The sequence below is a fragment of the Mycoplasmopsis columboralis genome, assembly GCF_900660675.1.
GTDB lineage: Bacteria > Bacillota_I > Bacilli_A > Mycoplasmatales > Metamycoplasmataceae > Mycoplasmopsis > Mycoplasmopsis columboralis.
The window spans coordinates 1-461,373 of record NZ_LR215039.1; the positions used below are offsets into that span (position 1 = coordinate 1).

Consider the following 461,373-nt stretch of genomic DNA (forward strand, 5'->3'; position numbering starts at 1 on the left):
ATGAACAACGCAAATAGTGAATACCTATTGAAAAATGCAAACTGAAAATTGATGAAGAAATTTTTCAAATTATCAATTTAAAAAGAAAAGCTCTTGTGCTATTTGCAATGTTGAACTGCTACTTTGAAAAGAATTCAGACAAAGTAGCAGTAAGCAGTTTAGATTTTAGAAAATTCAAATATGGAAATTGATCAATAGGAGAAGAAAAATACTTTTCAAAATCAACCTTTTATCAGTCATTAAAAGACTTACAAAAAATGAAACTCATTAGTTTTGAAAATGAAAGAATTAAGCTTTTAAGAAAGCTACACGAAAAAGGTAAAAGGTATTTTAAGGTTGATGATCAAGAAATGTTAAAGCAATTTGGAATGGTGAACCCAAAACAAATTTATTTTCAACTCTTAAATATGTTTTTGTTGAAAGCAAATTCTCCAAAGGAAGTGATAAGAAAAAAGTCTGAATTTAGACATAGCGACATTCGTTATGGAGAAGTTTGAGAAATAGAAAAAAGAATTTTTAGAAAGTGAGAATTTAAAATATCTTTCAGTTATTTTCTAAAAAAGAATTTTTCATATTCATCAATTTGAAGACATTTTAATTGCAAAATTTTCAAATCATTTAAAACAAATGCATTTAAGGTATTCAAAATTTTAAAAAATCTAATTAGACACGGGAAAAATCAATTTACAACAGAAAACATATTTTTTCTTGAAACAATAACAGTTAAACAACTGTAAATTAAGAAATCGTAAAAAGAGATCAATGATGGACTAGGTAATACTTTATTATCTGTGAAAACAAATAAAACGACAACTTGATTTTCAGTTTGCTAAAAGTCTTAGTTTTTTTCAGTTATTCAATTTTAGAGTCCAAAACTTGAAAAGCAAAGTAAAAAGAGATCTATTTTGGACTATTAAGTAAGTATATAAACATTAAATAAACATTAGAGTATTTAACACAATGAAGGTAAAAAAGGTATTTGTGTTAATAAGGGGGTTCAATTAGTAAAGGAGTAATTTTTGCTTTAAAGAGAATAGTAAATAAAAACAACGCTCATAGATACAAAGACAAAACAAATAAAAAAGTTAACTGAAAATACTATACCTGTAAAGATAAAAGAAACATAGTTGATTACATCACCAGAAACGATGCTTGTTTAAAAACATCTTTATCAAATTCTGAAATTAAAAAGTTAGTTGAAGAAAATGACAATAACTACAAACTAACTTTGAAAAAACTTTTAAATGAGCAAAGTAATTCTGGTTTATATCAAATTCACTCTTCAGAAGAAGTATCGCTAGTTGATATTAACGAAACCAAAAAGGTTTTTCAAAAAATAAAGTCAGATCAATTTATCTGAGATACGGTATTGAGTTTTACAGTGGAATATGCTAAAAAACATAACTTGTATTCACCCAGAGATTATGTTGAATATGCATCAAAAAATTTAAAGTGATTATTTGAAAAAGAAAAATTATCTTTCAAAGACTTAAATTTTTATGCTACTTTACATACTAACTCAGACAACCCCCATTTGCATTTAGTGTTTTTTGAAAAAGAACAAAAGTTTATTAATACCAGAAATGGGAAAAAGACTTTTAGACAAAGTGGAAGATTTAAAAAAGCAAACTTAATCAAAAATCTTCAACATCTGAATAACTTAAAATCACCACAAGAGTTAGAAGAAATCTTTGAAACAAAAAAACAAGTGTGAAACACCAAGCACACTTTACAAAAAACATACAAACAAAGCATTGTTGAACAAAATAATTTTAAAAATTCAAATCAGAAAATTACTTTACTTCAATATGAACTTTCAAAAATTAAATCACCACGCTTTAAAACTTTAAATGAAGAACTAAAACAAAAGGTTCTTAATGTTGTTGAAGAGTTAATTGAAAACAATGATGATTTGAGTAAGGAATTTTCAAAAATAACTGCATTGATAAATGAAACACCTTTTAACGATAAAGAAAAAAACAACTTTAAAGAAAAGGAGTTATCAGAACTTAAAACCAATTTAGCAAACACTTTAATTAAAGAATTGACAAACGAAAACAAATTAAAGTTAAATTACAGTTATTGAAGATTAAAAGAGATAAACCCGCATTTAGCTATTAATTACACACCAAAAGTAAATGTCAATTCAGATAATGAATCTGATAAAGATAAATCTATCAGATTACCAAAAATTATTTACAAAGCTTTAAAAAGCTACAAGAAAGCTTATGAAGTTTTCGGAACAACAAAAAATAAAAATTTATAGGAGAACAATATGAACAAAATTATTTTAAGTGGAAGAGTAAATTTAATGAAGTTTCAACTCAAACCAGTCAACGAAAATGAAAATAGAAAACTTTTAACTTTTTCTCTTGTGCATTCTGACTTTAATAAAAAAGACAATGAAAGCGAACCGATGTATTTCAACTGTATTGTTTTTGGTAGCACAGCAGAGTTAATGACAAAGCATTTTCAAAACGGAGATCCAATTTTAATTAATGGTTCATTAAATTCATACAAAGGAAAAGACAATAAATTCTACACAACAGTTGTAGTAGAAGAATTTGACTTTATGGAAACCAAAACACAAAAAGATTTTAGAAAAGCACGCAAAGAAGAATTGTTAGCTACAAAGAAAGAACCAAATAAAGAAAGTGTTCATAGCGAAGAAGAATTTTTAGAAGAATCTAAAAGAATTAGTGATGATGTTTCAAATTCATTTGAAGAAAATTCAAAAGAAGACTGAGAATGAGATATGTAAAAAGAAAACGCTCTGGAACTAAAAATGAAAAACAAATTGTTTAATGTTTATTCAGCTAAACGCAAAGACCAGCAAGACCCTAAATATTTTTTGACTTTATTTGAGATAGATGACAAAATCTTTTTTGTTGAAATAGTTAAAAACTTAAATGCTTTAAATGAACAAGATTTACAAAATACAATATCAGTTTTCTCAAATTCAAAAATGAGTAATTTGTATTGTGATTTAAATGCTGTTTATATGAGCAACCAAGAAGAATTTTCGCAATTTAGTAAAGATGCTAATAAAGAACTTCTTTTAAATAATGTTGATGATATTTTCAAATTATCTGTTTTGACAAAAATTAATGAAGTAATTAAAAGCAATGATAATAAGGTAAATTTAGTTTATTTAAAAGCTGATTATCGCAACTTAGAAATATCAAACAAAAAAGAACCAGAAGTAAGTATGTAAAAGGTTTATATGAAAACCCTAAGTAAAGAAAAACAAAATGAAATTAAAGAATATCAAAAAACACTTAGTGAGAGTCAACTTAAAGAATATGTATCTTTAAGAAGAAAAATATTTAAACAAAAAGAACTCTTAAACTATTATGAAGGGTCTTTGAAAATGCTTGTTGAATTATACAACCTTGATATATCGTTAGATAACTTAAAAGAAATTTACAAAATACTTAAACTAGACAAAAGTTCCAAATGAGTTGAGATTTCTTTTGAAAGCAAATGAGTTAAAAGTTATAAAGAATGATATGAATTTTTAGATGAAGATTTAAAAAGTGAAGGTATTGATAATTCAAGAGCTTTAAAATGATCATTAGAATTGCTAAATAATTTCAATAAAAACGATAAATACATCGGACTTGAATTTGAAGATGAAGAAGAATTAGAGTTGTATTGTAAAGAAGAAATAATGCTATGAGCAATAGATGAATTGCTATTTGATAAAAAGAAAAATTAAAAAAATAAATATGAAAAAAGACAAAGAAGGAAAAAATAATGAAATACGAAAAAAACTTCGCTACCGATCTAATTGATCTTTATTGCAATGATAAAAATTTAAATTTAAAACTATACACTTGACACGACAAAGTAGCTAAACAGTCTTTTTTTAAATTATCGCTACCAAATTTACCACAATACTTTTTTATTGTTTATGCACCCTATGAAGAAAGCAAGGAACTTAACGAATTAAATAAATGATATTTTAATTTTGTAGATACAGAGAATTTTTCAAGCTATGAAATTAACGGTGGTAAGGGTCGTTTTTCACATTTAAGCTTTGAACTTTCAGATGTTTTGTTAAAAACTTTTCTAGTTTATTTAGAGAATCGCACCTATAAAAATATATATAGCAAAATAATGAAGGAATACGATGACTTTACAAAATGACTTAAAAGCTTAACTGTTGAAATGGTCGCACTATCAGAACGAAAAGAATAATAGCAAACTAATGACACTTACAAACTTTGACATATACAAATTGCAAAAGACATTAAATTTTTAAAAAAATAAAGGAGTAAATATGAAAAAAGAACAAAAAACCATTAATATTTCAGAAATTTTAAATGCAAATGTAGTTGAACAAATTAAAACAGAAACTAACAAATTAAATTCAACACAACTTGAAGAATATTTAAAAACCCAAAAAGAGCTTTTTGAAAACAAAGATGTTGTAGAAAATGACAAACTTTTAAGAGCTGTCTCTGATGTATATGCTCTTGATGTATCACTTGATAATTTAAAAACAATTAATGAAATTGTTAATTTAGATAAAAGCAACTCATATGTAGAAGAATACTTAGCAGAAAATGACATCTTTGATTATGACACCTTATGAGATATCTTTGATCAAAAACTTCAAAAAGAAGGTATGTCTGATGTAGGACTCTTATATATGTCTGAAAAACTTGTTAACAAAATCAACGATGATAATGAATGCATTCAAATTAATGCTTACCAAAATGATTTAAATGTGTTGAAAAAAAGTGAAGTAATTGAAGAAATATTAGATTCTTTAACACTTGATTTAAAAGAAAAACAAACCAGCAACAACACAATGATTATGTAAGGAATAAGTATGGGAAAATCATCATTTAGCAAACCTTCTTCTTATGAGTATTATTGAAACGGTAAATTAATACCTTTTGCAGAACGCATTCATCTTTTTTACAGCGAAGAAGATTACTTATTAGATCACATTGGTTTATCAGAAAAAGAACTTCAAAAATATAATGAAGAAAACGATACTGATTATTTAAACAAAGAAGAATTAATTGAAGATATTTGAGACAATATTTATTCGTTTAGATCAACACAACTTAATTATTTTGATAGATTAGGAGAAATCACACCTTCTAAAAAAGCAATTGTAGAAGTTATAAATAACTTAAATAAAATTGATCCGTATTGACTTAATGTTTATGAAGATTCATATAAAGAAGAACTTGAACAAGAAGAAATTCAAGAATTTAATAAAGAACATAAAACTAAATACAAAACAAGTGAAGAAGTTTATAAACATAATTGGAAAACTTATTCATTAGAAGAACAAATTGATTATCTATGAGAAATGATAGAAGATAGAGATAATGACAATGTAGAGCATTACACTTGAAGTGCAAATGATGAAGCTATAATAATGTTTTCTCCTAATTATTATTCCGAAGAAGAAACTATTGTAAGTCAATTTATTGATAATGTAAGTTATATTATTAAAACAATTGTAGAAGATAACGAGCAAGCAGAAAAATATATTAAAGAAAATTCATTAGTTTTTACAAAAGATATTGATTTGCAATTTTTAGATCATTTAGATAAATCATTTTTAATGAATGAAGATCGCACCTTAGTTGAATCAAAAAATAATCTTTATTCATATGAAAAATTTTGTTTATTACCAAAAAGATTAGATTTTGACACAACAATTAAAAAATATGGTTATGAAGAATTTGTTAATGATTTAGAAAGTAAAAAAGAAGAACGATGAAAAGAAATTTTTTCTTGAAAACTAAATAAAGAAATGACAATGTAGAAATAGTAATGAATAAAAACGAAACAATTAAAAAGTAAGACAATATGACAATTAAAGTTTTTGAAACATTTGCTGGTATTGGTTCACAACATAAAAGTATAAAAAATATCAATTCTAAAAATGAAGATATCAAATTTGACATCATAGCAACTTCTGAATGAGATGCTCGTTGTATTATTGCTTATTCAGCAATGCATAATAAGTTAAACGAAGAGACCATAGAAAAGACATTGAAAGCAAACAATTTATTAAATGAAGATCAAATTAATGAATATCTTTTAAAGAATGTTTTTTCTTTAAATAGTAAAAAACCTACAAACTCAATTACTAGCAAAGATTTAAATTTTAAAAAAGCTCTTGTAGTTGCTAATTTGATAAATAAAAATCATAGTGATATACAAAGTGTAGAACCAAGTTTGATTGATCAATACAAAATTGATTTGATAACTTATTCTTCACCTTGTCAAGGACTTTCGTTAGCTAATATGGGTAGAGATAAAGGTATTAAAGATAATTCTTCAACTAGTCATTTAATATGACAAATTGGAAGAATTGTTAGTGAGTGTGAAAACAAACCAAAGTATTTACTTTTGGAAAATGTTAAAAATCTTGTTGGAAAATACTCTGCTGAATATCAAGAATGAACTGACTTTTTAAAGTTAAATGGTTATAAAACATTTACTGCTGTTTTAAATGCTCAAAAGCACGGTTCTTTACAGACAAGAGAACGAGTATTTGCTCTTAGTGTTTTAGAAGATATTAAAACTCCGTTTTTAAACGATCAACAATATCAAGAATATTTAGACAACATCGGAGCAAGTAATATTTTAAAAACTCAAAAAGAATTAGAAAGTAAATATAAAGAAATCTTTGATATTGATAATAAAAACACAAACGATTTTAATTGCAAAATAAGAAATACTCCTTCTAGAATTGAAATATTAAACAAAAATAAACCTTTGCATAATTTAGAGTTAGCAAGACAAAGAAATTTTGCAGTAAATACTTTAACAACTAGACAAGATAGACACCCTAACGCTGGTTATATCAAATGTGAAAACAATGATCCAAATTACTTAAATGCTCGTTTAATTACACCGCAAGAGTCTTTAAAAATAATGGGTTTTTCAGATCAAGATTATCAAAAATTAAAACCATTTATCAAACAAGGAATATTAAACAAAGAATGTTTATATCGCTTTGCTGGTAATTCTATTGATATAAACCCTTTAAACTCTGTTTTTCAAGCTATTGTAAATGTAGAAAGATTAAATAAAACAAATAAGAAAGGTTAAAAATAGTATGTATGTTAAAGTTTACGATAGTTGAACTTTGTCAAAGAAAAGAAAATTAAATTTGGGAATCGGTTTAATTAATTTTTCAATTTATTTTTTTCTCATTATTATTTTCTTATCAATTCTTTTCTATTCTCTTATTTGACAAGAAAAAGACAGTAATCTAAATATTGGAAAAATGGTTTTAATATTATTTCTCAAAGGAGCAAGTTTTGCTTGTTATATGTTTTGTGTAATTCTGATTAAAAGAAAATTAGAAGATAAATTATTTCATATAGATCGTTATAAAACTTACAAAGTAATTACAAAAAAGATAGCTTTTATAACTAGATGAAGACTTGAACTTTTTGATATTAGCGAAACACAATTTAGAAATCTTGTTTCAAAAAAGATCAAATTTAAAAGAGTCTTAGCGACAGAAGCAGATGAATAAAAATAAGTTAAATCATAAATTAAGTTTAGAAAAAATAAAAACAGAATGATTTTTTTACGATCTAAATGTTTTTAACAGCGACAAAAATATTAACTGATTATTTACTAAAAGAGATTTTAAAAAAATTCATTCTAAAAAATATAAATCTTGCGAACTTTGAGAAATGAAGTGTCTAAGCAAACCGTATTCTTTTAAAATAAAAAAACTTCAATTGCTAAATAATAACAATAAATATGATGTTTTTGTTGATGTTTATTATTTAGATAATGAAAAGAAGACATTTTCTTTTAAACCCAAATCAACAAGCAAATACATAAACCCTTGAATATCTTATTTAAGATATGATTTGCTTTTTGATTTTTACAGCGAAAGTTTAATCTATGTTTGACAAAAACTAGATCCTAACGCAAAATATGCTGGAAAAGGAGAATCTGAATATATGGTCATTAAATCAAATATTATGCAAGTTGATCGTTCTGTTTTTGAAGATTATAAAAACCCAAAAATTCAAGAATTCATAAACAGCTATATGAATTTAGATTCAGAAGAATATGAAATATCTATTAAAAAAATTGATGTCAAACGAAATCAAAATGTAATGTAAAAAATATTAACAACAACTAACAAAGGAGATAAATGACAATTGCTAAAAAAATTAGTATTCAATACAAACAAGTAAGTAAGAGACTTGAAAAACTAAGTCAAGAAAAAGAGACACTTCAAAATAGATTACATCAAATCAATATTGAAACTTCTGATTTGAAAAGTTTTAAATCACAAGTTGACAAATTAGTTGGTTTAGAATCTAAATAATTTTAGAAAGGACAAAAATGCAAGCAGTTAAAACAGAAAAAAATAAAAATAAGAAATGATGATTTATTGGAGCAACCGCTGCAGGAATTGTTGCGGGAGCTAGTTTGATTTTATGGGGTTGTGGTCAAGCACAAAATAAAAAAGAAATTGAAAAATATAAAGCAATGCTTGATGGAGTGTATGCTAAAAACCAAAACGATTATTCAAGGTTTAATTTTCAAATTGGAGATTTGCAAAGTGATATTGAAAGAATGCGTAATGATGCAATGACTCAAAATCAAACTTTGAATTATTTAAGAGAACAAATTGCTCTAAAAGAACAAGCATTACTTAAACTTGTTGGAAGTAAAAATTACAACTCAAAAGATAATAAATATTCAAATACAAGTGAGCTAGGAAAATTAAAAAGCGAACTACAAAGTTTACAAATTGAATTTGAAAAAGTATCTTTACAAAGAGACAATTTACTTAAAGATAAAGCAAGTTTAGAAGAACAACTTAATCAACTTAAAACAGAAAGAGATAACTTAAAAGTTCAACTTCAATTAACTATTGAACAAAACAATGAAGAAATTGCTCGTTTAAATACCATCATTGCAATGCTTGAAAATGATAAAGAAGATTTACAAAATCAAAACAACTCTTTACAAGAACAACTTCAAGTTGCAAAACACAAAGTTGCAGAACTTGAAAATGTTAAAGCAACTCTTGAACAAGAAATTGCTAATAAAAACAAACAAATTAATGATTTAGAAACCAAAAACCAAACCCTAAAAGAACAATATGTTGATGTGTTATTAGCATTATATAAAGATGTTAATTTACACACAAGCACATATAAAGAGATTTATCAATATCTTCACGATTTTAACTATGATGAACTTTATGAAGGAGATAATCAACCTTGTTCAGATGTTAGAGAAGGTCTTGTAAATGAATGTTCATATGAAATACCAACCAAAAACTTTGAAGAATGAAGTTCAGAAGAACAACAAATGTTTAACGAATTAGAGCAATATTATGATAATGCTGATGTAAAAAGTAAATACCAAGATAAATTAAATAAAGACTTTACAAAAGTTTTAATTAACAAAGGAGAAAAATTAGTTAAACAATATCAAGATTTTTATTGAGCAACTCCTGATGCTTTAAATAGACTTTTAAATACTGTAAATCAAAAATTAAAAGACACGAAAAGAGATTTTAGTTATGCTAAATCTTTACTTGTTCGTTTAATTGGAACGAATAATGGTCAAGCAGATATTAAGGAAAATGGAGAAGGAGCTTTTGAAGGAAGTATTGTTGATAAGTTAAGAAAGAAAATTGCACAACTTGAACAAGAAAAAGAAAATAACTTAACTCAAATTCAAACTTTAAGAGAAGAAAAACAAAATCTTGAAAATGATAAAACCAGACTTGAAAGTGAAAAAACTGCTCTTGAAAATGATTTACAAGCAAAAGAGCAAAGAATTGCTAAATTTACAGATCAAGTTGAAACATTAAATACAACAATTACAAATTTAAATAACGAAAAAACTCAACTTCAACAAAGTTTATCTGAAAAAGACAGTCAAATTCAAACTTTGCAAGAGCAAGTTTCAAACTTACAAGAACAACTCAGAACCAAAGAAACTCAAAACCAAGAACTTTCAAATCAACTCCAAGCAAAACAAAATCAACTTCAAACTCTTCAAAGAGAAAAACAAGAGTTGCAAAGTCAACTTAATACTTCAAATTCTAACTTAACAAAAGCTAAAAGAAAATTAGTTGAGTTAGCAGGAACTGATAATTTAGATTTTGATTATGGAACAAATGGAGAGAATGTAAATACTGATAGTATTGTAAAAAGATTAAAAGATCAATTGGTTCATACAAGAAGTTCAAATACATCACTTCAACAAAAATTAGATGCACTAGTTCCTAAACTTGTTTTAAATAGAGTGGAAAACACATCATTTAATTTAGGTGTTCAAGGTAGAGTATTAGGTGATATTAAAAACAAAGGTAATGGAGACTTTTTTGAAAAGTATGGTATTGCTTGAAACAATGCTTGATATTCTGCTCCATACAATATACCTAAATCAAGTTCTTCAACTGAAACAGTATTATTTAACAACATAAGTGATTATACATTATCAACATATAGTTATACACTTCCTGATAATTGAAGAGACTTTTCAAATATTAAGTTAACTCTTAAAGAAGATCTACCATACTACACAAACAGTAATATAATAAGCTCCCTAAGAACAACTGAAATAACAACAAAAGAAATATCTCTTTCAAGTTTATCTTCAAATCAAACAGTTATACCTTTAAATACTAAAACAAGGGGTGATTACGCTAACGGAGATAGCATTTTAAATACAAATGTCTTCCCTATTTTCATTATAAGAGAAAACTCTTCAGCATCAGTTGTTGGATCGGACTGAGAAGGTTGAGCAAATAAATGAGATGATGGAAGGGGTAAACCGCATTTTGGAACTTTTGAAACTGTGCAAAACAAACTTCAAATTGAAATCTCAGGTAATAACCTTTATGTAAAAGTTTTAGGTAGTGCAAACTTAAAAGAACTTACTTTAAAAGAAGAATTAATCTATGATACATTACATGATACTCAACCTTCAGGTTCTACAATTGGATCTAAATCTCCTAATAAAGCTGTATTAGTAAAAAGCAGTCCTTTTGTAGCTAATACACACATTCTATCTGTTGAATTACAATAATATTAATTTATTTTCAAATACATAAACTCAAAAAGATATATGTCTAAACTTAAAATAATTTACTCAAAACGAAACTTATATTTTTCTCCTTTCATAAAACCTCCTAAACCTTAAAGTATTTTAATAATGACATTTATAACTATTCACTAAATAATTTAATATCAAGATTAATCAAAAATGACATTATCTTTTTAGTTGTAATTTTGAGTATTATTTTGATAATACTCAAAAAAAGAGTATAATTTCATTATATGAAATTATATGCGTTAAGAAAATTATTATTTATTACTCCTTTAAGTATCTCTCCTTTAATTACTTTTAGTTGTTCAACTAATCAAGAAATCAAAAAAGAAGAACCTATAAAAGAAGATAAATTGAGTTTAGAATTAACTGAAAAATATTCAATTATTTATGACAAAATAATCAAAGAATTACCTTCAAAAAGATCTGATCTTGTTAATTTAAAATCTGATGTAAATGATTTTTATATTAACAACTACGAAAAGTTATTAAACAAAGATTTGAAAGCATATTATTTGAAATTTAAAAGCGAAATCATAAAGACCATTGATAAGAAAATACAATTAATTGATTCAGTAATGAATACATCAAAAAATACATTTGTAAACTTTTTCGTTGAAAATAAAATATACGATACTTTTGTAAAAAACGCAAGATTATATTTAAATACAAATAAATGAAAAATAAATACTACCTTTGTTGCTGATTTTCCAATTTGAGAAAAAATGGTTAATTTAGAAAAAGAAATATTTTACGAAAAATATAAAGAAGTAAATGATAATTTATTACCAGCTGTTAATTCTTTTAAAGAAGATGCTTGAATGGTCTTTGATGTTAAAGATAAAGTTAACTTAGATTTTTTAAATTCTAAGTGAGATTTTAGACAAAACTATAAAACTAAAGAACAAAAAAATAAAGCAAAATCAGAATGAGACTTTGTTTTTCTTAAATTAAGAACACTTGCTAACGATAGTGAAGAATTAGTTTATGAAAAAGAAGACAAAAACCCTTCTAAAACACAAGAACTTTACGAAAAATATTTTACCTTGGTAAGAGACATTGTTCCAACAATTGTTTCAAAAAAATGAGATTTTGATAAACAAGTTAAAGCATTAACTAAATATTTAGTTGTTAAAAATTTTTATAATTTCGGTGAAAAAGAGATTAACAAAGTCTACTTAACACTTGAAAATGAAGAAAGTATTTTTAACTGTCAAGCTTATTCAGAATTTATGTTCTTGTCTTTAAATGCTCTCGGACATAAAAACAACATTCAATTTAACGGTTGATATTATCTTCCTAACGGTAAATGATTACCGCATGTTAATTTAAACTATGATAACAACGGTAAAGTTTATGTAATTGATGCTACCTTCTCTGATCAATTTAACACTAAAAACCCAACACTAAATGATTACAACAAAGTTAATGCTGACATTAACAGAAATATATTAATTCCAATTGAAGAGTATCAAGCAAGACTTAACGCTGTTCCAGAATTCTTAGGTTATTAGAGATAACTCTTAATTGTAGTTATCTTTTTTTATTTTAAAAGGAGACAAATGAAATGATTCAAAGTCAAATATACTAAAAAACAAATTTGAAAATTCCTTGGTATTTTTACATTCTATACAATATTAATTTTTATATTTTTAACTTTAACATTTACTTGCTTGAAATTCATATCTCAAACCAATTTATATTTAAATAAATCAAAAGAAGAAGGTTTAAGTAATTTTGCTGGTGTATTAACAAATATACTAAAAAACTATTGATTTTACTTAATCGGGGGTTCTGCTTTTGGTGAGATTTGCATTTTAATATATAAAAAGTCCAAAAAGAAAGATAAAAAATACGAAAAAGATTTAGACAAGAATAATTCTTGAACTTACAACGAAATTGAGAACTTAGGTAATTATTCAGAGTTTCGTAAAAACTATGAATTAAACAATTTAGACCCAGCGTGAGTGGTGTCTTATTCCAAAACCAAAAACAAAATTAAATGAAATGGTGTGAACTTATCTAAATTCCCACTAAATTTAAAAATTCTTGGTGGGACAAGGTCTGGTAAAACTCAAAAGTTTGTTATACCTATTTTGAAATACAATTTAAACATTGAAGACAAAAACAAAAAACCTAACTTCGTTGTTGCAGACCCCAAAGGAGAACTTTATTCAGCAGTATATGAAGATTTACAAAATAATAATTATCGTGCTGTTGTATTAGATATAGCAGACCCTATCACTTCACAAGGGTTTAATTTACTTAATAACATCTGAGATACCTTTCATTCTAAAAAAGGTAATGTTGATAATAATAAAACGCTTGCTTATTCTATGCTTTCTGAAGTTATTTATTCTCTTAGTTGGGGTGAATCAAAAGAACCAATTTGAACTACTAACGCTAAGAAAATATTAATTGCTATTGGTAAAATGCTGTTGCTGTATTCTACATTACAACCAAATAAGATTACCAGAGATCAATTTAATTTAGCAAACTTTACTCAGTTTTTAAGTGTTTCTGAAATCAAAAATTCAAGATGAATTAAAAAACTTGATGAACTTGAAAAAACATCTTCAAATAATTTACTTAAAGATAATGAATTTGATATTAACAAAAAGCAAAGACAAGATAATATTAACGAATTATTACAACTATATCGTGAAGAAATCAAACCTTTTAGCGAAACAGCAGACCAAACTTTATCTGGTTTTTTAACAAACGCAAAAGGTGCAATTGGTATTTTTGCAGAAGATAAAAGTATTAGAAGTTTTTCTTCAAGAAGCGAAACTGATATTAAAGAACTCATTTATTTAAGCGATCCTAATTACAAAAATTCTCAACATTGAAACTTACAAGTAAAAGATTTTTACGAACAAATTGATTTTTATAAAGATCAAAATAAAGATTTAGAAAATAAACTTAAATTCAATGAAAGCTTTAATGAAATTATTTTGGAGTATGCTAAATATTATTCATACAGCAAAGAAGTTGAAAGAATGATTAAAAACAATTCAAATGATTTCTTTGACATTGATAATAAAAAACAAATTATTGATAAAGCATATATTGCAATTAAAACTTACTATGAAGAGAATTTTAATGAAGATTCAAATATAACAACTTTTCAAAGTTTCTTAGATTTATTAAATCAACATCATTTAAACACACTCTCTATAACAAGATTAAATCAAAAAATTGACTTATACAATGAAGAGTGTAAACCATTTGCTGTCTTTATTAAGTTTCCCGACCACGAAAAATCTAAAAACACAATTGTTAATTTAATAGTAGATCAAATATATAAAATTGCTATTACCATTGCAAATGATAATGGGGGTCAACTAGCAAGACATTTATTAAATATTTTTGATGAATTCGGTAATTTACCAACCATTAATGATTTTGGGAGCAAGCTCTCAATTGCGTTATCTAGAAAAGTTATGTTTTTAATTATTTTGCAGTCATATTCTCAACTAGACAAATACGGTAAAGATAATAAAAATATCATTTTAGAAAATACAGGACTTACAGCGTTTATTAATTCTGATTCAGATGAAACGCTAAAAGAAATTGTTAATACCTTAGGTAAAAAAGACATTTTAAAAAGTTCTTTTTCTAAGAACAAAAACGATTCAGAAAACGAATCTGTTTCAAAAGCAGAAAAAGAAATTATGAGCATTGCTGATTTAAAAGCTCTTGATTCTAACACTCACATTATTTTTAGAATGCAAAGTAAACCTTTAAAATTAAAATCTTCTCTTGCTTACAATTTTTGAAAGCTCAAATCTCCAAAAGAACCAATTTATAAAGATGCAAAAGATTTTGAACTTAGCGAATACATCATCAATTTTAATCAACCAAATTTTAGTTTTATTGAACAAGACACTAAATCACAAACTAAAATCAATGAACAATTCAAACAAAAACTTAAAGATCTTAAACAAGTTAAAGAATTAAAAAATGATCTTAGAAAAGAACTTATTTTAGAGCGTGATGCAAAGTATAAAGATTTGTATATGAGAGCAAAAGGTCTAAAAAATCAAATTGAACAACGCAAGGAGTATTTATCAAATTTAACAGATCCAAATCTTCTTGAAGATATCAAAACAGAAATAAATTCTTTACAAGAAAAATTAAATGAGATAACTCCTTATTTAAAAGAATTTAAAGACAAATGAATGAAAGTGTTTAATGATGAAAAGATCTTTGAATAAACTATGTGCATTATTTACAATACTTACTCCTTTAACAACTCTTTCTTGTATTAATATAAACACAGCATCAAACTCCAAATACGAACCTTTAAGTGAATATAAAATATCAACAACAAGCGAACCCGAAAGCATTAATAAATATTGAACAGATATATCAAACTTGATGAATAACTTTGATATTGAAGAATTTGACAAAGTAAGTAATTTTCTAATTTACTTAGAAGATAAAATTTATCAGCAAGACAAAATCTTACAAACAAATATTGATAACTATCAAACAATAGTAAATTATCTAAATTTAGATAAAAGACTGTTTATGTTTGATAACTCTAATGAGAAAATTAACGAAATTGCAAAAGAGCTAAGTAATGAAAATGAAGATTATGCAGTGTTAGCAGTTTATGGTCAATTTTTATTAAATAGTGTAATTATTAATGAGAACAATAAATTGCAACTTAATCTTTTTAAAGATACTTTAAGGTATATTAGCTTTTTAAATTTTAAAATTATCAATGAAAATAAAACTTTTGAAGAACAATTTAACGAACTTGAAAACAAAGAAGTTTTTGAAAGTATTTTAAATAATTTGATCTCTGATATTGTTAAGATGCTTAATTTAAAAAGATATTATGCTGTAAATGAAGAAGTTATTTTCGCAGATAATAAAGTTGATTATCAAAGTTTTTATAAAAAGATGTATTTGTGATTATCACAAAATTTATTAGCTTTGTATTTTAACTTATTTAATAAACATAACACTCTTTGAGATAGTTTGTTTAATGAACAAAAACAATATTTTGAAAAATATTTAAATAAAAAATTAGATATTAATTTACTTAGTGATTTTGAAACTCAAACATCAAAAACACTCTATAAACAAACAATACAAAAATTAAAAAATCAGCAAATAATTTATTACAAAAATGAAAATACGAAAGATATTTTGATATAATTTTATTGCATTAAATGCAATAAATGGTGATATTGCTATTAATGCGTTTTACCTTCACTTATTATTAAATAAGATACCTTTTATAAATTAGAGAAAAAGCTTGTATTAGCTTTGGATCTTTTTTATAAAAGGTATTTTTTATTTTTGTTCAAAGGAGAATTTATGTTATTAAACATTTTGTTGATATCAATTGGAATTTTTATTATAAGTAGTTTCTTTACTTTATTATCTGAATTTAGTTCAGGAATAATTGGTCTAATTTTATTTTTTATCTTTTCAATTGCAACCATATTATCATTAATTGCTATTTTCGTAAGTGTTATTGGTTTAGGTTTTATGGGAGTAAGTTCTTTGTGCGAAATGCTAACGAAAGCAAATCAAAGATAATGTAAAACTTTAATGACAAAGGAGAACTTATGATTTGATGAATTTTGATTTTTATTTTTTTAGGAATAGCTGTTGTGTCTTGTTTTATAAGTGGTTTGTTTTATCTTTTAGTTATATTCGGTTTTAACACAAAAACTATTCGTGTTTTATGCATAATATTTTTAATTATAACCTTCATATCAATAATTACTCTTATTGCAATTGTCATTTGTTCTATGTTTTATTCAGCTTTTTCAATTTTATCTTATCTAAATTCACAACAATAATCAAATTAAAGGAGTAAAAAATGAGTGGTTTATTGCAAGCTCTCGGAGTAATAATGATGATAGCATTATGCTTATGAATTGGAAAGTGCATAAGATAATATGTTAGTTTCTAAAATTATTTGATCAATTATTTTAATAATTATTCTATGAACAAGAATAATTTGAGACATAAGAAAAACTCATAAACAAAATAAAAAAATAACAAGTTGAAAAAATTGAAAGAAAGCACTTTATTTAACATTAATTGTTTTACTACACAGTGCTTTACTTCACATAATTTTAATTAAATAAAGGAGATATATGATTTCAAAAATTACAGCATTTTATGAAGAAAACGAACAAATAAAAAGTTTACTTCAAACAGCATGAAGTAAAGGAGTTAACATTGTTGTTATAATAGCTGCTATTGTTATAGCTTTAACAATAATTATGATAGCTGTATATTTTATACTAGCACACTTTCAAAAAGCTGACCAAATAAGAAAAATGTATAAGGACTACGGTAAATATGGTATATATCTAGTAATAGGAATATTAATACTTTTATCAGTAATTGGTGGTGTAATAACATATCTAGCAGATGAAACACGAAATACATTGTTAAATATTAATATTTTCTAATATGTTTATATTTAACTTGATTTTATACCCTTTGCTAGCTATTTTATGAGACATATTTATTACTATACCATACAACATTTTGTCTTGAATATCTGTGATTTTTCAAAAGATCGGAATTCAATTATTAATTAGTTTTTTATATGGTGAAAATGCATATGAAAACGGAGTTTTACAAGTTAATCGTGTATATTATTTAATTTTTCTAATTGCTTTATTATCTTTTGCTTTTTTAGCAATTTTTGGTTTGACTAAACATTATTTAAAAGGAAAAGATGTAGATAAAAAAATCTCACAAACAGCAAGAAAAATATTACCTGTGCTAGGTTCATTTATACTATACCCTTTATTTGCGTTTTTTGTGATGTTCTTTTTATCTTTACTTCAAGAATTATTGCAAATAGCATTTTTTGGAACAAATGCACAAAATGGGTTTGATTTTGCTAAAAATACTTTTGTATCACTTAAACCAAGCGATATTAGCGAAGAAACTTGAAATACAATAGCTCAAAATAATTATCGTTATTCTTTCCCAGTTTCAGAGCAACCTTCTATTGTTGTTGTAATTATTGTTGCAGTTGTAGGTTGTATGATGCTTTTTCAAGTTATATCAATTGCAAGTTCTCTTGTTTCGCAAATAATGAGTGCAAGTGCTTTATTCTTTATATACCCGCTTGTAAATGTCTTTCGTTTATATGATGAAGATGCGGTGTATAACAAATGAAAAGTTATGTTTTATTCAAAACTTACAACAATTGTTTCATATATGCTTGCATTAAATATCTTTATTTTGTTTATAGGTTTTATGAACCGTGTTGATATCTTCACAGAAGATAGTTTAATCTTAGGTGGAGCTTTAAAAATTATTTTACTGCTTGGATCACTTGGTGGAATTGAACTTTTAATTGGAGATATTAGCGATCTTTTTGGACAAAGACAGTCTGTCAAATCTGGGTTTAGAATTGCAAAAGATATGTTCAGAACTGGTATTCAAGTTGCAAGTAGTGCTGGAACTGCTGTAGGACTAGCTCACGGAGCAGTAGGTGGTTTAGCAAAAGGTGCTACTGCATTAAAAGTAGGTGCGTTTGGTGTTGATGTAGGAAAAGGTATTTTAAAAGCAAATCTTCAAAGCGGTAATATCTCAAAATTACAATACAAACAACAACTTGCACAACACAAAGCAAACATTAAAGAAAACAATATACCATCGCATCAATATAAAGTGCGTGGGGGTTTAATCGGTAAAGGTGAAGATTATTTAAGATCTCAACAATATGCTTGAAACGAACATAAAATAGCTCGTGCTGAAAAACAATTTGCTAAAAACAAAATTACTGAAGATCAAAAAAACAGCATCATTACAAAAGCTCAAAGTAAAATGAATGAAATTGATGCAAGAGACAAAGCAAAATACGAGCTTAAAAACAATTACAAATCAAGCTTACAAAATAAAGGAAAATAAATGAAATTACAAACAAATAAGTTAAGAAAATATAAACAATTTTCTTTAAGGGGACTTAATGTTATTGATATAACAATTTTAATATCTGTAATTTTAATAACAGTTTTTGCTGTTCATCAAATCGGAAGTCTAATAACTAAACTTGTTGTAGGAGTTATAATTGTTTCTTTGGGTGGTTTGTTAATACTAAAAGAACCAAAACACAAAACCAGAATTTATTTAGTAATTTATAGAATGCTAGTTCATTTACTCAGACAAAAATTGTTTACTAAAAATAAATTAGGAAACTTTAATACTAAAACTCTACTTAACTTAAAGAATTTTGAAGATAATTTTTTAAAGCTTTCTTTAAGTAAAGACAACACTTCATATGCTCTTGCATTAGAAGTCTTCGGGAAAGATATTACTATTAATAAATTTGAAGAACAAGAAGTATATTATCAAAAACTAACACAAGCTTTTGCTAACTTAAATGACAAGATATTTATTGTAAAGATACCAGAATTTGTTTCACTTGAAGAAAATATTAAATCGCTTGAAACACTCAAAGTTGATGAAAATATGCAAGCACTAAAAAACGCTTGAAAAAGCGATTTAGAAACTCTTGATACTTATGAAAAAGTAGATAAATATTATGTCGTGATGGTATCAAGCAACAAAAATGAACTTTATCACGGTATAAAAAATTTACAAGCAAGACTTTTTCAAACTGAAATCTTTTCAAAGATGCTTAATAAATTAGACTTTTTGAAAATGTTAAATAAAGTTTATCGTTTCGGAAATGAATTTAGCGAAGAAGAATTGATAGATATGTTAGACAAGAACAACTTAAATGAAATTTTTGCTTTTGATAAAGTTCTCTTTAAGAAAAATTACTTTAAAACTGATAATGTCTTTAATTCAATACAAACCATTAGTGAATACCCTTTAAGACTCAAACAAAGTTGAATTATTGACACTTTTAAATCAAACTCAATGATTATTTGAAGTTTAAACCCAGTTTCAGAAAAACACAAAGAGAGAATATTAAATAGAGCAGAACAAAACCTTGAAGAAATAAAAGAAGAAGTTCAAAATAGATACAAGAAGAGAAAAATTACAAAAGATCAAGATGCTTTAAATGAGCTTAGCGAATCGCTTGTGTCTGGTGAAGATCAACTCTTTGAAAGTTCATTTATTTTAGTAAACAGAGCTTTTAATTTAGAAGATTTAAAAGCACAACAAAAAGAAAATGAAGAAAATATAAAATCTTGAAAAGGAGTTGTAAACAACTTAAAATACAGACAATTTGATGCATATTCAGCTATGTTATTTAAAAATACAGATATGCTCAAAGAATATACTGAACAACTTTCAACTAACATTGGGTTTGCTTGGGTGTTTCATAATCAATATTTTAATGATAAGTTCTTTTCAATAATTGGTAATTCAAATTACAACGGGAACAGTCCAATTTTCTTTGATCAAGGAATAAATAACGGAAGAAGAAATAACTTTAATATGTTTATTTTAGGAACAAGCGGTAGTGGAAAAAGCACATTTGCTAAAAAGCTAATTGCTCCTAAAATTGCTAAAAAAGACAAAGTTATTGTGTTAGATCCACAGAGCGAATATTCTAAAAGTTTAATGCAACTTGGAGCTGTCAAAATTAATTTAGGAACAAATGCTGATGTTGCATTTAACCCTTTACAAATTAGAAAAATTTTCAACCCTGATTCTTCATTAAGCATCTTAACACGCAACAGCGAATTGCTCACTTTAAATGAAAATGCTTTAATGAAATGATTTAAGATTATTTACCCGCATTTTAATGAAGACCATATTATTTTACTAAGAAGTGCTATTAGAAAAGTTTGAGAAAAACACTTTAAAGACATTGATCAAGATTTAAGCACTTTGAGCAATGATCAATACCCAATTATGAGCGATCTCATTAATGAACTTGAACAAGAAGAACCAAGTCCTGAAATATCAAAAGTATTAAAACACTTAAAAGTTGACTTTCAAGAAAAAGGACAATATCATCATTTGTATAACAAAACAACCAATGTTGATTTAAGTTCTAATGCAATTATTTTTGATACTTCTGCTTTAATGAAATCTAGTTCTGAGTTATTTAATGGTGCGTTTTATTTAATTATTTCATTTATTCAAGGTTTAATATCAAACCGTGAAAACAAAGATAATTCTAAGATTTGAATTTTAATTGATGAAGCTCATATGTTTATTGATGAGCGAAACGAATCAACACTAGATTTTATTTTTACAACTGTTAAAGAAGGAAGGAAGTTTAATTGCGGAACTATCATAACAACCCAAAACCCACAAGATTTTACTAAAACTCAAAATATCATTCAAAAGGGTCAAGCTATCTTGGAAAACTGTCAATATTCAGTATTGCTAAAATGTAAATCTGAAACTATTAATGAAATTAATAAATTATTTAAAAACTCTGGTGGTTTATCAGAACTTGAACAAAACTTTTTAGCATTTGCATCGGTGGGACAAGGTATTTTAATTGTTGATAGTAGCGAAAAAATTGCGTTTGATGCTTATTATAATCAAGAAGAGAAACGACTATTTTTTGACAAAGGAGATCTAAGAATTTATGACTAATATAAAAGCAACTACTAATGAAATAAGAAGTGTTCTTAAAAAACACAAACAACAAAAAGAAATAAGTATCAGATACAGTGGAAGATTTAGATCAATTGAAGATGCAAATTTATTTAATAATTTTAAAAACAAAGTTCAAAGGAGCGGTGAAAGCTTAAATACTGTTTTAAATGACATTATAATTTCTTATATTAAAAGAGAGCAAGAAAATGTTTATTTAGATTCAATTAAAGAGCGTATGCATTACTATTTTAGAAAAGCAGTTTATGTGCAAACAAAACCTTTAAATGACAAAATTAAAGCATACAGCGAACATCAAAATAAACAAATTGATTTGTTGAACAAAAAATTAACAGCAATTATGAAAATACTTTTTACCAAAATAGATCCAAATGATGTAAATTTAGATGATTTAAACAGTGAAATTTATATTGATGATTTAGCTTTCAAACAAGCTAGAAACGACTTGTATTTGGAGTTGAATGAAAAACTAAAAGTAATTACTATAAAAGATAATCAAGTTGATCAAAAATTAAATCAAACTTATAAAGATGTTTTAGATACTCAAAATAACAACTTTGCTTTAAAGGAGTTTTATGAAAACAAAGACAAAATGAATTAAATCTTTATTATTAGTCGGTGGTGTATCTGGTGGTGCATTACCGCTTATTTCTTTTATTACAAGTAATAATAACAATAATAGTGAATATTTAACCTTTAATGATATTTATAATAGAGTAAATCAAGAAAGCACAACACTTAACACAATAAGTTTTTCTAAAATTATATACAAAGAAATCAATTGATACCCAAATGTAAAAGATGTTATGGTAGGTGCAAAAGCGATAATAAATAATTCTACTTATGAAAACCCGCTTTCTAACTTATATGCTCATCAAGGAGAATTTTTAACACAAGAAGAAGAAAATCTTATTAACGATCCTGAACTTCTTTATTTTACAAGTGATGATGATAAAACTTGAAAAAATAATTACAAAAATGTTGCAAAAATCATAATTGATTTATTTAATGTAGAATGAAGTTCAAATTGAATAAATACATTAAAAACTCAAAATATTAAGTTTCTAATAGCTAAAAGTGATTTTTATGATAATGTAGTTTCATATACTGAAAAAGACATAACCGACATTTTTGATTTAAGTTTTATAAATAATCTTAAAAACGAACTCAATAAAAGAAAATATGCGAGTTTAAAATACCCTTCTATGATCAATGATGTCAAATTAAAATATATGAGCATTAGCTTTGATTTAGATGTTTTATTAAAACATAATTGGGAATTTTTTCAAAGAAACGGAAAAGCAACAATTAAAAATGTAAAAGCTAATATTGAAATTCAATATGAACATTCACAAAAATTTCAACAAACAGGAGATTTTATCTCACATATGAAAAATGTTGAGCGAGATTTTAACAATTCTGATCTTAAAAATCTTAAATCATTAACAATACAAACTGATGTTGGAGCAACTTATGGACTAACAGATAATAAAGTTGCTAGCGATGATAAAAGTAATAAAGAATACTTTGAAAACAAACTAAAAAACAGTGATTTTTTCCAAAAGTATTACTCATTAGAAGATAAAAATCAGCTTGAACAAGCTTATAGAGCATCGTTAAAATATGAAATTTATTCTGATAATAAAAAAGTCCGTTTTTGATATGAATTTTACAACCCACAAGTTCAAAAGTGAGAAAAAATATTACTTAAAGATAATATTGATATCTACTTTCAAAATACTAATAAATTTGCTAATAAAAATTTAGCAAATAGATTAAGAATCATACCAAGCAAATTCGTTGATATTACTCAACCTTATAGCAGAAAACTTGTAGTTGATAAACCAATTAGAATTGATAATGATAAAGAACTAAGTAATGAATATGGGGGAACTTGAATTTATCACGCTCCCGCTAAAATTAGATTTTTAACAACTCTTAGAGAAGATGAAGTTTTACTCATTAATTCAAATAAAATTGATGTTTTAGATCGTAAGTTTGAATATGACTTAAAAGATTTAAGAAACACAAGCAAGCAAAACAAAGATAGTTCAAAAAATAAAGATAACGACAATGAACAAACAAATAAATATGAAATAGAAATTTTAAAATATGACAAGTCAAATGTTAACGAAACCAATGAAAATGTCATATCTCGTTATAAAGTTATTTTAATTATTAACTCCCTTGGAAATGATTTGCAAGGTAAATGATACGCTTGAAACCCTGAAATTGATCCAAAGCAAAGAGAGTTAATTGAACCATATTTAAAAAAAGAAAACGGAGAATATTTATTAGATCAAAATAACAACAAAATACCAAACCCTAAATACGATCCGTTAATCAACCCCAAAACTGGAACAAAAGAAGAAATTTTATGAGTGAATTATTCTAAATTTAACTTACCCGAAGATACACGCTTTTTACAAGATCCAAGAGACAAACAAGGTAATTTTATACATATAAACGCTCTTGGAAGACCAACTCTTTTGAATGGTGATTTATTTGATATAGAGCTTGGTTTTATTGCACAAGGATCAGTTGTTGGAAAAGGAATAAATGTATCTTCAAATTCAGAAATTGAACAAGCAAAAAGATTTTTTATTAGTTCAAATTTACAAGATAGCACTTTTGATACTAATATAGATAATAGCACTAACACTTCTTCAAGCGGTAATAAAATAAACATCTCTAAAAATGAAAACGATTATTTTTCAAGTTCGGGTCTTTGAATGTATACCATTAGAGATAAAGGTAATATTGATACTTACAAACTGTTTTTAATTGGTAAAAATGAACCTTCTGCATTATTTTCGCAAGTTTATTCAAACCCTTCTGTAATACCATTTTGAAGTTCATATCACGGTAAGAATTTAGCTAAATTTTTACTTGATAATAACTATGTTTCAGAACAAAAATTGAGTTCATTAAAATATGAAGAAGTAATTAATTTTTGAAAAATTTATGTCTCTTCAACATATAAATTTGTTTACGGAAATGAAGATAATGAAGAAGATAATTCTTATATTCACGGTAAAAAAATTAGCGATAATTCTATCATTTCACCAAAAGACAAAATAACACTCACTCCGTTTGTTCAAGAAGACCAATTAAAAGAATTTGCTAAAACAATAAGTGAAAAAGATTTTAGCAAATACAACAAACAACATTGAGAACAATATGCTGTAATTGCAGAAAAAGCAAAAGATAAAATTGATTTTGATGTAGAAAGTAAAAATAATGAAATAGTTTATTCGTTTTATTTTAAAGAAGAATCATTTAATTCTCTTTTCACAATAAAAAAATCAGTTTGAAATGTTGCTGTGAAATGAAAAGAAGATGTTGAGTTTGAAAATACAACACAAAAAGTAGAAATAACTCCTTCTATTAATGGATCTTATTTAAGTTCTATTACTGAAACTGCTTTTGATATTCAAGATGTTGTAGCAAATATTGATCGGGTTCGTTTGTTAGATTTTAATGATTCAGATAAAGTAAACTTTGATATTACAATACCATTTAATAATGTTTTAAGATTTGAATTTAATGTTAAAAGAAGTTATCAAAATAACTATTTTATCAGTAGAGAAAAGCAATTTATTTATGTTGATTTAAACGATATCTTTGTAAATTTAGAAAACAAATATATAAATATTTTTAGCAATTTTAACTTAACAAATTTAAATTTAAATGGAGAAACAGACTTTTTGAAAGCAAAAAATATTATTTTAAAAGCAATAGAAAATGCTATTAACAAGCAATATAAATACAAAGTAGATTTTGATATTGAAAACTTTGATAATGTAGTTAAAAACGCAATTAAAGTTGTAAGCTCATTCAAAGATCCAATTTATTTTGATTTATATTTAAACTCAATTAATACAACAAATAACAATTTAGTTGGTAGAAGAAGAATATCACTAACTAATGCTGTAAAGAACAATTTTATACCTTCTAATGTTAATTTGATCAATTATTCAATATCAAATATTGAACTAAAACAAATCACAACATTTAAGGAACTTTACTCAGAGATTATAAAAAACATTGATAACGATCTTAGATCTTATAGAATAAATTTTAATGATTATTTAACATTTGAAAATGTATCAGAGTTAGAAAAATTGCTCACTCCAAATAAAATAAACACAATTAATTTAAAATTAAAACCTTTAAATAACATTTTAAAGGGAACTAAAATAGTTAAAATTACAAATGATTTAACAAGTGTAAATGAAACAGATTTAACTTTAAACAAAGATAAAAATAAGTATACAAAAGAGCAATTACAAGAGTTAAAAGACAAACTTGATAAATCTAAAAATAGTGATTTTGATAATAAAAATGAAGAAGAAACCGCTAAAAATGAATGAGAAGATGGTTTTGTAGATGTTAGAAAAACAGATAAAAACAACAACTCAGAAAACCCGAACAACACTAAAAAAGAAACGCTAACACAACAAGAAAAAGTAGGAATAAGTTTTGGAGTAATCGGCGGAACAACAATTTTAGTTTTATTTATTATATGAGCAATTAAAACTAAATTCGGAACTAAACCTAAGTAATATAATTTATTTGTAATAAAGGAGAAAAAATATGATAAATAAGGTGTGAAAAAGAGAATTTAATAAGATTTCAAAAGGTATAGATACAATTTCTTTTGATAAATACGGTAATCAAATACTAAAATATGATAACTTTAATAACAAAAACTGAAATAATTGTAGACCGTTAATTGTATTTCATTACGGAGAATATACTTTTTATTTAAATATGCGTTCAGCTAAAAAAGATAGAAAGCAACTACCTTTTGAATATGAAATACAAAATAAAAATAACACTAATAACGACTGAGTTGATACATCAAATATTATGGTAATGAATACCGAAGAATTTGATTTACTTTACAGTGAAAAAGATTATGAAGAGATCAATTCACTTTCATTATTTGATGCAAAACAAATAATGTCAATGGTAATCAATAACTTTACGCAAGATTCAATTGATTATGATTTAACATTTCAAAAAGTAGAAATCAACAAAGAAACTATGCAACCAGAAAGTAAAATTATTTTGTCAACTCTTAATTTCAAAGCTTATAAAATGCTTGATTATATGGAGTCCTTTCCTTACAATGAATCACTGTGATATATCTTTGAAGATTTAAAAAATGCGAGTGATGAAGAATTTTTAGAATATATTCACAATAACAAAAATGATTGAGATCTCATAAAAAATAGATACAGATCAGAGATTTTGGAACCTTCTGAAGAAGAGTCAAAAAATAATGCTAAAAAAGAAAAGCAAGTAATTGTAATGTAATAATTAGAACTCTTTTGAGTTCTTTTTTTATAATTTTTATATGCAAAATGATCCAAATAAATTAATAGTTAACCTTATTCAAAAGGAGTTTTATAACGAAGAAATTGCTTTTTCACTCTCAAAAGAAAGGAAAGAAAAAAGGTGAAATATTCATTCAAGAATTACTAGAAAAGTTAAGACTTCGTATGGTATATTGCTTTTAGAGAAGATTAAATATAGAGATAAAAACAGAAAAATTCGTTATTTTGACAACCCAGTTTTTAAAATACCAAAGTATAAAAACATTTGTGAAGACTTAGAAAACAAAGTCTTTATGCTTAAACTTGATGGTGTTTCAAATCGCTCAATAGCTCAAAATCATTTAAACAAAGCTATCACTAGACAGTATGTTTCAACAATTTTAAACTCACGAAAAGTTGAAAATAAAGTGAATTTTACAGCAGAAAATATTATTCATAAAAACATTTTATATGTTGAAGTAGATGATACATTTTCTTATTTTAGAGACAAAAATAACAAAATTGTCAAACACAGATTAAGAACAATTGTTTGTCATACAGGGAAAGATGAGTTTAATAATTTAACTAATAAAACTGTTATTATTCAAGACACAATTGTTGATAAAAATAACAGCTCTTTACACGAACTTTACTTCAAAATTAGATCATTAATTTACAAACATTATGGAGACCAAATCAAGCAAATTATCTTTTATGGAGACGGAGCAAGATATATGAAAGGTCTTGCTAAGTTATTAAATTCAACATACATTTTAGATCTTTTTCACTTAACAAGAAAGCTCTTTATGCTATGTGGTTTTTCTAAATACAACACTAAAAATAAAGCTTTATTTATTGATTTTTTACAACAAAACAAAATAACTTTGTATAGATTTTCTAAGTTATTGATAATAAAAGGAAAATGACAACAAGCTATTTCACTATTAGAAGAAGAATTTGCAAAACGAAAAGATCAAATATCTTCAACAAAAATTCAAGAACTTAAAGATTTTTACAAGTATCTTAAAAGCAATGAAACAGCTATTGTAAATTACGAAAATGAATTCAATATTGGTTCACATACAGAAGCTTTCATATCTCATTATGTCAAAAAAATATGTAAAAGAAAGTTTGCAATTTATGGTAATGAATGCTTTAAAAACTTGCTTTTAATGAACATTAAAAATAACGAAAATTTGATTTTTATTTAAAAAACGAGTTATTTCTATTAAAAAACTTTGATCTTAAATGTTTAATTTTTGCTATTTTAAATCACTAATTTTTTTTGATTTTGTTAAGGTGGCCGTTTTTGTAAGCAAAAAATCAAAGAAACTAATATATTACATATATTAAAGCAATAAAAAAATACATTTGCTTACAAAAATGCATACAAAATCAAATTTTGCATACAAATTTTTTTGTCGTGCATACAAGAAAATTTAGGTTCCATTTACTATAAGTAAATGAATTTGAAAGTGCTTTTAACGGTAAGTTAAACTTGACAGCACTTTTTCTTGCTTAAAAGCATACGGGTGCGTGTGATCACGCACGAGAAGGGGTTTGCATAACATTTTGTATGCAAGCTAATTTTCGTATATTTTTTTGAACTTTTTTACTTTTGCTGATTTTCTGGTGTATAATTTTATTGCTTAAAGATGTAAATTCTTTTACCACCTAATTTCTTTCATGTATCAGAAAATGTAAAAGTTCTAACAACTTATGAATCCAACATTTTTATAAATAGATCTTTAGTTGATGAATTTGTTTCTGATGAAGAAGTAATAGCTATCCCATGAGGCGGAAATCCAATTGTTCAATATTACAAAGGTGCTTTTGTAACTACTGATAATAGAATTGCAGTAGTGAAAGATAAAGAAACATTAAGAACAAAGTATTTGTATTACTTTTTAAAAAACAACATAAATACTATCGCAAGTTTTTATAGAGGATCAGGAATAAAACACCCTAATATGTCTGATATATTAGAAATGGAAATTATGATTCCTTCAATACAAGAACAAGATAGAATTATTGAAATACTTGACAAATTTACAACTTTTTCAGCAGAGCTGAAGGCCGAGCTGAAGGCAAGAAAAGAACAATATACTTACTATAGAAATTATCTTTTATCAGAAGAAAAATTAAATTATATATACCAATTAAAAGATTTAGTCGAATTTAGGAAAGATGAGACTTCTAAGATAGCTCCAGAAGGACATTTGTATCCTGTAGTTTCAGGGGGAGAAACATCAAAACAAAAAACTGATATTTACAATAGAGAAGAAAATTTTATAACAATTTCTTCATCTGGAGCTAATGCCGGAATTGTAAATTTTTGAAGTACAAAAATCTTTGCAAAAGATTGTTTTTCGTTAGAAGCTAAGAGCAATCTTTTGAATCAAAAGTATCTTTATTACTGATTAAAATCAAATCAAGAGGAAATTTATAAATTAAAATCACTAGGTACAATACCTCGTGTATATGCTAAAGATGTAGAAAATTTAAAGATTCAACTACCAAGTATAAAAATTCAAAATAAAATTGTAGATGTTCTTGATAATTTCGAAAAAATATGTCAAGATATTAATGTTGGACTTCCTTCGGAATTAAATCTCAGAGAACAACAATACGCATATTATCGTGATAAACTTCTAAGTTTTGCTCAAGGAAATCTTGAAGTGTCTCCAGAGAGAGAGAGACTGGCAAGATCTAGTTAAATTAATAGAATATGTTTTTAAACCTGACTTAAAGATAGAAAAAAGACAACTAAGAAGATTAAAAGAACTGTTGGATTATATACAACCAAATGATTTTATAATTGAGAGCGAACTAACAAATGATAAAAGCAAAACTCCTGTTTTAAGTCCAGGTAAAATTTTTATACTTGGATATTCTTCTGATACCAATAATATTTTTAACGCTTCCACAAGTGAACCTATTATACTCTTTGATGATTTTACATGTGCCATTAAATTTGTAGATTTTCCTTTTAAGGTAAGATCTTCTGCTTGCAAGATTTTAATACCTAAAAACAATGAAATCAATATAAAATATGTTTATCATGTCTTAAAAGACCTTAATATAAAAAATGAAAATGTTCAAAGACAATGAATAAATAATTACTCGAATATTTCAATAAACATTCCTTCCTTATATCAACAAAATAAAATAGTGAAAATACTTGATTTATTTCAGGAATTGACCAACACTCTCAAAACTGGCTTGCCAAAAGAAATTGAACTAAGAGAACAACAATACGCATATTATCGTGATAAACTTCTAAGTTTTGCTCAAGGAAATCTTGAAGTGTCTCCAGAGAGAGAGAGAGAGAGAGAGCTTGCGCAAGCATTAAATAGTATTGCTTTTGAGATGCTTTGCTATTTAAACTTAATTTATTCAAAAAGTTATTTATTGTTATCTGATTTTGCCTTTGTAAATTCTGGAGAATATATTGTGAAGAAAGAACTAATTAATAATGGTTTATATCCAGTATATTCTTCTCAAACAAGTAACAATGGTGAAATAGGAAGATTAAATTCATACACGCATGATGGCGAATACATTAAAATTGCAATGTATGGAGCAAATGCTGGAGAAGTATTTTATCGTAATGAAAAATTTACTCCTACACAATTATGTGGGGTTGTGGAACAAAATAGTGGTTTAATAAATTTCAAATTCCTTTATCACTATTTGAAGAAAAATGTACCATCATATGTTTTAGAAGGCAGCGGAATACCTACTGTTACAACAGGGAAATTGAAAAATATTAGAATACCTTTTGTGGATATCTTTAAGCAAAAACAAATTGCCACAATTTTAGATGCTTTTGAAAAATATTGTGCTGAAATATCAGGAATTTTACCTCTTAAAATCAGCTTAGTTGAACAACAATATCAATACTACTTAAACAAATTATTAGAGCATAACAAAAGGACAGATTAACTTTCTGTCCTTGTTTTTTATCCCACTTGGTTAAGTTTGTTAAATTTGATTGCTTTTTGCACTGATTTTTCTTTTGAAGCATTTTTCATGCTTAAAGCTTCTAAAATTGGTGTTCCAACAACATCGTTATTTAAAATACCAATTGCTAAACCGCTTTTACCAGCTACTAAGTATTCCACAGCTTTAATTCCCATTAAAGAAGCGTAAATACGCTCTTGAGCAGTTGGACGTCCACCTCTTTGAATGTGATTTAAAGGATTTGAACGAGTTGCTCATCCAGTAGTTTCTTCGATTGCTTTTTCAAGTTCTTTAAGGTTGTAACATTTTTCTGATACCACAACAATCACGCTTCTTCTGCCTGGTTGTGCAGTTAATTCTTTAGCTTTAGCAACAATTTCTTCAACTGAAGGTTTGTAATCGCTAGTTGCAATAATTTCAGCTCCAGTAGCTAATCCTGAATATAAAGCTAAATCTCCACAATTGTTTCCCATCACTTCTACAATCATAATTCTTTGGTGTGAAGTAGCAGTATCTCTAATTTTGTCAATAGCTTCAACAATAGTGTTTAGCGCAGTGTCATATCCAATTGTAAAATCTGAAGAAGCAATGTCATTATCAATTGTTCCAGGAAGTCCAATAGTTTTAACTCCGGCTTCATGAAGTAATTGAGCTCCCATGTAGCTTCCATCTCCACCAATAACTACAAGTGCTTCAATGTCATGTTTTTTAAGGTTGGCAATAGCTACATCTCTAACTTCTTTGTTTTTAAATTCAGGGAAACGTGCTGAATAAATAGCAGTTCCTCCTTGTGAAGCATAAAAGTTTAAGTTCATACTATCAGCTTTAACAATTTGATTGTGATAAAGCCCTTTGTATCCTTCTAAAACTACATAAGGTTCTAAGTTTGCGGCTTTAGCGGCTTTAGCAATAGCTGCTACAGCTGAGTTCATTCCAGGAGCATCTCCTCCTGAGGTTAAAATAGCAATTTTTCTCATTTTTTCTCTCCGTTTACATTATTTTAAAGTGTCAATTAAGTTTTTAAGCAAGCACACTACAGTCATTGGACCCACTCCCCCAGGAACAGGTGTGATAGCTGCTGCTTTATGTTGAACACTTTCAAAATCTACATCCCCATAAATTTCATCAGGAACTTGTGCGTCTAAATTAGTTCCCACATCAATAATGGTTACACCTTCTTTAACATTATCGGCTTTCACGTAACGAGCTACTCCAATGGCAACAATTAAAATGTCAGCACTTTCAATTCCTTTAATACCAGTGTGTTCATCAAAAGTAGCCACATTAGCTCCTTGACGTTTGATGATGTGAGCAAGTGGTTTTCCAACTAAATGGCTTCTTCCCACTACACAGACTTTTTTGCCTTCAACTTCAATGTTGTATTCTTGCATTAATTCAAGCACAGCTCTAGCTGTAGCTGGAATAAAGCATTTTCCAGCTTCGTTATAAAGTGCAAATTCGTTTTTGGTGCTTAATCCATCCACATCTTTATCATAAGGTACAGCATCTAAAATAACTTGAACTGGAATGTGTTTTGGCAATGGAAGTTGTACAATAACTCCATCAGCTCATTCGTTGATGTCGTCCATTTTTTGAAGTAAACGATTTTGAGTAATTTTTTCAGGGTATTTAAATAACCTTCCTTCAATTCCTACAAATTCGCATTTTTGAATTTTTTGTTGCACATATTTATCTGAAGCTGGATTATCTCCAACTTGAATGATAGCTAAACGAGGTTTACGCACCAAGTTCATAGCTGCAAGCTCATCTCTGAGTTTTTCTAATTCTCTTTTAGCTAATTCTTTACCACTTAGTATTTGCATTTGAGCTCCTCTTGATATTTGATTAAATCTTGTTGATATTTGGCTAGTTTATCTTGCTCTAGTTGAACTTTTTCTTTAGGGGCTTTATTGATAAAGTTAACATTACTTAAAATTTGGGTCGCGCGAGCAATTTCACTTTGAGTGAAGGCGATTTTTTCAAGCAATAATTGTTTGTTTTTTTCTTTAAGATCTGCACTCATTTTAATGTATAAGTTGTTGTTACTTAATGTAATTAAAAAGTCTTGATTTGGCACTAGTTGAGCGTAGGCCATTTTGTTGATGATATCAATGTTGCTTTGACTTAAAGGGGTTTGAAGGTCGTATTCAATAATTTCTTTTTTAGAAATGTTATTAACTTCACGATATTTACGAATTTCGGTAACCACTTCAATGATTAAATCAATATATTTGGTTTCTTTGGTAATTCGTATCATTGGAATGGTGTGATTTAACAATTCATCCTTGAAAATGTTTGAATACAATCTATCGGTGATAAATGGCATAAATGGGTGAAGAATAATTAAAGTTTTTCTCAGCACTTCTAAAGCATGTTTTTTAGAAGGATTATTTTTAATCATTTCAATGTATCATCCACTTAAATCATTGAACAAGAAGCGTTGAATTTCACTTCCAGCAACGGCAAAATCATATGTTTTCATTGCTTTGTTAATTACTTTGCTTAAAGATGCAAGCTTGTTATAAATTCAATAATCAGCATCACTTTTGGTGTTGTTGTGATTTTCTTCTAAAGAAACAATAAAGTTAGCAATATTTCATAATTTATTATTTACTCTTCAAGCAGCTTCCACTTTTTCAGTTGAAAATTTAATATCCATTCCTGGAGAAGTATTAGTAATTAAGAATCATCTCAATGAATCAGATCCGTATTGTTCAATCATATCCATTGGATCAACACCATTATTTAATGATTTGGACATTTTTAAACCGTTTTTATCACGAATTAAACCATGAAGTAACAAGTCGTTAAATGGTTTTTGGCGCATGAATTCTTTCCCGAAGAAATACATACGTGCCACTCAAAAGAAAATTAAATCATATCCAGTAACAAGTAATGAGAAAGGATAAAATCTAGCTAAATCTGAATTTGGATTTGGTCAATTTAAAAAGGTAAATGGAGCAATTCCAGAAGAAAATCAAGTATCTAAAACATCAGAATCTTGTATTCAATTTTTACCTGGAGATTTTTCTTGCACTTTTATGTTTCCGTCTTGGTCATATCAAGCTGGAATTTGATGTCCTCATCAAAGTTGACGTGAGATGTTTCAATCATGCACGTTTTCAATTCATTTACGCAATGTTTCTTTAAAACGTTTTGGGTAAAACTTAACTGCTTCTTTGGTGTCAAGTTCATCTAAAATGTGTTTAGCGAAATGATCCATTTTAACAAATCATTGCGGAAGCACTAAAATTTCCACAGGGGTTTTTGAACGTTCACTCATTCCCACGTTTGAAGTAGTTTCTTCAACTTTTTCTAAATAATTATGTTCTTTAAGATACTTAGCGATTTTTTCACGGGCTTCAAAGCGTTCTAAATTGTGAAACTCACTATTTGGATAATTAATATAACCTTCTTTGTTAATAGTTTCACGAATTTCAAGTTTAAGTTTTTGAATAATATCAATATCAGCTTCAGCATGTGCTGATAATTTCATCACCCCACTTCCAAATTTTGGATCAACATATTCATGAGCAATCACGGGTAACTTTTCTTTAGTTAAAGGGTGAATTACGTTTTTGTTTAAATATTTTTGGTAACGTTTATCTTTTGGATTAAACACAAGTGCCACATCACTAAGAAGAGTTTCGGTTCTAACGGTTGCAATAGTTAAATAATCAGTTGAATTTTCAAGGTAGTATTTAATGTAATACATTTTTTGTTCAGTTGTTTCTGAAACAACTTCAATATTTGATAAAGCAGTTTGCAATTTAATATCTCAGTTAATGGCTCTCACTCCACGATAAATAAAACCTTTATTGTATAAATCAATAAAAACTTTATTTACGGCTTTATTAGCTTCCTTATCCAAAGTAAAACGTTCTTTTGAATAATCTAAAGCAAGACCTACTTTTGATCATTGTTTTCTAAACACTTGTGCGTATTCATCTTTTCATTCTCAAATTTTATTTACAAACGCTTCACGTCCTAAATCATGTCTAGTTAATCCAGTTGATTTGTATAACACGTCTTCAACTTTACTTTGAGTAGCAATTCCGGCATGATCCATTCCTGGAAGTCACATTACATCATAACCTTTAAGTTTTTTATAACGAATAATGGTGTCTTGAATGTATACGTCAAGAGCGTGTCCTAAATGTAATTTACCAGTAACATTTGGAGGGGGTAGCAAAATTGAAAAAGGTTTTTTACGCTCGTCATGAGTCATAAAAAATTTCTTTTTCTGTCATTTTGCTTCAATACCTGCTTCTACGGTTTTGTGGTCATAAATTTTGTTCATATTTACCTCATATAATAAAAATTCAACTTATTTTTAAAGAAAAAACTATAATAGTATTAATTATTTTTAATTATACCTTAAAAAGTATACTTTTTAGACTAAAAGGAGCGAACGTGAAACGTAAATTATCATTGCTATCATTAGGGCTTGTTAGCTCATTTGCACTTCCGCTAGCAGTAATTGCATGTAAAAGTGAAACCGCAAGCAAAAAAGAAACTAAAAACCCATTTAATTTGCAAGGAGAAATTAATTTTGACAAATTAGACGTAGTTAGTGAACAAGATTCAGTAAAAGATGCTTTAGCAAAATTAAAAAACTCATTTGAGTCATTTGTAGCTCTTGCTTTTAAACCTGCTCAAGATACTTCAAAAGAAGATTTACAAACTATCTCACAAACATTACAAACTTATCTTAACAATGTTGTGGGTTCATACCAAGAGGCAAATGGATACTTGCAACAAAAAGAAACTAAATCATTTTTTGAATTTGCTACTCCTTGATTTAGAGCAAGACAATATTTTTTAATTGGAAGTTTAGGAAACTTACCTCAATTACTTAGCGATTTGGAAAGTAATTCAAAAGTTACCAAAAATGATTATGTTGCTAACTTGAATCAAGTATTAAAAAATTATATTAATACTTGAATGGTTATTTGAAAGGATGATGCTAATTCAACACTAGCTAGTGTTCAAGATTCAGTTCAAAAAGCTCTAGCTTTAAATACTTTAACACAAGCACAAAAAGACTCTTTAAAAACAATTGGAAATTTATGAGATTCTTTAAAAGTTTATTACCAAAAAATTAAGGATTATTTTGAAGAAAATTGACTTGGAGACAATCCAAAATTAGATTTAGTTGAAGCTGATCCTGTGTATGCACAAAACAATAAAGAAATCGAAAAGATTATGCTTGAATTTTCAAAAAATATTTCTGATAATGCATTTAAACCTTTATTAGATGCTCAAACCCCAATTCATAAATCGTTTGTATTACCTCGTTTTACTTGAAGTGATGTTTATAATTCTAAAACTGAATATTCAAATGAAAGCAATCCTGAAAACCCAACATATTTTGATCAAAAATCAGCTAAATTAAATGAATTTATTAAATCTCAAAAAGATGTTGAAAACTTTATTGATGCCAATAGTTATTTAGATGACTTAAAACCTTTATACTCAGCAAAAGTAAGTTATGAAGATTCTAAAAATATTTTGAAATCTCAAAATAATCAATTGTATGTTTGAGTATATCAAAAAGATAATGGTAAAGTACAAACCAACAATTTTAGCGAAGAAGAAGTTTCACAATATGCTCACAAATTAAGTGATGAAATCAATACTTTAAATGGTGATTACATTGTTAAATTAACTTTACCTGAATCATATTTAAATGCTTTAAACATGAGATATAGTTGATATCATAAAACTTTAGATGATAAAATGAAAGCTTTTGATTCAACTATAAATGATATTTTACTTAGAGCTTTAGCTCAATACCAATTTGTAGCAGGTGTTGATGAAAGTGGTGAATTGAATCTACAATTTACCTTAACTAATAAAGAAGGAAAACCTTTTGGACAAGATGCTTATTACTTTGCTCCAATTGAAACCATTCAACCAATTTGAGGATACTTTATTTCACATCGTGATTTAGATCAACAAGCATTAAGTTATGATATTTATGTGTCTTTAACCAAAGAAGAATATGACCAAACATTCGGAAAAATCTACACATCAGAAAGATTAAATAGTCGCGAAAAAGCAAAAATTACCAAAGCTGAAAACACAGCTGATACTCCAGAAGGAAAACAAAATATTAACATCGAATATGGCAACGATAATTTTGAAAGTGTAAAAATCAAATTAAATAATTAAGGAAAAGCAAAAGACAAATGATTTTACTTTGTCTTTTTTTGTTAAAAAAACGACCCTACAGGTCGTAAATATTAGCGTTGTTTAAGTTGTTGAATTTTTGATACAAAGCCCTGATAATTAGTATTTTTGAAATACTTATTGTTAGATAATTTATCTAAATCTGTAACTAACAATGACATTAAAGTAATTTCGTCTTGTGGTAATTGAGCAATAGCTTGAATATTTTTGTAGCTTAGAGCACAAGGGAAAAAATTATCAACTTTCAAAACTAATTCTTTTTCATTTATAGCATTCTCATTTGCGTTGAAGTGGAAAAAGTCTTTCTCTTCAATGCTTAATTTTTGTTTATTTTCAAGGTCAGCATTAATGCTTTTTACTATTGATACATAATAAAATGGTTTTACAATTAAATAAATTAGTTCTAATGATACTATAACAATTGCTGCAATATAAATTTCTTTAACTGAAATTTGTTCTCAAATTATCCCTTGTAAAGCTAAGATGCAATAAAGAATGACGGCAATATTTATTAAAGAAAGTGATCAAAAAATTGCAAAAAGAGTTTTCTTTTTTGAACTAAATGTTTTAGATAATTGCATTCAACCTTGCTGAATTTCTCTGTTTATTGTTGGAGTTGTGTTGACCTTTTTTAGCGCTTTGATCTTTAAATTCAAAAAACGAAGCGCTTGGTTTACAATAGCGACGTTTCTAAAAATAAATGATCAATAATAATGCAATGATGCACCAACAATTAAAAACGCCAAAACCATTTCTTGCATAATTTCTCCTACATATAATTGTGTTATAAATAAAATTATATAACTTTTGTTGTTGTTGTTGTTTTTAGCAAAAAAGCAAACAAAAATCACCCTGTAGGTGATTATTTGTATTGTGAGTGATAAAGATTATAATAGAATCCTTCTTTTTTAAGTAACTCTTGGTGACTACCACTTTCAATGATTTGTCCATCATTAATAACCATGATAATATCAGCGTTTTTAATGGTTGAAAGACGGTGAGCAATAATAAATGAAGTTTTGTTTTTGGTTAAGTGACGAATTGAGTTTTGAACAATAATTTCAGTACGTGAGTCAATGCTTGAAGTAGCTTCATCTAAAATGAGTAAGTTTTTGTTACTTAAAATTGCCCTTGTTAGCGAAATAAGTTGTCTTTCTCCTTGGGAAATATTAGCACCATTGTTTTCTACAACTGTATCATAATCATTTGGCAATGTCATAATAAAGTGGTGAATGTTAGTTAATTTAGCTGCTTTTATAACTTCTTCTTTAGTTAAATTTTTGTTTCCTAAAGTTAAATTATCATAAATGGTTTCATTAAATAAGAACGAATCTTGAAGCACCACTGTCATATGATCACGAAGCATTTTAGTTTTGATGTTTCTAAGTTCTTTTCCATCAATTAAAATTGATCCTTCATTATAATCATAAAACTTACTAAGTAAGTTAATAATGGTGGTTTTACCAGCTCCAGTAGGACCAACAAAAGCCACAACTTGTCCAGGTTTTACTTTAAAAGAAGCATTTTTGAGTTGATACATATTTGATTCGTCTAAATATTTAAATCAAACATTTTTAAATTCAACTTCTCCTTTAATTTCGTCAATAGGTATATCTTCAGGTTCACGAGGTTTAAAGTTTAGTTCTGATAATTTAAAGACCCTATTTGAAGAAGCAGTTCCTACTTGTAATGAGAAAGCAATGTTTAGAATATTTTGGAATGGACCAATGAAGTTTCAGTTTAATGAAACATAAGTAACTACCAATGCAGCTGAAGCGGTTCCATCATCATTTGAACCAAACCCTTGAATTCCATACACTGGAATTCCTTTAACATAAAAGAGTGCTGCAATGGCGGAAATAACTAAAATTAAGATATTTGAAACGAGTTGGAATCATACATCAAAACTACGAGCGGCTGTATCACCTTTATAAGCAATATTACGAATTTCCCGAGTAATTTGTCTAAGACCTTTATGTACTTGTTCTTGGCGGTCAAAAGAATTAGTTACTTTAGTATTAGTTAGCATCTCTTCAACATAAGCATTCATTTTCCCGAAAGCATTTTGGGTAGCTACAAAATATCTTTGAGATTTTTTAACTACAATAAATGATGCAAAAAACAAAATAATTGAAAGAGGAACAATAATTAAAGTAAGAGTTGAAGACACAAACATCATGACAATGATACTTAAAACAATATTTCAAAAACTAGTAAAAAGTTGGGTGGTTATTTGAAATAATGTGTCATTAACATTATTAATATCATTAATGATAATTGAAATGATGTTTCCAGCTTTTTGCTGATCATAATATTTAATTGGAGTTTTAAAAAGCTTATTCATGATCTGAGCTCTAAGTTTAGTTCCTAGACCATAGCAAACACGAATATATAAATAACTTTCTCAGTAACGAAAAATTCCATAAAGTACAAATGCGCCCGAAAGAGCTGATAAATATAAAATAAATTTAGTTCAATTAAATTCACTTAGCGGAATTGGATCAATACTTCGAGCATATGGCTCAAAAAATTCTTTAATTACTAACCCAATTAAAACACTTCCAATTACATAAAAAGCCGCATTTATAAAAGCAAATAAATTTCCTCAAAGCAAACGAGTTTTTTCGGCCTTTAAGTAATGAAAAATGGTTTTAAGGGTTTTAAACATTGAGAAGGAACTATCATAATACTTATCAACATCATTTGTTTTTTTCTTGTTCATAAATGAAAATTCCTTTCTATTGCATTGTTTGGTTTAAAAAAACTTGATTGTATCAATCGCAGTTTTGAAGTAACTCTTCATGAGTTCCTTGACCGATCATTTTTCCTTTTTCTAAAACAATAATTTGATCTGCGTGTTTGATTGAATTAATTTTTTGGGAAATAATAATAGTAGTACATTGATAATATTTTTTGATATTTTCAATTAAGTTCTTAGTTGTAATATTATCTAAAGCTGAAGTTGAATCATCTAAAATAAGCACTTTTGGATTAAGTAGTAAAGTACGAGCAATTGAAAGACGTTGTTTTTGTCCTCCTGAAAGATTTTTACCTCCTTGAACAATTTCATGTTCAAGAGCTTTTTCAAATCCGTAAACAAAATCATACGCACAAGCGGCTTTTAAAGCTTTATCAATTTCTTCATTGGTTGCTTTAGGGTTAGCAAAAAGTAAGTTATCACTAATTGTTCCTGAATAAAGAAGAGCTTCTTGATAGACAATTCCAACCTTAGAGTGTAATTCGCTAGTATTAATGGTTGAAACTTCTAAATCAGAAATTTTAACACTTCCTTCTTTAAGTTTCATATTATTAACAATTAAGTTAGCAATGGTGCTTTTACCTGAACCAGTAGGTCCAATAATTCCTAAAGTTTGATATGAAGGAATACTAAAATTAATGTTCTCAATAGCATATTCTTTTGATGTTTCAAAGTATTTGAAATTTACATCTTTAAAAGCAATTGAAAAATCATCTTTTTCAAATTTATGTCCATTTTCTACAAATAAATTGATGTAATCTTTGTAGTAAATTTCGCTATAACGTTTAGCTGAAACTCTAGCTTTTACCATTGTTCCTAAAAATTGTGCAAAAATGATAATTCCAAATGAGATTAATACTTCATATTCGACAAACACATTTAATTTAGCTACCACTTGTGGATCGGGCTTAACTCCAGCGTTAAGCACGTCTAAAGCCCCAAGATAATAAATAAGAACAATAATTAAGTTAATAATCACAAAAAAGGCTGGTGTTCCAATTGAAAAGTATTTTCAAATTTTACTTTCAACTTTATATCAACGATTATTTGAGATGTCAAACTTTTCTTTTTGTTTGCTTTGAAGATTATATACTTTAACAACTCTAGCACCATTGATTGTTTCACTAACATCTTTGGTGATGTAATCTAAATTAACTCTATTTTTACGAATTAACTTGTAAGTATTCATAAAAATGAAGATCAAAATTGCGATGTTTACTGGAATTGCCACAACAATTGATCATGACAATTTCACATCAGTTAAAAGAGCAAATACAAATCCAACAATAATAAACAACGGAGCTTTAATTAAAGCGCTAGTTGCACTAATTAAAAAATCTCAATATTGAGCAATATCATTTGAGATCCGATTAATTAAACTTTCTTTAGTTAAATCAGAAATATCTTTTAAACTCAGTTTTTGGTATTTTCTAAATAATTCATTACGATAAAACATTGATGATTGTTCACCAGCTCAAGTGGTAATTAACACTGCGGCAATGTTAGCGGCTACTGTTAAAAAGATTGCCCCTAAAGTAATGGCGGTTAAATGAATTAATATTTCACTTTGATTGTTATTTGATAATAACACAACTCTTTCAAACAAAACAACCTCAAAATGCACATTTAAATTCATTCCTGGTTTTTGTGTTAATATCGGAAGATATTGAGCAAGTAAAATGGGAATGATCATTGTTCCAATAATGTTAATTAAAATAAAGAAAATACCATATAAAAATAACATTTTTGTTTTCGTTGGAAGCAACTTAAACATTTTAAACATCAATACCTCCTTAAATATAAATTTTATTATATCAAATTAGGAATTAAAGAGCACTAAAAGCACTGTTTATTGCTTAAAAAAGTAAAAGAAGGAATAGATGCTTTTAATTGATAATTTCTTGTATTTTTTGCATATATTTTTAGACATTTTCTATAAAATTGTTTTTATGAAAAACTCAATTAAATTTATTATCAAATTGCTAACCAAATTTGTATTAATAAACTTTTGTTGTTTACAATATCCAACCTTAAAATTTATCATTTCTGAATACAGTGATGATATCTTTGATACTGCCTCCCCTATAGCTTTGTTTTAGAAAAAAATAAACTATAGAAAGGAAAAATATAATGTCTCAAAATAATACACAAACTTTAACTGTATCAACTGATTCAAAGTTTCGTAATCGTCAAAAGAGCGACAACATTGTTGAGCTTATTGAAGTAGTTAAAGAATACGGTGATAAAACCGTTTTAAAAGAAGTTGATTTAAAAATTAAAAAAGGTGAATTTGTCACTTTACTTGGACCTTCAGGAAGTGGAAAAACCACTATTTTAAGATTGCTTGGAGGATTTGAATGAGCCACACGTGGTGAAGTTAAATTTAATGGACTAGATATTAAAGATTTACCACCTCATAAAAGAAACTTATCAACCATTTTTCAAGATTATGCACTTTTTCCGCATTTAAACGTTTGAGGAAATATTGCTTTTGGTCTTAAGCTTAAAAAAGTGAAAAAAGAAATTATTAACCAGAAACATGTGGAATTACTTAAACAAAAAACTGAAAAATGAACAAAAATTGCCAACGAAAAAATGCAAAAATTAGATCGTTTGCAAGAAGAATATGAACAACAACTTGAAAGTTTAACACCTGGAACAAGACAATGAAAAAAACTTCAAGATTGACTTGATGATTCAGACTTTACTTATTCATATTGAGAAAGTTATGTTCAACAAAAAACAATTGATTTTGAAAATAAATACTTCAAACGTAAAATGACTGCTAAAGAGCTTGAAGATAAAATTAGCAAAATCATTGAAGTAGTAGGTCTTAAAGGCAATGAAAACAAAGCTATTTCACAACTTTCTGGAGGAATGAAACAACGGGTAGCGCTTGCTCGTTCGCTTGTGCTTGAGCCTGAAATTTTACTTTTAGATGAACCTCTTTCAGCGCTTGATGCTAAAATTAGACAAAAAATGCAAGTTCTTCTTAGAACTATTCAAAAAGAATTGGGAATTACTTTCGTGTTTGTTACTCACGATCAAGATGAAGCACTTGAACTTTCAGATCGTGTAGCAGTTATGCGTGATGGAAAAATTGAACAATATGACACTCCTAAAATGATTTATGATTACCCAGTTAATATTTGAGTGGCTAAATTCATTGGAGATTCAAATATTTTCAATACTCGTTTTGTGAGTGAAGATCGAGTCTCAATTTTAGGAAAATCATTTAAAACTATTCACCGTCAAAAAGATTTTGAAGGACAAGAACAAATTGATGCTTTAATTCGTCCAGAAGATATTAATATGGTAGTTGAAACCAAAAACCCTGACGATAAAATTGTTGGAACAATAGCTGAAATTACTTATCGTGGAAGTTATTACTACATTACTGTAGAAACTGCTGATAAACACAAAATTTATGTTGAAACTTCAGAAAAATTCCAAGAAGGGCAAACTGTTTACTTAAGTTGAACTATTGATTCAATTCATTTAATGCCTAAAGATTCAAAATGGGATTACAATAGCAATGTTTTCTAATTTGTTAGTGAAATTTAACTTAAGTAAACGTACTTCTTTATTAATTCCGTATGCAATTGTGGCTTTATTGTTAATTGTCTTACCAATGATTTTGATTTTATCTAAAGCCTTTGCTAATAATGGAGCTGAATTTGATAATTGAGAAATTGTCAAAAGTTCACATACTTGAAGAATTATTTTAAGAAGTTTAAATGCTGGAATTTTTGCTTCAATAATTTGTTTGATTATTGCTTTGCCATATGCATATTTTGTAGCTACTAGTAAATCAAAAGTATTTCAAATTTATGCACTCAGTTTAGTAGTTTCTCCACTTGCAATTTTCACAATTGCTCGTATTTATGCACTTAGAAGTTTGTTTCAACTTATTTTTGCTAGCGATATTAATTCGCTTAATTCATTATGATTTATTATTACAGGACTTGTGTATTTAAACTTACCATTAATGGTTATGCCTCTTTATACAGTCTTTAAAGACATGCCTAAAAACATTATTGAAGCAAGTAATGATTTAGGGAATAATACTTTTAGAACTTTTATTAGAGTTATTATCCCTTATGGAACTAAGGCAATTTTAAGTGGTTTTGCTATGATCTTTTTAGCAAGTGCAACTACTTTTGTGGTTTCACAAAAATTACTTCCAGATTCATCACAACTTCAATTAATTGGAAATCAAATTAACGAAAAAATTAATCCTGGTAACCAATTTAATCTTTCTTCTGGTTCTGCTCTTGTTATTGTTGTTAGTGGAATTTTCATTTCAATTTACGCTTTAGCATTAGTGGTGCCTCGAATTATTTTCTTCCTTAAAAAAGGAGCACAATATGAATAAAGTGACTGCTTTTTTAAAACGTTCTTATGTGATGATTATTTTAGCGGTAGTATACATTCCGCTTGTTACTGGTGCTGTATTTAGTTTTAATAAACCAATTAAAGGTCAATATAACTCACTTTGAACTGGATTTACCTGAGAGAATTGAAAAACTCTTTTTGATGAGCGTAGAGATGTTGCCTTTGTAAATACTCTTCTTATTGCTATTGTTGTAGGTTTTTTAGTGGTTACCTTATCAATTTTGACCGCTTATGCTTTATATAGACAGCAAAACAAAGTGGTACGTTCATTTGTTAACTCTACTTCTAAAATTCCACTTGTAAACCCAGATAACATCACTGCTTTAGGGTTAGTGCTTGTGTTTGCGGCTTTTTTAGGAATTATTGGAGTTGAAAAAGAAGGTCTTTTAAGGGTTATAGTTGGTCATACTGTGATGATTTTACCTTATGGTCTTTCGCTAGCTATTCCTCGAAGCGAAAAGTTCAATAACAATTTATATGAAGCAGCTCAAGATTTAGGCTACAACAAGTTTTTTGCTTGACTTAGAACCTATTTCATGTACATGATGCCTTCTATTTTAATGATTGCCATTGTTTCAACTGTACTTAGTTTTGATGATTACATCATCACTCATGTTGTGTCTAATGCCTCAACTTTAGGTACAAAAATGTATGAAGGAGAATTTAAACCTTGAGGTTTAGTTCTTGGAACTGTTATTTTGTTTTTTGTAATTGCTGGAAATATCGTATACACATTCTTTAAGGTTAAAAAAGAAAAATAGCGAAAATGAAATTATTCAAGAAAATTTTAGTTGGAGTAACTGCTTTAGGTTCTTTAACTGGTTTAGCTGGAATAATTGCTTATAAAACAACTCATAATTTCCAACCAAGCTTTTACAATTACAAATCATACATGTCAACTGACAATATTGAGTTTATTGGTGAATCTTTTGAATATAAAGAATTTGATTCATTGCAACAATTTACTCGTTCACTTACAGATAATAAAGCTATTGCAGGAATTGGAAGTGATTTTCAAGCTGCTGAATTGGCTAAAAATGGGATTATTGGGAAAATTGATTATTCAGTTTTATTTAATGATCCATCACTAAAAAACAATCCTGATAAAACTAAGAAATACTTACAATTGATTTTGCACCCTCTTGTGTGAAAACATCTTGAAGGGTATGATGATTATTTAAAATACGATAATGAAGGAAATGAAGTTAACTTACATTTATGAGAATTTTATTTTCCTTATTTTATGCAAGATGCTGTTATAGCATATAACGTGGCCAAAAATCCAGTGCCACAAGAAAATGCTACTGAAGATGGTTCAATTGATTTTGAAAAATATCGTACTACTTACAAAGATAAGTTATACGATATGTCAACCATTTTAACCATTTTGTCTCAAAATGGATTTAATTATTGAAACATAACTGATGCTGTAAGAGATAATATGATTTATGGTTCAACATATTGAACCGCCCCTGAAAAGGGTGGTGATGAAGAAATTAATCGTCATTCTGGAGCTGTAACTCATTTCACTTATGCTAAATTGATCGATTCTTTTGTTAATTTAATTCAAGAAAACACTTCGTTAAAACTTAGCGATACCGATCACATTAACTTTATTGGTGATGGACTAGCTATTGTTAATAATTTAATTCACCCTGCTTTAAATGTTAATGTTGCCATTATGTATAATGGTGATGCTATTGACTCATATTATGGAGCTGATAACGTTGATGGAGTTAAAGATGGTGATATTAGAGTTATACGACCAAAAGGAAATTTACTTTTAACTGACGGTTTTGTTATCTCTTCACAAATTTCAGAGCAAAAAGCACAAGAAGTTACCATAAGTGTACGTGAAAGTATCTATCAAAGAGTGCCTGAATTGGTTAAAATTATTGAAACTTTTGATCAAGAAAATTTCTTGGGCGAAATCACTCAAGAAAAAATTGATTTAATTAAAGAAAAAACATTAGCTTTAACTTGAAAAGACCTTCAAAGTATATACTTGGAAAAATATTTTGAAAATAGTTCATATTTAAAAGCTAATTTAGCTACATTTATGGAACTTTTACATAACAAAGTTGATTTATCAAAACCTCAAAATCAACAAGTGCTCGAACGTTTTTACTTTGAAGAGGAAAATGAAGATCAAAGTGATTTTCACATCAATCCTTATCCATATATTATTAAAGAGTATCTTAATGAACAATTTGGTGAAATTTTAGATAATACATCTGAAAAAGTTGTCTCACTTTACAAGCAAGATCAAAATATCAATAAACTTAAAGAAATTCTAGTTTCATACATTAAATCAAATTCATTTAGTGACTATATCTTTGCGATTTTAGTGCGTGAAATTGAAAAATGAAGCAATGAAGATTATTTTACTGAAGAAATATATTCTTCAGTTGAAAACACTAAAGATTTCTTACTTGATTTAGTATCTTGAAAACTTGCTTTAGTAGATATTTCTTCTGATGAATTAGCTGATGAAATATCGCAAAACTGAAGAAATCTACAAAATTATGACTATGTTAACTATGATGCAACTTTAATAAATGAATATGAATTTATTCGTCGTAATTACTTTGCTGATTTTCTTGATAAAGTAGATCAGATTGCTTTGCAAATTTATGACATTGATATTAAAGATGGTATCGATCGTGTTGATATTAAACCAATTGATAACAAATTGCGCAGTTTAGTTAATGATTATTACTATAAACGCACAAAAGGATAAGCACTTTTTAGTGCTTTTTTTGTGCAAAAAATGATCATCTCAAACTAATTTTTTTCAAATAATGTAAAATTAAAATATGAAAAAATTCAACTTTAATTTTGGTCGTTTTTTATTGTTTTTGCAATTTTTCATTCTTTTTGGAGCCTTTATTGCTTTGGTTGTATTTTTAGTTTATAACATTGATTACAAATATGTTTATTTAGGCGTTGCATCCGTTTATTTGCTTAACACTATTTTTGTTTTAATTGTGTATAGCCAACAACGACCAACTGGAGCAAAATTAAGTTGAATTTATGTTTTTATTATTTTCCCTTTTTTTGGACATCTCATGTTTTTGGTTTTTGGTTTGGTTTTTCGTAATTCCAACGAAGAACATATTAGCAAAGAACCTCAATTTGATTTAAACTCATATGTAGAAAACCAAACTATTGAAAATCAACACCGTTACCCTAAAACTTTAAGTTATTTAGAAACTTTGGATAATAATTATTCATTACCAGGCAACATAAAATTATTTAATGAAGGATATGAGTTTTATTTAGATTTATTCAAAGAACTTAAAGAAGCAAAAGAAAGTATTTTTATTGTTTCTTATATCATCAAAAATTCTGAAATTTTCGATTCATTATTCAAAATAATCAAACAAAAACTTGATGAAGGAGTTAAAATAAAATGAATTTTAGATGATTTTGGAGTTATGTATTCACCAAAAAGAAAAATCAAAAAGCTCAAGTCTAAAGGACTCGAATACAAAATTTTAGGAAAGATTTATTACCCTTTCATTAATGCCAAAAGCTTTTCACGAAACCACGAAAAACTCTTTATTATTGATTCTAAAACTGTTTATACAGGTGGAAATAACATCTCGGATGAATACGATTCATTAGCCAAAAAATACGGTCACTGAGTTGATATTAATTATAAATTAGATGGTCCAATTATTAATAAGTATAATTTGCATTTTGCAAAGTTTTGAAAAATAGTATCTGGTGAAAATATTATTGCTAAAGCAAATGATTTTTGTAAGAATTACGAAAACTTAAACAATTATAAAAACGATCTAATTCAAGTTACAGATTCTCCAAATTTATCTTATTCTACAGCAGAATATTATTGAATTAAAATGATTAGCAATGCCAAAAAAGAAATTAAAATTGCAACTCCTTATTTTGCAATTTCTGAAGCATTAAAAACAGCGATTATCTTAGCTTTGAAAAGTAATGTAAAAATCACAATTTATTTCCCTGGATTACCTGATAAAAAATTAATTCATAAAATTTCGTTATCACAGCTTGGCAAGTTACAAAAACTTGGATTAGAAATTAAGATTTATCAAGAAGTGTTTATGCATTCAAAAATGGGCCTTGTTGATGGAAAAGTGGCTTGAATTGGCTCAAATAACATGGATAATCGTAGTTTATATTCTCAATATGAAACTATGGACATTTTAGCTGGAGAAGCTTTAAAAGAAATTGAAAGCGTTTTTAATTTTTATGATCAAAAAACAACTAATTTAAAAGATGTGCCAAACTTAAACTACAAATGAAACAAATTTGAAAAATTCTTATTTGATTGAATGAAACCTTTAATTTAATAAGGTTTCTTTTTTAAAATTTATTATAATTAATTTTATTTATATAAACAATAATTAGGAGAAAAATGAAATTAAAAAACAAATTGTTATTAGGGCTAACATTCAGCACGCCGCTAGCTAGTGCTATGCTTGCTTCATGCAATCAAACCCAAACTCAAAAAGATAACCAAAACGAAAAAGAAGACAATTCAAGTAAAACAGATACTTCAGACACACCTTCATCTAATGCTGATAGTACTCAAAATTCAAACTCAACAAATACTCAACCATCAACACCTAACAATAGTAACGATACCAGTTCAACCCCAACTCAAACATCAACTTCTCCAACAGATAATAAAACAAGCGAAGAACAACCAAAACTAGAAGAACCAAAACAACCTGAACCAAATTCACCTTCTGAATCAGAAGAGCCTTCTAAAGATGCTGAAAATACAGAAGCTAAATTAGCTGCTCTAAATGCTCAAGAACATATTACAATTAATGGAAATCATATGAGCATTGAAATGTATTATAACAGTGATGTGTCTTTTGGAAATGTTTATAAAGAGATGGAAAAATTTGTACCTCAACTTAAACAAATTTTCGAGTTTATCAAACTAAAAAACTATTCACCCGATTTAACTTTTACTATCCACTATCAACAAGATGGTTCTCGAAAAAACAAAGATACTAACAATTATGTACATTATCATTTAGATGCAACTAATAATTTCACTTATGAAGATATTATGAATGAAGTATTATATAAATCTGCTTACGATGATAAAGATAACAACTTTGTTTTCAGCCTTGATTATTTCAAAAACAATTTTGATTCAGTAATGGAAGATTTATATCATGGAACTTATGTTTTAGGTTTTTATCAACCAAAAAATTATGATGCTAAAAGAGCTGAAAAAGGACTTAGTGTTATTTTAGAATACCAAACTCTTTTTGGTAAAAACGGAACAGAAACAATCAAAGAATAAGAGTTTTCCATATTTTTGCATAAAAAAACATCTCAAATTATTTGAGATGTCATTTTTTATCTAACTTCTAATACTGTATCTGATGTTGATACTGAGCTTGGTTGTTTAACAAATGTTAAATCTTTGTGTGTGCTTTCGTTAAGAACAACTACAATAGGAGAACTTTTAATATTTTTTTCTTTAAGGAAGTTTAAATCAACTTTAGCAAGTAAATCACCTTTTTTAACTGTGTCACCTACTTTAACAAAGTTTTCAAATCCTTGACCATTTAAAGTAACTGTATCAATTCCAATGTGAACTAATACTTGTACCCCTTCAGCGGTTTCAATACCATAAGCATGTTTTGTTTCAAAAACAACACTTAAAGTTCCATCCACAGGTGCATAAACTTCACCGATGTTTGAATCTTTAAATTCAACAGCGAATCCTTCACCCATCATTTTAGCTGAAAAGACACCATCATTTACATCTTCAAGCTTAATTAAATCTCCATTTGCAACAGAGTTAATTAACACTGGTGTAGCAAGTTTGTTATTGTTTGTTTGCTTTTGTGCTTGATTGTTTGATTGTAAGTTTTCTGACATTGATGAACCTTCCATTGAAGAATTAGCAGTTAATTTAGCTAATGCTTCACGAGAATTTCTAATTTTGATATTAATTTGTTCTGCAGCTGGTCCAAAAATAGCTTGCACATGATTGCTTCCCTCACGTTTAATAGCTACAGCTCCAGCGGCTTTAAGTTTGTCTTCATTGACCAAATTCATATCTTTAATATCATATCTTAATCTTGAAGCACAGTTGTTGAAAGCTGTAATATTATCTACTCCACCAAAACCTTCAACAATAGCGATTGTTTGAGGGTCTAACTCATTTTTGTTGCTTTTGTTTTTCCCTTTAAGGTAATCAGCTTTAGTAAATAATTTAACTGTATCTCCTCTTCCTGGAGTTTTAAGATCTTTGTATTTAATTCAGAAGTAGAAGAATCCAAAGTATAATGGGGCATAGAATAATCCTACAACAAAAGTTCAGTAGAAGTTAGTTCCTTTAGCAAGAGGAACAATACCATAAATTGTTAAGTCTAAAAGACCTCCTGAGAAAATCATTGGAATGTGCACTCCTAAAAGGTTTGCAAGCATAAATGATATTCCTGCAAAAAAGGCATGGAATCCTCAGAATAAGAATGGTGATAAGAATAAGAATGTGAATTCAATAGGTTCTGTAACTCCAGTTACAATTGTAGTAATTGCACTTGGAAGTACAGCACTAAGAGCTACTTTTCTATTTTCTTTTGGTGCAGCAAATACCATTGCTAATGCAGCTGCTGGAAGACCAAACATCATGAATGAGAATTTTCCATCAGCAAATCTTCCGGCTTTAATTCCTAATTGATCCGCAATAAAGTGGAAAATAGGTGTTGCTTGACTAGCTGATACTTTTCCGTCAACTACAACTGGGTACACAATAGTATTAAAGTTAAGCTTTAAAATGTTAACAGACATAGTTGAATCCCCAACGAATTTGTTAGGTTCAGCTGCAACAATATTAAGAAGGTTTCTTAAATCTTGATATACTGGATTGGTCATTAATTCATTAACTGCTTCAGGTGAAAGAGTTTTAACTCATTCCCCAAGACTGTAATTTAAACTTCCTCCAGCATCTGAGTATCAAAGTGGTGAGTAGAACACATGGTGAAGACCAAAAGGAACTAAACTTCTTTCGATGAATCCGAAAATAAGTGATTCAAATCCGTAAGGAATTTTTCCAAGTGAGTTACCAAACACACTAAGAGCATATCCGACTCATGGTCATAAAATTAAGAAAATAAATGCCATAAGTGCAGCAAAAGGAACGGTTATAATAGCAACAAATCTTTTTCCAGCAAAAAACGAAATAACTCCTGGAAGTTGAATTGTGTGGAATCTATTATAAAGATATTGAACTAAAAGTCCAATTGCAATACCTCCAAACACTGATGTTTGAAGAGATGTGATTCCTAAAGATTTACCTACTAATTTTTCTAATAGTAACGGATCTCTTCCGGCACCACTAAATAAGATGTTGTATCCATGCATTTGTTTAATGGTTGAAGTTAATGCAATTCCATTAACACTAAAGTGAGTTGTCCCATCTTTAACCATTACATCAACAGCTGAATTATTAAGTTTAAATGGAACAACTGCTGCATCTTGACCAGGAATGTTTTGAACTTGGTAAGCAACATTGTTGTGAACAAAAACTTCATAACTTACATTGTTAAAGTTTGCATCTTTTGTAGAAATTAAATAAACTACATTGTTAGTGTTTTCATAGTTGAAAGTTTCGTTTGTGTAGACATCCTTAATGAAAACTGATTGAATTGCTAAAAATGTAGCAAATCCAATAACTGTAGCAAAAACGGCAACCCCAGCATCGTCAGTGAAAGCAATAACAAAAGCAATGGCAAATAAAAGTGGTAAAAATGAGAATACTGGGTCCCCAAGCATTTGGATGAAAATACCAAATGTTCTTAATGCTTCATTGCCACCTGCGTTACTTGCAATCGCTGATCCAACACCAAGCCATAATCCTGAAATGGCCATAATTGAAATAGGCAACATGAAAGCACCAGAAATTTTTCCAAGCACTTTTCTAAGATTGCTGTTTCCGCTATTGTCTAAATTTCTTTTTTGTTTGCGAGAAAATAGTGATTTTACTTTTTCTAGCGAATTATTAAGCAATTTAGTCATTTTTTCTCCTTTCTTTTTTAATTACACAACGCATTTTTATGCGTTAAATATATTTTAAATAATTTTGAAACTCTAAAAAATTAATAAAAAATAAAATGTGGAAACTGTCCACATTTAAATATTTTATTACACAAAAATTTTTACAAATAAAGATATAAATATGATAAAAGAAACAACTGCTCCAAAAATAGGTGAATTATATTTCATTCTTTCTCAAGAAGGTAAATATAATCCTGTTTGCTCATAACGGAGATGTTTTTTTTGCGGATTGTTTTTGCGATATTCTTGAAGTTGCTTTTCTTTGAAATTGCTAATTGCTCTTGGAGAATAATAACGGTATAAAAAAATAAATAGTATTCCTAAAATAAAAAATAAAATTGAAAACACAATATATACAGTTAAATTCATTTTAATTTTCTCCTTTTTTGGGTAATTTAAAAGTTTCTTTGGTTGAGTTATCTAAATGAAAATCAAATTTTTGATATAAAAACGGGTCAACAACATCTACATTAATAAAAATAGGACGCATTGAATTTTCTTCACGGAATGAAAAGGCCTTAATGGTAGTAGCTTCTACAACAAAAGCCACATTAATATTATCTTGTCGGTCAGCAAAATACTTAGCTTCAACTATTTGCCCTTCTAAATAAATGAGGGAATTTTTAGTTAAAAAATCTCTAACAAAAGCGGCTGTTTTATTTCAACAAATAATTGGAATAAAATCATCTCTTTGACCGCGATCGCTCACACGCATTCAAAAACGAGCATGATCAATACGATTAAATGTTTTAGCATAAAAAATCGGACTTGAAATACGACCTAAAAGAAATGTTTTATTCATAGCGATCTTTTTGATTATATCAAATCTAAAAGCAACAAAGTTGATAAAAAAATGTACCAAAGTACATTAGTTTTGTTTTGCTTTGTTAACAAAGTCATCTAAACGTGAGTGTTTTCTTGCACCTTTGTTAGCGTGGAAAACACCTTTAGATACAGCTTTAGCAATAACAGAGTGAGCTTTTGCAACTAATTCATTAGCTTTAGCATCATTTGCTAAAACAGCTTCTCTAGCTTTTCTAATTGCTGTTTTAACTCTTGATTTCATAGCTGCATTTTTAACTCTAGCAGCTTCCATTTTTGCTATGCTTTTTACTTTAGATTTAATGTTTGCCATTAAAACCTCCTCTTTTTCGAATGTGTGAAAAATCTTTAATATTATATATTAAAAGTTTTTTAAAATATTAATTTTTAATTTTTTTAGTGTAATAATCATCAATAAAAGTTCTTAATCGATCAGGAACAGAATTAAGCGCTTTATGCACAACTGTAGCATAATCTCAATTATCTTTTACAGTATAAATTTCAATTGCGTGCTCATCAATTGTGTTATCTTCATTAACAAAGTAATTACGTTTGACGATTTCAAATTCAATTTCCTTACTTGGAGTGTAATTAATCAAATCAAAGTTTTCCAAGTTTTGATATTTTGTGACAAAAATATCCTCGTTATATCTACTTTCAGCAAAGTTCACGTAAGATAAAATATTAATTAATTGTTCTCAGTATTCTTCTTTATTAGTTTCTAATGTATATGATGTGCTTTCTTCGGAATTTCTTTGATTGTAAGCGTTTAATACTTTTAGTAATTGTTCTAAAATTTCTGAAGAAACACTTTCTAAATAAGTACTGTAAAAAGTCCTAAAGTTGAATAAATTATCATCGTTATATAAAGTCAATTGATAAATATTTGCTAGTTGATTAATTACTGATTGTTTTAAATTATTATCATCAAATTCTGTTAATAAACTTTCTAAATACTCTTTATAAAAGTCTGTAATTACTTCTTTGGCGGCTTTTTGTTTGATTTCTGGATTAAACTCAGTAGTGTTATTATTACTTAATTTTAAGTATTTTCTCCAAAGAGTGTTTAAATTAGCGTAAAAAGATCTCTTTAATACATCGTAAATTGGTTGTTGATGCTCTTTGGCTAAACCTTTAGAAATAATTGTCCCCTCAAGTAAAATCAAATTATTTTCCGGACGAATAATCCGGATAGTTCCATCAGGAATTTCGACACTTCCTTCTGAATTATCGCTTGAATATCAAGCATCTAATGCATCTCCGTTAAACATCAAAGCAGCACTAGAAGGAATGGCTCCTCCGTTTTTAGGTCAAATTAAATTAGTTAAAATTTTTAAACCGTCTCCATTTAAATTGATTTTATCTGAGTTGGTAATTTCATAACCGGTTGAATCTTTAACTAAAGAAGTGAAATTGTCAATTAAAGTTTTGTAGTTTGTTTCTGTTGTAGGTTGACCATAAAAATTAATATTATCTTGTGAGAAATTAGGAGAATTTATTCAATAACTAGTTCCAAAGAGCATATTATTACGTCTTGCATCAGTGATGGTTAAATTCTCAAATCCATTTTTAAATAAAGTGTTAAAAATATTAAAAAATGAATATTTTGCAACTTGTTTCTTTTCGTTTTTAGCTAACAATTCCTGATTTTGAGCTAATAATTGATCGGTTTTTTCCTTATCTTCAAAAATTGGTTGATAAGTTTTTATTTTATTATCACTTATTTTAGTTGGATTAATTCCAATAACAACATCTTGAATGTAATATGGTACCATATACTCTCATAAATGACGTGGTTCTTCAAAAAGTTCTCCATTTTCATTGGTTTTAAGCTCCTCATCATATGAAGAAAGATGTTGTCAAACACTAGGGGTATAAATAGTTTGTAAAATAACTTTGAGTTCTTCGGGATTTTCAATAGGTTTGTCTAAATCCAAAAGTTTTTGAAAGTCAATTTTTTGAATTAAATCTTTTTTAATCAGAGAGGCAATCTGAAAATCAGTTCCTACTCCTGCGTATGTTTTGTTATTGATTATAGCTCTTGAGAATTCAGTAATTTCATCAAATTCCTTATACTCAAAAACTTCATTAATGGTTTGTTTACTTAAATCACTAGCATAAGATTTATAGTTTCAAAATGCTGGATGAAATTTGTTTTTCGCCTTGTAAGTAAGGGAACCAATTGTAAGAGCACTAAGAGATCCAAGTGCTAGTATTGCGATTGTTATACGTTTAATTTTCTGCTTAAGATTGTAGTCTATTTTCTCTTTTTTCATCATTCCTTCTCTGATTAATACGGTAATTTTTTAATAATAATATTTTAAAAATAAATTAAAAAATATCTAAAAAAAAATATTTTTTTTCAGTGCTATTTTTCGGTGTAAAAAGTCAAATCGACCCCTTCAAATTGAGTATAATTGAACTATGGAAAAACAATTGAAACAAATTCAAAATTGAAAAACACTATATGAAAATGAAACTCTTGATTCGTCTTTGTTTAATTTTGAATTTCGTTTGAGTAGTTTTTATAATAGTTTTTTTCAAAAACCAACTCCTTCATTGTTTGGTATTTGTTTTGAAAGTTTCAATCCTTTTGGTTTTAACCATTTAAATTACTATACTATTTTGTATTCTGTTAAGAGTTTTTATGATTTGTTTTTAAGTAATGCTTCGAATTTAAATATTGCCTTATATTTTGATGAGCAAATTCCAGAATTCATTATTAAAAAAGTAATATCTTTTTTAAATTTGAAAAAATGTAATGTTTTTATTTTGGATTCAGCAGAAGTTAGCGTTAATGTGGTCAAAAGTTTAAATTTTTACCCACAAGATATGAATTTTTTAGTTTTTGAAAAAGAAAATAACACCGATAAGTTTTATTTAAATATTTTCAAAAATACAACTTCCTTATCAATAAATGGACAGCAAAAAGTTATTGATTATATGTTAAATGATCAAGAGTTTATTACATTTGGAACCGACGAAGTCCCAACGTATTTAAATTTAGAAAAACTTCTTATTTTGAATAAGGGAAAACAATTACAATTGGGAATAAATAAATATTTTGATTATTCTGAGTTTAAAGGTTTAATTTTAGTTGAAGACAATAGGGATTATTTATATTTAGATAATTTGATCAAAAACACCCAAATTAATTTCAAAGTAGTTCACAATAATTATTTATTTGGTTATTTTTCAAATTCAAAAAGAAATTTCTTTCAAAGTTTTTTTATTGAAAATTTTGTTACTGTTGAAGTTATTTTCTTAGTTTCCAAAGATAATCAACTTAAAGTTTTGATTAAACAAAAAAACAATTTTATTTTATTGAAAAATTATGAAGTAGCATTTTTATTTATTGATAAAGAAGTTTATAAGTGAAAAAACAATCCTCAAAATGAAGTTTTAGTGCCTCTTCAAAATCCACTTGTATTAAAACAAATGATTCAATCTTACAATTTTATCGAAGCTAAAATAGATTCTTATAAAAGCGGAAGCAATACAATTTTTGGGTATTATAATGATTTCTATATTTGTAAATATAACAATATACTACGTTTTAGTAATATTCTGATGATGTTTTTGCTTATTCAAACTTTTGTACAATATAGGCAAAATAACAATTTACTTAATTATAAATTTTTGAAAATGAAGTCTCGTTTTGGACAATATTTATACCAGAGCAGCACCATTAAAATCAATCCTGTTCACAAGGATCTTATTAGAAAAGATTTTCTATTAAAAGATGAACAAATCAATAAACATTTTGCAATTGATAAATTAAAAATAATTAATTTTGAAATTCAAAACAAAGATTACTTACTAGAAATTAAGTCACATTATTCTAAAACTAAAAAAACTTTAACTGCTAAATGAATCGTTTCTTTTGATCAAAAGTCATCTCAATTAAGTTTGTGAGGAGAATTTCATTCCAATAAAAAACTTACATTGTTAACTAAAAGAAAATTTTACTTATTACACCGTAAAATGTTAAAAAAATTTAAAACTTTAAAGATTTAAAATAAAAAAAGAGAGTTTAGCTCTCTTTTAATTATCATTTTGTGTATAAGGTCTAAGATTTTCGATACTTGTTTCAATAACCACATTTTTCCCAAATGTTTCAACAACCACTTCGGCCATGTTTGAATCAGAACTGATACTTTTGATTGTTCCTTCAGTGCCTTTGTAAGCAGTATCTTGAAACACAACAACATCACCAACTTTAAATGCAAAATAGTTTTTGTTGGTTTCAAAATCAGCTAAAGCTTCTTTTTCTTTGATTAAAGATTTGTTAATTTCTCTTTGAGTTACAGGAGTTGGTTTAGCTCCTTTCCCAGAAGAACCAACAAGTCCAGTTACATATTGAGTGTTCCGAACTACATATCAAGCTTTGTCAGTCATATCCATTTTGATAAAAATGTACCCTGGATACATGTTGACTCACTTAATTTTATACATATCTCCATTTAATTTTTTTTCTAATTCTTTAGCTGTTAAGGTAGGTTTTTTAAAAATTTTAAAAGCTCCATCTTCAGTAGCGTTAGCGTCAAATTGCTCTGAAACTTCTTCAGCAATAATTCTGTTTCTTAAGGCTTCAACAACTAAATCTTCTTTTCCTGAAATTGTTGAAACCATGTATCAGTTAAATTTTTCCATAATTCTCCTTTTAAGATAAACCTGATGATGTTCAAATATGTGTGAATGCAAATGAAACAGCAAAAACAAAGGCAGTAATAATAAGTGTGAAAACTAAAATTTTAATAAAAGCAGCAACGTTAGTTTTACTGTTAGGTCACTTGACTCTTTTGATTTCTTTAATAAACTTACGAATTCAATACCTTTTAGGTTTTTTAGCTTTTGAAGTGTTTTGTTCATTTAAATGATTCATAAATTAAACTTCTTCCTTATGAGTTGTATGTTCGTTGCAATGCGGACAGAATTTTTTTAATGTTACTCGTTTATCATTGCCATGACTTTTAGTGGTCATGTAATTTTTTCTACGGCAATTTTCACATGCGATTGATATTTTGCTTTTCATATTTGTTTATTATACAATAATTCAAAAATACGCTTAATATAATATCTTATTTGAACTTAAAAATTCACTTTTTGCTAAAATATAAAATACTATGAATACATTTGTAAAAGAATTTGAAGTTATCGTTGTTGGTGGAGGTCACGCTGGAGTTGAGGCAGCTTTTGCTAGTGCGAATAAAGGACATAAAACCGCGTTAATTATTTTTGATAAAAGCCGAATTGCAATGATGCCTTGTAACCCTTCAATAGGAGGTCCAGCAAAAGGAATAATTACTCGTGAAATTGATGCTTTAGGTGGAGTTCAAGGATATTTTAGTGATTTAGCAATGATTCAAATTAAAATGTTAAATGAATCTAAAGGACCGGCAGTTAGAGCAATTAGAGCTCAAATTGATAAAGATAAATATTCTAAAATCATTTTAGAAGCAGCACTAAAACATCCTAATTTAGAAATCATAGAAGATAGTGCCATTGAAATTTTAGTTCATGAAAATAATGTTTTTGAAGGTGTAAAACTTGAGAGTTTAGGAAATATTAAAGGACTAAAGGGAATTATCACTACTGGAACATATATGAATTCTCGCATTTTACGTGGAGAAGAAGTAACAATTTCAGGACCTGATAATTTAAAAACAACTCCTAAATTAAGTCAATCAATGGAAAAATTAGGATTTGAAATTCAACGTTTAAAAACCGGGACTCCTTGTAGAGTATACGCAAATTCAATTGATTTTTCAAAAGTGGAAAAAGAACAACTTGATGATAGCGAACTTCACTTTTCAAATCGTTCAAATATTAAACTTGATAAACAAGTTTCATGTTATTTAACTTATACCACTGAACAAACACACCAAATTATTCGTGATAATATTCATCGTTCAGCAATGTATTCAGGATTAATTGAAGGTGTGGGACCTAGATATTGTCCAAGTGTTGAAGATAAAATTATGCGTTTTCCCGACAAAGAAAGACACCAAATTTTCTTTGAACCTGAAACAGCTGATGGAGAAATTATTTATGTGAATGGTCTTAGCACTTCAATGCCAATTGACGTGCAAGATAAAATGATCCGTTCAGTACCTGGCCTTGAAAATGCTGTGATTCAAAAATGAGGGTATGCTATTGAATATGATGCTATCAACCCATTACAATTACTTCCTTCTCTGGAAACTAAAGTTATTAAGGGTCTGTATACAGCGGGGCAAATTAACGGAACTAGCGGTTATGAAGAAGCGGCTTGTCAAGGTTTAATTGCTGGAATTAACGCCTCTTTAAGTATTGAAAATAAAGAGCCACTTATTTTATCACGCTCAGAAGCGTATATTGGAGTTTTAATTGATGATTTAGTTACTAAAGGTACTCGCGAACCATATCGTATGCTTACATCTAGAGCTGAATATCGTTTACTTCTTAGAAATGACAATCCAGATTTGAGACTTGCCAAACATGCTTATGAGGTAGGTTTAATTTCACAAGAAAATTATCAAAAAGTGGTTGATAAATATGCATTAATTGATCAAAAAATTGAACAATTAAGTAATGAATTTATTTCTTCTAAGGATCCAGTAGCCATTAAATACGGAATTGTCAATGGAGTATCAATGCTAAAAGTAGTAGCTCGTCCTGATGTTGATGCATCCCTTATTTTAAAGGATTTCCCATATATAAGTGAATTAACAACTAAGGTGCGTTTAGAAGGTTACATTAAAAAACAACAAACCCAAGCTCAAAAAATTGAAAAATTAGATAATTTCAAAATTCCTACAGACATTGATTATTCTCAAGTTCAAAACTTAGCCACTGAAGCAAGACAAAAACTTCAAAAAATTCGCCCTTTAACTGTTGGACAAGCCTCACGTATTAGCGGAATTAATCCAGCTGATATTCAAATGTTGATGTTTTATATTCAAAGCGTATATAAAAAATAATGAAAATAAATATTATTGCTGTTGGGTCTTTAACTAAAGATTTTCAAAACTTATATGATGATTATGTCAAGAAAATTTCGTTTTTTGCAAAAATTAATTTAATTGAAATTAAAGAGCAAAAACTTGACAATATTGAATTAAAAATCAAAAAAGAAACTCAAATGATTTTAGAAAAAATACCTAAAGGTTCCAATGTAATTTATTTGTCATTACAAGGAAAACAAGTATCTTCTGAAGAATTTGGAAACTACTTTTTAGATATAGATAACACCACTTTTGTTATTGGTGGTTCCAATGGGGTTGATGAAGCAGAATTTACTAAAAAAGTGAATTTTTCAAAAATGACATTCCCTCATCAATTATTTAGAGTCATGTTAGTGGAGCAAATTTATAGATCTTTCACTATTAAAAACAATATTAAATATCATAAATAATAAATTACTCTCAAAGTATTTGAGAGTTTTTATTTACTTATGAAATAAATGTGGAAATTTTTATTTTTAAATTAAACAAACATTAAATAAAATATAATTTTATATATAAATAAAATAAAATGATAAATAACGAAAATAGACATTTTACAATATAAAAGGATTAGTTTTCCCGATGGTTCTTCCTGCGATTTTAGCATTAATAACACAAAAACATCATTTAAAATCCAAATGAATTAATATTAATTTGTTTAAAATAACTACAATGATTCGGTGCTAAAGTATAAAATTTTTGCAAATGTTTAATTTTATTTCATAAAAAACATCTTTTATTTAAGATTGTCAAAACTATTTCAAATTTAGAATATAAACAAGTTAAAAAATAAAGAATTTCCAATTGAATTTATGGCGGGGAAATTATAGGAAAATTTACATACGAAATTTGTTTAAAAGTTAATAGCAAAGTCATTTAGCTATAGATGTGAGAGTATATGTTTAAAAATGGTATTTTTACAAAAAAGTTTTTTAATAAACATAAGAAAGCTATATTATCAGGTTTTTTTATTGGAACTCTTTTAATAACTGTTCCTACAGTGGTTTTAGTAAATTTGAACAAAGATAAATTTATCGACAAAAATAAAGAAATTTATAAAATTGATTTTAATAATCTAAATATAAAAGTAAATGAAAAATTAGAAGAATTTAAAAATAATAATATTTTAAAAAATAACAAGGTCTACTTCGTTTCTGATAAATATAAAATAACATCAATAGGAAATTTCTTATCTTTATATAAAGTTTCAAATTCATACAATCTGGATGAATATTTAAATAGAATAAAACAAATTTTGAATGAAACAGAATACTCAAAATTTTTACTCTCAGATTTGCCTGATTACATAGAGTTGTGATTGAATAATGATAATTTTAATAATATTGAAAAGTTAGATGAAGTATTGAAAGTCTTTTGAAATCCAAAATATAATATGTTTTCAGATTACGGAGGGGATATAGATCTATTTTCTATATTTAATTCTATTCGCATTTCAGTTCTTTTAAAACAATATAATTCCGAAACACTTTATAAAAAATACGATATTTCTAAATACTTTGATACTCTACAAATAGATGATGAATTTATATCTCAAAAATCCTTAAAAGATAAAATTACTTTGTATGGAATATTGAATTTAGAAAAAGAAGTTTTGATTGATAACAAAAAAGATCAATTAAAAAATATTTTTATAAAAGATAAGGATAGTAAAGTTCAAGATTTTAAAAATGGAGATGTTGATTATTACTGATTCTTAAACTCTAAGTATTTTTTAGAAGAAAAAGATTATAAAAATATGATTTCTGAGTTGAAAAAAATTACTCTAATAACTATAATCAAAACTTGTTATTTTTACAAATTAATGAAAATATCGGAAAAGACAATGCTTTAGATTTTGCTAAATTTAATTACGACCGTTCAAATATTTATAAAGTATTCAATCCAGAAGCTTCTTATTACAGTTTAAAGATTTTTAATTATGACAAAGATTTTACGAGCAAAACAGTTGATTACATTAAAAAAAGATTTTTTGAAGTTCTAAAATCAAATAAATTTGATCACACAAAGAATATATTTTATCAGCTTGATATTTTGTCTCAGTATGATAAAAGTTATGTATTGAACAATTTTGACAATATAGAAAAATACATCTATACAGCAATGAATGTAAATAGAAATGAATCTAACATTTATTTTGGTATTCTTTCACTTTTAACAATTTATAAAATTTCAAACAAAAATCTTTACTTAGAATCTTATTTGGCCAATTATTTGAAAGAACAAATTAAATTTGTTTCAAATAACGAAAACCAAGAAATTTTAATGTTAAATTTTCCTTACTATTATTATTTTGCCTTAATTCTTGGCGATGAAAAACATGAAGAATTTTTTAAAAGAGAAATCGAAAATAGCTGAAATAAATTAGACTTGTCTGTATCTTCTGGATACGGAATGCATTTGCTTTATTTTTTAAAAGATACAATAGAAAATCTTGATTTAAAATTACAAATACCAGAAAATCCTACTACTTTTAAAGAAGTTTACTTTTCGTTACTACAAAAAGAAAGTGATAACTAATGATAATAATAAAAAACGTAAATAAAAAATTTAAAAAACATAAGGTTTTTGAAGATTTAAATCTATTTATCAAAGAAAAAGAATTAACTTTTGTTGTTGGTAAATCTGGATTAGGTAAAACAACTTTATTACATTTGATAGCAGGGTTTGAAAAACCCGATTCAGGAGAAATTTTTCTAAAAAGAAGCAATGAAAATAAAAGTAACTTAATTGATAAATGTGATTTAATATTTCAAGATTTCAACTTAATTGAAAACTTAAATGCGTTAGAAAATTTACGTTTTGGATTAGAAACTTTAGGATTAAAAGTTGACGAAAATAATATATTTAATTTAGCGAAAGAGTTAAATATAGACAACGAAACACTTTTAACAAAAGCTAAAAATTTATCTGGTGGAGAAAAACAGAGAATAGCAATATTAAGATCATTATTACGAAATAAAGAAATTTTGCTAGTTGATGAACCGACAGCAAATTTAGACAAAGAAAATAAAGAGATAATTTTCAAACTTTTAAAAACAGTTTCCAAAAACAAAACTGTAATTGTAGTTTCTCACGATATCGAAAAAGCAACTAAATACGCAGATAACATATATGATTTAGAAGCTCATAAATATTCAACACTGGTAAATTTTCAAGACAAAAAAGAATATTCAACATCTACTGTAGATTCTATTGAAATCCAGTCTGATAGTTTATGAAAATTTAAATGAAGATCTATTTTTACTATTTTAAAATCTGATTTTAAAAAAAGAATTTGACAATATCTTTTAATTTTTATTAGCCTTTTTTCTTCTGTTGTCATTATAGGTAACACTCATAATTTATTTAATAATAATTTGATAGCAGCAAAAGAAAATAAAAAGGATTTAAATTACGATCTAATTGAGGTGAAAAAAGAAGTACCTGGTATTAGTTTTAATTTTAATCCTAACGAAACTAATTCAATAATAAGCAATGAGACCAATACTGAAGAGATAAGTCTTTCGTATTCCTTAAATTTAAATGACAAATTTATACTTTTGCAAAATAATGATAAAAGTTTTTCTTTATCAGAAGAGAATACTTTACAAGTTAAAATAAGTGATTTTTCAAAAAACAGATTTATTGGAGAAAAAAACAATTTTATTGAAAATAAAAACGAAATTATACTTTCAAAAAAAGCAGCAGAAGCGCTAAATGTGGAATCATCTATAAATTCTGTTGTTAAACTAAAATTAATTAATTTAGATTTTGAAGAAGAAACCTTTGAAAAAGAATTAAAGGTTGTTGACATAAATACTAAATTAGACGCTAATGAAAGAAATTTAAATTATGTTAGTTCAGAATTAATTTTAGAAATTCAAAAATGAGTTTCAAGGAATAAAACTTGAAAAACGTCAGTTTTAAGAGATAAAAACGCTTCAAACAATTCCTTATTAGACCATGAACTAATTTTAGAAAATTCTATTGAAGATATCAAAAATAAAGAAAATTTTAAGCTTATTTACGGTAGCTTTCCGACAAAAATTGAAGAACTTTTGATATCGAATAAACTTCTTGAAACATTGGGAATTAACTGAGAAAGCGATTCTTTAGTTTTAAAAGATGGTGTTAATAATTATGTTTTTAAAATAACAGGTGTTTACGAAGATGAAAAACTAGATGTTTTTACAACTTCTGAAAACATTAATTATTTAAATTCAGTAAGTCCGAATAAAATTAACATTTATTCTGATGATACAAGAGAAATAAAAAAGAATTTCGAAAATAAAAATTTGTATGTAATTTACTCTTACAAAAACTCTTTAATTGAATCTTTCATTTCTCAAAATCGATATACTAACTCTTTACTAATTTATATAGCAATAGGAATTGTGATTGTGTCAATTTTGATTTTTCTTGTTGTTTCCAAATTTGTAAATGATTCAAAAGTAAAAGAGATAGGAATCTACAAAGTTTTAGGTTCGAAAACTTGACAGATATTTATTTATTACATTGGATCTTTGATTCCTTTTGTTTTAATATCATTTGTTTTAGTGTTAAGTTTATGTTATCCAATTCAACTAATTTTTGCAAGTTTCTTACACAGTAATAATTTAATTGTTTTTAGTTTTTGAGATAATTTACCAATTTATTTAATATCTTGATTAATTTTTAATTTAGTAATTTTAACTTTTAATTTCTTATGATTTTTAGTTCTTAATAAAAAGTCCAAAACAAAATTACTAAAAGAAGATAACGTATAAAGTTTTAATTAAAGAAAAAAAGAATTGAGCTAATATAATGATTGAAATAAAAAATTTATACAAAAAATTCGGAAAAAAAACAGTCATTGAAAATTTAGATTTAAGCATTGAGTCTAACTGCTTGTTTTTTATTGTTGGCAAATCAGGAACTGGAAAAACAACATTGTTGAATACAATCGCAGGATTTGAAAAAATCGACAATGGAACTATTAACATTTTTGACGAAAACAAACAATTGATAAATTTAGATAGAACGAAGTTTGTAGATGTAGTTTTTCAGAACTTTAATTTAATTGGAGATTTAAATGTTTTAGACAATTTAATTTTTGGTTTACAAATACTAGGCATTTCTTCTTCGGTTGACTACATTAAAAAAGTTTGTGCCGAATTTAACATTAATGAACAGCTATTGAAATCAAAAGCTAAAGATTTGTCTGGTGGAGAAAAACAAAGAGTTTCTATAGTTAGAACTTTTTTAAGAAACTCAAAATTTATCTTATTTGATGAACCCACTGGTAACTTAGATGATAAAAATACAGATATTGTCTTTGATACAATTGCTTCAATTAAAAAAGATAGAACTATAGTGATTGTTACTCATGACATAGAATCAGCTTATAAATATGGTGATTATATATATGATTTAAACAAGAAAGTTTTAACAAAAAATACTACAAAAAACGATTTACAAAGTAAGCAAGTTTTTAAAAGTAAAAACCAATATTCTAGAAGTTGAATTAATAAATGAAAATCAAACTTATTAATTTTAAAAAAAGATTTAAAAAAACGATGACTACAATTTTCAATAATTTTACTTTCGTTCATGCTTTCTCTTCTTTTTCTTGGTGGTTCAATTAATCTAGTTAATACTTCAAAAATTGTATCTAAAGAGAAAAAAATACAAACAAATTGAGATCTAAATAAAGTTTTAAAAAAATATGATGATGTTCAATTATCTTTTAATCCTATAGAAGAAGATATTATTAAATCTAATTCAATTGGCGTAAATTATCCTATTTATTTATCAGACAAGATTCGTAATAACGTTACATTGTCAAATGGAGATAAAAAAATAGAGATAAACAAATTAGACTTACAAAGTGTTAATTTTGATGAATACTCTAAAAATAGATTCAAAGGTGTTAATGGTAACTTTATAAGAGAAAAAAATGAAGTCATATTAGATGAAGAAACAATAAATAAGTTAGGTATAAACAAAAATGATTTAGGTCAAATAAAATTAAATATAAACTTTCAAGAAGAAAATAATTTAATTAATAACGAATATAATCTAACTGTAATTGATTATACTAAAGCAAATAATATCGATAAAAAAGGACATAATTACATTTCGGTACTTTTAGAAAAGGTTATTCAGAATTTTGTTCTATCTAATATCAATAAATGAAGAGTTATAAAATACAATTTAGATAAAAGCGCATATTTTAAAAACAACATTTCTATTGGTAAATATTCTGATGAAACTAAATTATTGAAAGGAAGAAAGCCAGAAAACTATGCTGAAATTGTAGTATCTAAGAAATTTTTAAAAGATACTAATTGATTGTGAAATGACGAAAATTTCTTAATTTCCAAACTAGATTTTAATTTTAAATTTAAATCTGTAGGTTATTTCGAAAGTGATGAATTTGATGTTTTACTAAGTGAAAAAGCATTCAGTTTTTTACAATCTAACTTTTTTGTTAACGGATATAATGTATTTTTAGAAAATAATCAAAATTTTAGAAATTCTACTAAAACTATTGATGATCTAATAATAGAAACTCAAAAATTATTGCTAATTGAAAAAATAAAATTTGCAAACAAAACAATACAAATTGTTTTACTATTTGCTAATTTAGCTTTGGGCTGTTTGTTCATTTTATTGATCATAATAATTACTAAAATGTTTGTTGATTCAAAAAAGAAAGAAACAGGAATTTTTAAAGCTTTAAAAGCTAATTGAAAACAAATTTTACTTTATCACTTGAGTTCGATAATTTTAATTTTGTTGCTAACGCTCTTGTTAACTTTTGTTTCGTTTTATCCAACAGAACTTATTCTTAACTCTTTAAGTGATTTAAGAGATATAATTGAAATTGACATTTTTTCATCTCTTTCAAATTACTTATTATTGTGGATAACTTATTCATTGTTTTGGATTTTTATTTACATTTTATGATTGAGTAAATACTTTTTATCTAGCACATCAAAACTGTTAAAAAATTAAATCTTATATATAAATCTTGAATCATATTACAAAACTCTGTTCAACTTACACGCTAAAGGCGTTTTTTTTTTTTTTTTTTTTTTGTATTTTAAGTAAGATGTTAATGACAAAATGTATCGCTATAGTCATTTTATTTAAATTTAATTAAAAAATACACCTTTAAAAGGTGTACCTGAAATAAAATTAATGTTATGCTTCTTGGTGTTGTTTGTTATATCTAACTAATTTTCAAACAAGATACACAATGTATGCTAAAGAAAATCAAGCAACAGCAATAATTAAAATTTCTGAGGCAATAAATACTCCTGCAAAAAATGGTAATACTTTGTTTGATTGATCTTTGTTAACTTTTGTGTATAAATCATTAAAAGTAATTGGTAAGTTGAGTGCATCTGAAATAATAAGGGCTGATACAGTAGTGAATAATGCGGCTATAATTAGCATAAATACAAGTACTAATAAATAATCTTTTTTAGTGTTTTTGTAATATTCTTTATTTTCAAAAGCTTGTTGATATTTGTTGTATCTAATAAAAGGAACAAATGAAAGCAAGTTAATTTGAGTTACTTTTTGTAAAAACATTAATTTTCAAATTAAAGATAGTGACGCAATCAATAAACTGATTAAGTTAAAGAAAAATAATGCATTATATTCAAAAACTTTTGTTTGAGTTAATCCTACAAAAGTAATTGGAAGTGTAAGTAAAAAGATTACTAAAAAAACCACACTCAACAAATCTAATGTTAAAAGTTTACTTTTTTTCATAATTGAATTTCCTTTGGTGTTGTAAGTAAATATAATTTACTTATTAAAATAATTTATAGTTTAATTATACTTTTAATTTAAATATTTTTTTAAACATTTTAACGATGTTAAAAGATCAAGAAAAAAACAAAGTGACACAATTTTTGCAATTAAAAATCTTATTCACTTTGTTCTGATTTAATTTTAGCTAAAATAGCGTCTATTTTCATTCCGTGATCAGTGACCTCATCTAAAACGAAAGTGATACTTGGAACTTTTCTTCATGATAAACTTTTAGCTAAAATACTTCTGACATATCCGGAAGCATTATTTAAAGCATCTAATCCTTTTTTAGTATTTCCTCCAAGAGATACAAATACTTTTAAATATGATAAGTCGCTAGACAATCTAGCGTCAATTACTACCGGGTCAATAATATTTACATTTGTTAAATCTCTAGAAACAATGTCAGCAACTAGTTGCATTGCTTGAGATTCTTTTCGAGATAAATTTACATTGTTCATAATTAAATTATACTTACATTTAACTTTATAAGTTAAATAATATAACGAATTTAAATGTTTAATATAATACAAATATGAGCAAAATTATTAAGTGAAGTTTTTTTAAAAGAGTTTTTTGAAATAATCCAGCTTTGCTTTGAGTTGGAGCAAATTTAGAAAAAGTTTTAAATGAAAATTTTGAGTATCAGTGACACAAACAAAGAGTTATAACTGAAGAAGAAAATGAACTTTTTGGAGATGACAATGATGAAGAAATCCCTGATTTTGATTTTGGGGAAATGCTTGAACTAGAAAATTCAAACCAAACAACTTCAATTAATAATATTGATTTAATTGCAGTGCAAAATTTTCGTAAACTCAAAGAAGGCGCTATTGATTTTTATGCTAAAAAATATAACATTCAAGCTAGCGAAATTTTCTATATTCCCACAAATTTAGAGGTAACACAAAAAGTTAATCTTACTAAAGATCTTATAAGTAATAATTCAATTAGACTAATTGTAGATGCTCATTTTGGTTATTTACATCAAGGAATTTCAGAAAAGTTTTTATATGTATCTGATTGTTTTTTATATGATAAAGAACTTGCTAAAATGTCATTATTAGGATATTCAGCTAAATCACCAATTGAAAATTTTTATAAGTTTTTTTACCTAGTTAATGTAGCTAAAAAAGAAAATTTAATTAAAGATGCCAGTTTGATAATTATTGATCCAGTTGTAAACTTACTTCGTAACACCAAGGTAAAAGAAATTAAATTTAGCGAAAGCTTTTCCGGTCACGTTGCTAAAAGCTTACCAGCAAAAAACTCTAAGCTATCATTTGCAAATAATTTTTATAGGCAAGTTTTAGCCCGAACTGGAGATTCATCTTTATTTTTAAATACGCTAAATTATGATTTAAGCTCTTTTTCTTTTTATAAAGTAGCTATTAATAAAGAATTATTACTTCCAACATTCAAAACTGATTTACTTGATGATTTACCCGAAGATTTACATAATTATCACCAAAATAAATTAAAAGATAATTTTAAAGTTCTCTTTACTGCTAAAGATAATACTAAAAGTATTACTTTTAAACCAATAAACTGATATTTTTCATTAATTGATAGAGCATATGAAAAATTTGGTGAAAATGTTGATTATAAAGCAATTAGTTTTTTTGCAACTTTAGATTTTAGTAATGAGGAAAATATTAGGATTTTAGATTATTTTGTAAGCGATACTTTAGAAATTGCTCATGCTCAAAAGCAAGAAATATTCTTTCCAAACTATCTTATGAGTAATGAGGAAAAATTAGCTATTTTAACTTATGTGTATGGAATTGAACAATGAAACATATCAAAAACTTTCTTTGGAGCTTTAAAATTAAAATACACCAAATATGAAGACATTCAAAAAGCCGCTCAATTATCATGCAATCTTGTTAATTTTTTCAATGTAGGTGTGTTAAACGTAATTAAATCATTGCATGTGAAAAATAAACGGGTAATTTGATATGACTATGAAGGTTTTTCGGATTTATTTCCAATTTTAGATACATCTAAATCATATGAACAAATTGTTTCTCAAGTGTCTATTATTGAAACAATTAATGGAGAGCAAACAAATATTAATAATTATGTAGTTGATACCAAAAATGTATCACTAAAAGACTTAGTAAAATTAATTCAAATCATTTATTCAAATCATGCAGATTTGTTTGTAGTATATAACAAAACATACGAAAATACACGTAATTCAGAAATATACAATTTGGTTCAAACCCAAATTCAGAACAATCCAAACGGAGAATTTGCTAAATGATTTGCTAGCGAAAATCTAACTTTAGATCTTTTTAAACAAATGATTTGACACATTAACAATCACACAATTGATTTATATGATTGTTTTAAATACCGTAATTTAATTAAAAACTCTCCTGAATATGCAAGTGATGATAATTTGCTTTCTTTTAAAGTTGAAAATTCAAAAATCATTTCAACTCAAGATGTCAAAAAAATCAATGTGGATTTAAAATATAAAACTTTCGTTTTTCTTGATAAGTTATTATTACAAGGATCAATTAAAAAAGTTGAGAAATTCATCACTTACCACAAGCTTAATCTTAAAACCTTAATTACACCTTATTCAGAATTAGTAATTCAAAAAGGAACAATGGCCATGAATGAAGCGATGTTGCGTTATCATGATTTCACTGGCGATTCAAATTGAAAACAAATTGAGCACAACTTAAAGTTATATTGTGAAAATGATGTTCGTGCCATGATTATGGTATATGAGTTTGTTATGGAACTTGTTCGAAGTGTTTTTCCGGAAATTGATACTTATGAATATCAAATGGAAAATGAAAATTTCTACTACAATATAGAAAATAATAAATTAATAATTAAAAGGATAAACAATGAATAAAACACAATTTAAACATAGATTAGTTGAATATATGGAACTAGAAGGTATGTCTAGATATGAAGAGCCAGTTGTACAAGCTCTCAAAAAGAATGTTGATAATAATGCTTTTGAATTTTCTAGAGATAATTTTGGTTCATTAATTATGCATAAAAAATCAAAAAATCCCAATGCGCCTAAAGTAATGATTGCCGCTCACATGGATGAAGTTGGTTACATCGTTAGAGATATTCATGAAAAAGGACAAATTTTACTTTCTCCTGTTGGTGGAATATGACCTTCTGTGGTAATTGGAACTAAAGCTAAATTAGTTAATTCTCTTGATGAAGAATTTTACGGAGTTTTTGGTCACACATCAATTCATATCATGAAAGCTGAAGAAGTTTCAAAAGCGATCACTAATAATGATTTATACGCAGATTTTGGGTTTAAAAACAAACAAGAAGCTCTAGATAATCACGTTGAAGTTGGAAATAGAGTTTACATGTCTGGTGAAACTATTTATTTTAAAAACGAAGATTTAATTGGTGGTAAAGCCATGGATAATCGTGCAGGAGTTACTGTGCTAGATTATGTAGCTTCACAAGTAAAGGACTTAGACTTAGACATAGATTTATATTTAGTTGGCACTGTCCAAGAAGAAGTTGGAACTAGAGGAGCTAAAACTTCAGTTACTTTAGTTAATCCTCAAGTGGCAATAGCTTTAGATACCACTTCTTCTCACGACACAATTAACACTATTGCAGGAACTACTAAATTATTTGCTGGAGCTGCACTAAGAATTAAAGATGGCGGAACCTTTATGGATCCTAAATTAGTTGATTTTATGAGTCAAACAGCCAAAAAACACAACATTAAAGCTTACAAATTTGTAGCTATGGGTGGTGGAACTGATGCTCATGAACTTCAATATGCTAAAGGAGGAGCCGCTACTTTAACTATTTCGTTGCCTCAAAGATATTTACACAGTCCAATTGGAGTATGTTCAATTTCAGATTTAATGGCGGCTGGAGATTTACTTGTTAACTTTTTAAAAGACTTTAACGAAAAAGAATATCGAAAAATGCAATACAAATAAGCTACTGCGTAATTATTGCTAATGTGTTAAAATTTAATTACTTATAATTAATTATTACAAAGGAGTAGAACTTATGCTTGAATTTACAGCGGCTACATTTTCAATTATGATTATTGGAATTATCTTAGGAGTAGCTCTTATTACTGCTTTGGTCACTTTTTTCCTTGCTAGAAGAATGTTTGAAAAGCAAATTAAAGAAAATCCACCTGTTTCTGAAAAAATGATTCGTGTAATGTTTAAACAAATGGGAAGAACAGCTTCAGAAACACAAATTAGACAAATTATGCGTTCAATGCAAAACGCAAAATACGATAAAAACAAATAAACAAATACAAAGTAGGTACAAATGGATCAGTTAAAACACTGATTAAGGAAACATTGGTTTTTACAACATTTTAAAAACTTTTTTAACTTAATTAGTAATTTTAAAAATAATCTATCAAAACTCAAATACTTGTTATTTGTTTATTTTTTAATTGTACTTGTTTCAACGTTGCTGTTATATGCACCTTTTACACAAAATGATTTAGATCCTATCACTGGAGATAAGGTAACAAAACTTTCATTTGTTGATGCACTTTTTACTGCCTCAAGTGCTTTCAGTGATACAGGTTTAACAGTTAAATCCACCTTTGCACAATTTAATGTCTTTGGACAAGCAATTATTGCAATTTTAATTTTTGCTGGTGGTATTGGTGTTTTTGCCCTAAAGTTATTTATTTTCAATTTTATTTTTAGACGCAAAAGCATTTCGCTTGGAGAAACAAAATTAATTCAATCTGAACGTGGTGGCGAAGATTCGGCTCGAGTGGTTAAACTTGTTATTGTTTCGGTTAAATTTTTACTTGTTGTTACGTTAATTTTCAGTGCGATTTTATCAATTTATTTTTATTTTGCTGATGATGCATCAGCTACAGCTGGAATTAAAGCTTTCTTAAGGGAACAATATCCAAACTTACCTGAAAATAAATTGGCTTATATAAGCCCTAAAAACAATATTGAAATGGCGATTCGCTTTGGTTTTTTTCACACCATTTCAGCTATTAATAATGCTGGATTTGATATTATTTCAAATAATTCATTAATGCCTTATTATAGTGATTACTTCCTACAAATATGCTTTATTATTTTGTTTGTAATTGGTGGATTAGGTTATCCAGTTATTTACGATTTAAGATGTTGACTTAAGCATAAATTAACTAAACAAAAAGGTGAATACAACTTAACTTTATTTACTAAATTATCCTTAATTGTGTACTTTCTTGTATTTGCTTTTGGTTTTATTGTGACACTTATTTTTGAAATTATTTCTAAAGATATGAACACCATTTGAAACAAATACTATTTCAAAAAAAGTGAACTTCAACATTTTGATTCGTATCGTTTGTGACTTTTTAATGGTAGCTTATCACTAAGTGAAAATTGAGAAGCTCATCAATGAAAAACACCTATAATAAATGGCTCTCAAAATGATTATCGGTTTTTAAGTTCTGAAGAAATTATTACAATAAAAAACAATTTAACACCAATTTTACAGCGCGGACAAATGTATGGTAATGCCTTCCAAAAAGTTTTTGCCATCTTATTTATTAGTTTATCAACTAGAAGTGCTGGGTTTTCAACTTCTTCACTGAGTGATTTTACCTTCAATAGTTACATTACATATTCAATTATGATGTTCATAGGGGCTGCTCCTTCAAGTACTGGTGGAGGAATTAGAACTACTACTTTTGCATTAATTCTTTTAGGAATTGTTTCGACTTTTAGAGGAGATCGCAAAACTAGATTATTTAGACGCTCAATTAGTCGAGACAATACATTTAATGCACTACAAGTATTTTTAATTAGTTTGTCTTTAGTTATAGTTGCAACTATGATTTGTGTCACTTCTTTTGATGTGTACTCACATGGAGGTTTAAATACCGCTGGTTCTTTAACAAAAGATAATGTCTTATTACAAAATCCCGAGACTTATCGTCTTGAACAGATTGTTTTTGAAATTTGTAGCGCCTTTGGAACTACTGGACTTTCTTTAGGGATTACTCCTGGACTTAATGTAGGTTCAAAAATTGCCTTAACAATTGTCATGTTTATTGGACAATTTGGAATTAGTTCATTGCTTTTTGTATGAAAACGTAAAAAAAGATACAATACATATTATGAATACATCGAAGAAGATGTAGCGATAGGATAATTTATGGGAATTAAATATAAAAATGATATTGCTGTAATTGGAACAGGACGCTTTGGTAGAGCTGTTATTGATCAATTAATTATTATGAATAAAAGCATTTTGGTTATAGACAAAGATGAAGAATCGGCACGAAATTTTGTTGATGATGTTCAAAGAGTGGTTATTGCTGATGCAGCAGAAGTTAAAGCTCTTAAAGGGATTGGAATTGAACAAATTGAAACAGTTGTTGTTGCTGTTCCAGATAACATTGAAATTGTTGCTGCGCTTCAAGAATTGGGTGTGAAAAACATTATTGTAAGAGCCATTAACGAGCGTCATGCTAGAGTTTTAAAACAAATTGGAGTTAATGTAATTATTCGTCCTGAACATGAAGCAGGAATTAGAACGGCTTTAATTGCTGGAAACAGAAACTTTATTGATTACAGCGAGAATTTGCAAGAATTAGGTGATAATTTCGTTTTAGGAACAACTAAAGTATTAAGTCCTAAATATAGTGATAAAAAATTAAAAGACCTTAATTTTAATAAATTTGGAGTAACTGTTGTTTTAATTAAAAGAAATGCTGTACCTATTCGTCCTCAAGGAGATACTATTTTGAAAAAAGAAGACTTAGTAACTTTAATTGGTGAGGTTGCTGACGTTACAGATATTTTTAAAAAACTCAATGAAACTAATTAATTTAGCTCACAAATTGTGAGTTTTTTATCGATTTAATATATATATATATATATAAAAGTATAATTTAGACAAGGAGAACAATGTCAAAAAAATTATTTAGAACTTTATTTTTAACTACAACATCGCTTTCGAGCGTTTTTGTAGCCGCTCAGTGTTCAACAAACAATCCTGAACCTAAAAAACCCGAACCTGAAGTTACACCAGCTAAACCTACTGATGACAATAGTACCAATAATGATTCATCACAAGCTGTTTCAAATATTAACTTTGAACGTTTTAATAGCGAAATTATTGAATCAGCTACTAATGAATATCCAAGTGTTTTTGTATCTAGAAACGCTTCACAGTTTTTCATTTCAAGTTTTATTCAACTTGTTGCCCAATTACAATTAATTAACAAGCAAGAAACAAAACGACCTTACAATGATGTTATTTACTTAATTGATACAGATGTCAACTCATATGCAAAAACTTTAAACAAAGAGCCTCAACGTTTTAATTTTGAATCTTTACTAGCAAAATATCAAGATGTAGCTTTAAGAAATTACAATGCTGAATATAACAGTGAAAATGGTCAATTATTACTTTCAGATCACACTAAATATTTGAACAATTTTAACTTCGTAGGATATTCAATTTTTCCACGTAAATTAGATGAACTTAAAGCTTATTTAAAACCATATTTAGATAAAGGGGTATCGCTTTTTGATTTTTACATTCCAGATATTTCCTTTACAGCAATGGATAAAAACACTCGTGATTTCATTTTAAAACACGCAAACAAAATTGTTATTTTAAGTGACGGAAATGCTCAGCCATATCGTTTTATTAATGACAATTACATTAAATGAGTTAAAGGACAAACAACTCACTACACAAAAGAAGAATTACTCAAAGCATGAGATTCATTAAAAACTGATAATCCAACTGAAATTGATTATCACTACTTTTACACTTTAGATGAAAAATTCAGAATCTACAACTTATCTGGAGATTATGATGCATTCTTTAATAAAGACTTAGAAGAAAATGGATTTTCATGAGCTAAATTAAACATTTATGATTATCCTCTTAATTACACTCAAGTGGCTAAAAATATTCCGCAATTAAATGAGAAAGAATTTTTAACTGATTACAATAAATTAATTAACTTAGAAAATAAAAAATTGGAAGATTTAATTGTTTACGGAAAAGAAAATTTAGATAAAAGTAAAAAGAATTTAGTTTTCATTGGATCAAGTTTATTTAGAAAATTTGCTGATGGAACTTGAAGAATCAAAACTGATACTCAATCTAGAAATGAACTTCATGCTTATTTTGATAAGATTATGAAACTTTACCCTCCTTCAGAATATAACTACTTATATAAATTACACCCTGTTTACAAAGGAACTGATGCACTTGAGTACATTAAAGAATTTACAAATAATCATGAATCCAATGCAATTATTTTAGATCCTTCTGTATCATGAGAAAATATGTTAGCTCTTGATATGCAAGAGCTTCAATCAAACAATTCTTTACTTTTTGATAAAGATGATTTCAAAAACAACACTTCTAAAACCAAATTGTTTGGAATTCAACCAACTTCAACAGTGTTGCTCTCAACTTTAGTAATGTTACAAGCGCAATTTAACATTTCACTTGAACAAGCTAAATTGTTTGTAGATCCTAAAAACTTCCCTCTTTCAGATAACTTTAACATTATTAAAAGAGACTTCCACTACAAAGGAACTCAAGGTCAAACAGCCAATAGAAAAGAGTTATATGAAGTTTACAAACACTTCATTGACACTGGATTATTCCCTGCTTTAGATGAATTCCCAGCCATGAGTGAATTCTTAAAAACCAACAACTAGTTGAAAATATTTTAAAATCAAAAATAAGATTTTCTTTATTAGATCTTATTTTTTTTTTTTTTTTTTTTTGAATCAATATTGCTTACGAAAACCACAAAAATTGGTGTTAAAACTGTATTTGTTTCCCCTTTTTTATATATTTATATATATAAAAAAATCTATTATAATAAACTAAAACATTATAAAAATGTGATTTTTCAAAGATATTTGAGGTAAATTTATGAGAAAAAATAACAAGTTATTCAAAGCAACTGCAGTTACCGCAGGTGTTACTGGTGCAATTGGTTTAGTATCAATTGGAATTATGTTATCACTACATAACAATTACAAAACACCATATAACCAAACTTATTACTTTATGGAACTTAAAAACGAAGCGGAAAAGACTCAAAAAAGACTTGAGTCTCTTTCTGATGAACAAAAACAAAGTGATTTAGTTTCACAATTAAACAAAGAAATTGATTATGCCAATCAACTTTTAAAAAATGAAGATTCAAGTATTGCTTTAATGTTGCAACAAAGAAACAAACTTAGAACTCAAACCCCTAAAACTTTACTTATGGTTTCTACTGATTTAGAAACTTTAAAAAATTTGGTTAATGAATATGCAGCTTTAGTTAAAGAAGTTGATTTTCAAAATTCTGTGTCAAGCCTAAGAACAAATGCTCTTAGATCTTTAGAGTCTTCATTAAATGAAAAAGAAAAACACTTAAATACATTTTTTGAGTTAATAGATCCGTTAATTAAGCAACAAAATGATTTTTCTTTTGCATTAGAAACCAAAATTTGAACAAATCATGAAGCTATTGTTAAAGACAACTCTGCATTATTGAACGCTCAAGAAAAAACCGCATTACTTTCTGCGATTGAACAAATTTTTCATTTATTAGCTCAACCAACATATTCTAAAGATGCTCTTGTAGAATATGAAAACCTTTATGATGAGATCATTGAAAAACTAAGTGCTAAACAAAAAGAGCAAAATGTTAACTTGCAACAGTTTTTAGAAAATGTTACTAGAGTTAAAAAAGAAATTGATCTTATCGATTTAGATGAAGTTCTTAAAGGCAAAATCAACAATCAAATTGATAATTATAAAAACATAGCTTTAAATCCTGAAGCAACTTTAGCAACAACAAAAACTCAAGAGCTAAGTTATTTAAATGATTTAGTTAATAATGAATTAAAAGTAGCCACACAAGAAAATGATGATACCAATAAATTGGCAAATGAACTTGAAAACCTTTTAAATACAATTGGTGCTAATACTCAAAATGAGAATTTAAATCACTTAATTACCCTCCAAAAAGATTTAATCAAACCTTCTTCAAATGAAGATAAGTTTTCATTGTTGAACAAAATGGTTCAAGCCAATAATTTAGTTTCAGTTTTAAATGCTGTTGGTGAATTAACTTCAAATATCCAAAATCAAATCAAAGAAAATTTACAAGCAAAAAATCTAACTCAAGAAAGCGCTAATAACCTTAATCAAGCCCTTAATGATGTTTTAAATGCTCAATATTCAGACATTAACCAGTATCTTGTTGAATTAACTAAAATTTATAACAATGTTTATGACAATTCTCTTTTAAGTTCTGTTTTCAAAAACGCTCTTACAAAGTTAAGTGAACAAGTATTGGATTCACAACAAAATGGATTAAATGTAAATCAAGCTAAACTTGTGCAAATTTCAACTCAAATTAGCCAATTGCTCACAAGTGCTAATGAAGCAATTAAATTAAATGATGCATTACGGGTTTTAACTAATGAACTCAGAGAAATTAATCGTGAGGAATTAAGAAATTGAGTTGCTTTAGCAAACGAAATTATTGTATCTGACAATTCTGTAGAGCAAGCAATTAAAGATCGTTTAAGTTTCTTAAATTCTCAATCTAACCAATTAACTCCACAAAATTCAACTGCAATTAGAGATGAATTGCAATATTTAATTGCCCAATATCGTCAAGAACTTGAAAAAGCTAACATTGATGCAGATTACAAGAAAACTTTATTAAAACACTCAAATACCAATGATAAATTATTAGAAGCTTTTGGTGGTGAAGAAGGAATTAAAAATTCTCCTTTTGGAACCAAATTATTAGCTCAAAGCAATGAATTAAAAAAACAAGCTCAATTAATTGCTTTAAATCCAAATTTAAGTGCTGAAGAAAAAGCATCTAAATTAGCTGACATTCGTAGAAAATTAGACAATATTGCTAACAATGCCGAAAAATTCAAAAAACTCGAAGAAGCAGTTGCTAAAGGTGATGAAGCTATTGAATCTTCAAAAGATAACAAGTCAGAACAAGCTTACTTGCAAAAAGAAGCTAATAAAATTCGCGACACTAAAGAAAAAGCTTTAAAAACCTTAGAAAACGCCGGAGATGCCGCTGATGTGGATGCTTTAATTGATCAAATGAACGATGATGAGCGCGCTTATCGTGAAAAACAAGCTGAATTCCAATCAACTCATGCTTTAGCTGAAGATTTTAAAACCATCAATGATGAATTTGCTCCTTATATGATTGGTGGGCAACCAACCCCAACTCAGCAAAAATTTCTAGATAAACTAACAGAATATCAAAATCAGTTAGCCGATTCGAATTTAAGTGATGAACAAAGAAATGCAATTAATGAAAAAGTTAAAAATTTAATCGCAATTGTTCACATTTCGAAAGAATTAGAAGTAAAAAACAATAATTTAAAAACTTTAGTTCAAGAAACTCAATCAGAAAATTTTGGATCATTTAAACCTCAAGCAGAATATGATAAAACAACAGCATTAAATAATGAAATTGATGCATTCTTAGAAAATATTTTAGATTCTAATGTTACTGAAGAACAAATTCAAGCCAACATTGACAAAGTGGATAAACAATATGTTGATTTATCATTAAAAGTTTCAGTTGCTTTATTGCAAAAAACTAACGCTGATATTCAAAGCAATAAATTCACTGATGCTTCATTACTTAACATATCTCCATACACTGAAATTAACGCATCTTTAGAAACTCTTAATCAAAAAACTCAAGAATTAATCAATAAAGAAGATAAAACTCAAGCTCAAGTTAATGAACTTGAAGGAGAATTAAGAAAATATAGAGCATTAGCTGTTTCTTTACATGCTGCTGGAGCAAAATTAGCAACTATTGATAAAGATACTTATCCACAAACATACAAAAACTTACTTAATTCAATTTTAAGCCATCCAGATAATGGTAATGCGGATGAACCAACAAACTCACTAATTAACTTTGGTGATTCTTTAAGTGTCATCGCATTAAAAAACAGAGCTTTAACTCTTGAATTGCAAAAAGTTGAAAACCGTCAAGCTGTAGAAGACAACATTAAAACCTTAGAACAAGTTTACACCGCAGATCACCGTAATCGTGCTATTTTTGATGATGCAATTGCAATTTATGATGCCACTGTAGCAGAATATAAAGTTAAATTAGGTGAATTTTATAGCTCAAGAAATGTTCTAGGAACATTAAGAGATGAAATTGAAGTGTACACTAACCGTGAAAAAGCTAAACGTGATGATATCCAAGCTCAGTGAGATGCTGCTATCGCAAGAAAAGCTAATTTAGTTAAAGAATACAATGCTCGTAAAGAAAATGCAAACTTAGCAAGTATTCCTAACACTCAAAAAGTTTTTGATGATTTTGATGCATTAGTAAATAAAACAAATGATGCAGGTAAATTTGTCACCTTAACTTCAGAGTTAATTGACTTTCTTAAACAAGTGCCTCTTGGATATGCAAAAGATTTATACAATGCTTCTTATGAAGAAACATTAACTAAAATTAATGAATTAAAACCTTACGCAGAACAATTAAATAATGACATTAGCACCAATATTGTTAGTGCTTTAACTCAAATGATTGTTAAATGAAAAGAAACAGTCAATGCTGTTGACAATCCAGAACAAATTTCATTCATTAGAACTGCAAGAAATAAACTCTCAGCTTTAAATACTTTAGTTGCTCAACAAAAAGCTGTTTTTGATTACTTAATTTCTGACGAAGGTAAAAATCAAAGTAATAGTAACGATCAAGATAATCAATTATCAATTCAAGAAATTAATGATGCGTTAAGACAATATTATCCAACTAGAAATAATGAAGCTGATTTGTTAAATGTTTCTTCTGATGAAATCATTGAGGATAGAAATAATTTAAGAGAAGTATTTGTTAATAATGTTTCACTTTCAGCTGCAAGAACTGCTCAAATAAACGAAATTGAAGAATACAAAAAACAAATTCAAAGTAAAAAAGATGCCACAAGTGATGCTGAGTCTCAAAAACTTTATCAAGCTATTTTAGATAAATTAGATTCGTTAATTACCCAAACTAGAGCAGTTCAAGCCAAAAGTGAATTATCACCAATTGCTACTGAGTTAAGAAGTATCCAATTTAGAGAAGCTGATTTAAATCAGTTAGCTTTAAAAGTATCTGAAGTTAAAACATTTGTAAATGGTGAAAATGTAACTGATGATAGAACTGGTCAAAAAACTATTTTAGAGAATTTAAAAAATGCTTATGAAAGCTACTACAATGATTATCTTTCACTTTCTTCACAAGATATTAGTGAAAAAGAAAGAGAACTCGAACAACTTCAAGACTTATACAACAAATTCAAATTTGTATATCAATTAGTAATTGATACAAAAGATTTAATTCCAGCTCAATATGTAAACGGAACAGGAACTCAAGGAACACCTGAAGAAAAAAGAACTCAATTTGTAAGTTACATTGACGCACTTTTACAAAGATTAAATGATAACTACTCAGAACAAATTATTATTTCATCAGTTGAATCAACAGTGCCTTCAATTACTCGTTTAATTAATTTACACAATGAAAAAATTACAAAATATAACCAAATTAAAGAAGATAATTCATACAGTGACTTCCAATACAATTCTCTAGGTGAAGAGAAAAAACACAACTACGGATTTAATGATGATTTATTGCCTTTAGGAGACTTTATTTTAGAAAGTATTCCAACAAACGGAACCACTTCATTACAAATCAACAACACTTTATATCCTAATTTAGATTCTAAATTTAATCAAAGAGTGGAATTATACAACACCAGAAAACAAGCTTTAGATACCATTTATAAAACATCAGATCAAGAAGCTGAAAAAGGATATAAAGTTAAAGAAATTGAAAGTCTTTATAGCTCTGGTACCCAAAACATTGATCCAAAATATAGTGATTTAGCTACTAAAGCCGATGAATTCTTCCATGCAAAAGCTTTAGCAATTGCAAGTGCAACTAAAGCAGTAACAATTGAAGACCAAATCAATGAAGTTGTTGAAATTGACAGTTTATTTGGAAAATACAAACAAATTGCGGAATGAATTGCAACTGCACAAACTAAAATCGCTGAAGTTGAATCTTCATCTGATCCAATTAAAGGTGATACAAACGTTGTTGCATCATTAAATAAATTAAAAGAAGAAATTGCAAAAGGTAAAGAATATTACTATTCTCAAAAAGATTCTTTAGAACTTGATAACAATATTTTCTTCTTAGAAACATATCTTGCTAGATTAGAATTAGCTTTTGCCGTAGCTAGTGCTATTTCAACATTAGATAACTTTAATACCACTGAAGGTGAAGAAGAGTTCTTAACTGATGATGCAAAAGCCCCACTTAGAAAAATTATCAATAAACCATTTACTGAATTAGCTGAAAATCCAACACTAGAAACAAAAGAAAATTACGAAAGATTACTTCAAATTTATGTAAATGGATCTTCAATTGAATCTTATGGTACAGCATTTAGAAATTCTAAGAGATTGCAATCAATTATTTATAAAGCAAACCAATACTTACAATCTTATAAAACTCAATTAGCAAGCAATCCAAATTACGAGCCTGAAAACATCAAGACTTTATACACTCAATTAGAAACAAAAATTAGTGAAGGTACAACTGCATTAAATAATATGCAAAACGATGAAAACGTAAAACTTGCTGCTACAAGTGCGATTTCAAACTCAAACACTGGAGTTTTAGATTTAATTCTTGCAGCTAAACGTGCTCAAATTCAAGCATTATTAAGAAAAAATTCTTCACTTAACAAATATCTTTCAGGTCATTACCCTAGAGTTGAATTCTCTCCAAAATTGAGTGACTATGAACAAGTAGCTTTAACAGATATTAGAAGTTTAGATCTTTCTACACCACAAAATCTTGTTGAAAGTAATGCAAAAATTAAAGCTGCAGAAGATAAATATGATCAGCAAACATTAGCCATTTATAAATGAGAAGCTAATAAATATAATTCATATAAAGACAAATTTGATAGATACTACAATTTCTTAAACGCACAAAATACAAATGGAGTAAGCAAAGAACTTATTCTTAAATCTTCCGGAATTACTCAAGGTGATTTAGATGAATATGCCGCAGTGATCACTCCTGCTGCTGAGGATTCTTTAAGAACTAATGCAAAAACATATGTTGAAAAACTTTCTGAAAGCGATGAACAATTAAAATCTTGACTTGAATCAAACACTGAAGACATTCTTAGAACACTTTCTAGTGTAGCAAGTGAGCTTGAAGGATTTTATGATAATTTAATTGGTATTAAATCTGTTCCAGTGATTTTAATTGGAGTTACTCAATATGATCGTTTAAAAAACACTCTTACAGATGATTCTTCCTCACAAAACGTTCGTTATGCAATTAAAGCAATTGGTAAAGAAAATGATTTAAACTCAAAATTAGAAGCATTTCTAGGTGCTGCTAGTGCTATGAATCAAATTCCAAGTAGAAATCTTAAAAATGATAATGATGAATCTACTTTAAAATTCAACACATCAACACCTGAAAATGTCAAAACAGCAAGACAAGAATATTTTGATAAATATAAACAAACAATTGTTGAAATGGCATCTGCCAAAATGAAACTTGATTCACTTATTTTTGGTGATAGTGATGCAGATGGAAATACTTTAATTAAAACACTTCACAATTATGTTGAGGGTTCTGACTCATATGAAGGAAGAGCAAACGTTAATAATGTTTTAAAACATCTTGCATCTAGTGCTCAAAATGCTGAGAGTTTAAGTGCGGAAAACGACAAATTCGCTGTTGTAAAAAATGAATACGAAAAAGTTTCAACACCAACAATAAGATTTGAAAATCAAATGGATCACTTAAGTAAAGAAACATCAGGTATTTTTGATATTTATAGTGCTTTAACAAAAGGTTATGATAGAGCATTAACATTACATAATTGATTAAGTGTTCAAAATAATGCTGAATTGTTCTTTGAATATTTAACTCGTTCAACAAATTATGTGTTAAATTATGCAGATATTTCTCCAAAATCAACTACATCTGGGGAAGTGTTTGAGAACTTAATTGAAAATGACTCAAACATTACCGAAGAAGACATCACAATTCAAGGCACAACTTATAAAGCTAAAAAATTAAATTCATACTTTAATTCTGACGGAACAGGAACAATAGGAAATCTTTTTGATAAATTTAATATCCTTAAAGGTTCTGAATCAATTTTTAACACAGATAATGTTGAAGTGTTTGTATATAAATCAACAGCAGAAAATTCAAAATATATTAGATTAAGACTTACTTCTGATCCAAGTGTTAAAAGAGGGTTTGTAAACTTGTATATAAGATATAAAAAACCAGCAAGTGTAACAGCTCAAAATTCTGCTTTCTCAACTGTAGATAGTTTTGGCATAAAATTTGAAAATGTTGGGATTTCATTTAAAACATTAGACAACTTTATAATTCACAAAGAAAATATTAGAAATTCTCAATCACTTATGCAACCTTTATTTACAGCTCAAGAAGCTGGATGAAATAACTTGCAAGCTCCTGTATCTCTTATGGGTAGTTTTGTAAAATATTCAGCTTTAGATGCCCTTGTTAATGATAGATATTATTTCACTGAGTCACTAAATGAAGATATGGATGCTGAGCCAAGTCAAAATACAACAAGTTCAAAAAACTTTAGAATTAAAGTAAAACTATCATCCGCTTACAAAGGATACACTCAAACTGGAGATAAAATCTTCTGAAAAACACTAAACCCTAATGTTGCTTCAGATAAAAGTATTCAGTACCAAAATGACGATAGGTACTTTAATGGAACTGTTGCTCCAAGTAATAGAAATACATATAACTACAATACAACTTGAAGATACTTTTACAATGCAGCAACTGATGAAGGAAAAACATTATTGTTCTTACCATTAGTAATTGGAGTTCCAGTTCGTAGCTCAAATGATGAAGAAGCTATTATGGTAATAAGTTGACAAATTCTTACTAGATTTGATAAAAATAGAACATCAAATTCACAGAATATTTCATTGGGTGATAATGATGTTTTAAGACATGTATATTTCTTTAAACGGTCAACAGCAGGAATGACTAATGCATCCACAAACACTGCCGAAAAATTCTATGATTATGTAATGAATAGAATTAGATATCGTGATTTAGTAGGTCTTACATTCAATGATTTAAGAAATTCTGGTTTATGAAATGCCGATTCAAATATTGTTAAAGATGATGCAAATTCTGGAAAAGGTGGTGTAGGATACGAAGATTTCTACACAGCAATTGGAGAAAATGGAAGATTTGATATTAATTTCAAATTACATTAATTAAGGAGAAAAGATGATTAAAATAAAAAACAAAAAAGCATTAAAAAAATCGCTGATTATTACCGCTGCAGTTACTGCACCTTTAGTGGCAGGACTTGGAGCTACCTTGTTTGCAATCCACAGCAAAGAAGCTGTGAATGTTTCAACAGTTTATGATAACTTAGTTGAAGGAGAAACATTATTTAGATTATATTCTCCTTATATTGAAGTATCAAAAGATGACAAACAAAAAGTTGTTGACTCATACAAACAAGCTCGTGCTGATTGAAATTCTCCAGACAAAACTCTTCAAGAAAAATTAATATCATTAGATAAAGCACAACAAATCGCTTTAAACTTTTACATTCAAACAATTGATAACCAAAACTTCCAAAAAAATGATCCAGCGATATTTTGAAATAAAATTTTAACAAACCAAGAAAACAGAATTCGTGAACTTGATTTAAAAGAACAACTTACTCAGCTTAAAGAAGATCATTCAGTGAAATTTTTTGCTGAATTACACACTTTAAGTTCTGAAGAAAAAGTTAATTACTTAAATTCAATTGCAAACGAAGTTTCAAAACTTGTTGTAAATCAAAATGAATTAATCAATCCATTCATTGAATTGATGCAACAAGCGTCTCAAAAAGCAGATCAAATACCTTTTGATGGTCTTAAAAACGATCTAGTAGAATCGCTTTCTCCTTTATACTCAAGAATTATTAACGCTAACTTTAGACTTAATGAAGTGGAAATTGCTTCACAAACCACAATTAAAGAACAAAATAAATTGGATGAAATTTTGACTTCATCTCAAAGTGAGATAAATGAAATTAACGAATATCTTAATTTAATTGTTCCTCATATTAATAACGCCGCATTTACAAATGAACAAAAACAAAGAGTTCAAGAATTTGTAAATACTACTAAAAACAATTTATCTCAAGCTTTAACCAAAGCTGATTTAAACCAAATTCGTAATGCAGTTGTTACCTTTTATCAACAAATTTCTGATTCGCAAAAAAGTGTTTCAGAAATTAAACAAGTTGTGAGCCAATTACACGAATATATTAATGAATTTGATGACTCTTTAGTTTCATACAAAAATAATTTAAATACTCAAGTTGATCAAGTATTGACTATTTCAGATCATAATCAACTTATTTTAGCTAAAGCTAAATTATTTAGCAATTATTACTCAGTTAAATATGCTAATACTTTAATTGAAGAACTTAAATTAAAAGCAAACGAGTATTACAATAATAATTTGATTTCAAACAATAAAGTAGTTGTTATCAAATCGAATTTAGATACTTTAGTTAACAAAAAGCTTTCACCAACTGAATTAGCTTCTCAAGTTTACAAATTCTATAATTCTCAAATAAATGAACTTGAAACTTTAGAAGTAATTAATAAAGAATTACAATTACTTCAAGCTCAAAGTGATGAAGTTGCTAATTTGAAATTCACCACTGATGAAATCAAAAACAAATTATCTAAATTAAGCACTCAAATTGCCAAGACATATTCAAATGATGTTTCAACTGCATATTTACTACCAATTAAAAAAGAATTAAATGAATCGCTTAGACTAATTTTTAAGGATAATTTAAAACAATTAATTAGTCAAATGGACGATTTCATTAAAGAGCTTACTCAAGTAAATGATCCTGAAAATACTAAAATTGTCAATGAAGCTCAAGCATTAAATCAAGAATCTTTACCAATGGTTCGTGATTTTGACCCTGTTCCTACAGCTGATTTAATTGCTCAAATTAAAAAATATAATTTTAGATTGCAAAACTTAATTAATGCTAAAAAACAATCCCAAGCAGAAGAATTATCAAACTTTACTGATAATTATTTAGGTGTGCTTTTTGGTGGTGATGATCCAAGTTATGTTCCAACCAAAAAAGAACAAGCTAGAATCGATTTATATAACAATTACAAAAATCGTTTAGACGAGTTAAGAGATTTAATTAACAACGGAAACGGTGATCCTGCAGTTGCTGATGAAATTGCCTTTTTAACAGATAAATTAAAAAAATTAACTGACACAGGAAATAAATTTAGAGAATTATCAAATCTAGAAAAACAAGCTCAAGAAACAAACGATAGAGTTAAAAACGGACCTCATTCTACAATTTTAAAACCATACACAGATAAAATTGATTCTATTCGTAGTGAATTAGATGCTCTTTATGCTAACCCTGATGCAACTAATGAACAAATTCAAGATGCTATTGATCGTTTAAATCAAGCAATTAAAGATTTAGAACATTCTGAAATTGAAAATCTTTTAAATGAAAAAATCAAAAATCTTAAATCCAAAATTGATCAATACTATCCAAATGATAAAACATCTCCAGGAGCTCAAGCTTTATTAAAAGAATATGAACAACTTCTTAATGAAACTAAAAATACCGATAATTTAAATCAAACTAATGATTTAGTTAATCGAGTAGATAAGTTAAATGATCTTGTTGGTCCAGTATTTGATTTAGAAGTTCAAAAACAAAAACTCCGTGACATTATTGGAGAAAAAAATAGTGCCAAATATAAAGGTAATAAAACCGAAAATGCAATTGTAAATGCAAACGAAGAAATTGAATATGCAGATAAATTAATTGCAGATTTAAATTCACCTGAAACTATTCCAAATACAGCTGCTTTTGAAAGCGAAAAAACCCAACTTTACAATCGAGGAGAAGAAATTCTCTTAGCTTACGAACAAGATAGAATTGAAAAATTAAACCAACAAATTCAAGCAACTAGTGTAGAAGGAGAAGCAACTACATTAGATAACTATCGTGGTACATTATCAAGAGTTAACAGCTTTGCATCACTTCGGAAAAATGAAGCAGATTTTGATGTTGCTAAAGCCGCTGGAGATAAGCTTGAAAAACTAGCTAATTTAGCTCAAGCATCTCATGATTTATTAGAGTTATTCAATGTATACAATGATGAAGTGCATGCAACTATTGCTGGATACATTACTAACAAATTACAAGAACATAATATTTTAGTTTCTGATGAGGATGATCGTATTGATGCTAAAGTAGAAGCGCTTAAAGAAGCTAAAAGAGTTGTTGATGCTAAGAAAAAATTCCTTGATACCTACAATTCACTTGCAGGGATTTTAAGCGAAAACAAAAACTGAAAAATTTATCAAGATCTTAATGAACAAATTACTTTAATTCAAGAAAAAAGAAATTCGGTTTTATACGATGATGAATTAACAGTTGATCAAATTAATGCACGGAGAATTGAATTAATTGCCGATATTGAGGCTTTTACTCGTGAAAAAGAAAGATTATTAAACGAATACAATCAAGCTATCGTTGACACTGATGCTAAAGAATCAACTTTAGATCAAGAAGTAGCTAAATTAAAAGAGTTAAATCCAAATTACAATTTTGACAATTACTATGCACGCACAAAAACCGCTTATGCAGCAGATAAAACTGACGCTAACAAACCCGTTGCTGGAATTGAAGAAATTTTAGCTTATCAAACAAAATTAGAAGTTGCCTTTTACAAAGACATTGTTCTTAATAAGTTAAAAGATCTTGAAACTTTTGCCTCTTCAGATTCTTTTGGAGTTTCAGAACTACACAATCAAATCAAAACTTGACAAAAATCATTTGATTCTGAGTACAAGCTCTTGCTTCAAAATGATGATTTAACTTTAACTAAAGTTAAAGAAATGTCAAATAATGTTGACAAGTTTTTCACTTTATTTGACTTGCAAAAACGTAGTGCAGATTATATTGCTACTCTTGAAGGAGATGAAACTAAAAAAACTCTTCAAGCTGAGTCAATTAATGCTTTAAAAGCTGCTATTGCAGCTTCTGAGCCAGTGGCTGAAAATGAATATTCAGATTTACAAATAAAAACCGATGATCTTCAAGAAGTTTACAATCGTGAAGTTGAAATTGAACAACTACGTCATGATATTGTTCAATCACTTGAAAATGATGATTTAACAAAAGGTGAATATGGTCTTTTAAGAATTTTTGAAAATAAATTCGGAAGTAATTATGATGAACAAGCTTGAACTAACTTGCAAACATTAGTAACATCAATTAAAAACCAAACTCAAGAAGCTACAACTAAAAACACTTTAATTAACTTACAAAAACGTGTTGCCAAAATTAAAGAGCATTCAAGTGAAATTGCAGATTTAGCTAAAGAAGTATTTAAAGCAAATTCAACTATTGGGTCATTAATAAACACTGATTCAGCAGTTGTTAAAAAATACCAACAAGATTTAAATAATTTCGTTTCAACAGCTCGTAATAATTACTATTTATATTTAGATTCAACTAGATATAACAATTTATTAAATCAGTTAAAATACACTAACTTAAAATTGGCAAATACTGATACTTTAGTTACTAAATTAAAAGAAATTAGACAAATAATAACTTCGGATACATTTGATTTTAGAAGTTTAAATGGAGTTGATGGTTCAACTAAATTATTACAATTACAAAACTACTTAAACTCTTTTGAAACCGCTGCTTCAAATAACACATACACTCAAGATGCAGCCGATGCAGTAACTTCACTTATAGCTAAAGCTAATGATTTAAAAAATGTTGTTGATCTTGATAGTGAAATTTCAAAATTGGCAAATCAAATTGCTCAGCGAAATTCTGCTGTTGATGCAGCTGATTTAAAAATACTAATTAAATTAATGTGAAATAGTGTTCCTACAAGAGCAACTGATTCTGATTCGATTTTAGGTAAAAGACCTGACAACTTATATAACGTATCTGATTTATTTAATTTAAATGCAATTACTAAAGAGAATTATCACCAAATTGCAGAAAAAATGCTTGCTGAAATGAGTATTATCAAAAACAAAGTGCAAGATCGAAACGAATATAGAAGAATCACTGATGAGAAATTACAAAATCTTAAAGCTAAAGAATACACTCCAGTGGTGCATAACTCATTAAAACGTGCTTTAAACGCCTTACTTGATCAATTAATCGAACAAAATAACAATGCAAGCGTAAAAACAGATTCTCCTGATGAAAGTGGAGAATTAAATGTTTTACGTTCAAAAACAGTTGTAATTGAAACTAAATTCGAAGCTCTTAAAGAACTTGCAACTCGTGCATATAATTTAGAAATTCTTACAAATAGAATTAGTAGCGATGAAGAAAGTGTTACAACAGCAAAAGCTAAATCATTAGAAATGGTAACAAAAGCAGAAACTTATTTTGATGATGTTGAAAAAATGATGTTAAATGGTGAAGAGTCAGTTGAAAACTTAACTACACAACTTACCGAACAATACTTTAGATTAAGCTTGTTATTTAACTACCAAAAAGTAAAAACTAAATTCGATAATGATAGAGTAATGCTTCCAGCAGAAAGAGCAGTTGTTCAGCAAAAATTTGATCAATTCTGAAGTGATTTTAACTCTGGTACAATAAGTGTAGAAAATATCTTTAATAAATACTTTATTGATTACCATGAACTAACTAATGAACAATTAAATACTTCTGAATACGATCATTTACTTGATTTATTCTTAGATAAAACTGTCGAATTAAGAAGAATTATTCAAGAAGGAACAAACATTATTGCTCTTAAAGATGAAAATATCGATGACACACTTGTAAATCAAGCAATGACTCAATTGCAACAAGAAGTAACTCAAGCAATAGCTGATAATGTTAACACAACAATTGTTGCACGTGCTAAAATGGCTAAAATTACTTCATTAAGAGAAAAAATCGACGCAACTATCTCAGCTAAAAAAGAACAACTAAATAGACAATTAGCAAAAGACAATACTCTTAAAGATCACATTTATCAAACAGCTGATGTATATGGAACTAATGGAACTGTCACATATGTTAATAATTTCCAAACCAATGCTATTGATAGATTACAAAGTGCGTATGCTGACAAAGATAATTTATCTTATTCAGAAATAAATGTGTTCTTAAGTGAAGCAATTTCAGTTTACAAAGGTCAAATTTTTGAGTTATATAACATTTCAAGAACTAAAGCGGAAAATGTTGATTTAGCATTAACTGATTATGTGGATGATTTCTCTGAAACTCAAACTAGCGCTCGTGGTGGAGCTAATATTACTGGTGATAACACAAGTAAATATGATGAACTTAAAACAATTAAAGACCAAATTTCTACTGCGTTATCTGCTGATTTCACCACCGAAGAAAATTACTACAGCAAATTAAATCCACTTAATTTAATTATTAAATCATCATGACAAAGTAAAATCAATGCTCTTGTAAGCGCAATTAAAAGCGAATTTATTCAAAAATTCAACCCTAAACCTGAAGCTGAGTCAGAAACTGATAAACCTGGATTTTATGTTAACTTACTAGAAAAATTCGATGCTTTAAAAAATAATTTAGATGGCAAAACAGTTAATGTCTTTACTTATAACGAGATTGAATCTCTTGAAAGTTCTTATGATTCATTAAGAAGTGAAATTGAACAAGTTCAAGAAAATTACAGTGTTGTAATTGAAAGAAAAGACGCTACTTCTTTAGCAAATTACGCTGCTCGTTTATATGATTTAAACCAAAGTTATTTAAGATTCCAAACACAAGTGCAAACTGTTGTTAATGATGCATTAGATAAAAATCCGCTTGAAGAAGTTTTCTTAGATATTTTCGGCGATTTAAGATATTCAACCGAATCACAATACACTCAAGCTCTAAAAACTAAATTTGAAGCCTTCAAAGCAACTATTGTTCAAAAAGCAAATACATTAACGGTGGATGACAATACAACTTTTGATTTTGAAGTATTAAATCAAAACAGTGATAAACCACAAGTGCTTTCTGATTTAATTAATTTATTAACATCTTATAAAGATTGAATTAATCAAACTGAAAATAAACAACTTTTATTAGAGCAAATTGATGCTACTGTAAGCAAAAGTAACCCTTTACCTCCAATTGTAGATGGAGTCGATGGTACTAACGGTACTTTTGATAAGAAATACAAAATAGTTATTCCAAAAACAGAATATACAAGAAAAAAATTCTTAAGTAATTTTGAAGAATTTTCAAATCAAGCCACAGCATCTAATTCTGATTTAGTTGAAATTGGTAATAACGATAATTTCCTTGATATGTTTGATCAATTTGCATTTACTAAAAAAGACATTAAAGATACCGGTGATTTAGAATCTATTTTCTCTCCTATTACAGTAAAAGTATTTATTAAAAAATACGATGAAAATGGATGATTCCAATTAATTAATTCTGGAAGAGATGATGTTGATAGAAAATCACTTAAAGCTAAAGTTGTATATTCATATATTTCAGGAAATACTAACATCGGTGAATTAAGTGTTGAAAGAGAAGTTGTATTAACTTTTAAAACAATCGATACTTTAAGAATTGAAAATGGTACAACTAGCATCTTTATTAATGAAAATGGTCAAGTTGGTTATAACACTAAATATGAAGCACTTGATGTTGATGAAGCCGGATGAAATATCCCTGTTGTCACAGACTCTACTCCACAAGAAGAAAAGAATAGAATTATTAACGAAGTGGTAACTAGAACTTACAACAAAATGAAAGAAGCAATCTTTGCTTTGGATGAAACAAATGCCACTTTAGGCGGAAGTAATGCAATAACAATGCCTAACGCAACATTTGGTGACACTGTAAGAACTTCAACGGAAGCCAAATACCAAAACATTAGTTATAACACCGACGAATCAAATGCAGGAGCTAAAAGACTTAGCGCATTCTTAAATAACGATAATAAAAATTCATTTGCAATGTATGGTTTTGATTTCCAAAATCAAGATTCTCTTGCTGTTACTTATAATGTTTCTCTTTCTTCACTAAAAAGAGATGAGTACTTAAGAATAATCGCTGATGATTCAACAAAAGGATTTTCATTTGTTCAACTTTCTGGTGGTTATATTACAGGACTTCCTACTTATGGAGTAGATAAATTTGTCGATTATGTTCCTGAAGTTTATGATTTCAGAATCCACTCAGCACAATATAATGCTTATAATGGATTAACAGAATGATGAACCACTACAAACGAACAAAATCCAAGTGGAATTAATTTAAACTTATATAGTTTCAATATTGATTATGATCCTATATCAAGAAAAGTGTACATTTATAACTCATGAGTAGAAAATGTATTCTTCTTAATTAATAAAACTAATATTGTAACCAGTTTAAGTAGATTAAAAACAAATAGTCAGTTTAGAGAAGATGATAAAGCGTTCTTAAGTTCATTGGAAACAAAAGTAAGAGGCAACTCTTCTCCTATAACACCAATAGAATTATCAAGATATTATTCACTTGTGTCAAGTCTAAATAACAGAATATATATTGTGTCTACTCAAGGTGGTACATATCAATTACCTTCCGGTTCATCAAGTTCATATGGTTCATATCCTATTTGACCAATTAACGGTGGACAGCAAACAGTTTGAAGAAGCAATTCTTCAGACCCGAAAACCGCATCACTCAAGCCTACACCATCTACAGATTTTCCAAATCCAAGCAATAATGCTAGAGAATTGGTAAAAGAATCCGCAAGACAAGCATTGTATGCAGCGGTAGTTGAAAAATTCTGATTTAAAATTAGAAAATCTAATTCTAATTAATAATTTCACCCTTAACATGAGGGTGATTTTTATTTTGTAAATTAATAAAAAAAATCAGCGTAATTATTACGCTGATGAATTTTATTTGTGTTATTATGCAGATTTTTGCACACGCACTCTAACAACTGTGTAAGGCATTAAAGCCATAAATCTTGCTCTTTTAATTGCTGTAGCTAATTTTCTTTGGTGTTTTGCACACGCACCTGTGTTAGCTTTAGGTTTGATTTGTCCAGTAGCTGTTACGTATTTGCTTAAAAGATCTACATTTTTGTAGTCGATGTAAGCCATTTTTTCTGAACAGAATTCACAGAATCTTCTTCTTGAAGCAAAGCCTTTTTTATTTTTTTTGTTAAAAGCCATAATTTCTCCTATTCTCAGTCATCATCATCAAAAATTGATGATGGAACATTTGGGTTTGTTGGGATTTCATCAGATGCATAAGAGTTATTTTGGTTAAATTGACGATATTCTTCAGGGGTTTGAACTGGAATTTCATTTCTAACTTGATAGTTATTATTTGCATTTCTTTGAGCAATTTCTTCTCTACGAGCTCTAGATTCAAGTGGGGAAATGCTATTAACATTCACATCAAATCGAGTGTTTCGATTACCATTTCGATCTTGATAATCATTAATGTTAATTGAACCTTCCACCATAACTAAAGCACCTTTAGTTAAAAATTTATTAATAAAATCAGCTGTTCCTCTAAAGGCTACACAAGGGATAAAATAAGCGTTGTTTGTGTTTGAATCCTGTCTGGTGTTTCTATTTACTGCCAAACTAAAAGTGACAAAATTATTACCGCTTTGACCTTGTCTAAGTTCGTTAATAACTGATATTCGTCCTATTAAAATAACTTTGTTATACATAATCAATCCTTAAATGAAATTACTCTTGAGCTTTTTCTTTTTTAGCAACTCTAGGTGCACGTTTTTTAGGCTCTTCATTTGTAACTTCTGCTTTTTCTTTTTTAACACGAGGTTCTACTTTTCTTTTACCAACATTTTTGAATTCTTTGTTGTATCCTCTTTCAGTATCAAGGTTTAATACTAAGAATCTTCAAACTTCTTTGATAATGTTAGCTTTACGTGTAAACTCAGCAACTAATTCTGGTTTTGATTCAACTTCAGCAAGTAAGTATTGTGCTTGTTTTGATTTGTCGATTTCGTAAGCAAGTTCAGTTTTTTCAAGTTTCTCAGCTTTAGAAACTCCTTTGCCAAAAACTTCTTTTAAAAGGTTTTGAGCAACTGATAATTCTGCTTTAGGATCAACAATAATCATAATTTCATATTTTGACATGTCTTCTCCTTTTGGTCTTCTGGGCTATATAGCCAAGGAGTATATAAATACTCTTATTTATTCTATCATTTTTAAACTCAAATCAAACTATTTATTTATATATAAATAAGAGCTTAAAAATAAATTCCAAAGTTACAATAATTTTTCTTAAATTTGTTTTATTTGTCTTTTTGTTTTTAAATTAATGTAATATTTTAGACATGGACAAAAATAATTTAGTTATTGTGGAGTCGCCAAATAAAGTCGCTACAATTAAGAAATATTTAGGTGATAACTATGATGTTGTCGCTAGTGTTGGTCACATTATGAAAATGAAGACTTCTGGTCAATATTCATTAGGAATTAACCTAGAAACTTGAGAACCAGAATATTCATTAGATTCAAGTAAAAAAGAAGTTGCCAAAAAAATCAAAGAAGCTTTAAAAACCGCTTCAAATGTTTATATTGCAACTGACCCTGATCGTGAAGGTGAAGCTATTGGAGATCACTTAGTTAAGTATTTCAAATTAAGTGATAATTACTACAGAATTAAATACAACGAAATTACCAAAGATGCTATTTTAAAAGCTATTAATAATCCTGAAAAACTTAATTTACCATTAATTGAAGCTCAAAAAGCCCGTCGTATGCTTGACCGTATTATCGGATTTAGATTAAGTTCATTGATGAAAAACAAAATCTATAACTCTCCAACAAACCCTAGTGCTGGTAGAGTCCAATCAATAGCTTTAAAATTAGTGGTGGATCGCGAACGTGAAATTGAAAGTTTTATTCCTGAATACTATAGTAAATTAAAAGCTATTTTAACCAATGGTGATAGTGATGCTAATTACATTAATGCTAACAATCCTTCTGATAAAAGAGATTGAATTTTTAAAGAAGAACTTTCGGTAATGCAAGAATATTTTGCACAAGCTCCAAAAGAAATTAAAGTTATAGATATTTCTCAAAGCGAAAGAAAAGTGTCTCAAGTTCAACCTTTTAAACAAGCTGTGTTATATCGTAGAAGTCCCTATTCTGCTCAATCTACACAATTTATAGCTCAAAAATTATATGAAGGTTATGGTGAAGGAGGGTTAATTAGTTACCCAAGAACCGACTCAACTCGTTTAAGTCAAAGTTTTGTTGATGCAGCTCAAAGTTATATTGCTTCAAAATGAGGTAAAGAATTTATCGCTGAAGAAATTAAAGGTTTTAGTGGTGATCAAGATGCCCACGAAGCAATTAGACCAACTGATGTAACTCTAACTCCTGAAAATGCAAAAGTTGTTTACCCACAAATGACCGAGCAAGAATATCGTGTATATAAATTAATTTACGAAACAACATTACAAAGTTTAATTAAACAGCCAATAAGAATCAATACTTCATATTTATATGAAAATGGTGACTATAAATTTAAGAATAATTATTCAAAAGTAAAATTTATGGGTTATTATGTTGTAACGGGTGTGCCTGAAGATTTAAATGATCCAGAATATAAACTAAATGAAGTTTTACAAGTAAAAGAGTTTATTTTTGAAGATCATCAAACTAAACCAACCCCCCGTTATAATGAAGGATCATTAATTGAAGCTTTAGATACTATTAAAGTTGGTAGACCTTCAACTTTTGCGACAACAGTTAAAATTATTAAAGATCGTGAATATGTTCAAACAATTGATAACACTCTCAAACCAACTGAATTTGGTTTAATTATGCTTGATAAATTAATTACTTCTTTCCCTAAAATTATCAATGAATCTTATACTGCTTTTGTTGAAGAACAATTAGATGAAATTGCAGAAAATAAGCTCGAAAAAGATTTAGTTATGCAAGAATTTTGAGACAAGTTTACTGAAGAATTTGAACATGCAAAGCAAACTATGGAAACGGCAAAAATTGAGCTTGTAGAATTAGATGATCCGTGTCCTGAAGATCAAGGAATTTTAGTAGAAAGAAGAAATAAAAAAGGTCAGAAATTTGTTGCTTGCAAAAATTTCCCTGCCTGCAGATATACTAGAAGTATTCCTGGACAAAATAACTTTAAATATAAGAGAAAAACAACCCAAACTGAAAACGATCAAGAAGCAGCCAAATAGGCTGTTTTTGTTGTCTTTAAACCATCTAAAAGAGTTAATGTGGTAAAATTTATTATGTAATAATAAAAGAGGAGATATATGAGGCTTTCTTTAATTTCTTTAGTTGGAGATTCAGAACGGGATGTAGATTGATTTTTACAGGATTTAGCAGAACAAGAAACTCAAGATTTTGAGGTTATTTTATGCATTGACAAAAATTCTGAAGCTAAAAAAATCTTGGATGTAATTTCAAAATACAAAAAGTTTTTCGGTAGTAGAGTTATTGCTATTTTTAATAGTAAAATGAATTCTTATCAACATAACTTAGTCAGTGCATTTAGAATTGCATCAGGAGATTATGTATGTGTGCTAAATTCTGATTCAACAATCAAACGCCACTACATTAAACGAATAATTGATGTTGCAATTGAACACAATGTAGATATTTTGGAACTAAAACCTCGTTTAGTAGGTTCAATTAGATGAAAACCGCTTGCAAGAATTAATCTAAATGAGAATTTAGAAATAAGCAAGCACAAAGAAGTTGTCGCATATACTTACCCTTTTATTTTTAATAAAATCTTTAAAAAATCTCTTATTAAAAAGTTTGTTAAATATAAACCAATTAGTAATAATGACTCAAAATTATGTGTGGAAGTAAATTACATGTTATTGTTAAGTGCTAAAACATATCGATATGTTGATAAGCGGATCATTCGTGAATATTATGGTGCTGACATTTGGTTAAATACTAAAAATGGTTTACAAAGCTTCGCTGAAGTTGAAAACTATATTAAATTGCAAAATTTAAAATTGCTTGAAGAAATTAAATATGCTAAGTATTACTATTTAAAAGTAGTGATGTACGGTTTGTTAAATTCAACCACATTTATGTATCGTAATTTTAAATCAAAAGAAGAAATTGAGGAAAAACGAAGCGAATTGCTTGTTGAAAAACACGAAAAGGCCTTGGAAAAATTAGAATCTTCAACTGAATTTGATGCCTTTGAAAAATCGAATTTGTATATGATTAAATCTTCCCAAGAATCAGATTTTTTAAGAACCCCTATATCTAAGTTGAAAAAAATAAGAACTAAAATTTTAAGTGAGTTAGAATAAAATGTATGAAAATTCAGGCTTTTGAAGAAGATTTATTTCTAACTTGCTTGATTTTTTAACCTCGTTAGGAGTTCTTGTTGGTGTGGTTTATTTTTTCTTACCTAAAAACAAAGAAGATTTTCAAAACAATCCCATTTATTTTTATGGCACTATCTTAAGTGCAATTATATGAGTGATATTATACTTTTTCATCATTCCATATTTTTTTGAACAACAAACTATTTTTCAACGAATTTTTAAACTAAAAGTCATTCAAAAGAATCATACGAAGTTATCTTGAAAACAATTTATTATCCGAAATTTATTTGCTGGAGGTTTTTGAATTATTATTTTTACTTTTGTGATGATTCTAATTCAAATTTCGGATTTTAATTTTGAGAATAATCAAACAGTAGAATTTGTGAGTTCGTTTAAAACCAAATTTGCACAAAGTTTTATATCTGCATTAATTTCTTATTGATTCTTATTTCAATTTATTAACAATGTCATGATTATTGTTAATAAAAAACGATTGAATTTAATTGATTACATCAGTAAAACTAGGGTGGTAATTGATAAATTTATTCCCCTTATAAATGAACAAGAAATCAAATTGATTCCCTATTATTCTGAATTACCAACTTTTGAATATTACAAAAACATAGAGAGGTAAATTATGTTACTAAAAAAAAGTGATGTATTAAGCGATTTAAATGAATCTCAACGTTCAGCAGTTGAGTACTTTGATTCTCCCCTTAGAATCATTGCGGGAGCAGGAAGTGGTAAAACTAAGGTTTTAACCCGTAAAGTTACCTATTTAATTAATGATTTAGGTATTTCAGCAAGTAATATTTTAGCGGTTACTTTTACCAATAAAGCTTGCAATGAAATGAAAGAAAGAATTACAAAATATATTGAAAATGATAAAGATTTAAAAATTTTCACTTTTCACTCACTTTGTAGTTCGATTTTACGTAAACATATTAATTTATTAGGTTATCCTAATGATTTTCTTATTTTAGATGAAGTTGATAAAAATCAAGTTTTAGCCTCTTTATATAAAGCAAATGATATTTCGGTTCAAGAACTTAGTTATAGAAACATGATTCAATATATTAGTTGAGCTAAAAATCATTCATATGATATTTATCAGTTTGCTGAAGCGTTAAATTTAAAACTAGATGATCCAATTGTTCGAATTTATCAAGGATATTTAGATGAATTAGCTCTAAAGGGTGCTTTAGATTTTGATGATTTAATAATCACCGCCAATAAATTATTAAGCGAACATAAATCAGTGGCTCAGTACTACCAAAAACAGTTTTCATATATTTTAATTGATGAGTTTCAAGATACCTCAAAAATGCAATATGACATCATCAAAAGCATTGTAGGTCCAAATACACACCTAACAATTGTGGGAGATCCAGATCAAACAATCTACAACTGAAGAGGGGCTGATGTTAATTTAATTTTAGATTTTGAAAAAGAATATCCTAATTGCAAAACCATTGTTTTAGATTTAAATTATCGTTCAACTAAAAAAATTCTTGATGCCGCTAACAAATTGATTCAGCATAATAAAATGCGTTTTAGTAAAAATTTAATTACTCCAAACGAAGAAGGAGTTGATATTGAGTTTTACCATGGATTTAATGTTGAAGCTGAAGCTAGATGAGTGGTTCAAAAAATTAATGAACTTAAAAAACAAAAAAATCAACTAAAAAATATTGCTATTTTATATCGTGCTAATTACTATTCTAGACCTTTTGAAGAAGCTTTAATTCAAGAAAATATCAATCATAAAATATTCAATGGAGTTAAATTTTTCCAACGAAGTGAAATTAAAGATACAGTAGCTTTTTTAAGAGTTTTATTTGATGGTTCAGATATAGCTTTAGAAAGAATCATTAATGTACCTGCTCGTGGAATTGGAGAAATAACATTAAAAGATTTACGTGAATACGCACAAAGTCAAGGAAAAAGTCTTTACAAAACCTTAATTGAAGATATAAAAACTTTACCTGTACCTAAAAAACTTATCACTGAAAAATTGTTTCCGTTTTTAAAAACAATTATTGCAGGAAAGCAATTATTAGAAAAATTTAGCATTTCTAAAGTTCTTGATTGATTCTTAAAGCAAATTAAATACTATGAACATATTGAAAACAATAAAAATTTACGTGGTTCAGCATTAGACAATGTTAAAGAATTTATTGAATCAATTAAAAGTTGGGAACAAGCGCATCCTAATGGTACTTTAGGTGATTATTTAAATATGGTTGCTTTACTCTCAGCTACAGATGAAGGGGATAATGGAAATAATTATGTTTCTTTAATGACCATTCACTCTGCTAAAGGACTTGAATTTGATAATGTTTTTGTGGTTGGTTTAACCGAAGGAATATTCCCAAGTATTCGTGTAATTGATAATTCTGAAAAAGGACTCAGTTACTTAAATGCCACCGATTCACCAATTGAAGAAGAAAGACGTTTAGCTTATGTTGCTATTACTAGAGCTAGAAAAAACCTTTTTATCAGCGATTCACGTGGATATTTAATAGGAACACAAATTCCGAAATCACCATCTCGTTTTATTAAAGAAATGGGAATTAATTTAGATGAAATTATCTTGTCTAAGAATTTTGAAAATTCATTAATCCAAACTGAAGAAGACAAGAAAAAACAAAACAAAGTAATTGTTGGTGATATTATCTCTCATATTACCTTTGGAGAAGGTGAGATTTTAGAAGTGAACGGAAACGAAATTGTTGTTAGATTCGTAAAAGACAAAAAAGAAAAAACATTAAATAAGGATTACCCAGCAATTCGGGTAATATCAAGATAATGACAATCATTTTAAGCTTAGTATTTGGTTTTATTTTATTTATTTGCGGATCAGTTATTGCGTTATTGTTTGTCATTTTATATTATTTAAGATCTTTTTCAGGTGTTATTTTATTTAGAATTGACAATATCAATAAACGGGTTTTACGTTTATCTGACAAATATTTATTTATGTCAACAATTTTTGATTCTAAAAAGAATAAATTTAATACCTATAAATACATAACTATAGAAAGTTTTTTGAATTTTTTAAATGAGAAAACTTCTAAAAAACTTCAAAAGTACTTAAACTCAGAAACTCAATTTCAAAGTGATTTAGTTATTAGTTTTGATCAAATTAATACCAGTAGTAGTGAATTAAACTTAACCATTTTTGAAAAACTTATTTTAAAACTTGAAAAGATTTTAAATTACAAAACAACATATGTTTTAAAAATTATTTCCAAAAATGATGGACATTTTCGTTGTTCAATTAGTTGACATCGTAATCGAGTTTATGCTCATGAAAATGTAAATTCACTAATTAAGCATCAAAAAAAGTTAAACACTTTTTTTCAAAAGAAAGTTGTTTTAGCTTTTGCTCTTAAACCCTATTTTTATATTAATGAAATCCAACCTCTTGAAATTATTTCAATTTACAAACATTTTGGAATTCCTTACAAAAAATCATACATTGATATTCGTGATGGATTTTTATATTTTGTTTTTGCTAAACGTGGACAATCTTCGTATTTAGAATTAGTTGAAAATGTAAAACAACTAAATAAAAACTTTCTTTTAACAAAGTATTTCATTGCTGGAACCATTTTTACAGAAGAAAATTCTTCTAAAATCCAGAACGATAGCGTTCAATTACTTGACAAAATTCGTTATTGTTTATTTAATATTTTAAATAACAGAGAACATAGTGATGAATACATAAATGTTCATTCTTCAATTGTTTTGGAAGATAAATACAAAGAATTTGTTTACCATTATAATGAATACATTAAATTAAATACCAACGAAAACTTTGATTTAAAAAGTTTTAAAATTAAAGTTTATAAAAGTCATAACGATTCAATTTTGTCAGTTAGAGAAATTGTACCTAAAAACTTCAATGTGCAATATTTAGAGTTTTTTAAAAAAGCACCTTATTTAAATTATTTATTTGAAAGCTCTTGATATGAAAATATTAAAAATACTTTAAATGAGAATTTGAACGCTAAAAAAGCAATTGGATCAAACATGGTTAAAGTATCTCAAGAAGTATTCTTAAAATCAGAAATCACTGATTCAACTATTTCCCCAACTTACTTAGTTTATGCATACAAAAATTTATTTGATTATGAAAAATTAAGAACTAAAATTGAAACAAATTATGGTTACAACATGCCTACTGCTTTATATGTAGATAAAATTGATAAACCTTTAATTAACGTTATTAACTATACTAAATTAAAGGTTATTGTAATTGGTGAGGTCATTTCTAAACGCTTAAATGAAACAAGAGTGTTTTATGATTGTATCAATATTGTCAATTTAGCCAAAAAAAATGATATTCGAATAGTTTATGAAAATCCTAATTTGAATTTAGATCCTTTAATTGTTGAAAAAGCTCAAATCAAAGCTTATTTTCAAAAGTAACTCCCTTTGGAGTTTTTTTTGTTGCTGAAAAGCAAAAGTTGTACTTTATAAGGGTAATAAAAATATAAAAAGGTAAAATATAAATTATGAACAATCACATCATTTTGCACACTAATACTGAATATTCTTTTTTATCTTCAACCATTAAAATTAAAGAACTTTTTGAGTTAGTTTTAAAACACAAATTACCTTATTTAACACTCACTGATAAAGAAAACTTTTTTGCTTTACCGATGTTTTTGGATTTTGCAAAAACCCATTCATTAAAACTTATTGCCGGTATTGAATTAGATTTAAGCGATAAAGCAACAGTTATGGTGTATGCTAAAAACTATGCTGGATATGTCTTTATTAACAATTTGATTTTAAAACGTTCTCAAAACATTGAGATTTCTTTTAAGGAATTAGATAATGAAAATATTCTAATTGTAAATCATTATGAAAAAGGTTTTAGTAGCGATGCAATTCCAACAAAATTAACTAATTTTTATTGAAATGCTAAAACTGCTCATGAAAGCATCCCGACAGTTTATGCACCAGTAAAAAGAGTTATTGCATCGCAAGAAAATGAAATTTTGACAATTTTAAGTAAAATAGCTCAAAAAGAAGAATCTTTAAATAATTACAATTCTTACTTTGACATTAATGAGTTTGCAAACGTGGATGATGCTGTTAAAGCGCAAATGCAAAATTTTGTAAATTTAATTGAACCATTTGAAATATCAAGCGATATTAAATTAGCTTCTTTTGAAAATGCTAATTCATTATTAAAAGAAAAACTAAACCGTAACAAATATTTTAAATTGATCAAAAGACACGGAAAAGATGTTGTAGATGAACGAATCAAATATGAATTAGATACAATTGAAAAACTTCAGTTTGTTAACTATTTTTTAGTTATTAAAGATGTTTTAGATTTTGCTCGTGACCAAAAAATTGAAGTAGGACCAGGAAGAGGTTCAGCTTCTGGATCTCTTATTGCTTTCTTGCTAGATATAACTAATGTCAATCCACTTGAATATGGCTTGTTATTTGAACGTTTTTTAAATGTGGCTCGGGTTTCGCTTCCTGATATTGACATTGACATTCAAGATGATCGTCGTAATGAGATTCTTGAATATATTGGTAAACGTTTTGGACATGATAATTGTGCTTTAATTTCAACCTTTCAAACCTTGGCTTTAAAATCTTCACTTCGTGATGTAGCCAGAGTGTTAGGGATACCACTTACTGATGTAGATAAAATAACTAGTTCATTAACTAAATTTGACACTTCATTAGAAGTTGCTTATCAGAGAAACAGTAAATATAAAATGCTTGTTGACAAACATGAAAAATTACATCAATATGCATGCAAAATTGAAGGAATGCCTCGCCAAAGCGGTATTCACGCAGCAGGGGTAATCATTAGCGATCGTCCTTTAACTGATGTTGTACCAGTTCGTCATTCTTCAGCTGCACTTAATCAAGTTGAATTTGAAATGAATAATTTAGAACAATATGGTTTGATTAAAATTGATTTTCTTGGACTTAAAAACTTAACTGTTATCAATCAAATTGAGCACCAAATCAAAGAAGAGTTTCGTTTTGATTCAGTTATTGATTTGAATTTTAATCCTTTTAATGATTTAAAAACTTATGAACTAATTAACTCATTAAATACTGATGGAATTTTCCAGCTTGAATCTCCTGGTATGAAAGGGGTAATTAAACAAGTAAAAGTAGATACTTTCGAAGATATTTATGCTATCATTTCGCTCTATCGTCCTGGTCCAAAAGATTTTATTCCTGATTATGCTAATGTAAAAATGAAAGCAAAAACTGTTGATAAAATTCACCCTATTTATGATTTAATTGTAGCTCCAACACACGGAATTATTGTTTATCAAGAGCAAATTATGCAAATAGCTCAACAAGTAGCTAAAATGAGTTTTATTGAAGCTGATTTACTTAGACGAGCTATTTCTAAAAAGAATGCTCAAGATTTAAATACCTACTCAAGTATTTTTTACCAAAGAGGACAAGAAAATAATATTCCCTTTGATGTTCTACAGGCAATTTATGAGCAAATTCTCAAATTTGCTTCATATGGATTTAATAAAGCTCATGCTGTTGCGTATTCATTTATCACTTATAAGTTAGCTTTTTATAAAGCTCGCTATCCAGAGATTTTTTATAAAGTTATTATTGATAATGCCACCGGAGATGTGAGTACAATTAAAAATTTTGCTTTAAAAGCTTCACAACAAAATATCATTATTCATTCTCCAGATATAAATCATGCTTTATTTAAAAGTGAAATTATTTGAAAAAATCAAGATACTGAAAAATCTCAAATTTATCTTCCGGTCTTAATGATTAAAGGAATTGGTCCTTCAGCGGTATCAAAAATTGCTGAAGAAATTGCTCGTGGTGGTAAATTAGATAACTTTTATACTGGTGCGTTACGACTAAAAGTAGCTGGAGTTGGAGATTCAGTTATTGAAACACTAATTAAAGCAAATGCTTTTAGAAGTTTTGGTAATGTTATTGAATTAATTAATGCTTTGCCAACAGTTAATAACGGAGCTGAAATGTTTAAAAAGCTTTATGACAAATCAGATGAATCTTTAGCAGATAAATTACGAAAATTTATTAGCGATACTGGTTTTAATGCTAAGAAAATTACTGCATTTCCAATGGATTTAGCAATTGAAATTAAGTTAGAAAAAGATCTTTTGGGAGCAGTTTACAATGCTTACCCAACTAAAAAATATGAGCAAAGCAAAAAACTTGAGCACTTAAGCGAAAATCAACACCATTTCTTTTATGTCTTTTTAGAAAGTGTTAAGAAAAATTTAAAAGGACAATTAATTGCGAAAATATCTGATTCTTCAACATCAGTATCGGCATTTGTTTTTGATAATGAAGCCAAAGATTTAATTAATTATCCTGAACCTAGAGTTATTTTAGTTGGTTTATCCCTTTCGTCTAAAGGATATTACTCAATTAAAAGTTGAGAGGAAGTAAAAGATGAAAAATAAAGAAATTATGCTCTTAATTGATGGAAATTATTTAATGTTTCAATCTTTTTATGCCACTTATAGAGGCGATATAAATGCAATTATGCGTTCTTCTAAAGGAGTACCAACTAATGCGGTGAATTTATTTTTACTTCAATTAGTTAAATTGATTCGCTTTTATGAACCGCAATATTTATTTGTTGCTTTTGATGCCAAAAGCAAAACCAAGCGTCATTTAGTTTATAGTGACTATAAAGCAAATCGAATTAAAGCACCAGTGGAAATTTTTGAGCAATTTAATTTAATCAAACAACTTTTAAGTTTATTAAATATTGCGCACAATGAAATTGATGGAGCTGAAGCAGATGACTTAATTGCTACTGCTTCAGTAAAATACAATGATGAAAATTTGGAAAAATTAATTTTTTCACGGGATAAAGATTTATTGCAACTAGTAAGTGAATCTACAAGTGTTATTGAAAAAGATTCAGATAATGATTATCAATTAATTACCCATGAAAATTTTTATGACATCTACGGAATTACTCCCCAACAAATAGTTGACTTCAAAGGTTTAAAAGGAGATCCGAGTGACAATCTCCCTGGTATTAAAGGTATTGGTGATAAAACAGCGATTAAATTATTAAATGAATATCAATCTTTTGAAAACATTTACGAAAATATCAATTTACTAAGTAAGTCAATACAAAATAAATTAATAGAATCCAAAGAACAAGGTTATATGTGTTATCAATTAGCTAAATTAAATACTAATGTTGAAGAATTTACCTATTCAAAAGAGGAATTGCTTTTGAACATAAATTACCAACAAGCTGAAAAACTTCTTAACGAATTAGAGTTAAATGTAGCTAAAAGATACTTAAGAGAAATATAAATGATTATTGTTACTGGTTTAATATCTTCAGGAAAAAGTACTTTATTATCAAAGTTAAATACTTTAGGTTTTCGAGTGTTTAATGCTGATGTGTTTGTTCAAAATTTATATCATGATCGCGATTTTGTGAATGAGATAAACAATTCAAAATGAAATTTTTTAATAGAAAATTCTTCGGTATCAAAAACTAAAATTTTGAATTTATTAAATAATAATTATCAAGATTTTAAAGTTTTTGAAGAACTTGTGCACTTGAAAGTGTTTAAACATTTGCAAGATAACGAATATGATTATGCAGAAATTCCTGTGCTAAAAAATTCTCAAGTCCCATTTTGATCTTTGGCTGAGCAAATTATTGTTTTAAATTTAAAAAAACCAATTCGGATTGCTTACGCTTTAAAACGCGGAATGGATTTAGGAAGATTTAATCAATTAGACACCATAAATACACTTGAATTTTTACGTCAATTACCTTTTAAGTCCATTAAACAAATATGATTAAGTTCATCAGAAGAAATTAGTGATTTTTTAGCAAAATTACAACCAAAGAATAGTTAATTTTAACAACTATTTTCTTGGTTTTTTTATTTGATTTTTAGAAAAATAGTATCAATTTTTTATCAAAAAAATACTCTTTTATACTAATATCTTGTATTTTCGCAACTATTGGAAATTTGAAAAAAGAATAGAAGAATAAAAAACAAAAAATCTCCAAAAAAAGTAGAAATTTTTTAAAAAATTAAACAACTTTTTTAAATTTTTTAGCCTGTGGATAACTGGGATAATTTAACAAAAGCAATAAAAAAAGTTGTTTTTTGGAAGAAAAAACGATTTTTTGATTATTTACAATTGTGAATATCTCTAGTGGTTAATTGGAATAAAGGTGAAAAAATATTTTTTTTAAACAAATGCATTTTAACTCTTTTAAAATACTAATACAAGCTAGTTGAAAATAGCTTTAGCAATACAAGAAAGGAAGAAATATGCAACATATTAATTATAATTTTTTCACCATTGAAAGAAGCGAAGAATTAACCCCTAGTGATAATGATAATATGTTGAAGTTTTATCTTCCGATTTTAGGTGCGCAAGCTGTAACTTTATATAACTATTTATATGCAAAAATCAAAGAAGATAAGTATTATCATTCAGAATTTACTTTTTCTGGATTGTGTGCTTTTTTAAAGTTGGATGAAGTTCAATTATCTGAATCTAGAAATAAACTAGAAGCAATTGGATTAATTCAAACATTCTTTAACTCACAAACTAATAAATTAATGTTTGTTATTAAAAGACCTTTAAATAAAGAAGAAGTCAAAAACAATCGTTTATTAAAAAATGCTTTAGTTGAGTGTCTAGGAAAGGATATTGTTGATTCATTGTTAAATGCCAATGTATTTAAATCAGTTATTAAACCTGAATATGTTCAAAATATTAGCGCAAATTTCTTTGATGTTTTTGGTTCGCTTCCAGCTATATCTAAACCTAAAACTATTGATTTGGTTATTGAAGCTGGCAAACGAATTGAAGAAAGTGTTAAAAATGGTTCATTTGCCAAAAACACTATTGAATTAAAAACACCTATTCATTTTTTAAATAGTGACATTCAAAATGAATATCAAGCACTTCAAAGCTATGAACCTATTCAATTTTTCAAATATTTAAATAATAACCACATTTTAATTGATCAAATTCAAACACTAAAAGAATATGAAGGGCTTGGATTTGATTACAAAGTTATTAATTTTGCTTTATTAATTAGTTACTTTGCTTCAAAAGAAATTTCATTAAAGCAAACTAGTAGCATTTTAAAAGAACTTAAAAGTAAAAACATATTATCTTTTGAGTTAGCAGAAAATTATCTTGATGGTAAATATTCAAATCATAAAATTTATCGTAAATCAATAGAATCAAAAAATTATGTAAAAAGAATCTATTTAAATTCACTCTAAAGGAAAAACATGTCCAATAACTCAAATTTAAATAAGGAAAAGTTAATTGCAATGGCAAAAGACGATAGCTTTTTAGCTGATATAATTAATCAACTTCATCTAAGCGATGAAGAAATTTTCTATAAATTTATTGATTTAATGGACATGAAATTAAGAGAACTTTCTCCTGAAGAATACATGGACAAAGTTGAGATTGTTCGGAATGCTGATGGAAGTTTACAAACAAAACGTTATTTTGCAAATAATGAAAAAAATCGTCAATATCTTCTTTATAACAACTTGATTTTAAAAGAGTTAGGAAATGTTAAATACAAAAAAACTTTCAGCGATATTAATTTTAATGAAGAAGAATACTTTGATTTATATGAGTATCAAAACGAGCTAAAACAGGCTCTTACTAGTGAAGATAAATATTCTAAATTAAAAGGTTTTTTTGTGCATTCAAATAATAATGTTGCTAGAGAAAAACTACTGTCTTCTATTGCTAATGAAATGGCTTTATCAAATAAAAAAACTGCCTACATTAATGTGAGTTATTTAATGGACGAAATTAAATTATCATTTGATAAAACCAAGAATAAAGATTCAGGATTTCTTATTGGAGAATTAATTAATTGTGATGTATTACTTTTGGATAATATTGGATATGAAAAAATCCCGCAATGATTTTTTAAAATTCTCCTTAAATTACTTGATTTCCGCATCAAGAATAATAAATTAACTTTTTTTGGTTCTGAAACTCCTTTAAGTGAGCTTAATACTATTTTAGAACACAAAGATTCTAAAGACAAATTTGTTCAAAAACAAATTAACCGTTTAATTACTTATGTAAAAAATTCAATTGAATGTGAGGTGTGAGTTGGATAAGAACATCAAAATTGTGTTAGCGGGAACTCCTGAATTTTCAGTTCCAATTTTTGAAGAAGTTATTAAAAATTTTAATGTAGTTGCACTTGTATCTCAACCTGACAAACCAGCTAATCGTGGGTATAAATTAATTGAAACTCCAACTAAACAGTTAGCGCAAAAATATAATATTAAATTGTTCCAACCTGAGAAAATTGGACAAATTTATCAAGAGTTAAAAGAGTTGGATTATGATATTTTGCTTACTTGTGCTTTTGGTCAATATATTCCTACTAAAGTACTTGATTTAGCTAAAAAAGCATCTTTAAATATTCATGGTTCATTACTACCAAAATATCGAGGTGCTGCTCCAATTCAACACGCTCTTTGAAATGGGGATGATAAAACAGGAATTGACTTAATTTACATGACAGCGCAAATGGATGCAGGAAACATCATCAAAGAAGCAACATTACCTATTTTAGATACTGATACATCTGATAGTTTGTTTGCTAAAATGTCTGAGTTAGCTACTTTACATATAACAAGTTGATTAAATGAATTTATAGCTGGTGATTTTAGTGAAACAATTCAAGATGAATCTTTAGTAGTCTTATCGCCAAAGTTACTCAAAGAAGATGCGTTTTTAGCCTCTTCGCTAACTATTGAAGAAGCTTTTAATAAAATTAGAGCTTTTTCAAGCAATCCAGGAGCTTATTTATTGATTAATGATAAACGACTTAAAGTTTATTATGCAACTAAAAATGAAGTAAAAAATAGCATAAAATTACAATTTTCGAATGGTAACTTATACGCTGTTGATTATCAATTCGAATCTAAAAAGCGTGTGACATTGCAGTGTAAATAATTACATAAAACGAAAAACGGTCGTTCTTTTGAACTTCCGTTTTTTTAAAATCTTATATACTTTAATTGTAAAAAAATATATGTAATATAATTACATTAAATCAGTTACTTAATTTATTATTAGAAAGGACAAATATGAAAAAAGTAGCCATTAATGGTTTCGGTAGAATCGGAAGATTATTCTTAAGAAGATTACTTGAAACTAACAATAAAGATTTAGAAGTTGTAGCAGTTAACGACTTAACTGATGCTAAAACTTTAGCACACTTACTTAAATACGATACAGCTTTTGGACAATTAAATGTGGATGTTAAAGCTGAAGAAGCTGCTATTGTTGTAAACGGAAAAAGAATTGAAGTTTACGCTGAAAAAGACCCTAAAGCTTTACCATGAGGTAAATTAGGAATCGACATTGTTGTTGAATCAACAGGTAGATTTGTTAAAAAAGACCTTGCTGCACTTCACGTTGAAGCTGGAGCAAAATCAGTAGTTATTTCAGCTCCTGCTGGATCAGATGTTAAAACAGTTGTTTACAACGTTAACCACGGTGTAATTACTAAAGAAGATACAGTTATTTCAGCTGCTTCATGTACAACAAACTGTTTAGCACCAGTTATTGATGTTTTAGTTAAAAACTTCGGTGTTGCAAAAGGATGAATGACAACTGTTCACTCATATACAGGAGATCAAAGACTTCAAGATGCTCCACACAGCGACTTACGTCGTGCTAGAGCAGCTGCTTTAAACATGGTTCCTACATCAACAGGAGCCGCTAAAGCATTAGGACTTGTTATTCCTGAAGCTGCAGGTATTTTAGATGGTTCAGCAGTTAGAGTTCCAACCATTACAGGATCAATCGTTGAACTTGTAGTTGAACTTAAAAAACAACCTTCAGTTGAAGAAATCAACGCTGCATTTGAAAAAGCTGCAAACGAAACATTAAAATACGAAACAGATCCTATCGTTTCATCAGACATTATTGGTTCACACTACGGATCAATTTATGATGCTGCTTTAACAAAAATGGTTCCAGCTGCTGATGGTAAAAACCTTTACCACATTTCATCATGATACGACAATGAAATGTCATATGTTTCACAACTTGTTAGAACAGTTTCACACTTTGCAAAATTAAAATAATATTAATGCAAGAAAATACGCCAAAAATGGCGTGTTTTTTTGTTTTTTGCATTGTTTTAAGAAAAAAACTTTAAAAAAGTGTAATTTTGGCTAAAGTTTTTCATACTCAAAAAATATAGAAAGTGAATAAAAGATGTTTTTAAAGTAAAAAAAGACATTTTTTGTGATTTTAGATTAAAAATATGGAAGTTTTTCCTAAATGCTATTTTTATATTTAAAATAATATAATTTTTATGTAATGAAAACTCTCCAAAATAAAATTGAAAAAATTTCCAAAATTTGAAGTGATTTTGACGATTTTATTGTGCAGGGTTCATGAAACTTAAAAATTCAAAAATGTATTGAAAGAGAACCCAATGACATAGATTTGTTTTTGAGTTTGAAAAAAAGAAATAGTAATTTTTATTCTCAATTCAAAGAAAAATTAAAAGAACATCCTTCCTTAAAACTAAAATATATTAGCAGACAGTTAATTTCGTTTGAGCATGAAGGAGAAAAAATAGATATTATTTTAACTAAATTTTATTCAAAACACCAAATTATAAAAATTAATGGGATAAATTTTCTTAAAAAAGAAATCTCCTTTTTTCTTTAAATTTTTAAACTAATAAATTTAATTCATGTTTTTAATGATAATCCTTTTTATAATGAAATAACACAAATAGAAACTACTATTGATGATTTACAAAAAATTGATGAAAACTTTTGTTTTTTGAATGAAAAATATATATCTATATTTAACGAAGAAGTTTGAAAAGATTTATCATTTCAACTATTTTTAAACAAGAAAAATTTGTGAAAGTTTGATATAAATACTTTTTTTAAGAGAATAGAAATGATAATAACAAAAAAGAGTTACTTATTGTTTATTTTCAATTTAAAAAAATTTTTAAATAAAAGAAAAAACATACAGAATAGAAAAAAATGAGTCTGAAAATTTGAAAAATCAATAAACAAAACTTACCGGGTCTAAAATGGAAAATAATATACTTTTAAATTTTGCAAAGGAAATTTGCTCAATTTCCGACAATATAGTCATTCAAGGATCGTTTGCAATTTATTTAAATGGATTTCTTAATAGAAAATCCAATGATATTGATGTAATTTTTTCTGAAAATTTACCTATTTCTAATAGATTAATAATTTGAAATAAAATAGAAAAAAACTTTGCTATTGAAAGAGTAATAAGAAATTCAATATTAATGAAAGAAATTGAAATAAATTACAAGAGTTTCAACTTTAGGTTAGAGTCGGTTTTGCAGAAAAACGTACCTTCTGAATTTGTAATCTATAAAAATGGATTAAAATTCTGTAACACATTTTTTTGTTTAGTATCCAAGTTATGTCAATTAGGTTTTTTATTAAATAAAATCAACTCTGATTCAACAAAAGATGAATTCCAAAAACTAAATGATTGTTTGAATGACATTAAAATAATAGATAATGATACAAATCTACTAAATGATTTAAAAAAGAACAAAAAGAATTGTTTAAAAATATTTATAAATGATTCTGTATTTAAGTTCATTTTCGCACAATATAATTACTCATTAAATTTGTTTAAACCTGAATTTTTTATCTTAAAGCTTAACTTTTCAGAAGATCAAAAAAGATTGTTGTTAAAAATTAAAGATGCTTTAATAAAGCTAGATATTTTAAAAAATTTAGAAGAATGTCAAAAATTTATTGAAAGAAAAGAAGAATTTAAAAAAATCTTTTCTAAAATAAATCCTTATATTCTAGGTGGTAAAAATATGCTTGTTTATTTTGAAAGTGAAGAAAATTTACTAAAAATATTAAATTATCTAAAAATCAAGTTTGAAATAAATTTGTGCATAAATAATGTTCTTTTAATTGTAAATAGAATTAGGAATAATATTTTAGAACTAAATCTGGTAGATTTAATTCATTTAATCTTTCAGGAGAACTACTATGATGAATAAACTCAAAAAAAGCTCAACTATTTTGGGGTTGGGATCAATTGCGATCGCAACTACAGCAGCATTGTCAATAGATGGCACTGCAGAACAAGAAAACAAACATGAACAAATTAAAAATTTTGTCTCATATGAAATTTCATACTATTATAAAGAGGAAATCAAATTTAACAATCTTCTATCAACTCAAAATTCATACTATATTGTATACAATGATGAATATGTCGTTGTATATGATGATATTTTGAAAGAAATTGTTATGCATCAAAAAACTAATCATTACAATTTTTCTAATCAAAATATTCATATAGTTTATTATGATATTTTAGAAGGCTTTATAGAATCGAAAAACAATAAACTGTTTTCTTTAGAAAACGAATCAGAGGTTATTTTTGATGTTGAAGAAAATATAAACAGAAGAAAAACCTTTTATTCTGATGATGAATTAAAAAATAAAATACTAGAAATAGAAAGAAAAGCGTCTTTATTTAAAATATTAGTAAGATCTAAAAATAAAACCCCTAAAACTATTCCGGATATCCCGACTTATAATCTTAGTTATAACAAAGATATTGTTTTAACAAATCATGCATGATGATGATTTACTCGTGACACAAATAAGGAAGTAGGTTATGATGAACTATTGACCTATGAAAGTGGAAATATCAAAAGAAATGGTTTGTGTGGATACATAGCATTTGCAAATATAGTTTTATTTAATCATATATTCTATGATGGAAATTTAATGAAAGAAAGTGTGTATAAGAATGAAATAACTGTTGAAGATTACCCGGAAAATATAAACAACTTAGATCATTCTAGTTCAAGAAAATTAAATTATGGAGTTCCTATATTTAGAAATCATATAGACAATTTCCCTAGAAACTCTCTTGCAAACAAACTGCATGGTATAGTATTAAAAAATGGGACATCTGCTGAAGATTATGATGAAATGTTTAATAGTATTGTAAACAAATCGTCATTTAATAAAAATTTTTACAAAGAAACTTATGATAGTTGGTTATGATATACATCATACAAGAAAAGTTTAATACATTCATTAACCGTAGAAGCAACACCTGTTTTGTTGGGTAGTAGTCGTTATCATCATGTTTTTGTTGCCTTTGGATATAACCCAAAAACTGATGAAGTAATAATATCTACTTTATGAGGAAATAAAAGTGATATAAGAATTATGAAATTGAGCGCTATATATACAAGAACTTCAGACTTTTATAAACTAGCTCCAAAAAATGGTATGGATCATTCAAAACAACAAAAACTTTTTAAATACGATGGAAAGTATGTCACAGCTTCATATTTTGAAACCAAAATTAGATCCGCTTTAATAAAAGATTGATACAATGAGTATAATTTAGCTTTTTCAGTTGAATTTGATAGAAACGATCTTCTTGATGAAATATATGCAAACGAACCTATATTTCCAGGAGGGTATTAATGGTGTTGAAAAAAAACAAAAAAATATTTAATGCGTCACATTTATATTGAATTCTTAAAATTTCAATATCATTATTTATTTTAATTATTTACTCAATTTTGTGTTTTATATTTAAATTTGAACGAATTAAATTCACAGTTAATATAATTTTTGGCAACACTCTATTATTTATTATTCTTAATATTTTGCTTGTAATAATATTTAAATCTATAATAAGAAAACAACAAAATACAACAATTTTTCAAAGCGATATCCACAGAAAAATATTTTATATTTTTCATATTGTTTTAGTGCTAATTTTTAGTTTACCGATTATTATTTCTTCTTCTTATGATTCGGTTAAAATGATATATATGCCGACAGGTAGAAGTGAATTAGACACTATAATTGCTTCTTCTAAAGAAAATGCTATTGTACAAATTGCAAACCTTTCTTCAATTGCGCTTGTTTTTTTAAGTTCTTATTTATTTGATAAATTGTTTTTACAAAAACAAAAATTTACTTCAAGTAAAAATTTGTTAGCCTTTACTTTAGTGATTTCGTTAATTTGTCTTTATTTATTAATAGATGTTTTTTCGTTAAAAATATTTTTAATTACACAAATTATCATTATTTACAAATACACTTACAATGAATTTTCTCTAAATGGTGCTTTAATCAGTTTTATCTTCGATGTATTCTATATTGTTATTAGTTTTGTTATTTTTAATTTATTCTTTTACCGATCAAAAAAAGGAAAAGAAGAGCAAAAACATTATTTAAAATATTTACTTATTTTAATTACTGGTATTTTCTTTGTGAAAAATCTAGGTTTTTTAACAATTAGCATTATGAATTTTGAATTTAGAGGAAATAAGAACTTTAATCAAGCATTTTATAAAGAATATTGAATATATACTTTTATTGGATTTTACTCACTATTATCCTCACTTACTGTTATAAGTTTATTTATCAACCCAGTAATTGAATATATTCGTTGCAAAAAAGCCAAATAATTGCTTAATTTTGCTAAAAATGAAAAAAAACTATAATTTAAATATAAGGAGGAAAAATTGAAAAAACATTTAACTGTATTTTCTAAAGAAAAAATTACCTTACTATTTTTGTCAATTATATTGTTGATTGCTTCAATTGTAGGAATAATTATTATTAATTATATTGATAGTGTTATTGATGTTAAGGACAAAAACAATTACACTAAATTTTTTAGTATTTTTTTCTTAATATTATCTTATGTCTTATTGCTTGTTGGTGGAATTTTACTAATCGGATCAATTCACTTAAAACAAAATGCTGAACATAAAGCAAATCTTAAAAATGCTTTAGTGTTACTTGATTTTCTATATGCTATCGCAGTCATTGCTTTAATTGTGGTTGTAATTTATATGCTTGTGCCAATAAGACCTGGCTCAACAGTAAATCCAGCAGTGGTTGACGTTGTGAAAAACAACGAAGAAGGTTATCATTATCCTGGTGGTTATATAAGAGGTTTAAATTGAGCTTCTCTTGTAACAATAACTCCAATTTTTGTACTTTTTGTAATTAGATGAATTATTTTTAATAAAATTTCAAACAACAAAACAAATAAAGCCAGCGTTAGTTTATTGGTTCCTTTCTCAGAATTAGCATTTCTTTAAAGCGTATTATAAATAAGATTTTTAGATTATACAAAACCAACTTTTTTATGTTGGTTTTGTTTTGCTTTAAAATAAAAACGTCGAATTTTAATATAATTAAAAACATATGAAAATTAGTGTAAAAGAAAAACTTAAAAGTGTACCCAAAAAACCCGGAATCTACTTGTGAAAAGATCAATATGATCAAATTATTTACGTAGGTAAAGCTTTAAATTTATACAGTCGTATGCATCAGTATTTCAAAGGAAGTATTAATTCATATAAAACTTATAAGTTAGTTCAAAACATTGCCGATTTTGATTTTTATGTCACTAAAACCGAGAAAGATGCTTTGTTATTAGAAAAAAATTACATTGAAAAATATAAACCTAAATACAACATCTTGCTCTTAGATGATAAAAATTATTCATACATTGAAATTGAACATGGTGATAAATTGACCATTAAAACCACACATAAGATTCAACATTCCAAAGCAAACACTTATTATTATGGGCCAATTACTAAAGGTTTTCATCGCCGCGAATTAGTTAATATTTTGCAACGTTTTTTTCTTTACAAAGATGGTTTGCCAATTCTTAAATCCACCAAAGAAGAAAATGCTCAAAAATTCAATCAAATTATTGATATTTTGAAGCTTAAAGATACTTCGTTTTTAAAACAAATAACCACAAAAATGGAACAAGCAGCTATGCAAATGCACTTTGAAATTGCTAAAGAATATCGTGATTCTTTACGATTGCTTCAAGAGATGAAACAACGTCAAATTTCTGAAATTTCTTCATTAAAAAATATTGATGTGTTTGCTTTTAAATTACAAGAAAATGTAATGCATGTTTCAATTGTAAATTACCGTTACGGAATTCAAACTTCGCATAATTACACTTATTTTCAATCACAAAGCAACATCAAAGAAGATATCGAATTGACATTAGCAAATTATTATGAATTAAATGAAATTGCCGACAATATTGTTATTGATTATGAATTTAAAAATTTAAACATTGAACTTCTTTCAGAAAAAATAACTTACCCTCAAAAAGGAGTTTTGTTAGATTTAATTAATTTAACAAATGAAAACAATAAAATAGCCATTCAAACCAAATATACACATAATTTAGCAAAAAATCAACGTAATATTGAGTCTTTAAATACTTTACAATCGTTACTAAAGCTCCCTAATAAAATTAGATTAATTTACATTTTTGACAATTCTAATTTAAACAACACAAATGTTGTAGGTGTTGGTATGGCTTTTAAAGATGGTCAAAATTACGCAAAATTAAACAGAAAATTCTTTTTAGAAAAAAACTCTCGTTTTAATACATCCAAATTAGCTGACAGTGAATATATGTATTTAAATGTACTCAGTTATATTAATGTTAACATTGAATTTTTTAGAAATATCAATTACGATGACTTATTTATTGTAGATGGATCAATTGTTCAAATTAATTCATTTTTTAGAGCTGTAAAAGAATTTGATTTTATTGATATAAATAAACTCAATGTGATTGGATTAGTAAAAGATGATCAACATAAGACTCGTGAAATTGTTTTAAAAAACGGAACACATCTTAAAATTGAAGATCAGAATTTATACAACTTCTTAAGTAATTTACAAATCAAAATAGATGCTTATGCTAAAAAATATTTTAATTACAAATTTAGACAATCTTCTTTAACAAGTAAACTAAGCCAAATTAAAGGTGTAGGACTTAAAAGCGAGCAAAAACTTTTGCAACATTTTAAAGATTATTCGTCAATTTATAATGCTTCTGAAGCGGAATTAGCTCAAGTTGTAGGTAAAAAGGTGGCTAAATTAATTAAAGAAAGTATTTAGTAGGTCTTGGTTTTGATTTGTTTTAATACTTAAAAAAGTAAATTATGAAAATTTTTTTCACATTTGCAAGTTCTTTTACCTAAATGGTAGTTAATTTATTTATAATTATCATGGTGCAATTTAAAGTAAAAAATAGTAAAACCCTTCCTTAGCAAAACATCTAAGTTGCACCAAAAACTCTTCATATCTCTATTATCATAATTTTCAAGAAACAAACATAATCAAAAATTATTAATTTATCAAATTCTATTTTAAGGTCTCAATTTCAAAAAAGATCGTTACGCGTGAAATACGATCTTCTCAATTTTTAATGTGGTTTTCATTATCGTTTCAGAATTATAAAAAACAGAATTTGTTGTCGTTTTCTTATCTATACCACAATGATTAATTAGATATCATTAAAAAATATTATTTACATTTGTTTCAAAAATGAATGTAAAAACCATTAACAAATTTTTTAAAAAATTATTTTAATCAAACTAAGGTTATTTGTAATTAATGCTCTCGCTTATTTTGTTCAATTTAACCATTTTTGTGTTTTGTTAGTTTAGTGTTTTTATTTTTCACAAATTGGTTTTAATCTTGGTTTTTCCTTTACTGGATTTAAAAATTATCTTAAAACATATCAAAGGTCTTTCATTTTCCCTTTGTTTCTTCTTGTTGTACATAAAATTATTTTCTCCGTAATTTTATAATTTTGTGTACTATCATGATTATTTAAACTTTGCTGTTTTTTAATAAAGACAAGTTCCTTTCCGGAAAATATTTTATTTGATAATTCAAATTTCAAATAATTAGTTTAAAACAGTCCTTTCTAGTGCTCTGCACGCCCTTTTTTCTTATATTATAACTTTCAAAATGTTTCTTGAATTTTAATTGTGATTTCTTAAAAGGCAGTACTTTTTCGTTCGCGGTATTGCCTTTTTCTTTGCAAAAAAAGCAATTTTGCTAAAAATTTTTTGCTTTTTTAAAATCTTTCAATAGCAACACATAAAAATGCTAAAAAGCGGTAAAATTAAAATAAGTAATTTTATTACTTTGATAACCAAAAAAACGAAAGGAAAATTAAATGTCAAAAACATATAAATATGCATTAGATAAAGACGGTAACTATACAGTTATGTCTAACCCTAATGAAATGATTAGAGTTTTAGATGTTAATGGTGATTTAATTGATAAAAAATACAAATCATCACTTACAAACGAACAACTCTTAGAAGCTTATAAGTGAATGGTTTTATCAAGACAACAAGACACCTACATGCTTCAACTTCAAAGACAAGGTCGTATGTTAACTTTTGTGCCTAACCTTGGTGAAGAAGCATTGCAAGTGGCAACAGCTTTTGCTATGAATCCTAAAACCGATTGATTTTTACCAGCTTTTAGATCAAATGCAACCATGTTAGCACTTGGTGTTCCAATGTTAAATCAAATGCTTTACTGAAACGGAAACGAGTGAGGATGCAACATTCCTGAAGGTGTAAATGTAATGCCTGTAAATATTGTTATTGCATCTCAAATTTCACACGCAGCCGGAATGGCATTTGGAATGAAACACCACAAAACAGGTGGAGTAGCTGTTACTTTTGTTGGTAATGGTGGAACAACCGAAGGTGAATTTGCAGAAGGAGTTAACTTTGCAGCCGTTCAAGAATGACCAGCTGTTTTCTGTGTTAACAACAACCAATGAGCTATTTCAACTCCGAACCACTTTGAATCAGTATCTGCAACTATTTCAATGAAAGCCGCTGCTTTTGGATGTGCTGGAATTAGAGTTGATGGAAATGACTTTTTAGCAAGTTATGACGCTATTAAAGATGCTATTGAATACTCAAGAAATGAAAGCAAACCAATCATTGTGGAGTTTGTAACTTGACGTCAAGGACCACACACCACTTCAGATAACCCACGGGTATATAGAACTGAAGAAGAAGAAAAAGAAAATGAAAAATGAGAACCAATGCACCGTTTTGAAAAATACCTTTACTCAGTTGGCGCTTTAAATGATTCTCAAAAAGAACAAATCTGAAATGAATCATTAGATTTTGTTAAAAAAACTTACGAAGAAAGTATGACAAAAATCAATACTAAACTTGATGATATTTTTGATTACACATACGCTGAACTTCCTGAATACTTAAAAGAACAAAAACAAGAAGCAGTAGACTTTTGATCAAAGAAAGGAGTTAAATAATGGCTGACACAAAAGTAGTTAATAATATTGAAGCCTTAACTCATGCGCTTGATTTAGCTATGGAAAAAGATCCAAATGTTGTGTTATTTGGAGAAGATGCTGGTTATGAAGGTGGAGTTTTCCGTGCAACTCAAGGTCTTCAAGCTAAATACGGTGTTCAAAGAGTTTTTGATACTCCTATTTCTGAAGCGGCTATTGCTGGAGTGGCAATTGGAGCTTCACTTGCTGGATTAAAACCAATTGGTGAATTACAATTCCAAGGATTCTCTTATCCAGCTATGCAACAAATTTTTACCCATGCAGCTAGATTAAGAAACCGTTCAAGAGGACGTTTATCAGTACCTATTGTTATTAGAATGCCTATGGGTGGAGGAATTAGAGCTTTAGAACACCACTCTGAAGCTTTAGAAGCTATCTACTCACACGTACCAGGAACTAAAGTAGTTATGCCTGCGTTCCCTTATGACACTAAAGGACTTTTACTTGCTGCTTTAGCAGATCCAGATCCAGTTATTTTCTTAGAACCTAAGAAAATTTACCGTGCTGGTAAACAAGAAATTCCTGCTGGATACTATGAAGTGGAAATTGGAAAAGCAAACGTTTTAGTTGAAGGAAAAGACTTGACTCTTGTTACTTATGGAGCTCAAGTTCACGATGCTTTAGCAGCGATGAAAAAACTTCAAGCATCAAATCCAGAAATTTCAATTGAACTTATTGATTTAAGAACAATCAAACCACTTGATCACCAAACAATAGTGGAATCTGTAAAGAAAACTGGAAGATTGCTTGTTGTTCATGAAGCAGTTAGAAGCTTCTCTGTTTCAGCTGAAATTATGGCTAGAGTTAATGAAAAAGCTTTTGAATATCTTAAAGCTCCAATGGCTCGTTTAACAGGATATGACATTACTGTGCCTCTTGCCAAAGGTGAAAACTTCCATGCTATTAACGATGATAAAATCGTTGAAAAAGTAAAAGAAGTTATGTCATTTAAGTTTTAATAAAAGGAGATATTAAACATAATGAGTATTAGAACAACCCCAATTGCTCGTGCCAAAGCAGCTAAACTTGGTATTGATTTATCTCTTGTTAAAGGTTCAGGAGATCACGGTCGTATTTTAGTTGCTGATATTGATGCATATGTAGCTTCAGGAGCTCAAAAACCTGCTCCAGCTGCAACAAGTGCTCCTCAAAGTGCGCCAGCAGCAGTAACCCCAAGAGTGGTAAGCGGAGAACCATATTCACAACCAATTACCCCAATTAGAAAAGCCATTGCTAAAGCGATGACAAACTCATGAGATAATGTTGCTTATGTAAACTTAGTTCATGAAATCGATATGACTAATTTATGAAATTTACGTTCATCAATTAAAGATTTAGTTCTTAAAAGTGATAACGTTAAATTAACCTTTTTACCTTACATTCTTAAAGCAGTGGCAATTGCTTTAAGAGAATTCCCTAAATTTACAGCAAAATACAATGAAGCTAAATCAACTTTAGATTATCCTGGAGTTATTAACTTAGGATTTGCTGTTGATACTGAAGCTGGATTAATGGTTCCTGTAATTCCAGGTGCTGATCAATTGTCAATTTTAGATTTAGCTAAAGAAATTGGTCGTTTAGCTAAAGCAGCTAGAGAAAGAACAATTAAACCTGCTGAAATGAAAGGTGCTGGATTTACAGTAACCAACTATGGTAGTGTAGGAAGTTTATTTGGAGTACCAGTTATTAACTATCCTGAACTTGCTATTGCTGGAGTTGGAGCAATCGTTGATAAACCAGTTGTTAAAAACGGAGCTGTTGTTCCAGGTAAAGTAATGTACATTACTGTTGCTGGGGACCACAGATGAATTGATGGAGCAGAAATTGGACGTTTTGCTTCAAGAGTTAAAGAATTACTTGAAAAACCTGAAGTATTAGGAGTGTACTAAAATGTATAAATTTAAATTCGCAGATATTGGTGAAGGTCTTCACGAAGGTACAGTTGCTGAAATTTATGTAAAAGATGGTCAAACCGTTAAAGAAGGAGACAACCTTTTTAGTGTTGAAACCGATAAAGTTACTTCAGATATTACTTCTCCTGTTAATGGAGTAATTTCAAAAATTATGATGGCCGTTGGTGATGTTATTCATGTTGGTCAAGAAATTTTCTTAATTGATGATGGTTCAGGAGATGCAGTTGTTGAAGAACCAGCTAAAGAAGAGAAAAAAGAAACCGGAGCTAGTGTAGTTGGAGAAGCTGTTGTTAATAATGATTTAATTGATTTAGCAGCATTTAAAAAATCAATGCCTACAGTTAATGAAAAAGCACAAGTTGCTTCAAATTCATCAAATATTGCCAAAGATGTAAAACCATATACTGGTAAAGTTGATGAAGATTATGATGTTATTGTAGTTGGATCAGGTCCTGGTGGATATTTAGCAGCAGAAGAAGCTGGTAAAAGCGGACTTAAAACTTTAATTGTTGAAAAATCATTCTGAGGTGGAGTATGTTTAAACACCGGATGTATTCCTACTAAAGCATTACTTAAATCAACTGAAGTAATTCAAACAATTAAACATGCTCATGATTATGGAATTGTTCTTAAAAAAGAAGAACAAATTTCTGAAGATAAAACATGAACTGCAATGCACCAAAGAAAAGAAGAAGTCGTTAAAAAGATTTCTAAATCAGTTGAAATGCTTATGAAATCTTCAAAAGCTAAAACTGTATTTGGTGAAGCAAAAGTTCTTGGAGATAGAGTAATTGAAGTTGAAGGACAAGTTTACAGAGCTAAAAACTTAATTTTAGCTACTGGATCTACTGCTAATAAATTACTTAAAATTCCTGGATTTGAACAAGGTTACAAAGACAATAAAATCATCACTTCTAAAGAAGCAATTAACTGAAAAGAAAAACGTCCTAAATCAGTAACCATTATTGGTGGAGGAGTTATCGGTCTTGAATTTGCAACTATTTTCTCAATTTTAGGAGCTAAAGTTGTAATTATCCAAAACACCGAAAGACTTCTTCCAGCAGCTGATAAAGACGTATCAATAGAAGTTAACAAAATGCTTGAAAGACTTGGAGTTGAAGTTCTTTTTGATACCCAAACATTAAAATACGAAAATGACAAACTTTACGTAAATGTTAAAGGTGAAGAAAGAGTCCTTGAACAAGAAATTGTTCTTACAGCCACAGGTAGAACACCAAATTCTCAAGGTTTAGCTGAAGCTGGAATTAAACTTGGAAGCAGAGGTGAAGTATTAGTTGATGAACATCAAAGAACTAATGTTGAAGGTGTTTATGCTATTGGTGATGTTACTGGACAATCAATGCTTGCTCACGTAGCTTACGCTCACGCTATGACTGCAGTATTTAACATTCTTGGAGACAAAACCAAAGAAACATACAAACCTAAATCAGTAGCTGGATGTATTTACACCAACCCAGAAATTGCTTTTATTGGTATGACAGAAGAAGAAGCTAGAGCACAAGGTAAAGATGTATTAACTTCAAAATACTTATTTGAATACCTTGGAAAATCAATTGCCGCTTTAAATACCACTGGATTTATCAAATTAATTGTTGATAAAGAATACGGTGAAATTTTAGGAGCATGAATTGTAGGTCCTCACGCAACTGATTATATTGCTGAAATTGCTTTAGCAATGGAACAAGAAATTACAGTTAATGAAATTGCGCACACAATTCACCCTCACCCAACTTATGGAGAAATTATTTGAGAAGCTGCTCGTTCAGCAAGCTTAAAACTTTCTCTTGCTAAACTTAGAAAATAAGTTTATTAATTATCATTACCCACGCAAATCGCAACAAGTGTTGCGGTTTTTTATTTTGTTAAATAAAAAACAAGCCCAATGCTTGTTTGACTTTAAATTGATTTACTCGGTTTTTTCTTCGTTGTTTCTAAACACTTCACCAGCTGCGGCCATTGTTTTAACAACTTCAGATAAGTTTGGTGGAACTATAATTTTTGTTGCTTTTCCATTAGCTAACACACCAAGTTGTTCAATTGATTTTAACTGAAGCAATTTTGAGTTGATAGTACTTTTACTTAATAATTCTAAAGCTTCTTGTTGCCCTTTAGCTTCAAGGATTTGACGTTCTCTTTCAGCTTCAGCAGCTAAAATTTTAGAGGCTTTTTCTCCTTCAGCACGTAGAATGTGACTTTCTTTTTGTGCTTGAGCTCTTAAAATTTCACTTTGTTTTGTACCTTCAGCAGCTAAAATAATTGCTCTTTTATCTCTTTCGGCTTGCATTTGACGTGTCATAGCTTCTTGAACTTCTGTTGGAGGAGCGATGTTTTGAATTTCTACCCGATTAACTTTAATTCCTCATGCATCACTAGCTAAATCTAAAATGGTTGTTAATTTAGCATTAACTGTTTCTCTAGAAGTAAGTGATTCATCAAGTTCTAGTTCACCAATTAAGTTTCTTAAGGTAGTTGCAGTTAAAGCTTCAATGGCTAAAAATGGTCTTTCAGCCCCATAAGCAAATAACTTAGGATCAACTACTTTTAAATAAATAACGGCATCAACTTTAATAGTGGCGTTATCTCTAGTGATTGCGTTAATAGCTGGGAAATCAATAACTTTTTCTTTTAAGTTTTCTTTAAGAGCAATTCTTTCAATAAAAGGAAACTTGAAGTTTACCCCTTTGGTTGCAATTCTATTGAATTTACCGAGTCTTTCAATAATGTAAAAGTTTGTTTCATTTACTATAAAGAGTGTTGAAAATAGTACAACTATTAAAACAATTAATAATAATACACCAACAACACTTCCGACAATAATTGGAACCATATTCTCCTTTCTTTTCTTATATAAATTATATTAAATTTATTGATTATTAGTTTTCTTAAAGAAAATAAGATTATATAAAAAAGGACAAGAATATCTATTTCCTTATCCTAATTTAATATAATTTTATTTATTTCTTAAATGTATTTTCCAGCTTCTTCATCAACAATAACTGTTACATCATTGTGTAATTGTAAAAAACTTGCGGGACATTCTGGTGAAACTGGTCCTAATATCATGTCTCTAATAGCGTTAGCTTTAGAAGCTCCGGAAGCAATTAAAACGATTTTTTTAGATTCTAAAATTGTTCCAATTCCCATAGAAATAGCTGTTAAAGGCATATCTGAAGGTTTATCAAAATAAATTTTATTACTTTCAATAGTACTTTGAGTTAGTTGAACTTCACGTGTTCGATCACTTATTGTAGAACCTGGTTCATTAAAAGCGATGTGTCCGTTAGTTCCTATTCCTAAAATAGTAAAATCAATTCCTCCGTGTTTTTTAATAATTTCTTCGTATTTTTTAGCCTCTTCAACAACGTTGCCATTTCCGTTAGGGAAATTAATGTTTTCTCGCTTAACATTAATATGATTAAATAAATTCCCATCCATAAAATAATGATATGAACATTTATTTGTAGTTGGTATCCCGACATACTCATCTAAATTAAAGGTTGTAATTTGACTAAAATCAAGCAACCCTTGATTATATTTTTTAATTAATTCAATATATGTTTGCACTGGTGAAGAACCAGTAGCAAAACAAATTTTAGAATTTGGTTTCTTATTTATTTGTTCTTCAAACATAAACGCACACACTTGTGAGAGCGTTTTATGTGTATCCACTTTTATAATTTTCATTATATTTCTCCTTTAACTAATCTCCCGTTTATGATAACTGCTTTAATATCTAATGATTTACGATCGATCATGACTAAATCTGCATAATATCCTTCACGAATACGACCGATTTTTTTATGTTTAATTGAATCTAATGCATTTGTTGAAGTTAACTTAGCAATATCAGGTAATTTAACCTTCATTTTCATTAGATTTTTAAAAGTGTCATATAGTGTAATTCCGCTTCCGGCAATAGTATTAGTTCCTTTTAAATAAATATTTTTCCCTTTTTTAGTTACTGGAATTGATCCAGAAATTGAGTCTCCATCTGGACCGTATGCAGGTCTAATAGCATCTGAAACACAAACAATATATTCTAAATCCTTGTGTTGTAAAGTAAAGTCAATTGTTTCAGGACAAATATGCTCGAAATCTAAAATGATTTCAGTATAAACATTTCGATTAAACGCAGCTTGCACCAAACCTGGTTTACGCGAATCAATTCCACTCATTGCGTTTCACATATGACAAACATTGCGAACACGATTATCAAAATACAATTGTGCTTCATTATAAGAAACATCAGTATGTCCAATTGAAGGAACAATTTTTAAGGATTGCATTTCTTTAAGAGTTTCTAAATCCACCATTTTAGGGTCAAAAGACATTCTTTTTAATCTTCCTTTTGAAGCTCTATGTAATGTGCGAACTAAATCTGGTGTCCCTTTTAGAAGATATTCTGGATGATGGGCTCCTTTTTTTGCCTCACCAATAAAAGGTCCTTCAAGGTGAATTCCTAAATGTCTTGAACCCGCAAATTCAGCAGAAGCAATATCAGAGAGCGCAACAATTAAATCATCTCAAGGAGCAGTCATTTCTGTGGGCATAATTGATGTTACACCATATTCAGCTAGTTGTTTTGAAATTTCTTCGGTTGCAGTTTTACCATCCATGAAATCTTGACCTTTAAATCCGTGAACGTGTAAATCTACAAAACCAGGAAAAAGAAAGTTTTTTCCAAGCCCAGTTTTAGGAACGATTTTTATAATTTTTTCATCACGAATATACACATCAGCATTGTCAATAACTCCATATGGATTAACAACTTTAACGTTTTTTATTATCATAAACTTTTAATACCTTTCGATTTATATTCAAATTATAAAATTTAAATTATTAAAGTTTTACATAAGTAAAAAACTAATTCTTAAATTTTGGACAAAACTTTATTTTTACCATCATTTTTATAAAATATTTTCATATTTATAAAGTAAAACTGAAGTTTTTTACCCTTAAAAAAAGAGGCCATAAAAATTTTTAGAATATAATTTATTAGCATTTATAGTTAATGCCCCCATATATTTTTTAAATATATGAGTGTTTATGAAAGGAAAAAGACAATTAGTCAAATAAAATGAATGATATTTTAACTACACTAAAAAACACTTTGACTAATACTGGATTTTGAGGTGCAATTATTGCAACTATCGCAATAATTACTCTTGGTTTTGTTTTAACTAAAGCAAAAGTCCTTAAAGCTGAATGGAAAGGATCTCTTAATGCGGTTGTTTTAAAAATCGCTCTTCCTGCTTTAGCTATTTCAGGATTTATGAAAAACATTACTATTAAACAACTTCAAGAACAAGGTATTATCTTAGGAGTTTCGTTTGCATTTTATGTTCTTTTATGCGTTATTGCATTTGTGCTAACCACATATGCACCAAACTTTGTTCCTCGTAGAATGAAAGTAAATATCGACGGAACAGTCGCTCAAAGCGAATCAAAAGCATTAGTTACATGAATGATGCTTATTTTCGGAAGTGTTACTTTCTTTGGACTTCCAATTATTAATGTAATTGATAATGGTGCAGGAGTTATTCCAGCTAACATCTGAACAATTCCTTATAGAATCTTCCTTTACTCATACTGTTTTATGGTAATGTCAGGGCTTAAATTTGACCGTCAAAACATTGCTAAATCAGTTAAAACTGCATTTTTAAACCCTATTGTTATCGCAACATTTGTGGGTCTAATTTTCTGAATGACACAATTAATCCCTGGTGCTTCTGTATTTGATAAAAACTTTACTACAGGAACAGCTAAAGCAACTAACGGATGATTTAACTTGTCTGTTACAATGCCATACTTTTACACACCAATTCAAACATTAGGAAGACTTGCTAGTCCACTTGTTTGAATTTCAATTGGTATGACACTTGCTGTTTCAAACATTAAAAAAGCAGTTACATCACCAGCTGTGTGAGTATTTACAGCACTTAAACTTATTGTTATTCCACTTATTGTTTTCTTAGTATTTTTAGGATTAAACCGTTCAGGAAACGTAACAAAAGAGGCTGCTACAGCTATGGTTATTTTTGCTGCTACTCCACCTGCAACAGTTGTTATTGCTTACGCAATGCAATATAAACGTAATGAAGAATATGCTGTTCTTTGTTCAGCGTTATCTACATTATTTGCAATCATTGCAATTCCTGTATGAATTGTTATATCAAAAGCTGCATTTATTTATATTTAGGAGAATAATTAAATGAAAGTTATTTGTTTTGGAGTTCGTGATGTAGAAAAACCAATTTTTGAAAAATATAACCAAAACTACAATTACGAATTAGAATTACGTTCAGAGTCACTCACTCCTGAAAACGTTGATATTATCAAAGGATATGATGCGGTAATTTGCCGTGCAAGTGATAAAGTAAACCGTGAGGTATTAACTAAAGCTAAAGAATTTGGTATTGATTATGTATTAACTAGAACTGTTGGTTACGATCACATGGATTTAGAAGCTATACACGAACTTAATATCAAAAGCGCAAGAGTACCTAGTTACTCACCAACAGCTATTTCTGAATTAGCTGTTTCAATGGCACTTACATTGTCAAGAAGAAGTTTGTATTTTGCATCTAAAGCTGCTGCTGAATACGATTACAAAATTCTTCCTGAAGGTTTCGCTCGTGAAATGAAAAATTCTGTAGTAGGAATTATTAGAACTGGAAAAATCGGTTTAGAATCAGCCAAAATGTTTAAAGGTTTAGGAGCTAAAGTATTAGGATTTGACCCATATCCAAATCCAAATGCTAATGGAATTATTGAATATGTTTCATTAGATGAACTTCTTAATCAATCAGATATTGTTTCACTTCATATGCCATATATTAAAGGTGTAAACGATAAAATGATTAATGATGAATTCATAGCTAAAATGAAAGATGGAGCCATCTTAGTAAATACTGCCAGAGGTCAATTACAAGATGAAAGTGCGATTTTAAGAGCTTTAAAATCAGGAAAACTTTATGCAGCCGCTTTAGATGTGTTCTATAGCGAAAAGCTTTACTTTGGTAAAAAGTTAACCGAAATTGAAGACCCAGTTATTAAGAAATTAGTTAATATGTTTCCTAAAGTTATGACTACTCCTCATATTGGAAGTTACACTGATGAAGCTGTGGCTAATATGGTCGAAATTTCATATCAAAACCTTAAAGAATTATCTTCAAATATTGAATGTAAGAACAAATTATAAGAATACGCTTCGGCGTATTTTTTATTAAAAGAAAAAATGCTTTTTGGTATTAATTTTGTTGAAAATACTCTCTTTTTATATCCATTTATCTTAATAAAGTTTAAAATATAGTCATGTCAAAATTAAGTCGTTTCTTATTAGTTTTTTCGTTAATGGCTCCTGGAGCTGTTGTTTCGTGTACAGATGCAAATTTAGAACAAATTACCATCAAAAATAATCCAAAAAATGACGATTCTTCGCAAAATAATCAACCAATTATTGATAATCCAAATTCTAACAATGATAATAGTAAAGATAACTCTGATGCTTTACCAGACACTAATTCCATAAGCGAACAACCTTCAGTTGAAACAAATCCCGTTTCAAATACAGAAATTAAAACAACAAACTATCAGTTTAATCCAATCCAAGCTAGCAGAAACACCTTTTTAACTAAAAATGACGACTACATTCAATCGATTAAATATCGAACTTTTTCTCTTAAATGATATATGCAACAAAAAGGGACAACTCAAGGATATTCAGTATCTGGAACATTGTGAATGCTTGATTATATGCATTTAGGAAATAATAAATTTAAGTTTTATTTTGGAACTAACTATCATGTAGCTTCTAACTTATTTTCTGCAAAAGATTATGATATTTATCAACAACCAAATCGTTTAAAAACTTTTAACCCTTATTATTATGAATTTGCGTGAGCTTCTGATGCTTATGATACAAATTCAAAAGTTGGTGATAGTAATTGAAATAGAGTTCAAATTCCTTTTAATTCAAAAAATTCAATTCTAAGAAATTTCTTCTTAGCACATAATTTTTTACAACCAAATGCATTACCTAATTTAAAGTCTACTTATTTTGCTGATTTTGCAATTGTAGAGTTTGAAATTGACTTAGACGCATTATCTAAATCTGATTATAAGGCAAAAGCTTTTAGAGTTAAATTAGCTCAAGCAATGAATGAAGTAAATAAATCTATTAAAAAATTCACAAACTTAGATCAAACTAACTCAAATAAATATTTATTTACAGATAATAAAATTCCGTATGCAACTTTAGATTATGCTAGTGTGCTTGATACTTATGAAAAAAGTAAAACTAACTCATTAGAACAAATTAGTGAAATTGTTAAAGAAAAATTAGCAACTTATAATTATTCACTAGTTCCTAGATATTTATATAGCTTTGGTTATCCTGCTCCTAGCGAAAACAATGATAGTGGTATTTTTAATACAATAGATGCAAACGAACGTAATACATTAGGGTATTCTTCTGATGATCCGTCTTTAGGTTTTAGCATTCAAAAAGATTATGTATTAAAAAACTATGATCAAAATTCTTATTTTAATAATGAAGTAGCCACTAAATTTTATGCTTTTATGTATAGTTTTAATTCAAAAAACGCTCCTGATAAAGGAGCAAGTGGATCGCTTGTTTTAAATGAACAAGGTCTGCCAATAGGATTGCTTTTAGGACATTTATCAAATCCAGTGACATACATAGATGCTAATAAAAACTTCCAAGAAGCATCACGTGCATTAATTCAACCTTTTGTGCAAAACATTCCTCTTTATTCTCAAAACAATCAAATCACCATTCCTGCTTTTAATTTACTTGATCACACCAATAGTGAGTTATATCCTCAACAATTAGTTTCTTATCGTTCAAGAATTAATGATGTTTACGGAAAAGATGCAAAAACAGCAGTTTTTGGAGGGGAAATCGTTACTTTATTATAAGATGGTTTTTATCCATCTTTTTTTGAATCATTTTTTTAAAAAAACTAACTATTTTCCATATTTTTTCCACATTTTTATATGAAACATTATGAAAAACTTTTATGCACATTTTAAGCAGTTATAAAAAGTTTTTTAGCTCTTTAATTTGTTTTAAAATACATTAATTTATAATAAAGAATATTACATTTTAATCAATTAATTTATTACTAAGGAGAAATATGGAAAACAAAAAAATTAGACACTCAATTATCTTAATAAACGGAAAAAGAAGAAGTGGTAAGGGATTGCTTTCTCAAGCAATTAAAAAACTAGCTTCTGAGAAAGACTACAAAGATAACATTCATGTTTTATCTTTTGCTCAACCTATTAAAAAAATTACTGAGCCTATTTTAGATGAACTTAAATGAGACGGAGTAGATAAAGAAATTGTGCGTCCTTTATGAATCGCAATGGGAGAAGTAGGGAGAAACATCGATAATAATATATGATGTTCAAAAGTAATGGACAAAATCAAAGAAATTGTACGTAAATCAAGTGAAGAGGGGAAAAATTCATTATTTTTAATTGATGATTTGCGTTTCCCAAATGAGCTTGATTACTTTAAAGGTACTTTAGCGGAATTACAAGAAATTGCTGGAGAAAATTCAAAAGTAACTGTTAATGCTATTAGAATTCAAAAATTCTTTGATGCTACTAAATTTGTTGTGGGGGTTGATGATAACTCAACTGAAACTAGTTTTGACAAAATTGTAAACGTTTGTTTTGATCATATTGTTCCTGAGAATATATTAATTGATCAACATTGAAGTGCTAACTTTGAAAAAGTTAATTTATATGCCAAAATTATTTACGACAATTACTTAGCGAGATAATAATGGTTAAACGAAAATATTACAACAATGTCCATTATTTTGTTGATGAAGTTAATAAGGTGGTTCGTTTATCCGAATCCTTTCATCAAGAGTTATTAACATTTGATAAGTTCAAGGGATTTAAAAAAATTGGAGGTAGTACTGTTGGAGATGTGTTGCTTTCAGGTGGTTTTAAATCACAATTTGCTGCTTTTTGTCATATTGCACGAATTAAGTTGCCAGTATTGAGTAAAAAGTATGTAAATGCCGGTACTATATTAGAACCTAAGGTTTTTGACGCCTTTCGGGCAGCTTATCCAAATGAAACCATTTATAATTATGAAGCTGCTCAATATAATTACAACTTTTTTGAAGGAAAAGATGATGTTCTTTCTGGAGTACCTGATGGTTATTTACCAAGTCGGAATTGCGTGCTCGAAATTAAGACCGCAGGCGAAAGCAAAATTGACAAATGAGAAAAGGAAGTAGATCCTTCATATAGAAAACAAGCGCAACTATATAGTTACTTAATGAAAGCTACTAGTTATAAAATTATTGCTTTATTTTTAAAAGATGAAGAAGGGGATTACTTACATCCTGAAAATGTTAATTTACGCAAACGTAAAATCAAGGCTTTTGATTTTGAAGTAAATTATCAAGAAGCTGAAGATGATATCAAAAAGGTGAAATCTTGATATTATCATTACACAAAAAGCGGAGTTTCTCCTCAATTTAATTTATCAGTTGATGCTGATCAAATTGAATATTTGAAATGTTCTTCACCTCAAGAGTGAGAAGCTTTATTGCAAAGATGAATTCAAATGGGCAAAGCTGATGCTGACAGCGAAGCGTAAAGAGTGGTTTAACCCACTTTTATTATATTTGCACACGAAAAAATTACTTATTTAATATAATTTTTATTAATAATGACACCAAAACAATTACTTTCGACTTTTTGAAATACTCAAGGATTTTTTACCGAAGTTTTAGCGGTTTTTATTTTAGTTTTTTTTGTTTTGTTATTCAAAATGTTAATAACGGCATTTAAAGTGAAAGGAACTAAAATCATACTACCGCTGGGATTTAGTTTGATTACATTTTTAATGTATGTTCAACTATGAGCTTCATCTAAATATTTATTCAACACCCCTCAAACGCCTTTGGTAAATCCGATTTTTGTCCTTTTACAGTCATTTTTACAAGGTTATAAGCTAGGCAATGGTTTAAATCCTTCTTCTTTTAAACCATTGGATAATGGAGTTCCTTATCTTATTGGCGGTCAATTGTTAGGGTTTATTTTCGCAATAAGTTTATTTTTAGTTTTGTTTATACCGCTAAAATATTATTTAGCAAAAATTAATCCCAAATACCAAGACATTAAAAAAATGACCATTTTTGAGGTCTTTCATAGAGATGATAAAACTTTAGTAGGATTTTCAATTAAAGAAAGTATCTTTTTAATTATTTTTACAGTTTCGGTGGGATTTGCTTTTTATATTAAACCTACTGAATTTGGGACCACTAAATATGATCTTTTAATTGTTTCTACAGTAATTATTTTTATTTTATTGTTTTTTTCAAGTTACTTTGGTTACTTTGCTTTTTTAATTTATTTAGATTGATTTATTGCTGTTATTAACTTTGTTGAAAATTTCAAAACTAAACGTAATTTACAAATTGTCCAATCTGACTTTAGATTATCTTTCACAAGTCTTTTTCAAATGCTTATTACTACAGTTTTAACAATTATAATCCCAATAATCGTGGGCGGAATTGTTATAGCTATTTTTGCAAACACAAAAGGAGATGGAGTTAACTTCTAATTATGAAAAAAATATTCTTTAAAAAATTTTTAATACCTACTACTTTTTTAACCGGAATTTCAACTTCGATGGTACTTGCTAGCTGTACTGCTAATGATTCAATTTCGCAAAGCGATGTTGAGAACTTTGTTGCCAACAAATACTCTTTGACAATAACATCAACAAATAAAAGTGCATTTGATCTTGAATCTAGCGATATAACATTAACCAACAATACCAATGAAACAAAATTATCTTTTGAATCCACATTACTTAATGATTTAGAAAATCCGAATGCTTTTATTTCAAGTGGTTATTCTTTGGATGCTGTTACAAATAAAATGCTAGCAGGAGAAGTGTTGGTTAAGGTTAAGATAACTTTTAAAGACTCTAAGCAAACGCTATCTTATGATAAATATTTATTTGTCAAAGGCGCTTTAAACTATGAACGAGCACTTGAACAAATTAGTGATAAAATCGATTTTGAACTTCCTAATTTAGCTAATGTAACTTTACCGCTTGAAAAAAATATTTCAAAATACAATCATGATCTAGGAGACTTAAAATACAATCTTAATTCATTGAATTTACAATTAAATAACAACACTAAATTTATAGTTAAAACAAACAATGCTTTAACTGGAATTGTTAAGTTAGTTCCTATAAGATATTTTTCAAGTAAATCCCAAAAGTTCTTGTATAAAGAACTTCCACTTGACCAAGAGTTAGTTTTACATCAACAACAGTTTATCCCTACTTTAGATGTTGTGTTAGATACAAAACAATATTTAGCCCCATTAAGAGTAGATTTAAGTCAAAATACCAAATTTGCAAATCGTTCACTAAGTGAACTTAACCCTTCTGAATTAAAATTTGAAGATTTACAAAATAGCTTATATTTAGGGGATTTAATTGACTTAAAAACTAACCAAAGCATTACTTTGCCTGAATTTTACAAACACAATATTATTGAAAGCATTAATTCAATTCAAACCAATGATAATGATGGCCAAATGGTTGTTAATTTAACTTTAAGATTGCCTCATTTAGATAATGTTCAATACTTCTCAACTCAAGGATTGACAAATTATGAATCTCAAAGAGTGAAAACTCAACTTATTTTAGGAGGTTTTAAAAACGATAAGAGCTCAATTGTGGCTAATAATGATATACCTCAAGAAGCAAACAACATTGTAACAACCACTTCGTCTTCAAATGTGCTAAATGATATTTTAGAAGCATTTGATTACACAAGTTCAAGTGAGTTTTTTACTTTTAAAGATCAAGTTAACATTCAAAATTTAGCTTTTAGAGACTTTGCTAATAACAACTACATTAAGCAACACACTACCTTTAACGAAGTTGCTTTAAAAGATTTATTAAAAACTAAATTTAATAATTATGCCTCACTGATTAATTCTTTAAAAGTGAGAATTCGTTACCACGATATTCGCCAACGAGAAGGAAATAAAAATCAAACAATAATTCCTATTGATTTAGTGCATGTTATTGATTCAAACAAATATTTATATGAATTTAGAACCGTTAATTTTGTTGTAGATAATTTAGGATTAAATACCAATAATGATAAGTGAATTCAATTAAGTAGTTCTTTAGATAATTTAATTAATGATATTAAACAAAACCCACTTAATGTAACTTTAGCTAATAAATTTTTAACTGCTAGCGTGGTTCAAAACACTCCAGTTGAACAATTGTCAGTATCTCAACTTAATAAATTATTTAAAGTGTCTTTATCTGAAGAGTTAAAAAATCAATTAAACACTTTATGAGAAGAAAATAAATATATTAGCAATATCTTTGTGTCAAAAGTTCGTTTTGATGCCAATGTACACAAATTAAAAGCAACCATTAGAGTAGCTTTATCAGATAATGCAAACGAATACAATCAATTAATTAAACAAATACAAAAAGAAGATCCTCAAGCTTCATTGACTTTAGTACAAGCTCAAGAAAAACTGCAAAATACTTCAAGAAGCAATTTAGGAAAAGACATTGAAATCACTTTAAATTATGCCAATAGTGGATTGGAAAATTATTTATTAAATGAGCAGTTAGCATCATTGGTAAAGGTCAACATCGCTCACACCAATGAAGCTCATTATAATTTTGAAAAATTTAATTTAGCTGATTTTACTTTTACTAAACCAAATAATTTTTCTTATTTACAATTAGTTTCTCACAAAGTAATTGACGCTAAAAATGTGGATTTTACTTTCAAAGCCATTGATGCTACTAACCAAAAAGAATATCAATTTACCAAACACTTTGGATTAGGTCATTTTAGCAACATTTTTGAAGAAGAATTCACTAAAAATAACATTAATTCTTACAACTTCATTGCTGGACCTTTAACCAAACAAAATCTTTCAAAAGTTAATGCTCAAATTTTTAGCTTATACGGAAGTAACTTACTCACTGGTGGTTATGATGAATTAAGAGGATTTTATGCTTCTTCGCCATCGTTTCCATATCAATTGCACTTAGGAGAAGATTATTTAGCTCCAAACAAAACAGCTATCGTGGCTCCTTATGATGGCGAAATTCTTGGAATTGTATATCATGATAACGTTTCAAAAGCCAACGATATTGCTGAAGGAGTTGGGACTACATTACTAATGAGAGTTAAAGTAGAAGATATGAATTTATCTCCTAAAGATAAGGAATTATACTTTAAAGATTCTCTTTATGCATACATTGGTGTAATTCACTTAGATCAAGAGCAAACATTTAACAATAAAGCGTTAAATATTTCGTCTAAAGAAATAGAACAAACTGATTCAAAAGGTAATAAAACTATTGATGTTTATGCAACAAAATTTGATGCTCAGTTAAATGATTATGTTGCTATTACTCCAGACAATCCTCTTAAAGTAACCAAAAACCAAATAATTGCTTACATTGGAGACACTCACGAAAATGGTGGTTGAATGTCTCATGCTCACGTGTCAGTAATAGTCTCAGGTGAGCGTAATTGAAATGAGAACGGTTTTTGAGCTCCAAAGCGTGATTATTATGAAAGTAGATTAAAAACCTATAATCCTGATTCACCAAGATTTAATTGAAGCGGAATTAGAGTTCCTGGAGTGGCCTTTAATTCAGGAGATTTATCAAAACAAAGAAACTTGCAAGCTCCAAAAGTAGATCCACAAAGTGGAAAAGTGATAATTCCAAAAGAAGATTCAGATACTTTATATTCATTTACTATTTTCCCAATTGAAGCTCAAGAAATGCGTAATGGTTTAAGAAATCCAAATATTTTATTTAAATTACGCACCAAAGAAACTTATGCTTTTGATATTTCAGAGTTATTCAAAATTAACAATTAGACATCCTTCAGTGGATGTTTTTTGTATAAAAAATATCCCTAAAAAGGGATATAAAGCCAAAAAGAATTTATTTGTTTTTAAAAATTTGTTTTCCAAGTGAAACATATTGATCAATTAATTCACTTACATAATTAAATCCTAAATCGTAAAATTCTGAACTATCAAGATTTACACCTACTTTAGCTAATATATTAAGCGGATCATCGCTTCCTCCAGCACTTAAGAAATTATCAATGTAATTTTGTAAGGCTTGAGGTCCTTCTTGCTTGTATTTAGCAAAGAAATAATTTGCACTTAATTGTCCAATGGCATATTTATATACATAAAATCCATAATAAAAGTGTGGAACATAAATGCAAGCAAAGGTGTTTTCATCAGAATATTTTAATTTTGGATTAAGTGAGTATTTTTTCATGTTTTCAAAATAAATTTCACTTAAAGATTTGAAGCTTGAAGAAGCTTTTCCTTCTTCGATAGCTTTATATAGGTTATATTCATAATTTGATCATTCTACCTGACGCATAACTGTACCAATGAATCCAACAATCATATTTTCTAAAATTTGGAATTTGAGTTTTTTGTCATTTGAATGTTTTAATAAATAATCAAAAAGCATTAACTCATTGTAAATAGAAGCAATTTCAGCAAGGAAAATTGGATACTCACTATTTGCAATGGTTTGTCGAGTGTCTGAAAAGTAAGAATGCATTGAATGCCCTAATTCATGCGCTAGTGTTTCGACGCTATCTAAATCACCTTTAAAATTCATCAAAATATACTTTTTATTTAGTCCATATGATGAACCAATTGAGTATGCCCCTCCACGTTTGGAATTAACTGGCATAAAATCAACTCAATTTTCATCTAATGCTTTATTAATTTGACTCATGTATTCATTTCCAAAAGGTTTAAATGATTCTCTTACTAATTCTTTAGCTTCTTCAACTGAATATGAAGCTTTAACATTAACAAGCAATCTTTTGTTATCTCAAGGATTAAATTTTTCATTAAATTTCATCTTGTAGAATTTTGCATGTGCTTGTTTGAATTTTTTAAACACATTTTTACGTTGCGAAACTTCTAAGTATAATCTTTGAAGAATAGCGTCAGATACTTTGTCATCATAAGTAAGCATATGAGTTGCACTATCGTAATTACGCAATTTAGCATTTACGGTGATGGTTTTAAAGTGTTGGTATAAAAGTGAAGCTAGAGATTCTTTGTGTTGTAAAAATGCTTTAATATAGTTTTTATAAGCCCCTTTACGAAGTGAAGCGTCATTTGATTTAAGGAATTCGATTCGATTGGTTGGGTTTAATTTATGTTTTTTACCTTTTGAATCTGTGATGAAACCATAATCTAATTCGCTGTTGGTTAAAATTGAAAAGACTTGATTTAATGAAGGATTTCCAAATGATTGTTTTTGAACGTATTCTTCAACTTCATCAGAAAGTTTGTGTTTTAAATCTAAAATCGCATTTTCAATTGAGTGTTTATACTCTTTAAGTTCAGGAGTGTCTTTTCAGACTTTAAGTTTGTCTAAATTTTGATAAAAACGATTACTTTCGCTTCCGAATTTTGCAAGTAATTGTTCATTTAGAAAGTCAAATTTTTCTGATAGTTGCTTAAATTGTGGATTAACTACATTAGTAGAAAGATTATTTGAAACGTAATTTTCAATTCGATAACTTAAAGCGGTTTGTTCTTCAGATAATTTAACATCTACTAAATATTCCTTTAAAGAGTTATATTTAGAATCTTTAATTGTAATTCTTTGCTCAAATAAATTTTGATATTGCTCAATTAAGGTTTCTATTGTTTGCCCTTGTAAAATATCCTCTAAATCAAATCGATATTGTTTTGGCACATCTTCGTATTTACTATATTGTTTGACTTTCACATTCACCTCACTAAAATGAAAAAACAAGGTTTTGCAAGCGATAAATCATGCAAAATCCTTGTTAAATGATACTTAACAAAATTTTACAAATATTTAGCGCCAATGGTTTCCCAAAGAGTAGAAATCTTTTATGCTTTTCTACCAACAAGTGAAGTTGCCACTTCAGTTGTTTCGGCTTTTATGTCCTTTCACTAAGTTACGCATGCCTGCTAGCTTAGATACTATTACTAAAAGCTCCTCTAATGTTTTGCATTAACCTAAGATTTTTAATCTTAAACAAATGTTTGTTTTTTCTAATTAATTATAGAACAAAAAAGTGTTTCAAAAAGAAAAAATTCTTGATTTTAAATATAATTATTTCTCAATGCAAATAGTTTTTTTAAGTTGATTTCACAAAAGTATAATTGCTAGCGAATTTGTTGGTGCATTTTTTATTACTTTTGCCGCTTGTGTTTCAATGTTTATTGCTTTAAGAAGTAATAAATTTGTTTTTAGTTATCATTTTACGCATCCATGAGCAATTTTGATTGCTCCTATTTTAATTTATTTGATTGCGTTATTTTTTGCTTCTAAAGGGGATTTAGTTGTGATAATTGGCAATCCAATTAATTTATTTATTAATTTTTTTAAACTATTATTTAATAATTTTGATCTTAATTATTTCAAAGGTTTTTTTAGTATTTGTGTAATCCAATTTAATGCAATGTTATTTGCAGTAATTTTATATAAAGCCATTTTTAAAAAGATCGCTCCCCAAAATTATGTACGAAAAATTAATAACAATCCAGACTTTACTATGCATACTTTCAAAGAATTTGCTACATTATTTATCTTATGCGCGTCAGTGGCGGTGTTTGGTAACTGATTGCTGACAAACAATTTATCTTTATTTTTCCTTAATAGTGCAATTAATGCTTTAATTACAGGTTTAATGCTATTTTTTACTAAAAACAAAGGATATTTCACTAGTAATTTAAATGTTTTATATGGAGTTAATTTTATTTATTTAATTAATAAACAAAAAACTTGAAAAAGCACTTTAGCTTTAGTAATTTCAACTTTTACAACGATAATTTTTTGCGCTTTTTGAGCGTTAATGTTGACCTTATTTAATTAAAATAGTACTCTTTAAAGAGTCTTTACAGTTAATAAATATCAACTTATAATTTATAACTAAATGTATTTGCTATAAAATATAAATAAGAAGCTAATGGAACAAATATTTTTAACTTGATTTGATAAGAAAATAATCATCAGCGAGTTTGTTGGTTCTTTTTTTATTACTTTTGGTGCATGTTTATGCATGTTTGTGGCTTTAAAAAGCTCTAAAAAATATTTAAAATATCATTTTACATATCCTTGAGCTACTGCATTAACTCCGATTGTAATTTTTATAACAGGATTGCTTGTTAGTTTAAATGTTAGTGATACAGTAGTAATAGGAAATCCAATTAATTTATTTATTATCTTTTGTAAATTAATAATCACCAATCATAATGGAGCATATTTTAAAGGTTTTTGCAGCATTATCATAATGCAACTATTAGGAATTATTTTAGCTGTTATTTTATATAGGGCTTTATTTAAACGAATCGCTCCTCAAAATTATCTAAAACAAATTAATAGCGATCCAGATTTTACTATGCATACTTTCAAAGAATTTGGAACCTTATTTGCCCTTTGTGGGAGCGTGGCATTATTTGGACAATTGCTTTTTGCTAATAATTTCACATTATTCTTTGTGAATGCTTTTTTAAATGGATTTATCACCGGTGTGTTGTTGTTTGTTACTAGAAATCATGGATATTTCACTAGTAGTTTGAATGTATTGCTTGGAGTGAATTTTATTTATTTAATTAATAAACAAAAAACTTGAAAAAGTGCTTTAGCCTTGCTTATTTCTACTGTCTCTACAATTGTTTTTTCTATTTTTTGAGCACTGATTTTAGTGTGAATTGGGTAAATTACTGCTTTAAAAAAAGAAAAGATAAACTAGGACACAAAAGTTGGACAGTTTAAAAAACACACACATCTCAACATTGTTGAGGTGTTTTTCAATCCATTTGAGATTGAAATCTATCATTATTGTATCAATTAATATAGTTTGTTATTAATTCATTTAACTCTTCAAATTTCATATATTTTACTTTGGGGTCATTTAAACATTCACTTTTAATAACTGAGAAAAAATATTCCGCTTCTCTATTATCTAATGAGTTTCCAATTCTTCCCATTGATATTTTTCCATTATTTTCAGAAATGATCTTTTGATACTCTTTTGAAGAATATTGAAAACCATGATCTGAATGAATTATTCATTCTCGATCGAATTTAATATGCTTTATATGATTTATGACTAAATCTAAATCATTGTTTTTGCTCAAATTTCAATTTATTATTTTCTTAGTTTTGTGATGAATTGCTATGGATAGATAAAAATGATTACCCATTTCACTATAAATATTAGGAATGTATGAAACATCTGTAGCAATAATATTGTTTGTTTTTCCGGAAAAATCTCGTTTTACCAAATCTTGAAATTTAACATTTAAGTTTTTAATTTCTCTTTTTCTTTTTGGAATACGAGTAGAACATTTTAAGTTGAGTTTTTGCATAATTCTCCCTATTTTTCGATAATTTATGCATTTACCATATTTTTTAAGAATATAAATTTCAAGTCTTTTTCTACCGTATCTTGATTTATTTTCAAAGAAAGATTTAACAATCAAATCAATTGTTTCTTTATCTTCAGTAAAACTTCTTCCTTTTGAGTTAAGTCTGTAATAATATGTAGATTTCGGGATTCCAAATTCTTGAGTTAAAACTTTGGCACTTAACTTTTTGCCCTTTTTTTTAATTCTTCTTTGAATTTCTTTTTCAGATATTTCTGGAAAAATCTCTCTGTATATTTTCACTATTTCTTCTAGATCTGTTCTTGAGTATTGACTAGGGTCAGGTCTTTTTAAAGGTCTTCCAGAACCCTTTCCTTTCTTTGGGGCAGTTCCTGTTTTGGATACCAAAACATCTTCATTAGTTTGAAATCATTTATATTTTTTTCTAAATCAAGATCTAACATAAGGGTTTCTTCAATCTTTTTGAAACTGGCTTTTAGTCAAAAATAGATATTCACTGTATGAAATTATGTTAGATTTATAATTTTGATATAACTTAAATCATTCTTTTCATTCTACGGGTTTTAACTGTTTCATAATTTCTCCTATAAAGATTATATAAAAAGGACAAGAATGTCCAATTTTCTTGTCCTAGTTTAAGAACCCGAAAATGAGTTCTTTTTTTACTTGCTAATTTAAAGTGTTATATTTTTGAAAAACTAAATCTCAATCTGCTTTATTGTGTTTTATATATGCTTGAAAATCTTCTTTGGTAGCATTTTCTAAATCTTCAAAAATAAAACCTAAGTGATCTAGAAAATGATCAATATCTATACCTAACATATATTTATCTTCTTCAAACTCCAGTGTAGAAATAATAATTTTACTTTCAGGACACATTGTGTCTTTATTTATTTCCACTCTTTGAAATGTTATATCGTAATTAAACTTATTCTCGCTAAAATTGTGAATTAGCAAATTAACGATGTTTTTAGCATCTTCAAAATTTAAATTACTAATTTCTTCAAATTCTTTGCTTTTATACAATAAAGAAAATTCTTCTGTATCCATTACCAATATATTTGTTGTATCAACATATTTATTCATTTGTGGTCTTAAACTTGATAGTTTATATTCAAAAGCTGAGGTATTTACCTCGTTTTCAAAAGTGTACATATTTAAATAAAATGTATATTCTCCATAATAAAAGGCCACAAATGGTTTTACATTTTTAAATAAATCATTAATAATTAACCCGTTTTTGTCAAAATTTATGCCTTTATTTTTGCATGTAGTTTTTAGTGTTTTCTCATTCACTTTGTTCTCCTCATTTGCGCTTATACGCATAAAATTATATTATTTTATAAAGTCACTTATTCATGCATAAATATAATTAAAACACCTTTTAGCTCAATAAATTAATATTCGGATAACAGTATTCAACGAATCAATTTATTTTCCGAATATGTGGATTATGCTTAGAGTAAGTTTTAAAATTAAAACTTATAGATTTATTCTTAAAATTGTTGTTTGTAAAAAAAGAACGGTGAATTTCTTGTTATTTTTACTTATAAAAAAAGTAAATGTGTTTTATTGATTTTGACTATTTTCTTTTTCTTCTTTTATAGCTTCTAAAAGCTCTAATTTATATTTTCTTTTTATGGCTTCTCATTCATTTTTATTGGTCTGAATATATTTTAAAAGTTGTTGATCATCTATATCTTGCAAGTCTTCAAAAATATATCAAAGAGACTCATTATAAGAAAATGCGTCCATATAATCAAGCATTTTGTAAGCTTCAAATTTGAGAGTTGACAAAATAATTTTACTTTCAACTAATAAGGTATCTTCATTGATTTTTATTCTTTGAAAAGTGATGTCATAACTTGCTTCACGTTCTTTAAAATTATCAATTACCATTGAAATAATTCCTTTAGCATCAATTAAATCAAGTGAATCAATTTCTTGATAGTTTTTTTGATCATAGAAAAAATCTAATTCCTTTTCATTAATTAAAGAAGCTGAAGTAATTTTTTAGTGATTTATTTTGTCATAAAGTAAATCAAATTCTTCAGTATGCATCACCATAAGGTTTGAGGTGTCAATTATTTGATTATATGCACTGTCTTTATTTTGAATTTCATATTCAAAAGGCATTTTAACTCTGTCTTTTGATGCTGTTCATTTATTTAAATAAAATGTATATTCTCCATAATAAAAAAGAACAAATACTTTTAAATTTGTTAACTCATTTTGAACTTTAATTGATTTGTTATCAACATTTGTTGCTTGAGATTTTACTAAATTTGTTTGCCTTTGGTTGCTCATTCGCTCTCCTTTTGTTAATAAGACAATTGCAATTTATTGGCGATCTTGCTATTTGGTTTGTGTTTCGAGTTCTTTATTATTTCGATATTTCTCAATAATATTGAGTCAATTATTTTTTCTCTCTTGAATTAAATCTTTCATTTGTTTATCATCTAAAGATTCGAAATCATCTAAAACATATAAAAATGAATCTCTACAATGATATGACTCTTCATCTAGAAGTTGCTTTGATAGTTTGATTGGCAAAGTTGAATAAACAGCTTTGCTTTCTGGAAATTTTCTTGATTTGTTTAGTTGAACCTTTTGTATGGTTTTGTCAATTGCTGAATTTTTACTTTTGAAATTTTTTTGAATCTTTTTGATTACGTTAACCATATCTTTAATTTCCAGATCTGAAATTTCTGTAAAATCAACATTTCTATACAATAAATCAAATTCTTCAGTATCCATTATCAATATATTTGTTGTATCTACTCAATATTCATTTAAATTTTCGGTATGTTTTATTTGATATTTAGATTCTGAATTTATCTTTTGATTTTTAGAAAAATACATATTCAAAAAGAATGTGTATTCTTGATAATAAAAAATGACAAAAGGTTTTACTTTTTCTAACAATCTTCATTTCTTATGTGTATTTTTATTAAAAACAATTATCTTGTTGTTGGTTTTCATGTTTTTTCTTATTCCTTGTATTGCGTTTTATACGCATTAAAATTATAATATTTTGTTTTGTATTTTTTTAAATCCAAAAACCTTCAGAAAGTGGACAAACAATAAATTTATCCAAAAATGTCTAACTTTAAACAAAATGATATTACCCAATTAGAAACGTATCTTGTTAGAAAGGATAAAAATGCAAGCAGTTAAAACAGAAAAAAATAAAAATAAGAAATGATGATTTATTGGAGCAACCGCTGCAGGAATTGTTGCAGGAGCTAGTTTGATTTTATGGGGTTGTGGTCAAGCACAAAATAAAAAAGAAATTGAAAAATATAAAGCAATGCTTGATGGAGTATATGCTAAAAACCAAAGCGATTATTCAAGGTTTAATTTTCAAATTGGAGATTTGCAAAATGATATTGAAAGAATGCGTAATGATGCAATGACTCAAAGTGAAACATTGAATTATTTAAGAGAACAAATCGCTCAAAAAGAACAAGCATTACTAAAACTTGTTGGAAGTAAAAATTACAACTCCAAAGATAATAAATATTCAAACACAAGTGAGCTAGGAAAATTAAAAAGCGAACTACAAAGTTTACAAATTGAATTTGAAAAAGTCTCTTTACAAAGAGACAATTTACTCAAAGATAAAGCAAGTTTAGAAGAACAACTTAATCAACTTAAAACAGAAAGAGATAACTTAAAAGTTCAACTTCAATTAACTATTGAACAAAACAATGAAGAAATTGCTCGTTTAAATACCATCATTGCAATGCTTGAAAATGATAAAGAAGATTTACAAAACCAAAACAACTCTTTACAAGAACAACTTCAAAGTGCTAAAAATAAAGTTGCAGAACTTGAAAGTGTGAAAAGAACTATTGAAGAGGAAATTGCTAGTAAAAGTGAACAAATTAATGATTTAGAAACTCAAAACCAAACTCTAAAAGAACAATATGTTGATGTGTTATTAGAGCTATATAAAGATGTTAATTTACACACAAGCACATATAAAGAGATTTATCAATATCTTCATGATTTTGATTATAACGAACTTTATGAAGGAGATAATCAACCTTGTTCAGATGTTAGAGAAGGTCTTGTAAACGAGTGTTCATATGAAATACCAACCAAAAACTTTGAACAGTGAAGTTCAGAAGAACAACAAATGTTTAACGAATTAGAGCAATATTATGATAATGCTGATGTAAAAAGTAAATACCAAGATAAATTAAATAAAGACTTTACAAAAGTTTTAATCAACAAAGGAGAAAAATTAGTTAAACAATATCAAGATTTTTTCTTTGCAACTCCCGATGCTTTAAATAGACTTTTAAATACTGTAAATCAAAAATTAAAAGACACAAAAAGAAATTTTACATATGCTAAATCTTTACTTGTTCGTTTAATTGGAACAGATAATGGTCAAGCAGATATTAAGGAAAATGGAGAAGGAGCTTTTGAAGGAAGTATTGTTGATAAACTAAGAAAACGCATTGCTCAACTTGAACAAGAAAAAGAAAATAACTTAACTCAAATTCAAACTTTACAAGAAGAAAAACAAAACCTTCAAAATGATAAAACCAGACTTGAAAGTGAAAAAACTGCTCTTGAAAATGATTTACAAACAAAAGAACAAAGAATTGCTCAATTTAGCGATCAAGTTCAAACATTAAATACAACAATTACAAATTTAAATAACGAAAAAGCTCAACTTCAACAAAGTTTATCCGAAAAAGACACGCAAATTCAAACTTTGCAAGAGCAAGTTTCAAACTTACAAGAACAACTAAGAAACAAAGAAACTCAAAATCAAGATCTTTCAAATCAACTTCAAGCAAAACAAAATCAACTTCAAGTTCTTCAAAGAGAAAAAGAGCAATTGCAAAGTCAACTTAATACTTCAAATTCTAACTTAACAAAAGCTAAAAGAAAATTAGTTGAGTTAGCAGGAACTGATAATTTAGATTTTAATTACGGAACAAATGGAGAGAATGTAAATACTGATAGTATTGTAAAAAGATTAAAAGACAAACTCATTACGACAAGAGATTCTAACACTTCTCTTCAACAAAAATTAGATGCACTAGTTCCAACATTAACATTGCAAAGTAGATATGAAAAACAAGAAAAAATCAGTGATTACTTAATCAAATTATCTTCACAAAATGGTTTACAAAGCAAATCAACAGTTAATTCGTTCGCTAATGAAAGTTCAACTATTTTCAATTATAAACGAACAGAGAATAATGATCCATTAGGAAATTACACTTATGCATTACCAAACGATTTTAATTCATTTACTAATATTGTAATTGAACTAGAAAAAGATTTAAAAACTTATTCTACTGATGGTAATTATGTTGCAAGAGAAACTTGAATTATACCAATTAGTTCGCTTTCAACAGAACCTTCAAAAGAAATTGATTTTAGCACATATTCTTTAAGTTCTGCTAACTCAGAAGTTTTACCACTAATGCAATTATTTAGAAAATATAAATACACTGCACGAGAAACGAGAACAGAGAGATATTGATATCGCTATGCAGGGGTTTCAGGAGCAGAAGGAGACCCAGGAACAGGAGAATGAAGAGAAAAACAAATCACTGAAACCAAAAATTATGATGGTTATGCAAAAGAAGATCTTAATGTTTCTTTAAAAAATAAACTAATTGTGAAGAGAAATGGAAATTCTCTTTCAATAGATATTAAAGTTATTTCAGAAATCACTAAACCTTATTCTCTTTCAGATACAACAGAAATTTTAGTTGCAAACCCAGAAGAAAACCAAACATACTTTTTAACGAACAGAAAATATTGAAAAACAAACACAAGAATTTTAAATATCACTTTACAGTAGTTTTAAGTATTATGAACAATACTTAACAAGCAGTATAATTTAAATATATGAAATGATCTAAATTAAAAAAAATCTCATTAATTACTCCTTTAAGTATCTTTCCTTTAATTACTTTCAGTTGTTCAACTAATCAAGAAATCAAAAAAGAAGAACCTGTAAAAGAAAAAACTTATGAAGAACTTGAAAGAGAAAGACAATTAAAACTTTATGAACAAAATAAAGAATATGCGAACGATATTTTAAGATCAATTCAAAGTAAATTTGAAAAGCAAATACCTGAACTACAAAAGTTAAATCAAAACATAAATGATTTTTATAACAATAACTATGCTAAGTTATTAAATAAAGATTTAAAAACATATTATTTAAATTGAAAATCAGAACTTAATAATGTAATAAATGCAGTTATTGCTCATTTAAAAGGTATTATTGAAAGAAAAAATTCTGGTATTAACACAAATAATGATAGTTATCAATATTCTTTCTTGCTTTCTGATATTGCAAAAGCTTTAAAAAATGATAATTCTTCTTGAATTGAATTATTTGACAAACTTAATTACAGTGGTTTTGATTTTACTCGTTATGATGTATGGTTGAAGTTAAAAGATTTGTTTAGTTTAGATAAACTAAATGACTTATTTGTTTCTTTTAAAGAAGATGCTTGAATGATTTTTGATGTTAAAGATAAAGTTGATTTAGATTTTTTAAATTCTAAGTGAGATTTTAGACAAAACTATAAAACTGAAGAACAAAAAAATAAAGCAAAATCAGAATGAGACTTTGTTTTACTTAAATTAAGAACACTTGCTAACAACAGTAAAGACTTAGTATATGAAAATGAAGATAAAAACCCTTCTAAAACACAAGAACTTTACGAAAAATATTTTACTTTGGTAAGAGACATTGTTCCAACAATAGCTTCAAGAAAATGAGATTTTGATATGCAAGTAAAAGCTTTAACTAAATACTTAGTTGTTAAAAACTTTTATCATACAGGTCAAAAAATGATAAATAAAGTTTACCTAACTCTTAAAAATGAAGAAAGTATTTTTAACTGTCAAGCTTATTCAGAATTTATGTTTTTATCATTAAATGCTCTTGGACATAAAAACAACATTCAATTCAACGGTGATTATTATTTCCCTAACGGTAAATGATTACCACACGTTAATTTAAACTATGATAACAACGGTAAAGTTTATGTAATTGATGCTACTTTCGCTGATCAATTTAACACTAAAAACCCAACACTAAGTGATTACAACAAAGTTAATGTTGACATTAACAAAAACATCTTAATTCCAATTGAAGAGTATCAAGCAAGACTTAACGCTGTTACAGAATTCTTAGGTTATTAAAGATAATTGAAATTAAGAGTTATCTCTAAACATAAATCAAATCACACAACATTTACTAGGTTATAAGTTGTGTGATCCCCGATTGCAATCCGTATCGCAACATCTTTTAAGTAAAATTAAAGGGTGGGGCGATTTTTTTAAATAGAAAAACCTCCCCATAATATTTCTGACCGGGAGGCAATATAAATCATAACAAAATTGACTATCAAAAAAGATTGTTAATTGAAATATTGCTAAAAAATAATGAATATTCTTTCAATGAAATAGCAGACAAACTCAAAATTCACAGGATTTCTCTATATCATGAAATTAAGAAAAATTCAGATCTGTATGGGTATATAGCTTGTTCGGCACAAAACAAACATGACATTAGAAGACAATGATCTGAACAAATCAAATTAAGAAATACATTTGAAAAATATCTAGAATTTTCAAAACTTTTTCTTAGTAAATTTGACAAAAAAACATGAGGCGTCGAGGTTACCTATTTAGTGATTACTAACAATTATCCAGAAGTAAATCATCCTTCCTTAAGAACGGTTTTTAATTGGATTAATTCAGGAATATGAGTAATAACTAGAGATGACAGACTCAGAAAAATATACAAAAAAGGTAGAAAAAGATATATTAGCGCAGTAGAAAGATTAGTAGGTAAAAGATGAGTTGTTCCTTATTGAGCAAGACCTTCTAAAATAGATGATAGAACAGATTTCGGTCATTGAGAATTAGACTTAATAGTCGGTAAAACCGGATTAAAACAAAATCATTTATTAACTTTCGTTGAAAGAAAAAGTCGTTTTGGACTAATCAAAAAAGTTTATTCGAAAGATCCTTGAAAAATATTGATAACTCTTTGAGACTTAATTAAAGAATACCGATTAAATGTTAAATCTATCACTACTGATAATGGCTTTGAATTTAACAAACTTTTTTACTTGGGTTATAGATTGAAGATAAAAATATACTTAACAGATCCGTATGCTTCTTTTGAAAAAGGAACTATCGAGCACTATAACGGAATAGTTAGAAGATTTTTCAAAAAACGAACTAATTTTAATAATGTCTCTGATGAAAAAATAAAAGAAATTCAAGACAAAATTAATCAAATGCCAAGAAAAATTCACGGTTACCTTTCCGCTGACGAGATATTTTTCGATTTAAATTACTACAAGGAAAAGTGAAATCCAATTCCTATGGAAGAAAAATTATTTACAAAGATCCAAAGAAGAAGACCTAGCAATACTTCAAGAAACAAATTTTTCAAAAATAAATATTAAAAAAACGATCCTTTAAGCAAAAAAGGATCGAATTTTTTTGTTTTCTTCCATGTTGCGATACGGATTGCATTTAAGGATCACACAACATTTACTAGGTTATAAGTTGTGTGATTTTTAATTAAATTCACAATAACAAGTAGAGATTATCAAATGTGCAAGTTGATTTCATTTGGTTTAAAAATCAGTAAAAAAATCAATTTTAAATCATTTAAAAATGAGTCACATTGCGAAAGTAAAAAAATCACTTTTTTCAAGACCTAAAGGCACCGAAATTGCAAATAGTAAAAATTGATTTTAAACTTTCAAAAAACAAATAACAAAAACAATCAAAATCGTCTACATTAAAGTTATACACCGAAAGTACTTTAAGTCCAAAATTTATGGAGATTAGTCAAAAATGCGATAGCTACAAAATCCTAGAACATTGCTCTTCGTGCACAGATTCGCACACCCGCATGGTTTTAAGCGAGAAATAGTACCGGCATATTTTTTTAGTTTGTCAATTGATCCTCAATAGCATTTACTTATAGTAAATGTGAGAGTAATTTTTCTACTTTAAAATCAGAAAAATCAGTCGTTTATGATTTATGTTTTTGAACTAAAAAAATCATTTTTTTAAATAAAATTTTTTATTTTTACATTTTACTTTCGATTTTATTTACATTTAGAAATAAGTTTTTTAAACTTTCGTTTTCTTTTATTTAAATATTTTAGGTTTTTAAAAACGTGTTTTGAAAGCATTTTTATTCTTTTTTTATTAATTTTGTCAAATTAAACATCTTAATATGTATTGGTTTTTTGTTTTGGAAAAACCTTTTTATTAAGTATAAAACTATTAAAATTAGTAACTTTTTTATCGAAATTTTAAAAAAGAAAAATACAGGGAATTCCTGTAAAAAATTAAAATACATCGCTGAAATTGGTTTGTTATCATGTTTGTTTTCTATTTATGAAGGTTTCAAAAAATCAGTACAAATCTAGGTAAGAAGAAAATCTAAAACAAGTATTCCTAAAAGAAATAATACTTTTATTTTTTAAGATTGAAGTTAGTCCCTTCAATGCTAAGGGAAACGCTTAAGGTATTACCTTACAAGATAGACACCAGAAAAAAACGGGGGGTATTCGTTTTAATGGAATGACCAACGAAGAGACACAAACACAAACAAGCGAAAGCGGTAACACTTCAAGAATTCCCACACTAGCGGAGTACTGGCAACAGTTTGAGCAAATGCTAGAAGTCCCCGAACTCATACCCATAAAAACCGGCTTTAGTTTTTTAGATGAGCAAAGCGGAGGACTAGACCCGAGCGGTCTGCACGTTCTAGCTGCTAGACCTGGACAAGGTAAAACATCGCTCGCAGTCTCCTTAGCTTTGAAAATTTGCGAAATGCACACGCCAGAAGATCCACACCACGAAAAAACTGCCGTGCTGTTCTTTTCGCTAGAGATGCCAAGCGTGAAAATACACCGAAACCTGGCCAGTAATTTTTTAAGCATTCCACTCAAGGAATTTAAAAAACCAAAAAAAGAGTTATGAGCAACCCACGGCCAAGCTCTCAGGGAGTTGCCAAATTTTAAAATTTACATATTTGACAACCCAACTGTTACACCCGAGCAAATTGCTGACGTCATAGACCAAGCAAAAGCAAAAGGCTACGAAGTCAAGGCGGTAATTATTGACCACATACAATTGCTAAGCCAAAACATACAAGGGGCAAACATCTACGAAAGAACAACACAAGCAAGCCGATCGCTTAAAAAAATCGCTTTGCTAAAAAGCGTGCCAATTGTTGCACTTGCGCAGTTGTCCCGTGAAGTTGAAAAAGGAAGATCCCGCAAAGGTCTTGAACCCGTTAACGCAGACATTAGAGACAGCGGGAGCATCGAGCAGGATGCGGATTTTATCGCAATGATTTACAAAGTCCCTGAAGACTTCAAACTAGATAAAAACCTAGTACGCATAAAGGTGACCAAAAACAGAGAAGGAGAACCCAAGGGCTACGCTTTGTTTTTTGATGGTAGTTTATCAAAATTTTATGAACTAAATGAGCAAGGAAATTTGAACTATGAGAGTTTTAGCACACCCGCAACCATTCACGCGGAAGCCGACAAGTAAAGAAGTCGCCGAAATTCAAAAAAGTTGAGACAAAGCCAAAAAGTTGAAAAACTTTGCCGAACTGCAATACGCTTTGGTATACGGGCATACGGTAAAAATTGAACAAGACCAAGACCCAAGAATTATTATTCTTGACATTGATAAAAGCAATTTGACTTTTTGGGATGCACTTAAGAGACTTACAAAAATTGGAGTGCAAACATCTTTGGCATACGAAACATTTAGCAGCACACCAGAAGCCCCACGCTTTCGCTTAATGTTTTATTTTACTTTTTCTATCACCAGAGAAGAAGCGGCCAAGTTTAGCGATTGAGTTGCTAAGCTTATAGATGCCGAAAATGACCCCGCTTTTTTGCGTAATCGTGTTCAGCTTTGTTATGGTGCTAAACCCGATGGGGAAAAGTGATACCCTACGGTAGTACACCGCGACACTGCTTACGAGATTTTTAAAAAATACGAAGAAAGCACCGCCGAACAATTCAACGAAGAAAAATACGAGCGGGCAGATCAATTTTTTTTGAACTTAATAAAAGAAAAGGAAAAAAGAGAAATGAACACAGTACACAACGAAAAAGATTTTTTAGGAACTCCACAACAACCTGAAGCAACTTGACAAGTAAACGACGCAAGCCTTAAAGAACCACAACAACCAACATATTGACAAGCTAACGGAGTACAGCAAGCAAATAAGTTTGTTTATCAACCCGCACAACGTACAGGAGCGGTAAAAATTAGAAAAAAAGACCCTACCCGTTTGGATCCATATTGATGGGTAAACCTTCACCCTACTGTATTTTTTGATATTGTTCAAACCATTTTGGACAATAACGAAGAAATTGGGTACCCTTTCGGTGTTCGTTTGTTTGGGGTATCTGTACATAGCAATAAATTACGTTATAAAATTCAATGCCTTATGTCACCCGAAAACGAAAAAAAGGTATTAGATTTATACAATAAAAACGGAATTGGGTACATTCACAAATTAATTAAACACGACACCAATTTTAATTTATTGCTCGAAGATAATTGAAATACTAAAAAGGCAAGAGATGCACGAAATCAAAACGAAGAACCTAGCACACTTGTGCCAGGTGGTGGGGTGATTTTCTAAAAATGATTATTGAAGATAAAAAAGATACACCCCCAGCATTTACAAGCGAAAAGCTTAAAACTATTTTAAAATATACCGATTTAGATGCTAACCCTGTTTATGATGCTTTTTTATCTAATTCAATTTATGAAATACACAGCGGAGCGAAAGGAGTTTCAAAGTCTTTTGCTGGTGCGGTCATAACCATTTATAGAATTGTAAACGACAAGCGTTTTAATTCTATTTGATGCCGTAACAGATATAAGCACATAAAAAACACCTTACGCCCGCTTTTTTTAAAAGTCTTGGACTTTCTTAAAACGGATCACGGTCTAGACTATACCCCGTTTTTTGATGTTAAAACCGAAGCCATTTACTGAACTTATGAAGATGGTGGAAAAGGTCGGGGAATATACTTTCACAACTGGGAGAATGTCCAAAGCTTACAAGGTGTAACCCTTCCGCAAACTTCCTTTTTTTGGGGTGAGTTTGTGATCGACGAACCAATAGAAGACCCAAGAGATTACAACGACCCTGAAACTCTTAACGAGATTTATAAAATACAAGAGGAAGCACTATTCATTATTTTAGCTAATACCATTTTTAGGGAAAAAGCACCCGAAGACTTCCAAATTAAAGCAAAGTTTTTTTATAACATATTTACCCATAAGCATTTTTTAATTACTAATTACCACCTTAACGCTTTACCTTTTTGCGATGCACACGGAAACCCTTACCCTGAGTACTTAACCGAGATATTAGAAAGCAAATTCATTCAAAAAGATTTGCCCGATTTTATCAAAGACCAAGAGACAGGGGAAACAATTGGGCTTATTGTAACAATGTACGCAAAAACATTTGTACCAAGTGCAAAAATATCAACTCAGCAAAAAATTAACTTAAACAATTTAAAAAGCCAGAATTACCGCCTTTGAGTTATTACCGTTGCGGGTCTAACTTATGCGGACAACAATAATCAAAAAGGGTACTTTTTAAAATCGTTGATATATGACACGGCCAACAACTACAAGGACAATATTACTTTTGTAACTTCTGAAGACATCAGCAACAAGATTAAGAGCGGAGAGCTTAAAGGGGTATTTTATGGCTATGATCCAGGTCGTGTAGACAATGCCGCTTTTGTTTGTCTTTTAGCTTTTACAAATGAACTTATATTATTTGAAGGAATAGAAGACATAAAAAAACTAATCAAAAAACCCGCCCCCACCTTAAAGGAGATACACACCAAGCTGATCGATTTAATTGCTGAGTGTAATAATAGAATTTTAGAAGATTTAAAAGGTGCGTGGTCTTATAATTCGGAATTTAATTATAAAAATTATTTTAGTAATTTAGATCTGGACAACATTACCGAGATCGAGCTATTACATAGTTATTTTATGGGTGCTAATTTACCTGTTAATGTTAGACTAGCAAGAAGAAGAACAACCAAAAACGGCGATTTTTCTATATTGGGAAGACAAGAAAAAACCAAATTAGTTTTATCATATTCGGCCTTAAAGTTTAACAGTGTTGATATATCGCGTAAGTTACTTTATAACTTGAGTAGGCAATATATTGAACCAAACGAAGAAAAACGAAACGAAAAAGTAAACCCCGAAATATACGACCTAATTAATGCGTTTGAGTATGCTTTAAATAGGCTATGGCATTTAGTTTTTTAATTTAAGGAGAATAATGGCAGACATTATAAACAAAATAAACCCCGCTCAATATTTAGCCCAAACATTAACACAAACAGCAAGCATATACCGCAAAGAAGACAACGCCGAAAGTGTAGCGGTAAAACACACATACCCAAATTATAAAAATCAAATCGAAGAATATGGGGCAAATTTACAAAGTACCACACTAGCGAACGCATTGCCTAAAATTGAAACAAACAGCGAAGAGCTAACCCAACAAATAAAAAACCTTTTTAATAATTGGGGAATTTTAGAGCTATACCAAAAGTTAGAGTATCAACTATATAAAAGCGGAGTGCTAGCGTTTGGGTATTTTCAAAATATGCCCACTATTTTGGAAATCTTAGAATATCAAACCGACAACGCTAATAATTTGATTTATTTAAATGGTATTTTAAGGCGTGAGAATGACAAAAATGGAAACCCTAAAGTTTACGCATTAACTTACGACCTAAACAGTCCCGAAGTGCTGCAAACACTCACCACACAAGAAGGCAACAAAATCAAAACCCAAGACCTAAAAACTGCGGGGGAGCCATTTGCTCAGGAGTTAATTACGGGCTATATTCCTTTTATCATTTTTAAAAATCGCCACGATAGCAAAAAAGATATAGAGCTAGTAAATGCGGAATATTTCGAAGCTATTAACAACCGTATTACACAATTACAATTGGATCCGTATTTTTCAACACCTTTGCCCGTTGTAAATGGTAATAGCGGGAGCGGTCAACCACTTAAAGCAACCAAGGCCATTTTTTCACTTGGTACCGGTAGAATTTACCACGATAACACTACAGGACTAAATGACAATATAAACCCTTTTGCTTTCGCATCTACACCAAACCAAACCGCCCAAATCATTCAAGCAATTGACAACCTTACTTATATAATTAAAAAGTTTTTAATTATGAAAGTTGATAGCACCGATGGGGGAACTCACAACATGCACACGGCCGAAATTCAACAACTTAATAGCGATTACGCAGATTATATAGAAAGTAAGGCCAACTTACGGGAAATATATTTTTTTAAGTTTGTCGCTTTAACTTTAAAACATTTTCTAAACATCTACGACATTAACGGGCTTGATTTAAGCATTACAGTCGTAGGGTCTACTAAGTGAAGAGAAGAGACAGCACGCAAAGCCTTAACGGATCAAAATGGGGTATTATTAAACCAACAAGCAAACCAACTAACACAACAACCAAACGAAGAACCAGAGAAAGACAACGAAAATAATGCATAGCTTTAATGATGTTTTTAACGTTTCAGATACTGGGACTTTATACATTTACAAAATAGACACAAGCAAACCCCTAAAGTTTCAAAAAAATTCGTTTAACTTTGTCAAACTTAAAAAAATAAGTGAAACCGAGTACGCAAAAATATCAACGGAGTTAGTCCCTAGCTCAATAGAGCAAGACAGTACAACCCTTTTAAACTTAACCCATCAGGTCAAAATTAACACCACCGAACAAGTTAACTTGCCCCATAATAATTTTTATATTTTCTTTTTAGAAAGTCCACAAATAGAAAACAACCAAATAAAAAACGGGTATGTTTTAAATTCTAACACTGTTGAAAACATCTTCAACCTTACAACAGGAACCCAAGAAGTGAGCGAGTTAACGCTAACCCCTTTGGAAACCCTTAAAGAGCTTGAAGGTATCGACTTTTTTGTAGTTAATGAAGATATACAAGACCGACAAATTACCTTGACCCTAAACGCTGGGAGCTTGTTAAACTTAATTAACTTTTATAAGTTTAATGATAAATTACAAAATTTAAAATATTCATACGCAAGCCAACTTTTTCCTTATGTGATTTACGCAAACCCTTTAAATTTAAATAATGATACACTTAATTTTTTTATGTGGAGTTTTTCAAGTAATCACGCAATACCTTTAAAAGGTATAAGCTCCCTTGTTGAAGTTAGGGAGAGCTATAAAGAGAAAGCCCGCCCAATTCCTGGAGTTAGTCCCCGTATTGTTCCTGTGGAGTTTGTAAAATTTGATTTAATTAACTATTTACATTTAAGAGAGTTTTACGATTTAATTATTAATTTAATTGAAAAAACACGCATTTTTTACAAAGGTACCAAAGAAGAAAAAGAAAACTTAGCACGTGACTTTGATATTAAAAATATACGAGAATATAACGACTTTTTAGTATTAGAAGCAAAGCAAAAATATCCCGAGTTTGAACATCTTTTAAGTACTACACTTATTTTATTAAGTGAGCAAATCGATAGCAGTTACTGCTGAAAGGGTGGACTAAATAACGAGAATGCAATTTTTTCACCTTTTACCCTTTATTATCAAAATAATGAGTTTTTAATTAAAAGCGAGTTTTTAAGTTGAAACCTTACCGATGGAGTTTTTAACCTTAAAAACAATACTGCTTTTTTAAATTTTAATTTATACAAATACAAAGGGTATTTTTTAAATCTTCCAAGTTTACCCGCTGAACTAAGCGAGCAAGATTTTTCACAAAAACCTGTGGACTTCAACGACAAAAGTTTTAACTTTAATTACCCATTTTATTTATTCATTAACGATCGAGATTTTAGCAATTACCAAAAAAGCACCTTACCACTTGCAGAATTAAAAGACCAATGAAGTGCGAGAGTGTGGGGAGTAATTCCTAGCGATATAAATAATTTAACGGAATGAAATAAATGGAGTTTATTAAGTACCTTAAGCGGGAAAAGTTATTCAAATACTAAAACCAACCCAATTTTTACACAACGGGACACCATTTACAAAGTTAGCGATTACACCCCAAGCACAAGCGGACCAGGTCTAACAACCCCCGCAAGTGCAATTGTGTATGTTCAACGGTCAAGATTTGAACCCGTACCACTTAGAGAGTTAAAACTAGTAAAAAGCTCCTTTGAAAGTAAAAACCTAATTAATGAGATTTTTAACACTTCAGGCGATACCTTTGCAATGCGTTTTGAAAAAGAAGAAACCGCAAACCTTCACGCTATTGAAATACGAGCGGTATACTTAGAAACTTTAAAAATCGCATTTAGTAACACCACAACAACAATAAAGATAAAAAGCAAAGATATCAACCCAATACATAAAATTTTTATCTGATAGAAAGACCAAGGAACCGCAGCCTTTCAAAAGACGGAAATTATGAGCAAATTAATCAATAAATTAGCCGAGATATTCAACATATCTACAGAAGAAGTAAAAGCAAAATTATCATTGTCAGACAATTACAAACGGCAAGACCTTTTGAACGCTTTGGATGTTTATGCAGTTTATGAAAGTAAGGAAGACCTTACCAATTACATAAGCGACAAAACCAAAAACACAACCGCGGAAATTAATAAATTAAAAACACAACTAGAAGAAACAAAACAACAAGCACAAGAAAAAGAAAACTTAGCCCAAGACTTTAAAAACAAAATAACCCAACACCTTAGCGGAGTTATCAAGGAATTTAATTTTTTGGACAAAATCACCGTTGAAGATCTGGACTATCATAATTATGATTTTACCGATTTAAAAAATTCAATTTTAAAGCAAGCCCGTGCAAATAATTGAAGGGTAAAAACTACAGAAGTAAACAAAGAAGAAACCGCCCCCGAGTATACAGGGGGAAGGGCTGAAATTGTTGGCAATGCTGTAGTTATTAAACATTAACAAGGAGAAAAACCAAAATGGCAGCAGCAACTATAAAAAACCTTTGAGAAGAAGCTAAAAGCGTTGGTAGTGTTGGAACTACCTTCGTACCTTTAAACTTATCACAGCAACAAGCTAATAGCGTTTTAGTTAACTTTTTAGGTAAATCTATTTTATCTAACTACTTAACACAAGGGAACAACTTAATTAAGTCCGACCAAGCTACCGCAACTTTTGCCAAAATGCAAGGGGGGCAGTTCAAATTTAAAGGCAACGACTTAGGAAACAAAAACGCTGATAAATTTACAGTGTCAGCACCCTTGTCTGTTCATTGATTTGAAAGTATTGTAGCAAATCAAGCAATTACCGCCCAAGAAGCAGAAGAGAGCCAAACAGCCGACCTAGCTAAAAAAGTTGACTTTTTTATTAATCAATTTGTCAACGCTACTGAACGCACAGCAGTTAATGAACTTGAGGCAAAAATTAAAGCCGATGGGAAAGGCCTACAATTTGATTACACAACTAAAACACCTTACGAAATTCGTAAAAAGATTTTAGAAACTGCACGGAAATTATCAAGAACATACGACCCAGTGCAGGGAATTGATGGAATTGAAGAAGATCAGATCATTGTGCTAGTTAAACCTGAGGTACTTGATGCAATTGCTGGGGAGAGTGTAGGAAACTACGCAAGTACTGCAATTGTTGAAGGTGCTAAAGCATTGCAAAAAGTAGGGGGCTTTGATATTATCGCACACCCACACATGCACAACTATGACATTATTGTAACCACAAAATTTTTAATGGTCAAAGCTGATAGCTTAATTAAAGTATACGCGGGGGACATTTCTAACAACTCAAGCGATAAAGTCGTAACAGTTGAAGGAAAAACAGCCGTAAAAGTTATTTACGATAATTTAGCTTATGGACTAGCTAAAACATTACCAAGCTCAATTGCTAACGGTACTTATGTACTTAAGCCACAAGGTGCTGCCGATGTTCAACATCAACCCGCACCATCAGCAAGCTAATAAATGATTTTAGCATATGCAGATCCTAAAATTACACCGCAACCAATAAAGCCAAAACAAGGGGGAACATTCGCAAAAGTTATTTTTAAAACTTTGGCGGGTGTTTTTTTTGATTTTGTCGGTGAGATTTTAGCCGATACCTTAACGGCATTTTTTCCTGTCCTTTTACCTGTTAATAGACTTATAAAAATAGGTGCAACTGTAGTAGGGCAAGCGGTGAGCGATTTAATTTTTAACAACAAAGTAGACCCGACCAATTTGCTTTGAAGTGCTGGCACTGCTATTTTATCTTTTGGAATAGCTCAAGGAGTTAGACAACTTAAAAAAATTAAATACACAAAAAAACTTGTAGAGAATACCGAGAAACTAAAAAAAGGACTTGAGTTTTACAAAAAAGGTATTACCGACAAAATTGCTGAAATCTCTAAATATTCCTTAGAGCAATTAGCAAAAACAAAGAAGGTAAAAAATACCGTTTTAATTGCTTTATTAAACCCGCAAAATGTTGAACGGGTAAAAAAGGCCTTTGAGTTGTCCGCTTTACTTGTTAAAAACCCGCTCGCTTTGTTTACTCGTGCAATTACTTTTGTTGCTCAAAAATCTAAATCGCACATTATGGCACAAGTGGCCAAGTTACAACAAAGAGCTTTGACAAAGGGACTTGCTAAAGCAATAGCAAGGGGAAAACTTACACCAAAGCAAGCAAATAGATACATAAGATTTTTTAGAACCAAACAAAAAAGATGGATCCCCTTAATTAGTGACTGACTGCGTGGGGTGCGACTTTATCACGAAGAATTATACGACCAAACTAAAAACGTGACTTTTATGCTCTATTTTGATTTTGCTGCTACAGGTGGACACGGAAAAATTAAAGGAAAAACCCCGCTGGAATTAATACTCCCGTGGTCTGACTTTTGGGCGTTTATAAATGACCCAAGCCCTGGAAGGTATTACCTTGATAATATTGCTTGGGGTGAACCTTGAAAAAGAACCATTGGAGAAAATAGCACCATAGTTTTAAAAAACTTAAATCAAGATTTACAAAATGACTTGATAAAAAGGTATAGACTAGCCAAACCCGACAGCTACGAGCAAGCAATTAACAACCTTGAAAGTTATAAAAACGAAGTTTATAAACATCGTACAAATAAAAGGCAACTTTTTGCCACCTTGTACAAAAACCAAGGTACCGCATACATTCGCTTTAGTAGAGAATACCAAAGCGGAGCGAACCGATTTACTACAAAGATATCAAGGAGAATAAAATAGATATGACACCTAAACAACTATTAGCCTTGCAAGGTATTACATTAGAGCAATACCTAGCAAGTCCCTTAAACACTACAGGAGCTTTTGAAGTTCCTAAAATCATACAAAAGGCAAACGCAAGATTATCAAACGAAGACATATTCAACAAGTTAGCTTATTCCGTTTATGTTGCTTGTGATGTATACACAGGCTTTAAGTCTTCAGGTATCTTAGAAAAATTAAACTACGATTATGAAGAATATAAAAACAAGGTAGGAGCTAAAAGGGTAGCAATTTTTATTGATGCTGTTTTTTATGAGCTTAATGTTCGGCTAAAATCTGGACAATTTCCAGAATTTAGCAACTTGCTTACTTTGGTCGCTTCTAATGTTCAAGTTTATGGAAATACAAGAGATTTTGCCCTATTTGGTGATTACCTAAACAAACAAACCCAGCAAATGCTATACAATGCGGGGTGAACTTCATTGGAAGAAAATGCGGAGATAATTGCCCCTAACTTATGGCGTGCAGTTATGCCTGAAGAGTTAACCCAAAAATTAGAAAGATTAAAAAGAGAACTTGAAGAATATGCAAACAATAGAGCGGGAGAATTTGAAGAGAGTGCAAACGAAATTTATTTAACTCAAGAAGCAGCACAAGAGACATACGCAACCAAAGAAGTTACAGAAGAGTTAAAACATAAAGTAGAAGTACAAAAAACAACCGTGGGGACTTTCTTAGGTGCAATAAATTCACTTGCTCAAGAAGTTAGGCCTTTAGTTGAACAAAAAGACAACTTAGCAACAAAACAAGAAGTAGCAAACACCTACGCAACTAAAACCCAAACAAACCAAATAACAACCCAATTACCGACCTTTTTAACTAAGTCCGAAGCTTCAAGAACATACGCAACAAAAAGCGAACTACAACAAGCAAGAACATCGGCAAACTCTTCGGGGTCTTCTTCTAGTTCTTCAACTTCTGCGGACTTGTCCCAATATTTAACATTAGACCAAGCACGCAAAAGCTACACCAAGATCCGAGACTTTAACAACTTTAAAAATGAAGTAAACTCATTCAAAAACCAAACACAAACCACCTTGGCGGAGTTAACCCCTAAAGTGGATCGCTTTAATAATGCCCTTCCTGGCCTTTTAACTAAATCGGAAGCATCTAACACCTACGCAACAAAAAGCGAACTCCAGCAAGCCCGTAACGCATCAAATTCGGCCACTTCTTCAAATACGCAAGCTTTTAAAAATGTTGGAGTTTATAACTCTGATACTTCACAATATGATTATTATGCTAATAAGCTTGTTACTTATGTTGTTCCTGTAACTTATGATAGTAAAGACAATACAACTTATATTTTTTACGGGTATGAAGCGGGCGGAATTAAAAGCGGGGAAGACTTTAAATTAGTTAGCGGGGTAATTCGTAACGAGCAAGTTGGTAACTTCGCAAATATCGTAGATATCACAAGCGAAGGAGATGGGGGCGACCTTAATATTACCGCTGCCGTTTTTGGAGCTTTCACAAACAAAGTCACTCAATTAACTTCAGCGGCTTGCTATGCAATTTTTACAGTATTGGAACCGCTTAAATAATGCCGGAATGATTTTTCACACTCTTAGCATCTTCAGGTGGTAGTGGTATTATTTTGCTTGTGGCTTACTTAATTTATCGCTTAAGTAGCAAAACAAACAAAACAACCCAAAACAACCAAGATAGCAAAAATATCAATAATTTAAATATTGAAAATAACAACATTACTACCGACCTTTTAAAAATTCAAAAAGACTTGGACAAAGCCAACGAAAGCATAGCAAACATAAAAAAAGCCTTTTCGCTTTATGTTTCTAATAATGGAGTTGATGAAAAGACAAAAAAAGCCGTTAGGTCAATACTTAGGGAGAACCATAAAAATGACTAAATTAATCAATTTTTTAAAGTGAGTTTTTTCGTTTACAAAGCTTGGAGCTTTGCGAGTTTTAAAAGCTTCAGATCTTACACAAGCAGAATTTTTAGAACTTGAAGAGCTTTACAATATTCAAAGATTTAAACACCGCAAAAAATTACCAATTAATAAAAAATAAATTATATTTTTAATATAATTTAAAGGGGAGAGATCCCCAAGAAACAGAAACAACTTTCGTTTTTAGGCAGCAAAATAGCAACGCATTTAAGATCAACACAATTCAAATTTATTTATGTACCTTTAAAAATTACATATATTGCTACAATAGTAATCGTTCATTTCCTATTATTTCAATAATTGATGTATTAAAAACACCCCTTTTAATAATTGGGGTGTTATTTTTTTAATTTGGGAACTTCTCAATCTTTTGCAGTCAGTAATGACCCGCAAACCCTTTAAGTTCGTAAAACTCTCAATATGGTGCCTTTTTTGCTCAAGATGCTACAACGGGCAAAGCTCCTTTTTTAGTTGCTAAATTGTAAAAGCTTTTTAATGTTTCAAGCTTTAAAATTGTCCCGCTACTTTTAAGTTGTATAAAATAATTTTTGTTGTTTCTTTGAGCCATTACATCAATTTTAAAAATGTAATCAAGTTCGCCAAAAACTACCCAACTTTTAAAATTGTTTTTATTTAAGTAGTTTGCTAGTTGTTGCTCTTTTATAGCATTCCAAAAACCATTGTAAAAAACAACTTTGGCAACTTCTATAAACTCTTTTAAAGTAATTTTTTTATTTTCTACCCTTAGGGCATTTTTTAACTTGTTTGCAAATTCTTCAAAATATTGATTATAAAAACGATCGTAATCATAAATATGATTTTTTAAAACAATATTTTTTGCGTTAAAATCTAAATTTTTTAACTTTACTGGTATTGTCATAATGTTAATTCCTTCATAATGGCCATTTTTAAGCGTTCTAAGGCCGTTTATTACTTTAGGGGTGTAATTGTTCAACTTTGTTAATTAATCTATTCCTAGCTCGTTTTTTGTAAAGTTTTTCGCTTGTTCTTCGTAAAAGTCAAGCATTATCATAATTAAGCTTGTTTTTTTAACTTCTAAAGTTTCTTTATCTTCAGATATGTAAAGATATTCAGGCATTTGCTTTTTACTTGCTTTATACTCGTTGTAAGTTTGTTCGTATTCTTTTTCGTGTCCTTCTTTGAAAAGTGTTTCCCATTCTTGGGGTGTGTGCATTCTTAATTTTTCAAGCATTAAAGTATTAAGCTCGTTTTTTTCAAGTTCTAAAATACCTGTTATATCTTTTAAAAATTCGGGAGAAGGTCACACAAGGGCGCACATCATAGCCCTGGCGTTGATTTGTTGATATTTGCACATATCTGCACTTAGCAAATTGCGGAACCCTTCGCGTATTTCTTCTATTAATTCAGTAAAGGGGTCTATTACTGCGTTAAGTGTAACAGTTCCGGGCTTGTGTTGGTATGTTGTATATTTCATAATTTTCCTTTAATTGTTTTTTAATAATCTAATAGCTTTTATATCTTCTAACCCAAGCAAAAAACTTTGTTCGTTTGTGGTAATTCTACAGGTCTTTTTTATTGATGTTAAAAGTGAAAAAGTACCGTTATACTTTTCCCCTCAAGTGGTCAAAATCTTGACCCTTTTGCCTTCGTATACTTTAAATTTATATAATTCCATTAATTTGCTCCCTTATATACTTTTTTAAGTTCTGGGACAATTTCAAAAAAACTGTAGCCAATTCATTTTTTTATATCTTTATAATCTTGTTTAATTTTTTGATTAATTGCCTTGTATGTTTCTTTTTCTAATGACTGATCAAAAAAGCTTTTTAGCACTTCTAAAATGTCGCAGGTATAAACTTCGCTGCTTTGTTGGTCATATTTAAAACCTGCATTTTTTTGAAAGTCTACAAAGGTAGCACGCCAATTTTTAAGCTTTGCAATTTCTTTTGTACCTTCGTAAGGTGCTACGATGCTAAAAAAGTACCGTGGAGCTTTGTCTATTCAAAAGTTGAAAAATATTTCTCCTTTTTCTTCTTCTACTCAACGTTTTACAGTTAAACGCAAGCGGGTACGACCCGCATAAAGTTGCTGTATGTCTGTTGCTAAGTTTGTTAAGCTTTTCATTATTTTGCTCCTTTTAATTCTTTAATTTCGTTTTTTAAGTCTTGGACTTGCTTAATTAATGTAATTAATAAATCATTATTTAAGTTGTTCACTTCTTCAGGTGCTTGCATTTCAATAGTTCTTGCAATATTCATTGCATTTTTTAACTCTATTGAACTGTTAGGCTTAATATAATTGTCGTTTATTGTTTCCAATTTTTTGTGTCCTGTAACGCTTGCAATTTGTTCGGTAGTGAAACCATTAAAAACTGCGTTAGTTATGTAATTTGTACGGAATGCGTGAGCTGTAAGGGGTGCGGTAAATTTAACACCTTCCAAATTGTGCAAGTGATTTTGGAAAGCGGTAAAAAACCCCTGCAATGTTCTAACTACAAAAGCTTTTTTATCTATTTGTTTATAGTCTTCGTAAAGCTCGGGAGTTAATCAAAACTTACGAACATTACCACCCTTGAAAGCTCTTGCATTAATAAAATAGCAATTATTAAGATAATCAAAATGTCAGTTATCTTGTTTTAACACTTCCACCGCTTCAGATATACGGCAAGCGTTTGAGTTTAAAAATTTAATAATAAATTTATGTACTGGCTTAATTTCTTTTATGTATTTGTTTGGTGTTAAGTTGTCAAGTTCTTTGAACAATGTTGCTTTTTCTTCTTCGGTAAATGCTCGGCGTTCTACTGGCTCCATAACTTCAATATTGTTGATTTTTTTGCTGTCAAATTTAATAAAGTTATCAGATAAATTAGCATTTAAAAAGTTATAAAACGCCTTTATTTGTGCCACTATAGTTTGTTTATATCTTTGCTTTAATTGTGCGTTTTGTATGTTTTTATTAATGGCATCATAATCGTAAAAGTTAAAAGGTAATAAATAACTTTTTAATATTGTTTTTTTAGATTTATAAGAAGCAGCCGACAAGTTAGCTTTTTCAAGTCAGTTCAATAATTGAGCTTCAGACATTGTAAAAGTGTTCAACATTTTAAACCCCTAGACACTGGGGACATAATGGGCATAAATACCAATAAAATTTTTATAAAATAATTTTGGGAAAGTTTAAAAGTGTTATACTTTAAGTACTGGCATAGTCCCATTATGTCCAGTGGCCACCATCTCGGTGGTCTTTTTTTATCTTTTTGTTAATTGATAAATAAAAGTCCATTAAGCAAGTTAACGGACTTTATAACACTTTAAAAGAATTGTAAAAACTAAGTAAATAGCTTTTAAATAAGTGCTATTGATAAAGTCCCATTTTACCAACTAACAAAATAAGTATAGCAGTATTTTTTTAAAAGTCAAATAAATTTTTATTTTTCTTATTTTTGGTATAATTTTTTTAGTGTTATTGTATTAGGTAAGCGACCCCGTTGCTTGCCTTTTTTTGTGCTTTTTTTCTTTTGTTTGTTTTTTGTTTCTTTCTTTGTTCTTTTTCTTTTGTTTTAGTTTTCTTTTTCTTGTTTGTTTCTTTGTTTTTTGTTTATTTTTCTTTTTCCCTTATGACTTTGAACGGGATTGCGAAAGCAAGAACGGGCAAAGGTATAAGGTGGGGGGTATGTGATAAATAAAATAAAACCCCTTAAAGGGTTTTTTTATTTTATTTATCTTATACATACCCCTAATAACCTTGTTAATATCTTAATACTGTTATAGAACTGTTAAAGTCCAGGACTTAGCGGGTCAATGTCCTGAAGGTCGCACGGTGGAAGGTGGGGGGTCTATTTGTGGGAATTTATGAAAATTTTAAAATTTTTGATATTTTTGCTTTGTTTTGGTGGTATTCTTTTAGTGTATGGGTAAACCTTAGCACATGCGTGCGGTGTTTTAAACGGACCCCGCTCCCTTTGCTCGTTGCTCCCTTCGCTTTGTTCCGCTTGCTACCGACAAAGCTCCACGCGCTCGGTCGCACTCGCTACGGTCGCATTGGGGTCCGTTTTGGGGGAATTTTGGACAAGGGGGAGAGTTCAGCAGTGTAGTTAGTCCCTTCAACGCAAAAGGTAATTCACAAATTATTATTAAAATAAATGTTAACTATTTCCTGGTTTTTTATTGTGAATCATCATTTAAATTTACTTCAAAATAATCCTTAATTATGCCAATATAAGTCGCATTTGGATTCTGATTGGATTTTGTTTCTATTTGTCTATTAAATTCAGATATTACTACTTCTAAATCCTTTTTGTTTTTGAATAATAAAGAAGATTTCTTAACAGTTTTTTCATAAACTGTCATATTAGTCAATTCAAAATATTTTTTCAGCACATATTCAAAATTTTCACTTTTATATAAAATTGTGTCAATATTAAACACCCCGCTAATATATTCTTTGACCTCGCTTAACTTAAATTTTTCCTCTTCTATTAAGTAGATAATTTTAACTTTTATATTTTTGGTATTTACACCCTTATTTATAAGTTTTTTTATCTCTTCTAATTCTTCTATAATTATTTTTTGCTCGTTAAAATTTGCATTAGATATAATAATATAATTGTTTTTATGAATAGAAAAATAATAAATTATTTCATTTAAATAGTTATCATTTTCGTTAGAAAAAAATATTTGTTCTTCCCTAGAAAATTCAATACCTTTAATATAAAATTTTTTCAATTTCATTTTTACTGTTTTTGTTCATCTGAAAAGTATTTTATAAAGAAAAAATCCAGATCCTAAAAAGCTTCCGATTAATAAATATATTATGCCCACAAAGATAAAAGTATTATAAAACGGGGATCGTGGATTTATATAGGCAGATATTATAATGTTATCGAAATTATAAGATATAACGAACAAAACCGCAAAGAGTATAGCAAATGCTATATAAATTGAAATTGAACGAACAAAATCAATAATCGTTCTTTCTTTTTGAAAGTTATATGATGCGTTAGGTTTTTTATAATTTTCTATTTGATTTGATAATTTTTTTATTAACCTCAAGTAAGATTCATTAATGTTGGATGAATTACTTTTAAAATCATCTTTCAAATCTATATATCAAAGTTTAGGAGGTTTAATATGTCCTAACTGTCACATAGATATAACGTTGTAATCAATTCTTAAATTGTAGTAAGTTTCAATTGCTAATTTGGCATCTTCGGTGTTTCTTGTTATAAATGCATGACTATCACTATTTCCTTTAAAATATAATGTTTTTAGTTTATTTCCATATAAATCTATTAGTTTTGCATCACTTTCTTTCTTAACTTTGTTTCATAAATTGTTTAATATATCACCTTTTGTATGATTTAACTTTTCTTTTTTCTTCATATTTTAATTATACTCGTATATAAAACTGAAACACATTTAAAAAGACAGGAACTATCCTGTCTCAATAATTAAACTAATGCGATTTTTCCTAAAATAGAGAACTTTTTAGCACCAGTAGCATTTGGAACATTGCCTGGTAATTTTTGCAATGTTAAGTATCCAAGAACCGCAAAAGCAATTGCTTCTTTAGCGTCAATATTAATGTTTAAAACATTACTTTGATTTACTGGAATATCTAAAGGCTTAAAATATTCTTTTAATGCATTCATTAAATAGATATTATTAGCTCCTCCGCCAGATACATATATTTCTGCTTTTGTATCGTTAGTTAAAACATAATTAGTATAAGCATGATAAATGCTATAAGCAGTGTATTGAGTGAGGGTACTTACAACATCTTGGTGAGGTATATTTTCAAACCCAACTAAAACATCATTTAAGTATTCAATTGAGTATCTTTCTCTTCCAGTGCTTTTAGGAGGTTTGATATTTAAATAATCAGTATCTTTTTGAATTAATTTTTCAAGCAATGCTTTGTTTACTTGTCCACTTAAAGCAACTTTAGCATCTTTATCATAACCTTGATTGTAGAATTTTTGCATTGCTAAATCAATTAAGATATTTCCAGGTCCAGTGTCAAAAGCAAATATTTCATTAATATCTTCTTTAACCACCGTTACATTTCCCATTCCACCAATGTTTTGAAGCAATCTAATGGTGTTTGGTTTTTTAAGTAATAATCAATCTGGCATAGGTACTAGCGGAGCACCTTGGCCTCCGTTAGCCATATCAGCCGGTCTAAAATCACCAATGGTAGTAATACCCACTTGTTGAGCAAGTACTGAAATATCACCAAGTTGCAATGTTGATTTGACTTCATTTTCACTAGGGTCAATTAAATGATAAATAGTTTGTCCGTGAGTAGCTACAAAATCTACTTTAGCTTTATCAAGATTGTATTTAGCAATAAAATCATTTACAGATTGAGCGTAAAAATGTGCGATTTCAAAATTAAGCGAACACATAAAGCGTGAGTCAAATTCTTCTTTAAAAGATTTAAGAATCTTAGCTTTAAGTGTTTGTGGATATTCGACAATATCAAAGTTTATTAACTGTACACTAATGTCTTGTGGATCACTTGAGTTTTGCTTAATATTAACATAAGCAATATCAAGTCCATCTAAACTAGTTCCACTCATTAAACCAATGGCGTAATAATTATTTTTCAAATTTGAACCTTTCAAGTGGTTTTAAATAATCTAAAAGAATTAATTCTTCTTCAACTATTTCTCCAACTTTATTTTTTCCTAAATCAACATTTTCTTGATCTTGTAAAATAATTTGCAATTCACCTTTGTATTGACCATAATTATCATTACAAATAACAACATCACCTTTTTTAAGTAATTCAGGTGTAATTAAAGGAGTAAATTTTTCGTTTTTATATTTAACTCTAGATTGGGTTGATCTTACACTATATGCGTTAGTATCGCCTCTTCTAAAGTGAGGTTCATGAAATAAAATTGTATTTTCAATAGCTGTATTATGAATGAGAGAGTCAGATTTTAATTTAAAGGTAATGTAATGTGGAGATACTTTTGCAAATGCTTGTAATTCTTCATCTGAAGCAAATGCATCTCCAATGATAATATCATCAATTAATTTGGTTGCATACAAGAATTTTGCTTGCGCACTAAGAGATTTGTTTCTAAGTAACTCAAGAGAGCAAAGTCCATGTGATAAAGGTCATGGTCCTACAGTTGCATGTTTTGAAGTCACAAACGCAGCGGTAGTAAGTCCAAAATTTTTAAATTTTGTAGTAATTCTTGTAAAGAAATCTAAATCAAGTCCTGTATATTTTTGTGGATAAAAATTATGTGAGGCAATTAGATTTTTTACATTAGGATGATTTGACATAATATTGTCTAAATATTTATTATCATTTGAAATATTAATTTCGATTTTTAAATCTTGTGGGTTATAAGTCATATCAGCTTCTTTACGACCATCAAACCCCATATCTAAACGAATTCCATCAGCACTTAATTCTTTAAAGAAAGTCAAATCATTATATGAAGCTCCTAAAGTATCAAAAACTCTCGGATTAACATCTAAAATTACTACCATACCTAATGTATGTGCATAATCGTTAATTTCTTTGAATTCACGCTTAATTTCTTCTTTATCTTTTGTCACACTAAGCAAGCATGAAAAGATTCTTTTAATTCCTAAAGATGAAGCTTTTTGTAAATAAGCAAAAATTTCATCTTTATTTTGCTTTTCTGGGTAAATTGAAACACCTAACATTTTAATTTCCTATTCTACTGTTTTTTATTTTCTTTGTTGTTTTTCTTCTCTTTTTTAAGAGCGTTTACTTGTTCGTGAGCAACTTTTTTTCTCTCTTGTCACTCACCGAAACGATCATAAATTACACTCATGGCAATTCCAAGTAAAAATACTGCTGGAATTGTCGCTGAATATGTAATGGTTAAATAGTGAACACTAGCAATTAACATTGGAATTGCGATAATGGCCAGAATTAAAAAAGGAAGGGCTATGACCATTCATGTTTTAATTCCCTTAAAGAAACTTGTTTTTTTGTATAAAAATATTCCAAGTAAATATCCAACTAAGGCCACTCCCAACCATACACCAATTAAAATAAATTCGTGCTTAGCATTAACAGCTTCAATTGTCTCTTGCGTTTCATTTAAAAGTATGGTCATAGTATCTTCCTTTTAGAGTTTAATTATTTATTAATTTTATCAATTAAGCAGCTTTTTTAGCTCTTAATCTTGATAAAAGTCCTCTTGAATTAAATTCTTTTTCAACTTCTTTTCTTAAGTTAGCTAAAGATTCTTCTGATTTATCTTCAAGATCATTAGCTCTTAAAGCAACTTCTTGATCAATTTCATCATTGAATAATTTTTTGTCGTAAGCTTTAGCAAATGGAGCTCAAATAAGCACACTTAATACAATGTTGATAATTGCTAAAATTGGAGCTTTTCAATCAAGTGTTGCCAAGTAAGCACCAATTGGAGCAGGTAAAGTTCATCCAACTAAGTTTGTTGGTAGAGCTACAATGTTAAGTTTCATTGCAATAAAGGTTAAAGTTCCCATTGCTACAGGAGCTAAAATTGAAGGAATAAATAAGTATGGGTTTAATACAAGTGGGTATCCGAAGATAACCGGTTCATTAATGTTGAAGATTCCAGGAACAAGAGATGGGTAAGTAATTGATCTTAAGTATTTAGATCTTGCAACAACAAGCATTGCAATTAAAAGACCAACAGTAGCTCCAGCTCCTCCAATTCATACGAATCATTGGAAGAATGGTTCAACAAAGATTGCACCATTATCTTTTGCATAAAGTAATAATTTACTTTCAGCAATTTTTTGTGCTGAGTTATTATCAAGAGCAATTGTTCAGAATGGACGAGCAAGAGCCCCAATAATTGACACACCGTGAATTCCGGCAAATCATAAGAACATAATAAGTAATACCACAATTAAGAATCCACCGTAGTTATTTCCAGCTACAAGTGATTGAAGTGGTGAAAGAACAAATTTTGCATATGAGTGAATGTCAAAAGCAGCAACTTGGAAAATAAGTGATGCAAGGAACATTGTAAAGATCATCGGAATAAGTGCGTTAAATGGTTTTGCAACTACTTCTGGCACTGATTTTGGTAATCTAATAATAATTTTGTATTTGTGGAATAATCTAATAATTTCAACAACAGCAAAAGAAATGATAATTCCACCAAACACTGTTGCTGAACCAAGAGCAGCAGTTGAAATTTGGAAGTGTCCAACTGTTTTGTGCATTGGACCAACAATAGAAATTAAATACACAATAATTGATGCAAAAATTGATTGTTGTTCATCCATTTTGTAGCTTTTAGCTAGCGCTCTGGTAATTCCAATTACCGCGAAGAATCCCATCATTGGGTATGTTGCACGGTATGGAAGCATTAAGAAGTACCCGAATTTTTTAGATGCTTCGGTTTTAAGAATAAGTACATAAAGACCATCTTTGGCATTAATTGGGAATGATCAAATAACTAAAATAAGTGAACCAATAAGTAAAATTGGCAAAATTGACACCATTCCGGTTTTAATTGCGTTAATGTAACGGTTTTCAGCAAGTTTTCCCATAATTGGAACTGCCATTCTTTCAAAACCATTAAAAAACTTTTTAAAGAGAGTTTGGTCATTTTTTGATTTTTTGTTTAATAACTTTTTCATTAACCCTCCATTACTTTCTTGATATTTTGAATTAATTTACCAGCTCCAACTGGATTGTATTCAGTCATGTCAATTTGGTAAATTTTAACTTTTTTACTTTTAGCGTATTCGCTAAGTTCTGGGAATTTGTATTTAATTTGAGGAGCAACTAAGATAATGTCAAAGTTTTTGTCATAATCATCAAGTTCATTGGCACCGATAGCTTCAGCTTCAAAAGCATAAGCAATTTTGTCAGCTTCTTTTTTGAGTTGACCAATTAAAATTTGAGTTGACATTCCTCCTGAGCAAATAAGTAAAGCTTTCATTAAGCCAATACCTCCTTGCTTTGTTTTTTAGCAAGTTGTTTAACAACTACTTTGTATACTACATAAGCTACAAACACAATAATTTGAAGATATGCAGCAACTAATAATTTGTGTTTAAATCCTTCATTTGAAGATTCAATTAAGCTTCTAAGAGCTAAGTATTTTTCTTTGTTGTATTCTTCGTATTTTAATGTTTCATTTAAAACATCATTAAATAAGTAAGGGTGTACTTGGGCAAATCCTACTAAAATCACTAACACAATAGCAACATTAAGCACCACAAGTGCTGACATAACTCCTAAATGAAGAGCAGCCTCTTTTTGATTGTAATCAGCTTTGTGTTTTAAATACATGATAAGTTCTTTAACAAGAAATACTAAACTTAAAGCAGCAAATAAAGCAATTAAAATAACTGTTACTTTAAAGTTTAAATTATCAAAGTATAAACTTTCATAAACTCTTGTTGATTTATCAACTTGTTTTAATGCAGGAATGAATGCAAGAGTTAAGAATATTGACAAAATTAAAGTCAAAATACTAAAAGCAATAACTCTACTTTGTTTGATTTTTTTCATGCAATCCTTTCTATTTTAATTTCTCTGAAATGACTTTCATTAGTTTTAGGGTTTTATTAGCTAAAGTTAAGGCATCTTCACTTGACATAAATTGATCTTCAGCATGCACAAGTAGCAAAGGCATGTGTGGCATTTCACCATTAACATCCATTGTTAATAATTCAGCATGAGCTTGATGTCCTTGTTTTAAAATGTCTTTTCCTTCTTTGATTTTAGCAGCAGCTTCTTCAAATTTAAATTCCATTGCTAAATCAACAGCTTCTAAAAACAACGCTTTAGCACCACCAGAAAACGAAATAATTTCAAAGCAATGTTGTTCGATTTTATTTTCCATAAATTTTGAGATATTCCTTTCTCGCTTGTTTATAAGTGAGGTTTTTTTCTATCATTAAAAGAGCTATTTTAACGTTACGACTTTGAGCAAATACTGCTTCAACTTTTTCAGAATCAGCTTGAGTTAATTCTTGAATCATACCTTTACATCTTTGTTCAAGTTTGTAATTGGTAGGCACTAAATTAATCATGTAGTTGCCTTCCACATATCCAAGTTTAACCATAACAGCAGTTGAAAGCATGTTACATACTAATTTTTGAGCAGTTCCAGCTTTCATCCGAGTTGAACCAGTAACAGCTTCAGGTCCTGTTACCGCGGCAACAGTAACATCAGCGTACTTACTTCCTTCTGGAGAAGCATTGTTAGTAATTAAAGCTGTTGAAGCTCCAATTTCTTTCGCATATCGCATACCTGCAAGAGGATATGGAGTTCTCCCTGAAGCAGTAATCCCAACAACAAGGTCATTAGCAGTTAGTTTGAGTTTTTTAAGTTCTCTAACTGCTTCTTCTTCATTATCTTCAGAACCTTCTAACGGAGTGTATAAAGCTCTTTTTCCACCAGCGATTAATCCAATAAATTTATTTTTAACACCATAAGTTGGGTAAATTTCAGAAGCATCAAGTACACCAATTCTTCCAGATGTACCAGCTCCCATATAAATAACTCTTCCTTTTTTATTTTTTAAGCAATCATATGCTAGATCGATCATATTAGCAATATTTTGATTTTCTGGCTTGATTGCTTTGGCTACTAGATGATCTTCGTTATTGATTTTTTTAACTATATCTAATGTTTTAAGTTTAGATAAGTTTAAAGTTCTCTCATTTTTTTGTTCAGTTCCTAAAAAAGATATTTTATTATCCATATTTAAATTAGTTTCCTGAATTTACTGAATCTAGTTGAGCTTGAGGATCTAATGTTCTAAATACTAAAACCCCAGGTGTGGTACGTTGTTTTCCAACTTCTGGTTGGTTGTATCTAGAAGATCAGTTTTGTTGTGCTAAGTATAATGCAAGTGGAATTTCTACAACTGATAAGTTTGATTTTCTTGATGATGCATTACGGTAGTATGCTTTTCCATCTCTAATAACTAAGTAACCACAGTGAGTTAAATCAAGTCAATCATTTAAACTTTCTTTAGCAGCAAGCATTAATAAATCACCTGATTTAAAGTGAGTTGACATAAATTCATCAGTTACACTGTCTGCATCAATGTATTGAATTTCTCTAGGTACAATTGGAACAGTTTTAAGAACTTCTTCACGTTTTTCACCAATTGCGCTTGGATCAGATACAATTTTTCCATTTCTTTTGAAACGATCTGGACTAACTGTTTGAACACTTTGAGATCTGATTGTTTCATCGGTGATAGCTTTTACTAAATCATTAGCAATTTTTATTGTTCCAGCAGGATTGCTTTCGCTTTTAACTTCACCATAACCTCAATCGGTAAAGAAGTGTTTTCTAGTTGAGTATGAAATTTTTGATTCAGCATATCTTGTTTTAATAAGTGATTCCATGAATCCTTTTTCTGTATTGCTTGAATCAATTAAAAATGCGTTAACGTAATCAAAATATGTAAAACAATCTAATTCGTTTAATAAAGCAACAAGTCTTTCTTTGGTATCTGCGTTACCAAACATTCTATCTGCAAAATATGGAATTCCACCGAAGATATTTTTTGCTTTAGGATCAAGTTCTTTAGCTCTTCTATCAAAGTAAGTTAAGAAGTAATCACTTAAATAAAGAATTTTGTCATTGGTTGTAGCAAGTTCTTTATATTCTTTAGAATTTTTAAGAGCATTAACTTCTTTGATGATATCTAAGCTAGCTTTATTAGTAATAATTGGGTAAGCAAATTCATATCTTGTAGCTTCTTCATTTTTGCTTGGTTGATAAGTAATGTAAGCTTGAGCTGCTTTGTAGTTAGCAAATAATTGTGGGAATAAAGAATTAAAATGTGCCAAATCAGCTTCAGCTTCTTTTAAAGCTTCTTTGTCAGCAGTGATTTTTTCGTTATTTTTTTCAATTCTTGCTTCACGGGCAGCAACTTCCGCTTTTTGTGCTGAAGCATCTTTTCCTTCAGCTTCAAGTTTTTTAATTTCTTCATTTAGCTTAGCGTTAGCTTCTTTATCTAATTTGATTTGTTCTTCAGCTTTAGCTATTGAAGCTTTTTTAGTATCAACTGGTTTTTGTAAAGCAGCTTTTTTAGCAGCTTCATATTCACTAGTTTTGGTTGCTTGTGAACTTTTGTGAGCATTTAAAGCTTCAAAGTATTTAACATTTAAATCTTCTTTGCTAAGTTCATCGTGTTTTTTTTGAATTTCTTCTACTTTAGTTGTACATGACACTGCTGTAGCAATAACTGCCATAGGTGCAAGTCCAAAAAGTAATTTAAATTTATTTTTAAGCATTTTCTCCTTTTCTATTGTTTTACATAAAAATTATAATAATAAACCTTTAAAAAAATTCCGTTAACGCCCTTAAATTGTTAATGTATTTTAAAAAACTTTAACTTTTTTACAAAAAAACGCTGTTTTATAAAAATATTTTTTAAGCTGTAAAAAATTAAAATTAGTATTTTTGAGATTTTTTAACTTTTTTTGCTTCGGTTTTATCAAAAAAGCGCAATAAAACCTTCCTACTCTTGGTAAGTGACTCGAAGTAAAAAATGTTTGTCATTTAGATAAATTTCAACTAAATTTTAAAAAAACAAAAACAAAAAAACAAAGTCCGAACCAAATAACAATTAGTTAAAAGAGTTTTGGACTTATGTTTAATGTAATTAACCTTTAAAATCAATGTAAATTTCATTAATTTTTGTTCAAATTTTTATAAATTCACTAAATGAAGAATTTTCATCAAAATATCCTAAAAAAGTTTCAAAAGGATATACGCCTCCAAATTGAGCGTTTATTTCTTGGATAGATTTTAAGTATTCATCATAAGAAACGCTTATTAAGTGCACAAGATTTTTGATTTCATCATTATCAATTTGTTCTGAATTTTGTGTTAGAAAACCAATGAGTTTTTTAAACTCATCATTAACTGCCGAGTTTTGATCGGCTACAATAACACTTCATTCTTTAACAACATTACCAATTGCATGTGTATGTTCAATAGTTGAATTACCATCAACTACAATTTTTTTTCCAAGTGTTGTGTAATCAATTGATTTCAGTGATGAGTTGTATCATTTATTTTTATATTCATTTTTAGCATCATCTAAATTTTTGTTTGAAAATTGTCTATCAAAAATAGTTGAAGTTCTTCTTATGTTCACAAATGAATTTAAGTCATCTTTAAAAACTTTAAAAACATTAGTGTCATCATTAAAGGCTACACTTTTAGCAAGTAAATCTAATTCCGTATTAATAGCATTAAAACGATAATAAGCGTCATTATATGATTTAATTTGATTCTCAGATAAGTTTAATTCTAAATAAAAATTATCTTTTAGTTGTTGTTTTAAATTAAAATTGTAGTTTGAATCATTTACATAATTGTTCAAAGTTTCGAAGGCTTTAGCCAAAGTAGAAGCTTTTTGTTGGATGCTTTTATAAAAAAACTCAAAATTGCTTAACTTATTGCTGTTTTGATTGTTTAAAAAAGCATTGGTTTTATTAAATTCGTTTGTATATTTGTTTAAGTAATCAGTTGCTTGATTAAGGAAAATTTGTTTTGATTGTTGCCCTTTGGAATCAAACTCGCTTTGACAAGCAGCACTTAAAATTGTTGTTGTAGTAATGGCTAAAGGAATTAATGATCATTTAAGTATTTTTTTCATTTTGTTGTTCCTTTCATTTAACTAAATTTTTTAACATTTTAATTTCTTTGAAATTCAATCTTCGATATTCTCCAACTGGAATTTTTTCAACAGTAATACCAGCGTATTCAACTCTCTTTAAATTTATAACTAAACGATTTACTGTTTCAAAAATTTTCTTAACATGGTGATAAGTACCAACATGTAATACCACAAAATAGCTTTTAGGGCCAGCTTGAATTACTTGTTGTTTAGATTCGACATTATTAATCATTAGCGGTTGATTAAGTCTTTTTAACTCATTTTTTGTGAGTGGCTGATCTAATCGAGCACGATACACACGAACTATTTCATAACTAGGGTGCATTAATTTGTTAGCTAATTCTCCATCATTAGTTAAAATTAATACTCCAGTAGTATCATAATCTAATCTACCAACAGGAAAAATTTTATGTGGTGTATCAATTAAATCAGTAACGATTTTGCGACCAAAGTTATCTTTGAGAGTGCAGACAGTTTTCTCAGGTTTATTTAACACAAAGTACACATGCTCTTCAGGTTCAATTGGTTTATTATTAACTAAAATCTTATCTTTAAATGAAGCTTTATCACCTAGTTGAGCTACTTTTCCATTAACTGTAACTTTTCCTGCTTTAATAATTGCTTCTGCTTCTCTTCTTGAAGCTACCCCAGCTTGTGAGAGTAATTTTTGTAATCTTTCTTGAACTGCTGCCATGGTTATTTTAAGTACTTTCTATAAATTTGTTCTTGTCTTGGAGTAAATTTAACTCCTTTTTTAAGGTTATACTCATACACATATTTAATAACTGCTTCAAAAGCTAAATCTAGGTCTTTAAAAGCTAATTCTCGAAGTTTTTGAACTCCTTCAAAACGTCTTCCTTGCGCGATTTTATCGCTTATAAAGATAATTTTGTCTAGTGTAGATAATTCATTATCTGTTGAATCATCTAAAGTTGTGTGAACTAAAATAGCGTGTAAGATGTCTTGATCTTGGAGTTTATAATAATGTTTTAATCATGCATACCCACAAACTTGATGAAGTTCGTGTTTTAGTACATTCGCATGTTGCGGTTCAAATTCTTGCAAGAAACTTCTTGAATCTGTTTCATTTCATTCTTTAGCAATATCATGCATAATTCCGGCAACATAAGCTCTTTGAGCTGGAAAATTAAATTTTTTCGCCATTTCAGCTGCAAAATCGCCAGTGTTCATGCAATGTTTCGCTCTTAGTGCGCTTAAAGATGAGTGAAGAATTTTTTCTAAATACAAGTATTTACTTTGGATGTAATTTAACACTTTATCATCAACAGTGTCTAAATATCCTTTTTTAAATTCGCTAGAAGAAAAATCTCAAATTGGATTTTGCAAAATGAGTGCATTGAATTTTTTGGCATTAATTTTGTTGATTTTTTTATCACGTTTAAACACCACTATTTGAGTTAATTGTGCAATTTCATCAATTTTTTTTCACTTATCAAGTTTTGATAAATTGTCGCTACCAATTAGTAAAAACAAATCATCATTAGGAAACTTTTGCTTAAAAAATTTAACTGTATCAATGGTATAACTCGTGTTGCCACGTTTTATTTCAAAATCACTCACTTGCATTTTGTCTTCTAAAACCAATTCAATCATTTTAATTCTATCCAAACCAGAAGTGGGTTTTGATTTAGTTTTAAATGGAGATAAATTAGTCGGAACAAAATAAAGCTTATCAAGTCCTAATTGATTGATAGCATATCTTGCTACTTCCAAATGTCCTTTGTGAATCGGATCAAAACTTCCTCCGTAAATTGCTATTTTCATATATTTCCTATCTTTTTTTGAAGGTAAATCCTTCTAAATCAAACTTGTTATTTTTATTTTCTAAGTTTTTTAATTCATTATACTCTTTTAGAGTTGAAATTACCGGTTTATGTAATTTCCGATTAACATGAGTGACAATTTGATTTAAACGACTTGAGTTGATATCTTTATTAATTTCAAATAAATTAAAACTAATTTCTTGCTCAAACTCATAAATTAAATTGTTTATTCTAATCCCAATTCCGATGATATCTCGATCAGAAAAATGTTTTTGATATAGATGTTTTGCGTACGCATAAATTTTGCTAAATTCGTTCGTAAATTGTGGCAATTTCATTTGTTTGCTTTGTCATTTTTTATTAATATTTCTCACAACTAAAGTTAAAGTATTTCCAACTAATTTTTGTTTTCTGCATCTTGTTGATACTAATTTACAAACTGAATTTAATTCACTTAAAATTTGAAATTCACTTAAATTTTTTTCAATAAAAGTTATTTCATTTCCTATTCCTTTGGGTAAAGTATTTTCAACTACAATGCGATCGTAGTGATTAGGATTTAAATTTTCAATTCATTGACGATAAACGATTCCAAAAATACTTTTGAGTTGATAATAATTCACCTTAGAAGAAACTAAGTCTTTAATTTTTTCAATACCAATTTGTCTTAGTTTAGCTGCTGAAGCTTTGCCAATTCCATAATATTGTTCAATATCTAAATCAAAAAAATGTTTTTGATAATTTTGCGGTGTAGTTACTCCAATTCCAAAAGGTTTTGAAATATTAGTGGTCATTTTAGCAAAAAAACAATTATACGAAATTCCAATAGTAATTGGAATGTCAAAGAGTTCTAAAATTTCATTTTGAATTTTTTGAGCCAATTTTTGAGCTTGGTCAAAACTTGAAACAACATCGGTAACATCCAAATAACATTCATCAATAGAAGCTACATTAATTAATGAAGAATAATTGTTGCTTAGATATTTAAAAATATTCGTTGAAATAGTAGTAAAAATATCAAAATGACCTTCGACAAAAATGGTTTGTGGTTCAATTTTTTGAATTTCAAAATTTACCATTCCTGCTTTAACGCCTTTTTCTCGCAATTCATAACTCACTGAGGTTGCCATAAATTCAGCGCCACTTTTACCAACTGCAACCGGCTTACCTTTCAACTCTGGTCTAACAGAACGAAGAGCACTCACAAAATAAGAATCAAAATCAATATGAAATATAAATGATTTTTGCATTAGTTGTTATTTAAAATTTTGTTGGCGGTCAACAATGCACAAGTTGTGCGGTTTAAATGTGTTTTGACATTATAAAAAACTCATAAATCTTCAAGTAATGTAAGTTCATCTTGAGTAAGTTTTTCTTGCATTACAAAACGAGTATAAATATCAATTATTTTTTGAATTTGGTCTTTGGTTTTGTTTTTGAGAACATTAAGTAGCATGTCAGTTGAAGCAATAAAAATTGCACATCCATGACCATCAAAATAAACATCAGTTAGCTTATCATCTACAAAGTGAGTTTTTAAAATAAGTTTGTCTGAACAAGTAGTACTAAAGTGAACTTCACCATCTTTAGATAAATCTGAATTTTTGTTATCTGGATTCATGTAATGAGACATGATTTTTTCTCTTGCTATATTTGGATTAAAATCCATAAAAATCTCCTCCGTTTTTTAAGTGGTAAATTAAAGTATCAATATCTTCTTTGGTATTGTAAATTCCTAAACTTATTCTTAAATACGAATAAGTGCTTTTAATATTTCTTAAATAATGAGCACAAAAAATTCCTGCAATTGTATATATATTTTTAGTTCCTAAATATGTGGCTACATCTTGAGAATTGATATTTTTAACATTTATTAATGCTATGTAATCTCCTGAATTTGAATGTACTTCAATATTGTCTAAAGTTTTTAATTGTTCATGTAAATACATACTTAATTTTTTTAGAGTTTCTTGCGTTTTTTCATATCCAATTTCAAGAAAGTAATCAAGTGATTTATCAAACATAAAAAATCCGGCTAAATCAGGAGTTCCTGGTTCAAATTTAGCAATTGTGTCACGAATTGTTCATTTATTAGGTGAAGAAATTTCGCTTACTGAACCACCACCAAATTTTGTAGGCTTAAGTTTTTTGAGCAATGATTCTTCAATAGCTAAAACACCCATTCCGGTTGGGCCGTAAAACTTATTGCAACTAAAAGCAATTACATCAGCTGTTTTAAGTGAAGCTTTTTGGTGTGAAATACTTTGTGCTGCATCATTAATCACATATGCTCCCACTTGTTTAGCTTTTTGATAAATTATGTTCATATTGTAACTTTGAGCGAAATTGTTAGTTTCTTGAGCAAAAGCTATTACTTTGGTTTTTTTGTTAATGTGTGATTCAATTTCTTCTTCAATTTTGATTTTGCATCCAATTTTCTTAGCTAATTCAATTCAAGGAATCATATTCGAAGAGTGATTATATGCACTCAGTAAAATTTCATCTTCTGAATCAAGAAGTTGTTCAAACATATTAGCAATATAATTTAGCGATTCAGTAGTGCCACTAGTAAAAATAACTTCATGCTCTTTGGCATCAAGTAAATTTGCAACTTTTTTTCGTACATTTGCAATAGTTAAATTTACTAAATTTCCAAGAGGGGTGTCAGCTGTGCGTGAAGAAATTGAAATGTTAGAATAAAAATTAGCAATAGCATCTATTGCTACTTGAGGTTTTAAAACCAAGGCTGCAGAATCAAAATAAATAACTTTTTGAGCTGCAGGAAAATCGTTTTTATAACTCATAAAACTCCTTATTTGATTTTGCGCAATATTTTTCTTAAAACCACATTATAATTATCAATTTCTTTAAATTCATTTAAAAATTGATAATAAAAACTTCGTTTGTATTCATTAACTAATACTTTATCTTTTTTAAGATATGGTTGTTCTTCTAAAAAAATAATTTTAATTTTTTTGGAATTTGTTTTATATGACAATTGGTAAAAAAAGTAAATAAAGAAATTATGTAACATTTGCTTATGTTTGTAACTTAAGCTTTCTGAAAAAGACAAATTTGAATTAAACTCATTAATAAACTCATCTAAATTACTTCATTTTTTCCCGTCAAATTTGATTCATTCTTGAATGGAGGTTTTGTTTAATAAATCCATTTTTACAAATTCAAGTAAAACAAAATTAAGACGGTTCTTTCAGAAATAAAAATGGTTTTTTTGATTGCGAATAATAAAATATTCACGAATAAAATTAAGCATTTTCGTTTTTGGTTCTCGCTTCTAAATCAACAAGCAATTTATAGAAGTTTTGTAAAATGGCGTTAACAAATTTGTATTGTTTGCTATCGTGTTTGTTTACGACTATTCCTTCTTCGTTGGTAATTTCAACTGAAGAATAAAACATTTTAGTAATTTCAACTGCTTCATTTAGCACAATTTTAGGTTGTAAATAGAAACACTCACTAGCACCATTAACTAAAATAGCTCTTGTTAGAGGCGCGATTCTTTCTCAATGTCAGCTTTGATTGGTTAAGCTGCTAAGAGATTTTTTAATGAAAGCATAATTTTTAGCAATTGACTTGATCTTTCTCATTTGAGCTTCATCTAAAAAGTCATAATTTTCAAAGATATCAAGTAAATCAATTTCTTCATTTAAAAGTTCATATTTGTATAAAACTTGAATGATCTCAACACGACTTCTTCTTCTTGACTTGATTTTTTCCATAATTTCTCCTTATAAAAGTAAATAAAACAACCATATTAAAAATATGTTTTTAAATATACTTTAAATATTACCATTTTTGGGACTTTTTTTGCTTTAAAGACTCCTTAAAATAATTTCTTTCTTTTATAAGATTCTTTGATAAAATAAATAAGCATAAATTACAGCAGTTTATTATGGTTAGCAATAATTTTGATTTGCTCAAAATTTGATAGTAAGTACGCTGAAAAACTGAACTCATTAAACCAAAATTATCTAACTAGAAATAAACTTTCTCTTTTATGCAGAAAAGAGGAAAAAACATGTCAAGATACACAGGACCTGTATTTAAAATTTCTCGTCGTTTAGGACACTCAATTCTTGAAACAGGTAAAGAGTTTGCAAAAGGAAGAAAAAGAACTTATGCACCTGGACAACACGGGAACAAAAGAGTTAAACTTTCAGATTACGGATTACACCTTTACGAAAAACAAAAAGTAAAACACACTTTTGGAATTAGTGAAAAACAATTAAGAAAAGCTTACGAAAAAGCTATGAAATTAAAAGGTGTTACCGGTACAAACTTATTACAACTTCTTGAATCAAGACTTGATAACGTTGTTTATAGAGCTGGATTTGCTTCAACAAGAAGACAAGCTCGTCAATTAGTTAACCACGGACACTTTACATTAAATGGTAAAAAAGCCGACATTCCTTCAATGTTAGTTTTACCAGGTGATGTTGTCGAAATGAAAGAAAGATTAACTAAAAACCAACAAGTAGTAGATTCAATGGCTGCTAAAAATGCTTCAGCATGATTAACAAGAAAAGACTTTACAGTAAAATTTGATCGTTTACCAGAAAGAACAGAAATGCACTCAGAAATTAAAGACGCTTTAATTGTTGAGTTCTATTCTAAATAATAAAGGAGAATATTTAAGATGAAAAAAGATATTCACCCACAATACCACACAGTTGAAGTTACATGTTCAACATGTCAAAAAGCATTTAAATTTGGATCAGCAAGAAAACAATTTACAGTTGATGTTTGTTCAGGGTGCCACCCAGTTTACACTGGGAACCGTTCACAAGCAAAAGCTACCGGAAGAATTGATAAGTTTAACAAACGTCTTGAAAAAAAGGCAAAATAAATTTAATGTAAGCGCACAAATTGTGCGTTTTCTTTTAAAAATAAACATAATAATGTAATATAGGAAAATATGAAAGTATCAAGAATCATTAAATTATCAAGTGCAACACTAATTCTCTTATTTTTAGGAATTCTCTTTTTAGCTGCAACTATTTGGTTTTTTGGACCCGAATTTAAAGTAGTACCAAATTCTACTGAACAAAAAGTTATTGTTCAAAGTCATTCCGCATTAATTGGATCATATATTGGATATGCTTTGTCACTAAATATGTTAATTATTGGAGTACTTTTGTATATTGTCATCATTATGCAAATTAGTAAAATGATTTATGTATCTAAACAACCTTTATCAAATAAAAAGACTTGAAAAATTATTTACGTGTTGTATTTGTTAATAATTACCTTTGCTATTGCATTAATTTGAACACTCGTTTTATTAAATAAAATCCAAAAACAAAAACTTTCAAATAAATAAACATAACACACAAACTACTCTAAGGTAACTTAGAGTTTTATTTTAAAAATAAATAACTTTTTAGTGCTATTTTTGTGCATAAAATTCTTATTTTTCTTTTGAAATGTATAAATTAAAATATTTGTGTATTATTAAAATAATACACAACAACACTGGAGGAATTATAATGAACAATAAAAAGAAATTAATCATTGTTGGAACAACAGCAGTAGCTTTAACTGGTACTGGAGCACTTGGTGTAGGTCTTTATTATGGATTGAATAATCAAAACAACTCAAATACAAATTCAGTAAATTGAAATGAGCTTTCAAGTACTTTTTCATATCCGAATGCAACAAATACTTTTGTGGAAGATGTAAATGAAAGTTTAATTCAATCTCAAGTGATTAAACCACAAAGTTTGAATGTTAAAATTATCAATTTACAAATTACTAAACGTAATTATCAAAATGGAGCTATTGAAATTAAATATCAATACAACAATACAAAAGATGGCTCTAATTTACTTTCTCCAAAAATGTACACAAGTGTTATAACTGGTTTTTTAAAAGGAACTAAGTTTGAATATATCAATCATAAACGTCAACTTTTAGAGAAGTTGTCACTTTCAGCTTACTATCCAAATAAATCAAGTATCAATGCACAAGATTCGTTAATTGACAGAGTTTCTTTAAGTGTTGACAATAATGTATCATTAGATAATTTACCTAATTTAACTTTAAACAAAGAAGCTATCGCCATAAGCAATGATGGAACTTCTATTGATGTAATTGTTCTTTTAAGTTATTTTGACACTTTTTTAAACAGAACAATTTCAAGTGAACAAATTGTTTCAATTAAAGGGTTTAAATCTTCAGTACCTTTTAGCATTGAAAACAATAACCAAAACAACGAAACTAATGAAAATAACGATAATAACAGCAATCAAAACGATCTTCAAAGCCCAGATACAAACAATCAAAATGTTAATGATAATGATTCACAAAATAATAATTCTCAGAATGATTCTTCACCTCGAGATCCTGAAGTTCAAGAAAACCAAAACAACAATCAAGACCAATCTCAATTAAGAGCGCAATACCTCGCAAAATTAAACAGCATGAACGCAAATGCTTCAATAAAAAATGCCGATATTTTAGCAAGCGCTTTAACTCAAAATAATTTTGCAAGTCACATTGATTTAACTATTGAAAATAACTCAGAGAATATTAAAATTGTTAACTTAGAAATCGCAAATAAAAACGACCTCAATGGAGAAGTTGAATTTTCATATCAATTACAAGGTCATTTTAATGACGAAGTAATTACTAGCGAAGTTAAAAGAAAACAAGTAAATGGATTTAAAACTGAATTAGATAGACTTAATGAGTTAACAGTTGATTATGTGCAATATCTTCCAAACAAAGAAGAAACACTCCCTTCAGAAGCAATTTTAGACAATGTAGCAATTAGCTCAAATACTCAGGAACTTTTAGCAAAAGCTGTAGAAGTGCAAGTTGTTAATGTAGATAATGAAAACGGAAATTTAACAATTTCATTTAAACTTCAATCTCAAAGAGCAAATTTAAACAACATCGTTTCAACAAAAGTGTTTAACGCTACAATTAGTGATTTTAATTCATACATAAAACTACGTACTAAAGAAAAACAACGTTTAAACGAATTAATCGCAACCAACCTATACGCTTCATATTTTAATGTTTTGCCAACTGATAAAGCTCAAACTCTTCCTTCAGAAATTACAGATAACCAAATTAAAATAAATAATCTAAACGATTCAAATGAAGTGATTGTTGTAATTGAACAAGTTACAGACAAAAATAATCAAAACGGAACTGTATTATTAACTTATAAAATTCAGAGCGCAAAGACCCAGCCGTATTATCAAAATATTGTTTCTGATAATGTTGCTCAAGGAGTTATTTCAGGATTTTTAACAATCCAACAAGCACGTGAAAATGAATTAGCACGCCTTAATCAATTAAAAAATAATCTAAGTTTTGATTATCCAAACAAAGAAGAAACTCTAACTACTGATGCAGTTGAAAGCAACATTCAAACAGTTAATTTAGATGATAATACTCAAATTATTGATTTAAATATAACAAATAGAAACTCTGAAACTCACTCAATTACATTCGAATACAAACTAAAAAGTTTAAATTCTCGTTTTAAAGAAAACAATCTTATAACAGATACTTTTACTGGAACCATTGAAGGATTTAAAGTAAATCCTCAAGCACAACTTCTAGAATATGTCAATGAAAATTATATTTTAGAACCAAAAGCAGAATTAACAAATCATCCTAATGTGCATTTACTTGCTACAAGTATTAATGCCAATAATTTAAATTATTACTTTAACGTTCCTGAACTGGAAAATGTCAACATTCAAATCAATGACTTTGTCTTAGATAAAAACAATCCTACAAAATTAACTTTAAATTACACCGCTACTAGAGATGGAGTTAGTGTAAATACAAGTGTAGATTTGAACTTTGAAAATAGTTTTGCTCCGCTAATAGATAAAATTGGATACACACACTTAGAGCAACTGTATGATATTGATTATTATTCACTATACCAATATTCGCTTAAACAAATTCAACAAAATAAAGAAATTCAAAACCAAATTTTCAAACCAAAATTTAAAAAACTTGAACGCTTTTTTGATTACCAAATTGATTTTAATACCTTAGAAACACAAAATAGAATTGTTAAAAGAGCATACAGAGATGCATTTGGAGATAATGCAGAATACAATTACACTCTTCCAAACATTAGAGCAAACATTAAAGTGTTGTTGCAAGATAATGAAGTTAAAACTTTAAATCTAACTCAAGATATTTCCAATAATAATGTAAGCGCTCAAAATCAAACTCGTGCATATGTAGATGAACAACCTTATTCATTCAAAGACTCTTACACTCAAACTCAATATTATACTAACCCTTTTGGTACCAAACTTATTGACCTAATCAAACAAGAAGCTCAAACACTTAAAGCTCAAGAAGGAATTCCTGACCAAGATGTGAATTTACTTATTAATGTTTTTGAATCATACAAAAATAACATCCAACCTCCAGTTCGTTTAGAAGCTAAAAGAAGAATTTTAACTACAATTATCAATAAGTACATTCAATTTGATAATTTTGCTCAAATTGCTGTCGAACCATTTAATGAACCAAATACTTATGAGTATTTAGCAAATAAAAATGTGCTTCGTTTTAAAGTTTCAGGAACAAATACTACTACAAACCAAAAAGAAACTTTCAATTTTGTATGACGGACAACAAATTATGAAAATGATCCACAAGTTAATAAATTAGTGTCTATTATTAAAGCAAATAATATTGGAGCTATTTTTGAGAATTCACAAGTTAAAAATTCAAATAAAACCCATAGTGATATTTTAGCTTCACAAGCTTGAAATGAATTTGAAAACATTTATGAACTACCTTCATATAATGAATATCGAATTGGTTTAGTTCCTGTGGCAAACCGTACTGCTGAAGATTTAAAACACAATGACATTGATGCATGAGCTAATTTAAAATTTGGTTTATACAAAAACGACCAATTGGTAAGCCCAACTCTTGTAACGAGTGCTTTAAGGTTAAACTACTTTAAATACCCAAATAAAGATGATTACAAACCATTAAGCGGCGAGTGATTTACTGCTGAAGATTTTCAAGGTTCACAATTTACGCAACCATCACAAGCAATTAAAGATAAAATTGCTCAAATTAATGGGAGTGATTTTGAATATAATTACGCTCAAGGGAATCTTAAAGTTGTTGATCCTTTTAAAATAATTGAACAAAAAGCTTTTGATAAGTTAAATTACTTATTCAAATTCACAGGGGCTTCAAATGCTAGTGAAAATACAGGAGACTTTGGTTCATTTAATAATGGTGACACTTCAGAAGAGAATGTTACTCCTGCTAATCCAACTAAAATTTATGAAGGAGAAATAACTTCAGAAGTAAATGTTAATGAATTAGCTAATAATTACTACATTTATTACTTCAATGTTCAACCAGATTCTAGAACAAATAGATTTAGAAACGATAACCTACCTATTAGAAGATCTCGTATGAGTTTTGCTCTTGGATTTATTAACAAAAGAAATCCAAACGAAAGATGATCAACAATAGCAGCAGGAAATCCTTTAATTACGTTAATTAATTTGAAAAATGATTATGTTGATCAAATTGCTCCAGAAGCGGCTTTAAACAGCATAACTCCTTCTGACATAGTGAAAGAATATTCTCCAATAGGAAACGGAACTAAAATCGGAACTCTTACAGCAACAGAATTTAAAGATAGAATCAACTCTACTAATACAACCGTTCCTAAACCACTTGATTACTTAACAATTAGAGATAATTTAATTTATGACGATACTTTATTTAGAAAAGATTATGTAATCGTTTCAGAAGTAAAATTACCTAATGATCAAGAAGGTAGTGCATATGTAAGATTTAAATATCAAGTAAAAGAACAGAACGCAAGTTTTCAAACAGTTGTTGTTAGAGAAATTGAAGGAAGTACTTGATATAAAATTACTGGATTTAGAATACCAACAGGATCCAGATCAAAAGATACTTCTTCAGATAATGTTATTTTAAGTAATTTAAGTAGTTATTATGGACTTACAAAAGTATTCTTAGGTGATGGAGAAAACCCTTCAGTGTTAAGAAACCGTTATATTGAAATGAACTATAAAGATGTTCAAATCAAAAAAGACGAAAATAACCGTAAAATGTCTTGATTATTTAAAAAAGACTATTATGAGTCTCAACTTAATCGTGATGGTATTGTAAATCCAATTATTAAATTCCACTTTGCAGCTAATACTGTAGTTATTGACGCTGAGCGTTACAATAGAATTTTCAAAATTAATGAAGGATTAAACTTTGATATCAATTATGAAGATCTCAAACGCGATGGTTCAATTACTTTAAATCAACGAACAAATGGAATTTATTCATCTAACAATGGAACAATTGAAATTCCTTATAAAGCTATTTTTACTTTAACTGAACAAGGAATTGAATTCAATTTCGAATTAACTGATACTAAAAATTATCAAATTATCGATAAAAATGAAGATTCAATTTTATACAATCCACTTCGTCAACCTGGTGAAGCAGATAAACATTGACAAGAGTTTCATCCTGAAAAAGCGATGTTCTTTGATAAAAATGGAGCTAGAGTTGAAATCCAATATCAAAATAAAGTCGCTAATGAAGTCTTTGGCGATAAGAAAACTAATGTTTACAATTACAAAAACATGGATTACACCCCTGAAAACCAACCTATTATTCTTTATAATGAAACATATGAAGATCAGGACTTATTTAAATACAATCCAAACCAAATGATTAAGTGAAAATGACATGAAGGTTATAAATTAAGCAACACCTTTATGAATTTAAAATACTCTCATCCTAAAGTCCAAGAAGTAATGGGCAGAACTTTTGCTTTAAATCGTGGATCTGCTACAATGCTTGGTAAAGTAAATAACAATCCTAATGACGGACGTTTCTATGCAATTACTAATAATCACGTTGTATCAATGAATGACGTTCCAAATCCAACTGCAAATGTTCAAGTTAATGGAACTACATTAACCAGAGCTGGATATGAAGTTGGCAACAACGTAGACAGAGGACATGGATATTGACGTGGATTATATGTAGATTCAACTAAAATCATTCCAGTATGAACTGGTCATAATCAAATTAACAATAATGGCGGTGATGCACAATTTTTAGATATCACAGTATTTATTGTTGATGTAAACCCAATTATTGATAATGCAATTAAGTCAGGAAGAATGCAAACAGCATTATGGTACAAAAACTGATTTAATTTACCAAACTTAAACTTCACTTCAATTACTAAAGATTATCAATGAGGAACCTTAGCTAAAAACGGTTCATACACTACAGGTGAGATTTTCAATGGTTGACCTTACGGTAAACAAGGTGGTTACATTATTAATAGAAGTTCTAAAGGATCCGTAAATGAAAGTTTCTCTCGTAGAGATGGATATTTAACTCCAATTTACTTTAATGCCGGAAACTCTGGAACAGGAGTATTAGACAATGAAGGAAATTACATTGCAGCTATTAACTCAGGTCGTCCACAAAGTGCATTAGTATCTTGATACGGACTTAGACCAGATGTTAATTACTTTGGTCTCATTGAAGATAACCAAAATATTTGAGACTTGGCAAACAAAAATTCATTAGCTTTAAACATCATGAAATTTAATGCTTATGATCCGACAATTGACATTCCATGATGAATCAAAAATAAACAAAATGATAATTAAAAAAATAGGACAAGATATTTGAATCTTGTCTTTTTATATAACCTTCCTGAAAGCAATTAAAATTTAATTAACTATTATTTGTTTTCACTAGTTAATTTATCATTTATTCGAAGAAATACTTCGTACATATCGCTATGATTGTATCTATAAAATAAATTACTCTCATCATCAGAATATTTATAAACAATGTAATAAATTGATTTTGTCACCGTTCAACTTTTGTATTTATAATATAAAAAATCAGCATCTTCAATAGCTAAATCAAACGATGATTTTTTATTTGAAGACTTTCCCTTGTTATTAAGTCAATAAAAAGAATAAAGAAAAGAATTTGCGTTTTCAATCGAACTTCTTTTGATCTCTTTCCTTGGAATCTCTTTTAATTTATGATTAAATTCATTTAACAAGTTAAGTTTTTGAATTGCTTTCTTTAAATTCAATAGTATTTTCAAATAATCAATATATATGAAAGACAAAACCAATAATTGAATTGAATAAATTACAATACTAATAATGCCAAAAGTTAAATTCTCAGAGGAAATGGAAAGATGTGAATATATATTTTGCATCACAAAAGTAACGATAATTCAAGTTAATCCCAATACCGGAAAAACAAATAACAAAGCAAAGAATGAAAGTTCTTTTTGAAAATCCTTTTGAATAAAAATCAATCCTCTTTTAATATCTTTCTCATAAGAAAGTTCGTTATCAAACAAAAATAAGACCTTTTTTAACGCAAAAATTGATATTTCTTTTGAAAACCTTAATTTTCAAAAGAAATAAAATAAAAACATTAATACACCATTTAAAATAATAGATATAAATAAATTACCAATGAAAAATGAATTAATTAGTGTTTGCATAAGTAAAGTAGGATTCAAACTCCTTTTGGATTTCCGGTGAATAAATTGAGTAATAACTTTTGTTTTTATTTTCTAAATCGAATATCAATAAATATAGTGTTTCGCCAATGATAGATTTATATTCTTTATAAAAAACTTCAAAATTTAAAATCTGAAATCTTGACATGTATCTTTTTTTCCTTTTTAAATGGATAGAAAAAGTAGTTTTTAAAAAATCAGAATCTATCTCTTTTTTTAAGAGAAAAATATTAGATTTTAATGATTTTATTATTGGAAGTTTATTTTTAATTTTGAAATAAAGCAAAATTAAATGAACAAAAATGAATAAGTACACCGCAAAAAATATGAAGAAAAACAAGTTTATAAGTAAAATAGTGATCAAATAAGTGTTTTTTACATTTTCCTGAGGAACAAAGATTAACGCAATAAAACCTAACAATAAAAACATGAAAAAGAAAATGAGATTCAAACAAAATATATTAATTTGTCTTTTTTTGTAATTCAAAATAAAACAAATGCAATTTTCAAATATTTGAATATTATTTTTTACACTCATTAATTTTTCATCATTAAAAGAATTGTATTTTTGATTAACAACTTTTAAAATGAACAGAAAGCTCGTAAGTTTGTCAAAATTGTAGCTGGTGATAAATAAAATAGCAATATATGAAATTAAAATAATTATCAGAACAATGAGTAACACCATTACCTAAATTATCTTCTTTTGTAGTCTTAGCTAGTTATTTTTGCAACTGGTTGAGAAATTTTGAAATTATTTTTTTCATTTTCACCTTTTTCTATTTATCAATATTTGTATATCCGTAATTACATATACAAAAAAATTATATTCTTAATAGAATTCAAAACTACCAAATGACATTATTTTCCACATTTAAAAATACAGCACAGCGCTGTATTCTGGGTCTATTCAAGTCCGTTTTTGTTTTTGAATTTAAATTTAAGTGGACATCCTTTAAAATTAAAGTTAGCTCTGAGTTGATTTTCTAAAAATCTCTCATATGAGAAGTGTAAGTATTTTTTATTATTCACGAAAAATGTGAATGTTGGTATTTTTCCTAGTTCCTTGCGAACATAGTAAATATTTAAACGACCACCATTGTATGGTTGAGCTTTTTGAATCATTTGTGTTTCTAAAATTAAATCAGACAATAATGAAGGTTTAATGTCACGCTCAAGATTTTCTCTAACTTCAGTTAGTGTATCAACTAGTTTATTAATTCTTTGGTTATATTTAGCTGAAATGAACACAAACGGAACTCAAGGTACAAAGTGAAACTTGTTGCGCAATCTCTTTTCATATTCTGCCATAGTGTTGGTTTCTTTTTCAATTAAATCTCATTTATTAATTACAATAATAATTGGCTTTTCATTTTCTAAAGCATATCCAATAATACGTGAATCAAAGTGCGAGATTTCTGGTTGGGTTGCATCTATCACAATTAATGATAAATCAGCTTCAGCAAGCGAGTTCATTGCTCTCATTAAAGCATAATGGTCAACACTCTCAATAAGTTTACTTTTTTTAGTAATTCCAGCAGTATCAATAATGTTGTATTTTTGATTATTTATTTCTACTACCGATTTAACACTATCACGAGTGGTTCCAGCAATTTCAGAAACAATTGAACGATTTTCTTTACATAAGTTATTTAAAAGTGAGCTTTTACCAGCGTTGGGTTTCCCAATAATAGCTAAGTTGAATAAATCTTCAGTTTCAACTTCAGTAAAATCAAGCAATTCTACTGCTTTGTCCATAACATTACCAAGACCTTCCCCATGTAAAGCTGATACAGGGAAAATGTCTTCAACCCCTAATTTGTATCAACTGTAATCAAAGTGTTGGTTGTTTTCTAATTTATTGGCCACTGCTATAATTGGCTTGTTACTTTTACGCAAAATGTTCATAATAAATAAATCATCATTAGTAATTTCGCTTTGACCATCAAATAAAAATAAAATGACATCTGCTTCTTCAATGGCGATTTTGGCTTGAATTTGAATTTGGTCTTGAAAAGGTCTATTTTCAATTTCAATTCCACCGGTGTCAATGATTTTAATTTCTTTTCCTACTCAATTGATTTTCTCATATAAGCGATCACGAGTTACACCAGGTTGATCATGAACTATTGAAACTTTCTTCCCAATTAGGCGATTAAAAAACGTGCTTTTACCTACATTTGGTTTACCTATTATTGCAATTGTATTACGCATTTTCTTCCTTTATTTTTTCATCTACTAAGTCAATAATTTTCATGATCACTTCTTCAAATTCCATATCAGTGCAATCAATTAATACAGAATCTTCTGTTTTATGAAGTGGATCAATTTCACGGTTCATATCTTGTGCATCACGTTGTTTGATGTCATAAAGCACTTCTTCATAACTGGTTTCATATCCCATTTTTTGGTGTTGTTCATAACGGCGACGAGCTCTTTCTTTAGCATCTGCTCACAAGAAAATTTTCACTTCAGCATGAGGCATGATTTTAAAAGTGGTGTCTCTTCCATCAATAATGAATCCTTTTTCTTTTTTGGTCATTTCTTGAATAAATTCAACTACAAAATCACGTACTTCTTGAATTTTTGCTACAGTAGCAGCAGCTAAAGAGACGTTTTCATTTCGAATAATTTTTGTGACATTTTCCCCTTTAAGGAGCACATTTTCTTCAGGAGCTAATTCAATCATTCCATGTTGAAGAGTTAGTAAAACTTCATCTTTGTTTTTAAGATTCACTCCTTCTTTTAAAGCATTATAAGCAATAGCTCGATAAACACTTCCGCTATTGATAAATGTGTATTTTAAACGATCAGCTATAGCTTTAGAAACTGTTGATTTACCTGCTCCACCTGGACCATCAATTGCAATATTTACCTTCATAAAATCTCCCATGCTAAAATTCTAATTTCTTTTTTGTGATTAAATTTTGTTGATTATCATTGACTTCATTTTTGTTTTTATTAAAATCATCACTTAAATACTCTTTGAGAATATCACTAAACTCATTAGTTGAAAAATTTATTTTTTGAATTCAGAAATTTTCTTTTTCTTGCATCCGAATTTGTAATTTATTTAGATCTTTTTCTATTAAAAATAAATTTTTCAACACTAAATTTTTATCAATTTTTAAATTAGGGTTTGTTTTTGTATTATTGTGAGAATTGCTTTTTTTAGTAGTTTTGAATTTTTTATTCACTCATTTTAAATCGTCATTTAAAGATACTTTATCCATCAAAGCCAGGGACTTTAATGTATTAATTTCAATTTCATCTTCACTTGGAATAATGTCGTTGTTTGAGTGCTTATTCATAATAATATATTTTACCTTAAAGACCTATTTTTGTTATCAAAAAGACAAAATAATAAAAATTGAACGTTAAAAAGTTCAATTTTCAAAATCTTAATTTAAGTTAATTTCAACGTCTTCAGTAGTTTTGTCTTTTTTAAGTACATGAAGAGTTAAAATTCCTGTTTCCATGTTGTATTCAGCTGAAATGTATCTATTGTTTTTAGGGTTGCTTTCGTCAACAACATTTTTATTAGATACAAGGTCAATTGTGTCAAAATATTCTTTTTTAATTACAATAATTTTATTATCTTGATCTTGTCCGTATCTCGCAAAACCAAAGGCTTCTCCTTCAACTCCGTCAGCTTCATTTGTTGCGTTCAATTTAGCGTATCTTTGCATAAATTGAATTGGTAATCTAGAGTTTCTTGCTCCGCTTGGTTGTGCATTATCTTGAAGTCTTTGATTTAACACTTCAAGTGAGTCAGTTAAAACAACTTTGTAAATTTCAGTTTCTTTAACAATTTCTTTAGGTGCTTCTTCTTTTACATAAACTGGATCTACATTGATTAATTCAGTTTTATTATCTTCGGTTTTGAATCCTGAAAGGTATTTAAACACTAATTCTGTTTGATAATCTGTTCCATCGTGATATGTAGCAGTCACTGCAACAACAGCAATTCCTTTATCTGCCATATCATTTACATATTTAATAGTATTTTTAGTTGCTAATGTGTTTTTGTATGCTGAGTTGCTTAAAACATTATATTTTACTTTTACATTCTTTTTATTAAGTAATTCTAATCCTGCGTATGAGTATTTTGCGGTTAAATCAGTTTTAGTTAAAAGAGATGGTTTAATTTCAGTTGTTAATTCATCTCTTTTTAATTTAAGAGTTACAGTTGATAGCAATTTTACCAATTCGCTTCTTACTTGAGATTTATCAACTGTTTGCTCAGCAGATGTTGTTGTGTTTGAATTTGAATTAGTAGTTGTTGTCGCTGCAATAGAATCTGTTGCATTAGAAGAACCTTGTGTTGCTACTGCATATGAAACAGAAGCTGTTAAAGGCACTGCAAGTCCAGCTAATAAGGTTGTAACTTTTAGTAAATTCTTTTTCATTGTTTGTCCTTTAAAATTAAATATATTTATATTTAAAGTATAACAAATTAAGCGATAAAAAAATTTTAATCACGAAAAATGTTTAAATCGGAAACGAAGTTTAAAAAGATAATAATTTTTAGGGCATTTCAAAAAATACTTGTTTATAATTAGTAAGTTATTAAACATCGTTTAATTAATGAATTATCTTTCAAACAATAATTAAAATAGGAGAATTTATGAACCCAACAAGAATTATTCCTCTTGGTGGTGTTGAAGAAATCGGAAAATCGACACTACTAATTGAGCAAGATAACAATATCTTTTTAATTGATGCCGGTATTAAATTTGCTGATACTTATAATACTGGTGTTAAAGGAATTATTCCTGATTATTCTTATTTGAATTTACCCGAAAAAAAAATCCAAGGTCTTTTTATCACTCACGGTCACGAAGATCATATTGGAGGGGTGGTTTATTTAGTAAAACAAACTAAATTAAATAAAATTTTTGCTCCGCGAATTGCAATTCAATATTTACAACTTAAATTTGATGAACACAAAATTCAAAAACCAGTTGAATTTATCGAAATCGAAAAAGGTGCAGTACATAAATTTGACGGAAACGTAAAAGTTGACTTTTGAACTGCTCAGCACTCAATACCTGATGCTTTTGGAGTGAGAATCACAACTCCTCATGGGTCAATTATGTGTACCGGGGACTTCAGATTTGATTACACACCTATTGGTAATTTAACCGACTTTGCACGTCTAAAAGAAATTGGTGATCAAAAATTAACCGCTTTACTAAGTGATTCAACTAACGCAATGCGTCCAAACCACTCACCAAGTGAAAGTGATATTTTAATTGATATTGAAAATCACTTAAAAGAAGCAAAAAAGAAAATTATTGTTACAACTTTTGCTTCTAACTTAACTAGAGTAAAAGTAATTATTGAATTGGCTGCTAAACTAAACAAAAAGGTAATCACTTTTGGTCGCTCAATGATCCAAGGAGTTAAAATTGGTCGGAAACTTGGTTATATTAATGTTCCAAATGATGTGTTTATTGATAAAAAACAACTGCCAAATGTAAAAGATTCAGATTTATTGATTTTAACCACCGGTTCTCAAGGAGAACAATTAGCGGCTCTTTCAAGAATGAGTTATGGAAAACACGCATCAATTAAAATTACAAAAGGTGATTTAGTTTTATTTTCTTCAAGTCCAATTCCTGGTAATAGAATGGTTATTGAATTATTGATTAATAGATTATATAAACTTGGAGCTATTATTAAAGAAAATGGTGCCGATGGATATTTACATACCTCAGGACACGCTTACAGGTGAGAGCACGATAAAATTTTTCAATTAACTAAACCAAAATATTTTTTACCATATCATGGTGAATATCGCATGAGTATTGTGCATGGTCAAACTGCAATTGAAAATGGGGTAAAACCTGAGAATGTCATCGTAATTGAAAAAGGTGTTGTATACAACATGCAAAACGAAGTTATTACAAAAACTGATGAAAAAATAAATTATGGACCTTTATACATTGACGGAAATTCAATTTTGAGTGTTACAGGGAAAATGCTTAGTGAAAGAGAGCAACTAAAAGATAGTGGATTTCTAAACATTACTTTCTTAGTGGATAAAAAGAAAAACCAAATTGTTTCTAGACCGCAAATCATAACTCGCGGAAGTTTCTTTGTTAAAACATCTAAAGATTTAGTTGAAGAAGCTAAGAGAATTGCTCATGGTGCAATTTTATACATTATCAAAAATAATGATAAATGAACCGTTAAGGAATTAGAACAAATTGTCATTGACCGTCTTTCAAGTTTGTTTCACAAAGAAAAACGTAGAAACCCAATAATTGTGCCTAGAATTATTTTATTAACACACCTCAAGATGAAGAGTTAAGCAAAATTAAAGTTAAGTTTCTTTCTTCTAAAGAAAAAAGAAACTTGCTCAATCCAACTGAAGAATCTGAAAACGTTGAAAAACAAACAAATAAAAAAGTATCATCAAAAGTTAAAAAACAACTTAACCAAGTTCAAAAAATGCTTTTTGAGAACCTTGATGATGAATTAGATATTGATGAAGAAGATGAAAAATAGCAGCAAATTACTGCTATTTTTTTGCAATTGCGTAAACAAAAACAAATTGTGGATTTGCACTTCCTCCCATAAAAGAGTAAATATCATTTTTTATTGGTTCATACAAATTATTAGTATCAGAAGATTTTTCTAATCACCGTTGAACTTTTAATTTTGATACTAGAGAAATTCTTAAAACACCATTTACATAAGATAAATAAGTAGAAGAAGTATTGTTTAGAATTTTACCATTATAAGTTTTATGAACTTCTTGTATAAATGAACCTAAATGAGTTGCTTCAAAATCTTGATACATTTTAGAATCATAAGTAAATTCGATATTTCTTAAAGAAAGATCAAATCTTTTTGAATAATTATTTTCTGGTGAAAGAATTACACTTTCTAGTGATGAAGTATCTTTATTAAAATAAAATACCTCAATATTACTATTTGAAACTAAATTAAAGTTTTTCACAATCGAGCTTTCTACTTCCGTTGCTTTATTAAAGTCATTTCAAGAGAGATTTTCCTTTCCTTTAAAAGAAAACATTTGATTCATATCTTCATCTAAAAACGGATTAACAACACTAGTTTTTTCACCTTTGTTTGTTTTACGTAATTGATCTTCGAGATTTTGAATTATTTTTGTTGAATTTCCTAATTCAAATGTTCCGCGTTCAATTTCTTCTTCTAATTGTAATTTTTCACTTAAGATTTTATTTTGCTCATTTTCTAAATTAGCAATTGTAGAATTAAGTTTTTCGATATTTGAATCTTTATTGGCAATTAACAAATCTTTTGTTATTAATCTTTTTTCAGCTAATTGTTTGTATAAATTAAGCATTTTCGTAAAAGTTATTGAATAATGATTTAAGTATTCTTTGCTTAATGAATTCATTTCTTCAAAACTATCAACATTTTTAGCTCTAAAAACTTTTGCAATTAAAGATTGCAATTCAGCTACATCTAAATGTTCTTTAATTGACTCATTAATAATTTGATTTGCAATTGATTTTAATTCATTGTATTTTTGCTCAAATTGATCAATGGTATGCGACATTTCAACTAAAGAAGTGTTTTTTTGCTTTCTAATATTGCTTAAAAATTCTTTGGTATTATTTAACTCTTTATTAATTGTTCGAAACTGTATTTCTTTATTGTCTAAATTAGTTCTTGCTCGTGAAAGTTCATCATTAATTTTTTCAATTTCTAATGTTTTACTTTTAAGCAATTCTTTAGCTTCTATTAACTCCTTATTTGTATTATCCAATGTTATTTTTGTTAGTTGAAATTCTTCTTTTAAAGGGTTTAAAACAGTGTTTTTATACTCCTCAATTACTTCATCAGCTGTGCTAAGAGCTGATTCAACAAATGGTTCGTATTTGCTAACAAAACTCTCGTCAGTAAATTCAGATCTTAATTGCCGAAGTTTGTCAATTTCAATATTTAATTTTTGAACCAGCTCATTTTTGTTTGTAGAATCTGAATTTTCAATTGTAAGAGATATATTTTGAAGCGAATCAATAATGCTAGTTAATGAATTTCGAAACGAATTTAGTAAATCTTCTTTGAGTTTTTTTAAATTAGCCATTGCTTGAGCTTTTTCTCTAACTGCTGCATTTAAATTATTTGTCAATTGTTGATTTTTTATTTGTAAAGTATCAATTTCTTTTTCTTTATCCGATAAAGTCTTTAGAGTACTTTCATAATAAGCTAAGTAAATATCCAATGCCAAATTATTATAATTTTGTAATAGTTGGGTTCAATATTTTATTTTGCTTGCGTAAATATCAGTGTCTAAAGTTATCAAATCATTATAATCATTATCTTGAATTGCTTTATTTAAAGATGTTTGTGAAACAGTGATTTGAGAATTTAAAAACTCTTTGTATTCGCTTAAAGATCTTAACAATGCTGTTAGATTTAAAACAAAATCCTCATTTGTTTTATCGCTAATTAATTTTAAGGATTTTTCTTTTAGCAAGATCACATATTCAATCATTACATCGATACTTTCAAGCTGATTTTTAGCAGTTTTAATTGATGTTAAAACTGTTTTTTTGAGTTTTTCTCCTGTAGTGTTGATTTTTAAATTTAATTGAGCAATTTCGTCATTTTTAGAATTAATTAGTGAATTGAGTTCAATTATTAATTCTTCATTTAGACGTTGATAATGAGCGGTAAAATCATTAAGTGATTCGATATTTTCTTTTATTTCGGAAGAATTACTAAATTGCAATTCCTCAACATTTTTAATAAGTTCTTGAAGTTGAATGATTTTTGTATTTATAAAAGAGTTTTTGTATTTTTCGGGATTATTGTTTTGAATTTCTTCTAATTTATGAAGCAATAACTCAATGTTTGCAATATTGCTTTCTTTTAGTTTAGTAGTGTGTTTTATAATATATTCTAAATACTCAGAATTATTAATATTCTCGTCTGTGTTGTTGACTAATTTTGTGAGCAATTCATTAATTTCACTGTTTGAAGAATCTTTAATTGCATTAGTTATTTTCAAAACATTTTCTAATGCATCCACATTATTTTTCAGTTTTGCATTTTCATCTTTGAGTAATTCTATTTCACTTTTTAACACTTGAATTTGTGCATTTAGGGTCAAAATTTTTTCATCTCTTTTTTGAATTACTGCATTTTTATGCTTTAATATTCCAAAAACAGTAGAAAATGTGATTAGACTTACTCCACCTAAAGACATCAATCCAATTAATGTGTATTTGATTGATTTTTTCATTATTTTTAACCTCCTTACAGTTTAAAAATAAGAAAGTTCATCTAAAATGAAAAAATAAAATATTTGCGTTAATAGTCTTAAAAATTGATTTTTTTAGCATTATTATTTTAGGCCTTTTCAAGTATAATAAACAATATGAAAAAATTAGGTATTATTATCGATTCTTTTGCATGCATTACTCAACAGCAAGCCAATGAGTTAGGTTATCATTTGTTGCCGTTGCAAGTGGAAATAAATGATCAACTAACCAAAGAAGAAACAATCAACAATTTAAAATTGCTTGAGGATATTTCAGTTGCCCAAACCACTAAAACATCGTTGCCAAATCTAGGTTTAATCGAAGAAACACTCACTTACTGCGCTAGAACATATGAACACACTATTTTTATAGGAATTAGCGAACATCTATCTTCAACTCCTAAATATATTGACTCATTTTCACAAGAACACGGTAATATCCATGTTATTAAAAATAATTTAGTAGGAAGTCAAATAAAAGAAGCGATTTTACTAGCTCAGAGTGTTTATGAACAAACACAAGACATCAATAAAGTGAAATCAGCTTTAGCAAAATTCATTTCCAAATGTTCAACCTATATTTTACCCGCGACTTTAGATCATATGATCAAAGGTGGTCGTTTAACCGGTATTAAAAAATTACTTTTAAGTACCATTAAAATGGTTCCGCTTCTTAAATATGAGCCAGAAGGTACTGTTTCAGTTGCAGCGTTAAAAAGAACTCAAAAAGGCGCTTTAGATAAACTTGTTGAAAAAATAACTGACGAAGTTAAAGGAATCAAAAACGCTTCATACGAAATTATTTGTGGAATCGATAAAAATATTAATGAAAAATTAGAAAAAATAACCCAAAATTTAAACATAATCAATCGTGAAATTACTCCGGCTGCAATCGCCATCCACACTGGACCTGATGCCGTATGTTTAACTTCAATGCCAAATAAAGAGGATATATAATGGAATGCAGAATTAAAGATTTAGTATCAACTCAAAGTATTTTTTTAGATGTTTCAGCAAGCGACCATGATGAGGTATTGTTTAAAGTTTCTGAACTTCTAGCTAAAAACAATTTAGTGGAAAACGCTCAAAAATTTTACGACGCACTTTTATATCGTGAAAATTTAATGCCTACTGCTTTAAATGACGGAATTGCTGTTCCACACGGAATTTCTTCAACAGTTGTCAAACCTTTTGTTTCAATTGTTAGACTTAAAGAAGGAGTAGATTGACACGCTGAAGACAAACAAGTTGTAAAATTACTTTTTATTTTAGGAACTTCAAGAGAAGAGCGTGATTATCAAATTGATGTGTTGCAAATGATTAGCTTATGATCTTTGGATGATGATTTAATTCAAATGCTTCACACTGAAAAAGATCCGCAAAAAATAAAAGATATTCTAGACCAAAAAGAACTTTATATTTCTTAATAATTGATTCATCCTCTTTAGGATGAATTTTTTAAAATAAAAAAAACAGAAACAAGTTCTGCTTTATTCACGATATGAACTACGGGTTAAATACTCATAATTTGTAGGATCTGAACGGAGTTCTTTTAAAATACTATTGTAAAAAGCTAATGTTTTTTCTCTTCCTTCACTAGTAAAAATTCTTAACCCATCTTGGCGTTCATTGGTTGAAATTTTATAAAAATAACTAATTTTTGATTCTAAATGTTCTGGAATTCAAGAACTAATTAATACAATTTTTGCACTTGTCATTTCCATTATTTTAATCATTCATTGGTGCTGTAACGAAATTGAATTGACAATAACTAAGTCATTTTCTGTAAGTATTTTACTTAATCCAATTTGCTCGTATTTGTTTCACATTTGAATACAATTTTTATTCATTCTTAGTAATTGAATTTGTAAATCCATATTCATTCCAGCCGCTCCTGAAACACCTACTAAATGAATTTTATTTGAAGAGTTAATCAATTTTGCAACATCTTTTGCAAGAGTATTTTTTGTGTCTTTAATTTTGGCTTCACGATTTTCAATTAACTGATTATGAATATAAACAATTTCTTTAACATTGTTTAATTTAATTTTACGTGAAAAGAAAGTAAACGCACTTGGTGAAACACCAATTTCTTCACAAAATTCTTTTGCTTGTGAAATAAAAGTTCCTTTTTTATTTCTGCTCAAAAGTTCTGAAGCAATATATCCGTTGATATCATTTGAAGTCTTTTTTAGTTCAATTAAATTAGCGATAAATTCAACTTCTTTAACACTACGATTATGAGGTTTCATAGCTATATTATAACAAAAAACGCATAAATTAGGTATAAGGTTTTAATTTGTAAAAATAAAAATAAGAGCAAACGCTCTTATAAAATTTATTTTTTGTTAAGACCTTCTCATTTTCATTCTCTTACCTCAGGCATATCAATACCATGTTCTGAAATGAATTTTTTGTGTCTTTCGATTTTGGTTTTCATTCTGTTTACAAAGTTTACAGATTGTGATTTTAACGCAGCTTTAGCAGCTGTAATTGACATATGGAAACGATCCATTTCAGACATTAAACGAATGTCAAATGATGTGGTGATATCTCCGTTTTCTCTATATCCATGTGTATAAAGATTTCTGTTTTTTCTTAAGAAGAAAATATCTCTAATTAATGCTTCATAACCATGGAATGCAAATACAACTGGTTTATCTTTTGTAAAGACTGAATCAAATTCTGAATCAGAAAGACCTCTTGGATCGATACTTGGATGTCTTAATTTTAATAAATCAAGTACATAAACAAATCTAATTTTTAATGAAGGGAAAGCTTCATGAAGATATGAGATAGCAGCTAAAGCTTCTAAATTAGGTTCAGTTCCTGAAGCAACAAAAACTAAATCAGGTTCTTCAGTTCTTTTAGCTGTTGAAGCTCAATCAATAACTTTGTAACCATTTTTGATCATTTGTTCAACTTCAGCTACTGAATATCATTGTTCTCTTGGTTGTTTTGATGCAACAATTAAGTTAATAACATCTCTTTCTTTAAATGATTGTTCTAGCACTGCTAAAAGAGAGTTTGAGTCAGCAGGAAGATATTCACGAATTAATTCAGGTTTTTTATCAGCTAAATGACCTAAAATTCCTGGATCCTGGTGTGTGTACCCATTGTGATCTTGTTGGAAAGCAGTTGAAGTTGCAATAACATTAAGAGAAGGATAATCTTTTCTTCAGTTCACTTTTTTAGATTTAGCAACTCATTTCATGTGTTGAGTTAGCATTGAGTCAACTACTCTTAAGAATGATTCATAACTTGCGAAAAATCCGTGTCTTCCGGTTAATACATATCCTTCCAACATTCCTTCAGCTTGGTGTTCTGAAAGTTGAGAATCAATAATTCTACCAGCTGGCGAAAGAGCTTCATCAAGTTCAGGATTAATTGCTTCCATTCATTGTCTATTAGTTACTTTTAAAACATCAAATAAACGGTTTGATTTAGTTTCATCTGGTCCAAATACTCTAAAATTTGTTGGGTTTTTCTTAATAATTTCAGCGATGTAAGTACTTGCTGTAGCCATATCTTGAGCCTTAATTTCTCCAGGTTTAAAATCAAGAGCAAATTTTGTTCAATCTGGCAAGTTAAGAGGTTTAGGATTTACTCCCCCATTGGTAATTGGGTGCATTCCCATTCTTTTTAGACCTTTTGGAGCAATTTCAGCAATTTCTGATTTTAATGATCCATCTTTATTAAATAATTCATGTGGTCTATATGAAAGTAATCATTGTTTTAATTCTGGTAGGTGTTTTGGATTTTCAGCAGTTACAGGAATTGGAACTTGGTGAGCTCTAAAACTTCCTTCAATTGTAAGGTTATTAAATTGATGTGGAGCTGTTCATCCTTTAGGTGTTCTAACCACAAGCGCAGGTCATAAAGGACGTGTAGCATTTTCGGCTGAACCTCTACGAGCTTTGGCTTGAATTTTTTGAATTTTTTCAATAGCTTTATCAAATTTAGCAGCCATTACTGAATGAATGCTTTCTTCATCACCAACATTTCCTTCAACGAAAATAGCTTCTCATCCAAATCCAGCAAGTAAGCTAGCAATTTCTTTATCACTTTTTCTTGCTAGAATTGTTGGGTTTGAAATTTTACCTCCGTTGATGTGTAAAATAGGCAAGATAGCTCCATCATTAACTGGGTTGATAAAACTTGAAGCATATCATCCGGCCATTAAAGGTCCTGTTTCGGCTTCTCCATCTCCAATTACAGTTGCAGCAATAATGTTTGGATTATCTAAAATAGCTCCAGCAGCGTGGCTTAGTGCATATCCAAGTTCTCCACCTTCGTGAATTGAACCTGGTGTTTCAGGAGCCGCATGTGAAGCAGTACCTCCTGGGAAACTAAAATGCTTAAACATTTTTTGCATTCCTGCTACATCTTTTGTGATTTCAGGGAAAAGTTCAGTATATGATCCATCAAGGTATGAGTTAGAAATCATAACTTGACCACCATGTCCTGGCCCTTCAATGTAAAACATATCTAAATCATATTTATTGATTAAACGATTTAAATGTGCGTAAATTAAGTTTTGACCTGGAATAGTACCTCAGTGACCAATTGGATATAATTTGACGTCTTCAGCTTTTAATTCTTCAAGTAAAAGCGGATTATTTTTAAGATACATTTGACCAACACTTAAATAGTTGGCAGCTCTTCACCATGCGTGAAGTTTATTTAAATAGCTTTTTTTATTGTAAATTTTCTTGCTCATAAAAAACCTTTCATTTAATTATTTTGGGGATATATTTAAAATACTTAAAATATATTTTAAATTATACCAAAAAGCCCGCAGGTCTTGCGTTATAAAATACAAACCTGGTACTTTTTCATAAAAAAGAAAAAGCCCCTTTTTTGGGACTAAAACTACATTTTTAGCAAAATTGCTTGAACAATTTCGTTATATCCACCTTTTGTGGCATAATACAATGCATTTTTTTGTTCATTATCAATCAAATTTACATCAGCATTATACTTAAGCAACATCAATGCTACATCATTGTAACCATTTATAGCTGCAATCATTAAAGCAGTTTGTCCAAACTGATTTTGGGCATTAATATCTGCATTATGATCAATAAGTTCTTTTACAATATATTGATTGTTAACCTGGGTTGCAAAGTGTAATGCAAAACATCCATCAAGCAATTTTAAATTTGGATCAGCTTTGTGTTCAAGTAAAACTTTACTCATAATTAAATTGTTATTTAAACAAGCAATTGCCAAAGGAGTTTCTCCTTCATCATTTAAAGCATTTACATCTATGTTAGTCTTTAAAATCTTTTTAACTACTTCTAAATTATCATTAAAGACCCCTTGATGCAATGGAGTGTTACCAAAATCATTTTTATCATCTAAATCACTAGTGACAAACTCTACTAAATCTCTAAGACCAAAACCAGTAACATAATCAATTACTTTGTGTCCATAATTATCTTTAATGGTTACATTAGCATTATGATTTAAAATTAAGTGTTTGGCAGTTTCGGTTCGTTTGGCTTTAACAGCGTACATTAATGGGGTCATTCCTTCATCGGTTGTAATATTTACATCCAATCCTGCTTGGATTAATAAATCAATAATTTCTTTATTTGAACCTGCAGCCGCTGCATGTAATGCACTAATAGATTCATTATTGTATAAATGAACGTCAGCTCCTTTTTCTAAGAGTAATTTGACCACGTCTTTAAATCCTTTTAAAGAAGCATAAATAAGCGGGGTATTTCCTTGAGCATCACGCTTATTTAAGTCTATTCCACCTTTGTTTATGAAACTTAAAATAACGGCTTTTTGTCCTTTTTGACATGCACTTAAAAAAATTGAATTTATATCCATACTTTCTCCTATTTAGTAAGTAATAAAGTGACTAATTTTTCATTATTTTTTGCAACAGCAATCGAAAGAGCACTTTCTTGATTATTATTGACATGCTCAATTAAATAATTGTCAAATTCCATCAAAATTTGTGCAAATTCTAAAGCAACAGGATTTTTAGGGTTTGAACATGCATATATAAGAACAGTATTTCCTTGTTGATCAATTAAATCAAGTGCGGCTCCTTTTTCTAATAAAGCATATAAATAATCACTTTGATTAAAATTGCCTTTTTCTACCAAATACATTAAAGCACTCTTTCCATGTGCGTCTGTTGCATTAATATTGATATTTTTAGCAAGTAGATAATCAATAATAATTGTTTGCACATTTTGATTATTAATTAGCATTGTGCTGTGAATTTCTTTACATGATGCTATTAAAAGCGTTGTTCCAAAATCATCAATAGATACATTAAAATCAAACCCTTTTTCATAAAGTGAAGTCAATATTTTTTGCAAACGTTTTTCAGCAGCCACATCAAAAGTGAAATTAATAATATGCTCTTTTTTAAATATAAAACTCAAGCATCCTTCATTTAATGAATTAACCAACATAACATCTGCACCATGATCAATTAATAATTTAACACTTTTATCGTCGAATTTAGTTATTGCATACGCCAAAGGAGACATTAAGCGAGTTTCATTTTCTTCATCAGAAATAAAATTGACATTGACATCACTTTCTAAAACTTTTTGTAACTCTTCATAAGCTCCATTTTTAATTAAAGTAAATAAATTTTGTTCTGTATAATTTTGGTTTACTTCATTAGAGTCTTTAAAAAGCTTGAGTAAATTTGAACCATTGTGGTATTTTAAAGCAAACTCAAAAGGCGATTCACCATAATCATTTTGTAATTGAATATCTGCATCATGTTTTAACAATATCTCAACTGAAGAGTCATAATCTTGAATACTTGCAAATGAACCATATCGAGACACCAAAAGCATTAATGGTGAATATCCATTATTATCTTTTAAATTTACTTTCGAACCTTTTTCACATAAAATACGCACACATTCATAATTTCCACGCTCAGAAGCAATATGTAAAGGAATTTGTCCTTGCGAATTTTTGCGAATTAAACTAACTTGATATTTTAATAATATATTAAGTGAATCAACTATTTTGCTAATTGAGTTGCGTTCTTCATTTTTCAAAAGCAAATGAATCGGTCGATCTTGATACGCGTTGGCTTCATTTACATTCGCATCTCTAGTTAATAAAATTTCAAGTCCTTTAGCGTCTGCCATTAAGGAGGCTAAATGCACTAAAGTATTGTGTGGAGTGTATTCACTTGTCAAAGTTACATCTATATTTTGAAAATATTCATGTACTTGATCAAGTTTATTGTTATAGTATAAATTTTCTAAGTCGGAGTATTTCATTAAAATCCTTTTATATTTGTATTATAAACTTTTTAATCATAATTAAAAAACATCGTTGAAAACAACGATGAAATTTATAAATTGTAAAAAGGAATTTTCACATCATATACTTGAACATTTAAATTTGGAAATTTACGCTTTAAAATTTCGTGCATATGTCAAGCGAATACTTGTTCATCTAAATGAGGAATTTCTAAAATTTTAGCTTTGATTTGATCAAAATTGATTCAATCACTTCATTTAAAATCACTACTGATGATTAAATCATACCCACGTGCATGAAGTTCATTAATGGTTCCAATGTATCCACTACCGCTTAAGACTGCAATTTTAGATAACTTTTGGTGATTATTATTAATTGGGAAATTGGTTCTAAAATGATCTAAATGCAATTGAGTTTTTAACTTTTGAACTAGTTCTTCAAAAGTTAAATTTACTGTAGCTGCTGATGCAGTAAATTTTTCAGAACCATATTCAAAATGATCTTGTAATCCTAAATATCTTAAAATTTGGTACGAAGTTCCATATAAATCACAATCATAATTTGTGTGCATTGAATAAGCAAAAATTTTATGTTGTTTAAGAGTTTTAATTAATTGTTGTTTATATGGTGCTTTAATATTTTCGGCTTCTTTTGTTTTTTCAAACAAAAATGGATGGTGAGTCAAAATTAAATTTGCATTTTCCTTAATAGCTTCTGCAACCACTTCAGCAGTTAAATCAATAGCTAAAATTACTCCAGTAAGTTTTAAAGATTGATTAAATTTAACTGAAAAACCAGACGGATCTCAAATTTCTTTGTTTTTGTTAGGATAAAGAGAATCCAAATAGGTAATAAAATTTTTAATTGTCATTAGTTTTTAAGAAAATCCTTTAAGTTTTTGCCGTGTTTTGAATTAGATTTTAATTTTCTAAGAATTTTATTTTCAATTTGTCTAATTCTTTCTTTTGAAACGTTCCCTCTTTCTTTGGCCAATTCTTCTAAAGAGTGGATTCGATATCTTTCACCTTTTTCATTTTTACCAACACCATATCTTTTGCAAAGAAGATCTTTTTCTTCTGGTTCAAGTGTTTCATCAATAATTTCTTCAAGAACTTCCGCTAATTCTTCTTGAGCAGCAAAATCAACTGGGTTTACAACATTTTCATCTTTAACAAAATCACTGAAACTTGAATCATTTTCTTTTCCTACTTGCTTATCAAGTGAAATTGGATCGATATTGATTTTTCTAATATAACGAACTTTGTCTGGAGTATAACCTTGTCCAAATCTTTCGGCAATTTGTTCATCAGTTGGTTCGGTACCTAATTCCTGTTGTAATTCCCTTTCGATTTTAGAAATTTTATTGATTGTTTCTACCATATGTACAGGGACACGAATAGTTCTAGCTTGATCAGCTACTGCACGAGTAATTGCTTGACGAATTCATCAAGTCGCATATGTTGAAAATTTGAATCCTTTGTGAACATTATATTTTTGAACAGCTTTTAAAATTCCAGCATTTCCTTCTGAAATTAAATCAATAAATGAAAGTCCACGATTTTTGTATTTTTTTGCATTATTAATAACTAAACGTAAATTACTTTGGATAAGTTTATCTCTAGCTTTTTTACCTCTAAATCCACCTTTTTCCATTAATGTTGCTAAACGTTTTTCTTCTTCGACAGTAAGTAACTCACCGTATTTTCCAATTCAACGCATGTATCATTTAACAATGTCGTTAGTTTCAGTTAATTTATTTTGTAAAGATTTACGTTTCTTAGTTGGATCTTCTTCATTTAGATCAATATCACTAACAAAATCAGTTAAACTCAAGTCGTTTAAATCATATTCCTCATCATCAAAACTTTCGCTTTCAAAGTTGGAATCTTCATCAGATTCTTCAGATTCCTCATCTTCAGCGGTATCATTTTCTTCAACTTCATCTTCAAATTCTACATCAATATCTTCAGAATCTAATTCATCATCAAAATCATCAAAATCTTCATCATCCAGAGGTTCTTTTTCGAAATCCAAGTCAATTTCAATATCGTCTAAAACTCCGAAATCTGCTTCAATTTCCAATTCATCAAGTTCTTCTGGATTTTGGGTTTTTTTACTTTTTTTAGTTTCTTTTTTGGTTGATTTTTTTGATTTGTTTGCTTTAGTATCTTTTTTAATTTCAAGTTTTATATCATTTAATGTAGCGAAATCTTCGTCTCCAAAATCAACTTGATCTCTAATTAAATCTTTTTCTCTTAATAAATCGAAAAATTCATCGGAACTTTCATCATCAATTACGATCTTCTTTTTTAATAAAAAATCAAAAACTTCTTCTTGATCGAAGCTTTTCTTTTTCTTAGATTTTAATTCTTTTTCTAATGCACTTAATACTGATTTATATTTTTCCATAATACATCCTATCTATTTTTCAGGAGTTTTGATTTTGGGTAAAAGGTCTAAAACTACTTTGGGAATTTCACCATTATTATTGACTTTTTTAACTAAGTTTCGATAATCTTGCGTTAACTTGAGTTCTAATTTTTGCTTTAAGTATTTAATGTATAAATTATTATTGAAATTTTCAGGGGTAATTGTTTGAATTTGGTTTAAATGTGTTTTTAAATAATCATTAATTTCATAATCTAAATATTCCGGATTCAAATTTGCATAAAACGAAGTAATTTGTCGATTAATTTTATTTTTAATACTTTCAATAATCGGATCATTTTCTTTGATAATTGAATATTCATATTTAGAGTCTAAATTTAAAATCTCTTCAAAAGTAGTTTTTAAATTTACTTCATTAACGCTTTGAGAGTACATTAGATTACTCATAATTGAAAAGGTATTCAGAATCTCTTTACCTTCATTGGCTGATTTAATATCTTCATTAATTAAATTTCTAAGTTGATAATTAGCCAAACAAGTAAGTAAAATTTCTAATTTAACATTTCCATAAATAAGCGATTTTTCTAATGAAAAATAACTTCGTTTACTTGCATTTACCTTTGGGACTAAAGTGTTTATTGATTTTGAAGAGTCTTTTGGGAAGTTTTGCAATATTAAGTTAGTGTTAAATTCTTCTTTAAAACGAGTTTCAATTAATTCACGACTGCTATAAGGAGCATCTTGAAATAATTGAATTAAATTCCTTTTAAATAAACCAAAGTTCACTGAGTTTATATCAACATTAAAGTTGTTTAGATGATATTGTTTTTTTAAGTTTTCAAATAAAACATGTTCACCTCTTTTACGTGAGTTTTCAATCAATTCAATCAAAAACTCTTTTCCGTTCGTGTGTAAAATTTCATCAGGATCTTTATTAAATTTATTAACAACGACTTCCACTTCGAATTTATGTTTAATTAATTTTAACAACGATTTGTAAGTAGCACTTTGTCCAGCAGTGTCATTATCTAAAAACAAAATCACTTTAAGATCATTTAAAAGTTTTAAATGATCATCCGTTAATGCAGTTCCCATTAAAGCAATTACGTTTTTAAAGCCACTTTTATATAATGCAATCACATCCATAAAACCTTCAACAATGATAATTGAGTGTTTTTCCATTGCTGTTTCTTTGGCATTGTGGAAGTTATATAAAATTTTTGATTTCTTAAAAATCAACGACTCAGGCGAATTTAAATATTTAGCATAACTTTTGTCATTATTTAATTGACGACCACTAAAACCAACCACTTCACCAAATTCGTTTTTAATTGCGAAAGTAACACGATTTTTAAAGATCAAATTTAAATCATCATTAATTAAACCAACATTATTTAAATCTAAATCAGAATACAAATTATTAGTTTTTAAAATTTCAAGATAGTTAGTAAGCGGTGCATATCCAATGTCAAAAGTTTCTAATATCTCTGCATCGTTGAGTTTTCGATAATCTAAAAACTTTTGGGTTTCAAGATTGGAAACGTTTAACTTAAAATACAGATTTGCTGCCTCAAGAAGATCAAATAACTTTTGTTGATTTGGATCTTTGCGTGGGGTTTCATAAGTTTTAAAAGAATCAAAATTAATTTGTAAATTTGCTTCTTTGGCTAAAAACTCTAATGCTTGCATAAAAGAAATGTTTTTAAATTCTTTAACAAATTTAACTACATTTCCAGAATGACCACATGCAAAACATTTATAAATATTTTTACTCTCGGAAACAGTTAAACTAGGAGAGGTGTCCGCATGAAAAGGACAAACACCTAAATAGTTATTTCCTTTTTTAGTAAGTTGAATGAATTGACCGATAATATTGACAATGTTAGAAGATCTAATAATTAAATCAATTGTTTCATTTGAAATGTTTTTCGACATTATTAGACCTCCTTAATAGTGATTAGTTATTATAAATAATCTTTAATTTTGCTAATTTCCACTCTTACTTGTTCCATAGTATCACGATTTCTTAAAGTAACCATTTGATCATTTAAAGTATCATAATCTACAGTTAAACATCAATATGTTCCGATTGCATCTTGACGACGATATCTTTTTCCAATTGATCCTGCATCATCATAAGTTACTGAAATACCCAAATCAATTAGATTGTGATAAATTTCTTTAGCTGATTGTTCAAGTTTTTTAACAAGAGGTAAAACAGCTATTTTGTATGGAGCTACTTCTTTGTTTAACTTTAAAACTACTCTTGAATCATTTTCTAATTCTTGCACTTCATAGGCATCGCTTAAAACCGCTAACATTAAACGATCAAGACCAATTGAAGGTTCAATAACATAAGGAATGACTTTTTGATTAGTTTGTGGATCTAAATATTCAAGCGATTCTCCAGAAGCATTCATATGTGAACGCAAATCAAAATCACTACGGTTGGCAACACCAAGGAGTTCCCCTCATCCAAATGGAAATTGAAACTCAATATCACTAGTTGCTTCAGAGTAATGTGCTAATTCTTCACTTTCATGAGCTCTAATTCGAATTGATTTTTCTTTAATTCCTACCTTTTTAGCAAAATCATATGCTTTTTGTACATAGTAGCTGAATCAATGTGTCGCTTCTTCAGGGTGAGTAAAGAATTCAAGTTCCATTTGTTCGAATTCTCTAGTTCTAAAAATAAAGTTTCCAGGTGTAACTTCATTTCTAAAACTTTTACCTACCTGTCCAATTCCAAATGGCAACTTTGCTCTCATTGTTCTTTGAACATTTTTGAAGTTAACAAAAATTCCTTGAGCAGTTTCTGGACGTAAATAAACTTTTGATTTTGAATTAACAACTACTCCCTGTGATGTTTCAAACATTAAATTAAAGTGTCTAATTTCTGATCATGTTGCTTCAGAACCATCGTATTTTTTTAAATTGTCATTTAAAAAATTTTGCATTTGTTCAAAAGTCATTTTTTCAGGAACTAATGTAGGATCGATTTCTTGGATCAGTTTATCTGCTCTATAACGTTTTCCATTTTGTTTGTTTTCAATTAAAGGATCACTAAAATTAGATACATGACCTGATGTAACTCATACTTGGGGATTCATTAAAATTTTGCTATCAATTAAAAAATTATTTGTTTCTTTGAAAATGAATTCTTGCTTTCATAATTTTTGAATATTATCTTTAAGCAATGCGCCAAGAGGCCCATAGTCTCAAGTATTAGCTAATCCACCATAAATTTCACTTCCTTGATAAACAAAACCAGTGTTTTTTAAATGATTTACTAATTCTTGCATATTGTCTTTAAGCATAATTTAAATTTTATCATTTTTTATTAAAAATGATAATGTATAAAACTAATAAAAAAACACCCATTTTCAGGGCATTTTTGGTCATTATTAAGATGCAGCAACAGCTAGTAAAACTAAAACAATAAATAGTAATACATAACCTAAAACCATTAAAAGAAGACCGAATTTGTTAATTGAAACCATTCTTGAATCTTTAGATTTTTTATCTACAGCTCCATCTTTGAAGGTTTCTAAAAGAACAAGTTCTTTACCATGTTCATAACTATCATGAACTAAAACAGCATGTTTGTAATCTTCTTTTGAAACAAAGGCAACTTGAAGATCTTTGAACTCAACAAATGAAAGAGCTTGTTGAAGAGTTAAACGAGTTTTTTCATCACTATCAGTTACATATAGAGCTGATTCAAGTGAGTATTGAATATCTTTATCAGGTTCAACTCTTTCAAGTAAAATATCAATTTCTTTATTTAAAATTTCTGAAGCCACTTTGTAAAGTAATTTGGTGTATCTTGATTCGTTAACTAATCTTTCTTCTAAGTCAAGAGCATAAGCAACAGCAGGAATGTAGTTTGCCTTAATTTCATAGAATTCGTGTTCTGAAACTTTAACTGGTTCTGTAATTTGATCATTAATTAATTGTAATTTATGTGCATATAAAGCAAGTACTTCAACTTGTCTGTTTAATTCAAGACTTTCAATGTGAGCAAATTTAACTGTTCTTGAAATTCCGCCATCTTTGTAAACTACTTTTTCAACAACTTTCTCTACAACTTTTTCAACTTCAACTGGTACTTCTCTAATGATTTCTTTAACAACTACTTTTTCTTTTTCAACTGGCACTTCAACAACTTCACTTCTACGTTTTAATTGTTGAATTTCTCTAAGTAATTCTGATTTATCTGATTTTTCATCGTTAAGTCTCAACATTAACGCTTCAATTTCGCTTGAATATTTATCACTTGATTTTGAAATTTCTAAAAGTAATTCTTCAATTTGTTTTCTTAAAGCTTCAATTTCTAAATCTTTTTTAGATTTTTTAGGAGCAACAAAGTCATCATCTTTAGGGAAATATGGTTCAATATTTTCCATGTCTTTATAAACTGGTTTAAAATCAGTTAAGTATCTTAAGTAAGCTCCAGCTTTTCTTTTATCTCTAAGTCCAGAAGTTGGGAAAATATTTAATTCTTCAGCTGTTTCGGTGTAATCTAATCCACCATCAAATTTGTCAACATTAAGCTCATATTCAAAATCGTTGTTTACTTTTTCAGCAAGAAGTAATCCACCTCAAATTTTATCTTCTGTTTGGAATCAAGTTGCACACTCAAGTTCTTTTGATAAGAATCAGTTCATTGCATCTTTACGTGTTTTGAAAAGTGCAAGGGGTTGAGAAACTTTAGGGTGTTTTAATGCTCATGGATATTCTTTGTTAATTGTTGGTTTGTATAAACATTGTAAACGTTTCATTATATTCTCCTTTACAATACTAGTTTACTAGTAATGTAATTTATTTATGTAATAAGTATATGTAAATTATAAATTATTTTTAATAAAATAATGTAGATATATACAAAAATAAAATTGAACTTTTGAGTCTGTTTTTTAGACTTTTTAGGAAAATTTTATTCTGCAAAAGTTTTTTTAATTGCCAAATAAAAAACAAAATATAATTAAGAAATGAACAAAAAAAATTCTTGAGTTACTAAAGGTTTAGTAAGCAAAATCACTGATGGGTTTATTCAGGTTACCACTGAAAAAGGTGAAATCTTCACAATTCACGCTAATCAAATTACTGATAGACCTAAAGTAAAAATAAAAAATACTTTCAAATACAATGATTTGATCAATTTTTATGTAACTTATTATGACAAAAATGCGCGAACAGGAATTGGGTCTTTTATAACAAATCATCCCAATTTTTCAAGAGCTCCGTTTACTTTTAAATTAGAACCCACACAATCTGGATTCTCAAACTTAGAAAAATTCACTTTAGAGGATATTAATGGAAATTCCGAAAATTAGACGGGCTAATGTATATTTATCAACAAAAGATGAAAATATCTTTTCTTCGGAAAAATGTGCTCAAACATATAAAGAGATACAAAACAAACTTCAATCATTAAAATTTGAAAACTCTGAATATTTAGCTTTTTCTGAAATTGCTGAAAACTTCAAAATTTCAGGAATTGATAAAATCATTAATTTAATTAATCATTTTTATCAAAATAATTTTAATAATTTAATAATCTTTGGAACCCCTCAATTAGAAATTGAATTCAATGCGATAAAAGAATTTGTTTTAAGTAAATTTGACCCTTACAAAGAATATAAATTACAATGCTATTTTATAAACACTCAAGAAACAATTGAAGCTATCGTTAATAAATTACAATATCTTCAACGCAGCAATTTCAACAATAACGCTTTCATTTTTACCGATAAATATCCTAAAGCAAAACAACTTCAAACTCACTTTCAGATAACTAAGAAAATTCTTGAGCATGATATTGATGAACATATTTTAAAGAATAATTTGTTTTATATTGGTAAATACACCTCAGAACTCGAACAAGTTTATGAAGAGTTTTTAAAAACTAACATAATTTTGACTTCTGAAAATATTCATGATAAATATATCGCTTTTTCAGATCTAATGCTTTTATTAATTGGTTCTCAAGGGATTGACATTAAAAAATATATCAATGGATATAGCATGATCAATCAGCGATTCATTAAAGGTGAATTAGGTAAAAATGAAGCTTTTAAACTAGCTTGAAATTTGTTTAGCAATAATTTAAACTGCGTTTCTTTTGTGTGTCATTTACAAGAATTACAATATATAGGAAAAGCATTCGCTTACAATCTAAATACTTTAAACAGCATTCCAAATCGTTGATACGAAAGCGTTAATTTCACTTCCGATTCATCTTATATCACTCAAAATATCATTAACGGGAATATCAATAACAAAAAAGCTTTAATTAATTTAGAGGTAAGTTATACTAACTACGATTTTCAATTTACCTCAGACATTAACAATTTAGATACTTTAAGCGAATTTGATTTGTTAACTCTTGGCGATATGCAAAAATCGCTCAAAAATCATTGACCAATTATAGTGAATCAATGAATCCGGATATCATCTGAATTAATATTAAAACAGAAAATACTAAAGAAGAATCTTGCGCTATGTTAATTGCACTAATTTATTGAACAAAAATATATTTAGCAATGTTAAATAAAAAATCGCCCTTTAATTAAGGGGTTTTTTATTTAATAATCAATTTAAAAAGACATAAAAAAATGTGCCAAGAAGGCACTTATGCGCTTTGAAAACTGAATAGTAATATAATAATTTATTAAAATGTTTTGAAGTACATCTTAACTTTTAAACCTATCAATTTATTAGTAATGGTCAGCTGAATGTATTACTACACTTACACTTCCATCCTATCAACCTCGTAGTCTACAAGGAATTTCAAGGGAATACTTATCTCTGAGGAGGCTTCCCACTTAGATGCTTTCAGCGGTTATCCTTTCCGTACTTAGCTACCCAGCTATGCTCCTGGCGGAACAACTGGAACACCAGCGGTACGTCCACTCCGGTCCTCTCGTACTAAGAGCAGCTCTCATCAATATTCCAACGCCCACATCAGATAGGGACCGAACTGTCTCACGACGTTCTGAACCCAGCTCGCGTACCGCTTTAATTGGCGAACAGCCAAACCCTTGGAACCGACTCCAGCTCCAGGATGCGATGAGCCGACATCGAGGTGCCAAACCTTGCCGTCGATGTGATCTCTTGGGCAAGATAAGCCTGTTATCCCCAGGGTAACTTTTATCCGTTGAGCGACTGCCGTTCCATGACGTACAGCCGGATCACTAAGTCCTGCTTTCGCACCTGCTCGACTTGTAGGTCTCGCAGTCAAGCACACTTCTACCTTTGCGCTCTACATATGGTTTCTGACCATATTGAGTGTACCTTTGAACGCCTCCGTTACCTTTTAGGAGGCGACCGCCCCAGTCAAACTACCCACCACGCACTGTCCCCCTACCCGATTCAGGGTAGCAGGTTAGAAACTCAACATACCAAGGGTGGTATTTCAAGGACGACTCCATCAAGGCTAGCGCCTTGACTTCAAAGTCTCCCACCTATCCTACACATGTTAGGCCAAGTTCCAATACGAAGTTGTAGTAAAGCTCCATGGGGTCTTTTCGTCTTGATGCGGGTACCCAGCGTTTTCACTGGGACCATAATTTCACCGAGTCTAGTGTTGAGACAGTTGAGAGATCATTGCGCCTTTCGTGCAGGTCAGTATTTAGCCGACAAGGAATTTCGCTACCTTAGGACCGTTATAGTTACGGCCGCCGTTCACCCGGGCTTCACTTCAACGCTTCGCTAAAAGCTAACGCATCCGCTTAACCTTCGGGCACTGGGCAGGCTTCACCCCCTATACTTCACCTTGCGGTTTAGCAGAGAGCTGTGTTTTTGATAAACAGTTGCCCCTCACAATTTACTGTGGCCTAGTAAACTAGGCACCCCTTCTCGCGAACTTACGGGGTCATTTTGCAGAGTTCCTTAACACTAGTTTTCTCGCTCGCCTTAGAATACTCATCTTGGGGACGTGTGTCCGTTCTCGGTACAGGTACCTATAACTTTAACGCTTAGAAGCTTTTCTAGGAAGCATGAAATCACACAATTTGGCATAAGCCTATGCATCACTTCTCCCGGTTATAGAACACGCATTTAACTATGTTCACCAGTAAAAGCTTACCCCCAAATCCGTTAATGGGTAGTGCTATCCTTCTCCGTCACTCCATCACTGGTTATAGATAGTACAGGAATATTAACCTGTTGTCCATCGGATACGCTTTTCAGCCTCTCCTTAGGTCCTGACTAACCCTGGGTGGACGAACCTTGCCCAGGAAACCTTCCCCAATAGGCGTCGTAGATTCTCACTACGAATCGTTACTCATACCGGCATTCTCACTTCTAATCGCTCCACCAGTCCTCACGGTCTGACTTCGCCGCAATTAGAACGCTCCTCTAACGTACTTTCGTACCCGTGGCTTCGGTATTGTGTTTACTCCCGTTACATTATTGGCGCAGGGTCTCTTGACTAGTGAGCTATTACGCACTCTTTAAAGGATGGCTGCTTCTAAGCCAACCTCCTAGTTGTTTATGAAACCCCACAACCTTTCTGACTTAACACAATTTTGGGACCTTAGCCGACGATCTGGGTTGTTGCCCTCGCGAGCCGGGACGTTAGCACCCCGGTTCCGACTGCATGACAATACACAATGGTATTCGGAGTTTGATTATAGTCAGTACCGCTAGGCGCGGCCATTCCATATTCAGTGCTCTACCACCAAAGTTTAACATCACACGCTAGCCCTAAAGCTATTTCGAGGAGAACCAGCTATCTCCAAGTTCGATTGGAATTTCTCCGCTATTCACAAGTCATCCGGGCACTTTTCAGCGTACTACGGTTCGGCCCTCCACTTGGGATTAACCAAGCTTCAGCCTGCTCATGAATAGATCACATGGTTTCGGGTATATGTCATCATACTAAACGCCCTATTCAGACTCGATTTCTCTACGGCTCCGCTTTTCTCCACTTAACCTCGCATGATAACATAACTCGCCGGTCCATACTGCAAGATGTACGCCATCACCCATTAACGGGCTCTGACTAATTGTAAGTAAGTGGTTTCAGAATCTATTTCACTCCCCTCCCGGGGTTCTTTTCACCTTTCCCTCACGGTACTAGTTCACTATCGGTGTCTGGTTAGTATTTAGCCTTACCGGATGGTCCCGGCAGATTCAGACAGGGTTTCACGTGCCCCGCCCTACTCAGGATACTATCAGAAGATTTTGCCATTTCGCATACGGGAGTCTCACCCTCTGTGCTTTAGTTTCCCAACTAATTCTGCTATAACAAAATTTTGTAACTTCATGTAGATAGTCCTACAACCCCAACATATGTTGGTTTGGGCTCTTCCACGTTCGCTCGCCGCTACTGATGGAATCATTATTTATTTTCTCTTCCTGTTGCTACTAAGATGTTTCAGTTCACAACGTGTCTCGTCTGCAGCGACTATATATTCATCGCTGAGCAGTTAGGCTTTCCCCTAACTAGGTTTCCCCATTCGGAAATCCCCGTATCGTAGCGTATATCCAGCTCCACGAGGCTTATCGCAGGTAATCACGTCCTTCATCGACTTCCAGACCCAAGGCATCCACCACAAACTCTTACTTATTTAAAAGTTATGTATTTTCCTATTGTTGATGTATTCAAAGACATTTTAATAAATTATTATTGCTAATAATTATCAACTCGGTATCACAAAACAAATTGACTAATTGTTTTTTTGATGTCGTTGTTATATTAATTTATCTTTACTATTCAGTTTTCAAAGAACATAATGAGAGAAAATTCTCTCAAAACTAGATATATCATTGGACTACTTCAATGTACATGACCAAATGTTAATAATAGTCTTAAGGTAAAAGTTAGTTAATTAATTAACTAATAATTGTACTCCGTAGAAAGGAGGTGATCCATCCCCACGTTCTCGTAGGGATACCTTGTTACGACTTAACCCCAGTCACCAGTCCTGCCTTAGGCGGTTGTTTCCGTAGTTAACAAAACCGACTTCGGGCATTACCAGCTCCCGTGGTTTGACGGGCGGTGTGTACAAGACCCGAGAACGTATTCACCGTAGCGTAGCTGATCTACGATTACTAGCGATTCCGACTTCATGAAGTCGAGTTGCAGACTTCAATCCGAACTGAGAACGGTTTTTTGAGATTTGCTCCACGTCGCCGTATTGCTTCTCTTTGTACCGTCCATTGTAGCACGTGTGTTGCCCCACTCGTAAGAGGCATGATGATTTGACGTCATCCCCACCTTCCTCCCAGTTACCTGGGCAGTCTCCTTAGATCATCTAACTAAGGACAAGGGTTGCGCTCGTTGCAGGACTTAACCGAACATCTCACGACACGAGCTGACGACAACCATGCACCATCTGTCATTCCGTTAACCTCCACTATATCTCTATAGCTTTGCGGAAGATGTCAAGAGTGGGTAAGGTTCTACGCGTATCTTCAAATTAAACCACATGCTCCACCGCTTGTGCGGATCCCCGTCAATTCCTTTAAGTTTCACTCTTGCGAGCATACTACTCAGGCGGATGATTTAATGCGTTAGCTGCGCCGATGGTGTCCATCAGCTAATCATCATCGTTTACGGCGTGGACTACCAGGGTATCTAATCCTGTTTGCTCCCCACGCTTTCGTCTCTCAGTGTCAGTGTATTCCCAGTTAATTGCCTTCGCCATGTTGGTGTTCTTCCTTATATCTACGCATTCCACCGCTTCACAAGGAATTCAATTAACCTCTAAATAACTCTAGTTTGCCAGTATCCAACGCGATTTGGGGTTGAGCCCCAAGTTTTGACGCCAGACTTAACAAACAACCTACAGACGCTTTACGCCCAATAATTCCGGATAACGCTTGCAACCTATGTATTACCGCGGCTGCTGGCACATAGTTAGCCGTTGCTTTCTGACAAGGTACCGTCAAGGCAATAGCATTTCCTCTACTGCTTTTTCTTCCCTTATAACAGCAGTTTACAACCCGAAGGCCGTCATCCTGCACGCTGTGTCGCTCCATCAAGCTTTCGCTCATTGTGGAAAATTCCCTACTGCTGCCTCCCGTAGGAGTCTGGGCCGTATCTCAGTCCCAGTGTGGCGGTTCAGTCTCTCAACCCCGCTAAACATCATCGCCTTGGTAGGCCATTACCCTACCAACTAGCTAATGTTCCGCACCCCGATCCTCTAGTGAAGCAAACGCTCCTTTTATATTATCAACATGTGTTAATAATAAGTATCCGGCATTAGCGCTAATTTCTCAGCGTTATTCCAATCTAGAGGGCACGTTAAGTACGTGTTACTCACCCATTCGCCGCTAAGTTCTAAAAGAACTCCGCTCGACATGCATGTATTAGGCACACAGCCAGCGTTCATCCTGAGCCAGGATCAAACTCTCGAAAAAATTGACTGTCATGTATTTTGTATATATCTAGTTTTCAAAGAACTTTAGTGCATATTTGCATTAACTATTATACATACTTACAAAAAATTCAAAAAGATTTTTTTATTTTTATTTAATAAAATCATTTAAATATTGTTAGCATGATTATAAAGTCTGAACTAATTATATTATGAATAAGAAATTTCAAAAATTAATTTTTTTCATTTTGTTTTTAGGTATAATTATTTAGCAATTAGGCCCGAGTGGTGAAATTGGCAGACACGCTAGACTAAGGATCTAGTGGAGCAATCCGTGCAGGTTCAAATCCTGTCTTGGGCACCATATCATTTATTTGATCATTTAAAAACGCTAATGCGTTTTTTTTATATAATTAGCACAAATGCACAAAAGTATCAGCGCAATTTTACGAAAATATTACAAATTTAGCTTATTAGATTGAACCACATATATTATTGGGGTTCTTTTAATTATTAACGCTGCTACTTTAACGGTTCTAGAATGGTATTACAAATCATTAGAAGAAGTTGAAATTTACAAAGAATTACAATACTTACTTGATGCATATAAAGGTACCTTCACTGATGAAGTTAAAAATTTAATTTACCCTAATGCTACTCAAAGTTTTTGAGGAGGCTCAACATATTGATTTACTTTCATGACCAACGTGTATTTAGCCATTACTTTAGCGGTGTTTCCATTTCATAAACAATCTAAAAAAGCTCAAGTAATGTTTTTTGCTGCTATTGTGTACATCACTATTACTTTTTCAATGTATTGACTATCAATTGCTCTTGATCCAAATGAATTTACCAAATTAAGTTTATTTGCCAAAATTAAATCAATTATTTTTCATGCAGTAACCCCTTTTATTGCAATGGTGCTAATTACTCTAACTCGTAAACATTTAAGAATTGATAATGTTAATATTTGAGCCTTAATTATTTTTCCTTTCTTTTATTATTTATTTACTTTAACCATTTACTTTATTGGTTATAAATACAAACAAAACTTTGGTGGAAGTGAAATTGATCGTGGAATTGTTATTTATGTTCCGGTATCATTTTACCAACCTCTAGGTTACCAAGGACAAAGCGTCTATTTAATTGTTATTTTCAATATTATTTTATTTTTAATGGCAGTGTTAACTGCTCCTATTATTGGATTTATTTATCGAAGAGTTTTAAGAATTCGAAAAACAGGTCAAAAATCACTTCCTAAATTAGTTTATCGTCGTTTAATAAAATAACAGCACTTAAAAATAAGGTGCTGTTATTTTGATCTTTTCATATAAATGATAATTATTACAATAAGAGGAATAATTAACAATAAAGTCAGTAATCATAAATATTTTAAATTGCTTTGAGCAGGCTCAACCTTTTCTAAAGGATTAGTTGAGTTTTCTTGAGAATCATCATTTTGATTTGATATTGGTTTGGTTTCTTCAACTATAGGTTGAGTTGATGGGTTTTGTTCTAAAGATTCATTTGATGAATTATTTGTTTGTGAACTATCAGTATTGCTATTTGTGTTGTTTGTTTCTTTAGGATTGTCAGCTTTATTTTGATCTAATTGAGGGTCTTTTGGACTTGAAATAGGAGTGTTCTTGGTAATGATAATTGGTTGTTCTTGTTTATTTTCATTTTCGTTTTTATCTGAATTGTCAACTGTAGAATCTTGGGCATCTGCATTTTTGACGTTTTTGGTATCTTCTGAATTACTATTTGAAGAATTATTATTATCATTATTTACATCATTTTCATCACTTGTAACAGGATCAGAATCTTGTTTTGGTAAATCAGACTCATTTTCATTTTGGTCTAAAGAAGTATCCTTTGACTGTGATACTTCTTCATTAGATGAACCTATTTGATTTGAAATATCGTTGTTGTCTTTGGTGTTAGTTTGATTTTCGCTTACTGAATTATCATCTTGTGTTTCTTTGTTTAATCCGCTGATGATAATTTCATCACTAAAATCAGTTGAATCAATTTTATACCTTGATAAAACACCTAAATTTGAAGAAATTTTAAATTTATAAGTTAAAGTTCCTTTGGTATTGTCTAAGTTAATAATATCTAATAAATCATCCCTAACAATAACTTGTTCTTCGGCAAAAAAATCATTTAACATTAATAATAAGTCGCTTTTTGAAACTTCAGATGGTAACTTATTTTTATCCTCAAGTTCAATTTCGCTGCTATCAAATATACGCATTATAAAATTTATTCTTTGTAATTCAGTTCTAAAACCTGATAATAAATTTGTATATGCTTTACTTGAGACAATATCCTTATTTAAAGCTGCTAATTTAAACGAAATTGACAAACGACCTCTTACATCATTAATTTCAGTGATTTGACCAAATTCTAAATCTACAACTTTTGCGTTAAGTTCTTCAAAAACTAACTCACTTGTATCATTATGTGTACGAACCTTTGAAGTATATAATTGATTGTTTCAAGTAATTTGAACTTGTAACTTAGTTAAGTCTAAATTAACTTTATCTAAAAATAATTGATAAGTATTTGCATTTTTATAACTTACTGAGGTGATTGAATCTATATAATCATTTAGTCGATCTTGACTTTGTTTATCTTGAGCAATTTTTTCATCTCTTAGAACACTTAATGATTCAATAATTGAATTTAAAGAATTTACTGTTTGAGTTACTTGGTTTTTGATTGTCTCAATTGTTACAACAACTGATGTTTTACCTAAATTCAAAAATAATTCTTTTAATGATTCAATCAAATTCTTTAATTGAGTTTGCGGTTGTTCGTAATTAACTTGTAATTGATCTAATTGCAATTGTGAAACTTTATTTGCAAAACGTTCTACGAAATTATAAGTATTTAAAGATAAATAATTAAGATATTCTAGTTTGTTACTTTGAGCATCAAAGTAATTTTGCAGGTTTTCAAACGCGTTTGAATTATATGGTTGTTGCAATAAAGTATTTAATTGATTTATTGAATCAGCTTTAAATAAATTAGTTGTAACTTCACTAGTAAGATTGCTAAAAACTGCTTCAGTATTAGTTTTAAATGCTGATAAATTACTTAAAAAACTTTTATAAGAACGCTGAAAAGCGTTAAGCAAATTACTCTTATTAGTTACATCAATTAAAGTTGTGTCATACCAAGTATTGATTTGTTGATTTCTTGGTACGTTTCAATAACGCTGAGCTTGTTGTTTTAAATCCTCATATCAACGTTTTACTAAAGTATCCATTGAATTATTTGATTGATATAAAGGAAGTTGAGAATCAATTAAATCAATTAAGCGTTGGTGTTTTTGATCAATTAATGCATTTCTTTGCACTGTGGAAACACTTTGAAGTTCATTATATTTGCGAGATTCTTTGAAATAAAAGTTTGTTGGAGTGTTTTTATAAAATTTAAAAGTAAGTTCATCAGATAAGGTAAAGTAATTGTTTAAATCTACCCTCAAAGAATCAGAAGTAATAACTTTAGTTTCGACTAAAGAATCGTTTTTATACACTTCAACCGTAAAATCTTTCATTGGTTGACTAAGTGTTAAATAATTAGTAAAATCTTGAACATTTACTTGGGGAGCTTGAGTTTTTCACTCTCCTAAGATTCCTCTTCTTAAAGATTTATTTGTGTAATAAAAGTTTTGTCTAACAATGTTTAAAACAATTGAATCTCCTGCATAATCTAGAGGCACAATCCCAAAATGATGTCAAACATTTTGGTTATCTCTCATTAAAGTTAAAATTCTTGGATTAACTTCTTTTGCTGCACTTCAAGGTTGTGAACCTCCATGAGCAAGTGATGTGAAATTAATAAAAATGCTATCGTTGTTTGCGTTTTGTTCAGCAAAATTATTAGCCACATCAGTAATGCTATTTTGCATTAATTCTCAATATCTAATTTTTTCATTAGGCGGGTTGTCATACTGATCTTGTCAAACTAAATTATTTCTCCCATTTACAAAAATTCCATATTTTTGATCACTAAAAATTTTGTGGTGTCAATGATTTATAATGAAGATTTTCCCCCTAAGTTCATTTAGTGTAGGATTTGCACGAGAAGAATTTAAAGTGTTTCTTCACAAAATTGAAGAATGTTTTTCAAGCATTGTTCTCAACTTATTAGCTATTACTTGATTTTGTTGAGTATTATTTACATCTATATTTTCATCCTTCATTCTAATAACAATTGTTTCTGATGGATGTTGAGCAAAAAAGGTCTTTGCTTTTTCAAAAAACTGTTCCAAACGCAAATTTGAATATGCTGCTCCATGAACTAAATGCAAATCTGAATTGGCTCTTAAATCAAAGAAACGCATTCCTTGCTTAAATTGAGTCTCAATATCTAAATGTTGTGTTTTGGCTCAAGCTTGACCAAAAACTCATGAAATTCCAGTTCCTGAAAACATAGCGCTATCATGAGTTCCTGGAATACTTAATTCCGAAAGTCTTTTGTTGCCATCAACATCTTCCATTCAATTATTTAATCTTAAGTTAGTTACTCCTGTATCGCTATAAGCTTTGTCAGTATCATAGTAATAAACCGCTTGTGCTACAATGGCACTACTAGCAAAAATTGCACTACCAGCAGATAGAGCTCCTATTAACAAAAACTTACGTGATAACTTCTTTTTAGACATATTAAAATATTATAAAATATTTTCATTTTTCAAAAAATATTTTATATTAAATTAATTATTTTAAAGAACTGTAAAATGTGAAAATTAAGTTATTTTAAATAAAAAAAGAAATAAAAAAGCAACTATTGTTGCATTTGGTCACTATGTGATATGGCGCGCCCGGCAGGAGTCGAACCCGCAACCTTTAGGGCCGTAACCTAACACTCTGTCCAGTTGAGCTACGGGCGCATCATGGAGGCACCAACGGGACTCGAACCCGTAATCAGAGTTTTGCAGACTCGTGCCTTGGCCGTTTGGCTATGGTGCCGAATAGCCAATTTATTGATTGCTAGATTATTATACCAAAAAATAATATTCTTGAATATAAAAAACAAAAAATCACCCTGAGGTGATTAAATATAAATTTTATTAGTTTGTTGAAGCTGCAGGAGCTGGAGTTTCTGTTGAACTTGATTCACTATTTGCGGTTTCTGCTGCAGGAGCTGGAGCAGGACTTGGTGTAGTTGTTTCTGAATTTTCAGTTGTTGCAGAAGGTTCGGCTGTAGCTTCACTTGAATTTGAAGAAGATTCTGTTGATGTATCTGTTGCGTTTACATCATTTGTTTTTGATTTGTATGCTTTAACTGCATCAGCATATGATTTATATAATTCATGTCATCTAGTTTTCATAGATTCTGAGTAGAATCAAATTCTGTCAATTGCGGTTTTAAGAGTAATTAAAGTATCATATCCTAAGTTATCTGCAGGATTAAGTTCAGTTTTAATAGCTGGACCAACAATATTTACATAAGCTCTTGCTAATTCATCTTGAGCTTCTTGCTGTTCTTCTACATTAATATCTTTGTTTTTATAAAGAGCTAAAAGAGCATATCTTACAGCACTTGCATCTTTAAGAGCTGCTTGAACTGCGGGATCATTAATATCTGCATTATCAGCAACTAAGTCAAGGAAGTCGTCTTGTTCATCTTCAAACGCTTTTTTGTTGTTAATTACAATTTGTTTTCTTGCATTTTGTTCAGCATCTCTAAGATCTTTAATAGCTGCATCATATTTTTCTTTAGTTTTATCGTATCCAGTTTCTGCGTTATCAAAGTTTGTGTCAAAAGCCATTAATTTATCCAAGTTGTCTGCTGCTTTAAGTTCAGTTAATAACTCTTGAGATTTTTTGTATAAATCTTTAACATCATTAAGATCTTTTGCAAGTCTTTCGGCATTATATGGATCGACAGTAAAGTGTTTTCCGTATTGTTCATTTAATTTTGCTGCATTTTCTTCACCGTTTACATCACCTGTGTAAGGCATTAATTTTTTAACTTTGTCAGTAATTGTTTGAAGTTTTAACAATGTTGCTTCAAATGTTTTGTAAAGCGCATCAAATCTGTCTAAGTTTGTAATAATTAAGAATGTATTTGTTTTTTCAGCATTTGCTTGAGTTTCGTAGTAACCAAACTCTGAAACCGTTGCGTAAAGATCATATTTAGCACCTTGGTTTTCAGAAATAGATGTAACAAGTTGATCGTAGTAAACATCTAATTTTAATTTATCTTTTGCAAGGGCTTCCATTCCAAGGTTTTTAAATAAATCATTGTATCTATATGATTTATATTTACTAATTCTTTCTTGAACTAATGGTTTTAAAGTTTCAGTTGTTTTTTTGTTTTCGTATGAAGCTGAAAGTCTATTAATGTTGTAATCGAAGTTTAAATCGTATACTTTTGTAAGAATCGCGTTGTACGCATCTACTTTTGTTTTTAATTCTGATAGATCTGCAGCATTGTACTCTTCAACTGTTTTAGCATTTACATATGAAGCTTTTGATGAAATATATCCGTGAAACTCAGAAACAACTTGCATGTCAGCATTTTCTTGTTCTAATGTATATTTATCATTTCTTGCGTTTTCAGCATTGTAAACACCAGCAATAAGTTGTCTAAGTGAATTAACTTGTTTTGAACCATCTGAATCTTTTGAAACTAAAGCTACATAACGTTTAAGAAGTAACATATCTGCACGTTTTGCTGCATCTAAAGCTGTATATTCTTGATCAAATGCTACTTGTTTTTTAACTTCGTTGTATTGATTTGCTGATCTAACAAGATCCATAACGATTGATTTTTGTGCTTCTTCACTAGCTGAAACTTTTGCATATTCAGCATCTGCTGATGTTTTAATTTCATTAGCTTTATTTGATAATCCTGTTAATGATGCGACTTCATTTTTTAAAGCTTCCACTTTAGTTTTAACCGCAGTAAGATCATCAGAAACAAGTAATGAAGTAGCAGCTGAATCAAATTCTGTAAGTCCTGAAAGAGCTTTTAAAGCTTCATTAGCTTTCATTTCTTTTTCAACAAATGCATCAAATCCGTAGAAGTTGTATTGTTCTTGAACTTGAACTTCCATGTTTTCGTCTTGAGTAGCAAGATAATTCATGAATTGAAGTAATACATTAACGTTTGAAAGATATTTGTTTTTATCTTCAGCTTCAGAAAGTTTGTCTACTAATGCATTTAATTGTGTTACTTCAGTTGAATCAGAAGCGGTGAATTTTTTAGCAAAAGCAACAAGTTTTTTGAATCTGTTTACTGTTTGTCTTTGTGCATCAGTTAAATTGTTTAATACAACATCATCATGTTCATCAGCAGTTGCTTTAACAGTGGTTGTTGCACTAACTGTTGTAGTATTTGATGAAGATTTAGTTTCTTCTTTTGCAGTATTACATGCAGCAGCCATTAAAGGTAAAGCACCTAATGAAAGTGATACTACAAAAAGTTTCTTATTGAATTTCATAATGAATCTCCTATTTATTGATTTATATGTTTAAAATTATAGCATTATTTTTAAATAATTTCCGCGATAAATTTAATAAAAAAACCACTAAAAATGAAGTATTTTTTAGTGGTTCAAAGTGAAAAAATGTTTTATCTATGAGTGTGTATTGAGAGTAAAATAACTGCAAAAATCACTCCTAAAAACAACATAACAATTACTGAAAATCAGCGGTTTTTATCCATGTTGTGGTGATAAAATTCTGGGAAAAATTCAACCAGTGAGGTAAATAAGAAAATACCACCAATAAATGCATAAATAAAGGATCTAAGTTCTCAAATTCCGCTAATAAAATCACCAGCAAAGGCACCAATAAGCATAAATGGCAAGAATAAAAACAATCCTAAAAGCGATATAAATAGCGAGCTTCATTTTGAAAATCCGCTATCTCTAAGCCGATAATAAAAAACAATTTCTTCTGGAATTAGGTGCAAAATTAAACTAAGTAAAAACACAAAAGAAAGTGAATTGGTTTGATTATTTAGCATTAAATTAATGTTGTATCCTAAAAGCAAACCTTCAGGAATACGATGAGTGAGCAGCAAAATCAAAGCAATTACTTTTAATTTGGCTTCCACTTTGTCAGTTAAAGTTTTTTCAATTACAACAGCATTATCTTGGGAGTTAAAAATGTGATCAGGGTGCTCATGAGTGTGTTTATGACCACTTTCATCTGAATGTTCATGCACAAAAACTCTTAGTTTTTTGTTTCCCATTAATTTTTTATTAATTTGATATGAAATAACGTACTTAATAAAGAAAGCCGATAAAATCCCAAAAATAACTCCACCACCAACAAGTAAGATGTTATAAGCGTATACATACAACTCACGATGTTGTCAATTAAAAGGAATTGCTAAAGCATTTGAAGAAGTAGATGATATTTCAAGTGACTCTCGCATGAATCCAAAAGTGGACATGACAATAAAAAATCCAGTGGTAAAAGCATATAAATATACTTTTGATCGGTTGCTTAATTTATTTTTAAGCAAAGGAAAAAATACCGATATCACCACTGGAATCAGTAATAAAATCAGTAAGAAAATCAAAACAATTATGAATTTAGCTGCGCCAGAATTACCTGTTAAAATTCATAAATTGGTATAAAGTTGATTTAAAAATTCATTCATTATTCGTTAACTTCTATGTTGTGATATACATCTTGCACATCATCATCTTCTTTAAGTTTGTCAACAAATTCTAAAAGTTTTTGTTGTTTTTCTGCATCATATTCAACATACATATTTGGTAAATATGTTACTTCACATTGAATAAAATCATTAATTGAAAGATTTTCTTCTAAAGCGTTTTTAAGAGCACTAAAGTCTTCTGGAAGTGAAGTAATAACATATGAAGATTCTTCAGTTTCAATGTTATCTGCACCATTTTCAAGAGCAATCATCATTAAAGTATCTTCATCTACTAAAGCTTTATCAATTTCAATAATCCCTTTTTTATCAAAAGCAAAAGGTACTTGTCCGGTTTTTCCTAAAGTAGCATTTTGCTTGTTAAAGTATGATTGAATATTTGATTTAACTCTGTTTAAATTATCTGATAAAGTTACAACAATAAAAGTAGCTCCTCCTGAAACAGTAGCATTAAACACAGTTTCCACAAATGATGAAGCTCCTTTATCTCCACGAGCTTTAGCAATTGCTCTTTCAATGTTATCTTTAGGCATGTTTTTACTTCTAGCTTTTGAAATAGCAAGTTTTAATGCTGGGTTTTTATCTGGATCAGCTCCTCCAGCTCCTGAAGCTGCAACAAAAATTTCCTTTGAAAGTTTTTGGAAAATCTTTCCTCTTGCTGCATCTTGTGCGTTTTTACGGTGTGCAATATTTGCTGAGTGTGAATGTCCGGCCATAATATTTCTCCTATTTTACATTTACTGGGGTATAAATACGATCTCTTTTGTGTTGAGAGTTTTTATGTAATTGCTCAATTTTAGCAATTACTTTATCACTTAATACTTCTTTGAGTTTTTTAGGTTCATTTAAGTGATTTAAATAAAAATCAAGCTGTGCATATGAAAATCCAAGCTCTTGCTCATCAGTTTGTCCTTCTCAAAGACCTGCTGAAGGATCTTTTTTAATAATGCTTTCAGGCACTCCAACAAGCGAAGCTAAATAAGCTACTTCCCCTTTGGTTAATTTAGAAATAGGGAGTAAATCAGCTCCTCCATCTCCGAATTTAGTGAAGTATCCAACAAAAACTTCATCCGCATTATCAGTTCCAAGCACAAGTGAATTATTTTCTTGAGCTATTGCATATAATGTAGTCATTCTCAAACGTGGTTTTATATTTGCCACAGCTAAAGGATTGCTTACTTGCAATTCTTGAGTAATGCTTTCAAAAGTTTTGGTTAAATCTTTAACCATAAATTTTGAATTGGTAGCTATTTCAAGTTCTTTGATGTGATTTAAGTCACTTTGAGTCATTTTAATTACTGGCATGACCACACCAATGGCTTTAGCGCCAAAAACACGTTTTGCAATAGCAAAAACCAACGATGAATCTATTCCACTACTAATTCCAACAACAACTCCTTGCGCATGAGCTTTGGCGACTTTGTTTTTGAGAAATCGCTCAATTGTTGCTAGATATTTTAAAGCTGTTTCTTTATTGTAAATTGCTTTGTTATTTTGATACGAAGTTATTTTGCTCATAATTTTCCTATATACATATTAATTTTTATTTATTTTATCACAAAATAATTATATTACTAATAAGTAATATATACATTAACAAAAAATGCAGATTATTCTGCATCTTCTAAAGTTACGATCTCTTTTTTAGGTTTTTTACCTTCAAAAAGAACTTCGTAAATGTCATCATAAGTCTCTACAGGAATATATACTAACTTACTTTTAATTTCATTTGGAACTTTAAGTAAGTTTCTTTGATTATCAGCTGGAATAAATACGTACTTGATTTTTTGTTGGTAAGCTGCAAATGATTTTTCTCTAAGACCACCAATTTCAAGAACTCTTCCCCTTAGTGTAATTTCACCAGTCATTGCGTATTTTGTAGATACTGGATGGTTTTTAATTGCTGATAAAATCGCGGTTGTAAAGGTAACTCCAGCAGAAGGTCCATCTTTTGGAGTAGCTCCTTCAGGAACGTGAATGTGTAATACTTTATCCTCAAAGTTGAAATCTTCAATCCCAAAACGTTTTGCATTTGCTCTAACATATGAAAGTGAGATCACGGCTGATTCTTGCATTACTTCTTTGAGTGAACCGGTTAATTTTAATTCACCTTTACCTGGGAAAATATTAACTTCAATTTGTAATGAAGACCCTCCATATGAAGTGTAAGCAAGTCCATTAACAACACCAGCTCCATATTCAGGTTCTGGTTTTTCAGTATTGAAAATAATTGGACCTAAAAACTCATCAAGAACAGCAGGAGTAATTTCAAATTCAGTAATTTTTTGATCAAACTCACTTAATTTACTAATTTTACGGGCTATTTTATCCAAAACTTTTTTAAGTCCACGCACTCCACTTTCACGAGTGTAATGTTTGATAATGTATTCAAGCATTTCATCAGATACTTTAAACAAGTTTTCATTAATGTATGATTGTTCAATTACTTTAGCAAGTAAGTGCTTACGAGCAATTTGCATTTTTTCACTTAATGTATAAGCAGGAACATCAATTAATTCAACACGGTCTAATAAAGCCTCAGGAATTCCTTCATAATAGTTGGCTGTTGCAATAAAAATAACTTTTGAAAGATCATATTCATGTTCAAGATAGTGATCTTGGAATTTTGTATTTTGCTCAGGATCTAACACTTCAAGCATTGCACTAGCTGGATCTCCTTTAATGGCATCAGAAGACATTTTATCAATTTCATCAAGCAAAATAATTGGGTTAGATACTTTAGCTTTTTGAATGGCTTTAATAATTTTTCCAGGCATAGCTCCAACGTAAGTTTTTCTATGTCCACGAATTTCAGCTTCATCACGTACTCCCCCTAAAGAAACTTTTACCATTTTACGCCCTAGCGCCTCAGCAATAGCTTTAGTTAGAGAGGTTTTTCCAGTTCCTGGAGGACCAATTAAAGTTAAAATTGGTACATTGTTAAATGATTGCAATTCATTTTGATTGTCTTTAAACAAAGTTAAGTCAATTTCAGTGTTTTTATCAACTGAGATTTTCTTTTTATCTTTATCAGCTGTCATACGTTTTGCTTTTATTAAAACAGCAATATGTTCAATGATTCTGTCTTTAACTTCTTTAAGTCCGTAGTGATATTTATCTAAAGTTTTTTGAACTTTTTCAATGTCAAGTTTTTCTTTTTGAGTGATTCTTCAAGGAAGTTTTTTCATTAACTCAATATAAGTTTTAGTGATATTAACTTCTGGAGAAGTAATCATCATTTCTGAGATACGATTAGTTTCTTTTTCGATTGATTTTTGAATTCAAATCGGATATCTTTTTGACATTTTTGGATTTTTAAGAAGTTCTTGATATTCATCAAGATCTTCATCTTTAGATACCATTTCTTTAAGAGTTTTATATCTCTCTCTAAGCATGTAATCATCTTGTTGTTCATTAAGTTTAGTTGCAATTTTACGATTGATTCTATGCTCAATTGACGCAATATAAAGAACAGATTGTTGAACCATTTTTAAAAATTCTATAAATGAATCTCAATGGTATTCGTATAAAAATTTGTACTTTACAATATCAGCTGCAACTAACTTACTCAAGAAACTTAAAATGGTAAATTCAGTATCAAAACTTTTCTTAGGTTCGCCATCGCTTAAATAAGCTGGGTAATCATTCATAAACTGTAATACTGATTTTACAGTTGTTGGAGTGTCTAAAGAATGTTGAAATCTTTGGAACAAATTACTTGTAAAATCTCCTTTACCAGAAGGATATTTGTCTAACAATTCTTTAAAATATTCTCTAAAGTTTTCTTTTTTGAAGTCTTTTGCATGGCTTTCAAAATCAGCATAAATAACTGCTTCTCAATCAATTTTTCCACTTACTTGATTTTTTAAAATTACTTCTTCAGAGTTATCTTGATCTAATTTAATTAACGAAGTAGCTGATTTAATTTTGTCCACTTCAAAAGGAGCTAAAACTTTATATACTAAAGAACGTTTATCTCCATATTTTAAAACCTCAATTAATTTAGCATAAATTCCGTTTTTATATAAATCTAATCCAGTGTCTTCATCCCGGCCTAATTGCAATTCACGCATACTTTCATTAGCATCTGGATAACTTTCAAAATTCCCTGCCCGATATAAAATAACAAATCCTGCTGATAAATCATGCTCATGGTTTTCATTTGATTTAGTAATTAAATTTAGTCGTGCAGCATTAGCAGGTTCTTGTTTAAGATCGATAGTAAAAGTATGGATTGCTCCAGGATAAGCTACATTATCCATATCTGTTGTTAGATATAAGGCTTTATGCATATCGATTTCGTAAATGTCTTGTTTTTTTGTCATTAGTCTCCCCTTTTATTTAATAACAAAATTAATTAATTTGTTAGGAACAAAAATTTCTTTAATTATTGTTGTGTTAGTCAATCACTTTTGAGCTGCTTCTTTGGCTAAAGTCAACACTTGTTCTTTATTTAAAGTTTTATCAACACTAATTTCGCAACGTACTTTTCCATTAACGGTAACTGCATATGTGATTTGAGATAATTCTAAAGCTTCCTCATCTATTTTAAAGTCATATAAGTTTTTTAAATTAAAGAACTTTTCAGATAATTCTCAAGCAAAATGCGGAATAAATGGTTCCAAAATGTGTAAAAGAACATAAAACATTTCAGTAATTAAAATCTCATTATTGACTTTATCATATTCGTTTAAAGTTTCCATAGTTCATGAAATTAAAGTATTAAAAGCATATTCATTTTCTCTTTTTAAGAAAATTTCCGCTTCTTTTTTTAGCCCTCAATAAAGTTTATAACGAGCGCTTTTTTCTTGAGGACTTAATTGAGCGTGGTTGATATTTTTAAAATCACTTTGTGGATTAACTTCAAATGAACGTTCTCATAATCGTTTAATAAATTTATATGCTCCAGAAACTCCTGAATCACTTCATTCTAGCTCTTTGGCTGGTGGGGCTGCAAACAAAATAAACAATCTTGTAGTATCAGCACCATATTTCGCAATCATTTCAGAAGGTTCAACAGTGTTACCTTTTGATTTAGACATTTTAGCCCCATCTTTAAGAACCATCCCTTGAGTGAGTAAATTTGCAAATGGTTCTCTAAAAGGTACTAAATCTAAATCAGCAAGAGCTTTAGTGAAAAATCTCGCATAAAGAAGGTGCAAAATGGCGTGTTCAATACCTCCAATATATTCGTCAACTTGATTTCAGTATTGTAATTTTGACTTATCAAAAAGAAGAGCATCTCTTAAATTAGATGGAGTTGAATATCTTAAAAAGTATCAACTAGATTCAAAGAATGTATCTAAAGTATCAGTTTCTCTGCGCGCAGGACCACCACATTTATGACAAGTAATATTAATTCACTCTTGTGCTTGATCAAGTGGATTTCCTTGACCGGTAAATACAACATTATCGGGTAATTTCAACGGTAAATTATCAATATCAGCTGGAATTGTTTGACAATTTTGACAATGAATAAGTGGAACTGGTGTTCCTCAATATCTTTGACGCGAAATTCCTCAGTCTCTAAGATTATATTTAACTTCTTTGGTGAAATTATCAGCACTTAACTGAGCTTGCGAAGTTTTTGAAGCTACAATATTATTTACTTGCATAAATGTTGCGTGAGTTTTATTTTCAGAGCTTGCAAATTGAATATTTTTGGTTAAATTAATACTTGCAAAATCTGTTAAGTATAAATCTAAAGTCACACTAGTATTTTTAATAGTTGCTTGATAAGGCAATTTTAAAGCCAGTTTATCTCCAAATACTTTATTGCTTAAGTTAGAAGCAATTTTATCAACCACTTGCATTTGTTGTTGATTTAAAACTTTGGCTTCTAGAAGTTCTTTAACAAGAGGATGAGAGTTTCCAAGTGCTAAAAAATCAGCGTTGGCAATTAAATTAAAATTACTTTCAAAAACATTTAATTCCAAAGTTTCATTGGTTAATAAATTTTTTATAATTAAAGGAATTTTAAATTCATTACTTTTACCAATTCAATTATTTTGCATTGATAAAACTTGCGAAGGTCAGTGATTTTCTAGAGTTTTTAAATCAGCAACCAACTCATCAGCATAGGCAGTAATTTTTAAATAGTAAGTATCCATCTCTTTTTGAATAATTAAATTATCACAACGTCAACATTTACCATCAATAACTTGCTCATTAGCTAAAACAGTATTATCTTTTTCACAAAAATTTAATGAGCTTTTTTGTTTGTAAATTAATCCTTTTTCTCAAAGTTTAATAAATAAGAATTGTTCTCATTTAGTGTAACTTTCATCAGCTGTAATTAATTCGTGATCTCAAGCTACCGAAATTCCAAGTTTTTTAATTTCAGTATCCATAGCCGCAATGTTTTCGTAGGTTCATTTTTTTGGATGCACTTGATGTTTTATAGCTGCGTTTTCAGCTGGTAATCCAAAAGCATCTCATCCAAAAGGATGAAAAACATTGTACCCTTTACGACGATAAAAACGAGCAATTGCATCTCCAATTGAGTAATTTCTTACATGACCCATATGAATTTTCCCACTTGGATATGGGAACATACTTAAAATATATTTTTTGGGCAAATCAAAATTATCAAGTGGTTCAAAACTTTTGTGGGTCTCTCAATAGGTTTGTCATTTTTGATCTATTTGTAAAAAATCATATTCTTTGTTCATATAGGCTCCTTAAAATTAATAAAAAATATTGTGTTTTTTCTTGATATTGGTAATAAAATGTGTTTTTCAATCTGTCATTCAAATTAGAGAAATAACTACTAAGTTTAGCAATAAATTCAATAAGTTGAAAACAAAGTAAAGCACATACGATCCAGCATAATAATTATCAATATTAAAGAAAATAACTTTAAAGTTTTTATAAGCATCAATGACGCTTTCAAATGAAAAAGGTATTTTCAATAAGAGTTTAAAATAAAGTAAATTAACAAAAAAAGTATTTAAAGTTGATAAAAGAAAAATGGTAATTATCAAAGTACTAGCAACTGAAAATAAGTAAATAATTCATTGTCTTTTTAACAAATGCTTAGAACACTGTGGAGTGCCAAATCTGTTTTTGGTAAATCTAAAAATGTATTTGAAACTATAAATTTGTATAAACACAAAAATCAAATGCATCATTAGTAAGTTAAATTGTCCCAAATAGCGGATATCAAAACTTTCTGATGAAGGAATAAATAAAGGCGAAATTAAAAAATTAATAAAGATAATTCCAAGTCCATATTTTCAACCCACTAAATAAAAACCAAATAATATCGGAATAAGTGAAAAATTAAATTGTAAAAAACTAAAAACTGTTGGAGTAAATTTGCTAAAAGCACTAAAAAGCAATGCTAAAGCTAAAACTAAACCTGAAGTGGCTATTTTGGAAATGTCACGATAATCATTAACGCCATATTTAATGTAGTTATTTGGTGAGTAATCTTTTAAGGTTGAAGTATTAGATTTTAAAAAATGTCCGCTAATGTTTTTATCAATGCAACAATGCGATTTTCGTTTTGTTTTCTTCCTCATTACTTAGTTCCAAATATTCTATCACCAGCATCTCCAAGTCCTGGTTGAATATATCCTTTTTCATTTAATTTTTCATCTAAAGCTGCCAGGTAAATTTTAAATTCACTTCCAAAATGTTGCTCAACGTTTTTTACCCCTTGTTCCACTCCAACTAAGCAAACTAATTCAATATCAGTAAAACCGTGTTTAAATAAAGTTGAAATAGCATCTACTGCTGAATTACCAGTTGCTAGCATTGGATCAACAACAATAATTTTAGAATCTTTGCTTACTTCAGGCATTTTGTAAAAATATTCTACTGGTTGCAAGGTTTCTTCGTTTCGGTAAATTCCAATATGTCCAACTCTTGCTTGAGGCATAAGTTGAATCAATCCATCAACCATTCCCAATCCGGCTCTTAAAATAGGAACAATAATAATTTCTTTATCAAAATCTTTTCCAACAAAAGTTTCATTTAAAGGAGTAATAATAGTTTTGTCTTTAGTTTGATATTCACGCATAATTTCGTACACCATCAATGAAGCTATTTCATTGAGATTGTTTTTAAAACCTAAATGATCAGTGTGCACTGAACGCATTTTAGTTAATTTGATGTCTATTAAAGGGTGTGAAAGTACTTTTAACATTATGCTCCTTTTTAGTAATTTATTTTTAATAAATTATACTTTTAAAAAATAAAAAAACGAATAGTTTTTAAGAGAGTTATTCGTTGATTTTTTGGACAAAAAAAAGACCAAATTAGGTCTTATTTTTTTGACATTTTTGAGTTAAGTGCTTTAAGCTCTTCTAAGATTAATTGTTCTGTAGTAAGAGCTGGTGCAACCACTTCTTCTTTAACTGGGTTTTTAGCTAATTTTCTTTGTTCTCTGTATCTAACAATTAAGAAGTATCCAACTAAGAATACAAATACAAAGAATGTAACAATTACAAAGTAAATTAAAACACCAATAAATCTTCCGTATTTGATTGCTCCGTAAGCAAGACCATCTAAATCTTGTTTTCCTACAACATTAGCAATAGCACCCATTAAAATGTCATTTGCAAAAGATGAAACAACAGCTCCAAAAACGGTACCTAAAATGAAAGCTACCGCTAACATTACTATGTTACCTTTTTTAAGTTGTCCTTTCGCATCCTTTACAGCTAGTGTAAATAAATTCTTTTTCATAGACTTGATTATATACTATCTTTAAATTTTTCAAAAATTTCTTCTATATTTTTTTGATCATCAGAATTTGAATAATTTTCTTCACCAAAATAAATATTATCTTCTTGAATATAAGCTAATATTGCTCCATTTTTATTAACATATTCTCAATCGATAAAATTTTGATCAAGTAAATAGGTAGTATTTGTTTTTAGTGTTTGAGTTCCTTTTCCTGTAATAAACAAAACAGTATCAACTTTATAAGTTTTTAATTCTTCAATTAGAAATAAAATTTTACTTTGAGCACTTTCTCAAGTAAGACCATGTAAATCTATTTGTATATTTTTAGACATTAAATAATTTTAATTCCTGCTTGTTGCATTACTTTTAAAGCAAAATCATGAAATTCTTTAGCATTGTGGTTTGGACTATCGAAAGTAGCAACCAATGAAGAATCAACAACAATATCTTTATTCATAGAAATTTTATTAAAGTATGTTCTCATTGATAAGGCTAATTGAAGTACGCATATATCTGTACAGCAACCCATCAATTCAAATTGATCATATTTTTCAAAAATGTGTGAATTATTTTTTGAATCTCTTTTTTGAAGTAATTCCCAAAAAGCATTAGTGGTATTTTTGTAATACAAATTATCTGAATTTACAAATTCTTGCAATTCTTCAACAATTTCAGCTTCTTGCGAATTAATTGCACAATGAAGGGGATAAATTTGCATTTCTAAATCTTCTTCTGAATGTGCATCGGCAATAAAAATCACATCATCTCCTCTTGAAAGTTTTTTGTAAATTCCTGGGATGATTTTATTGACATTTTCGCTTGCTAAAGGACCGAATTTAGCAAATCCATTAAGCATATCAATAACAATAATTAACTTATTTTTCATATGGATCCTTTTGACATACCGGACAATAACTTGTTCCTCTTCCGTTTGGTTTAAAATCTAGTTTTACTTTTTTGATTTCGGATTTTTTGCATTTTAAGCAAACTTTTTTGGCTTGTCCATAAACTTTAAGTTCATTTTGAAAAGTTCCAACCACTCCATTAACTGCCTTATATGAGTGAACCGAACTGCCTCCCCGCACAATACTTGCGTCCATAATTTCTTGGGCGGCTTGTAAAATTTCTTTAAGTTTGTTTTTAGAAATGTCTTTAGCTTTAGTCATTGGAAAAACATTACAATGATAAAGCGATTCATCAGCATAAATATTTCCAATCCCTAAAATAAGCGATTGATCAAGCAAAATGGTTTTAATTGACTTATTTGATTTTTGCAATTTCGCATAAAGTTCATCAACGTTAACAAATGCTGGAAGTTGAGCTAAATTTTTAAGTTCATGAACGCTTTTATCTTTAAGAGAAGCATCAATGATTTCAAAACTTCCAAATTTACGAGTATCGTTATAAGCCAAAACAATATTATCACTTAAGTAAAAATATAAATAATCATGCTTATAATGATAATTTTCAAGCACTTTAGGATCACGTAAATAGTATTTTCCTTCCATTCTTAAATGTGATAGCATACGTTTATTATTGCTAAGATTAAATACTAAAAATTTTCCAGTATTGGAAATATCTTCGATTGTTTCTCCTTTAAGAAAGCTAACAAACTCATCAAGTGAGGCGTTTTTAATAAACTTTGGGTCCCAAATTTTTAAATCTAAAATCTTCTTACCCTTAACTTCTGTTTGGAGGGTTTTTCTTACAACTGTAACTTCTGGATATTCTGGCATAGTTTTTTAATTATATTAATTTATAGTTGTTTTGTTGTGAATTTCGTTATTTTATTTAAAATAATAATAATTAAAAGCAGTTTGCAAGAATGCAAACTGTAAGTTAATTAAAATACCATTAAGTTTTAATTATTATTATAAAGAGAAGAAAATGAAAAAAATATTAAATTACTTATTTGAACGTTTAAAATTTGAAATTAAACACTGAAAATTTTATGTCATTAACTTATTTTATATTCTACTATTTGGGATTATCTTACTAATTAGTGGTACTTCAAAATACAATTTTAAGATCCATAATTATTTAATAAATGCTCTAATCATTGGTTTTGCAATTGTATTTTTACTTAATTTACTTGTAGTTGTTGCAAAAAATAGTTTCTTAAAAAACATCACTAAAAATAGACGTAAAGATCGCTTAGTAAGTTTAAATTCTAATGACCAAAAAATCTATCAAGCTTATTTAAAGGAATCTAAAAACAAAACAACTTCAAATGTGAGTTACAAAAGTTTTTATGCCTTTTTATGTGTTGGATTGTGAAGTTTTTTAGGAGTATTAATTAGTTATTTAAATTACTAATCTCTAATGATAATTTCTCCATTTTTATCTAAATTTATTATTGTGCTGGCTTTATTAGAACCTTCTCCGAAGTCATGCACATTTTTAATTTGCGGAAAAATATCATTTGCTTGACTAATTTGAATTGGTTTATTTCCTGAGATATTCGCACTAGTTACATACATTGGTCCATATTGCTCTAAAAATTGTAATAATTGCTCGTTTTTAGGCATACGAAAACCTTGATCATTAACAATGATGCTGTAAGCTCCGGGTCAATATTGTTGAGCAGTTTTTGTAGCTTTTTCAGTTCACTGAGGAAATTTTTGGGCTTGCTCTAAAGAAGCCACTAAAATCATAATTTTCTTATTTAGTGGTCTTTGCTTTAGTTCATACAAAACTTTTAAAGTTTCTTCATTAACCGGACCTCCAACACCAGTGACTGTGTCGGTTGTAAAAATATGAATTTGTGCGAATTTATCTTTCATAATATCCTAATAATCCAATTCTTGCGATTTTTTAATCTTTAAGTTGATTTTTTTAATGATTTTATTTTTTTGATAAGTAGAGTAAAATTGGGTTTCCTTTTTATCCTTATTAAGTAAATCAGTTATAAAATCCAATTCAACTTTACTGATGATTTTTTTCAAATAGTCAATATCATAATATTTTCTTTCATCATTATTGCCGTTTGTATGATGATAAAAATAATTAATTTTGCCTAAATTAGTTAAATTGTTGGCGAGTTTTTCTTCAAAATCAAATTGTCTATTATTAACACTGTTAATATAATTGATCATTTTTAGTTTGATAGTGTTTCAAAAATAAGCCTCAAAAGGTAGTTGTAAAAAGTTTTTTCAGTTTTCAATAATATCAATTAAGATTGAATAAATATAATTTTGAATTTCTTCTTCACAAATTCCATTATTAAATGAATACAAATACAAAACTTTTCGTGATAATGAACGAATTTTATATTTAACAAATTCATAAATAATACTAAGAAAATGAGAAAGTTTAATTTTTTCAAATTTATGCAATTCAAAGTAATTTATAATTTCTTCTTTTAAATTTGCCCTATAAATATAGGTTTTATTTTTCATTAATTTTTGACGCAAAATCAAAAAGAATAATTCCTGCTGCTACAGATGCATTAAGTGATTGAACACTTCCGTATTGACGAATATAAATGTTCTGATCACAAACAGAAAGAACACCTTTAGAAATTCCGCTACCTTCATTACCAATAATTAAAAGAGAAGGAGTATTGTAACTAACTTGTGTATGAGAAATTGCTTGAGGTGTTAAAGTAGTAGCGTAAGCTCAAAAACCGGCTTTTTTTAGTTTTGTTATAGCTGCACTAATTGAATTTACACGATAAAAATTCATATTCACAAATCCGCCACTTGAGACTTTTAATACTGTCGAATTAATATCACAGGAATTTTCTTTAGGATAAATAATGTCAGTAATTCCTGCTGCATTAGCACTCCGAATAATAGCTCCGAAATTGTGCGGATCTTGAATTTTATCTAAAACTAAAACTCCTTTAGGTTGTTTTTTGATTAAATAATTGATATCTAAATAATTTAAGTCTGACAAAAAAGCAACAAAACCTTGGTGGTTTTCATTAGTTAAGGAATCTAAATATTTAGGTTCAACAATTTCTACAATATTTGTATTATTTTTAAAGTAATTCAAATTTTCTTTTTTAGAAATGAATATTTTTGAAATAGGTAAGTTATTCTGAAAAGCTTCAATAACGGAGTTCTTGCCGCTAATTGTTAATTTTTTCATCTAAAAAACCCCTTTCTTGATTAAAATGTTTCTAATTGCATCGCTTTCTGAATATTTTTTTTCTTTATTAAGTTGTTCTCATTGGCTGTAAAGTTGAACGCATTCAGCATAATTAAAATCTTTGAATTCAAAATTCATAGTGTCAAAAATTTGTTTTAAAGTAAAAGCTAAAACTAAATCATTTGCTGAGCCTTTAATTAACTCATGTACAATTGTCATAAATTTAGAAAAATTAAGTTCTAAAATCGCATTCATTGCTTGATTATAAATTTCAGTATTAAATTCAGCATTACGCACTTGCAAATTAAACAATTTAAAATAGATCTTTCTAATTTTCAAAATTATTTTATTGGCATTGTGTATAGTATTTTCATCCAGATTAATAATTCCAGTTACTGAATTATTAAGCAAAATAAATTTATATATATCAGCACCATGAGTTTGAATAAAGTCTTTAGCTAAAACGACATTATTAAGTGATTTTGACATTTTAATACCATTTAAATTCAAGGTTCCGGTTCTAAGTCATTTTTTAGCGATAGGATTTCCTGTTAGAGCTTGAAATTGGATATTTTCATTTTCATGGTGAGGAAATGTTAAATCCATTCCTCCTCCATGCAAATCAACTCCACTTGAACCGAAATTTTTGTAAATAAGAACACAGCACTCAGTATGTCATCCAGGACGTCCATTTCCGAAAATTGATTTATATTGAACACCTTTTTGAGTTTGTTTTCATAAAGCAAAATCTGCTTGATGTTTCTTTGAATAATTTGTGTCTTCAAAAACCATATTCTCGAGTTTCTGCTTTGAAACTTTTCCGTAATTATGTTTATTTTTGATAACATCAAACCAAACATTATTTTGAGCATCTGCATAAGCATTTTTGCTTAATACTAAACTTTTAATAAAGTTTTGAATGTATTCCAAATTTTCAGTAACATATTCAATTTTTGAAATGGTATTGACATTTAAAAGTTTAAGTAATTCTAAATATTCTTGAGTGTATTTGTGCGCTATTGCTTCTTCGGTTGTATTTTCTGCAATTGCCCGATTAATAATTTTGTCATCAATATCAGTGATGTTATGCACAAAAAAGAAATTTTTTCCTAAATTTCTTGCTGCTTTCAAGATCAAATCCATTGTTAAAATTGGTCGGATGTTACCAATATGAACGCTGTTGTAAACTGTTGGACCACACACATAAATTTTGTAAGACATAATATTAAATTATATATCGTTTTGATAGCTTTTTTCTTATATAATTAAAAGACAAAAAGGAGCAATATGTCGTTATTTTTGAACACAAAAAACAAAATCAATGCCGTTTTAAAACAATTAAAAGACCAACAAATTTTAAATAGTGAATTTGGTGATAGTGAGCTTGTTTACAGCCTTGCAACCCCTAATGTTCCAGAAAATTTAAACTCACAGCAAATTAATTATCATTATGCTACTAATGTAGCCTTTATTGCTAAAAGATTTTTTAAAGGTTCTCCTATGCAATTGGCAAATTTAATTGCTGAAAAATTACAACAAGATCCCTTTTTTGACAAAATAGATGTTGCCAATCCTGGTTTTATTAATATTGTTCTAAATTCACAATCACTATTAGATTTTCTTAAAAGTGTGGTTACTTTAAATGAACAATATGGTGCCAATCAAGTAAAATCCCAAAAAATTAACTTGGAGTTTGTTTCAGCCAATCCAACTGGTTTTTTACATGTAGGACACGCTAGAGGAGCTGCTGTTGGAGATTCATTAGCTCGAATTTTAACTCACGCAGGACATGAAGTTGAAAGAGAATATTACATAAACGATGCCGGAAATCAAATTAATGTCTTAACACAATCAGCGTCAGTTAGATATCACAAGCTTTTTGGCATTGACATTCCAATGCCTGAAACTTGCTATCGTGGAGATGACATCATTTGACTTGCTCAACAAATCAAAGACAAATATAACGATAAATTCATCAATCAAAGCGAAACTAAAGAATTCAAAAAAATATGCATAGAAATTTTGTTAAATAAAATCAAAGAAGATTTAGCTAATTTTAATGTAACTTTTAACACATTTTTTAGTGAACAATCATTATATGATCAAGAATTAATTAAACAAACTTTATCAACTTTGCAACCACATACTTTCACTCAAGATAATGCATTATTTTTAGCTACTGAAAAACTAGGAGATGACAAAGATAGGGTCTTAATTAAACAGGATGGTTCTTATACTTATTTATTGCCTGATATTGCTTATCACCAAATTAAATCCGCTAAAGCAGAAAAACTTATCAACGTTTGAGGTGCAGATCACTCTGGGTATATCGCAAGAATGAAAATCGCTTTAGAATGCTTGGGAGTTGATTCTTCCAAAATGGATGTTTTAGTAGTTCAACTTGTGCGTTTGATTAAAAATGGTGAAGAATTCAAAATGTCCAAACGTGCAGGAACTAGTGTCTTTTTAAGTGACTTACTCAATGAATCTTCCTCAGATGCTGTCCGTTTTTCAATGCTTACTCGTGAGGTAAATAGTAAATTTGATTTTGATATTGATATTGCCAATTCCAAAGATGTAAAAAATCCTGTGTTTACTGTTCAATACACTCATTCAAGAGCTACTTCAATCTTAAATAAAGTCGGAACTTTAAGCATGAATAATCAGTTATCTTTAAGTGTTAAAATGCAAAATTTAATCATGGAACTTGCTAAATTTCCTGAGTTAATTAAAACCATTGCCCAAACTTATAAAGTTAACTTAATGCCACAATATTTAATTGATTTAGCAAAAGCATTTAATAGTTTTTACTCAGAAACTAAAATTGTTGGTTCTGAAAATGAAGCAACTTTGGCTTATTTAGTTTTAGCAACCAAAAACACTTTAAAATTAGGGCTTAACTTAATTGGTGTGTCAGCTCCTGAAAGTATGTAATGGTTTGTTTCCATAAAAATGTTTAAATATAATTTACGCATTTTAATAACTAGTTTAAAATATTTATAATTACTGCAGTAATTACGAAAGGATTTTGTTATGAAGACAATGTTAGATATTGCTATTGAAGTGATTTCAGAAGATACAACTAAAAAATTCGAATTCAACGAAATTTTTGAAGTAGTTGAGAGAGAACTTCAAGAATTATGAACCCAAAAATTTGTTTCTGAAAGTACTCCATACGAAAAAGTTAGAGAACGTAAAATCGGAGAACTTCATACATTATTAACTGTTGACAGACGTTTTGAAAGAAATCAAGACGGAACATGACAAAGTAAATCTATTGAAATTTTTTAATTTACAACGTAATAAAAGGAGAATCATATGGCATTAGTAAGTGCATCAGAAATGCTTAAAAAAGCAAAAGAAGGAAAATACGCTGTTCCACACATAAACATTAACAACTTAGAATGAGCAAAAGCAGTATTAGTAACTGCGCAAGCTGAAAACTCACCAGTAATTATTGCAACAAGTGAAGGTGCATTAAAATACATGGGTGGATTTAAAGTTGTTTCAGGAATGATTAAAGGTTTAATTGAAGAATTAAACATTCAAATTCCAGTAGCGCTTCACTTAGATCATGGATCATATGAAGGTGTTAAAAAAGCTCTTCAAACAGAAGGATATACATCTGTTATGTTTGATGGATCACATTATCCATTTGCTGAAAATTACCAAAAAACAGCCGAACTTGTTAAACTTGCAAAAGAAAAAGGATATTCATTTGAAGCAGAAGTTGGTACCATTGGCGGAGAAGAAGATGGAATTGTAGGAAATGGAGAATTTGCCGATCCTAGTGAAGCTGCAAAAATGGCCGCATTAGGAATTGATGTATTGGCAGCTGGAATTGGAAATATCCACGGTCCATACCCAACATCATGAAAATCATTAAGCTTTGAAACTCTTCAAACTATCTCAAAAGCAGCTGGAATTGGAATTGTGCTTCATGGTGGAAGCGGAATCCCAACCGAACAAATCCAAAAAGCCATCTCACTTGGTGTAACCAAAATTAATGTTAACACTGAATTACAACAAGCTAACCATAAAGCTCTTAGAGAGTATGTTCTTTCAGGAAAAGATTTAGAGGGGAAAAACTTTGACCCTAGAAAACTTTACAAACCTGGTTATGAAGCTATGTGCGAAACAGTTAAAGCAAAAATTCATGAATTTGGTTCAAATAATAAAGCTTAATAATTAATCAATTATGTCACCTTTAAAGGGGTGATTTTTTTCTTCTCCATTTTAGTTATAAGTTTTTTTCTCTTCAAATAAAAAATATTTTAGAAAATTTCATATTTTTCCATATTTCTGCAAAATCTTCCACATATTGAATTCTTTTAAGCAATATTTTAAAAAAATATCTTTTTTTATTAGATATCCAGTGTGATTATTGTAAAATAATGGTGGATAGTGGGAGGAAGTGGTATGTACGGACAACACATTCGAACTGTTGATGACAAGAACCGTGTAGTATTACCTCCGGTTTTTAAAGATTATCTAGGAAGTAGTTTTTATATTACTCTTGGGTTTGACAATAACTTTGAATTAAGAAGCGTACAAAACTTTCAAGAATATAACCAAAAACTTCAAAGTAAATCTCAATTTAACTCTAAAGTAAGACATCTTACAAGAATTATTATGAGTAACGTTGTTGAAGTTAACTTAGATAAACAAGGACGCATTTCTTTGCCCAAGTTTATTATTGATAAATTAGCTATCCAAAAAGAAGTTGTTTTTGTAGGAACTGGTTCAATGATTGAACTTTGATCAAAAGAAGGTTTTGAAGCATTCGAAAACCTTTTTGCTGATGGAGATCTTGCAAAACTAGCTGAAGAAATTTCACACATGAAGGATGATGAATAAATTACACTATTCAGTTCTTCTCAATGAAACAATTTCTGAACTTAATATAAAAGAAGATGGTATATATGTTGATCTCACATTGGGAATGGGAGGTCACTCTGAAGCCATTTTACAACGCCTTACTACTGGTAAGTTATATTGTTTTGATAAAGACGATTTTGCACTTGAATACGCAAAAAATCGTCTGATGCAAACATCGCCTAACTTTGAATTAATTAAAAGTGATTTCCAGAATATAAAATCAGAATTACTTCAAAGAGGAATAACTCAAGTAGATGGTATTATTGCTGATTTAGGTATCTCATCTCCTCAGGTAGATAATTCTGAGAGAGGTTTTAGCTACAATAAAGATGCCAAATTAGATATGCGTATGGATCAAACTCAAGCTTTAAGTGCTTGAGAGGTTGTCAACGAATATGATGAAGCCAAATTAGCCCAAATTCTATGAGAAAACGCTGATGTAAAGCTTCCAAAAAAAGTTGCGAAAGCCATCGTAGAAAGTCGGCCAATTAACACTACGTTAGAATTAGTTGACATTATTCGCAAAGCATATCCAGCCAAAATAGTGAAAGAAAAAAATCCTTCTAAAGCAGTTTTTCAAGCTCTTCGCATTGAGGTTAATAACGAGTTACACTCACTTCAAAACATGCTAAGTGATGCGGTTCAATTACTTAAAAATAATGCCGTTTTAGCAATAATAACTTTTCACTCTATTGAAGATAAAATCGTAAAGAATTTCTTTAAAACTTTAATTGAAGATAAACTTCCTGCGAAATTACCTGTATTTGTTGAAAAACAATACTTTGCCAAACAATTTAAACCTTCAAATAGAGAACTTCAAGAAAACAAGCGCTCAAGAAGCGCCAAATTAAGAGTGTTGTATAAAAAATAATATTTAGAAAGGAAGGTTGTTGTGCAAAAAAGTGTTGGAATTTTTCACCTTAGCAACAAAGCATTATCATTTCAAATGCTTGAGCAAATAAATGGCAATTATTTGTTTGATGCTAAACAATTTAAGCGCGTTATTATGCCAAGTAATGTGCTTGATATTGAAAATTACCTCAAAGACATTCACAACACCTTAACTACTTTAAATAATCAACACCTTAGTTTAAATGTCATCATTGATGACTCAATACTTGAAAGCGTTCAAGTCAAATTAATTAAAACTACTCTTTTAAGTGAAGATATTTCTAAACTCGATGATGCTTCAGTAGCATTAGAACAGTTAATCACTCAACAAATTGCACAATTTGAAAATGAACAAAGTGTAACTAAAATAGCTACAGCAATCACTTATGAATATCTTTTGTATAAGTCTAACAATCAAGTAAAGATTTATCATGAATTCCCAAAGGGAAAAAAATTTACTAAGATAGTCGCCAAAACTTCTTTTGCCTATCAACCAAAAACATGTAATTACAAACATATTTTGTCGCTTTTCCAAGCTTTACCAAGCGATGAATTGAATGTAATGTTAAGTAGCCAAATTAATTCAGTAAACTTAAAGGATAATTCTCAAGTCAACTTGTCTGTTCAGGTTAATCAACAAAGTAGCGTGTTAGCTTTAGTTTATAATGGAGCAATTATTAATTACAAAAAACTATTAGTGGGTACTGATAATTTAATTTATAAAATTGCCATCGATGAACACATAAGCTTCAACCAAGCACGCAACAAAGTTAAATATTTAACCAAAATAGATACTTCAACCACAATAGAGGATCAAAATTTAAGCCTTAGTTATTCTCTATTAAAATTCTTTGAAAGCTTTATACAAGAGCAAATGATTGATTTTGTTGCTCAAAAATACATTGCACCCGAAAAATTAAACACTCTTTCTTTCAGTGGTGAGTTAGATTGAATGAATAATTATTTTGAAAAGATGTCATTTTTGCCAAGCAAAATTGGTTTTTCTCAAATGTATAAACCACTTTCAAATACCTTAAATCCTCTTGAGAAAACACAAGAACCACTCACATTTAGTGTTTTAAACTTTTTAAATACTTTTGTGTGAAAACAAACAAACACTGTAAATACCATTTCAAGTCATTATGACTTACAACATACCAAAAAGCAAAGATTTCTCCTTCTTAGAGAATTGTTTGCAAACTTAAAATTAGTATAAAAGGAGAAATTATGTACGATGAATTAAGTGCTTCACAAAAGAAAATCGCTGCTTCAAATACCGAAAACGAACAAATGATTGACCGTAATACCGCTGGTATTGTGCTCAAAGTTATCGGTGTTGGAGGGGCAGGTAACAACGCAATTCAAATGATGGATAAAGAGCAATTCAAAAACGTTGAATTTATCGTTGCCAACACAGATGCTCAAGCGCTCGCATCAAATGACTGTAAAAATAAAATTGCTTTAGGTAAAGATAACCGTGGTTTAGGTGCTGGTTCTGATCCTGAAGTAGGAGCTAAAGCTGCCAAAGAAAGTTTATCTGAAATTCAAGAAAAAATCGGTGGTGCTGATGTGGTGATCATTGCCGCTGGACTTGGTGGAGGAACTGGAACTGGAGCTGCTCCTGTGATTGCTGAAGCAGCCAAAAATAATGGTGCCTTAACTATTGCAATTGTTACAACCCCATTCTTATATGAGGGTCCTAAAAGAAGAAGATATGCTAAAGAAGGAATCGAAAAACTTTCTAAATTTGTCGATTCATATATTATCTTGTCAAATAATAAATTAGCTGATAATTACGGAGATGTACCGTTAAATGACACTTTCGAATTATCAAACATTTCCCTTAAAAACATTATTTTAGCTATTCATGATATTTTATACCGTATTGGTAGAATTAACATTGATTACGCTGATGTTAGAAAAATTTTAACCGATGGTGGATTAACCATGGTTGGAATTGCTCAAGCAACCGGAAAAGATAGAGCTGAAAAAGCTGTTGAAAAAGCTTTTGAGCAAAATCTTTACGAAAAACCAATCAATAAAGCATCAAGAATGATCATTAACATTCAAAGTGATAAAAAAGCTTCACTTTCAGAAGTTCAAAAAGCCATTAGCAAAGCTTACCAAGTTTTTGGGACTTCAATTGATGATGAAGAAGAAGGAATTGATACAATTACTGGACATGAAATTGTAGACCTTAAAGATAATGGTGAATTATTTAAAGTCTCAATTATCGTTACTGGAAGTAATGATGAAAATGCCAGAGAATTAAAAGTTCCAACTATGCAAAATAATGATGCTATTTCATTTGCACAAGCTCAATTAAACGAACTTCAATATTCAAAAGAACATGAATCTACACAAGTAGAAACTCAAACTCAAAGCTATTCTCCTGCTTATTCTTGAGACGAAGAACCAGTTGTGGAGCAACCAGTTCAACCTCAAGAAGTTGTTTATGAAAAACCTCAAGTTGAAGTCGTGCATGAAGTTGAATATCAACCACTTAAAAGAGAAATACCAGTACAAGAATATAACTACAACAATTACTTTGATGAAGAACCTTCAGACAAACTTCCTGAAGAACTCACAAACATTGAAAATGTGTTTGGTGAAACTAGAGAAGCTTCTCATTCAAGCTACTCACAACAACCAAGAACTAACGAATACACCATTTCTGAACGTACTTCAGAATACAACGCCGGAGAAACAAGAGAAGTAAATGAATTTCTTTCTTATCAACAGGCAGGTGAACCAGAAAAAAAGTATCAAAATGAGAAATCTTCAAAAGATTTAAAAAATAATTCAGACGATTGATACTAAAATTAAGTTGATGTCTTAGAAAACACGATTTTAGTATGTCAAATTATTAATTAAACTTTAATTTGATTTCAAATTCATTTTAAGCTATTTCCTAATTTGGAAGTAGCTTTTTTAATTTCTTCAATTAAACGTTTAACAAAAAAACAACTAGTTAAGTTGTCTTGTTTTGCAGTTTTGTGAAAAAACCTTCCTTTAAATCATATAAATTTACTAAATACTTAATGCTTTCATACGAGTCTTTTAAGGCATGCTTAACACTTTCTCAACCTTTTCCATCGGTAATTCAAATAAATTGCATTGGAGTGGTAGAAAGTTTTTGGTTTATTGCTTTATAACTACGAGCCACTTCATTTAATTTTGATCCACCTGAATTGTAAAAATTACATTCAATAGCATAAAGTTTATTGTTTAATTCAACCACAAAATCAAAGCGTTTATCTAAAGCGTTTACTTCTTCTAAGATGTTTAAGTTGAGATTTCATTTATACTCAATTTCTTTAACACTCATTTGTTGAAAGTATGACACATTTTTGTGCAGTCCTGCTTTTTGAAGTTGTTTTTCAACTAATTCCTCCATTAAAATCCCGGTTCGATTCTTTCTTCCGTTGGTATCCATGCCAACTTCAATACCGGTAACAAAATCTTTAATGTTAGTAATTAGCTTATTTTCTAAAATTTCAAATAAACCGCTTTTATGCATAAATTCTGAATAATCATCAATGCTCATATTAAATTCACTAAAATCATATACCTTGTTTTCTTCGTTATCGTTAATGGTGATTTTGGTGTCGCGCTTAGCTAATAAAATTGGTAACACTTTGAGAGTTTCTGGATATTTAATGATAATATCTTTAAAATCTTGTTCTAAGTCATTACTATTAGATAAAGAATTTAAAATTTCAAGTTGTTCTTTAATTAAATCAACATTCTGAGACACTTTAGGAAAATTTACATAATAGTTTCACGAAGCGATAGTTTCTGTGAAAGAGTGAAATCAAGTTTCAAAGTCTTTTTTCATGTTAGTAATTGGTAATAATTACTTCCTCCACAGCTCCACGTTTATCACCTTTGGAATTTATCATTCTTTTCGCTTTAACTACTGTAATCTTAAAATCTTTATAAAGTTCATTAATTAATGGTGTGTTGTGATTTGAAAGCATCACTTTAACACCTTTAGCATTTAATTCTTTATATACTTGAGATAAACGCACTTGCTCTTCAGTTCCAAAACCTTCTTTGTTATAACTTACAAATCCACTTTTATTTGGAATTACATCATAAGGAGGATCTAAGTATACAAAGTCATTCGCTTGAGCTTTCTCTAAACACTTGGTGTAATCGCCATTAAATAAACGAACATTAGCAATTGCAAAATATTTTTGGATTTCTTTGATGTTATCTTCTTCAAAAGTCACAACTTTTTCTTTTTTACCTCACGGAACATTAAAGTATCCTTTGGAATTGACTCTATATAAACCATTAAAACAGCTTTTGTTTAAATAAATAAGTCGCGCTCCTTTAATTGGGAGTGAAAGTTTATTAAAGTTAGAATCTTGATCCATAGATCTAATTTGGTAATAATATTCTTCAGAGTGTTTTTTCTCGTGTTCTTTAAGCAACTGAAGCATCTTTGTTGTTAACTTTGGATCTTGTAAACATTCATAAATTGACATTAAATCAGCATTAAAATCATTAATATAAGCTTGTTTTGGATTTAATGCAAAGAGCAAAGCCCCTCCTCCAACAAAAGGCTCAAAATAGTTATTAAAATCTTCTGGAAGGTGTTCTTTTAAAGCACTAAGAAGCTGTGTTTTACCCCCGGCTCACTTTACAACTGGCTTAGTATTAAAAGCCGCTTTAAAGGTAAATAATTGATCCAAAGAAACTTCTAAAGCTTTAGAAATTTTTAAAATTCTCTCTAATGTTAAATTCACTTTCCCAGATTCAATTTTTGAAATTTGAGAACGTTCAATTTTCAGAAGCTTTGCAAAATCTTTTTGAGATAAGTTTTGACTTGTTCTAAGTTGTTTAATTTTTTCACCAAGTATTTCTTTTATCATAATAATTTAATTATATATTGTTGTGCATTATAAAGCACAATTATATTTACAAATAAAAACGCATCTTTTATGATGTGAATTTAATTTTGTTAAATGTTACTTATTTTTTCTTGATTGCTTTCTTCACAATTAAGCACAGCATTAATTATTTTATTTCTTTCTAAAATTATCTTAATATCATTTTTTAGTTTTTCAATAAATTTTCTTTCCGTTTCTTTCGTTCAATAAATAGATAAAGAAACTTTAGGCCTAGTAATAGCTGTATAAAAGATATTATAGTCTATATTTTTTACAGAATTTTCATCTATAAACAAAATTACATTATCTTCTTCTAGTGATTGAGCTTTATGTATGGAAATACAATATTTTAAATTGAAAGGAATTATATTTTTTAATTCATTCGGGTGATTTTTATAAACCCTAAAACGTATTCCTGACATTCGTTCTTCCTCTAAACTATATATTATTGAAAAATTCTCTCCAGGATTAGTTACAAACGCTTTTACTTCAACATCAAATTCAATATATTCTAGTGAAGAATTATCTGTAGAAATTTTTATATCTTTTATAGTTCCTTCAAGATTTGTAAAAATGTTTTTGTCCAGAAAATCAGAATATTTAAACAAAATAGGATCATTTTTTTTGAATTTATAAATTCCTCAAATAACTTCTCTTTCAGGATTATAAGATTGAGCCATTTTATTTAAACTGTTTATCCCAAAAAGACCGTTGTAATTAGGTGCTAACAACATAAAATTATTCATATTTTTTAAATTTAAGTTTTCCGGATTTTTTGAAAAATCTCCTTTTTGAAGTTCTTCTAAAAATGTTTCTAATTTTTTAGAATTTTTTATATCAATTAAAGCATCGGATAATTCTCGTATTCTCTTTAAAAGGTTTGTCTTGATTCTATGAATATAATTTAATTCTAAAATGTTATTTTTATTATTGGATTTACTTAGCAATTCAAGAACCTTTTCGTGTCAATTTCCTAATTCTATAGATTTATTTTGTCTAAAATCTCCAACCAACAATAAGTAGCCAAAATTATTAGTTTCTAGTATACGCCTCATTTCTTTATTAGAAACGCAACTAAATTCATCAATTATCATAATATCTGCCTGTTCTGTAAATAGACCTTTTTCAAAATCTTTCAAATACTTATCAATTGTAAGGAATTTGGAGTTTTCAATTTTTATTTTATTTTTCAAGTTTCTAACTGCTGTATGTGTTTTAGATAAAAATATTTTTCTTTTATCTGATAATAATTCAGAAATTTTTGAAATTTTCGTAGTTTTTCCTGTTCCTGCAGGACCATGAATTATTCCTATTGAAGAAAACTGAAAGAGATTTAAAATTTTTTTAACATTATCATCAATATTATTTAAATTAATTTTGTTAATTATTTCTTCCCTTAATTTCTTTGTATTTTCTTGATTAATGTTTGAATTTAATTTTTTTATCGTATGTATTATTTTTTCAAGGTCTGTAACATTTTGATTTATATAAATATAGTCGTCTTTAATACATAATTTAGAGTCTTCTTTGTGACCAGTTCATAGTAAATTATTATAAATTTCAACAATTTTTTTCAATTCTTCTAAATTTAAATCAATATCAGATATTTTCGTTGCGATATATCCTAAATTTTGAGCATTTCAAATAACTTTTTTTGCAATTATTTGGTGTTCTATATTTTTTAAATTTATTGAATTTATAAGATCCTGATATTTAGGATTGTGTTTTACTAAAGAGAATGTTAATGGCAGATGTTCAAACGGCAAAGTCTTTTTTGCTAAAAATGTATTATTTAAAATTTCCTTTTTCGTCTTTCCTATTTGGTTTTTGACTATATGTGGATCTACCATTTTTATTAAATATCTAAGTGTTTGTTCACAAAATTCTTCTTTTGTGATTATATTTTTTGTTTTAACTAAAGAGTCAGCGAGAAGTTGAATTTCTTTATATGGACTATTTAATAATAAATCAATAAAATCATCTCATAAATCGTTATCTTCAACAATAAGTTCAAACAAAGTTTTATAATTTAAATTATAAATTTCTTCTAATTTAAATCCTACTTCTTTAAAAATGTTTAAATTTGAAATATTTTCATTATGAAAAATTCTTATAAATTCCTTGAAAAAATTTAAAGGAAACTTAAACTCATAATCCGAAATAAACAAAACTTCTTGAACATTATTGTAAATTTCTAATTTAACCTCTTCAAAATTTATACTTATAGGATAATCATTTTCAATTAATTTATTTGAAAAAGCTATTATGTTATTTTCTTTATCATAAAAATTTCCAAAAGGATTTAAAATTACTTCATAAAACTTATGATTAGAATACTTTCTCGGTATACAGCGCACAACTTTGTATAAGAATTCGCTTGGAACAAATCTTTTATCTTCTATTTCAAAGGTATTTTTAATTTCAGTAGATTTTAAATATTCAGAAATAGCAAAAAGATGTTTTTCCTCTTCCTTAGATTGTTCTAAATAAAAACTTATATTTTCAAGAATTTTTAAGCCATAATTTACTTCAGTGTAATTTTGTATTTCTAAAAGATATGAAATATAATCAGAAAGCAACCTCTCACTTTGTTCGTTGTTTAAATAATTATGAGAAACAGAATTTTGTAATTTTCAATGGAATTTAAATCATACCTTATATATGGGGTTTTCTGCATTTCTGTTTTTTGAACATTTATCTTTTATTGATTTAAAATCATCATAAACAAATGGATAATTATACGGATCTTTATTTTCCTTTTTTAATTCCCAAAAGTAAAATATATGTTCAATAAAAGGTCGCAACTGATCTAATATTATTTTAGCTTCATCGCAAGATTTATTATCATAATTAGTTTTTCAGTTTAAAAAACGACGATCAATAAATTCGCTTATTTCTTCAATTTTATGAATAACAGAACTTTTATTTACATTTTGTTTCATATAACCTCTTTTGTAATGCATATATTAAGCAAACTTATTTAAGCTCAATTTCTTCATTAGATTTATCTCTAATGATAATTTTGTTTTTAATATCTATTTCGTTTACCATTCAACCATTTCAATGACAATCTCTAATGAATTGATCTATTCTATTAACCCCATTAATTTCCTTTAAAGTAACAACAATACCAAAAAGTAATCCTTCACCATCTTTGTTATTCAATCTATTATTTGTTTTGACTTCTATACCCCATTTTTTACTATCATAAGAATTTTTCGGTTTGTCATATTTTGTTATTTTTTCAGAGATATATTTAACGTTATCTCATTTTCTAAATAAGTTTCTTGCGTTGTTTTCTTTTAAATAAAAAGACTCATTATCATATTTATTGTCATTTTGCTTGTCTCCTTTAATGTCAAGGATTTTATTGTTTTTAAGTCTTCCTATATGTAAGTTTAATTCTGTATTTGTGTAATCTACTCCTTGAGTTCGGGTTGTTTTTGGGAAATAACACATTGTTGCTTTTACTTTATAAGGGAATTTGTCATCCTTTAAAGGAACTGGTAATGAATAATTATATGTGTTTCATTTTTCGCTTATCCCTGAGATAAAAAATTTAATCTCATCATTTTTGCTTTCTATTATTTCTTCAATTCTTATAGGTACTATTCCATGCCCAAAAATTGAAATAAATTCTTTTGTAGGTTCAGATTCTCAACCTCTTGCTGAATCAATAATTAATGCTTTAGCCACTTCTCTGCTACATCCGACAATTTCGATTAAATAGGCTAACTTTCTTGCTATTCAAGGCGCAGCAAAAGAAGCTCCTGAAATTTGTTGTTTTCCAATATTTGTTCAAACATTCATCATTTTTTCAGGACTTCCGCCATAATAACTTACATCTGGTTTTGCAAAAAAAGATAAAACTATTCCTTTTCGAGTGTACGGAGCAGATTCTTTGTTTGAAGTTACAGAATTAACAACAATGGAATTAATTGAATCAGCAGGAGATCCGATCCTTAAATTTTCTTGAGAAGAATTATTATTTGTACCTGCAATTACAAAAATAACATTGTATTCATTTTGAATTTTATCCAATTCAGAACCAATATATGAGATAAAATATTTGTCTATTTCTTCATTTGAACCAATTGAAATATTTCACACTTTAATATCGGTGTTTCCTTTAATTATTCATCTAATTTTTTGAATAAAAGTAGACTCTGAAAAACCTCTTGCTCGTGAAATTCCGAAATGTCTCACTCTAAATCTTCCGCATCCATCATCTAATCAATTATTTAAAGCTGGTCCATCAACTATAATTGAAGATACAGCCGTTCCATGGTAATAGTCCTTTTCATATTTCTGTATTTCTTTATTAGTGTCATCGTAATATTCTACCCATTTTGAAAAATATACTTTATCATCAAAAAGAGTGTCAATAACACCAATAATTGGTTCGTTTGCCGGAGCCGGTATTTCTGGTTGATTTGTTTCAATTATTTTATTAAATTCACCGATACTAAATTCTTTTTCATCATGTGAATACATGGCTACTAAATAAGATGCTTTTTCATTTAACTTTTCAACATCCTCTTCATATAATTTAACAGTATAATCATCTAAAAGATGATAATTAGTTAATCCATATTTACTTAAAATGTCTTTAATATTTTTATCTGTTCTATATAAAGTGACAATTGACATACCAGGCTGTTTATATGCTCTTTCAATTCCAAAATATTCAACATAGGAAAGATCTGCAATTATATTTTTAAATTGTTTCAAACTTATTCTATTATCATTAATTAATGAATCCTTAAAGAAAAAATCATTTGAAAATATTGAATTGTCAATTGATCCATTAAAATTTTCTTCCAAAATATTAAGTGCTTCTTCTATTTTAATAATAGTGTTTTCAAGTTTTTCTTTGGAAATGTAGTAAGTTATAATGTGTTTGTTTTCATCAGAATTAAATTTAATTCCCACAATTGATTCATTTGATTTATGTCCATTAAAAATTTCACTAATTCTTGAGCTTTTTGGAATGATATTTAAGTGATACACTGTTATTAAAACACCAGAAAATGGAGCGTTTTCTTGATTTCAAAAAGAAGAAATATTTTTTAAATCCTCTAACATTTTTTCAACATCTTTACTGGTTAATGTTCTATCAGTTTTCATTCTTTTAGGTCCAAAAACTGCCTTTCTGCTTTCTTGTGAAAAACGTCCTTTTAATTCAAGAAGTTTATTCATTTAATTCCTCCGTTTTATTAATTTTCAAAGCAACCGAACTTTTAGATTTACCTGTTAATTTTTCTATTTCTCTAACTGTAAAACCTTTGTTTGATAATTCTAAAATATCATCTATATTTGCAGACGGATCTATGTTTTTATATAATTTTCTTAAATAATCAAATTCAGAATCAGGATTACTAAATGCCATTGAAATTCTTATTAAGTTTTTTAATTCACCTGGATAAGGAATTTCGCTAGCTAAATTCAGAATTTTTTTAAACAATCTTACATCTTTAGATAAAGTCTTAAATTTTTTCAAATATTCGTTTAAATAAGTTTCGGCAATTCTTAGTAAATCTTCTTTTTCGTATTTGTTGAAATTAACAAAAGCATCAAATCTTCTTCGTAGAGCAGCATCAAGCTCTTTATATAAATTAGTTGTTCCAATAATGATTACGTCGCTATTATTTTGATTTAATTTATCTAACTCTTTTAAAATAGTTGATGTAGCTCTACCCATTTCTCTAAGATCGTTTTTATTAATTCTATCTAAAGCAATTATGTCTATTTCATCAAATAAAACTATTATTTTCTCTCTAGAACCTATTTGAGTGATTTTTTCAAATAAATGAACAATGTTTTTGTTTGTTTGTCCTAATCTACTATCAACAACATTTTCAAAATTAACCATCAATAGTGTTCTGTTTAAAGTTCTGGCAATGTATTTTGCTGCTTCAGTTTTTCCAGTACCAGGTAATCCTTCAAATAAAAATTTATTTATTCCAACATTGTGCTTTATAGCATTTAAAATTCCCACTATTTTTTCATAAATATTTTCGGGTAGATCTAAAAAATTCAACTCCGACACAGGAACAACCTTTAAAAAAGGACTTTCTGAAACCGATTCTTGAGGAACGAATAAATTCGCTCCAGCTATTAGTGTCATTACATAATCAGCCAATTCGTAATCACCATTTTTGTCAAAATATTTTGCAACTTTTATCGCTTCTTCTCTAAAGCCTATTTCGTTTTTTTCGGCGTGATATCTTATTAAGTTTAAAATGTTTTCTTTTTTCATGCGAACTCCTATAATTTAATTTTATATTATTTAATTAGTGTTGGACATTTTTTTCCCAAAAAGGACAAAGAAACAAAAAAAGACATTTTAGTGTCTTTTAGTATAAATTTATTCGGTTTTAAGCAGTTTGTTTAAAAAGTATTTATATTGTTTTTCTAATAGAGATATTTGTACCGGTAAAATTCCTGATATTTCCGAACAATACTTTTCAAAATAGTCTAAAGCTAAAGAAATTTTTTTCTGTTTTTCAAGACTAAGAAGGGGTATTTTAACATTTTTTAATTTTCCTGTTGTAACAGTGGGTATTCCACTCCCTTCTAAAACATACAAAGGTACATTTTTCTTTAAATAGTGATAGAAAAATCTGACATCGATTAAATTAGAATTTTGTTCTATAACTCCACACAATTGTGTAGGGGTAAATTTTTCATTACGATAAAATACTTCTCCAGCATTTGCTCCATACATCGCAATTGTTATATATTCACCATCATGAGTGTATGAATTAAGTCTTCCTATTTCACCGTTGTTGTTTGTTTGAGAAGAATATACTGGATATAAACCATTACTAATTAGTTCTTTCTTCACAATGTACTCGCCAGAATTCACAAATGCTAAATTAGATAACAATAAATTGTTTTTTGAAAAAACTAAGGTTAAATAAGAAAGCAACTCAAAAACAATGCTATTTAACGTTTGCGCAAGCTCTCTCTCTCTCTCTCTGGAGACACTTCAAGAGTTCCTTGAGCAAAGCTTAGAAGTTTATCACGATAATATGAGTATTGTTGTTCTCTGAGTTCAATTTCTTTTGGTAAACCAGTTTTAAGAGTGTTAGTTAGTTCTTCAAAAGTATTTAAAATATTAACTAAAACTTTTTGTTTTTCAATTGAAGGGATTGATACTTTTAAGTTTTTAATGACATTTCTTGGTAAAGAAGGAATTCCTGCTCCTTCTTTATTTTCCATTAAATACGACTCTTTATCTTTTAAAACGAAATATAAATATCTGTTTAATAATTTATCTTCATTCTTTGTCTTAATCACATAGCAATGTGCGCCAGCTCAAAAATTAGTATTTTGTCAATCCACAAAACCAACAGAACCACCTTGAGCAATTGTTATATTATCTTTTTCAAAATTAAATTCATTGTAATATCCACTAGGTCTTACTCCACCATTAATTACTGGATATTTATCATTTTCTGATAGTTGACTTTTATTTAATTGCTCACCAATTTTAATATCAACAAATTTATCAAGAATAGAAACATTAGATTCATCAATTTTGTGTAATTGTGGTTTGAATATGTATTCAATTAGTTTGACTACATTTTGCCAGTCTCTCTCTCTCTCTCTCTGGAGACACTTCAAGAGTTCCTTGAGCAAAGCTTAGAAGTTTATCACGATAATATGAGTATTGTTGTTCTCTAAGGTTTAATTCTGAAGGCAAACCAATATTTAAGTCTTCACATATTTTTTCAAAATTATCAAGAACATATACAATTTTATTTTGAATATTTAAAGAGGGAATTTTTATTTTTATGCCATCTATATCAGAAATAGATAAAAATGGTTGATTTCCTTTCTTGTATTTTTCTAAACTCAAACTCTTTAAACAGTGATACAAATATTTGTCTGAAATCTTTTCTTTTTTAGCTCTGCAAATTGTTCCGTTATAAGTGACGAAATGCTTACCAGAGGCTCAAATTACATTACCAACAGTTCCTACATGACCAATGATAATGCCGTCTTCATTATTTCATTTGTCTGTGTACCCAACTATACCATTTGATCCATATACAGGAAAGACACCTCCATTGTTAGGAATAGTATTACCTTCACCATAACGCATGTCTGCTAGCTCTTTTAATTTGTATACATTATTTAGTTTTTCATCTGATAAAAGATAATTTCTATAGTAAGTATATTGTTCTTTTCTTGCCTTCAGCTCTGCCTTCAGCTCTGCTGAAAAAGTTGTAAATTTATCAAGTTTATCAATAATTTTATCTTGCTCTTCAATTGACGGAATTGCGATTTCCATCTCGAGTATATCAGACATATTAGGATGTTTTATTCCTGATCCTCTGTAAAAACTTACAATAGTATTTATGTTGTTTTTTAAAAAGTAATATAAATACTTTGTTCTTAATATTTCTTTATCTTTAACTACTGCAATTCTATTATCGGTAGTTACAAAAGCACCTTTGTAATATTGAACAATTGGATATCCACCTCCTGGGATAGCGATTATTTCTTCATTAGAAACGAATTCATCAACTAAAGATCTATTTACAAAAATGTCGGATTCATAAGTTGTTAGAACTTTTACATTTTCTTCATTTATTTTAGATAATTCAACAAATTTGTCTATTTCTTTTGCGAAAAAATACTTATATTTTTTAATAGATTCTTGTTTAAATAGATCAACATTTTGAAATTTTTTATCTCAAATGGTGACTTCTCAAAGTTTCTTCTTTGTTAAATTCATATTTCAATTATATTTGAAAAATATTTATCAATTTCAATAAAGTCTGTGAGATAAAAAAAATAGTGCATAGCACTAAAAATCTTGGCGGGGGTTAAAGGAATCGAACCCTTATCATCAGTTTTGGAGACTGCTATAATACCATTATACTAAACCCCCGTAAATTTGGATTATTTTCCAAATTTAAAGTGGCACACATCTCCATCTTGCATGATATAGTTTTTACCTTCTGAACGCATTTTACCTGCGTTACGAGCTCCTTGTTCACCATTGTGAGCAATAAAGTCTTCATAAGCAATTACATCAGCTTTAATAAATTTTTTTTCAAAATCAGTGTGAATTACTCCCGCACATCTAGGGGCGGCTCACCCTTTGTGATACACTCAAGCTCTAACTTCTACTACTCCCGCAGTAAAGTAAGTTTCTAAGTTCAGTAAATCAAAAGCTTCTCGAGTTAAAATATCTAGTCCACTTTTTTCAATACCATACATGTTTAGTAATTCTAATTTTTCATTTTCATCTTCTAAAGTGATTAATTCACTTTCAAGATGCACTGAAATAGGGAGTAATTTATCTTCATCTTTAAGAGAGTTTTTTAAGGCATTAAAAAGGGGATCTTCACTATAGTTAGCAATTTGCTCATTGCTTAAGTTAGCCACGTAAATAATTGGTTTTAAAGTTAGTAAGTGATATCCCTTAATGTAGTGAAGTTCTTCTTCACTTAAAGACACTTCTCGAGCAGGAATTTCACTCTCTAAAGCTTGCTTAATTTTAAGAGCGGCATTTTGTTCAATAATTGATTGTTTGTCACCGCTTTTGGCTTTTTTAGCTACCCGATTTAAGACATTGTTAATGGTTTCTAAATCAGCTAATATAAGTTCATAGTTAATAATTTCTTTATCTCTAACTGGATTGACACTATCAGCCACATGCATGATGTTTTTGTTTTCAAAACATCTAATGACATGAATGATTGCATCTACTTCACGAATGTTAGCTAAAAACTTGTTTCCAAGCCCTTCTCCTTTAGAAGCTCCTTGTACCAGTCCGGCAATATCCACAAAATCAAAAGTTGCATGCACAATTTTGTTTGGTTGAATAATTTCAGCTAACTTATCTAAACGTTCATCCTTTAAAGCCACTGTTGAAATATTTGGTTCAATAGTAGTAAAAGCGTAATTTGATGCTTCTACTTGTTTTTTAGTCAGCGCGCTAAATAAGGTGCTTTTTCCAACATTAGGAAGTCCTACAATTCCTGCTTTTAATGCCATATTTTTCTCCTTTAATGTTTTTTTATTTTATCAAAAAATGCATTTTTAAAGCAACTAAATATATAATTAAGAAATGAAAAATACTTCTAAAGATAATTTAACTTTTATTAAAAAAAGAATAGCTGAATTAGTTGAACAAATTAACTTTTGAAACTATGAATACTATGATTTGGATTTTCCAAGTGTTAGTGATACACAATATGATGAGGCTTATCAAGAACTGGTTGAGCTAGAAAATTTATATCCAGCCCTAATTAAAAAGAATTCACCCACTCAAAAAATCGGAGGAACTTCTTCTAATAAATTTGTTAAATTTACTCACGCTAAGTCAATGCTTTCTTTAAATAAAGCATACTCAATTGAGGATGTGGTTAAATTTGATTCGGATGTATCAAAGGTAACTTTAACAAATCACTCATATTCGCTTGAACCTAAAATTGATGGTTTATCTATTTCACTTCATTATCAAGGCGGAGTTTTTGTGCGGGCAGTCACTCGTGGAGATGGAGAAATTGGAGAAGTAGTTACTGAAAATATTAAACAAATTCAGAATATTCCTTTAACTATTAACTATAACAATGATCTGGAAATTCGCGGAGAAGTATATTTGAGCAAGCACAATTACAATGTTGCCAATGAGAAAATCAAGATAGAACATTATTTTAATTTAGCCTTGAAAAATCTTAAAAACTTAAATACTGTTTTGGAAAATAACTTATTAACTAGTGAATATAAAAACAAAATTCAAGAGTTGCTAAATAAAATAACAAACACAGCTAATTTAAATTTATCTTTTGAAGATTTAAAAACTTTTACTCAAGAAATTAATCATTTAATAAGCCAAAATACTTTTGTGGATTTTTCTGCTGAAAATAGTGCTCCAAAGTTGTTTGCCAATCCAAGAAATGCAGCTAGCGGAACACTTAGACAACTTGACTTAAATGTGGTCAAACAACGAAATTTAGATTATTTTGTTTACGAAGTAGTTGATCCAAATACGCATGGAATTAACTCACAAATTAAAGCTTTGGCATTTTTAAAAGATTTAGGATTTGTGGTTAACGAATACATTTATCAAGCCAATTCACTTGAAGATGTAATAAATAAAATTAACGATTTTAAAGACATTAAAGCAACACTACCTTATGATTGCGATGGTTTTGTTATTAAAGTTAATGAAATGAAGTTTTGAGATCAATTAGGTTTTACCTCTAAGTTCCCAAAATATGCAATTGCTTTTAAATACGAAACCGAAGAAGCAATCACTAAAATCATGGATATAAGCGCAGAAGTTGGACGTACTGGTAAAATTACTTATTTAGCCAAACTTGAACCTGTGCAATTAAATCAAACAACGGTCTCTGCTGCTACTTTGCACAATTATGAATATGTGTTAAATATGAATTTAAATGTTGGAGACTTAGTTAAGGTAATTAAATCCGGCGAAATCATTCCTAAAGTAATTGCGTTAGTACAAAAAAATACCACTCAAGTTTTTCCGAAAATTTTACATTGTCCTTCATGTAATAGCTTGTTGCAACAAAATCAAGATTTAGTTGACCAATTTTGTGTAAATCAAAATTGCAACGAAAAAATCATTCGGGCATTAATTCATTTTGCTTCTCGTGATGCTATGAACATTATGGACTTAGGTGAAGAAAATATTCGAATGTTTTATAAGGAAAAATTGCTTAATAACATTTTAGATATTTACAATTTACATCAAAAAAGAGAACTTTTAGAAACTCTTCCAAAAATTGGAAAACGTAAAGTTCAAAAATTAATTGCTAGTGTTGAAAAGTCAAAACAAACAACTTTAGCAAAAGCGCTTTTTGCAATCGGAATTAAAACAATCGGATCTCAAGTTGCTGAATTAATTACTCAAGAAATTACACAGCTTTCAGATTTAATTACTTTGAATTTAGATAAATTAACTCAAATAAATACAATCGGAAATACTATTGTAGAAAACTTACGCATCTTTGTGCAAAACCCACAAAATCAGGAGTTATTAAGACATTTAGATTCTTTATTAACTTACGAAAAAATTACCAAAACCAACAAACTTCAAGGATTAACTTTTGTTATAACTGGAACATTATCTCAAGGGCGAGATTATTATAAAAATTTAATTGTTCAAAACGGAGCTAAAGTTTCTTCTTCAGTAAGTTCCAATACTTCATACGTACTGGCCGGAGAAAACGCTGGAAGTAAATTAGATAAAGCAATTGCTCTAAATGTTAAAATTATTAATGAAGAGCAATTTAACGAATTAATAAAATAAGGACAAACATGTATCAATCAAAATTAACAATAAAACAAACTCAACAGGCAATTCAAGATTTAAAATTTGATTTCACTAAACAATTACACAAAAGATTAAACTTAACTCGTGTTTCAGCTCCTCTTTTTGTGGAGAGTCAATCAAAAATTAATGATGGATTAAATGGGGAAACACCAGTTACTTTTTACCCAAAAAACATTCAAAAACAACATGAAATTGTTCATTCACTAGCAAAATGAAAAAGAATGGCATTAGCTAAATATAAATTTGATGTTCATGAAGGATTATATGCAGACATGAACGCTATTAGACGTGAAGAAGAACTTGATTATAAACACTCATATTATGTTGATCAATGAGATTGAGAAATGGTAATTAACAAAAAAGATCGCAATGTTGAATTTTTAAAAAATACTGTTAAAAAAATCTATGAAGCTATTAAATTTGTAAAACGTGAGCTTATTTTAGATTTTCCTCAACTAACTTATGATTTTCCTGAAGAATTAACTTTTGTGACATCACAGCAACTTTATGAGATGTATCCAAATTTACAACCAGATCAAAGAGAAAATGAATTCGCAAAACTTCACAGAGCATTTTTTGTAATGCAAGTAGGTTATAAACTGCCAGATAATTTAGAACACTCTAAACGGGCATTCGATTATGATGATTGAACATTAAATGGAGATTTGATTTTTTATGATAAAGCTAATGATGCAGCTTTAGAAGTGTCTTCAATGGGAATTAGAGTTGATAAAGATGCTTTACAAAAACAACAAGAATATTTAAAAATTGATGATTCTAAAATTGGAGAATATCACAATTTAATCCTCCAAGAAAAACTTCCTTTCACAATTGGAGGAGGAATTGGACAAAGTCGTTTATCAATGCTTCTTCTTGAGAAAAAACACATTGGTGAAGTACAAGTTTCTTGTTGAGATGAACAAACTAAAGAATATTGTGCTCAAAACAATATCGAATTACTTTAAAACGGTCATTGCGATCGTTTTTTTGTAAAAGAATTTATGGAACATTTTTCCACATTTGACATTTTTGATAGGAATTTATTATAATTAAAATGTAGATATAATCAAATTTTCGGAGGTTAAATATGTACAAATACAAAGCTAGATTAGTTGCTAATGGAGAAATTGTAGCTCAAGCTAACACCTTAGACGACTTAAGCGGTTTAATTAAAAGTTATCGCAGAGGCCAAAAACACGGTCTTCACACAAAGGCTAACGAAAATATCGAGGTTATACACATTGAAAGGGATAATTTACATGGTAAATACGCTTCTAAAGAAGTAGTTATCAAAATAGTTTAATTTTTTTCAATTTATGGTGTCGCTTTAGACACCTTTTTTATACAAAAATATCTTTTCTTAGTAAAATTTAAATATTATAAATAGAAAGAAGGATTAATGAAATTTTTAACCCATCCCATTAAATTAGACGTTGTGACTTGAGTTGAATATCAAAGCAATGCTCTTCAAAACTTACAAGAACAAGCAAAAACTAACAAGGATTTAAAAATTACTCAAGATAAAATTTTAGATCAAGCATCTAAAATGTATTTACTTCCTGAAATGCAAAAAGTATGAAATTCATACTTGCAAAAACAAGATAATATTATTTATTTTAGACCTATGGAAGTTATTTCAAAAATGACTCCAGATAAAATTGAAGGTGAATTCAAAATTTATTATTATGATCAATTAGATAAAATTAATTTAGAATTTGAACCGCAAAATAAAATCCAATTTCAGCCTGATTATGAAGAAAAAATTAAAACTTTTACTGAAGAATTTATTAAAAATTACACTTTCAGATTTTATTTAGATCCTGATCAACCTATTGCTGAAGGTAATTTAGTATATGTAAAAATTAGTGATTTAAAAGAAGAAAATTCACGTGTGTACTCAGTACATGCTGAAAATAATACTTCTAAAGTTTTAGAACATATGCTTTTAAATAAAAAAGTCGGTGATGTTTTTGAAACTGATAAGTTGGGTCAGCCTCTTAAAATCGAAATTCAAAGCGCAATGTATTACAAACAACGAGAAATCACCAACGAAAACGCAAAAGATATTTTAGGAAAAAGCTTTAATAATTTAGACGATGTAAAAAAAGATATTTATAAAACTACTCGTGAACAAGTTTTTAGTGATGCATTATTTAACTACGGAGTCAAAATCATTGATGAAGTTATTCAAAAAAGTCCTGTAGTAGAATTGCCACAAGATTTAATAGAAAATGATTTAAAACATTTTAATTTTGCCCCTACTTTTGAAGGTAATCCTGCGGAATACGTCACTGCTACTATTTATAACTTCTTTTGACAATTAGTTTTTAGAAATAAATTAAAAATCGATATTAAAGAAGAAGAATTTAAAAATGAAATTCGTTTTGCTCAAAACTTACTCCCAGAAAATCAAGATCATAATTTAAAAACTGAAGCAGTAGTGAATGCGATTATTTTCAAAAAAATTGCATTACATTATCTTCAAAAATACGAACCCCAAGTATACCAAGAGAACAAACAATACACACATTTAAGTAATTAATCAGCCTTTTATGGTTGATTTTTATTTTTTAACTTTTAAAATTACACTTTTTAGATATAATAAATAAGCAAACGGAACAGTACTCAAGAGGCTGAAGAGGCGGTCCTGCTAAGACTGTAGGGGAGGCAACTCCCGCGGAGGTTCAAATCCTCTCTGTTCCGCCATTTTTTTATGCCCTTTTTCATTTATATAATTTATTTTTTATAAAAAATAAAAAAAACTTATTTTTACATTTTTTATTTCAAAAACAAAAAAAAAAAAAAAAAATAAAGGCTTTTTGGCCTTATACACTATTTTTTAAAATAACCAAATTTGAAATTTTTATAAATTAATTTTATATACACATTTTACGGTACATAAGTGCCGTTTTTTTATTTTGTTTTAAAAGAAATTTACATTTTGATATCTAAAAGTATCTTTTCTTTGAATTTTGCAAAATATTTTTATTTTTCAAAAACATTTATAATGAAATTATATTTTTTTAAAATATTACATATTTTACTTAGGAGTTTATATGCCAAAAACATTGAAAACTAAATTAAAGAATAAGATAATAGGAAGTTCAATAGCTGGTTCATCACTTTTAGCTTCACTCTTGTCTTTTTCAGCAACCCCAAACGTAAATGATCAATATAATGAAATTATAGATGCAACATACTTGAGTCCTACCTTTACAAGTAACTCATTTCAAAAAAGTGTTTATCTTTCTGACGAAACTTTTAGTGATCCGAGTTATGACTACACCAACGACAAATGAAGACAATATGTCGAAAATTCTGCAGATTTAAACTATTCAACAATTGTGGAAGACAAAGTTTCGTGAATTACTGAATTTAATGGTGGAGCAACATACGAAAAAAATAACGAATATAGATACACATCAAATCCAGGATTTGGAATTTATTTTTCAGATGATCTTGAACTTGATGGGCCTATCGAAATTGATATCATTGACAAAGCTAACAATACTAAAAGTCATACCAGCTTCGCTATTCGTGAATTAGATAATGGTCAAAGTGGTACTGCATTTAATTTGTGAAGAACATCAGATAACGATGAATTGAATGTTACAAATATAGCAACAACTCAAAATAGCAATATTACCAGTCAACAACTTTACGATTCAATAACAAGTCAATACGGAATGGATCAAAAAGGGAATAACTTTGTAAGTAAATCAACTGAAATTGATTTAAGAAATAGAGTCGGTACTGTATTGTTCTTTTCTTATAGAACTGAAAAATATAGAACAGCAAAATTTGTAGTTAAATACAAAACTAAAACTAGAGCAAATTTCCAAAATAGAATTCTTAATGAATCAAGATTTCAAAAAGATTCAACTTCTTTTGTCGGAAGTGCTTATTTTGCTAAACTAAAATATAGTCGTTCATCACTATATACTTTTAATCGTGCGCCTATAGTTGAGGTTTCATTAGACGCAACAAACAACTATCCAGATCGTAGAGGATATGGTGCTCCTGGTATTAACTATACTCTTTACAAAAGAAAAACTACAACTTCTTGTGCAGGAGCTGCTGGAAATGCTAACTTTGCAAATTGTTTTGACAGAATTTATTCACTACCAACTTCATATGATTCAACTATTTTAAACACAACTAATGGGACATCTGTTAGAAGAAAATATAAATTGAATTTAAGATACACAGATTATTTAAAAACTTTGAATTCAAATAGCAATTATGTTTGAGTTTCTTCAATTAACACCAACAGTCCTTCAGCATCTAATTGAAAACCAATTACTAATGATAAAAGTTTTACTTTCAATCCACAAAACTTAACTTTCTCATTAACTAATACATTAGAATTAAAAGATGAATTAAAACAACTTACCGATGAACAATTAAGAAAAGTTGAAATTAGTGCAGATAAATACAAAAAACTAATTTCTGAGTTGCAATACTTGCCTGAAGTTACAGATAATAATATTGATTTGAGCGATTCAAAAATTGCTAATGATATTGCTTTTTTAAAAGCATTATTAAACAATCAAAGACAAGAGCTTTATACAAAAATAAAACAGTATTTAGACAATCCAGAAATTAACAAGTTTAAAGACAACACTGATATTTCTAGATATTGAAGCAATACTCAAAATAAACTTAATGCAATTAAAGATGAAGATAATACATCATCATTGATCCAACTAAGAGATAAACTAAAACAAGCTTATAATGCTTTTGATGATTTACAAAAGCGTATTTCAACATTGCCATTGCGTAATTCAATCAGCTCATTTGTGCGTGTTTTGGATGCTTCAATTTTAGAATCTTCAAATGATTCAGTGTCAAGCACAACCCCTGTTCCAAGTTATCCAAAATATAGAATTTCAGCTGGTCTTAATAATCCTAGTGACTACATCAGTAAAATGGTTTACAATAACAAAATTATTTCAATGCAGACAATTTTAAGATGAAATAATTACGTTTTTAGAAGAGGGGATGGAACCGAGGCTTCACTAAGTGCTAGCGACCAAACTACAGCTATTAACTACTATAGATCTGTGATAAACGAATGACAAGAAATAAGATCAACATACCAACAAAATTTCGAAAACAATACATTAACAGATGATCAACTTATAGAATATTCAAATAAAATACGTGATTTTTATAATAAACACGCCACTGGTTATTCTATTCCTGGAGTTTCAACACGTGATTCGGTTTATGTGTCAGGTTTAGGAGATTATATTGGTATTAGACAAAGAGATGGTTTAGATCCTATTTCTAGTGTTAGACCACTTTTCGTATATAGACTCCTTAACGATAATAGTTTATATAATCAAATGAATACAAATATTAGATTGGCTTGAAGTGGGCAAAGTGCTTATCGTTCTTATGATGTAATACTTCCTCTTTTCGGTTTTTCTAAACAAGATTTTTACGAACAAATTGATAATTATTTAGCAGAATTTAAATCTGTTCAAGGTAGAATTTACAACGAAAATAAAGAACCAAATGTAAATCAATCTATTTTAAGATTTATCAATGCAGCTGTAAATGCGAAAGACATTGATTCTTGATTAAAACATAGAGATTTAATTAAAACATCAGTTGATGATTTAACTCAACAAAGAAATGTTTATATAAACGATAGATTAAACACATGAAGACTTGTGTCACAAATTAAAAGAGCAACAGCTTCTGATTATGCAAGCGTGTTTGAACAAACTGATTCTCTTATTAATTCTCTAAATGAACACATCAATGTAGCAGAGCCAATTGTTAACACTATTAATTCAAACAGTTCCTTAATTAATCAAGAAGCAACAACTCAATCAACTAGAACAAAAACCAATTCAGATACTATAGAAGATATTTTATTGTCTGCCCCAACATATGAATCTTTAGTAAAAAACGAATTTAGTTCAGTGTTAAATAAACCTAATTCAACATTAGGAAGCCAATTAAACACAAGAATCTCAACTTTAAAACAAGATTGAATTGATAGAATGAATCAGTCAATTTCTCGTGTGCGTTCAGAATTACCAGATGATGGTTCAGCTGTTTTAGATTCAGATGGAATACCCGCTATTAGAACATATAACGGAGATACAACTTATAGCGATAGTAAAAGAAATAATATTATTGATTCCTGAAAAAGACTCAGAACAGCTCTACAAAATCTAAAAGAACAAGCAGAGCAAAGAATTATTCGTGAATTTAAGGATCAATCTAAAGCTAAAATAGATCAACTTCTTTATCTTTCAAGGCAATTAAGGGACAATTATAAGCAAAAAATTGAAGCTGAAAGTGATTTTTCTTTAATTAATGAACTTGTTTTTGAAGCACAAGATTTAGATGAATACACTAAAATCGGAATTATTCCAATTGTTGAAGAAGCTAAAAAAACATTAAAACATGTTTTATATAAATCTTCAGATATATCACTTAAAACTAATTACAAAAATGCTTTAACAAAAATCGCTACTCTTTTAGGAACAACATATGATGAACAATTGAGCGCTGGCCATGATTTTCCACTTAAAAGTGATAATGATTCTAATTCGGTACAAAGTCAAAAACACCACCAATTACAACTAGATTCTCAAGCTGAATTTAAAAAACTTGCTCAATTTGCTTTAGAATATAGCAAAGCAAAATCAGCTCTAAATGGTGCAGTAGTTAATATCAATTCAAACAAAGATAATAAAAAACAATATACTGCTTCATCACAACAAACAACTGATTTTACAGCAGAAATAATAAAAAATCAATCTCCTGAAGGAGTTGAAAATTACGAAAATTGAACAGTTCAAATTACTTCTGTAAATGAACAAAATGATAAAACTGGTTCTCTTAATGTTGGATATAAAGTTTTAAACGCTCATACTAATACCTTGTCTGAAGAGAGATTTGTCACAATAAATGGATACAAAACTGAAAGTGAGCGTTTAGATGAAGTTCTAAGAGCGAAATCAGGTGAAAAAGTTATTGCTAATTTATTAACCCAAACTGAAAAAGAAAATTCTCCTTCTCAAATTCAAAAAACAACTATTGAAGAAAAATTAAACGCAATTTTTGCTTCAAGTAACGCAAAAGTCGCTGACGTGTCTTTAATACCAAAAGATGCCGAAGGAAAATTAGGAATTACTTATAAGTTAATTTCTACTTTACCTAATTTAACTGACGTTAAATCAACCCTAAGCAACAATGACATTATCTTAACAGACAGATCAAAAGACAATGAAATTACTGGATTTGCCGATAAAGAAGCTGAAAGAAATAGACTTAAACAAATTGTTTTAAGTTTTGATTATATAAATAAACAAAACATTGTTCCTTATGATAATGCAACATTAAGCGCTGATCAACTTACAATTTCAAGTAATCAAAACACTCAAAGAATTGCTTCAGGACAAAATAGTTTTATTTTTGCTGACCAACAATTTTCCGTTTCTTCAATTACATTCACAAATGCCGATCCAAGAAATGGAACAGTTAATGTTTTATATACTCTTCGTTCACTAAAACCTGCATATACTGATGTTACAGTTACTATTAGTGAAGCAACAGAGGCAAACAAAATTAACTTATTTTTAACTGAGTCTCGTCGTTTAGATCAAGCAATATCTACAGCAAATAACTTAGCTTCAGAACTTTTTACCGATTCAGGAGAAAAAGACAAATTGGCAACCGCAGTTACTGAGCAAAATATTATCGATGAACTTACAAATTATTTCAGTTCACAAAGTGCAAACGCTATAGATTTAACAGAAGTTAATAAAAATGTAAACAACGGAACAGTTGCATTTAAATACAAATTAATATCAACTAAAACCAATTTAACTGATGTAAAATCAACCAATAGTAGTAACTTAATTACTATAAGTGGATTTAAATCTGTTGAAAGTGAAACTCAAAGACTTCAAAATCTTCAAAGCGCAATTACTTCCGCTGATTACGTAACCAAAGAAAATAAAGTTATTTCAGAAACCTTCTCTAATATTTTTAGTGGAAATACAACTTATCAAGTCAGAGATATTAATGATGAACAAGTTAGAAACTTTAGAATTACAATTAGTGTAAATGGGGTTTCTTACACTTCAGAATATGAAAACGGAAAACAAGTATTCAAGAATCTTGGTGCTTATGTTAAAAAATATGCATTTGGCTCATTAACATATTCAAGAGATAGATCTGGTGAATTAACTCCATTTGGTGTGGCTTTAGGTACTTTAACTGAAGAATTCGATTCACAAATTAATTTAAATGTTACTTCACAATCTGACGGAGAAGGTAAACTAAAAATTACAGGATTTAAAACTGAAAAACAACGTCTTGATGAATTAGTCGATGCTAAACAAAATAACTTAGCGGCATTATTTACCGACGCAGACAAAAACGTTTTTGCAAATGAAGTTACTTTAGATCAAATTAAAGCCAAAATTGCACAACTTTATCAAAATGATCGTGTTGGTGTAGGTTCTACTGCTTCAACATTTATCGATGGTTCTTTGACAAAAGATGTTGAAAACGGAACCATTACATTTAAATACAAAATTAACGGACAACACTTCCTTTTAGCAAGCATTATTTCTAAAGAAAGTAATTCAATTACTGTAAGCGGATTTAAAACAATTGCTCAAGAAAAACAAAGACTTGACACATTGGGCACTCAAGTAAGTGCTATAAGTTATTCAGAGAAAAACTTCTTACTTAATTACCCAACAGCTCAAACTTTAGAACCATCAAAACTTACCATTACCATCACTGATGAAAATAATAATTCACATGTATCAACTTGAAATGGTTCTGAACTTGTATTTGAAGACTTACAAGCTAAAGTTGTTGATTTAACATTTGGCGCAATTACAAATAGTAACGATTTAAATGGTTCGCTTCCAGTTACTTTCAAACTTCAAAGTACAAACCCTTCAATTGTTAATGCTAATAAAACAGTTCAAAGCGATCAAGTATCAAAACAATTAAACGGATTTAAAACTGAAGCTGAAAGATTAAATGAAGCAATTCCAACTTTAGGAATTACCGATGAAAAAGTAAGTGCATTAATAGCTAACAAAAAAAGAGATGTAAATTCAATTACAAAACAAGAGATTTTAGATGCTATATTATCAATTGCTCAAAATGCTTTAAATACTAAAAACAGTACTGTTACATTAGATAACATCACCATTTCAGAACAAAGTTCTGAAAACGGAACAATTACATACGAATACACCATTAACTCAACAAGAGATCTTTTAAATGGGCAAAACAATAATCCTTTAGTTAAATCAACTTCTACCGGATCTATTAATTTAAGTGGTTTTACCAACGAAGCGAGAGAGCAAGCTAAAGTAAATAATCTTGCAAGTTCAATTCGAAGAATTACCTATAAAGGATCTTCAACAATTGTCCCTAGTGAAGGACCACTAGATTACAAACAACTAGAAGTAGTTTTTGTTAAAGATAATGTTGAATATGTAGCCAAATATCAAGAAGGAAACGAAAACAAACTTGTTTTTGAAAATAATCCTCTTGATGTAGACTTAACTAATATTTCATTTACTGTTGATACTACAAAATACACTGATGATGTGGCTGGAACAGTTAAGGTAAACTTTGATGTTCAATCAAACATTCGTGATTTTTCAAGTGTTAAAACTAGTGTTTCAAATCAAGCAATTACTGGATTCAAAACTGAATTACAACGTTTAAATGAATTAGTAAATTCTAATTTATCTTCAAACATTAGTTTTAGTGATGATGAAAAACAAAAACTTCCTTCTCAAGTCAATAATAGAGATATTCTTGCAAAAATTCAAGCAGTATTTAATGCTAATGCCAATAAATCTAATCCTAATTTTGCACCTGGTTCACTAACAAAAGATGATCAAGCAGGAACAATTACCGTCACATTTGGCCTTACTACAACTAAATCTGTTGATGTGTCAGTTAAATCTACCGATACTAAAACATTAACATTTACAGGATTTGGGACATTAGGTCAAGAAAAAACCAGGCTTGATGAATTGTTAAATGCATTAAATGATTCTAATATCGATTATTCAGATAAAGCAAAAACTCCTTTATTGACTGATTTTGTTAATACTAATGTTTTATGAAAACTTTCTACAGAAAGTAACTTTAATACATCATTACAAAACAATGATGAACAAGTAGAAATTGAAATTGATTCATTTAATGACAAAAATGATGTTAACGGAACTGCAACAGTTAGATATAGACTTCATTCAACTAAACCTGGTTATGCAAATATTTATTCAGAATATAAAGTAGCAAACTTAAGCAACTTCCAAACAGAAGCTCAACGTTTAACTGTCATTTTAAAAGCTGATAATAACCAACAAGAAAGCAAGGCACATTTAGATGCATTAAAAGCGCAAATCCCTTCTGAAGTAACTAAAGCTCAAGTTAAAGAAAAACTCAACATTGACTTTAATCACGATAATTCAGATGTTGATTTAAATTCAATTAACTTAACTGCAAATGATAATGACGGAACTTTAACTATTTCATACAAATTAGTTTCAACTAGAGATAACTTAACTAATGTACTTTCAAGTGAAGCTAGAACAATTGCTTTAACAAACATGCGTTCAGCTCAAAGTGAAAAAGAACGGCTAAATAATTTATCAACAAATGCAACATTAAATTACAGTGACAAAGCCAAAACTCCACAACTTACAGAGTTTAATTTAGCAAACTTAAGCATTACCATTAATGGAGAAAATGGAGTTTATAACGCAAGTGAACAAGCATTTGTGTTTGCAACTAATAAAGCTAAAGTTAAAGATATTACATTTAAAAATAAAAATGATGCTGGGGATGCAACTCACTCTGATAACAGTGGTAGTGTAGATATTGAATACAAAATTTATTCAACTGAACCTGCTTTTGCAACTTTAAATGTTGTTAGTGATTCAGCTACTAAAACAGTAAGCGGATTTGTGAGCGAGCAACAACGGGTAAACTCTGCTAAAACAGATGTTGAAAGCGCAATTAATGCCGATACTTTAATAGCTAACAAAAATAGAACTACATCTCAAGTAACTGACGAAGAAATTTTAAACGCTTTAAAAGGACAAATTTCTGCTCAAACACTTGTAAGCGCTTCTGATTTAAGTGTAACTAAAGATGCTGATGCTGGAACTATTACTGCTACTTGAAAAGTAGTCTCAACTCGTGAAGGGTTTAACGAATCTTCAACTGAACCAGTAAAAAGTATTCAAAGCATTAAAACAACCTTAACTGGATTTATTTCAAAAACTCAAGAGCAAGAAAGAATTAATAATTTAGCAACACAATTTACCAGTGCTGATTATGCTCAAAAAACTAATTTAATTACTGCTACAGATTTAACTTATGAACAATTAAGCACAATCTTTACAGTAGAAAACAATCCAATTTCATTTGCTTACTCAGCTACAAATCCAAATAAACTAGTAACAAGTTCAAATGTAGATGCCGAAATTACAAACATAACATTTGCTCAAAAATCAAACACAAATGATCGTGATGGTCAAATTCAAGTTACTTTTGAACTTCACTCAACCAAACCTGGTTTTGAAGATGTTAAACAAACAGTAACTGCAACTCTAAGTGGATTTAAAACCGAAACTCAAAGACTTAATGAAGTTTTAAATTCTAAATCTAGAGATATTGACGCTTTAGAATTTACACAAGACATCAAAGACAAAGGTGCTTCACAAGTAAGTGATGCTCAAGTTATAACACTCCTTAATTCAGCTTTAAATAACACTGATTCACTTGTTAAATCTGAAGGAATTATTGGTTCAATTACTAAAAATAATGAAGCTGGAACAATTACTGTTGAATTTAAACTAAATTCAGCTAGAGAATCATTAGAAAGTGTTCAATCTTCACAAACACACACCGTAACATTTAACGGGTTTAAAACAAATAATCAAGTAAAAGAAGATTTAAATAATTTAATTTCTAATTCAATTAACATTGATTATGCAGATAAAGCAAATCTTCCAAGTACAACTACTTTTGCTAAAAATAAATTTACTTTTGCTCCAAAAGACTCAACTCAATCATGAATGAGTCAAGTTTCTGGTGAAGATGTTTTAATTGGTGAGCCAGTGTTTGCCAAACTTGAGGAATTTGAAGTTACTTCAAAAGATGATAAAACAGGTTCAATCGCAGTAAGATATAAATTACGTTCAACCAAAGCCGGATTTGAAAATGTTGTAACTGAATTTTCAACTTCAACAAGTATTTCAGGATTTAAAACTGAATTACAACGTTTAAACGAAGTGTTAAATGGCACCGATGCTTCAAGTGTTGATTATGCACAAAAAGCAACAGTTAGTCCTTCAACTGTGACTGCGCAAGATCTTATTGAGCAAATAAAAGCTCTTTACAGTAATTCACAAGCTTCTCTTGTTGCAAGTGATTTAACACTTACACCAAATAATGAAAATGGTTCATTAACCATTTCATACAACATTACCTCTACACGTGAAGGCTTAACTGATGTTCAATCAAATGTTGGTAAAACCATTACAATTACTGGATTTATTTCGAACTCTCAAGAAGCTACTCGTTTAAACGAATTGCTTCAAAGAGCTCAAGTTTCATACAAAAACAAAGAAACCTTGCTTCCAGGAAAAACACAATTTACCCTTGAAAATCTAGAAGTAACCATTGATGGAGTTAAAGGTGTTTGAGATTCTCAAAGTCAATCATTAAAATTTGATGCACCAGTAAGTGCTGAAATTAAATCAGCTCAATTTAATAATCCAAATGATCGTGTTGGTTCAGAATCAGTAACCTTTAAGTTATATTCAACCAAGCCAGGATTAACCACTCAAGAAAGTGCTCAAAAAGAATATTCAATTAATGGCTTTAAAACAGAACAGCAAAGATTAAATGAGCTGCTTACAGCTAAAAATGAACAAATCAATAGTTTAACTTATCCTAATGCTCAAAATAAAACAGCTAGCGAATTAACTAATGAATTAGTTGCTACTCAATTAAATACATTATTTACCAATGATGAAGCTAAAATTCAAGCTTCAAACATTGTATCAATTACCCCAAATAATGACAACGGAACTGCAGTTGTAGTCTTTAAAGTAAATTCAGCTAGAACTGATCAACAATTAGCTGATGTTGTTTCATCAGAAACTGCTTCAAAAACATTTAGCGGATTTATTACCAAAGAGCAAGAAACTCAAAGATTAAATACTTTATTAACTGACATTTTAAGAAACATAAATTACACTGACAAAGCCACTTGACCTACTGCCACAACCTTTAACAATGACAATGTAACATTTGAATACAATTCTCAAAGCATGCACGGTTTAGCAATCTTAGAACAAGCAAATGCTAAAGTTTCTGCAATTGATTTTGATGAGAAAAACGACAGAGACGGTTCTGTAAAAATTGCTTTAACCTTAACTTCAACAAAACCAGGTCTTGAAGATGTAAGTGTAAGCAATTCAAACACTAAAACTACTGTAAGTGGATTTAAAACTGAAATTGACCGTTTAAATGCTTTAGTAAATACTACTGATGTGTCAACTAAAGATGTTAATAATAAAGATCAAAAACCTGCTACAAGCATAACCAAAGAAGAAATCAAAGCATTATTTGACACTGCTTACAGTAATGAAAGTGCTCAAATTAATGTTGAAGACATCACATTAACTGCAAATAATGAAGAAGGAACTTTAAAAGTTGTTTATAAATTAACTTCAACTAAAGATTCCTTAACTGATTTAAAATCAACTCAAACCAAAGAACTTACATTAAATGGTTTTAAATCAAACAACACCGAAAAAGATAGATTAAATGCTCTATTAAGAAAAGCAACTATCACTTATGCAGATAAAACACACATGCCAAGTGAAACTAATTTAGATCTTTCTCAAGTAACCATTACAATTGATGGAACCGTAGGAACTTACAATCCACAAACTCAGTCATTTGTCTTCGAAGGAGATATAAACGCTGTTATTTCTGGTGTGGCAATTGTTGAAACTTCAAGAGATGATGTAAATGGAACATTAACAATTCAAGCTACAACAGCAACCTCAACCAGAGAAGGTTTCACCACAATTCAAAGTGGAACAGGTGTGGTTGCTAGTTCACAACTTGACGGATTCAAAACTGAAATTCAACGTCTAAATGAACTTGCTGCACAAAACAGAGGAACTGTAAAAGTTGCAACAAGTGTTGACAAAACTCAAAAACTACCTTCAGAAATTACCAAAGATAATTTAGTATTTGAAACAAATACAACCGATAGATATAAAATCGATCCAGCTAAAGCAACATTATCAGCAAATGATCAAAGTGGAACATTAACAATTACATTCCCTCTTACAACAACTAGAGATAACGAACTTGGTCAAAGTGTCTCTTCAACTCAAACTGTAACTTTAACAATTAATGGATTTGAAACAGCTTATGAACGTTCAAAAGATAACTTAGACAACTTTGATAACACTAAAGTTGTAATTGACAGTAATTTAGATAATAAAACTTCTAACCTTCCAAATAATGATGGTGCTAAAAACAAAGACAATTACACTCCTACAATTACAAACAACAGTGATCAAAATATTGTTGCCCAAATTATCGGAGTAATTGGACATGATTTAGTTAACGGGAAAACTTTAGTTGCTTATAAATTAGTTGACAACAATCCAGATCACACTAATCCAACTACTGGAGCAAAACCAGAATCAAAAGTATTCTTTAAAGTAGTTGATGGTTTTGAAACTGAAGCTCAACGTTTAGAAAAACTTAAAGACACAATTAATAACGCTTTTACCTATTCAGACACTAACAAGCCTCAAGCTTCAACTCTTCCAAGTGTTACAGAAGAAAATTCATTTAACTTTAATTCAACAACACTTTCAGATAATCAAGTGTCAACTCAAAAAGGTACCAAAACAAACAATGACCATAGCGGTGAAGTAACTTATAATTACTCAATTAATACAACTAAACAACCAAATGAACTTTATTCAGTTGATAATTCAACTCTTGACGCTACAGCTCAAAGAGATTTAGAAACATTTAAAGCAAGCAGCTTTGCTTCTCCAACTGAACAAGAATTCAAAGTAAGCGTTGCTAATACAAAAGTATTTAATGGATTTTTAAATGATGATCAAGATTTAACAAATAAAATTAATGCACTTAAAGATCAAATTGATCAAAAAGAGAATCTTTCTCAAGAAGAAAAAGACAAATTAAAATCTGATTTAGATAAGATTAAAGATAACTTTGATGCAACTAAAGATACCGACAATCAGGCACATCAAAAAGCTCTTGAAGCAATTGAAAATGTTAAAGAACTTGCTGACTCAACCGATGAAGCTAAAGCTCAAGAAATTGCTAATGTAGATCAAAATTATCCAAATTTAAACAAGGCTCAAAGAGATCAAGTTAAAGACAATATTAAAAACTCAAACAAACTTGATATTCCTAACTCAACTCTTCCTACTTTAGACGAAGTAAAAGATGAGGCAAGTGCTTTAAATACTTCAATGGGAGTAACTGCCAATAAAGCAAATAATAATGATACCTTTAAAGCTTCTCCGATATACGCAAGCGCTTCAGACGCTCAAAAAGACCTTTATGAAAAAGCAATTCAAGCGGCTAAAGATTTAATTCCAACTCCAGATTCAAGTGATGGAACAAACGCAAAAACTCCTGTACTTGATGGAATCACTACTTGACAAGATTCAATTGACAAACCAACTAATTCAAATTATTCAAAAGAAGCTGTAGATGAATTAAATAGAGTAATTGACGAAATTATTGCTGATATGACTACTCTTAAAAATCAAAAAGATGCAGCCAAAGCAGCTATTGATGCTTTACCAAATCTTTCAGATCAAGAAAAACAACACTTTAAAGATTTAGTTGATCAAGCTCAAAGCGGTGAACAAGTTACAAATATTTCACAAAATGCTTCAAATATTAATGATGAAAAAACTGCGTTAATCAATTCTGTTGATACCGATCCACAATATCAACATTTAAACACCTCACAAAAGCAAGCACTTAAAAAAGAAATTAAAAACTCTAATAAAGTGCCAGGACTAGAGCCTCAAACTGATGCAGTACTTGCCAAAGGACAAGCGTTAAATAACGCAATGAAATCTCTTAAAGATGCAATTGCAACTTCAAATGTTTTCCAACAATCACAAGATTTTATTGCTTCAACTGATGCTGACAATAAAGACAAACTTCAACGTGCAACACAAGGAGCTCAACAATTGGTAAATAATACCAACCCTAGTGCTCAACAATTAGCAAATCTTCCTACTGCTGTAGTCCAAGAAAATGCTAACTGAAATAAAGAAGCGGTTGATAAGCTTAAAAACGATATTGAAAACTTAATCTTAGAAATTGGCGGAAATGTAATTGATTCACTTAAATATCTTTCTGAAGATGAGAAAAATAACTTTAAAGAACAATTAAATAACGCAACTGATCAAGCCACTCAACAAGCAATTATTAATAAAGCTAAAGAAGATAATGCTGCTAAAAAAGCAATTGCTGATACTATTAATAATTTAGAACACTTAAACCAAACTCAAAAAGATGCTTTAATTGACGAACTTAAAAACTCAAACCTTAATGCTATTGAAGGTTCAGAAAATCCAACTTCTCAATCAGTATTAGATAAAGCTAATGCGTTAAATGACAAAATGAAAGAACTTAAAGACATTAACGCTAAAGCTAAAGAAGTAATGAGTGGTGATAAATATTCAGACGTATCTCAACCAAACAAAGATAAACTTGAGAATGCTTCAAATGTAGCTGATGACATTATCGGAAATAAAAACCCACAAGCTGATAAAGTTGATGCTATTGGTGATTTAGATGGCTTAAATGCTAACGCTACTAAAGAGCAAGTAGAAACTTTAATTGAAAAACTTCAAACCGCAATTAAAGAGTCGCTCAAAGATCAAATTGATCATTTTGACAATCTCAATGAAAACGAAAAACAAACTCTTAAAGATGCTTTAGATAATCCAGACACAAATACTCCAGAAAAAATTCAAGAAGTAATTGATCGTGGTAAAGCTATAAACGATAAAAAACAAGCAGCTATTGACGCAATTAATGGAAAAGAATATCTCAGTGATGATGAAAAAGCTCAATTAATTGACAAAGTCAAAGCAGTTGATTTCTCAGATAAAACTCAAGATGAAACCAATGATCAAAAAATAGCTGAAATATTAAATGAAGCAACAACTAAAGATAATGACAAAAAAGCTGAAGTAGATAAAGTTCTTGCTTTAGAAAACCTAAATCAATCACAAAAAGACTACTTTAAAGAAGAGATCAAAAAATCTAATTTAGAAACAATAGATGGTTCAAGCAATCCTTTAACTGCTGATGTGGTCGCTAAAGCAACTGCTTTAGATACATCAATGAAGCACTTAAAAGATCTTGCTGGTGAATCTACTGAGGTTAAAGAAACACCTTTATACAAATCAGCTTCTCAAGAAGACAAATCTAAATATCAAGATTTAATTGACGCTTCAAAAGAACTCATTAATAACCAAAATCCTGATGCAAATAAAGTTGCTACAGTGGATAATTTAAACGCTCCAGACACTCCAAATTGAGATAAAGACTCTGTTGATAAATTAATTAACGCAATTGAAAACTCGCTTAAAGAAGCGCTTAAACATTCAATTGACAACATGGATAATCTTTCAGATGATGAAAAAGAAAAATTCAAACAAGCAATTGATGACGCTACTGATAAAACAACACTTGATCAAGCAATTGAAAACGCTCAAAACACAAATGACGCAAAACAAAGAGAAATTGATAATGTTGATCAAAACTATCCTCATTTAAATCAATCTCAAAAAGACGCTGTTAAAGAAGCAATTAAAAATGCTAACTTAAGTGCAGATACTAAACCAGGAGCTAAAACTGTTGAACAAGTAAAAGCAGATGCACAATCACTTGATGATTCAATGGCTAAACTTGATAAATTAATCAAAGAGCAAGATAAAATGCATCAAAATGATATTTATCAAAATGCTTCACAAGAAACTAAAGATAAATATGACAATGCTGTAAATGCTGGTAGTTTACTTGAGAAAAATACCAATCCAGATGTTTCTAATATTGATGGAGTAACTCCTCAAGATAGCGCTAACTGAAACAAAGATGCAGTAGATTCACTTATTAGCGCAATCGAAAAAGCTCTTAAAGATTCAGCCAAAGAAGCAATCGATAACTTACCAAATCTTAATGATGCTGAAAAAACTACTCTTAAAAAACAAATTGATGACTTAAGCGATTCTTCTCAAGAAGAAATTAATAAAGTTATTGACAAAGCCAAAGAGCTTAATGATCAAAAACAAGCAATAATTGATCAAATTAACAATCAAGAAAATCTTTCACAAGATGAAAAAGATAAGTTAATTAAAGATGTTAAAGATGTCACTTTAACTGATCCACAAACAAATGATCAAGCAAACGAACAACTTCAAAATATTAAAAACAACGCTGAAGACATTAACAATCAAAAACAAACTGAAATTGACAAAATCAATAATTATGAACATCTAAACCAAGATCAAAAAGATCATTATGTAGCTGAAATTAAGAAATCAAATCTTAATAATATTAATAATTCAACAAACGCTTCAACAGCTGAGGTTGCAAAACAAGCAAGTGATTTAAACGATTCAATGAAAGCTCTCAAAGATGCTTTAGTTGATGTAAATAATCTTGATGAAAACATCAGTGATCACTTAAATGAAGATAAAGCTGCTTTACTTGATGATTTAAATACAATTGGAAAAGATTTAGTTAAAAATAAAGCTACTGAAGATGCTTTAATTGACAAAGTTAATAAATCACTTAACAACGCAACACAACTTGATAAGAATCCTTCAGCTAATTGAGATAAAACAAATGTTGATAAATTAACTCAAGCTCTTAAAGATTCCCTTAAAGATGCTTATAAAGATGCAATCGATAATTTACCAAATCTTAATGATGCAGAAAAAGAAACTCTTAAAAACCAAATTGATGCTTTAGATGCTGCACATACCACTAAAGAAGAGTTAGATAAAATCTTAGATAGAGCCAAAGAAATTAATGACAAAAAACAAGCTGCTATTGATGAAATTAACAAATTACCACATTTAAGCGAAGAAGAAAAACAAAGTCAAATAGATAAAATCAAAGGTGTTGATTTCTCAAATAACCAAAATGATTCACAAAACAATCAAACACTTGAAGATATCATTGATGAATCTCGGGATAAAGATTTAACTAAAGCTCTTGAAGAGTACACCAAAGATCATTTAAATAACAATAATGCCGATGAAGCACAAAAAGAATTAAATAAAATCAAAGATTTAATTGATAGCTTTAAAAAATACGATCAAGCTCACAACAAAGATACTTCATATGATAAATATGACAAACTTGTTGATTCATTAACCAAAATTAATGACATCAAAAAAGCATATGAAGCATACTTAAATAGTGATGTTGCACTTGCAGAGCAATATACTCAAAACAAAGACGCTTTAGAAAATGCTATTGAGCAATTAAGTAATTCATTGAATACTTTAGATTCAACTCAATTAAACAATGATGCTTTAGAGAAAGTTAAAGAAGATTTAAAAGCTCAAGCTAATAAAGAAATTAACTTAGCTAAAGCTGAAATTGAAATTGTTGAAGCAATTAAATCTCTTCCAGATACCAATGATGCTAATGCATTTAATCAAGCAATCGCAGATGCTTTAGCTAAAATGCAAGCAGCTCAAGATCCAAAAAATAACGATCTGTTAAATAACTTGCTAGATGAAGCATTAAATTACCCAGATCTTGTGGCTAAAACTAATACCGAAGAAGGGCTTTCAACTCAAGAATACAACAAATTTAAACCAATTTTAGATATTGTTAAATCACCAGTTGTTCAAAGCGCTCTTCAAAATTACGGGCCTCATCCAAAACATCTCAGCAATGAACAAAGATCTGACATTATTGATCAAATTAATAAATTACCTTATCTTTCAGATTCTGAAAAACAAGACTTTATCAATCAAGTAAATAACACTGACAACACTTCAGATGCGTTAGCTATTTTAAATAAAGCTAAAGAATTAAATCAAACCAAAAAAGAATTAGCTGATATTGTGCTAGCACACAAACATTTAAATGATTCACAAAAACAAAATTTTGTTGATCAAATCAAACATAATCCTTATGTAGCTAAAACACCTAATGATAAACCAATGGATCAAATCTTGCAAGAAGCCAAAGAACTTGATGACAAGATGAAAGAACTTATTGATGAAGTGGCCAAAGCTCAGCAAACTAGAAATTCTTCAATTTATAGTAATGCAAGCGAACTTGCTAAAATGGATTTTGATGAAGCTATTGTTGATTCACTTAAAGTAATTAACAATCAAACTCCATCAGGATATTCAACTCCAAATCTAAATAAAGAACAAGTACAAACTTTAATTGATAAGCTTAAAGATCTAAAAGATAAATTACTTGATAGCGCAATTGATAAACTTCCAAATCTTAGTGATAAACAAAAAGAAGATTTCAAAAACCAAATCAAAAACAGCACTGATGATGCTCAAAAAGAAGATATTATCAATAAAGCTAAAGATTTAGATGAAAAACTTTCTGAGTTAATTGATAAACTTAAAGAACTTGAAAGTCAAAAAGATCCGCTTAAAGCAAGTGAAATTGAAAAAGAAATTGATGCTTTAATTGAACAAATTAAAAAAGAACATCCAAACTTTGATGAAACTCCATTTAAAGACACCAAAAACGCAATTAAAGATAATAAAGCTTTAAATGATGCTTTAGATAAATATCGTAATTCGAATGTTAACGATGATAATTACTTAGAACTTAAAAACAATTTACAAGACCTTGTAAACAAAGTAATTACAAACATTAACAATCCTCACAAAACACTTAATGATTTAATTAATAAAGTGCTTAATTCAAATAAAGAACTCAAAGCACAAGGACAATCTGAAATTGACCTTGTTGACTCATTATTAGATCTGCTTAAAGACAAATTTAACGACGCTAATAAAGTTAATAATGAGTTAGGGTACTTTGACAAATACAATGCATTTGTTAATGAGTTAGAACAAAAACACTACTTTGATGTTTTAAACAAAATCAGAGAAAACAACAATGTCGCTCACAAAGATGTAATTGCTTTAATTAAATCAATTAGCACAGATGAAGTTTCAAATGTAATTAAATCTGCTTTTGATAAAAACCTTGAAAATGTAAAAGAATCAACATCAAGCAAATTTATTTGATGATGAATCATTCTTACTATCGGAAGCTTAAGTTTAATTGCCTTAATGATTGCTGCTGCTAAAAAATTCCAAAAACAAAACTAAAAAAATGCACTAATTTCTAAACTAGGACAAGAAAATTGGACATTCTTGTCCTTTTTATATAATCTTTATAGGAGAAATTATGAAACAGTTAAAACCCGTAGAATGAAAAGAATGATTTAAGTTATATCAAAATTATAAATCTAACATAATTTCATACAGTGAATATCTATTTTTGACTAAAAGCCAGTTTCAAAAAGATTGAAGAAACCCTTATGTTAGATCTTGATTTAGAAAAAAATATAAATGATTTCAAACTAATGAAGATGTTTTGGTATCCAAAACAGGAACTGCCCCAAAGAAAGGAAAGGGTTCTGGAAGACCTTTAAAAAGACCTGACCCTAGTCAATACTCAAGAACAGATCTAGAAGAAATAGTGAAAATATACAGAGAGATTTTTCCAGAAATATCTGAAAAAGAAATTCAAAGAAGAATTAAAAAAAAGGGCAAAAAGTTAAGTGCCAAAGTTTTAACTCAAGAATTTGGAATCCCGAAATCTACATATTATTACAGACTTAACTCAAAAGGAAGAAGTTTTACTGAAGATAAAGAAACAATTGATTTGATTGTTAAATCTTTCTTTGAAAATAAATCAAGATACGGTAGAAAAAGACTTGAAATTTATATTCTTAAAAAATATGGTAAATGCATAAATTATCGAAAAATAGGGAGAATTATGCAAAAACTCAACTTAAAATGTTCTACTCGTATTCCAAAAAGAAAAAGAGAAATTAAAAACTTAAATGTTAAATTTCAAGATTTGGTAAAACGAGATTTTTCCGGAAAAACAAACAATATTATTGCTACAGATGTTTCATACATTCCTAATATTTATAGTGAAATGGGTAATCATTTTTATCTATCCATAGCAATTCATCACAAAACTAAGAAAATAATAAATTGAAATTTGAGCAAAAACAATGATTTAGATTTAGTCATAAATCATATAAAGCATATTAAATTCGATCGAGAATGAATAATTCATTCAGATCATGGTTTTCAATATTCTTCAAAAGAGTATCAAAAGATCATTTCTGAAAATAATGGAAAAATATCAATGGGAAGAATTGGAAACTCATTAGATAATAGAGAAGCGGAATATTTTTTCTCAGTTATTAAAAGTGAATGTTTAAATGACCCCAAAGTAAAATATATGAAATTTGAAGAGTTAAATGAATTAATAACAAACTATATTAATTGATACAATAATGATAGATTTCAATCTCAAATGGATTGAAAAACACCTCAACAATGTTGAGATGTGTGTGTTTTTTAAACTGTCCAACTTTTGTGTCCTAGTTTATTCGTAATGAAATTAGTGTTTTTTTGCACAAAAAAACCTACACAAAGTAGGTTAAAATTATTTAGTATATTTTTCTGGGTGTTTTTGTTGCATTAGTTTAATGAATTCTTTTTTATCCATTGAACCATATTCGTTCATTAATTGCACACATTCTTCATACTCAGCAAGTGCTCATTGTACATCTTCAAAACCATCGACAGAAGTAATCCCTGGACGTTTTCAGTTTTTGTATGTGCTAAAGAAAGTTTTGACAGTATCTAAAAATGGTAAAGGTAAATCACCTAATTCTTTGATGTGATCTAAACGATAATCATCTGCGTGTACAGCAATTAATTTAGTATCTGTTTCCCCATCATCAATCATTTTCATAGCTCCAATAATACGAGCTTTAAGAACTGACCCAACAGCAAATTGTTCATCAGAATATACTAAAACATCAAGTTCATCTCCATCTCAATCAAGAGCATTTGGAATAAATCCGTAATTAGCTGGATAAACAAAATCTCCTCTTAAAATTCTATCCACTTCAATTTCACCAGTTTTACGGTTGTATTCATATTTAATACGAGAATTTTTTTGAATTTCGATTTTTACATCAATAATATTTTTCATATTTTAAATAATAGCATTAAACGCTTAAAATGAAAATAGTTTTTCAAAATGAAAGCGTTTTCATTAGGAAAAAAGTATAATTTTATTATGAAAACAAAATGAAAATACCTTACATTAGTTTTAAGTACAATATCAGGACTTGCTCTTGCATCTTGTGTTAATAAAACTCAAACACCAGAAAACAAGATCTCAGTTAAAACTGAAACAGAAATTAAACCTATTGTTGATAAGAAAATAATTTACCAAAAATTTGATAGATTAACTCCACAAAGTATAGAATCAGATGACTCTAAAAATAATTTCTCAGGAAACTACTCAACATTCACTCAATTTGCTGTTGTTTTTGAAAAAGAACCAACAAAAGAAGAAAAGCTAGAGTACGAAAAGTTAATTTTTACTAAAATAACTAATTCTGAAAGACATTTATTTAGCAACATATTAAAAGACAATCTTTTTATTGAATTTTCGAATTTAGATATACAAAAAATGAATGATTATTTAACTTATCTAAAAAATCTTAAATTCGTAAATTACATTGTTGTTGAATCTTTTGATTATTTTAATTCGTTTGATTCAGTAGAATCTTCAGTAGAGCCTTCTTCTTCTTCTTCAAAAGACGAAGGTAACTTAGACATATCAAATGATAAAAATTTTTTGTTTTCAGAAAATTTTAAGCTTAACAACTTTACATATTCGGACTGAATAAAAAATATACAAAGTTTCGAAAAAAACAAAAAAGATTATGAAAATAATAAAATAGCAATTGTAGAAGCTCTATCAAAGCCAAATAAATCGGGGTTTGTAAACGAAAACGATTCATATTTGTTTTATGATAAATCTCTTAAAATCCATAATATTAAAAAGATTAGAATTCCTACTTTAAAAAATCTCGATAACTGGAATACTCCTGAAAATAGTAAACACGCGACTCGAGTTGCCTCAATAATAGCAGGTAAATCAGGGATAAATCCACACTTTTTTCTTAGGTATTTTTCTGACATACCTAGAGCTTCATGGGTTGAGCAAGAATTGCAATTAGAAATAATTAGTTTAACAGATTCAAAAGTTGTAAATTTTTCACTTGGATGGTTAAATAATAATAATGATTTAACTTATGAAGAGAAGAAAAAAAGAAATTTAAACCCTAATGAAAAATATTTATTTAATATCTTAAAATCAGTTAAATACAGTAAATCAGCATGAATAAAAGACAAGTTTATTTCCGATCATCCTGAAATTGTATTTGTGTTCGCTGCTGGAAATAATGATAGAAAACAGCATACACAAAAGGAGGAAAAGGATAAAGAGAAAGAAGAAGTTTCTGGATACATTATCGAAGACCCGTATAGCACAGTACACAATCCTCTAGGTATATATCAAAAATTAAATGGGGATCAATTATCTTTCAATTCAATTATTGTTGGTTCTCATGATAACAAACATGAAAAATCTTGATTTTCAAGCAATACATCTTTTTATTCTAAACAAATTAATTTTTTGGCAAGTGGTGAAAATTATAAATTCGGAAAAAGAAAGTCTGACATCGACAACGGAACAAGTTATTCAGCACCTTTTATTTCGGGAATTGTGGGTCAAACATTCATTGATCAAAAAGAAAAATACGATATAGGTTATAATTCGCTAATAACATCTGCGGTTTTTACTGTTTCTACTGATGATGATGAAGTTTCTAGAAATAGATCTCAAGTTGATTTAGGAAGAAATGGAGCAGGAATATTTAATTACAAAAAACTTAAAGAGGCATTTTCTAATCTTAAGTATATCAAGATAAGAAAACGGCCTGAAGAGGAAGAAAATATAAAATCTGTTATAAATTCAGATATAAAAAAAGACAAAATACTCGTTGAAGAAATTTTTTTGAAAAAAGGTGATTCATTAAAAATAGCCATGTCTTGGTTATTTAAAAATAAGGTACCAGAAGGTTTTTTCGATAACCCTACCGATTTCCAAATAATGACTGATTATGATATTGTTATTAAAAATATTAGTGGTGATGTTATTTTAAAAACAAGCAAAATCAATACAAACTTAGAATATTTAAAACTTTTTGTCAAGGAAAATGATTTATATAAAATTTTTGTTTATCGCCCTAAAACAAACAAATTAGATTTTATTAATGAAGACGACCTTGCAATAAGTTACACAATCGAAAGAAAGAAATAATGAAAATCAAATTTGTTTTATTACCACTTATTGCTCCTTTATTTATAGTTGGTTGTCAAAAAATTGAATTCAATCAAAATGTTAGAGTAATAAAAAAAGAAAATATTTCACAAGAACCAAAACAAGAAGAAAAACATTCGTTATTTCTAAGTGAAAAAATATCTTATTTACATAAGTTTTTCAGGCCTGATGAATTGTTTTTAAAGTTGGAATACAATAAAAACGAACAATTTAATTATATTTATTTCATAGTTGAATTTAATTCTAATTTAAGCGATAATGACATAAATACATATAACGATGAATACAAAAAAGAATTTCAGGACACTAAATTTGAATTCAAAAGTTTCTTTGCGAAAGAGTTTTTGATTTTTGAATTTCATAAATTAAATGTACCTCAGACAAATTTAATCACTCAAAAACTAATAAATAAAAAAGAAATAAAATTTATATACATTCAGCCAGAAACCACAAAAAGAGATCAAGATTATTTAGAAGATAGATGAGGCGCTTTCAATGATGAAGAGTTTTTCTCAAAAAACAACAAAATAAAATTCTTGGACGCTCAAACCAAAGCAAGAATAAGCGGATATAATCCATATGACGATTTTGTAAATAAATCAATGCTTTTTGAAAAAGACATTAGTTACAAAGTGGTATTTAATAAAGTTTTGACTGAAGAAGAAAAATCAGATTTTGAAAATTGATTATCAATTGTTTATGGAGACTGAATTTTAGAAGATTTTTCTAAGGAAGATAACAAAATAACTAAAAAGCTAAAATTTAAATCTTATACTCTTTCTAAAGGTTTAATTGTCCCCTTGTTAAAAAATAAACTGATTAAAGAAATTCAAGTTCAATTACAATACACACCTTATGAAATTGATGAAAATTATGAATTCATTCCTCAATATAGACCTGCAGTAGTTATTCCTGAGGAGCCTGAAATTAGATACATAGCATACGCTAATGAGGAAAACTTATGAAAAAACTATTTCAGTAAAAAATCTAAATTGTACAAAAATGATCTTATCCATTATGTTGATGAACAAACAATTAATTTTATTCAAAATAAACCTAAATATGTAATTAATATATTTAATCGAGAATATTTTCTGACCACATATTATATTTTTACTCTAAAAGAACCAACTATTGAAACGGAAAATAAAATAACTGAACAATTAGAGAAATTATTAAATAAAAAAATCAAACTACATTACGAAACCAACAACACTCTATATTTTGACTATAAACAAAACGATACTGAAAAACATAATCAAATTTTAAAGTATCTTTCTTCTTCACAACAAATCGGTCATGTTTTTGTTAAAGTAGTGACAACCACAACAGTGTTATCGGTATAAACGTACTAAAGGACATAATGAAAAAAATACTATTTCTTTTAACTCCTCTTAGTTTGTTGTTTTCAAGTTGTAATTATCAACAACAAGATAACAATCCTCCTATAGAAAAAATTCAACATCCTATTGAAACTCAACAAAAATATTCTTTAATTTTGAATGATCGAATTTCTTATCTACATAGATTTTTTAAAGAAGATCAATTAAAAATTGAAAACGAATATACCAATGATGAATCTTTTAATTATGTCTACTTAATTATTGATTTTCAAGAAAACCTGAATGAAGAAAATTTAAACGAATTTCTTAATAATACAAATTTAGAATATAAAAAATCAAAATCCTTTTTAAAGCAATTCAAAGCTGGGGAAAAATTAATTGTAGAATTGAAAAATATAAATGTTCCAACACTAAATAATATTATTCAAGATCTACTTAAAAACTCAAATGTCCATTTTATTTACATTCAACCGGATTTAACCAAAAGAGATCAGGATTATCTTGAAGAAAGATGACCGTATTTTGATAATAATATTTATCTGCCTTCTAAAGATAAAATAACTTACTTAGACGCTCAAACTAAGGCGATGATTTATCATTATAATCCATATAGATATTATGTCAAAGAAATCATGCATACTGATAACGGGATTTATTTTAACCTTACTTTTGCAAGAGAACTTTCTCAAGAAGAGAAAGAAAATTTCAAAAAATGACTTGCAATTACATATGGAGATTGAATTCTTGAAGATTTTCAAGAAGAAGAGAATAAACTTTGAAGAAGCTTAAGGTTTGCGTCTTCGAAAATTACAAGAGGATTATTGTATCCACTTCAAAAAAATGACTAATTAAAGAAATAAAAATTCAAATAAGATACATTCCTTATTACATTATAAAATCAGAAGATATAAAACCGATTACTGAGCCTGAAGACAGACCAACTTCAGTTAGTCCTAACATATATATCCCAGAAGAACCGCTTTACAAATATGAAGCTTACGCAAATGAAGAGATTTTAAATAAAGAATACTTTAACAAAGAAAGTGATTTGTTTAAAAACGATTTTATTCACTATCATGATATGGACACAATTAAAAAGATTCATAAAACACTAGAAGAGCCAACTAACACACTTTTAGGAGATAATTCTACATATATTAATTATTCTTTTACAATTAAAGAATGACATTCAGGTATTGAAAATAAAATACAAGAAGATATAAAAGAAAAATTAAATATTGATGTAACAGTTGATCAAGAAACAACAAACACTTACTATTTTTCTTATAAAATAAACAATCCCGAACAAAGCAACAGAATTTTAAAATATTTATCAGATCAATCTAACATCGCAAACATCTTTGTAAAGTAAAAAAATGAAGGTTTTATCACCCTCATTTTCCCCGATTGCAATCCGTATCGCAACATCTTTTAAGTAAAATTAAAGGGTAGGGCGATTTTTTTAAATAGAAAAACCTCCTCATAATATTTCTGACCGGGAGGCAATATAAATCATAACAAAATTGACTATCAAAAAAGATTGTTAATTGAAATATTGCTAAAAAATAATGAATATTCTTTCAATGAAATAGCAGACAAACTCAAAATTCACAGGATTTCTCTATATCATGAAATTAAGAAAAATTCAGATCTGTATGGGTATATAGCTTGTTCGGCACAAAACAAACATGACATTAGAAGACAATGATCTGAACAAATCAAATTAAGAAATACATTTGAAAAATATCTAGAATTTTCAAAACTTTTTCTTAGTAAATTTGACAAAAAAACATGAGGCGTCGAGGTTACCTATTTAGTGATTACTAACAATTATCCAGAAGTAAATCATCCTTCCTTAAGAACGGTTTTTAATTGGATTAATTCAGGAATATGAGTAATAACTAGAGATGACAGACTCAGAAAAATATACAAAAAAGGTAGAAAAAGATATATTAGCGCAGTAGAAAGATTAGTAGGTAAAAGATGAGTTGTTCCTTATTGAGCAAGACCTTCTAAAATAGATGATAGAACAGATTTCGGTCATTGAGAATTAGACTTAATAGTCGGTAAAACCGGATTAAAACAAAATCATTTATTAACTTTCGTTGAAAGAAAAAGTCGTTTTGGACTAATCAAAAAAGTTTATTCGAAAGATCCTTGAAAAATATTGATAACTCTTTGAGACTTAATTAAAGAATACCGATTAAATGTTAAATCTATCACTACTGATAATGGCTTTGAATTTAACAAACTTTTTTACTTGGGTTATAGACTGAAGATAAAAATATACTTAACAGATCCGTATGCTTCTTTTGAAAAAGGAACTATCGAGCACTATAACGGAATAGTTAGAAGATTTTTCAAAAAACGAACTAATTTTAATAGTGTTTCTGATGAAAAAATAAAAGAAATTCTAGACAAAATTAATCAAATGCCAAGAAAAATTCACGGTTACCTTTCCGCTGACGAGATGTTTTTCGATTTAAATTACTACAAGGAAAAGTGAAATCCAATTCCTATGGAAGAAAAATTATTTACAAAGATCCAAAGAAGAAGACCTAGCAATACTTCAAGAAACAAATTTTTCAAAAATAAATATTAAAAAAAACGATCCTTTAAGCAAAAAAGGATCGAATTTTTTGTTTTCTTCCATGTTGCGATACGGATTGCATTTAAGGAAAATGAAGGTTTTATCACCCTCATTTTTTGTTATTTTTTCTGAATTGCTTCAATTCCTGGAAGTTTTAGTCCTTGTAACATTTCAAGTGAAGCTCCTCCACCTGTTGATACATGTGAGAATTTGTCTTCCATTCCAAGTTTTTGAACAGCAGCAACTGAATCTCCACCACCAACTACTGAGTAAACATCTTCTAAAGAAGCAATCATTTTGCAAATTTCTAATGTTCCGTTTTTGTAGTTGTCAAATTCAGTAACACCAACTGGCCCATTTCAAACAACAGTTTTAGCTCCTGCTAAAGTTTCTTTAAATAATTCAATAGTTTTAGGACCAACATCAAGACCCATTAAACCATCATTAATGTCAATGTCTTGGTGTGTTGGAGCAACATCAGCAAACTCACTTGCACATAAGTGATCCACTGGAAGAACTACTTTTGATGAATATTTAGCAAGGAAGTCTTTAGCTAAATCTAAAAAGTCATTTTCCACAAGTGAGTTTCCTACTTTGTGTCCTTGAGCTTTTAAGAATGTATAAGCCATTCCTCCACCAATAATCATTTTGTCAGCAATTTTAACTAAGTTTTCTAACACTTGAATTTTATCTGAAACTTTAGCTCCACCAATAATGGCTACATATGGATGTTCTGGATTTTCCATTGCTTTAAGCATTGCTTTAGTTTCTTTTTCTACTAAGTATCCGATTGCAGATTCCTTAATGTATGTACTAATACCCACGTTTGAAGCATGTGCACGGTGTGAAGTACCAAAAGCATCATTTACGTACACATCAGCAAGTGAAGCTCAGTATTTACCAAGTTCTGGTGAATTTTTGCTTTCTGCTTTGTTATTTAAATCTTCATAACGAGTGTTTTGAAGCATCACAACTTCACCATTGTTCATTTCATTAATTGTTTTTTCAACTAATTCACCTTTGGTTTGGTTTACAAAAGTTACAGTTTGATTTAATTGTTTAGCCAATTCAACAGCAACAGGTGTTAAATCTCTTTTTGGTAAATCAGCTGCCTCTTTAACTCTCCCTAAGTGAGAAAGTAAAATTACTTTTGCTCCTTCTGAAACAAGTTTTTGAATTGTAGGAACAACTGCTTCGATTCTTTTAGTTGAACTAATTACTCCATCTTTTACCGGAACGTTAAGATCAACTCTCACAATAACTTTTTTACCAGTTAATGAAAGATCATCAATTGTTTTAATCATATTTTCCATCCTTATAAATAATTAAATTAATTTAGTTTAATTTTACATTATTTTTAATCTTAAATTGCTTTTTCACAACTTGATTTTTTTAACTTTAAAAAGTAAAAAATAACTGTGTTTTTATTTAAAAAGTTTATAATTTCAAAAAAGTTTCCCGACTTAGTGCAAATCTAAACCGGAAGTTATAGTCTTCGTACTTTCACAAGAACGATTAGGTGAAATTCCTAAACCGACAGTATAGTCTGAATAAAGAAACAAGTAGTCGGAAACTCTAAGGAGTTTTCATGAATAATAAAGAAAAATATATTGCCAGTTACTTTCATAAAACTAAAGCAATTTTGCAACAAGAAAAACCAAACAATGTAATTGTTTTACAGTTTTTTCAACGCAAAGATGATGCTATTTTAGCTGGAATAAATGAAGTTTTGGCTTTGCTTGAAGATGTTACTGACATCAGTAAATATTCAATTAAATATCTTCCTGAAGGTTCACATATCAATAGCATGGATGTAGTGTTAGAACTTGAAGGTCCATATCATGAATTTGGAATTTGAGAAGGAATGATTGATGGAATTTTAGCTCGTAATACTTCAATTGCAACTAACATGTATCATTGTAAAAAAGCAGCTAAAAACAAAGATGTTATTTTTATGGGTGATCGAGCTGATCATTACATCAATCAAGAAATTGATGGACATGCTGTAGCTGTTGGTGGAGCTAAATTGGTTTCAACCTTAGCGCAAAAACAAGCAAGTAATTTACCTAACGATGAACAAGTATTTGGTTCAATGCCTCATATTTTAATTCAAGGTTTTAACGGAGATGTAGTTGCGGCCACAAAAGCATACAACAAAATTTTTCCTAATTCTAAGTTAATTGCTCTTGTAGATTACAACAATGATGTTATTAAAGATTCATTAAAAGTTTGAGAAGCACTCAAAGATAAGGTCTGAGGAGTGAGAATTGACACATCTAAAAATATGGTCGATCATATGTTTGACGGTGAAAAACCTCAATATGGAGTTAATCCAGAACAAGTATTTCGTTTAAGAAAAGCTTTAGATCAAGCCGGTGCTCAAAAATACAAAATTGTGGTCTCAAGTGGTTTTGATGCTAAAAAAATTGAACTTTTTGAAAGTCTAAATGTTCCAGTAGATTACTATGGAGTTGGTCAAAGTATTTTTAAAATTTCAAATTCTTTCTCTGCTGATGCAGTTATTTTAAATGGTCAAAAGCAAGCAAAAGAAGGTCGCAAATATAATCCAAATCCTAAGCTAATTCAATATAACTAAGCAACCCCAAAGGGTTGTTTTTAAATGTGGAAATTCGTTCCATATTTGACACTTTTTGTCTTGAAAGAATTATAATTTTAATATGTATATATTAATAATGGAGGCATGTACATGAAAAAAATTTTAAATAAAGTTGAAAATGTAGTAGCAGAAATGCTCGATGGAATCGTTTATTCAAACAACAAAGTATACAAAGTAGATGGATACAATGTTATTGCAAGAAAAGAATCTAAAGACAAAGTCGTTTTAATTTCAGGAGGTGGTAGCGGTCACGAACCTGCACACGCTGGATTTGTTGGCTACGGAATGCTTGATGCAGCTGTAGCTGGAGAAGTATTTACTTCACCTGCTGTTGATCAAGTATATGGAGCTATTGAAGCTGTAGATAAAGGAAAAGGTGTTTTACTTGTAATTAAAAACTACACCGGAGACGTTATGAACTTTGAAATGGCAGCTGAAATGGCAAATGCTAATGGTTCAAATGTTAAATCAGTAATTGTTAATGATGATATTGCTGTTGAAGATAGTCTTTATACAGCAGGACGTAGAGGAGTTGCTGGAACTGTATTTGTGCACAAAATTGCCGGAAGCGCTGCTGAAGATGGAAAATCACTTGATGAAGTTGTAGCTTTAGCTGAAAAAGTAGTTGCTAATACCAAAACATTAGGTATGAGTTTAGGTGGGGCAACCGTTCCTGCTAGCGGTAAAAAAAGCTTTGAGCTTGCTGAAGATGAAATTGAAATGGGACTGGGAATTCATGGTGAACCAGGAACTCACAAAGAAAAACTTAACACCGCTCATGAACACGTAAAATATATGCTTGACTTACTTCTTAAAGAAAGCAATATTAAAGATGAAAAAGTGGCCGTTTTAGTTAATGGACTTGGTTCAACTACTTTAATGGAACTTTACATTGTAAATAAAGAAGTGAACGATCAATTAAAATTAAAAGGTGTAAAAGTACACAAATCTCTTGTTGGAAACTACATGACATCTCTTGAAATGCCTGGATTTTCAATTACATTACTTAAACTTGATGATGAAATGGAAAAATACTTAGATTACAAAATTGAAAGTACACTATTTTAGTTAGTTAGAGGGAAAATGAAAAGCGAATTAATTATTAAAATCATTAGAGAAATCTCTAAAATGCTTGATGCAAAAGCAGATGAATTAACAGAACTAGATCGTTTAATTGGTGATGGTGATCACGGAATTAACTTAAAAAGAGGTTTTAATACTCTTGAAGAATCTTTAGATAAATTCAAGGACAAAACCGCTAAAGAATTACTCAATAATGCTGCCATGACATTAATGAGTAAAGTAGGTGGTTCTAGCGGTCCTTTACTTGGAACCATCTTTATGAAATTAGCTCAAAGTGATAATTTTGCTAAAGGTGCTCTTGAAGCTGCAAATGGTGTTCAAATGCGTGGTAAAGCTCAAGTTGGTGATAAAACTATGCTTGATGTATTAATGCCATTTGCACAAACATACAACGAACAATTAGCTCAAGGAAAATCAAATGTTGATGCTTTAGAGATTGCTCTAGCTAAAGCTCACGATCATTTGGAATTATCCAAAACTTTAGTGGCTAAAAAAGGACGTGCTTCATACTTAGGAGAAAGAAGTGTTGGAGTTACTGATCCTGGAACTCAAAGTATTTATTACATGCTTGAAATTATCGTAAGGGAAATTAAAGCAAATGGTTAATTTTGTTGTAGTTTCACATAATAAAAAATTAGCTGAAGAAGCAATTAAATTAGCTAAAATTATGAAACATTCAGATTTTCAAATCGTTAATGCAGCAGGACTAGTTGATAGCGATGAATATGGAACTGATGTAGGTTATATTGTTGAGAAAATCACACAAGTTAACGAAGGAGATGGAGTTATTGTCTTTTGTGAAATCGGATCATCACTAATGAGTTCACAAATGGCTATTGAAATGCTTGCTGACCCTAAAGTAGTATTGGCAGATGCTCCACTTGTTGAAGGACTTTGTGTGGCTACTTCTTCAAATTTTGCTAATTCAACGCTTGAAAGCATTCAAGATCAATTGCTTGAAGTAAAAAACTTTTCTAAAGTAGTAAATATGTAAAACAAGCATCCCTTAGTGGGGATGTTTTTTATACAAACAAAAACTAGCAATTACTTGCTAGTTCGTTTTTTATTACTAATTAATTAAGCAGCTAAAGCTATTGCTCCAACAATAGCTCCACCTACAAGTGGTGCTGCAAATGGAGTTGATAATCCGTATGCATAATCTGGAGAAACAACTTCACCTTGCATTGCTAATTTATCTTTTAATACAAGTGATGTTAAATGATATACCACTCTAGGAGCTAAGTCACGAGCTGGGTTAATTGCATATCCAGTTACTGAACCAAGTGAAAGACCAATTGCCATAACAACAAATGTTACGTTAAGTGATCCTGCTAATCCTGAACTTCCAGCAGCTAAAACACCACCAACAAGTAACATTGTTCCTACAAGTTCATATGAAAAGTTTTGTACATATGCATCTCTGTGTGAAGGACCTGTACAGCTTGATCCTTTAAGAGCGGCACTTGGGTTTTCGATAATGTGTTTATAGTTAATAAAGTTCAAAAGCACTTGTCCTAATGCGGCTCCTAAGAATTGAGCTAAAATATAAACTGCGCTTAATCCAACTACATGTCCAATCATATCTGATTTAGCAGCTTTTACTAATAAAGCCACTGTTACAGCTGGGTTTAAATGAGCTGTACCAATTAATGCTTCTTGATGATTCATTGCGCTAAAGATTGCACTTGAAATAATAACCCCAAGGTAAACAGCAAATCCTCATCCGGTGATAATTACCATTCAGTTTCCCATTGTTTTTTTAGCATACATGTTTTTAAAGTTCATAGCTGCTACAACACCATTACCAAATAAGATAAGGACCATTGTACCAATTAATTCACTTACAAAACCAGCACTATATTGTAAATCCATATTATTCTCCTTCTACTTCTTTAACTCAATTAAATGTTCTTTTTACAGCAACATCTCATCCATGAGTTAATTTTTTAACTTCTTTTTGTGTTAATTTAGGAGTAAATTCTTTATCTACTTCTAATTCTTTTTCAATTTCTGAAAGTGATTTTCAATATCCTGTTGCAAGTCCAGCTAAGAATGTTGCTCCAAGAGCAGTGGTTTCAACATTTTTAGGACGCACAACTTTAGTTCCAGAAATTGAGGCTTGGAATTGCATTAAGTAATTTGAATTACTTGCTCCTCCATCGACTTTAAGAACTTCGATTTTTTTATTAACATCATTAGCCATAGCTTTAATCAAATCATTGCTTTGGAAAGCAATTGACTCTAGTGTTGCTTTAACGATGTGTTCTTTTCTTGTTCCTCTTTCAAGTCCGAAAATTGCTCCTCTAGAGTATGAATCTCAATAAGGGGCACCAAGTCCGGTAAATGAAGGAACTAAATAAAGTTGATGTGTGTTATCTGCTTGAGCTAATTTTGCATAAAAATCTGACTCAGCAGCATTGTAAATTAATCTTAAACCATCACGAATTCATTGAATTGCAGCTCCTGCAATGAATACAGAACCTTCAAGTGCATAAATTGGTTTCTCTTTTCCAAGTTGTCATGCAACTGTGGTAAGTAATTTATTTTTAGATAAGATAGGTTGCTCACCAATGTTCATTAAGGTGAAGCATCCAGTACCATATGTATTTTTTACCATTCCTGGTTTAATACATAATTGCCCAAAAAGAGCTGATTGTTGATCTCCGGCAACTCCGGCAATTGGAACTTTTCCTTGAGCTCTAAGTGATCAGTGGTGTGATTCAATTGTTCCGTACACTTCTGAAGATGATTTAACTTCAGGAAGAATTGATCTAGGAATTTCAAAAAGCTCAAGCAATTCGTCATCTCATGACATGGTATTGATGTTAAAAAGTAATGTTCTAGATGCATTTGACACATCAGTTGCATGTACTTTACCATCAGTTAATTTTCAAATAAGTCATGTATCGATAGTTCCGGCTAGCAAATTACCTTCAGCAAGAACTTTTTGTGCTTGAGGAACATTTTTAAGAATTCATCTAATTTTAGTTCCTGAAAAATAAGGGTTAATGATAAGTCCTGTTTTTTCTCTAACCATATCTACATGTGATGATAGCGTTTCACAGTATTCACTGGTTCTTCTATCTTGTCACACAATAGCATTGTAAACAGGAAGTCCTGTAGATTTATCTCATAAAACTACTGTTTCACGTTGGTTTGTGATTCCAACAGCTTGCACATTAGTTGATTTGATACCAGCTTTATGTTTGGCTGCTTGCATTGTTGAAAGTTGAGTATTCCAAATTTCTAAAGCATCATGTTCAACTCAACCACTTTTTGGATAGTATTGGGTAAATTCAGATTGAGAAGTAGCAACAATTTTTGCTTGACTATCAAAAACGATAGTACGACAAGAAGTTGTTCCTTCATCAAGAGTAATAATGTATTTATCTTTATTCATAATTCCTTTCTATTCTATTTAATTAAAATACATCAATTGAATATTTAGGATTGTAATTTGATCTTGGTTTAAGATCGAGTTCAAGTAATTTAACTACTTCTTCAGCAATTGCTGGAGCTGAAGCTAAAGCTGGCGATTGCATTCCGGCTGCAAGAACGAAATTTTTGTTATTTTGAGAATGTCTAATAACAAAATCATCAGTAGCTATATCAATTGGTCTAGACCCTGAAATGGTCATCATAGTTTTATCCAATCTTAAACTTGGGATAATTTTTGTACCAATTTCACCTATGTAGTCATATTTTTCTCTAGTTACAAGTCTGGTGTCTTCTTTAGCAACTCCTTCTTCAGCAGTTGGACCAACTAAATATTTACCATCTAATGTAGGAGCAACAATAACTCCTTTACCATGGATTGTTGGAACTTTAAATAAAACTGATGAAACTAATTTTGGATCATAGTTTTCTAAAATTCTATATTCACCTCTACGAGTTTTTTGTTTGAAATCATCAAATCCATTTTCATTTGCGATAACATCAGCATAATGTCCAGCGGCATTAACAACTTTTTTAGCATAGATTTTTTCTGAATCATTAATGGTGATTTCAAATAAACCATCTTTATATTCTACTTTGGTAACTTTTGAATTAACCTTTAATTCAGTACCATTTTGTTTGGCTGCACCAATAAGAGCTTTGGTTGCTTCAACTGGGTGAATTGCAGTAGAAGAAGTACATAATAACGCACCACAAACTTCTGGATTTACATTCGGTTCTCTTTTAAGAACTTCTTCACGTGTTAAGATTTGCATGTCCTTAGGATCGAGTTTGTTAACAAGTCCACGTTCATATAACATTCTTACGTGATCCATTTCCTTGTCATTATCAAAAGCCAAAATCATTGAATCGATTTTAACTCTTGGAAAACCTAAATCCTTAAGTCACTTATTGTGTCATTTTATATTCCCTGCTAAATTTAATTTAGCTTCAATTTTATGTGGCTCAGGATCAAATCCTCCATGTATTAAACCGGAGTTACCAACTGAAGTTTCATTAGCAACTTTTGGATTTCTTTCTAGGATTACAACATCAAGGTCGTATTGTGATAGTTCATAAGCAATTGAACCACCAATGATACCGGCACCTATTATTGCAACATCATATTTTTTCATGTTTCCTCCCTATAATTAGTAATCCTAAAAATATTATAATTCGTATAATTTAAAATTAACTAATATCAAAGATTTTAGATTGTTAGAAAAAACCAACGTTGACTTTTTAATGCTTAAATTGTAGATAAAACACAAAATAAAAAATATGGAAAAAATTGCAGAAAGTATTTTTGTTTTTTCTTGCTTGTTTTTTAAAAAAGTTATTACTCAAATAGGAGGTCAAATGCAAGAAAAATTATTTAGCGTATATTCGATAGAGCGTAAAAGTCAAAAACAAACAAAATATTTCATGACTCTATTTGATATTGATGAAAAAATCTTTTTTATTGAATTAGTTGATGATTTAGCTTCTTTAGGTGAAAATGAAGCCGAAAACGCCATTAAAATTTTTTCAAAATCCAAAATGAGTAACTGATATTGTGATCTTAATGTTATTTACATGAGTGATAAAGAAGAATTTAGTAATTTTGCTAAAAATATCAACAAAGATTTTTTGCTTACTGATATTGATGATATTTTTAAATTATCTGTTTTAACAAAAATAAACGAAATCATACAAAAAAACGATCAAAAAGTAAATTTGATTTATTTAAAAAATAATTTGACAAATGCAAATATTAGTAATTAAACTGTTATAATAACAGTTATGGAATTAAGAAAAGATTTATATACCAAAAACCGTGAAAACGAGTATTTCTTTTTATCAAGAAAAACACTTAGTGCAACTTTTGCTAGTGGATTATCTCTTTTAATCGGTTTTGTAATGTTCATGATGTATATTTCACCATTTAACATTAACCAAGAAACAAGAATTATTTTTCTAGTGATTTCAATTTTAGGACTTATTTCATCGATTTTAGTTTTATGAAGAGATGCTTATTTTTACATTAAAAACATTAAACTAAAAAACATCCATTTGAGATCTCAGACAAAATATACTTACTATTGAATCTTTTTATCAGGGTTGTTTTTCCCAATTTACTATTTTTACATGAGTAAAAACGTTGTGTTTAATTCCTTGTTGAGAAAAGCATTCTACCTTGAAGGAAGAAATCAATTTATTAAATTGGAAGGAACATCAAAATACACAGTTAAAAAACTTTCACATTACAAAGAGTTTTTTAAATTAGACATTGCTGATATTACAATTAGCGGTCTATTGCTAGGTCTTTACCTAATTGTTCTTTTTGCAACTAAAAGTAGTGGTTTAGGCGGTTTAAGTTTCGAATACTTATTCTACATTGTAGCAGCTTACTTTTTAAGATACTTCAAAGCTGCTTTACTTGCGTTCTTAGCTGACTTGTTTGGATTACTAATTTCAGGAACAATCGGAACATGACACTGAGTTTATGGACTTGTTCCAATTGCCGCAACCTTAGTGTTATCATTATTCTTTGACTTATTTGAAAAAAACAAAAAAGCTGGAGTGATTTTATCTAATGTTGTTTTATGAGGTGTATTAGTTGCTTTATTTGCAATCTTCATTTGACAAACATCTTCAAGTGAAGCAAATGCAATTAGAATTAGTAGAACCTTTGGTTACAGACAACTTTCAATAACAACATTTATTGTTTTAGCTTTCTTAACTGCTATTATTGTTGCAGTAATGTCAGCACTTAGCTTTAGATACTTAACTTCAAAATCAGATTCCAAAGCCAAAGAAAGCATTTTAATATTATTAATTGCTTTCGTGTCAGTGGTACTTGTTATTGTTGTGTTCAGATGAATTTGAGGACCTTTTGCCTACATTAGATGACAAACATGACAAAACCCCAAATCAAAAGCTTTAGCTAATGGTTATGTGTTCTATATGTTACCAATTGTATTTAGATCAGTAATTACAATTCCTGTATACACACTTGTGTTATCGGCAATTATGGTTCCACTTATTTACTTAAGAACCAAATACATTGAAAAGAAAGTAGTTGGTAAATACTAAATAATTGAATGCTTAAAAGAGCATTCTTTTTATTTAATTTTTAACCATATAACTATCAAATAGATCCTTCTTTTACTAAAAGTAAAGTAAAAAACTCTTGGAACAATATACCCAAGAGAAAATTTAACTATTGTGGTTAGTTTGTTATATTTCGGTGTTTTGCTACATATTTAGCATATTAAAAGGTAACTCATTTCAATACAAATATTATTCCAATAATTTAATTTCGGTTTTTTTCTTTAATTTATTAGTTAATCATTTTCAAGGCCTAAAAATTAATCTTGTAGTTTGACGATTTTCTTCTTTTCTAGCAATATTCATGTCAAAATTAAAGTCTTCGTCCATAAAATTCTTTCATTGTTCATCATACTCAGAATTAAAAATTCAATCTTGAATGATTGCTTTCTTCATTTTTTCGTAAATTCTCATTGCAAGTTCAAATTCTTCGTCTTTTCGTTCTTCAGGATCATAAACATTAAGTTCAGAATAATCTTCTTTTCTTTGTTTTATTTTACTTAGTTCTTTATACTTAGATAAATGTTCATGAATTTTTTCTTTTGGATATTTTAAGACAAATTCGGAAACTCATTTAATTAATTCAGGATCGATTCTATGTATATCCATAGTATATACAATATTTTTTCTTGGATTGTAATATCCTATTTTGTTTATTTTTTTGAACATTTCCATTTCAGAATGTCATCCCATAATGTAATACATTAAGAGTTCTAATCTACGCTCTTTCCGAAAGCTATTTTTAAATGGTTTTATAATTCATAATGTATCATAAGTGACATAATCTATTTCACCAAAAATATTAACTTCTTCGTTTTTGTCTTCAACTGGAAATTCTGTACTTAAAATTGGCCCAAATTCATGAAAGAACTTTATATTTCTTTGGACAATCGTTCTGATGTTTTCAATTGTTTCAGCATCTGGATTTATTTCCTCTATAGGTTTATATACATCAGTAGTTCAATATGAGCATATGTCAAATGAAACAAGCTTGCATGCATTAATAATTGATTGATCATCTAGCCCAGTAATCTCATTTATTAACTGATAGTAGTTCTTTAAATATTTAATTTCTTTTCAGTCTAGATACTTACTATATGAACCACATCAAGAAAGTCAAAAAGCACTTATTATATTTTCTCCAAGCATAAATTTTGTTAAATGATCAATAGCTGGTAGTGTTAAATTACCATGAATGTTTTCTTCTTTGTGCAATTGAATTCCATCTTGTATCCTTATTTTTTGAAAATCAGTTGTCTTTAAAAATCCTTCTGAAGGTTGTTCAATTATTCGTGTAGCACTTTTTACCGATGCTGAAATCATTTATTCTCCTTGAATTTTTCAAAAATACTGCTATATTAAAATTATAGCTTCAACTTCAATAGTTGTTTTTAAAAACTTCAAAAGCACAAAAAAACAAAGCCACTAAGGCTTTGCTACATTATTTAGAAGTTATAAATTACTCAACTGAAACTTCAGCTCCAGCTTCAACAAGAACAGCTTTAATTTGTTCTGCTTCTTCTGGTTTGATGTTTTCTTTAACTACTGCTGGAAGGTTGTCAACAAGTTTTTTAGCTTCCATAAGTGAGTTTCCAAGTAAGTCTTTAACTGCTTTGATGATTTGAACTTTTTTACCGTTGTCAGCTTTAATAACAACTTTAACGCTTGATTTAGCTTCTTCTCCACCTTCAGCAGGAGCAGCAGCAACTGCTACAGCAGCTGTAGGGTCGATTCCAAATTCTTCTTTCATTGCGTCAACAAGTTCCATAACTTCTTTAATTGACATTTCTTTAAGTGATTCGATAAATGTTTCTTTAGTTAATTTAGCCATGATAATTCCTTTCGTTATCTATTTAATTTAATTATTCAGCTTTTTGTTCACTTACTAATTTAAGTGATAATGAGATTTGTTGTAATGGTGCCATAAGTGAACGTGCAAGAATTCCAAGAGCTTCCTCGTATGATGGAAGAGATGCAACTTGTTTAACACCTGTAGCATCAATAACTTGTCCTTCGTATGTTCCGGCTTTAATAACCATTAGTTTGTGAGTTTTAGCAAATTTAACAAGTAATTTTGCAGCAGACATATCGTCTTCTTTTGAAAATGCAAAGATGTTTGGCCCAACTAAGTGGTCAGCAAGTTTTTCAAAACCAGTTCTAGCTGAAGCGATTTTGAAAAGTCTGTTTTTGTAAACTTTGATTTCAACACCAACTTTTTTTGCTTCAATTCTTAATTCTTTAAGTTCAGCAACTGTAAGTCCACGGTATTCTGCAAAAGCAATAGCTTTAGATTCTTGCACTTTTTGTGCAATTTCGCTAACTGTATTTCTTTTTGCTATTTTGAAATTTGATTCAGACACTGTTTATGCCTCCTTTCAAAAATATTGCAATACAAACTAACTAAGAGATACACTCGGCAACATGATTAAGCTTAAAGGCCGTTGCTGTCTTTATGTATTGCTTTTTTATTTTATCACTAAATTTTAAAAATCCAACTCTTTTTATAAATAAAAAGATAGTTTCCTATCTTCTTATTTCAAGTAACTTTTTTGAATTGGGAATTCTTTTGTTCAAGAATTTATTTCTTGGAGCAATTCTTTTTTACTTTTGATTGATTCTTTGGTATTTTGTGCATAAAACTCATAATTACTTAATACTTTGTGAATGAGTTGAGCCAGTTCTTTTCACTTAGTAAATCCCCGACTAGTCATAGCCGCTGTTCCTAAGCGAATTCCACTAGTAACCATTGGAGATAAAGTGTCAAAAGGAATTGAATTTTTATTAATGGTAATGTTAAAGTATTCAAGAAGTTCTTCAGCTTGTTTTCCAGTAATGTTATATGTATTATAAACATCAATCATAAACAAGTGATTGTCTGTTCCTCCAGAAACAATTTTAGCTCCTAATTTAATAAATTCTTTTGAGAATGTTTGAGCATTCTTAACAATGTTTTTTGCATATGTTTTAAATTGAGGTTGGAGAGCTTCATAAAAAGCAACTGCTTTTCCGGCTATAGCGTGAAAAAGAGGTCCTCCTTGATATCCAGGGAAAACTCATCTGTCTACTTTTTTAGCTATTTCAGGATCATTGGTCATGATCACACCTCCACGACCTCCTCTAAGTGTTTTGTGAGTTGTGGAAGTAATAATGTGAGCGTATCCTACTGGAGAAGGGTGTACACCACCAGCAATTAAACCGGCAATGTGTGCAATATCTGCCATTAACTTCGCTCCACATTTATCGGCTATTTCACGAAAACGTTTAAAGTCAATTACACGTGGATAAGCTGAATAGCCACAAATAATTAAATTAGGTTTTTCACGCATGGCAATTTCTTCTATTTTGTCATAATCTAAATAACCGTTTTCAGCTACATCATAAGTAATAGATTCATAAAAAATTCCGCTAAAAGAAATTTTATATCCATGAGTTAAGTGTCCACCAGAAGATAAACTTAATCCCATGATTTTTCCTTTTTCAGGAACTACAGAAGCTATTGCAGCGGCATTAGCCACTGATCCTGAATAAGGTTGCACATTAGCATATGAAACCTTAAAGATTTCTTTAAGTCTTTCAATAGCTGCATTTTCAACAATATCGACATTTTCACAGCTTCCATAATATCTACGAGATGGATATCCTTCTCCGTATTTATTGGTCAACACCGATCCTTGTGCTTTGAGAACTTGTTCAGAGACATAATTTTCTGAAGCAATCAATTCAATGTGATTTTGTTGGCGTTTGAGTTCAGCATTAATAGCTTTTTGCACTAAAGTGTCTTCGATTTTAAGTTTTTTGTACATATTACCTACTTATTAAAATGTTTATCTATTTTTTCAATTTCTTCAGCAGTAGCTAAAGATCTTAATGTCACAAATCTTGTGTTAGTTTCTTTTTTGTAAAAATCATCAATTTGAACAATCTCAAATACTTTGGCAATTGATTTTATTTCAGTTACTTTTGTCGCAATATTATCTTGCACATTTAATTCAAAGGTTAAATCAAGTGTTTTGTATGGGTCATAAGAAATTGAATTAAATTTAGAAGCATGATTATCTTTTTGATCTAAAAATTCAGCATAAAAAGCATCGGTATCATCATATTTAGGATGAATTTTTCCAATTCAACCAATCATTTCATTTTGAGAATTTAAAATTTTTGCACTTGAGTTAGGATGAATAAATTCATTATCTTTAAAAGGCACTAATGTAACCTCTTGGTTAATTAAGTCTAAAACATCTTGAGCAAATTGGTAGTAATTTTTAGTTGTAGAAGCTAATGAATTAACATAGACGTTGTCATTAATCATTCCTTTTTCAAAAATATTTAAATTGGTTAATTTACGTTTTTGATTGTATTGAATTACTTCTTGCAATGATATAGCTAAAGAGTTACGAATAACTTCTCTTTCCTTAGACACAAAAGTTAACAATTTAACACTGCAATTGAAGTTAAATGGATTAAATTGGGCTTTTTGTTCAGACACTAAAGTAAATGTTCTAGTTTCATCATAACCTTTTGAAGCGAGTAAATTTTTAAAAATATTTCTTTGTTGAGTTTTAATTGGTGCGTTTTTAAATTTGGCAGGAGCAAAATTATCATAAGAATAAAAACGGAATAATTCTTCAATAATATCAGCAAAAATAGTTACATCATAACGATAGTTTGGAACTTTAACTACGTCATTATCAAATTCAAAACCAAGTGTTTTGAGTTGTTGTTTTGGAACCTCAAACACATTTAAGTCACTCATTCCAGAATATAATTTGAGTTTTTCTTCATCAAAAGGTATTTGTTGTTTTGTTAATTCAAAATCAGCTCCAACAATGTTTGAATATCTTAAGTTATGCGCTTTGCTTTGAAGATATTGCATTCCTCTTAAAGCAATTTCTTTTGATATCACTCTTGAACCTTGGTTAGCTGAGTTGGATAAAATTTTAATTTCTTTAGCACCATGGCGTACAAGTTTAGGATCAAAAACTCCTATTTCAAAAACAAAGTTATCACTTTGTTCAGTTACTTTAAATTCTTCAATTCCCATTACACATGCAAGTGACACTACTTCATCATTGTGTTTAATTGCTAATACATTCTCAACTTCTACTTCTTTGTTTCCTAAAATAGTTGTTTTTCCACTGTATAATTGTGCGCTTAATGTTGAGGTTATCTTTTCTTTTGGGTACACATGAGCTGGAGCTCCTGTTTCAAGTAAACATAAGTTAGTTAAATTAATTGCTCAATTGAATTTAGAATCAATTTGGTGTTTAGCTAACAATAAACATTCATCTAAAGATGTTTTCTTTTTACCTTCAACTTCCAAAAACATTAATTCTTTAGCTTCTTGTTTATTTACTTTTAAATTTGAAGTGAAACTTTCTACAACTGGATTGTGTTCAATTTTAACTTCAGTTTGATAATAAGCAGCTAATTCAGAAGCAATTGTGTAATATGAGTTGGCATCATTACGATTAGCAGTAGTGCTAATTTCAATTAAATAATCAGTTAATCCGAATTTTTCATCAGCATTATCACTTAAAGAAGCAAAATCCTTATCCAAAACTAACACTTGATCTTTTTCACTTAAAAGAGTTCAATCATAACCCATTTCGCTTCATGAAGCAAACATTCCTTCAGATATTACACCTTGTAATTTAATTGGAGCAAATACATGCTCTCCTTTTGAAGAACCTTCTACAAAACATACAGTTAAATCACCAGGTTTTAAGATTTTATTATTGGTTTGAATGGTGATTTCTTTATCAGATAGTTTCAATTTAACAACATCTAATTTATCAGTGTTAGGATTAGGTTGCACATCTAAAACTTCAGCAAAACGCAATCCTTTTGCATCAGAAAAAGGTTTAATATATTCAACTTCAAACCCTAGAGCATTTAAATCCTTTTCTACTTCTATGGTTAACTTTTTCTTAGGTAAATATTTATTAAGGTGATTAAGCGATAAAATCATTTTAATTCTCCTTTAATTCTCAATTAATAACTGACAAATTTAATTTTTCTAAAGTTGTATTAATTTTTTTAAAAATCTGCGATCCAGCAAATCCTTTATTAACTGAAAAAGGACTCGGATGAGAAGTTTCAAATAGATATTGTGGTCTGACACTTAATGAATTAATAAATTCTTGAGCATGTTTTCCTAAGGCTACAAAAATGACATCTTTGTTTGCTTTAATTATTTCTTCACAAACTACCTTGGTAAATTGTTCTCAGCCCAAATGTTTGTGTGCAAGAGGTTTTTTAACCACAGTAGTTAAACTTGTGTTTAGAAGTAACACTCCTTGTTTAGCTCACTTAGTCAAATCATTGCTTTCTAAGGAAATATTAGGGTATGTTTGTTTAAGTTCAGCAAAAATATTTCTTAAGCTTGGAGGAGTTACTTTTTGACGAGTTGAAAAAGCCAGTCCATCGGCAACATTAGCTTTATGATATGGATCTTGTCCTAAAATAACGACTTTAGTTTCATTAACTTGAAAAAAGTCAAAAGGTCTAAACATATCAATTTGATGAGGAACAATTTCAAAAGAACTATATTCTCGTAATCCCTCAATAATATTGTTGAAATAAGGTTTTTGACCTTCGGTTTGTAAAATTCTTAAAAAACTATCTTTCATCTTTAAATTGCTCCATTATTCTTAAATCATTACGGTATAAGTCACGAATATCGGTAAATCCGTATTTAATCATTGTGATTCTTTCAACTCCAATTCCAGCTGCAAATCCATTTCAATTATCGCTGTAACCTGCAAGTTTAAGCACATTTGGATGTAACATTCCAGCACCTAAAATTTCAATTCATTTGTTTTTATAAAATACATCCACTTCAACGCTAGGTTCAGTAAAAGGGAAATATGAAGGTCTTAAACGAATTTGAACCTGTTCTTCAAGCACATATGAAAGCAAATCTGTTAAGGTTCAAATTAAGTTGGGAAAACTCACTTGTCCAACTGAAACAAAATCAATTTGAGTGAATTGGTGTGAATGTGTTGCATCATCTTCATCATGACGATACACTTTTCCAATAGCAAAAGTAGAAACTTCTTTATTAGCATTTTCTTCAAGCACTGTTGCAGTAATTCCGGTATTATGAGTTCTTAGTAAAGTTGTGGCATTTAAATAAAGTGAATCATGCATAGCTCGCGCCGGGTGATCTTGAGGAATATTTAACCGTTCAAAATTATATAAATCCGAAACAATTTCTCCAGCTTCTTGTTCATAGTACCCATGAGAATAAAATCAATCTCTTAAACGATTTTCCACAATGGTAATTGGATTTAATGAACCACGCCGTCTAAGAGGAATAGTTACATCAACAAATTCCTTATTTAGTTTGCTTTGGATTTCTAAATCCTTAATTTTTTGATCCGCTTGCTCAAAAAATGCTGTGTATTGTTGTTTTAAAACATTAATTGCTTGCCCTATTTCTTTTTTTTGCTCAACTGGAGCGCTTTTTAAACTTTGTTGTAATTTAAAAATTTCACCTTCAGGTCCAAAAGCTAAATTTTTAGCTTTTTTAAGATCTTCTAAGTTATTAATATCATCTAAATTTAACTTCATGATTTCTCCTTATTTTTTAATTTCAGTTCAGTATTTAACTATTTCTTGTTCACGTTTATTCAATCCTGGTTGATAAAATTTTTCTTCTTTGAGTTCTTTTGGAAGATACTGTTGCTTAACTCAGTTATTTTCAAAATCATGCGGATATTTATATCCAACTCCATCTCCAAGTTTTGATGCTGATGCATAATGAGAATCTCTAAGATGTTGCGGTATTTGATAAATATTGCCAACATCAATCATACTCAAAGCTTTATCGCGAGCTAAAACAACTGAATTTGATTTTGGAGCTAGTGCTAGCTCCATTAAAGCGTAAGTAATTGGTAAAAGTCCTTCAGGCACTCCAAGTCGTTCATATGCTTCAATGGCAGCATGAACTTTTAAATGAATAGTTGGCGAAGCTAGACCAATATCTTCATAAGCTACCGCTAACATTCGACGAAACAAACCATCAAAATCTCCGCTTTTAGCAATTAACATTCCATAATATACTGCTGCATCAACATCGCTTCCACGAAGTGATTTATGAAGTGCTGATAAGTTGTTGTAATGGCTTGTGCCTTTTGCATCCGAATAAAATTGAACATTAGGGACAATAACTCTAAGATCTTCTTCAGTAACTTCTAAGTTATTTCCTTTTAAAATCGAAAGCATTTGTAAATTATTTAAAGCAATGCGATAGTCTCCGCTAGACATAAATGCCAATTTATTTAAAAGTTCATCAGAAATATTTAATGAATTAAAGTGATTGGTTATGTTCTTGCGTAATCCAGCAACAATTTGTTCGTTGGTTAATTTAAACAACTGCAAAATTTGCATTCTACTTCGCAAAGCTGGATTAACTTTAAAATAGGGATTTTCAGTTGTGGTCGCATATACAATAATGCGATCAAATTCAACATAAGGAAGTAAAATATCTTGCTTATCCTTATTTAAACGATGAATTTCATCAACAATAATAACTTCACAACTTTCAAGAATTTCAATTAACTCTTTTTTTGAATCAGTAGCAGCATTAAAGTATCCATAACTTTTGTTTAATTCCTTAGCTAATGCAGTAGCTGCTGAGGATTTTCCAATTCCACTTTCTCCAAAAAGTAAAAAACTAGTTGTTAGATTATTCTTAACAACTTCTTTAAAAAGCTTTTTCACATGTTCTTGTCCGACAATTTCATCAATTGTGTTTGGACGCAATTCATTAGCTAAATTTTTCATACTTATAATTAATAATATTAATTATAACTTTTTTAAAAAAATAGTGCTCTAAGATATAAAAAAACATAGCTAAATAGCTATGTGAATAAATTAATTTGATCTTGATGCTCTTTGGATTAATTCAGCATTTCTTTTAACTAAAAATGTGTATGTAAATGCAAAAGAATAAGGTCTTAAATCATCATTGGTTGGATAAGTTGAAAAACTAATTCTAAAGAATCTTTCTGTTGCATCATCGCTTGGTTGACCATTAGAATCTTTTACTAATTGACCTCTTAAAAGAGAAGCTAAACGAGAACTATAAATTTGATTATCTAATAAATAATCAATGGTTAGTATCAAAGTAGAAACTGATAAAAACATTGTTCCGTAAATTGTAAAATCATTAACTAAACGAGCATCTAAATCATAATAAGGACTTACACCAGGTGTTGCGGAATTTACAAGTTTGAAAATTCCTTTAATAACTCTTTCTCTAAGAGCTAAAAGTGCGCTTTTACCACTTTTTTGCGAAACACTTAAACCGTCATTTTCAGGGTTATTATCAATGTATTTTAACGGAACATTAACAATTGTAGGAACGGCTCTCCGAACAGTTCTTCCATTTTCGTCAGTTGAACGAACAAATCTTCTTACTCTTAATCTAACAGCTAAATTATCACTTGTAGGATTTCAGTTTTTGTGTGAATCACTAATATAAAATCTTCTTAAAATAGCTAATTGTTCTGTACTTTCAGCTCTTTCATTGTATTCTAAAGAAACTTTATTTAATTCTTTTAAAAAATCTTCTTTAGTTACATCAGAGCTTCATTCAACTCTTCCATAAGTTGTATTTGCATCAATTGCTTCTACAGAAAATGTTCCTGGTTTATCTTCTTGAGCCGGTGTTGCAGAATCAGAAGAAGAATCAGAAGAACCTTCCTGAGTTGGTGTTGAAGTAGCTGTATCAGTGTTTGTGTTAGTTCCGGTGTTATTTGAAGGAGAAGTGTTTTCAGCTGTATTTTCAGGGTTATTTTGATTTTCAGCAGAAGGTGTTGTTGGATTATTTTCGGTATTAGATTCTGGTTTATCAACATTAGGTTTGTCAGGTTTGGTTTGAGCAGTAGGGCTACATTGAGCCGCCACAAAAGCCGGGGCTAGTAACGTTGAAGATAACAGAAATAGTTTTTTTAATTTCATAGTCGTTTCCTTTTTTTAATATTTACCTTGTTTTCATTGTTCAACTTCTTCAGGTGTTCCTAAAACATAATGATCATCATTGATTTTTACTCATTCAGGTTGAACTTCTTCAGAATAATTATGCATAGATGGATCATAAACATATCCAACTAAACTTCCTTTTTCTGAATCAATAGAAGGAACTGCATCTAAAAGAGATTTAGTGTATGGGTGAAGTGAATGATTGATAATTTCTTCAGTTTTTCCTACCTCTAGAAGAACACCTTTATTCATAACTGCAATTCTATCTGAAATATATTCAACCATACGCAAATCGTGGGCGATAAATAAAATGGTTAAATCAAATTTTTCTTTAAGCTCGTTAAAAATGTTAACTACTTGAGCTTGAATTGATACGTCAAGAGCTGAAATTGGTTCGTCAGCTACTAAAAGTTGTGGACGTAAAACAACAGCACGAGAAATTCCGATTCTTTGTTGTTGTCCTCCAGAAAACTCAAGAGGGTAACGTGGAAGTACAGATTCGTCTAATCCAACACTTTTAAGAATTTCTTTAACTAAAATACGTTTGCACTCTTTTTCAGAATATTGCATTTCAGTATCACGATGAGCTTTAGTGCTAAGTAAATACTCATGTGCTGTTGGTTCATTTACCAACATTGGTTCAAATTCTTCATATAAAGTTTTGTAACCTACATGTTCATCAATGGCCACTTTACGGTTTAATTCATTAAATAATTCTTTGGTGAAAGTTTCTTTTTTTCCTTTGGCTGAAATACGAGCAAAAGTTTCTTTTAAAACATCTTGATCAATGTTATATAAGTAAATTTCTTTAGCATTTTTGGTGTTTTCTAACCCTTCAGAAACAACTTTTTCCACGTTAACATGTGGATTTAAAGAGTTGGCAGGGTCTTGGAAGATCATTTGCACTTTATTAACTAAGAAGTTTTCAATTGCCTTATATTCTTTAAGCGCTTCACCAAATTTAAGACCTCTTTTAAGTTTTTTAGGTAAAGTTTTGTTTAAAAGCTGAATATCTCCATGTGAATAAGGAATAAGTCCAACCAATGCTTTACCAGTAGTTGATTTTCCTGAACCAGATTCACCAACAAGCCCTAAAACTTCTCCTTTGTAAATGTTTAAAGATAAGTCTTTAATAGCTCTAAAAGCTTTTAAACCACTACCATAAGTGATGTCAACATTTCTCATTTTTACAAGAACTTCTTCTCCGTGCTTTGGAGTTAACATCTCTTCGGTTCCTTTTAAAATAGGTCTATATGAATAAGTGTGAAACACACCGAATCTTGTTTGTTTATCTACAATAACTCTTTGACCATCTGCAGTTGTTCCAAAAACGGAATTATCTGAATCTAAAGTTATTGATTTGTAGTCTGATTTGTTTTTCATCATTATTTTTTACCTTCAGTAAATTCCTTTCATAATTTTTGAATTAGCACAGGTGGTTCATATTTTGGAGCTCTTTCGTCAAGCAAGGCTGATTTAACTCTATGTGTTTCAGAAACTCAATAAAATTTAGGTTCTTCAACAAAATCAATATCTAAAGCATAATCATTTCTAACGGCAAAAGCATCTCCAACAATGTTATTAAGTGAAGAAGGAACACTTCCTCTAATTGTTGCTAAACGATCTCCTTTGTTAACATCAGGCATTGATGAAATTAGTCCTCATGTGTAAGGGTGTTGAGGGTGTTTTAAAATTTCTCTAGCTGTTCCCTCTTCAATAATTTGTCCAGCATACATAATTGAAATGTAATCACTAATAGAAGCAACAACTCCCAAATCGTGAGTAATGAAAACAATTGATAGTTTTAAGTCTTGTTGTAATTCTTTAATTACATCAAGCACTAAAGCTTGAACAGTAGGATCCAACGCTGTAGTTGGCTCATCCATAACCAAAATTTTTGGTTCAAGTGCAACAATAGCAGCAATAACAACCCGTTGAATCATTCCTCCTGACATTTCGTGAGGATAAAGTTTCATTACCGCTTCAGGATCATGAATTTTAGTTCTTCTTAAGAATTCAACGGCTCTTTGATAAGCTTCTTTTTTGTTTTTAACAATTTTGTTAATTAACATCCCTTCCATAATTTGAGCTCCAACTTTCATTGTTGGGTTCAAAGTAGACATAGGGTTTTGGAAAACTGCTGAAACAACTCTACCTCTATAACGTGAGTGCTCTCAGTTTCTAAAACTAAAGTTTTCAACATTATTGTTATAAAGTTTAACTTCTCCAGAATCAATAACAGCATTATTCCCTGTTAGACCATATAAAAGTGATGTTAAAACACTTTTCCCTGATCCAGATTCACCGATAATAGCATGAACTTTTCCTTCATAAATTTGAATAGAAGGTCCTCTTAGAACTTTGTTTTTTTCTCCAGGACGAGCTGGATTTGTAAAGCTTAAATGAATATCTTTAATTTCAGCAGCAATTGGTAATTTAGTTCCATCACTAAAAGTTTTGTATTGTACATCTTTGTAAAAATTGTCTCAGTCAAATGTAGATAGTAATTTTTTAGATTTTCTTGAAAACTTATTTCTTAGAGAACTTAAAGCGCTATTTGAGTTAGCTGATTTGTTTTTATTAAATAACTTTTTCATAACGCTCCTATCTTTGTCTTCTTAATGAATCTTGCACACTTGCTCCAATAAGTTGAACACTTGTTGTGATTAAAATCAAAATAGAAGCAGGTACAAAAACATATCTTAAATATTGTGGGAAGATTTTTTGTCCTTCAGAAATTAAGTTTCCTAATGTAGCTGTTCCTTCGATGTTAAGTCCAATGAAAGCAAGTGATGTTTCTGCAAGAATAACTCCAGGAATACTAAATACAAGTTGAGTAATTAAGATTGGTAAAATAACTGGCACATAATTTTTAAGAATTTTTCAAGTTGGTGTTCCAAGGACTCTAGAAGCTGAAACTCATTCAAAGTTTCTTGCTCTTTTTACTTGGGCTCTAATTTGGTTTGCCATTCCAGTTCATGATGTAAATGAAAGTGAAAAAACAATAACTCAGAAACTAGGAGAAACAACAATTGTCATTAAAATCAAAATTAAAATGGTAGGAACAATTGAAATGATTTTAATAATAAAGGTCATAACTTTATCAAAGCGTTCAAATTGACCCATCATAATTCCGATTGTAACTCCAATGAGAACTTCAATAGCTGTTGTAACAAAAGCTAAAGCTAGTGAATAACGAAGTCCTCATCATAATCTAGCTCATAAGTCTCTTCCTTGAATATCGGTTCCTAATAAATGATAAACTCCAACATTATCGGTTCTTCCGAAAGTTAAATTACGTGCGTTAACATTACTAAGTAGTGGATCTTGAGTTGTAAAAGGAATAATTAATGCTAATACAACTAAAAACACTAAAATTCAAAACCCAAAAACTCCACCGGTGTTTTGTGAAAATCTGTGTACAAATTCTTTGAAAACTTTAGTTTCTTTACCTAAGTGTTGTGATTCTGAATATTCAAAAGCATCTCCAATTAATTTTCATTTTTGGTAATTAATTGGTTGTAAGAATTGATTTGGTGCTAAATCCAATGTTTCTAAGTTAGTTTGAGAAAGACTTTGGTTAGCTTTGAGCTTGCTAATTTTGTTAGATGCTTTAGCTTTTAAATTTTTTAATAAATTAGCCATTATCTACCTCTCCTTCTAACTCTAGGGTCAATTGCTTCATATAGTAAATCACGTGAAGCGTAAGATAAAATTGTTAAAATTGCAAAAATTACAATTAAGAACAAAATAACATTATAGTCTTTTGATTGGATAGCTTGAAGCAAGGTTGCTCCTGATCCGGAAATGAAGAAAATTTGCTCAATGAAGATACTTCCTAAGAATGAACTGAAAATAACAGCAGGGAAGAAAGTAGCAATTGGGAAAAGAGATGGTTTTAGAGCGTGTTTTCACACAAATCTATTTTTTGATACTCCTTTTAAGTAAGCAAATTTTGCATGCACTGAGTTAAGTTCTCTATTTAACTCAGTTCTAATGTATTTGATATACACAATAATACTTCCTAATGAAAGCGCAAGACCTGGCAGAATGTATGTTAAGAGATCTTTTTCATTAAATACATATGGAATTCCAATTGAACGACCAATAAATACAAGCACAAGCGCAAACACAATTGAAGGCACTGATGAGAAAATAGAAACTACAACTGTTGATGCGTTATCAATGAATTTTCCAGGGTTTTTACCAACTCAAATTCCAAGAGGAATTCCAATTAAAACAGTTAGTAAAACACTAAAAATTCCAATATAGAATGATTTTAAGAATCTATCTCCAATTCAATCAGAAATTGGTTGGGCTGGGAATAGTGAAAGAGAAATTCCAAAGTCCAAATTAGCCAGTCCTTTAAGGTAGTTTAAATATCTAGTAAAAATTGGTAAGTCAAGTCCATATTTTTGCTCTAAAGCAGTTTTTTGAGCTTCAGTTAATCCAGCAGTTAATGAGTTTGAACCAGGTACAGCGTTAATTAAGAAGAAAGTAATGGTAATAACAATAAATCCAATAATGAAGAATTCTAAAATAATTTTTAAAACTCTTCAAATTGATTTAGCTACAGGATGTTCCATGAATGAGAATAAATCTCTAAATGAAGATTCACTAACTCTTTTATTGGCAAAATAAACTTTATTTGAGCTTTCACGAGCAACAAATGATGTTTTTGAATGATTTTTATTAATTAAATTCTGATTCATTTTTTACTCTCTCTTTCTAGGCAATCCTGGTCTTGGTGGTTTGGTAACATCATAAGCATATTGAAGTGAAAATCTGAATAAACTTGAAATTCCTCCAATTTTTGTAACCTCTCAGTTAGTATCAACTTCCATAAGCGGTACCACTGGCACGGTTTCACGAACCATTTTTTCTAATAAAGCAATTAATCTAAATACTTCTACAGTTGAATTTCAACCTTGAGCAAATTCCTCATCGGTAAAGTTACCACTAAAGAAAGCAGCTAATCTTGAAGAATATTCAGTAATTCCTTCGGCTGTTCCTGTATATTTGTTATTTTGGTCTTTTTTATCATAAATACGATATGAAAGTTCAATGAATTTTACTCAATGTCTAAGAGTTTGTAGTTGGTAATCAAGCATTACAGCATTTGTTTGAGTTTCATCTGCATTTGAATTTAAAGCTTCAATTAACACATCTTTCATATCTTCAATATCAGATGCTTTGTCTAATTTAGCTAAAAGAGCATTTTTGACTGCATCAGTTAAATTATTTAAAGATAAAATTGCATTTTTAAAGTAATGAATTCTTTCATTGTAATCACTAAAAGGCACAATTAATGCATTTAATCTTTTAGCGGTATCAATAGTAGCTAAAGCAAATTTTTCAGCAAAAGTAAGAGAATGCATTTTATGAGTGTTTACATCAAGAGATTGAGCATTTTCACTTAAAGTCACTTCTTTTGCAGAATGAGTTCCTTGAATTTTAACGGCAAGGTTTTTAGTTGTAGATACTACATTAGCATCAATTAAATAATATGTATACACTTCAAAAAGACGATCTAATCTTGATACTTTTAAGTTAGGTTGAGTAACACTTAAATATTCAAGTAAAGTTCTCACAAAGTAATCATTATCAAGCAAATTGGTAATTAAAGCATCAGAAGTTTTGGCTAAAGCTTTTTCTTTGAATTGAGCTAAAACTTCATTAACTTTTGCCGGAATTTCAGCGTTATTTTGTGCACTAAGCAATACATTTGAAATTTCTGAATTTTCTTTGTAAACAGCATCAGCTAAATCTAAAACATTTTTAAGCATTGATGCTTTTTGTTGCTCATAATTAGGAATTAAATCATTGTTTAATAATTTTTCTAAAAGCAATTCTGATAAGTATTTATTGTAGGTTCAACTTCCAACTGGATTGTATTTAAAAGCAATATTTTTTTGTGATAATGAATCAATTTCATCAGTTCTGAAAAATGAAGCTACATAATCTTGAGCAGTATTTCCTCCAAGAAAATCATAATTACGATACACAATGTCGTATTGACCTGTTTCAGTAAAGGTTGCATAAGTATTTTCAGGTAAACTTTTTAGTTCAACTTGTACAAACCCATTTGAAGTTCTATTTAAAATTTCTTGTAAGTAATTTCCAGCATTTCTTTGCTCATCAGTTGAGTTATTTAAATAATTTAATTTAACAACTTTAACATCAGGATGTTTTTGTTTGAATCTTTCTAAGTAAAATTCAGCAGTTGCAGGTGCATTAGTTGCATCCTCACGGTTGGTTCTTTCAAGCTCGTAAGATTTTCCTAAGTGCACTAAAAAGTCATAGTTTTGTAGCGGGAATTCTCTTTCGTCTTTGGCTCTAGAACTTTGACCATCAAAAAACATTTCTAATGATTTTCCATCTTGAAGACGATATTGTCCAAAAGCAGTTCAGGTATTAACTGGGAATGAGAAATCTCATCCAACAACTTTAAGTAAGTGTTCACGGTTAATTGAATAATAAATAAAGCTTCTTAAATCTGGATCGTTAATTAAACTATTTGCATTAGTTTCAGTATCTAAGTTAAATCCGTAAGCAATTGTTCCATATCCATGGTTTTTGTTTAAATATTCTTTGTATTTTGGATCTGATCAATAAGAAACGATTTTATTGGCAGGAATATATGTTTGAGAGATATATCCATCTTCAAAGAAAGTTGCATTTGTGGTTCGATCAGTTGAGAAATAAATTTTGATTTTGTTTGAAATGGTGTTAGATGCATCATAATAATCAGGATTTTTGGTTAAAATAATTGATCCTTGAGGTCCTAACACAATATCTTTGGTGCTTTCAATTTTAAATGGACCAGTAGTTAAGAATTTTGAAACATCCGCTCCATATTTATCAATACCACCAACTTCAGTTTCAATATATCTACGGTTAATCGGGAATAAAGCACCAAATACTTGTTGAAGTAAATATCCTAAATCAGGAGTTTTATTTCCGTCAAAAATTAAAGTAAATGAATATTCATCGTTAGCTAAAGTTCCGTATAAACGTTTGTTATTTTCATAACTTTGGTATGGGTTAGCATATTCGTTTTTAACAAGTTTAACGGTTGTTTTAGCAGCATCGGTATCATTAGCTTTAAGTTGGAATTCTTGAACTTCATCATCTAAATTAAATTCAGGATTTGATGCAGCGTTTTCAAATACTAAATCATTACCAAAATCTAAAAAGAGTTGTCCGGTGTAAAAACCAAAGTTTAAGGCTGCTTTATGGATATTGTCAACAGCTTCTTTGTCTAAATAATTTCCTTGTGCATCTTTGTGAAGATACTCTCATACTTTAGCATCAGGATCTTGGATATATCTTCCTAATTCTTTACTGTAAATATAAGGTCTTCTTCCTCATGGATTTGGATAAGGACGATTGAATTTAGCAATGTAATCTTTTTGAGCATCAACAAAAGCTTCAGCTCCACGAATACCTAATTTTAGGATTTGATCCAATTTTTGTGAACCGGTACTTAAATCAAGTACGTATTCAAGATAATCACGCATATCTTGAGCAGTTACTACATCCCCATTAGATCAAAGGTTATCCCCTTTGTTTAAATATCCAGTAACTGCTGAATAGTTATTTTGGTTTTTTGGGTTAGCAAAAAAGTAAATTGATGATTGTGTGGCAACATCATTACCACTAGGTCTTCCTAATCCACCTAAAACTCCGAAGTTATCTAATGGATAGTATTGACCACTAACAAATCCAAATCCATCATTTTCAGCTAAACGATCTTTATTATCTTTAAAGATATCAGCAAATTCTGATGAAGTTGTTGATCCTGTTCCTACTCTAGAAAAAGTGAAACTAGATGTAGAAATAATTGATTTTAAAGCCTGACTTGGTCCTTGCTTTGTGAACGGCTCAACCAATGATGGCAAGACACGATCCATTGATCTATATCTTACATAGTTAAGGTTATTAAGAGGTTCTGAAGCAAGTCCAAAATCGTAATCTTTAGTAGTTACCTCTTCTGAAACTTGTGGAGCTTGACAACTCATTGCAGTAATGGTTAAAGCCCCTGACAGAAGGGTTCCTGATAAAAGAAACGCTTTTTTAAAGTTTAGTTTTCTTTTCATGTGCCCTCCTAAATTATCCAATAACGTTAAATTGTAAATCTACAGTAATTGTAGCTTTATCAACTTCTTCGCCTTTTGAATTTGTTGCTTTTGCACTTATTTTAACTGGAGCGTTATCTTGATCTTTTCCGTTTTCAGAAAGTGTTTTTCCGCTTCCAAGTGTAAATAACGGTTTATTGTTTTCGTCTTTTAATTCGTTGTTATTTTCATCTACAAAATCAATAGTGAATGAATTTCCAGGGAATAATAGAGCGTCTCTATATTTACCCATTAATGCATAATCAGAAATTCATGTGCTATATCCTTCATCAGCTAAAGTTACTTTTGATGAAGAATCACCTTGTTTTTTCAAGTAGAAAATGTTGTTTGTTTTTTCGATGTTAACATCTAAGTATTTAACTTCACCTGTTTCGATATTAGTGAATTTTAGTTTTTTGATTTTATTAGCATATTCATTTTTAATATATCCATAAAGTGCTAATGCATCTATTTTTTTATGTCTGAAAATTCCTGAAACGGTTCTGTCACCAACTCCGTAGTTATATAGTTGAGAAAGGAAGAAAGCTCTTGGACGAGAAGTGATTTTTTCTCCGTTTAAATCAAGTAAACGAATAGTTTCATCATGAATTTCTTCACCAGTAGTTGGGTCATATAAATGAGTTCCGATTGTTTCTTTTTCTCATCTATCTTTAAAGTATCCATTATTGTTGGCTGAGAAACGACCAAAGTATGATGATTGAATTCTTGTGTCGTTTTGAACGTTGGCTCTTTCAAGGTTGTAAGTATATTTTTTAAGTAAATCACTTAATTCTTTGTCTCTATCAAAAGAAACAGCATTTAATTGTGATCTTAAATTACTTAATTTGGTGTTATATTCAATTGCAGTAATACCTTGTTCTTCTGCTGATTTAGCTGTAAAATCAGCTAATTCTTTAGCTTTATCCGCTTGTAATTTAGCGTATTTTTGTTGAATTTCTGATCTTTTAGCAAAGTATTCTGAAGGATTTGAAGTTACTTGAAGAGCAAATAAAGTACCATTTGCAATTCCGTTTCTGCTATTTACCCGATCATTTCAAATAGATAAAGCACTTGCATCAGTAATGTAATCTAAACCAGTGTTTGATTCATTAATATTACTTAAGTAACTTGGTAAATTACCAAAATCTTGTGTACCAGGACTGTAAATTGTTTGCACATAATCTCTAGTTAGTGTTTCAGCCATACTGTATACATAGTCAGTAAATTTATCGTTAAGTAAAGGTTCGTTTTTAGTGTTAAAGTAATCAATTGCATCTGAAGTTGGAGTACCATCACTAAATTCAGCAAAATTTAATTTAGTTAAGAAATACTCATTATCATCACTTTCCATAATCAATGAATTACCTAAAAGCACAAATAAATCATTTAATGATAAGTTTTCAAAAGCTTTGTTAGCTGAACCTTGAGGATATTGATTTGCTGCTAATTTGTTATAGTAATTTTCTAATACTTCTCTTAATGAATTAACAAATGTATCCACATTAAATAAAGGAGCTTCGACATCTTTTAACGAATCTACATAGCTTCTGTTAAATTGCGCGTTAAAGAATCTCATTCCATAATCTTTGCTGAAAATTGCTCTGTTTTTAGCTAAGTCTTTGACATTAAAGTCTTTAACGGTAAATACTAAAGGCGAAGAAATAAATCTTCTCATAGCTTCATTAGCTAAACTTTGATCACTTGCTAAAATAGCGGTTTTAGATTCAGAATCAGGTTCTTTTTGGATACCTTCTCTTAATTTGTCTAAGTTAATTTTAGTTTTTACATAATCAATATCTCAATTGTAAACAACTTTTGAATCTTGTTCAATTGCTGTTGATTTTGAATAATCAATAGAACCATATTCCACTAAATCTTCAACAAATTCAAACAATGGCAATTCTCTTCCGTTTACAGTTGTGAGTTTCACTTTATCTGTTGAATATGCTCCGTATAATCCGGCACGATCTAAAGTTAAATATGAACTTGAGAATAAGTTATATCCAACTTTTGAAATACTATTAACATTTGAGTAATTTGTTATTGGATTGTTTTGATCATCAAGTGAGATAAAGTAAACACCAGCATTTCCTAAGTTAATATCATTTACTCCACCATTAGCTGTTGAATATCCAAACCCTTGAGACAATATAGCCGCTGGAGAAAGTTGATATCCTGCTTGTGTTGTTTGACGAGTAATTTGGTTAAAGAACTGATTAAATCTTGATTGTCCTAATGCATTTGATGAAGCTCCACGATCAATTCCAATTGGGAATACATATTTAGTAGCTTCAGTGTGGTCTGAATTAACAAATGCTAAAACTTTATTTGAATAGAAAATTGCTGCACTAGGTCCTGAAAAGTTAGGGTTTGAACCAGATTGTAATGTGTTAAATTGATCTCTAAAAAATCCATTTAACACTTCTAAGTTAGTATCTTCATTAGAAACTGCATAGTAAAGGTTTGATTTTCTGGTTTTGCTAATGTGACCATTAATTTCACGATAATTTCCAGGCAATCCGTTGTATTGTGGATCTAATTCAGCTGCTGTATCATCATTACGGTACAAAATACTATTGAAGAATGATTTTGGAGCAACTCCATCAAAAAGTGATCTTCAAGCAAGAGAAATTTCTCCTGAAACAGATGTTTGTGAGTTATTTCATCCAGAGTCAAAATTATTTAGATTGTATAAACTTACAATATTACGAGTAATGGCTTGAGTTGTATCTTGCAAGTATTGAAGTTCTTCATTACTTAAAGGAGTGTTTAAAGGCACATTAACAACTGGTGTCCCATCTTTGTTAAAGACATTAAATTTAGTTACAATTGTTTGTCCTTGTTCATTTTGAGTTGATTCATAGAATTTAATTGCTATATCTGATGGAGTAGTTCCTGTAAATTCTAATGAATTTCCTTTACCGTCTTTAAATTGAGAAAGCATTTCAACAAGCGAAACACTTTTGAATACTTTTTGCTCACCATCGTTGTAAATTACTTTTCCAACTCCTTCAATAAATGGGTTTAATGTTCCCGATTCAGAATCAAGTGAGTTAGCTAAGAATAAATCACCTAAACGAACATCACGATTTTTAGCTGCTTGATTTAATCCTTCAAATGTTTGAATAAATCTTCTGTTTTTGTTTCTAATGGTTGAAATAATGTTTCTGTCTTTTGAACCTCATACATCCTCATATGTTTCTCATTTTGAATTAGTTCCATCATTTTTAATGTATCCAAATTGAGTAAAGGTTCCTTTTTCATTTGGGTTTCCTAAAGCATCAACTCTACGAACATTTAAAGTAGTACGTGCTTTAATGTAATTTTCTAAGGCTTTGAATGAATAGTATGAACTATCGCTAACTCCACCTCTAACATTAATACCTCCAACTAATACAGCACTATCTTTTTCGTCAATGGCCTGACTTTTTTCAAGTGTATAGTGGTGTCCGTATTCATGAGCTCCAACGTATTTTAAGAAATCAGTTGAAACCCCTTGATAATTTTCAATAGTGTTGGCAAGAATAATTGGAATTCCTATTCCATCATCAATTGAGAAGGCCACAAAGTCACCCTCTTTAATTTCGTATTTGTATACTCCATTCTCGTCAATTGTTTTTTCAAGGTGAGGCCCATTTTGTTTTTTCATTAAGAATGGATATTTTTGTGCTAATTCATCTAGCAATCCATCATAAGCATCGGTATAGATTTGGAATTTTCTTGAATCTAAACCTCTAAGTAAATTACCTTCTTGATCTTTTTCGTTTAAACTTTCTGGAGTTGCATTCAATGTACGAGGAATTACAGCTCCTGAATAACCAAGTGAATATTTAAAGTTTCTAAATAAAGTTGAATCTTTATCAGTTTCTGAAGCTTCAAAAATTTGAACTCTTTTTTGATTAAATGCATCAGCTAATGTTACATACAATGATTTGTTTGCAACTTCAAAACTTTCAACAGTTAATTCAAGTAAATTAGACTGATCAAAATTATGTTCTTTGTCTCTAGCTTGAATTGGGTTTGAATAATATGTTTTATGTGAATCATCCTCGTAAAGATAAACTTTTCTACCTTTGTATTGATCCATGTCATAAAAATCTAAGAAATTCTTGAATTTAGAATTTACCATTTTTTCAAGCATTTGCTCAGCATAATATTGTGCTGGTGAAGAAGTGGAATCAAACATTAATAAAGTAAATTCGTTGTTTTCATTAGTTAAATCTAAAGCTAAGTATGTTGAACGAATTTCATCTGAAGTAGCAGCTCCAGCTCTAGCGTTTGAAATTGTGTATTCAACTAAATCTGAGTATGAATAGTCTTTATATTCATCACCAAATGTTTTAATTAAGTCATTAAATTCATCAGCGGTAATATCTGCAGGTAAAACTAAATTACGAGCATTTTGAGTTCTTGGAGGAACTGGTAATTGAGGAGCACGCCCTTGAGCTCCTCCTTGAATTCATTCCTCAAAGTTTCTTTCGTAAGTTTTTAATGAACTATTGTAAGTTTGATAATCATTAAGATATTGTTGATCAACTAATACTTTAACTTTATCTCCTTGTAATCTACCTACAAAGAAAACGTTTTTAAAACTTCTAAGTTGTTCATTTCTGTAAAGTGGAAGCCCATCAGCTTTTGTGAAACTTTCTGAATTTTTCAAAATAGAAATTTGCACAAGATTTTTTAAAAATCCATCAGCTTGATATTTTGAAACTGGACTTTCAAAAGTAATTTCAGTTAAAGCATCACGAGCATTTCCTGCTCCTCCAGCAATAGATCAAATTGGAGCAGTCCCAAAGAACGCATCAGGGAAGAATTTAATTTCACTTGATTCTTTATGAAGTGTAGAGTGACTACCTAAAGTAATTGAGTTACCATTTCTTTCAACTCCAGGTACAATTCTGAAGCTTTCTAAAGTTAAAAGATCTGGTCCTCACGCAACTTCATTGATAAATCATTTACTAAACTCTAAGAATTTTTCGGGTCTAACCGCAAGTACATATTCATTGTAAAAATTAAATGAACCATATTTAATTTCTTGAATAAAACTTTCTTGATATTTGTCATAGTAAGCATTAAAAAACTCATTAAAAGTCATTTTGTGCTCTGGGTCACTATTAAATCAATATTGTGAACCGTCCTCTGACATTTCACCTACAGCTTTTTGTTTAAGAGGATCGACAATAGAAATTTTGGCTTTAAGTTCGCCGTTTTCATCTCTTATACTACTGTAGTCGTTTTTGAAAAGATTTTTATCAACTGCTGAGTATGATCCAAGAACTTCGTCAGACTTGCTTGCATAAAACAACATAGAACCTAACGCAACACCTGAACCAACAACAATTGTTGAAACTGCAAGAAGAGTTTTCTGCAATAGTGTTAATTTTAATTTTCTTTTCATAGTCGCCTTTCTTTTTTATTTGTCGATATATATAAAATATATATTTTATATTTTACCATTTTTGTTATTTTTTCATTGCATTATAAGCGAAAAGTTATCTTTTTCAACTTAAACAATAATTTTTTTGATTTTTTATATTTTTATTATTACTTAAATATATGAAAACTATCCTTAAAAAATACCGTAAATTTGTTTACATGGCAATTGCATTATTAATTATTTTTAGCATAGGAGGATATTTTATTTACACTAATTTTAATCAAACTAAAGTTACAAAAGCGCAATCAAATTACCAACCCACTAAAAGTGATAATCAACCAATCGAAGCTAGAGAAGACATTAATTTGACTAAAAAGGAAAGTGATCGTGTTGAAATAAAAGAAAAATTCGAAAATTTTAAGACTAAAGAGTTAGAAAATTTACAAATATTCGAAGAGCAACTGCAACATTATAAGCAAAATCAGTCTTCTTTATTACTGGATAAAATATACACAACAAGTAATTGATTTGAATTATTAACTAATGATATAAAGTTGTTTTTAAATTTTTTAAACACATTTTTAGGTACCGAAAGTATTATTTCATCATCAAGAAAACCTGAAGATGAATTATCTTTAAAGCTTAAAATTGATAGTTTTTTAAGCATTATTGAGCCTGAATTAGATTTATACTTGACTCTTTCTCGCGAAATTAATGATAAGTATTTATTTTCAGAATTCTCATTTTTAGTTAACGAAATAGATTCAATTAAAACATTAATTTTAAATTTTCGAAACATTGATGACAAAACCTCAAGCTTACAAAATTCAGAAAGCGAAATTAGTGTTTTTACAAGGGTACTTGAAAAATTAATTAATGTTAAAGAATTACTGATTCAAATAAATAGAAATTACATCAAATTTATAAAATACAAAGGTGCTCTAACTCATAAAATAAATGATTTTATAAAATATGGTAATTTGTTAATTAATGAAAATTTTGATTCTCTTAATGAAACATATATACAAGAACTTGATAGTAAAATTAATCTAATTAATTCAATAAATGTGGAAATTGATAATTTGAAACAGTTAGAAGCTCAATTGCAAGAACAAAAAATACCCTTTTGAAAAGCCTTAAGTGTAAAGAACTTTTTAGAAAATGATTTAAAAGTTGAATACATTTTAGAAAAATCCAATTTCACAGAAGAAGATACAGAAAAAATTACTTTATTAATAAATGAAGTTATTGCTGAAAAAGCATTTGAATCTCAGTTAAACTCTTCAAGTTTTAATTTTTTAGAAGATAAAATTTCTAAAAAAATCATCAAGCTTGAAAAACTAATTAAAAATATATAAAAATTCAGCATTTTTGCTGAATTTCACTTTATTTTTTCTGAGTATTTTTAATTTGTGTAAGTGTTGAAACAGAACCAACAAGTTGACCGTAGAAATTAGCTAAATCAAATGGAGTAAATCCTTTTTCAATAACTTCTTGAGTTTCTTCGTCTTTTCTTTCAGATTTATACATAAAGTAATCAAATTTAGCTCTAGGTCTTGCACTGCCCACAGATTCCATACCATTAAACAATGATGTATTTTCAGGATCGTTTAAAAAGTCATAGTAATCTTTCATAGCTTTTAAAAACTCTGTTTTGGCAGCCTCTTTGGCTTCTCCAGTTGCTTGCACAGCTTGCTTGTGAGCTTCTAATTATGCATTTTCTAAAGTAACTAATCTGTTATAAGCATCAACATAAGGTTGTCTATCTGCTCCTTGGAATGTTGCAGAAGGAGCTGGTACAAAAATTCTTGCAATAGAGTTAAAATTATCGGTTGAATTTAAAGTATTTAACATACCTTGTGAATTATCAAATGCTTGAGGATCACGTTTTTGTCCAGAAGAATTTGTAGCATTATAATATTGTGCTAAAGCATTATTTCTCATTTGCTCACCTAAATCAAAATATGTTTTTCTTAAAAGAGCATAAATTTCTTGTCCAGGAACTTTTTTCAAGTTTCCGCTTCCAGCCACTAATTTAGCTTTTTCTCTATCAAGACTTTCTTTGTCAGTATCAACTTGCTCTTTTTCTACATATTCATATTCCATTTCCATCTCTCTTCACATAGATTTTACTTCATCTACGTAATTAGTTAAAAGAACTTTGGCTTCCTCAGCGCTTAAAGTATCAACTTTTTCATACTGTGCTTTATATTTATCATAAATTGTTTGATATTTTCTAAGACCAGCCTGAGTTGCTTCAACATATTCAACAGATGGACCATATAATCCGTTTTCAGCAAGTGCTTGTGAAACATAAGTTAATGATTCTTTTAAAGCACCAATATGTTTTTTGATAAGTTCTTTATTGTGTGCGTCATCATCGCTAGCACTTAAAGCTTCTGTTCTACTTGAACCTTCAGTAAATACATCTATTGCGATAGCAGCTTTATGTTCGATTCAAAAATCATATTTAGCTTTATTATCATTATAATTACGTTCATAGATTCTAATTCTTCTTTCAACTCTTTTTTGTTCTTCAGGAGGTAAAGCATTTCCTTCTGGATAAGCCAATATTGCTTTAAGTTGAGGGTCATCAAGAGATTCAAATCCTGCATCATAAAAGAAATTATATGCATTTGCTAAAGCTACAATTTGCTGATTTAATCTATAAAATGCAACATATTTATCGTAAGCTTTAGCAACTGTATCTTCGTGCATTGCTTTGAGTTTAGCTACTTCAGCATCATAGAAAGTTTTGATATCTTGTAAGTTAGAGTTTTTGCTAATTTTGTCAGTAACTAATGTTTTATAGTTAGTTGGAAGTGTTCCTGTAGCACTTTGATCACCAGTTTGAGAATAAAGTGCTTGAATACGACTTTTAATAAGAGAAAGATCGCTCTCTTTTGAGCTATTAAGTGAATTAATTAAATTTTCAAGGGACAATTTCGCATCTTCTAAATATGCGTAAAAATCTGATTTTGTTTGAATGTCAAGATATTTAATTTCTCTAGGATCAACTCCATCAAATTCATCAAGTTCTTTTCTTTGATTTTCATAAAACACTGATTCAAGAATAGGTGCAAGTTCCTCACTATTTTTTGCTTGCGTAATTTGTGCGTTTACGCTTGCAGCCTTAGCTTGAATGTTTTTAAGAGCTTCATCAATAATAACATTATCAATTGGGTTTGCTGAATATTTAACATCAGTTAAAGTTTTTACATCACCTGTAGCTCTTGTTCCTTCTTCACCAGCTTTTGCATATAAAACAACAACATCAAATGCTCTATTTGTTGTAATATAAACTCTAGGAACTGAATCAGAATTAGGAACTTCTCTAATATCAAAATAATCAAGGTTATTACTATAAATAACTGTTTGTTCAGCGAATGTTTGAGCTTCGGTGTACACTTTTTCAAGGTTTGATTTAAGATCTTGTAAAGCTTTTAAAACATCTTCTTTAGTAACTTCTGATCTAAATTGTAAGTCAGGAGTTTCAGTGTAGTATTTAATTGCCTTATCAATTAAAGAAATTCTTCATTTAGCAAGTTCATTCATGAATTCTTCAGGTTGAGTAGCTAAAGGTTCTACTTTAGGTCCTACTGACTCATGACCTGAACTAAACACTCTAAAATATGTGGCAAATGAGCTAATAAAGTCATTTAAATTTTGTTGAAGAGAAGTATATGTTTGACTTGTTACTTCAGTATTTCTAATTGATTGTAAAATTGCTGTATCACGATTTAATCTTTGCATTACAGATGAATAATATCTACTATCAGGCCCATAAACTCTTAAAATGTCTCTGATATATTGCATAAGTTGAGTTCCCGCAATCAATGCAGCTTCTTTTGGTGAATAGTGACGTTTTAAAAGTGAAGAAGTAGCACGATCTACTAAACGTTGTAATTTAGCAAGTTGAGCATTTACGTTAGAAATAATATTTAAATTATCGCTATCTTGATCTTGTAATTGCTTAATTAAATCTTTGAGCTCATCAATTTGTGTAACCAATGATCCAGATGTTTTTGCTTCTCCATCAGAATTTACATTGGTTCTATTTGAAGTAGCAGGTTCGATTCCTAAAGTTTCAAATAACTTATCTAAATTTTTTTGAACTTCTAAATCGTTTGGTCTTAATACACCTGATGAAATAAGAGCAATAGTTTTACGAGCTTTCATTTGTTCATATAGTTTATCTGCTTTTGCCGCAATATTTTCGCCCTTATTTGCGGAATCTTTTAAAAGCACATATTCTTGGTGTGATTCTTTATAAATATCAGCTAAAACACTGTCTTTTTCAAATTCTTTAAGTAAAGTCTCAACTTTTTGAAGTGATTCGTTATTTTTTTGATCGTTATTTTCGCTATTTGTATTACATGCAGCCGCAATTAAAGGTGCTCCACCAAGCATAAGTAAAGACACGGCTAACTTTCTTTTTAATTTCATTTTTTTCTCCTTAAATCTGTATTAATTAATAAAAAAGGTGAACAAACAAACTCTTGTTTTAAGAATTTGTTTGTTCACCAAATAATTTATTTTTATTTTAAGTTTGCAGCAGCTGCAACTTCTTCAGCGAAGTTAGATTGAACTTTTTCAATTCCTTCACCAACTTCAAATCTAACAGATTTCACTAATGAACATGAACTGTTAGCTAAATATTTTTCTACAGTAACCCCGTCATCCATAACAAAAGGTTGGTGAGTTAAAACAAATTCTGATAATTGTTTGTTTAATCAACCTTCTTGGATTTTTTCTTGAATTTGAGCTGGTTTAGAATCAAAACCATTTGGTTTTTCAAATCCAGCTTTAATTTCTTCCATTCTTTCAGCAGGCATATCTGAAACAAGAGTAAATTCAGGGTTCATAGCAGAAACATGCATAGCGACATTTCTTGCTACATCAGCATTTTTACCATTTACAACTACAACAGCTGCAACTTGGTTATTTGCGTGTACATAAATTCCTAAAACTTGATTTTCTGAAGCCTGAATCCGCATAATACGTCTAAGAGAAATTTTTTCTCCAATAACAGCTGTAGCTTCTGTTAACGCAGCTTCAACTGTTTGACCGTCAGCTAACTTAACTGACAATGCTTCTTCAAGTGTATTTGCTCCAGCCTTAAAAATAGCAGGAGTAACTTCATTTACTAACTTAATAAACTTATCGTTCTTAACAACAAAGTCAGTTTCTGAGTTAATTTCAACTAAAACTGCGTTTTTGTCATCTCCGCTAGCTGCAACAACACCTTCAGCAGCTACACGTCCGGCTTTCTTAGCAGCCTTAACAATTCCATTTTCTTTTAATCAAGCAATAGCAGCGTCCATATCATAATTTGTTGCTTCCAAAGCTTTTTTAACATCAACAAGAGCTGAGTTAGTTCTTGCTCTTAATTCTTTAATTTTTTCTAATTTTGAATCAGCCATGATTACTCCTTTTTTGCTATTTTAAATATTAGTTAGCAGCTTGTTCAGCTTTTTTAGATTGAAATTCTGGTAATACAACTTTTTCATCACCTTGGTATGCATAAAGTTGTTCTTTACCTTGAGCTTTAGCAATAGCGTCAGCTAAAACTGTAATAACTAATGTAATTGATTTTGCAGAATCATCATTTGCAGGAATTCCGAAATCAACTGCATCTGGGTTTGCGTTTGAGTCAAGAAGTGAAATAACTTTGATTTTTTTTCTTTTTGCTTCTTTAACTGCAATTGCATCTTCAATAGGGTCAGCCACAATCATAACTTGTGGAAGTGACTTCATGTTTTTAATACCGTCTAAGTTTTTGTGAAGTTTTTCTAATTTTTTATCAAATTCAAGTGCTTCTTTTTTAGTGTAACCTTTGTATCCTTGAGCTTTTTTCTCTTCAAGTTCGTTCATTGTTTTAACACTTGACATAATTGTACGGTTGTTTGTTAAAGTTCCACCAAGTCATCTTTCTGAAACGTAGTGAGCTCCAACTCTTTGTGCAGCTGCTTGAATTGCAGCTTTTGCTTGTTTTTTAGTTCCTACAAAAATAAATGATGCATTTTTTGATGCTAATTTGTTTACAAGTGAGTAAGCAAATTCTAAGTATTTTTGAGTTTTAGTTAAATCAATAATGTGTGATCCTTTGTTCTTTTTATTAGGAACTAAGAATTCTTTCATTTTTGGGTTTCAGTCTTTAACTTTGTGTCCAAAGTATGCTCCTGCTTCTAAAAGTTTGTCTTTTGAAACAATAGGAGTTTGTGCTTTAACAGCTTTTTCTGCTGTTTGTTTTTTTGTATTTTCCATATTTTTTCCTTTAGTTTGTTTTTGATTAATAATTGTTTCTAACGCCTAGCACTCAAATTATTAGAGCACACCCAAGCGAATCCGCAATTACATTGATTAGTTGAGATTTAAAAAGTTTAATAAAAACTCTTTATTATTTTAGCACAAATAATTCCTTTTGATGCTTAAAATATAATATTTATTAAGAATAAAAAAACTCTTTTAAAAGAGCTTGATTATTTGATTCTGTTAAATAAAATAAAAGAATTAAGAGTTTTTACTTTGTTAAACTTGTGAAAATCAGCAATTTTTCCTAAATCGTTTTCACTAATTTGTAAGGCATTTAAGACTTCTTGCGATTTTTCTTTTAATACAACTGATAAATAACAATTAACTGCATAAATTCCATTTAAAAGTCTTGCCAATACTTGTTCAAGGCGAGGTAAATCCTCTTTTAAGGTTCATGGTTGAGTAACATCAATGTATTTGTTTAATTCACTTGATAAGTTAATTGCAACTTTTAAGGCTTTATCAATTTCAAAATTATCAAAATATTGCTCATAAAGTTTTTGCGAATTAATAATAGTAGCTTCAATTTCTAAATCTTCATCCAAATCAGTGACTTTAAATTCAAGAGGTCTATCAAAACTATTAGTAATCATTTTAAGAGTTCGAGACACTAAGTTTCCGAAATTATTTACTAAGTCAGCATTAATTGTGTCAATAAAGCGGGTTTCTTCGTAAACTCCATCTTCTCCAAGCGCAATTTGACTCGCAAAAAAGTACTTAATCATTTCCTTGTGGTATTTACTTAATAAATCATAAGGATTCACAACGTTATTTTTTGACTTAGACATTTTTCCGGTCGGAGTAATTATTCATCCATGTGATTGAATTCGTGAAGGCTGTTTTAAGTTTAATGCTTGTAGAAAAATTGGTCAATAAATTACATGGAAACGAGAGATCTCTTTTCCAATTAAATGTACAACTTCAGCATTTGAGTTGTTTCAATAATGTTGAAACTCTTCGCTTTGATCATTTGTTTTCACCGAATAATCCAAAGCACTAATGTAATTGCACAAAGCATCAAGTCACACATACAAGGTGTGTTTTGGATCGTGATCTATTTTAATTCCTCAGGTAACATTAGTTCTTGAAAGCGACAAGTCTTCAAGACCTTTAAAGAGAAAGTTGTTTTTGATTTCATTTTTAATTTTTTCTGGAGCAACAAATCCTTCATGGGTGTCAATGTATTCTAAAAGTCATTTTTCAAATAAACTCATTTTGAAAAAATAACTTTCTTCAGAAACTCATACCAATTCATGATCGCTAGTTGGATGGTAAAATTTGCCATCTCTTTTGACTGCTTGAGTCTCAGTTAAAAATTCTTCATCACTTACTGAGTAAAGTCCTTGATATGAACCTTTATAAATAAAACCTTTTTCTAAAAAATAATTAAAAATATCCAAAACAATTTGTTTGTGTTTTACATTGGTTGTACGTGAATAAAAATCATAATCAATTCCAAAATCCACTCACATTTGTTTATATTTAGTAGCTAAATTATCAACAAATTCTTGCTCAGAAATATTATTTTGCATTGCTTTTTGTTGGATTTTGAGTCCATGCTCATCACTACCGGTAAGCATTTTTACATCATATTTTTGTAACTTTTTGTAATTGGCAATTACTCAAGCTAATGTGGTAGTGTATAAATGCCCGATATGTAAATCTCCACTAGCGTAATAAATTGGAGTTGTAATAAAAAATGATTTTGACATATTGCTCCTATACTTTAATAGGTTTGTAAAGTTCCTTTATTTGTGGTAAATAGTCATGATCGTTTTTGTTATTTGGATCATGTAAATATAAATTAGGTAAAAAATGTGTTCCTCAACCCGCCTGATAACGAGCTTCAATTAAAGCAAATTTAGGTTTATCTTGCATTCGAGTGAAGACCAATTGAATTCGTTTAGGTTCAAATTTGTATTTTCGTAAATACTCAAAAGTGTCCACTAATCTTTCTACTGGCAAAACTAGTGATAAAAATCCTTTTTGTTCAATAATTTTTGAGCAACCTTGAATTAATTCTTCTAAGGACAATTCAATTTCATGAGTAGCAATGAGTTTTTCTTTTGAAATTTTAGTTGAAACTTTCGTTTTATCAAAATGATAAAAAGGTGGGTTGCAAAAAATAATTTGATATTTACGTTTTGCTGCTTTTGTGTGTTGCTTGTAAAAAACTTTAAAATCTTCATTAATGACGTTTATTTGTGATTGTAGATTGTTTTCTTTTATATTAAACTCAGCTAATTCAGCAGCTGATTTTTGTATTTCAACTGCATCAATATGTAGTTTAGGATTTCTTGATGCTACAAACACTGATAATGCACCATTATTGGTCCCAATTTCTAAAGCGTTGGTAATTTTTGAATTTAAATACACAAAATTACCTAGCAAAATAGTATCCACTGAATAATTAAACATATCTTTGTCTTGATAAATTCATAAATTTGTATCAAAACCAAGTGAATTTTTAACTAAATTTCTATTTTTCAACTCTTTTTGCATTTCTTTTGTTACGTTCTTCTTTATCTTTATTTAATTTGTTTAAAAACTGTGGATATTGTGAAGTTAGTACACAATCAACCTTTCCTTCAAGTAAATCAACATTAATAACTGTTACTTCCACTACATCACCAATGGTATAAATTTTGTTTTTTGAAACTAATTTTGTTACTGTTTCATTAATTTCAAAATCGCCATCAAAAAGATTGCTTTTATGCACTAATCCACTTGCTTTAAATTCGAATTCCACAAAAAACCCAAAATTTAATACGCTTAAAATTTGTGCTTTAAAACTTTGTCCAACTTTTGATTTTAAGTATTCTGCGAATTTAAGATCGTTAACCTTACGTTCAGTTTGAACCGCTTTTTGTTCGCTGGCGGTGTTTAAATCACCAAAAATATCTAATTGAGCTTGCAATTTTTCAATTTGTAGTGGTTTTTTATCAATTAGATAATCCCGAATAATGCGGTGAATAATTAAATCTGGATATCTTCGAATCGGAGAAGTAAAGTGACAATAAAACTCACTTGCTAATCCAAAGTGCTGGATGTTATTTTGTGAATATACTGCTTTTTGCATAGTACGCAAAAACAACAATTTAACAAAATCATCATCACGTTTGCTCTTTACTTGCTCAACAAAATTAGCAAATAACTTCGGTGTGATTTCATAATATTTAAATTCAGGAGTAGGTAAATTCACAACTTCTAAAGCATTAATTAAACTCTGAAGTTTTTCTTCATTTGGAACTTCATGCACCCGGTATAACACAGGAAGTTTTTTATCATATAAAGTTTTAGCAACTACTTCATTGGCTCTAACCATAAAGTCTTCAATTAAAACTTCACTAAAACCACGTTCACTAATTACAATGTCTTTAACATGTCCTAGTTCATCTAATTTAATTTTAGGTTCATCAATTTCAAAATCAATGTATCCTTGGTTAGTTTTGAAATTGTGAATAATTAAACTTAACTCTTTAGCTTGATAAAGCATTTGTTCGAGTTGCTCGCTTAAATGCGGGTGATTGGTAGTATCGATGAATCCATTTTCGTAAAAAGCATTAACATTTTTATAAGTTAATCTAAACTTACTATTAATAATTCCTTGAAAAATATTAGTTTTAACATTTTCGCCAAATTGATTAATTTCAATTTCGCATCCTAATACAAAACGATCTTCATCTGGATTAAGTGAACAAATTCCATTAGACAACTTTTCTGGAAGCATCGGAATAACTCGATCAACTAAATAGGTGCTAGTACCACGATTTAAAGCTTCTTTATCAAGTAAGGTATTTTCTTTTACATAATAAGAAACATCAGCAATATACACTCCAAGTTTTCAGTTACCATTTGAAAGTTTTTCAACGTTTATAGCATCATCAAAATCTTTAGTATCATCTCCATCAATGGTGACAATTAACTTATCTCTTAAATCTACTCGGTTACTTAAATCATCTGAATAAATATCATCAGGAATTTGATTTATTTCATCTTTTAAAAATTCCGGAAAATTATCTGGCGCTTTAATAGATTCTAAATAAGCTTTAACAAAAACCATTGGATCAGCTTCGTTAGTAATTACTTTAGCAACGCTAATGTAAACAATTTTGGCATCATATTTTAAAATTCTTGCCACAACTAAATCATTTAGTTTGTAAGTCACACCTGAAGGCATCAATGCTCAGGTACAATTTTTAAAACGTTGATCACTAGGAACAAAATAAAAAGTGTTGTTCTTTTGTTTGATAAAACCAATAATTGAATCATTTTTACGTTCTAAAATGTTAGTGATAACACCATAGTTTAAGTTATTTTCATCGTGTGGATTCACATAAACATTTACCTGTACAACATCATTGGTAATAGCACCATTAAAATTAAATGATTTTACAAAAACACTTTTCTTAGTTTTGTTTTCTTCATCAATATCATAATCAACAAATCCAAAACTACCTTTAGGAGAAGCGACAAAAACTCCCGAAGTGGTTTCCACTAATTCTGGAGCATAGTATTCGTCTTTTTCATTTCTAAAAACACGACAATCTTTTTGCAAAGCTGCTAGAGCTTTATTGAGCAAGTGATTATCTTTAGGTTTGATTTTAAAATGTCGAGCAATTTCTAAAAAGTTTTTGGCTTTTGAAGTTTTTATAAACTGATATATTTCTTCAATTTTCATTTTTAATTAAAGTAAACTCTAAGCACTACTGCTCCAACAAGAAGTAGCAACCCAAAACTAAACATTGAGTATTTTAGAATTTTTTTAACTCCCCTTTCTTTTGATACTTTAAATAGTTCCAAATCCCCTGATCCAACCAATGCTCCTGAAAAACCATTAGAATCTGGAGACATAAGTAAGGAAATCACAATCAAAAACACCGAAATTATAATTAACAAAATAGTTAAAATCGCCATAAATTGCTCCTTTATTTAAATTTAATTAAATAATACCATTTTTTCAAAAAAAGCCTTTTTATCTCTTAGATAACTAAAAAAATCTTTTTTGCTTATTTTTTAAAACTATAAATTTGTTATAATTTAAATACCAAAAATACTATTTTTATAACATGAAAGGATAATTGTGAAAGAAATTACAGTAAAAATCGTTGATCCAATCGGATTACACGCTCGTCCAGCTTCAAATTTAGTTTCAGTTGCAACTAAATTTTCTTCAAATGTTAAACTTGTTGCAAACGGAAGAGAAGCTAACTTAAAATCAATCATGAACGTTATGGCTCTTGGTGTAAAAAGCGGAGCTGAAGTAACTTTTAAATTTGATGGGGTTGACGAAGAACAAGCTTTAGAAGCGATCCAAGAAGTTTTAAAGAAAGAAAACATCGCTTAATAAAAGATCGCATTATTGCGATTTTTTTGTAGAAAGACCAAAATGAAAGTACTTAATATTACACTTAAAAAAATATTATGAGGACTTGTGTCTTTATTTTTAGTGTTAAGTCTTTCATTTTTTATTTTGTCTTTTCTTATTTCACCAAGCGGTAATATATTAATAAATTATTTTAAATATTTAGCAAGTATATTTACCTTTAAGTTTGGTTTTTTCGCAAACGAAAATAATAACCAATCATTTAATTCAGTTCCTAGTTTATATACATTTTACTTTAGCAAAAGTTTGTTGCTAATTTTACCTAGTTTTTTATTAGCTTTAATATTTGGTGCAGTTGTGGGCTCAATAATCGCTTATATAAAAAACAAAATATTAAATAATCTAGTGACTATAACCTTATATTTTTTATCATCTTTACCTATTTTTATTTTGGCACCTATTTTTATTGTGTTTGCTGAACAAGTAAATTGACCTTCGGTAGTCATTGATTTTAAACAATACAACACCTTATCATCTTTTGTGAGTTTAATTTTACCTAACTTGCTAATTTTTATCATTTGTGCTTCGTTTTTTACCTTAAAAGTTAAAGAATCAACTCAAGAAATTCTCGCTCATAAACTTAGAGATTTTGCTTATGCAAAAGGTCTTTCAAAAAGACGAATATTTTTCAAACATATATGAAAAAATGCGTATATTAAATACGCTCCCTCAATTGCGATTTTATATGCTTTTGTGTTATCTTATTCAATAATTGTCGAAAGAGTCTTTCAGGTGCAAGGGCAAAGTTTAATCTTAATTAATGCCTTTAAAGAAGGTGAATTGTATTTGATTTTGTACTTTATTTTTGCTACTTTAGTGTCAATAATTGTTTTTCAAATCATTGTGGAATTTACCTTAATTGTTTTTAATCCAGTGTATAAAGACAATCTTTACAACTCGCTTTGAAAATTGCCAAGGAGGTCAAATGAATAAACAATTTCACTTTGTTCCTACCCAGAATATTCCTAAAGCAAATAATGAGCAATCTCCACATTTACCGCTTTGAAAACAGTTTTTTCATAATAAATTTAATCTCTTTATTGTAATTTGTTTGCTTTTGATTATTTTTGTATTATTAGCAGGTTCTATTTTTTACAAAAACTCTTCATATAATCCTGAATATAACAGTTTTTTAACCAATAACTTACCATCATCACTAAGTCCAATTGTATCTCGTTCATATGATAAAGGGCCAATTACTGATTATTTATTTTATTTAAATGATCACAAAGTAATTAATTTAATTGATGTACAAAACTATCAATCCACCTATACAATCACTTATAATCCTTACGATGTAATATATGCAACAACTAAAATCAAATTGCATTATATTTTAGGAACCAATCACAACGGAGTAGATAATTTAGCAATTTTGTTTAATTCGTTTTCACAAACCTTTGCGATTTTATTTATAGCAGCCTTTTTACAAGGAGTACTCGGAATTTATACAGGTACTGCATTTGGTTATTTTTACCAAGGTAAAACTTCAAAGATATCATTTTGAATCATTGGAACAATAATGATAATTCCATTTTTATTTTTAAGCATTTTGCTTTTTAATTTAACTGGTTATTCATTTGTTAAAGCCATTCTAATTTTGAGTTTTATTGGTTTTTTTGCTATTTTTTACTTTAGCTACACTCATACTGTTGCTTTAATGCAAAAAGAATATATTATTGCTTATAAAGTTCTTGGTTTAAGGCCTTATAAAATTATTTGAAGAATGTGCAAAATAAATTTGTTTAACACTTTACCGCTAATAGCCGAACAAATGTCATTAGGACTAATATCGCTTGCTGCTTTATCATTTTTTAACATTGATGGCATCTATTTATTTGCCAATATTGGTAATTTATACAAACAATTAATTGATAACCCAAATAATGTCGCTTTATTTATTGTTACATTTGTTTTATCAATTATATTAATTATCTTAATTAAGAGTTTAGCTTATAAAATTGCACAGATTTTTTGAAGAAGATAGGAAAAAATGAAAATAAAAAGAATTTGGTTTGCTTTACCTTTAGTTGGTCTAAGTTCACTTGCAACAATTGCATGTGTTTCTCCTAGTTCAATTAAAACACCAACACATTATGTAAAAACTTTCAATTATGCCAACACTTACGCTGATGGCGTTTTTCCCATTTTTGAAAATCGAAAATATCAAAACGAAATTGAAAAAAATCTCTTCGCTCCTTTAATTAAATACACTAGTTTTGATGATTTGCTAACCGATAAGGTCAATAACTTAATTGTCCAATCTTCTAAGACTTATTTGTCGTTTTATTTGGCAAAAAGTTTAAAAGTATATTTTGATAACAAAAATACTCTGACATATAATAATGATAATTACAAAGATAATAGTTTGTTTGCTCAAAAGTATCTAGAGATTTTACACTCTAATGATGTTACCTCAATTAATCATAAGGATTTTTTTGATAATTTAAATAAAGCGTGAAAGATCGAATTTGAATTAAAAGATAATCTTTATTATTCAAATTACCAAGGGGCAAAAACTCAAATCGCTTTTAAGGTTCAAGACTTATTAAGCAGAGTAACTGCTAGTGATGTTGCTTATTTTCAAAACAATTATGGTGTTGAATTAAAAATTGAAAATAATAAATTTGTAATTTATTCAACCAAACATAAATTAAGTGAATTTTTTGAAAACGAATTAATGAAAAATTTAATTTTTAACCCTTCTCCTGAAAATATAGTTAATAAAAATTACCAAAACTCCCTTTATTTGTCCAAATATGTTCCATTAAAAAATCAAATTGATCAAATCACATTACTAAAAAACACAAATTCTCCTGATGAGTTATTTAATGAGTCTTTGAGTAATTTAAATGAAATCACTTTAAACTTTAACCCTACACCTTTGGATGTGGAAACTTTCAGAATTCAACAACTTAGATCGTATCGTCAAAATTTAATTTCTGAAATTCCTTACAATCTGTTTAACAGCACTCAAAAAGATGATATTTTATCCCGTTCAAGACAATACGGTTTAAGAGAAACAATTAAAACACAAAACCTAGCATCATCGCAAAGATTTTTATATACAACTGAATATCAAACAAAAAAAATTGATGCTTTTAATACAAATTTTAAAAACTTTTACTTCAAAAAATCTAAAGAATCATACTTATTCAAATATTATTTAAGTCGATTGTATTCTTTGTTTGCTAAAAGTTATTATTTAGATAATCCATATTATTGAAATTCACTTTCATTGCCATCAACATTATTTGAAAATAATTTTAACGAACAAAATGGATTTGTTACATTAAGTGATGCATCTACTCTGTTAAACGAACAAACAATTTTCTTAAATTCAAAAAATGAATTTCGAAAAATCAACTTTTACAATTTACAAAACGAATTTTTCAAAAACGAAAAAATATTAGATTTTCAGCAACAATTAAAAAATTTATATTTTGATGAAATCGTAAAAGAATTAAATTTGCTCATAACTGAATTTATTCAAACTAATAAACTTCCTTTTGGTGCGATATTGGAGTTTGAATATCCAATTTTAAATACCTATTCTGAAAAAGAGATATCCCTTCATCAAGAGTACCTAAAAATGCTAAATGGCGTATCTAAAAACTTAAACATTCATGCTTCATTTGTGGATATTGATTCTTTCAAAAATAAAAATTATTTTATTGAACCGCATAAAATCGAATACCCAAGCAAGTCATTAGAGTCGTTTATAAACACTATTTTTGACACTTCAGAAATTAATCAATATCTAAAATCGAATTTTTTAAATAATTCTTATAGCATTCTTGATCAAAACAATATTAATAAAGATAGTTTCATTGAAATTATCAAAACACACAATATCCAAGATCAAATTAAACTAATTAATGATTTAAACAATTTAATTCCATTACCTTTTGAGCCTTTAAATGTCAACACTTCAAAAAACTTAAACAAAATATTGGTACAACAATATTACACTTATCCATTATTTGAAGACGGTATAACTTCTTTTGAAGATATAAAAATCAAATAAAAACAAGAATTTGGTGAGATTCTTGTTTTTATTTGATTAAACTAATTTGATTGTTAAAGTTTCGGTTGTGTTATCAGTTTTTAAGACTTCTAATGTAAGAATTCCGTTTTCTCTGTTATATAAAGCTTTAATGTACTTGTCTTTCGAAATACCTGAACCTGAGTGCACACCTTTATCATTGACTAATTGTATAGTATTAAAGTACTCAGTTTTTAAAACAATGATTTTATTTACTGCTCCATCTGTATATCCTGGAAAACCAAATCCTTTTAAGTTCTCATCACTTAATCTTCCATAATATTGCATAAATTTAATATTATTTTTCTTTGGTTTAGTATCGAGATAAGCATTTAATTCTTCTAAGTTTCTAGTTGTAATAACTTTATATTTTTCAGTTTCTTTTGGATATTGATCAGATGCTTCGCTTGTGGTTGCCTCGGTTGGAGCTGTTGAAGCAGCAGGATTAGGTGTTTCTTCAGCTGGAGGGGTTGCGGTTCTTGGGCTCGCTTCTGCTTCTGTAGATTCTGTTGAACTAGGAGAAGTTGTTGTATTTGATGATTCAGATGAATTTGAAGTATCTACTGAATCAGAATTAGATGGAGAAGTTGTAGGTGAAGAATTTCCTTCGACATTTTCAGTTGAGGTTCCATCTACGGTTCCTGTAGAAGAATCTCCAGTTGGTGTATTAGAATTTCCGGTTGTAAAACCAGTTGAAGAAGCATCGTTTTCTGAAGCGTTATTTGATGTTTCTGAGTCATTGTTTTCTGCTGGGCTAGAAGGTTTTTCTGTACTTTCTGTATTTGCAGGTTGTCCCGCTGAATCATCGGTTCCTGGTTGTGCTCCAGTTGTTGAAGTACCCGCTCCAGAAGAATCTGAAGTTGCTGCTGAACCACTTCCTCCATCTTGAGAATTGTCGGTTGCTTCCCCGCCAGTAGCGGTCGCATCTCCTGTTTCTTGGTTATCTGTATCTGGTGCTGATTCTTTTTCGTTTACTTTATCATTATTTTCCTGGCTAAGTTTTTTAGCTAGTGAATTAATTTCAAGAACTTTGATTTTTGATACACCTTCTAAGTAGCTGTAAATTACATTATCTACAGTTCTTTGTGAATCAACATATTCTAATACTTTAGTATCATCTGAATTTGCTTTTAAAACTTCTTTAAGTTTAAGAACTTGAGAGTAGTATTTTTCTAAAAGACTAACATCAGCAGAGAATTGTTCTTCGGTGTAATCTTTATTTACAAAAGTATCTTTTTTTGCTTTTAAATCAGCAAAGAATTTATCATAAACCTCTTTAGTGTACATTTCTTTATAAAGAGATAATTTTGTAATATCCTCTCTTACAGTTGTCGAAGTAGAAGGCACAGCTGCTACAGGTGCATCTTTAGGTTCATCTTGAGTAGTTGATGAATTTTCTTCAGTACCATCAAGTTTAATAACTTGAGTTACATTTTTACCATCATAAGTAAATGAAACTTCTAAGTTTCCATCTTCTAAAATTGTTGCATCTAAATAATCATAAGCTCTAGTTGGATCATTGTTTTCTTGTCTTGAAAATCCTACTTTTGTTAAATCTGTTCCTTCTTTTAGTCTTACTAATTCTTTAGGAGATTTGCCTCCAGATTTTAAAACTCCAGAATCATCAAGTTTTCTTAATCTAATTGTTGAATAATTTCTTTTTCTTGAAAATTCCAATTCTGCTTTAAGATTGTCTAATGAGACAATTTCAAGTAATTTTATAGATTTTTCTTGGTCTTTTTCTGCACTAGTTCCTTCACCATTTCCAGGTTGAGCGTTTGTTGTACCTCCGTTATCAGTACCTGGTGTTGTTGGATTTGTAGGAGCTGGTGTTGTTGGCTCTGTTGGTGTACTTGGGGTTGGTGTACTTGGGGTTGGTGTACTTGGGGTTGGTGTACTTGGGGTTGGTGTACTTGGGGTTGGGGTTGCAGGTTCAGGTTTAGGTTCAGGCGCTGGTTTTTCAGGTTCCTTTGCACATGCCGCACTTGCTGCAATTGCCACTATTGAAACTGGCATAATAAATAAACTTTTTAATAACTTACTTTTTTTCATGTCTAAATTATATATTTTTAGAAAACATCAAAACAGCTATATAAAATATTTCCAGAATTTAAAATTTGCTTTTTTATTTTTAAAAAAGAATATAATTCTTTTATGCTTAATAATAATGAAAATAGTAAACCAGAAATTGTTATAAACTCACTAAATCACAGCTTATTCGCTAAGAAATATTTTTCAGTTGCTTTCGTAACTTTTGCTTTTAGCTTACTTGTTTTCTTTATAGGTTCTTTAAGTGTATACTTTGGTTTAGATGCATTAGTAAAAAACGGAACAATTAGACCATACTCAATTTACGTTAGCTTAATTGCTGTAACTATTGCTTACTTTATAGTTTCTCTTATTTTTACATACAAAAAAAGAAACGGTTTTTTAATTACCAGCATATTTTGAATCGTTGCTGAATTGTTTTTTTCTTTAATTATTGGAATAGGATTAAATTATGGAAAATCAGCGGGTTTAATTACACCTACATCAGTTTTTATCATCTTTGCAATTCCAACACTAATTATGATAATTACAGGAGCGCTCTCATATTTTAATTTAATTGATTTAACTAAAATCAAAAAACTTTTATTAGTTTTTGCTGTAATTATTATAGTCGCAATAATAGCTTCTATTTTTACAGCTTTCTTATTGCCTTATAGAAGTAATACAAATAGAATACTAAACTTTGCAATTCCAGTACTATTGGTGGTCTTTGTTTCGCTTGCAACATTGTTTACTTGAAATAATTTAATTAAAAACGCAGAAGAAGCAGGTAGTTTCGAAGGAAGTGATTTATATAGAAAAGCAATCATTTCAGGAGTGAGATTGTTTGTAGATTTTGCAACTCTTGTATATTATGTATTATCAATTTTTCTAAGAAGAAGATAATTAAAAATTGCCTTTGGGGGGGTGATTTTTTTATGCAAAAAAACAAGAGAAAATCTCTTGCTCTTTTGTTATTTAAATTTTAAATCTAATCAAACCAGTAAGTGATCTGATACAAGACTTCTTACAGCATATCAAAAACTATTCGAATCTGCAGATGTATTTTGACCTTCGTTTAAACGAGTATTAAATATGCGAAGATATTCATTTTGAAAGAATTTTTTAAAGTTTTTATCTTCAAAGAATTTTCGAACGATATCATATTTAAACGTATCTTGATTCTCAGGGTTTTGTGTAAAGGCATTTGAATCATAAAACATTCGATCGTATGGATTGGCATAAGAATCATTAAGGTTTTGATTCTTTACTGCATCTCTAATTTTTGAAGCAGTTCTTAAAGAAGTTGAATTAATTGGAGCATCTCCTCAACCTTGTAGATATCCTTTTATTGCCAAATTAACGAAAATATCTGAAGATTCAGCCGGTATGTTGGTATCACCACCAAAAATAACGTTTTGAGCTCCTTTATTTTTAAAATATTCAACTACTTTATCAAGGTTGTAAGCTTCAGCACCTTCTTGAGAACCAATTGTATTTGCGTAATACAATTCTCTAGGATATTTATAATCTAAATCAAAGAATTTTTTCTCTTTTTTACTTACTCTTGCTCCTGGAGAATCTAAGTGATCAAAAATAGTTGTAAAGACATTTTCAGTACCAGTAACCTTGAACATAACTCCAAAAGGAGGTCTAACATAAGTGGTAGTTGTCTTTTTAGGCCCATAAGGGTAACTTATTGGTTCATTAAAAGATTTTTCAATACTTCCATCATTAAAATGTAACGGGCTAACTTTAAGTGAGTCATACAAAATAACAACCGATTCTTGAGTGTCTGAATTGGACTCTTTATTGTAATGAGAACTGTCTTGGTAAATCATTTTGTAATTACGTTTTGACATTGAATTTAGTTTATCAACAATTAGCTGTACATCTGCCCATTTACCATTATTGATTTCAGTTAAACCAACTACATCTAAATTAACTTCATTCAAAATGTAGCTGATTATATTAACCTTGAACTCATTTTTATAGGTAGCGGCAGGATAATTCAAAATATTTCAATGTCCGATTTTTAGATTATCCGCATCTTGAACTACAATTGGTTTATCTGGTTGTGGATCCGGTTGTGGTTTAGGATGGGGTTCAGGATTTGGTCTAGGTTGTGGTTCGGGTTTTGGTTGAGGATTTGGACTAGGTTGTGGCTCAGGTTTTGGTTGAGGATTTGGTCTAGGTTGCGGTTTTGGTTCAGGTGTCGGTGCTGGTTTAGGTTGAGATTCTATAGAATCTTTAGGAATTGGAGGATTTTGAACTTTTGACCCTTCTTTATTGTCGACGGGTTGTTTATTATTATTTTCTTTTGCAGGTGTTTTTGGTGTTGCGGTTGGCACAAGTATTATTTTACTAATCCCTTCAAAAGTATCTAGTTCCTTATCGTTTTTATTATCATTTTTATTTTCAGCAACACACGAAATTGAAGCGGTAAACACCGCTGCTGAAGAAGTGATTAAACTGATTAATTTAAAGTATTTTATTTTACTCACGTTTTAATTATATTTTGTTCTTGTGCATTCCCGCAAAAAAGGGCTTAATATTTCCAAAATGTAGAAAAAATCATTCATTTCATTTAAACTCTTTAATTAATATTAAAGAGAAATAATGTAAAATTAATAAGCATATTACAACAATTAATTAGGAGCAAAATGGTTAATAAAGTAAAAGGAACTATTGATTATTCAATTGAACAATACAAAAACAAAAGACTAGTGTTAAACAACTTTGAATTTGTGGCCGAAAAATTTGGTTTTAATTTCATTGAAACCCCAATTTTAGAATATTCAGAATTATTTAAACGTTCAAACGAACAAAGTGAAATGGTCAAAAAAGAGATGTTCGAATTCCTTGATAAAGGCGGAAGAGAAATAGTATTGCGTCCTGAAGGAACAGCTTCTTTTGTTAGAAGCTACATCAACAACAAGTGATACGCACAAAATGAGGTTGACAAATTCGCTTATTGAGGACCTATGTTTAGATACGAGAGACCTCAAGCTGGTAGATACAGACAATTTTACCAAGCTGGCGTGGAGTACGTAGGACCAAAATCACCTTTTAAAGATGTTCATGTAATTATGACCGCTACCACTTTATTAGAGTGAGTGTCTCTTGAAAATTCAAAAAATATCAAACTTCACATTAACTCAATCGGGGATGCTACAACTCGCGAAAATTATCAAAAAGCGTTAAAAGAATTTTTGCTACCTTACAAAGACCAATTAAGCGAAATTTCTCAAGAGAGATTAGAGTCAAATAATGTATTAAGAATTTTGGATGACAAAATCGACTCTAAATTGCCATTTATGAAAAATGCTCCCAAAATTGCAAAATTTTATTCTGTAGAATCTCAAAAATATTTCAAAGACGTGTTAAATTTACTTGATTTTTACGATGTTGATTACAAAATCAATCCTAACTTAGTTAGAGGTTTAGATTATTATGATGAAGTGGTCTTTGAGTTTGTATTAGAAACTAAAGAAGGACAAAACACCATAATTGGTGGAGGAAGATATTCTAATTTAATCAAACAATTAGGCGGACCTGATGTCTCTAGTGTAGGATTTGGATTTGGAGTTGATCGTTTACTTGATTTAATTGAAAGCGAACCTATTCCAGAACCATCTCATGAAGTACCCAATATCGGAACAGTTATTAATCCTGATTTTATCTTAGCAGCAAGCTCAAAACAATCAACATTAGAAAATTTATTTGCTTTATATTTTGAATTTATATACGACGAAAACATATACAGCGTAAATTTTGTCCCTGAATTAACAAAAAGTAAAAAGATTTTTGAGATGGCCAAAAAACAACAAACTAAATATTTAATTTACGAAGATGAACTAATTTCAAATCCGGATGTAGTTTTCATTAAAAATATGGAAAACGGTAAGAAAATGCAACTTGATATAAGTGATGCTTCTGAGGCTTTTGATCAAATAATGGATTTTGTAGATTTAGATTAAATAGAATAGGATAACCATGAATAAAAATATAAAAAATAATCAGTTAAGACTCTCTGATGTAAATCAAGAAGTAACTCTTTATGGATGAGTAGCCAATAAAAGACGTTTTGGAGAATTAAACTTTGTTGATTTACGAGACAAATATGGAATTACTCAATTGGTATTTAATCAACCAATTAATTTTTCAAAAGAATCAGTATTAGAAGTTTTTGGAACTGTTGTAAAAAGAAAAGATCCAAACTTAAATTTACCAACAGGGGAAATTGAAGTATTAGTTAAAGAATATAAAGTTCTTTCTACTGCTGCAGAATTACCTTTTGCCATTAAAGATGATTTAGAAACTAAAGAAGATTTAAGATTAAAATATCGTTTTTTAGATTTACGTCGTAACGTAATGCAAAATACTTTAAAGTTGAAAAATGATTTGTTTTTTGCCATTCGCGAGTTTATGCATTCAAATGAATTTATGGAAATTGAAACTCCAATGCTCGCTAAGGCAACCCCTGAAGGAGCCAGAGACTTTTTAGTTCCAACAAGAAACAAAGGTGAATTTTATGCATTACCGCAATCACCGCAACTATTTAAACAATTATTAATGATTTCAGGATTTGAAAGATATTACCAATTTGCTCGCTGTTTTAGAGATGAAGATTCACGTAAAGATCGTCAACCTGAGTTTACTCAACTTGATATTGAAACCAGCTTTTTAAGTGTGGATAAATTTATGAACATTATTGAAAAGTTGTTTCAACACTTTATGAAAAAAGTTATGAATGTTGATATTCAAATCCCATTTAAAAAACTAAGATTTGATGATTGTATTCGCGATTATGGAAGCGATAAACCTGATTTAAGGTACGAAAACAAAATTATTGACATTAATGACTTTTGTTTAGAAACTGATTTTGAAATTATAAAAAATGCTCCGTCAAAACGTCTTTTAGCAATTGATGAAGTCATTACCAAAAAAGACTTTAAAGTACTTGAAGAAATAGCTAAGAAAAATAAAGCAAATATCTTATTTTACTTTACTGTTGAAAACGGGCAACTTAAAGACACAAATTTTGCTAAGAAAGTACCTAATGCTGTAGAAAAACTAATTAATTCAATTAATAAGCAAACTGGAACATATTTAATTGTTGCTAATGAATATGACAATGCTTCTCAAGCACTTGGTGCTGTGAGAGTTCAACTTAACGAAATGTATAATTGAGCTAAAAATGAATACAATTTTTCATGAATTGTTGATTGACCAATGTTTGAATTTGATAAAGAAACTAACACTTGAGCTGCAGCTCATCACCCATTTACTCAATTTGATAACACCTTAGAAGAAATTGATACTTTACCTAAAGAAAAACTTAGAGCCAAAAGTTACGATTTAGTATTAAATGGATTTGAATTAGGTTCAGGTTCAGCTCGGATTTATGATCGCCAAATGCAAGAGAAAATGTTCCAACTTATCGGAATGGATGAGCAACAACAAAAAGACAAATTCGGGTTCTTTTTAAAAGCTCTTGATTTTGGGGTTCCACCACACTGTGGAATTGGACTCGGAATTGATCGTTTAACAATGATTTTAGCTAACCAAAAAACAATTCGTGATGTTATTGCATTTCCAAAAAACGCAAAAAGTCAAGATGTGTTCACTGAAGCTCCTTCGGGAGTTGATGAGACTCAACTTAAAGAATTATTTATAAAAGTAGATCAATAAAATTATCTAAATTTTTGATATTGAATTTTATTTTATAAGTTATAATATTAAAGCATTTATCAAAAACCACAATAAAGGAGGAAACCATGGCTATAGTACCAAAAAGAAAGACATCTAAACAACGTAAACACAAAAGAAACAGTCACTCTGCTTTAGAAATGCCAAACCTTGTTGCATGTAAAAACTGTACACAAATGATCGAACAGCATGTTGTATGTAAATTTTGTGGTTTTTACAAAGGTAAAAAAGTTGAAGGGTATGTTGCTCTTAACGACCGTATTCAATAATTACATAACATTTTAATATCGGAAAATAACCAGGAAAGTTTTTCTTTGGTTATTTTTTTATTTCTCTTATTACTTAAATGAAAAGAGGAAAAATGCTACTTTACAAAATCGGAGAAATAGTTTATAAAAACAATAACAATTTAATTTTAGAGTGCAAAGGCGAAGGACACATCGTTGTCATTTCAAATGAATCTCGTTATCAAGTTCATGACAAAATCAAAATGTTTTTTTATGAATATAATAGCGAGTACAATCGCACAACTTATGGGTTTAAAGATTTCAAGGAGCGTCTATTATTTATTGATTTAATTTCAATTGACAAAATCGGTCCTAAAATCGCTATGAATATTTTAGATAAAGGTTGAGAATACATTGCTGAACTAATTTCGCAAGAAAACTGACAAGAAATATCCAAAATACCTTTTGTTAACGAAAAGACAGCTCGTTTCTTATGTGTTGAACTTTCTAATAAATGAACTAAAATAATTAATAAAAATAAATCACAAAGTCATACATCAAATTTTTCAAATATCAAACAATTAACCGATACACTAAACACTTTAGGATTTAAGAAAAAACAAATTGATTACGCAGTTTCTAGAGTTGACTTGAGCAAAGACTTAGAACAAATAATTGAAGATAGTATTGAAATTATTGCAAAAAACCAAAATGAAATCAATCTTGCGTCCGCTTAATTTTAGCGAATTTATTGGTCAAAAAAAATTAATTAAAACTATCAAAGCTATGATTGATAGTTCAATTAAACAAAATAAAATTTTAGATCATATTTTATTACATGGTTTACCTGGGTTAGGTAAAACCACTTTAGCCACAATTATCGCAAATGAAACAAATAAGCGAATTCACTATATTCAAGGTGCAAATATTGAAAAGAAATCTGATATTATCTCAGTTTTATCTTTAATCCAAGAAGGAGACATTGTATTTATTGACGAAATTCACAGCATTAACAAATTAGTAATTGAGTTTTTATATAATGCTATGGAAGATTTTGTTTTTGATTTAATTATTGGTGTTGATTCTAATGCGAAAGCAATAAGAATGAAAATTAAGCCCTTTACTTTAATTGGGGCTACTACAAAACTAAATGAAATAAGTCAACCTTTTAAAGATCGTTTCGGTTTTATTGGAAGATTTGTTAATTATGATCTTTCAGATCTTATTCAAATAGCCAAAAATTCAGCAAAGCAACTTGAAATGAATATTCCAGAGAATCAATATAAAACGATTGCTTTGTACTCACGTTCTACGCCTAGAATCGTAAATCATTTATTAAGTAGAATTAAAGATTTTGCTTTATCTTTAAACGATGGAATCATTGATAATAAGGTTATTAAAAAAACTTTTAATTATTTGGAATTATACCCATTAGGACTATCCAAAGATCACATTGAATATCTACAAATTCTCAAAGATGGTTTTGATGATAAGTCGGTATCTTTGGATGTTTTATGCGGACTTTCAACTCAAACAAAAGAAAATATCTTAAATGAAATTGAACCCATTTTGCTTTATTTAAAACTTATTGAAAAAAACTCAAAAGGTCGCAAAATTACTACCAAAGGAATTGATTATTTAATAAAAGAAAAACTTTCATTGACTTAAAATAAAAAACTCAAAAACTTGCATTTTTGGTAAAATAATTAAATATGAAACGTATTAAAGAATTTTTCAAACTAAAGAATTGAAAAAGAATTTTAATTAGCGTTTTAACTCTTGCTTCAGCAGCTAGTGCAATTGGTTTTGGAAGTAAATATTACGTTTCCCAAAATGTTAATAAATCAATTGAATATGGAGGAGGAGTTGAAGTTGTAGTTCAAGTGTCAACCAACGGAAAAGTTGCTGATGATACTTTAACTGAAAACGTTAATAAATTCCTTTCCGATCGTCTTTCTGGAGGAACCGGTTTAAACGGTGTTTCAGTAAGCACTGAAGGTGGAGGAAAAATTAGAATTACCAAAAGTGGTGATCTAAATGATTCTCAAAGAGATCAGTTCTTAAAAGAAATTACAAATAAACCTATTTTGACTATTACTGATTCAGAACTAAAACCGCTATTTTATAATGGTGTGTTTGTAGAAGATGGATCGTTAGATAGAGGAACTCCAACTGATTGAATTCCACCTTTTGCAGCCAACCAAGCCAAAAATGTAATTCAAAACAACGGAACAAATGTAGTAGAATTGGCTTTAAATAATCAAGATGCAGTTTTTCAGTGAACAAAAGCTACTGAAAATATTTCAAAAAGACAAAATAAAACTGTTTTAATGTGACTAAACATTCTTGAATTAATTCAATTGGCCAAAACTAAATATGCTAGTGATTGATCTGCTGCTCAAGAAAATCTTTGAAACTTTGTCCATGTTAACAATAGACCTTTCGAAACAATTACCGATCCTGTAACTGGACAACAAAGAGTTGAGAGAAATCCTTTCAAAAAAGCTTTAATTGATATTGAAGGTCGTTACTTAATTAGTGTTGCAAATGTAAACGCTCCAATTAATTCACAAAAAGTAATAATTAGCGGGAACTTTACTAACAATGATGCTTTAAATTTAGCAAATAGAATCAATTTTGGTTTAAGCAATTATGATTTATCGGTTGTATACACTCATTATTTAAATTCAACTTTACAAAACAAAGCATTCTTGTACGCGATGATTGCTGGGTTATTAGTTTTTGTTGTAATTGCTGTATTTATGATTATTAATTATGGATTGCTTGGAATAATAAGTGCCATTTCTATTGCTTTATACATGTTCTTAACATTGCTTATTTTTACAGCAATTAAAGGAGAATATAGCCCTTCAACAATTGCTGCGTTAATTATTGGAATCGGAATTAGTGTCGATGCTAATGTTATTACCTTCGAAAGACTAAAATCCGAAATATATTCGGGAGATTCGCTAGATAAGTCCTTTAAAACGTCTAATCGGTTGTCTTTATCATCAATTATTGACGCCAACATTACAACTATAATTATTGGTTTTATTCTCTTTTATTTAGGAACCAAAGAAGTTAAAGGATTTGGAATTACTTTAATTTTATCTATATTCTTTACCTTGGTTGTTATGTTAGTATTTACTCGTTTCTTAGCAACTATGATTGTAGGAACTGGATACTTTGATAAAAGATTATGACTACTTGGTGTTAGACCTAAAAAAATTAACAATCCAAGCAAAGTAGTTAAAAGAATTAGAAACATTGATTACTTAAGAAAATCTAAATGATTCGCTCTTCTTTCATTTGTCTTTATTTTAACTTCATTGATTGTTTTTGGTTCAGTTGCTGGTACTTCGGGATCATTCTGAAACGGTGTTAACAGATCTCTTGAATTTAGTGGAGGAATTAACATTTTAATTCAAAGTAAGGGTGAATCATATGGTGATTTAACTTTAGCTCAGGCCACTGAAATTAAAAACGTATTGGTTGCTAAAGCAAGTGAAATTAACTTACTTGATGCAGCTAATATTACTACAATTAGTAAAGCAAGTTTATCTACTGAAAACTACATTGTTAATATTAGAACTTCACAAGTGTTGTCAAGTGAACAAATTGAACAAATCATTAATCTAGCCAAAAATGTTAAAGATGATATTGAGTGAAACAATTTACAAATTTTACCTTCTGAAGCAGCTAAATTAGTACTAAATGCTTTAATTGCAGTTGCTGTGTCATTTGTAGGTATTGTAATTTACACTTTAATTAGAATGAATTGAACATTTGCTATTGCGGCTATCATTGGACTTATGCATGACTTTATAATGGTTTTTGCATTTATTGTAATTACTAGATTGCAAGTTTCTACAATAATTGTTGCCGCCATGCTTTCAATTATCGGGCTTTCAATTAACGATACAATTGTTACATTCGATCGTATTAAAGAAAAAATTAACAATGAATATCCAAACCAAATTCTTACAAAATCAGATATTAAAACCATTGTAAATCAGTCAATTTCAGATACTTTGAAACGTAGTTTATATACATCACTATCAACAATCGCAGCTGTTGCAATTCTACTTTCATTTGGAAATGCAACTAACTTTGCCTTCAATATTGTAATGTTATTTGGTATTTCAATTGGAGTTTATTCATCTATTTTCATTTGTTCATGAATTTGAAGTAAATTAGAATTATTCAGACAAAAAAGAATTCAAAAAAGAATGGATAATAAATATTGAGATATCTCAAAACCAGATGAACAAACCTTCCCAGGAATTAATGATTTTAATTATTAAATCAAAAGCAATGTAATGTAAGTTATATTGCTTTTCTTATGCAAAATGAGTGTAAAACTCATAAATATGGTATTATTTTAAAACTATTAGAAAGGAAAATATGGCACGTTTTATAGATGAAATTACAATTAGCGTTCAGGCCGGTAAAGGTGGAAACGGTATGGTTTCTTTCAGAAGAGAAGCTCACGTAGATAAAGGTGGTCCTGATGGAGGAGACGGAGGAAAAGGTGGAGACATTTATTTTGTCGGCGACCTTGGAAAAAACACTTTATTAACTTTTTACAAAAATAAACATATCGTTGCTGAAGACGGAGTTAAAGGTGGGCCTAAAAATCTTTATGGAGCAAACGCTCCACATACATATGTAAAAGTTCCTATTGGTACTTTAGTGTACAATGGTAAAAAATTAGTTGCGGATGTTATTGAGGCTGATAAACCATATTTAATTGCAAAAGGTGGTAAAGGAGGAAGAGGTAATACCAAATTCAAAACTTCAAAAAATACTGCTCCTCGAATTTCAGAAAATGGAATGCCCGGTGAAAAATTTGAAGCTAAAATCGTGTTAAAAATTCTTTCTGATGTTGGGATAGTTGGAAAGCCAAGCGCTGGTAAAAGCACATTGCTTTCAGCGCTATCGAACGCAAAAGCCAAAGTTGCTGAATATGAATTTACAACTTTAGTCCCACAATTAGGAATGGTTGAGTATTTCGAAAATTCATTTACCGTTGCAGATTTACCAGGATTAATTAAAGGTGCTTCACTTGGAAAAGGCCTTGGTATTCAGTTTTTAAAACACATTGAGCGTTGTCGGGTAATTGCTCATGTTATTGACTTTGGTAGTGAAGAAAAAGATCCGGTAATTGATTACAAAGTTATTAATTATGAATTAAAATCATACAACTATAAACTTGAAGAAAAACTTCAAGTGGTTATTGCTAATAAAAAAGATATGCCTTTATTTGAAGAAAAATTAAAACATTTCAAACAAGTGTATCCTGATGTTCCTGTAGTAGCTATTTCTGCTGCCTTAAGAGAAAATTTAGAAGAAGTTAAAGCGAAATTATGACATTTAATTCAACAAGCCGCTTTAAAACCGGTTGAACAAGAAGAAGAGGAAGTTAAAGTTATTACTTTTGAACCTGACTATATTGTAACTTCTCCATACAGAGGCCACTTTGAAGTCACTGGTAAAAAAGTAGAGGAGTTTTACCACAAGATACCTCTTAATTCATATGATAATTTAATTAGATTTAATAACATCATGAAAAAAATCGGCGTTTGGAAAGAACTTATGCGTCGTGGTATTAAGCGTGGTGATACTGTTAATATTTATGGCTACGAAATGGAATGAGAAGATGAAGAATAACTGCTACTAAGCAGTTGTTTTTTTTGTATAAAAAAAAGCGCCAATTAGGCGTCTTGTGAAAATAAAAATTTTTACAATATCTACTGGTGCCCAAGACAGGACTTGAACCTGCACGGATTTCTCCAGCGGATTTTGAGTCCGCAGCGTCTACCATTCCACCACTTGGGCATGTAAAATAATTATACTATAAGATTAATAATTATTTTGTAGTCTTTTGTAATTTGTTTGATTTTTAGTTACATATCAAGAATATAGTTCATGATATGAAAAACCTAACATTTCAAAAGTTCCAATCGCAATTTCAAAAGCTCTTGTAATGGTATCTTTAGAAGGATTTTTCATAATATCAGTTAACGAAATAAAGAGATTTTGTAACTGAACATTTAAATTGCCCGAAGTTATTCTTGGTTCTATTTCATAATGAACATTGTATCTATTTGAAAACGAAACCAGAAAGTGGATTAGATCAGCAAACTCTTCTAAAACTTTGTTGTTATCAATATTTTTATTAGCTTTTCAATATTTAAAGGTTTGAATTTCATTAGCAAATTCAGCTGCTTCTACCACAAGAGCAATGGTTCCATTGATTATAATTTGTTCATCAGATAATTCAGGATTTGTCAAAAGAGATTTTTCCTTTATTTTAGTATCCAAATCTTTCTGCATTTCAAATATTCTTGATAAATTCATAATTAGATTATAAACTTTTTGTCCCAAAAAATCAGAAAGAAACAAAAAAGACCATTGCAGATCTTTTAATTACTTTTTACCTTTATAATTAGAATTGTTTGGATTTAACTGATTTGAATGATTATTGTTATTAGCTCTATTAGCAGAGTTGTTAGGATTATTTTGGTTTGAATAATTATTCAATTGGTTTTGTGAATGAGTATTACCTGATACTTTGCCTGGCATACACACCTCCTTTATTACAAAAAATCAAAAGATACAATGGTCCATTTAAATTTTACTGAGTGACGTTTTTTTTTTTTTTTTTAGAGAGATAAAAAAGAAAAACTGCAAATAATTACAGTTTTCGTATTACATAATAATAGGCATTGTCCGAAAATTTCTTAGCTATTTCACTTTCAGAAGCTATTTCATCTCGCTTGGCTGTAAAAATAGGTGAAGGAAGATTAGCTTCCTTAATTAAGGATAAAACATCATCTTTATTGTAAAAACACAAAACACCTTCTTGGTTTTTGATGCGGTAAACCACATCAGCTGGTCTTCAATTTTGAATATTGTTGATTTTTAAATATTCTTCATTTTCCATAATAAAGCGTTCTTTGTGCGGATCATTATTTACTTCATCTGCGGTAAAAATTAAAATACCTTCTTTATCAAGAGAATTGAAAGCATTTTGCAAAGCGAGAATTTTATTTTTATGACCAGGAATGCACATTAAAGAATTAAAAGTAAAAAAGACTAAATCATACTTGCCAAACTCTGACAAATTAGTTTCGGTTAAATCAGCTCAATGAAAAGAAACATTTTGTGCGTATTTTTCAAATTTCGGATTTTCTTTTAAAATATTAGCTTTATAAATGGAAGATTCGCTTATATCAAAACCTACTATTTTGGAATATCCTTTTAGTGCAGCGTTTAAAGCAAAACGACCAGTACCACACCCTAAATCAGCTATTCTAATGTTTTTGTTTTCTCCAAAATATCTATAAATTAATGTTTCTTCACAATTAAGCATACCTACATTAAAAACCGCTTCAGTATAATATTGAAGCGATTCTTTTGTTTCGTAACTTGAAGTATATTTTAAAGTATCTTTAATTGGCATTATTTGTATGATAATTCTTCGTGAGTTTTTTGATCGTATGCTTTAATAAATTCAACCATCAAATCTACTGTGGCTTGAATATCCACTAATGAAGCAACTCCAATTGGACTGTGTAAGTATCTTTGGGGAATAGAAATTGAAACAGTTTTAGCTCCTCCTTGACCATATTGAATTACACTAGCATCAGTTCCACCACCCATAGCAATATATTTATATGCAGGAATGTTGTGTTCTTTAGCTAAAAACATTAATAATTTTAAGATTGCAGGATCTGATAAGGTTCCACCATCTTTAACAAGTAAATTAACACCTTTACCCAATACAGGTACTCCTTTGATACATCCTGTAGTATCATGTGAAGCACCAGTATCTACCGCAAAAGCCACATCAGGATTAATTAAACTTACAGAAGTTTTAGCTCCACGAGTTCCAACTTCTTCTTGAACTGTTCCAACAATGTATAAATGACAATCTAAATCTAAGTCTGCTACAGCATTAGCAATTAATTCAACTGCAGTTACCCCGGCACGGTTGTCCATTGCTTTTCCACCAACTAAGTTGTTTTCAAGAGTAATTGTTTCTCCAGAAATATAAATTCTATCACCGACATCCACACCATGTTTTTTCGCTTCATCTTTAGACATGAAACCAAAATCAACAAACAATTCTTTTTCAGTCATTGCCTGCTTTACTTTTTCGCTTTCTAAAATGTGAATTGATGTATGTCCAAATACACCAGTGAATTTTTTACCGTTTTCATTAATAACTAATGTAGCTTTAGTTCCAATAACAGCACTTGGTCACACTCCGCCAACTGTTGAAACTAATAAGTTTCCATTTTCTTCAATACTTCTAACAATGTAACCTACTTCATCCATATGTGCCGCTAACATAACTTTAGGAGCATTAGGATTTTTTGATTTCTTATAAAAAATTACTGAACCAAATCTGTCTCTTGACACTTCATATTTACCCGCTTTGATAGATTTTTTTAATTCATCTACAACAGGTTCTTCATAACGAGACATTGCTTCAATATTCATGTATTTATTTAATCTTTCAAATAAATATTCATATTTTTTATCCATATTCACCTCTTTTTTAATATATTTTTATATTTTACTAAAAGATACATAAAAGTATTAAAAAAGCCAAGAGTTATCTTGGAACTTCTAATTAGTTTTTGATATATTTAGGATCTAAAATCCCAATATAAGGTAAGTTTCTGAACTTTTCTTGATAATCTAATCCAAACCCCACTAAAAACTCATCTGGAACGTCAAAACCGTAGAAATCAGCTTCTAAAGCAACTTTGCGATGGTGTGGTTTGTTCATTAGTGAGAGAATTTTTAAACTTTTAGGTTTACGAGCTAGTAAAATACTTTTAATTTTATCTAAGGTAATGCCACTATCAATGATGTCTTCCACAAGCAAGACATCTTTGTTTTCAATATCTGAGCTTAAATCCATAATAATTTTGACATTACCACTTGAAGCGTGCGAACCATTGTAACTAGAAGCGATCATAAAATCCATTTGGTGATCTACGCTAACATTTTTAATTAGTTGAGCCAAAAAAGGAACGGAACCTTTTAAAAGACCAACCAATACCAAATTATCTGAGCTAACGTAAGTTTCATTTACTCAATTTGAACATTTTAAAATTGCATCATTAATAAAGCTTTCATCAAATAAAACTTTTAAAATTCGTTGATCTCTACGCATTATTAACCTTTGTTTTTTTATATAAGTCTATTGCTACGACAGCTTCTTCAAAAACATCTTTTTCACTCTTGTTATTTGTATCAATAACAACATAATTGATTTTGTATTTTTTTACAATTTCTAAAAATGTCTTTTTGTATACTTGATAAAGCTCATAAAAATATTCTTTGTTTTTTTCATAATTATCAATTTCAACAGCTCGACCACGTTTGAAAAGACGTTTTTGAAAATTCTCAAAAGATACATCTAAAAACAAAGTAAATTCAGGAAGTTCTTCGTTGCTTACAAGTTCGTTAAAAAGAGCTTTATATGCATTAAAAGCCTTCTTAGGAAGATCTTTAAGATTAACTGAAGCAAACACATAATGTTCAGCACTAAAACGATCCAAAAAGATAATATCTTGATCTTTGCTTAAATTTAAATCATTAAATTTATTGACAATTTTATTAACACTAGCTGTATGATTTTCCACAACGTACACTTGAAAACTAATATCAATGTGTGGTTTTTGTTCATAAAATCAGTTTAAATAAGTGTTAAATACTACGTCATCTTCTTCATATTCATTAAGTAATAACGAGTTTTTGTAATGCTTAGTAAGCTTTTTTGACAAAGTACTTTTTCCGCTACTAATCATTCCTGAAATTCCAATTATCATAAAAATCCTCCTTAAAGAAACAAAAAACTAAAGATTATTCTTTAGTTTTGTTGTGTTACGCTAATAATTTCAACGTTAAATTTTTGTTGAGCATCAACTTCAACAACATCACCAGTTTTTTTACCCATAATTGATACTGCAAGTGGGCTTTTGTTTGAAATTTTATCTTCAAATGGGTTTGCATCGTGTGTCCCCATAATTGTGATGTTTTTGATTTCTCCGGTTTCAATGAACTTCAAGGTTACAGTAGCACCAATTCCAATTAATGCGCTATTGGCATTTTCAATAATTTCTGCACGATCTAAAATTGATTCAAGCTCGTTAATTCTTCCTTCAACAACTCCTTGACGATCTCTAGCTGCATCATACTCAGCGTTTTCAGAAAGGTCACCCTGTGCTCTGGCTTCTTTAAGAGCGTTTTGTACAGCTGGACGCTCAACATTAACTAAGTGTTCATATTCTTTTTTATATTTTTCTAATGTTTCTTTGGCTAAATAAATTTTTTCAGTATTTGTTGACATAATGCTCCTTAATGTTTTTTAATTATAACAAGTTTGACCTTATTGCTTAACAATATATAAAAATTTACTTTCAACATAGGAAATTTCATAAGTTAAACCTAAGGTTTTAATATGCTTAACGAATTTTACTAACTCTTTTTTAGAATAATTGTCCGTTAGAATCATCATCATTGATTTAGAAATCATAAAATCAAAATAAGTATCAAATAATTCCATTAGCGTTTTATTGTTTTTAAATATCACAACAAAATCTAGCATATTTTGTGAATATGAAATTAAATTAGTGTTCTCTAAATCTTGTGGATATTCAGAAATTGCTTCTTTGAGTTGCTCACTAAAATCATATTCATTTAAATAATAGATTTTTCGTTTAGTTTTATTTGAAACTACCGAAGATAAAAACGAATCTTGATTATCAATAATTAAAGTTGACTGAAAGTTATTGGTGTAAATTGTATTAATTACTGCTTCAATATCATATGGCTTATAATCATTTTTTAAATAATCTTTTAAATCAAAAGGTAATTGTCCAATGTCATTACGAAGATTTTGCAACATCAAGTATGTTTGTTCACGATCTTGGTTTAAATACTTAGCTTGTAATTTTTTTATTTTCAATTTGATTAAGATAATTGAAATTGCTGCTATTACAATAACCGCAATCATTGAACCAAACAAAATTCATTGTAACTTATTCATTTTTGCCTCATTTATCTTGGTAATATTCTAAATAATCTTGCAATATGATTTGAGCTGCTAGCTTGTCTTTGTTAGCCTTTCTTTTTTTACGAGTAAGGCCAGCACTAATCATTACTTGTTGAGCCTTTTTAGTGCTATATTGTTCATTTACTAACATAACTGGTATTTGAAAATTTTCTTCAAGTAGCTTTTTAAAATCTTCAACCATTAATGTACGATCACTTTTTTCTCCGCTTATTTTCAAAGGGTATCCTAAAACAAAACCGTCAATTTTGTATTCTTGCAAATATTGTTCAATACGCTTAATTACCGCGTTGAAATCGCCTTCGTTCATTAGAAAGTTTTCTAGCGAGGTTGAAATAATTTCGTTTTCATCAGTGATGGCAAATCCGCAGCTTTTAATTCCTAAATCTAGTCCTAATTTTCTCATTGAATTTTTTCTAACTCACTAAAAATTAAATCTTTTGAAAGTGTTTGGCCACATTTTCCCATTGAAAGAAGATTATTTCCTCCACCTCTACCTTCAAAAGTTTTAAATAATTGTTGGGCAATTAAATTAGAATTAAATGATTTTGAACCAATACATAACATGTTATTATCATCAAAACCAATCACTAAAGCATTAGGTTGTTTTTCTCTTAAAGTTGAAACACTTGTTTTTAATACACTAGTAGGTACATTTAAAAGATAAACACTTTGATTTTGAACTTGTGTAGGAGTTAACTCATCAAAATTTAATTCTGCATTAACTGATTGTTTTTTTATTAATTGTTTATTATCTTCTTTCAAAGTTTCTAAAGCTTGTTCTAAAGCGCTGATTTGTTGCTCTAAATCATTTTCTTGTGGTAAAACAAAAGCATATTGAGCATCTAAATTTTTGTTTTTATCAACTGCTTTTTGCACCTGTTCGGTTAATAATTGAACTTGTTCATTTAGGTATTCGTTAACAATTTTATTTGAAGAAATGGCTCTAATTCTAAACACACCAGCAGCTTTTTTCTCAACTGAAACAATCTTGAAATTTTCTAACATTCCCGAGTGTTCTAAGTGTGTTCCTCCACATAAATCAGCAGTAATAGTTTCAAATTCTACAATACGAATATTCTTAGGATCCATGTATTCAGCTTCTTCTAAAGTCATGATTGCTCCCATGGCTTTTGCTTTGTCAGTTGTAGTAATAAGATAATTTCTTTTAACATCTTTAGCAATGTAGCTTTTTACTAAATTCTCGATTTTAGTAATTATTTCTTTAGAAGGTTTCTCGTCAGCTGGAAAATCAAAAGTTAATCTTTCTTCGTTATTATCACTACTTAGCTGTTCAATATGAGCGCCCAAAACGTGTCTAAGAGCACAAAATAGCAAGTGAGTCCCTGAGTGATTACGTTTAAGTCCTAAACGAATTTGTTTATCCACAAAACATTGTACTCTTTCTTTTGAATTAACTTTACCCTCGACTTTGTGAATGTGATTTCCGAATTTATCTTTGAAAACATTTAGAATTTTTAATTTATTTCCGTTTTGGAGAATATATCCACGGTCATGCTTTTGTCCACCACTTGTGGCATAAAAAGGAGTTTGTTTTAAAATTAAATAACTGATTCCTTCATTTTCTTCAACCTCTTCTTCAGTGGTTAAAAGTTTTAAAATTTCACTCTCTCCTTCTTCAACTTCATATCCGATAAATTTATCAATTTTGCCTTCAATTAAAGCTAAAGAATTAATAACTTTATCCATTCCGGCAACTTTATTTCCTTTTGAAGCTAAAGCGTGTTTTTCTTTGGCTTGTTCATATTCATGCATGTTTACTGTGATGTTACGCTCATTAAGAATTTCAATTGTTAATTCAATTGGGAATCCATAAGTTTCAAATAATTTGAAAGCTACATCACCAGGAAAAGTTTTGGAATTATCGCTTAAATGTTCTTCAAGAAGCATTCTTCCGCTATCAATTGTTTTAGAGAAAGCTACTTCCTCATCTAAAATGATTTTTTCAATTTTCTTTACATCATATTCATAAGGCAATGTTGAAGCAATCACTTCAACTAGTTTATGTAAGAAAAGTGGTTCGCTAACTTTTAGTTGCATTCCTTTGTGTACTGAACGACGAATTAATCTTCTTAAAATATATCCCCGACCCACATTTGAAGGTTTAGCGCCATCATTAATGGCATTCACCACTGTTCTCATGTGATCAGCAATAACTTTGAAATAGGTGTTAATTAATGTTTGGTCAGCATCTTTTTCAAAGTAATTACTGGTTTTGTATTTGTATGAAGTAAACTCTTCAATTTTGTGAATAATTGGTAAAAACAAGTCAGTATCAAAGTTAGTTGGAGCATCTTGTAAAATTGACACAATTCTTTCTAAACCAGCTCCAGTATCAATGTTTTTTTGGTTTAACTCAGTGTAATTTCCTTCTCCATCAGAATTGTAAGTCGAAAACACAATATTTCAAATTTCAATATAACGATCGTTCTCAATATCTTCTTTAAGAAGCTCAATTCCTCTAGTATCATACTTTTGACCACGATCATAGAAAATTTCAGTATTTGGACCACAAGGACCTGAACCAACTTCTCAGAAATTAGTTGATTTATCTCCGGGAATAAGTTGTTCTTCAGCAAAACCATGAGACATTCATTCAGATTTAGTTTCCAAATCTTCATAGTAATAGGTAAAATATAATCTATTTTTATCTAATTTTAATTCATTAAGTAAAAAATCAACCGCAAAAGCAATTGCTTCTTTTTTGAAGTAATCTCCAATTGAAAAGTTTCCTAACATTTCAAAAAAGGTGTGGTGTCTAGCGGTTACTCCAACATTTTCAATATCATTGGTTCTTATTGCTTTTTGTGAGTTAGTTAATCTTTTTGAAGGAGGTATTTTTTTACCAGAAAAATAATCTTTCAAAGTTGCCACTCCACTATTAATTCACAATAGTGAAGGATCATTTTGCGGTACTAAACTTTTTGAAGGAACAACAAAATGGTTATTTTTTTCAAAAAAGGATAATCATTTATTTCTAATTTCTTGTGATGTCATGTTTTACCTCTTAAATGTAAGTAAGTTTGTTTTGGTCCATATATACTTCTTCAATGATGGCTCCACCAATACATTTGTCTCCATCATATAGCACCACTTGTTGACCAGGTGTGATTGCTTGACTTTTTTCTGGATAAAAGACTCTAATGGTGTTATCTTCTTTATTGATTTGAATTGTGACTTTTATATCTTTTTGACGATATCTAAATTTAGCTGTTAAATTATTTGGATCATAATCTAAATTATTTAAGGTTAAATTACTTGCAATTAAATTATTAGATTCAAGTCAGTGACTTTGGGAAGCTGGAGCTACGTACAAAATATTTGCTTTTACGTCATGTCCACACACATAATAAGGTTCGCTCATTCCACCCAAATTTAGACCTTTCCTTTGTCCGATTGTGTAATAAAAACATCCAATGTGACGTCCAATTATTTTATTTGTTGTGATATCAACAATATTTCCTTCTTGAGCGGGAATGTAGTTTTGTAAAAATTGAGTAAAGTTACGTTCTCCAATAAAGCAAATTCCTATTGAATCCTTTTTATCGGCAGTAACTAAATTTAATTTAGCTGCGATTTCGCGAATTTGTTCTTTTTCAAGTTCTGCCAAAGGCATAATTACCTTAGAAAGTTGTTCAGTTGTTAATTGAGCCAAAAAATAAGTCTGATCTTTATTTTGATCTTTTGCTCGATATAAATGCCCATTTTCTACTTTTGCATAATGCCCCATAGCAATATAATCAGCATTTAGTTCATTAAATGCATATTTAGCAAAAGAATTAAATTTAATGTATTTATTACATAAAATATCAGGGTTAGGAGTACGTCCTTTTTTGTATTCTTCAATGAAGTTTTCAAAAACATTATCTCAGTACTCTTTGACAAAATCCACTCGATGCAATTTAATTCCTAGCGAATTAGCAACATTTAAAGCGTCTTGATAATCTTGTTCTTGAGGACAAATATCTTGTGAAATGTCAGCATTTCCTAAAACATCATTGTTTAAAATGCTGTCTCAATTACGCATAAAAAGACCTTCAACTTCATATCCTTGCTCTTTTAGTAAGTAAGCAGCCACTGAAGAATCAACTCCCCCACTCATACCAATAATTACTCTTTTTTTCACGAATTCTCCTACAATAAATAAATTTATTTTATTATATTATTTTTGCTTTTTTTTGAAAGTATAAACACCATAAAAAACGGGTATTTTCGGATATTTTAAAAGTTAATAAAAGGCAATAAATTTTCAAAAATGGTAAAATAAAAATATGGGATTTTTTAAAAATTTAGTAAAAAAAGTTTTTTCAAAAAATGATGATCAATTATCTCAAAAAGAGCAAGCTATTGAGCAAAAAATCACTCAAGAAATTGAAAAATCTGGAAAATTAGAAAAATATAAAACAGGATTATCTAACGCAAGCAATTTTGGAAAACAGTTGCTTGAACTCCAAAATCGTTACAACAAAATTGATGAAGATTTTTTTGAAGAACTAGAAGAATTGCTTATCATGGCTGACATTAACGCTTCGCTAGTATATTTAATTATTGAAAAAATTAAGCGCGAAGTTAAAACCAATAATATCGATGATCCAAAATTAATCGGAGAGATTGTTGCTGACCAAATGTTTGTTATTTACACTAACAACAGCGTAACTAATACTAATTTAAATTATCAAGATGGTCGTTTAAATGTGTTTGTATTTGTAGGTGTTAACGGAAGCGGAAAAACCACTTCAATTGCCAAAATGGCTTATAAATTCAAGCAAGAAAATAAAAAGGTCTTAATTGCTGCAGCTGATACCTTCAGAGCCGGAGCGGTTAATCAATTAGATGTATGAGCTCAAAGAATTGGAGTAAACATTGTTAAACCTGACAAAGAAGGAGCCGATCCAGCATCAGTGGTATATAAGGCAATGGAAAAAGCTACAAATGACAAATATGACCTTTTAATCGTGGATACTGCCGGAAGATTACAAAACAAAGTAAATTTAATGAACGAGCTTAACAAAATGATTTCAATCATGCAGCGCTTTGAAACTTCAGCTCCACATGAATCATTGCTTGTGCTTGACGCTACAACCGGACAAAACGGTCTAAGTCAAGCTAAAGCTTTTAAAGAAGTAGCTAACTTAAGTGGAATTATCTTAACTAAAATGGATGGAACTTCAAAAGGTGGAATTGTCTTATCAATTAAAGATGAGTATGAACTTAATGTCAAATATATTGGTTTGGGCGAGAAATTAGATGATCTGCAAGAATTTGATTTAGAAATGTTTATTTATCAAATGACTAAGGATTTAATAAATGAACAAGGAAACTAAAAAATCATTAAACAATATTCAAAAATATACTTTGTTATATGAAAAATATGGTTTTATGCTCACTAAAGTTCAACAACAAGCATTTGAACTGTATGTTTATAAAGACTTATCTTATGCGGAAGTGGCTCAAATTTTAGCTACCACTCGCACAAGTGTGTATGATGCTGTTGATAAAGCTTTTAAGAAATTAGATAAAATCAACAACCAAAAGAATTTAAGCAAATAAAAAAGCACTTTTGAATTTGTGCTTTTTTATTTTGAATTATTTATCTTCTTTGTTTTTTCTTTTTTTACCAGCAAATAAAGCAATTAATAATCCTGCTACAAGCAATACAGCTGAGATAGCTCCAAATGCGATGTATTCATAGTATGTAGGTTTTGGATCATTTTTGTTTTCTTCTGCATATTTGTAATCTGGAGCAAGAACTTCTTTAGCTTTTGAATATTCTCTGGCCACATTAGTTGCAACATTTTGAATTACTGGAACGTTTAATTCGTTTTTAGTTAATAATTCATTTGCATCGTTAAGAACAGCTTGAATTGCATCTTTGTTTGATTGAGGTAATTTATCATTTGTTAAAAGATCTTTTAATTCTTTTTCATATTTTGAAAGGTTTTCTCTTAAGGTTACCATTTCATCATTAACAGTTTTTACTAATGAACTAAATTGTTCAACTGTTTTAGGATCTTCACTTTTTTGAGCATTTAATTTAGCTTGATCTGAATAAGTTTGTCTTTGAGCATCATTTAAAGCTTCAGCATCGCTTAAAATAGCGTCATAATTTTTTGTTTTAGCGTGTTGTTCTTTTAAGGCTGCGTATTTATCTGATAATTTAGTTAAATCAGCTTCATACATATCAGCATCTTTAACATACATTTCACCAGCAGCTACATCTGCTTTATTTTCTAATGATGAAGATAATTTATCGTAATAAGTTTTAAGTGTATCTTTATCTTCTTGAGCAATAAGTGAGTTAGCTAAAATTTCATTAACAACAACTTTAATGTCCATATTTGAATCAGCAAATTCTTTAACTTTAACACTAGCTACAACCAATGTATTAACTGAATCATTAACCATCATAATGTCGGCTTTTGTTTCATCAGTTAATTTAGCTGTTTCAGATGCTAATTGTTCATTAGCTTTGTTTAATAAGTCATTGTAATATGAAGTAACAACAGCATTAACAACAGGAGCAGTAACGTCGTTTAATCCATTTAATACTACATTTAAAATTGATACTAATCCTTTATTGTAGCTTTCGTCAAATTTAGCATTTAATGCATCCACTTGTTCTTTTGAAGTTAATGTTGAATCTGATTTTGTTGATTCAGCAATTGCAGCATCAGCTTCGGTTTTAGCTTCACTTAATTGAGCTTTGTATGTTTTGGCATCTTCAGCTTCTGAAACTTTGCTTTCGTAATACATTGATTTAGAAAGTTTTTCATACATTGAGTTTGAAGCGTTTTGTGATAAAACAAGCATTGCTGTTGCTAAGTCATTTGCTTTAGCTAAGTATTCATCAAGTTTTTCAACAGTAACATCATCTGCATCAGCCATTGCTTTGTAAGCCTCAATTTGAGCAGCTGATAAAAATGGATTTGCTTGTTCGCTTTTTGCTAACGCATCAATAGCAGCTTTGTATTCAACTTTTTTAGTTTCTAAAGCTTGTGCTTGATTATCTGCAGGAGCTCCACTTTCATTTGAATTTACAGGTGTATCTGCGTTATTTACATTAGCAGTTGAAGATGTTTGAGCTGATAAAGCCATAGCTGGAGTTGCGGCTACAACTGGTGCTAAAATCAATAATTTATTTTTTAATTTTTTCATAAAAATCCTTTGTAAGTAACTATGTATTTTTAGATAATTATAAGTTTACTTTTTATATTCATAATTATAAGATATTTTTAAAAAAAATAAATATAAAAATAGACCTATTTAAAAATGAAAAACAGGGTAAATTCCCTGTTTTTTTCGGTCAAAATGAAATGGTGCGAACGAATGGACTTGAACCATCGACCTCACGATTATCAGTCGTGTGCTCTAACCAGCTGAGCTACGCTCGCATAGTGTATTCCTATTATATCACTTTTGAAACATAACAGGAATAAAATTATGAAAATTAACGTTTTGAGAATTGTCTTGAACGACGTGCTTTTCTAAGACCAGGTTTTTTACGTTCTTTAGCACGGGCATCTCTTGTAAGCATTCCAGCTTGTTTAAGAACTGAACGATAGTCCGCACTAGCTTCTAATAAAGCACGAGCAATTCCAAGTCTAATAGCTCCAGCTTGACCACTAAGACCACCACCAGCAACTTTAACAGAAACATCAAATTGTCCCATTGTTTCAGTTAAAACAAATGGTTGATTTGCATCTTGAAGGTAAATATCTGAAGTTAAGTAATCTTTTGCTCCTCTACCGTTAATTACAAAATCACCTTTTCCAGGTTTAATAATAACACGAGCAACTGAAGATTTTCTTCTTCCTAATCCACGGTATTTAACTTGTTCTTTAGCCATAATTATCTAACCTCTAATCTTTCTGGGTTTTGAGCTTGATGTTTGTGTTCTGAACCAGCGTAAATAAATACATTACGACGTTGTTTGTTTCCTAATTTTGTGTGTGGAAGCATTCCGTAAATAGCTTTTTCTACTAAAGCGGTTGGTTTTTTAGCTCTAAGTTTTGCAGCATTAATGCTTTTAAGTCCACCAGGGAAACCTGAGTGTGAATAGTAAATTTTATCTTGTTCTTTTTTTGCTGTTAAAATAGCTTTTTCAGCGTTGATAACAATAACGTTATCTCCCATGTCTGCATGTGGTGTAAATGTTGGTTTAGTTTTTCCTCTAAGCACTGAAGCAACAAAAGCAGCTAAACGTCCTACAACTTGACCTTCTGCGTCAACAACGTATCATTTTTTGTCAGCTTTTTGTGTGTTAACAATTGTTGTTTGTCTCATTTGATCCTCCTACGTTAATTTGTTTGGAATTTATTCGGTTCTATAAATTGCTTTTTAATTATAACACAAAGACAAAAAACATAAGTATTTTTTTAAATCTTATAAAAAAAGTATTTTGAGATTTTAGATATAACTTTTTAGCACAATTTATGCATCAAAACAAAAAAGCACCATAAAAATGGTACTTTAAATTATTAGTAATTATTCATTGTCATATTCATCATCAAATGAATCATTCATTGAATGGTCTTCATAAAGCTCAACTTCGTCTAAACTAACATTGTCAAATAAGTTGTCAATATCGTAGACAATTCTTTCTGTTGGAATTTCTTGAGCAGCAGATTTATTGGTGAAATATGATTTAGGATCACGAATATCGTATTTGCTTTTTGGATCGTAATTTGAATTTGTTCCAGCAGGAATTTTGTATCCTAAAATGATATTTTCTTTAAGTCCTTGAAGATAATCAACACGATTTGAAATTGATGAGTTAACTAGAATTTTAGCTGTCTCTTGGTATGATGCAGCAGCTAAGAACGAATCACTAAGAAGAGGAGTTTGTTTTGCTCCTTTGATTTTTACTTCTCCAAATGCTGGACGTTTACCTTGAGCAATTAAACGTCCATTTTCTCTTTGATAGATAAATCTATCAACTAAACTTCCGGTGAAGAAATCTGAATCTCCTGGATCGGTAATAATAATTTTTGAAAGCATTTGACGAATAATGATTTCAATGTATTTATCTGCAATTGCAATCCCTTGAAGACGATACAATCTTTGAACTTCTTTAAGTAAATAATTTTGGACAGCTCTAGTATCAGCTTTTTCAAGAAGGTCGTTAATAATAATAGGACCTTCAACAAGTTTTTGTCCTGGTGTTACCAAATCACCAACTTTAACTCTTAGTTTTTGAGAAACTTTAACGGCATGATGCACTGGTTCAGGCATTCCTTGTTGGTTTTTAGTTTCCACTTCTACAAGTAAAGTATCTGAATCTTTTCCTTGAGAATCTTTGGCTGGTTTAATTGATTTAACCTTTCCATAAACTTTTGAAATAACCGCAGGTCTACCTCATGGAAGATCGTAAGCATCAATAAGCTCAATTAAACGACCAAATCCACCAGTAATATCGGCTACCCCAGCTACCCCTCCGGTGTGGAAGGTACGCATGGTAAGTTGTGTTCCAGGTTCCCCGATTGATTGAGCAGCAACAACTCCAACAGCTTCACCAATATTAACGATTCTGTTGGTTGCTAAATCTTTACCGTAGCAACGCTTACATACTCCATTACGTGTGTGACAAGATAACACTGAACGAATTTCAACTTCAGTTTTACCGTATTCATTAACAATTTTATTTGCTAATTCTGGAGTAATTAAAGAATTAGAATCAACAATCATTTCTCCGTTGTTATCAAAAATTGGACGGTTAGTAAATCTACCTTCAATTCTTTCAATTAATGATTCAATAACTGTATCGGTTTTAGTATCTTTGATATCTTTAACTACAAAACCAAAGTCACTACCACAATCTTCTTCACGAACAACAATTCCTTGAGCCACATCAACTAATCTACGAGTTAAATATCCTGATTTTGCGGTGTTAAGCGCAGTATCGGTAAGTCCCTTACGAGCCCCGTGAGTTGAAGAATAGAACTCATAAGCAGTAAGCCCATCAAGGAATGATGATTTAACTGGAATTTCAACAGTTGAACGAACAACACGGTCGTTTTCAGCATCGGCTTTAAGAACTTTGGCGTTGTTATTCATCAATCCACGCATACCAGCAAGCTGAGTAAAGTTAGATGCGTTTCCACGAGCCCCTGAAGTAAACATCATAAATAATGGGTTATCTAAATCTGATTTAGTTACTTCTTTAAGATCTTTTTCAATTGATTCTTTAACTTGTGATCATTTTTGAATAGTTAAGTTATAACGTTCATCGTCAGTTAAATAACCATGAGCAAAGTAGTTTTTAAGTTGTTCAACATACTCTTCACCCTCTTTAATTTTATCCTTTGTAGTTGGTAAAGTAGTAATGTCATTCATTGAGATGGTTGTTCCTGAAATTGTTGAATATTTAAATCCTAAATCTTTGATGTTATCTAAAATAGAAGCAACATAATTTGAATATCTAAATCATACATTTTCAAGTAATTCAGTGTAGTGTGAAAGATTTAATTCATCATCAATGTTTTCTGATTTTCTAAAGTATTTGAATTTAATGTTTTCAAATTCTTCCTGAATAAATTTATTAATTAATGATGCGTGTGAAGTTGAAATTTCTTCATTTTTATAATCTTTTAATGAAGCACATTCTTCAAATTTATTTTTGTAATTACTTTCTTTAAGAGAATCTAAAATTCCAGCGATGTCTTCAATTGTAACAACAGCAACATATTTTTCATATACACGACGAATAATTTTAGCAATATCTTTTTTAACTAATGCATTATTAACTGGAAGAGTAGCAATTGCTTCTCTAAAGTTTGTTCCATATTCAAATGTATATTCGTCTAAAGCATTTTCTGAAGTGTGAATTGATTCTGATTCTTTAACTTTTACTTCGCCATTAACATTGCTTGATATTACAGTTACTCTTTTACCAAAAACAAATTCAAAATCACTTGGGAAAGCTCTATTTAAAATAAATTTACCAACAGTTGAAGTAATGTATGGACGATTAGTTGAATTGAGTACAGATAATTTATCTACAGCTTCAATTGGAAGCACTACTCTTGTGTGAAGAGTGATGTATCCATTTTCATAAGCATTAAGCATATCATTAAATGTTGCATAGAAATTACCTTCACCCTTAGCTTGCGCTTTTTCTAATGTAAGGTAGTAAAGACCTAAAATCATATCTTGAGAAGGGTTGATGATAGGTTCACCATCACGAGGTCCAAGAATGTTTTTAGAAGCCAACATCAATTCTTTAACTTCTCTTACTGCTTGTTCTGAAATTGGAACGTGCACAGCCATTTGGTCCCCGTCAAAATCGGCGTTAAACGCAGTTGTTACAAGAGGGTGTAATTTAATAGCTTTACCTCTAATTAAAACTGGTTGGAACCCTTGAATTGAAAGACGGTGCAATGTAGGAGCACGGTTTAAAAGTACAGGACGCCCTTCGATTGCTCTTTCAACATATGGTCAAATTGAAGGGTTTAATGATTCAACTAATTTTTTAGCTGCTTTAACGTTTTTAACACTTTCTTCAGAATTAATAATTTCTTTAATAATTCATGGTTCAAACAATTTAGCAGCCATGTCTCTAGGAATCCCTACCTCATACATTTTTAAAGTAGGTCCAACAACAATAACGCTACGTCCTGAGTAATCAACACGTTTCCCTAAAAGGTTTTGACGGAAACGACCTTTTTTCCCGGTTAAAGCATCAGAAATGGATTTAAGTGGGTGCCCATCTTTTGATGATACCGGAGATGGTTTTTTTCTGGCGTTATCAATTAAAGCATCGACAGCTTCTTGAATCATACGATACTCATTTTGCTTAATAAGCATAGGAGCATCAGATTCATTTCATTTAGCTAAACGGTTATTTCTAATGATGATACGACGGTAAAGTTCGTTAACATCACTGGTTGAATGTCTTCCACCATCTAGTTGTACAAGTGGACGTAAGTCCGCTGGAATAACTGGAAGATTGTAAATCAACATGTTGGTTGGTTTTTGACCTGATTTAATAAATGAATTAATAATAGTAAGTCTTTTGTAAAGTTTTGAACGATCTTGCAAGTTGGTTGAAGAGATGTTTTCTGAAGCATTAATTTCGTCGATTTTAGCTTGAACAAGTTCAGCTTCACGCTCAAGATCAATATTTTTAAGTAAGTATTCAATTGCTTGAGACCCAGTTCCGATTTTTGCATCTGAAAATTCGTGAATTATGTCATTGTATTCGTAAAAATCAATTCCATAATCTTTTCCCATTTTTGAAGATGCATATTCTCTAAGTTCGGTTAAAGCATTATAAATATCTTCATATTCTTCAGAATCTTTTGGGTAATTTTCAAGCATTTCCATTAACGCTTCTTCATAAATGTTTGCAGCTTCGTTAATGTTAATAATGGTATTTTTCTTAAGTGATTTTAAACTACCACTTTCCAAAACAATGTGAGATTTGTAGTAGATAAGGTTTTCTAAATCTGATTTTGAAACTGGAGTGTTTGAATCTGCAACTCTAAGTCCTAAAAGTTTAGCAATAATTGAGTGGTCAATTTTGAAAAATCAGAAGTGTACAACTGGATTGTGAAGTTTAATATGTCCCATTCTAGTTCTTCTAGTAATTTTTGGAAGAATTCTTGGTTGATATTTTTCACAAGCTGGAGTTTTTGTACAAATTGTGTTTTCATCACTTTTTTTGTATTTGGTTGAACACACCGGACATTTATAATCAGTGGTTGGACCAAAAATTAATTCATCAAAAAGTCCGTCTTTTTCTGGTTTATATGATTTATAGTTAATTGTTTCAGGTTTGGTAACCTCACCGTGTGATCAATTTAACACATCTTCATTTGTAGCCAGTGAAAGAGTGATTTTGTTTAGTAAATTATCAGTTTTTTTGTCTGTAAAATTACTCATAACTTTCTCCTCCGCCATCTAGATATTGATTAATTTCTTCTTCTTCATCACTATCTTGTTGTAATAATTCTAATTTCATTCCTAAACCTTTAAGCTCGTTACTTAAAACATTAAATGATTCAGGAATTCCAGGATTTGGAATGTCTTTATTATCAGAAACTAACGCGCTATAAAGGGCATTTCTTCCTGAAATATCATCTGATTTATATGTAAGAATTTCTTGAAGAACATTGGTTGCTCCATAAGATTCGATAGCTCAAGTTTCCATTTCCCCAAATCTTTGACCCCCGTTTTGACTTTTTCCTCCAAGAGGTTGTTGGGTAATAAGAGAATATGGGCCAACACTACGAGCGTGCATTTTGTCATCAACCATGTGGTTAAGTTTAAGCATATACATAACTCCAACAGAAATTGGTTTGTCAAATTTTCTACCTGTAATTGGGTCAATTAAGGTTTGTTTTCCACTTCTGTCTAATCCAGCTTCAACTAGTGCATCTTCAATATCTTTCTTTTTAACTCCATCAAATGAAGGAGTAACGAATTTAACCCCAAGTTTTCTTGCAGCCATTCCTAAGTGAAGCTCAAGAACTTGTCCGATGTTCATACGTGAAGGAACCCCTTGAGGGTTAAGCATAATGTCAAGAGGTGTACCATCTTCAAGATATGGCATATCTTCTTCCGGAAGAACAATAGAGATAACCCCTTTGTTTCCATGACGACCAGCCATTTTATCTCCGACTTTGATTTTACGTTTTTGAGCAATTGAAACTTTAACGATTTTATCAATTCCATCCTCTAAAACATCGCCTTTATCACGAGAAAGAACTTCAACGTGGATTACGGTACCATTGTGACCATTTTTAACTTTCAATGAAGTATCTTTAACATTTTGAGGACGTTGTTGAAGAATTGCCATAAGCAATTTTTCTTCTTGGGTAGGATTATCTTCACCTTTTGGAGAAATTCTACCAACAAGAACATCGCCAGCTACAACTTCTGAACCTACACGAACAATACCTTGTTCATCTAAGTGTCTAATTGAATATTTTGAAACGTTTGGAATATCATCTCTAGTTAATTGATCCTCACCAGCACGCGATGATCTAAATTGAATAGTTTGTTCTTCAATATGAATTGATGTATAAACATCATCTTTAACTAATCTTTCGTTAATAATTACAGCATCCTCAAAGTTGTAACCGTTTCATGTTGTAAATCCAACTAAAACGTTTTTACCAAGAGCCATTTCTCCGTCTTTGAAACTTGAACCATCAACTAAAAGATCTCCTTTTTCTACCATTTGACCTATTTCGACAATAGGTTTTTGTTGAATTAAGGTTCCTTGATTTGAACGTTCAAAGTTTCTAAGGAAATACTTGTCGGTAACTCCTTTATCATTTTTAACATGAATTCTTGAACCATCTACAAAAACAACTTCTCCAGAGTTTTTGGCGGTTAAGTTGTATGAAGAATATTTAGCAATATCAGCTTCAATTCCTGTTGCAACGTAAGGTGCTTCAGCTTGTAAAAGAGGAACAGCTTGACGTTGCATGTTTGAACCCATAAGAGCACGGTTGGCATCATCGTTTTCAAGGAAAGGAATAGCAGCTGCAGCAACTGAAACAATTTGTTTTGAAGAAACCTCAATAAAGTCTACTTCCAATGGTGAACCAATGATGTAGTTGTAATCTTTTCTAATTGTTAAACTTGGAGACACGATGCGATTGTTTTCATCAACTTTAACTGATGATTGAGCAAAAGCATATCCAATTTCTTCAGCAGCTGTTAAGTACACAACTTCATCATAATTAACAACTCCATCTTTTACTCTAAAATAAGGAGTTTGTAAAAATCCTAAGTCATTAACTTTTGCAAAAGTTGCGTAGTTAAGAATAAGTCCGATGTTTGGTCCTTCAGGAGTTTCGATAGGGCAAATTCTACCATAGTGAGTTGAGTGAACGTCACGAACTTCAAATTGAGCTGTATCACGGTTAAGACCACCAGGTCCTAAAGAAGTAACTCTACGTTTATTTGAAACCTCTGAAAGAGGGTTAATTTGATCCATAAATTGTGAAAGTTTTGAAAGGTTAAAGAATGTTTTCATTTGGTTGGTAACCAATTTGTTATTTGTAACATTTTTACCAGTTACTTTTTCAGGTTCTTTAGCTCCCATTCTTTCACGAGTTGTTTTTTCTAGTTTTGCTAACGCAACAGACAATTGTCCTTCAAGTAATTCTCCAACACTAACAATTCTTTTGTTAGTTAATGCATCAGGATCATCATCTTGTCCAATTCCATCAATTAAATTGAAGTAGTAATTCACAACAGCAACAATGTCAGAAATAAGTAAATGAGGTTCTGTAGATCTAGGATCATTACCTATTACAAGTACAGGCTCATTTTCTCTTTCAGTCATTCATTTTTTATTTGGATAGACTTTGATTTTAACAATTTTGTTTCTTTTTGCAAGTGTCTTGTTATTTGTAATTAGTTTGTGATATACATGTTCAACATCAATTCCAGGAATAGTTTCAAGAGCTAAAACACCTTCTTTAAAGCCTTCAGCAATTTCTTTGGCAATGTTGATTGTTACAAATGTATATTTTGGATAAAGCACTTCTCCTGCTTTATTTTTAACATCTTGAGCTAGGTAAGTGTGAGTAATACGATCAACAACAGAAAGTTTGTTGTTTAACATATGTCTACCTGTTACTGAAAGATTGTAACGTTTTTTATCAAAAAGAATTCCTGGTAAAAGGCTCTTTTTAGATTCTTCAGAAATACGATCTCCTTTTCTTAATCCTCTAAAAAGTTCTTCTTGACAAGCGTCAATAATTTCTTCTTTTGTTAATTCGGTATTTGAAATAAATTTATCTTTTCTGATGGTTTCTTCTAAAAGATCACTTTTTCCAAATAGTTTTCTAACTTCATCTTGGGTGATACCAAATGAACCAAGGAAAGTTCCAAGATTGACATTTTTGTTTTTGTCAATTTTTACTTTAACGGTATCAAGTGTATTTGAAGTTGTTTTGTGTGAAATTTCAATTCAAGAACCAATTCTTGGCAGAACTTCTACTTTGTTGAATAAGTCATCAGATTGTTTATTTCTAACATTCAATCCAAAGTAAGCTCCAGGTGAACGAATAAGTTGAGAAACAATAACCTTCTCACTTCCGTTAATGATGAAACTTCCCCCTGAAGTCATGTAAGGAATTTCCCCAATTAAAACTTCATCGGTATTAACCTCTCCAGTTCCGGTGATTTCTCTTTTTAAAGTTGCATACACTTTAACTGAAAAGTTAATTCCTTTAGCTTTACATTTTTTAATCTCTTCACTTTCTGATGTAGATTTTTTGTAAGGCAATTCTAAACGTAAGCTACCTTTAACATAGTCAAGAGAAACTTGTTTATTTGCAGCTTCAATTGGATAAATTTCAAGAAGTTGTTCTTGAATTTTCTTTTGAATAAACAAATTAAAACTTTCTTTACTTGTTGAAAGGATGTCATCAACAGGATGAGAGTATTTTGTAACAGAATAATCTCTTCTCATTGTCTTAGGCCCGAACTGACGAACTTTGTAGTTTGTTTGACTCATAACTCCCCTTTGATATAGTAATTTTTAGGTACGTAATAAAAACGCAATTAGTAAATTAATTTTACCAGAAAATAAATTTATTTATTTACCATTTTTTGGAATATTTTTCACCAAAATTTTAATAAAAAAAATGAGGCTAATTCCTCATTGTGCAAAACTAATTTTTGATAAGAAAATCAGTCAATAAAAGCGGTTCTTTTTGACCCTGTAAAATGGTAATAATACTTTCTAACAACGGAACATTTTTAATATTATTTTGTTGCAAAATCTTAGCTAAAGTTTTAGCACTTGCATATCCTTCAACAGTTAATTCTTGTTTTTTCAAAGTTTCTTTAAGACCTTTTTCAGCAATTGAGTATCCAAAAGTAAAGTTTCTACTTTGTGTTGAAGAACAAGTTAGGAAAATATCTCCAATACCAGCTAATTCGAAACCTATAGCCACATTTGTTGAAGGTTTTAATTGTAAAGCAATTTGTAAAATTTCTTTAGTACCAATTGAAATTAAAGCTGAATGAGAGTTTTTTCCTGGGTGATTAAATGAAGATATACCAATTCCTATTGCTAAAACATTTTTTAGTGCTGCTAAAATTTCACCTGTGTGCTCATCTGCACAAGGAATCAATTGAAAGTAGTGATTGTTGAATTTTTGAATTAAAAGCTCTTCGAAATCTTTATTTGAAGCAAAAACATTAATTAAAGTTAGGTGTTCTTCAAAAACTTCTGATGCATAAGAAGGCCCTGCAAAAGTGGCAAAGCTTTTTAAATTACGATTTAGCTTTGTTTTAATTAAATCTGATAAAAACTCACCACTAAGATCATCAAAACCTTTTGAAACATTAACAATATTAATTTTTTTGTACTTTAATATTGCAGACAATTGTTTTAAAACACTTCTAATTGCAACCGAAGGAATTGCAATAACTGCTGTTTCACAATCTTTTAGAACATACTCTAAATCAGTTGAAGCCTGAATGTTTTCAGGATTGGTAAATGAGCGGTTTCCAAAATATTTCCGGTTGAAACCTTTATTAATTTCACTTATTTCTTGATCATTAATTCCGTACATTTTAACATGGTAACCATTTTGAGAAACTACATTTGCAAGCGCACTTGCTCATGCTCCGGTTCCAATAAAAGCTATATATTTAGTTTTTTTCATAATAAAAATTATATTATTTATACTATTTTAAAAAAATGAAATAAAAAAATGGCAGGAGTAGCAGGATTCGAACCCACAACACACGGGGTTGAAGCCCGTTGTTCTACCGTTGAACTATACTCCTAAGCCTTTTAATTATAACTAATTTTTTGATTTTTCAATCAACAAAATAATATCATTAATTGTTTTTACTTTCATTAACTCTTCATCAGCAATTTCAATACCAAATTTTTCCTCAGCTTCAATAATAATTTCAGCTAAATCAAGCGAATCAATATTAAGTTCTGCTAATAAAGTATTTTCACCAAAAGATTTTTTAGTGTATTTTTTAAGTTCATTTAGAACGATTTCTTTTACTGATTTATTCATGTTGTAATTATAAAAGTTTTTCATTAATTTGAGTAATCTAATTTAAATTTATAGGCTTTTTTATACTCTTTATTTTGATAAACGATTTTAATATAAACATTCAATTCATAATCACTAATTAATTTTCAATTGAAATAAATATCACCATTTGGTAAGTTAACTCTTTTACTTAAATCACTTAATAACTCATAAACTAAATTTTCTGTAATTACTTTTTCACTGTTTTTTGTGGACAAAAGTTCATTGTAATATTTTTCATCTAAGTCAGGAAATATGTTTTCAACTTCCGTATCATTCTCTTTTGAGACTTTATTTACTGTTGATGTGCTTAGATGTTTATAAGCATAATAAGAACCAAAAGATAACAAAATGATTCCAATAGCTACAATAAAATATTTAACTTTATTATTTCATGTATTCATCTTCGGGTTTTGAATATGCAAGAAGTTCATTGATATTAGTAATTTTTCGCGAGAGAACTAAATTAAAAAATTTTTCTAAATTAATCACTAATATTTCTCTGTTTGTATTTTCGCTATCAAAAGGAATTTCAGTAATAAAAAGACTTTTATTTTGCGTTCTCGGAGCTGAAATATTTTTATTAATAAAGAATGTTTTTGAAAATATCAATTTAAAATCTTTAAATTCTAATCCCAATTGTGTTTGGAGTTCGCCACTAAAATATCTAGGTAATAAAATACCTTTTTTAGCTTCAATAGAGTTATTGAAATTTCAATTATAATCACTAGTTAAAGTGTTATAGTGAAAAGGTAAATTATAAGTTTGAATAAAATTATTGTTAAACTCTCAATTATAAATATTCGAATTTATTTGGGTTGGTTTTAAATTCAATTCTTTATTAAAAAAGTGATCAAACTCAACAAAAGCTTTTTCAAGAAGGGGAGGTGATTTTTTACGATGTTTAATTTTAAGATTAGGTGATAAATTCGGATTATAAAATACTTCAATTGTTCCTACAGAATTGGTTCTTTTTTGGTTTGATAATTCATTTAAATTAACCAATACATTTAAATAATTAAAGCTAGTTTTGTGAGCTTTTTCAAACAATAAAAAATTGTATTCGCTCACAATTTTGGCTTTTGCAGTATTAGACTTTACGATAATATTTTGTTCAATCAAATTAAAATCACCAAAATCAACATAAAAAATTCCTGCATCCTCGTTATTATTTTTAAAAATTACAACTATACTTTTTAATTTTTTATATTCTAAATTAAGATCCTCAAATTTCAGTTTGAAATTATCTAAATGTTCTTTCAAATTTTCAAGTACATATGTTCCATTTACAATTAGAGATACCGATAAATTTAAGTGCTTAAAATTAGTTAAATTCGATGCAAAATCAATGTCAAAATAACCATTATTAAGTAATTTATCGATACTAAAGTGCACAAAAAATTCTTTGGGTAAATTAATTGAATCTCAGCGAGTATTTACTTGCTGATTATTAATTATTTCTACATCTTTGTCAATGTTATATTCATTATGAACTTCAGCAATCATAAGCAAAGACCTTTTCAAGAAATTTATTTATCGCTTCTTTTCTGCGTTTGTAATATGTAGAGCGGGAGAAATAAGTTAAATATCATTTACTTTCCTCTTTGTTTTTATTGTATTCACTTAAAAGAATTCTTTGTTCAATCGGATTTAAAGCCTCAATAGCTTTATGGATTCTTAAAGACATTAGTTTTTCTTGTTGTTGGTGCACATCATCACTATTAGAAGGCATTACATCAAGTAATTTTCCTAAATATAAAAGTTTTTTAGTTACATCTGATTTTTGTTTTTCTTTTTTGTTAAAAATTGTTTTACTTTGCATAATTTCCTCTATTTAAGTAATAAGAAAATTACTAAAAAACAAAAAATAAATTAAAAAACTGCCATTATGACAGTTTCAATTAATACGCTTTAGCAAATAACACGTAACGGTTTGTTTTTGCTCTGCAGGCATTAAAAATACAATTTTTCTCTTGTGAAGGTTTGTCAAATTCTTTAGGAATACATCTAGTAGATGCTCCAGTTTCTTCTTTAATTTGCACCTCTGCTTCATCTGCACAGCAAAAAGGAGCAATAACAAATCTTTGGTCAGCAATGTGCTTTTTGAAATCTTCATAATTATCTACAAAAACAGTATTATTATCAAGTCTTATTTTTGCTTGTTCGTATAGATTATCATGAATTAAATCTAAGGTTTTACCAACAATATTTTTAATTTCATCCACTGAAATTAGTTGTTTTTCTAATGTATCTCTTCTAATTAAAGTTACTAAATTGTTTTCTAAGTCTCTAGGACCTACTTCGATTCTTAAAGGAACTCCTTGAATTTCACTATTTGAGGCTTTATAACCAGGAGTTTTATCACTACGATCAACTCTAACACGGAATTTTCTACTTAATGTCGCTTCCAATTCATCAACAACTTTTTTAACTTGAGGATTCTTATCGGCAAAAAGTTCAAGAATATCAATTTGAACAGGTGCAACTTTTGGAGGAATAATGATTCCACGGTTATCACCGTGTGTCATAATAATTGCACCAATTAAACGAGTGGTAATTCCTCAAGAAGTACCGTACACATATTCTTTTTCGTTGTTTTTGTTTTTAAATTCAATTTGGTAAGGTTTAGAGAAATTTTGAGCCAAATAATGGCTTGTTCCTGCTTGGAGTGCTTTTCCATCTTTCATCATGGCTTCAATTGTGTAAGTTGAACACGCTCCAGCAAATTTTTCATGTGGAGTTTTTTTCCCGACCACTACCGGAATAGCTAAATAATTCTTCAAAAATTTGGCATAAGTGCTAATCATTGTTCGAGTAAGTTTTCTGGCTTCGATTGCATTCGAATGACAAGTATGACCTTCTTGTCAAAGGAATTCTCTACTTCTTAAAAATGGGTTTGTGGTTTTTTCTCATCTTAAAACATTAGCTCATTGATTGTAAATAATAGGTAAATCATTGTACGAATCAATTGATTGTTTGAAAAGTTCAGCGAAAAGAACTTCAGAAGTTGGACGAATAAATAATTTTTCACTTAATTCTTTGTTTCCAACGTGAGTTACAGTAGCTAATTCAGGATTGAATCCTTCTAAATGCTCTTTTTCAATTTTGAATAATGATTCAGGTATAAGTAAAGGTAAATAAACGTTTTGCACACCTTTTTCTTTAAGAATTTTATTAAAGTGTTGTTGAATTAACTCTCAAATACCATATGAATTTGGTAAGTAAATAATGCTTCCTTTGGTTGAACCATATTTAATTAAATTTCCGTTTTTAACAACATCAGTATATCATTTGGCAAAATCTTGTTCTAAAGGAGTAATTTTGTCTAATTTTTTCATAGTTTTTTTATTATATAAAAAAACATTTAAATACTGCTTTAAAAGCATAAAAAAATCACCCTAAGGTGATATGGCTGCCCCAGTTAGATTCGAACTAACGCGTGACGGAACCAAAACCCGCTGCCTTACCGCTTGGCTATGGGGCAAAATGGTGGGGGGAGAGGGATTCGAACCCCCGAATCCTAAGAAAGTGGGTTACAGCCACCCGCATTTGGCCGCTTTGCTATCCCCCCGTTTGCTTAATTGCTTAATTATTATATAACAAAGATTTTAAAATCAAAAACTTTTTTTAAATTTTCATAAAAAAATCAAAGGCTAGGCCTTTGACATTAAATTAATACTTCTCTTTTAAAAACATAAGCATTTAATGCTTTCACCACTTCACTATAAGCAATTAATCCGAATCCAAATACTACTGGAATAATTCAAAGGAAATGATTTTTAGCATAAGTACTAATAGCTACGTTTTTAAATATTTCAGCAAATCCTGGAATATATGCAGAAGTAAGTACACACACAAGTGAAAATACACATGCTACATACACTAAGTAAAATACTCTTGGAGAGCATTTAAAAATGCTATTTGAACTCATTAAGTTCATTGAGTTTAATGAAGCACCAATACCTAGAGTCACAAAACATGCACTTGCTGTGACTTTAACAAATTCTTCACCAACAATGTTGTTTGCTTGAGCGATTGACCCTACAATTCCATATGCAAGTAAAGCCAATAGAGAAAGAACTAGTGAGTGAACAAGTAACTTTTTACCCATCCCGTCAGCAAAAACGCTATCGCGCTTATTAATTGGCTTTTCTTTCATGACATCAATTCCGCTAGGAGTCATTCCTAAAGCAATTGCTGGTAGTCCGTGAGTTAATAAGTTAATTCATAATAATTGTGAGGCTGAAAGAACAAAAAATTCAGCTCCACCAATGGTATTTTTAAAAATAAATCTAAAAGCAAAAAGTCCAATTAGCATTACGATAATTTCAGTTACTGAAGAAATAAGTAAGTTTAAAATAACAGTTTTAACTTTTTTGTAAGTTTCTCTTCCTGATTTAACAGCTCCAACAATAGTGTTGAAATTATCATCTGTTAAGATAACATCAGCTGCTTGTTTAGAAACATCAGTTCCGGTAATTCCCATTGCGCAACCAACTTCTGAAGCTTTAAGCGCTGGAGCATCATTAACTCCATCACCAGTCATAGCAACAACTTTATCGTGATATTGTCACGCTTTGACAATTCTTAATTTATCTGATGGATTTACACGTGCATACACTGAAATTAAGTGCACATTATTGCGAAGTTCTTCATCGCTCATTAAGGCTAATTCTTCACCTTTAATAGCTTTATCTCCTTCTTGATAAATATTTAATTCTTTAGCAATAGCAACGGCAGTAGTTAAGTGATCTCCAGTGATCATAACTGTTTTAATTCCAGCTGCTTGAGCTTGTTTAATGCTTGCTTTAACACTTTCACGAGGAGGATCAATCATTGCAATTAATCCTAAGAAAGTTAAATTATTTTCATCAACATAATCAATGCTTGTTTGATTTTCATCTACATTTTTGTAAGCTACAGCGATTACACGGTAAGCTTTATTTGATCATTGTTCATTTAATTCGTACGCTTGTGCTGGAGTGTTGTGACATTTAGCAAAAATTACATCAGGAGCTCCTTTGGTAATAATGGTTTTTCCATTTTTACCTTGAATAAGTACTGACATAGTTTTACGATCGCTATCAAAAGGAAGTGAGTGTAATTTAGGGAATCTTTCAAGCACTTTTGCTGAAGTAATTCCATGTTCAATTCCAAAACGTAAAATTCCAGTTTCAGTTGGATCTCCGGCTTCTGAATAATTTCCGTGTTCATCTACATGCACTTGGGCATCACAACATGCCACAAATGATGCTAACGCTTTTGAATTAGCGGGGTTATTTTCTGGAAATTCATAATCTCAAAAATCAACCACTTTCATTTTGTTTTCAGTTAATGTTCCTGTTTTATCAGAACAAATAACTTGAGTTGAACCAAGAGATTCAATAGCAGGAAGCGATTTAATAATGGCATTTTGCTTGGTCATGTGTGCCACACCAATTGCAAGAAGCACTGTTGTAAAAGTAATTAAACCTTCAGGAATAGCAGCCACAGCAAGTGAAATACCAATTACTAAAGCCCCTGAATAAGTTTCAAAGTTAGCTCATCCACCAAAGAACCCGTTTAATAAAATTTGAATTAAAGTGGTAGCTAAAAATAAAATTACTCCTGAAATTCCAAAGATTTTACTTAATTTGTTTAATTTAATTTGCAATGGGGTTAATGCTAACTCTTGTTCACTAATTAATTTATTAATTTTTCCTAATTCAGTTTGATTTCCAGTAGCACTAATGTGAACGATTGCTCGACCATTAGTTACATAAGTTCCTGAAAATACTCTGTTTAATTGATCTCCTAAAGGTTTATCAGATAAATCTTGATCAATTACCATTTTCGCCACTGGTAGAGATTCTCCAGTTAAAGCTGATTCTACAACATTTAAGTTATATGCTTCAACTAAAACTCCATCTGCTGGTACATAATCTCCAGCTTCTAAGACAACTAAATCCCCTGGTACAATTTCGGTAGCTGAAATGGAAATCATTTTTCCATTACGAATAACCTTAGAATTGAGTTGATTGTTTTTTTCCAGTGCTTTAACTGCTTGGTCACTTTTGTATTCCTGATAAGTTCCCAGCATGCTATTTAAAATCACCACAATTAAAATAATAATTGGCTCAATATAACCAATGATGATTTCATTTTTTGAATTACGTCCTGAAACATGTTCATAAATTGCTACTGCAAACGATACTGTAGCAGCAATTAAAAGCAAAATAATCATGAAGTCTTTAAACTGATTTAAAAATGATTTGACAAAGCTAAATTTTTTGTGAGTTTTAATTTCATTTAACCCAAATTTGCTTTGAAGTTGCTTAACTTGTGCATCAGTTAAACCACTTTTTAAATTAACTTCATTGTTAATGATTTGATTCATAATTCTCCTTTCATTTTTTTAGTTTTATAAGAATAAATTTATTATATCAAAACAGATATTTTTAAACTCTTTATTATTCTAATAATAAAGCAGTTTCAATTATAATTTTAATAGCAATATTTATATTATGGAAAGGAAGATATGAATTACTTAAACGATTTTATTTATGAAGTCAAAAGATTAAAATCAGCAGCGCTTGGATATTTAATTTTATCTATTATTGGATTTTTCTTCTTTTTTGGAATGATTTTAGGTTTTGCTGCAATATTAACAACTTTAGCTAGAGCAGAAAGAGAAGGAGCTGATGCTGTTACAGCAGTTGGAATTGGTGCTCTTGCTGGTCTTGGTGTTTTAGGATTTCTATCACTAGTGTATGCAGTTGTATCTTTTGTGTATTTCATTTTATTTGTTGTTAGAGGTTTTAGAGTCGCAGGAATGTCTGAACAAATGTCAATGCATAATCCAGTAATCATTGATTACGATAGATTCTCAACTATTAAAATTTTATTAATTGTAGGTCTAATTGGATTGATTTTTTGATTTGGAACAATTGTATTGTTTGTTGCATCAATTATGTCAATTATTGAATGTAATAAAATTCTTAGACAACAAATGTTCTCTCCTTCAAAAAACGATATGTCACAACCTGTTTAATCACATTTTAAGCAAGCGAAAGCTTGTTTTTTTATTTTTTTGTAAAAATCCGCTTTGAAAAAAAAAAAAAAAAAAACATATGATTTTTGTGAGACAAAGTTTGTCTTCATTATGAAAAGGAGGAAATTCATGACTGAATTTAAAGACAAAATAAAGTTCCTTAAAAGTGCTCGAACAGCTGGAATGTTTTATGTTATTTGACAAGTTGTTATGTTTGCTTTTTTAATTTTAGGAATAATTATTTCTGCTTTTAATCTAAAAACCATATCACAACAAGGTTTACTTAGTGCTTTTGCTTTTCCTGTTATCGTTTATCTTATTTGATTTTTAGGAAACTTTGTATCAGGATTTTTTGTTATGTACAAAGCGTTTTATTTATATGAAAAAGTTCAAAAGTGAAATTTATACGAACAAACACAAATTAGTACTAGCTCATTGCTTATTAATAAAATTTCTGTAATTATTGGTGTTGGAACACTTCCTTTAGGTATCGGATTTTTTGTGTTATTAGCATGTGCAACATCACTTTGAGTAAAAACTTTAACAATTGAAAAGCAATTACTTGTTGATTAAAAATCAAACTTAAAATTATAGCAGCTTATCTTTCTGCTATTTTTTTTGCAAAAATCCGCTTTGAAAAAAAAAAAAAAAAAACATATGATTTTTGTGAGACAAGGTTTGTCTCAACACAGGAAATATATGGATAATTACGATTCAAAAATTAATACTTTAAGATCATCTCAACTAGCAGGAATGTGATTTATTTTCTTAAACGCATTCTCCTTGTTTATTGCAATTTTATTTACTTCAATTTTATATTCAACAGTTTGAACTCCTTCTGGAGCTTATACAATGTTTATTTTTACAACAGTGTTTTGAATTTTTTGATTTTTATCTTTAGTAATTAGCACATTTTTTGTAGTGTTTAAATCTTTTAATTTGTATGTAAAATTACAATTTTGAAATAAATACGAAAAATTAAATATTAACGAACATAACTTGTACATTCAAAAAATTCTTACCATTGTTGCTATTGGATTAATACCACTATGTGGTGTTGGAATTCTTCTTTTGTTTGGTGTTGCAATTTTACTTTGAATTAATTCAATGAGCATCAAAAAAGAAATTCAGCTTAACCAAAATAATTAAGATTTTATAACCTTGAGCAGAGTTTTTCTGCTTTTTTTGTTAACCTAAATTAAACATATTTCCAATATAATTAAATTATGAATGTAAATAAAATTTTGAAATTTAATTCAAAAGCAAAAATCTTTGCTATTTTGAGCTTAGTATTTTTTGTTATAACAATTATTTTTGTTTTTGTCAGTTCAGCTATTTTGGATGTTGTCATCACTGAAACAACCAAATTTAATAATAATGGTGAACAATCAACTACCATAACAATTAGTTCTTATCCAGCATACTATTTTGGTTTAACAATGAAATATGGAAGATTTGTAACATTATTGCTCTTTTATATTTTCGAAATTATCGTTACTGTTTATGTTTTTAAATTAGACGAATTGATATCATGAGACCAAAAAGAAAAAGGTTTACTTAATAACAAATACTCATTGAACGAATTGAAAATAACCAATATTGTTTTTCTTGTATTTTTACCGCCACTTCAATTTACAATCAAAATCTGATTTTTAGCAGTAAGCGCTAAAATAAAAGCCGAATATAAAGAAATTCATATTAGCCATGAAAATGTGGTTTAAAATTAATTAAAAAACATCACCTTAATTCAGAGGTGATGTTTTAAGTTGAAATTATTTGTTTAATTTAATGTTGTAAAATGCTTTAGCACCTTCAAATTTAGCTGATGAACCAAGTTCTTCTTCAATAGCAAGAAGTCTGTTGTATTTTGCAATACGGTCAGTTCTTGACATTGAACCAGTTTTAATTTGTCCGGCATTCATTGCTACAGCAATATCGGCAATTGTAGAGTCTTCTGTTTCTCCTGAACGGTGTGAAACAACAGCTGTCATGTTAGCTTTTTGAGCCATTTGAATAGCTTCAAAAGTTTCAGTAAGTGAACCAATTTGGTTAATTTTAATTAAAATTGAGTTCATTGATTTTTCTTCAATTGCACGTTTTAAAATAGATGTGTTTGTAACAGTTAAGTCATCTCCCACAATTTGAAGTCTGTCTCCGTATTGTTTAGTGAATTTAGCAAATCCTTCTCAATCCGCTTCTGCAAGACCATCTTCAATAGAAATAATTGGGTATTTATCAACTAATTTACCTAAGTATTCAATCATTTCATCTGTGGTGTAGCTTAATTTAACACCTTGAAGTTCTTCAAATCCAGGTTTTTTAGCTTCAATAGCAGCTTTAAGTTTTCCAAATGTATAAACTCCATCACTGTAAAGTTCACTTGAAGCACAGTCCATTGCAATAGCAACAGCTTTTTCTCCGCTTCTAGCTGGCACATAACCAGCAGCTTTAATAGCTTCAACTAAGAAATCAAGAGCTTCTTCGTGAGATTTGAAGTTAGGAGCAAACCCTCCTTCATCACCAACTTGAACACCGTGTCCTGCTTTTTTAAGTAATTTAGCAAGATTGTGGAATACAAAGTTAGCCATTTGCATTGATTCTCTAAAAGTTTTAGCTCCAACTGGCATAATCATAAATTCTTGGAAGTCGATTGTGTTTGAAGCGTGTTCTCCACCATTAATAACATTTAACATAGGAACTGGTAATTGGTGTCCGTTAAATCCACCTAAATATTTGTAAAGTGGTAATTGAAGTTCATTTGCAGCTGCTCTAGCAACAGCAAGTGAAACTCCCAAAATTGCGTTAGCTCCCATTTTTTCTTTGTTTGCTGTTCCATCAAGAGCGATCATTTTTAAGTCGATAGCTCTTTGGTCAGTAACTTCCATACCTAAAAGTTCTGGTGCTAAGTCTTGGTTAACATGATCAACAGCTAACATTACACCTTTTCCACCAAATCAGTTTCCTTCATATTTAGAACCTTTGTCTCTTAATTCAAGAGCTTCTCTTGAACCTGTAGAAGCTCCAGAAGGAACCATAGCTGAACCATATCCTTCATATTCAGTTCAAACTTCAACTTGAACTGTTGGATTACCACGTGAGTCTAAAACTTCACGAGCATGTATTTTTTTAATTGCTGACATTTAATATCTCCTTTTATTTAAATACAATATATGTTTTAATTATATTATTTTTTTAAATTAGCAAAATAATACAAGCTTACACATACGCTATTTGTGTAAATCTTAACATAAAACAAAAATGAGCAATGCTCATTTCTGGATTTTTACAATTTATCTAATTCTTCGGTAGAACCAATGTAAGCAAATTGTTCTGGTGATAAATGTAGATACTTACCACTTAAAATTTTAATTACTGATTCCACTGTTTTTTGCATTGGTACAAAAACTCCTGGTGTTTGTCTAAAGTGTTCTGTCATAAAGAATGATTGAGAAAAGAAGTTTTGTAATTGTAATGCTTTTTTAACAATAATTTGTGAATCTTCATCAAGTTCATCAAATCCTAAAATAATCATAACATCTTCAAGTTCTTTGTATTTTTGAAGCACATATTTAGCCTCTAAAATAGCATCATAGTGTTGTTGCCCTAAAATTTCTGGATTAACGTTAGTTGAAGATGATGCTAATGGATCAAATGCAGGGAAAATGTTTTTAGCTGTAATGTCTCTTGATAAAAACATTGAAGCATTAAGGTGGTTAAACACCGCTACCGCTGAAGGATCATATAAGTCATCCATTGGTAAAAACACAGTTTGAAATGAAGTAATTGACCCATTTTCATTACTATAAATTCTTTGTTCAATTTGAGAGATCTCGGTATTTAAAGTTGATTGGTATCCTCCAACTGAAAGTTTTTTATTTAATGAAGAAGAAGTTTCGTTTCCTGCTTGAATAAAACGGAAGATATTATCCACAAACAGAAGTACATTTTCTTTTTGGGTATCTCTTAAGTATTCTGCAGCTGTAATTCCTACTGGAACAATGCTCATTCTTGATCCAGGGTTTTCATCCATTTTCGAAATATACATTACTGAGGAATCCATTAAATTTGATTCCTTAAGATCTTCATAAAGTTCAATAGCTTCTCTTGAACGTTCTCCTGAACCAACAAAAATCGCAGAAGTATTTTGTTGTTGTTTTGAAAGGTTGAAGATAATCTCTTTCATTAATACTGTTTTACCAACTCCGGCTCCTCCAAAAATACCAATTTTTGAACCATCCAGAATCGGGATAAAGAAATCAATTGCTTTAATTCCTGTTTCAAGAATTTTGGCTTTACCTTGGTAATTGTTGTTAGTTTTGCTAGTTGAATTCATCTCGACATATTTAAGGTTTTTAGAAGGTTTAGCGTTAAGCGGTTCTCCCAAAACATCAAAAATTAAACCTTTTGAAGAAGCTCCAACTGGTACCATAAATGAATGATTTAAAGCACTTACTTCATCATTTAAAGTAAATTCACCTCTATTTTTAACAATAACGGCTAATACTGCGGTATTTGAAATGATTTTTTTAACCATTAAAACAGAATTGTGCTTATCAACTATTAATGTATCAACTAAAGGTAATTCTCCCTTAGGAAAAGTTATTTCTAAAACATCACTTCAGATTTTAGTAATTTGTCCTTTCATTATTTACCTCCAGTTAATTGTTTGTGAATTTTTGTAATTAAAGATTGATTTAAATTTAAATATTCTTTACTTAGAGCAATATTTCAATTTAAATTAAACATATTTGAATAGCTATGAAGCACAAATGCAAAGTAATCTCTTGGAGCGTTTTTATCACTTAAGGAGTTGTTAATTAAATTATTAACCATTTGAATTGATACTTGATCTTCTTTAGCAAAAGCAATTAAGAATTCAATAGCTTGTTGAATTTCTTTATCTTTTAAATTATTTAAAATATTGTATTTAATAATTTGTGCTGTTAAAAATAAATCCATTGAATCATAAGAACTAATTCCCTTTTGATTAAACAATTTTTCAATTTGAATTCCCGAAATAATTAAGTTATTTACTTCTTCATTAAGATCGTATTTTAAAGCAGCTAATTTTGTTTGACGTTTAAAAGCACGGTAAATTGTGTTAATAGTTTTGGTGGTTTGTGCTGTGATTGGATTTTGTAATTTAGTCCCAATCCGAGAAACGGATAAATCAATGTTTATTGCAGGGTATTTATTTAAAGCAAATAATTCACTGCTAGTTACAATTTGTCCATCAGTAATTGAAATAACATTTGAAGCAATTAATGAAGTAATGTCATTGTCAATGGTTTGTAAAATAGGTAAAGCAGTAATTGATTTACGGTTTTTAAATTTACCACTTCTTTCCAATAAACGTGCATGAGCATAAAACATATCTCCTGGATAAGCTTCTTTACCAATTGGTTTATTAGTTAAAAGGGCTATTTCTCTATAAACATTAGCATGTTTGGTTAAATCATCAAACACAATCAAGACATCATCTTCATAAGATAAGTTTTCTGCATGTGCCATTCCTACATAAGGAGCTAAATACTGCTCAAAAGGAGTTTCGGCTGGAGCATTAATAATCATTGTGTAATCCAAAGCATCATTTTCTTTAAGAGTTTGATAAACTCAAGAAACTTGATTTTGAGTTTGTCCAATTGCTACATAAATACACTTGATGTTTTTATTTTTTTGATTAATGATTGTATTTAAAGCAATAAAACTTTTACCGGTTTGGCGATCTCCAATAATTAACTCTCTTTGACCTTTACCAATTGGAATTAGTAAGTCAATAATTGCGTATCCTGTTTTGAGTTGTTCTTCTAATAATTCATAATTCATTAAATGATTCTCAGCAGAAATAGTTTGTGATTGATGGGTTAAAAAGTTTTTAGGAGCGGCAGTTTTAGTTGGATATAAAACATTACCATGCACATCAATTACTTTTCCAAAATATTCTAAAGAAGTTTTTACAAGTGAACTTCTTACACTTGTTGTCACTTCTGAACCGACAGCATATTTAACTGAATTATTAACTCCTAAACAATATGCAGAATTTTCTTTGGCACTAATAACCATAAATTGAACATGAGGATTATCTTTAAGAGCTAAAAATTCTCCTTGAGCAAAATTATGAGAACCCGAGATTTCCACAATATAATCATTAACTGATGTAATTTGTAATTTATTTGTCATTTTTATCCTTTATTTGTTTTTTATTTCAAAAATGTTTTACTAATCAAACAAGTACCATTAACAATGCTCCAAGCACAGTTACAACTCCAAACGCAATAACAATAAAGTCATTAGCATTTAAAGTTTTTGGAGCATTTAACTCTAATTTATTGTAACTTTCGAGGAATAATTTGGCTTCATCTGATTGAGAATCTTGTAAAGGTGCATTCTTAGTTAAAGTACCTATTGTTAACATTGATGTATGAATATCTTTAAGTTCTAAAGTATATTGTTGATAATCAGCAAAAGATAGATTATTTTCAGTTGCGATAGTTTTGAATTTTCGAATCTTAGTATTTAGTGTTTTAAAAGCTGACTTAAGTCTGTTTTCATCCAAATTAAGTAACTTAAAGTTTTGTTCAATAACTTGTGTGTTTTTTGCATTTTGATTTAATAAATCAGTATACAAGTTTTCATATTGAGTAGCTAAATAGTTATAGAACTTGTATTGATTAATTTCTTGCACAGTTAATGAGCTAGTTAAAAATTCTTTGCTTTCTTGTGAAAGAGAATCATTTTTTACGTCATTTTCAAGAGTGTCATTATTTAAAGTTATTTTGGTGTTTTTTTCATAAGAACCAATAACTTTGCTAAGCATTTCTAAGAAATGTTTGTCGTTAATTAACTTAACGGCTAAGAAAGTTTGATTAAATAAAGATTGAGCAATTTTCGAATTTCCGCTTGCTGCATAATCTAATTTATCCGAAATCCCTACGGCTTGTAAAAGCATTTGGTATTGTTTTTTAAAATTTTCAAAAGCTAACTTGTAGCTTGCATTTTCTTGCTGTGAAGCATATTTTTGAACAGCTATTTCGTATTGAGTACTATTGCTTGGATTGGTTGTTTCAACTAACGAAACACTTGCAGTTAAAGTATTATTAACAACTTTTAAATCTGTAATTTTATATTCAAAAGAACTAAGGATTGGATTGGCTCATCAAATATTTTTTTTGTTAAATACTTGTTCATTAGCCTTAAATAAATTAACAACCTCTTGGTTTGATAAGTTTTGAATATCGAAATTTAATGTCGGACTTAGTCTTGGAACATTTTCTAAATTCACTTCAAATGGTAGCGGATCCACTTCGTCTTCATCTAAAATTACCGGTTGAATAGGAACTGTTGGATCTTGTGGTTGATCTTCAGGTTCGTTAAATTGTTGATTTTGCTCTAAATCATAAGCTAAAAATCTTTTTTGAATTTTCTCTTTAATGTAGGCATCTCAAGTATCATAGTTATTTGGTACTTTTAAATCATATTGTGAATTATCTTGGAGTTGAAATTCGGTGTCAGTTTCGAATTTAGGAACATCATTAGAATTTACAAAGATTTTTTCAACTTCTCCAGCTAGATTTTCAATATATGTTTGAGTGGTTTTTAAAATTGCATCTTCACTGATTGAATTCTTGCTTAATTCTTTATTTTCAATTTTAATTTCATTACCTTCATGTAAAGGAACGGTTATTTTATAGTCATTTTGAGCAATTTTACCAATCATTAAATTTGTAAAATCTTCATTGTTATATTTAATATCGCCAAAATAAAAATCTTGAGAAGTTAATAAACTTGGAAAAATAAAATCAAATCCATATGCTGAGGGATTTTCAACAATTTTGTCTTTATTAGAATCTAAATAGTTAATTACTTTTTTGTAATATGCTTGTTTTACTAACAATTCACTTGAAAGAGGTTTTGGACTAAGATCATTAATTTTGTTAATAGCATTAATAAGATCGCTTTGAACTTTGTTAAGTGATTTTAGAAACTCGTCTTTAATTAATTGAGTTTGTTTTTGTTTAACTTTATTTAAATCAGGCGGAGTTTGAGGTTGTTCAGGAGTTGGTGGAGTTGAAGGATCATTTGGAGAAGCTGAGATTAAAGGCAAACTTGCAATTGTTGAGACAGGAGTAAGCATTAGCAAATGTTTTAATTTCATGGTAACTCCTTCTTAATTAAAGAATAGTAAATTTGAGCATTTAAATCAAATTCTTCTTTCTTTAAAAGTTCATGTTCAGTTTGATCGATGCTATTTCAATTAAAAATTTTACCAAGACGATTTTTATTAAGTTTTTCTTTGATTAATAAATGTTTTAGTTTTAAATCTTTAAGGTATTTTTTATCAACAGTTTGTATAAATGATTTTAAATCAGTATCATAGTAAATAAATGCTTCTTTTTCATTGAATTGAAGCAATAAATTATCAATTAAAAGATAGTAAGGTTCCTTATCTTCTAAAACTAGTTTGATTAAAATATTTTTAAAACTAACAATTGTGTTTGGCATTATTTGAACTCAATTGTCTTTTAATGAATCATTAACATATAATTTAGACACATTAATTGAATTGGAAATATTTTTTGAAGAAACGAATGTTACTTTAAACATTTTTTACCTCTTGTGACTGGTGAATTAAATCTTTTTGTGGACTTAAAATTGAGATTTCTTCAATTTCAAGATCTTTTTTAGTTCTTAAATACAAGATTTTATTCATTCTAATTTTCTCTTCTAAATCATTAAGCGATTTATTTTGCGCTACTAAATTATATTTTTCCTTAACAAGTGAAGACTCCATCAATAATGACATAGTTGAAAAACTTAAATAGTGTTCAAATAACGATTCAACAAAGACATTTGGTTCTGGATAAATTTTGAATTTACTTAAATCAATTGACACATCATCTTTTTTATTCGAATAATAAGTTAATTCAAAGTTATTCTTTTCCAATGGAAAAAGTGTGACATACTTTTGCTTGATTTTGGAAGAATTAATAACGAAATTTAACTCTCCAATTGAATTTGTTTTAAAAACATTCAAAATTAATTTAGGAAGAATTTCTGCAAGTTCTTTAACGTTATTTGTTTCTGAGCGATAAATTATTTGGTCAGAATTTTCTATTTTTAGACTTTGCGCTTTTTCTCCAATTAAAATAAATAGATCTTCATTAAAATTGGCGTTTTCATGCAAAGTTTTTTGGTGTTTTGAATATGAGTTGGTTCCGTATTTTTCTTCTTCGGTGACATAAACTCATATTTTTTTGGATCTAGAAAATTTAATTAATGGATTTTGAATTAAAAATGAATTATTTATTGAGAAATTCTCATTTAAACTGGTGATTAAATTTTTGGAAAAATTTGATCTCTGTAAGTAAAATAAAATTTCTTTTGAAAGCTTTAAGATATTAACAAGAGTAATATTTTTCTTTGATTCAACAATTTTATAAATTTTAGCTAAATTGTTTTTTCTATCTTTAATTTTCTGGAGATTCATTTTTTAATAACTCCTCACTAAATAAAATCTTGTAGTTGCGTGAAGATTTATCTAAGAGTAAAATTGTGTCTTGAAAAATTTCTAAAATATAACCTTTGTCAATTAAATCAATGATAAATTCATTAAATTTGACTAAAATGTAATTTTCTTGTTCATCTGAAGAGTTTTTTAAGTTTATATCTAATGAATTGCTATCAATTAAAGAAATAGTAGGCACCAATTGTGTTAAACTGAATTTCTCATTTCGATTTCATCTGATAGTGAATTTAGTGAAAATAACATTTTTGCGTTCTTTTTTAAATGAATTAATTTTTGCTAAAATGTTTTTTCACTTATTAGAAGTTTTACTTAAGTTTTCTTGTACTTCAAAGGTGTTTATCAACTTTTCAAAATCCACAAAAAAGGAAGATTTTTTTAAAGCATGATAATCGGCATAAATCATGTTTTGGTATTCAACTTCTAGTGAGTTAATTTTTTGTTTTCTAGGCATTTTTATCCCCTTTAGATATTTTTTTGAATTTTGAAATAGTTAATCAAACAAATAAAATAGTAATTTTACTTAGAGATTTACGAATAATATTTACAAATACAATCACTAGCGCTGCAATTGTTAATTGAGCAGAATAAAAGATGTTTTTAGTTAGATAAATCATTGAATTGTTACCTAAACTTAGAGTTGCAAATTCAAAAACATTTACAAATAACCCCAAAGCACCAAGTAGAAAACCTAATAAATATGAGCTCATGGTAATAGTGTCAAAGTGATGTTTATTTTTAAGTACAAAACCACAATGAGAAATTAACAATGCAATTAAAAATAATGAGCTAATTTGTTGAGTTTTTGAATTAATTAATAATGAATTAATTAGCAATAAAAATAAAATTAAAATATAACTTATATTAACAAAGTTTCTAACTCAATTTTTAACACCAATATTAGTTCTTTTAATAACCACTAAGTAATGTACTGCTAAAAATACTCCAAAAGCTACAAATGAAATTATTAATATTGCCAAATATAAATAATCGTAATTATCATTTGAGATTAGTAAGTTATTTTTACTTAAAATAACTATTGAGTAAACACTACTTGCAAAAACAGAAATTAATGTTGCCACTCAAAAAGCTAATGTGTTTGATATTTTTTGTTTTTTTGCAATTATACTTTCACGTTGTTTTTGATATTTAATAAAATCAACAATAATAATTGAAATAATTAACATTGTTGTTGCTAAAATAATTGCAAAATAAATACCTGGTTTTTCTGTTTTTCAAAAGTTAATTCGTTCAACTAAATTGTTGTTGAAAAATAATGAATTATTAGATTGAGTGGAATTTAAGAAAATGTGTAAACAAACATATCCCAGAATAATTAAAATAGCTTTTAAAAGATGCTCTAGTGCGAAAATAATTATTAAGCTTTTAGTTACAATTAAGCGTTTGTATTTAAATGCTAAAACATGAATTTCATATGCTAAATTCAAAATAAAGTAAGCTAGAACAATCATACTTTTATAAAAGAATGTGTATGGACGAAATTCTTGATTTATTGGTGCAACAAAAATCATCGATGCACCAATAACGCTTAAAAGTAAATAAGAAACATACCAATAAATATAATGAGTAAACTTAAAATTGTTTTTCTGAATAACTGAGATGCTCTTATACAAACTCAGTCCAATAATAATTAAATATATTACAAAGTGTCCTAAAACTAAAAAGTTAAATGATTGATTAGACACTGATTCAAAATTAAATATATTATTTCAATTTACTAATAATTTATTTGATTGTAAATTGCTAATAAAAAACAAAACAAAAAAAGAAAATATCGCAAAAGTTGCAATAAAAGAAATTAACTTAAGGATATTTTCTTTGTTGAAATTGAAAAAGAATTTAGGACTAATCGAAACTGATTTCACTATTTCCTCCGTTGGCATTAAAGTTAGCTGGTTTTACCACTGCATGTTTATTAAATGTTCTAAAGGCTTGAGAACTATTTAAAGTATCAGCTACAGCTTGATTATCTACATAAATAGTTTGGAAATGATAATTTCCAGACTCAATTAGTCCATAAAGATCTCTACCGAAATTATCAGGAACACTATCACCTTTGAAGTATAAAGTGTTAACTAATGTTGGAGATGAGAAATACAATTTAGGACGTTCAGGTCCTTTAATTAATAACGCTGATCATTGTTGAGAAGTAAGTGTTGCAAGATCCACTTCAAATACATTTGTAGAATTATATAAAGTTAACTCTTTAAAGACACGATTATTTAAGAACATTCCTTTTAAGCTTCTAATTGCAGGAACATTTGAGAAGTCTAATTTTGTAGGTCATGAACCATCTCCAAAGGCTCCTTGGAAGATTCTTTCACCACTTCTAGTATCAAATACCATTCTAAAGGCTTCGTTAATTGTACTTAGATTATCTTCAGCATCAAATTTAAGTTTGTTAAAAACAATTGTTCCGTATCCTTGTTGTGCATAGTCAAAACTTACGAATTTTACCCCTCTTAAGGCATAAGGGTTAATTGCTCATTCTTTATCTAAAGCGCCATTTGAAGTATAAATTTCAAGCTCTTCAATGTGTTTGTCTTTTAAAGCTCTTAATGAAGATGTGTCACGCGCTTCAAAAATCAAGGTCAATTTTTTAACGGTGTCTGGAATTTGGCTAAGAATGTGATCGAATTTTTGTGTTCGATCATATTTACCCATATTTTTAATAACAATTCCATCTAATTTTCTAAATGGGGTTCTTCCTAATTCTTTAATAAAGTTTAAGAATTTTGAATATCCACTTGGATTAGCTGCATCTAAAACAGCAACAAATCTTGGTGATTTTCCAGCTTCAGTAGTACGAGCATATTCAGATTCAGGATTGTATTGTAACACTTCAATTCCATCTGATTTAGAAACTCCTAAATCTGAGTAATTTGATGTCACATCGGTTTTAACTCATCCAGGATAATTATTGTTTTTAATGTCATTATCTTCACGACGGTGTGGACTTTTATCATATCCAAAATATCTTTTTTTGTTAGATTCAATGGCATGATTTCTTACAACGTTTTTAGAAGGATCAGCATATGCTCAAGACACTCCAAAACTGTATGTTTCAAAACCTACATGAGGCACTCAACCATTAGCTAATCTTTCATCTAGTTCTTTAGAGAATAATTCAATAGCATTTTTAAAATCTAAAGCTGGGTTTTGATTTGGCACAATTCTTGGTCCAACCAATCCTAGAGCTTTAAGTTTTTTTTCCATTGTTTTACCATCATTTTGAATTAAAGTAAAGTAATTATCAACTCATTCTTTATTGTATGGAGGAACGTCTTCGCCACCAAATTCATATTTATATAATTTTTCATAAGCGTTGTGAAGCTGCTCTCTTTGCTCAGCAGTTCACTGAGCAGGAATGTTCACACTTAATGCTTTAAGAGTGTTTAATGAATTTTTAATAACTGCTTTTTCTGCTTCTGAAATAGAACCACCATTTTTAGGACTTTTTAATTTAGCAAAATCCAAATCAGGAAGCGATTCAATTTTTACTGCTGCACCCTCGGTAGCTTTTGGAACAGGTTTAGGTTCAGGAACGGGCTCAGGCGCAGGTTTAGGTTCTGGTTGAGGTTCTGGGGCTGGAGCTGGCTCGGGTTGAGGTTGGGGTTTAGGTTCTTCTTTTGGTTCTAATACCAAAGGAGGTTCTTCAACTTTTTCAACTGGCGGAATTTCTACCGCAGGTTTTTCCTCAACTGGTTTATCAGCAATTATAATTGGTTTTTTAGGTTCGGGCTCTGGTTCAGGAATAGGTTCTGGTTTTGGAGCTGGTGCTGGTTGAGGAGCAGGTTCAGGTTCCGGAGTTGGTGTAGGTGTAGGTTCAGGAACGGGGGCAGGTTCAGGCTCGGGTGTTGGTTCGGGTTCTGGAGCAGGAGCTGGTTCTGCTTCTGGTGTTTTTTCTACAGGTTCTGCTTCAACAACAGTTTCTTTAACTTTTTCTAATTTTTCTAAGTTATTATCTTTGTTTGAAGAGTTATTTAAATTAGTGTTGATTGCATCAGCAATTAAATTAGAATTAATTGCACGAGACGCAATGTAAGCTTTGTTAGATTCGTTTTTATTAACTGAGGAATAAACAATTATAGCTGTAGTAGCACTAATTGCTGCAACCGCAGCAAAAGGAATGATATTCAAAAGCAATTTTGCTTTTTTGGCTTTAATCATGTTTACCTCCTATTTTGTAAATTTGTATTCTTCTGGCACATTAGCATCAGAAGTCCCATTAGGGAATAAGTATGTTTTTATGTTTGATTTGTATTGGTTTAGAGCTTGACGATAAGATGTTCTTTGATTTTTTCCTCCACCATAAATTAGGTCATATTGTTCTAATTTATATGGACCATAGGCTCCTTTATAATCAATTCCCTCACTTCTAAAAGCTTGTACTAAAGAAGTTAATGAGTTACCTTCTTTGTCATTTGAAGCAAAGTTAATACCAACAATTTGATTATCAATGGTTCTAACGCTTGAACCTGAAGCACCTTGAAGAGGTTGTCATGAGTTCAGAGTGTAACCTAAACCATAGTTAAAGTATCAAGGACCTTGATATGAAGAAGTAGAATCTTTAAAGTTTCCTGCATTGAAAGGTAAACTATTTTGAGCATCAATTACCGGTGAAGTAATGAAGTAATCACTAATTCCTGGATGTGATAAAAAGTTTCTTACTCCAAATGATTTAGAAAAACCAGATCCGTATTCTTCAGTTGTAATTCTTCCGCTTGCTTGTTTTTTAGGATTTAGATAAATTGGTTTATTAACTCAAATACTTGAAGTGTTTTGTAAAATTGATTCTTTACCAAATCTAGCTAAATCATCAAGTTGATTATCACTTGCTGAATTAGGGAAACCTAATGCCATTAAATTAACATTGCTTTTTGGAATGCTAACTGAGCGACCATCTTGGAGTGTAACTGAAATCTTTTCTTGATTGTTCTTTTCATAATCTTTGTATAAAGATGAGCTTGCAAATTTGAATTTTCTACTTGCATCTCAATTAGCAAAATTGCTGGTTGCTCTTTGGGCTAATTCACTAGCAGTTGCTGTTTCAACAAAGCTACTTAATTTTCTTGATCAATATCCAAGTTTTTTACCTGGCTTGTTAAAGTCAATTTCTAAGACTGCAAAGTCAGCGATTTCTTCAGCATTGTGGTATTTATTAGGGTTTTCCAAATAATCTTTAGGACTTGTTTTTAAGAAATCAATTCCTCCGTAAACAAGTTTTACTTGAGAAGGATCTAATTCAAAAGTTTCAATACGGAAATCCTCTGCATTAGTACTTAATTCTTGTTTTATTGGTAATTCATCATTAAAGTGTTCTAAAACAATTTTTTTAGTTATTCCCTTAATAACTGAGGCTTGAAGCAATTGGTTGTATTCAACTAGATATTGTTTGTTGAAATCTTCTTCAAGTTTGGCGAATTTTTCTTGATTAATATTACCTTGCAACTCTTGTTGCTCTTTTATTAGTTGCTCATATCTTTTAACATTTTCAGGTGTACCATCCACTTCCTCTTTACGAAGCTCAGTTCTTAAACGTTCAATTTCGGCATCAGATTGAGCAATTCTGTCATCAAAAGGTTTAGCAATTTTATTATGAATTTCAATTAATTCAGCTAATCTTTTTTGGGTTTTATCATACTCAATCTTTTCTTTTTGCAAGTCGACAACATTTGAATAAACACCATCACTTGTAGTTTTTCTAAGGGCTTCAGCAACGTGTAAGTTTGTAGCTAGATATCATTTAGTTGGGTAACCGTTGTCATTTAGTTCATAGTCAATAATTCAAGCTGTTCCACGCTCAGTTAGAGAATCATTGGTGCTTATTAAATCATTTTGATTAGTTAATGCAATTGCAAAACTTTGTAAAGCGATATCTCTATATTTCTCATTAGGTAAAAATCTCGCAAGACCTCTATTTCCAACGGTAGAATTTCAATAAGCAGCTGATAGCTTGTACCCTAGAGGATTAGGTACTAATTTACCATTTTTATTAATGGTAAAATTTCTTAATAAAGCACTTTTGTAATCAGGTTGATCAGCTTGAGAAGCCTTTTGATCATAAGAATTTACATCAGATTCGTTAATCACAGAATATAAGGAGTTAGGATTGTAAATTCCTCTTCTAGTTAGTTCTGCCCCTAAAACATTAATATAAGCATCTAAGTCAACTTTATTTTTTTGCTCTGTTGATAAGGCTTTATATTCAGCATCGCTAATGTTTGGTTTTCCTGGAATATTTAAATTTGTTCCGTTCCCTGAATTTGGTTTAGCAAATTCGGTTTGAACATCTTCTAGACTACCTTCGTTTGAAGAACCTCCGGTATGAGAGTTATTAGAACCGGAATCGCCAGTTTGTTTATTAGAATCACCGGTTTGTTTATCTGTATCTGGAGTTGGATTGGGTTCTTTCTTTGTATCTTGTGTACTTTTACTACAACTTGTAGATAAAGCTAATGCAGATATTGCACTTGATGTTACTAAAAAATGTTTTCAAAAGTATTTTTTCATGGGTTTGTTTCTTTTCGTTTTGTTATTAATATTTAATACACTTAAATTATAGTCACTTCTCAAAAAAAAAAAAAAAAAACGGGGTTATAAAAAGTAAAAACAAGCGTTTTTATAGTCTATTTATTATGTTTTGATAAAATAAAAGAACTATGGAAAACACAATGTATAAATCTTTAATGCAAATCAAAGAAAAACATGATGAATTAGAACTAAAATTAAATCAACCAGAAATTGTAAGCGATATTAAAACATACACTCAATTGTCAAAGGAAATTAACAATATCAAGGATATAGTAGAGGCTTTTAATCAATATTTAGAAGCTGAAGAGAATTTAAAAAACGCCAAAGATATGCTTTTAGAGAAAGATGCCGAAATTATTTCTCTTGCAAAATTAGAAATTGCTGAAGCTGAAAGCAAAATGAATTCGTTAACAGAAGAGTTGAAAATCTTAATTTTACCTAAAGATGAAAACGATAATCGTGATGTTATTGTTGAAATTAGAGGGGCTGCAGGTGGTGATGAAGCAAATATTTTTGCTGGAGATTTATTCAGAATGTATTCAAAATATTGCAACGCTAATGATATGAAAGTTACAATATTAGAAACTTCTCCTTCGGATTCTGGTGGATTTTCATTAATTACTTTCGCAGTAAAAGGTGATAAACCTTATTCAAAATTAAAATTTGAATCAGGCGCTCACCGTGTTCAAAGAGTTCCTGTGACCGAAACAAAAGGAAGAGTTCATACTTCAACTGCAACAGTTACAGTTATGCCTGAAATTGATGATGATATTGAAGTAGAAGTAAGAAGCGAAGATTTAAGAATTGATGTTTTCAGATCTTCTGGAAACGGTGGACAATCAGTTAACACCACTGACTCAGCCGTTAGAATTACACACTTACCTACTAATATAGTTGTTTCATGTCAAGAAGGAAAAAGCCAAATTCAAAACAAAGAAATTGCAATGAGAATTTTAAAATCTAAACTATATGACATTGAACTAAAGAAAAAACAAGAAGAAGAATCAATGTATCGGAAATTAGCTGGTTCAGGGGCTAGAAGTGAAAAAATAAGAACATATAATTATCCTCAAGATAGAGTTACAGATCATAGAATTTCATATTCTACTTCTTTATCTCCTGTAATGGAAGGAAAACTAAATTCTATTATTGATGCTTTATTAGCAGAAGAACAAAATGAAAAAATCAAAGAAGCAGGACTTTAATGCCAAACAAAAAAGATTTGCTTTTAGAAAAAAGAAGATATAACTTACCTCAAGAAATAACATCTGATGAACAAAAATTACTAGATCAAAACTGGCCAATTCAAAAAATAATTGGTTATGTGGATTTAGCAAATGTTCGAATTGATGTCTCAAATAACATTTTAATTCCAAGATACGAAACAGAAGAATTGATCTATTATGCATTAGAACAAATAAAACAAAATCCCAATATTACAAAAGTTTTAGATTTGTGTTCAGGAAGTGGTTTTATTGGTTTGGCACTAAAGAAAAATAATCCAAATTTAGCGATAACTTGTGCAGATATATCACAAGAAGCTATTGCCTCTTCTCATAAAAATTCACTTTTAAACAATTTAAATATTAGAATTGTTCAATCAGATTTATTTGAAAATATTGATGATAAATATGATTTGATTATTTCAAATCCCCCTTACATATCTCATAAAGAAAAACTAGACAATTCGGTTTTAGATTTTGAACCTCACATAGCATTATTTGCCCCTGATGATGGATTATATTTTTATAAAAGAATTCTTAGTGAAGGTTGAAATTATTTAAGCGAAAATGGTTTTATGATGTTTGAAATAAATCCCTTTCATTTATCTTTTTGGCACAATTTACGTAATCAATGAGATATAACAATAATTAAAGATATCTCTTCAAAAGATCGTTTTGTGATTGTAAAAAAACTAAAGAAATAGCTTCTTTAGTTTTTTTACATACTAAGTTGTCCACTAAAAATACTGGTAATTAAAAGTAAAAGATCTCTGAAAGTTACTTTCTCTTCTTCTAATAAATTAACATTAATTCCTAGTCACTTACTTAAATTGAGAGCAAATTCATTAGAAGTAAGATTTTTAGTTAGCAATGGGTTTTCATTTTTGGCTAATTCAAAAATTGTTTTTAAATAATTTGAAACATCCGGATTAGGAACGGCCAATGAAGCTCCACCGTTTAAGTAAATAGTTTCAAATAGGTTAATTAACTCTTGTTGTTTTTCAGCTGGTAGTTGTCTTATTTTTTTAATTTCGTTTACTTCTGTTTCAATCACTTCATTAATTGATGTAGAGATAATGTTTTTGAATTCAAAATATGTTTGAGTGAGGTACTCATTAGTTAATGTTTTACTATCAACTTTGCTCATAAATTCTTCAATTAATTTGATAACTTGAGCTGCTTTTGCAACCAAATCATTACTTAACTTAAGAATTGATGAATCAGGTTTGGCAAATAAACTTAAAGTAATTGGTAAGCTTGCAAGAACACCTTTCACTTGCTTTAATTGTTGAACAAAGTATTCTTTATGTGCACTTAATTGAACGTGTAAGAAATCAGTGATTTCTTTTCTAAGAGGGCCTTTTTGATCATTAGTGTGAATAGTTTTTTGATATGAAATCTTTTTGTCAGAATTGTGTGGTTTAATTTGATATTTAATGACCAAATTCCCTTTGTTATCTAAAGATGTTGGTAAATATTGATTATCTTTTTTTAGATCCAAAACAACTCATTGGTTTGAATCATCTAAAACATAAAATTCATCTTCCTTGTAAAATTGATGAAGTTTTTTATCCTCATCTCCTTTTGTTATTTTTCCTAATCTAATAGTTTTTAAAAATTCTTGAACATATAAATTAACAAATCCATAATTTTGATCATCTATAGAATTTGCAGAACCGGATCCATCTGCTGAAGTGCTTAAATTTAAAGAAACTCCTTTATCCACTCTAATATCAATTGAATCTTGAGTGTCGTTTGGAACTAAATAAAGTTTATCAAAGAACTTAGTTTTATATAAATCCTTAAAAATGTCTGATGGGACTTGGCGTAATTGAAGTAAACTTTCAGATAAATTTAAATGATCTCCCTCTAGTGCGTTTTCAGGCAAGGTTTTAGTTTGTGTTTTTTGGGTACATGCAGCTGAAAAAGCTCCAACACTTGAAACTAATACAGTTCCTAAAAGTAATTTTTTAAATATTTTTTTCATAATGTTCCTTAATTTTATTTATAAATAAACTAATACTATTATATAGAATTTAAATAAAAAAATAGGCAAAGGAACCTTTACCTATTCTCTTACCCGATTAGAAGCTCCAATATACCCTCTTTCTAATGATTCTAAGAGAACCTTAGTTTTGGTTTTGCTTGGATTGTATTTATCGCGAGGTTGACTAGTACGGTAGTAAATGTATGCTAGCACTTGATCTTCTCAATAATTATTGTTATTTGTTGAACCTGAGTCATTTCCACTGGTATAAACGCTTCAGTATGATCTTCTTCCGGTTCAAGAAGTACGTGTCCCAAGTGTTTTAAGATAATTTGAATCGTTTCTAATTTGGTTTTTGTATTTATTATAAGCAGTATCTCATGCTTTTTCTTGTCCGTAAGCTACATAAGCTTCGACGGTATCATATGTGTAATTTCAGAATAATCCACCAACATTAGCTTTATCATGAAGAATTCATAACAATAATGTATGAACACGATATAAAGCTTTATATCCATCATTTAACTTAAAGTTGGTTGAATTTCAACGATTAGCAGCTGCGTCAGCGTAAATCTTTAAGAAAATAGGTCTAAAGAACAGAGCTGCAAAATCAGATACTTTTCCTTTAAGAGTAAAAATGTTATATGAATCAAATTTAACTGTCGGAGCAAATGGTTGATTTCATTTGTAATCACCATTTGGTTGATTATTATTTGAATTTGAATTATTTGAAGAAGCATTTTGATCAATTGATGAAAGTTGTAAATCTAAGAAGCCATTTAAGAATTTATAAATTCCAGTGACATTTTCTAAAGAGGAGCTTTCAAATAAACGATTAATAAATTTAGTGTATGCTTCAGGACCAATATTTGAAGTGACATTGTTGAAAAAGCCAGTTAAATCAAAGATTTTTGAAGTAAGTATATTTTGTTCATCATCACTAAGTAGTGGTGAAAGAGCAGCTGAAGTAATTGCACGATTTAATGCAAAAGCAGGATCATTAACTTTAGTAAAGTCAATTGATTTAATGTTTTCTACCATTTTATCGACAATTTTGGTTAATACATTATTATCAGCAGCTAAAGTTTTCAACAATCCGTTTGCAACTTGTTTCATCATGCTTAAATCAGCATCGTTGTCAAAATTGAATCCATATCCTTTAAGCATTTTGTGCAATATTGCCCCTACACCCTGATTAAGATCGGAATTGTTTTGGCCTGCAGTATTTTGGAATCATAATCTTACATATGTTTTAACTAAATTAGCATCAGCGTGTTGAATGAAATAATTTAATGCTTGTGGTCAGCTATTTAATTTAGCGTACTCAGTATTAGAATCCACAAAACTTGCACTTAGAAGTTTAATCACGTTCATGATGTTTCCATCACGCACAATTCTTACAATCATATTGGTAATGGTTGTTGCATCATAATCCACAATTGAAGAACCAACATTTAAACTATTTAAAATTGCTTCCAACTTACCTGGACGGTACACAAAAGATTCAATAATTTTGTGAAGTCCATTTTTAATGATATTTTTATTGTTGGTAATAGTTTGGTCGCCAATGAATTTTTTAAAGAAGTCATATTGGGTTGGTTTAATTGAAGCAACAATTTTGCTTGCAAGTTTTGGAAGAGCTTCAAAAATTGAACCTTCTTCTTCTTTAACTAAATTAATAATTCCATCAAGAACTTGATCAATTAAGCCAATTCGGTTAAACATTGGCACAAGTTCAGTTGATAATAAGTTAATTAAATTATCAATTTCGGTTGTTTTATCCACTTCAAGGAAGGTAAAGAATTTTCCAACGGCAGTTTTTACTGCTTGTTGAGATTCTTCTGAAGAGAATGTGTAAGTGATTAACTCTTTGGCTTTTGTTTTAAAGTAGGTTGTGTTTGCTTCAACATTAAAGTAGGCTTTAAGTAAGTCTAATAAAGTATTTGAAGATTCAATTTGATTTGGATTATCAACTAAAAAGGCAATAAAATGATTGATTAACTCTCTTAGTTGCGGCGCTTTAGCTCCACGATTAATCAAATTAATTAACACAGTGCTATCAAAAAGATTTTGATTAATTCATTCTTGAGTAGCGGTTGGAAGTTTGTTTCACACAAAAGTTCCAAAATCAAACTCAGTACTAAAGTGATTTAATACATTTTCGATTAGTTGCTTAATATCAGCTTTTTTAGAGACAAATGCTTGAGAGTGAGAAAGTACTCTAAATAATGATAAGACATTGCTTTCAAGATTATCCCCGGCAAATAAAGCACTAAATTGGTTTATTATAGCTGAAACAATAACGCTAAAATCACCTTGGTATCCATTTTGAGAAAGAACTTCAAAAGCTTTATCAATTACAGTGTTTGTCAATCCAAAATGTTCATTTAATGCACTAACTGTGTCTAAAAGAGATTCAATTAAACTTTGTGGGTCAGTAATGTGTTCAAAAACTCATCCGAAGTTATTGTCTTGGGCTAATTTGTAAATTATTTTTGAAACAGCATTTGTTAAAACATCGTTATTGAAAATATCACTTAAAGAGATTTGAATATTTGCTTTTAAAGAAGTCTTGAATTCTTCTGACGCGAAAATATTTTTAACTAAGTCATTATAAGTATTTGCTTGAGCAATGTTTTGAGCATTATCCAAGACATGATTAAGAGCACCAGTTATGATGTTTTGCACTGAAGAGAGTTTTAACAACTCACTTGTAGCTGTAGCTGCTTCACTTGCAGTTAAGCCATATTGCTCTAAAGTTGCTGATAAGTTTAAATCAGTAAGTAGTTTTTCAACTTCATTACTTTTGGCACCAAATGAGTAAATTACTCCTTGAATTAATTGTTTGATTTGATCTTTTTGATTTTGTAAATATTCTGAGTTTAACAGAGCTTTTACAATGTTAAAATGTGAAGATTTGAAAATTTCTATTGAAGCAGAACTTAAATTGTTAATAAACTCTGCTGCATTATTTGAAGTATTGAAACTTTCAAATAATTGATTATAAAGAGTTTCATAAACATTAGCTTGTTTTAAGATATTAACTAAATTATTTGCAGTAGCTTTAACAAATGCTTCTTTATTGAAGTTTACTAAATCCAGTCCATAAGTATCTGTGAATGCATCAAAAGCTTTAACTAGTGAATTATGTAATGCTGACTCTTTAAGCATTTTTTCAAGCATTGAAGATAAGTTAGTTTTAAGAGCATTTAAAATAGATTCTTTTTTAAAGACGCTAAAGATTAATGTTTCAGGTGTATTGAGCAAATCAAGTCACTGAGTGTCGTTTATCAATTCAGGAACACCAGCATTAATTAATTCATTAATTTCTGGATATTTCAAGACATTAGTAAGTAATGCTTTAATGTCATCTTTAGCTAAATATTTAAATATTCCTTCATTGATGTTTAAATTATCAATTGCAGGATTAATTAAGTTCGCAATTACTCCTTGTTTATTTAACCCAATGAGTAATTGAGTTAATGTTTTAACAAGACCTTCTTTATTGCTTGATACAAAACTTCAACCTAAAATTTTATCTGCAAAAGAACGAGGGTTGTTGGTTATTTTTTCTTTTAGTAAGTTTGTTAAAGTAGTTGATATTTTACCTAATTCATCAGTTGGATTTAATTTAAATGCATCTGATTTTAAGATATTAAAGATAGCGTCTAATGCTGGATTTAAGATGTCAATGCTATCTACTAAAATATTAATATTGTTTGCAAGCGCTCTTATAAAGTTATCAATTTGTGTATCAGTAACATTTACTTCATAAGTAGTTAATGTTGTTTTAAAGAACTCATATAAAATGTCCTTAATTTGTTGAGTTTCTAATAAGTCAGCAATGAGTCCTTTAATATTGGTTTCCAAATTATCAACATTGATAATCTCAAAAGTTTTGGTAATAATGTCACTGTAGCTTTGCACTGAAGAATATTCTGAAAATCTGTCAAGAGAGTTTTTAAGTACTGCATTTAAAATACCTTTAAAGTGTTCATTTGAATGAATGAATTTAATCAGTTCTTTAAACGAATTAATTGATAAGTATTTTTGTAGCTCGTTTTTGGCGTTTTCACTTAAGAAACCTTCAACTAAATTAGCAAAATCATCAGCTGAAATGCTTTCAAATACATTATTAAAAATAGTAATTAAGTCATTTTTGTTTTCAGTTAATAATCTAGAATTTGCCAGCGATCTCACTATTGCAGTTACTTTATTTTCAGTATTTTCACTAACAGAAGCTTTTAATCCATCAAAAATTGAATTAGTTAAGTGTGAAACATTATCAAAAGCAACTCCGTTTTCAGCTAGGTAATCTACAAGTGATTCATACACAATAGAAGAAATTCCAAGTTGATTATCAAAAATGTCAAATACTTCTAAAACATTATTAACAAGTCTTTGTTTATCATTAATTCCTTTTAAGAACGGTTTTAGACTTTCTTTATTTAAGAATGTGGTAATTAAATTCGAAAGAACTTCACGAGTGTGTTCATCCCGCACAATTTCATTTAGGATATTTACTACATTGGTTTTTAACGAAGTAGTAAATTCACTTTGTGAAAAGGCAATTTTAACTAAATCATTGTATGAAGATGCATTGGCAATAGTTTGGGCTGGTACTAACGCAGTAATTTTGCTGATATTGTCTGCATTAAAGTATTTATTAAAGAAGTATTCTAAAATGTTTTTAGCTTGTTCTTTATTTGGAGATTTAAAGATATTTGAATTAATAATTGCTTTAACTGTTGCAAATTCACTTAAACGAGCAGTTGATACAAACTCTTTTAAAGTTGCATTTAAAGCATTTTGCAATGAAGTTTCAGAATTTAATTTATTAGCAAATAAATCAATTAGTTTAGCCACTAAAGTAGAATCGTTATCTTTTGAATTTAATTCATTTAAAGCTGATTTAATACCTTGAGCAAAACTTAAATCAATTGTTTGATTATAACCTTCTTTAGTTAGTAAAGCATTAACGGCTTTTTGAATTACTAAATCTAAGTTGTTTGAATTAAGTATTTTTTGCAGTAATGAATTAATTTCAGCTTTATTAGTTACTAGAACATTTGAACCTTTTAAAACTTGATAAATTAAAGTATTTTTATCGTTAAAGACATTAACTCATTCATTATTATTAACTAAATAATGAATTAATGTGTCAGTAATTGGAGTAACATTTTCTACATTTACTAATTCATCCACTAACGCTTTAAGGGCATCTTTGTTTAAATAAGATTCAACATCTCCAGTTACTGAATCAATTGCGTTTTTAATCACGCTCTGAACTGTATTGTTTTTAAGTAGTGAATTTAATAATGTTTTTAAAATGTCTTCGAGTGCTGTTTTATTGTTGCTTCAAATATTTGAAGAGACAATTTTATGGATAAATTGTTGTTGGTTTTCATTAAATTTGTTTAAAACAATATCCACAAGTGGTTGGAATAATTGAGAATTTAATTGAACATTTTCTTGTGTTGCTAATGAAGCAAGAACTTCAAACAATTTGTTTACTAATGAATCATAAATTTGTAAGTCTTTAAGTAAATCAACAACTCCTTCAACAACATCACTTGATAAGTGAGTGAGTAATGCATTATCTACTGAAGCAAATTTTGTAGCTAAAACGTTTGTTAAAGTACTTTTAGCAATTGATTTAAATTTATCATCAGAAGTTAAATCTTCAACAATGGCAACAAAAGCGTCTTTTCCTTTGTTGTTTAAATCTAATTTAGAAAGCAATAATTTTAATAAATCATTGTAGGTGTGAGCATTATTTAAAGCGTCTTTATCTTTTAATAACTCAGAAGTAGCACTTAAAACAAATGTTTTAAATTGGGGAATACCAAAAATTCTTTGAACAAAGTATTTCAAATCATCATTTGAAATATATTGATTAATTTCCATCTTAAGATTTGATGGAATAAGAGAAATTAATTGGTCAACAAAATCTTCATTTGATTGAACTCTTTCATAGATGTTTTCAACAATTTTATTAATCTTAGTTTCATGTTTTGGAAGCATTTGGTTTGCCACTAAATGAATTAATTTGACTACATTAGTTTCATCAGAAAGCAATGTAGATAATTTATTTATTAATTTAGCGACAAAATCATTTATTGAAATAGCTTGTTTATCTTGAGCAAACTCTAAAACAGCTTCAAAGACTTTTTCAAGTAAATTAAATTCTCTATCTAATGACTCAACCAAAGTGAAAACGTCTTTAAACAATTCTTGAGGAGACTCAACATCTTTTAACACTCATGAATAATTTGAATTAGAAACATAATTGTAAATGAGGGTTCCTAAAATTTCTTGAAGAGCTGGATTTTTTAATACCTTATCTACTAAATAAATAATGTTGGTTTTAATAGAAGTAATAAAGTGTTCATCTTTAAGGATTTTAAAGGCTAAATCTGAGTAGTTTTGAGATTTAGATAATTCCAAAGCGTTATCAATAACAAACTCTAAAGCTTTTTTAAATAATTCAATAGTTTTTGTATCTTTTAATGTTTCTTTTACAAAGTCATTTAATTGAGTTATTTGTGTTGAATTTAAATTCGCTGAAGTAAGCGCATTTGTTAAATCAACTTTTGCCACTAAATTACTGTAATGATCTTTGGTGGTAAATTGGTTAATAAAACTAAGCGCAACTTCTTTTAATACATCGATATTTTCAGTAAATAATTCACTTGCTAATAGATGTTTGATTAAATTAAAGTCACTAAAGTCAAATGATTTAGTAATTGCTGATGAAATATTTTGAGCAATTAAATCAATATCTTTGTGTTGGTTAATTAAAGCAAAAACATTATTAACTAATTTATCAAGTGAGCCAATTGATTCTAAATAAGGAATTATTGAATTAAGTAAATTTCTTGACACAACAGTTAATTTATTTAAATCAAATTCATAACCATTGTCAGTAGCTAATTTGTGTGCTACTTTTGCTAGAGTTTTTCTGAGTTTATTTTCTTGCAAGATTTCTTTTAAAAGTGGAGCAATATTATCTTGAAGTCTTTCTGCAAAAGTATCAATTTTTAAAATTTCATTAATAAGTGCTTTAGGATCATTTAAATGATCAACTCAATTTGAGTTGTGAATTAATAAATCAATTGCATCAAAAACAAAAGCTTTAAAATTATTGGATTTAACAATGTTTAAAAGTAAATCTCCAATTTCTTCAGCGTCCACATATAAACTTGCTGGTTCTTTAAGTAATTGTGGAATAATAGTGTTTTTGATAATTGAATCTAAAATATCATTTTTTTCTAAAATGCCATAAATTGCTTTAATCAAATCACTTAAAGCTTCCTTATTGTTAGCAAAAACATCTAAATTAAAGACTTTTTTAATAAATGCTTGCGGATCTGAAGATACTTTAGCAGCAAAAATGGTTCCTAAATCGTTTGGAAGTTCTTTTAATATATCAAGAGGTCTATCACTTGTAGCTGCTTGAGAAAGTTTTTCAAAAACCTTTTCAAAAATTGGATCAAGAAGTTCAAAAGCATCAATAGTTGCTTTAAGGTTATTGCTTAAATCTTCAATAAATTTAGCATTATGTTCTGAGGTTGGATCTAAATTCAAGTATTGATAAACTGAAGTGAATACGCTCTTTAGAAGAGGTTTGAATTGCTGCTGTGCAATTAAACTTTCAAGCAATGATTTACTTGGTGATTTAATGGCATTAAAATCAATGATTTTCACTATTTTTGAGATCAAATCATTAAGTGATTGAGAATCTCTTAATGATACTGATGAATCTAAAATATTATTTACAACAGTTTTTAAAATTACTTTAGTATCATCTAGACTTAAAATTAAATTAACTAGAGAGTTAAATTTCTCTTTTGTTATTGATTGTTCAATAAACTCCTTAGATGTTTGTGGTAAGAAGTTAAAAATAATTGAGGCAACATCTAAATCTGCTAATTTCTCAATAATATTGGTAAGCAAGGTTTTAAGATAGCTTTTATTGTTGTTTAAAAAGTTCGAATCAATCACATTATTAATTAATTGAACTAATTTTAATGCATCTTCATCAGTTGAAAATTCAAAAGTGTTTTCAGCGGCATGAGTTAAACTTCTAATAATTATTTCGCCAAATTGAGAAGCTCCTGCTACATGAATATTTGTTAATGCATCTTCAATAAAATTGTTAATAAATTCACTAACAAGTGGATTATTACCCACAAACAAGAGTAAATCTGATACAGCCTGATCAGTTTGTTCTTGAGTTAATTTGGTATCTAAATGAGCTTTTACTAAATATGAATGCACACTTTGCGCAATTAAACGCTTAACAGTTGAATTTGATAATAAATTAGACACTAAAGCTTTTAGCGGTTCTTTAAGAGCTAAAATTTCATCTTTATTTTCGGTTAATTTATCTAAAAATTCGTTATAGGTTTGTGAAGTAGCAATTTCTTTTGCGTGATCAAGAATTAAATTAAACGCTGTTTTAGATACAGTAACAAAATTAGGATCAGCAAATATACTTGCAAAAAGAGTTTGTACTTCTTGATCTTGAACATTTAAAGATGCTAAAACATTATGCAATTTAAGATCTTGGACAAAAACATTTAGCTTTGAAGAATTTTGTAATTGAGTGACAAAACTTTCAAAAAGGTTTTTTAGTGTGTCTTTGTGGTCTTTGATTAAAGCTGAATTTAAAATACTATTAATTAATAAAGGTGAATTAGTAATGTCAAGCGCTTTTAAAGTAGCATTCTTTAAATTATTTAACACTTCTGGAAGCGAATTAGATGATTGAACATCTGTAAAAAGAAGTTCAAGTCAGCGATCTTTTAAATTATTATTACCAATAATTTCTTTGACAAAACCAGGCAATTGTGATCCTAATTCTTCTAAAGAAACAGTATCTAAAGTAACGTCATATTTAGCCAATAAAGCGTTAACTAGTTTAGCAAAAGTTTTACTAAAGTGAGCATTATCAATGCTTTGATCAATAAAGATGCTTAAAGTGTTTTGAAGTGTTGATTGTAATTGAGGATCTTTTAAGATTGTCACCAAGAAATCTTCAAAATTATTAACTTCTCCTTTTCATACTTGATGAGAAATAACAAAATCAAAAGAATTAATTAAAAGATCTTTTAAAGATGATTGCTTAATAAAGCTATCAATAAATGAGTTTAATTCATTTACATCAAAGTAAGTTTCAATTGTTTCTGTTCCAATAGCTTTATTTAAAACATTTTTAGCTAAAGATGCTAAAGTATCATCGGCATTTAAATGATCTCATAAAGCACTTAAAATCTCTTTGAGCGCTGCACGATTATCAGGTTGTTGAATTAAATCTAAATTAATTAATCCTTTGATAAATTCATAAACATTATCATTAACTTTATGACTAAAAATTTCTAAAATTGATGCTGGAATGGTGCTTAAAATTTCAATTGAATTGTCCTGTGTTTGAGCTAATTGAAGTTTTTCAAAAATAACATCAATGATTTGATTGTGAACTCCTAGATAGTTGATAATATCATCTAATGAATTAGCTGCAGATTTGGCAAAGTTTTTAATTGTATTTTTAGTAACATCTACATTGATTTTTTCAAAAGCATTAAGCAACACTTTTTCAACAATTGCAGCAAATTTTTCTGAGCTTAAAACGCTATTTATAATAGCTTTTAAATTTTCTTTAATAGTATCTAAATTAATTGAACGAAGCAGTTTTTGAATTAACTCTTCAAAGGTTTCAAATTCACTAAATTGTGCTGAATTATCAACTAATGAACCAACAATGGTATTTATAGTGTCTTTTGTTTGAGGTAGCTCTAAAACAAAACCAAGTAAATCTTTGAAGTTATCTTTACCAACATATTCTCTAATTTGAGCAGATATTGGCGAAGGAATTAAATCCAAAATAAAAGATGGTAATGAAATTTTTTGTGAATTAAGAATGTTGTTGACTAAACTTTTAAGAAATTCTTTGTTTCCTTTGATAATTTCAGAAGCAAAAAGATTTTTTAAAAATGCAATCAACCGCTCATTGTTATTATTAAAATCAAAGAAACTTCCAAATACATTAGCTAAAGATGAAGTAAGTACACTTGATAAATCAGTTGAAGGATTAGCGTTTAAATTATTTAGCACACCTTTAATTAAATCTTTTAATAATCCATCTCTTAGAAGAGAATCACTAGCAAAAGTTAAAAGATCTTTGGTAAATTTAGTTGTTTGTTCAGAAGTGATGTTTGCATGTAAATCATTATTTTTAAGATATTCATACAAAATATCAGCAATTAAATCTTGAATTTCAGGTGTTTCTAATACATAACCAGCAATAGCTGATAAAGAATTAGCTATTGCATCAAAATCTTCTGTATTTTGTAAAAAGGCTAAAATGATATCTTTGTAGTTTTGAACATTTTCAAAGTTTTCTGAACGATTAATAAAAATATTTGAAATGGTGTGTAATATATTTTCAAAGTTTTCATCGGATAAAATTTTGTTTAATAAGGTTTTAATTGCTTCTTGATTGAGTTTGTTTTTTGTAAATTGAGAAATAATTGAAGCAAGCGAATTGATAATTTTATCTTTGTAAATGTTTAAACCGTTTGTCAAAATAGTATTGAGTAATTCAGTTAATTGTTCTTTATTGTTTTTAATTAAGTTAGAACGTGCAATTACACCTACTAATTTGGCAATATTGCTTTCATTTAAAAACGCTGAAAGAGCAACAGGACCTAACTGTTGCAAGGTTAATTGATTTTTATTTTTAAGTTCCCTTAAGGTGCTTTGAAGATTGTAAAATCCATCTTGAATGATTCCAGAAGCTTGAAATTTTTCGTTAAAATCTCCAAAAATTTCTTTTTTGTCTTCGCTAAATAACAATTGGGTTAATACACCTTGTGGATCAAGTTCTTTATAAAAGTTTTGTTTTGTTAAAGTGTTAATTCCTGAATATAGCAGATCTTCAAAAATATTGGTCAAGTCAATGATTCTTTGTCCAAAATTTCGTTCACTTCTAAGTGATTGAATTTGTTTTTCTTGCTCTGAAAGAGAATTAATGTATTCAAATGAAGTATTTCCAAAAATTTTAGTTGAATCTTGAGTTGGTTGGATTTGTAATTCTAATGAATCAGAATCACTATTTAAAAATTCTTCATTAAAATCATAATTACCGTAATTTTGAATTCCTAATTTATCTACACTTAGTTTTAAGTATAAATCTTGAGCCATTTTTTTATACCCAAAAGTATTAGGGTGAATATCAAGTAAAATGGTTGATAATGAGTTAGCGTTTTTACTTCAAAAATCTTCATTATATAAATTAACATAATTTATTGAAGTAATTTTAGCTGTACTTTTAAGCGCTGAGTTAAGTACCCCTAGTAAATAATCTAGCGGTTTGATGTTTAAAGGTAAATTATTAAAAAGACTTTTAAGATAATCATCAAATAATTCTTTTAGTCCCAACATAGGTACTGGGTAGCTTATAAGGTTGATATTTGCATGTGGAGCTAACACTTTAATGGTGCTAATTAAAGTGTTAATTCGTTTACTCATTTCAGTTAAACTCTTACCTAACACATCATTGACAAATTTTGCCAATTCTCCATATGATGGATTAGCAGAAGTAAGAGTTTTGAAAACATCACTTAAATTGTAATTTTTAATATTAGAAGTAATTAATTGGAATAAATCATTTGCTCCAATTGAAAAAGTTACTAAATTAGCTTTAGCAAGTCTGTTTTTAAAATCATTTAAAACAGTCTCATAATTTTCTTTATATTTTTTAGCAAAACGATTAGTTTTAGATGCTGGTTGATAGTCCACTCCTAAAAAAGTTAATCAGTCAAGAGCAGTTGACCCTGAATAGGCAAAATTTTTAAATTCAGCTACTCGATTGTTATTGTTAAGCATTCTAGCTAAAAAAGCCGGATATGAAAGACCAGTAATTGTACCATTAGAAAGTTTTTCACCTTGGAAATCAGTTGGTAATGTTCCGTCAAAACCAGCTGTGATTGAATCTCCAAAAGCCACATAATTAATTTTCTGTTCTGCACTAATGTAGTTTTTTGAAGCGCTCTTAGGAGCATTTGCTTCAACTGGGTTACCAAATAATGAAACTGTAGTTTCTGGTTTGTTTTTATCGTTTACATTATTTCCTAAATCAGTTGTTGGTTTTGCAACATTAACATTTTCAATAGGGGGTAATAAATCAATTTGTGGATCCTCTTTTTGAATTGGTGTTGACGAACCTGGAGCATTACATGAAGCAACATATGCTCCCGATACCGAAAGCAATGCTAAACTCATAACTAAACTTTTTCTTTTTGACATATCATTCTCCTTGGTGTAATACTTATAGTATTACAAGTTTGATAATCATTTCTAATAAATATGCTTATTATACTAAATGTTCAAAAAAAGAAAAATTTAGCAAAACTCTGGCAAAAACTTAAAAACTGGCTCTAAATGCACTTTTTTGACACTTTTTTGTTCGTTTTTTTATCAATAAACACTAATGCATAATTCAACTAACGTAATATGCTTTTTGTTTTATAATTTAAGTACTTTTATTAGCGTTATTTAAGGAGAAAAATGAAGCGACTAGTGAGCGGAATTAAACCAACTGGAGAATTAACTTTAGGAAACTACATTGGAGCTATTAAAAACTTCATTGAATTACAAAACAATTATGAATCTTACTTTTTTGTAGCTGATATGCACGCGCTAACGACTGGAACGGTAAACCCTAAAGAGCTTGAACAAGCACGTAAAAGTACAGTAGCATTATATTTAGCTTGTGGTTTAGACCCACAAAAAGCAACTATTTTTTACCAATCATCAATTTTAGAGCACGCACAAATGATGTGACTTTGTAATTCTGAAACCACCGTTGGTGAGCTTGAAAGAATGACTCAATTCAAAGATAAATCACAAAAATTAACCCAATCAAATGGTACGATGAAAATCCCAAGTAATTTACTCATGTATCCTGTGTTAATGGCAGCGGATATTTTACTTTATAACCCTGAAGTTGTGCCTGTTGGTGAAGATCAAGTTCAACATATCGAACTAACTCGAAACATAGCTGAAAGATTAAATCGTAAATACAAGCTAAATTTAAATGTTCCAACTGGATTTATTCCTAAACTAGGTGCTAGAGTTAAATCACTATCAGATCCAAATGTAAAAATGTCTAAAAGCGAAAAAAGCGCAAAAGGAACTATTTATTTACTTGAAGATCCTGAAAGTGCTTACAAAAAAATTCAAAAAGCAGTTACTGATTCTGAAGGGAAAGTTTACATTTCTGAACAAAAACCAGGAGTGTTAAATTTACTTACCATTTATGCTTCGCTAGAAAACATTTCACTTGAAGAAGCTGAATTACACTTTAAAGACGCAAACTACAAAGAATTTAAACATGAAGTTGGAATGAGTGTCAAAAATTTACTCACAAACATTCAACAAAAATACAATGACTCACTGAATTTAGTTAATGATGTAGTCAACCAAGGAAAACTAAAAGCCCACAAAATTGCACGTCAAATTACCAATGAAGTGCAATTGCACATGGGATTATACGGAGAAAATAATGAAAGCAAATAAAGAATTAAACCATACAACAAGCCACCTTCTTGGTGCAGCTGTTGAAAAACTTTATCCTAATGTGAAATTAGGATTTGGTCCAGCTACAGATGAAGGGTTTTATTATGATTTTGAATTTGAAAACCCTCTTAGTGACAATGAACTTTTAAAAATCGAAAAGATGATGAAAAAACTTGCTTCACGTAACTTAGTTATGAAGGAAGTGTCACTTCAAGATTATTCTTTTGAAAATAAACCTTACAAACTTGAACTTTACGAAGAGCTTAAAGCAGCTGGCAAAAACATCACATTTTATGCACTAGTAGATCCGTTAAATAATGAAAAAGTTTTTGTCGATCTTTGTGCTGGAGGACACGTTGAAAGTACTAAAAACATCAAAAACTTCAAACTACTTTCACTAGCTGGAGCTTACTGAAGAGGAAATTCAGATAACATTCAATTAACCAGAATTTACGGAACAAGTTGAGAAACCAAAGAAGAGCTTGAACAGTATTTAGCTATTTTACAAGACCGTAAAGAAAGAGATCACCGTAAAATCGGGAAAGAAATGAAACTCTTTACTTTCCACCCTTTTGCAGGTCAAGGATTTCCAATTTGACTTGAAGATGGAATGTACATTCACAATGAAATTAAAAACTTAATTTTAAAAATGGACCGTAAATACGGAATGACTGAAGTACTTACTCCACACTTTGGAGAAGAAACTCTTTATTTAACCTCAGGGCATTTAGCTCACTACAAAGACGACATGTTCAAACCAGTAGTAGCTGATAATCAAAAACTTTACCCACGTCCAATGACTTGCCCGCACCACGTGATTTGTTATAACCACGAAAAAAGATCTTATCGTGATTTACCACTTCGTTTTTCAGAACAATCACAACTATACAGATATGAAAAATCAGGAGCTTTAACCGGTCTTGAAAGAGTTAGAGGAATGCTTTTAACTGAAGGACATTTATTTGTTCGTAAAGATCAAATTGCTTCTGAATTTAAATACATGTATGAACTCATTAAAGAAACATTGGGAATCTTTAAAATTAAAATTGATTACATCTCACTTTCTTTAAGAGACAAAGATAATAAAGAAAAATACTATGATAATGACCAAATGTGAGATGAGGCCGAAAACCAACTTAGAGCCGTTCTTAATGAACTTGGTGTTAAATATGAAGAAAAAACTGGTGAAGCTGCCTTTTATGGTCCAAAAATGGACATTCAAATCTTCACTGCTTTAGGACATGAAATTACTGTTTCAACATTGCAATTAGACTTCTTGCTTCCAGAACGCTTTGGAATTACATTCACTAACAAAGAAGGTAAAGAAGAAATGCCGATTTTAATTCATAGAGGATTAATTGGGACTTATGAACGTTTTGTGGCCATTTTACTTGAACAAACTAAAGGTGTATTGCCATTTTGACTTGCTCCTAAACAAGTAACAGTAATTCCAGTAAATATGGAACATGATTTTGAATATGCTAAAGAAGTTAATGATAAATTATACGCTTTAGGAATTAGAAGTAAACTTGATTCGCGTGATGAAAGAATGAACAAAAAAATTCGTGAAGCGCAAATGTCAAAATCTAAATACCAAGTGATTTTAGGTGAAAACGAAAGATTAAACAACACCGTTTCATTCCGTAAATACGGAGAAAACAACACTGAAACCCTTCCTTTTGAAGAGTTTGCAAACTTATTATTAAAACTGAAAAACAATTATGAATAATTCAAAATTATCACTGACAATAAGAATAATCTTATGAAGCTTATTTGCTATTAATTTAATTGCTTTACTTGTAGTAACTAAATCTATTACAGGTTTAGTGCTAAATTATCCTCCTTATGTAAAATTAACGCTAACACTCACAACAATGCTCCTTTGGACACTAATAAGTACGTTTATGATCGTATTTAGAATTTCTAAAATAACCACCCATTACATGGTGATGTTTATTTTAGGGGTAGCGTTAGCTATTGGTTGAATTCCTCTTTATTTAACTGACAAAAAGCAATTTTCTTGAATATATTTTAAAGGTGATGTTTTTGCAATTTCAGCAATACTAGCGCTAAATTACTTTTTGAATTTAATAATTGTCAAACGAAAATTAATAATTACACTAAGAAAATACCTAAAAATCAAATAGGTATTTTTATTTAGTTTAAAATTATTATATAAGCGCATTTTTTGCTTAAACTGATTTGATAAATTAATACGAAACATTCGCAAAGAGGTCATATGACAACAAAAAGTAAAAACTCTTATGAAAACCTAAGTGCTATTGAAGCCCTAAATAAAGCCAATACAAACATCTTGCTAATTCCAGATATTCAACGAGATTATGTTTGAGATGTTGAAGACATCGAAAGTCTGTTTGATTCAATAGTTAGAAATTTTCCAATCGGATCTTTTATTTTTTTCAAAACCACATCTCAATATATTAGGGAATGTAAATTAAATTTATACAGCTTTTTTCATAAGTATAGAAAATCTGATACAAAAAATCAACAGGTTCCTAAAAATATAATAGACGGTATAGATCGTTATATTGTTATTGATGGTCAACAAAGATTAACTTCGCTTAATATTGGTTTATATGGATACTATGAAGTATACAAAGGAGGAAGAGGTAAAAAAAGAAACGAAAACGAGAACTGAGCTAAAAAAGAACTTTATTACAATATGAGATATTACGATAATGAAGACTATAGTTCTGAAGATACTGCAGAAAATAGTCAAGATAATAAAGTTAACAAAAGATTTGTCTTCTTGGAAGAAAAACAGATGAGTGAAAAGCAAAAACAAAATTTTATAAAAATAAAAGAAGTAATTTTTAAATCAAATCGAAAGGAATTTATTAAAGAAATTGAAGAAAAATATAGTTTTAATAAGAAAAAATTCAGTCGCTCTTTTAGGGATCTTGAAATTTTACGTACAAGATTACATGAAAAAAAGTCCAACGCATTAGTTCATTACTATTCGGTTAATGAAAATGATTATAATAATGCTGTTGATATTTTTATCAAAACAAACGGAAGTGGAAAAAAACTATCAAAATCAGATTTAATTTTCTCTGCTTTAGTTTCTTATTGACCAGAAGGAAAGGAAAAAATAGATTCTTTATTGAAATCAATAAACGGAATAAACGTTGATGAAAAACGCAGATTTAACTTTAGCCGAGATTACTTAATTCTTGCCTGTTTGATCTTGTTGGATAAAAGTGCTAGACTGAAAATTTCTGACTTGACCGAAAGCGTAATTGAAGACATTCAAAAAAAATGAGAAAAATTTGAACATGCATTTAATCAGTTGGTGAATATACTAAAATATTTTAAATTAGAAGATAAACTAATACCTTCCTATAATGCGACTATACCTGTTCTTTATTTTATATTCAAAACTTCAAAATTTGATGATACAAAAAAGATATACGTAAACAAAAATTTGGAAACCTCTAAGTTTGAAATATTCAAATATTTAATAATTTCTTTCGCTAAAAATCTTTTTGGTATGTCCAGTTCTTCTTCATTGGATAGAATAAGAAATATATTGAATGAGAAATTTTGCAAAGAAAAAAATCTGTTTAAAATACAATTTACAGTTGATCTTTTTGATGATATTGAAGTTGTTGGTTTACGAAATTTTAAAGTAGATCAAGAAGAAATTGAAAGATGAATAAGAAAATTCAAATACAATTCTCACTATTCTCATGCATACATGTTATTGAAATTATTGTATCGAGATCTTGATAATTTTTTAAAATTCGATCTAGATCATTGTCATCCTAAAAATCCTGAGAACGGATATATTGGAACATTGGATAAAATTTTTGAAATGAAAAGAAACATTCTTTAGCTAATTTACAATTTATTACTGACATAGAAAACGAGGAGAAAAGTAATAAACCTTTGGACCTTTGGATTTATTCTTCATGCGAAAGAAATAACAAACATGTTATAAAATTTATCGACGAAACAGAATCACTTGAATTATTTAATATTAATAAATTTGATGTTTTCTTAAAAACTAGGGAAACAGAAATGATAAAAGAACTATGCAAGATATTCAAAATAAATTACAAAGAAAAATCAAATGAAATTGTTAAACAATAAAACACTAAAAAAATAAATAGACACTAAACTAGGATATAAAAGTTCGACAGTTTAAAAACATGTGCATCTCAACATTGTTGAGGTGCTTTTCAGTTTATTTTAGATTTAAATCTTTCATTATTGTATCAATTAATATAATTTCTTATTAATTCGTTTAATTCTTTGAATTTCATATATTTTACTTTAGGATCGTTTAAACATTCACTTTTAATAACTGAGAAAAAATATTTAGCTTCTTTGTTATCTAATGAACTTACAATTCTTCCCATTGATATTCGACCATTGTTTTACTCAACAACTTTTTAATACTCTTTTGAAGAGTATTAAAAACCACGATCTGAATGAATTATTTATTCTTGGTCAAACTTAATGTTCTTTATACGATTTAGAACAAAATCTAAATCATTGTGTTTACTTGAATTTCAATTTATTATTTTTTGGTTTTGTGATGTATTGCTATAGAAAGAAAAAGATGATTTCCTATTTCACTATAAATATTTGGAGTATATGAAACATCTGTTGTAAAAATATTGTTTGTTTATCCAGAAAAATCTCTTTTCACTAAATCTTGAAATTTAACATTTAAATTCTTAATCTCTATTTTTCTTTTTCCAACACGAATTGAGCATCTTAAATTGATTTTTTTGCATAATTCTCCCGATTTTTCGGTAATTTGTGCATTTACCATATTTTTTAAGAATATAAATTTCAAGTCTTTTTATACCGTATCTTTATTTCTTTTCAAAGAAAGATTTAATAATTAAATCAATTGTTTCTTTATCTTCAGTAAAAATTCTTCCTTTTGATTTAAGTTTGTAATAGTATGTAGATTTAGGGATTCCGAATTCTTTTGTTAAAACTCTAGCACTTAGTTTTTTGCTTGAACTTTAATTTTTTTGAATTTATTTTTCAAATATTTCAGGAAAAATCTCTCTGTATATTTTCACTATTTCTTCTAGATCTGTTCTTGAGTATTGACTGGGGTCAGGTCTTTTTAAAGGTCTTCCAGAACCCTTTCCTTTCTTTGGGTTTGTTCTAGTTTTTGCCACTAAAACATATTGATTGGTTTGAAATTATTTATATTTTTTTCTAAATCAACATCTAACATAAGGATTTGTTCAATCTTTTTTAAATTGATTTTTTGTCAAAAATAGATATTCGCTATATTAAATTATCTTATCATTATAATTTTCATATAGCTTAAATCACTTTTTCACTCTAAAGGATTTAACTGTTTTATAACTTTTCCTACAAAGATTATATAAAAAGGACAAGAATGTACAATTTTCTTGTCCTGGTTTATTACTTGTTCCGTCTTATTTAGATGCTATTTTTTTATATTATCTTTAAAATTTTTAAATATTTCTTTAATTAAGTCATGAGGAATTGCGCTTGCAGGTCCAGCTTCAGATAATTGTTCGTTTACCATTTTGTTCTTTTGGTTGTATGTCTTTTGATTTTTCATAACAAAATCCATTCCGCCCATTCCTGATTTAGCATTCCTTGCCTTTATCATTTTTTTAATAGATGCAAGTCCCAACATTCTGCTATCTAGAGATTTAGGAACTTTTGTATTAGGATCGTCTTTCAAGACATAATATTTTACTCCGTCAATTTCCTCTATAGTATATGGAGGCTCTATCTTCCCTTTTAGTAAGTCCATTTTTAAATTTGAGAAAAATATTGTTGGTTTAGTAGTTAAAAAACCATACTTACCCAAAGATGCTTCATTAAAGAAATGAGATTCACTATCATAAAAATCTCTTTTATTGTATTTTATATATTTTCACATCAATGAATGTTTTGGATTTTCGATATACCATAATTTGGGTTTATAATGTTTTATCAACTCAATAGTATTATTTATACATCTTTCCCCAAGTCTTTTAATAAATAGTTGAACATCGCTCTTTAAATTCTTTGTAAATCCACCTTTTAGCATTTCAAATTCATCAACTGATCTTTCGACAAGTTCTGTTCTTGTTTCATCTTTATATTTTCAAAAACAAGTTCCTCCACCTTTCATATTTAGAACACAACTAAAAGATTGACAAAGAGGGCTCGCAACGATAATATCAGGTTTAGGGTATTTTTTAAAAATATCTACTATATTTTCCTGTGATAAATCAAATTTAAAATGTTTATCTCTGGTTGGTTCAGTGACATCGAATGTATAAATATCAAAAAATTCTAACATGTCATTTTCTTTTAAAGAGTTAAAAACACTGTTCTGTCCACCACCAAACAAATCTCATACAACAATCTTTTTCATCTATCTCATCTCGTTTCTATAATAATCCTTAAGGTCATCAATGTTTTTAAAAACGGTGTTATTGTTTAAATATTTTACAAACTTTTCCTTTTTTTCAATGGATAAAGAGGAAAAAATATTATCAATTATATCAGAATTTAGAGATTGATTATTGCTGTGAATGCTATTGTGACAAATTTGACATAATGGATAGATATTAATTTCATCATGAACAATTTTTCAATCTAAAAAATCATTAAAGTTATTTTTAAAATATTTCCGAGGGACTAGATGATGAAAATCTAAAGGTAAATTCAAGTTTGTATTTTCTAAAGCTTCTTTTGTTCTTTTTCAATCAATTTTCATTCTACATGATTCTTCACTAATATGATTGGACACACAAGAATGATCGTAATATTCTAATAATGATATTTTTGTAACATTTGGAATTTGTGGGTCTGATATGTTTTTTACTAGTCCAAAAAATTTATCATAATAACTGAAATTGGTTGTATTTTCAACGTGATTTAGAGATGTAATAAAACTGTCTTTATCGAAAGATTTGTCTGATAATGTAATAAAAGAATATTTCAAAATATCCATATCATCCAATTTTTTAGATTTAATTTTTTTGTATTGTATTCCTGGATAATTTACAAAAGTTTCGAACTGTTGAAGGTCGAAATGTATAAAACTATTGCTTGAGTTTGTTGAAAAGTTATATCCATAAAATGATTTTGATGAAAAGATAAAAAATTTTAAATCATTGTCTTCTTTAACTCCTGCTACTAAGTAAGAATTATTTTTATATCCATTTTCTGATGAAAATTTCAAAAACTTGTCATTTCTAATTCTAACAGCATTCGGATGTGTTTTTAAACACATTGAAGTTATATTTGATAGAAATAAATTTTTCCCAAGTTCTAAACCCATATCATTTAATAAAAAATTATAAAACTTGCTATTTAAGATGTCTTGTTTTGATAATTTTATACATTTCAAAAAGTTCATGACATCTTGATATTTATTGAAATATAAGTTTTTCATGCAATAAATTATATTACACATAAATATTTAATTAATTTTGATATTAAAAAAATAGATAATAAACGATTATATATCAAAAAATATAAACGTATTCTAATATAAAAAAATCATTGATCTAAATCAATGAATATGAACATAAAAAAATGGTGGAGATGACGGGAGTCGAACCCGTGTCCACACACAAATAAGAATAAGCTTCTACAGTTTAGTTTATTTTCAATAAGTAAATAAATCTAAAAACAAACAAAATCTAATTTATTACTTTGGCAATCTTCATGCATAAGGAGCCACATTATGCACTATCCTTTAGACCCATCATTCCAATAAAGGAGTTTTGGATGATGACTTTGTCGCTAATTAAAATGCGTAAGCAAAGGTTTGGTTTTGTACCATCATTGATGATGAAACTTTTTCAGATTTTCCGTTTATTAAAACCTAGTAGTTTTTAAAGTGAACCACACTACTGCCACTTACAAATACCTGCATATGTCGAAACCATTACATCCCCAAATTAAAGGTAATTCTTAATGACCTTTTGCAAGCGTTTTTGAGTTTCTTCTTTGGCTATTTTATCTCGTTTATCATATTTTTTAAGACCTTTAGCAACTGCTATTTCTACCTTTACTTTTCCTTTAGTAAAGTAAAGTTTTAATGGAATTAAAGTAACTTGCTGAGTTTCTAAAGTAAATTTTAGTTTTCGAATCTCATTTTTGTGTAAAAGTAATTTACGTTCACGAGTTTCATCTACTTTGAGTAACATGTATTTATTAAAAAATGCTTCTTTTAAATAAATCTCATTTTTGTATATTGAGCAATAAGCGTTTGACAAATCTACTTGATTGGCTCGACAAGATTTAACTTCTCAACCCAAAAGAGAAATACCCGCTTCATATTTGTCAAGTATTTCATAATCTCGAAAAGCTTTTTTGTTACTTGAGATAATCTTCATAATAGCATATTAATTTTAACATTTAAGCTCAAAATAATAAAAAGAAATCAAGGAATGACCTTGATTAACTTTGTAGTTTGGCAATTAATTTTTCCTTAATTTCAGGATTTTCAAATAAATAATCTTTCATGGCTTTTTTGCCTTGAGCGACATTTTTACCTTCGTAAGAATATCAAGCTCCTTTTTTGATTAATTCACCATTTTCGACACTTAAATCAATTATTTCTCCTAAAGTGTCAATTCCACGCGAAAACAATATTTCACTACTTCCGGTTTTATAAGGAGCTGAAAGTTTGTTTTTGACAATTTTAAATTTCACTTCATTACCCACTGAGTCTTTGCCTTCTCCTAAAATTGAACCTTTTCTTACTTCAATGCGAATTGAAGAATAAAACTTGAGTGCTCTTCCACCAGTAGTGGTTTCTGGACTTCCAAATATTACCCCTACTTTTTCACGAATTTGATTAATAAAAATAACGGTAGTTTTGTTTTTATTTAAACTAGCAGTAATTTTCCGTAAAGCTTTAGACATAAGGCGAGCTTGTAGACCAATTTGTTGATCTTTCATTTCTCCATTTAGCTCAGCTTCAGGTACAAGAGCTGCCACTGAATCAACCACAATTAAATCAACATGACCACTTTTGGCAAGTAAATCAACAATCTCTAAAGCTTGTTCTCCTGAATCAGGTTGAGAAAGCAATAATGTATCAACATTAACTCCTATGTTTTGAGCATACACTGGATCAATTGAATGCTCAGCATCAATAAAAGCAGCAATACCACCTAATTTTTGAATTTCCGCAATAGCATGTAGTGAAAGTGTAGTTTTTCCACAACTTTCAGGACCATAAATTTCAATAATTCTACCTTTTGGTAGACCATTAATTCCGAGTAATTTATTTAATACAAAACTACCACTTGAAAACACTTCGGTGTTTGCGTGTGGGATGTCTCCTAAAATCATAATTGATTCGCTACCAAAACGCTTTTCGATTTCTTTTAAGGTTTCTTTAATTAATATTTCTTTTTCATTCATACTAACTCCATTCAGTTAGTTAATAAGGGTTTTATTTTAAATTTTCAAAATAAAACTTTTTTATGTTTTTTCTTAGTATATACATTATAAAAAATAAATAAAAAGTGCCAAAGCACTTTCTCTTATTTACGAATATTAAGTTCTTCAAGACATCTTGAATATTCAGCTGGATTGGTTTTTCTAAGGTGTTGTAATAACACTTTACGTTTAGAAATTTTTGCTAAGAAACCTCTTTTTGAGTGGTTATCTTTAGGGTTGTTTTTAAAGTGTGGTTTTAAAAGCTCAATATCTTCTGTTAAGATAGCAATTTGAACGAATGTGTTCCCTGTATCTTGAGCATTTTTCCCATATTTTTTAACTAATTCAGCTTTTCTTTCTTTTGTAACCATAATTTCTCCTCAATTATGTTTTAAACGTAGCCAAAAATCTTGTTTTTAACCAAGTTTAAAATTTATGTTTTTTAAATATTTCTTGTTTATTATATCAAGTTTTTATTTTTTAAAAAATAAGATTTTCCTTCGTGTAAATCACTATCTTTGATTTTGTCTTCGTTTTGTGAAATGATCAATCTTTGGAGCGAAAGTACTTCAACTAAAAGTCGTTGATTTTGGTTGAATTTCATTGGAGTATCAATTAAAGTAATTTCTTTTTGAGAGCTTAAATTGTGATGCAATAAACCATAGTAAACCATTAAATGAGTTTTAATAAGTACACAATAAATTCCTGAATGTAACTGAGCTAATTCTTTTGAAGTTTCAATTAAATTCGGATCTTTAAAAAGGCCTGAAAAAGAATAATTTTTAGGTAGTAATAAATTTAACTTATCTACTTCTCCAAACTCCAAAAGATCTTTTAAGTCTTTAGTGCTAATTTTAACATTTTGAATTTTGTATAAATCCACAATTGTAACATTAGCGTTAGTAAGAATATTTTTGATGTCTTCGGCCTTGTATTGAGCTCCTTTACCAAAACGAAAATCCTTTCCAACTACCAAATTAATTGGAGCATCTTTAAAAAGATTTATTAAAAAGTCTTTTCCATCCATTAAGGAAATATCTTTAAAATTCAACTCAACAACAGCATCAAAACCAAGTGTGGCAAAGTTCGTATATTTTGCAAAGTTGTCTGTAAAAAAACTTTTGCCAAATTTAGGCATTAAGTCTTCATTGTTAAAACAAACAATGATTTTGCGTCCTTTGTTAGCATGAATTGTTTTCAAAAGTTGAAAATGACCCATATGAAAAGATTCAAAGGCACCTAAGATGAAATTGTCATTTTCTTTAATTTCAAAATTATTAATATCGTAAATAAGCATAATTTAAATTAAGTTAAGTTCTTTGAGTTTTAAATAAGTACCTTGGTATTCGCAATCTAAAGCTACGTCTTTTGCTACTTGTTTGAGTCTTTCTGAAGCTCTTTCCATAGCAACACCATACCCAGCATCTCTGAGCATTTCATAATCGTTTGAGCTATCTCCAAAAGCAATTAGGTTGTCCATTTTTAGATTTAAATGTTCACATAAAATGCTCAAAGTTGAAGATTTGTTAATGTTTTTAGGTGAAATAAATAAACCTTTAGTTCACACAGCATTAACTTCCATAGCTAAGTTATTTTCTTGAATGTATTTTTCAATTTCAGGAATAAGTTCATCGGGATTTAAAGCGTTAATGGTAATTAAATATAAGTTATCAGTACTTAATACTTCTTCTTGAAAATCATAGTAATTATGTGCGTGTGGGCGAATAAATCAACTATTTAAATCTAAATCAGGTGATTTAAAAACTTTGTCAAAATCAGAAATTGAAAATCCTTTAATTGAATCTTTAAATTGATTGTATAAAGGAATAACTTCATCTTTAATTAAAGTTTTTTTGTATACAAATTCTTTTTTAGCTACATCTCAAATAAATGAACCATTAGCTCCAATAAAGTAATCAGGTTTAAGTTGTTCTAAAAAATTACCAATGGTAGCAAATTCACGAGCAGTAGCTACCACGCTAACAATGTTTTTTTCTCTTAAAAGCGAAAACATCTCACGAACTTGTTCTCCAAAAATTAAGTGAGTGTTTGGAAGAAGTGTCCCATCCACATCAAAAGCCGCTATTTTAATTTGTTCTTGTAATTTTGTCATTATATCCTTTCAATAAATACTTTGTCTGGTTGATAAAGATTATTGTTTATTTCTCCTACTGAAACAATCAAATTCTCTTTAACAATTAAGTATTTTCCATTTGGTTGTTTGCATTCAAAAGCGTTACCGTTTTTTAATGCTTTTATTCATTTATCGTTTAACTCTAACCTTTGCAGATCAATAAGCCTAGTAAAATCAATTTCTTCATACGTATCTTCTGATAAGCCATCTAAAGTAAGATTTCCAATTTGGGTTCTTTTTAGCGAAGTCATCACACAAGTTGTATTTAATTCGTGAGCAACATCTCGCAATACCGAACGTACATATCCTCCCGCAGAAATTGTTAATTTAATTTTAAAAGTTCAGTTTTGATTGTCAAAATCTAGTAACTGCAAGTGATGAATTTTGATTTTCTGGGGCTTTAATTCGAACTTAATGTTGTCTCTACTTAAATCATAAGCTCGTTTACCATTTATTTTTTTTGCACTAATTTGAGGAGGAATTTGTTGAGTTGTTTGCTTAATTTTGTTGATGGCTTGTAATAATTGATCTTTAGAAAATTCAACTTTAGAAGTTGCTTCTGGGGTGCAATTGTAATTGTCAAGGGAAGCGCTTTGATAAAAAAACTGAGCTTGAGCAATATATGTTTTAGTGGTATGAGTGATATATTCTAGCATTCGAGTATCTTCATGAGAGGCAATAATCATCAATCCGCTTGCTAACGGATCTAAAGTTCCAGTATGACCAACTTTTTTAGTTCCTAATTGTTTTCCAATTTGACGAACTTTTTGGTTAGAAAAAACATTCTGAGGTTTGTAATATTTTAAAAACACAACACCTCCTATAAGCTATTTAATTTTACTAAATTTTGTTGATATTCCTTTAGTCATAAGCTTTTATTTATTAGCCCAAAAAATGGTATAATAAATAGCAATTATGGCAGGAAAAGGAAACCCAATTATCATTTTTACAGGACCCAGTGGTGTTGGAAAAGGAACAGTGGAAAGACTTTTGTTTGACTTTGACGAACTTAATTTATCTCTTTCATGTTCTGCCACCACTAGACAACCAAGAGAAGGTGAATTAAACGGAATTCACTATCATTTTGTGAGCGTAGATGAATTTCGTCACAAAATTAAATCTCGTAAATTTATTGAGTTTTCTTATCATTTTAATAATTACTATGGAACTTTATATTCTGAACTTGATAAAATCCATGCCAAAAAACGTGTCCCAATGCTTGAAATTGAAACTCGAGGAGCCAAGCAAGTAATTGAAAAACTTTATAAACAAAACGACCATAATTACAATTTAATTACCATTTTTCTTGCTCCTCCTTCAGTAGAAGAACTCAAAAAAAGAATCATTAATAGAGGAACCGAGACTAGCGAAGTTATCAAAGCTAGACTTAAAAAAGCAACTGAGGAACTTGAAGAATCAAGTATTTTTAAATATACCATTATCAACGATACTCCTGAAAGAGCTGCTGAAGAAATCAGAAGCATTTTACACAAAGAATTAGGTATTGATGAAGATAGCAAGTAAATCTATAAAAGGAAATTATCGTGCTAAAAATGATGATCGTGTTGGTGTATTTGAAAACGATCATGCTATTTTAGCTGTACTTTGTGATGGTATTGGTGGATATTCAGGCGGAGATATTGCAGCTAATATTGTCGTTTCTGAATTTGGTTTAAAATTCCAAAAATCATTTGTATATACTGAATTTGACAAAATTGAAGAGTGAGTAGATAAAACAGTTTCTGAATGTCGATTACTTATTCGTAAATCCGCTGAAGTAAACAAAATTACCAAAAACATGGGAACTACTTTAACTGGCGCTATTCTTTTACCTAAAATACAAAAAGCTTTGCTTTTTAATTCTGGAGATTCTAGAGTATATATTTTAACTAATCAAAATAATTTAATTCAAGCAACCAAAGATCATAATGTGGAGAACAAATTAATTGATGAAGGTGTTAGCATAGAAAACGCTAAAAAAAACCCTATTGCTTCATATTTGACTTCCGCAGTTGGTTTGAATATGAAAACTACTATTCACTTTGAGGAAATTGAAACCAATATTTACCAAAAAATTGCTAAGTTTTTAATAACTAGCGATGGAATACATGGTTTTTTATTCTTTCAAGAATTACAACATTTTGTCAATAAAAATCTTGAGCCTTCCGAATTAATTGAACAAATTCTAGATCAAGCAACTATTGCTGAATCTACTGATAATATGAGTGCTATTTTAATTGATATGGAGTTAAATGATGAAAAGTAAATACATTTTAGATAGTTCTCATGTATATCAAAAATACGAGATTGAAAAGCTCATTGGTTCAGGAGGAATGGGTTCGGTTTTTTTGGTTCATCTAAAAAATGATCCTGCCCAAAAATTTGCTTTGAAATATTATAAAAACGCCATGGAGACCAATAATGCATTGCGTTTCAAAACGGAAGCTAAATTGCTCAAAGAAATCAAAAGCAAGTCAATTCCAAAGTTTGAAGAATTCTACGAAGATAATGCCGAAATGTTTTATGTCATGGAATACATTGAAGGAGAAACGCTTAGTGATTTGTTGGCTAAAAAAGGACGTTTGGACACCCGTAGAGCCATTAACTATATGAAACAAATCAATGAAGGAATTGCCGAACTTCACGCTTTTAACATCATTCATCGTGACATTAAAAGCCAAAACATTATTGTAACCAAAAACCAAGAAATCAAAATTGTTGATTTAGGAATTTCACTTGCACCAGATTCACAAAGAATCACCAAAACTAGCACTATTGTGTGTTCACCATATTATGCTGCTCCAGAAATTAATGATAAAATCACCAAAGCTGTAGATATTTACGCTTTAGGAATAGTCTTTTTTGAAATGCTTACTGGAAAATATCCTTTCCGTGGCAAAGATGAATACGAAACCATTAAAATGCATAAAGAAAAAGACTTTCCAAACATTCGTGAATTCATCGATGTTCCGTGATCCATTTATAACATTATTGCTAGAGCAGTGGCTAAAGATCCGAAAAAACGTTATGAAGATGTATGAAAATTCAATAAAGATTTGACTAATGCTTTAACACCAAAAGGAAAAGCTGAAAAACCTCTTAATATGAAGACTTTACAAGTTAGAAAAACCAAAGATCTATTTTTTGCTTCGAATAAATTTTTAGTAATTGGAATTGTCATATCAATTATTGTTATTGCAATTGTACTAACGATTGTCTTTTTAAAAATTACTTAGGAGGATCATGAAAGGTAAAATTTTTAGTATCATCGGTGGAGTTTATACTGTTGAACTACAAAATGGTGAACAAATCAAAATTTCCGCCGCTGGAAAGCTACGCTATTTAAATGTCACCCCTTTAGTAGGAGACGATGTTGAAATAATAAACAATCAAGTAAGCGAAATTCTCCCTCGTAAAAATTCTTTTATTCGCCCTAAAGTAGCAAATGTAGATCAAATGATTTTGCTGATGTCTTTTAAAGAACCTGAATTTAGTTCGTTTTTGCTTGATAAATATTTAAGTATTGTTGAAAACAAAAAAATCAAGCCGATTTTATTTTTTACTAAATACGATTTGACCAACGAAAATCATTGATATGAACAATATCAAAAAATGAACTATGAGGTGTATTTAATCAATAACACATCTAGCGAATACGTTAATTCAATAAAGAATATTTTTCAAGACAAATATTCAGTATTTATGGGTCAAACCGGAGTTGGAAAGACTACAACTATTAATAAATTAAGTAATAATAATTACCAAACTCAGAGCATTTCTAAAGCTTTAGGAAGAGGAAAACATACCACTAGAGCCATTCACATTACCCCTTTCAATAATGGATATCTAATTGACACTCCAGGGTTTTCTTCACTAGATTTAGATATGGATAAGTACGAATTAGCTCGTAGTTTTGCTAGTTTTGATACTTTAGCACAACAATGCAAATTCCGTTCATGTTTGCATTTAAATGAAGATCAATCAGTGTGTGCGATTAAACAAGCAATTAACACTGATGTTGTGCCTAATTTTAGATATGAAAACTACGTGAAATTACAAGCTCAACTTAAAGAAAGAGAGAAATAATGAAAAAATATGTTACACCTAGCTTATTAAATGTGGATGCTGGTGATCGTTTACAAATGGCCACCACATTAATTGAACAAGGAATTAAATGAATTCACTACGATGTTATGGATGGTGAATTTGTTCCAAACACTGCCATCGAACCTCAAGAAATTATGGAAATAAATAAAAAAGGACCTCAACACTTTAAAGATGCACACTTAATGGTAAGCGATCCATATCTATATGCAAACTTGTTAGCTGAACATGTTGATATATTAACATTTCACTACGAAGCAATTGTTGATGATACTGATGAATTTTTAAATTATATTTTAGATAATAAAGATCAAATGAAATTTGGTTTAGCTATTAAACCTAACACTTCTGTTGAAAGTATTAAAGAATATCTTCCTCATTTAGCTTTAGTTTTAGTTATGTCTGTGGAACCAGGTAAGGGAGGACAAAAATTCATGCCCGTTGCCATAGACAAAATCAAAGAACTCAAACACTTACGTTCTTTACATGGATATCAATACTTAATTCAAGTAGATGGTGGAATTAATGGCGAAACAGGTCCTTTATGTTTTAAAGCCGGGGCAGATGCTTGTGTGGCTGGAACTTACTTAATTGTAGAACCTACAAAAGAAAGAATCAACACAATTTTTGGTGAAAAATACGCAAAATAAAAGCAGCTTAATTGCTGTTTTTATTTTGAGTTTTATTCTTTACAAATTCTTGAATTTTAGCTTCATTGTCATTAACAAATTCAGAAATAGCAATTTTGTTTGCCTCTTTTATTTCCTCATCAGTAAATTTGGTTGATATTTCAGCAAGCTTTAGAAAATTTTCTTTTTGAATGTCAATTTCATTTTGGAGTTTTTCGTATTCAATAGTTGTAAAAATTTGATCTAAAACTTTAGTTTGATAAAAAGTCAATACGATCGAGTTAAAGAAATTATTAACTCTTTGAAGGTATTTTTCACGAACTTCCTTGAGCTTTTGAAAGTTCGGTCTTTGTTCATCTTGAACAATGTTTAGTGTTTCATTTAAAAATAAATCTAAATAATGTTGAGCAGAGGTCATTCCAATAAAGTTAAATTTAGTTTCAGTGTCAAGTAGCATATATGGAGTGATTGCTTCTAATGAATTATAAATTAAAGTATTATTTAATAATTGTTTTAACAGTTCTTCACCCACTTTAATAATTGTTTGAATTTGCGCTGATAAAACACGTTGATTTTCTTCTGAAACAGTATTTAAATCAGTATATTTATTTTCTTCAATTTGCTTTAAAATGTTGGTATAAACTTCATAAGATTTATTTAAAGAAACAAGCATAAATTGTAGTTTTTGAGCATTCTCTTCAGTTTGATTGGCTGTTGCTTTAACTTTATTAACAAAAGTAGTTAATTGATTGTAACTGTTTTTAAAATGATTCTTTTTAAATAAATTATCACAAGAAACAACTCCTAAAGCACTTACAGCAATAATGCTAGCAGGAATTGTGGCTTTAATTCAAAATTTTGAAATTTTCATATTGTTATTGTATCAAAAAAAGAAGCATTAACTTACTTCTTTGTTCTTTGTACTTTTAAAAGATATTCCACTCCAGATGTGTAACTTATAACCACACTTAAAATTAATAGCACAAAAATAATTCATCTGTTAACCACTTCAAATAAACCTTCCTCAGCTAAGACATTTGAATAAATAGTAAGAGCATTAATTAAAAGTGCATAGATAACTACAAGTGAAATAAAAAAAGTTTTAATGCGTCCTAATTGTGAAGCTTTTACATCAATTCCTTTTTTGGCCATTTGTACTCTAGAGCCATCGACAATTAAATCTCTAATAATAATTAAAACAACTAATCCTGGATTAAATCAGCTAGATGATACATCCGGATATTTTGGTAAAGCTAAGTACACAAAAGCAACAACAGTAATTATTTTATCACCTAAGGGATCTCATAACTTTCCAAAATCAGATACTACTTTCCATTTTCTAGCTAAATATCCATCCACAAAATCTGTAGAAATAGCCACCACAAAAACAACAAGCATCAATCAAGCTAAAAAGATATCATATCCACCAAAGAAAATCGCTAATCCTCTTGTAGTTGTGATATTAGGAATATATTTAATAACAATAAAAAACACTAACAAAAATGCTAAAACTATTCTAACCACGGTTAAAACATTTGGAATTTGTTTTTTCGCTTGTGAATTAACTTTCATGAATTATCTTCTTTCGATTCTCTTTTTCTTTTCAAAAGCATAATGTTGACGCATGAATTCAACTTCTTGTTCATATTCTTTTTCAAGCATGGAATCTTTGGCTTTTTGCTCTTCTTTTGCAAAAAAGTCAATTGCGTTTTTACATTTGCTATCTCAAGAATTTGATTTAGTATCTTTTAAGTCGTTCACATGTTTAACTAACAATTCTAATTCAGGATTTGGTAATACAAATCTTTTGAAACGATCTAACTTAACCATTTCCTTTAAGTATTCGCTAGCAATGAAGTTGATATCTCCCATTTTCATTTCACCAATACTTACTTCAAAGCTTTTTAGTTCTTTTTGGTTTAAACGAATTAATTCATTAACAGTTACAACTACTGATTGAGAATATTTTCTAGCTTCAGTTTTAAACTCTTCTAGCAGTTTCTTTTCTTTGCGTGCATCAAGTTTTTCTCTTACGACTTTGTAAACAATAAATCCAATAATTAATAAAATGAATGCACCAAAAAGTATTCAAATATATATATCACCCATGATTCTCCTATTTCTCGATTTTTAATTTTCATTTATCTGGTTTTTGTTCGGTAAATTGTGCCATTATGTTTTCAAGATCTTTTTCAGTTAAAGTTGAACGTTGAATTTCATTGTGTAAATAGGCACTGTATTGACGATAATTAAAGCTGGGTTTTGGGGTTACTTTTTTGTAAGTAATTCTTCCTCCAACTGATAATGGCTCGTTAATTTCCACTTCGGTTCCAGCTACTAAGTCCTTCATTTCTTTTTTAAGAATACGAACTTGGTCTTGAGCTTCTTTGAGCTCTTCAGCTAATAATTTTAATTTTTCAATATTTGCAACTTCCATATTTCTCCTTATACAGCAAGTGTTGGAATAACTCCGGTTTTCACTCCAATATACAGCATGGCTATATTAATTCCAAAGAAAATCAATGTTGAAAGCGCATCTGAAAGAGTAGATAAAATTGGTGCTGACATAACAGCTGGGTCTTTTTTAAATGAAATAGCTAAAAGCGGAATAACTGTTCCTAAAAACTTTGCAAAAATAACCACCACAAAAAGCGAAATTGAACTTCCGATAATCACAAAAGTCAATCCTTCTCATGACACTTCTTTTTCTTTGAAAATCAAAAAGTAAATGTAAAGTCTTAAGATGTTAAACACAAACATTACCAAACCAACAATAAAGGCAACTTTAATTTCTTTTCACACTGCTTTTCAGGTATCTTTGAGTTCCAATTCTCCTAAGGCACTAGCCCGAGTAATTGTGGTAGAACTTTGGGAACCGGCATTTCCAGCCGATCCAGAAATAACCGGGATAAGACCAACTACAATAGCTACAGGAATAGTTATTTTTAAAGATTCTTCAATAAAGGTTTCACTAATGTGAGTGAATTGTTCAATAACAAGTTGACTTAGAGTAGCTGAGAGCATTAAGATGATCAGTCATAAAATACGCGATTTTACGATGGTTTTAACGCTTGTTTTTAAATAACTATCTTCAGCAGCATCAGGATTAATCCCGCTCATTTTATAAATATCTTCTGTGGCCGCTTCTTGAATAACATCAATAACATCATCAGAAGTAATCATTCCAATTAAAAAGTTTTCACGATTAATAACCGGAAGAGTTGATCTATCTTGATCAGCGAAAATAAGAGCCGCTTCTTCTTTAGAATCGTAAGTGTATACCGATCTTACTGGCGAATAAATTTCATCAATAACTTCGTCCTCATCAGAGAAGACAATTTCTTCTAAAGTCACCGATCCTAGTAAAATTCCTTTTTGATCAACAACATACAAGTTATGTGAAAGCTCCATTTTGTTGCGGTAGTCACGACGAATTTTGTTTAAAGCTTTTTTACATGTTAAAGTATTGGTTACAGTGGAAATATCCACTGACATAATGCTTCCAACTTGATCATCACTATAAGATAAAATCGAGTTGATTTTGTCACGCTTTTCTTTTTCGGTGTCATTTAAAATTTTACGAGTTAAATTAGCAGGTAAATCTTCTAAAACGTCAGCTAACTCATCGGTTTGGAGTTCTTGAAGAACCTTTATTCCTCACTCTTCAGTTAAATTACTTACTAGTTGTGATTGAATGTTTTCATCTAAGTAAGAAAAAAGTTCAGCAGCATCAGCAGTTTTTAAAGAGCGAAGTAAAAATAACTGATCACTGGGTTGTAAGTTTTCAGTGGCATAAGCAATATCTGCTAGTGTATATTGATCTAAAAATTCTCTAATTTTTCGAATGCTTTTAGATTGAATCAGTTTAGTGAGTTCAATGAGAATTTGCTCTTCAATGTCATTGGTGTATTCTAAGTTTTTTGCTTCCATCATTGAACCTCCTTTGAATTAATCTTTAATGTATTTTAATAAGGTTTCCCTAAAATCAGCAAGAGGCACTTTAGTCATTGAAGTCCCTTTTAAAATAGTAATTGTTCCTGTTTCTTCAGAAACAACAACAGTAGTGGCGTCTGATTGCTCAGAAATCCCTAACGCAGCGCGATGACGTGACCCTAAACTATTATCAACACTTTTACGAGTGATTTTGTAAAAAGTAGAAGCATAATAAATTTTATTATCTCTAATGATGACTGCTCCATCATGAATTGGGCTTTCTTTTGAAAAAATCGCAATTAATAAAGAACTAGACAAATTAGCATTTAAAATTACCCCATCAGTTCTTAAATTATCTAAATTTTCATTATTTTCAAGTGTAATTAAAGCTCCAATTTTGTTTTTAGATAAATATTCAACAGCATCTCTAAGTTCATACAAGAGTCTTTCTTGCGATGATTTTCCCAAAGATCGATACTTATTTTTGATGATTTTGTTTGAAATAAAATCTCTTAAAAAAGGTCCTACTTGCACAATCAAAATTCCTAGTACAATTAGAAAAATTAATAAGACAAAAATTAAAATAACAGCAAGCATACTATGAGGCGAATTTTCCTATTGCGTATGATACAAGTAATAATAAAGTTATTGTTAACAAAATCACGCCAATATAAATAATGTTTAATCAAAAACGTCTTTTTTTATCTTTGGCTTCTTGAAGTAATTGTTCATGAGTTTTTTCTGGTAAAACTTGACCTTGATCATCATAACTTGCAGCTATGATACGATTAATTTCTTGTTTACGTAAGTTGATCAAATGTTCAGGATCTAGTTTTGATTCTGAATTTTTCTTATCGTCTTTAGTGGTTTTTAGTAATTTTTTAATGTCCATAATGACCTCTTAAAATATTTATATTTTAATTTTACTTTATCGCTTTAAAAACGCAAATTTTATTTTAAAAATAAAAATGCTTTTAAGGCATTTCTAAAGTTTGTTAATTTCAATAATGCTATGACTTTTTTTGTCCTTGGCAATTGAAATGACTTTGAATTGATATTTCTCATCTAAAACAAATGATGTTTTTTTGTACAGCTTTTTATCGCCTGTTTTCTTAAGTAAATACTGCTCTAAAGTTAGTTCTTCTTCATCTTCATTTAGTAAAGAAACTTCAATGTCAAGTTGCTTAAACACATCATAAACATATAATTCGGCCTGCACTTGTGATTTTTCTAATGATAATTCATAAATTTCTTCATCATCATCGTGCTCATCATAAATTTCACCCACAATTTCTTCTAAAATATCTTCGATAGTAATAATTCCTTTAACTTTAGTTGAATTATTATTTTCAACTACAAACGCCATTTGAGCTCTTGCTTTTCTGAGCTTATCTAGAGCCGAAGATAATAAAGAGTTAACAGAAATGTAAGGCACAGTTTGCATGTAATTAATTACTTTTCCGCGTTTAAGGTGAAAAATGTCTTTAAGCATAACCATTCCAATTAAATTATCATTTTTCATAATTGGTAATCTTGAATAATTGGTTTCTTTAAATAATTGATGGGCTTTAGCAACATTATCTCGATAATCTAAATAAGAAACATCTTTTAAACGAACATAATGTTGTTGCACTTTGGTTGAATCTAAGTCCAAAGCATTTTTTACCAATATACTTTCAGCCGTTTGCAGAACCCCTTCATTTTGGGCTAAATTAATCATTGTTTTAAGTTCATCTTCAGTATGAGTGACTAATAATTCTTTTCCAATTTTACTAATTGGTAAAGTTAAAATTCATAAAAATCAGTACATCACTTCAATAAAAGGAGCAAAAACTTGCAAGTATTTTTCTGGATTGTGTTTTGCAATTAGTTTTGGACCAATTTCACCAAAAATAAGTAAAATCGGAGTGACAATTGCAATTGAAATCACTGTTGGTCATACACTGTTGCTATCAAAAGCCAATCCCAATAAAAAAGAAGTTAATACTGATGAACCAACATTCACGATGTTGTTTCCAATTAAAATAGTTCCTAAGATTTGATTAAACTTACTTCTTTGTTTTTGAATTAAATTCGCATTGCGAACTTTTTCTTCGACCATATGGTTAATTTTAGCCACTGAAATAGTGCTATATGCAGTTTCACTTCCACTAAAAATGGCACTAAGTAAAAACAAAATAAATAAAACAATTGATAACCCAATTAACAATCCTAAACTCATAAAGCACCCTCCTTAGAATTGTTAATGTGTAAATGGGATATAGGTTCCATGATTCTCCTTATTAATTTTCTTTGATAAATTCGTTAAAACTAACGATAGATCCATTATATTGCAATCCAGCAATACCTGGTTGTCCGTTTCTGTTTTTAGCAACAGAAACTAAGGTGTTATACACCATATCTTTTTCTTTAGAATCGTTATTTCTACTAAGGAAAATAACAATATCAGCATCTTGTTCAATTGATCCAGATTCTCTTAAATCGTGTAATTGGGGACGCTTATCTTCACGTGTTTCGACACTTCTAGATAATTGTGATAAAGCCATAACTGGAATTTTAAGCTCTAAAGCTAATGTTTTGAGCTGTCTTGAAATAATTGAAACTTCTTGTTGACGATTTCCTCCTGCTCCATCAGGACCAGATATTAATTGTAAATAATCAATAATAATTAAATCTAGTTCATAATTAAGATTTTTATTAAGCAATCTTAATTTTCAAGTGATATCATCAATACTGCTAGTTGGAACATCATCAAAATATACATGCATATCATTAAAAGACAATGTTGCAGCGTCTAATTTACTTTTTTCAATTGAATTTAATTTCTTTGGATCTTGAATTTTATCTAAGTGAATACCTGAATGAGTTGATAAAAATCTTGAGGTTAATTCACTAGCTGGCATCTCAAGCGAAATAAAAGCAACATTGCGAATTTTGCGTTTTTGTTCTCCTAAAGAATTAATTACCTGCGAATTAGATTGCAATATATTATCTAAAGTAATATTACGAGCAATATTTAAAGCAAAAGCAGTTTTTCCAATTCCAGGTCGAGCCGCTAAAACGATAAATTGTCCTGGTTTAAAACCATTAACATATTTATCAACTGCTTCAAATTTGGTTTTAAGTGATTTATCATCACTTTCTCCAATAATGCGTTCGTCAATTGATTTAAGTAATTCTTGTGAGGTTTCTCTTAGATGCTTAAAACTACTACTTTGAATTGAATTTTGACCATTATCAGATAAAAATTGTTGGATATCTGAATAAGCTTCTTTTCATTGCAAATTAGCATTAGGTTTTTGAATTTTGTGCAATTCATATGCATAATATGCTTCTAAGTTACGCATTTTAGTAAAATCAATTAATTTTTCAATATTGCTTAAAAAATGAGTTTCATTAACCACTTTTGAAGAAATAAGTGATAATAGCAATTCATTAATCATTGAAAAAGCATTGTTATTTTGTATTTTTGGTAAATTCTCAATTAAGTTAGCATAATCAAAATACGGAAACACACTTCCTGCTGTATTTTTCAAATGTAAGATATAGCGAAAAACTTGTTTATTTTCCAAAATGAAAAAGTCATTTTCTTTAAGATATTGAACTCCTCTTTGTTGCATCTCTTCATCTCAAATCATTGATGCTAAAACATTTTTTTCTATTTCGTCATCTTGAAAAGAGGTATTTGGATTTAAAAAAGGTTCAATTAAATTAAGAGAGTTTTTTTCAAAATTATTTTGTGACATTAATTGTAATTTCCAATCTTATTGTTGCATTAATATCTTTGTATAAATTTGCCATTACTTCATGACTACCTTCAGATACAAAGTGAATTTTTTCTAATGCATGTTTTGGTAAGTTGTAACCAAGTTTTTTCAATTCGTCGTGTACTTCCTTAGTTGAAACACTTTTATGAACATTTAAATTGTGATTTTTATCAACAGCTGCTTTTAATTCAAATTTTAATAAAACTTGTTCTAATTGCTCTTTTAAAGCAATATATTCACTTCTTTTTTGGTGTTCATCTGCTGAAAGTTGTTGCAATTTTCTTTCTAATGATTTAGCAGTTTTTTCATTGTAAGGTAAGGCATAACCACCTTTGATTAAAAAGTTAGTTCCATATCCATTTGAAACTTCTACTATAGTATTTGCTTTTCCATCTTTACAATCTTTAATTAAAATTACTTTCATTTTTTCTTTCTCCTGTCATTATAATTGCGTGTCTTATATTATCTACAAAGACACTAAGTTCTTCTTGAGAAACAGCTGCAGCTACACCAAAGTGTCCTCCACCACCAACTGATTCACAAATAATTTGCACATTAGTATTAATTCCTCTAGCACTTAGTTTATAAGTGTTTGGAACTTTAGATTCTTTTAGTTTAGCAACTACAAATGAAGCCACTCTTCCTTTGATTTTTAAAACTTCATTAGCAGCAATTGAAATAGTATCATTTGAAGCTTCAATATTTGAATAAGCCAAGAAAAATCCTGGTTTAACTTCAGTAAGATTTTTTAGAATGTTTTCAACGGTTTCACGTGTTTTATTGTCAATTTTTAAAATCTCTCCTGCCACAGATCCGCGAGCACCTTTAGACTCTAAATATCCAGCAGCAGCGAAAGCTCTTTGGGAAACTGATTTAGAAAATTGGCTGGTATCTAAATAAATACCATTTAAAAGTAGTTGAGCAGCCGTTGTGCTGATATTAACTTTATTTTCAATGAAAGAGATAATTTCAGTAACAATTTCCGAAGCTGATGAAGCAGTTGTATCAATATATACATTTGTTCTTGGACAATAATCCACGCTTTTTCCTACACGGTGATGATCTAACACAAAGACATTATTTCTATCAGTATTAACTAAAGCATGGGGATTATCAGTACGAGCAACATCGGAATTATCCACAAACACAACCATTGTTTTTTCGTTGGTCATTTTAGTTAATACATCCATAGTTTTAACTGAATAAGGTTCTGATAAAACTTGTTTCATTTCATTCATCATTAATGAAGCGGTATTGTCAAATGTGATATTTCCAATGTAAGCTTTTTTATTAAATGATTTGGCAATTTCATATATTCCATAAGCGGCTCCTATTGCGTCTAAATCAGCAATAGAATGTCCGTAAATAATAACTTTGTCAATTTCATCACTTAGCAGTTTTTTCTTCATTTCTAAAGCAATATTTTTTACTTTAGTCCGACTATTGTCAGCTACAATTTCGGAATTTGAACCAAAGTAAATTGGATTATGGGTATTTGAGAAAATCGCAACTTGATCTCCTCCCCGGCTTTGAGCTTGTAAAAGAGCTTTTTTAGCTTGTTCTAGTTGCTCTTTCAGAGAACTTCAACCACTTGCAAATCCCATTGACAATGATAATTTATTTACATCTGCTATATCTCTTTGATTAAGTTTCATAAACAAATCAAAGTGTTCTTGCTTAAGTTGGCTTAAAGTTTTTTCGTTGGCGAAAATAATAAATTTTCCATTGGTGTATTGACGATAAATGATGTTATATTTTTTAACATAATCTTCAATGGTGTCAATAACAGCTTTGTTAATACGAAAGAATTGCTCTTCAGATAAAATTGATTGATAAAGTTGGAAGTTATCAATTTCAATTTCTCCAATGACTGGTTTTTGTTCTCAAGCTTCAGTTTTAAACAAATGCTCAGTGGAAATATCCCGAATTACAATGGTGCTAGAAATTGGCCAAAATTGTGCTTCGTAAATATTATTGCTATCTGAGAATTCAATTCTGTTTTCATTAAGATCGATTTTTTTACGGTCTTTGTGAAATTTATTAAAGAAATCTTCAACTGTTCATCCGATAAAATCATTTTTAAATTTCGATTTTAAAAATGAACTACTTCAAACAATTTCTTGTCCTGAATCATAAATAATAATTCCAATATTGTTATTGGCCATGGTATCTTCAATAAAAGAATTAAATGATTTTCTAATTAATTCACGCGATTTGACAAAACGTGAAATAAGAAAATAAAGCACAGCCGCTTCAACACTTAACACTGTTAAAATTCCTAACAATAATCCAAATAACACATAAGTGTTATCTCTGTAAATAACAAGAGGAATTAACAATCCAATAAAAGAAAGACTAAACAACACAAAGATTACTGCTGTTAAAATAATTTTATTTCTATTTTTCAATGTTTCCCCTTTAAGTGTATTTAAATAAATACTTTATTTAAATTATACAAAATTTGTACTTTTTAAAGGTTCTTTGCTGTGGTAAAATTTTTACACTTTAAACAACACTTTTAAGCGTTTATGTTAAAACAAATAAAATTATTTATAATATAAACAAATTTATTATTTATTAAGCGAGGAACTATGTCAACACAACAATCATTAAGTGAAATTAACAAAGAATACGCCAAAAAAATCGTTGATGCTTTTGGAGGAATTAATAACATTACAGGATTTAATAACTGTATTTCACGTTTAAGATATGATGTTAAAAATGTAACTTTAGTTAATGTAGAAACATTAAAAAACTTAGGAGCCGCTGATGTGTTTGTGTACGAAGATCAAAAACACGTCCAAGCAGTATTTGGAATTAAAGCTGAAGGTTTAAATCAAGAAATTAAAAAACATGTTGCTGAATGAAGAGAAGCTGAATGCAATCAAGATCCACTTTGTGTAGAAGAAAAACACGAAGAGCAACTAGATGCTTTTGATAAAAAAACTCTAACAGAAGTTCAACTTATTGCTCCTTTAAACGGAGAGATTAAAAAATTACAAGAATTAAACGATGGTATTTTAAGTGAAGGTTTAGCTGGTGAAGGATTTGTTTTAGAACATCAAGAAACTTCAAAAGTTACTTTACTTGCTCCATTCACTGGAACTTTAACTATGATGCCAGCTTTTCAAAATCAAATGATTTTAAAAAGTCCAAACGGTTTAGAAGTGTTGATGGTATTTGGACTTGATAGTTACAAAATCAATGGAATTGGATTTAAATCACACTTATCTTTAAACAAAGCTGTATCAAAAGGAGATAATTTAATTGATATTGATTTTGAAGTTCTGAAAAAAGAAAATCTTGATACTAGAATCGCCTTTATTGTAACTTCAGATTCTAAATTAAAAAACTTTAAAGTATCACCTAAAACAGTTAAAATGGGTGAAACATTCATGGTTATTAAAAAATAGCTTGCAGCAATGCAAGTTTTTTTATGCACATTTTTTGCAATAAAAAACAGAGGTGGTGAATCTCTGTTTTAGTTTGAATTATTTATTGATTATTAATTTGTTGAAGTTGTTGTTGATGAATTGGTGTTTTCATCTAATGCGTCTTTAGTTTGTTTTACGTTTAAAATAAATAATCTTAATTCTTTGTTAATTGCATTTGTAATGTTTGCAAGTTTTGCAGCAGGAGTTTCTCCTTCTTTAGCACTTCCATTAAGTACTGTTTTAGCTGTAGCAACTTTTTGTTCTTCAGTTACATTAGCATCATCAGCGTTCTTAATATCTAATGCAAATAATGTAAGAAGAGATTTTTGAGTAGCACGCGCTGTAGCGTATGCGGTTCTAGCGTCTCTGTTATTTGATTGAACATCTGTATCGAATTTTGCAGTTTCTGCAAGTTCATTAAGTTCTTTAGCTTTAAGTTTGTAAAGATCTAATTTATTGTTGTAAATTCTTTCAAGAGCACCTTGATATGCTGCTTTAGCAAGTGAGTATGCTCCATTGTATTGTTCAAGAGCTTTTCTGTAAAGTCTTGAAGAATTTTGATCTTCAGCAGCTTTGATTAATGCTTGTAATCTGTCAGCTTCTTTGTAGAAGTTTACAATTAATTTAACATCGTCAACCAAATTGCTTTCTGAGTATGAGTGTTTTTTGATGTGGTTTGCTGGATCAGCTTCGTGATCATCATGTAAGAATTCTTTATTAACTTCTAATAAATCTTTAGATAATTTATCAAGATCTTGTCCTGCATATTCATTATCTGAAAGTTCAGTTTTCTTAGTGGTTAAATCAGCTTTTTCAGCATCGGTTAATTGACCATTTTTGTATTCTTCTAAGTGAGCTTCAAATGCTCTTAATTTAAGAATAAATTTAGATAATTCTTCCATTCTAATGTAGTTTTTATCACTTACACTATCTGAAGGAAGACCGATAAAGTAGTCCTTGATTAATTTTGAAAAATCGTATCCAGTTTCTTTAATTTCAGTGAGAAGTGCAGACATTTTATCAAGTTCAGCAATTTCTTCTGCAAAAGACGGAGATTTTAAAGCTTCTTCGTTTGAAGTTTTATCTGTTGTGTAGTATCCAACATATTTTTCAATAAGTTCTTTAAGTTTGTCTTCGGTATCTTTAAATCTTGGATCAGTTGTTTCTTTTTCTAAGAATGATTCAGCAACGTATGAAGTAATTCTTGTCATTGCTTCTCTGAATTTTTTCTCTAATTCAACGTATGTAGCAAGTTCATTGTCTGAATATTGTTTTGTACTGTATTCTTGCTTATCTTCATTTTTAGCGTTTTTAGGTAATACAGTTTGTAAAGATCCAACTTGTGATTGATCTAAGTAATCCAAGAAGTTAGCAACATCTCTTAAGTCACCTTTGTATTCTGAAGCATTTTCTGTATTGTAGTTTTCTCCAAGGAATTTATCTACAGAGTATTTAGCTTTATCACCTTCAGGTCCACCAGGGAATGAATCTGGTCTTGTAAGCATTGTGTAAACTTTATTTCTAAGATCTTCAAGGTATTTAGCTTTATCTTCAGGTTTGAAATCTTTAAGATAATCTTTAAGATCTTCGATTTGGTTGTGTTGATCTTCAGTAACAGGTGTTAATGCATAAGCTCTTTCTAAAGCTTGTAATGCTTGATTTACACTTGTTAATAAGAAGTATTCAAAATATCTATCACGAAGTGCTAAATCAGAATCTGCAAATGTGTAGTTTCTGTCATCAATAAGTTTTGTTTTAGCTTCTGAAGTTTCTCCAGCTAATGTCATGTATTCTTGGAATAATTTTTTAACAATTGGGAAGTTTGCTGTATAGTTAGTTGCTCCTGGTTCTGCTGTTGGTTTATTAGCAGATTCAGTTGCGTCAGGATTTGTCATATCAACAAAGAAAATATTTTGAGCTTTTTCTTTTGTTTCTTCGTAAAGTCTTTGAATTGCTTCAGGTGTAACAAGATCTGAATTTGTTCCTGTTGCAAGTCAGTTATAAGCAGCAAGTCCTTTTAATCTTCCAAACACTTCTCTGAATTTAGGTAGTCTCATTTTGTATAAGTCGACGTTAGCTTCGTAGTAGTGTTTTTCTTTAGTTAATGATTCAGCTGTAAATTTATTTGCTTTTGAATTCATTACAAACATATTTGTTTCGTCATTTTTATTAACGTTTTCTGATTGTAAGAATTCTAAGAATTTAATGTAGTAAGCAAGATCTGAATTAAATAATTCTGGATTTGATGAATATAATGGGTATTTACTTAAATCATAAGATTTTCAGTAATCAGCTTCTTTTTGGTTAACTGATGCATAATCAATTTGATCGCCTGTAACACCTCTTCAAACAGGAAGTGATACTTGAGCAATTCTCATTCATCTTTGCATGTCTTTGGCAGTAGCTTTGTGTTCTTCTGTGATATCAGCATTAGCCATTTTTTCATATTCTGCTTTTGCATGTTTAATTACAGAATCTAATTGATCCAAGTAATCTTTAAGCATAAATTCACGTGCTTTAGTTACATATTTAGGATTTACTCTATATGCAGATAAGAATGCAGCATGTCTATCTTGAACAACTTGGGTTGTAGGGTCTTCAACTAAACCTAAAATAATTCTTCTAGCATTTTCTGAAGAACCAAGTTGGTTAAGTCCAAGTGATTCAAATTCTTCTTCTCAAAGTTTTTTAGCAAATTTTTCTTTATCGTAATCACCAAATGATCTAATAACAGCTGATTCAAGTCCTCTAAATTCAGGTTTTTTAGTAATTTCTTCGAATTTAGCAACTAATTCATTTGCTTTAGTTTTAAGAGTTTGTAATTCGTACTGATCAGCATGATCTTTAATGTATTTATTTGCTACAAGTGAATTTAATCTGTCGATTGCTTCGTTGTATTCAGGTTCTAATTCCATGAATTTGTCAACATTATATTTATATACATCGTATTTATTATTTACATCAAATACTCAGTGTTTTGTAGCTGGAGTGTCTTTATCAGTTACATTTTGTGCTTGTAAGAATGTTAAGAATTCATCAAGTTTTGCCAAATCTTTATCAAATTGTTCTTGAGAGTATCATGAATTTTCGGTTTCTGTAATAGTGTCTCTAAATGATTTGTAGAATTCAAGTTCTTTTTGTTTTCCTTCTTCAGCAGTCACTTCATTTGTGTTTTCTGTAATTCCTGCATAAGCAAATTCGCTTTGAGCATCAGTTGAACCTAGTTTTCTTGTAACGTATTTAAGTTCTAATTGTGCAATTCTAATTCATGATTTGTATCTATCAGATGCAGCTTTTTCTTCATCTGTAGCTGGAATTTGTTGATCAGCATCACGTAAAGCATTTAATTCAGCTTCAATATCATTTAAAAGTTTGTTTCCGCCATTTTCTGAGTTAAGAAGTTTTAAAGTAACGTATTTAATTTTATCTTCTAAAGGAAGATCTAATTCACTGTATTGTTCTAAAACAGCTTGAAGTTTGTCTTTGAATTTTTCATCTTTACTTTGTAAAGTGTCAAGCTCATCTAAAACAGCTTCTAAATCAGCAGAATATTTTTCTCTTAATTCAGGTTTTCTAACTCAGTAAGGGTTTTCTTTAATTGATTGAGCTTTATCTCTAAAGTCTTGAACATAAGTGTCAAAGTCTTTATCTGATAATCCATTTTTGTTTGTGTTGTTTAAGTATTCTGATGCTTTAAGTGATAACAATCTGTGAAGAGCTTCTTTGTATTCTGGATACATTGTTTCAAAATCATCAACTTCGTGTTCTAAGTATTGCCCAAGAGATTCAACTTCAAAGTCTGTTGAGTATCCTTCAACTTCAAATCTATTTTGTAAGAATTTCAAGTAATCTTCAAGAGTTTTTAAATCTTTATTAAATTGATCAGCTGTATAACCTTCTACGTTTGGAACATAACTTTCAAGATCTTTAAATTCTTTAACTCTAGCAGCAACATCGGTGTTTGCTTCTGCTCTCATTTCTGATTTAAATAATTCAGCATTAGCTTCTTGAAGAGCAGTTAATGAAATAAAGTAGTTAGGATTTAATTTGAATCCTCTAATTGTGTATGATTTTTGATCGCTTGTAGTTTTTGTTTTGATATCTTGAAGTTGATATTTTACAACTGTGTATCCATTGTAGTTTTCAAATTCAGCGTTTACAACTTGATATTTGTCTGGGTTGAATCCGTGGAATTTAACATCTCTTACACTTTTAACGTATGATGAGTATACATCGCTAATGTTTGTTTTTACTCTTTCGTTCTTGTCTTCTGAGTTTTTGTCAAATACAGAAACTTGAACTAAAGATGCAACAGCATTCACAATAGCTTTATTTTCTTCAGCTGTTCTTTCATTTGAACATGACATAGCAGCTAAAGGAATTAATGAGGTTGTTGAAGCACCTAAGATTAATTTATTTTTAAGACGCATTTTTTCTCCTATGTATTTTGTAGACAAAACATTGTGCGAGCACAATATTGCCTTTTTATTTTTTAATAATAAAATTATATAAGTTTTTTTTAAAAAAATTAATAAAGTTATTAACTGGTAAAAAAGATTTTTATTGCTATTTTTCGGGCATAAAAAACAAAAATAACTGTTTAAAACAATTATTTTTGGCCTTTAAATATTTAATTTAATTTTCTTTAATAATTAATTTCGTTTGAAATTTTTAAGCTCGTTTTTTGTGTTTTTTGGTTTTATTCATTTAATAAACGAACAAATTCAACTCACATATCATTAGCATTTTTAGCATCTTTATTTGTTTCAGTTGCTAACAATTCGGCTGACACAAAATACTTAACTAGTTTGCTTGTATGATTTGAAGAAAGGATTTCTTTGTTTGATGCATTAACATTTTCTTGAGACATAATTGAGTTAACAAATCCGGTTCTTCAAACTTCAAGACCATCGTTATTTTGTGTTGAATTACCTTCTTGAATAAGTAAATTAACATATCTTAAATTGCTACTTGCATAAGGTAAGGTTTCATTCAAAGCTGAAATTAATACTCTTTGATTTTGAATAAAATAACGAAGTGCGTTTGGTTTAGAACGCAATCTGTTATTAAAATTAGAGTCTTGAACAATTCTTATATATGAAGCCAGATTACGAATATAAGTATTGGTGCTATTTACTTTATTTTGTAATCTGCTTTGAGTTTGAGTTTTTCATGTTTGTTCTAAAGAATCAATTTTTTCTCGTATTTGAGAAGCTATTTGTGAAGAATTAAGATTTGAATCTTGATATTTGGCTCACTTAGGATTGCTTTGAAGTTGCTCTCTAATAAATGAATGTTGAGTTCAACTGCTCTCAAATGATTGTATTTTTTCTGTGTAAGAATCACTGTTTAAAACACTTGATAAAGTTTCTTTATTTGCTTTTGCTTGAGTGTAAATTTCTTTAAGTAAATTAATGTCAGATCTTAAATCGTCTCTTGAATACTCATTTTCGTCAAAATTATTAGTATATTGAACTTTTTGATTATATAAATCTTCAAGTTCTTGATGATACATTTGTACTGTTTTTTGTGTGTATTGGTCTAATGAACCTATTTTATTGTTTAAGATTTGTCTTTGTTCTACAGTTAAAGTTTTTTGAGCAAATTCATTAATTAAATCATGAAGTTGAATGTTTGTTTTTTGTGGATATTTGGTTATTGAGTCAAAAGTATAGTTAATATAATGTTGAGCAAAAAAATCTCTTAATTCTTCTAGCGAATTAAATGATCGATCTTCTTTTTTAGAATTTAATTGTCCTTTTAAAGTATTTAAATAATTATTAACTTCGTTTAAAATTGCCACATCTTCAGATAGTTGATCGTTTGTATAATAACTGTCTGATGTTCTATTTTGATAAGTGTGTAAAAAGCTTTCTGAATTATTTGAATCTAAAAATGCATCAATTTCTCTAATGTATTCATCGATTGTGTTATTTATTGCTAAACGAATTCTTTGTTTTTCAGCTTCTTCAAAGTTATTATTTAGCTGAACGATTGCTTGATAAACTTTTTTATCAAGAGAGTAAAGTAAATAATTTTGAGCTTCTAAAATATTTGTAACTGGTGCGGTATGTTGATAAACATATACACTAGGTTGTTGAACTTCAAAAATTGATTCTAAAACTTGTGAATGTTGATTTACTAACTCTAAAAGTTTTGTATTTTCTTCACTTTGAGGAATTTGTTGTTCATTGGTTTTTAAAAATTGATACTGTGAACGATATTCATCTAATAAATTCTGAACATTTTGTGAGTCTAAATTAAAATCACTAGCTGATAAAATTGCTTTGCTTTGGTAAATGAAACTATACAAATCATTTACTGAATCAAAAAAGTGGGTTTTAATTTTTTCTGCTAAAAATTCGACATTTTTATTAATGTAGTCTTTTAAATTGTTAACTGTAAAATCCACAATTTTTTGGTTGTGTAATTTGTCGGTCGCATTTAAAAGTAAATTCTCAATATTTTCAATTTGTCCTTGGTGATAATCAAGTAAATATTTTGAAAATTCTAAGTGAGTTCTAGATAATTGGCTTAAAGCAATATCAGCTAGATAAAAATCATAGTTTAAAGTTTTACGATTAATAAATTCAAAAGCTTTTTGCACTAATTTAACATTTTCTAATTGTGTGGAATTTAGTGCTTGTTCGGATAAATCGCTTTGGTGTTTTGCGGCTAATTCGTTTTTAATTTTGTTAATTAGTTCAATTCCTTCATTAACGTATTCGACTGTAAGAACTTTAGAAAGTTGTTCTCTTGTTAGATATTCTTGAATATATGTTTTATATTCTGAATCAGGATCTCCTTCATCAAGTTGAATTAATTCACTTTCATTTTCTAATAACACTGGTAAATATTTACTTTTTATTTGTTCATCTAAATTGAATAATTCATCTTCTAAAAGAGGATCTAGATATGTCTTTTTATATGATGAATAACTAATGAAGTTTGGTAATGTTAAATTTTGATTTTTAAACAATTTCATTTCATTAATTTTGTCTGAAATTTCATTTAATATCTTTAATTGTGTATAAACTTTTACATTTTGTAAGTTAATATCATTTAAAGAATTTGATAATTCAGTTACTTTAGTATTTCAAAATGTTGTATCTTCAATTTCATTAATAAAATATTTAGAAGTAAGCGGTAAGATTTGTTTTTGGTAAAAATCATTAATTACCGGGTAACTTAAAACTTTATCTTTTCCTTGAAAATCAATATATTTAAATAACTGAAGAACAAACTCTTGATAGTCTCCATTGTGCAAATGCCCTAGCTTACTTTCTTGCTCCAAGTATGTAGCAACGTCTCCTTTTGGTGCATTAGTTTCACTTTGAGTGTTTGATTGAGTTTTAGTTGATTTTACTAAAAATGATTTAGTAAATTGTTCTTGTTTATTTGAGTTTTTATCTTCTAAAGTATAAGTTACTATTAAATTGTTTCCTTGAATTTGATAGTTAGTGTCTTTTGCATTCACAAGATCGGAATACTTTGGATCAATAGTGATATTTACAGCGGAAATTGTTGAAACATTTTGATCATCTAGAGTTTGAATCTCAACATTATCTGCATTTAAAATTTGAATCTTTAGTTCAATTTCTTTTAAATTAACCTCTTTTTGTGCTACAGTGCTACATGCTGCCGATACAGCTGCAGGAATTATTCCTGCAAATGGAATAAATAATAATTTCTTTTTGTTCATTTTTGTTCCTTTATTAAAGAATTATACCAATATTTGTGAATATAAAAAAAGCCCGATGGGCTTAATATTAAACTTCTGCTGAACGTCTAGGGGTTGTTGAACCACCACCAAATGTTGGTTCTGTGTTTCTATTTTCTCATAACACTTCGAGTTTGTGTTTTCCATAAAGTTTATTAATTAAAATAATATCAATATTAGATAAATTAACTGTTTCAACAGCATATTTTAAATATCTAACTAAAGCTTGATCTTCGCTACCTTCTTCTAGAGTTGGATATAAAGTATTTAAAACATATTCAACAGCTTCTTTTCCTCCACCTTCTGAAATAGGACTTTCAAGATATGCTTGAACTGTTCTTTTATTCACCAAGAAAAGACCTCTTGATGTAGCTAATTTTCTAACTTCAGTTAACCCTGCGGCAAAAACTAAATTAGAACGGTTATCTCTTGCAAACTGTTCTGCTTGAGATCTTAAATTATCTGGATAATTTCTTCTATTGAATAAAACTACTGGGTTTACTACTTTATTTACGTAAGTTCTTACTCTTTCATACATTGCAACTTTATCTGATGCTGCGTCAACTAATGATCTTAAAAAGGCTTTTTCATCACTTAAGTATTTGGTTAAATCTTGATTATCAGCTGTAAGTAAAGCATTAACATCATCTTTAAGGTCATTTACGTAAGATTCTAATTCTGCTAATTTATCTGATCTTTGGTCTTCTTGAGCCTCAAAGTATGCGTTTACTTTTTGAGCTAGTTCCGCTAAATAAGCAAGTTTTGTAGACATTGTTTCAGCTGAAGTTTGAAGTACACTAGGAGCCATTTTATCGCTTAAAAATGTCCCATTGTCATTGTTAGATTGAATCAATAATTGACCATATCTTGCATAATCATCTTCAGTATATGAAGGTTTATAAAGTTTTGATAGACTAATTTGTTCTTTAAGTGTTGATACTAAATCAGCGGTAACAACGATTTTATCACTGCTTTCTGAAGAATTTTCACCAGCTTGTGTTTCTGAACCTTCAGTAGAACCTTGGTTCTCTCCATTGCTTGATGTTTCTTCATTTGTTGAGCTTGTTCCGTTTGAGTTATCTCCACCTTGTGTTGATGATCCGTTTTCATTTGTAGAATTGTTATTTGAATCACCTTGGTTTGTAGTTGTTTCTCCTGCTGTTTGAGTGTTAGTTGGAGTTTCAACTACTGGTGTGGTTTCAGTTTTTTTACTCTCATCAGCACTAGGTGTTTGGTTCTGTTCGCTTGTACATGCGGCTGCAACACCTAATGAAGTAAATGAGGTAAATAAACTTGAAACTAATAAAAGTTTTTTAAATTTCATGTTTATCTCCTTTGTTATTTGTTTAATTTAATGTTAAAATTTTAACATATTTTAAAAATATAATAAACAGGAGAATAACAATGGAAAAAGTTAATTTTTTAGGTAAAGAATTCGCTCTTTTAGGTAAAAATGTTCAGCTAGGAGAGACAGTTGAAATTGTCGCAACACCAGCCGGAAGTTTTGAAGATGTAGCATATGAAAATAACCAAAAACATACAGTTGTTGTAGTATTTCCATCAATCGATACAAGAGTATGCGATATGCAAGTAGTTGCAAGTGAAGCGCTTGCTAAAGAATATCCAAATGTAAATTTTGTTTCTGTGTCTGTAGATTTACCTACTGCACTTGCTTCATATCAAGACCAACATAAAATTGAACATATTAAAATGTTTAGCGATTATAAACACAGAGAAATTAGTACTAAATTAGGTCTTTTAATTGATAAAATGTTTTTATCAGCAAGAGCAATGCTTGTGTTAGATCAAAATTACAAATTAGTATACAAACAAGTAAACGAAAATGTGCATGAACAAGTTGATTTTGAATCATTAAAAACATTTTTAAGCAATTTATAAATAAAAGTGAGTCTGCAAATGGCTCACTATTTTTTTAAATGTGCATATTTATTAACTTTTTGTTTTTTAATTTTGGGTAAGTTTAACACTAAAGTGAATTCACCTTTAATAAGATTTTGACTATTAAGAATTTCAAGAACTTCTAGCGCAGTTCCAAAAAGTCATTTTTCATGTATTTTAGTTAGTTCCTTTACTAGACAAATTTCTTCTTTTCCTTGAAAAACTTCAGCAATATCTTGTAAGGAACTTTCTAATTTATGTGGAGAAACATAAAAAACATAAGTACCTTCTCCTAAAGAATGTAATTGAATAATTCTTTGTGAGCTTTTATCTTTTAAAAAACCTAAAAATGAAAATGTACTATTAAAATTCGATCCAACAAAAGCTGTAATAGCAGCATTGACTCCAGGAATTATTTCAAAATCAATATTTTCTTGTCTGCATAATTTAATGATTTCAAAACCCGGATCAGAAACTACAGGCATTCCTGCATCACTAACTAGAGCAATTTTGTTATTTTGTTTAAGTAAATCAATTAAACCTTTAGCACTATTTTTTTCGGTGAAATTATTGTAAGTTAACAGCTTTTTGTTTTCGATATTGTAGTGTTTAAGTAATTTAGCAGTTACTCTAGTGTCCTCACAAGCGATAATGTCTACTTGTTCAAGTGTTTTGATTGCTCTTAAAGTAATATCGTCTAAATTACCAATCGGAGTCCCAACAATATACAATTTACTCATATAACCTCATTAAATTTATTAAAAATACTTCTTTAGATAAAGCGAAGTTTTTTTCAGTAGAAAGATTATTTAAAAAAACTTCAATTAAATCAATTGCTCGAATTATGTTAGGATGCTGCCTTAGTGCTTTTTGTGAATTTTTACAAATTTCTTGACCTAAATCAAATTCAAAATCGAAATCTTTGAAACTAGCATGAATGCAGAAAGTAAATAGCTTAAGTAACATTTTGGTTTCAAATAATTCTTCTTTGACTATAAATTTGCTAAAAAAAGCATATACAACATCTTTGTTATGTAATGAATCTTTGAAAGCTCCAATTAAGTTAAGAATTCTCTTGAATTTAGTTTCAGTCAAATACTCTTTAATGTCTTCAAGATCATCAAACAAATTCACTAACACTTCTGAGTTGGCGTTTCACATTTTTTCTGTTTTTAGCAGCGAAATTAAATCTTCTTGTGAAGTTTCTTTTAAAGTGATAATTGAGCATCGTGATTTAATAGTATCTAAAATTGCATGAATTTTAGTGGTTGTCAGTATTATGGTGATGTTGCTATTAGGTTCCTCAATTGACTTTAAAATTGAATTTAATCCTTGAATGGTGGCATTTTCAATATTTTTTATGATTACAAAAAGTCGATTGTTCTCTTGAAGATTATAAAGTTGAGCTTTAGTAAAAATATCTTCAAGCTGTTCTTTTTTAATTTTTTCGTTTTGAAGATCT

At 29.1% G+C, this 461,373-nt stretch carries 339 protein-coding genes, 10 tRNA genes, 2 rRNA genes, 1 other RNA gene, 2 pseudogenes and 2 riboswitches (1 of these 356 only partly in view); of the genes and pseudogenes, 161 read left to right on the plus strand and 193 right to left on the minus strand.

What is annotated here, in order from left to right; translation table 4 throughout:
* Positions 1 to 107: 107 nt before the first annotated feature.
* The 16 genes from EXC45_RS00005 (at position 108) to EXC45_RS00075 (ending at position 16,248) form a co-directional block, all read left to right on the plus strand.
* On the plus strand, positions 108 to 737 hold the full coding sequence (locus tag EXC45_RS00005; RefSeq protein WP_129693708.1) for a hypothetical protein: 630 nt from the start codon (positions 108 to 110) through the stop codon (positions 735 to 737).
* Positions 738 to 1,228: 491 nt separating this feature from the next.
* Entirely contained in the window at positions 1,229 to 2,266 is a 1,038-nt protein-coding gene (gene mobL, locus EXC45_RS00010; protein WP_036435428.1) for a relaxase MobL, read from the plus strand.
* A gap of 9 nt (positions 2,267 to 2,275) precedes the next feature.
* Positions 2,276 to 2,761, plus strand: a complete 486-nt coding sequence (locus tag EXC45_RS00015) for a single-stranded DNA-binding protein (RefSeq protein WP_165163188.1) — start codon at positions 2,276 to 2,278, stop codon at positions 2,759 to 2,761.
* 24 nt (positions 2,762 to 2,785) lie between these two features.
* Positions 2,786 to 3,214, plus strand: coding sequence for a hypothetical protein (locus tag EXC45_RS00020; protein WP_129693709.1), 429 nt, complete (start codon positions 2,786 to 2,788; stop codon positions 3,212 to 3,214).
* A gap of 9 nt (positions 3,215 to 3,223) precedes the next feature.
* Positions 3,224 to 3,718 (plus strand): hypothetical protein, encoded by a 495-nt coding sequence (locus EXC45_RS00025; RefSeq protein WP_036435214.1) that lies wholly within the window; start codon positions 3,224 to 3,226, stop codon positions 3,716 to 3,718.
* 38 nt (positions 3,719 to 3,756) lie between these two features.
* Complete coding sequence (locus tag EXC45_RS00030; RefSeq protein ID WP_036435217.1) at positions 3,757 to 4,200, plus strand: hypothetical protein; 444 nt, start codon at positions 3,757 to 3,759, stop codon at positions 4,198 to 4,200.
* Between the two features lie 82 nt (positions 4,201 to 4,282).
* Positions 4,283 to 4,828 (plus strand): Mbov_0392 family ICE element protein, encoded by a 546-nt coding sequence (locus EXC45_RS00035; protein WP_129693710.1) that lies wholly within the window; start codon positions 4,283 to 4,285, stop codon positions 4,826 to 4,828.
* A 9-nt stretch (positions 4,829 to 4,837) separates the two neighbouring features.
* Complete coding sequence (locus tag EXC45_RS00040) at positions 4,838 to 5,791, plus strand: hypothetical protein (protein WP_129693711.1); 954 nt, start codon at positions 4,838 to 4,840, stop codon at positions 5,789 to 5,791.
* 44 nt (positions 5,792 to 5,835) lie between these two features.
* Positions 5,836 to 7,086 (plus strand): DNA cytosine methyltransferase, encoded by a 1,251-nt coding sequence (locus EXC45_RS00045; RefSeq protein WP_036435163.1) that lies wholly within the window; start codon positions 5,836 to 5,838, stop codon positions 7,084 to 7,086.
* A gap of 7 nt (positions 7,087 to 7,093) precedes the next feature.
* The gene (locus EXC45_RS00050; protein ID WP_036435158.1) at positions 7,094 to 7,519 is read left to right on the plus strand and encodes a hypothetical protein; all 426 of its coding nucleotides are present in this window, start codon (positions 7,094 to 7,096) and stop codon (positions 7,517 to 7,519) included.
* Positions 7,512 to 8,123: a hypothetical protein gene (locus tag EXC45_RS00055; protein WP_129693713.1), complete on the plus strand. Its 612-nt coding sequence runs from the start codon at positions 7,512 to 7,514 to the stop codon at positions 8,121 to 8,123. Before EXC45_RS00050 ends, EXC45_RS00055 begins: the two co-directional genes overlap by 8 nt.
* A gap of 32 nt (positions 8,124 to 8,155) precedes the next feature.
* On the plus strand, positions 8,156 to 8,332 hold the full coding sequence (locus EXC45_RS03945) for a hypothetical protein (RefSeq protein WP_165163190.1): 177 nt from the start codon (positions 8,156 to 8,158) through the stop codon (positions 8,330 to 8,332).
* 17 nt (positions 8,333 to 8,349) lie between these two features.
* Complete coding sequence (locus EXC45_RS00060; RefSeq protein ID WP_129693714.1) at positions 8,350 to 11,058, plus strand: coiled-coil domain-containing protein; 2,709 nt, start codon at positions 8,350 to 8,352, stop codon at positions 11,056 to 11,058.
* 251 nt (positions 11,059 to 11,309) lie between these two features.
* Positions 11,310 to 12,593 (plus strand): hypothetical protein, encoded by a 1,284-nt coding sequence (locus tag EXC45_RS00065; RefSeq protein ID WP_129693715.1) that lies wholly within the window; start codon positions 11,310 to 11,312, stop codon positions 12,591 to 12,593.
* A 48-nt stretch (positions 12,594 to 12,641) separates the two neighbouring features.
* Entirely contained in the window at positions 12,642 to 15,296 is a 2,655-nt protein-coding gene (locus EXC45_RS00070; protein ID WP_129693716.1) for a type IV secretory system conjugative DNA transfer family protein, read from the plus strand.
* On the plus strand, positions 15,277 to 16,248 hold the full coding sequence (locus EXC45_RS00075; protein WP_129693717.1) for a hypothetical protein: 972 nt from the start codon (positions 15,277 to 15,279) through the stop codon (positions 16,246 to 16,248). The genes EXC45_RS00070 and EXC45_RS00075 overlap by 20 nt, the downstream gene beginning before the upstream one ends.
* Before the next feature lie 122 nt (positions 16,249 to 16,370).
* Here the strand turns inward: EXC45_RS00075 and EXC45_RS03950 are convergent, their stop codons facing one another.
* A complete protein-coding gene (locus EXC45_RS03950) occupies positions 16,371 to 16,538 on the minus strand; it encodes a hypothetical protein (protein ID WP_165163192.1) in 168 nt (55 codons plus the stop codon).
* 663 nt (positions 16,539 to 17,201) lie between these two features.
* Between EXC45_RS03950 and EXC45_RS00080 the strand changes: the two genes are divergently transcribed.
* The 9 genes from EXC45_RS00080 to EXC45_RS00120 all read left to right on the plus strand — a co-directional run bounded on the left by EXC45_RS00080 (position 17,202) and on the right by EXC45_RS00120 (position 30,884).
* Positions 17,202 to 17,522, plus strand: a complete 321-nt coding sequence (locus EXC45_RS00080; RefSeq protein WP_129693718.1) for a hypothetical protein — start codon at positions 17,202 to 17,204, stop codon at positions 17,520 to 17,522.
* Position 17,523: 1 nt separating this feature from the next.
* The gene (locus tag EXC45_RS00085; RefSeq protein ID WP_129693719.1) at positions 17,524 to 18,981 is read left to right on the plus strand and encodes an Mbov_0396 family ICE element transmembrane protein; all 1,458 of its coding nucleotides are present in this window, start codon (positions 17,524 to 17,526) and stop codon (positions 18,979 to 18,981) included.
* On the plus strand, positions 18,982 to 21,597 hold the full coding sequence (locus EXC45_RS00090) for an Mbov_0397 family ICE element conjugal transfer ATPase (protein WP_129693720.1): 2,616 nt from the start codon (positions 18,982 to 18,984) through the stop codon (positions 21,595 to 21,597).
* Positions 21,590 to 22,219 carry an Mbov_0398 family ICE element protein gene (locus tag EXC45_RS00095; RefSeq protein WP_129693721.1) on the plus strand — a complete coding sequence of 210 codons (630 nt, stop codon included), beginning with the start codon at positions 21,590 to 21,592 and terminating at the stop codon, positions 22,217 to 22,219. Before EXC45_RS00090 ends, EXC45_RS00095 begins: the two co-directional genes overlap by 8 nt.
* Positions 22,194 to 26,183: an Mbov_0399 family ICE element protein gene (locus EXC45_RS00100; RefSeq protein ID WP_129693722.1), complete on the plus strand. Its 3,990-nt coding sequence runs from the start codon at positions 22,194 to 22,196 to the stop codon at positions 26,181 to 26,183. Before EXC45_RS00095 ends, EXC45_RS00100 begins: the two co-directional genes overlap by 26 nt.
* A gap of 31 nt (positions 26,184 to 26,214) precedes the next feature.
* Positions 26,215 to 26,940, plus strand: a complete 726-nt coding sequence (locus EXC45_RS00105) for an Mbov_0400 family ICE element protein (protein ID WP_036435223.1) — start codon at positions 26,215 to 26,217, stop codon at positions 26,938 to 26,940.
* A 40-nt stretch (positions 26,941 to 26,980) separates the two neighbouring features.
* The gene (locus EXC45_RS00110) at positions 26,981 to 28,150 is read left to right on the plus strand and encodes an Mbov_0401 family ICE element transposase-like protein (protein WP_129693723.1); all 1,170 of its coding nucleotides are present in this window, start codon (positions 26,981 to 26,983) and stop codon (positions 28,148 to 28,150) included.
* 597 nt (positions 28,151 to 28,747) lie between these two features.
* Positions 28,748 to 29,656 (plus strand): restriction endonuclease subunit S, encoded by a 909-nt coding sequence (locus tag EXC45_RS00115; RefSeq protein WP_223213884.1) that lies wholly within the window; start codon positions 28,748 to 28,750, stop codon positions 29,654 to 29,656.
* On the plus strand, positions 29,613 to 30,884 hold the full coding sequence (locus EXC45_RS00120; RefSeq protein WP_129693724.1) for a restriction endonuclease subunit S: 1,272 nt from the start codon (positions 29,613 to 29,615) through the stop codon (positions 30,882 to 30,884). Before EXC45_RS00115 ends, EXC45_RS00120 begins: the two co-directional genes overlap by 44 nt.
* 17 nt (positions 30,885 to 30,901) lie before the next feature.
* Here the strand turns inward: EXC45_RS00120 and pfkA are convergent, their stop codons facing one another.
* Genes pfkA through EXC45_RS00135 form a run of 3 tightly spaced genes read right to left on the minus strand, consistent with a single transcriptional unit; the run spans position 30,902 to position 35,202 of the window.
* A complete protein-coding gene (gene pfkA, locus EXC45_RS00125; RefSeq protein WP_036434049.1) occupies positions 30,902 to 31,879 on the minus strand; it encodes a 6-phosphofructokinase in 978 nt (325 codons plus the stop codon).
* 18 nt (positions 31,880 to 31,897) lie between these two features.
* The gene (locus tag EXC45_RS00130) at positions 31,898 to 32,725 is read right to left on the minus strand and encodes a bifunctional 5,10-methylenetetrahydrofolate dehydrogenase/5,10-methenyltetrahydrofolate cyclohydrolase (protein ID WP_036434051.1); all 828 of its coding nucleotides are present in this window, start codon (positions 32,723 to 32,725) and stop codon (positions 31,898 to 31,900) included.
* Positions 32,713 to 35,202: a valine--tRNA ligase gene (locus EXC45_RS00135; RefSeq protein WP_036434053.1), complete on the minus strand. Its 2,490-nt coding sequence runs from the start codon at positions 35,200 to 35,202 to the stop codon at positions 32,713 to 32,715. The genes EXC45_RS00130 and EXC45_RS00135 overlap by 13 nt, the downstream gene beginning before the upstream one ends.
* Positions 35,203 to 35,315: 113 nt before the next feature.
* Here EXC45_RS00135 and EXC45_RS00140 point away from each other — a divergent pair, with 113 nt between their 5' ends.
* Complete coding sequence (locus EXC45_RS00140) at positions 35,316 to 37,076, plus strand: hypothetical protein (RefSeq protein ID WP_036434055.1); 1,761 nt, start codon at positions 35,316 to 35,318, stop codon at positions 37,074 to 37,076.
* Between the two features lie 71 nt (positions 37,077 to 37,147).
* Here the strand turns inward: EXC45_RS00140 and EXC45_RS00145 are convergent, their stop codons facing one another.
* From EXC45_RS00145 to EXC45_RS00155, 3 genes are all read right to left on the minus strand, one after another.
* The gene (locus EXC45_RS00145) at positions 37,148 to 37,855 is read right to left on the minus strand and encodes a hypothetical protein (RefSeq protein WP_036434057.1); all 708 of its coding nucleotides are present in this window, start codon (positions 37,853 to 37,855) and stop codon (positions 37,148 to 37,150) included.
* Between the two features lie 101 nt (positions 37,856 to 37,956).
* Positions 37,957 to 39,816, minus strand: coding sequence for an ABC transporter ATP-binding protein (locus EXC45_RS00150; RefSeq protein ID WP_036434059.1), 1,860 nt, complete (start codon positions 39,814 to 39,816; stop codon positions 37,957 to 37,959).
* Positions 39,817 to 39,832: 16 nt separating this feature from the next.
* Positions 39,833 to 41,635 carry an ABC transporter ATP-binding protein gene (locus EXC45_RS00155; RefSeq protein WP_036434061.1) on the minus strand — a complete coding sequence of 601 codons (1,803 nt, stop codon included), beginning with the start codon at positions 41,633 to 41,635 and terminating at the stop codon, positions 39,833 to 39,835.
* Positions 41,636 to 41,982: 347 nt separating this feature from the next.
* Between EXC45_RS00155 and EXC45_RS00160 the strand changes: the two genes are divergently transcribed.
* The 6 genes from EXC45_RS00160 to EXC45_RS00185 all read left to right on the plus strand — a co-directional run bounded on the left by EXC45_RS00160 (position 41,983) and on the right by EXC45_RS00185 (position 49,552).
* Entirely contained in the window at positions 41,983 to 43,398 is a 1,416-nt protein-coding gene (locus tag EXC45_RS00160; protein WP_051616943.1) for an ABC transporter ATP-binding protein, read from the plus strand.
* Complete coding sequence (locus tag EXC45_RS00165; protein WP_036434063.1) at positions 43,388 to 44,227, plus strand: ABC transporter permease; 840 nt, start codon at positions 43,388 to 43,390, stop codon at positions 44,225 to 44,227. The genes EXC45_RS00160 and EXC45_RS00165 overlap by 11 nt, the downstream gene beginning before the upstream one ends.
* Positions 44,220 to 45,008 (plus strand): ABC transporter permease, encoded by a 789-nt coding sequence (locus EXC45_RS00170; protein ID WP_036434065.1) that lies wholly within the window; start codon positions 44,220 to 44,222, stop codon positions 45,006 to 45,008. The genes EXC45_RS00165 and EXC45_RS00170 overlap by 8 nt, the downstream gene beginning before the upstream one ends.
* 5 nt (positions 45,009 to 45,013) lie before the next feature.
* The gene (locus EXC45_RS00175; RefSeq protein ID WP_036434067.1) at positions 45,014 to 46,987 is read left to right on the plus strand and encodes a type 2 periplasmic-binding domain-containing protein; all 1,974 of its coding nucleotides are present in this window, start codon (positions 45,014 to 45,016) and stop codon (positions 46,985 to 46,987) included.
* Positions 46,988 to 47,063: 76 nt separating this feature from the next.
* Positions 47,064 to 48,581, plus strand: a complete 1,518-nt coding sequence (locus EXC45_RS00180; RefSeq protein ID WP_036434070.1) for a phospholipase D-like domain-containing protein — start codon at positions 47,064 to 47,066, stop codon at positions 48,579 to 48,581.
* Between the two features lie 65 nt (positions 48,582 to 48,646).
* Positions 48,647 to 49,552, plus strand: coding sequence for a hypothetical protein (locus tag EXC45_RS00185; RefSeq protein ID WP_036434072.1), 906 nt, complete (start codon positions 48,647 to 48,649; stop codon positions 49,550 to 49,552).
* A 56-nt stretch (positions 49,553 to 49,608) separates the two neighbouring features.
* Here EXC45_RS00185 and EXC45_RS00190 read toward each other — a convergent pair whose 3' ends face one another.
* The 5 genes from EXC45_RS00190 to EXC45_RS00210 all read right to left on the minus strand — a co-directional run bounded on the left by EXC45_RS00190 (position 49,609) and on the right by EXC45_RS00210 (position 55,415).
* Positions 49,609 to 52,278 (minus strand): PTS transporter subunit IIABC, encoded by a 2,670-nt coding sequence (locus EXC45_RS00190; protein ID WP_036434074.1) that lies wholly within the window; start codon positions 52,276 to 52,278, stop codon positions 49,609 to 49,611.
* A gap of 126 nt (positions 52,279 to 52,404) precedes the next feature.
* Positions 52,405 to 52,686: a hypothetical protein gene (locus EXC45_RS00195; RefSeq protein ID WP_051616944.1), complete on the minus strand. Its 282-nt coding sequence runs from the start codon at positions 52,684 to 52,686 to the stop codon at positions 52,405 to 52,407.
* 1 nt (position 52,687) lies between these two features.
* Positions 52,688 to 53,119 (minus strand): single-stranded DNA-binding protein, encoded by a 432-nt coding sequence (locus EXC45_RS00200; RefSeq protein WP_036434079.1) that lies wholly within the window; start codon positions 53,117 to 53,119, stop codon positions 52,688 to 52,690.
* Positions 53,120 to 53,185: 66 nt separating this feature from the next.
* Positions 53,186 to 53,452, minus strand: a complete 267-nt coding sequence (gene rpsT, locus EXC45_RS00205) for a 30S ribosomal protein S20 (RefSeq protein WP_036434081.1) — start codon at positions 53,450 to 53,452, stop codon at positions 53,186 to 53,188.
* Positions 53,453 to 53,519: 67 nt separating this feature from the next.
* Entirely contained in the window at positions 53,520 to 55,415 is a 1,896-nt protein-coding gene (locus EXC45_RS00210) for a type 2 periplasmic-binding domain-containing protein (protein WP_036434083.1), read from the minus strand.
* A 148-nt stretch (positions 55,416 to 55,563) separates the two neighbouring features.
* On the opposite strand from EXC45_RS00210, the gene EXC45_RS00215 reads away from it, so the two are divergent.
* Positions 55,564 to 57,156 carry an MAG5620 family putative phospho-sugar mutase gene (locus EXC45_RS00215; RefSeq protein WP_036434084.1) on the plus strand — a complete coding sequence of 531 codons (1,593 nt, stop codon included), beginning with the start codon at positions 55,564 to 55,566 and terminating at the stop codon, positions 57,154 to 57,156.
* Positions 57,157 to 57,183: 27 nt separating this feature from the next.
* Here the strand turns inward: EXC45_RS00215 and nusG are convergent, their stop codons facing one another.
* The 3 genes from nusG to rpmG are packed head-to-tail and all read right to left on the minus strand — an operon-like array spanning position 57,184 to position 58,174.
* Positions 57,184 to 57,792, minus strand: a complete 609-nt coding sequence (nusG, locus tag EXC45_RS00220; protein WP_036434086.1) for a transcription termination/antitermination protein NusG — start codon at positions 57,790 to 57,792, stop codon at positions 57,184 to 57,186.
* A gap of 10 nt (positions 57,793 to 57,802) precedes the next feature.
* On the minus strand, positions 57,803 to 58,024 hold the full coding sequence (secE, locus tag EXC45_RS00225) for a preprotein translocase subunit SecE (protein WP_036434089.1): 222 nt from the start codon (positions 58,022 to 58,024) through the stop codon (positions 57,803 to 57,805).
* A gap of 3 nt (positions 58,025 to 58,027) precedes the next feature.
* Positions 58,028 to 58,174, minus strand: a complete 147-nt coding sequence (gene rpmG, locus EXC45_RS00230) for a 50S ribosomal protein L33 (protein ID WP_084272194.1) — start codon at positions 58,172 to 58,174, stop codon at positions 58,028 to 58,030.
* 91 nt (positions 58,175 to 58,265) lie between these two features.
* On the opposite strand from rpmG, the gene mnmG reads away from it, so the two are divergent.
* From mnmG to EXC45_RS00260, 6 genes are all read left to right on the plus strand, one after another.
* Positions 58,266 to 60,101 (plus strand): tRNA uridine-5-carboxymethylaminomethyl(34) synthesis enzyme MnmG, encoded by a 1,836-nt coding sequence (gene mnmG, locus EXC45_RS00235; RefSeq protein ID WP_036434092.1) that lies wholly within the window; start codon positions 58,266 to 58,268, stop codon positions 60,099 to 60,101.
* Positions 60,101 to 60,535: a 23S rRNA (pseudouridine(1915)-N(3))-methyltransferase RlmH gene (locus EXC45_RS00240; RefSeq protein WP_036434095.1), complete on the plus strand. Its 435-nt coding sequence runs from the start codon at positions 60,101 to 60,103 to the stop codon at positions 60,533 to 60,535. Before mnmG ends, EXC45_RS00240 begins: the two co-directional genes overlap by 1 nt.
* A gap of 488 nt (positions 60,536 to 61,023) precedes the next feature.
* Positions 61,024 to 61,977, plus strand: a complete 954-nt coding sequence (locus EXC45_RS00245) for a hypothetical protein (protein WP_036434097.1) — start codon at positions 61,024 to 61,026, stop codon at positions 61,975 to 61,977.
* The gene (locus EXC45_RS00250; RefSeq protein WP_036434098.1) at positions 61,929 to 62,663 is read left to right on the plus strand and encodes a hypothetical protein; all 735 of its coding nucleotides are present in this window, start codon (positions 61,929 to 61,931) and stop codon (positions 62,661 to 62,663) included. The genes EXC45_RS00245 and EXC45_RS00250 overlap by 49 nt, the downstream gene beginning before the upstream one ends.
* Positions 62,663 to 64,891, plus strand: coding sequence for an ATP-binding cassette domain-containing protein (locus tag EXC45_RS00255; protein ID WP_036434102.1), 2,229 nt, complete (start codon positions 62,663 to 62,665; stop codon positions 64,889 to 64,891). Before EXC45_RS00250 ends, EXC45_RS00255 begins: the two co-directional genes overlap by 1 nt.
* Positions 64,892 to 64,928: 37 nt before the next feature.
* Entirely contained in the window at positions 64,929 to 67,121 is a 2,193-nt protein-coding gene (locus tag EXC45_RS00260) for an ATP-binding cassette domain-containing protein (protein ID WP_036434104.1), read from the plus strand.
* Positions 67,122 to 67,310: 189 nt separating this feature from the next.
* Here the strand turns inward: EXC45_RS00260 and EXC45_RS00265 are convergent, their stop codons facing one another.
* Complete coding sequence (locus EXC45_RS00265; RefSeq protein WP_036434106.1) at positions 67,311 to 67,886, minus strand: hypothetical protein; 576 nt, start codon at positions 67,884 to 67,886, stop codon at positions 67,311 to 67,313.
* Between the two features lie 158 nt (positions 67,887 to 68,044).
* On the minus strand, positions 68,045 to 68,389 hold the full coding sequence (rbfA, locus tag EXC45_RS00270; RefSeq protein ID WP_036434108.1) for a 30S ribosome-binding factor RbfA: 345 nt from the start codon (positions 68,387 to 68,389) through the stop codon (positions 68,045 to 68,047).
* A gap of 74 nt (positions 68,390 to 68,463) precedes the next feature.
* Between rbfA and EXC45_RS00275 the strand changes: the two genes are divergently transcribed.
* The 8 genes from EXC45_RS00275 (at position 68,464) to EXC45_RS00310 (ending at position 93,879) form a co-directional block, all read left to right on the plus strand.
* Positions 68,464 to 70,800, plus strand: coding sequence for a UU173 family protein (locus tag EXC45_RS00275; protein ID WP_051616945.1), 2,337 nt, complete (start codon positions 68,464 to 68,466; stop codon positions 70,798 to 70,800).
* A complete protein-coding gene (locus tag EXC45_RS00280; protein WP_036434110.1) occupies positions 70,793 to 71,875 on the plus strand; it encodes a zinc-binding metallopeptidase family protein in 1,083 nt (360 codons plus the stop codon). The genes EXC45_RS00275 and EXC45_RS00280 overlap by 8 nt, the downstream gene beginning before the upstream one ends.
* A 73-nt stretch (positions 71,876 to 71,948) precedes the next feature.
* Positions 71,949 to 72,200 carry a YneF family protein gene (locus EXC45_RS00285; RefSeq protein WP_036434112.1) on the plus strand — a complete coding sequence of 84 codons (252 nt, stop codon included), beginning with the start codon at positions 71,949 to 71,951 and terminating at the stop codon, positions 72,198 to 72,200.
* A gap of 21 nt (positions 72,201 to 72,221) precedes the next feature.
* Complete coding sequence (locus EXC45_RS00290; RefSeq protein ID WP_036434114.1) at positions 72,222 to 74,069, plus strand: TrkH family potassium uptake protein; 1,848 nt, start codon at positions 72,222 to 72,224, stop codon at positions 74,067 to 74,069.
* Positions 74,070 to 74,072: 3 nt separating this feature from the next.
* Positions 74,073 to 74,747 (plus strand): potassium channel family protein, encoded by a 675-nt coding sequence (locus EXC45_RS00295; RefSeq protein WP_036434116.1) that lies wholly within the window; start codon positions 74,073 to 74,075, stop codon positions 74,745 to 74,747.
* Between the two features lie 80 nt (positions 74,748 to 74,827).
* Entirely contained in the window at positions 74,828 to 76,606 is a 1,779-nt protein-coding gene (locus tag EXC45_RS00300) for a hypothetical protein (protein WP_036434118.1), read from the plus strand.
* Between the two features lie 220 nt (positions 76,607 to 76,826).
* Positions 76,827 to 85,259, plus strand: coding sequence for a hypothetical protein (locus tag EXC45_RS00305; RefSeq protein ID WP_036434120.1), 8,433 nt, complete (start codon positions 76,827 to 76,829; stop codon positions 85,257 to 85,259).
* Positions 85,260 to 85,272: 13 nt separating this feature from the next.
* Positions 85,273 to 93,879 carry a hypothetical protein gene (locus EXC45_RS00310; RefSeq protein ID WP_036434122.1) on the plus strand — a complete coding sequence of 2,869 codons (8,607 nt, stop codon included), beginning with the start codon at positions 85,273 to 85,275 and terminating at the stop codon, positions 93,877 to 93,879.
* Positions 93,880 to 93,972: 93 nt separating this feature from the next.
* Here EXC45_RS00310 and rpsR read toward each other — a convergent pair whose 3' ends face one another.
* From rpsR to rpsF, 3 genes are read right to left on the minus strand one after another with little or no spacing between them, the layout of a single operon-like run.
* Positions 93,973 to 94,239 (minus strand): 30S ribosomal protein S18, encoded by a 267-nt coding sequence (gene rpsR, locus EXC45_RS00315; RefSeq protein ID WP_036434124.1) that lies wholly within the window; start codon positions 94,237 to 94,239, stop codon positions 93,973 to 93,975.
* Positions 94,240 to 94,247: 8 nt separating this feature from the next.
* Positions 94,248 to 94,748 (minus strand): single-stranded DNA-binding protein, encoded by a 501-nt coding sequence (locus EXC45_RS00320; RefSeq protein ID WP_051616946.1) that lies wholly within the window; start codon positions 94,746 to 94,748, stop codon positions 94,248 to 94,250.
* A 19-nt stretch (positions 94,749 to 94,767) separates the two neighbouring features.
* On the minus strand, positions 94,768 to 95,178 hold the full coding sequence (gene rpsF, locus EXC45_RS00325) for a 30S ribosomal protein S6 (RefSeq protein ID WP_036434127.1): 411 nt from the start codon (positions 95,176 to 95,178) through the stop codon (positions 94,768 to 94,770).
* A 200-nt stretch (positions 95,179 to 95,378) separates the two neighbouring features.
* Between rpsF and topA the strand changes: the two genes are divergently transcribed.
* The 22 genes from topA (at position 95,379) to lpdA (ending at position 124,358) form a co-directional block, all read left to right on the plus strand.
* Complete coding sequence (topA, locus tag EXC45_RS00330) at positions 95,379 to 97,259, plus strand: type I DNA topoisomerase (RefSeq protein ID WP_036434129.1); 1,881 nt, start codon at positions 95,379 to 95,381, stop codon at positions 97,257 to 97,259.
* 78 nt (positions 97,260 to 97,337) lie between these two features.
* Positions 97,338 to 98,357, plus strand: a complete 1,020-nt coding sequence (locus EXC45_RS00335; protein ID WP_036434131.1) for a glycosyltransferase family 2 protein — start codon at positions 97,338 to 97,340, stop codon at positions 98,355 to 98,357.
* A 1-nt stretch (position 98,358) separates the two neighbouring features.
* Positions 98,359 to 99,009, plus strand: a complete 651-nt coding sequence (locus EXC45_RS00340; RefSeq protein ID WP_036434133.1) for an RDD family protein — start codon at positions 98,359 to 98,361, stop codon at positions 99,007 to 99,009.
* A gap of 3 nt (positions 99,010 to 99,012) precedes the next feature.
* Positions 99,013 to 101,184, plus strand: a complete 2,172-nt coding sequence (locus EXC45_RS00345; RefSeq protein ID WP_036434135.1) for an ATP-dependent helicase — start codon at positions 99,013 to 99,015, stop codon at positions 101,182 to 101,184.
* Positions 101,184 to 102,809, plus strand: coding sequence for an MHO_4530 family protein (locus EXC45_RS00350; protein WP_036434137.1), 1,626 nt, complete (start codon positions 101,184 to 101,186; stop codon positions 102,807 to 102,809). Before EXC45_RS00345 ends, EXC45_RS00350 begins: the two co-directional genes overlap by 1 nt.
* A gap of 86 nt (positions 102,810 to 102,895) precedes the next feature.
* Positions 102,896 to 105,832, plus strand: coding sequence for a DNA polymerase III subunit alpha (dnaE, locus tag EXC45_RS00355; RefSeq protein ID WP_036434139.1), 2,937 nt, complete (start codon positions 102,896 to 102,898; stop codon positions 105,830 to 105,832).
* On the plus strand, positions 105,822 to 106,706 hold the full coding sequence (locus EXC45_RS00360) for a 5'-3' exonuclease (RefSeq protein ID WP_036434142.1): 885 nt from the start codon (positions 105,822 to 105,824) through the stop codon (positions 106,704 to 106,706). The genes dnaE and EXC45_RS00360 overlap by 11 nt, the downstream gene beginning before the upstream one ends.
* Positions 106,707 to 107,264, plus strand: coding sequence for a nucleoside/nucleotide kinase family protein (locus EXC45_RS00365; RefSeq protein WP_036434144.1), 558 nt, complete (start codon positions 106,707 to 106,709; stop codon positions 107,262 to 107,264).
* 425 nt (positions 107,265 to 107,689) lie between these two features.
* Positions 107,690 to 108,658, plus strand: coding sequence for a replication initiation and membrane attachment family protein (locus tag EXC45_RS00370; protein WP_036434147.1), 969 nt, complete (start codon positions 107,690 to 107,692; stop codon positions 108,656 to 108,658).
* 9 nt (positions 108,659 to 108,667) lie between these two features.
* Positions 108,668 to 109,525, plus strand: coding sequence for an ATP-binding protein (locus tag EXC45_RS00375; protein WP_036434149.1), 858 nt, complete (start codon positions 108,668 to 108,670; stop codon positions 109,523 to 109,525).
* Positions 109,526 to 109,529: 4 nt separating this feature from the next.
* Entirely contained in the window at positions 109,530 to 110,372 is an 843-nt protein-coding gene (gene fmt / locus EXC45_RS00380; RefSeq protein WP_036434221.1) for a methionyl-tRNA formyltransferase, read from the plus strand.
* A gap of 134 nt (positions 110,373 to 110,506) precedes the next feature.
* The gene (gap, locus tag EXC45_RS00385; protein ID WP_036434152.1) at positions 110,507 to 111,511 is read left to right on the plus strand and encodes a type I glyceraldehyde-3-phosphate dehydrogenase; all 1,005 of its coding nucleotides are present in this window, start codon (positions 110,507 to 110,509) and stop codon (positions 111,509 to 111,511) included.
* 238 nt (positions 111,512 to 111,749) lie between these two features.
* Positions 111,750 to 112,106 (plus strand): hypothetical protein, encoded by a 357-nt coding sequence (locus tag EXC45_RS00390; protein WP_051616947.1) that lies wholly within the window; start codon positions 111,750 to 111,752, stop codon positions 112,104 to 112,106.
* Positions 112,107 to 112,485: 379 nt separating this feature from the next.
* A complete protein-coding gene (locus EXC45_RS00395) occupies positions 112,486 to 113,454 on the plus strand; it encodes a hypothetical protein (protein WP_036434157.1) in 969 nt (322 codons plus the stop codon).
* Positions 113,444 to 114,907 (plus strand): putative cysteine peptidase, encoded by a 1,464-nt coding sequence (locus tag EXC45_RS00400; protein ID WP_036434158.1) that lies wholly within the window; start codon positions 113,444 to 113,446, stop codon positions 114,905 to 114,907. Before EXC45_RS00395 ends, EXC45_RS00400 begins: the two co-directional genes overlap by 11 nt.
* A 344-nt stretch (positions 114,908 to 115,251) precedes the next feature.
* On the plus strand, positions 115,252 to 115,902 hold the full coding sequence (locus EXC45_RS00405; RefSeq protein WP_129693726.1) for a hypothetical protein: 651 nt from the start codon (positions 115,252 to 115,254) through the stop codon (positions 115,900 to 115,902).
* A gap of 57 nt (positions 115,903 to 115,959) precedes the next feature.
* Complete coding sequence (locus EXC45_RS00410; protein WP_036434164.1) at positions 115,960 to 116,544, plus strand: hypothetical protein; 585 nt, start codon at positions 115,960 to 115,962, stop codon at positions 116,542 to 116,544.
* Positions 116,545 to 116,650: 106 nt separating this feature from the next.
* Positions 116,651 to 118,387, plus strand: a complete 1,737-nt coding sequence (gene uvrC / locus EXC45_RS00415) for an excinuclease ABC subunit UvrC (RefSeq protein ID WP_036434167.1) — start codon at positions 116,651 to 116,653, stop codon at positions 118,385 to 118,387.
* Positions 118,388 to 119,456: 1,069 nt separating this feature from the next.
* Entirely contained in the window at positions 119,457 to 120,581 is a 1,125-nt protein-coding gene (gene pdhA / locus EXC45_RS00420; protein ID WP_036434170.1) for a pyruvate dehydrogenase (acetyl-transferring) E1 component subunit alpha, read from the plus strand.
* Entirely contained in the window at positions 120,581 to 121,579 is a 999-nt protein-coding gene (locus EXC45_RS00425) for an alpha-ketoacid dehydrogenase subunit beta (protein ID WP_036434173.1), read from the plus strand. Before pdhA ends, EXC45_RS00425 begins: the two co-directional genes overlap by 1 nt.
* A 21-nt stretch (positions 121,580 to 121,600) precedes the next feature.
* A complete protein-coding gene (locus EXC45_RS00430) occupies positions 121,601 to 122,509 on the plus strand; it encodes a 2-oxo acid dehydrogenase subunit E2 (protein ID WP_036434175.1) in 909 nt (302 codons plus the stop codon).
* A gap of 1 nt (position 122,510) precedes the next feature.
* Positions 122,511 to 124,358, plus strand: a complete 1,848-nt coding sequence (gene lpdA / locus EXC45_RS00435) for a dihydrolipoyl dehydrogenase (RefSeq protein ID WP_036434177.1) — start codon at positions 122,511 to 122,513, stop codon at positions 124,356 to 124,358.
* Positions 124,359 to 124,460: 102 nt separating this feature from the next.
* Here lpdA and EXC45_RS00440 read toward each other — a convergent pair whose 3' ends face one another.
* From EXC45_RS00440 to nagA, 3 genes are all read right to left on the minus strand, one after another.
* Positions 124,461 to 125,381 carry an SPFH domain-containing protein gene (locus EXC45_RS00440; RefSeq protein ID WP_036434179.1) on the minus strand — a complete coding sequence of 307 codons (921 nt, stop codon included), beginning with the start codon at positions 125,379 to 125,381 and terminating at the stop codon, positions 124,461 to 124,463.
* 134 nt (positions 125,382 to 125,515) lie between these two features.
* Positions 125,516 to 126,238: a glucosamine-6-phosphate deaminase gene (nagB, locus tag EXC45_RS00445; protein ID WP_036434181.1), complete on the minus strand. Its 723-nt coding sequence runs from the start codon at positions 126,236 to 126,238 to the stop codon at positions 125,516 to 125,518.
* On the minus strand, positions 126,238 to 127,344 hold the full coding sequence (gene nagA, locus EXC45_RS00450) for an N-acetylglucosamine-6-phosphate deacetylase (protein ID WP_129693727.1): 1,107 nt from the start codon (positions 127,342 to 127,344) through the stop codon (positions 126,238 to 126,240). Before nagA ends, nagB begins: the two co-directional genes overlap by 1 nt.
* 287 nt (positions 127,345 to 127,631) lie before the next feature.
* On the opposite strand from nagA, the gene EXC45_RS00455 reads away from it, so the two are divergent.
* From EXC45_RS00455 to EXC45_RS00485, 7 genes are all read left to right on the plus strand, one after another.
* The gene (locus EXC45_RS00455; protein WP_036434184.1) at positions 127,632 to 128,753 is read left to right on the plus strand and encodes an AEC family transporter; all 1,122 of its coding nucleotides are present in this window, start codon (positions 127,632 to 127,634) and stop codon (positions 128,751 to 128,753) included.
* A 12-nt stretch (positions 128,754 to 128,765) separates the two neighbouring features.
* Complete coding sequence (locus EXC45_RS00460; protein WP_036434186.1) at positions 128,766 to 129,755, plus strand: NAD(P)-dependent oxidoreductase; 990 nt, start codon at positions 128,766 to 128,768, stop codon at positions 129,753 to 129,755.
* Between the two features lie 113 nt (positions 129,756 to 129,868).
* Positions 129,869 to 131,494 carry an MIP family Ig-specific serine endopeptidase gene (locus tag EXC45_RS00465; RefSeq protein ID WP_129693728.1) on the plus strand — a complete coding sequence of 542 codons (1,626 nt, stop codon included), beginning with the start codon at positions 129,869 to 129,871 and terminating at the stop codon, positions 131,492 to 131,494.
* A 218-nt stretch (positions 131,495 to 131,712) separates the two neighbouring features.
* Complete coding sequence (locus EXC45_RS00470) at positions 131,713 to 132,366, plus strand: hypothetical protein (RefSeq protein ID WP_036434190.1); 654 nt, start codon at positions 131,713 to 131,715, stop codon at positions 132,364 to 132,366.
* Positions 132,367 to 132,368: 2 nt separating this feature from the next.
* Entirely contained in the window at positions 132,369 to 133,199 is an 831-nt protein-coding gene (locus tag EXC45_RS00475; protein ID WP_036434191.1) for an MAGa7180 family putative nuclease, read from the plus strand.
* Between the two features lie 72 nt (positions 133,200 to 133,271).
* Entirely contained in the window at positions 133,272 to 134,168 is an 897-nt protein-coding gene (locus tag EXC45_RS00480) for an MAG4940 family membrane protein (RefSeq protein ID WP_129693730.1), read from the plus strand.
* A 2-nt stretch (positions 134,169 to 134,170) separates the two neighbouring features.
* Positions 134,171 to 137,497 (plus strand): MSC_0775 family lipoprotein, encoded by a 3,327-nt coding sequence (locus tag EXC45_RS00485; RefSeq protein WP_036434196.1) that lies wholly within the window; start codon positions 134,171 to 134,173, stop codon positions 137,495 to 137,497.
* 67 nt (positions 137,498 to 137,564) lie between these two features.
* Here the strand turns inward: EXC45_RS00485 and pepF are convergent, their stop codons facing one another.
* Positions 137,565 to 139,397 carry an oligoendopeptidase F gene (gene pepF, locus EXC45_RS00490; RefSeq protein WP_036434198.1) on the minus strand — a complete coding sequence of 611 codons (1,833 nt, stop codon included), beginning with the start codon at positions 139,395 to 139,397 and terminating at the stop codon, positions 137,565 to 137,567.
* Positions 139,398 to 139,483: 86 nt separating this feature from the next.
* A riboswitch (Lysine riboswitch) is annotated at positions 139,484 to 139,647 on the minus strand.
* Positions 139,648 to 139,761: 114 nt separating this feature from the next.
* Here pepF and EXC45_RS00500 point away from each other — a divergent pair.
* Both EXC45_RS00500 and EXC45_RS00505 read left to right on the plus strand, forming a co-directional pair.
* The gene (locus EXC45_RS00500) at positions 139,762 to 140,514 is read left to right on the plus strand and encodes a hypothetical protein (protein ID WP_129693731.1); all 753 of its coding nucleotides are present in this window, start codon (positions 139,762 to 139,764) and stop codon (positions 140,512 to 140,514) included.
* A 93-nt stretch (positions 140,515 to 140,607) separates the two neighbouring features.
* A complete protein-coding gene (locus tag EXC45_RS00505) occupies positions 140,608 to 141,360 on the plus strand; it encodes a hypothetical protein (protein WP_129693732.1) in 753 nt (250 codons plus the stop codon).
* A gap of 52 nt (positions 141,361 to 141,412) precedes the next feature.
* On the opposite strand, the gene EXC45_RS00510 is transcribed toward EXC45_RS00505, so the two are convergent.
* The 5 genes from EXC45_RS00510 to EXC45_RS00530 all read right to left on the minus strand — a co-directional run bounded on the left by EXC45_RS00510 (position 141,413) and on the right by EXC45_RS00530 (position 145,012).
* Positions 141,413 to 142,606, minus strand: a complete 1,194-nt coding sequence (locus EXC45_RS00510) for an IS3 family transposase (protein ID WP_129693733.1) — start codon at positions 142,604 to 142,606, stop codon at positions 141,413 to 141,415.
* Positions 142,607 to 142,699: 93 nt separating this feature from the next.
* Entirely contained in the window at positions 142,700 to 143,326 is a 627-nt protein-coding gene (locus tag EXC45_RS00515) for an Mbov_0400 family ICE element protein (RefSeq protein ID WP_036435114.1), read from the minus strand.
* A gap of 273 nt (positions 143,327 to 143,599) precedes the next feature.
* Positions 143,600 to 143,929 (minus strand): hypothetical protein, encoded by a 330-nt coding sequence (locus EXC45_RS00520; protein ID WP_129693734.1) that lies wholly within the window; start codon positions 143,927 to 143,929, stop codon positions 143,600 to 143,602.
* A gap of 114 nt (positions 143,930 to 144,043) precedes the next feature.
* Entirely contained in the window at positions 144,044 to 144,337 is a 294-nt protein-coding gene (locus tag EXC45_RS00525) for a hypothetical protein (RefSeq protein ID WP_129693735.1), read from the minus strand.
* A 48-nt stretch (positions 144,338 to 144,385) separates the two neighbouring features.
* Positions 144,386 to 145,012 (minus strand): Mbov_0400 family ICE element protein, encoded by a 627-nt coding sequence (locus tag EXC45_RS00530; RefSeq protein WP_036435120.1) that lies wholly within the window; start codon positions 145,010 to 145,012, stop codon positions 144,386 to 144,388.
* Positions 145,013 to 145,193: 181 nt separating this feature from the next.
* On the opposite strand from EXC45_RS00530, the gene EXC45_RS00535 reads away from it, so the two are divergent.
* The 14 genes from EXC45_RS00535 (at position 145,194) to EXC45_RS03955 (ending at position 163,423) form a co-directional block, all read left to right on the plus strand.
* On the plus strand, positions 145,194 to 147,863 hold the full coding sequence (locus tag EXC45_RS00535) for a coiled-coil domain-containing protein (protein ID WP_036435122.1): 2,670 nt from the start codon (positions 145,194 to 145,196) through the stop codon (positions 147,861 to 147,863).
* A gap of 47 nt (positions 147,864 to 147,910) precedes the next feature.
* Complete coding sequence (locus tag EXC45_RS00540) at positions 147,911 to 149,221, plus strand: hypothetical protein (RefSeq protein WP_129693736.1); 1,311 nt, start codon at positions 147,911 to 147,913, stop codon at positions 149,219 to 149,221.
* Between the two features lie 230 nt (positions 149,222 to 149,451).
* Positions 149,452 to 150,498, plus strand: a complete 1,047-nt coding sequence (locus EXC45_RS00545) for an IS30 family transposase (protein WP_223213876.1) — start codon at positions 149,452 to 149,454, stop codon at positions 150,496 to 150,498.
* A gap of 1,135 nt (positions 150,499 to 151,633) precedes the next feature.
* Positions 151,634 to 152,614, plus strand: coding sequence for a DnaB family ATPase (locus EXC45_RS00550; RefSeq protein ID WP_036434472.1), 981 nt, complete (start codon positions 151,634 to 151,636; stop codon positions 152,612 to 152,614).
* A complete protein-coding gene (locus EXC45_RS00555) occupies positions 152,565 to 153,725 on the plus strand; it encodes a hypothetical protein (RefSeq protein ID WP_129693738.1) in 1,161 nt (386 codons plus the stop codon). Before EXC45_RS00550 ends, EXC45_RS00555 begins: the two co-directional genes overlap by 50 nt.
* 2 nt (positions 153,726 to 153,727) lie before the next feature.
* Entirely contained in the window at positions 153,728 to 155,389 is a 1,662-nt protein-coding gene (locus EXC45_RS00560; protein ID WP_036434476.1) for a hypothetical protein, read from the plus strand.
* Positions 155,390 to 155,402: 13 nt separating this feature from the next.
* Positions 155,403 to 156,656: a hypothetical protein gene (locus EXC45_RS00565; protein WP_036434479.1), complete on the plus strand. Its 1,254-nt coding sequence runs from the start codon at positions 155,403 to 155,405 to the stop codon at positions 156,654 to 156,656.
* Positions 156,649 to 158,514: a hypothetical protein gene (locus EXC45_RS00570; protein WP_036434482.1), complete on the plus strand. Its 1,866-nt coding sequence runs from the start codon at positions 156,649 to 156,651 to the stop codon at positions 158,512 to 158,514. The genes EXC45_RS00565 and EXC45_RS00570 overlap by 8 nt, the downstream gene beginning before the upstream one ends.
* Positions 158,515 to 158,553: 39 nt before the next feature.
* Positions 158,554 to 159,066, plus strand: a complete 513-nt coding sequence (locus EXC45_RS00575; protein ID WP_036434484.1) for a hypothetical protein — start codon at positions 158,554 to 158,556, stop codon at positions 159,064 to 159,066.
* Between the two features lie 17 nt (positions 159,067 to 159,083).
* Positions 159,084 to 160,076, plus strand: a complete 993-nt coding sequence (locus EXC45_RS00580) for a hypothetical protein (RefSeq protein WP_036434486.1) — start codon at positions 159,084 to 159,086, stop codon at positions 160,074 to 160,076.
* 3 nt (positions 160,077 to 160,079) lie between these two features.
* The gene (locus tag EXC45_RS00585; RefSeq protein WP_036434488.1) at positions 160,080 to 161,348 is read left to right on the plus strand and encodes a hypothetical protein; all 1,269 of its coding nucleotides are present in this window, start codon (positions 160,080 to 160,082) and stop codon (positions 161,346 to 161,348) included.
* Positions 161,349 to 161,350: 2 nt separating this feature from the next.
* On the plus strand, positions 161,351 to 162,934 hold the full coding sequence (locus EXC45_RS00590) for a hypothetical protein (protein WP_036434491.1): 1,584 nt from the start codon (positions 161,351 to 161,353) through the stop codon (positions 162,932 to 162,934).
* Entirely contained in the window at positions 162,934 to 163,260 is a 327-nt protein-coding gene (locus EXC45_RS00595) for a hypothetical protein (RefSeq protein ID WP_036434493.1), read from the plus strand. The genes EXC45_RS00590 and EXC45_RS00595 overlap by 1 nt, the downstream gene beginning before the upstream one ends.
* On the plus strand, positions 163,253 to 163,423 hold the full coding sequence (locus EXC45_RS03955; protein WP_156951402.1) for a hypothetical protein: 171 nt from the start codon (positions 163,253 to 163,255) through the stop codon (positions 163,421 to 163,423). Before EXC45_RS00595 ends, EXC45_RS03955 begins: the two co-directional genes overlap by 8 nt.
* 225 nt (positions 163,424 to 163,648) lie before the next feature.
* Here EXC45_RS03955 and EXC45_RS00600 read toward each other — a convergent pair whose 3' ends face one another.
* The 22 genes from EXC45_RS00600 to EXC45_RS00710 form a co-directional block, all read right to left on the minus strand.
* The gene (locus EXC45_RS00600) at positions 163,649 to 164,182 is read right to left on the minus strand and encodes a hypothetical protein (RefSeq protein WP_036434495.1); all 534 of its coding nucleotides are present in this window, start codon (positions 164,180 to 164,182) and stop codon (positions 163,649 to 163,651) included.
* Positions 164,183 to 164,266: 84 nt separating this feature from the next.
* Positions 164,267 to 164,758 (minus strand): hypothetical protein, encoded by a 492-nt coding sequence (locus EXC45_RS00605; RefSeq protein ID WP_036434497.1) that lies wholly within the window; start codon positions 164,756 to 164,758, stop codon positions 164,267 to 164,269.
* Positions 164,759 to 164,958: 200 nt separating this feature from the next.
* On the minus strand, positions 164,959 to 165,408 hold the full coding sequence (locus EXC45_RS00610) for a hypothetical protein (RefSeq protein WP_036434502.1): 450 nt from the start codon (positions 165,406 to 165,408) through the stop codon (positions 164,959 to 164,961).
* A complete protein-coding gene (locus EXC45_RS00615) occupies positions 165,408 to 166,385 on the minus strand; it encodes a site-specific integrase (RefSeq protein ID WP_036434504.1) in 978 nt (325 codons plus the stop codon). Before EXC45_RS00615 ends, EXC45_RS00610 begins: the two co-directional genes overlap by 1 nt.
* 1,062 nt (positions 166,386 to 167,447) lie before the next feature.
* Positions 167,448 to 168,665 carry a YobI family P-loop NTPase gene (locus EXC45_RS00625; RefSeq protein ID WP_036434506.1) on the minus strand — a complete coding sequence of 406 codons (1,218 nt, stop codon included), beginning with the start codon at positions 168,663 to 168,665 and terminating at the stop codon, positions 167,448 to 167,450.
* Positions 168,666 to 168,733: 68 nt separating this feature from the next.
* Positions 168,734 to 169,894, minus strand: a complete 1,161-nt coding sequence (locus tag EXC45_RS00630) for an anhydro-N-acetylmuramic acid kinase (RefSeq protein WP_129693740.1) — start codon at positions 169,892 to 169,894, stop codon at positions 168,734 to 168,736.
* Complete coding sequence (locus EXC45_RS00635) at positions 169,884 to 170,972, minus strand: DUF871 domain-containing protein (protein WP_197724307.1); 1,089 nt, start codon at positions 170,970 to 170,972, stop codon at positions 169,884 to 169,886. The genes EXC45_RS00630 and EXC45_RS00635 overlap by 11 nt, the downstream gene beginning before the upstream one ends.
* 14 nt (positions 170,973 to 170,986) lie before the next feature.
* Complete coding sequence (locus EXC45_RS00640; protein WP_036434511.1) at positions 170,987 to 171,391, minus strand: hypothetical protein; 405 nt, start codon at positions 171,389 to 171,391, stop codon at positions 170,987 to 170,989.
* Positions 171,392 to 171,434: 43 nt separating this feature from the next.
* On the minus strand, positions 171,435 to 172,913 hold the full coding sequence (locus tag EXC45_RS00645) for a PTS sugar transporter subunit IIC (RefSeq protein ID WP_051616961.1): 1,479 nt from the start codon (positions 172,911 to 172,913) through the stop codon (positions 171,435 to 171,437).
* On the minus strand, positions 172,913 to 173,218 hold the full coding sequence (locus EXC45_RS00650) for a PTS sugar transporter subunit IIB (protein ID WP_036434514.1): 306 nt from the start codon (positions 173,216 to 173,218) through the stop codon (positions 172,913 to 172,915). The genes EXC45_RS00645 and EXC45_RS00650 overlap by 1 nt, the downstream gene beginning before the upstream one ends.
* Entirely contained in the window at positions 173,218 to 173,793 is a 576-nt protein-coding gene (locus EXC45_RS00655) for a hypothetical protein (protein ID WP_036434516.1), read from the minus strand. The genes EXC45_RS00650 and EXC45_RS00655 overlap by 1 nt, the downstream gene beginning before the upstream one ends.
* Positions 173,794 to 173,803: 10 nt before the next feature.
* Entirely contained in the window at positions 173,804 to 174,127 is a 324-nt protein-coding gene (locus EXC45_RS00660) for a PTS lactose/cellobiose transporter subunit IIA (RefSeq protein ID WP_036434518.1), read from the minus strand.
* Entirely contained in the window at positions 174,117 to 174,992 is an 876-nt protein-coding gene (gene murQ / locus EXC45_RS00665; RefSeq protein ID WP_036434520.1) for an N-acetylmuramic acid 6-phosphate etherase, read from the minus strand. The genes EXC45_RS00660 and murQ overlap by 11 nt, the downstream gene beginning before the upstream one ends.
* Before the next feature lie 7 nt (positions 174,993 to 174,999).
* Positions 175,000 to 176,541 (minus strand): N-acetylmuramoyl-L-alanine amidase-like domain-containing protein, encoded by a 1,542-nt coding sequence (locus tag EXC45_RS00670; RefSeq protein WP_036434522.1) that lies wholly within the window; start codon positions 176,539 to 176,541, stop codon positions 175,000 to 175,002.
* Positions 176,542 to 176,912: 371 nt separating this feature from the next.
* Entirely contained in the window at positions 176,913 to 177,914 is a 1,002-nt protein-coding gene (locus EXC45_RS00675; RefSeq protein WP_036434523.1) for an MAG0770 family lipoprotein, read from the minus strand.
* Positions 177,898 to 178,629: a pseudouridine synthase gene (locus EXC45_RS00680; protein ID WP_036434526.1), complete on the minus strand. Its 732-nt coding sequence runs from the start codon at positions 178,627 to 178,629 to the stop codon at positions 177,898 to 177,900. Before EXC45_RS00680 ends, EXC45_RS00675 begins: the two co-directional genes overlap by 17 nt.
* Positions 178,630 to 178,631: 2 nt before the next feature.
* On the minus strand, positions 178,632 to 179,720 hold the full coding sequence (locus tag EXC45_RS00685) for a nicotinate-nucleotide adenylyltransferase (protein ID WP_036434528.1): 1,089 nt from the start codon (positions 179,718 to 179,720) through the stop codon (positions 178,632 to 178,634).
* Positions 179,721 to 179,727: 7 nt separating this feature from the next.
* Positions 179,728 to 180,969: a Y-family DNA polymerase gene (locus EXC45_RS00690; protein WP_036434529.1), complete on the minus strand. Its 1,242-nt coding sequence runs from the start codon at positions 180,967 to 180,969 to the stop codon at positions 179,728 to 179,730.
* On the minus strand, positions 180,969 to 181,388 hold the full coding sequence (locus EXC45_RS00695; RefSeq protein WP_036434531.1) for an iron-sulfur cluster assembly scaffold protein: 420 nt from the start codon (positions 181,386 to 181,388) through the stop codon (positions 180,969 to 180,971). Before EXC45_RS00695 ends, EXC45_RS00690 begins: the two co-directional genes overlap by 1 nt.
* On the minus strand, positions 181,378 to 182,523 hold the full coding sequence (locus tag EXC45_RS00700) for an aminotransferase class V-fold PLP-dependent enzyme (protein WP_036434533.1): 1,146 nt from the start codon (positions 182,521 to 182,523) through the stop codon (positions 181,378 to 181,380). Before EXC45_RS00700 ends, EXC45_RS00695 begins: the two co-directional genes overlap by 11 nt.
* Before the next feature lie 8 nt (positions 182,524 to 182,531).
* On the minus strand, positions 182,532 to 182,993 hold the full coding sequence (locus EXC45_RS00705; protein WP_036434535.1) for a hypothetical protein: 462 nt from the start codon (positions 182,991 to 182,993) through the stop codon (positions 182,532 to 182,534).
* Entirely contained in the window at positions 182,986 to 183,459 is a 474-nt protein-coding gene (locus EXC45_RS00710; protein ID WP_051616962.1) for a transcription antitermination factor NusB, read from the minus strand. Before EXC45_RS00710 ends, EXC45_RS00705 begins: the two co-directional genes overlap by 8 nt.
* A 299-nt stretch (positions 183,460 to 183,758) precedes the next feature.
* Between EXC45_RS00710 and rpsD the strand changes: the two genes are divergently transcribed.
* The 4 genes from rpsD to EXC45_RS00730 all read left to right on the plus strand — a co-directional run bounded on the left by rpsD (position 183,759) and on the right by EXC45_RS00730 (position 191,403).
* Complete coding sequence (gene rpsD / locus EXC45_RS00715; RefSeq protein WP_036434537.1) at positions 183,759 to 184,358, plus strand: 30S ribosomal protein S4; 600 nt, start codon at positions 183,759 to 183,761, stop codon at positions 184,356 to 184,358.
* An 18-nt stretch (positions 184,359 to 184,376) separates the two neighbouring features.
* Positions 184,377 to 184,586 carry a 50S ribosomal protein L31 gene (rpmE, locus tag EXC45_RS00720; protein WP_036434539.1) on the plus strand — a complete coding sequence of 70 codons (210 nt, stop codon included), beginning with the start codon at positions 184,377 to 184,379 and terminating at the stop codon, positions 184,584 to 184,586.
* A 69-nt stretch (positions 184,587 to 184,655) separates the two neighbouring features.
* Positions 184,656 to 185,060 carry a hypothetical protein gene (locus EXC45_RS00725; protein ID WP_036434540.1) on the plus strand — a complete coding sequence of 135 codons (405 nt, stop codon included), beginning with the start codon at positions 184,656 to 184,658 and terminating at the stop codon, positions 185,058 to 185,060.
* 166 nt (positions 185,061 to 185,226) lie between these two features.
* On the plus strand, positions 185,227 to 191,403 hold the full coding sequence (locus EXC45_RS00730) for an MGA_1079 family surface serine endopeptidase (RefSeq protein ID WP_036434542.1): 6,177 nt from the start codon (positions 185,227 to 185,229) through the stop codon (positions 191,401 to 191,403).
* A 74-nt stretch (positions 191,404 to 191,477) separates the two neighbouring features.
* Here EXC45_RS00730 and EXC45_RS00735 read toward each other — a convergent pair whose 3' ends face one another.
* The 5 genes from EXC45_RS00735 to EXC45_RS00755 all read right to left on the minus strand — a co-directional run bounded on the left by EXC45_RS00735 (position 191,478) and on the right by EXC45_RS00755 (position 196,693).
* Positions 191,478 to 192,284, minus strand: coding sequence for a hypothetical protein (locus EXC45_RS00735; protein ID WP_129693741.1), 807 nt, complete (start codon positions 192,282 to 192,284; stop codon positions 191,478 to 191,480).
* A 906-nt stretch (positions 192,285 to 193,190) separates the two neighbouring features.
* The gene (gene der, locus EXC45_RS00740) at positions 193,191 to 194,498 is read right to left on the minus strand and encodes a ribosome biogenesis GTPase Der (RefSeq protein ID WP_036434548.1); all 1,308 of its coding nucleotides are present in this window, start codon (positions 194,496 to 194,498) and stop codon (positions 193,191 to 193,193) included.
* On the minus strand, positions 194,491 to 195,165 hold the full coding sequence (cmk, locus tag EXC45_RS00745) for a (d)CMP kinase (protein ID WP_084272213.1): 675 nt from the start codon (positions 195,163 to 195,165) through the stop codon (positions 194,491 to 194,493). The genes der and cmk overlap by 8 nt, the downstream gene beginning before the upstream one ends.
* A 13-nt stretch (positions 195,166 to 195,178) precedes the next feature.
* Complete coding sequence (locus EXC45_RS00750; protein WP_036434551.1) at positions 195,179 to 195,595, minus strand: hypothetical protein; 417 nt, start codon at positions 195,593 to 195,595, stop codon at positions 195,179 to 195,181.
* 90 nt (positions 195,596 to 195,685) lie between these two features.
* A complete protein-coding gene (locus tag EXC45_RS00755) occupies positions 195,686 to 196,693 on the minus strand; it encodes a hypothetical protein (RefSeq protein WP_036434554.1) in 1,008 nt (335 codons plus the stop codon).
* Between the two features lie 218 nt (positions 196,694 to 196,911).
* Here EXC45_RS00755 and EXC45_RS00760 point away from each other — a divergent pair.
* Positions 196,912 to 198,797, plus strand: a pseudogene (locus EXC45_RS00760) (ribonuclease J).
* 13 nt (positions 198,798 to 198,810) lie between these two features.
* Here the strand turns inward: EXC45_RS00760 and EXC45_RS00765 are convergent.
* Complete coding sequence (locus EXC45_RS00765) at positions 198,811 to 201,528, minus strand: coiled-coil domain-containing protein (RefSeq protein WP_036434558.1); 2,718 nt, start codon at positions 201,526 to 201,528, stop codon at positions 198,811 to 198,813.
* Positions 201,529 to 201,663: 135 nt separating this feature from the next.
* Here EXC45_RS00765 and EXC45_RS00770 point away from each other — a divergent pair, with 135 nt between their 5' ends.
* On the plus strand, positions 201,664 to 202,503 hold the full coding sequence (locus tag EXC45_RS00770; protein ID WP_036434560.1) for a DegV family protein: 840 nt from the start codon (positions 201,664 to 201,666) through the stop codon (positions 202,501 to 202,503).
* A complete protein-coding gene (locus tag EXC45_RS00775; RefSeq protein ID WP_051616963.1) occupies positions 202,503 to 202,973 on the plus strand; it encodes a PTS sugar transporter subunit IIA in 471 nt (156 codons plus the stop codon). Before EXC45_RS00770 ends, EXC45_RS00775 begins: the two co-directional genes overlap by 1 nt.
* A 63-nt stretch (positions 202,974 to 203,036) precedes the next feature.
* Here the strand turns inward: EXC45_RS00775 and EXC45_RS00780 are convergent, their stop codons facing one another.
* The 9 genes from EXC45_RS00780 to EXC45_RS00820 all read right to left on the minus strand — a co-directional run bounded on the left by EXC45_RS00780 (position 203,037) and on the right by EXC45_RS00820 (position 215,969).
* A complete protein-coding gene (locus tag EXC45_RS00780; protein ID WP_036434562.1) occupies positions 203,037 to 203,798 on the minus strand; it encodes a MurR/RpiR family transcriptional regulator in 762 nt (253 codons plus the stop codon).
* Positions 203,799 to 203,884: 86 nt separating this feature from the next.
* Positions 203,885 to 206,266 carry a phosphoketolase family protein gene (locus tag EXC45_RS00785; protein ID WP_036434564.1) on the minus strand — a complete coding sequence of 794 codons (2,382 nt, stop codon included), beginning with the start codon at positions 206,264 to 206,266 and terminating at the stop codon, positions 203,885 to 203,887.
* A gap of 152 nt (positions 206,267 to 206,418) precedes the next feature.
* Complete coding sequence (locus tag EXC45_RS00790; protein WP_036434566.1) at positions 206,419 to 207,387, minus strand: ankyrin repeat domain-containing protein; 969 nt, start codon at positions 207,385 to 207,387, stop codon at positions 206,419 to 206,421.
* Between the two features lie 8 nt (positions 207,388 to 207,395).
* A complete protein-coding gene (locus EXC45_RS00795; RefSeq protein ID WP_036434568.1) occupies positions 207,396 to 208,817 on the minus strand; it encodes an ankyrin repeat domain-containing protein in 1,422 nt (473 codons plus the stop codon).
* Positions 208,818 to 208,891: 74 nt separating this feature from the next.
* Positions 208,892 to 209,671 carry a Nif3-like dinuclear metal center hexameric protein gene (locus EXC45_RS00800; protein WP_036434570.1) on the minus strand — a complete coding sequence of 260 codons (780 nt, stop codon included), beginning with the start codon at positions 209,669 to 209,671 and terminating at the stop codon, positions 208,892 to 208,894.
* Positions 209,671 to 211,209 (minus strand): RNA polymerase sigma factor, encoded by a 1,539-nt coding sequence (locus EXC45_RS00805; RefSeq protein WP_036434572.1) that lies wholly within the window; start codon positions 211,207 to 211,209, stop codon positions 209,671 to 209,673. The genes EXC45_RS00800 and EXC45_RS00805 overlap by 1 nt, the downstream gene beginning before the upstream one ends.
* Positions 211,210 to 211,221: 12 nt before the next feature.
* Positions 211,222 to 213,123 (minus strand): DNA primase, encoded by a 1,902-nt coding sequence (gene dnaG / locus EXC45_RS00810; protein WP_051616964.1) that lies wholly within the window; start codon positions 213,121 to 213,123, stop codon positions 211,222 to 211,224.
* Positions 213,124 to 213,152: 29 nt separating this feature from the next.
* Entirely contained in the window at positions 213,153 to 214,490 is a 1,338-nt protein-coding gene (locus tag EXC45_RS00815) for a glycine--tRNA ligase (RefSeq protein WP_036434590.1), read from the minus strand.
* 102 nt (positions 214,491 to 214,592) lie between these two features.
* On the minus strand, positions 214,593 to 215,969 hold the full coding sequence (locus EXC45_RS00820; protein ID WP_036434574.1) for an MAG3090 family protein: 1,377 nt from the start codon (positions 215,967 to 215,969) through the stop codon (positions 214,593 to 214,595).
* A 210-nt stretch (positions 215,970 to 216,179) separates the two neighbouring features.
* Between EXC45_RS00820 and EXC45_RS00825 the strand changes: the two genes are divergently transcribed.
* Positions 216,180 to 216,524, plus strand: coding sequence for a S1 domain-containing protein (locus EXC45_RS00825; RefSeq protein WP_036434576.1), 345 nt, complete (start codon positions 216,180 to 216,182; stop codon positions 216,522 to 216,524).
* On the plus strand, positions 216,505 to 217,698 hold the full coding sequence (locus EXC45_RS00830) for a cytochrome P450 family protein (protein ID WP_129693743.1): 1,194 nt from the start codon (positions 216,505 to 216,507) through the stop codon (positions 217,696 to 217,698). The genes EXC45_RS00825 and EXC45_RS00830 overlap by 20 nt, the downstream gene beginning before the upstream one ends.
* Before the next feature lie 188 nt (positions 217,699 to 217,886).
* Here the strand turns inward: EXC45_RS00830 and EXC45_RS00835 are convergent.
* A 23S ribosomal RNA gene (locus EXC45_RS00835) occupies positions 217,887 to 220,769 on the minus strand.
* 283 nt (positions 220,770 to 221,052) lie between these two features.
* A 16S ribosomal RNA gene (locus EXC45_RS00840) occupies positions 221,053 to 222,558 on the minus strand.
* The 16S and 23S rRNA genes sit together here, the layout of an rRNA operon.
* Before the next feature lie 236 nt (positions 222,559 to 222,794).
* Between EXC45_RS00840 and EXC45_RS00845 the strand changes: the two genes are divergently transcribed.
* Positions 222,795 to 222,879 (plus strand) — tRNA-Leu (locus EXC45_RS00845).
* Between the two features lie 58 nt (positions 222,880 to 222,937).
* The gene (locus EXC45_RS00850) at positions 222,938 to 223,804 is read left to right on the plus strand and encodes an MAGa3780 family membrane protein (RefSeq protein WP_036434595.1); all 867 of its coding nucleotides are present in this window, start codon (positions 222,938 to 222,940) and stop codon (positions 223,802 to 223,804) included.
* Between the two features lie 23 nt (positions 223,805 to 223,827).
* Here the strand turns inward: EXC45_RS00850 and EXC45_RS00855 are convergent, their stop codons facing one another.
* The 15 genes from EXC45_RS00855 to mutM form a co-directional block, all read right to left on the minus strand.
* Positions 223,828 to 227,190, minus strand: coding sequence for a phosphatidylinositol-specific phospholipase C domain-containing protein (locus EXC45_RS00855; RefSeq protein ID WP_036434597.1), 3,363 nt, complete (start codon positions 227,188 to 227,190; stop codon positions 223,828 to 223,830).
* A 151-nt stretch (positions 227,191 to 227,341) separates the two neighbouring features.
* Positions 227,342 to 227,418 (minus strand) — tRNA-Arg (locus tag EXC45_RS00860).
* Between the two features lie 4 nt (positions 227,419 to 227,422).
* Positions 227,423 to 227,497 (minus strand) — tRNA-Cys (locus tag EXC45_RS00865).
* Between the two features lie 101 nt (positions 227,498 to 227,598).
* A complete protein-coding gene (locus tag EXC45_RS00870) occupies positions 227,599 to 229,977 on the minus strand; it encodes a hypothetical protein (protein WP_129693744.1) in 2,379 nt (792 codons plus the stop codon).
* A gap of 131 nt (positions 229,978 to 230,108) precedes the next feature.
* A complete protein-coding gene (locus tag EXC45_RS00875; RefSeq protein ID WP_036434601.1) occupies positions 230,109 to 231,146 on the minus strand; it encodes a ZIP family metal transporter in 1,038 nt (345 codons plus the stop codon).
* On the minus strand, positions 231,146 to 231,880 hold the full coding sequence (locus EXC45_RS00880) for a YebC/PmpR family DNA-binding transcriptional regulator (protein ID WP_036434603.1): 735 nt from the start codon (positions 231,878 to 231,880) through the stop codon (positions 231,146 to 231,148). The genes EXC45_RS00875 and EXC45_RS00880 overlap by 1 nt, the downstream gene beginning before the upstream one ends.
* Positions 231,881 to 231,890: 10 nt before the next feature.
* Entirely contained in the window at positions 231,891 to 232,682 is a 792-nt protein-coding gene (gene nadE, locus EXC45_RS00885; protein ID WP_036434605.1) for an NAD(+) synthase, read from the minus strand.
* 92 nt (positions 232,683 to 232,774) lie between these two features.
* Positions 232,775 to 235,489 carry an endopeptidase La gene (gene lon / locus EXC45_RS00890; RefSeq protein ID WP_051616965.1) on the minus strand — a complete coding sequence of 905 codons (2,715 nt, stop codon included), beginning with the start codon at positions 235,487 to 235,489 and terminating at the stop codon, positions 232,775 to 232,777.
* Positions 235,490 to 235,501: 12 nt separating this feature from the next.
* Positions 235,502 to 237,835, minus strand: a complete 2,334-nt coding sequence (locus EXC45_RS00895; protein WP_036434607.1) for a class I tRNA ligase family protein — start codon at positions 237,833 to 237,835, stop codon at positions 235,502 to 235,504.
* Positions 237,836 to 237,850: 15 nt separating this feature from the next.
* Positions 237,851 to 238,687, minus strand: a complete 837-nt coding sequence (locus EXC45_RS00900; RefSeq protein WP_036434609.1) for an MPN527 family putative ECF transporter permease subunit — start codon at positions 238,685 to 238,687, stop codon at positions 237,851 to 237,853.
* Positions 238,687 to 239,313 carry a uracil phosphoribosyltransferase gene (gene upp, locus EXC45_RS00905; protein ID WP_036434610.1) on the minus strand — a complete coding sequence of 209 codons (627 nt, stop codon included), beginning with the start codon at positions 239,311 to 239,313 and terminating at the stop codon, positions 238,687 to 238,689. Before upp ends, EXC45_RS00900 begins: the two co-directional genes overlap by 1 nt.
* Positions 239,314 to 239,432: 119 nt before the next feature.
* Positions 239,433 to 239,855: an MscL family protein gene (locus EXC45_RS00910; RefSeq protein ID WP_051616966.1), complete on the minus strand. Its 423-nt coding sequence runs from the start codon at positions 239,853 to 239,855 to the stop codon at positions 239,433 to 239,435.
* Between the two features lie 8 nt (positions 239,856 to 239,863).
* Entirely contained in the window at positions 239,864 to 240,187 is a 324-nt protein-coding gene (locus EXC45_RS00915; RefSeq protein ID WP_036434612.1) for a Smr/MutS family protein, read from the minus strand.
* A complete protein-coding gene (locus EXC45_RS00920; protein WP_036434614.1) occupies positions 240,187 to 240,741 on the minus strand; it encodes a cysteine hydrolase family protein in 555 nt (184 codons plus the stop codon). The genes EXC45_RS00915 and EXC45_RS00920 overlap by 1 nt, the downstream gene beginning before the upstream one ends.
* Positions 240,731 to 241,591 (minus strand): bifunctional DNA-formamidopyrimidine glycosylase/DNA-(apurinic or apyrimidinic site) lyase, encoded by an 861-nt coding sequence (gene mutM, locus EXC45_RS00925; RefSeq protein WP_036434616.1) that lies wholly within the window; start codon positions 241,589 to 241,591, stop codon positions 240,731 to 240,733. Before mutM ends, EXC45_RS00920 begins: the two co-directional genes overlap by 11 nt.
* Before the next feature lie 151 nt (positions 241,592 to 241,742).
* Here mutM and EXC45_RS00930 point away from each other — a divergent pair, with 151 nt between their 5' ends.
* Positions 241,743 to 242,171 (plus strand): hypothetical protein, encoded by a 429-nt coding sequence (locus EXC45_RS00930; protein WP_036434618.1) that lies wholly within the window; start codon positions 241,743 to 241,745, stop codon positions 242,169 to 242,171.
* Here the strand turns inward: EXC45_RS00930 and EXC45_RS00935 are convergent.
* Genes EXC45_RS00935 through EXC45_RS00950 form a run of 4 tightly spaced genes read right to left on the minus strand, consistent with a single transcriptional unit; the run spans position 242,168 to position 245,168 of the window.
* On the minus strand, positions 242,168 to 242,638 hold the full coding sequence (locus EXC45_RS00935) for an L-threonylcarbamoyladenylate synthase (protein ID WP_036434620.1): 471 nt from the start codon (positions 242,636 to 242,638) through the stop codon (positions 242,168 to 242,170). The two genes, EXC45_RS00930 and EXC45_RS00935, sit on opposite strands and share 4 nt — an antisense overlap.
* Positions 242,639 to 242,644: 6 nt before the next feature.
* A complete protein-coding gene (locus tag EXC45_RS00940; protein ID WP_036434622.1) occupies positions 242,645 to 243,253 on the minus strand; it encodes a hypothetical protein in 609 nt (202 codons plus the stop codon).
* Positions 243,243 to 243,947 carry a 23S rRNA (guanosine(2251)-2'-O)-methyltransferase RlmB gene (gene rlmB / locus EXC45_RS00945; protein ID WP_036434625.1) on the minus strand — a complete coding sequence of 235 codons (705 nt, stop codon included), beginning with the start codon at positions 243,945 to 243,947 and terminating at the stop codon, positions 243,243 to 243,245. The genes EXC45_RS00940 and rlmB overlap by 11 nt, the downstream gene beginning before the upstream one ends.
* On the minus strand, positions 243,948 to 245,168 hold the full coding sequence (locus EXC45_RS00950) for a class I tRNA ligase family protein (RefSeq protein WP_036434628.1): 1,221 nt from the start codon (positions 245,166 to 245,168) through the stop codon (positions 243,948 to 243,950).
* 66 nt (positions 245,169 to 245,234) lie between these two features.
* Here EXC45_RS00950 and argS point away from each other — a divergent pair, with 66 nt between their 5' ends.
* From argS to ftsZ, 7 genes are all read left to right on the plus strand, one after another.
* Entirely contained in the window at positions 245,235 to 246,881 is a 1,647-nt protein-coding gene (gene argS / locus EXC45_RS00955; protein WP_036434630.1) for an arginine--tRNA ligase, read from the plus strand.
* A gap of 99 nt (positions 246,882 to 246,980) precedes the next feature.
* On the plus strand, positions 246,981 to 247,238 hold the full coding sequence (gene rpoE, locus EXC45_RS00960) for a DNA-directed RNA polymerase subunit delta (protein WP_036434631.1): 258 nt from the start codon (positions 246,981 to 246,983) through the stop codon (positions 247,236 to 247,238).
* Positions 247,239 to 247,265: 27 nt separating this feature from the next.
* Complete coding sequence (gene fba, locus EXC45_RS00965) at positions 247,266 to 248,132, plus strand: class II fructose-1,6-bisphosphate aldolase (RefSeq protein ID WP_036434633.1); 867 nt, start codon at positions 247,266 to 247,268, stop codon at positions 248,130 to 248,132.
* A 234-nt stretch (positions 248,133 to 248,366) separates the two neighbouring features.
* The gene (locus EXC45_RS00970; RefSeq protein WP_036434635.1) at positions 248,367 to 248,804 is read left to right on the plus strand and encodes a division/cell wall cluster transcriptional repressor MraZ; all 438 of its coding nucleotides are present in this window, start codon (positions 248,367 to 248,369) and stop codon (positions 248,802 to 248,804) included.
* Positions 248,797 to 249,696 (plus strand): 16S rRNA (cytosine(1402)-N(4))-methyltransferase RsmH, encoded by a 900-nt coding sequence (gene rsmH, locus EXC45_RS00975; protein ID WP_036434637.1) that lies wholly within the window; start codon positions 248,797 to 248,799, stop codon positions 249,694 to 249,696. Before EXC45_RS00970 ends, rsmH begins: the two co-directional genes overlap by 8 nt.
* Before the next feature lie 21 nt (positions 249,697 to 249,717).
* A complete protein-coding gene (locus tag EXC45_RS00980; RefSeq protein WP_036434639.1) occupies positions 249,718 to 250,932 on the plus strand; it encodes an MAG3720 family protein in 1,215 nt (404 codons plus the stop codon).
* An 11-nt stretch (positions 250,933 to 250,943) separates the two neighbouring features.
* Positions 250,944 to 252,536: a cell division protein FtsZ gene (gene ftsZ / locus EXC45_RS00985; RefSeq protein ID WP_051616967.1), complete on the plus strand. Its 1,593-nt coding sequence runs from the start codon at positions 250,944 to 250,946 to the stop codon at positions 252,534 to 252,536.
* Positions 252,537 to 252,687: 151 nt separating this feature from the next.
* On the opposite strand, the gene EXC45_RS00990 is transcribed toward ftsZ, so the two are convergent.
* From EXC45_RS00990 to ychF, 10 genes are all read right to left on the minus strand, one after another.
* On the minus strand, positions 252,688 to 253,554 hold the full coding sequence (locus EXC45_RS00990; RefSeq protein WP_036434641.1) for a type II restriction endonuclease: 867 nt from the start codon (positions 253,552 to 253,554) through the stop codon (positions 252,688 to 252,690).
* Between the two features lies 1 nt (position 253,555).
* Positions 253,556 to 254,596: a Dam family site-specific DNA-(adenine-N6)-methyltransferase gene (locus EXC45_RS00995; RefSeq protein WP_036434643.1), complete on the minus strand. Its 1,041-nt coding sequence runs from the start codon at positions 254,594 to 254,596 to the stop codon at positions 253,556 to 253,558.
* A gap of 89 nt (positions 254,597 to 254,685) precedes the next feature.
* On the minus strand, positions 254,686 to 257,556 hold the full coding sequence (locus EXC45_RS01000; protein WP_036434644.1) for an ATP-dependent DNA helicase: 2,871 nt from the start codon (positions 257,554 to 257,556) through the stop codon (positions 254,686 to 254,688).
* A 34-nt stretch (positions 257,557 to 257,590) separates the two neighbouring features.
* Positions 257,591 to 259,813, minus strand: coding sequence for a S8 family peptidase (locus EXC45_RS01005; RefSeq protein WP_036434646.1), 2,223 nt, complete (start codon positions 259,811 to 259,813; stop codon positions 257,591 to 257,593).
* Entirely contained in the window at positions 259,806 to 260,873 is a 1,068-nt protein-coding gene (locus tag EXC45_RS01010) for an ATP-binding protein (RefSeq protein ID WP_036434648.1), read from the minus strand. Before EXC45_RS01010 ends, EXC45_RS01005 begins: the two co-directional genes overlap by 8 nt.
* 108 nt (positions 260,874 to 260,981) lie before the next feature.
* Positions 260,982 to 261,482: a restriction endonuclease subunit S gene (locus EXC45_RS01015; protein WP_165163196.1), complete on the minus strand. Its 501-nt coding sequence runs from the start codon at positions 261,480 to 261,482 to the stop codon at positions 260,982 to 260,984.
* An 80-nt stretch (positions 261,483 to 261,562) separates the two neighbouring features.
* On the minus strand, positions 261,563 to 262,243 hold the full coding sequence (locus EXC45_RS01020; RefSeq protein WP_051616969.1) for a restriction endonuclease subunit S: 681 nt from the start codon (positions 262,241 to 262,243) through the stop codon (positions 261,563 to 261,565).
* A complete protein-coding gene (locus EXC45_RS01025; protein WP_051616970.1) occupies positions 262,143 to 263,360 on the minus strand; it encodes a restriction endonuclease subunit S in 1,218 nt (405 codons plus the stop codon). Before EXC45_RS01025 ends, EXC45_RS01020 begins: the two co-directional genes overlap by 101 nt.
* Before the next feature lie 82 nt (positions 263,361 to 263,442).
* Positions 263,443 to 263,516, minus strand: a tRNA-Trp gene (locus EXC45_RS01030).
* An 11-nt stretch (positions 263,517 to 263,527) separates the two neighbouring features.
* Positions 263,528 to 264,628 carry a redox-regulated ATPase YchF gene (gene ychF / locus EXC45_RS01035; protein WP_036434649.1) on the minus strand — a complete coding sequence of 367 codons (1,101 nt, stop codon included), beginning with the start codon at positions 264,626 to 264,628 and terminating at the stop codon, positions 263,528 to 263,530.
* A 73-nt stretch (positions 264,629 to 264,701) separates the two neighbouring features.
* On the opposite strand from ychF, the gene ligA reads away from it, so the two are divergent.
* From ligA to EXC45_RS01070, 7 genes are all read left to right on the plus strand, one after another.
* Positions 264,702 to 266,912 carry an NAD-dependent DNA ligase LigA gene (gene ligA / locus EXC45_RS01040; RefSeq protein WP_036434651.1) on the plus strand — a complete coding sequence of 737 codons (2,211 nt, stop codon included), beginning with the start codon at positions 264,702 to 264,704 and terminating at the stop codon, positions 266,910 to 266,912.
* 8 nt (positions 266,913 to 266,920) lie between these two features.
* The gene (locus EXC45_RS01045) at positions 266,921 to 267,901 is read left to right on the plus strand and encodes an aspartate--ammonia ligase (protein ID WP_036434653.1); all 981 of its coding nucleotides are present in this window, start codon (positions 266,921 to 266,923) and stop codon (positions 267,899 to 267,901) included.
* A gap of 122 nt (positions 267,902 to 268,023) precedes the next feature.
* Positions 268,024 to 268,239 carry an MAG6790 family protein gene (locus tag EXC45_RS01050; RefSeq protein ID WP_036434655.1) on the plus strand — a complete coding sequence of 72 codons (216 nt, stop codon included), beginning with the start codon at positions 268,024 to 268,026 and terminating at the stop codon, positions 268,237 to 268,239.
* Between the two features lie 96 nt (positions 268,240 to 268,335).
* Positions 268,336 to 269,478 carry a trigger factor-related chaperone gene (locus EXC45_RS01055; RefSeq protein ID WP_036434657.1) on the plus strand — a complete coding sequence of 381 codons (1,143 nt, stop codon included), beginning with the start codon at positions 268,336 to 268,338 and terminating at the stop codon, positions 269,476 to 269,478.
* A 73-nt stretch (positions 269,479 to 269,551) separates the two neighbouring features.
* Positions 269,552 to 269,642 (plus strand) — tRNA-Ser (locus EXC45_RS01060).
* A 350-nt stretch (positions 269,643 to 269,992) separates the two neighbouring features.
* Positions 269,993 to 288,373: a lipoprotein 17-related variable surface protein gene (locus EXC45_RS01065; RefSeq protein WP_036434659.1), complete on the plus strand. Its 18,381-nt coding sequence runs from the start codon at positions 269,993 to 269,995 to the stop codon at positions 288,371 to 288,373.
* Positions 288,374 to 288,452: 79 nt separating this feature from the next.
* On the plus strand, positions 288,453 to 289,646 hold the full coding sequence (locus tag EXC45_RS01070; protein WP_129693733.1) for an IS3 family transposase: 1,194 nt from the start codon (positions 288,453 to 288,455) through the stop codon (positions 289,644 to 289,646).
* Between the two features lie 84 nt (positions 289,647 to 289,730).
* Here the strand turns inward: EXC45_RS01070 and EXC45_RS01075 are convergent, their stop codons facing one another.
* Positions 289,731 to 290,285: an inorganic diphosphatase gene (locus EXC45_RS01075; RefSeq protein ID WP_036435140.1), complete on the minus strand. Its 555-nt coding sequence runs from the start codon at positions 290,283 to 290,285 to the stop codon at positions 289,731 to 289,733.
* An 87-nt stretch (positions 290,286 to 290,372) separates the two neighbouring features.
* Between EXC45_RS01075 and EXC45_RS01080 the strand changes: the two genes are divergently transcribed.
* The 5 genes from EXC45_RS01080 (at position 290,373) to EXC45_RS01100 (ending at position 296,435) form a co-directional block, all read left to right on the plus strand.
* Complete coding sequence (locus EXC45_RS01080; RefSeq protein ID WP_129693745.1) at positions 290,373 to 292,469, plus strand: S8 family serine peptidase; 2,097 nt, start codon at positions 290,373 to 290,375, stop codon at positions 292,467 to 292,469.
* The gene (locus tag EXC45_RS01085; protein ID WP_036435136.1) at positions 292,469 to 293,836 is read left to right on the plus strand and encodes a hypothetical protein; all 1,368 of its coding nucleotides are present in this window, start codon (positions 292,469 to 292,471) and stop codon (positions 293,834 to 293,836) included. Before EXC45_RS01080 ends, EXC45_RS01085 begins: the two co-directional genes overlap by 1 nt.
* Before the next feature lie 17 nt (positions 293,837 to 293,853).
* Positions 293,854 to 294,681, plus strand: coding sequence for a hypothetical protein (locus EXC45_RS01090; protein WP_036435133.1), 828 nt, complete (start codon positions 293,854 to 293,856; stop codon positions 294,679 to 294,681).
* Positions 294,609 to 295,205 (plus strand): hypothetical protein, encoded by a 597-nt coding sequence (locus EXC45_RS01095; protein ID WP_036435131.1) that lies wholly within the window; start codon positions 294,609 to 294,611, stop codon positions 295,203 to 295,205. Before EXC45_RS01090 ends, EXC45_RS01095 begins: the two co-directional genes overlap by 73 nt.
* Before the next feature lie 183 nt (positions 295,206 to 295,388).
* Positions 295,389 to 296,435 (plus strand): IS30 family transposase, encoded by a 1,047-nt coding sequence (locus EXC45_RS01100; protein WP_223213877.1) that lies wholly within the window; start codon positions 295,389 to 295,391, stop codon positions 296,433 to 296,435.
* A gap of 107 nt (positions 296,436 to 296,542) precedes the next feature.
* Here EXC45_RS01100 and EXC45_RS01105 read toward each other — a convergent pair whose 3' ends face one another.
* Entirely contained in the window at positions 296,543 to 297,727 is a 1,185-nt protein-coding gene (locus tag EXC45_RS01105) for a phosphoglycerate kinase (protein WP_036434005.1), read from the minus strand.
* 144 nt (positions 297,728 to 297,871) lie between these two features.
* A riboswitch (FMN riboswitch) is annotated at positions 297,872 to 297,988 on the plus strand.
* Positions 297,989 to 298,011: 23 nt separating this feature from the next.
* On the opposite strand from EXC45_RS01105, the gene EXC45_RS01110 reads away from it, so the two are divergent.
* The 4 genes from EXC45_RS01110 (at position 298,012) to dhaM (ending at position 301,117) form a co-directional block, all read left to right on the plus strand.
* On the plus strand, positions 298,012 to 299,019 hold the full coding sequence (locus tag EXC45_RS01110; RefSeq protein WP_036434003.1) for a nicotinate phosphoribosyltransferase: 1,008 nt from the start codon (positions 298,012 to 298,014) through the stop codon (positions 299,017 to 299,019).
* 111 nt (positions 299,020 to 299,130) lie between these two features.
* Positions 299,131 to 300,108, plus strand: a complete 978-nt coding sequence (gene dhaK / locus EXC45_RS01115; protein WP_036434001.1) for a dihydroxyacetone kinase subunit DhaK — start codon at positions 299,131 to 299,133, stop codon at positions 300,106 to 300,108.
* Positions 300,109 to 300,123: 15 nt separating this feature from the next.
* Positions 300,124 to 300,729: a dihydroxyacetone kinase subunit DhaL gene (dhaL, locus tag EXC45_RS01120; protein WP_036433999.1), complete on the plus strand. Its 606-nt coding sequence runs from the start codon at positions 300,124 to 300,126 to the stop codon at positions 300,727 to 300,729.
* Positions 300,722 to 301,117 (plus strand): dihydroxyacetone kinase phosphoryl donor subunit DhaM, encoded by a 396-nt coding sequence (gene dhaM / locus EXC45_RS01125; RefSeq protein ID WP_036433997.1) that lies wholly within the window; start codon positions 300,722 to 300,724, stop codon positions 301,115 to 301,117. The genes dhaL and dhaM overlap by 8 nt, the downstream gene beginning before the upstream one ends.
* An 83-nt stretch (positions 301,118 to 301,200) precedes the next feature.
* On the opposite strand, the gene EXC45_RS01130 is transcribed toward dhaM, so the two are convergent.
* Genes EXC45_RS01130 through glpO form a run of 3 tightly spaced genes read right to left on the minus strand, consistent with a single transcriptional unit; the run spans position 301,201 to position 304,694 of the window.
* Positions 301,201 to 301,995, minus strand: a complete 795-nt coding sequence (locus EXC45_RS01130) for an MIP/aquaporin family protein (protein ID WP_036433995.1) — start codon at positions 301,993 to 301,995, stop codon at positions 301,201 to 301,203.
* Between the two features lies 1 nt (position 301,996).
* Complete coding sequence (glpK, locus tag EXC45_RS01135; protein WP_036433993.1) at positions 301,997 to 303,523, minus strand: glycerol kinase GlpK; 1,527 nt, start codon at positions 303,521 to 303,523, stop codon at positions 301,997 to 301,999.
* Between the two features lie 22 nt (positions 303,524 to 303,545).
* Positions 303,546 to 304,694: a type 2 glycerol-3-phosphate oxidase gene (glpO, locus tag EXC45_RS01140; protein ID WP_036433991.1), complete on the minus strand. Its 1,149-nt coding sequence runs from the start codon at positions 304,692 to 304,694 to the stop codon at positions 303,546 to 303,548.
* 223 nt (positions 304,695 to 304,917) lie between these two features.
* On the opposite strand from glpO, the gene EXC45_RS01145 reads away from it, so the two are divergent.
* Together EXC45_RS01145 and EXC45_RS01150 are read left to right on the plus strand one after the other, a co-directional pair.
* The gene (locus EXC45_RS01145) at positions 304,918 to 305,322 is read left to right on the plus strand and encodes a hypothetical protein (protein WP_129693747.1); all 405 of its coding nucleotides are present in this window, start codon (positions 304,918 to 304,920) and stop codon (positions 305,320 to 305,322) included.
* 18 nt (positions 305,323 to 305,340) lie between these two features.
* Positions 305,341 to 306,633 (plus strand): hypothetical protein, encoded by a 1,293-nt coding sequence (locus EXC45_RS01150; protein ID WP_051616937.1) that lies wholly within the window; start codon positions 305,341 to 305,343, stop codon positions 306,631 to 306,633.
* 207 nt (positions 306,634 to 306,840) lie between these two features.
* On the opposite strand, the gene EXC45_RS01155 is transcribed toward EXC45_RS01150, so the two are convergent.
* The 15 genes from EXC45_RS01155 to EXC45_RS01225 all read right to left on the minus strand — a co-directional run bounded on the left by EXC45_RS01155 (position 306,841) and on the right by EXC45_RS01225 (position 330,153).
* A complete protein-coding gene (locus EXC45_RS01155; RefSeq protein WP_051616936.1) occupies positions 306,841 to 307,971 on the minus strand; it encodes a hypothetical protein in 1,131 nt (376 codons plus the stop codon).
* A gap of 136 nt (positions 307,972 to 308,107) precedes the next feature.
* On the minus strand, positions 308,108 to 308,479 hold the full coding sequence (gene rplL, locus EXC45_RS01160; RefSeq protein ID WP_036433987.1) for a 50S ribosomal protein L7/L12: 372 nt from the start codon (positions 308,477 to 308,479) through the stop codon (positions 308,108 to 308,110).
* Between the two features lie 31 nt (positions 308,480 to 308,510).
* A complete protein-coding gene (rplJ, locus tag EXC45_RS01165) occupies positions 308,511 to 309,008 on the minus strand; it encodes a 50S ribosomal protein L10 (protein ID WP_036433985.1) in 498 nt (165 codons plus the stop codon).
* A gap of 171 nt (positions 309,009 to 309,179) precedes the next feature.
* Complete coding sequence (gene glyA, locus EXC45_RS01170; RefSeq protein WP_036433983.1) at positions 309,180 to 310,451, minus strand: serine hydroxymethyltransferase; 1,272 nt, start codon at positions 310,449 to 310,451, stop codon at positions 309,180 to 309,182.
* A gap of 5 nt (positions 310,452 to 310,456) precedes the next feature.
* The gene (locus tag EXC45_RS01175) at positions 310,457 to 312,616 is read right to left on the minus strand and encodes a phenylalanine--tRNA ligase subunit beta (protein ID WP_036433981.1); all 2,160 of its coding nucleotides are present in this window, start codon (positions 312,614 to 312,616) and stop codon (positions 310,457 to 310,459) included.
* A 1-nt stretch (position 312,617) separates the two neighbouring features.
* Complete coding sequence (locus tag EXC45_RS01180; RefSeq protein ID WP_036433978.1) at positions 312,618 to 313,277, minus strand: uracil-DNA glycosylase; 660 nt, start codon at positions 313,275 to 313,277, stop codon at positions 312,618 to 312,620.
* The gene (gene pheS, locus EXC45_RS01185) at positions 313,267 to 314,220 is read right to left on the minus strand and encodes a phenylalanine--tRNA ligase subunit alpha (RefSeq protein ID WP_036433976.1); all 954 of its coding nucleotides are present in this window, start codon (positions 314,218 to 314,220) and stop codon (positions 313,267 to 313,269) included. The genes EXC45_RS01180 and pheS overlap by 11 nt, the downstream gene beginning before the upstream one ends.
* Positions 314,221 to 314,229: 9 nt before the next feature.
* Entirely contained in the window at positions 314,230 to 315,435 is a 1,206-nt protein-coding gene (locus tag EXC45_RS01190) for a replication-associated recombination protein A (protein ID WP_036433974.1), read from the minus strand.
* Positions 315,436 to 315,525: 90 nt separating this feature from the next.
* Complete coding sequence (locus EXC45_RS01195) at positions 315,526 to 316,614, minus strand: hypothetical protein (RefSeq protein ID WP_036433972.1); 1,089 nt, start codon at positions 316,612 to 316,614, stop codon at positions 315,526 to 315,528.
* Between the two features lie 15 nt (positions 316,615 to 316,629).
* Positions 316,630 to 318,018, minus strand: coding sequence for an ABC transporter ATP-binding protein (locus EXC45_RS01200; protein ID WP_084272191.1), 1,389 nt, complete (start codon positions 318,016 to 318,018; stop codon positions 316,630 to 316,632).
* Positions 318,019 to 318,020: 2 nt separating this feature from the next.
* A complete protein-coding gene (locus tag EXC45_RS01205; protein WP_036433970.1) occupies positions 318,021 to 319,232 on the minus strand; it encodes an ABC transporter ATP-binding protein in 1,212 nt (403 codons plus the stop codon).
* A 7-nt stretch (positions 319,233 to 319,239) separates the two neighbouring features.
* Positions 319,240 to 320,280: an ABC transporter permease gene (locus tag EXC45_RS01210; protein ID WP_036433968.1), complete on the minus strand. Its 1,041-nt coding sequence runs from the start codon at positions 320,278 to 320,280 to the stop codon at positions 319,240 to 319,242.
* The gene (locus EXC45_RS01215; protein WP_036433966.1) at positions 320,280 to 321,347 is read right to left on the minus strand and encodes an ABC transporter permease; all 1,068 of its coding nucleotides are present in this window, start codon (positions 321,345 to 321,347) and stop codon (positions 320,280 to 320,282) included. Before EXC45_RS01215 ends, EXC45_RS01210 begins: the two co-directional genes overlap by 1 nt.
* Before the next feature lie 3 nt (positions 321,348 to 321,350).
* Positions 321,351 to 324,734 (minus strand): ABC transporter substrate-binding protein, encoded by a 3,384-nt coding sequence (locus tag EXC45_RS01220; RefSeq protein ID WP_051616935.1) that lies wholly within the window; start codon positions 324,732 to 324,734, stop codon positions 321,351 to 321,353.
* A 13-nt stretch (positions 324,735 to 324,747) separates the two neighbouring features.
* Entirely contained in the window at positions 324,748 to 330,153 is a 5,406-nt protein-coding gene (locus EXC45_RS01225; protein ID WP_036433964.1) for a PDxFFG protein, read from the minus strand.
* A gap of 158 nt (positions 330,154 to 330,311) precedes the next feature.
* On the opposite strand from EXC45_RS01225, the gene EXC45_RS01230 reads away from it, so the two are divergent.
* Positions 330,312 to 331,490 carry a hypothetical protein gene (locus EXC45_RS01230; protein WP_129693748.1) on the plus strand — a complete coding sequence of 393 codons (1,179 nt, stop codon included), beginning with the start codon at positions 330,312 to 330,314 and terminating at the stop codon, positions 331,488 to 331,490.
* Between the two features lie 28 nt (positions 331,491 to 331,518).
* Here EXC45_RS01230 and EXC45_RS01235 read toward each other — a convergent pair whose 3' ends face one another.
* The 8 genes from EXC45_RS01235 to secG form a co-directional block, all read right to left on the minus strand.
* A complete protein-coding gene (locus tag EXC45_RS01235) occupies positions 331,519 to 331,821 on the minus strand; it encodes a hypothetical protein (RefSeq protein ID WP_036433960.1) in 303 nt (100 codons plus the stop codon).
* A gap of 21 nt (positions 331,822 to 331,842) precedes the next feature.
* Positions 331,843 to 334,578: a hypothetical protein gene (locus tag EXC45_RS01240; RefSeq protein WP_129693749.1), complete on the minus strand. Its 2,736-nt coding sequence runs from the start codon at positions 334,576 to 334,578 to the stop codon at positions 331,843 to 331,845.
* Between the two features lie 92 nt (positions 334,579 to 334,670).
* Entirely contained in the window at positions 334,671 to 335,555 is an 885-nt protein-coding gene (tsf, locus tag EXC45_RS01245) for a translation elongation factor Ts (RefSeq protein ID WP_036433956.1), read from the minus strand.
* A 28-nt stretch (positions 335,556 to 335,583) separates the two neighbouring features.
* Entirely contained in the window at positions 335,584 to 336,399 is an 816-nt protein-coding gene (rpsB, locus tag EXC45_RS01250; RefSeq protein ID WP_036433954.1) for a 30S ribosomal protein S2, read from the minus strand.
* Positions 336,400 to 336,614: 215 nt separating this feature from the next.
* Positions 336,615 to 338,159 (minus strand): methionine--tRNA ligase, encoded by a 1,545-nt coding sequence (gene metG / locus EXC45_RS01255; RefSeq protein WP_036433952.1) that lies wholly within the window; start codon positions 338,157 to 338,159, stop codon positions 336,615 to 336,617.
* 7 nt (positions 338,160 to 338,166) lie between these two features.
* The gene (locus EXC45_RS01260) at positions 338,167 to 338,949 is read right to left on the minus strand and encodes a tRNA1(Val) (adenine(37)-N6)-methyltransferase (RefSeq protein WP_036433950.1); all 783 of its coding nucleotides are present in this window, start codon (positions 338,947 to 338,949) and stop codon (positions 338,167 to 338,169) included.
* Positions 338,927 to 341,128, minus strand: a complete 2,202-nt coding sequence (gene rnr / locus EXC45_RS01265; RefSeq protein WP_036433948.1) for a ribonuclease R — start codon at positions 341,126 to 341,128, stop codon at positions 338,927 to 338,929. The genes EXC45_RS01260 and rnr overlap by 23 nt, the downstream gene beginning before the upstream one ends.
* 2 nt (positions 341,129 to 341,130) lie before the next feature.
* Entirely contained in the window at positions 341,131 to 341,364 is a 234-nt protein-coding gene (secG, locus tag EXC45_RS01270; RefSeq protein ID WP_036433946.1) for a preprotein translocase subunit SecG, read from the minus strand.
* A 166-nt stretch (positions 341,365 to 341,530) separates the two neighbouring features.
* Between secG and EXC45_RS01275 the strand changes: the two genes are divergently transcribed.
* The 4 genes from EXC45_RS01275 to EXC45_RS01290 are packed head-to-tail and all read left to right on the plus strand — an operon-like array spanning position 341,531 to position 345,860.
* On the plus strand, positions 341,531 to 341,794 hold the full coding sequence (locus EXC45_RS01275) for an HPr family phosphocarrier protein (RefSeq protein ID WP_036433944.1): 264 nt from the start codon (positions 341,531 to 341,533) through the stop codon (positions 341,792 to 341,794).
* A gap of 42 nt (positions 341,795 to 341,836) precedes the next feature.
* A complete protein-coding gene (locus EXC45_RS01280) occupies positions 341,837 to 342,766 on the plus strand; it encodes an ABC transporter permease subunit (protein WP_036433942.1) in 930 nt (309 codons plus the stop codon).
* Positions 342,759 to 343,820: an ABC transporter permease subunit gene (locus tag EXC45_RS01285; protein WP_036433940.1), complete on the plus strand. Its 1,062-nt coding sequence runs from the start codon at positions 342,759 to 342,761 to the stop codon at positions 343,818 to 343,820. Before EXC45_RS01280 ends, EXC45_RS01285 begins: the two co-directional genes overlap by 8 nt.
* Before the next feature lie 6 nt (positions 343,821 to 343,826).
* Positions 343,827 to 345,860, plus strand: a complete 2,034-nt coding sequence (locus EXC45_RS01290; protein ID WP_036433938.1) for an OppA family ABC transporter substrate-binding lipoprotein — start codon at positions 343,827 to 343,829, stop codon at positions 345,858 to 345,860.
* A 36-nt stretch (positions 345,861 to 345,896) separates the two neighbouring features.
* Here EXC45_RS01290 and EXC45_RS01295 read toward each other — a convergent pair whose 3' ends face one another.
* The gene (locus EXC45_RS01295; RefSeq protein WP_051616934.1) at positions 345,897 to 347,930 is read right to left on the minus strand and encodes a hypothetical protein; all 2,034 of its coding nucleotides are present in this window, start codon (positions 347,928 to 347,930) and stop codon (positions 345,897 to 345,899) included.
* Between the two features lie 102 nt (positions 347,931 to 348,032).
* On the opposite strand from EXC45_RS01295, the gene EXC45_RS01305 reads away from it, so the two are divergent.
* Positions 348,033 to 348,812, plus strand: a complete 780-nt coding sequence (locus EXC45_RS01305; protein ID WP_036433936.1) for an MAG0110 family membrane protein — start codon at positions 348,033 to 348,035, stop codon at positions 348,810 to 348,812.
* A 68-nt stretch (positions 348,813 to 348,880) separates the two neighbouring features.
* On the opposite strand, the gene EXC45_RS01310 is transcribed toward EXC45_RS01305, so the two are convergent.
* Positions 348,881 to 350,410: an MnuA family membrane nuclease gene (locus EXC45_RS01310; RefSeq protein WP_036433934.1), complete on the minus strand. Its 1,530-nt coding sequence runs from the start codon at positions 350,408 to 350,410 to the stop codon at positions 348,881 to 348,883.
* Between the two features lie 159 nt (positions 350,411 to 350,569).
* Here EXC45_RS01310 and hisS point away from each other — a divergent pair, with 159 nt between their 5' ends.
* The 7 genes from hisS to obgE all read left to right on the plus strand — a co-directional run bounded on the left by hisS (position 350,570) and on the right by obgE (position 359,515).
* Complete coding sequence (hisS, locus tag EXC45_RS01315) at positions 350,570 to 351,886, plus strand: histidine--tRNA ligase (protein ID WP_036433932.1); 1,317 nt, start codon at positions 350,570 to 350,572, stop codon at positions 351,884 to 351,886.
* A gap of 16 nt (positions 351,887 to 351,902) precedes the next feature.
* Positions 351,903 to 353,600: an aspartate--tRNA ligase gene (gene aspS / locus EXC45_RS01320; RefSeq protein ID WP_036433930.1), complete on the plus strand. Its 1,698-nt coding sequence runs from the start codon at positions 351,903 to 351,905 to the stop codon at positions 353,598 to 353,600.
* Positions 353,601 to 353,686: 86 nt separating this feature from the next.
* Complete coding sequence (gene rpmF, locus EXC45_RS01325) at positions 353,687 to 353,887, plus strand: 50S ribosomal protein L32 (protein ID WP_036433928.1); 201 nt, start codon at positions 353,687 to 353,689, stop codon at positions 353,885 to 353,887.
* 77 nt (positions 353,888 to 353,964) lie between these two features.
* On the plus strand, positions 353,965 to 354,582 hold the full coding sequence (gene ruvA / locus EXC45_RS01330; RefSeq protein ID WP_223213878.1) for a Holliday junction branch migration protein RuvA: 618 nt from the start codon (positions 353,965 to 353,967) through the stop codon (positions 354,580 to 354,582).
* Positions 354,557 to 355,513: a Holliday junction branch migration DNA helicase RuvB gene (gene ruvB, locus EXC45_RS01335; RefSeq protein ID WP_036434031.1), complete on the plus strand. Its 957-nt coding sequence runs from the start codon at positions 354,557 to 354,559 to the stop codon at positions 355,511 to 355,513. Before ruvA ends, ruvB begins: the two co-directional genes overlap by 26 nt.
* A gap of 44 nt (positions 355,514 to 355,557) precedes the next feature.
* Positions 355,558 to 358,149, plus strand: a complete 2,592-nt coding sequence (gene secDF, locus EXC45_RS01340) for a protein translocase subunit SecDF (RefSeq protein WP_036433924.1) — start codon at positions 355,558 to 355,560, stop codon at positions 358,147 to 358,149.
* A gap of 100 nt (positions 358,150 to 358,249) precedes the next feature.
* On the plus strand, positions 358,250 to 359,515 hold the full coding sequence (gene obgE, locus EXC45_RS01345) for a GTPase ObgE (protein WP_036433922.1): 1,266 nt from the start codon (positions 358,250 to 358,252) through the stop codon (positions 359,513 to 359,515).
* An 84-nt stretch (positions 359,516 to 359,599) separates the two neighbouring features.
* Here obgE and EXC45_RS01350 read toward each other — a convergent pair.
* The 12 genes from EXC45_RS01350 to mnmA all read right to left on the minus strand — a co-directional run bounded on the left by EXC45_RS01350 (position 359,600) and on the right by mnmA (position 369,084).
* Positions 359,600 to 359,683 (minus strand) — tRNA-Leu (locus EXC45_RS01350).
* Positions 359,684 to 359,707: 24 nt separating this feature from the next.
* Positions 359,708 to 360,205, minus strand: coding sequence for a dUTP diphosphatase (locus EXC45_RS01355; RefSeq protein ID WP_036434030.1), 498 nt, complete (start codon positions 360,203 to 360,205; stop codon positions 359,708 to 359,710).
* Positions 360,206 to 360,274: 69 nt separating this feature from the next.
* Complete coding sequence (locus tag EXC45_RS03965; RefSeq protein ID WP_165163199.1) at positions 360,275 to 360,430, minus strand: hypothetical protein; 156 nt, start codon at positions 360,428 to 360,430, stop codon at positions 360,275 to 360,277.
* 112 nt (positions 360,431 to 360,542) lie between these two features.
* Positions 360,543 to 361,310 (minus strand): methyltransferase domain-containing protein, encoded by a 768-nt coding sequence (locus tag EXC45_RS01360; protein ID WP_036433919.1) that lies wholly within the window; start codon positions 361,308 to 361,310, stop codon positions 360,543 to 360,545.
* Positions 361,310 to 362,398 carry a M42 family metallopeptidase gene (locus EXC45_RS01365; RefSeq protein ID WP_036433917.1) on the minus strand — a complete coding sequence of 363 codons (1,089 nt, stop codon included), beginning with the start codon at positions 362,396 to 362,398 and terminating at the stop codon, positions 361,310 to 361,312. Before EXC45_RS01365 ends, EXC45_RS01360 begins: the two co-directional genes overlap by 1 nt.
* Positions 362,399 to 362,486: 88 nt before the next feature.
* Positions 362,487 to 363,035: a hypoxanthine phosphoribosyltransferase gene (gene hpt / locus EXC45_RS01370; protein WP_036433915.1), complete on the minus strand. Its 549-nt coding sequence runs from the start codon at positions 363,033 to 363,035 to the stop codon at positions 362,487 to 362,489.
* Positions 363,028 to 363,693 carry a deoxynucleoside kinase gene (locus EXC45_RS01375; RefSeq protein WP_036433914.1) on the minus strand — a complete coding sequence of 222 codons (666 nt, stop codon included), beginning with the start codon at positions 363,691 to 363,693 and terminating at the stop codon, positions 363,028 to 363,030. Before EXC45_RS01375 ends, hpt begins: the two co-directional genes overlap by 8 nt.
* A 41-nt stretch (positions 363,694 to 363,734) precedes the next feature.
* A complete protein-coding gene (gene greA, locus EXC45_RS01380; RefSeq protein ID WP_036433912.1) occupies positions 363,735 to 364,214 on the minus strand; it encodes a transcription elongation factor GreA in 480 nt (159 codons plus the stop codon).
* A gap of 39 nt (positions 364,215 to 364,253) precedes the next feature.
* Positions 364,254 to 364,913, minus strand: coding sequence for a BC85_0335 family putative methyltransferase (locus EXC45_RS01385; protein ID WP_036433910.1), 660 nt, complete (start codon positions 364,911 to 364,913; stop codon positions 364,254 to 364,256).
* Positions 364,906 to 365,343: a Holliday junction resolvase RuvX gene (gene ruvX / locus EXC45_RS01390; protein ID WP_036433908.1), complete on the minus strand. Its 438-nt coding sequence runs from the start codon at positions 365,341 to 365,343 to the stop codon at positions 364,906 to 364,908. Before ruvX ends, EXC45_RS01385 begins: the two co-directional genes overlap by 8 nt.
* Complete coding sequence (gene alaS / locus EXC45_RS01395; RefSeq protein ID WP_036433906.1) at positions 365,331 to 367,955, minus strand: alanine--tRNA ligase; 2,625 nt, start codon at positions 367,953 to 367,955, stop codon at positions 365,331 to 365,333. Before alaS ends, ruvX begins: the two co-directional genes overlap by 13 nt.
* Before the next feature lie 10 nt (positions 367,956 to 367,965).
* The gene (mnmA, locus tag EXC45_RS01400) at positions 367,966 to 369,084 is read right to left on the minus strand and encodes a tRNA 2-thiouridine(34) synthase MnmA (RefSeq protein WP_084272188.1); all 1,119 of its coding nucleotides are present in this window, start codon (positions 369,082 to 369,084) and stop codon (positions 367,966 to 367,968) included.
* A 145-nt stretch (positions 369,085 to 369,229) separates the two neighbouring features.
* On the opposite strand from mnmA, the gene ftsY reads away from it, so the two are divergent.
* Positions 369,230 to 370,282, plus strand: coding sequence for a signal recognition particle-docking protein FtsY (gene ftsY / locus EXC45_RS01405; protein ID WP_036433904.1), 1,053 nt, complete (start codon positions 369,230 to 369,232; stop codon positions 370,280 to 370,282).
* Entirely contained in the window at positions 370,266 to 370,508 is a 243-nt protein-coding gene (locus EXC45_RS01410) for an RNA polymerase sigma factor (protein WP_036433902.1), read from the plus strand. Before ftsY ends, EXC45_RS01410 begins: the two co-directional genes overlap by 17 nt.
* A gap of 36 nt (positions 370,509 to 370,544) precedes the next feature.
* On the opposite strand, the gene EXC45_RS01415 is transcribed toward EXC45_RS01410, so the two are convergent.
* From EXC45_RS01415 to EXC45_RS01490, 16 genes are all read right to left on the minus strand, one after another.
* Positions 370,545 to 372,113 carry a hypothetical protein gene (locus tag EXC45_RS01415; protein ID WP_036433900.1) on the minus strand — a complete coding sequence of 523 codons (1,569 nt, stop codon included), beginning with the start codon at positions 372,111 to 372,113 and terminating at the stop codon, positions 370,545 to 370,547.
* 159 nt (positions 372,114 to 372,272) lie between these two features.
* Positions 372,273 to 372,349, minus strand: a tRNA-Ile gene (locus EXC45_RS01420).
* A gap of 56 nt (positions 372,350 to 372,405) precedes the next feature.
* Positions 372,406 to 372,804, minus strand: coding sequence for a 30S ribosomal protein S9 (rpsI, locus tag EXC45_RS01425; protein WP_036433898.1), 399 nt, complete (start codon positions 372,802 to 372,804; stop codon positions 372,406 to 372,408).
* A 2-nt stretch (positions 372,805 to 372,806) separates the two neighbouring features.
* Positions 372,807 to 373,241 carry a 50S ribosomal protein L13 gene (gene rplM / locus EXC45_RS01430; RefSeq protein WP_036433896.1) on the minus strand — a complete coding sequence of 145 codons (435 nt, stop codon included), beginning with the start codon at positions 373,239 to 373,241 and terminating at the stop codon, positions 372,807 to 372,809.
* Positions 373,242 to 373,442: 201 nt separating this feature from the next.
* Positions 373,443 to 377,837, minus strand: a complete 4,395-nt coding sequence (locus EXC45_RS01435; protein ID WP_036433894.1) for a DNA-directed RNA polymerase subunit beta' — start codon at positions 377,835 to 377,837, stop codon at positions 373,443 to 373,445.
* Positions 377,830 to 381,432, minus strand: coding sequence for a DNA-directed RNA polymerase subunit beta (gene rpoB, locus EXC45_RS01440; protein ID WP_036433892.1), 3,603 nt, complete (start codon positions 381,430 to 381,432; stop codon positions 377,830 to 377,832). The genes EXC45_RS01435 and rpoB overlap by 8 nt, the downstream gene beginning before the upstream one ends.
* Positions 381,433 to 381,589: 157 nt before the next feature.
* Positions 381,590 to 382,591, minus strand: a complete 1,002-nt coding sequence (locus EXC45_RS01445; RefSeq protein ID WP_036433890.1) for an NAD(P)H-dependent glycerol-3-phosphate dehydrogenase — start codon at positions 382,589 to 382,591, stop codon at positions 381,590 to 381,592.
* 49 nt (positions 382,592 to 382,640) lie between these two features.
* Positions 382,641 to 382,715 (minus strand) — tRNA-Trp (locus EXC45_RS01450).
* 17 nt (positions 382,716 to 382,732) lie between these two features.
* Positions 382,733 to 382,960 (minus strand): phosphopantetheine-binding protein, encoded by a 228-nt coding sequence (locus EXC45_RS01455; RefSeq protein ID WP_036434026.1) that lies wholly within the window; start codon positions 382,958 to 382,960, stop codon positions 382,733 to 382,735.
* Positions 382,961 to 382,983: 23 nt separating this feature from the next.
* The gene (locus EXC45_RS01460; protein WP_036433888.1) at positions 382,984 to 383,382 is read right to left on the minus strand and encodes an MHO_1590 family protein; all 399 of its coding nucleotides are present in this window, start codon (positions 383,380 to 383,382) and stop codon (positions 382,984 to 382,986) included.
* On the minus strand, positions 383,366 to 384,484 hold the full coding sequence (locus EXC45_RS01465) for an MHO_1580 family protein (RefSeq protein WP_036433886.1): 1,119 nt from the start codon (positions 384,482 to 384,484) through the stop codon (positions 383,366 to 383,368). The genes EXC45_RS01460 and EXC45_RS01465 overlap by 17 nt, the downstream gene beginning before the upstream one ends.
* Positions 384,465 to 384,800, minus strand: coding sequence for an MG284/MPN403 family protein (locus EXC45_RS01470; protein ID WP_036433884.1), 336 nt, complete (start codon positions 384,798 to 384,800; stop codon positions 384,465 to 384,467). The genes EXC45_RS01465 and EXC45_RS01470 overlap by 20 nt, the downstream gene beginning before the upstream one ends.
* 79 nt (positions 384,801 to 384,879) lie before the next feature.
* Positions 384,880 to 386,316, minus strand: coding sequence for a proline--tRNA ligase (gene proS, locus EXC45_RS01475; RefSeq protein WP_036434025.1), 1,437 nt, complete (start codon positions 386,314 to 386,316; stop codon positions 384,880 to 384,882).
* Positions 386,317 to 386,387: 71 nt separating this feature from the next.
* A tRNA-Gln gene (locus EXC45_RS01480) sits at positions 386,388 to 386,462 on the minus strand.
* A gap of 3 nt (positions 386,463 to 386,465) precedes the next feature.
* A tRNA-Tyr gene (locus EXC45_RS01485) sits at positions 386,466 to 386,549 on the minus strand.
* A 96-nt stretch (positions 386,550 to 386,645) separates the two neighbouring features.
* Positions 386,646 to 389,354: a cation-translocating P-type ATPase gene (locus EXC45_RS01490; protein WP_036433882.1), complete on the minus strand. Its 2,709-nt coding sequence runs from the start codon at positions 389,352 to 389,354 to the stop codon at positions 386,646 to 386,648.
* A gap of 141 nt (positions 389,355 to 389,495) precedes the next feature.
* On the opposite strand from EXC45_RS01490, the gene EXC45_RS01495 reads away from it, so the two are divergent.
* From EXC45_RS01495 to EXC45_RS01510, 4 genes are all read left to right on the plus strand, one after another.
* Entirely contained in the window at positions 389,496 to 390,008 is a 513-nt protein-coding gene (locus EXC45_RS01495; protein ID WP_036433879.1) for a hypothetical protein, read from the plus strand.
* A 129-nt stretch (positions 390,009 to 390,137) separates the two neighbouring features.
* Positions 390,138 to 390,581 (plus strand): hypothetical protein, encoded by a 444-nt coding sequence (locus tag EXC45_RS01500; RefSeq protein ID WP_036433877.1) that lies wholly within the window; start codon positions 390,138 to 390,140, stop codon positions 390,579 to 390,581.
* A 126-nt stretch (positions 390,582 to 390,707) separates the two neighbouring features.
* On the plus strand, positions 390,708 to 391,157 hold the full coding sequence (locus EXC45_RS01505) for a hypothetical protein (protein ID WP_036433875.1): 450 nt from the start codon (positions 390,708 to 390,710) through the stop codon (positions 391,155 to 391,157).
* A 77-nt stretch (positions 391,158 to 391,234) separates the two neighbouring features.
* Positions 391,235 to 391,729, plus strand: a complete 495-nt coding sequence (locus EXC45_RS01510; RefSeq protein WP_036433873.1) for a hypothetical protein — start codon at positions 391,235 to 391,237, stop codon at positions 391,727 to 391,729.
* Positions 391,730 to 391,780: 51 nt separating this feature from the next.
* On the opposite strand, the gene eno is transcribed toward EXC45_RS01510, so the two are convergent.
* From eno to mip, 10 genes are all read right to left on the minus strand, one after another.
* Positions 391,781 to 393,148 carry a phosphopyruvate hydratase gene (gene eno / locus EXC45_RS01515; protein WP_036433871.1) on the minus strand — a complete coding sequence of 456 codons (1,368 nt, stop codon included), beginning with the start codon at positions 393,146 to 393,148 and terminating at the stop codon, positions 391,781 to 391,783.
* A gap of 143 nt (positions 393,149 to 393,291) precedes the next feature.
* Complete coding sequence (locus EXC45_RS01520) at positions 393,292 to 394,653, minus strand: MSC_0618 family F1-like ATPase beta subunit (protein WP_036433869.1); 1,362 nt, start codon at positions 394,651 to 394,653, stop codon at positions 393,292 to 393,294.
* Complete coding sequence (locus tag EXC45_RS01525; protein ID WP_036433867.1) at positions 394,653 to 396,188, minus strand: MSC_0619 family F1-like ATPase alpha subunit; 1,536 nt, start codon at positions 396,186 to 396,188, stop codon at positions 394,653 to 394,655. The genes EXC45_RS01520 and EXC45_RS01525 overlap by 1 nt, the downstream gene beginning before the upstream one ends.
* Entirely contained in the window at positions 396,178 to 398,163 is a 1,986-nt protein-coding gene (locus EXC45_RS01530; RefSeq protein WP_036433865.1) for an MSC_0620 family F1-like ATPase-associated subunit, read from the minus strand. Before EXC45_RS01530 ends, EXC45_RS01525 begins: the two co-directional genes overlap by 11 nt.
* Positions 398,154 to 398,612, minus strand: coding sequence for an MSC_0621 family F1-like ATPase epsilon subunit (locus tag EXC45_RS01535; protein ID WP_036433863.1), 459 nt, complete (start codon positions 398,610 to 398,612; stop codon positions 398,154 to 398,156). Before EXC45_RS01535 ends, EXC45_RS01530 begins: the two co-directional genes overlap by 10 nt.
* Positions 398,605 to 399,495 carry an MSC_0622 family F1-like ATPase gamma subunit gene (locus EXC45_RS01540; RefSeq protein ID WP_036433861.1) on the minus strand — a complete coding sequence of 297 codons (891 nt, stop codon included), beginning with the start codon at positions 399,493 to 399,495 and terminating at the stop codon, positions 398,605 to 398,607. The genes EXC45_RS01535 and EXC45_RS01540 overlap by 8 nt, the downstream gene beginning before the upstream one ends.
* Positions 399,476 to 399,985 carry an MSC_0623 family F1-like ATPase-associated protein gene (locus EXC45_RS01545; protein ID WP_036433859.1) on the minus strand — a complete coding sequence of 170 codons (510 nt, stop codon included), beginning with the start codon at positions 399,983 to 399,985 and terminating at the stop codon, positions 399,476 to 399,478. Before EXC45_RS01545 ends, EXC45_RS01540 begins: the two co-directional genes overlap by 20 nt.
* Complete coding sequence (locus EXC45_RS01550) at positions 399,978 to 401,435, minus strand: MSC_0624 family F1-like ATPase-associated membrane protein (RefSeq protein ID WP_408634221.1); 1,458 nt, start codon at positions 401,433 to 401,435, stop codon at positions 399,978 to 399,980. The genes EXC45_RS01545 and EXC45_RS01550 overlap by 8 nt, the downstream gene beginning before the upstream one ends.
* On the minus strand, positions 401,398 to 403,722 hold the full coding sequence (locus tag EXC45_RS01555) for a putative immunoglobulin-blocking virulence protein (protein WP_165163201.1): 2,325 nt from the start codon (positions 403,720 to 403,722) through the stop codon (positions 401,398 to 401,400). Before EXC45_RS01555 ends, EXC45_RS01550 begins: the two co-directional genes overlap by 38 nt.
* A gap of 9 nt (positions 403,723 to 403,731) precedes the next feature.
* Positions 403,732 to 406,065, minus strand: a complete 2,334-nt coding sequence (gene mip, locus EXC45_RS01565) for an Ig-specific serine endopeptidase MIP (protein WP_051616933.1) — start codon at positions 406,063 to 406,065, stop codon at positions 403,732 to 403,734.
* Between the two features lie 149 nt (positions 406,066 to 406,214).
* Here mip and prfA point away from each other — a divergent pair, with 149 nt between their 5' ends.
* Together prfA and prmC are read left to right on the plus strand one after the other, a co-directional pair.
* Positions 406,215 to 407,291 carry a peptide chain release factor 1 gene (gene prfA / locus EXC45_RS01570; RefSeq protein ID WP_036433853.1) on the plus strand — a complete coding sequence of 359 codons (1,077 nt, stop codon included), beginning with the start codon at positions 406,215 to 406,217 and terminating at the stop codon, positions 407,289 to 407,291.
* On the plus strand, positions 407,291 to 408,013 hold the full coding sequence (gene prmC / locus EXC45_RS01575; protein WP_036433851.1) for a peptide chain release factor N(5)-glutamine methyltransferase: 723 nt from the start codon (positions 407,291 to 407,293) through the stop codon (positions 408,011 to 408,013). Before prfA ends, prmC begins: the two co-directional genes overlap by 1 nt.
* Positions 408,014 to 408,027: 14 nt before the next feature.
* Here the strand turns inward: prmC and EXC45_RS01580 are convergent, their stop codons facing one another.
* Both EXC45_RS01580 and EXC45_RS01585 read right to left on the minus strand, forming a co-directional pair.
* Complete coding sequence (locus EXC45_RS01580; protein WP_036433849.1) at positions 408,028 to 409,296, minus strand: hypothetical protein; 1,269 nt, start codon at positions 409,294 to 409,296, stop codon at positions 408,028 to 408,030.
* Between the two features lie 81 nt (positions 409,297 to 409,377).
* The gene (locus EXC45_RS01585) at positions 409,378 to 421,605 is read right to left on the minus strand and encodes an SGNH/GDSL hydrolase family protein (protein ID WP_129693753.1); all 12,228 of its coding nucleotides are present in this window, start codon (positions 421,603 to 421,605) and stop codon (positions 409,378 to 409,380) included.
* A gap of 261 nt (positions 421,606 to 421,866) precedes the next feature.
* Between EXC45_RS01585 and trpS the strand changes: the two genes are divergently transcribed.
* The 4 genes from trpS to EXC45_RS01605 all read left to right on the plus strand — a co-directional run bounded on the left by trpS (position 421,867) and on the right by EXC45_RS01605 (position 426,733).
* The gene (gene trpS / locus EXC45_RS01590) at positions 421,867 to 422,877 is read left to right on the plus strand and encodes a tryptophan--tRNA ligase (RefSeq protein WP_036433845.1); all 1,011 of its coding nucleotides are present in this window, start codon (positions 421,867 to 421,869) and stop codon (positions 422,875 to 422,877) included.
* Positions 422,864 to 424,606 carry a threonine--tRNA ligase gene (thrS, locus tag EXC45_RS01595; protein WP_036433843.1) on the plus strand — a complete coding sequence of 581 codons (1,743 nt, stop codon included), beginning with the start codon at positions 422,864 to 422,866 and terminating at the stop codon, positions 424,604 to 424,606. The genes trpS and thrS overlap by 14 nt, the downstream gene beginning before the upstream one ends.
* Complete coding sequence (locus EXC45_RS01600; RefSeq protein WP_036433841.1) at positions 424,599 to 425,024, plus strand: hypothetical protein; 426 nt, start codon at positions 424,599 to 424,601, stop codon at positions 425,022 to 425,024. Before thrS ends, EXC45_RS01600 begins: the two co-directional genes overlap by 8 nt.
* A gap of 92 nt (positions 425,025 to 425,116) precedes the next feature.
* On the plus strand, positions 425,117 to 426,733 hold the full coding sequence (locus tag EXC45_RS01605; protein ID WP_036433839.1) for a DUF262 domain-containing protein: 1,617 nt from the start codon (positions 425,117 to 425,119) through the stop codon (positions 426,731 to 426,733).
* A 280-nt stretch (positions 426,734 to 427,013) separates the two neighbouring features.
* Here EXC45_RS01605 and EXC45_RS01610 read toward each other — a convergent pair.
* The 10 genes and pseudogenes from EXC45_RS01610 to truB all read right to left on the minus strand — a co-directional run bounded on the left by EXC45_RS01610 (position 427,014) and on the right by truB (position 435,237).
* A pseudogene (locus EXC45_RS01610) lies at positions 427,014 to 428,230 on the minus strand (IS3 family transposase).
* 87 nt (positions 428,231 to 428,317) lie between these two features.
* Positions 428,318 to 429,262, minus strand: a complete 945-nt coding sequence (locus EXC45_RS01615; protein ID WP_036433833.1) for a hypothetical protein — start codon at positions 429,260 to 429,262, stop codon at positions 428,318 to 428,320.
* Positions 429,263 to 430,288: a hypothetical protein gene (locus EXC45_RS01620; protein WP_129693754.1), complete on the minus strand. Its 1,026-nt coding sequence runs from the start codon at positions 430,286 to 430,288 to the stop codon at positions 429,263 to 429,265.
* Between the two features lie 144 nt (positions 430,289 to 430,432).
* Positions 430,433 to 430,796, minus strand: a transfer-messenger RNA (tmRNA) gene (gene ssrA / locus EXC45_RS01625).
* A 3-nt stretch (positions 430,797 to 430,799) separates the two neighbouring features.
* Positions 430,800 to 431,237, minus strand: a complete 438-nt coding sequence (gene smpB / locus EXC45_RS01630) for an SsrA-binding protein (RefSeq protein WP_036433829.1) — start codon at positions 431,235 to 431,237, stop codon at positions 430,800 to 430,802.
* Between the two features lie 64 nt (positions 431,238 to 431,301).
* Positions 431,302 to 432,273 (minus strand): recombinase RecA, encoded by a 972-nt coding sequence (gene recA, locus EXC45_RS01635; protein ID WP_036433826.1) that lies wholly within the window; start codon positions 432,271 to 432,273, stop codon positions 431,302 to 431,304.
* A 122-nt stretch (positions 432,274 to 432,395) separates the two neighbouring features.
* On the minus strand, positions 432,396 to 432,662 hold the full coding sequence (rpsO, locus tag EXC45_RS01640) for a 30S ribosomal protein S15 (RefSeq protein WP_051616931.1): 267 nt from the start codon (positions 432,660 to 432,662) through the stop codon (positions 432,396 to 432,398).
* 89 nt (positions 432,663 to 432,751) lie between these two features.
* On the minus strand, positions 432,752 to 433,588 hold the full coding sequence (locus tag EXC45_RS01645; RefSeq protein ID WP_051616930.1) for an FAD synthase: 837 nt from the start codon (positions 433,586 to 433,588) through the stop codon (positions 432,752 to 432,754).
* Between the two features lie 3 nt (positions 433,589 to 433,591).
* On the minus strand, positions 433,592 to 434,404 hold the full coding sequence (locus EXC45_RS01650; RefSeq protein WP_036433822.1) for a YcsE-related riboflavin metabolism phosphatase: 813 nt from the start codon (positions 434,402 to 434,404) through the stop codon (positions 433,592 to 433,594).
* Positions 434,404 to 435,237: a tRNA pseudouridine(55) synthase TruB gene (gene truB, locus EXC45_RS01655; protein ID WP_036433820.1), complete on the minus strand. Its 834-nt coding sequence runs from the start codon at positions 435,235 to 435,237 to the stop codon at positions 434,404 to 434,406. The genes EXC45_RS01650 and truB overlap by 1 nt, the downstream gene beginning before the upstream one ends.
* Before the next feature lie 103 nt (positions 435,238 to 435,340).
* Here truB and gmk point away from each other — a divergent pair, with 103 nt between their 5' ends.
* From gmk to EXC45_RS01680, 5 genes are read left to right on the plus strand one after another with little or no spacing between them, the layout of a single operon-like run.
* Positions 435,341 to 435,949 carry a guanylate kinase gene (gmk, locus tag EXC45_RS01660; RefSeq protein ID WP_036433818.1) on the plus strand — a complete coding sequence of 203 codons (609 nt, stop codon included), beginning with the start codon at positions 435,341 to 435,343 and terminating at the stop codon, positions 435,947 to 435,949.
* Positions 435,933 to 436,691 carry a PP2C family protein-serine/threonine phosphatase gene (locus tag EXC45_RS01665; protein WP_051616929.1) on the plus strand — a complete coding sequence of 253 codons (759 nt, stop codon included), beginning with the start codon at positions 435,933 to 435,935 and terminating at the stop codon, positions 436,689 to 436,691. Before gmk ends, EXC45_RS01665 begins: the two co-directional genes overlap by 17 nt.
* A complete protein-coding gene (locus EXC45_RS01670; RefSeq protein WP_036433814.1) occupies positions 436,681 to 437,661 on the plus strand; it encodes a serine/threonine-protein kinase in 981 nt (326 codons plus the stop codon). Before EXC45_RS01665 ends, EXC45_RS01670 begins: the two co-directional genes overlap by 11 nt.
* A 7-nt stretch (positions 437,662 to 437,668) precedes the next feature.
* Entirely contained in the window at positions 437,669 to 438,511 is an 843-nt protein-coding gene (gene rsgA / locus EXC45_RS01675) for a ribosome small subunit-dependent GTPase A (RefSeq protein ID WP_036433813.1), read from the plus strand.
* On the plus strand, positions 438,511 to 439,179 hold the full coding sequence (locus EXC45_RS01680; protein WP_036433811.1) for a ribulose-phosphate 3-epimerase: 669 nt from the start codon (positions 438,511 to 438,513) through the stop codon (positions 439,177 to 439,179). Before rsgA ends, EXC45_RS01680 begins: the two co-directional genes overlap by 1 nt.
* A 7-nt stretch (positions 439,180 to 439,186) precedes the next feature.
* Here EXC45_RS01680 and EXC45_RS01685 read toward each other — a convergent pair whose 3' ends face one another.
* From EXC45_RS01685 to EXC45_RS01735, 11 genes are all read right to left on the minus strand, one after another.
* Positions 439,187 to 440,029, minus strand: a complete 843-nt coding sequence (locus tag EXC45_RS01685) for a hypothetical protein (RefSeq protein ID WP_036433809.1) — start codon at positions 440,027 to 440,029, stop codon at positions 439,187 to 439,189.
* Positions 440,030 to 440,061: 32 nt separating this feature from the next.
* The gene (gene pgsA, locus EXC45_RS01690) at positions 440,062 to 440,730 is read right to left on the minus strand and encodes a CDP-diacylglycerol--glycerol-3-phosphate 3-phosphatidyltransferase (RefSeq protein WP_051616928.1); all 669 of its coding nucleotides are present in this window, start codon (positions 440,728 to 440,730) and stop codon (positions 440,062 to 440,064) included.
* 3 nt (positions 440,731 to 440,733) lie between these two features.
* Entirely contained in the window at positions 440,734 to 441,267 is a 534-nt protein-coding gene (locus tag EXC45_RS01695; RefSeq protein ID WP_036433807.1) for an MHJ_0274 family protein, read from the minus strand.
* Positions 441,268 to 441,274: 7 nt separating this feature from the next.
* Complete coding sequence (locus tag EXC45_RS01700; RefSeq protein ID WP_036433805.1) at positions 441,275 to 441,595, minus strand: hypothetical protein; 321 nt, start codon at positions 441,593 to 441,595, stop codon at positions 441,275 to 441,277.
* A gap of 8 nt (positions 441,596 to 441,603) precedes the next feature.
* Entirely contained in the window at positions 441,604 to 443,091 is a 1,488-nt protein-coding gene (gene mgtE, locus EXC45_RS01705; RefSeq protein ID WP_036433803.1) for a magnesium transporter, read from the minus strand.
* Positions 443,092 to 443,106: 15 nt separating this feature from the next.
* Entirely contained in the window at positions 443,107 to 443,688 is a 582-nt protein-coding gene (locus EXC45_RS01710; protein ID WP_036433801.1) for a diadenylate cyclase, read from the minus strand.
* A 1-nt stretch (position 443,689) separates the two neighbouring features.
* Positions 443,690 to 443,983, minus strand: a complete 294-nt coding sequence (locus EXC45_RS01715) for a hypothetical protein (RefSeq protein ID WP_036433799.1) — start codon at positions 443,981 to 443,983, stop codon at positions 443,690 to 443,692.
* A gap of 93 nt (positions 443,984 to 444,076) precedes the next feature.
* On the minus strand, positions 444,077 to 445,312 hold the full coding sequence (locus EXC45_RS01720) for a hemolysin family protein (RefSeq protein WP_036433797.1): 1,236 nt from the start codon (positions 445,310 to 445,312) through the stop codon (positions 444,077 to 444,079).
* Between the two features lie 61 nt (positions 445,313 to 445,373).
* Positions 445,374 to 446,837 (minus strand): DnaB-like helicase C-terminal domain-containing protein, encoded by a 1,464-nt coding sequence (locus EXC45_RS01725; protein WP_036433795.1) that lies wholly within the window; start codon positions 446,835 to 446,837, stop codon positions 445,374 to 445,376.
* Positions 446,824 to 447,282, minus strand: coding sequence for a 50S ribosomal protein L9 (gene rplI, locus EXC45_RS01730; RefSeq protein ID WP_036433793.1), 459 nt, complete (start codon positions 447,280 to 447,282; stop codon positions 446,824 to 446,826). Before rplI ends, EXC45_RS01725 begins: the two co-directional genes overlap by 14 nt.
* On the minus strand, positions 447,263 to 449,266 hold the full coding sequence (locus tag EXC45_RS01735; RefSeq protein ID WP_036433791.1) for a GGDEF domain-containing protein: 2,004 nt from the start codon (positions 449,264 to 449,266) through the stop codon (positions 447,263 to 447,265). Before EXC45_RS01735 ends, rplI begins: the two co-directional genes overlap by 20 nt.
* A 183-nt stretch (positions 449,267 to 449,449) precedes the next feature.
* On the opposite strand from EXC45_RS01735, the gene EXC45_RS01740 reads away from it, so the two are divergent.
* Entirely contained in the window at positions 449,450 to 450,271 is an 822-nt protein-coding gene (locus EXC45_RS01740; RefSeq protein WP_051616927.1) for a PTS glucose transporter subunit IIA, read from the plus strand.
* 92 nt (positions 450,272 to 450,363) lie between these two features.
* Here EXC45_RS01740 and EXC45_RS01745 read toward each other — a convergent pair whose 3' ends face one another.
* The 3 genes from EXC45_RS01745 to EXC45_RS01755 form a co-directional block, all read right to left on the minus strand.
* Positions 450,364 to 454,722 carry a hypothetical protein gene (locus EXC45_RS01745; RefSeq protein ID WP_036433789.1) on the minus strand — a complete coding sequence of 1,453 codons (4,359 nt, stop codon included), beginning with the start codon at positions 454,720 to 454,722 and terminating at the stop codon, positions 450,364 to 450,366.
* 269 nt (positions 454,723 to 454,991) lie between these two features.
* Positions 454,992 to 457,994 carry a hypothetical protein gene (locus tag EXC45_RS01750; RefSeq protein WP_036433787.1) on the minus strand — a complete coding sequence of 1,001 codons (3,003 nt, stop codon included), beginning with the start codon at positions 457,992 to 457,994 and terminating at the stop codon, positions 454,992 to 454,994.
* A 67-nt stretch (positions 457,995 to 458,061) separates the two neighbouring features.
* Positions 458,062 to 459,336: a hypothetical protein gene (locus tag EXC45_RS01755; protein ID WP_036433785.1), complete on the minus strand. Its 1,275-nt coding sequence runs from the start codon at positions 459,334 to 459,336 to the stop codon at positions 458,062 to 458,064.
* 80 nt (positions 459,337 to 459,416) lie between these two features.
* On the opposite strand from EXC45_RS01755, the gene EXC45_RS01760 reads away from it, so the two are divergent.
* Positions 459,417 to 459,911: a redoxin domain-containing protein gene (locus EXC45_RS01760; RefSeq protein WP_036433783.1), complete on the plus strand. Its 495-nt coding sequence runs from the start codon at positions 459,417 to 459,419 to the stop codon at positions 459,909 to 459,911.
* Between the two features lie 26 nt (positions 459,912 to 459,937).
* On the opposite strand, the gene rsmI is transcribed toward EXC45_RS01760, so the two are convergent.
* Positions 459,938 to 460,651 (minus strand): 16S rRNA (cytidine(1402)-2'-O)-methyltransferase, encoded by a 714-nt coding sequence (gene rsmI / locus EXC45_RS01765; RefSeq protein WP_036433781.1) that lies wholly within the window; start codon positions 460,649 to 460,651, stop codon positions 459,938 to 459,940.
* Positions 460,644 to 461,373, minus strand: the 3' portion of a protein-coding gene (locus tag EXC45_RS01770) for a hypothetical protein (protein ID WP_036433779.1). Its footprint extends 191 nt past the window's final position; only the last 730 of its 921 coding nucleotides appear in the window; its start codon lies off the right edge, out of view — the gene reads right to left on this strand; its stop codon occupies positions 460,644 to 460,646. The genes rsmI and EXC45_RS01770 overlap by 8 nt, the downstream gene beginning before the upstream one ends.